We start from the raw sequence: 458,699 nt of genomic DNA, 5'->3' as shown, positions 1-458,699 counted from the left end.
TGCGCGTGTTTGGCGCATTCGCCCTCGCGTGCGCAACGGCCATTCCGATTGGTGTTCTGATGGGCGTGTCGCGCATCATGCGGGGCATTTTCGATCCGCCGATCGAGTTCTATCGGCCGCTGCCGCCGCTTGCGTATCTGCCGCTCGTCATTATCTGGTTCGGTATCGGCGAGTTTTCGAAGGTGTTTCTGATTTATCTCGCGATTTTTGCGCCGCTCGCAATTGCAGCGCGCGCAGGGGTGCGATCGGTTTCGATCGAGCAGATTCACGCGGCGTATTCGATGGGTGCAACGCGCACGCAGGTGATTCTGCACGTGATCCTGAAGTCGGCACTGCCGGAGATATTTACCGGGATGCGCATCGGCATTGGCGTTGGCTGGACGACGCTCGTGGCTGCCGAGATGGTTGCATCGACAAGCGGCCTCGGTTTTATGGTGTTGAACGCGGCGGAATTTCTTGCGAGCGATGTCGTCATCATGGGCATCATCGTGATCGGCTTCTTCGCGCTCTGCTTTGACATGCTCATGCGCTACGCAGAGAAGGTGCTCGTCCCTTGGAAAGGGAAAGTCTGAGCGGAGACTGACCCGGTGTATCGGCGGGTTCGCGACGACGCCTCCCGTGGTGTGGTTGCGAACCTTGATGGGCGCTCTGGCGTCGCTCTTGGCGACGGGTTCAAAGGGCAGTTGGATTGATCTTTCGCCAACGCTGTCAACGTGCCGGCAGGCGGATGACAGAGTAGCCGGCGTGTTGCCATCAAGACCGGCAGACCGCGGTATCGATGCCCCTCTGCTCGGAGCTCCGTCGCGGGTCAAAGGGGGCATCCGATGTTCTCAATACGCGGCACCAGCGTGCGATCAATGTCGGAGACATCCACGCCGGCCGGCTCACGGTCGTCGTGCTTGGTCGCGCCAGGCCAGGAGTCAAGCGCGCTGCATCGCTTCGATGGGCCCTCGCTTGAGACGGGCTGTCACGTCGATGGCGAAAGATTTTCCAGCGCGCCTTCATTGCCCGCTGACACACCTTCCACCGCAATGTCCGTGCATACCGAATATCGACGCGCCGATTTTATCGGCCAGCGTAAAAGGCCAGAAGGCGCGGATCGATGTCGCCGACAACTGGCTATCCAAGGCTGAGCGCGGGGCTGCAATTGCGCATGAGTCGTTGTTGTCTATCGCGGGAAAGTCGCGTGGGCTGGCACTATCGAACGTATTGGGCTGGTACTAAGCATCCTTCGATATTCGGAGCAGTATTTGAGCATCTATCAAGGAGATATCGTGGCTACAACTGATTTGATTGCTCCGGTTTGCAGGGCCGCGTTCGACCCTTACGATGCGTCTTATGATCCGATGGTCTCGCGTGCCTTTAATTATGGGATGGAGTACGCGCCTACGTATTGGGTGGCCTCCGCGGGCGATCCTCCTGAAGATGATGGCCCGCTCGAGGGGGATGCCGATGTCGATGTGCTAATCGTTGGCTCGGGTTTCACGGGGCTTTCGACGGCGCTTTTTCTGGCGCGCGAGCACGGCATTCGTGCGACGGTTGTCGACGCAAACCGCGCCGTCTGGGGCTGCACCAGCCGCAATGGTGGCCAGGGGCAGAACGCAAGCGGTCGACTGTATCGTTCACAGTGGATTGAGCGCTGGGGCAAAGCGACCGCCCTCAAACTCGACGCGGAGATCCGGGAGGGCTTCAATACCTTCAAGCAACTTGTTAGTGAGGTGCCTTGCGATCCCCAACCGGGCGGCCATCTGTATATCGCGCATCGCGAGCGCAAAATGGCTTTCCTCCGTAATGAATGCAAAGTCATGCGGGATGTGTTCGGCTATGACACGCGCATGCTGAGCGCCGCGGAAGTTGCTCAGACGTATGTCGATGACAAGGAAAGTTGCGGTGCGTTGCTGGAGCCGGATGGCATTGGCGTGCACCCACTCAAGCTTGCGTTCGGTTATCTGCGCATGGCGCGCGCGCTGGGCGTGAAGGTCCATCCTGGTACGGCCGTGCTGGGCGTCGAGACAGTGCGAGGGGTGCATCACGTGCGCACGCAGCGGGGTGTCATTCGCGCGAAAGCGGTGGCGTTTGCGACCGGCGGCTATACACGCAACGATGTGCATGACGCGTTGTCCGCGAAGATCATGCCCATCCTCTCGAACTCTCTCGTGACGCGCCCACTGACGCCGGAAGAGATTGCCTCCACCAATTTCCGTACCCACCTGGTGATCACGGACACGCGCACATTGCGCTACTACTATCGGCTGCTGCCCGACAACCGCGTGCAGATCGGCAGCCGTAGCGCGATTACCGGCGCGGATGCTTCCAACCCTCGGCACATGGCTGTGCTCGTAGAAGGCCTGCAGCGCAAGTTTCCCTCGCTCGCCGGCATTCGCGTCGATTTCTCGTGGTGGGGGTGGGTCGACGTCAGCCACGACATGATGCCCCGTGTCATGCAGCCTGACCCGCACCAGAGTGTCTTCTACGCTGTCGGCTACGGAGGCAACGGCGTGTCATTTTCCGCCCACGCCGGGCGGCGCATGGCTCAGCGCATCGCAGGCAAGTGGGCGGGCTATGACGACCTGCCGATCTATAACTCCGAGCTCGAATATCCGAATGTCATGGGCATGGTGAAGTGGAAGGGGTTCGCACCGTTCCGTCGCATCGGCCAGCGTTTTCTTTATCAAAAATATCAGGCCCAGGACGAGAAGCGATAGCGGCATCGCATCATCGTTTCTCTCTGAACAGTGAATTTTGAAAGCCTACCTTTAAAACGAATTGGTCAATCAAGAACATGACGACTCAATCTAACCAAGACTACGTCCGCCTTCTCGTCAATTTCAACGATGCGTGGAATCGCCATGACATCGAAGCCCTGATGAACTGCATGGCGGATGAGTGCGTGTTCCACGGCGTGGCCGGTCCTGATCTAATGGGCCGGACTTTTAAAGGACGCGACGAGGTACGCAAAGGTTTCGCCCTTGCCTGGGAAACCTTTCCCGATGCCTCGTGGAAGGAGGGCGAGCACTTCGTGAGCGGTGATCGCGGTGTCTCGGAGTCCACGTTTCGCGGTACCAGCTCCGACGGAACGCGTATCGAGGCGCGCATGGTGGACGTATTCACCTTCAAAGACGGCAAGATCGCGGTGAAGAACGCTTACCGCAAGGATCGCAAACCGCTTTGAGGGGCGTGCCGGTGGGGCCCGTTTAGACGGCCCATGAGTCCCGCAACTTGCGTGGCTGCACAGGCAGAGAGCAGAGGTCAATGCGCTGGCGGTTCGCGTCAAGTGGGGTCCGTTGGCTCTTCAGCGCATCGGACTATGCCTGCATTTTCATCAGGCTGGGCCCCCAACGGAAAATGGCCTCAAGGAGAACGCTGTGACGACGAACTTCATGAAGGAGACCCCTGACCGTTTGGTGTCGGTGCGGGAGCACTTCGGTATCGACTCAGACCTGAGGGTGCCTGCGTTCAGCGAACCCGAGGACCACGTGCCGGAAGTCGATCCAGCCTACCGCTTTAACCCCGAGGTGACGCTCGCGATTTTGTCCGGCTTCACGCGCAACCGGCGCGTGATGGTTCAGGGGCTTCACGGCACCGGCAAGTCGACCCACATTGAACAGGTGGCGGCACGGCTGAACTGGCCCTGCGTGCGCGTGAACCTTGATGGCCATATCACCAGGCTCGATCTGGTGGGGAAGGACGCCATCGTCGTACGGGACGATGTGCAAGTCACGGAGTTCCAGGAAGGTATCGTGCCGTGGTCGCTCCAGCGCCCGGTCGCATTGATCTTCGACGAATACGATGCGGGCCGCCCTGACGTGATGTTTGTCATCCAGCGCATTCTGGAGCGTGACGGTAGTTTTACGCTGCTCGATCAGAACCGCGTGATCCGCCCGCATCCGTGCTTCAGGCTGTTCGCGACGACCAATACGATTGGCCTCGGCAATCTCAGTGGTCTCTATCACGGCACGCAAATGCTCAACCACGCCCAGATGGACCGCTGGAACGTCGTGGCGACGCTCAGCTACTTGCCACGTGATGAGGAAGTTGAAATCGTGGTGGCCCGCGTTCCGGAGATGGGCGACGAAGCGGGCCGAGAGCTCGTCGAGTCGATGGTCAGCATGGCTGCGCTCACGCGCAAAGGCTTTGCGGCGGGCGATTTGTCTACCCTGATGTCACCGCGCACATTGATCAACTGGGCGGAGAACTGCCAGATATTTCGTGATCCGGGCCTTGCGTTCCGGTTGACTTTCCTGAACAAGTGCGACGAGGCTGAATGGCCGATCGTCGCCGAGTATTACCAGCGCTGCTTCGGTGTCGAGCTTGTCGGATCGACGCCTGGCGTCGACGCGGGTACTGGCAGTTCGGGGCCGAGCCGATGATTCCATCGCGTGAGGCTCAGCGCATGGGTGCCCGCCGAGAGGCGCTGTGCGCGGCAGCCGTGCGCGCTCTAACCGGCGACGCAGCGTTGCACTATCGCGGCGGCCGCCTGTGTCGGAAGTTGCGACCGCTGCCGCTGCACGCGCCGCATCTGCGTTGCAACCCTTACGAGGATGATTTTGAATCGTTGCGCGGTGCGGCCGACGGCGCGGCGGTGCGTCTGATGTATTCGGACGCAGTGCTCCATCGGCAGATGTGTCCCGACGCGCCCATCGAACGTTTGCTGTTTGAGCTGTTCGAACAGGTCCGCTGTGAGGCGCATGTTCTGCCCGCGATGCGTGGCCTCGCGCACAACCTGCGGCATCGGTTCGAAGCATGGTCGCGGGCGTACTGCAGCGCCGGACTTGCCGACGACCATCTTGGCATTCTCATCTATACCGTTGCGCAAGTCGTGTGGTCACGTGTGACTGGCTGGCCAGTACTGGAGGAAACTCAGGATCTGATCGAGGCCACGCGTGCCGGCATCGTGCCGACGATCGGCGTGCAGCTCGCAGGGTTGCGCAAGCACCGGCTGGATCAGCGCGCCTACGCGCACGATGCGCGAGCGTTGGCGCGGCGTGTGGCGGCAATGCTCAACGACGCCCGCGCTGCGACTTCAATGACCAACGACGACCCGCGCAACCCCGACGACGCACTGACGTCTTTCTCGCTGTGGGTCGACTTCGACGAGCCTGACGAAGATCTGCCAGCGCTCGCACTGAGCGGCGAGAGTCGCTTGTTGGGTGAGGCCGAGGACGGATACCGTATTTACACTACGCAATTCGATAGCGAGATTCGACCGGCCACGCGCGTGCGTGAGGCGCTGTTGCGCGAATACCGTGAGCGGCTCGATGAGCGAATCGCTGCACTCGGCATCAACGTCCCGAGGCTTGCACGCGTGTTCCAGGCGGCGCTCGCGGTCCCGCAGTCTGACGGCTGGTCGTTTGGTGAAGAGGACGGGCGAATCGATGGGCGGCGCCTCGCCCAGGTTGTCAGCTCGCCCGCCGAGCGGCGCGTTTTTACGCGCGAGCGGCTGCGGCCTCGTGGTGATTGCGTCGTCAGTTTCCTGATCGACTGTTCGGGCTCGATGAAGGCGCACATCGAGCCCGTCGCGATGCTTGTCGACATCCTGGCACGTGCAGGGGAGTTGGCCGGCATCGCGACCGAAGTGCTCGGCTTCACGACCAGCGCGTGGAATGGCGGGCGCGCCCGGCAGGATTGGCTCGCGCATGGCCGACCGCGCCATCCTGGGCGCCTGAACGAGACGTGCCACATGGTGTTCAAGGGTGCCGACGATCGGTGGCGGCGTAAGCGTGAGGATATTGCCGCGCTCCTGAAGGCGGATCTGTTTCGTGAGGGGGTGGACGGCGAGGCCGTTGAGTGGGCGTGCAGACGCCTTACCGCAAGGCCCGAAGCGCGACGGATTCTCGTCGTGATCTCGGATGGCAGTCCGATGGACACGTCGACTGCGCAGGCCAACGACGCGTTCTATCTCGACAACCATCTGAAAGATGTGGTGGCGCGGCACGATACGCTACGAGACGTTGCCGTGATGGGGCTTGGCGTTGGCCTTGACCTGAGCCCGTATTACCGGCACTGCAAAGCGCTCGATCTTTCCGAGCCGCTAGACATGCCGCAGCTCGTGGGCCTGGCGCAGTGGATAGGGGGTCGCAGGTCGTCGTGAACACACGAATTACAGAAAGAGCTCCTTGATCGCGTACAGAATCAAATATCCGCCAATGACCACAAGCACACCAAAGGCGAGGCGGCGCGTCGCGATTGCAGACAGCGGTGGCGGATAACGGCGCGCGGCAAATGTCGTCATCATGACGACGGGCGCTGCGATGGCGGAGAGCACCCAAATCTCGCGGCCGAGTTGGCCTTCGTAAGCACTGAACAGGACGCGCGTTGCGGCTGTCACCGTGAAGATCAGGATCAGCGCACAGCGGATTTCGATCAGCGTGAGTGGTTGCCGATAGAACTGGAAGATCAGTGGCGGCCCCGATACGCCGAACAGGCCACTCAGGAGCCCGCCAAGCACGCCGCTTACGAAGAAGCTGCGATTGTCGGAGCGCGTTTGGAGGGGCGCGGGGCGCAGTGCGGTGCTCAGGCCGCCGTACAGGATGACCGCGCCGAGTAATAGCTGCAGCATGCCGGTGGCGGAGGTGCTCAAGTAGTCAAGGATCAGCACACCCAAGATGACCGAAGGCAGTATGCCGAGCGTTGCTGCGCCGACTGCGCGCCAGTCGATGTGATGCAGCTTGCCGGGCAGCGCTCCCGCGCTGTTGACGAGCGAAACAATGCTCATCAATGATGCCGCCGTCGCTACTGGCGCAAGTCCGAGCCCGCTGGTCGCGCCCATGACGATCATGCCCAGGCCGAAGCCCGTAATGGTCTGGAAGTAGCTGCCTGCACCAATGACTGCGATCAGGAGCACAAGTTTGTCGGACGTCATGCGCGTGTGATCTCAGCCGTGGCGGTGCGCTGTGCGGCCGCTTGTGCCTGGACTGTCGTTACGGCGATCACGTGGTAGATGTCGTCGGCGCTGCAGCCGCGAGACAGGTCATTTGCAGGTTTGAGCAGTCCCTGCAGCAGCGGCCCAATCGCCTTTGCCTGGCCGATGCGCTCCGCCAACTTGTAGCCGATATTGCCGGCTTCGAGGCTCGGGAACACCAGGACATTTGCGTGTCCACCAACCTGCGAGTGCTCGATCTTGCGCTGTGCGATCTCTGCGACGATCGCTGCATCGAACTGCACGTCGCCGTCAATCGCTAGCGCCGGCCGCAGCGAGCGTACGCGCCGCGTGGCTTCGGTGACCTTGTCGACCGCCGCATGGTGGGCACTACCGCTCGTCGAGAACGACAACATCGCGACACGCGGTTCTTCCCCGAGCAGAGCGAGCGCACTGTCAGCGGCCGCCATTGCGATCTCAGAGAGCTGTTCTGCGTTCGGATCAATGACCAGCGCGCAATCGGAGAAAATCAATCCGCCTTTGACTGTGTGGAATGGCTGACAAAGCATCATCAGGAAGAAACTCGACACGAGTCGGAACGCCGGGTCGATGCCGATCAACTGGATCGCGGTTCGCACGACGTCCGCTGTCGCATGGACTGCACCCGCGACCGAGCCATCCGCATCACCGAGCCTGACCATCAGGTTCGCGTAACTAAGTGGGTCGCGCACGGCTTCGCGAGCCGCGTCGGCCGTCATACCCTTGTTCGCCCGCAGGGCATGCAGTGTGTCAGCGTACGCTGCGCTCGCTGGCGACGTGGCGGGATCGACGAGTTCGATGCCAGTGAGATCGACGCCCTCGCGGGCAGCCGCCAATTCAATGGATTTCTGATCGCCGACGAGGATGATTTTCGCGATGCCGTCGCGTGTCGCACGCGCAGCCGCGAGCAACACGCGTGGGTCATCGCCTTCGCACAGCACAACGCGCATCGGCTGATGGCGTGCGCGTTCGAGAATGCGGTCGAGTGCTTTCATGGGAAGCTCGAAGGTGAACCGGCCGGATGCGATGGCCTGCGTAGGGCGTCGCATCCGGCCGGCGGCTGAAGAGGCAGCAACGCTGGCGTTACACGTAGTCCTTGTACTTATCCAGCAAGCGGACCGGCTTGGACAGCGCATCGCGGCGGAATGGATCGCCAAGCTCGCGCGTACACATGATCTCGATGATCGTTGTCTTGCCGTGATTCATCTGCAGATCGATCGCTTTCTTCAGCGCGGGGCCCACATCCTCCAGGCGGTCAACCACGATGCCTTCCGCGCCCATCGCCCGGGCGATCTCCGCGAAGCTCTGGTTGTCGAGTTCGCCAGCGACGAAGCGGCGGTTGTAGAAGTCGACCTGGTTCTTCTTCTCTGCACCCCACTGACGGTTGTGGAACACGACGGCGGTGACCGGAATGTTGTGGCGCACGCAGGTCATGGTCTCCATCAGGCTCATGCCCCAAGCGCCATCGCCGGCGTACGAGATTGCCGGGCGATGTGGCGCAGCGACTTTCGCACCGATAATCGTGGGGAACGCGTAGCCGCAGTTGCCCCAGCTCATTGCGGCGAAGAAGCTGCGCGGCTTGTTGAAGCGCAGGTAGCTATTCGCGACGGAGTTGATGTTGCCGATGTCGGTCGACACCATCACGTCCTCGGGCATGGCTTTCTCGAGTTCACGCAGAACCTGGCGCGGGTGCAGATAGCTGCCACCGTTGAAGGTGCGCTCGTGCGACTGCTCTTCAATCATGTCGAGGCTGTACGGGTCACGCTCATGCGTCCACTCGTCCAACTCCTTCTCCCATGCGGCTTTCTCCGTCGCGATCTGGTCGGCGCGCTCGGCGAGCGTCGCGTCGCATGCGAGCTTGCGGTCGGCCAGGCGCTGCGTGAGCGCGACCGCAGCAGCTTTCGCATCGCCGCAGATCCCCACCGAGATCTTCTTCACCAGGCCGAGCATCTTGTGATCAGCGTCGATCTGGATGATCTTTGCGTCTTTCGGCCAGTAGTCCATTCCGTGCTGCGGCAGCGTGCCGAACGGCCCAAGGCGTGAGCCAAGCGCGATCACGACGTCCGCGCGCGACAGCAGTTTCATCGCGGCCTTCGAACCCTGGTAACCGAGCGGGCCGCACCACAGTGGATGATTCGCCGGAAACGAGTCGTTATGCAGGTAACTGTTGACGACCGGTGCGCCGAGTCGTTCTGCGAGCGCTTTGCATTCCTCAATCGCGTCGGCCATCACAACGCCGCCGCCCGAGATGATCACCGGGAACTTCGCCTGTGCAATGAGCTCGGCCGCTTCATTGAGGCTCTGGTCGCCGCCGGGGCCGCGATCGAGTTTGCGCGGTTGCGGAATCTCGGCCTTGATCTTGCCGTAGAAATAGTCTCGCGGAATATTGAGTTGAGTCGGCCCCATCTCGGCCTGCGCACGATCGAAGCAGCGTGCGGTGAACTCGGCCATGCGCGCCGGGTGGGTAACATGACCTTGATACTTCGTGAACTCCTGGAACATCGGCAACTGCTTGGCTTCCTGGAAACCCCCGAGACCAATGCCCATCGTCCCGGCTTCCGGGGTCACGATCACCACGGGGCTGTGTGCCCAGTACGCGGCCGCGATCGCTGTCACACAATTGCTGATGCCGGGGCCGTTCTGGCCGATCACGACGCCATGTCGGCCGGATACGCGTGCATAGCCGTCCGCCATGTGGCCTGCGCCTTGTTCGTGCACAACGGGAATCAGGCGAATGCCGGCGGGCGCAAAGATGTCCATCGCGTCCATGAAGGCGGAACCCATGATGCCGAACATCTCGGTCACGCCGTTGGCTGCAAGGGTCTCAACGAAGGCTTCGGACGGCGTCATGTCCTGGGGGCCGCTTGTCGCGCTGGTCGTTTTGGTGGTGGATTGGTCGCTCATCGGGTGTCTCCTGTTTCATTTAACGGAACTGTTCGCTCCAAGATTGAATTCACTGGTAGTCGTGGTCTATCTATTCCATTGGTCTGCGGTCCATATGAAATGAAGCAGGCTGTTTCAAAAGCAGTGAGCCGGCGAGGACGATGCGGGTGAATTTGCGGATGAAGCTGCATCGCACAATCGTGTGATGCCGCAGCGCGTATCGACACGTTAGTGGATGCGCGTCTTGGCGAGTAGCGCCAGTTCCGACGTTTTGCTAGGGCCAGTCGGGGCGCGTGCGGCTTGGACTTGCCAAATGGGGCGGGGTGGCTTCTGCCACGGCAATCGGCTTGGGGTTGGACCCCGCCGTCTCGGCAATCGAGCAGGTCACGGCAATGGCTTTCCGGGTATTGTTCGGAGCACATTTTCGCGGCATTGCGCCTGTATGACGCTGTCGCTCTGAGGGCAGCCAGCAAGGCGGCCGCGAGTCCCTGGATCAGCTCTTTTTCGAAGCGACCCAGTGCGGCGCGCCTGTCAGGCAATGTCGCCAGCAACTGAGGAATCCAGCGAGCCACACTGGTTCCAACGAATATGGACCTGTGGTTCTACCTGCGTGAAACACGCCTTCCTACACTTTCCCGCGACTGATCATCGCGTCGATGCGAGCATGAGGACATGGCATATCCACCGCGTCGAACTATTGGGCCGGCTGATAGTTTTCGTCATAGGAAGCGATTTTTTATCGGCGCCGGTCTCTCTTAGCATAGAGGCACCGATGACTGACGCCTTCCTCGCTGAGGTTGTGGCGCCGGCATTAGCCAACGAGGAAGGACGATGGACCACCAAGCGCGCACGCAGAACGAGAAGCTCGAGGTCAAGACGACGACATGCTATATGTGCGCCTGCCGTTGTGGGATTCGGGTACACCTGCGCGATGGCGAAGTGCGCTACATCGACGGCAACCCCGAGCATCCGCTGAACCAGGGCGTGATCTGCGCGAAGGGTTCCTCTGGAATCATGAAGCAGTATTCGCCCGCACGGCTCACGCAGCCGTTGCTGCGCAAGCAAGGCGCCGAGCGTGGCGAAGGGCAGTTCGAACCGGTGTCGTGGGATGTCGCTTTCACGATGCTGGAACAACGTCTTGCGCATCTGCGCGCAACCGATCCGAAGAAGTTCGCGCTGTTTACTGGCCGAGACCAGATGCAGGCATTGACCGGCCTGTTCGCGAAGCAATTCGGTACGCCAAACTACGCAGCGCACGGCGGCTTCTGCTCGTCCAACATGGCGGCCGGGATGATCTACACGATCGGTGGATCGTTCTGGGAGTTTGGCGGCCCGGATCTCGACAACGCGAAGTTGTTCTTCATGATCGGTACAGCGGAAGACCATCATTCGAATCCGCTGAAGATCGCCTTGTCGAAGTTCAAGCGGGCAGGCGGGCGCTTTATTGCGATCAATCCGGTCCGCACTGGCTACGCGGCGATCGCCGATGAGTGGATTCCGATTCGCCCCGGAACGGATGGCGCGCTGTTCATGGCGCTGATGCGCGAGTTGATTGAGCAGAATGCATACGATCATGCGTTCGTCGAGCGTTTTACGAACGCCGGAGAACTCATCGACCTCCGCGAGGCGCGCGATACGTTCGGCCTGTTCGTGCGCGATCCCGATGCTCCCGAAGTCAATGCGTTGTACCCACAGAATCATCTGTGGTGGGACAAGCGCACGAATCGGGCGGTGCTCCATCATACGGAGGGTGCAGAGCCTGCGCTTGAGGGCCGTTATACGCTCGACGACGGCACGCCCGTCGCGCCGTCGTTCACGCTACTGCGCGAGCAGGTGGCAGATTGCACACCGGAATGGGCCGCGGGGATCACCGGCATTGCAGCCGACACGATCCGGCGCATCGCGCGCGAGATGGCGACCGTGGCGCGGGAGCAGCGGATTGTGTTGCCGGTTCAATGGACCGACTCTTGGGGCAAAACGCACGAGTCGGTCGAAGGTGCACCGATCGCTTTCCATGCCATGCGTGGCCTTGCTGCGCATTCGAACGGTTTTCAAACGATACGTGCGCTGGCAGTGTTGATGTCGCTGCTCGGCACCATCGATCGGCCGGGGGGCTTCCGCCATAAGGCGCCATACCCCCGTGCGGTGCCACCGTCGGCAAAACCGCCCAACGACCCAGCGATGATCCAGCCGAACACACCGCTGTCCACCGGTCCGCTGGGCTGGCCTGCCGGGCCCGGCGACCTGTTCGTACACGAAGATGGAACGCCCGCGCGTATCGACAAGGCGTTTTCCTGGGAATATCCGCTTGCAGTGCACGGGCTGATGCATTCCGTCATCACGAACGCATGGCGCGGCGATCCCTATCCGATCGACACGCTCCTCATCTTCATGGCCAACATGGCGTGGAACTCGTCGATGAACACGACGGAGGTTCGCAGGATGCTGGCCGACAAGCGCGATGATGGCGAGTACAAGATCCCGTTTCTTGTCGTTTGCGATGCATTTGAATCGGAGATGACGGCGTTCGCCGATTTGATCCTGCCCGACACGACCTATCTTGAGCGCCATGACGTGATGTCGGTGCTCGATCGTCCCATTTCCGAGTTTGACGGTCCGGTTGATTCGGTGCGCGTACCGGTCGTGCCACCGACGGGGCAGTGCAAGCCTTTCCAGGAAGTGCTGATTGAACTCGCTAGCCGCCTGAAATTTCCCGCCTTTACGACGCCGGAAGGTCATCGCAAATATCGCGACTATCCCGACTTCGTCGTCAACTTCCAGACCGCCCCCGATTCGGGTACGGGTTTTCTGATTGGCTGGCGGGGCAAAGATGGCACGAAGGCCGTGATCGGTGAGCCGAATCCAGATCAGTGGAAGCAGTACGCGGCGAATAACTGCGTGTATCACTACCGGTTGCCGGAGTCGCTGCAATACATGCGCAATTGCAATGGTCCGTACATGGAGTGGGCGGTCGAGAACGGCATGCGCAAGTTTGGTGTGCCGATCGTGATCCAGCTCTATTCCGAGGTGATGCAAACATTCCGCCTCGCCGCGCAGGGAAAGACGACAGGGCGGCAGCCGCCCGACCATTTGCGTGCACGCGTCGCGCGCCACTTCGATCCGCTGCCCTTCTGGTATCCGCCACTCGAGCACGACGTGACCGACCTCGATCACTATCCGTTGGCGGCGATCACGCAGCGTCCGATGGCCATGTATCACTCCTGGGATTCGCAGAACGCGTGGCTGCGGCAGATCCACGGGGAGAACCATTTGTTCGTGAATCCGGCGACCGCGTCCGCCCAGGGAATCGAGGACGGCGGTTGGATTTACGTTGAATCACCGTGGGGCAAGGTGCGTTGTCGCGCCCGCTACAGCGAGGCCGTCGAGCCCGGTACCGTCTGGACCTGGAACGCGATCGGCAAGGCGGCCGGCGCGTGGAATCTCGGGCCGAACGCCGGAGAGTCGCAGCGGGGCTTTCTGCTGAACCACGTGATCACCGACGAGCTTCCCAGCGATGCGCGCGAAGGCGAACGACTGTCCAACTCCGACCCGATTACAGGGCAGGCGGGCTGGTACGACGTGCGCGTGCGGATCTATCCGGCTGAGGCGGAAGCAACGACAACGCTCCCGCAATTCGCCCCGATGCATCCGCTGCCCGGGTCGACGAGTGTCGTGCAGCGCGTGCAGGCGTACTTCGCCGGCAAGGGTGATTTCAAGGCACGGCTGCGTCGCGCAGGCCGACAAGATTCGTAAGCAAGGAGACTTCCCATGACCCAGATGGCCCTCGTCATCGATCTGAACGTGTGTGTCGGCTGCCACGCATGCGTGACGAGTTGCAAGGAGTGGAACACGTCTGGTGAGGCGGGCAGCCTTGCGGATATCCGCCCGTATGACGACGATCCGTCCGGCACGTTCTTTAACCGCGTGCAGACGTATGAAGCGGGCGTATTTCCGCTAACCGATACGATCCATTTCCCGAAGTCCTGCCTGCATTGCGAGGATCCGCCGTGCGTGCCGGTATGTCCGACCGGCGCGAGCTACAAGCGCGAATCAGACGGGATCGTGCTTGTCGACTACGACAAATGCATCGGCTGCAAGTACTGCTCCTGGGCGTGCCCGTATGGCGCGCGTGAGCTTGATGAAGAGCGGAAGGAGATGACCAAATGCACGTTGTGCTCGGATCGGATCAACAACGAATCGCTGCCGGAGCGAGACCGAAAACCAGCTTGCGTGCTTGCGTGCCCGACGTCCGCGCGGATTTTTGGCGATATTCATGATCCGGAGTCCGAGGTGTCGCGAGCCATCCGCGAGCGTGGAGGGTACCAGTTGATGCCGGAGTGGGATACGAAACCCTCGAATCACTATCTGCCGCGCGTAAAAACCGAGTCGGCCTGCGGTTGTGGGAAGGCTGGCGGATGCGGTAGCGAGTCGGCCGATGTCTCCCTCGAAGCACAGTTCGAACGCGGTGCGGTCGGACTGGCCGCGTTCGCAACGAAACGCTGATTCTTTCCTGCAGGAATACATGGAGTTCACATGCGGCCCGCTTTCTCGGTTGTTTTTCTCACCACGCTATGCGGCGTAGCGCAGGGGCAGTTGCTGACGCTCGTTCTGATTGAAGCGCTTGCGCGTGCGACTGGCACGCAGGTACCGTCAACGTTCTACGTTGTCGGCGCGGCAATCGCAGTTCTGCTTGGCGTGCTTGGCCTGTTCGCGTCGTTCTTTCACCTCGGGCATCCGGAGCGTGCTTGGCGGGCGATTGCGATGTGGCGCACATCGTGGCTTTCCCGCGAATGCATTGTGCTGCCAGTGTTTCTTGCGCTCACATTCGCGTACGGAATCGCGCACTGGTTCGGATTCGGTGGCACGCTCGCGATCGGTATTCTTGGTGCGTTCGTGAGCGTTGCGCTGTTTGTGTGCACCGCGATGATCTACGCGTGCCTGCGCTTCCTGCAGGAGTGGGCGAGCCCGCTCACGATTGCCAACTTCATCTTGCTCGGTTGGGCATCTGGCTGCACGCTGGCGACCGCATGCGCGGCGTGGCTCGCTCCAGAATTGGTCGCATGGCTCGCACCAAGTGCCTGTGCGCTGACGATTGCCGGTGGTGCCACGCGGATAGCGTCGCTCATGCGAAATGCGCGGCTCAAACCGAAGTCAACGGTGCAGAGTGCGACAGGAATCCGTAACGCGAAAGTCGAACAAAAATCCCGAGGTTTTACCGCGAGTGCGTTCAACACGCGGGAGTTCTTCCACGGCCAGAGTCAGCGCACGCTGCAGACGGTCAAATTCGGCTTTCTGATTACGGCGTTTGCGGTGCCGTTCGTGTTAACGGGCGCGGGCGCAATTGCGCAGACGTCGACAGCGGCCGTTGCAATCGCTGCGGCGTTCGTCATTCAGTATGCAGGGCTTGTCGCGGAGCGCTGGTTCTTTTTCGCCGATGCGCGGCATCCGCAAAACATCTACTACCAGCGGGCCTCTTGATGCGGTGTTGAACTGCGCAGTGGGCAGCGCGTTTTTGCGAGTGTGGATGACGCGTCTTGGCGCCGCACGGCGCTGTCGATCGGATGTGACGGCGGAGCGTACAGCGCGGCGTTACCAATGCTGACAAGATGCTCGATCGGCGTGAGCGTCTTGTCAGCTGGTCGGTTGTTGCGCACGCACGCATTGCGCGAGCGCGCGTACGCCAGGTTCGATTTTGTCGAGTGGAATTGCGGAGAAGCCCATTCGGAAATAGCGCCGCCCCTCATCGTCGTTCATGAAGAACACATTGCCTGGTTCGATGAGGACGCTGGCTGCCTGGGCGTCGGCTGCGAGGCGTGCGGCGTCGAGCCACGGAGGCCCTTCAACCCAGCACGACGCGCCACCCGTCACTTGCACGTAGCGTACCTCCGGCAGATGGTTGGCGAGTGCGGCCATCAGTGCCTGCGACCGTTCACTGTATGCATGCGCCAACCGCCGTAGCAGTGCGTCGTGGTGGCCGAGGGCGAGAAAGGTTGCGAACGCGCGCTGAATGTAGGCAACAGGATGCCTGACCATCAGTCGCCTGAGCGCACGCAGTTCGCGAATCAACTCGCGTGGGCCGACCACGTAGCCGAGCCGCAGGCCGGGGGCGAAGGTTTTTGACAGGCTGCCAACATAAATGACGCGGTCGGCCTTATCGAGGCTTTTCAGTGCCGGGTGAGGCGTTCCAGAGAACGTGTTTTCGCTCTCGTAGTCGTCCTCGATGATCACGAAATCATGCTGTGTTGCTCGATCGAGCAGTGCGCGGCGGCGTTCGATGGGCATCGTCGCGGTCGTGGGGCACTGATGGCTTGGCGTGACGTACACATAATTGCATCGCGCAAACGAATCGCCTTGCGCGTCTGGCGAGATACCGTTGCTGTCGACCGCCAGCGGCAATAGCCGCGCCTTGCGGTTCTCGAAGATGTTGCGCGCGTCGGGGTAGCCCGGATTTTCGAAACCGACTGTCGTGTCCGCATCGCACAACAAGTCGGCGATGAGATACAAAGCCTGTTGACAGCCGTTCGTGATGACAATTTCGTCGGGCATTGCGAACACGCCGCGTCGCGGCAGCACCCGCGTGCGGATTTGCTGGATCAGCGACTCGTCATCACGCTCGATCAAGTCGGGCGCCCAGTTACGGATTTCCATGACGGACAGCGCTTTCATGCAGCACTCTCGCCAGTCGTTGGCCGGAAACAGGGATTGGTCAAACTGGCCGTAGATGAATGGGAACGCGTAGTTTTGCCAATTTGCAGGCTTGACGATATTGCGTTGCTCAGATGGCGGATGCGCGATCCGATCTCGCCAAACGGGTCGGGTGGCGGGACCTGCGTCATTCGTGGCTACCACGGGCGACTCGGGTGCGAAGTCGCGCAGTCCTTCGAGCATCTTGGGATTCACGAAATGGCCACTGCGCTCGCGCGAGATGAGGTAGCCCTCCTCGACGAGTAACTGATACGCAAGCACGACGGTGTTGCGGGCGACGCCGAGCTGGTCGGCGAGTTCACGGCTGGACGGTAACGCTGCATCGGACGGGAGCTGCCCGTCAAGAATCGCGGCGACAAGCATTTGCCTGATTTGATCCTGCAAGCTCGTTTTGCATGCCGACGGACGCTGAAATTGCTGGGCCCACAAAGCTGTTGGGACACGGCTCGGCATGCTTGCTCCTGTAGTGGATGCTAGATCGCAGTACTGATTTGGGTAGGCAGATAGACCCGGGACGGCCTTGCCAAGGATGCGCGTTGACGAGGGGCCAGGACCTCAAGAAAGGTTGCGCCTGGAAGGCGTGTGCGCAGCATCATACTCAGATGATACTCAAGTATGCCGTGCATCGAAGCTATCAAGAAGAGCGATGTATAGCGTTGACCCAGCGAGGAAGGTCATGCACATGTTCGTGTTTAAAGACCGGTGCGGCCGCGTGATCCGGATTCTCTCCGATGACCGTTGGATGTGTTCGGTCGCCCACCATGGCGACGAAGTGGTGGGTCAGTTGCGCATCGACTCGGATGACTCGGTGAATTGTCATACCGCCGTCAAGCTGACCCATCTGTACGTGGATCCCGCCTATCGTTGCGCCGGCATTGCCCACACGTTGCTTTCCTCAGCGCGCCGCGAACTCGGTCAGCCTATTCTCATCGCCTCGAAAACGTTGTCGGATTCACCGGCGTGGGCGACGCTGTGCCGGTGCCTCGTATTAGAGGGCGTTCTCGCCGCCGGATGAGGAAGGTCGTTGGCTTGCGACTTGGCTTGCGATACGGGATGCGTCGCGTTACGGCACCGTTTTCGCAAAACTGATCTGTAGGAACCGCGCCGCGGCGCGCGATAGGGCGTTGCTGTGCGGCACGAGGATCGAGAAATTGCGGGTCAACGGCAGAGGAGCGAAGGTTTGCATAACGAGCGCAGCATCGTCATGGCGCAGTGACATCGCAGACACGAAACCAACGCCCATCCCGGCGCGCACGGCTTCCTTGACGGCTTCAACGCCCGCCACCTCTAGTGCGACCTGCATCGATAGGCCCGCCTGCGCGAACGCCAGCTCGATGAGCTGGCGCACGCCGGAGCCAGCTTCACGTAGGACGAGGGGATACGCCGCAAGCGCAGGCAGCGTCACACCTTCGCGTGCGCTGGCATCACCGGTACGCGCACTCAGAGGGTGTCCGGCTGGCACGATGGCGACAATCTGGTCTTCGAGCCATGTGTGTACAGCGGTATCGGGGGGCAGCGTGTTGCCCGGAGGGCCCTCGATCATGGCGATGTCCAGCGAGGGCAGCGCTGCAACCACTTCGGCTGTATTGCCACTGATCGTCTGGATCGTGACGCGCGGAGCCTCTTGCTGGAACGCCGCGATCAGGTATGGCAGTAAATAGCTGGCAGGTGTGGTGCTCGCCCCGATCCGCAGCTTGCCGGCATTGACGCTACGCAGGGCGTCGCGATAGTCCCGCGCACGCATGAATGTCTCACGCAGCCCTTGCGCGTACTGGGCGAGCTGCTCGCCGGCGGGAGTTAGGCGAATGCCTCGCCCTTCGCGCTGGTACAGCGGCTCGCCGAACTCTTCCTGTAACTGGCGTAATTGGCCCGACACCGCCGGCTGCGACAAATGCATCGCAAGGGCAGCATGGCTGATGTTGCGATGTTCGGCAATCGCGGCGAACGTGATGAGTTGGTCGGGCGTCATGACAGGGAGATATCGGATTTTCTGATAATTTACTGTAGAAATAACAATTTCTCATGTCGATATATCGAAACTACGATGGCAGCATCTGACTGATCACCTCGTTCGACGGCCGCGCCCCCGGGGCGTCTGCTTAGATGGACTGAACCGGGCAAGCGCTCTTTGTCAGCGCCGTCGCGCCGATCGTCATCGTCAACCTCCAACGGACCCGTGCTCTCGTTCCTACTGAAGCTGCGTGCGCGTGCCGCCACGCTGTTCCGACTGTCCGAGATCCATACGATATTCGTGTGGGCGGCCATCGTTGGCATTGGCGGTGCATTTGCGACGATCGCGTTTCGCGAGGGCATCGAACTGATTCAACGCGCATTGACCGGCACAAGCGGCAGCTTCGTCGCGATGGCAAAAAGCCTGCCGTGGTACGTACGGTTCTGGCTTCCCGCGGCGGGTGGCCTGCTTGCCGGCTTTGCGTTGCTGCTGGCTGCGCGCGGTGCCTCGAAGGGCAGCAAGGGCGATTACATGGAGGCGATCGCGTTCGGAGGCGGCGACGTGCCGGTGCGACAGAGCCTATGGCGCAGCGTGTCATCCCTGCTCACGATCGGAACAGGCGGCTCAATAGGCCGCGAAGGGCCCATGGTTCAGCTTGCCGCGCTAGCCGCGTCGCAAGTTGGCCGATTCGCGAACTTCGATCCGCCGCGCATGCGTTTGCTCGTGGCGTGTGGCGCCGCAGCCGGGATTACATCCGCATACAACGCACCAATCGCAGGGGCGTTTTTTGTGTCCGAAATCGTGCTCGGCGCGATCGCGATGGAGACCTTCGGGCCGATGGTTGTCGCGTCGGTGGTCGCCAACATCACGATGCGCGAGTTCGCCGGGTACAAGCCGCCTTACGAGATGCCGGTGTTTCCTGCGGTGACTGGGCTCGAGGTGCTTTTGTTCGTCGTGCTCGGTCTGCTGTGTGGGGCGGCCGCACCGCAGTTTCTGCGCCTCGTCGACGCGACTAAGCGATATTTCGGCCGGTTGCCGTTGCCGCTGCCTATGCGACTCGCGGTGGGCGGGCTTATCGTTGGCGTGATCTCGGTTTGGGTGCCAGATGTTTGGGGCAACGGCTACAGCGTGGTCAACCAGATACTGCATGCGCCGTGGACTTGGCAGGCGCTCGCGGTGCTGCTGGTGTTCAAGGTGCTCGCGACAGCAGGGACCGCCGGCTCCGGCGCAGTCGGCGGGATCTTCACCCCAACGCTGTTCGTCGGCGCGGCATTTGGCGCGCTGTTTGGGCTGGGGATGGATGCGCTGTGGCCGGGTCAGACGTCCGCGTCGTACGCGTACGCAATCGTCGGCATGGGCGCGTTTCTCGCCGGCGCTACCCAGGCGCCGCTCATGGCGGTCCTGATGATCTTCGAGATGACGCTGTCCTACCAGGTCGTGCTGCCTCTGCTCGCGTCGTGTGTGGTCGCCTATTTTGTTGCACGTGCGACCGGCCGGATGTCGATGTACGAGATCACGCAGCGGCACTATCAGGACGCGCAGACGCGCGTGCGGCTCAAGGCGACGCAGATGCGGGAGTTGATTCAGCCGGCCGCCACTGTCGTGCCACTGACGGCGAGCGTCGCTGACATGGCCCGCGTGTTTCTCGAATACCCGGTGAAGTATCTGTATGTGACTGACGACGTCGGGCACTTTCGCGGTGCTGTCGCGCTGAAGGACATCACCTCGGATTTGCTGGAGAAAAACAATACAGCGCACAAGACCGCCGCAGACTATGCGCATACGCCGTTTCCACTCCTGACGCCCGACATGCCGATTGGCACGGCGCTCGAGCTGTTCATGCGTTTTCAGGGCGAACGGCTGCCAGTGATTTCGAGCGAGACGGAGCCAATGCTCGCCGGCGTTGTCTACAAATCATCGCTGCTTGATGCGTACCGGCGGATGAGTGGAGAGGGGTGACAGGGCGGTCGTCGCTAACGAGGTCCGTGCCGTGACCGGGTCATCCCGGTGGGGTTTATCTGCAAGCTTGGGAAAGCATCCCTCTGCAGGGGCCGTCTTGGCATCGTGATATTCAAGGCCGGCACCGCGGTCGGCACCGGCCTTATTGCCATGACATGGGCGTCGCGCCTAATTACGCCAGTCCCGCCTCACTGCGCAAGCGCAGGGCAGATCGCGTGGCATCGCGGATGACCTGCTCCATATCCAGGGCCATGAATTTGCCGCCGCGGCGCAGTATGCGGCCGTCGACCATGACCGTATCTACGTTACTCGGTTGCGCTGAGTAGACGAGCGAATTGAATGGGTCGATCACCGGCGCAATGTTGATGTCGTCGGTACGGATCAGCACGATATCGGCGCGCTTACCAGGGGTCAGCGATCCGACTCGGTCGGCCAGGCCGAGTGTCTTTGCGCCGTCGATTGTGGCCAGTTCAACGAGCCGACGCGGCGTGAGTTTCACCGTGGTGTCGCTACGAGTGCGGTGCGCCCAAAGGAGCGCGCGCATTTCGTTGAAGAAGTTGGCATTTGCCGATGCTGCGGCGGAATCTACGGACAGCCCCATCTGGGCGCCCAGTGCTTCCATTTCGGCGAATTGCGTGTACCCGCTGCGTACCGTCGAGTATTGGATTTCGATCGAGGGCGCGATGCTGATCCCGACCTGATTCGCAACGAGCAACTGACGCTCTGGCGCGGTGAAGCCTTGGGGATGCACCAGCAAAAGCTCGCGCGTGAGCCAGTTGTTCTTGGCCATGATGTCGATGATGCCGTGCGTGAGGTTGCCGTAGTGCAGGGTGTATGGCAAATCGAGCGCGCGCGCATTCGCTATCGATGTGCGTAGATCCTCGAGCACGCTGGCGCGCATCGAGCCGTCTTTTTCCATGGTTGGCGCTACGATGACACCTAACGAGAGAAGCGGACTCTTGGGCAACACCTCATTCTTTACTCGCGCGACGTCTTGCCAGTCCATGGGGACCGGCGATGGCTCACCGAACCTTCCATAAGAGAGCCGGGCTCGAACTCCAAGGTCGTTAAGCGCTTTCAGATCAGCGGCGGCGTGGGCCGGGGAGGGTACGTTGTGGCAGAAGTCGTGAACAGTCGTGATGCCAGAACTCAGGCCTTCCACGACACCCAGGCAGACGGAGTTGTAGATGTCCTCGGGTGTCATCCGGGCACCCGCGCGAGCCTTACTTGGGAAATAGCCGAATTTGGGATCGTCTCCACGGATGGAGCCGCGCAGCACGCTTGTCCAGAGGTGCTGATGGGTGTCAACGAAACCCGGCATGACGATCGTTCCACTGGCATCGATGACAGTTGCGCCGGGCACGGTGATCGACGTGCCGACGGCAACGATCTCACCCTTTTTCACGTGAACATCGCCACGGGGGTATTCGCCGAGTGACGGGTCCATGGTCAGGATGTAGCCGCCGCGCAAGATGTATTCCCCCTGTTCCGGAAGACGGCGCGCGCCAGTCGCGGCCGTGAGCGCGCCCGCGGTGGTACTGAACAAGGCTGGTACTGCGGCGCCACCGGTTATCGCTCCGCATGTTTTCAGAAAGGTACGGCGTGAGTAAGGGGGTACGTGCTGCATCGGTAGTCCGTTTTTCAAAGTAGATGCGCGCCAAAGCGCGATTGGGTCTGTGTTCGCGTTTGTCCGTCCCGCGCCTTTTCCGGGGCGGCGCGTTCAGACGGCGCCGGTCATCGCCGGCGCGCGCTGGAGTTAGAACGTGTGTTGCATGCTGAAGGTGCTGATGAACTGCCGGGCATTGTTCGAGGCGCCAGGCGAGGCGTTAACCTGAGCGTAAGCGGCGCGACCCGACGCCAATTGCCACGCTGCGTCCACATACACCATGGTCCGCTTGGAGAAGCGGTAGCTGAGCATCGACGTCAGCTGATTGGCGTGAACGCTGTTCAGCCGCTCGTTACCACGCATGTACGTATAGATCGTCGACAGCGTCCAGGCCGGGGTAAAGCTGTATCCCACGCTGATATCGTTGGCATTGATAAGGGCGCCCGTCGCTGTATTGCGCGTGAACGTCGTTAAAGCCGAAATCAAGAACTTGCCTGTCTCGTAACGGGCGCCGATCCCGACGTTTCGGATGCCGTCGTTGCCGTTGTTAATGGATGGCGCCTTTGACATCGTATAGGCGGCCCCAATACCGACTGGGCCGGCATCGTAGTTGACACCGAAGCTGGTCGAACTCGATTTGCCAACGCTACCGGCCGTCTCGCCAAACCCGTACATCGCACCGAACGTCAGACCATTGAAGTCGACACTCTTGAATTTGACGGTATTGGCGATGGCCTCGCCATTCACGCGGTCGAAGTCAAACGCTGCCTGTGGGGAATAGGGGACGGTAAAGCTGGGGAATGGCCCCTGATGCGCCGCATAGGAGCCGGCAGCAAAACTGGCCGGGTACTTGTTCAGCGTCAGGGTGTCGAACATGAAGTCACGCTGGTTCCCGAAGGTCAGCTTGCCATACTGGTTAGATAGGCCGACATAGGACTCGCGCGAGAAAAGACTGCCGGGTCCGCCAAAGACTGTGCCGCTTTGGATGCTGAAAAGCGAGCCAAGATAAAACAGTGCCTTGTTGCCACCACCGAGATCTTCTTCTCCACGGAAAATCAATGCGTTGGGTCTGAAGATTCCCGGATTGGCGCGATAACTGTTGTTGCCACCGACATTGCTGACGTAGCCGACTCCGGCATCAAGAAGTCCGGTAATTTCGACCTTGCTCTGTGCATGCGCCGAAGATGACGCAGCTCCGACGATCGTTCCAATCAATGCGGTAGCGCAAATGAAATGTTGGTGATTTTTCACCCTGATTCCCCAATAAAAGTCTTGTTGTTTGCGATGAGTTGTGACGACGACGCTGTGCCAGTGATGTGGCCTCTGACGTCGTGAATGACTCGCCGAAAACCAGGATCGTGTTCTGGTTTTCCGAGCGCGCAGCTTGTATGCTTTATTTATAAATAGTTGACACTTAAACTAAATGAGCAAATTTTCTGCGGCGATGAAGTATTTGCTGATGAGTCGCCAAGCGACCGATTCACCCTCTCGGGCGATGCGAAGGCAGCTGGAGCTGCGTCAAGAAGGAATCAGCGCAACCCGCAAACGGCCGCGGCTCTTCTAGTCCCGGCGCCTCTGGGTGTCGCTCGGCAGTTCGTTGAAGCGCGCCGCGTAATAGGCTGCGAAGCGGCCAAGATGCCCGAACCCATATGCCAACGCGGTCTCGGTAATGCTCGCGCTGGGGTCGAGCAATAGGCGTGAGCGGACAGCGTCGAGCCGTGCGTTACGCAACAGTTCCATCGGAGCGATTCCGGCGTAGCGGCGGCATAGCGTATTCAGCGTGCGGGAGCTCACACAGGCGACCCTGGCGAGATCCTCCAGCGAGACAGGTGCGCAAAGGTGAGACTCGATATAGGCGATGACTGCATCCATCTGCCGCGCGCCGCGATTGGAATGCGTGTTGTCTGACTCGCTTGGCAAAGCAGCGTGCACGAGAGACATGGCGGTTTGCACAGCGTCTTCGGGCTGGTGCAATAGTAAGAACGACGCCAGATGCCGTTCGAATTGATCCACCCATTTGGAATGTGCCTCCGGCGTTCCAGCAGGGGAGAGCAGGTTGAGCAGCGAATGGGCGAGCAACTCCCACTGCATTTCCAACGCGCGCGGCATGAGGAAGCCTGGTACCAGCTTCATGGGCGTTTCTTCGCGTGCGATCGCCTCGTGCAGCAGGCTGTGGGGAACCTTGACGATCATTTGCTGGTTCCCCGGGCTCCAGCGCAGGCGGATGCGTTCTTTCGGCGCGAGTACAGCCGTGCGCCCTTCCGCGACCCAAAGCCGATGGCCGTCGCATTCAATCTCGGCGCCACCGCCCAGCGAGGTATGTACCAGCGCAAAATTATCGAAGGGGCGCGCAGAGACTTCCACCTCTGCGCCATAGCGCAGGGCGTAGATTCTCAGGCGGTTCAGCTGGCCTTTGAACATCGCGGCGTCGGGCACGCCAGCTTTCCAGCGGAGCACATGGTCGGCAAGTTCGAGTGCGACTTGTTCATGCGCTTCGACGCGGACATCGGAGCGGAAAAGCGGATTCCTATATAGGGCTGTCAGGACGGGGGCCCGCGGCGAGAGCGGCATGGTTTGTCTCCATTCTGGCCTGCGGCAGTGTGAATGTGGTGCTTGCGTCTCTGCGCAGTCGTGTCCCGTTCGCTGCATCGCACGGTGCGTGCACGATGGCGGGAACGCCCTCCATTCCAGGCTGCTGTATAGATCCAGTTCGTTGGCGAGGGATCGCCGCCCCTCTTATGCGATTGATCTTGCCACAGCGCTCCCTGGTAGAGGTAAGGCTCGGTGGTGATGCAACGCAGATTTGCCAGAACCGGATAGGCGCCGGGGGAACCGTTGCCACTTTAGGATAGTCCCGCTACGCATCGCAAGAAACGGATTTTCCGTCAGCGCAAGCTCACGGTTTCCGGATAGAGGCCGGCCCGGTGACGCTGAGCGATTTCCCGGACTGCACTGCCCCATGCCAGCTCTTCGCGATCGCGGCTGCACTGTGAGCCGGCTCGCACTTCTACCCGTTCCGGTGTTGCCGCCGCACCGACTCCGCTACAAGACCCGCCGTATTTCCGGAACCGGATTGCCCGGATCCGCTCCCTTTCCAATTCCGGATGGCCGGCACGGTATTCGCCAAAACCGGATCACTGCTCCGCGCGAATCCACCATTTCCGGATAGTCCCATGGAGCAATGGATTCCTACACTCGGTCCATTCCCAATACCCATAAATTCTGCGGAGACAGCCATGTCAAGCTCCTCAACGGTGGCCACCGGCACCAGCGATCGGCTGGTTTCATTTCCACAGCCCGACGGCTCGTGCGTTCCCTACAGTGTCTTCAGTTCGCAAGAGGTGTACGAGCGCGAACAAGAACGCATCTATCGCGGGCCACACTGGAGCTTTGTGGCGCTGGCTTGTGAGATCCCGAATCTCCACGATTTCAAAAGCACGTTTGTCGGTGACACGCCGGTGGTGGTTACCCGCACCGCCAGCGGGTTTGCTTGCTGGGTCAATCGCTGTGCACATCGCGGCGCGATGGTTTGCCGCGAAAAGCATGGCAACGCTGCCTCGCATACCTGCGTCTATCACCAGTGGAACTACTCGTGCGAAGGCGACTTGCAAGGCGTGCCGTTCCGGCGAGGGCAAAAGCAGGGAACGATCATGCTGTCCGGCATGGCCAAGGCATTCGACCCATCGCAGCACGGCCTGCAGAAACTTCGGGTCGAAGAGTACCGGGGCCTTTTGTTCGCCACGTTCAGCGATGAGGCGCCCGCACTGGCTGACTACATTGGCCCTGAGATGCGCCCATGGGTGGACCGCGTCTTCCACAAGCCCATCGTCTACCTCGGATGTACGCGCCAGTACTCGAAGTCGAACTGGAAGCTTTACTTCGAGAACGTCAAAGACCCGTATCACGCGAGCCTGCTTCACCTGTTCCACACGACGTTCAACATCTTCCGCGTCGGCATGAGCGCTCGGTCCATCCCGGATGCGACGCACGGTTTGCACAGCCTCATCACCGTGACCAAGCCCAAGGTGGAGGCAAATACGGCCGCGGCATACACGGACCAAAAGATCCGATCGATGCAGGATGGCTTCGAGCTGCAGGATCCGTATGTGCTGGGTCAAGTCTCCGAATTCGAAGAAGACTGCACCAACCACATTCAGCCGATATTCCCGCAGCTGGTTATCCAGCAGATCCACAACACGTTGGTCGCGCGTCAACTCTTACCCAAGGGGCCAAACAATTTCGAGTTGGTGTTCCATTTCTTTGGCTACGAGGATGACACGCCCGAACTGCGGGAGCTACGTCTTTTGCAAGCCAACTTGGTGGGGCCAGCGGGCTACATCTCGATGGAAGACACCGAGGCGACCGAGTTGGTGCAGCGAGGCACTGTCCGCGACGGTGATAAGACTTCTTACATGGGCATGGGCCTGGATTCGCCTGAACAGACCAACAGCAATATCACCGAAAACCTGATTCGCCGCTTCTGGGCGGGTTATCAGCGCGCGATGGGGTACTGAGATGAACAATAACCTGCAGCTCTGGATGGAAATGAGCGCGCTGCAAAACCGCTACGTGCACGCCATCGACAACAATCTGCTTGAGACGTGGCCAGAGTTTTTCACCGAGGACGGCACCTACACAATCATCTCGCGTGAGAACGCGGACCGCGGCCTGCCTGCGCCGATCATCCACTGCCGTAACCAGAAGATGATGCGCGATCGCATCGTTGCACTGCGCCACGCCAACATTTATGAAGCCCACGGCTATCGGCACGCCCTCGGGGGGCTCGTGATCGAATCCGAGAGCGCTGCAGAGGTACGAACGGTGTCGAGCTACATCGTTGTCAACACCGGTGCGGCAGGGGATTCGGTCGTGTACCAGGCAGGCGTTTACCGCGACACGGTCGTCAAGTGTGGTGGGGGGTGGTACTTCAAGGAAAAGCGGGTCATCTACGACACCTCCAGGGTCCAAACGCTTCTCGCAACGCCGATCTAGGAGTCACTCAGATGAGCTATTGGCATGATGTCGGCAGCACCGACGATTTTATTGAAGACGAACCGCGTGCCGTTGAGGTGGCCGGCGTCGCGATTGCGGTTTTCCGCGTTGGCGAAGAGCTATTCGCGCTGCATGACCTGTGTACACACGAGCGCGTTCCGCTGTCCGAAGGGTTTGTCGAAGACGGCTGCGTTGAGTGCCCGCTGCACCAGGGGCTGTTTGACCTGCGCACCGGCGAGCCACGCAAGGCTCCCTGCGTGACGCCTGTCCAGACTTATCCGGTGCAGGTGAAGGACGGACGGGTTCAGATCCTCATGTTGCCCGCCGTGGTGGCTTCGTCCTGAAGGCTCGCAGCACCATGGACACCAACGTAAGCACCATTGTCGTACTCGGAGCGGGACAGGCTGGCGCTTGGGCGGCGCGCACCCTGCGACAGGAAGGCTTCAAAGGCCGTCTGGTTTTGATCGGCGATGAAGCTCACCCTCCGTACGAGCGCCCACCGCTTTCCAAGGGGATCTTGGCAGGGGAGGCGCAAGCCGAGAGCCTGCACATTCTTGACTCCGCAGCACTCGCCGAGCTTTCAGTGGAATGGCTGGGAAACACCCGCGCAGTGGAGATTGACCGACGCGGCAGCCGGGTGGTGCTAGCCGATGGTCGGGTGATTCCCTATGAAAAATTGATCATTTGCACCGGCGGACGCGCTCGCGCGCTGATGGTTCCGGGGAGCGATCTGCCGGGAGTCCATCTGCTGCGCACCATTGATGACACGGTACGGCTTGCTCCTGTTTTACGGCCAGGCGCGCGCGTCGCAGTGATTGGTGGCGGCTGGATCGGGCTTGAGGTTGCTGCGACCGCGCGCAAGCTTGGTGCTGCAGTCACGGTGCTCGAGACGGCGCAGAGATTGTGCGAACGAAGCGTACCTGAAGCGTTGTCAGCGTACTTGCTGGAGCTTCATGCCGCGCATGGTGTCGAGGTGCGTCTGGGTGCGGCGGTGACGAGCTTCTCATCGGATGACGCAGGCGGGCTCGACGTCGTGTTGTCAGATGGGCAAGCAATCCGCAGCGATGTTGCAGTGGTTGGCATTGGTCTGATTCCCAACGATGAACTGGCGCGCACCGCAGGGCTCGAGTGCGACGGTGGTGTGCTAGTCGACGCCCAATGCCGGACATCGGACCCACACATCTTCGCTGCAGGTGATGTTGCCGTTGCGCGTAATAGCTGGGCTGGTCGGAGATTGCGGCTGGAGTCATGGCAGAACGCTCAAGAGCAAGGGATTGCCGCGGCCAAGTCTGCACTGGGGCAGCACCTGGAGTATGACCCGCTGCCGTGGTTCTGGTCGGATCAATACGGTACGAACCTGCAAATCTATGGCATCCCAATGCCTGCGCATCAGATGGTGATGCGCGGTAATCCTGCCGCGGGCAGCTTCGTCTGCTTTTACCTGGAAGGCGACCGCTTGATCGCCGCTTTGGGTAGCAACGCCGCGCGCGATTTGCGTTTTGCCAAGCGGTTGATTGAGCGGCGAACGCAAGTCAGGGGAGAGGATCTCGCCAATCCGGAAGTGGCGCTGGCGAAGCTATGAGCGTGGCTACCGCGGCTGGGGATTCACTCCAGTAAGCCGCAAAAACTATAAACAGGAGGAGACATGCGGGAAATCGACATTCAAAAGATGGCCAGCGAGGCAAGGCTGCGAGCCTTTCACTACGGTGTTTTGATCTGGTGCGCCGTCATCATTATTTTCGACGGCTATGACCTCGCGGTGGCAGGCATTGCATTGCCGTCCATCATGAAAGAGCTTCAGGTGGACCCAAGGCAGGCAGGCGTTCTCGTCAGTACGGCGCTTGTCGGGATGATGGTCGGCAATATCCTGATGGGCACGCTTGCTGAAACGATCGGTAGGCGCTGGACCATCGCCATCTGCATTGCGCTGTTCAGTGTATTTACCGCTGTCGCTGGCCTGTGCAGCAGTCCGATGCAGTTCGGAGCAGCACGCTTCCTGGCTGGCATCGGCATTGGCGGCGTCATGCCGAATGTGATCGCGCAGATGACCGAATACGCGCCAGGGCGCGTACGCAGCACGATGGTGACGTTCATGTTCAGCGGCTACTCCATTGGAGGCATGCTGGCCGCGGTGCTGGGCAAAGGCCTGATTGAAAGCTATGGCTGGCAGTCCGTCTTCCTTGCTGCAGGCCTGCCGGTTCTGCTGATTCCATTCATCCTGAAGTCGATGCCGGAATCGATGCCGTATCTGATCCGCCGTGGGAAGACTGACGAGCTGAAGCGGCTTATGGGCCGTATCGACGCAAGCTACCGGGCCAGCACTGACGATAAATTCGTCCTGAGTGATACCGGCATTGCAACGCCGAGTGCGCCCGTGAACCAGCTTTTCCAGCAGGGCCGAACTCGTAGCACGTTGATGTTCTGGCTGTCCTGCTTCATGTGCTTGTTCATGGTGTACGCCCTCAGTTCCTGGCTCACCAAGCTGATGGCTAACGCTGGCTATAGCCTCGGATCTGCACTGGCTTTCGTACTGGTGCTGAACTTTGGCGGCATGGTTGGTGCGATCGGCGGCGGATGGCTTGCCGACAGGTTCCATATCAAGCACGTCCTGATTTGCATGTACGTACTCGCGGCGGTTTCTATCACGCTGCTTGGGCATCCCATGCCAACGGGCTGGTTGTATCTGCTGGTGGGCTTGGCAGGCGCGACCACGATTGGCACACAAATCGTCGGGTGTGCCTATGTGGGGCAGTTCTATCCGGTGGGTTGTCGTGCCACCGGGATTGGCTGGGCTCTTGGCGTGGGCAGAGGTGGTGCAATTCTCGCACCCATCGTGATTGGGGTCCTGGTCGCCATGGGTTTGCCTCTGGAGCAGAACTTCATTGCCATCGCAGTACCGGGCCTGGTGGCTGCAGTGGCAGTACTGCTGATCAATCACGCTCGATCAGCCATGCCAACAGGCGTCAGTGTGAGCCTTGCCGATGTAGGCCAACCGGCCAAAGCCAACACGTAAGTAAAAGATGCAACGCGACAGGGTACGCCGTCTTGCGGACTTCTCGCGGCGGTCTATTCCTGACGCGTTGAAGCATGCGGCCATCTAGGGATGCCACAAATAGATAAATGAGCCAACCCAATCTGATTAAGCAGTAGGCGAAATGAACCACGCGACGATTGAACGTATCGAAACCAGCCTAGTGGATTTGCCGACCATTCGGCCCCACAAGCTTTCGGTGGCCACGATGCATGGTCAAACGCTGATGCTGGTGAAGGTGTACTGCAGCGATGGCGTTGTCGGCATCGGGGAAGGCACCACGATTGCCGGCATGGCCTACGGCCCGGAAAGCCCCGAAGCGATGAAAATCGCGATCGACAGCTACTTCGCGCCCGCCATGATCGGCCGGGATGCCACACGCATTCGGGCGCTGATGGCGCATCTGGACAAGCTGGTGAAAGTCAATCACTTTGCAAAGAGCGCATTGGAAACGGCGCTGCTCGATGCGCACGGCAAGCGCCTCGGTGTGACGGTGAGCGAGTTGCTTGGCGGCCGCCGCCGTGATCGCCTGCAGGTGGCGTGGACGCTTGCGTCTGGCGACACTGCGAAGGACATCGACGAAGCGCAACACATGCTCGATGTGCGCCGTCACAACATCTTCAAGCTGAAGATTGGTGCCAAAGCCCCCAAGGTCGACATCCAGCACGTGGCCAATATCAAGAAAGCGCTGGGGGACAACGCGGTTGTACGCGTAGATGTGAACATGGCATGGAGCGAAACACAGGCTGCATGGGCGATTCCCGCGCTGGCCGACGCGGGCTGCGAGTTGGTCGAGCAGCCGGTGGCATCGGTGGCGGCGCTGGCGCGCCTCATGCGCCGCTTCCCCATCGCGCTGATGGCCGATGAAGTTCTGCAGGGCCCGCAAAGTGCATTCGAGATTGCGAAGCAGGGCGGCGCCGATGTCTTTGCGATCAAGATCGAGCAGAGCGGCGGCCTGTTCGCCGCGCAGCGTGTCGCGGCGATTGCGGACGCGGCCGGCATCGAGCTGTACGGCGGCACGATGCTTGAAGGCGCGTTCAGCACGGTGGCTTCGGCGCATCTGTTCGCGACCTTCGCGAATCTGCAATGGGGTACCGAGCTGTTCGGACCGCTACTCATCACCGAAGAGATTCTGACCGAGCCACTCGACTACAGCGATTTCCAGCTCACCGTGCCGAATGGTCCGGGTCTTGGTATCACGCTTGACGAAGAGAAGGTCAAACGCTTCACCCGCGACGGACTGATGAAGACCACGCGGTAACTCCCCACGTTTAGAAGGACGCAGACGATGCTTTTCCACGTACGCATGGACGTGAATATTCCTGCCGATATGCCCGCGGAGGTGGCCGACGAGATCAAGGTGCGCGAGAAGGCGTATTCGCAGGACCTGCAACGCAGCGGGAAGTGGCGCCATATCTGGCGACTCGCCGGCGAATATGCCAACTACAGCATCTTCGATGTGGAGAGTAACGCCGAGCTGCACGACGTGCTTACCGCACTGCCGCTGTTCCCGTACATGAAGATTTCCGTGACACCGTTGTGCCGCCACCCGTCGTCCATCCGGGACAGCGATGCCTGATTTCCGGCGTGCGCCAAGTCAATGCCAATTCCCCGCCCAAGACAAAAGGAGACCGAGATCATGAGCGTTCAAGTTTTTCAAACCAAAGAAGTCCAGGATTTGCTGAAGGCTGCCGCCAACCTGGATGGCAGCAGCGGCAACGCGCGCTTCCAGCGCATCGTCCACCGTTTGCTTGGGGACCTGTTCAAGGCCATCGACGACCTCGACATTTCTCCCGACGAAGTCTGGGCAGGTATCAACTACCTGAACAAGTTGGGCCAGGACGGCGAAGCAGCACTGCTCGCGGCGGGCCTCGGCCTCGAAAAATATCTGGACGTGCGGATGGACGCTGCGGACAGGGCAGCCGGCATTGATGGCGGTACGCCCCGCACCATCGAAGGCCCGCTGTACGTTGCAGGGGCGACCGTGCGGGATGGCGTAAACAAGATCGATATCAACGCAGATCCGGAAGCCGGTCCGCTGGTCATTCACGGCACGGTTACCGGGTCGGACGGCAAGCCGGTTGCGGGTGCAGTTGTGGAATGCTGGCATGCCAATTCGAAGGGCTTCTATTCTCACTTCGACCCGACCGGCGCACAGACGCAATTCAATCTGCGAGGCGCGGTGCGCACCGGTGTGGATGGCAAGTACGAATTCCGCACCCTGATGCCCGTGGGGTACGGCTGCCCGCCGCAAGGCGCGACCCAGCAACTGCTGAATGGGCTTGGTCGGCACGGCAACCGCCCGGCGCACGTGCATTTCTTCGTCACGAGTGATGGTCATCGCAAGCTCACGACGCAGTTCAACGTCGAAGGCGATCCGCTGATCTGGGACGATTTCGCCTATGCCACCCGCGAAGAGCTCATCCCGCACGTCATCGAGAAGAGCGGCGGTGCGGAACTCGGCCTCAAGGACGACGCGTACAAGTCGATCGAGTTCAACATCGCGCTCACTTCGCTCGTCAATGGCAAGGACAACCAGATCGTGAATCGCCTGCGCACAGAAGCGACGGCGTAAATGCAGGCAGGACGGCGGCGGATGTAGAGCGCGCCGCCGTCGCTCGTGTGGCTGACATAGTGCGCAGATCCGAACGGAAAATCGCGGTCTGGTTTAGAACGCGCAGCCGGTGCAAGTCAGGTACCGACTCATCGCCGACTTACAACCCTTGCAAAGAAGGGGAGGGACGTGGGCAATCCCACCTTTACACTCAGGTTAAAGCTCATCCTGACTTTCGGCACATCGATGGTTTTGATGGTTGCCGTCGGTTGTCTGGGCGCCTTCACTTTCCGGTATCTCGAACTGAACGCGCTGCCAAGATTTCAGCTTGCGTTGCAACTGCTGATCGGCGCTGCGGCACTGGCTTGCGGCGTGATGGGATATGGCGGTTACCACCTGCACCAGGTCATCTGTGGCGGACTGGAGCGGCAGCGCAGGAAATTCGCAGAGATTGCCAACACGCTGGATCTCACCAAGCGATCGTCGAGTCCGCGCATGGACGAGTTTGGACGTAGTGCGCGAGCGTTCGACACGCTGATGCGTCGCGTAGAAGATACCGTTTCTGTGGTTCAAGGTTCCTTGCTGGCAGTCAATACGGCGACGCGCGAAATTGCGATGGGTAATCACGACCTTTCCGCGCGCACGGAAGCGCAGGCCGCATCGTTGGAGAGAACCGCCTCCAGCATGGCCCAGCTCACCGAGACCGTAAAGTTGAACGCCGACAGTACGCGGCACGCGAGTGCGTTGGCGATGACTGCGATGCAAGCTGCCGAGGCTGGTAGTGCGGTGGTTGCTGAGATGGTTCGTACCATTGACAGCGTCAGCGGCAGTTCGGCCCGGATCTCTGACATTACGAGTGCCATCGAGGGGATCGCGTTTCAGACGAACATTCTGGCGCTCAATGCCTCAGTGGAGGCGGCGCGCGCCGGCGACTTGGGAAAGGGATTCTCCGTTGTCGCAGGAGAAGTCCGTGCTCTTGCGCAGCGCGCCGCCTCCGCGGCGAGGGAAATCAAAGACCTCATTTCTTCCTCTGTCGCGCTGATTCAGGCAAGCGCCCGGCAGGTCAATGAGGTGAGCGCATCGATGCGCGAGATCAAGGGTGTGGCCACGCAAGTCTCCGATACGGTAAGGAACGTCGCTGGAGCAACCGATGAACAGAGCCGCAATATCGAGCAGATCAATCAGGTCGTCGCACACATGGATCAGGTCACGCAGCAGAACGCAGCATTGGTCGAACAGACGGCGGCGGCGGCCGAGTCACTTGCAGAGCAGGCTGTTGCGCTGGGCGTAGCCGTCTCTCTGTTCAAGATCCACACTGGCGCTGCGCCTGCCGTCGAAATCCCAGTGGCCGAAGTGACGAAGCTCCGGTAGTGACCGCGATAGGCGCTTGCTCCAAGTTCGAGGTCAACTGATATCGGGGGCGATCCTCGCGAGCACCGGATCATCTTGTCCGGACGCTCGGGGTTTGTCGATTACGCCAGGAAGGTCCCGGTTGCACAGCCAGTCGGCTTGATGCGGCCGGCATGAGTGGGATCGCTGAAGCCGGGGAAAGCGTGCCGACATCATTCCCGTGCGGACCACCGACATCAATATCGCACCGGTCTTCGAGCCATACACTTCTCTGGTCTACTCGAGACAGTCCGTTAACGTGGAGACCGTCATCGTGGATGGACGTGTGCTTCGTCAGGGAGGGGCATTCACCGCGCTCGACGTCGACCAGTTCATCCGCGACGCAACGTCCACGGTATCGCGTGTGGGTAAGCATGCAGGTCTGGCCAGAGATGCCTCGCACAGCCCCGAAGTTTCCGCATCTGCGCCCGGTCAGTTCGAATGCGGGGCGGTGATGCGAGCACCGCCCCGCCTGCAGGTCAGGTGCGGTCGTACGAGAACTGGATGCCTGCGGTCCCGCCGGTCTGGATGAAGAGGTCAATGAAAGCTGGGACGGTTTCGCTGCGCGACCAGTCACGCTGCAATTCGCAGAACAGCTGTGCCACGCTGATCATCTTGCCGCCAGCCTGCTCGATGCGGCGCAGCGCAGCTTCGTGCGCTGCCACGGATGTGCCGCCTACAGCATCGACCACGACGTAGACCTCATAACCTTCCTTGAGGGCGTCTAGGGCGGGGAAGGTCAAGCACGCTTCCGTCCACAGGGCGGTCATGACCAGCTTCTTGCGCCCAGTAGCCTTCACTGCCGCGCGAAACTCCACGTCTTCCCAAGAGTTGATCGAAGTGCGGTCATATGTGGGGAAGTCGCCCAACACATTCCGTAGCTGGGGGATTGGCGGCTTGTTTAGGCCGGTCTTCACATTGACAGTGGAGTGCACGATCGGAAGCTTGTATGCAACCGCGGCACGCGACGTCCCCACAATGTTGTTGATGAGCAATTGGCGGTCCATCGAGGCGATGGAGTTCACCTGGACCGGTTGGTAGTCGATGATTACGAAGGCCGCATTTTGCGGCGTCAGCAGGTGGTCGTTTGCGGGATCGCGAATGGGTTCACTGGCCATGGTTATCTCCAGAGCAAGAGGTGGATTTCTGCTACACAGCGCTTCAGGACCGGCGCTACATGAACCGTGCGCGACATAGACCTGATTGATCGTCGACGATGCTTGACCCAGCAAATTGCAAGTCGGGGTTTCCGTCCTGCAAGTCTTGCTACCGCGCTTCGTGTCGAACGTCTAAAGGATAAGTGATACATCGGAACACGCGTGATAGTCATCCAGAAAACACGCTGTTCTCTATAAAAGAACGAGGCGCGTGGCTCGCGATTCGGGCTTGCTTGCACCGTGGCATTTGCTAGTCTTTGCTCAAACCATACGTGCGGAGGGCAGGAATGACGGACGACTTTTATGTGCTGGCGATCCTGTATGCCAAGACGGGGCGCGAGGCGGAACTGCGGGAAAAACTGCGCGCCGTGGTGGCGCCATCCCGCCGCGATGCGGGCAATCTGCGCTACGAGTTGTTCGAGCAACAGGATGACCCTCGGCGATTTGTTTTCGTCGAGCACTGGGGTAGCCCTGCTGCGCAGGAAGCCCACCACACGCAGTCCGATCACATCCGCCACTTTCAGGAGGAAGGCAGCGACGCGGTGGAGCGTATGGAAGTCTTCTACCGGATGAAACTTGTTGCCTGAGCCAAGGTCGTTGGGATAGGCGGCCGATGATGACCGAGCGCGTCGTGTTGCGGCGCCGGCGCGAAGTGGTTGGATGTCAAAACGGTGGGAGCCCTCCCTGCGGCGTTACAGCAGCCCACCGGACTCCTTCTGAATGTGGGTGGCGAGATAGTCAATCAACAGGCGCACCTTCGGTAGCAAGCCTCTGCGGGACGGGAAAACCGCATGAATGACCCCCCCTTTGGGAACCCAGCCGGGCAGGATGTCGATGAGGGTCCCATTGCGCAGATCCTCTTCGGCAACCATGCAAGGCAATTGAACGATACCCACGCCATGGAGCGCTGCGCGCCTCAGCGCGGTCATGTCGTCGGTGATGTACCGAGGTTGATGCCGCACCTGCGCTTGCATTCCCTCAGGGCCGACGAGGTTCCATATGTGATCGCGAGGCGGTCCCCAATCAAGGCTTGGCATGCCAGCCAGATCCGCAGGATGCGTAGGCAACTCACGGCCATCGAGCAGCGCAGGACAGGCGACAAGCCGCTGACGACTTTCGGAAAAAACCCGCATCACCAGATCACTGTCCTCCAACGGGGGGAAGCGCACGCGTAATGCGAAATCCAGACGTTCTCCGACGACGTCGACACGACGATTGGTTGCTTCTAGCTGCACCTGAATCTTCGGGTACTCGACCATGAACAGCGCCACCAATTCGGCGATGCGGTAGTCCAGCAATGCCGTCGGACAACTCATGCGCACGATGCCCTGTGGCTCGGAGCGCTCGCGTTCCATGACCTCGCGCGCCGCTTCTGCTTCTATCAAAACTCCGACACAGCGTTCATAGAATTCACGCCCGGTTTCCGTGACGGAAAAGTGCCGCGTGGTGCGCTGCAGAAGACGCACACCATACTGTTCCTCCAGCGCCGCAATGCGACGGCTCAGCTTGGATTTCGGTATGCCGAGCGCGAGACCCGCCTGCGTAAACCCGCCGTGCTCCACCACCTTGACGAAGTAATAGAGGTCGTTCAGGTCGTCCACGATTGTTCCTTCTATAGAACACAGACGGCATGTTACGGCACTACTAGGGCGGCTTTGGCGAATCTATGATGGCTTTCAAGCTTCGAATACCACTAAGAAATGCCATTCTTGCTAGCTATCGTCTGCTCCCGTCGAACCGTGTCTGCCAAGACTCGCCGTGGCGAAGGCTTAATTGGACACCACACGTCGGGTGCGAATTGATTGCTATGGAAAAAGCAGGCTGTGTTCTGATCTATTTTTTGCACCGGGGTATCGCGATAGCGAGCGTATGCCAGGCTGGGTACGCCGCGCCCGGCAGTGAACCACCGGCGCATCAAGCGCCCGAAGTCCTGCCCCGTAGCCTACTTCTTGCGCCTCGATTCGGCCGAAGGTTTTGATGCGGCAGCCGCCGTGCGTTCGTTGTGCAGCAACTGTGTCGTGGCAGCGAAATGCGCACTCAGCAATTCGCAGGCGCGGTCTGCGTCGTGAGCCAATATCGCCTTGACGATGCTCTGATGCTCGTCGGCGACATCCCGCAGCGGACTTCGTTCGCTGCGAAGCGATTGATGGCGGTACCGTGCAGATTGCGCACGCAAGACAGAAGCAAACTGCTTGAGCCACTTGGAGCGGCTACCGGACAGCAGCGTCGCATGAAAACAATCGTGTGCTCGCTCCCACGCTGGGTTCAAGCACTGGGGATGCCCTGGCAACGTCATCGGCAGACAGCTCATTTGATGAAACGCTGCGAGCACCGATCCTTCCCATTCAGCGCCACCTCGTTCGATGGCATCACGGAGCGCATCCGTTTCGATGCGTTGTCGGACCGCGGTGATGTCCTCCAGGTCTTCCTGGGAGATCGGCGTGACCCGAAAGCCTTTCTGATCTTTTGCTTCGACGAATCCGCTCATCGCAAGGCGCGACACGGCTTCGCGTAGCGGGATTGTGCCCGCCTGATAGCGCTCGGCCAGTTCGCGAATCTTCAACTTCGAGCCGGGTGGCAGCACGCCGGTCACGATGTCCTGCAGGATCACCTCGGTCAATGCCGAGGCCATTGTCCTAGAGCCATTGCTGTCGGCGGTTTCGTAACGGTCATCGTCCATAGGAGCTCCTCAGCACAAATTATATACATTCCTAGGGTTAACGATGCGAACAAAAAAATAGCTACGTTTGTGAGTTTTGTATATATTTTCGACAGGGCCGCCACACGTAGATAGGCCGGCGGCGTAGATGCCAACGCTTCTGACCAGCCCGCGTATGGGCTTCACGCTTCTGGCGTGACATCCAGCGCCGGGTACGGTTCACGCAAGACATTAGTCGGAGATGCTATGCAATATGTTCATTTTTCGCCGGACGGTCGGCGCAGGTTGCTCGGGGTGCTCGATGGCGAGACGATCCGAGAGATTGGTGAGATGACGCTTGAAGAGCTGCTTGCTGGCGGCGTTGATCTGAGGACATTCGGACGGACGCGCAGCGCCGGCGGTGCTGAATACGCCAGCGACTCGGTTTCGTTTTTGCCGCCGCTTACGCGCCCGGGCAAGGTCATTTGTGTCGGTTTGAACTACGCCGACCACACCAAGGAAAGTCCGTACGAGCAGCCGTCCTACCCGACCATTTTTCCCCGCTTCAATACGAGTCTGATCGGACATCAGGCGCCGATGATTCGGCCCCTCGTTTCCGATTCGCTTGATTTCGAGGGGGAGTTGGCCGTTGTCCTGGGCAATGGTGGCCGCCACATTCCGAAAAAGCACGCGCTCGCCTGTGTTGCGGGCTACTCCATCTTCAACGATGGCTCAGTGCGTGAGTACCAGTTCAAGTCGCCGCAATGGACCGTTGGCAAGAACTTCGATGGCACAGGGGCATTCGGCCCAGCTCTTGTGACCACCGACGAATTGCCGGAAGGAGGCGCCGGCCTGAAGCTGCAAACGCGCTTGAACGGCAAGGTGGTGCAGTCCGCGAATACGAAGGACATGTTGTTCGACGTGGCTTCACTCATTGCCATTCTTAGCGAGGCCATCACGCTGGAAGCAGGCGATGTGATCGTGAGCGGCACGCCGGCCGGTATCGGCTGGGCGCGCGAACCCAAGCTTCTCATGCGCCATGGGGACGTTTGCGAGGTGGAGATCGAGGGCCTCGGCGTCTTGAAGAACACGGTGCAGGACGAAGCCATTCGTGGTTGACGCAGGCACAGATTGAAAAAGATAGTTGGAGGAGACATGCGACAGATTCGAGTGCCTGTGTTTATTGTCGGTGCGGGCCCGACCGGGCTGGCGGCCACCTGCCTGCTGGCCACTCAAGGCATTGAGACCTTGACGATCACCCGTTATCCCGGAACAGCAAATTCCCCGCGCGCCCACATTACGAACCAGCGCACCATGGAGGTGTTCCGCGATCTCGGTATTGAGGACCGCGTGCTGCAGGCCGCCACACCGTCCCAATTCATGAGCAACAATGTCTGGGCCACCAGCTTTGCCGGGACCGAGATTGCTCGCCTGCAGACGTGGGGGACCGGGCCCGAACGGAAGGTCGACTACGACCTGGCCAGCCCTTGCGGCATGTGCAATATTCCGCAGCACTTGATGGAGCCCATCTTGCTCGACGTCGCACGTGAGCGCGGCGGCAAGTTCCTCTTCAACACCGAGCTGATCTCGATGCGGCAGGACGCCGATGCCGTGTACTCAGTTTGCCGGGACCGTATCACCGGAGAGGAACTCGAGGTTGTATCGGACTATGCAATCGGTGGGGACGGCGACAACAGTGTGGTCGTCAAGGAGATCGGCTTCCCGACCGAAGGCCAAATGGGTCTCGGCGCGGCCGTCAATGTCTGGCTGGAAGCGGACCTGAGCAAGTACACAGCACATCGTCCTGGCGTGCTGTATTGGATGACGCAACCTGGCAACAACTATTGGGTTGGCAGTGGCACGTGGATCAGCGTGCGTCCGTGGAATGAATGGGTGCTGCTGTTCATGTACGACCCATCCCAAGGGGAGCCTGACCTGAGCGAAGCGGCTGTCGCCGAACGCGCGCGCGCCACCATTGGCGACCCTGACATACCGGTCAAGATCAAGGCCGTATCGAAATGGACCATCAATCAGGTGGTGGCCAAGAACATGAACAAGGGGCGCGTGCTCATCGCTGGCAACGCTGCTCATCGCCATCCACCGGCGAACGGTCTGGGAACAAACACCTGCGTTCAAGATGCCTTCAACCTGGCGTGGAAGCTTGCGCTGGTCGTCAAGGGGAAGGCGGGTGTAGCGCTACTCGATACCTATACGCAGGAGCGGCAGCCTGTCGGTGAGCAAGTGGTGGCCCGGGCGATGAAGTCTGTGCGCGACATGCTGCCGATTTCCGATGCGTTGGGTTTTGCGCCTGGGCAGGACGAGGCCGCAGGCTGGGCTAACGTCGACGATTTGTTCAGCGACAGCGCACATGGGCGCGAGCGCCGCAAAGTGTTGAGCGAGGCGGTGGACCTGCAGAACTACCAGTTCAACTGCCATGGCGTGGAGTTGGGGCAAGTCTACAGATCGAATGCGATCGTGCGTGACGAGATGCCGCGTCCGGCGCCCGAGCGCGACCCGGAACTGTACTACCAAGCAACGACCTATCCTGGCGCGAGCTTGCCTCATGCGTGGTTGCAACGCGGCCAGCAAAAGCTCTCGACGCTCGACCTGGTTGGCCGCGGGCGGTTCACATTGCTCACAGGCGTGGGCGGTTCCGCCTGGCGTGACGCGGCAAGCCGGGTTGCCGAGAAGGTTGGAGTGGATATCGACGTCGTGTCGATTGGTGGTCCGAAGTGCGACGCCCAGGATGTCTATGGCCGCTGGCACAAGCTGTCCGGTATCAGCGACAGCGGATGCCTGCTGGTTCGCCCCGATCGTCATGTCGCATGGCGCGAGAACGAGCTCGGCACCCACGGAGAGCCGGTCGATTGCCTTGAGCAAGTCATGCGGCAGGTGCTTGCGCTGCCGGCGTGAGTCGCGACGAAGGAGAACCCTATGTCCTGGAATCAACCTGGTGAATCGCGCTATGGCGTTCATTCGATCGACCATTTCGCACTCGAAGTGCCGTCCCTTGGACAAGCGAGCAATTTCTTCACGAGCTTCGGTCTCAATGTGGAGCATCGAGGCGGGCAACTCGAGCTGCGGACTTTCGGTAATCCCCATATCTGGGCGCGCATCTACGAGGGGCCGCGGAAGCGGCTGGCCTATCTGAGCCTGAACTGCTACGCAGATGAGTTCGACACGCTGGTGGCGCAGGTTCGGGCCAACGACGCACGGCCGGCGCCGGCAGAGGCCTACGTTAGCGGGGAGGGGCACTGGTTTGTCGACCCCGATGGCAACCTGATCCAGATAAGGATCGGCCCAAAGACCACGCTAAGCGCTCTTGCACCTCGCGTGGATTCGCCCCCCCGGGCGGGCCAGCGCAGCGTGCACGGACATCGTGACGCAAAAACCGTGACCCCGCGCAGACTGTCCCACGTGTTGATGTTCAGCTCGGACATCAACCGTTCCATCGTCTTTTATTGCGATGTGCTCGGTCTGCGTTTGTCGGACCGCTCACGCGACTTGGTGGCCTTCATGCACGCGCGCCACGGCAGCGACCACCATCTCATCGCCTTTGCTGCCAGCGATGCCAAGGGTTGGCATCACAGTGCTTGGGACGTGGCTGGGGTCGACGAGGTCGGGCTTGGTGCTGCCCAGATGTGCAAGGCCGGCTATACGGAAGGGTGGGGTACCGGGCGCCATGTGCTTGGCTCCAACTACTTCTACTATGTGCGCGACCCTTGGGGCTCTTTCGCCGAATACTCGGCTGATATCGACTTCGTGCCGCCAGGCGCGAACTGGCCGGCGGGGGACCACCCCCCGGAGGACTCGCTCTACCTCTGGGGGCCGGATGTGCCTCCCTATTTCATCCTGAATACCGAGGCGGACGCGGCCTAGTCACCGCCCCTCTTTTCCTGCGACGCAACCGTGTGGAGGAAGCCGGATAGCTCCGGCCTCCCCGGCTTTCGTGCGCGCTGAAGGATTACGCATGAAGCGAATTTTCAACATCTTCATTTCCGGATTGCCGCTCATTGTCATTTCCGGATTGCTCTACGCCGGCCTGTTCATCAAGCCCAAACCATTTGGGGGGCATTTGCCGCCACCGTTGTTCGAGCGCGATGACAGGTTCTACGGTATCACCACGGCGCCCGAGCACACCGTGTGGCTCGTTGGTGCTCACGGCAGGGTGATGCGCAGTGACGATGCTGCGCACACTTGGCGTAGTCAGGCCTCGCACGTATTGGAAAACCTCCAAGACGTTGCTGCGTGGGATGCCCAGCGCGCCGTTGCCGTGGGCGATCAAGGGGTCGTCGTCGCAACGCAGGATGGCGGTGCCACTTGGCGAGAAATCAACGTGCCGCACTCGGGCATTGCCAACAAGCTTGTACGCGTCAAGACAGTGTCGGGCGGAGCGGCGTGGGCAGTCGGGGAGGGGGGACTCGCGTTGCGCTCGTCCGACTATGGGGCGACTTGGGTGCGGGTTGGCACCGATGAAGACGTCTCCTGGAACGACATTGCTGTCCTCGACCAGCAAGGGTGGCGCGTCGGGGAATTCGGACGGATCGAGAAGTCGGTTGATGGTGGTGCGAGCTGGGTTGCACAGACCAGCCCGATCAAGGTGAGCCTGATGGCCGTTGCTTTTCGCGATGAGCGCAACGGCGTGGCGGTTGGCCTCGGAGGCACGGTGCTGACGACGAACGATGGCGGACAGCGCTGGCATTTGGAGACGCAGGTCACCCCCGAGCACTTGTTCGACGTGATCTGGGACGGCCAACGCTGGCTCACGGTCGGCGACAAAGGCGTGGTGCTGGTCGGTGACATCGACGGGCATCTGTGGCGTCAGACACGCGGTGCTACCGCGGACCGCGACTGGCATACCAAGGTCGCTGCGGGCGCCGAGCACTACTACTTCAGTGGCACACAGCCGCTGGTGACAGAAAAGCATGCGCTGTAGGGCGCGTCATTCGTCCAATCAGCAGGAGACGATGGTGGAGAACATGATTTCGAATCAGCTCGAGCGTTTTGTCGAGCTGTGCATACGCCGCCGCAAGTATGTGGTGGCTGCGTTCAGCGTGCTCACGCTGGTGATGGCTGCCTTTGCGGCGCGTGTGAATATCAAGACGGTATTTGAAGACTTGTTGCCGCAAGGACACGCGTACATCAAGGTTCATAACGAATTCCGACAGGCGTTCGGCAGCTCCAACATGGTGAGCATCATGCTCGAAGCCGAGCATGGCGATGTCTTCAACCCCGTGCTGCTTGGCAAGGTGAAGGCGATCACCACGGCGCTGCAGCAGGTGGATGGTGTCAATCAGTTTCAGATTGTTTCGCTGGCCTCGAAGAAGCTCAAGGAGATCCGAGGATCCACCGATGCCATCGACATGCGCCCGATCATGTGGCCGGACGTGCCTGAAACACCGGCAGGCCTCACTCAGTTGCGAGAGGCGGTGCTCAATAATCCGCTGGTCTACGGCGCCTATGTTTCGCATGATCTGAAAGCGACGCTCATCACAGTCGATTTCTACGAAGGGGCAGCGGACTATCGCAAGATATTCCCGCAGATCATGAAGATCGCTGACGCGAATCGCGGTGACGGCGTCGTGGTGCGTGTGGCGGGCGAGCCGATTCTCTACGGCTGGGTCAATCACTATCTGCCGGAGACGCTTCATATCTTTCTGGTGACGGTCGCGTGTCTGGTGGCGCTGCTCTTCATCGCGGCGCGGACCTGGCGCGGCACGGTGCTCCCGCTACTGGCCGGTTTGACAAGCGCCATCTGGGCACTGGGCACAGCCAGCCTGATCGGCTTCAATCTCGACCCGTTGGTCATCGTGATCGCATTCCTGATCACGGCACGTGCGATCTCGCATTCGGTGCAGTTGGTATCGCGCTTCGATGACGAATTGGAAAGCGGTGCACCGACCACCGCGGCAGCGGCCCGGGCCGCCATGCTGCAGCTATTCAAGCCAGGCATGCTCGGTGTCGTGGCTGATGCAGGTTGCATGATCGTGGTGGTGCTCACGCCGATTCCGCTGATGCACAAGGTGTCAATCATCGGGTCGGTTTGGGTCATGACCATCGCGTTGAGCGCCTGCGTGATGACGCCGGTTTTGCTCTCGTGGATTCGCCGTCCGCAAGGTCACGCCCATCGATTCGACGTATCGCCTGTTCTACGCCGCATCCTGGCGTTTGCCGTGCGCATCGTCACGTCTCGCGCACGCTACGCGGTGTTGAGCTGCGCGGCGCTCATGTTTGTCGTCTCAGGCATTTACGCATTCAAGTTGAATGTCGGCGATGCGGAGCCGGGTTCGCCGATCCTCTGGCAGAACTCCACGTACAACCGCGATTCAGCTGCCATCAATCACCAGTTTCAAGGCGCCGACCGCATGTACGCCGTGGTGTCCGGCGAAACGCCCGGTGCCATCAAGGACCCCGCGGTGCTGCGCACGATGAGCGCGATGCAGCGCTATATGGCGGCACAACCGGAAATTGGCGGCAGCCTGTCGTTGGCCGACGTGATACCCGCGGTCAAGCGTGTGCTGCGCGAAGGTAATCCGCGTTATCAAGATATTGGCCGCACCGCGCAGGAAAACGGCGAATTGATGTACATGCTGGCTTCGGGATCCGACCCGGGCGACATGACGAGATTCCTCGACGCCCAGGCTCGCAATGCCTCCGTGACGTTCTTCTTTCGCGACCACCGCGGTGAGAGCATCCGTACCGCGATTGAGCGCCTGAAAACCTTCATTGCCGACCATCCTCTTGCGAACGCGCATTACGAACTGGCCGGTGGTCTGATCGGCGTGCTGGCCGCTGTCAACGAGGTCATTCTCTCGGGCCAGATCGAAAGTATTGCGCTGGCGTTGCTGGTGCTGATCGTCTGCTGCGCAGTGGCGTATCGCTCTGCCATGGCAGGACTGTTCTTCATGGTGCCGGTCGCGCTGTCCAACACCGTGACGTTCAGCTACATGGCTTGGAAAGGCATCGGCATGAATCTGAGCACGCTTCCCGTGGCGGCACTCGGTATCGGGCTCGGGGTGGACTACGCCTTCTACATCGTCGACGGGATTCGAGAAGAACTTGAACACCACGACGATCTGGTTCAAGCCATCGTGACCTCGCTCGGGACTGCCGGCAAGGGCGTTCTGATCACGGCTTCCACCCTGACCGTCAGCGTTGTGCTCTGGTGTACCTCGTCGCTTCGATTCCAGGCCGATATGGGCATTCTCATGGCCATATGGCTCTGCATTTCCGCCCTCAGCGCGCTCTTTCTCATGCCCGCGATGGTGTACGTGTTCCGGCCCCGCTTCATCGTGGGAGATGCGTTCTCGGCGGCACAGCGAGCCCCTACCGCCGAAGTGCCCGCAGAAAACCCGGCGTGAATTTGCTCGGGAATTCGCCGGCGTGAACCACTCGGCCTGATGGATACAAAGAAAAAATCAATTAACGGAGGAGACCTTATGAAACATGGCGTTTATGCGAGCCGCAAGCGGTTGACGCGGCCGGTTCTGAAGCAGATTCCCGCAATCCTGGTCGGTCTGGGGATCGGTTGCGGGCAGATTTATGCAGCCGAAGCGGAGGTGGGCAAACTCGCGCCCGCGTCGGCTGAGGCTTCGGCGAGCCAAACGTCGTCAGGTGATGCTGGAGGGGGGCTGACCCCGGGTAGCGAGAACAGCTTCCATCTGGGGGGGTATGTGCGTACCTGGGCATCATGGAACCTGCAGAACCATCCCGAGATTCCTCAAAGCAGTGCAGGTTCGCTTCAGATGCTGCGTGGTTCGCTATCGCTCAACGCAGATGCGACGACAGGCCCCTTGAAGTGGAAGGCCATCGGGCGTGCTGACCAGGAAGTCAACACCTCATACCAACGCAATCTCGAAGAGGCCAACCGTAGCAACTCACCGGGGGGACCCGGCAGCAATTTACTGGGCCAGTACAAGCAAGCCGAGCTTCGCGAATTCTATGTGGACGCAGACCCGACCGATCGGTTGCACGTTCGCCTCGGCAAGCAGCAGATCGTCTGGGGCGAGACGGACTTCTTCCACCCGACGGATCTGATTCAAGGGTTCGATTACCGTTGGCGCTCGTTCCTTGAGAGCGACAACGATGAACTGCGCAAGCCGCTGTGGTTGATCAATACCAAATTGGACGTGCCTGAAGCCAATGGCGCGCTGCAGTTGGTGCTCCGACCAGGCATCGACCGGGAGCGAGATATTGGCAACAGCTATGACCTGTATGGTGGCCGCTGGGCTGCTCAACCATTCAAGGGCGTGGATTTCCTTGCGCCTGGCTTCCTCACCTACGACTATCGGCACCCCGCCGGCGACACCCATACGCCCACGGGCGGTGTGCGATGGACGGGCATTGCCGGGCCCGTCAACTATGCGATCTCGTACCTGAAGACGTACAAACCAGATCCTGTCGTCAACTCCGCCTTTGCGCCATATCAGAAACGGCCGACCGGAGCGCTGGGTGATTTCTTCTTTCCCAAGATGGATGTGTACGACGTCAGCGTGAGCGGACAGATTCCTCAACTGGATGCAGTGGTGACGGGCGAGATCGCCTATCAGCGTAACGTTGCCTACAACGTCGGTACCAACTTCCTGAATGGCGCGCTCCCTGGCTTTGGTGGCCTCATTCGCAAGGATGCAGTGCTGACCACCTTGCGCTTCGACAAGCAGCTCCGCCTCATGGAGCTGCTTGGCACCAATCAAGCCTCGTTCTTCTCGTTGCAGGTGTTCGACACGTGGCTGCCAGGCTTCAAGCGATCCGACGACATCGTCGAACAAGCGGGCTTTGGGGCACCGCTGCGCGAGCACACCACGCTGGTCACCGCATTCATCCAGCTCAACTACATGAACAGCCGGCTCAACCCCGGGTTGGCCGTCGGTATGGATGCCAGCAATGGCGATGCTTTCGTCATTCCAAGTATTTCGTATCAGTTCGGTAACCACTGGCGTTTGCTCGCAGAAGCCGACGTCTTCTTCCCGAAACACAGCAAGAAACCTGGCCAGGTGGAGATGGCGGCCCACGGCCTGGCTGACTTCACCCACAACAGCCAGTTCATGGTGCGCGCCACCTATCAGTTTTAAACCAGAACGGAATTAGGAGACCTCTGATGAAGATTCGTTTGAAAACCATGCCCACCGCCATGCTCGCGCTTGCCTGCGTGTTGGGAGCCTCTGCCACGTTCGCTGCCGAATTGCCGGAAGGCACCGTGGTCGAAAAAGCCAACCTCGACAAGATCAAGAACGACACGTTCGAGGGGCATACGATCGCCAGCCTGTTGACCGAAAAACTGGAGTGGCAGATTCGCAATTGGAATCTCAAGCTGCCGCTCAGTCACGCGAAGCCGGTTCCGCTTGATTCGCGATACATCGAGTCGACCAAGAAATATGCGAGCCAGGTGAAGTACGACGCCAAGACGCGCGAGGTGACGGGCTGGGTTGCCGGCGTGCCGTTTCCTAACGTAGCAGCGAGCGACCCCGACGCCGGCGAGAAGTTGATCTGGAACTTCTACTACGCCTCGCCCGAGGGTGATGTGGCCAATAACAAGGCGACCTATCTTCTGATCAGCGGCGAGAAGGGGCTGGAGCAAACGCAAGACTGGCTCTTCATGCGCTACTACCTAAAGGGGCGCCTGGGTGGGGATGCGCCGGTAGTGGGCGATGGCACCACCCTGACCAAGACGTTGTTCGTTGCCACTGCGCCGGAGGACATTCGGGGCTTGGGAACCTTCACGGTTCGCTATGACAACGGCAAGCTGGAAGATAGTTGGGCGTATATCCGATCGGCCCGCCGGACCCGACGCCTCTCGGGGGGCGCCTGGATGGACCCCATTGGCGGCCTCGATCAACTCAATGACGATATCTACATCTGGAACGCACGCCCGTCGTGGTATCGCCAGATCAAACTCATCGGACGCCGGTGGATTTTGGCCAGCAGCGACGCCAAGCTTGGGTACAACCCGTCGAAGAAGGGCACGCCGGAAGAGTGGCCGACGGTCGATCTGAAGGAAGCGCCGTATTGGAATCCGGTCCAGAAATGGCAGCCGCGTGAAGTCTGGGTAATCGAGGCGACACCGCCGGCAGAGCATCCTTACAGCAAGAAGATCGTCTACATGGACGTCAATTACCCGCGCCTGTACATGGGCGAGGCGTATGACAAGAAGGGCGAGTTCTGGAAGTTCTTCAACTTCCACATGCGCCCGACGGCGGCGCAAGACGGCATTCGCTACGTCTCTTCTGTTCAGGGCGAAACCATCGACTTCAAGGCCAAGCACGCATCCATCTTTCTCTTCCGCGACTACAAGCTGAACGAGAAATCGGTCAAGGAAGGCGATGTCTCGCTGAGTGCGCTTGAGACGATCGCCCGATAGTTGTTCGCCCGCCGCACTGCCGTCCATGGTGTGACGCAAAAGAACGGATGGCGGTAGTGCGCTGATTCCCTGAAACGGAATGAGTAAGAGAGCAGAAATGAGTCTTCTGGAAGACCCAAAATCGCGCATTTCGCGTCGTGATTTTCTGCGCGCGGGCGGCGCAGGTGCCACGGCGACAACGCTTGGCATGCTGTCGCTCGGCGCGAGCGGCGCACCGGCCAAGATGCATTGGCATCAGCAGGCCGATGTCATCGTCGTTGGTGGAGGAGCTTCGGCTGCAGTGGCAGCGCTGACGGCAAGTAAGCAGGGCGCGCAGGTTGTGATGCTGGAGAAGTCGCCCGTGTTTGGTGGTACGTCGGCGAAGTCGGCAGGCATGTTCTGGATCCCTGACAACTTCCATATGCGGGAGAAAGGGTTGCCGGATCCGAAGCCGGACTTCATCGCGTATTGCGTCAAATATTCGTACCCGCACCTGTACAACCCCAAGTCGCCGACGTTGGGCGTGTCAAAGGACATCTACGACCTGATTGCTGCCTACTACGACCATGGCTCTCCGATGGTCGACATGCTGAGGTCCACGGGTGCGTTGCGCGTCGGCCGATTCCATATCCTGCCGGAGGGCGAGGCACAGGATTTGCCCGATTACTTCGAACACGGCGCCGAAAACAAGGCACCACGCGGCCGCGGTCTTGGCGCCAGAAAGGCTGACGGCACGCTCGGTTTTGGTAGCGAGCTGATGGGGCAACTCAAGGCAAAGATCGATCAACTTGGCATTCCCGTGTTGACCAGCCATCGTGTCACGCAGTTGGTGACGAACGCGAAAGGCGAAGTGGTCGGGGTGCTGGCCGACACCGATGACGGCCAAGTGGCCGTACGCGCTCAGCGAGGCGTGATCTTTGCGACAGGCGGCTACTCCTATAACCGAGAGCTGCTGAATCTGTATCAGAGCGGCCCGGTCTATGGCGGCTGCGGTGTGCCGACCTGTACGGGCGACTTCATTGCGATCGCGAGCGCCGTTGGCGCGAAGCTCGGCAACATGGGTGGAGCCTGGCGTGCAGAGATCGTGCTGGAAGAGGCGATCCAGTACATCAGCGTGCCCAACGATGTGTGGCAGCCCCAAGGCGACAGCATGGTTGTCGTCAACAAATACGGCCGGCGCATTTTCAACGAGAAACGCAATTACCACGACCGTGCGCGCGCGCATCATGATTACGATCCGAACAACGCTGAGTATCCAAACCAGCTCACGTTCATGATCTACGATCAGCGCACCGCGGAGCTTTACGGCGGCAATCATCCGCTGCCGGAGAAGCCGAACGGCGCACCGTACGTCATCTCGGGCAATACCCTCGCGGAACTCGCCGCTGCCATCGACGCGCGCCTGGTCGCACTGGCTGCCCATACCGGGAACATCCGCTTGGCGCCGATATTTGCGCAGCAACTGGACCAAACCGTTGCGCGCTTCAATGCGTTTGCACAGGCAGGCCGCGATGAAGATTTCCAGCGCGGAGAATTCGCCTACGACATCGACTACCAGCCGATCTTTGGCTTGCCGCGCAAAGGCACGCGCTGGGGAGATGAAGCGGGCAAGAATCCGCTTCTATACCCGCTCCAGGCGCAGGGCCCGTACTACTGCATCATCCTTGCGCCCGGTACGCTCGATACGAATGGCGGCCCGGTGATCAATGCTCATGCGCAGGTGATGCGTGCTGATGGCTCGCCCATTCCGGGGCTGTATGGGGCCGGTAACTGTATCGCCAGTCCCGCGCACAACACGTACTGGGCGGGTGGTTGCACATTGGGCAGCGGTATGACGTTTGGTTATCTCGCCGGCCTTCGTGCTAGCCAGGAAGCGGTCAAGCTCGCTTGAAGCGCAGTTCGGGAGGGAATCGGAATGCGTCAGAACACGCTCGAGTATCACCATAGGGCAGGCGATGATGCCGCTCAACCGCTCATTCTGGCTTTGCATGGCGAAGCGGCGGATCATCGGCAACTCTTGCCGCTCCTCGCGCAAGCAAGCCCTCGGAGAGGCGTGATGGCTCCAAAGTCGGGGCGATGGTCATCCTGGACTGCGGATCGGCAGCGCTACAGCTGGTTTCAGGCACTGTCGTTGCCCGCTGTCGAGCCGATCGGCTTTGGCGACTCGCTATGGCAACTGGAGGGTTTCATCCTTGATGTCGTCCAAGGCCACCTTTGCAGCGCCGCCTCTACCGAAAAGACCGTCGACATTGTCGGCTTTGGCCAAGGGGCCGTGCTCGGGCTTGCGCTGGCCGCCGTGTGGCCAGAACTGTTTGGCCGCGTGATCGCCATTGAAGGTTACTGGCCGCAAGTGAAGGACTGGCGTCCGCCGTTGCGCGCGATGCAGGACGTGGCGGTGACGCTGATCCTGGACCCGGCCGGCGACGTGGACCACGTGCTGGCCGATGCGACGACAAGGGAGATGACCGTGCGCGGCGCCTCGGTTGAAACATGCTGGCTGGACGGTGCCGCTGACCTAGCGCTGGCGAGCCTCTGCGCACCGCTCGCCGCACAACTGGCTCACGCAGCCCGAGATGGTCGCTGGGCAATTCTTGAGGAGGAAATGGAATGAAGTGCACTGGACGGGCATTTCGTGCCGCATGTGCGGGGGTGCTATTGGCAGGCTTGAGCAATCTGGCTTGGAGTCATGACATTAGCTTTGCCAAGGACATCCGGCCCTTGCTGGTGCAGCACTGCGTCTCTTGTCATCAGGGAGAGGCGGCGCCAGCCGGACTCAACCTGCTGCCTAAGGTGAGTTACGCCCACCTCGTCAACGCCCAATCGGCTGAGGCGTCAATGCCGCGCGTGACACCTTCGTCGCCCGATGCAAGTTATCTACTGCACAAACTGGACGGCACCCATGTCGCGGCCGGTGGACAGGGTGCGGTCATGCCGCTTGGCGCCCCACCGCTGGATCCGGCGCAGATTGCTGCAATCCGCGAGTGGATTGCAGCGGGCGCTCGCAACAATTGAAGTATCCCTGCCGTGGAAGGGGGGGCTACCCCAAACACGGTCCACTCATTTCCGTTGATGTGGCGATCGTCAGCGGACAAGCGTTTCATTCAGGAGACACCATGGAAATCCGCACAATGACTGACGAACAACGCAAGACCATCGCGTTGGAATATCTGAAACGGCTCGATCGCGGCGGCGATGTGTTCGATCTGTTCGACGAACACGCTGAAGTCTATTTTCCGAAATGGGGTGTGGCGGTGGGTAAGGAGCGAATCCGCGCGCTCTTTACCGACCTGATCGGCTTGTTTGATTACATCAGCCACGACTACACCTATGCCAACGTGATCCAGCAGGGCGACAAAGTCGTTGTGGAGTCGACTACGCATGGTCGGACACGTGCGGGGGTCGAATGGCGTGCGGGCATGACACATGCGGGACGCTGGTGCGATGTGTTCGAGATTCGCGATTTTCGGATTCAGCGTTTGTATATTTACCTCGACCCCGATTACGAAGGCGCGGATACGCAACGCTATCCATGGCTTGCGGGCCGCTTGGAGAGTGTGCAGGGCGCGCCAGCTTAAGCAGTCGGTAAAGCCTTAGCGACGAATACGTGCGGGCGATGGCGGTAGGGTCCCAGCCGCGCAGCGGCGGGCTGGCGGAACGCCGCTCAGGTGAGGCACCCGCGCCCTCGCATCTTCGCTAGGGCGCGGGCGCGTACGTAGTGGCGCTCGGAAATCTCTTGCGTCCAGGCCGAAACGCGGTTCAACCGTGCCGCAGCATGAGTGCTGGCTGCGGCACGGAGGTCTTGACGGCTGCATTGGAGACATCCCACGGAGGCGGCGACATGGCTGCTTGCAAAAACGCCACCAGCGTGCGGATTTTTTGCAGGGTGAAGGCGGACCGTGGATAGACGGCAAAGACGCCGTCCTCAATCGGTTCCTCTTCAGGAAGTGCCTGAATTAGGCGGCCCGCCGCAAGATCGGCTGCGACGATAAACAAAGGCAGTACAGCAATGCCGTGACCCGCCACCGCCGCGTCGCGCAGCACTTCACCATTATTGGCAGTGAAAACGCCGCGCGGGCTCACGACTCTGGGTGCTATCTGGTGCGGCTTGCCGTGGAACGCCCAAATCTGAGTAGGAAGAGCGTTGGAATAGGACAGGCAGGCGTGGTGATGAAGTTCGTCGAGGTCAGCAGGCAATCCGGCACGTTCCGCGTAGGCGGGGCTGCAGCAAACGATGCGTCGGCTCACCGCGAGCCGACGCGCGATTAATGCGCTGTCGCCCAGCCTCGCGACTCGGATGGCAACATCGTAGCGCTCATGGCGAGTGTCGGCCTGTCGGTCCTCCAGTTCCATCGCTACGTGGAGTCGAGGGTGTGCCTTGGCGAAATCGGCGATCAATGGCGACAACCAGAGGGTGCCGAAGCTCATGGGTGCCAAGATTCGCAGCTCGCCGCACAGTTGCCGTGATGTTTCGGAGAGGCTCTCTGCTGCTCGAATCAACTGGGCCATTGCGGCGCGGGCCTGTTCGTAGAAATGGCGGCCCGCTTCGGTGGGTTGCACACTACGCGTGGAGCGCTGCAGCAAAGATGCGCCAAGGCTGTGTTCCAGATCGCTGATGCGCTTGCTGACAACCGACTTTGAGAGAGCCATGCCGCGTGCGGCACCGCTGACGCTGCCGAATTCCACCACCCGTAGATACGCTTCGATCTCCTCAGTCCTGAGCCGCATGCCGGTATTCCATATTTCGTTGCTTCCGCCGGGCGGATGCGAGGCGGCAGTGTATGAGGACAATGGCCGAGTCGGCATTGTCGTTTTCCTAAATGCGAAAAAAAGTGGCAATCCCCGCGGGAGCGCGTGGAGGACATGGAGGCGTCCTCGTAAGCGTTATGACGTTGGCTGGATTCGCCCGAAAAAACCATGCCGCAAGTCATTGAGTGCTTGCCGGATCTCCTCGTCGGTATTCATGACAAAGGGGCCATGGCCGACGATGGGCTCGTTGATCGGTTCTCCGCTCAGGACCAGCACAATGCTGTCGACACTGGCCTCGAGCGAGAGGTCGTCTCCATGTGCACCAGCCAGTGCCCACTGGCCAGAGCGCACGACGTCCAAGTTGCCAACGAGAACGGTGCCGTGCAGGACGACGACAGCCGCGGTATGGCTGCTCTTCAGCGGCAACAGCGCACGGTTGCCGGCGGTCAGGCGCAAGTCCCAGACATCGATATCGGTGAACGTGTTGGCCGGCCCCTTGTGTTCACCGTATTGGCCAGCGATCAAGCGCATGACACCGGCATCACCCGGCAGCTGCACTGCGGGTATGTCCGCGTTCCGGAGGGTCTGGTAGCGCGGAGCAGTCATCTTGTGGCGAGCAGGTAGGTTTACCCAAAGCTGCACCATTTCAAGTGTGCCACCGTGATGGGTGAACGTATCCGAGTGGAACTCTTCGTGCAGAATGCCGGCCCCTGCTGTCATCCATTGCACGTCGCCAGGCCCGATGCTGCCGCCCGCACCAGTGGAGTCACGATGCTTGAGCTCACCCTGGTACACGATCGTGACGGTCTCGAAGCCACGGTGCGGATGCTGCCCGACACCACGCGGCTGTTGCGATGGCGTGAAGTTTGCCGGGCCGGCGTAGTCGAGCAGCAGGAAGGGGCTCAGTTGCCGCCCCAGTGTCTGATAAGAAAACAGCGTGCGGACAGGGAAACCGTTACCCACCCAATGCGGCTGCGGCGGACTGTAGGTGCAAAGGACGGATTTCATGATTGCCTCCGAAGCTTGAAGGCATCATAAGTCTGCGAAAACCATCTCAGTAGTGCTAGGGCGTGCCGTCTGTGTTCTATGAGGGGAACAATCATGGATGAGCTGGCGCGCCTCCCGCGACTTCGCCAGGGTGGCGCGGTGTGCTCGCCCGGCGCCGTGTCGTCTTCACCAACGCCGAAGATTTACGCGATCCGCATGAAGGCCGGTGAGCGGGTCGACATGGTCGCGCTGCCCCAAGACGGCGCCATACGCCGCGCCGATGGCTTCCGTCTGGTGGCGCGTATGACATTCCGCGTGGGTGCCTCGCAGCGTATTAGCAGGGGGGGCAATCCGCTGGTACGGGTCTCTTCCGTGGTCATCAGGCGCGCAGCCGATGTCGAAGTCGATGCATTGAGAGAGCAGCACATCTTCATGCCCGTGCGGTTTGGCTCTGTAACTTGACGGGCGACCGCCATCGGGTCGCATTTGAAAAGCAGCGCAAGAGATTGGCACCACTCGGCGTGGAACGCAAACAACGTCAACCTAGCGGGCCAGGGCCCGTCGCAGATGGCAGCCGCGGCTTACATGAAAAAGCTGGGAGCAGAGGTCGGCATGCCCGGGCGGCCAAGCAAGCTGCCCGAGCCGTCTCAGGTGACTAGACGTCGAACCGCACGCCCTGCGCCAGCGGCAGCGCCCCGCTGTAGTTGATGGTGTTGGTGGCGCGGCGCATGTAGCCCTTCCACGCATCCGAGCCGGACTCGCGCCCGCCGCCGGTTTCCTTCTCGCCGCCGAATGCGCCGCCGATCTCCGCGCCCGAGGTGCCGATGTTGACGTTGGCGATGCCGCAGTCGCTGCCGGCCGATGACATGAAACGTTCCGCATCACTCAGGTTGGCCGTGAAGATGGCCGACGACAGGCCTTGCGGCACACCGTTCTGGATGGCGATGGCCTCGTCCGTGTCGCCGTCGTACGTCACGACATAGAGGATGGGCGCGAAGGTCTCGCTTTCCATCACCTTCGTCGGCTTCGGCATCTTGACCAGCGCGGGGCGTACGTACCAGGCATCCGCCCCCAGGTTTTCGTGCACGCGCTCACCGCCCAGCACCTCGCCGCCTTCGGCTCGTGCCTGCGTCAGCGCCTGCTGCATGCCGTCGAAGGCGGCTTGGTCGATCAGCGGGCCGACCAGCGTGCCGTCGGCCAGCGGGTCGCCAATCGCAATGCTCTGGTAGATGGTTTGCAGGCGGGCCAGGAGCGTGTCGGCCACCGCGCGATGCACGATCAGGCGGCGCAGTGACGTGCAGCGCTGGCCCGCCGTACCGACGGCGGCAAACGTGATGGCTCGGGCGGCCAGTTCAAGATCCGCCGACGGCGTGACGATCATCGCGTTGTTGCCGCCCAGCTCCAGGATCGAGCGGCCAAAGCGTTCCGCTACCTTCACGCCGACCTGGCGCCCCATGCGCGTGGAGCCCGTGGCGCTGACCACCGGCACCAGGTGGCTGGCCACCAGTGCCTCGCCCACGTCGCGTCCGCCGATCAACAGTTGGCTCAGGCCCGCAGGGATGGCTCCCGGCTTCTCTGCATTGAATGCCTCGACAACCTGTTGCAGCAGATGCTGGCAGGCAATGGCGGTGAGCGGCGTTTTCTCCGACGGTTTCCAGACGATGGCATTGCCGCACACCAGAGCCAGCGCGGCGTTCCACGACCACACCGCCACCGGAAAGTTGAACGCCGAGATGATGCCCACGACGCCCATGGGGTGCCAGGTTTCCATCATGCGGTGCCCAGGCCGTTCGCTGGCGATGGTCAGGCCATGCAGTTGGCGCGACAGCCCTACGGCGAAGTCGCAGATGTCGATCATCTCCTGCACTTCGCCCAGGCCTTCGGAGGTGATCTTGCCCGCCTCCAGCGACACCAGTTCGCCCAGGGCAGCCTTATGCGTGCGCAGCACCTCGCCCAGGCGGCGCACCAGCTCGCCACGCACGGGCGCCGGCACGGTGCGCCATGCCAGATACGCCTGATGTGCGCTCCGGATGGCAGCTTCGGCTTCGCCGGCGGTGTGCGATTTCACGCTCGCCAATACCGCTCCATCGCGCGGTGCGCGGCTCGTCCAGTCCGTGCCTTCGTAGGCCTTCAGGTCCAGGCCGAGGGCCTTCAGTACGGTCTGCAATCGTGTTCGGGAATCTGACATGGTGCGAATCCTGTTCTCTCTGTTCTCTCGTATTCAATCAAAAAACGGTTGCGTTGCGGCTGCGCTCAACGCTCGACGGTGCGGTTCCAGCGCTTGCTCCACTCGGGGCGCTCGGCGTTGATGACGTCCCAGTCCAACGCAACGGCCGTCTTGAGGATGCCGTTCATCTTGTTCTGCTCGTCTGCCGCCTTGCCCTTGAGCGGGGCCTTCGGGTTGACTGGATTGTAGGAGCCATTTTCCATGGCGAGCGCCTGTGCCTCGGGGCTGATCAGGTAGTCCGCCAGCTTCTGCGCCAGATCGGCATCCGGGTTGTTGGCCAGCACGCACTGTGCCGTGAGCAGAACGACAGCGCCTTCCTTGGGCGCGACGAATTCCATGGGAATGCCCTTGGATTTCATCAACTCCACCTGCGTGAGCGTGTAGGGGAACAGCGCCGCATCGCCCGCCTGCATCATCTCCACCACCTTCGACGAGTTGGGGATGTACTCGACCACGTTCGGGCCGATGGTGGTGGGCCATGCCTTGAACGCCGGGTCGACGTTCTTTTCCGTGCCACCCTTCAGTCGGTTGAACATCAGGAAGGCGTCCAGGCCGAACGACGAGGCCGGCATGGATTGCACGACCACCTTGCCCTTGTACTTCGGGTCGGCCAGGTCACCCCACGAGGTGGGCGGCGTCCAGCCCTTGTCGGCAAAGATCTTGGTGCTGTAGGCCAGCCCAGTCAGCCCCATCGACAGGCCCACCGCGTAGTCCCCCTTGAGGTGGGCAATGGCCGGCACGGATGACAGGTTGGCCGAGGGCTTGAGCTTGTCGCACAGCCCCATGCCGATGGCGCGGAACATGACGCCGTCGTCCAGCGTCATCACGTGCATCTGCGCTTTGCCTTTGGTTGCCTGGGCCTTGGCGAGGATGTCGGTCGAGGTGCCGGGCACCACGACCACCTTGACGTTGTTGGCCTTCTCGAACGGCGGGAACACGAACTGCGTGTAGGTGCGCTCCATGTTGCCGCCGTTCATGCCGATGTAGAGCGTCTTGGTTTCGGCGTGGGTGGTGCCTGCGGCAAGCAACGCAGCACCGGCAGCGGCTGCAATGAACGAGGTTTTTGCGTGTTTCACAAGCATGGTGGTCTCCTGGGGCATCAAGTGCATCAAGCTGCGGGTGGCAGAAAGCGTTGGATGGAAAAAGACTCGATCGGCGTGGTGGTGCGGCCTTCGGCGATCAGCTCGGCCATGACGTCGCCCACGCCGGGCCCCAGCTGAAATCCGGCGCCGGCAAAGCCGAAGGCATGGAACAGGCCGGGGCGTCGGGCACTGGGGCCGATCACGGGTTGGTCGTCGGGCAGATTGCCCTCCGTACCGCTCCACGTACGGATGATGTGGGCTGACTTGAGTTGCGGCAGCAGGGCGGCCAGTTGCGGCAACTGGCGCAGGATGGCCACGTGCGACGAGCGCGCGCGCTGGTCGTCGAGCACGTAGCCGCGCCCGCCGCCGAACACCACATTGCCGCGCCGCACTTGGCGGCAGTAAATGCCGCCGCCTTCCACGCCCAGGCTCCAGGGCAGGAAGAACGGCAGCGGCTCGGTCACGCCCATGGTGGGCGGGATGGTGAACATGGGTACAGGCTCGCCCCATTGCGCGGCAAACTGCGCAGCCCAAGCGCCGGCGCAGTTGACCAGCGTGGGGGCTTTGACCTCCAGATCCCGGTCATGTTGACGTGCATGGATGATGAAGCGCGCGCCATCGTGCTCGACCGATTGCACCGGCGCATGTTCGCGCACATCGGCGCCGGCAGCCTGCGCGGCGCGGGCAAAGGCAGGGGACAGCAGGCGCGGATTGGCCTGCCCGTCTTCCGGGCACAGCGAGCCGCCGACGACCTGGTCGCCGCCCATCGGAAAATACTTCTGCAGTGCAGCTCGGCCCTCGATGAGTTGCAACCCCAGTCCAAAGCTCTGGCTGCGCTCCGCATAGCTGGCCAGGGATTCCATGTCCGCCACGCTCCGGGCGATCTTGAAGTGCCCGCTGCGCTCGTATTCCGCCTCGGTGCCGATCAACTCGGTCAGTCGCGCCCAAAGCTCGTGCGAACGCTGCGCCAGTGGCAACTGTTCGACGGCGCGCCCTTGGCGCCGTACGCCGCCAAAATTGACGCCGCTGGAGCGCGAGCCGCACAGGTCGCGTTCGAGCAAGGTGACGGTCAACCCGCGCCGCCGCAGGAACAGGGCCGTGGCGCTGCCCATGATGCCGCCCCCGATGATGGCCACATCGCACGCGAGTTGCTCACGCATGATGGTCCTCCGGTTCGACCGCCTCGGTGACATCCAGCGGCAGCGGCTTGATCGGCGCCTGCGCGCGCAGGCAGCCCACCTGCGCCAGCGGAACGGCGTGCACGTGCGCAAGGAGCTCTGCCGCCGCCGCGCCGCACATCCGACCCTGGCAACGGCCCATGCCGACCCGGCACAGCGCCTTGAGACGGTTCAGTTCGTGTGCATCGCACTCGATGGCCGTCTGGCGCAGCGTGCCCACGGTGACGTTTTCGCAACGGCATACCACCAGATCGTCGCTCGCGTGCGCGGCCCAGTCGTCGGGGAAGGGGAACGCGGTTTCCAGCGCATGGCGGAATCGCTCGATTTTCTGCAGGCGCTGATGCAACCGCGGCAGGCGATTGGCATCGATGGGGATTTGACGATCCTGCAGCAGCGCCAGCGCTGCCAGTTCCCCCGAGCACTCGGCCGCATCGGCGCCCATGATGCCCGCGCCATCCCCCGCCAGGTACACGCCCGTAACGGAGCTGCGCCGCATGGCATCGATGCGTGGCACATGGCAGCGGTGCAGCGCGGAGAACTCGAACGCGCAACCCAGCAGATCGGCGAGTTGCGTCTCGGGCCGCAACGCGTAACCCATGCCGACGGCGGAGCAGGCGGTGCGCTGTTCGCGCCCCGCGCTGTCCTGCCATACGAGGTGCTCCACCGCTGTATCGCCTTCAGCACGCAATAGTCGCACGCCGTGGTGCACGGGCACGCCGTGCAGCTTGAGCCAGGCGACCAGCGCCATGCCTTTGGCCATGACGGTAGGCTGGCCCAGCATGGCCGGTGCGGCCTTGTAGCGTGCGCTGGCCGGAGCCGTGTCGAGTACCGCCACCACCTTCGCTCCCGCCTTGGCGTACTGGCAGGCCACGAGATAGAGCAGGGGGCCGGTGCCGGCAAACACCACGGCATCGCCAATCGCACAGCCCTGATATTTGAGCGCAACCTGCGCGCCGCCCAGCGTGTAGACCCCGGGCAGCGTCCAACCCGGAATGGGCAGCACGCGGTCGGTCGCGCCGGTGGCGACGATCACGTCGCGCCAGGGCAGGCTGCTGATCGCGCGCGTGGGCGCATGCAGCAAGTCGAGCAGATCGGGCTGCGCGTTCCACACCAGGGTCTGCGGGCGGTAATCGATTTGCGGCCGGATTCGGTCGAAGGTGTCATGTACGGCTTGTGCACGCTCGGCTTCGGTGCCGTACAGCTCCGTGGCGTTGCGTTCAAAGCCGTCGGGTTGGCGACGGTAGATCTGGCCGCCGGCGCGCGGGGCTTCGTCCAGCACGATGGGCGTCAGGCCATGTGCCAGCAAGGTCTCGGCGGCGCGCACGCCTGCGGGCCCCGCGCCGATGACGACAGGCGGCAGGTCCTGCTGCGCCTGTCGCTGCAATGTGGGAGCCGCTTGCACCATCACGCGGCTCCCTCGGTGCCGGCTGGCTGCGTGCAAATATGCATGCCGGGCTCGATCATGGTCTGGCAGGCGCGTAGCGATTGGCCATCCGCCAGGCGCACCCAGCAGTCCTGGCAGGCGCCCATCAGGCAGAAGCCGGCGCGCGGCTGCTGGCTGAATTCGTTGATGCGCAGTTGGCGCATTTGCGTGAGCACCGCCGTCAGCACGGTGTCGCCGGCAAAGGCCTGGGCGGGCCGGCCATCGAGGACAAAGGTCACCGCGGGGCGATTGCACTCTTTGAGGCGCTGGAGCTGCGCGTGTGCAGCAGGATTTGCAGGAGCAATCATCGTGGTCTCTGTTTCAATGCTTGCCGATCAGAATGCGGTCCAGGCCGTAGACCTTGTCCAGCAGCAGCATCAGCGCGAGCGTGAGGAAGACGATCAGCGCCGAGACGGCGGCCATCATCGGGTCGAGCGATTCCGTGGCATACATGTACATGCGCACCGGCAGCGTGACGGTGGCGGGCGACACCACGAAGATGGACATGGTCAGTTCATCAAAGCTGTTGATGAAGGCCAGCAGCCAACCTCCCGTGATGCCCGGCAGGATCATCGGCAGCGTCATGCGGCGGAACACCGTGAAGCTGCTCGCGCCCAACGAATAAGCAGCATGCTCGACGGTGTGGTCGAACCCCACGAGCGCAGCCATCACCAGCCGCATGGTGTACGGCGTGACGATGAGCGCGTGCGCGAAGATGAGCCAGCCGAAGCTGCCTTGCCCGCCCACCAGCGAGAACAAGCGCAGCAGCGCCACGCCCAGCACAAGGTGGGGAATGATCAGCGGCGACAGAAACACGCCCTGCAGATACTGCAACCCCGGCGCACGGTAACGCACGATGGCCATGGCCGCCGGCACCGCCAGTGCCGTCGACAGCGTGGCGGCCGCCAAACCGAGCCACAGGCTGTTCCAGAACGACTGCACAAAATCCGGGTGATGCAGCACCTGATCGAACCAGCGCAGCGAGAAGTGACTGGTCGGCAGCGTGAGCGTTTCTTCTGGCGTGAAGGCGACGATGCACACGATCACCAGCGGCGCCAGCATGAAGGTGATGACGAGCCCGTTGAAGATGAGCGCGAGCGGTCCGTTCTTTTGCATGTGCGCTCCTTTAGCCCAACGTCTTTTTGTAGCGGCCTTCGATCATGCGGTTCCAGCCCAGCATGATGACCAGGTTGGCCGCCAGCAGAATCAGCGCAATGGCTGCACCGAGCGGCCAGTTGAGTTCGTTCAGGTATTCGTCGTAGATGAGCGTGGCGACCATCTTCACGCGGCGCCCGCCCAGCAGGCCCGGAATGGCGAACGAGCTGGCCGACAGACCGAACACGATCAGGCTGCCAGAGAGAATGCCGGGCATGACCTGCGGCAGCACCACGCGGCGCAGGGTCGTGAAGTGCGATGCGGACAGCGAGAGCGCGGCGTTTTCCACCCACGGGTCGAGTTTCTGCAGCGAGGTCCACACCGGGATCACCATGAAGGGCAGCATCACGTGCACCAGCGCAATCACCACGGCCGTCTCGTTGTACAGCAGCTTGACCGGGCCGATGCCGATGGCCTTGAACAGGGCGTTGATCAAGCCTTCGGGCCCCAGCAGCATGCTCCAGCCGAACGCGCGCACCACCACCGAGATCAACAGCGGCGCCAGAATGACGAGCAGAAAAATCGAGCGCCAGGGTTTGCGCATCCGGCTCAGGATGTAGGCCTCGGGCGCGCCGATCAGGATGCACACCAAGGTCACCAGCGCCGAAACGCGTAGCGTGCGCCAGAAGATTTCGTAGTAATACGGGTCTTGCACCACGTGCAGGTAGTGCGCGACCGTGAAGCTGCCTGCGATCGTCCCCTTGTCGGCATCGAACACGTTGAAGGACAGCACCACGCTCAATGCCAGCGGCACGAGCAGCATCACGGAAAACAGCGTCAGCGCGGGGCCGGCCATGCTCCATGGCACCCAAGTGGATCGCGAGCTCATACCGCCGCCCCCTCGGCACCAATCACGCGCACATAGCGGTCCTGCCAATCCACGCCCACGGTCTGGCCGACCTCGCACGGCGCGTCGCCATCGTTGACGGCGGACACCAGCATCGCGCCCAGCGGCGTGTCGACTGTGTACATCCACTGATTGCCGAGGAAGAAGCGCTCGGTCACGCGGCCCTCGCATCGGCCGGTGCCGTCGGATGTGCATGTCATCTTCTCGGGGCGCAGCGCGAGTACGACGCTGCTGCCGACCCGCATGCCCGATGGCAGCGCCACCTGGACGGACCCCACCGATGCGCGAACCTCACCATCGCTGCCGGGCACCACCGAGGCCTGCAACAGATTGGCCTTGCCGACAAAGGTGGAGATGAACGCGTTGCGCGGGTGTTCGTACACCGCCAGCGGCGTATCCACCTGCGTGATGCGCCCGGCTTCCATGACCACCACGCGATCGCTGATCGACATGGCCTCGGCCTGATCGTGCGTGACCATGATGGTGGTGGTGCCCACCTTGCGCTGGATTTCGCGCAGCTCGAACTGCATCTCTTCGCGCAGCTTGGCGTCGAGGTTGGAGAGTGGCTCGTCCAGCAACAGCACCGGGGGCCTGATGACGAGCGCGCGCGCCAGGGCGACGCGCTGGCGCTGTCCGCCCGACAGTTCACGCGGGTAGCGGTCAACGTGCTTGTCCAAGTGCACGAGTGCCAACGCTTGCATGGCGCGCTCGCGGCGTTCGGTTGGCGGGCACTTGCGCATCTCCAGGCCGAATTCCACGTTTTCGCGCACCGTCATGTGCGGGAACAGTGCATAGGTCTGGAACACGATCCCCAGCCCGCGCGCGTTGGCTTTGGCACGGGTGATGTCCTTGCCGTCCAGTTCGATTGTGCCTTCGGACACTTCCGCGAAGCCCGCAATCATCTGCAACGTCGTGGTCTTGCCGCAGCCGGACGGGCCCAGCAGCGAAACGAATTCGCCCTTGTGCACCTCCAGGTTGAAGTCGTGAACTACCCGGAGGTCGCCGTACTGCTTGGAAACATGGTTCAGGCGCAGAAAACTCATCGATCATCCTTTGCGGCTTGGGGTGTCGCCAGACGGCTCAATCTGAAGAATATGGATATCCTATTGCAATACACATGCCAAAACATCGGTTAAACCTAGGTGTATACGCTGTAGCTGGAATATTTCTCGTATTTATTCCGTTTATCGGAATACAATCGATCAACCGAATTCCCTCCATTCCGCTTCATGTCCCTTGATTCCGACGACGACGCGCATCAGCGCAGCGCCATGCACCGCACCTTCCAGATCCTGCGCACCATGGCGGAGCAGCAGCACCAAGGTGTGCGCGTCACCTACCTGGCCAAGACGCTGGGGATGACCCCCGCCACGACGCACCGTCTGCTGCAGGGCCTGACGCAGGAGGGCATGGTGGAACAGGACCAGCAGAACAAGCTCTACCGGCTGAGCCTGGATCTGTTCTGCCTGGCAGCCCAGGCGGGCGCGGTGAACGATCTGCGTTCTGTGGCCAGGCCGGCCTTGCTGCGCCTGAATGCCAGCCTGGGCGACACGGTGCTGCTGCTGGTCCGATCGGGCTTCGATGCCGTGTGCCTTGACCGCGTGGAAGGCCAGTACCCGATTCGCACCTTCACGGGCGATGTGGGCGGCCGGATCGAACTGGGCGTCGGGCAGGGCGCGTTGGTCATCCTGGCGCACCTGCCGGAAGCTGAGCAGGAAGAGGTGCTGCGCTACAACCTGCCACGCATCCGGCACTACAGCGTGTATGACGAGGTCTACCTGCGTTCCGAAGTCAGGAAGGCCCGCGAATGCGGCTACAGCGCCAAGACCGACGGGCTGCTGGAAGGCATGGCCGGCATTGCGGTGCCCGTGTTCGATCGCAATGGCAACGTCGTCGCGGCGCTGTCGGTGGGCACGCTCGCCAACCGCCTGAGCGCGGACCGTCTGCCCATCGTGTACGACATGCTGCTGCGCGAAGCCAACCGGCTGACCACGCAGATCAACCCGTTTGATCCGACGCTGCGCCGCCCGATGCAATCCATGGCAGTGAGCGATACATATCGCGCCATCTGACTTGGCTAGCGTTCGAGCACGCGCCCGGGGTTCAGGAGGCATTGCGGATCCAGCGCCTGCTTGATCGTGTGCATCAGTTGCAGGGCAACGGGCGGTTTGTACAGCGGAAGCTGGTCGCGCTTGAGCGTGCCGATGCCGTGTTCGGCAGAGATCGAACCCCCAAACCGATGGACGGACCGGTAGACCACATCACCAATGGCCGCCTCATGCGCGGCGATGAACGCCGCCGCATCCGCGCCCGCCGGGGGCTGAACGTTGTAATGCAGATTCCCATCGCCAAGGTGCCCGAAATTGATCAGGCGCAGCCCCGGCGCAAGCGCTTGCAGCTGCGCGTCGGTCTGCGTCACAAACTCGGGGATGCGCGAGATCGGCACCGACACATCGTGCTTGATGTTGGGCCCTTCCGCTGCCTGTGCCAGGGTGATGCTCTCGCGGATGTGCCACAGGTCATGCGCCTGGCGGATGTTCTCAGCAATGATCGCGTCGGTGACGATGCCATCTTCCATCGCCGTTTCCAGCAGGTGTTCAAACTGCGCTCTGGCGTGTGCCTCGGATTCGCTATCGGACGCTTCCAGCAGGACACACCATGGCGTTTCGCGCCACATCGGCACGCGAAGATGGGCGTAGTGCTGATCGACCAGCCGTAGCCCCTCTTGGCTCATGACCTCGAAGCCCGTGAGCGCGGCAGACAGATGCCGGTGCGACAACGCCAGCAGCGCCGTGGCGGCTTGCAGCGACGGCACAGCGGCCCATGCCGTCAATTGCGCGGCCGGTTGCGGATAGAGCCGGAGCGTGGCCGCCGTGATGATGCCCAGCGTGCCTTCGCTGCCGATGAAGAGATTGCGCAGGTCATAGCCGGTGTTATCTTTGCGCAGGCCTTGCAGACCCTCCCAGATTTGCCCGTCGGCCAGCACGACTTCGAGCCCCAGGCACAACTCTCGCGCATTGCCGTAGCGCACCACCTGCGTGCCGCCCGCATTGGTCGCCAGGTTGCCGCCGATGGTGCAACTGCCTTCCGCACCCAGGCTCAGTGGAAATAGCAACCCTGCCTCGTGCGCCACCTCCTGAAGTGTTTGAAGGACGCAGCCTGCCTCCACCGTGATCGTCATGTTGGCCGGGTCGATGGTGCGCACGGCCTGCATACGGCGCAGGCTCAGGATGATCTGCTCGCCGCTGGTATCGGGCACCGAGCCTTCCACCAAGCCCGTATTGCCACCCTGCGGCACGATGGGCACACCGGCCTGCGCGCATGCGCGCACCACCTCAGCCACTTCTGCCGTACAGCCGGGCCGCACTGCGCACCGTGCCTTGCCATGCGCGCGCCGGCGCCAATCGGATTCGTATTCGGCGCATGCATCGCCGGTCAGCACGTTGGCGGCGCCCACGATGCTGTGCAAGGTGGAAAGCAGGTGGTCGGGTGTCATGGCAAATGGCAACGCAGAAACGTGAGCGATAACGATGAAGTGATCTGCACGCGGGGGCCGTCAACGCATGGCCAGCGCCACGGCAGTTGCCAGCCGCTGCACGGCTTGCTCGATCTGTGGCACGTCGGGCGCGGCGAACGACAGGCGCATGGTGTTGAGTTGGGCGCGATCCGGGTAGAACGCCTTGCCAGGCACATAGAGCACCTGCTGCGACACCGCAGCATCAAAGAGCGCTTGCGGGTCGATGGACTGCGCGAACGTCGCCCAGACGAACATGCCGCCTGCAGGCGCCGCGCACTGCACGAGGCCATCCAACCGCGCGGTAATGCCTTGCACCAAGGCCTGCATGCGCTGCTGATATTCGATGCGGGCGCGCTGCACCGTGGCCGGATAGCGGCCGCTTTCCAGATAGCGGGCCGCCACCATTTGCGCCAGCGGGGACGTGCACAAGTCCACCGTTTGCTTGGCGATGGTGCAGCGGCGCAACAGGCTGCTGTCGGCCAGCATCCAACCCACGCGCAGCGCAGGGGCGACGGTTTTGGACAAGCTGGAGAGATACACCACGGGGTTCACGCCACCGGCAGCCAGTCGGTCGCCCACTGTGCGTAGCGCTGACGGCATGGGTGGCGTGTTGCCGTCATCGGCATCGAAGCGCAGTTCGCCGTAGGGGTCGTCTTCCACCACCCAGAATCCGTAGGCGCAGGCCAGTTGCACCAGGGCTTCGCGTCGTTCCGAGGCGAGCAGCGTGCCTCGCGGGTTGGAGAAATTCGGCACGGTGTACAGCAGCTTGGGCCGCTGCGCCGCAGGCAACTGGCGCAGAAGTTCCGCCAGCGCATCGGTTTGCAGGCCGTGCTCGTCCATCGGTACGGGCACGATGCTGGCCTGCGCCAAGCGCAAGGCTTGTAGCGTGGCGGGGTAGGCGGGCACTTCCACAAGTACCGTGTCCCCTGGTTCGATCAGCACCCGCACCAGCAGGTCGAACGCTTGCTGCGATCCCGTGGTGACCATCAACTGCTCGGCGCTGGCCTGGATGCCGCGCTCGCTCATCAGCGCCGCCAAGGCGTTGCGCAGCGTCGGAAGCCCTTCGGTCGCGCCGTATTGCAGTGTCTGCGCTTCGCCGGTCATCGCTTGAGCGGCGGCCTGTGCGAGCCCTTCGGCATCGAACAGGCTGGGCGACGGGTAGCCGCCGGCCAGAGAGATCATCCCCGGCTGGCTGAGGTAAGGAAACAGCTCGCGGATGGGGGAGCCGGCAGGCTGTGCAAACACAGCGGTAAAAGCCGGCATGCCGGCTTGTGGGCGCGTGTCCGTCATGCAGCGTCCACAGCGGGCGTGCCGTGCAACACGGCATGCAGTGCGTCAATGGACCGCTGCTGCGCTGCTTCGTACAGCGCGATTTCGTCGTGCACGCGCGCACCCAGTGCGGTCTCGAAAGCGTTCTGCGCCGCATGGGCCTGATACTGCTTCTGCTCTTCGCCGCCCAGATTGGACTGGAAGATGCCCGCAGCGCTCACTGGCAGGAAATCTTCATACGTGATGGGATCGGCCCGCACCCAGCCTTTGGCCAGTAGTGCATTCAACGAGGTGTCGGCATCAGCCGCCGTAGCCATGTCGGCCTGCGCCTGGCCCAATGCCGTCAGGGTGTAGCGATAGAACGCCAGGCCCTGCGCACGCAACGCGTCATGGGCGTCCGGGAAGGCGCGGAACGCTTGCGCCAGCCGCGCTTCGTAATCCGGCGCGGCGCTGCCGGCGTGGCCCATGTCGCGTACCTCGGCCAACAGTTGGTCGTACAGTGCACGGCCCTTGCGCGTCAGGGCAACGCCACGTTGCTCGATTTCGCCGAAGCGCGCCGTATGCGCGCCCGCATCATCGGTAAAGCGCACCGCTTCCTGCAGCGCCTTGAAGCTGGTCTGGCGCAGGAGGATCGGGCAGTCGCGGCGCGGCGGGCCTTCCACCACATCCTTGGCGTCCATGCCGCGCGTGGGCATGGCGGCCTGCGCTGCATCGATGTCGAGCGTGCGCGGCGTCAGGTGGTTGATGTGGGGACCGCGGAAACACACCACGTCGGCGACCAGTCGGTGGGCGGCTTGCAAGGCGCGGTACGTTTCGGCGTCGACCGTGGCGGTACTGTGCCAGCGGAACGTCTCCAGCGCCTCGCGCACGAAGGCGTCGGCATCCGCATCGTTCAGGCCGCCGTCAGCCTCGCATTGAGCCATCAATTCCAGCGCGCGCGGCGTAAAGATCTGGCGGCGCGCCAGGATGGCGGCGGCCTTCTCGCGCAGGGCGGCATCCGCGATCAGCTCAAGCCGCAGCAGCGAAGTGAACACGCGGAACGGATTGGCCTGCAATGCCGCGTCGCTGACCGGCCGAAACGCGGTGGAGTGCACGGGCACGCCGGCCACGGACAGGTCGTAGTAACCCACAGGCTCCATGCCCATGACGGCAAACAGCCGGCGCAGCGTTGCGAGTTCGGTTGCCGTGCCAACGCGGATGGCGCCGTGGCGCTCCACATCCAGCCGCTCTAGTTCACCCGATTGGGCCATCTGAGCGCGCAGCGCGGGCTGGGCGCCCAATGTCTGCGCGTTGATGTCGGACACCAGTTCGACCAGGGTGCCGTATTGCGGCACCTCCGCGCGGTACATGGCGGACATGGCGCGAGAAAAGCGCGATCGGATGTCGTCTGCTCGAACGAAGTTTGAGGCCGAAGGTTGATGCATTCCGCTCATGACTGGATTGGGTTGAGCAATGATTGGGGCAATGCTAGGTTGGAAAAAGGAGGGTGGTCAAACGATAATCCTGGTGAAGATCATTCCAAAATGGAATGAGTTATCCGATTTTTTTTGCTAACCCAGTGAGTCACCATGTTCCCGTCACGCCGCTTTTTGCCGCCCATGTCGCTGCTCTGCGCGTTCGAGGCCGCTGCGCGCCACCAGAGCTTCACGGGCGCCGCCGTTGAGCTGCACCTGACGCAAAGTGCCGTCAGTCGCCAGATTCGCGCGCTGGAAGATCGTTTGGGGGCAGAGCTTTTCGTGCGGGAGCGCCAGACGGTGCGCCTGAGCCCTGCAGGCCAGGCTTACGCGGAGGAAGTCCGCGCCGCCTTGATGCGCATCTCCAGCGCCACGCTCGGTTTCCGAGCCAATCCGCAGGGCGGAAGCCTGAATCTGGCCATCCTGCCGACCTTCGGTACACGTTGGCTTGCACCGCGCCTGCCGCAGTTTTTCGATCAGCACCCTGGCATCACGCTCAACCTGACAACGCGGCTGGCGCAGTTTGACTTTCAACTGGAGGCGGTGGATGCCGCCATTCATTTCGGCCCACCACACTGGCCCGGGGGCGAGCTCGCACTCCTGATGAGCGAGACCGTCGTTCCCGCTTGCAGCCCTGCGCTGCTGGCCCGGTACGGCTTTGAGCAGCCGCAAGATCTGCTGCGCGCACCGCTGCTGCACCTCGCCTCACGCCCGGACGCCTGGTCGCGCTGGCTGGCCAGCTACCAGGTGGATGCGGTCGATACGCAAGGCATGCTCTTCGACCAGTTCGCCACCGTGGCCCAGGCTGCCGTGGCGGGTCTCGGCGTGGCGCTGTTGCCGCGCTTTCTGATCCTTCATGAACTGCAGCAAGGCGACCTGGTGCGGGTCTTGCCCCACATGCCGGAGCGGGAAAGCGCCGAGCACTATTACCTCGCCTGGCCTACCGGTCGGAGTGAATATCCACCCCTGCAGGCCTTGCGAAGATGGCTGGTGCAGGCCGCGCAGGAGTTCATGCAGGCGCGGGCGACTTAGTCGCGTTTGGACAATTGGTTTTGTCCGTAGCTCGGCCCCATGCCGTTGCCATGGCGGTTCCATGGGGGTCCCATGGGGGCAACAGGGTAGCAAGGACAAGAGCGTAAAGAGGGGCAGCTTCCTGGGGTTCATGCCGAGCTTGGGGTCGGCACCACGTGTATCGCATCGCCCAGGGCTCTCTTGAGCCGATCCCGGTCGGGTTTTCCGTCAGCTTTCCTAGGCTCGGTGGGCGGTCAATAGCGCTACGCTGTCGGAAGATCCGTGCGCAGGCCGCGTGTGATGCCAGCCGACAGGGCAGGGTGACAGATCCCCACTCCCGACCCACTTGGCATACGAAGCGGGCTGCGCACTTCGGCTTTACGCGCTCCGCATCAATCGCCCGCTGTTCCCGCGGGCAACCATTGCGGGGCGCTTATCTTTCATGCGCGGCCCGGCAACACCTTCGCAATCGCCTCGGCAACCGCTCCGACGTTCCGCTGGTTCAAGCCGGCAACACACATGCGACCGGAGCGGAGGATGTACACGCCATGCTGCTCGCGCAGCTGGTCGACCTGATCAGCGCTCAGCCCGGTGTACGTGAACATGCCGCGCTGCTTGATATAGCGTGACAGGGCCTCGCCGCTCAGGTGCTGGCTCAGGCGCTCATGAATGGCCGTGCGCATGCCGGCAATGCGCTGGCACATGGCCGACAGTTCGTCGCGCCATGCCTGATCCAGCTCGGGCGTGGTCAGGATCTTCGTGACGATCTTGGCGCCGTGGGTGGGCGGGTTGCTGTAGTTCGAACGCACGGCGCTGGTCAACTGGCCCAGCACGCGGTCGGCCTCGGCCGCGCTGTCGCAGATCAGGCTGAGCCCGCCGCAGCGCTCACCGTAGAGCGAGAAGTTCTTCGAGAACGAGTTCGCCACCAGCGCCGGTACGCCGCGGCGCGCGATTTCACGCACGGCAAATGCATCGGCGTCGAGGCCTGCGCCAAAGCCCTGGTAGGCCATGTCGACAAACGGCAGCAGCTCGCGTTTTTGCAGCACGTCGATCAGCTGTTCCCACTGGGCGTTGTCGAGGTCCACACCGGTCGGGTTGTGGCAGCACGCATGCAGCACGACGATGCTGTGCTTTTCCAGCGCATCGATCGCGGCCAGCATGGCGTCGAACTTCAGGCCGCCAGTCGCCTCGTCGTAATACGGGTACGTGTTCACCGTGAACCCGGCGCGCTCGAAGATGAAACGGTGGTTTTCCCACGTCGGGTCGCTCACCCAGACCTGGGCCTGCGGGAAATAGCGCTTGAGGAAATCAGCGCCGATCTTCAGCGCACCTGAGCCGCCGAGCGTCTGCACGGTGGCGATGCGGCCGTCGGCGCGGGCGGGGTTGTCCTGCCCAAACACCAGGGCCTGCACGGCGTCGCGGTACTGCGCGAAGCCGGCCATCGGCAGGTAAGGCTTCGGGCCCGGATCGGCCATGATCGCGGCTTCGGCTTCGCGCACGGCCTTCATGACGGGCAGGCGGCCGTCGTCGTCGAAATAGATGCCGATGCTGAGGTTGACCTTGTCCTGGCGCGGGTCCTTCTGGAAGTTCTCGTTCAGGGTCAGGATGGGGTCGCCGGGGTAGGCGTCAACGTGTTCGAACATGGTGTGTGATTGCCAGAAGGTGGAAGGGGGCCCAGGGAGCGCCGGGCGCACGCAACCCTGCATTGTGCGGCATTGACGTGCGCCCGTTGACCAAACTTAGAGCATCTCGGCGCTGGTGCGTGCAGCCAGGTTGGCGGCGTTCTTCTGCCGGAAGAGGTAGCTGATGCCGAGCACCGCCATCCACACCGGAATCAGGTAGACCGAGAGCCGCAGATCGGGCGTCAGGTACATGATCACCAGCACGCCGGCCAGGAAGGCAAGGCACAGGTAATTGGTGAGCGGGTACCCGAGGCTGCGGAACGTGGTGGATCGCCCGGCCTTGCGCTTGTCGTGGCGGAACTTCAGGTGGATCACGCTGATCATCGCCCAGTTGATGATCAGTGCCGAGACAACCAGGCCCATCAGCAGCTCGAACGCCTTGCCGGGCATGAAGTAGTTGAGCACCACGCATGCCAGCGTGGCGATGGCCGACACGCCCAGGGCCATCAGCGGAATGCCGCGCTTGTTGACGTTGAGCAGCGCCTTCGGGGCGTTGCCTTGCTTGGCGAGGCCGTACAGCATGCGGCTGTTGCAGTACACGCCGCTGTTGTAGACCGACAGCGCGGCCGTCAGCACGACGACGTTGAGCACGTTGGCGACCAGGTTGCTGTTCATTGCGTGGAAGATCAGCACGAAGGGGCTGCCGCCCGTCACGACCTTTTCCCACGGATACAGCGACAGCAGCACGCCCAGTGCGCCCACGTAGAAAATCAGGATCCGGTAGATCACCTGGTTGGTCGCGCGCGGGATGCTGACCGACGGGTTGTCGGCTTCTGCCGCGGTGATGCCGACCAGCTCCAGCCCGCCGAACGAGAACATGATCACGGCCATGGCCATCACCAGGCCGCTGATGCCGTTCGGGAAGAACCCGCCGTGCGCCCAGAGGTTGCTCACGCTGGCATCCGGGCCGGCCGCGCCGGTGATCAGCAGATAGCCGCCGAACCCGATCATGCCGACGATGGCGAGCACCTTGACGATGGCAAACCAGAACTCCATCTCGCCATACGACTTGACGCTCGTCAGGTTGATGCCGTTGATGATCAGGAAGAACGCCAGCGCCGCCACCCACGTGGGCACGCTCGGCCACCAGTACTGGACGTAGATGCCCACGGCCGACAGCTCGGCCATGCCGACGAGGATGTACAACACCCAGTAGTTCCAGCCCGACATGAAGCCGGCAAAATGCCCGCAATACTTGTCGGCAAAGTAGCTGAACGAGCCGGCCACGGGCTCATCGACCACCATCTCGCCGAGCTGCCGCATGATGAAGAAAGCGACCATGCCGGCCAGCGCGTAACCCAGCAGCACCGAAGGGCCGGCCAGCTTGATGGTCTGCGCGATACCCAGGAACAGCCCGGTACCGATGGCGCCGCCGAGGGCGATCAGCTGGATGTGGCGGTTCTTCAGACCGCGCTTGAGTCCAGCGTCCTTATCGTTGGAAATCATGTCTTCCTGTCTCCTGCCTTGGATGAAAGCGGCATGCGCCTTGGGTATCGGCGCGCCGTGTCAACGCTGCCCGGCGCTTATGGCGTCGGGCAACGGTTTCTTCTGATTGGGTGTGAGGGAGAGGTCTTAGACCTTGAGCGTGCCGCGCTCGATCTGGTCGCGCTCCAGCGATTCGAAGAGCGCCTTGAAGTTGCCCTCGCCGAAACCTTCGTCGCCCTTGCGCTGGATGAACTCGAAGAACACGGGCCCAAGCGACGGTTGGGAGAAGATCTGCAGCAGCAGGCGCGGCGAGCCGTCTTCCGTGGTGCCGTCGAGCAGGATGCCGCGCTTCTGCAGCTCCGCCACCGGTTGGCCATGGCCGGGCAGGCGCGTGGCGAGGTTCTCGTAGTAGCGGTCGTTCGGCGCGGTCATCAGCGGCACGCCGGCGGCCTTGAGCTTGTCGATGACTTCGATCAGGTTGTCAGTCAGGAAAGCGATGTGCTGGATGCCTTCGCCATTGAATGCCAGCAGGAATTCTTCGATCTGACCGCCACCTTGCTTGGCCTCTTCATTGAGCGGAATGCGGATTTTGCCGTCCGGCGCGGTCATCGCCTTGGAGGTCAGCCCGGTGTATTCGCCCTTGATGTCGAAGTAGCGGATCTCACGGAAGTTGAACAGCTTCTCGTAGAAGTTCGCCCAGTACGCCATGCGGCCGCGGTAGACGTTGTGCGTCAGGTGATCGACCAGGCGCAGGCCGTGGCCTTCGGGGCGGCGATCCACGCCTTCGATGAATTCGAAGTCGATGTCGTAGATCGATTTGCCGTCTTCAAAGCGGTCGATCAGGTACAGCGGTGCACCGCCGATGCCCTTGATGGCCGGCAGGCGCAGCTCCATCGGGCCGGTGGCAATCTCAACCGGTTGTGCGCCGAGCTCCAGGGCGCGCGCGTAGGCCTGGTGCGAATCCTTCACGCGGAATGCCATGCCGCACGCGCTCGGGCCGTGCTCGGCTGCAAAGTACGCCGCCGGGCTATTCGGCTCGCGGTTGACGATGAAGTTGATGTCGCCCTGGCGATACAGCAGCACGTCTTTCGAACGGTGGCGCGCCACCAGCGAGAAGCCCATCTGTTCGAACAGCGGTTCCAGCACGTTGGGCGTGGGCGAGGCGAATTCAACGAACTCGAAGCCCATCAGCTTCATCGGGTTTTCAAAGAGGTCAGTCATGGGGGCGGTGCGGCCAATGTTGGGGGAGGGCAATGACGGACGTCGCACTGCAGCGCTACGCGCCTTCTTCGAGGTTCCTGCGACCGTCCGATTGAGGAAAGTGTAGGGTTCGGGCGCCGAAATAGAATTTCGTACGGGACACAGGAAAACCCTAGTCTGCGCAATTAAATTGCTGATGACTGGGTGTGTAAGGTGAAATTGTGCGCGATGCCCCGTATGGCGTCGGATCGGGGCCGGGGAGTTACTGGGCCTCGACGTGACCGTTCATCGCGTGGCTCGGCTCCCCGTCCATGGGCAACGCACCGAACTGCAGCGCCGCAAGCCGGGCATAGAGTGGGGAACTCTGCAGCAACTCGGCGTGGCGGCCTTGCGCGACGATGCGGCCGTGTTCAAGAACGACGATCCGGTCGGCTTGCTGCACGGTGGCGAGGCGATGCGCGATGACAAGCGTGGTGCGATTGCGCGCGGCGTTGTTCAGGGCCGTCTGCACCAATCGTTCGCTCGCGGCATCGAGTGCGCTCGTGGCTTCATCCAGCAGCAGGATCGGCGGGTCCTTGAGAATGGCGCGCGCAATGGCGATCCGCTGGCGTTGTCCGCCTGACAGCCTCACACCGCGCTCGCCCAGCAGCGTGTCGTAGCCTTGCGGCAGCGCGTTGATGAAGTCGGCGGCCGCGGCCATCTCGGCGGCGCGTTGTACCTGGGCAAGCGTCGCGTCGGGCGTGCCGTAGCGGATGTTGTCGAGCACGCTTCCGGAGAAGATCACCGATTCCTGCAGCACCACGCCAATGGCCTGCCGCAGCGTGGCAAGCGACACCTGCCGCGTCGGGACGCCGCTGATCAGGATGCTTCCGGACTGCGGTTCATAAAAGCGCAGCAGAAGCTGAAACAGCGTGGTCTTGCCCGCCCCGGACGGCCCCACCAGCGCAACGTGCTCCCCCGGCGCGACATCGAGCGTGAAGTCGGAGAGTGCGGCGGTACCCGGGCGCGATGGGTACGAAAAGCCGATGTTCTCGAAGCGGATGCCCTCGGCATGCGCCGGCAGCGCTGTCGGCGTGTCCGGCTCTGCGATGGGCGAGCGTGTTGCCAGCAGTTGCAGCAGGCGTTCCGCGGCGCCGGCGGCCCTTTGCAAGTCGCCCCACACCTCAGCGATCGCGCCCACGGCGCCCGCCGTGAACACCGCATAGAGGATGAACTGGGACAGTTGTCCCGCCGTCATCTGCCCGGCCAGCACGGCCTTCGCGCCGAGCCAGAGCACAAACACGATCGCGGCGAACACGAAGATGATGACCACGGCGGTCAATTGCGCGCGCGCCCGAATACGCACGAGCGCCGTATCGAACGCTGTTTCCACCGCGTTGCCGAAACGCTTGGACTCGTAAGCCTCCTGCGTGTACGACTGCACGGTCGGCATGGCATTGAGCACTTCGCCTGCAAGTGCACTCGCGCTTGCCACCTTGTCCTGGCTGTCACGCGAGAGCCGCCGCACGCGACGCCCGAAAATGACGATCGGCGCGACCACCACAATCAGCGTGGCGATGATGTAGCCCGATAGCACCGGACTCGTCACCACCAGCATCACCACCCCGCCGACGGTCAGCAGCGTGTTGCGCAATCCGAGTGACAGGCTGGTCCCGACAACGGTCTGGATCAGCGTCGTGTCCGTCGTGAGCCGCGACAGCACCTCGCCAGTTTGTGTGGTCTCGAAAAACTCGGGGCTCAATCCGACGATATGCCGGTAGACGGCGCGCCGCAGGTCAGCCGTGACCCGTTCCCCCAGCCACGACACGCAATAGAAGCGCAGCGCCGTGGCGCCGGCCAGCACCAGTGAGAGGAGAAACAGGGCGATGAAGTAGCGGTCGATGTGCGCCCGCTCGCCGCTGGCGAATCCCCGGTCGATCAGGAATTTGAAGGCCACCGGCAGCGCCAGGGTTGCCCCGGCCGACGTGACCAGCGCCAGGAACGCCACGACCCAGCGTCCTGCGTAAGGACGCAAGAACGGCATGAGCGCGAAGAGGGGGCTGACACGCGATGAAATGGGCGCAGCGGACGGCATGGGGACTCGGCGGCAAAGGAGAGGCCGCCATTATCTCAACCCGATTGTCGTTTTGCCGCGCCATGTGCAATCCGGACCGCGGCTTCTGCAACGGTCGGCTGCTATACGTCGGCGACCACGGTCCCCTGGTGGTACACGACCTTCCAGCCATCGTCCGTGCGCCGCCACAACGTTGCCCGCCGCGTGGTGCGATTGGACTGCACCAGCGTGTAGGTGAGCAGATAGTTGTCCGGCGCGATCTCTTGGCAGCGGAAATCGCGCGTTTGCCAGAATTCCTCACCGATATGGCCGTGCCGGGCATCGAGCACGCCGAGCACGTAGCTGCGGCTGTAGCGCTGGCCCGAGGCGCCGACCTCCCAGAAATCCTCCGTGGTCATTCGCTCGAAGTCTTCGCGGCGCGTGCCGAATTCGGGCCGGTGGAAGATGGGCTCGCGCCGGCGCAATTCTTCGAGCACGTCGAGCAGACCGGGGGCGGTGTCCAGACACGGTTCCATGCGGCAAGCCTCCTGGGAAAGCTCCAAGCATACCGCGCTCGGTCCGATCCCTGGCTGGCTAACGTTTTCGCGCTGCACAATGCGCGGCGCGTACTTCGCCCCTATGATGGCGCCTTCGTCCTTTTCGGAAACCGTTTCGATGCAACGTCCCGCCCGTATTGGCTTGTCCGCCCTGACTGTCGCGCTGTCCCTGGCGCTGGGAAGTAGCGCTTTTGCCGCCACACTCCAGAAGCCTCAGCTCGATGCGCTGCTTGCCGCCGAGCAACCCAAGGCATCGGCTAGTCTGAACAGCTTCCTTGCTGCGGCCGCCAAGGCTGACCCGCAGGTCGCAGGCAGTGTGGCTGCGTACCAGAAGAAGGCGCCGCTCACCGGCGATGACCTCATCAACATCGGCCGGCTGCTCGGCCTGTACAACCGCCTGCACAACCAGCAGGCCGTGATCGGTTCGATCGAGAAGATGGTCGCGCTGCCCACCGTGCGCGACGACAAGATCCCGCAGCACGAGAACCCCGCGATCGTGGCCTTCGGCAAGCTCGTCGAAGGCATGGCGCACGACTTCGGCCTGAAATACCGCAACGTCGACAACCGCGTGTTCGAAGTCACGTTGCCCGGCACCGGTTCGGACGAATTCGGCATCCTGACCCATGCGGACGTCGTACCTGCCAAGGCCGAAGAGTGGGTGCTCGGCGACGGCGCCAAGCTCGATCCGTTCAAAGTGACGCGTGTGGGCAACCTGCTGTACGGCCGCGGCACGATCGACGACAAGGGCTCGATTGCCGCTGCGCTGTACGCCATGAAAACCGTCAAGGACAGCGGCGTGCCGCTCGCGCGCACGATCCGCCTGATGATCGAGACCACCGAGGAAACCGGCGGCGACGGCATGAAGTACTACCGCGAGCACACGCAACTGCCCGCGTACAACATCGTGCTCGACAGCAAGTACCCGGCCGTGGTCGCCGAGAAGGGCTCCGGTGCGCTGAAGGTGTTCTTCCCCGCGCAAGCCGGGGATGCTTCACACACGGCCATCGTTTCGATGGCGGGTGCGGCCTCCGCCAACTCCGTCCCGCAGACGGCCACGGCCACGCTCCAGGGCGGTGACTTGGGCGTGGCCGCCGCCGCGCTCGAAGCCAAGCGCGATGCGTTCGTCAGCAGCCTCGCCGCACAGGGCAAGTTCTCGATCGACATCACACGCAATGCCGACAGCATCGTCGTCAAGGTCACCGGCACGTCGGCCCATGGCTCGCGTCCGGAAGAGGGTGTCAACCCGCTGCCTCGCCTGGCGCTGTTCCTGCGCGCAGCCGATCTTGGCTTGGCCGACAACGCCTACGCCCATGCCGTGCGCTACATCATCGACCTGTATGGCACCGACTATCTTGGCAACACCATGGGCCTTGCCTACAAGGACGACTTCATGGGGCCGCTTACCATGTCGCCCAACGTGATCGGCGACAAGAACGGCCGCGTTGAAGTCACGGCCAACGTGCGCATGCCGCGCGGCAAGACGCCCGACGCACTGCGCGGGGAGGTCGCCGGCAAGATCAATGCGTGGGCCAACGCCAATCACATCGCTCTGGAAATCAACCACGACCAGGGCAACTGGATGGCACGCGATCCGAAGGGCGCCTGGCTGTCGACACTGCTCAACATCTATGGCGACACCACCGGCCTAGATGCCAAGCCCGTGCCGACCGCCGGCAGTACCACCGCCAAGCTGATGCCGAATGCGATCAACTTCGGCCCGGCCATGCCCGGCAAGAAGTACACCGCGCACAACGCCAACGAGTACAAGGAAGTGCCGGACCTCGATCTGGACATGCAGATGTTCACCGAAATGCTTGTGCGTATCGGCAATCTGCAATCGATGCAGTAACCGCCGCACGATCGCCATGAAGGTCATCCGAGCTAAATCGTTTACCGCAGAGCGTGCCTGGGGCGCACTTGATATCGCCAACATGGGCGGCATCACCACGCGCCTGCATTGGACGGACCAGCCTTACCGCTGGCATGTGAACGACGGCGAGGAGGTCTTCGTGGTGCTAGACGGCACGGTCGATATGCACTATCGCGAAGCCGGGGTGGAGCGTGTGGCAGCGCTGGAGCCCGGCGACGTCTTCTTTGCCGGCATCGGTTGCGAGCATGTGGCACATCCGCGTGGGGAGGCTCGTATTCTTGTCGTCGAGAAGGCGGGCAGCGTCTAGCGGCGCGGTTCCAGCCCTCAAAAAAAAAGCCCGCAGTGCGCGGGCTTCGAATTCAGCGATCTCAATTGCCCCTGAGGGCACTGGCAATACTACTGTCACCTGCGCCAAACAAAATCCGGGTAAACGTCCGTTTTGCCTGCGAAACGTCTTTTAGTGTGCCGTTTGAGCAACATGCGGCCAAAAAAAACAGCCCGCTCAAACGGCGGGCCGAAAATCAGTTGAAGAAAGCCCTGTCCTCAGGGCATGGCAAGTGTATGAAATCAGTTGCGGTGGCAGCATTGGGGTATGCCCTGACCGGCTGCGGCAACACAATTGAAGGTGTTGCATCGCGCTCAGCAGCCTTCGGCGCCCGCCGTGCGCGAGGCTGCTGGAATCGCATCCAGCATGCGGCAGATGGCGGCCATGCTGCCGACCATCGTACGGCGCTGCTCCCCTTGATAGATGCGCACGCCCTGGGTTTGGCGGAAAGGCACCGGATGTACCGGGCGGCGGCGGGAGGACATCGATCCGAGTCGCATGGCAGACCTCGTGAGTTCGGGTGGAAAAGCGGGCGGCAAGACTCCGCCCTGGCGAGCCGATGGCCCACCTCCGGGTTGAATCAAACAGCGAAGGATTCGGCGCTGAGATGCGCCAGAGACTTACGGAGCAGCTGGCCGGATCAGACCGACGGCCAAGCCCTCCAGGTGAAACTCATCACGATCCAAATCAACGTGGATCGGCTCGAAATCGGGGTTCTCGGCGATCAGTTCGACGTGGCGGCCTTTGCGCTGGAAACGCTTGACCGTGACGTCGTCGCCAAGCCGCGCAACGACGATCTTCCCATTGGCGGCCTCTGCCGCGCGCTGCACGGCCAGGAGGTCGCCATCCAAAATGCCGGCGTCGCGCATGCTCATGCCGCGCACCTTCAGCAGGAAATCGGGCTGCGCGGAGAAGAGCGACGGATCGACCTGGTACTGGCGGTCGATATGCTCGGCGGCGAGGATTGGGCTACCGGCGGCCACACGGCCCACGAGCGGCAACGTCAATTGCATCAGCCCCATCGACGGCAGTGAAAACTGGTGCTGGGCCGTGTCGCCCGTAGTGCGCAGCCGGATGCCGCGCGAAGCGCCCGGCGTCAGTTCGATCACCCCCTTGCGCGCCAGCGCCCGCAGGTGTTCCTCGGCCGCGTTGGCCGACGAGAAACCAAACTCCGCGGCAATCTCGGCGCGGGTGGGCGGAAAGCCGGTGCGCTGAATCGTCTGGCGGATCAGGTCGAAAATCTGCTGTTGGCGGGGGGTCAGGGTGGCCATCGACGTACTGTATATTTGAACAGGTGCTGTGATTTTATACAGTGACACGGGAAGCGCAAGTGATTTTGTTGTGACATGTTGCGCCAGAGGTTCGGCCGACCCATGACCGGCGTCAAAACCTATGCACTGGTTAGAAGCTTATGCGCAATCCATGCAGGCGAAGCTGCGGGGAATCGCATAAAATCAAGGCCTTGACCGCATTTTGCACTGCCGCAAGGCCGGCCCGAACGTCACCATGTCCGCTTTCAATCAAGAGACCGTTCTGAGCGTCCACCACTGGAACGACTCGCTGTTCAGCTTCAAGACCACGCGCGACCAAGCGCTGCGCTTCCATAACGGTCACTTTGTGATGATCGGCCTGGAAGTCGAAGGCAAGCCGTTGATGCGCGCGTACAGCATCGCCAGTCCCAACTATGAAGAACATCTGGAGTTCTTCAGCATCAAGGTCCAGAACGGCCCGCTGACGTCGCGCCTGCAGCACCTGAAGGTGGGCGACAAGCTGCTCGTGAGCAAGAAGCCGGTCGGCACGCTCGTGCTGGATGACCTGTTGCCCGGCAAGAATCTCTACCTGTTCGGCACCGGCACCGGCCTGGCGCCGTTCATGAGCATCATCCAGGACCCGGATACCTACGAGCGCTTCGAGAAGGTCGTGCTGCTGCATGGCGTGCGTCAGGTGAGCGAGCTGGCCTATGCCGACTTCATCACCAGCGAGCTGCCGAACAACGAGTTCTTCGGCGACCAGGTGCGTGAGAAGCTGATCTACTACCCGACCGTCACGCGGGAGCCCTTCCGCAACATGGGCCGCCTGACCGACCTCGTGGATAGCGGCAAGCTGTCGGCCGATATTGGCCTGCCGCCGATGGACCCGGCTGTCGATCGCGCCATGATCTGCGGTAGCCCGGCCATGCTGGAAGACACCTGCAAGCTGCTCGATGCACGCGGCTTCAAGATCTCGCCGCGCATGGGCGAAGCCGGTGACTACGTGATCGAGCGCGCTTTCGTCGAGAAATAATCGACGCTGCTTTTGCTGCAAACGCCGGCCTGTGTGCCGGCGTTTTGTTTTGGCGCTTTCCCGAGGGCAATCCCCCGTCGGCAAGGGCGGGGCGGGCGGATACAATGCGCGCCTTGCTCACCACGCATGCTCCGAACGATGTCCTTGCCTACCATTGCCATCCTCGCCACCGGCGGCACGATCGCCGGTTCTGCCGACGATGCTGGCTCGGCCGCCCGCTACCGCGCTGGCGCCGTGCCCATCGACCAACTGCTCGCTGCCAGCAAGCTTGGCTTGGAGCGCATCGCCAACGTGCGCGCCGAACAGGTCGCGCAGATCGACAGCAAGGATCTGACGTTCGACGTGTGGGAAAAGCTGGTCGCGCGCGTTCGCCACTGGATCGACGTGGAGCGCGTGGATGGCGTGGTCATCACGCATGGCACCGACACGCTCGAAGAAACCGCGATGCTGCTGCACCTGACGCAGCAGACGGATACGCCCATCGTCATGACGGCAGCCATGCGGCCGTCGACGTCGTTGTCGGCAGATGGCCCGCTGAATTTGCTGAACGCGGTGCGGCTGGCCGCGAGTCCAGCAGCGCGTGGGCGAGGTGTGCTGGTCGCGCTTAATCAGCGTATTCATGCCGCGCGCGACGTGCAGAAAGCGCACACCTATGCGGTCGAGGCGTTTGTTTCCCCGGACGTGGGGCCGCTGGGTTTTGTGCTCGACACGCAAGTGCAGTTTCAGCGCGTGGCGCGCCTCGTCGCTGCGTCTGACGCGTTGCCGATGCCATCGGCAGGACAATGGCCTTGGGTCGAAGTGGTCGCGAGCTATGCGCAGCCCGACGCGCGCATGGTCGATGCGCTGGTCGACGCCGGTGTGAGGGGGCTTGTGATCGCGGCGACCGGCGCGGGTTCCATTCACGCCAATCTCGAGGCGGCGCTCAATCGGGCGAGCCAGCAGGGCGTTTTGGTGCTCCGCTCAACCCGTACGGGTGCCGGGGTGGTACCTGCGCAGCCTGATGCGCAGGGTTGGGCGTCGAGCGGCTCGCTCAATCCGTACAAGGCTCGTGTGCTGCTGACATTACTTCTGGCTTCCAGGCGTGGTGAGGCAGAGGTGGGCTCCCTGCAGCAAGTCATTGATCGGTATTGAAAATATTATCTAGGTCTGCGTATAATGGCAGGCTAACCAACCTTGCTGCACCGGAGTGTGACGCCCGGGCGGCTTAATCCACAAGGAGCGTCAATGCGTCATTACGAAATCGTCTTCATCGTCCATCCGGACCAGAGCGAGCAAGTGCCCGCGATGATCGAGCGCTACAAGAGCACGGTCACCACGCAGGGCGGTCAAGTGCACCGCGTCGAGGACTGGGGCCGTCGTCAACTGGCCTACATGATCCAGAAGCTGGCCAAGGCTCACTACGTGTGCATGAACATCGAGTGCGGCAAGGAAACCCTGGCTGAGCTCGAGCACGCGTTCAAGTTCAACGACGCCGTGCTGCGTCACCTCATCGTTCAGACCAAGAAGGCTGAAACGGCTCCGTCGCCGATGATGAAGGAAGTGGCGCGCGAAGAGGCCAAGAAGGCCGCCGCTCAAACCGAACAGGCCGCCTGATGTCGCGCGGTGCGGCGCGAAGCTAAACACCGCGCGCCGCGAGCATGAACGGAACCCTCGGGGGCAACGCCATCAACCGCCTGCAGCTCGTCGCCACACTGGTCGAGCGCGAGGTGATGAGATACACCCCAGCCGGCGTGCCCATCGTGAATTGCCTGCTGAGCTACAGCGGGCAAGCGATGGAGGCGCAGACAGTGCGACTGGTCGAGTTTTCGATCGAGGCACTGGCGGCAGGCAAGATGGCCTCCGTTCTGGACCGCATCGCTCCGGGCACTGCCCTTGATTGCGTCGGATTCCTGGCTCGCAAGCACCGCAGCAGCAAGGCACTGGTCTTTCACATCTCCGGATGTAACGTATTCGTAAAGGATTGAATCATGGCATTCATGAACAAGAAGCAGCGCGACGCGAAGAACAAGAAGCGCTTCCAGCAGCAAAACCCGCTGTTCAAACGCAAGAAGTTCTGCCGCTTCACCGTGGCAGGCGTTGAGCAAATCGATTACAAGGACATCGATACGCTCAAGGACTTCATCGGCGAGAACGGTAAGATCACCCCCGCCCGCCTGACCGGCACGCGCGCAATCTATCAGCGCCAACTCGATACGGCCATCAAGCGCGCGCGTTTCCTCGCGCTGATGCCGTACACCGACCAGCACAAGCACTAATCAGCGGGATAAGGAGAACTCACCATGCAAATTATTCTGCTCGAGAAGGTCGTCAACCTGGGTAACCTGGGCGACGTGGTGCGCGTGAAGGACGGTTACGCTCGTAACTTCCTGATCCCGAAGAAGCAAGCCCGCCGCGCAACCGAATCCGCCATCAAGGAATTCGAAGCCCGCCGTGCTGAGCTGGAAAAGCTGGCCGCTGAAAAGCTGGCTGCTGCGCAAGCCGAAGGCGAGAAGCTGAACGGCCTGACGCTGCAACTGTCGCAAAAGGCTGGTGTGGATGGCCGTCTGTTCGGTTCCGTCACCAACCACGACATCGCCGACGCGCTGGCTGCACAAGGCTTCAAGGTCGAGAAGGCGCAAGTGCGTCTGCCTAATGGCCCGCTGAAGACCGTGGGTGACCACCCGGTCGTCGTGTCGCTGCACACCGATGTGGCAGTCGACGTGACGGTGTCGGTGCTGGGCGAGGCTGTCTAAGCACGCACGCTGCACCTCGCGACGCCCGGTCAGCTGGCCGTCGCGAGTCAAGAAGGCAGGGACGAAAGTCTCTGCCTTTTTTGTTGTCCTTTGTGTCAGGGGTTCAGATTGAAGACCGAGCAGCGCCGTTATAATCCCGCCATGAACGCGCCCTCCGATCCCCAGCTCGATTCCCTCAAGGTGCCCCCGCATTCCATCGAGGCCGAACAGTCGGTGCTCGGCGGGTTGCTGCTGGATAACGCCGCCTGGGATCGCATTGCCGATTTCATCAACGAGCACGATTTCTACCGCTACGATCACCGGCTGATCTTTCACAACATCGGCAAGCTGATCTCGCAGGCCAAGCCGGCAGACGTGATCACGGTGTATGAGCAGCTGCAGGCGGCCGGCAAGGCGGAAGAGGTGGGCGGCCTGGCGTACCTGAACGCGTTGGCGCAAAACACGCCGAGCGCCGCCAACATCCGCCGCTATGCGGAAATCGTCCGCGACCGCGGCGTGCTGCGCCAACTGGTGACGATTGCCGACGAGATCTCAGCCGGTGCCTTCAACCCGCAAGGCCGCGACGTTCGCCAGCTACTGGATGAGGCTGAATCCAAGGTGTTCGCGATTGCCGAAGAAGGCTCGCGCGGGCAGAAGGGCTTCCTGGAGATCCAACCGCTGCTGACGCAGGTGGTCGAGCGTATCGACGAGCTGTACCACCGTGACAACCAGAGCGACATCACCGGTGTGCCGACGGGTTTTGTCGACTTGGATCGCATGACCAGTGGTATGCAGGGCGGCGACCTGATCATCGTCGCAGGCCGTCCGTCGATGGGTAAGACCGCGTTCTCGCTGAACATCGGCGAGCACGTGGCGGTGGAGCAGGGCCTGCCGGTGGCGGTGTTCTCGATGGAAATGGCGGGCACGCAGCTCGCCATGCGTATGCTGGGTTCGGTTGGTCGGCTGGATCAGCACCGCCTGCGGACCGGTCGCCTGCTCGACGAGGATTGGCCGCGCTTGACGCACGCCATTCAGAAGATGAATGACGCGCAGCTCTTCATCGACGAAACGCCGGCACTGAACCCGATGGAACTCCGCGCGCGGTCACGTCGCTTGGCGCGTCAGTGTGGGCAGCTTGGCCTGATCGTCATCGACTACCTGCAGCTGATGTCGGGCTCGGGCGGCGGAGAAAACCGCGCGACCGAAATCTCGGAAATCTCACGGTCGCTCAAGGGGTTGGCCAAGGAGCTCAACTGCCCGGTGATCGCGCTGTCACAGCTGAACCGAAGCCTGGAGCAGCGCCCGAACAAGCGCCCCGTGATGTCGGACTTGCGCGAATCCGGCGCTATTGAACAGGATGCCGACGTGATCCTGTTCATCTACCGCGATCAGGTCTACAACCCGGACTCTCCGGACAAGGGTACGGCCGAAATCATCATCGGTAAGCAGCGTAACGGTCCGATCGGCACCGTTCGTCTCACATTCCTGGGTGAATACACGAAGTTTGATAACTTCACCGGGGGCAATGCCTTCTTTGACAACGACACGTAACCTGCAATACGTGTCGGCCAGCCACAACGTGCGACGTCTGGCGCGCTGCGGGTTCCGGTAAAATATTGCGCTTTGATGACAGCGCCGGCGGTGATCCCGACCGGCGCTGTTTTTACGACGTCAGCACTCCTCGTTTCCAAGGATCATCATGTTCGGTCGCTTCATGCCCACCGAAGGCAAGTTTTTCGAATACTTCAATCAGCACGCCGAGTGCGCCGTCAAGGCCGCACATGCGCTCAAGGAGCTGGTCAACGACTTGCCCAATGCCGAAATGCATGCGCGCAACGTGCAGAATTTTGAAAAGAAGGCCGATCGCATTACGCATGACACGGTCGAGCTGCTGCACAAGACGTTCATTACGCCGCTCGATCGCGACGAGATCCACAAGCTGATCACGACGATGGACGACATCCTCGACCTGATGGAAGACGTGTCGCTCACGATCTCGCTGTACGACGTCACCAACGTGACGGACGAAGCGCGCCAACTCGCAACCATCTGCGTGGCCTGCTGCGAGGAGGTCCGCAAGGCCGTGGCGCTGCTCAGCGACATGAACAATGGCCGCCAGATCCTCACCATTGCGCAGGAAATCGACCGCCTCGAGTCGGAAGCCGACCGCGTGATGCGCGCCGCCATGGCCAAGCTGTTCCGCACCGAGAACGACATCAAGCTGCTGATCAAGCTCAAGGCGATCTACGAGCAACTGGAGAGCGTCACCGACTGTTGCGAGGATGTCGCCAACATCATCGAAGGCATCGTGCTCGAAAACGCCTGACGAGACGACGCCTCATGCATACGCTTCAGATCAGTCTTTGGGTGGTCGTCCTGCTGGTGGCGCTGGCCATCGTGTTCGACTTCATGAACGGCTTCCACGATGCGGCCAACTCCATCGCAACGGTGGTGTCGACCGGCGTGCTCAAGCCGCAGCAGGCGGTGGCGATGGCCGCGGCCTGCAACGTGATCGCCATTTTCATCTTCCACCTCAAGGTGGCCACCACGGTGGGGCGCGACACCATCGACCCATCGATCGTGGACCACTACGTCATCTTCGGGGCGCTGGTGGGGGCGATCGCGTGGAACATCATCACGTGGTACTACGGCATTCCGTCGAGCTCGTCGCACGCGTTGATCGGCGGCCTGGTGGGCGCGGCGGTGGCCAAGTCGGGCACGGGCTCGCTGGTGGCGAGCGGCCTGCTCAAGACCGTGGCGTTCATCCTGATTTCGCCGCTGCTGGGCTTCATCCTGGGCTCGCTGCTGATGGTGGCGGTGTCGTGGCTGTTCTTCCGAACGCCGCCATCCAAGGTGGACCGGTGGTTCCGGCGCTTGCAGTTGCTGTCGGCCTCGCTGTATAGCCTGGGCCATGGCGGCAACGATGCGCAGAAAACCATCGGTATCATCTGGATGCTGCTGATCGCAGGTGGCTACGCATCGGCCACGGCGACGGAGCCGCCGATCTGGGTCATCGTCTGCTGCTATGTGGCGATCGGTCTGGGCACGCTGCTGGGCGGCTGGCGCATCGTGCGCACCATGGGGCAGAAGATCACCAAGCTCAAGCCGGTCGGCGGTTTCTGCGCTGAAACCGGTGGCGCAATGACGCTGTTCTTCGCTTCGGCACTGGGCGTGCCGGTGTCGACCACGCACACCATTACCGGCGCCATCGTCGGTGTGGGCGCGGCGCAGAAGGCTTCGGCCGTGCGCTGGGGCGTGGCGGGCAACATCGTCTGGGCATGGGTACTGACCATTCCCGCGTCGGCCTTCATGGCGGCGATTGCCTGGTGGATTGGCCGGCACGTGCTGTAAGCCGGTCACAGATCGGACCGTCATAGCGAAACGCCCACCAAATCGGTGGGCGTTTTGCATTGAGGTGCGCGACGTGTTATTGCGTGGCGAAGCGGGCGATGGGGTCGTCGTCCGCAGGCTGCGCGATAGCCGCCGGTGTGCGCGTCGACATCAGATTGTCTGCCTCGGCGCCGCGTGCGCGGGCGAGGGCGCCGAGCGGGTCGTCATCGATAGGACGCGCCGGGCTGGCAGGGGCTGGCGCGATGGGCATGATGGTTGGCGCATCCGGCAGGTTGCTCGCAGCCACTACGCGCCGCGCGCCCATGTAGCGGCTCGCCCAGTATGACTTGGTCATGTCTTCCAGCCGCACGGTGCCGCCCGTGGCCGGCGCATGCACGAAGCGGTTCTGGCCCACATAGATGCCGACGTGCGAGTTCGGCTGGCCCGTCGTGTTGAAGAAGACGAGGTCGCCAGATGCCACGTCGCGGCGCTCGAGGGAGGTGCCGCGGCGACCCATTTCGGCAGCGGTACGCGGCAGATTCACGGAGGCGGCGCGCTGCACAACATAGCGCACGAGCCCGCTGCAATCGAAGCCGCTGTCAGGCGTATTGCCGCCATAGCGGTACGGCGTACCGACCAGCGCCATCGCTTCGATCGAGATTTCTTCCAAGCCGGCGCTTGGATCCTGAATGGGTACGCCTCGGGTGCGCAGCCCATTATCGCGAGAGGCAGTGGAACGCGTGGGTGTCGACGAGCACGCAGACAGGAGGCACGCCAGCGCCAACAGGGCAGCGCCTGCCAGTCTGGTATTGCCTTGAGGAAAACTATGCCGCGTCAGCATGCGCATCAGGAGGGCCTAGATGCGTGCATGCTATGCGCGTGGCGTCAGAAAGCCAAACCGCCTGTTGGCGGGGCGCAACGCCAAGCGGGACGCGGGTCTGCGAGCGTGGCCCCGATGGCGTCGCCTTTTGCGGGCAGTTTTACCAGCGCAGTTGAACGCTGCGGGTACTGCCGGTCTGCACCGTCGCGCGTTTGGTGGCGCCCTGGTACGTGGCGATGACGTTATAGCTCGCCGGCGGAGCCTTGATCAGGCAGCGCGGGCCGTCTGCACGGAAGCTCGCGACTTCCTTGCCGTGCCGCGTGAGTTGCACATCCACGTCGGCGAGATATTCGCCGCGCGGCCCCTGCGTGAATAGCAGCGACAGGTTGTAGTTGCGCGCTTCGCTGTTCAACGCTTCCTGTTCATCCTGTGCAACGCCGCCGCAGACGTAGCTGATCTGTCCGGCGGTCTGCGGCGTAAGGTTGTCGGCGAGCGCAATGGACGCGCCGGCGGACAGCATCATCGCCAACGCGGCCGACGTCAGGGTCAAGCGCGATCGGTTCTGCAGGTTTCGCTGCATGGGCATCATTGCCTCCATCAAAAAAGGGAGAGGTGCCTGATATGCAGCAAAAAAAAGGCCACGCAATTGCGTAGCCTTGTGACACAACGGTTTGCGGCAGATGCACTTGCCGCAGAACCGTGGTTGAGAGGTGGTTACAGCACGTCCGATGCGTGATCTGCAAGTCGCGAGCGCTCGCCACGCGCCAGCGTGATGTGACCGCTGTGGCTCCATCCCTTGAAGCGATCCACCACATAGGTCAGGCCCGACGAGCCTTCCGTCAGATACGGCGTGTCGATCTGCGCGATGTTCCCCAGGCAGACGATCTTGGTGCCCGGGCCCGCACGCGTGACCAGCGTCTTCATCTGCTTGGGCGTCAGGTTTTGCGCCTCGTCGATGATCAGAAACTTGTTGACGAAGGTTCGGCCGCGCATGAAGTTCATGCTCTTGACCTTGATGCGCGAACGGATCAGCTCCTGCGTCGCCGCGCGGCCCCATTCGCCGGCGGTATCGTCGGATTTCTGCAGCACCTCGAGGTTGTCGTCGAAGGCGCCCATCCAGGGCTGCATCTTTTCTTCTTCCGTGCCGGGCAGGAAGCCGATGTCTTCACCGACGGGGACCGTGGCGCGCGTGATGATGATCTCGTTGTAGAGCTTCTGGTCGAGCACTTGCTCAAGGCCTGCGGCCAGCGCCAGCAGCGTCTTGCCCGTACCGGCCTGGCCGAGCAGCGAGACAAAGTCCACCTCCGGGTGCATCAGCAGGTTCAGCGCGAAGTTCTGCTCGCGGTTGCGCGCCGTTACGCCCCAGACGTTGTTTTTCTGGTGCGTGTAGTCCTTGAGCGTCTGCAGCACGGCTGTCTTGCCGTTCAGTTCCTTGACCTGGGCATACAGCGGCAGGCTGCCGTCATTCGGTTCCAGGAAGACGAACTGGTTGACCAGGAACGACGGCACCAGGGGGCCCGACAGGCGGTAGAACGTGGTGCCCGTTTTCGGATCCTGCCAGCTCTCGATGTTCTTGCCGTGCTTCTGCCAGAAATCCGCCGGCAGGGCCATGATGCCGCTGTACAGCAGATCGGTATCTTCCAGCACGCGGTCGTTGAAGTAGTCCTCCGCCGGCAGGCCGAGGGCGCGCGCCTTAATCCGCATGTTGATGTCTTTGGACACCAGCACGACATCGCGGTCCGGACGTTGCTGCTGCAGCGCGGCCACCACGCCCAGGATCTGGTTGTCAGCCTTGCCCTGCGGTAAGCCGTCGGGCAGCTTGATGTCGTTCAGGCGCGTCTGGAAGAACAGGCGGCCTTGCGCATCGCGGTTCCCCAGCTTCGAAAGCGGCAGGCCGTCGTCCATCACCCCGTCGGTCCCCGCCACAAGCTGGTCGAGCGTGCGGCTGACCGTGCGGGCATTGCGTGCGACTTCGCTCATGCCCTTCTTGTGGTTGTCCAGCTCCTCCAACGTCATCATGGGCAGATAGACGTCGTGTTCTTCAAAGCGGAACAGCGAGGTCGGATCGTGCATCAGCACGTTGGTATCAAGCACGAACAGCTTGGTCGGGCCTTCATCGCGGCGCGCACGGCGACGTGCTGCGGTTTCGGTCGATTTGCCGCTGGCGGGCACTTTGTCGACGGCTTTCAGGACGCTGGGCGGACGCTGGCGCGTCTCTTCCTTGGCCACCGGCGAGGATTCGCCTGCGCGTGCCTGGGCCGCGCCGCGTTTGGGTTGCGCTCGGCCGGTCTCGGACAGCGCCTCGCGTTCAAGTGCGGGCACCGGTTTTCGAGGTTCCTGACCCGCCTTGGGCTTTCCGGCTTTGCCGAAAGGCTTGAATTCAGCCGGGTCGAGCAATTGGGCTGGCTGGGTGGGCATGGTCGGCAGCGGCATGCTTCGATTACCTCTCTGGAGGAAACAACGACGAAACACCGCGCCCGCGCATGGCGAGGCGGTGCTGATGGAAAACGCTGAGGGAAGGGCCGGCGCGCCGCGCGAACGGGCGCACGAACGAGGGCCACAAAAAAGCCGCCATGACCTGCGAGAGGTGGGGCGGCCTGGATGAACGCCATAACAAGCTGCACGACTCGGACGTTCTGCCCAGCCGGCTCGCCGGGGAAAACGCCCAAATCAGCGACGACAGGGCATCAGGCCAACTTGGCCGCCGGTACCGTCGTGGGCTATCGGAATGGCATCCGGATTTCGTACTCATCGGTTCCGACTGTATCGGAACCTTTTGTGATTTGCAATCGGTCACATGTGACGTCTAGTGGCGCGTTGCTGCCGCGCGAGACCGATGGAAAAGCAAGCGCCGGCGTGCCCTGCACGGCGCTTTCGTGCGCAGTCGCTTACAGCGCGCGCACCGCCGTCAGAACGTCGTCCACGTGGTTGGGCACCTTCACACCACGCCATTCCTTGCGTAGCACGCCCTTGCTGTCGATGAGGAAAGTGCTGCGTTCGATGCCGCGCACGTCCTTGCCATACATCTTCTTCATCTTGATGGTGTCGAAGAGGTTGCAGACGGCTTCGTCGGCGTCGGAGATCAGCTCGAACGGCATCTCCAGCTTGGCCTTGAAGTTTTCGTGCGATTTCAGGCTGTCGCGCGAAATGCCGAACACCACGGCGCCGGCGGCTTCAAAGGCGTCGTACTGGTCGCGGAAGTTCATCGCCTCGGTGGTGCAGCCGGGCGTGTTGTCCTTCGGGTAGAAATACAGCACGACGATCTTGCCGCGCTGCGAAGCCGGCGAGAACGTGATGCCGCTGGTGGCCGGTGCGGAGAAGTCGGGAAGAGGCTGGTCGAGAGTGACGGGCATGGTGTGTTCCGAAAAACCGCGGAGAGAGACAAGAAGCGCGTGCGCCGGCAAAGCTTGAGCACGGCGCCCGCCGCCGAACCGGAGATCCGCAGGATCAGGCCGGCTGAACGATCAGGCTGCCACTGCGGCCGGCAACTTCGCCCCACGTGACGGGCTGCACGGGCAGGGTGTTGCGATCCAGCATTGCGTAGTAGTCGCCCATCGACCCCAGTCGATGGCCTTGCGCGCGCCAGCCTCGCAGCAACTCGCGGAAGATCGGGGCGAGTTTCTGCCCTTCAAGTTCCGCGTGCAACGTAAACACCTGGTCGCGGTCCGACTCGGTCATCTTGAGGATGTGCCGGGCGACGTTGTCGAGGGTGATGCCATCCACACCGATCAGCTCATCCAGCGTGGGCAGCGTGGTCGGCAGCTGCACGTGGTTCAGCGCTTTGCCGTCCACGCTGGGGATGTATGGATGCGTGCCGCGGCCATCGGAGGCGTAGGCCATGCCCCAAGCGTCGATCTGGCGGAAGGCGTGGTCGTTCATTTGCCAGCCGGCGGCGCCGTGCGTCACGGGCGGTTTGCCGAAGACCTGCACAAAGCGGGCGTGCGCTGCGGTCATCTGGCGGGCGGTCCAGCCCGCATCGCGCAGGCGGACGTTGTCTTGCCAGAGGACGTGGTCCCACGTGTGGATGCCGGTCTCGAAACCTGCCTCGGCAATCGCACGCATTTCGGCGGCAGCCTTGCGGCCGATGTCGGGCCCGGGCAGCAGCACGCCGTACATCAGCGTGCGCAAGCCGTAGTGCTCGACCACGGACGTGCGGGAAACCTTTTTCAGGAAGCCGGGGCGGAACGCCCGGCGCAGCGCCCAGCCGGTGTGATCGGGGCCGAGGCTGAAGAGGAAGGTCGCGCCTGCCTCGTGCTCACGCAGCATGCGCGCGAGATTGGGCACGCCTTCGCGGGTGCCGCGCAGGGTGTCGACGTCGATCTTGAGAACGATGAGAGCCATTGAGCCTGCGCGGGTGCTGCCTTACTTGTTGCCGTTGCCTTCTTCGACCAGGCTGCGGGCTTCGGCCACGTGCGTGCGATACGCTTCGAAGATGTTCGCCAGCGCGTCCTTCATCACGGTGGTCGGCTTCCAGCCGAGCTCTTCCATGGTGTTGGCGATCTTGGGCACGCGGTTCTGCACGTCCTGGTAGCCGTTGCCGTAGTAGGCGCCGGAGGTTGTTTCCACCAGTTGGACCTGCTTGGCGGTGTCCTTGTACTCGTCGATGTTGGCGGCCAGCTCCAGCATCATGTTGGCCAGCTCGCGCACCGAGTAGTTGTTCGACGGGTTGCCGATGTTGTAGATCTTGCCCGAGGCCACGCCGTCCTTGTTGGCGATGATGCGCACCAGCGCGTCGATACCGTCATCGATATACGTGAAGGCGCGCTTCTGGCTGCCGCCGTCGACGAGCTTGATGTTCTCGCCGCGCACGATGTGGCCGAGGAACTGCGTCACGACGCGCGACGAACCTTCCTTCGGGGTGTAGATCGAGTCCAGGCCCGGGCCGATCCAGTTGAACGGGCGGAACAGCGTGAAGTTCAGGCCTTCCATGCCGTAGCCCCAGATCACGCGGTCCATCAGCTGCTTCGAGCAGGCGTAGATCCAGCGCGGCTTGTTGATCGGGCCGTAGACGAGCGACGAGGCTTCCGGGTCGAATTCCGAATCGGTGCACATGCCGTAGACCTCGGAGGTCGACGGGAAGACCAGGTGCTTGCCGTACTTGGCAGCCGAGCGGACGATCGGCAGGTTGGCTTCGAAGTCCAGCTCGAACACGCGCAGCGGGTCCTTGACGTAGGTCGACGGCGTGGCGATGGCCACCAGCGGCAGGATCACGTCGCACTTCTTCACGTGATACTCGACCCACTCCTTGTTGATGGTGATGTCACCTTCAAAGAAGTGCATGCGCGGGTGGTTGACCAGGTCGCCCAGACGCTCGGTCTGCATGTCCATGCCGTAGACCTCCCAGTCGGTGGTCTCCAGGATGCGCTTGGACAGGTGGTGGCCGATGAAGCCGTTGACGCCGAGGATCAGTACTTTTTTCATGAAGGCAAACTCAAGATCAGGAGGTGGCAAGCTGGCTGGCGAGCTGCTCTGCGGTCACGACAGACGTCCCGCCGGCAGCCTGGGTATCGACGCGCCAGAGCTCGTGGATGGCGATGGCTCCCCCATCGCCGCACACGCCGAACATCGCATTATCCACGACGTGCAAGCCCGGCGGCAAATTCGTGAAGGTTTGGTGCGCCAGACGCGCGCGCGCGACGATGTAGCGCTCGCTGCCCGCGTCCGTAAATGCACCAGGGTAGGGCGGCGCCACAGCTCGGATCAGGTTGTAGACCGGCTGGGCCGGTTTGGACCAGTCGATGCGGCCGTCTTCGGGTTTGCGGCCGCCGAAATAGCTGCCGTTGGCCAGCACGTTCGGGTGCTGCGGGATCTGTCCGGCAATCATCGCGGGCAGGGCTCGCCACAGGGTTTGCTCGGCGGCGACGGTGGCTTTTTCAAACACCTCGTGCGACGTGTCGTCCGGCAGGATCGGCACGACGGTCTGGTCGACGATGTAGCCAGCATCGGGCTTTTCGACCATCTCGTGCAGGGTGGCGCCGGTTTCGGTTTCACCATGCAGAACGGCCCAGTTGATCGGTACGCGGCCGCGGTATTTGGGCAGCAGCGAGCCGTGCATGTTGAACGCGCCGAATTTGGCGAGGCTCAACAGGCGCATCGGGATCATGTGCCGGTAGTAGAACGAAAAAATGAAATCCGGCGCGATGGCCGCGATGCGGGCATGCAGGTCTTCACCGTTGGCGTTGTCCGGCGTGATGAAGGGGATGCCCAGTTCCTGTGCCGTAGCGCGCACGCTGCCAAACCAGATGTTCTCGGCGGCGTTGTCTTCGTGCGTGACGACGAGTTCGACCTGGATACCGCGCGCTGCCAGTACGCGCAGGCAGCGCACGCCAACGTTGTGATACGCAAAGACGACGGCGCGGCGTTTGATGGCACCCGTCATGCGACACCCCGCTGCGAGCCGTTCTTCAGGTCGGCCGGGCCGGCTTCGTGCAGATGGGGCGTGTCTTCCAGCACGCCCTGCACTAGATAGCGCGGACGCTCGCGCACCTGCTGATAGATGCGGCCGATGTATTCACCAAGCAGGCCGATGCCGAACAGCAGCACGCCCATGAGGAAGAACGTGATGGCGAACAGGGTGAACACGCCCTGGACTTCCGCGCCCAGCACGAAGCGGCGAATCACCAGCAGGATGAACAGGATGGCCGAAGCCAGCGACAGCAGCATCCCGATCGCCGAGAACCACTGCAGTGGCACTACCGAGAAGCCCGTCACGAGGTCGAAATTCAGGCGCACCAGCTTGTACAGCGAGTACTTTGATTCGCCTGCGAAGCGTTCTTCGTGGTCGACTTCGATTTCGGTGGGGTTCTTGCTGAAGGTGTAGGCCAGTGCCGGGATGAAGGTGTTGACTTCACGGCAGCGGTTGATCGTATCGACGATGGTGCGGCTGTAGGCGCGCAGCATGCAGCCCTGGTCGGTCATCTTGATGTGCGTGATGCGCTCGCGCAGCGAGTTCATGGCGCGCGATGCCGTGCGGCGGAACCAGCTGTCCTGACGCACGCGCCGGATGGTGCCGACGTAGTCGTAGCCCTCGTCGAGCTTTTCGACCAGGCGGCCGATTTCTTCCGGCGGGTTCTGCAGGTCGGCATCGAGCGTGATGACGCGCTCGCCGCGCGAGTGCTCGAAGCCGGCCAGGATGGCCATGTGCTGGCCGTAGTTGCCGTTGAATAGCACGACGCGCGTGGTATCAGGGCGCACGCGGAACTGCTCGGCCAGCATGGCGGCAGAGCGGTCGCGGCTGCCGTCGTTGACGAACACGACTTCGTACGAAATGCCGAGCGCATCGAGCGCGGGATACAGACGCGCAAACAGCGCGGCGAGCCCATCTTCTTCGTTGTAGACAGGAATGACGACCGAGAGAGCGGGTGTCTTCATTATTGGCTTATTGGTACTGGGCGCAAAGTTGGCGGACCGCATCGACCACGCGGTCCACATCGGAATCTTCCATGCCGGCAAACATCGGCAGCGTGACGATCGCGCGGCCGATGCGTTCGGCCACCGGGAACATACCCGGCTTCCAGCCGAGTTCGCGATACAGCTTGAACAGGTGGATCGGCGGATAGTGCACGCCCGCGCCGATGCCCAGCGCCTTCAGCCCGGCCATGAAGCCGGCGCGATCGACCTTCAGGCGATCCAGCGGCAGCACGATCTGGAACATGTGCCAGTTGGTGTGCGTGAAGTTTTCCACCGGCAGCTCGACACCGAACGATTCGATGTCGGCCGCGCGCATGGCAGCAAAGTAGCGGCGGGCGAGCGCAGCGCGGCGGGCCGTGACGGCTTCAAGCTGCGCGAACTGGCCCAGCCCGATGGCGGCATTCACGTCCGTCAGGTTGAACTTGCCGCCCACCAGGTCAACTTCCATGCCGTCGAAGCCGGTGCGCGCGACGCCCTGCAGGCGGTACTTTTCGGCCAGCACGGCTTCTTCGGGCGTGTTCAGCACCAGCGCGCCGCCCTCGATGGTGGTGATGTTCTTGTTGGCCTGGAAGCTGAAGCTGACCAGGTCACCAATCTCGCCGATGCGCTTGTCGCCCCAGCGTGAGCCGATGGCCTGCGCGGCGTCTTCCACCACGCGCAGCTTGTGGCGGCGGGCGATGTCGTACAGGCGGTCCATGTCGACCGGCAAGCCAGACAGGTAGACGGGGATGATGGCCTTGGTGCGCGGTGTGATGGCGGCTTCGACCTTGTCCAGATCGATGTTGCGCGTGACCGGGTCGATGTCGGCGAAGACCGGCTTGGCGCCGACCGTCAGGATCACGTTGGATGTGGCCACCCACGAGATCGGCGTGGTGATGACCTCATCGCCCGGCCCAACGCCTGCGATGCGCAGCGCGACTTCCATCGTGGCCGTGCCGTTGGCGAAGGTGCGCACGATGCGGCCGCCGAAGTATTCCGACAGCGCCGCTTCGAAGGCGGCAACCTTCGGGCCCGAGGTGATCCAGCCCGAGCGCAGCACATCGGCCACGGCGGCGATGGTCGCTTCGTCAATGGTCGGGCGCACGAACGGCAGGAACGGTTGTGAGGAGGAGGTGTTGGGTTGCGTCATGGCTGCGGATTGGGTTGGGGCCGAGGCTGGCACATCGGCTTACGAGCGGGCCAGCACAAGCACGCCGACGAGGATGATGGCGATGCCGATCAGGCGCTGAACCGACAGGATTTCTCCAAACAGATACCACGCCAGGAAGGCATTGACCACGTAGCCCAGCGAGAGCATCGGGTACGCAATGGTCACATCCACGCGTGAGAGCCCGAGAATCCACACCACCACTGAGATGACATAGCACGACAGGCCGCCAATGATGGGCCACTGCGTTGCAAGCTTGATGCCGATCGGCAGGATGTTGTCGGCCGAAAACGCAAAGCGGCCGATGTTGTTGACGCCTGCCTTGAGCAGCAGCTGTGCGCAGGCATTGAGCATGACGCCCGTCAGGATCAACCCGAAAGTGACCAGATTCATGTGTTCTTTTGATGTTTTGCAGACTGCGGCGATTTCCCCGTGCGGATGTCTTCCATCCCGCCGCCGGGGCGCATGTTACGACAAATCGGCCTACGCGCCCCTTTCAACCGTTCATCGCGGTAAAACCTAGTTGCGCCGGACGATGACGCGACGGGCATCGCGGGCAATCACGATCATCGGTACACCCTGGGCGGCAAGCCTGTCGTAGGTACCGGGGCCCATCATCGCCACCGCCTGACCGGCGTTGCCGATTTCCCTCCAGCGCGCAATGAAGGCCTCGGTGCTCGGGACCCACTTGGAGGGCTCCTGCTGAACGCCGAAGGCCAACTCGTCCGGCTCCTGAACCATGATGGTGGCCCTGCCGAGGTAAAACGGCATTGTATGGTCCAGACGCTCCACCGCATAGAACGGCACATCCGGCTTGAGCCAGGGCTTGACGGCCGGCACGAGATCGATGCCCGACATAGAGCGCCCGAAGGCCTCGTGGCCAAGCATTGCCGCCGTAAACGTCAGGAACCACGCGCACGCGAAGACGGCGATGCTCTCAAAACGCCTGCCCGCCAAGCGGAGCGCCCACCACGTGAACACCGCTCCGGCGGCGAAAGCCACTGCCAGGAACACCGCGAAGCGCGAGAACACCGCGTTCGGGTACATGTCCGACGACATCGTCGCCACATAGCCGCTGGCCGCCAGGCCGACCAGCGCCAGCGCAAGGAAGGCCCGCAGTTGCCAGCGCCATGCGCGCTCGCTGGTGTGCTCGAGCACCAGCGCGGCCAAGATCGCCAGCGCGGGGATGATCGGGAAGATATAGCCCGGCAGCTTCGAATCGGAGATGCTGAAGAACGCGAAGATCAGGATGGCCCACAACCCGAGTACCAGCGTGGGCCGGAAACCATTGCGGGCGGTTTCGGTGCCGGAAAAGGTAAGCCGTGCCGCACCGGGCAATTGCGCGAGCCAAGGCAGGAAGCCCGCCAGCAGGAGCGGCACGAAGTACCAGAGCGGCGCGTTGCGATTGTGCACGGTCGACGTGAAGCGCTGGAAATGCTCATGCACGAAGAAGAACCAGGCGAATTCCGGGTTGCGCGCGGAAATCAGCACAAACCACGGTGCCGCGACAGCGAAGAACACGATCAGTCCGGTCAGCAGATGCAATCGTTTCCACAATGCCCAGTCGCGTGCGGCCAGCGTGTAGACCACCAGCACGAAGCCCGGCAGCACCACGCCGATCAGGCCCTTGCTCAGCACCGCCAGGGCCATCGACGCCCAGCAGACCCACATCCAGTTGCGCTGCTGGCTGCGCGTGGCGTCCGGGTGCTGTGCCAGCAGCAGCGCCGCCAATGCCATCGTCATGCAGCCGGCTACGCCCATGTCGAGCGAGTTGAAGTGCGAACCGACGTTCCACATCGGCGCACTCACCAGTACCAGCCCGGTGATCACCGCCGTCCGTTTGCCCCACCAGCGCGCCGCCGCCAGCATGGTGAAGACGATGCCCACGATGCCCGAGAGCGCAGTGAAGAGCCGCGCCTGCCAGTCGCCGATGCCGAACAGCGTGTAGGCGAGCGCCGTGCCCCACATCTGCAGGGGCGGTTTCTCGAAGTATTTGAGGGCGTTGTAGCGGATGGTCACCCAGTCGCCGGAGGTGAACATCTCGCGGGCGATTTCGGCGTAGCGGCCTTCGTCGGTGGGGATCAGGTGGCGGTAGTCCAGCGTGCCGAGCCAGATGGCCAGAAACGCGGCGGCCAGCAGCCACAGGGAAGCATTGCGCCAGGGCAGGGCAGGCGCGTGGATGGTGCGGTCGGTCGGCATGCGCTCAGGCGGGCTCGACCAGCAGCGCTGCGGCCACCTTGCGGCCTTCCAGCATCAGGATGTTGTACGTGCGGCAAGCGGCCTGGAGGTCCATGGCGTCCACGCCGATGCGCTTTTCGGTAAGCGGCACGGTCAGGCGCGGATGCGGGAAGCGCAGCTTGTTGCCGGTGCCGAAGATCACCACCTCGGCGCCCATGGCGAGCAGGCGGGCGAAGTGCTCCGGCGCCAGGTCTTCAAAGCGCGCGACGTCCCACGGCACGACGGGCCCTTCCGGCATGACCAGCACGGAGTGCTCGTAACGCACCTTGTTGATTTCGATATAGCCGTCGCCATAGGCAGTGACGGTATTGAGAATGGTGGACGAATCGGACGAGTGGAGCTTCAAGGCGGAATCCCATCAGGCGCAATGGCTGCGGCGCACACGCCGGCAGGAGCGCTAGGTTTCAGACTTGCGGGGGATCTCGCTGCGTTGCAAAAATGCCCGCCGAAGTCTGTCATAATGGGCTAAATTATATCTTTTTCCCGCCTTTGCCCGCCGCGCCACAAGCGATGTCCGGCAAGGGCGCGTGCAAAGCGCCTCGCCGTGTTTGCTTGCGCCAAGTGGTGTCACCGTCGCCGCTTTGCAGCATGACAGAGTTCTTCGCTATCCAAGCCCGCTTAACGTCGCCAGCCGCCCGTGAAAACGATCCAGAAATCCGCCAAGCTCAATAACGTCTGCTATGACATTCGCGGCCCCGTGCTCGAGAAGGCCAAGCAGATGGAGGAAGACGGCCACAAGATCATCAAACTGAACATCGGGAACCTGGCCCCGTTCGGTTTCGATGCCCCGGAAGAAATCCAGCAGGACATGATCCGCAACCTGCCGAATTCGGCGGGTTATTCGGATTCCAAGGGCATCTTCGCGGCGCGCAAGGCGGTGATGCACTACACGCAGGAACAGGGCATCAAGAACGTTACGCTGGATGACATCTACCTGGGCAACGGTGCGTCCGAGCTGATTTCGCTGGCGACCAATGCGCTGCTCGACGAGGGCGATGAACTGCTGCTGCCGGCGCCCGACTATCCGCTGTGGACGGCGGTGACCAGCCTCTCGGGCGGCACGCCGGTGCACTACACCTGCGACGAATCGAATGGCTGGATGCCCGACCTGGACGACATCCGCGCCAAGATCACGCCCAACACCAAGGGCATTGTTGTCATTAACCCGAACAATCCGACCGGCGCGTTGTACTCGGACGACCTGCTGCGCGGCATCATCGCCATTGCGCGCGAGCATGGCCTGGTGATCTTCGCCGATGAGGTGTACGACAAGGTCCTGTTCGACGACAACAAGCACACCGCGCTCGGTTCTCTGTCGGAAGATGTGCTGACCATCACGTTCAACAGCCTGTCGAAGAGCTATCGCTCGTGCGGTTACCGCGCCGGCTGGATGGTCGTGTCCGGTGACAAGCGCCCGGCCAAGGATTACATCGAAGGCCTGAACATGCTGTCGTCGATGCGCCTGTGCGCCAACGTGCCGGGCCAGTGGGCGATCCAGACCGCGCTGGGCGGTTATCAGAGCATCAAGGATCTGGTGGCGCCGGGCGGCCGCATGCGCCGTCAGCGTGACCTTGCACATGAGCTGATCACCGCCATTCCGGGCGTGACCTGCGTGAAGCCCAAGGCTGCGCTGTACATGTTCCCGCGCCTCGATCCGGCCGTGTACCCGATCGAGGATGACCAGACCTTCATCCGCCAACTGCTGGAAGAGGAACGCGTGCTGCTGGTCCAGGGCACCGGCTTCAACTGGCACTCGCCGGACCACTTCCGCATCGTCTTCCTGCCGCACGAAGACGATCTGCGCGAAGCGATTGGCCGAATTTCGCGCTTCCTGGAGCGGTACCGTCAGCGTCACGGTACTGGCATCCGGGCCGCATAACTTCGGTCATCCGCCAGATCAGTCATTGCGGGGCAGACCGAGGTGTCTGCCCTGTCTGTTTTTTGCCCTTCCGTTTCAACGATACGTCTCATGAATCCCATCAAGATCGGCCTGCTCGGGCTCGGTACCGTCGGTGGCGGTACGCTCAAGGTTCTGCAACGGAACCAGGAAGAAATCCGTCGTCGCGCGGGTCGCGGCATTGAAGTCGCCATGATTGCGGTGCGCAATCTCGACAAGGCGCGCGCCATCGTGCAGGAAGCCGGCGCGACCGTGCCGGTGGTAAGCGACCCGTTTGCGGTGGTGGATTCGCCGGAGATCGACATCGTCGTGGAGCTGATCGGCGGCTATGACCTGACACGCGAATTGGTGCTGCGCGCCATCGCCAACGGCAAGCACGTCGTGACTGCCAACAAGGCGCTGCTGGCCATGCATGGCAACGAGATCTTCAAGGCTGCCCAGGACAAGGGCGTGATGGTGGCGTTCGAGGCTGCGGTGGCCGGTGGCATCCCCATCATCAAGGCGCTGCGCGAGGGTCTGACGGCCAACCGCATCGAGTGGATCGCCGGCATCATCAACGGCACCACCAACTTCATCCTGTCGGAGATGCGCGACAAGGGCCTGGACTTCGACACGGTGTTGAAGGAAGCCCAGCGCCTGGGGTATGCCGAAGCCGATCCGACCTTCGATATCGAGGGCTTCGACGCCGCGCACAAGCTCACGCTCATGAGCGCCATCGCGTTTGGCGTGCCTGTGCAGTTCGAGCGCGCCTATGTAGAAGGCATCACCAAGCTGGAAGCCGTCGACATCCGCTACGCAGAGGAACTCGGCTACCGCATCAAGCTGCTGGGCATCACGCGCCGTACCGATGCGGGTATTGAACTGCGCGTGCACCCGACGCTGGTGCCGGCCAAACGCCTGATCGCCAACGTGGAGGGCGCGATGAACGCCGTGGTCGTCAACGGCGACGCCGTGGGCCCGACGCTGTACTACGGCAAGGGCGCCGGCGCCGAGCCGACCGCCTCGGCCGTCGTGGCCGATCTGGTGGACGTGACGCGCCTGCACACGGCGGACCCGGAACACCGCGTGCCGCATCTGGCGTTCCAGCCGGACGCGCTGTCCGACACGCCGGTGCTGCCGATCGACGAAGTGCGTTCGAGCTACTACCTGCGCATGCGCGTGGCCGACGAGACCGGCGTGCTGGCCGACATCACCCGCATCCTGGCCGAGGGCGGCATCTCGATCGACGCGATGCTGCAAAAGGAATCGCGCGAAGGCGAGCCGCAGACCGACATCATCATGCTGTCGCACGTGACGGTGGAAAAGCGCGTGAACGCTGCCATCGCCGCCATCGAAGCGCTGCCGACCGTGCTGTCGAAGGTCACGCGTATCCGCATGGAAGAACTGAACTAAGCGCAGGACACGAGCATGCAATACAGATCGACCCGCGGCCACAGCGAGCCGCAGAGTTTCTCCCGCATTCTGCTGGGCGGCCTGGCGCCGGACGGCGGCCTGTACCTGCCGGAGCAGTATCCGCAAGTCAGCGTTGAAGAACTGACCCGCTGGCGCGACCTGCCGTACGCTGATCTGGCGTTCGAGATCCTGCGCAAGTTCGCCACCGATATCCCCGAGGATGACCTGCGCGCGCTGACCCGCCGCACCTACACGCCCGAGGTCTACTGCAACGCCCGCGCCGGCGACAACACCGCCGACATCACACCGCTGCACAAACTGGGCGAGGAGGGCGGCACGTCGCTGTCGCTGCTGTGCCTGTCCAACGGCCCGACGCTGGCCTTCAAGGACATGGCGATGCAGTTGCTGGGCAACCTGTTCGAATACGCGCTCGACCGCGAGCACGCCGAGTTGAACATCCTGGGTGCCACCTCGGGCGACACCGGCAGCGCGGCCGAATACGCCATGCGAGGCAAGCGCGGCGTGCGCGTGTTCATGCTGAGCCCGCACCGCAAGATGAGTGCGTTTCAGACCGCGCAGATGTTCAGCCTGCAAGACGCGAACATCTTCAACATCGCCATCGAAGGCGTGTTCGACGACGCGCAGGACATCGTCAAGGCGGTGTCGAACGATCTGGAATACAAGGCCCGCCAGAAGATCGGCACGGTCAACTCAATCAACTGGGCACGTGTCGTCGCGCAGGTCGTGTACTACTTCAAGGGCTACCTGCTGGCGGCCCCGAAGATTGGCGACAAGGTGTCGTTCTGCGTGCCGTCGGGCAACTTCGGCAATGTCTGTGCTGGCCACATCGCGCGAATGATGGGTTTGCCGATCGACAAGCTGGTGGTTGCAACCAACGAGAACGACGTGCTCGACGAGTTCTTCCGCACCGGCACGTACCGCGTGCGTAGCGCCGCGCAGACGTACCACACGTCGAGCCCGAGCATGGACATCAGCAAGGCGTCCAACTTCGAACGCTTTGTGTTCGACCTGTTGGATCGTGACCCAGCGCGCCTCGCGCAACTCTTCCGCGACGTGGACGAAAAGGGCGGCTTCTCGATGACGGGCAAGCCGGAGTTCGACCGCATCGCCGCGTTCGGCTTCCTCTCCGGCCGCAGCACGCACGAAGATCGCGTGGGCACCATCCGCGACGTGTTTGCCACTTACGGCACGATGATCGACACCCACACCGCCGACGGCGTGAAGGTGGCGCGCGAGAACCTGACGCCAGGTGTGCCGATGGTGGTGCTGGAAACGGCGCTGCCGGCCAAGTTTGGCGACACCATCCGCGAGGCGCTGGACCGCGAGCCCGAGCGTCCCGCTGGCTACGCCGACATTGAATCGCTGCCGCAGCGCTTCGAGGTCATGCCGGCCAGTGTCGACCGTGTGAAGGCGTACATCGCTGAACACACCGGTCTGTAAGACGATGGAAGCCGTGCCGGATGACGTGGCCGGAGCCGCCTTCGAGCGCTGCCTGCACGACATCCGCGCCTGCTGCGAGTGCAAGGGCGCGCTGGCGCACGAGCCTCGCCCCGTCGTCTTGGCGGATCGCCGGGCTCGCCTGCTGATCATCGGGCAGGCGCCCGGGCGCATCGTCCACGAAACCGGCATCCCCTGGAACGACCGCTCGGGGGACCGCCTGCGTCACTGGGTGCAAATCCCGTACGACGATTTCTACGCCGACAAGCGCATCGCCGTGGTGCCGATGGGGTTCTGCTTTCCCGGCACCGGCCCGAACGGCGATTTGCCGCCGCGGCCCGAATGCGCCCCGAAATGGCATCGGCCCTTGCTGACGGCCATGCCCCAAGTGAAGCTCACGCTACTGGTCGGCACCTATGCGCAGCGTCATTACCTTGACGTGCCGCGCGACTGGTCACTCACCGACGTGGTCCGCCATGGGCCTGTTCAGGACGGGGAAGGCCGTGTGCTGTTTCCGCTGCCGCACCCGAGCCCGCGCAACCTCGCCTGGTTCAAGCACAACCCTTGGTTTGACGCGGACATCGTGCCGTCGCTGCGTACGGCACTGGCCAACGCATTCGCGTGATATGCCGGCGCTGATGCATGGCGCTGTCATAGAACCGATACAATCAAAATCTGTCCCCTGATACCGCTTTCCGCATGTCTGCCAACGATGCTGCTGCCGTCAAACCGTCTTTGCTGACGCTCGATGCGGCGCTGTCGCAACTGCTCGCCGCCGCGCGTGTTCTGCATGACACCGAAACCGTGCCGACGCTGCACGCCAATGGCCGCATCCTCGCGCAGGCCGTGCACAGCGGCCTGAACGTGCCGCCGGCCGACAACACGTCGATGGACGGCTACGCCGTGCGCGCAGCTGACATCACCGCGCCGGGCACGCGCCTGAAGGTTGCGCAGCGCATTCCCGCCGGCCACGTCGGCCAGCCGCTCAACGCAGGCGAAGCGGCGCGCATCTTCACCGGCGCGATGATCCCGCCGGGCGCCGATGCGGTGGTCATGCAGGAGCAATGCAAGGCTGACCCGGACACCAGTACCGTCACCATCGACCACGTCCCGCAATCCGGCGAGTGGATTCGCCGCGCCGGCGAGGACATCGCCACAGGCGCCGAAATCTTGCCGCGTGGCACGCGCCTGGGCGCGCAGCAATTGGGGCTGGCCGCCTCCGTCGGCTGCGCCAGTCTGCAAGTGGTGCGCCGCCCGCGCGTGGCCGTGTTCTTTACCGGCGACGAACTCGCCATGCCCGGCGAGCCACTCAAGCCTGGCGCCATCTACAACTCCAACCGCTTCACGCTGCGGGCGCTGCTGGAGAACCTCGGCTGCGACATCACCGATTTCGGCATCGTGCCCGATACGCTGCAAGCCACGCGCGAGACGCTGCGCGAGGCCGCCGAAGAGCACGACCTGATCATCACGTCCGGCGGTGTGTCGGTGGGCGAGGAAGACCATATCAAGCCCGCTGTGGAAGCCGAAGGGCGCCTGAGCCTGTGGCAGATCGCCATCAAGCCGGGCAAGCCGCTGGCCTTTGGCGAGGTGCGCCGCCCCGAAGGCATGGTGGGCGGCCCGACCGCATTCTTCATCGGCTTGCCGGGCAACCCGGTGTCGAGCTTCGTCACGTTCCTGCTGTTCGTCCGCCCGTTCATCCTGCGTCTGCAGGGCGTGGCCGACGTAGCCCCGAAGCGCATCCCGATGCGCGCCGACTTTGCGCTGCCCAAGGGCGATCGCCGCAACGAATTCCTGCGCGCGCGCATCAATGCCAACGGCGGGCTGGATCTGTTCCCGAATCAAAGCTCCGGCGTGCTGACCTCCACCGTGTGGGGCGATGGCCTGATCGACAACCCGCCCAACCAGCCGATCGTGCAGGGCGACGTCGTCAGCTTCCTGCCGTTCGCGGGCCTGGTGTAAGGAGCGATGACCATGCAGATCGAGTTGCGATTCTTTGCCAGCGTGCGCGAGCAACTGGGGACCTCACAAGAACAGGTGATCGTGCCGGACACCGTCCGCACCTTGGGCGACGTGCGCCAGTGGCTGGCCCAGCGCGGCCCCGTGTGGAGTGAAACGCTGGCCCAAGGCCGTGCGTTGCGCATGGCGCTGGACCACCAGATACTCCCTGCCGACACTGCCCTGCACGAGGGCTGCGAAGTCGCGTTCTTCCCACCCGTGACCGGCGGCTGAACCAAGGAGAACGACCATGCCCGTCCGCGTGCAGGAAGCCGACTTCGACCTTGGCGCAGAAATCGCCGCGCTGCGTGCCGGCCGCCCGAACATCGGCGCGGTGGCCAGCTTCATCGGCACCGTGCGCGACATCAACGACGGCTCCGGTGTGTCGGAGATGGAGCTGGAGCACTATCCCGGCATGACCGAAAAGGCGCTCGCCGACATCGTGAGCGCCGCCATGCAGCGTTGGGCGCTGATCGACGCGCTGGTCATCCACCGTGTCGGCAAGCTCAAGCCCGAAGACCAGATCGTGCTGGTGGCGGTGGCTTCGAAGCACCGCGGCGAATCCTTTGCCGCGTGCGAATTCATCATGGATTACCTCAAGAGCGAGGCGCCGTTCTGGAAGAAGGAGCAGACGCCCGAAGGCGCGCGCTGGGTCGACGCCCGCGTGACCGACGACAAGGCGCTCGCCCGCTGGGGGATCACCACCAGCAACGCCGCGGGTGCAACGGCAGCCCCCAACGACTACGAATAACAAGGACGCAGCCGCATGAGCGGAATGGGCTTTCTGGCGGTGGGTGTCGGGGCTGCGCTGGGAGCCTGGTTGCGGTGGGCGTTTGCGGCTCTGTGGAATGCGGTCAATCCGGCCTTGCCGTACGGCACCCTGGCAGCCAATCTGATTGGGGGCTATCTGGTCGGCGTGGCGGTGGGTTTTTTCGACACACATACGACGTTGCCGCCGGAATGGCGCTTGCTAGTCATCACTGGGTTTCTGGGCGGGTTGACGACGTTCTCGACATTTTCCAGCGAGGTCGTCGCCAACATCCTGGCCGGCGACTACGGCATTGGCGTGCTGCATGTCGTGGCGCATCTGGGCGGTTCGCTGTTCCTCACGATGCTTGGCCTCTGGACGGTGCGCACGTTCAGTTGATCGCGCGGCGGGTTTCGCGATCTCCTTGCGAATGAGAAGTTCGGTTCACATACTGGTAGTGCCTGCGGCGGCGTAGGGACGGGCAGTATCGGCGGCTGCCGCGGGTTGTCTTGTGTTGTTCCATCGTTGTTCCATCCATAACGAGAAGGAGACGCAATGAAACCCACCCGAACGGCGCGCCTGCGACGGCATGTGTCGGCTCGCAATCTCATGGCAGCGGGTGCTGTACTGCTGGCCGGCTGCGGCGTATTGAGCGCCTGCGGCGGCGGCAACGACGGCAACAACGTGCCGGGCAATATCAAGCCCGCCTTTGCCGGCAAGGTCACCATCAACCACTACGACGGCGTATCTGACGACCTGCTGACCGCCGGCCTGGGCGCCAGCGGCCTGGCCTCCGCTACCGCGCCCACTGTGGCGAATGCGACAGCGCCCACGGCAGCCGAGCTGCGCCGCCTGGCGATCTATGCCAACTACCGCGCGCTGGTCGACACGGCGGCCAAGGGCGGCTACGGGGCGCTCTACGGCCCGAACGTCGACGCCAGCGGCAACGTTACGCAGGGCAATGGCATGATCGCCGGCAGCGAGTACATCGCCTATTCCGATGACGGCACGGGCCAGCAGAACGTCGTGCTGCTCGTGCAGATTCCGGACGCCTTCGACGTCAGCAACCCCTGCATCATCACCGCCACCTCATCGGGCTCGCGCGGCATCTATGGGGCGATTTCCACCGGCGAATGGGGCCTCAAGCGCAAGTGCGCCGTCGCCTATACCGACAAGGGCACCGGCGCCGGCCCGCACGACTTGGCGACCGACACCGTTGCGCTGCAGGATGGCACGCGCACCACACGCAGCGCGGCGGGTTCCAACGCGCACTTTGCCGCGCCGCTCACCAGCAGCCAGCTCGCCGCCTTCAACGCGGCCACGCCGAATCGGCTGGCGTTCAAGCATGCGCACTCGCAGCGCAATCCCGAGAAGGACTGGGGCCTGTTCACGCTGCAGGCCGTGCAGTTCGCGTTCTGGGCCATCAACGACAAGATCGCGCCCACCAACGGTCCGATCAGCGGCAGCGCGTTGCCGGTGCGCCCGAACAACACCATCGTCATCGCCTCGAGCATCTCCAACGGCGGCGGTGCGGCCATCGCGGCGGCGGAGCAGGACACCGGCGGCTGGATCGACGGTGTGGCCGTGGGCGAGCCCGGGCTGAACCTGCCGGCCAATACCGGTGTGCAGGTGGTGCGCGGTGGCACGACCCTGCCGACGACCGGCAAACCGCTCTTCGATTACGTCAGCTACGCCAACCTCTTCCGGCTGTGCGCGGCATCGTCGGTCAGTGTGTCGACGGCACCCGCGCAGGCGTTTTTCGCCAGCCTGCCGACGTTCCCAGCCGGCGTGCAGGCCAATCGCTGTGCTGCGCTCAAAAACGCCGGGCTGCTGTCGTCGACGACGGCGGCTGCCCAGGCTGACGAAGCCCTGCAGAAGATGCGCGCCTATGGCTGGGAGCCCGAGTCGGACCTGGTGCACGCGTCGATGTCGTTCTACGAGATCGACCCCTCGGTGGCGACCACCTTCGGCAATGCGCTGTCACGCGCGAGCGTGACGGACAACCTGTGCGGCCTGAGTTTTGCCGCCACCGATGCGGCGTTCCACCCGACGGCCGTGAACGCTACGTCGCTCGCGCAGATGGCGGCGCTGGGCAACGGCATTCCGCCCACCTCCGGCGTGCAGCTGGTCAACAACAGCGCGCAGGGCGGGCCGACGCGCAGCAACCAGTCGGTGGATTCCACCGGCATGCAGGCCGCCAACCTGGATGGCGCGCTGTGTCTGCGCAACCTGCTTACGGGCGCGGATGCTGCCTCGCAATCGCTGCAGACCGGCATCAGCCAGACGCTGCGCACCGGCAACCTGCAGGGCAAGCCCGCGCTGATCGTGCAGGGGCGCAACGACGCGCTGCTGCCGGTCAACCACGGCGCCCGGCCGTACTTGGGGCTCAACGCGAAGGTGGAGGGCGGATCGAGCAGGCTCTCGTATATCGAAGTGATGAATGCGCAGCATTTCGACGGCTTCATCGACCTGGTACCGGGCTATGACACGCTGTTCGTGCCGCTGGTGCTGTACGAGCAACGCGCGCTCGACGCGATGTATGCGTTCCTGAAGAACGGCACGCCGTTGCCGCCCTCGCAAGTGGTGCGCACGACGCCGCGCGGTGGCACGCCCGGAGCTGCTCCGGCCATCAGCGCGATCAATGTGCCGAACTTCACCAGCACGCCCACGGCGGGCGACCGCATCTCGGTCAGCGTGTCGGGTGGCGTAGCAACCGTATCCGTACCGAATTGATGCGATAGCCCAAGACGGTTCAGAAGCACTTCGGGCGGCGGCGCGTCGGCAGGCGCGCCGCCGTTTGATTTGGCACAAATCTGCGTAAAAACCGCCGTTTCGGTGCTTGAAATGCCACCGATGCTCCCTATCTTTCGGATCAGTGAAACATTTTCCGCAAGGGGTTTTTAATGCGTTTGGACAAATTGACCACCCGCTTCCAGGAAGCGCTGGCCGACGCGCAGAGCCTGGCGTTGGGCAACGACAATCCGTACATCGAACCGATCCACCTGCTGCTGGCGATGCTCCGTCAGCCGGACGGAGCGACCAAGAACCTGCTGGCCCGCGCTGGCGTGAATACGGGCGCGCTGGACACGGCGCTCGACCGCGCCATCAAGAACTTGCCGCAGGTGCAGGGTGGCGAACAGGTGCAGGTCGGCCGTGACCTGGGCAGCCTGCTGCAGCAGACCGAGAAGGAAGGCATCAAACGCGGTGACCAGTTCATCGCCAGCGAGCTGTTCCTGCTGGCTGTGGCCGACGACAAGGGCGAGGCTGGCCGCATTGCGCGCGAGCACGGCCTGGCGCGCAAGCCGCTCGAAGCTGCCATTGATGCCGTGCGCGGCGGCCAGACCGTCGGCAGCGCCGAGGCTGAAAGCCAGCGCGAGGCGCTCAAGAAGTACACCATCGACCTCACCGAGATGGCCCGGATCGGCAAGCTCGACCCGGTGATCGGCCGCGACGACGAAATCCGCCGCGCCATCCAGATCCTGCAGCGCCGCACCAAGAACAACCCGGTGCTGATCGGCGAGCCGGGCGTGGGCAAGACGGCCATCGTCGAGGGCCTGGCGCAGCGCATCGTCAACGGCGAGGTGCCCGAGAGCCTGAAGAACAAGCGCGTGCTGGTGCTCGACATGGCAGGCCTCTTGGCCGGTGCCAAGTACCGGGGCGAGTTCGAAGAACGCCTGAAGGCCGTGCTGAACGACATCGCCAAGGAAGAGGGCCAGACCATCCTCTTCATCGACGAGATCCACACCATGGTGGGCGCGGGCAAGGCCGAAGGCGCGATGGATGCCGGCAACATGCTCAAGCCCGCGTTGGCACGCGGCGAGCTGCATTGCATCGGCGCGACCACGCTGGATGAATACCGCAAGTACATCGAGAAGGATGCCGCGCTGGAGCGCCGCTTCCAGAAGGTGCTTGTGGGCGAGCCCAGCGTGGAGGCGACCATCGCCATCCTGCGTGGCCTGCAAGAGAAGTACGAACTGCACCACGGCGTGGAGATTACCGACCCGGCGATCGTGGCGGCGGCTGAACTCAGCCACCGCTACATCACCGACCGCTTCCTGCCGGACAAGGCCATCGATTTGATCGACGAGGCGGCTGCGCGCATCAAGATGGAAATCGACTCGAAGCCCGAGGCGATGGACAAGCTCGACCGCCGCCTGATCCAGCTCAAGATCGAGCGCGAAGCGGTGAAGAAGGAAACCGACGAAGCCTCGCAGAAGCGCCTCGAGCTGATCGAGCAGGAGATCGAGCGCCTGCAGAAGGAATACGCCGACCTGGACGAGATCTGGAAAGCCGAGAAGGGCGCCGCGCAAGGTGCGGCTGCGCTCAAGGAAGAGATCGAGAAGATCAAGCTCGAGATCGCCAAGCTGCAGCGCGAAGGCAAGCTCGACAAGGTGGCCGAACTGCAATACGGCAAGCTGCCCGAGCTGGAAGGCAAGCTGAAGGCCGCGACCGTCGCTGAAGCCAGCGAGCAGAAGCAGCCGAACAAGCTGCTGCGCACGCAGGTGGGCGCCGAAGAGATTGCCGAGGTTGTCAGCCGCGCCACGGGCATCCCCGTGTCGAAGATGATGACCGGCGAGCGCGAGAAGCTGCTCAAGATGGAAGACCGCCTGCACGAGCGCGTGGTCGGCCAGGACGAGGCCGTGCGCCTGGTGTCGGATGCCATCCGCCGTTCGCGTGCCGGGATTGCGGACGAGAACAAGCCGTACGGCTCGTTCCTGTTCCTCGGCCCGACCGGTGTCGGCAAGACCGAGCTGTGCAAGGCGCTGGCCGGCTTCCTGTTCGATTCGGAAGAGCACCTCATCCGCATCGACATGAGCGAGTTCATGGAGAAGCATTCCGTGAGCCGCCTGATCGGCGCGCCTCCGGGCTATGTCGGCTATGAGGAAGGCGGTTACCTGACCGAAGCCGTGCGTCGCAAGCCGTACAGCGTGGTGCTGCTCGATGAAGTCGAGAAGGCCCACCCGGACGTCTTCAACGTGCTGCTGCAGGTGCTGGACGATGGCCGCCTGACCGACGGCCAGGGCCGCACGGTGGACTTCAAGAACACGGTGATCGTGATGACGTCCAACCTCGGCTCGCAGCTGATCCAGCAGATGGCGACCGAGCCGGCGGATGTGATCAAGGGCGCGGTGTGGCAGGAAGTGAAGACGCATTTCCGCCCCGAGTTCCTGAACCGGATCGACGAGGTGGTGGTGTTCCACGCGCTGGACCAACGCAACATCGAATCGATCGCGCGCATCCAGCTCAAGCGCCTGGCGGCACGCCTGGCGCAGATGGATCTGACGCTGGAGATCAGCGACGAGGCGGTGGCCAAGCTGGCTTCGGCGGGCTACGACCCGGTGTTTGGTGCGCGGCCGTTGAAGCGGGCGATCCAGCAGCAGCTGGAGAATCCGGTGGCGCGGATGATCCTGGAGGGCAAGTACGCGCCCAAGGATGTCGTGCCGGTGGATTACCGCGATGGGCACTTCACGTTTGATCGCGTTGTGCACTAAGCCCGGCGCACTCACCTGAGTGGTATGCCGTTCAGCTTCGGCTGAGCGGCATTTTTTTTGTCTTACGCAAACACACCGGTCATGGCGCGGCGCTCGCCGGGGCCGCCTTGGCTTCGCGCCGGAATTGGCTGGGCGCGTGTCCGGTCCAGCGCAGGAACGCCCGCCGGAAGGCCTCATCGCTGGCAAAGCCGAGCCGCTCCGCGATCCTTCCGACCGACCAGTTGGTTGTGCTCAGGCAGCGTTCGGCAGCTTCGCGCAGACAGTGCTCGCGCAGGATCGAGTAGCTGCAGTTGTCCGCAGCCAGGCGGCGGCGCAGCGTGGGTTCGCTCACGTCAAATCGAACGGCCAGTTCCGCTAGCGTCGGCAGCCGTGCGCCGTGTGCCAGCGCGGCATCGAGCACGGCGCGCACCTGCTGCGTGAGTGAGACCACCTCGGCCGGTGCTCCAATCAGCCGGTACGGGAAATCCTCCAGAAACGCACCCAGCTCCCCGGGCTGGCGCACGACACGCCGATCCAGCAACGCCGCATCGAATTCAAAGCCATAGGTCGGGGCGCCGGTCGTCACGGGCGCATTGAACAGGCCCAGGAACGGCATCGCGTCTTCACGCCGGGGGTGCGCGAGAAACACGTGCGTCGGGCGCAGCGGCTGGCCGATGAGCCAGCCGAAGAGCTGCATGTAGTAGAAGAGCCCCGTCAGGTCGACCATGCAGGCGGCCGAGGTCTTCGCGCGGCGCAGCGAATCCATGCGGAAGACGGCCTGCTTTCCGTTCTGTCCGAGCGACAGCGTGCCGGCGCGCGGATACAGCATCGCGCAGAAATCGGCTGCGCAGCCGATCGCCTGCCTGAGCGATTCGGTACTCAACACGCACCGGCACAGCAAGTCCACCTCCTGCTTGCGCATGGGCGGGTGGCCATTGCCCTTGGCCACCAGTGCTTCCAGCTGCTCGATGCAGGCGCGATAGAGCGCGATGAACTGCGCCGGCTGCGGGAGACCCGGCGTGCCTTGCCGTTTCAGCTCATCCAGCAGGCGCTGCTCCATACCGGGTGGGACGGCGCGTCCCGACAACTCAGCGTTCATGGATGTTCGTTCTGATTGCTTCGGTAGCGATTGTTGATCGGCCGGGTAGGGATCGGTCAGGGCCGGGCTTCCCATAATCATTCCAGCACTTCAGTCCATGCCGGCGCCGGGTTCAGGGCACGGCAGGTACCTAAAAGAGTGCCAACGAATGCAGCCACTGCCTATCCGGAGTACCCATGACGGGAGTACCCATGACAGCCTTACCAAGCGAGAGCGAGGCCCGCCGATGATTCACGTGCTGGACGAAATCGTGCTCGCACCCACGCACCTGAACGCCGTGCTGGACCTGCTGGAAAACACGTACCTGCCCAACAGCGCCGCCAGGGGCCTGACATTGCTGCAGCGCTGGGTTTCACCGCCGGTGGCGCTGGACGATGTGCCCAATACGCTCTGGCTGCTGTGGCAGGTGCCCGACGCGCCTGCCTACTACGCGATGCGCGCCAGCATCGACGCCTCGGCGTTCGCCTTCTGGGCGCAGGTGGATGCGCTGTGCGAAGCGCGCCGCCGTCACGTCATGACGGATGCATCACAGCCGCTGCCGCAACGTGAGGAGCCGCGCCATGCCGCTTGAAACCGCACAGCTCCGACTCGCTACCGATGCAGCTGCGCAGGCCGATACTGCCGCGCTCGAACAGGCGATCCTGTCCCGCGTGCGTGCGTTGCCCGGGGTTTGCCACGCCGCACTCGGGCGCAACCTGCAAGGGTGCTGGGGCGCGGGCGATTACACGCTCGACGTGCAATACACCGAAGCGGTACCCGGTGCGTCTGGTTTGGCCGCGGCACTGACTGGCCTGGCCGACGTGGATGGCGCTACCTACACCCCCATCGGCGGCGGCCAGCGCGCCCCCCAACTGCGTGACGGCATCTGGCGCACGCTGATGTTCCGCGTCCGGCCCGAGGCGCATGAGCAGCACGTCCTTGCCCTGGAGCAGGACACCCTGCGGATGCCCCAGTACATGCCCGGCATCCGCAATTGGCGGCTTGCCCGCGTCAACCACGTCAACCACAGGGATGCATCCGGCGCGTGGACCCACGTCTGGCAGCAGGAATTCGCCACCATCGACGACCTGCTGGACGAGTACCTGATGCACCCGTTCCACTGGGGCCGCGTCGATCGCTGGTTCGACCCGGAGTTTCCGGAGTGGACGGTCGACGCCATCTCTCACGCCTTCTGCCCGCTGCACGTCAGCCTGATTTCAAGCCAACCCGGTACCGAGGAGTAGCCCCATGTCCACACACGGAACACTGACAGGAAAGATCGCGCTCGTCACAGGCGCCAGCCGCGGCATCGGCCGCGCCATTGCCCTGCGTTTTGCGGCGGAAGGCGCGCTGGTGGTCGCCACGGGGCGGCGCATGGGCCAGTCGGGCGACGAGCCCAACACGCTCGCTGAAACGGTCGCGCAGATCAAACGCCAGGGCGGACAGGCGATCGCCCTCGCCGCCGATCTTGACGACCCTGCGCAGCGCGACAACCTCATCTCCCGCGCGGCCAGCGCAGCCGGGGGGCTCGACATCCTCGTCAACAACGCCGGCATTGCGGAGTACAGCCCCATTGAATCGATGCCACTCGACATGTTCGACCGCACGATCGAGCACTACCTGCGCGTGCCCTTCGTACTGAGCCGCGCGGCCATCCCGTTGATGCGGGCACGCGGCGGCGGGGCGATCCTCAATCTCGGCTCGGTGACGGCACTGTCGCCCACGCGTCCGTACAACGCATTCGACATCGCGGGGGGCGTCACGGTGTATGCGGCCGTCAAGGCGGCCGTCAACCGCTTCACCGAAGGGCTGGCCGCAGAGCTGCTCGCCGACAACATCGCCGTGAATTCCGTGGGGCCGAGCACCGCCATCCTCACGCCCGGCAGCGAGCGCTACATCCCCGAGGGCTATCCGACCGAGCCCGTGGAGTACCTGGTGGAAACGGCGCTCGCACTGTGCCGCGTTCCGGCGAGCGAGCGCACCGGCGCGGTGGCGCACAGCCTGCACTTTCCGCTGGAGCAGGGCCTGCAGGTCCGTACGCTCGATGCGCAGGGCACGCTGCCGGCCCCGGTGATCCCGCCGTATGCGCATCCGGCCCTGGGGCGCCCCGGCGCAGCACAGCAATGACCGGCCTGGAGACCAGCATGCGTGCCATGGTGATCGACCAGGTGGGCGGGCCAGACGTGCTCAGGATGGCCGAGGTTGACGTGCCCGAACCCGCCGCCGGAGAGGTGCTGATCCGCGTGATCTGCGCGGGCGTCAACCCCGCCGACTGGAAATGCCGCGAAGGCAGCCTGAGCTATTTCATGGAGTACCGCTTTCCCTTCGTGATCGGCTTTGATGCCGCCGGCGTTGTGGCGGCGGTGGGGGCAGGGGTCACGGGCTTCGTGCCGGGCGATCGCGTCTTTACGCAGACGGATGTCGGCGCCGGCAAGTGGGGCGCCTTCGCGGAATACGTCGCCGTCAACCAGCATTCCGTGGTGCGCCTGCCCGACAACATCGCGTTTGCAGACGCTGCGGCATCGCCGACACCGGCATTGGCGGCATGGACCGGGCTCTTCGATGAGGGCGGCCTCAAGCCCGGCCAGACGGTGCTGGTGCACGGGGGCGGAGGCGCCGTCGGCACGTTCGCCATCCAGCTGGCCAAGGCGGCCGGCGCGCGCGTGGCTGCCACCTGTAGCGCCGCGCGCCGCGAAGCGCTGATGCAGCTAGGCTGCGACCTCGCCATCGACTACCGCGGCAGCGACATCGCCGATGCGCTCAAGGCCTGGGCCCCCGAAGGCGCAGACCTCGTGCTGGACGCGGTCGGTTGCGGCACCTTGCCCAATGGCCTGGACCTGCTCAAGCCCGGCGGCATCCTCGTCGCCATCCTGACATTGGTCCCGGGCGACTCCGGCCCCGACACCGCCGAAGCCGCCCGCCGTGGCCTGCGCACCGCGCTCGCGTTCAGCAAGATGCCCAGCGGCGCGCGCTTGCAGGAGATTGCCGAGCGGCTTGGCACCGGCCGGCTGCAACCGCCCCGCAACGAATGCCTGCCGCTGGCCGACGCAACACGCGCGCTCGAACAGGTCCGGCTGGGCACGGCCACGGCCAAGCTGGTGCTGCAAGTCGCACAAGCCTAGGCCGCCACGCACGGACCAGGATCACCCAACAAGACTGGAGGAGAGACGATGAAGAACAGGACATTCCTGCTGTGCGCCATCGCCGGCGTGATGGCCAGCGTCCAACTGGGCGCGCCATCCTTTGCCGCGATGACGCCGGACGAAGTCAAACGCCTGGACGGGCCGCTCACGCCCATGGGCGCTGAGCGCGCCGCCAGCGGTGACGGCGCCATCCCCGCCTGGAGCGGCAAATGGCAGGGCCCGCCACCGGGCGTGGCATTCCGGCCGGGCGAGGCGTATCCCGACCCCTATGCGGCCGACAAGCCGCTGGCCACCATCACCGCCCAGAACGTGGCGCAGTACCGTGCGCACCTGAGCGATGGCCAGCTCGCGATGTTCAAGCTGTACCCCGCGACGTTCAAGATGGTGATCTACCCCAGCCATCGCGACTTCCGCTACGACGGCGCCGTCTACAAGGCCATCCGCGAGCACGCGCAGAAGACGCAGCTCACGCCCGACGCCAACGGCCTCAAGGACTATCCGCCCACCGCGCCGTTCCCCGTGCCCAAGAGCGGCCTGGAGTTGATGTGGAACTTGCGGTTCTCCTCGGCCATTGCCGAAGAAGCGGCCGTGTATGACCAGGCGGTCGTGTACCCCGATGGCAAGATCGCCTGGGGCAAGTGGAAGTACGAGATCTGGTCGCCCATGAATGGCGCTGCCTTCGACAGCGCGCCGTCGCTCATCAACCGGACCTTCGCCCGCGTCGAGACCGAACTGCCGCTGCGCGACCGCGGCAACATCATCGTCTCCCAGACGTACTGGGACCGCGAAGGCTCCGACACCGCCAAGACCTGGGCCTATAACCCCGGCACGCGCCGGGTGCGTCAGGCCCCGGAGTTCGGGTTTGACCAGCCTCAGGGCCCAGGCGGCTTCCGCACCGTGGATGACGACCGCCTGTTCAACGGCTCGGGCGAGCGCTATGAGTGGAAGGTCGTCGGCAAGAAGGAAATCTATGTCCCGTACCACGACTACAAGCTGGCCGACCCGAGCGTCAAATATGCGGATCTGCTGCAGCCCAACCATCCCAATCCGGACGTCATCCGCTATGAGCTGCACCGCGTGTGGGTGCTGGAAGCCAAGTTGAAGCCGGGCTTCCGCCACCAGTACGCCAAGCGCGTGCTGTACCTGGACGAAGACACCTGGATGGCGGCATTGGCCGACAACTACGACGCGCGCGGGCAGTTGTGGCGGACGAACCTGCAATCTTCGTTCTATGCGTATGACGCGCATCGGTATTACCCGGCGGTCACGTTCTATCACGACCTGATTGCGGGGTCGTATCTGGCGGATCGATTGACCAATGCGGGCAAGCCGGCGCGGTTGAACAGCAGTGGTGGGTTCAATGAAGCGTACTTCTCGCCGGATTCGATTCGCGGGGCGGGGAGGTGATGGGTTGAGTGGTTGAGGGGTTTTCCTTGGGAGTCGCTCTGGAGGGGGCTGGGGCGGCTTTTTTTTTTTTTGGTTTGGGTGTTTGGGGTCCATCCCTCGTATCGTCCCCTGCCGGGGCCGACTCACTTTTCTTTGTCTTGCCAAAGAAAAGTAAGCAAAAGAAAGGCGCGCCCGAGATGGCGACCCCCTCCTTGGATTTTTGTCGCGGGGAGGGAAGGGAGGCAAACTCGCTGCGCTCAGACAAGCCTCCCTTCTTTATCCTCCCCGCAACAAAAATCCAAGGCGCCATCAAGGGCAGGAACGTCAACGGCCAAACCAACTAAACACCACCGCGCGCGCCAAGGACAGCCCGGTGCAGATGCAAGGGCCAAGGAACGTTGGGAGCAAGAGCAAGAGCAAGAGCAAGAGCAAGAGCAAGAGCAAGAGCAAGAGCAAGAGCAAGAGCAAGAGCAAGAGCAAGAGCAAGAGCAAGAGCAAGAGCAAGAGCAAGAGCAAGAGCAAGAGCAAGAGCAGGGGGAGGGGGGAGGAGCAGGGGGAGGACAGACGCAGGCGTCATACGACACCACCAACTGACGCCATGGCATACAGGACGAAGTAGTGCCGTCGCACTAGATGGTGTGTTTTTCCCCTGCCCTAGATGGCGCCTTGAATTTGTGTAAGCGGGCGGAAAAAAGACGGGGAACTGTTTGAGCGCAGCGAGTTTTCCCCGTCTCCGCCCGGTTACACAAATTCAAGGAGGGGGTCGCCATCTCGGGCGCGCCTTTCTTTGCTTACTTTCTTTGGCAAGACAAAGAAAGTGAGTCGGCCCCGGCAGGGGACGAAACCGTGATGCACCACCGCCATTGAATCTCGGAGAGCCAGCTCCGACTCCCTGAGAGCCAGCTCCGATTCCCCGAGAGCCAGCTCCGACTCCCCGAGAGCCAGCTCCGATTCCCCGAGAGCCAGCTCTGACTCTCAGAGAACCACCTCCGACTCCCAAAGCCCCAAAACCCACTCCCAAAGTCCCACCCCCTCGACTCTCCGAGCACCACCCTCAGCTCCAAGCGCCCCAGCACTGGCTCAAAAAGCCCCACCCCCGACTCTCAAAGCCCCGGCGGCGCCTCTCAAAGCCCCGCCCCTGGCTCTAAACACCCCCCGCATCACTCTTATGCAAAAACCGATGAACATTCCCTGAAACCATTCGTTCCCCGTACAAGGCCCGCTCGGTAGTCTTGCTCCTATTCCAAATCCATCAAAGATAAGAACCGGAGCCAGCAAGATGATTCGCAAGTTTGTGTTCAACACCATCGCGGCTGCCATCGTGGCGGGGGGAACCGTCGGTGCGCACGCGGCAACGACGCTGCTGAACGTGTCGTATGACCCGACGCGCGAGCTGTACAAAGAGATCAACACCGAATTCGCCAAGCAGTGGAAGGCGCAGACGGGCGAAGACATCACCCTGCGCGCCTCGCATGGCGGTTCGGGCAAGCAGGCCCGCTCCGTCATCGACGGGCTGGACGCCGATGTGGTGACGCTGGCCCTCGGCTACGACATCGACGCCATTGCCGACAAGGGCCTCACGGGCAAGGACTGGCAGAAGCGCCTGCCGCACAACGCCTCGCCGTACACGTCCACCATCGTGTTCCTGGTGCGCAAGGGCAACCCGAAGGGCATCAAGGACTGGAACGACCTCGTCAAGCCGGGCATTGCCGTGATCACTCCCAACCCGAAGACGTCGGGCGGCGCGCGCTGGAACTACCTGGCCGCGTGGGCGTATGCGCTCAAGCAGCCGGGCGGCTCGGAGGCGACGGCCAAGGATTTTGTGCAGAAGCTCTACAAGAACGTGCCGGTGCTTGATTCGGGCGCGCGCGGTGCAACGACCACCTTCACCGAGCGCGGCATCGGCGACGTGCTGATCGCATGGGAAGACGAGGCGCTGCTGGCTGCGCGCGTGGAGGGCAAGGACAAGTTTGACGTGGTGGTGCCGTCGATCTCCATCCTCGCCGAGCCGCCGGTGGCGGTGGTGGACAAGGTGGCCGACAAGAAGGGCACGCGCAAGGCGGCCGAGGCGTACCTCAAGTTCCTGTACACGCCGCAAGGCCAGGAGATTGGCGCGAAGAACTTCTATCGCCCGACCGACCCGGCGGTGGCCAAGAAGCACGAGAGCGAATTCCCGAAAGTGAAGCTGGTGACCATCGACGACACGTTCGGCGGCTGGCAGAAGGCGCAGAAGACGCACTTTGCCGATGGCGGCCAGTTTGATCAGCTCTATCAACCGGGCAAGTAAGCCCACGCAACCGACAGGTGTGTCCGCATCATGAGCATCCTCACCATCTCCGGCAGTCCTTCGGCGCAATCGCGGTCTGCGCGCTTGCTGGGCCACGTGCGTGCACAGCTCCAGCGTGCCGGTGAGACTGCGGACCACCTGGACCTGCGCAGCCTGCCGGCTGATGCGCTGCTGGGCGCGCAGGTGTCCGACCCGGCCATCGCCGATGCGGTGGCGCGGGTGGAAGCGGCGGGTGTGGTGATCCTGGCCACGCCGGTCTACAAGGCGGCCTATAGCGGCCTGCTCAAAACGTTTCTCGATCTGCTGCCGCAGAGCGGGCTGCGCGACAAGGTCGTGCTGCCGATCGCCACCGGCGGCAGCCTCGCCCATACGCTGGCGATCGATTACGCGCTGCGCCCGGTGCTGACGGCACTGGCTGCGCGCTCGATCCTGCCGGGCATCTTTGCGGTCGACTCGCAGATTGTTGTGGCCGACGACGGCGTGGTGGTCGATCCAGCGCTGCAGCAGCGCCTCGACGATGGCGTGGAGCGCGTGCACCAGGCCCTGGCGCTGGCACGGCACCCGACCGTCGCGCAGGTGATCGTCTCCAGCCGCAGCGCCGTGCGCGCCACGTTCCAGGCGGCCGACGCCCAGCGAATGCGATGTCTGGCGTGATGCGCTGAACGCACCGCCTTACACCCGCAGCCCAACGCTTTTCCGTTGTTGTCATGCCGCGCAGCGCCTGCGCGCGGATCGTGCCGCCCTTACATACCGCATTGACTGAACTTGCCATGAAAAACCATTCGCCCCTGCGCAGGACTTTGACCCGCGTTTCCGTGACCCTCGCCGCGTTGCTCGCCACGCTTGGCACATCCGCCGCGTTTGCCAACAGCGATGCACCGCCGCCCACTGCCGCCAAGCAGCTCCGCATCGGCTACCAGAAGTACGGCACGCTGACGGTGCTCAAGGCACGCGGCACGCTGGAAAAGCGCCTCGCTGCGCAAGGTATCGAGGTGAAGTGGACGGAGTTCCCCGCCGGCCCGCAGTTGCTGGAGGGCCTGAACGTGGGCGCCATCGATTTCGGCACCACGGGTGAAGCCCCGCCGATCTTCGCGCTGGCTGCCGGTGCAAATCTCGTCTACGTTGGCAACCAGCCACCCGCGCCGGCGGGCGAGGCGATCATCGTGCCGAAGGGCTCGCCGCTCAAGAGCGTGGCCGACCTGAAGGGCAAGCGCGTTGCCTTCAACAAGGGCTCGAACGTGCATTACCTGCTGGTCAAGCTGCTGGAAAAGGCCAACGTGCCCTACAGCGACATCCAGCCCGTCTACCTGACGCCTGCCGATGCGCGTGCCGCCTTCGAGCGCGGCGCCATCGATGCGTGGGCCATCTGGGACCCGTTCTTTGCCGCGGCAGAGCATCAACTCGGGGCGCGCGTGCTGGCCGACGGCACGGGCGTGGTCAACAACTCGCAGTACTTCCTGGCCTCGAAGGGCTATGCGGGTGCGCGGCCCGATGTGCTGAACATCGTGCTGGATGAGCTGAAGAAGACCGACACGTGGGCCGCTGCCAACCCGAAGGACGTGACCACCATCCTCGGCCCGCAGCTCGGCCTGGAGCCGGCCGTGGTGGCGCGCTCGGTGTCGCGCATCGCTTACGGCATCCAGCCGGTGGGGCCTGAGGCATTGGCCGATCAGCAGCGCATTGCCGACACGTTCCATACGCTCAAGCTGATCCCGCGGCCGGTGAAGGTGGCGGATTCCGCCTGGCAACCCGGCGCGCAATCCGCCACGCAACAAGCGGCTCGCTGATCGTCATGGCCATTGATATCCAACGTCGGCGCCTGTTGAGCGCATCGGTGGCCGGTGCGTCGCTGGCAACGCTTGGGACCATGGCGCACGCTGCCAATGCCACCGGCGCGCCGGCCAACCTGCCGAAGATCACGCCGCCCCCGCAACTGCGCATCGGTTTTCAGAAGAGCGCGGTGAACCTCGTCATCGTCAAGGAAAACCGCGCGCTGGAACAGCGCTTTCCGGGCACGAAGATCAGCTGGCTGGAGTTTCCGGCTGGGCCACAGCAGCTGGAAGCGCTGTCTGCCGGCAGCCTGGACCTGGCGTTGACCGGCGACACGCCCCCCGTGTTCGCACAGGCCGCCGGCAAGGACTTGCGCTATGTGGGCGTGGAGCCGCCCAAGCCGGACAGCTCGGCGATCCTCGTGCAGCAGGATTCGTCGCTGCGGACGTTGGCGGACCTGAAGGGCAAGCGCGTCGCGCTGCAGAAGGGATCGAGCGCGCATTTCCTGATCGTGCGTGGCCTGCAGAAGGGCGGCCTCACCTTTGCCGACATCCAGCCCGTGTACCTCACGCCCGCCGATGCACGTGCGGCCTTCGAGCGCGGCGCCGTTGACGCGTGGGGCATCTGGGACCCTTACTACGCCGCCACGGAACTGGCCATCAAGCCGCGCGTGCTGGCGACAGGCCGCACGCTGTCGTCCAACAACTCGTTCTACTTTGCGCCGACTGCTTTCGTAGAGAAGCACGGCGACACCATCGCCGCGATCTTTGCCGAGCTCTCGCGCGCAGACCGGCTCGTGCAGGAGAACCGCAAGGAAGCCGCGCAACGCATTGCCGATTTCTCTGGCCTGTCGCTGGCGACGGTGCATCTGTTTCTGTCGCGGCGGCCGCAGTCTCCGGTGCGGCCGGTCACGCCCGAAGCGATTGCCGAGCAGCAGCGCGTGGCCGATGCGTTCCACGGGCTGGGGCTGATTCCGCGCGCGGTCAAGCCGATCGAACTGGTCTGGCATCCGACCCCGGCGCAGCTGGCGATTGCCCGCGTGAGTTGACCTGAGAAAAACACAATCCAAGGAGCTGTCATGCAAGTCTTCTGGTTCATCCCGACCCACGGCGACAGTCGCTACCTCGGCACCGCCGAGGGCGCACGCCAGGTCGATCACACCTATCTGCAGCAGGTGGCCGTGGCCGCCGATACGCTCGGCTACGAGGGTGTGCTGATCCCCACCGGCCGCTCGTGCGAAGACCCATGGATCGTGGCGGCGAGCCTGATTCCCGCGACGAAGCGCCTGCGCTTTCTGGTGGCGGTGCGCCCGGGCCTGATGGCGCCGACGCTGGCCGCGCGCATGGCTGCCACGTACGACCGCCTCTCCAACGGGCGCTTGCTGGTGAACCTCGTCACGGGCGGCGATCCGGGCGAGCTGGCAGGCGATGGCCTGTTCCTCGACCATGCGCAGCGCTATGAGGCATCGGAAGAATTCATCCGCATCTGGCGCGAAACGCTGGCCGCCAGCCACGAAGGTGCCGCGCTCGATTACACCGGCAAGCACCTCAGCGTGAAGGGTGCGAAGGTGCTGTACCCGCCGGTGCAGAAGCCGTATCCGCCGGTGTATTTCGGCGGGTCGTCCGAAGCGGCGCATGAACTCGCTGCCGAGCAGGTCGATACGTACCTCACGTGGGGCGAGCCGCCTGCAGCCGTGGCCGAGAAGGTTGCCGACGTGCGCAAGCGTGCTGCCAAGCACGGGCGCACGGTCAAGTTCGGTATCCGCCTGCACGTGATCGTGCGCGAGACGGAAGACGAAGCGTGGGCCGCCGCGGACAAGCTCATCAGCAAGCTCGACGACGACACCGTTGCCCGCGCGCAAGAGGCGTTCCGCAAGATGGATTCGGCCGGCCAGCAGCGCATGGCGGCGCTGCACGCCAACGGCGTCAAACGCACCCGCGCCGATCTGGAAATCAGCCCGAACCTGTGGGCCGGCGTGGGCCTGGTGCGCGGCGGTGCCGGCACGGCGCTGGTGGGTGACCCGCAAACCGTGGCTGCACGCATGAAGGAATACGCCGATCTGGGCATTGATACGTTCGTGCTTTCCGGCTATCCGCACCTGGAAGAGGCGTACCGCTTTGCCGAGCTGGTGTTCCCGCTGCTGCCGCGCTCGGTGCGGGACAAGTTGCCCGGCAACGTGCTCAACGGGCCGTTTGGTGAAGTGATCGCCACCGGCATCGTGCCGCGTGTGGCGGCAAGCTGATATCGAAGGAGCAGGGCAATGGCATCCGCATCGAAACCGAAAGCGAACGCGAACGCGAACGCGAACGCGTTCCTGCGCACCGCCCGGCAACGGCTGGTGCCGTGGATCGTGCCGCTCGTGCTGCTGGTGCTGTGGCAGGCATCGGCGCAATGGGGCTGGCTGTCGAACCGCATCCTGCCGGCACCGCTGGACGTGGCGAAATCCGCCATCGCCCTGGCGCGTTCAGGCGAGCTGTGGACGCACGTGGCCGTGAGCACGTGGCGCGCGTTGCTGGGCTTTGCGATCGGCGGCTCGCTGGGGCTGGCGCTGGGGCTGCTGACCGGCACCTTCCGCACGGCCGAGACGCTGCTCGACACTACCTTGCAGATGGTGCGCAACATCCCCGTGCTGGCGCTGATTCCGCTCGTGATCCTGTGGTTTGGCATTGATGAATCGGCCAAGCTGTTTCTGGTGTCGCTGGGCGTGTTCTTCCCGATCTACCTGAACACGTATCACGGCATCCGCTCGGTGGACCCGGCGCTGGTGGAGATGGCGCGCAGCTACGGCCTGTCGCGTGCGCAGCTGTATCGCGAGGTGATCCTGCCCGGCGCGCTGCCGCAGATCCTGGTGGGCGTGCGGTTCTCGCTCGGGCTGATGTGGGTGACGCTGATCGTGGCGGAGACGGTCTCCGCGCAAGCCGGCATTGGCTACATGACGATGAACGCACGCGAGTTCCTGCAGACCGATGTGGTGCTGCTGGGCATCCTGCTGTACGCGCTGCTGGGCAAGCTGGCAGATCTGCTCTCACGTGCCTTGGAGCGCTTCTGGCTGCGCTGGCACCCCGGTTACCAAGCGGCCGCCTGAGGAGGAATCATGCAGAGCAACGCTACCGAACACGCCGCGCTGGCCGGCACCGCCTTGCACATCGAACACGTCATCAAACGCTATGGCGATCGTGAGGTGCTGCATGGCATCGACCTGGATATCACGCCGGGCGAGTTTGTCGTCATCGTGGGGCGCAGCGGCTGCGGCAAGAGCACGCTGCTGAGGTTGATTGCCGGGCTGGAAGGCGTCGACGAGGGTCACTTGCGCCGCGACGGCGAAACCGAAGGCGGCCTGCACGACGATGCCCGCGTGATGTTCCAGGACGCCCGCCTGCTGCCGTGGAAGAAGGTGCTCGACAACGTCGCGCTCGGGCTGCCGAAGACGCAGCGCGCACAGGCGGCCGAAGTGCTTGCGCAAGTGGGCCTGGCCGAACGCGCGGGCGAATGGCCGGCACGCTTGTCGGGCGGGCAGCGCCAGCGTGTTGCATTGGCGCGTGCGCTGGTGCATCAACCGCGCCTGCTGCTGCTCGACGAGCCGCTGGGCGCACTCGATGCGCTCACCCGCATCGACATGCAGAACCTGATCGAAGGCCTGTGGCAGCGCCTGGGCTTTACCGCCGTGCTGGTGACGCACGACGTGGCCGAGGCGGTGGCGCTGGCCGACCGCGTGGTGCTGATCGAAGACGGCCGTATCGCGCTGGATGAACGCATCGACCTGCCGCGCCCGCGCCACCGGGGTTCGCCAGCGTTTGCGCGGTTGGAAGAAGCAATTCTCAACCGCGTGATGCAGCGCAAGGTCGATCCGAACGAAGTGACCGATGTGCGCTCGCACACGGCGTGGACGTCACCCTTTGAGGTAGCGGCCACGGCGGTGCGCTGGGCCGTGTAAGGCGCGGCAAACCTGTCTCCCGAAAACATTCACCGGCCGCGGATTGAACATCAGACCGTTGTCATCTACTACGAAGGAACATCATGAGCATTCAAGCGATTAACGTACGCAACCAGTTTCGCGGGCAGATCAAGGAAATCATCCGGGGCGATGTGCTCTCGGAGATCGACGTGGAGACCCCGGCCGGCATCGTTACCTCGGTCATCACCACGCGCTCGGTGGATAGCCTGGGCCTGAAGATCGGCAGTGAAGTGGTGGCGCTGGTGAAGGCGACGGAAGTGTCGATCGCCAAGCTATGACGGGGGAGACGGAGGCGACTTTCTTTAGGAGCCCATCCCGATGAGTCTCATGCACACCACCGCACTCGCACAATTTCTCGGCACCCTGCCGAGCGCGCCCACGCCGGATCGCCAGTTGTGGCGTGATGCTGCCGGCCGCGTGCAGGGCCAGTTCTTCCACTGTGCGCTCACGAGCCTGTTTGAGCCGGTCTGGCAGCTTGGCGCCGATGGCTCGCTTGCCGCCGCCGGCCACGAAGCGCTGATGCGCACCTGGACGCGCGACGGCGATCTGGGCTTGAACCCGTGGAAGGTGTTCTCGCTGGCGTCGGACGACAGCACGCTCGTGGAACTCGATCGCCTGTGCCGGCTGGTGCATACGCTCAACTACTTTGTTCGCACGGATGCGCGGCGGCTGGTGCTCAATGTGCACGGCCGCCTGCTGGCAGCGGTGGCGGCGGACCACGGCAAGGCGTTCCACCGTGCGGTGACGGCGCTGGGGCTCTCGCCCGAGCAGTTCGTCATCCAGGTACCGTCCACCGCCAATGACGACCTGGGGCTGCTTTTGTTCGTGGTGGACAACTACCGGCGCAACGGTTTTGCGGTGGCCGTACAGGCCTCGGACCCGGCCGAAGCAGGCGCGCTGCTCGTGCATGCCAGGCCGGCGTATCTGAAGCTCGACGCGCGGCGCGACTGGCATGCGCGACAACTGGTGTCGCTGGCCGAATCGGCACGCGAACTGGGCGTGACGCTGGCGCTGCGCCGCTGCGAACGTCCAGCCGACCTCGAACTGGCCCGCGCTGCCGGCATCACGTACGTGCAGGGCAGCATCCTGCCGGGCGCGGAACCGGAGCCTGAGACGGAGGCGCCGCTCGTGGTGCCGATGGCCCAGGCGCCGCTGGTGCAGCAGCAGTGCGCCGGTTTTTCTCTTACGGAATGAGCACAACCTCATGGCACGCAGCGCAGTCGCAACCGCATCGGACGTCCACGACTGGCATTGGCCTGCGGACACCGTCTTCCTGACCGTTCCCGGCTTGCACGGCAGCGGCCCGGGCCACTGGCAGACACGGTGGGAGCATCGGTTCCCGGCGTGGCGCCGCGTGGAGCAGGTGGACTGGTCGACGCCCGATCTGCCGCGCTGGTCCGCCCGCGTGGGCGACACGGTGCGCGCTGCGCTCGCGGAGCATGCGCCGTCTCGCAACAAACGCCGTGTGATTCTGGTGGCGCACAGCTTCGGCTGCCTGGCGTCGCTGCACTGGGCCGCCCAGGCCAAGGAAGCGAAGGACGCCGTGGCGGCGGTGTTGCTCGTCGCGCCGGCCGATCCAGACAAGTTCGGCGTGCGTGATCTGCTGCCCCAGCGCGCGTTGCCGTTCCCGGCCGTGCTTGTCGCCAGCCGCAATGACCCGTGGATGCCCCAGGCCAACGCCATCGACTGGGGCGCGCGCTGGGGTGTCGAATTCGTCGATGCAGGGCAGGCTGGCCACATCAACGCCGATTCCAACCTCGGTGAGTGGGACGGTGGCCTGGCGCTGCTCGACCGCCTTGTCGGACGGGCAAGTGCACAAGACACCACCCGTGACGGCGCAGACTGGCAGGCCCAGTGGGATGTCTTACCCAGCACTCCTTATATCTAAAACGATGATGCACATGCGCAAATATTCGTTTTCGTCATAAGAACAGTTGGCCACAATCGGTTCATCTGCATATGGGTCGCAGTGTTGCGGCCCTTTTTATTGGTTGCGCAAATGAGCCTGTCTTCTGCGTTGTCGCTTTCCAAGCGGCGCAAGCCGGCCAACGTGCTCCCCGGTTTCGGGCTGGCGTTGGGCTTTTCGCTGTTGTACCTCGCGCTGATCGTGCTGATCCCGCTGTCGGCGACCGTCCTCAAGACGTTCACGATGACGTGGGATGCGTTCTGGGCCACTGTTACGGCGCCGCGCGTGGTGGCGTCGTACAAGCTGACGTTCGGTGCGTCGCTGATTGCGGCAGTGATCAATCTGGTGTTCGGGCTGATCGTGGCGTGGGTGCTGGTGCGCTATCGCTTTCCGGGCAAGCGGCTGATCGACGCGCTGGTCGACCTGCCGTTTGCGCTGCCGACCGCCGTGGCGGGCATCGCGCTCACGGCGCTGTATGCGCCGAATGGCTGGATCGGCTCGCGCCTGGAGCCGCTGGGGCTGAAGGTGGCATTCACCCCGCTGGGCATCGTAGTGGCGCTCACGTTCATCGGCCTGCCGTTTGTGGTGCGCACCGTGCAGCCGGTGCTCGAAGACCTGGAGAGCGAATTGGAAGAAGCCGCCGCCAGCCTGGGCGCCACGCGTTGGCAGACCTTTACTCGCGTGATCCTGCCGACGTTGCTGCCGGCGCTGCTGACAGGCTTTGCGCTGGCCTTTGCACGCGCCACGGGCGAGTACGGCTCTGTCATCTTCATCGCCGGCAACATGCCGATGGTGTCCGAGATCACGCCGTTGATGATCTATTCCAAGCTCGAACAGTTCGATTACGCAGGTGCCACCGCCATCGCCGTTGTCATGCTGGCGATCTCGTTCACGCTGCTGCTGGTGATCAACCTGCTGCAGGCCTGGACGCGCCGACGCGGCAATCGTAATGACGCCATCGAGCGCCCCCCTGAAACCTTGGCCGCCAATGCGGCTGGAGCCTGACATGGCTGGTACCGTTTCCCGACAACTTGGCCAGGCGCCCGCTGCGGGCCGCCGTGGTGCGACTGCCGAATCCGCGTGGGTGCGCGCAACGCTGATCCTCGTGTCGTTCGTCTTTCTCGCGCTGTTCCTGTTTGTGCCGCTGGCGAGCGTGTTTGTCGAGGCGCTCAAGAAGGGCGTGAATGTCTACCTTGAAGCGCTGATCGAGCCCGATGCGCTGTCGGCGATTTACCTGACGCTGACCGTCGCCGTGATTGCCGTGCCGCTGAACGTGGTGTTTGGCGTAGCGGCGGCGTGGGCGATTGCCAAGTTCGAGTTTCGCGGCAAGAACCTGCTGCTCACGCTGATCGACCTGCCGTTCTCGGTATCGCCGGTTATCGCAGGGCTGATCTACGTGCTGCTGTTCGGCGCGCAGGGGTGGTTTGGCCCCTACCTGTCGGACCACGATTTCAAGGTCATCTTTGCCGTGCCGGGGATTGTGCTGGCCACGGTGTTCGTCACCTTTCCGTTCGTGGCGCGCGAGCTGATTCCGCTCATGCAGGCACAAGGCAGCGAAGAGGAAGAGGCCGCCATCGTGCTGGGTGCGTCGGGCTGGCAGACGTTCTTCCGCGTGACGCTGCCCAACATCAAGTGGGGTCTGCTGTACGGCGTGATCCTCTGCAATGCGCGGGCAATGGGCGAGTTCGGCGCGGTGTCGGTGGTGTCGGGCCACATTCGCGGGCTGACCAACACGATGCCGCTGCACGTCGAGATTCTCTACAACGAATACAACTTCGCGGCCGCGTTTGCCGTGGCCTCGCTGCTGACGCTGCTGGCGCTCGTGACGCTCGCGCTCAAGACACTGGTCGAATGGCGCAGCCGCCGTGAGCTGGCTGATGCAGATGCCGGCGTGGGCGAAGGCCCCGGCGCACGCGTTGCACAGCAAACATCGATTTCGCATCCGCACGTCTCCGTGCAATCTCCGCTCGAAGGGAGCGCAGCATGAGCATCCAGGTTCAACACATCACCAAGCGCTTTGGCAATTTCATCGCCCTCAACGATGTCTCGCTTGATTTCAAGCAAGGCGAACTGACTGCGCTGCTCGGGCCCTCGGGCTGCGGCAAGACCACGCTGCTGCGGATCATCGCGGGGTTGGAGCATGCGGATTCGGGCGGCATCCACCTGAATGGCGAGGATGCTTCGGACCAGCACGTGCGCGAGCGCCAGGTCGGATTCGTATTCCAGCACTACGCGCTGTTCAAGCACATGACGGTGTTCGAGAACGTCGCCTTCGGCCTGCGTGTGAAACCGCGTGCCCAGCGCCCGAGCGAAGCGCAGATCCGCGCGAAGGTGAAGGAGCTGCTGGAACTCGTGCAGCTCGACTGGCTGGCCGATCGCTACCCGCCGCAACTGTCGGGTGGACAGCGCCAGCGCATCGCCCTGGCGCGCGCGCTGGCGGTGGAGCCGCGCGTGTTGCTGCTCGACGAGCCGTTTGGCGCGCTCGATGCCAAGGTCCGCAAGGAGCTGCGCCGCTGGCTGCGCCGCCTGCACGACGATCTGCACGTCACCAGCCTGTTCGTTACACACGACCAGGAAGAGGCGCTGGAAGTGGCCGACAACGTGGTGCTGATGAACCGCGGCCAGGTGGAGCAGGTGGGCAGCCCGGATGCGGTCTACAACACGCCGGCCACGCCGTTCGTCTATGGCTTCCTGGGCAATGTGAACCTGTTCCACGGCCGCCTGGAAGAGGGCGAGGGCGGCAGCGTGCTGCATGTGGGTGACTCGGCCATCACCGTGCCGTCGGGTGTCGTGGACTCTTCGCGTGCTGATCAGGCGGTGGCGTTTGTGCGCCCGCATGAGATCGACCTGGAGCGCTATGCGCCCGGTGCCGAGGGCATTCCCGTGACGCTGCGCCGCGCGCTCACGCTGGGTGGCATCGCGCAGTTGGAGCTGGAGCGCGAAGACACCGACGACATCATCGAAGTCTCCCTGCCCATCGAGCGCTTCCGCGCCGAGGGCTTCCGCGAAGGCGAAACGCTGGTGGTACGCCCGCGCGCGATTCGCGTGTTTGCCCAGAATGCACGGCCTGCCGCTGGGCAGGCCACCGCTTAATTCCGCCGCTCCGACGACAACCAATACGAGAGGACACGAGCCATGAACTTCCAACAACTGCGTTCCATCCGCGAGGCGGTGCGCCGCCAGTTCAACCTGACCGAAGTGGCCAACGCGCTGTATACGTCGCAGCCGGGCGTGTCGCGGCAGATCCGCGAACTGGAGGACGAGCTGGGCGTGGAGATTTTCGAGCGCTACGGCAAGCGCCTGACCGGGCTGACCGAACCGGGCCGCGAGATCGTCCGCATTGTCGAGCGCCTGCTGCTCGAAGCCGAGAATCTGCGCCAGGCTGGGGAGGAATTCTCTGGCCGCCAGTCCGGCCGGCTGACCGTGGCGACCACGCACACGCAAGCGCGCTATGCGCTGCCGAAGGTCGTGCAGTCATTCCGCAAGGAATATCCGCACGTTACGCTCGCGCTGCAGGAGGCATCGCCTTCGCACATCGTCGAGCTGCTGCTGACGGGGCAGGCCGATATCGGCATCGCCACGGAAGCGGTGGCCAACGAGCCTGGCCTGACCTCGTTCGAGGCCTACCGCTGGCGCCACGTGCTGGTGGTCAGCCCGGATCATCCGCTGACCAAGAACCCGCTGCCCACGCTTGAAGATGTGGCGCAGTATCCGCTCATCACCTACGACGCCGGCTTCACGGGCCGCCGCAACATCGATGCCGCGTTTGCCGGTGCCGGCCTGCATCCCGAGATCGTGCTGACGGCCATGGACGCGGACGTGATTAAGACATATGTGGCGCTGGATGTGGGCGTGGGCATCATCGCCTCGATGGCGTATGACGGACGCAAGGACGACAACCTCGTCTGCATCGGGGCCGATCACCTGTTCGAGCCGAACACCACCCGTGTGGCGGTGCGCCGTGGCGCCTATCTGCGTGGCTATGCGCACGACTTCATCGGCATGTTTGCGCCGCATCTGTCGCGCGAGGCGGTGGCGGAAGCGGTGGCTTCCACGGTGGTAACGCAATCCGTGCGGGAGGCGCTGGCAGCGTAAGGCGGCGCAAGCCACCACGCCAGTCGGGCGGGATGGCGACCGTTCATCCTCCCGATTTCGCCGTTCGTCGCACCCCTGTGGTGCCTGCCTGGGCGCCATTCCTATACTGCGGACATCCTCGGTTTCACCTGAGCCCACCATGTCCGCCATCCCCTATCTCCAATCTGCCGAATCCGACGACGCGCTGCTGCGCCGTGCCCGTCATCGCGCCGGGGCGCGCATGGGGTTCCGCATCCACTTGATTTCGTTCCTGGCCGTGAACGCGGTGCTGGCAGCGATCGCGCTGTCGCGCGGGCAGTTCTGGTTTGTCTGGCCGCTGCTGGGCTGGGGGATGGGGCTGGCCGCGCACGGCCTGAGCCTGGCGTGGACCATGGGTGGCGGCTACCAGCGCATGGTCGACCAGGAACTCGCCCGTCTGCGCGAGCCAGCAGGCCGCCGCTGATGCGGGAAACCCCAAGCTTCAATGCCGGAGAACCCTCCGGTAAGATCGCCCGCATGTTCGCCAATGTGTCGTTTCCTTCGCTTGCAGGCTGCCTGCGCTTTGTACGGCGCTGGCTGATCCGCTACGCCGCCATCATCGCCATCAATACGTTGATTGCGGCGGTGCTGGCGTTCGGCATCCGCCCGGAGGAGACATTCTGGAAAGACTTCGTCTTCAGCCAATCCATCGGCTTGCTGATGTTCTCGTTGATCGCGATTCCGCGCCACGCGCTCTGGGGCGATGGGCCGCCCAGCAAGCGGCTCTTTCCGTGGGTCGTGGTGGCGGCGGTGCTGATCGGCGTGCCGTTGGGGCAATGGGTTGCCCGCACGATCCTGTGTCTGAATAGTACTGACACCGAGCCCTGGCGTGCGGATAGCCTGCGCATGAGCTTCATCATCGCCATGCTGGCGGCACTGGGTGCCACGTATTACTACTGGTCGCGCGGCAAGCTTGCGGCGCTGCAGCGTCAGGCCGCGCTCGATGCGCTGGACCGTGAAGAGGCCGAGAAGCAGGTCGTGCGTGCGCAGCTGATGGCGCTGCAGGCGCAGATCGAGCCGCACTTTCTGTTCAACGTGCTGGCCCATGTGGATGTGCTCATTGCAAAGGACCCGAACGGCGCGCGGCGTTTGCTGCAGCACCTGATCGGCTTTCTGCGCACGTCGCTCTCGCATGCGCGGGCTGAGCAATGCACGCTGGCGCAGGAGTTTGCGCTGCTGCGCGCGTATCTCGACATCCAGGCGCTGCGCTTCGGTAGCCGGCTGCGTTTCTCGCTGGCGCTGGACGACGCCATTGCCAACATCGTGATTCCGCCCATGCTGATCCAGCCGCTGGTGGAGAACGCTGTGGTGCATGGCATCGAGCCCGCGCGCGAGGGCGGGGAGATCGCGCTGTCAGCTCGCCTGGTCGCCCAGGATGGCGGTGAGCGCCTCATCTTGGAAGTGCGCGATACCGGTGTCGGCTTCGGCAATGACAGAGGCAAGGGATCGGGCCTTGGGCTCACGCATGTACGCGAACGGCTGTCGCGCCTGTTCGATGGCGATGCCCGCCTGACGATTGCCGAAACCGTGCCGCACGGCGTGACGATCGTCGTCGAGCTGCCGCTCGCGCGCGAGACCGCCGATGTGCCAGCCCGGGCCGATGCGCCGGAGTGGCGCTGCCGTTTCTCCCGAGCCTCGCGTTCCACCGTCAACCCCGCGCTATCTTCGCGCCCGTCCGCCGGAAGCTGATCGATGCCTGCTTGCCCACGCCTGCTCATTGCCGACGATGAACCCGCTTTGGCCGACAACCTGGCCACCGAGTTGACGGCGCTGTGGCCGGACGCCACGCTGCTGCCGGTCGTGCACGATGGGCAATCTGTGCTCGACGTGATTGACGATGCCCAGTCTGGGCAGGGGCCCGATGTGGTTTTTCTCGATATCCGCATGCCGGGCCTGTCGGGCATCGATGTGGCGCGCGAGCTGTCGGATCGGGATGACCGCCCGCTTGTGGTGTTCGTGACCGCGTATGACCAGTTCGCGCTCGATGCCTTCGAGCAGGCCGCGGTGGACTACGTGCTCAAGCCCGTGCAGACCGAGCGGCTGGGCGAAACGGTCAAGCGCCTGAAGGCGCGCCTCGCGGCAAGTCTCAATGCCCAGCCGAATGGCGCCGCTGCTGCCGACCCGGCGCAAACGCTGGCGGACCTCGTGGAGCGTCTCGCCGGTCTGCAGGGCGCCGCGCAGACGCGTGCGACCCCGCAGGGCGGCTATCTGCGCTTCATCAAGGCGCTGGTCGGGCAGGAGGTTCGCTTCATTCCCGTGGACGACGTGGTGTATCTGGAAGCGACCGACAAGTACGTCAACGTGGTGGCCAGCAGCGGCGAATCGCTCATCCGCATGAGCCTGCGCGAGTTGCTCCTGCAGCTGGACCCCGAGCATTTCTGGCAAGTGCATCGCGGTACGGTGGTCAACGTGGCGCATGTGGCGAGCGCCGTGCACCTGTCGCTGGGCCGCGTCGGCCTGAAAATGCGCGGGCGCACGGAGACCCTGCCGGTCGCGCGGCAATACGCACACCTGTTTCGGCAGATGTAGTTCCAGCAGACACACAAGGGGCGTGTGAGGCGGCCATGAGCATTGCGCCTTCCGCTATGATCCGTTGTGTCGTCAACGGATCAAGCGCGAGATCAACCGCCATGGAGACTGCAGTCGCACACCCCGCCAGCACTGTTCCTGAACCGCGCCATGGCGGGCAGATTCTGGTCGATGCATTGGTCGCGCACGGCGTTGACATTGCCTTTGGGGTGCCTGGCGAGAGCTACCTGTCGGTGCTCGAAGGCTTCTACCAGCGCCGCGACCGCGCGCGCTTCATCGTCTGCCGGCAAGAGGGCGGCGCCGCCAACATGGCCGATGCCTACGGCAAGCTCACGGGCCGCCCGGGCATCGTCTTCTGCACGCGGGGCCCCGGTGCCACCAACGCCAGCATCGGCGTGCACACCGCGTTCCAGGATTCCACGCCGATGATCCTGTTCATCGGGCAGGTCGGCCGCGACTTTGTTGACCGCGAAGCGTTCCAGGAAATCGACTACCGCCGCATGTTCGGCCAGATGGCCAAGTGGGTCGCGCAGATCGACAGCGTTGAGCGCATTCCGGAATACATCGCACGCGCGTTCCAGACCGCCACCGCCGGCCGTCCCGGCCCGGTCGTGCTGGCGCTGCCGGAAGACATGCTGACCGAAGTGGCCACCGTGGCCGACGTGCTCCCGATGCCCCGTGCGATGGCATGGCCCGGTCCGCGCGATCTCGTGCAGTTGAAGACGCTGCTGCAGGGCGCCGAGCGTCCGCTGTTGTTGCTCGGCGGCTCCGGCTGGACGCCGCAGGCCGCCGCCCGCATGCAGGCGTTTGCCGAGCGCTGGAACTTGCCTGCCGGCTGTGTGTTCCGCCGGCAAGATCTGTTCGATAACCGCCACCCGAACTATGCGGGCGATGTCGGCATTGCCATCAACCCGAAGCTGGCCGCGCGCGTGAAAGACGCCGACGTGGTGCTCGCCATCGGCCCGCGCCTGGGCGAGATGACGACCTCTGGCTACACGCTGTTCAACGTACCGAGACCGAAGCAGACGCTCATCCACGTGCATGCCGGCGCAGAGGAGCTGGGCCGCGTCTACCAGGCGGATCTGATGATCCACGCGTCGATGCCCGCCATTGCCGAAGCGCTGGAGGGCGTTGTGCCGGACGCGCCGCCGCGCTGGTTCGCGTGGACCGAAGCCGCCCACGCCGACTACCTCGCCAACATCGCGCCGCCGCCGTTCAACGGCAAGGGCATCGACATGGCCCGCGCCATGCAATGGCTGCGCGAGCGCCTGCCGCACAACAGCATCCTGACCAATGGCGCGGGCAACTACGCCACGTGGCTGCATCGGTTCTATCAATACGGCGCGCTGGCTGCCGGCTCACGCACGCAGTTGGCGCCGACCAGCGGGGCGATGGGCTATGGTGCGCCCGCTGCCGTGGCCGCCAAGATCGTCTGCCCCGACACGCCCGTCATCTGCATGGCCGGCGACGGCTGCTTCCTGATGAACGGCCAGGAACTGGCGACCGCCATGCAGTACAACGCGCCCGTCATCTTCATCGTGGTCAACAACGGCATGTACGGCACCATCCGCATGCACCAGGAGCGTGAATACCCCGAGCACGTGAGCGGCACCGAGCTGCGCAACCCCGACTTTGCTGCGCTGGCGCGCGCTTACGGCGCCCAGGGGCATACGGTGCGATCGCTCGAGGGCTTTCAGTCAGCCGTGGAGACCGCGCTGGCCGCGCCGGTTGCGTCCATTATCGAAGTACAGACCGATCCGAATATCATCAGCCCACGCGCGACCATCGATTCGTTGCGAGCCCAGTCGCGCAGCTGATCGCTTTCTACCCACGCCAATACCTTCGACACCGCCATGACGATGACCCCAGTGACCGACCTGTGCGATCTGCACGAAGACAAGCTCGTCTACGGGAGCCTGCGCGTGCTGGCGCCCGTGTTCCGCAGCTTCGGCAAGCGCGCCGCCTTTGCAGGCCCGGCCTCCACGCTCAAAGTGTTTGAAGACAACGGCCTGGTACGGGCCGCGCTGGAAGAGCAGGGCGCGGGGCGTGTGCTGGTGATCGATGGCGGCGGCTCGCTGCGCTGCGCGTTAGTGGGCGGCAATCTCGGCAAGCTTGCCGAAGAAAACGGCTGGGAAGGCATCCTGGTCAACGGCTGCGTGCGCGACACGCGCGAGCTGGCCGAATGCAACGTGGGCATCCACGCGTTGGCTGTGCACCCGCGCAAGAGCATCAAAAAGAACGCCGGCCAGCGCGAGGTGGGCGTGCAGATGCCGGGCGCATACATCCAGTCCGGCGAATGGATTTATGCCGATGAAGACGGCGTGCTGGTCTCGCAGGACAAACTCGTATGAGCCACCCAGACCATCAGCCTGGCGCCATCCACGTGTTTGTCTACGGCACCTTGCGCGCCGGTGAGGCCAACGATCTGCGCGTTGCTGCGGCCAAGCGCGGCATTCCCGCGCCGGAACTGCTCGGCGCCGCAACACTGCACGGCTGCCTGTACGACTTCGGCGCCTACCCTGGCCTCGTGCTCGACCCGACCGGCACGGCGGTACGTGGGGACGTCTACCGCATCGATGCGGCGCTCGTCCCGGTGCTGGATGAGATCGAAGAGGTCTACCCCGGGGGCGATGCGTTGTTCCTGCGCGAGAACCACGCCGTCATGTTGGGCAGCGAATTTGTCGACTGCATCGTCTATCCGGTCAGCGCGCAACACATCGCCGGCCGGCCTGTGATTGCGGGTGGAGATTGGGTAGCGCACCGCCTGGCGCGCGTCTGATCCGCTGTTCCTGTTCATGAGAGCGCCGCGACTGCGGCGTTTTTTTATGGGCGATCGGATGTGACGGTCGGATTTCGTTGATTTTTCATAATGCGGAAAGTTGTTTTGGCCCGCAAAACTTGCGCTTTGCATGGCACCATCACGCGCTTTCATGATGAAAAAGATATTTCCACATTGCGGAATATTGATCGTAAGCGTTTGAAATATAAGAAATAAAAACTTCCGGTGCAGTTGGGGTTCTTCTTGTTGCGTTGCACTCGGCTTCCCTAAACTCTTATATAAGACACATGACTTGAGCTGCCCAGCAGTACAGAAAAGGCGCTGGTGGAAGGTCGGCGGCTCAAGGCAAGACGTGAGGGATGCGGTTTTTATTTGAGTGATGCGATCAAGCAGGAGATTGAGATGACACGCGAACAGCAAGTGGCGGCACTGCAAAAGGAATGGGATACCAACCCGCGTTGGAAGGGCATCAAGCGTGGCTACACCGCCGAAGACGTGGTGCGCCTGCGCGGCTCGCTGCAGATCGAGCACACGCTGGCCAAACGCGGCGCCGAAAAGCTGTGGGATCTCATCAACAACGAGCCCTTCGTCAACGCGCTGGGCGCCCTGACGGGCAACCAGGCCATGCAGCAGGTCAAGGCGGGGCTGAAGGCGATCTACCTGTCGGGCTGGCAGGTGGCCGGCGACGCCAACAGCAACGGCGAAATGTATCCGGACCAATCGCTGTACTCGGTGGATTCCGTGCCCAAGGTCGTCAAGAAGATCAACAACACGTTCGCTCGCGCTGACCAGATCCAGTGGTCCGAAGGCAAGGACGACATCGACTTCTTCGCCCCGATCGTGGCGGATGCGGAAGCCGGTTTCGGCGGCGTGCTGAACGCGTTTGAGCTGATGAAGGCCATGATCGAAGCGGGCGCCGCTGGCGTGCACTTTGAAGATCAGCTGGCTGCCGTGAAGAAGTGCGGCCACATGGGCGGCAAGGTGCTGGTGCCGACGCGCGAAGCAGTGAGCAAGCTGGTGGCGGCTCGTCTGGCTGCCGACGTGATGGGCGTGCCGACCGTGCTGATCGCCCGTACCGACGCGGAAGCCGCTGACCTGCTGACCACTGACGTGGATGAGAACGATCAACCGTTCTGCACCGGCGAGCGCACTGTGGAAGGTTTCTATCGCACCAAGCCGGGTCTGCAGCAAGCCATCTCGCGCGGCCTGGCCTACGCCGAGTACGCTGACCTTGTGTGGTGCGAAACCGGCAAGCCGGATCTGGAATACGCCAAGAAGTTTGCGCAAGCCATCCACGCCAAGTTTCCGGGCAAGATGCTGGCCTACAATTGCTCGCCGTCGTTCAACTGGAAGAAGAACCTGGACGACGCCACGATTGCCAAGTTCCAGAAGGAGCTGGGCGCAATGGGCTACAAGTTCCAGTTCATCACGCTGGCCGGTTTCCACGCGCTGAACTACTCGATGTTCAACCTGGCCTATGGTTATGCGCGCAACCAGATGAGCGCTTTCGTGGAGTTGCAGGAGGCCGAGTTCAAGGCTGCCGAAAAGGGCTTCACTGCCGTGAAGCACCAGCGCGAAGTCGGCACAGGCTACTTCGACGCCGTGACGCAGACCATCGAGCGTGAGGCATCGACCACCGCGCTCAAGGGCTCGACGGAAGACGAACAGTTCTTCGAAGAAAAGGCACTGGCCAAAAAGGTTGCCTGAGGCTGCCGACGCATCCGGCACCGAAGTCACCTGGGCTGCCGCGCTGACCACGCGCGGCCCACTCGAACCGCGTCCCGTGAGTGGCGCGGTTTTTTTATGCGCGCTTGAAAATCGATTCGAGGTCCAGCGCCGACGTGGGCGTGGCATGCAGTTCGAGTGAGTGCTCGATGTGCTCCAAGTGCTCGCGCATCAGGTCGTGCGCACGCGAGGCGTCGCCGCTGGCGATCGCTTCGGTGAGTGCATCGTGCTCGTGCTCGGGGCAGGCGGGCAGGCCGGGGCGGTCGTATAGGGTGATGATCAGGCAGGTGCGCGAGACCGCTTCACGCGTGAGCCGTTCGAGCACGTGGTTGCCGACCATCTCTGCAATGAGGACGTGGTATTCGCCCGAGAGGCGGATGGTGGCGGCGCGGTCGCCGCGCTCGCGTGCCGCCTGCTCGGCCGCAATGTGCTTGTGCAGCCGGTTGCCCTGAGCCGGGGTGCAGCCGCGCGCCAGCATGGCGGCCAGTTCGGGCTCGATGATGCGGCGAGTCTGGAAGACATCGCGCGCCTCCTTCACGGAGGGCTGCGCGACGAAGGCGCCCTTGTTGGGCACCAGGGTCACTAGATGCTCATGCGCCAGCCGCGCCAGCACCTGGCGGATGCGCGGCCGGCCGGCGCCGGTGGCTTCACACAGGCGCTCTTCGACCAGCTTCGTGCCTGCTGGCAGGCGGTGTTCCATGATGGCCGTCAGCAGGCCTTGGTAGATCGGTTCGGCAGCAGACGGGTTGTCGGCCGGTTCCCGTGCGGATGCGGGCATGGCAGGTGACGGTGCAGAAGAAAAAGCGGGAGGGTGCATGGTAGCAAATGCGCCATCCCGCGCTGCACTAGGGCAGTGCAAACGGTGCAAGCATGCCTGTGTAGGCCTTAGGCAGCGGGCGGGCCCAGTCGCCGCGCTTGCTGGTGGAAAGCCGCATGCCGACCAGTGCCTCGACCAGCTTCACCGCGGCCACCACGCCGTCGATGACGGGTACCCCCAGATCGGCAGTCAGGTCTTCGCACAAGTCGGCCATGCCGGCGCAGCCCAGCACGATGCAGTCGCTGCGGTCTTGCTCCAGCGCGTTGCGGCAGGCGTCCAGGACGATGCGGCGTGCGTTGGATCCGGGCTTTTCCAGATCGAGGACCGGCAGGTCGCTCGCGTGGACGTTGCGGCACGCATGCCGCATGCCGTAGCGCTCGGCCAGGTGCCAGGCCATGCCGACGGTACGTTCCAGGGTCGTCACCACGCTGAAGCTGTTGCCGATCAGGCTCGCCATGTGCATGGCCGCTTCGGCGATGCCGATCACGGGGCCGTGTGCGAGTTCGCGGGCGGCATAGAGGCCTGGGTCGCCAAAGCAGGCGATGACGTAAGCGTCGGCGCCATCGCGCTCGCCGTGGCGTATCTCTTCAAGGATGCCCGGTACGGAGAGCGCTTCGTCGTAGTGACTCTCGATGGAAGCCGGCCCCATCTGCGGGCTGACCGCGGTGATGCGTGTGCCTGCTGCGGCCGCCGCCTGCGCGCAACGGCCGATCAGCGCCGTCATGCTGGCGGTCGTGTTGGGATTGATGATGCGGATGTCCATGTCGATGGGTGTGAGTGTCAATGGGTGGAAGCGCCTTGCTTGCGGCTCAGCACGGTGTAGAGCGCCAGCGCAATGCCGACGCCGATGAACCAGCTGTAGTTGGCCAGCCATTGCAGGCGCTCGAACACCACGCACGCCATCGGGATCAGCGCGGAAGGGACCATCGTCCAGACGGCAGCCGGGTTGTAGCCGTTGCGGAACCAGTAGCGGCCCGTGGGGCGCATCGAGTAGAGGTCATCCACGTGAACCTGTTGGCGGCGCACGAGGTAGTAGTCAGCGATCAGGATGCCGAACAGTGGGCCGATGAAGGCACCCAGCACGTCGATCGTGTAATGGATCACCTCGGGGTTGTTGTAGAGGTTCCAGGGCGTGATGAAGATCGACGCCACCGCCGCGATCATGCCGCCAGTGCGCCAGGTGATGTGCTGCGGTGCCACGTTGGAGAAGTCGAACGCCGGCGACACAAAGTTGGCGACGATGTTGATGCCGATGGTGGCGATCATGAACGTCAGCGCGCCAATCACCACTGCTGTCGTGTTGTCGATGCGGGCAATGACTTCCACCGGGTCGGAAATCAACTGGCCAAACACCGGCAGCGTGGCGGACGTGGTGACCACCACCAGCAGCGCAAAGCCGAGGAAGTTGACCGGCAGACCCCAGAAGTTGCCGCGCTTGACCGAGCCGAAGTCCTTGCCATAGCGCGAGAAGTCGCCAAAGTTGAGCATCGGCCCCGAGAAGTACGACACCACCAGCGCAATCCCGCCCAACACCACCGGTACCGCATCCCAGCCTTCGTACTTGAGGAAGGAAAGCGTGAAGTTGATGTTCTCCCAGCCCGCCTTGTGTACCAGCCACACCGCCAGCGCGATCATCACGGCATACACGGCGGGGCCAGCCCAGTCGATGAACTTGCGAATCGATTCCATGCCGTGCCAGAACACGCAGGCTTGCAGGACCCACAGCACCATGAAGGCCGCCCAGCCCAATGTGGACAGCCCGGCAAAGCCATGCTGTTTCACATCTGCATACGGCGCGAGTTCCGGCATGAATTTCAGTGCCAGTACCAGGAACGCGTGCGAGGCCAGGTAGGTCTGGATGCCATACCACGCCACCGCGATCAGCCCGCGGATGATGGCCGGGATGTTGGCGCCCAGCACCCCGAACGACGCGCGGCAGATCACCGGATACGGCGTGCCGGTCGCCTGGCTGGGCTTGGCGACGAGGTTGCAGAACACCTGCACGATCAGGATGCCTACCACCAGCGCAAACAGCACCTGCAGGCTCGACAGGCCCAGCGAGAACAGGCTCGCCGCCGTCAGATAACCGCCCACGCTATGCACGTCCGACATCCAGAACGCGAAGATGTTGTAGGTGCCCCAGGTCTGCTTGCGCAGCGGAGCGAGGTCTTCGTTGGTGAGCCGTGGATCGTAGTGCGGCTTCATGACGACGTTGGGATGCGCGTGCGGTGAATCACTCGCTTGTGCCGCTGCGCCGCTGGTCGTGACCATGCTGTCTCCTTTGGTGTGTTGCCGGTTTGAGGCTGTGCCGACATTGTGCGCAAATATGTAAACAAGATTATTTATTTTTGTGCACAAAGTCGCTTGCACCAACAAGCCCGGTGTCAAGGAGAAAAAAGCCGCCCAATAGAGCGGCCCGCATGCGGATGGTGTGGGCGCGTGTCAGCGATACACGATCACAGGAATCTCGGTATGCGTGAGCACCTTCTGCGTTTCACTGCCTAGTAGCAGCCCCGCCAGCCCGCGCCGGCCGTGCGAAGCCATGAAGATGACATCGCAGCCATGGCGCTCCGCCGCGTCGATGATGCCCATGTAGGGGACGGCAAAACAGCTCATATCGGTGTCGCACTGAATACCGGCGCTGACGGCCGCTTCTTCCACGTCCTTGAGCACCACGCGCGCCTGGGCTTCCACGCGCTCCTTGAAAGCCTGCGGGGTTTCCACGACGATCTCGGAGAAGGGCGTGTACGGGTATTCCTCAAGGCAGGTGTATGCCGTCAGGCGCGCCCCGAGCGTCTTGGCAAAGTCGAGCGCGCCCGCCACCGCCTTGCGCGACAGCTCGGAACCATCGGTGGGGATGAGGATGTGCTGGAACATGCGGCCTCCTAAGGTGGATACGGGAAGACGTCCTTGTCTGGATTGTAGGCCGCGGGGGGTGTTTCACCCACTCGGGGTGATTGCTAATCCATGCCGATGAAGGCATCGGCGCGGCGCCAGTAGGCCGGGTTGCCGTACGTGTTCTTGAGGAAATCAATGAACAGGCGCACGCGCAGCGGCAGGTGCTTGCGCTGCGGAAATACCGCGTGGATGCCGATCGGCGGCGCCTCGAACGCATCGAGCACCGTCACCAGCTTGCCCGTGGCGATGTCATGCCCGACCTCCCACCACGAGCGCCATGCCAGGCCGTAGCCCTGCAGGCACCACTCGCGCAGGACGGCGCCGTCGGTGCATTCCATCGTGCCCGACACCTTCACGGTGACTGTTTTGCCGGCTTGTTGGAACACCCAGCCGCGCTGCACGTTGGCGCTGGCGCCGAAGGCCAGGCAGTTGTGGGTGGACAATTGCTCCACCTGTGTCGGCACGCCACGGCGTTCCAGGTAGCTGGGTGCGGCCACCACCACACGGCGGTTCTCCCACAGACGAATCGACACCAGGCTCGAATCGGGCAGATCGCCCAGGCGGATAGCGCAATCGAAGCCTTCGTTGACGAGGTCGACCACGCGGTCGCCCAGGTCCAGTGTCATCGACACATCCGGATGCGTCTCGATGAAGTCCGGCACCATCGGCGCGACATGGCGGCGGCCGAAGCCGGCCGGGGCCGTCACGCGCAGGTGGCCGCTGGCCTTCACGCCGCCTGCGGATACGCTGGCTTCGGCGTTATGCAGGTCGTTGAGAATGCGCTGGCAATCTTCCAGGAACGCCGAACCCTCGAACGTGAGCGTGATGCGCCGCGTGGTGCGCACGAGGAGCTTCACGCCCAAGCGTTCTTCCAGGGCGTCAATGCGACGCCCGATGATGGCGGGCGCCACGCCTTCGGCGGCGGCGGCGGCGGAGAGGCTGCCGCGCGTGGCCACGGCGACAAAGGTTTCGAGCTGCTTGAAATGATCCATGCCTGATCTATACCGTGGCAATTGGGAGCTGCGGGATTGTGACGAATATAAAGGTTATCACTCGTCATTCCGAGGGTAAAAGTTAAAGATAAAGTGACCGTTGCCATCTTTGTGCAGCGCGTCACCTTTTCTAGAATGGCCATCGTTGCGAAGGTCGGAGAGGCGTTCTGTCTGATGGAACAGGGGCCGTGGCCTTCATCAGGTCCGTGGAGCTTGGAATGGGTTCGATTCGCGCGGTGGTCTTCGATGCCTATGGCACGTTATTCGACGTGTACTCCGTGGCTGCGCGCGCCGAACAACTGTTTGCCGGCAAGGGCGAGGCACTGTCCGTGCTTTGGCGTGACAAGCAGATCGACTACACACGCATCCGTTCGCTGGCAGGCCGTGCGGGCGAATACTACAAGCCGTTCTGGGATATCACCGTCGACGCATTGCGCTATGCGGCGGCGCGCCTGGGCGTAGCGCTTTCTCCCCAAGACGAGGCCACGCTGATGCGCGAATATGCGTGCCTGTCGGCGTTTCCTGAAAATGTGCCGGCGCTGCGTCGCCTGCGCGAGATGGGGCTCCCGCTGGGCATCCTCTCCAACGGCAACCCCCAGATGCTGGACATTGCGGTGAAGAGCGCGGGCATGTCGGGCCTGTTCGATCACGTACTGTCGGTCGATGCGGTGAAGGTGTACAAGACCGCGCCCGAAGCTTACTCACTGGCCCCACAAGCCTTTGGTGTGCCGGCTGAGCAGATTCTGTTCGTCTCGTCCAACGGCTGGGATGCCTGCGGCGCGACGTGGTACGGCTTCCAGACGTTCTGGATCAACCGCTTGGGGCATCCGCCCGAGGCACTCGACGTGGCCCCGACCGCAACCGGCCACGACATGCGCGATCTGCTGCAGTTCGTGCAGGCAACACAAGCAACGTAAGGCATGGCATTCAATCGGCCCAATCATAGGGCCAAAGTAAGACCAAAACGCGTTCAACCCTCACATCATCCTCTGGAGAAAACCATGGCGCTCACGCTGCCCCAAGGCATGGAAATCAAGGCAGAGATCCTGCCGGCCTACGAAGACATTCTGACCCCCGAGGCACTGGCGCTGGTCGCCAAGCTGCACCGTGCCTTCCAGCCGCGCCGCAAAGAGCTGCTGGCCGCCCGTGTCGAGCGCGCCAAGCGCCTTGACGCCGGCGAGCGCCCGGATTTCCTGGCCGAGACGAAGGCCATCCGTGAAGGTGACTGGAAGGTCGCGCCGATCCCGCCGGCACTGCACTGCCGCCGCGTGGAAATCACCGGCCCGGTCGATGCCAAGATGGTCATCAACGCGTTCAACTCGGGCGCGGACAGCTACATGACCGACTTCGAAGATTCGAATTCGCCGAGCTGGCACAACCAGATCCAGGGTCAGGTCAATCTGAAGGCTGCCGTGCGCCGCACGCTCACGCTGGAATCCAACGGCAAGAGCTACAAGCTGAATGACAAGATCGCCACGCTGCAAGTGCGTCCGCGCGGCTGGCACCTGGACGAGAAGCACGTGCTGATCGACGGTGAGCGCGTCTCCGGCGGCATTTTCGACTTCGCGCTGTTCCTGTTCCACAACGCCAAGGAGCAGATCGCTCGCGGCGCCGGCCCGTTCTTCTACCTGCCGAAGATGGAAAGCCATCTGGAAGCACGCCTGTGGAACGACATCTTCGTGATGGCGCAAAACGAGATCGGCCTGCCGCAGGGCACGATCAAGGCCACCGTGCTGATCGAGACCATCCTCGCTGCGTTCGAGATGGAAGAAATCCTGTACGAACTGCGTGAGCACAGCGCGGGCCTGAACGCCGGCCGCTGGGACTACATCTTCTCGTGCATCAAGAAGTTCAAGGTCGACAAGAACTTCTGCCTGGCCGACCGCGCCAAGGTGACGATGACCTCACCGTTCATGCGCGCCTACGCGCTGCTGCTGCTCAAGACCTGCCACAAGCGCGGCGCGCCCGCCATCGGCGGCATGAGCGCGCTGATCCCGATCAAGAACGATCCGGAGAAGAACGCCATCGCCATGGCCGGCATCATCGGCGACAAGAAGCGCGACGCGACCGACGGCTACGACGGTGGCTGGGTGGCTCACCCGGGCCTGGTCGAGCCGGCCATGAAGGAATTCGTGGCGGTGCTGGGCGACAAGCCGAACCAGTTCGAGAAGCAACGCCCGGACGTGGAAGTGACGGCCGCCCAGCTGCTGGACTTCCAGCCGGAAACGCCCATCACCGAAGCCGGCCTGCGCATGAACATCAACGTGGGTATCCACTACCTGGGCGCCTGGCTGGCTGGCAACGGTTGCGTGCCGATCCACAACCTGATGGAAGATGCCGCCACGGCCGAAATCTCGCGCTCGCAAGTGTGGCAGTGGATCCGCTCGCCCAAGGGCAAGCTGGAAGACGGCACGAAGGTCACGGCCGAACTCGTGCGCAAGCTGATCCCGGAAGAATTGGCCAAGGTGAAGGAGACGGGCGCGGTGGGCCACTTTGACCGCGCAGCAGTGATCTTCGAACAGATGTCGACGTCGGAAGACTTTGCGGAATTCCTCACGTTGCCGCTGTACGAAGAAATCTAAGCGACGCTTCGGCATCGCAGAGAGAACGCCGGCTGGGGCAACCCGCCGGCGTTTTTTCATTTGGCGCAAGGTTGCCCGTGCCGCGCGATAATGGCGGGAAATTTTTGGAGGCCGCTTTGCGCTTTGAACATCTGGTGGAAGTCAACGATCCACTGAACCCCCTCATCGACACGCTCACCCTGAACCAGATCTGGCAAGGCCTGGTGCTGCGCGTGCGCGCACAAACGGAATTTGTCGAAAGCCTGGACGCATGCATCATCACCGCCGAAGGTGACGGCTGGGTGGAACGCGAACTGGTCTTCGGCAAGGCGCGCATTCAAGACCGCGTGACGCTGGAGCCGCACAAGCGCGTCACCTACACCACCGCTGCGACGGGCGAACATGCCGGCGGCTCGCTCACCATGACGATCGAGAGCAACGAGGCCAACGCCGCGTTCATCCGCTTCGTCTACGACACCACGCTGCCCAATGCGGATGAAACCGGCGACACCCGCTACGCCGAGATCGTCAAATCCGCCTACCGCGAATCCGACATCGACACCGTGCGCCGCATCCGCGAGATTGCCGCTACCGGCCGCCTCGGCTGACGCATCCCGCCCGGCCAGCGCTGGAGGAGGTGCTGGCCGGGTCTAGTCCCCTTTGCCCCTTTGGTCGTCTCATACATCACAACAACGAGACCATGACGACATTCACGCCCACCCTGGAGGCGCTGCGCGCGCGTTACGGCGAGCGCTTCAAGTGGCTCGTGTTGTTCACGCTGATGGTGGGCGCCGTGTCGTCCGTCATCTCGGCCACTATCGTCAACGTGGCGATTCCTGATCTGAGCCGGCATTTCGTGCTGGGGCAGGAGCGGGCGCAATGGGTGTCAGCCAGCTTCATGGTGGCGATGACGCTGTCGATGCTGCTCACGCCCTGGCTGCTGCTGCGCTTCGGCTTGCGGCGCACGTTCATCGGCGCGCTGCTGTTGCTGGGCGTGGGCGGGCTGGCCGGCGGCCTGTCGCCCAACTACGAGGTGATGATCGCCATGCGGGTTGTGGAGGGCATTGCCGCCGGCATCATGCAGCCGCTGCCGAATATTCTGATCCTGCGCGTGTTCCCCGAAAAAGAGCAGGGCAAGGCGTTCGGCCTGTTCGGGTTTGGCGTCGTGCTGGCGCCGGCTGTCGGCCCGAGTGTGGGCGGCTTTCTGGTGGAGTTGTTCGGCTGGCGCTCCATCTTTTTCGTGGTGACGCCCTTCACCCTGATCGGCTGGGCGATGGCGCGGCGCTTCATGGCTCTCAATTCGTCGATGGCCGGCGAGCCCAAACTGCTGGACTGGCGCGGCCTGCTTCTGATCGGGGCGGCAACGGTCACGCTGCTCAACGGCCTGGTGGCGCTGCATGGCGATGTTTCGCACGGCGTGGTGCTGATGCTGGTATCGGCGGTGTGCGTGGCGGGGTTTGTGTTCTGGCAACGGCGGGTGGAATCGCCCTTGCTCGACTTGCGGCTGTTCAGTTACCGGCAGTTTGCGATGGGGGCGGTGGTGGCCTTCATCTACGGGGCAGGGTTGTACGGCTCGACGTATCTGGTGCCGGTGTATATGCAGGTTGCGCTGGCGTATGCGCCGTCGCGCGCGGGGCTGGTGCTTCTGCCTGCTGGGCTGGTGCTGGCCATCACCATCATGATGGCCGGGCGACTGACCAACCGTATCGAGCCGTTCCGGCTGGTGTCGTTCGGGCTGGCAGCACTGGCGCTGTCGTTCTTCCTGATGGCGACCAATACACGCGAGACCAGCTATCTGCTGTTGATCATCATTGCCATCATCGGGCGCGTCGGGCTGGGTTTCGTGCTGCCATCGCTCAGCCTTGGCGCGATGCGCGGTGTGGACTTCACATTGATTCCGCAGGGCTCGAGCGCCGTCAATTTCCTGCGCCAGTTGGGCGGGGCGATCGGCGTGTCGGCCACGGGGATTTTCCTGCAATGGCGACTCGCCACACGGGGCATCGAAACCGTACATGGCGCGGCGGTTGACCCGCAGGCGCGCATCCTGGCGTTTGACGAGACCTTTATCTTCCTGGGCGCCCTCTGCGCGCTGGCGGTGGTGGCCGCGTGGCGGATGCGCCGGCGCGAGGCGCGGTCCGCCATTCCCGCCGCACAATAAAAAAACCGGGCGCATGGCCCGGTTTCTTGTGATGCGGTAACGATCAGGTCGTCGCGCCACTTTTCAGTTCTTCGACGAGGTCGATGTACTTCTGCTTGGCCTCGTCTTGCGAGGTGCCCTTCAGGCCTTCCCACGCTTCAAACTTGTAGCGGCCGACGATGTCGGTAAAGCCGGGCTTGTCGCCGTGGGCGTCGCCCTCCGCGCCTTGCTTGTACAGGGCGTACAGGCGCAGCAGCGTCATGTTGGCGGGGCGCTCGGAGAGGCCCTTGACGTCGATTTGGGCTTGGTCAAAACGGGCTTGGAGATCGCTCATGGTGGTTTCCGGCTCAAACAATGGTGCGCCGATGATAGCGCCGGGGTTGCCCGTCCGGGCCGTTTGAATTCGAGGGTGGTCTCGGTTTTTCACCTGGTTTTCCGCCCGGTTTTTCCGGATCGCCGCAGCGGGTTTGCGCATTCAGCCGTCGCACCAGCCGGTACAATGCCGCCATGCCCTGGATTCTTGCTTTCGACACCTCCACCGAGTTCTGTTCCGTCGCCCTTGGTGACGGCACGTGCACGCTATTTCGCCATGAACACACCGGCCCGCGCTCCAGTAGCCGCGTGTTGCCGGCCACCGCCGAATTGCTGGCCGAGGCCGGTATCGCCCTGGCCGATTGCGCAGCGATTGCCTTTGGTGCTGGCCCCGGTTCGTTCACCGGCTTGCGTACGGCATGCGGGGTGGCGCAGGGTTTGGCATTTGGTGCGGATTTGCCGGTGGTGCCGGTGAACTCGCTGGTGGCCTGTGCCGAGCAGACGCGTGCATCGCTGCCGGCCGGGACTGCTGTCACCGTCGCGCTCGATGCGCGCATGGACGAGTGCTATTGGGCCAGCTTCGCCCCAGTGGATTCGGCACAGGATGCCTCGGGCTGGCACGCGTTGTCCGCCATTCAGGTCAGTGCGCCGCAGAGCGTGGCCGCTCCGTCGCAGCCGTATTGGCTGGCCGGCAACGCCGCTGCGGTGTTCGGCGATCAGCTCAGCATTGCTGCGGGCGCCGCCGCCGTGCTGCCCGAGGTGGCCCCGGACGCTCGCGAGATCGCCGCCGTGGGTTTGCGCCTGCTGGCGGCAGGCCACACCGTGCGCCCGGAAGACGCCGCGCCGCTCTACGTGCGTGACAAGGTCGCGCTCACCATTGAAGAGCGGCAGGCCGTGCAGCAGGCCAAGGCCGCTGCGGCGGGTGGTCATCCATGAGCCTGATCGACAACGCGCTCGCCGGTGTCATCGCGCAGACACCATTGCCCGCCGGCTGGCGTGCTGAACGCATGACCGCACGCGATCTGGCCGGTGTTGCTGCGATTGAGCACGCCGCCTTTGCGTTTCCATGGTCGCGCGGCAACTTCGAAGATTCGCTCAAGTCGGGCCATCTGGGCATCGTGCTGCGCGACGGGGGCAATGAGGTTGCGGGGTACCTGATCCTCATGCCCGTGGTTGACGAGATGCATCTGCTAAACGTCACCGTTGCCCCCGTGTGGCAGCGCCAGGGGCTGGGCCGCTGGCTGCTGCGTCTGGCGGTGGCGCTCACGCTGGTGCACGGTTTCGGCAGCCTGTTGCTGGAAGTTCGCCCGTCCAATACCGGCGCGATTGCGCTGTATCGCCGCGTCGGGTTTGCCGAGATCGGCCGGCGCAAGCGCTACTATCCGGCCGAGAACAACACGCGCGAGGATGCGCTCGTCATGCGCATCGTTTGTGAGGCGAGCGGGGTGGAGGCAGCATGAATCGTCGATCGCGGATGCTGGAGGCGCTGGGCGTTTCCACCGAATGGACGCTGCGTGGGGCGGAATCCGCTGTGATTGAAACCGCCAATGTTGCGGTGGCCGAGCCGGTGCAAGCCATGGCCGAAACCGCCGCCGCAGTTGCCCCGGTTATCGTCGAGCCTGTGGTTGCGCAAGTCGAGGCACCTGCCGCCGATGCGCCATCGGAGTCGGCCGCACCGCGTGCGCAACGCATCGCGGCGTTCGACTGGGCGCAGCTCGAAGCCGCTGTTTCCGACTGCACGTCGTGCAAGCTGTGCGAGCGTCGCACGAACACCGTGTTCGGTGTGGGCGACCGTCAGGCCGAGTGGATGCTGATCGGCGAGGCCCCTGGCGAGCAGGAGGACAAGCAGGGCGAGCCGTTTGTCGGCCAAGCCGGCAAGCTGCTCGACAGCATGCTGCGCTCGATCGGCCTGTCGCGCGAGAAGGGGGTGTTCATCGCCAACGTGCTCAAGTGCCGCCCGCCCGGCAACCGTGACCCGGAGCCCGATGAAGTGGCGATGTGTGATCCGTATCTCAAGCGTCAGATTGCGCTGGTCAAGCCGCGCGTGATCGTGGTGCTCGGCCGCTTTGCCGCGCAGAGCCTGCTGCAGACGCAGACGCCCGTCGGCAAGCTGCGCGGCAAGGTGCATGAGGTGGAAGGCGTGCCGGTGGTGGTGACCTATCACCCGGCCTATCTGCTGCGCACGCTGACCGACAAGGCGCGCGCGTGGGACGATCTCTGCCTGGCGCGCAAGGTGTACGCGGAGCGCGGCGCCCAGTAAGTCGCCGTTTGCCCGACGGGGCAGTGGCTAGTGGTGCTTGTCTTCGCCGATGAGCGCGGCGGTGTGATACAGCTTCTCGTTGAGGCGATGCCGACGCATCACGAGTGCCATCGTCACGCAGACGAAGATGCCGAACGATACGATCACCACGCCAACCGACACGTTCAGCTTGATAAGCAGCGCATACAGGCACAGCATCAGCAGCACCGAGACGTTCTCATTGAAGTTCTGCACGGCAATCGAGTGACCGGCCGAGAGCAGCACGTGCCCGCGGTGCTGCAGCAGCGCGTTCATCGGCACCACAAAGAAGCCCGACATGGCGCCTACCAGCATCAGGAACAGGTAGGCGATCAGCATGTACAGCGGCAGCGTCATCGAGCCGATGTGGAAGGTGACTTCGGGGATCGTGTGCTTGGTGTAGAACGCCATCAGCATGACCACAGCGCCCATCGCCACGCCGACCGGCAGCACATCGAGCGAGCGGCGCAGCGGGATCTTCACCGCTGCACTCATGGCGCCAACGGCCACGCCTACAGCCACCACGGCCTGCAGGATGGCGCCTTGCGACAGGTTCAGCTCCAGCGATTGCTCCGCCCACTTCAGCACGATGAACTGCAGCGTGGCGCCAGCCCCCCAGAACAGCGTCGTCACCGCCAACGAAATCTGGCCCAGCTTGTCGCGCCACAGGGCGTTGAAGCAGTCGGCAAATTCCGAGATCAGGCGTACCGGGTTCTTTTCCTGCTGCGGGTAGCGTGCGCCGGTATCGGGAATGCGCATGTTGAACAGCGCCGCGATCAGGTAGATCGCCATGATCACCAGCATGGCTGCTTCGGCCGGAGTGTCGATGCGTTCCAGCCCCGGGATGTCGAACGACAGCAGCCATGTCGACACGTGTTTGGAGATCAGCGCGCCGCCCAGGACCGTGCCAAGGATGATCGAGCCCACGGTGAGCCCTTCGATCCATCCGTTGGCGGCAACGAGTTTTTCCGGCGGAAGCAGCTCGGTCAGGATGCCGTACTTGGCCGGCGAGTACGCCGCTGCACCAAAACCGACCACACCATAGGCCAGCAGCGGGTGCACGCCGGTGAGCATCACGCCACAGCCGAGCAGCTTGATGGCATTGGTGATGAGCATCACCTTGCCCTTGGGCCGGGAATCGGCAAACGCCCCCACGAATGCGGCAAGTAGAACGTAAGAGAGCACGAAGAACAGCTTGAGCAGCGGGGTCATCCACTGCGGGGCATGCATCTCCGTCAGAAGGGCGATCGCGGCGATGAGCAGCGCGTTATCGGCGAGCGACGAAAAAAACTGCGCCGCCATGATGGTGTAAAAGCCCTTCTTCATACCTTCGAATTCGTCCCCGTAGACCGCAGTGCCATATTCGCCTTCACGACGCGCCGGCAGTGCGCCGGTGCTCGGGAAGCGCTCCCCGGGTTGCCGGCGGGGCGGTGCATCAGCTGACCGGCCGAGCAGCGCACAAGCGCGGTCGCGGCATGAGCGCCTTCGTCCGCGCTGGCTCCCCTTCTTGTGGTTCCCGCGGACGGGGCCAGCTTGCTGCGCCGGGCAACCGCGGGAATCTTCACTGACAGGCGTTCGGGGCATGCGTTCCGCCCGATGCGTGTTTTGTTCTCGCCTGTTCGCATGGTCATACCCGATGTGCTTCCGTCACGCAAAAAGAAGTGGCCATTGCCGAACTTTCCTTATGCTGCCCGTGCATCACGTATGTTTTTCCATGCCGAAATTGAACGGCTTTATATCACGAAACTTGTGCGCTTCCAGTGACGGCTGCGTACTTTCTTTTCTCGCGAACCGCTTGCGGGCGCGAACCACTGGGCGTCCTGTGGTCAAATAGAACGTTGATCGCGTGCGGCCGGGCGCACCGGCCCCGCGCGGCCGTTCTTCGCAGTGCAGGCTTATTGCATTGCAGCACCGGCGCCGCGCCACGAGCGCGCTTGTCGCCCCCACGTTTTGCAGGTTTGTCGTCATGCCAAGACCCATCCAGGCCGTTATCCACGGCCCCGCACTTGCCAACAATCTTCAGGTTGCCCGCCGCCACGCGCCCAACTCGCGCGTGTGGGCTGTCGTCAAAGCCAACGCCTACGGCCACGGCATCGAACGCGTGTACGAAGGCCTGCGACAGACCGACGGCTTTGGTCTGCTCGACCTGGACGAGGCGGTCCGCCTGCGCCAGCTCGGCTGGCAGGGGCCGGTCCTGTTGCTCGAAGGCTTCTTCAAGCCCGAAGATCTGGCCATCGTCGAGCAGTACCGTCTTACCACCACAGTCCACAACGAAGAGCAGTTGCGCATGCTGGAACTGGCCCGCCTGAAGGGCCCCATCAGCGTGCAGCTCAAGATCAACACGGGCATGAGCCGCCTCGGTTTTGCGCCGGCCGCTTACCGCGCCGCGTGGGAACGCGCCCGCGCCATTTCGGGTATCGGCACCATCGTCCACATGACGCACTTTTCCGACGCCGACGGCCCGCGCGGCATCGATCACCAGCTCGCTGCCTTCGAGCAGGCCACGCAGGGGCTGCCGGGCGAAGCGTCGCTCTCCAACTCGGCGGCCACGCTGTGGCATCCGAAGGCGCATCGCGATTGGGTGCGCCCGGGCGTGATCATGTACGGTGCATCGCCGACGGGTGTGGCGGCCGACATCGACGGCACCGGCCTGATGCCCGCCATGTCGCTCAAGAGCGAGCTGATCGCCGTCCAGGACTTGCAGCCGGGCGCGACCATCGGGTACGGGTCACGCTTTGTCGTGGAGCGGCCGATGCGCATCGGTATCGTTGCGTGCGGTTATGCCGACGGCTACCCGCGTCACGCGCCGGGCTGGAATGGCGAACACACGCCGGTGCTGGTGGATGGCGTGCGCACGCATATCGTGGGTCGCGTGTCGATGGACATGATCACCGTGGACCTGACCAGCGTGCCTGAGGCGCGCGTCGGCACACCGGTCACGCTGTGGGGCGAGGGTTTGCCCATTGACGATGTGGCGCAGGCCTCTGGCACCGTCGGCTATGAGCTGATGTGCGCCTTGGCGCCGCGCGTGCCAGTGGTGGTCGAGCCCGTCAGCACGGCAGACACGAACGAGCTGGGCAAGGCCGCCTGAGCGCGGCACAGCAAAGACAAAGATCGAGCGGCCGCCGCCTCTCTCGCGGCGCCGTAAGCAGGGGGTTGTTTGGCCAAGAGCAAGACGGTCTACACGTGCACCGAGTGTGGTGGCACGGCGCCGAAATGGGCGGGGCAGTGCCCGAATTGCCAGCAATGGAACACGCTGGTGGAAACCGTCGCGCAACCGACCTCGGGTGCGGGTGCGCGTTTCCAATCGCTGGCGTCGAGCGCCACGGTCCGCAAGCTGTCGGACATCGACGCGGTGGATGTACCGCGTTTCTCCAGCGGCATCGACGAGTTTGACCGCGTGCTGGGCGGCGGCCTGGTGGGCGGTGGCGTGGTGCTGATCGGCGGCGATCCGGGCATCGGCAAATCGACGCTGCTGCTGCAGGCGTTGGCCAACCTGTCTGCCACGCGCCGCGTGCTGTACGTGAGCGGCGAAGAGTCTGGCGCACAGATCGCGTTGCGCGCGCATCGCCTGGGCATCGAAAGCGACAGCCTGGCACTCCTGGCCGAGATCCAGCTCGAGCGCATCCAGGCGACGATCGAGACGGAAAAACCCGAGGTCGTCGTCATCGATTCGATCCAGACGCTGTATTCGGAGGCGCTGACCTCGGCACCGGGCTCCGTGGCGCAGGTGCGCGAATGCGCGGCGCAGCTTACGCGCATCGCCAAGCGGCTGGACGTCACCACCATCCTCGTCGGCCACGTCACCAAGGAGGGCGCGCTGGCAGGGCCGCGCGTGCTCGAGCACATCGTCGATACGGTGCTGTATTTCGAGGGCGATACGCATTCAGCCTATCGGCTGGTGCGCGCGTTCAAGAACCGCTTTGGTGCGGTCAATGAACTGGGCGTGTTCGCGATGACGGAGCGGGGCTTGCGCGGCGTGGCGAATCCGTCGGCGCTGTTCCTCTCGCAGCATGAGCAGGTGGTGCCGGGCTCGTGTGTGCTCGTGACGCAGGAGGGCACGCGACCGCTGCTGGTGGAAATCCAGGCGCTGGTGGACACGGCTAATGTGCCGAACCCGCGTCGCTTAGCGGTGGGCCTGGAACAGAACCGCCTTGCGATGCTGCTGGCGGTGCTGCATCGTCATGCGGGCATCGCCTGCTTCGATCAGGACGTGTTCCTCAACGCGGTGGGCGGGGTGAAGATCACCGAGCCGGCGGCGGACCTGGCGGTGCTGCTGGCGATTCATTCGTCGATGCGCAACAAGCCGCTGCCGCGCGGGCTGGTGGTGTTTGGCGAGATCGGCTTGGCGGGGGAGATTCGCCCCACGCCGCGCGGACAGGAACGCCTGAAGGAAGCGGCCAAGCTCGGCTTTTCGATCGCCGTGATCCCCAAATCCAATGCGCCCAAACAGCCGATCGACGGGCTGGAGGTGATTGCCGTCGAGCGCATCGAGCAGGCGATCGATCGCGTGCGTGCGCTGGAAGTCTGATCCTTCAAAATTTCGCAACGGTATCGCTGATGTCATTTGAAAATGCGCGTGCCGTTGCGGTGCGATAATCCGCCAACTTTTCCCCAAGATTTCTTCCCTGAACTGACGCCGCCATGCAAGCCAACTCGCGCGCCTTTTTCCTGCTGATTGCCGTGATCGCCTTCGGGCTCGTCGGCTATGCGCTGTATCTGCAGCACGTGGAGGGGCTGCAGCCGTGCCCGCTGTGCATCCTGCAGCGGTTCGCCTTCCTTGGCATTGGTGTGTTCTCGCTGCTGGCTGCGCTGTCGTCGGCCACGCGGCTGCTGTGGCACGGGCTGGGGATGCTGTCCGGGCTGGCCGGCCTGTGCGTGGCGGGGTACCACGTGTCGCTGCTGCTGAACCCGAAGGCGAGCTGCGGGATCGATCCGATTGAGAATTGGGTCAATGCGCTGCCTACTGCCAAATGGCTGCCGCAGGTATTCGAGGCGGATGGCCTGTGCGTCGGGCCGATGCCGCCGGTGCTCGGTCTGGCGGTGCCGGTGTGGTCGCTGATCTGGTTGGTGATTCTGTCGCTGACGCTGGTGGTGGCGATGATTCGGCGCGAGCGCCGGTAAGAGGGGGTTGGGCTGCCGGTTTGTTGCTGGTGGTCCATCCCTTGTTTCATCCCCTGCCGGGGCTGACTTACTTTCTTTGTCTTGCCAAAGAAAGTAAGCAAAGAAAGGCGCGCCCGAGATGGCGACCCATTCCTTGAATTTATGTCGCAGAGAGGGAGTGCAGGCAACTCGCTTCGCTCAGACAGGCCTGCACTGCTTTTCCTCTCTGCAACAGAAATTCAAGGCGCCATCTAGGGCATCAACGGCCAAACCATCGTGGTGCTGGCGTATTCGCCCGCGCACGTGGTTTCGGTGACTGTCGCTAGTCCTTGAAGCGTAGCGGCAGGGCGAGCTGTACGGGCTCGCCGTTCTCCTTTACCACGCTGTTGCGCTCGGTGAAGAGCGGGTGCTGCATCGCTTCTTCCATGCGCAGCACGGGGGTGACGCAGCAATCGGCATTGGCGAAACGCGCGATCCATTCGGCCTGTGTGGCGGTGAGGAACAGCGCGGCGAGTTCGTTGCGCATCGACTGCGCGTCTTCCCCGCCGACGCGCTGGCCGAGCGCCCAGTGTTTGTCTTTCCATTCGGGCTTGCGGATGACATCGCACATCGCCTGCCAGAACTTCAATTCCAGCGCGCCGACGGCCATGAAGCGATCATCCGCCGTGCGATACACGCCGTAGCACGGTACGCCGCCGTTGAGCAGGTCGGTGCCGGCGGGGCTGGCTTTGCCGCGCGCGCCGACGGCAAAAAACGCCATCAGGTTGTGCGCGAACACGGAATCCGTCATCGACACGTCGATGTAGCGGCCACGTCCTGTGGCGCGGGCATCGACCAACGCTGCGAGGATGCCGACCACCGCCGTTAACGCGCCGCCCAACAGGTCGCCGATTTGCACATTCGGCACGATGGGCGTGCCGTCTGCGCTGGAGAGTTGATCCAGCATGCCCGCGTAGCCGACGTAGTTGATGTCGTGGCCGGCGGCTTGCGCGAGCGGGCCGTCCTGGCCGTAGCCGCTGATGGAACACATGACGAGTGCCGGATTGGCGGCGCGCAGGGTGTCCCAACCGACGCCGAGGCGCGCCATGACGCCGGGGCGAAAACTCTCGATTAGCACGTCGGCATGGCGCACGTGCTCGATGAGGGCTTCGCGGTCTTCTGCGAGCTTGAGGTCGAGCCGCAGTTCGGTCTTGCTGCGATTGAGTGAGCGGAAGAACAGGCTCGGGCGTTCGGCCGCGCGGTCGGCGGGCGAGCGCATCATGTCGCGGGCGTAGTCGCCGGGGCCGGGGTCTTCAATCTTGATGATCTCGGCGCCCAGATCAGCCAAATGGCGCGTGGCGGCAGGGCCGGGCAGCAGGCGCGTGAGATCGAGTACGCGCACGCCGGCCAGCGGTTGATGCGTGGCGGTGTCCGGCGAGGGGGATGTCATTCAAGCGTCTCCTGATTGGCCGGACACGCCAGCCTTAGCTGATCTGTTCGAGTTGTTCGTGCAGTTCGAGCCAGCGCTCTTCCAACTCGTCGAGTTCGTTGTTCACTTCGGCCTGGCGGCGCAGGCTTTCCATCATGCGCGTCTTGTTGGCTTCCTCGTACGCGGCGCCGTCGGCCAGGAACGCCTCGAGTTCGGCCTTCTCCTTCTGCAGCGGTGCCATGCGCTTTTCGATGGCGTCGACGTCCTTTTGCAGTGGTTTGCGCAGCGCATTCAGGCGCTGGCGCTCGGCGGCTTCTTCGCGTTTCTGGTCGCGGCGGTTGGCGGTGGGCGTGCCATCCGTGTCGGCGGAGGCCGTCGGCGCGCTGGCGGCGGCACGCTTGGCGGCGGCCTGCTTGAGCAGCCAGTCGCGGTAGTCGTCCAGGTCGCCGTCGAACGGGGCGACGGTGCCTTGACCGACGAGCAGGAACTGGTCGGTCGTGGCGCGCAGCAGGTGCCGGTCGTGCGAGACGAGGATCAGCGTGCCGTCGAACTGGGCGAGCGCCATCGTCAGCGCTTCACGCGTGTCGAGATCCAGATGGTTGGTCGGCTCGTCGAGCAGCAGCAGGTTGGGGCGTTGCCAGACGATGAGCGCGAGCGCGAGGCGCGCCTTTTCGCCGCCGGAGAACGGGGCGATGGGCGCAGTCGCCATGTCGCCGCGGAAGTTGAAGCTGCCGAGGAAATCGCGCAGTTCCTGTTCACGCACATCGGGCGCGAGGCGCGCCAGATGCAGCAGTGGGGATGCGTTGTCGTCCAGCGTTTCCAACTGGTGCTGGGCGAAGTAGCCGATCTGCAGGCCCTTGCCACGGCGGATCGTGCCTGAGAGCGGCGCCAGCGTGTCCGCCAGCGTTTTCACCAGCGTCGATTTACCTTGACCATTGGCGCCCAGCAGGCCGATGCGCTGACCGGTCTGGATCGAGAACGTCAGATGCTTGAGGATGGTGATGGGCTGGTCTTCGCTCGGGCCCGGATAGCCGCAATCGACGCCCTCGAACGTGAGCATCGGGTTGGGTGCCGCATCGGCCTCGCGGAATTCAAACGAGAAGCCCGCCGCCGCGTGCACGGGCGCGAGGCGTTCCATGCGCTCCAGCGCCTTGACGCGGCTCTGCGCCTGCTTGGCTTTGCTGGCCTTGGCCTTGAAACGCGTGATGAACGATTCGAGATGCGCGATCTGCTTCTGCTGGCGCGCGTAGGACGCTTCCTGCAACGCCATCTGCTGCAAGCGCTGCGTCTCAAATTGCGTGTAGTTGCCGCCGTAGCGCTTGAGCTTCTGGTGCTCGATATGCAGCGTGACGTTGCACACGCTGTCGAGGAATTCGCGGTCATGCGAAATCATCACCAGCGTGCCGGGGTAGCGGGAGAGCCAGTCTTCCAGCCAGACCACGGCGTCCAAATCCAGGTGGTTGGTGGGCTCATCGAGCAGCAGCAGGTCGGACGGGCACATCAGCGCCTGTGCCAGGTTCAGACGCATGCGCCAGCCGCCGGAGAAGCTCGCCACCGGCTGCGTGGTCTGCGCCATCGTGAAGCCGAGGCCGAGCAGCAGCGCCTGGGCACGCGCCGGGGCGGTGTAGCCATCGGCATCGGCAAAGGCGGTGTGGGCTTCGGCTTGCGCGTGGCCGTCGTGGGCGGCTTCGGCGGCGGCCAGGCGGCGTTCGATGTCGCGCAGACGAGTGTCGCCGTCGAGCGTGTAGTCCAGCGCGCTGCGATCGACTGCGGGCGTTTCCTGCGCCACGTGGGCGACCTGCCAGGTGGGTGGGATGGCGACTTCGCCGCCGTCGGCGTGCAGCTCGCCGCGCAGCATCGAAAACAGCGTGGATTTGCCGCTGCCGTTCACGCCGACAAGGCCGACCCGTTCACCGGGGTTGAGGGTGGCGGTGGCGTGGTCGAACAGCACCTTGGTGCCGCGCTGGAGGACGAGGTCGTCGAATCGGATCACGAAAACTGCGCTTAAGACAATCGAAGAAGGGTGCGATTGTAGCCTGCTGCGGCGCACGATCCTGGCGCCTCAGGGTCAATTCGGATCGTTTGGACTGGTGCATCGCACCGTGATGAGGCGGCGCTCGCCCGCAATCTGTGCACCCGCTTTTGACCTAGGGAAAACCATAGGTCTTCATGAAAGTTTTTTTCTTTACATGCACGATTCGTGAAAATACATTTACACAAAATTTTCACGGCCCCGACTCATGGCAAAACCCACCAGCAAGCGTACGGATGTGTCGAAAGGCGCATTTGCCGCTGATGCGACGGTCTCCGAGCGCATTGGGGCAGCGCTTGCCACGCTCACGCCGGCGCACCAACGCATGGCGGAATACGTGCTGGCGAACCCGTTTCGCGCCGCCACCATGCGCATCGACGAGTTTGCCGCTGCGGTGGAGATGTCGATTGCCACGGCCAACCGCTTTGCGCTGGCGCTGGGCTTCGACGGCTACCCGCAGTTTCGCTCGGAACTCCTGCGCGGCTTTGAGGCAACGCTCGCACCGGTCGAGAAACTGCGTCACGAGCTGGCCCGCCCGGCCACCAGCGCGGAAATCTTTGCTGCGTCGCTGAACGAAGACATCGCCAACCTCGACGCCACGCGCCGCATGCTCGACGCCGCTGCCTGCGAGCGTGCGGTGGATGCCATCCTGGGTGCACAGCGCATCTACGTAATGGGCTTTGGCGCCAGCGGCTACCTTGCGGGTCTGCTGCGCCATGGGCTGGATTTGTATTGCGACACGGTGATTTCCGTCTCGCAGCCGGGCGGGGCATCAGATGCTGCGCGCCAACTGCGCAAGATCGGGGCGAAGGATCTGCTGATCGCCATCGCGTTCCCGCGCTACGCCGCCGATACGATCACCCTGGCCAAGCAGGCCGTCGATCAGGGTTGCCAGGTGCTGGCATTGACCGACGGCCCGACCTCGCCGCTGGCACCGCTGGCCCACATTGCGCTGTATGCGCGTACGGAGCGGCAGTTCTCGGCGACGTCCGACACGGCTGCGGTGGCGCTGTTCGAGGCGCTGTGTGGTGCGGTGGCGCATCGTTCGGCGCATTCGCTCGAATCGGCTGAACGCCTGACCGCATTCGTGCTGCCGTGGCTGCATACCGGACAGACGTCGCGCGGCAATGCGTCCGCCGACGCCGCCATCACCACTCCCACGCCGGGGCGCCGCCGCAAGCGCACCCTTGAAAACTGATTTTCACCAAGCCAAGCATGATCACGCCCATTCTTGCCATCCACGGCGGCGCCGGCACCATCACCCGCTCGGACATGAGCGCCGATAAGGAAGTCGCTTACCAACAGGCGCTCAACGACATCCTGGCCGCTGGCCAGCGCATCCTTGTCGACGGCGGCAGTGCGCTGGACGCCGTGACCGAAGCCGTGCGCCTGCTGGAGGAATGCCCGCTGTTCAACGCCGGCAAGGGCGCAGTGCTGACCAGCGCCGGCACGTATGAACTCGACGCGTCGATCATGGACGGCGCCACGCTGGCCGCTGGTGCCGTGACGTGCGTCAAACGCCTGCGCAACCCGATCCTGGCTGCGCGTGCCGTGATGGAGCACAGCGAGCACGTGCTGTTCACCTCCGAAGGTGCCGAAGCCTTTGCCAAGGCGCAGGGGCTGGAATTCGTCGAGCCCGAGTACTACTACACGGAAGCGCGCACCGCCCAGTGGCAGCGCGCCCGCCAGAAAGACGGCATGGCGATGTTCCTCGACCACGACGCTGCATCGCTCATGGCTAAGGAAAGCGCGCCTATCGACCCAGACACCAAGTTCGGCACCGTCGGCGCCGTGGCATGCGATGCGCAGGGCCGCCTGGCCGCGGCAACGTCCACCGGCGGCGTCACTAACAAGAAGGTCGGACGCGTGGGCGATACGCCGATCGTCGGTGCGGGCTGCTTTGCGAACAACGTGGCGGCGGTGTCGTGCACGGGCACGGGCGAGATGTTCATCCGCGCTGTGGCCGCCTACGACGTGGCCGCGCAGATGGAATACGCCGGCAAGTCGCTGGCCGATGCGGGCGACGACGTGGTCATGCGCAAGCTCGTCGCCATCGAAGGGCGCGGCGGGATGATCGCCGTGGATGCGCAGGGCAATGTCGCCTTGCCGTTCAACACCGAAGGGATGTACCGCGGGTTCGTGCGTGGGGCGGAAGCGCCCGTTGTGTCGATCTACCGCTAAGCACGTAGGAAAGCAGGAGAGTTGCCGTGAGTGCCACCAAACAGCAAACCGCCAACACCACGATTGCGATGCCCGATCAACGCATCGTGCAGGTGCAGGACTTGAGCGTGCGCTTTGCCACGTCCGAGCGTGTGGTCGACGCGGTGCGCAACCTGTCGTTCCATGTGGACCGCGGCGAGACGCTCGCTGTGGTGGGGGAGTCGGGCTCGGGCAAGTCGGTCACATCGCTGGCGCTGATGCGGCTGGTGGAGCACGGCGGCGGCAAGATCGTCGGCGGGCAGATGCATCTGCGTCGTCGCAACGGCGAGGTGGTGGATCTGGTGAATGCCAGCCAGTCCGATATGCGCAACGTGCGCGGCGCCGACATCGCGATGATCTTCCAGGAGCCGATGACTTCGCTCAACCCGGTCTTTACCGTGGGCGAGCAGATTGCCGAGTCGATCCGTCTGCATCAGGGCAAGTCGTCCAGTGAGGCCAAGGCCGAAGCGCTGCGCATGCTTGAGCTGGTGCGCATTCCAGAAGCGCGCAATGTGCTGGGGCGCTATCCGCACCAACTGTCCGGCGGCATGCGCCAGCGCGTGATGATTGCGATGGCGCTGTCGTGCAAGCCGTCGCTGCTGATTGCGGACGAGCCGACCACCGCGCTGGACGTGACCATCCAGGCGGAAATCCTGCAACTGATCCGCGCGTTGCAGCAGGAACTGCACATGGCCGTGGTGTTCATTACGCACGACATGGGCGTGGTGGCCGAAGTGGCCGACCGCGTGCTCGTCATGTACAAGGGCGACCGCGTGGAGGAGGGCCCGTCGGCCACGGTGTTTGCGCAGCCGGCGCATCCGTACACGCGTGCGCTGCTGTCGGCCGTGCCGCGTCTGGGGGCGATGGAGGGCACCGATGGCCCCGCGCGCTTCCCGCTGTTGCGCGTGGACGGCACGGCGGCGGCAGTCGATACGACACCGCAACCGGCGGCCCCGCATGACGTACAACCCATTCTGCGCGTGCGTGATCTCGTCACGCGCTTTGACGTGCCCACGGGCATCTTCGGCCGCGTCACGCGCCGGGTGCATGCCGTGGAGCAGGTCAGTTTTGATCTCTACCCTGGTGAGACGCTGGCGCTGGTCGGCGAATCGGGCTGCGGCAAGTCGACGACGGGACGGTCGCTCTTGCGTCTGGTGGACAGCCAGAGCGGGAGCATTGAATTTGCCGGCCAGAACATCGGCGAGTTGAAGGGGCCTGCGCTCCAGACGCTTCGCCGAAACATCCAGTTCATCTTCCAGGACCCATTCGCCTCGCTGGACCCGCGCGTGCCAGTCGGCTACTCCATCATGGAGCCGCTGCTGGTGCATAAGGTGGCGTCCGGCAAAGAGGCGCAGCAACGTGTGGAATGGCTGCTCGACAAGGTGGGCCTGCAGGCCGCGCATGCGTCGCGCTATCCGCACGAGTTCTCGGGTGGACAGCGTCAGCGCATCTGTATCGCACGCGCGCTGGCGCTGAACCCGAAGGTCGTGATTGCCGACGAATCGGTGTCTGCGCTCGATGTGTCCATCCAGGCGCAGATCGTCAACCTGATGCTCGATCTGCAGAAGGAATTTGGCGTCGCGTTCCTGTTCATCTCGCACGACATGGCGGTGGTGGAGCGCATCAGCCATCGCGTGGCGGTGATGTACCTGGGCCAGATCGTCGAGATCGGCCCGCGCCGCGCGATCTTCGAGAACCCGCAGCACCCGTACACGAAGAAGCTGATGTCGGCCGTGCCGATTGCGGACCCGGCGCGCCGACACCTGAAGCGCGAGCTTTCCACACACGAAATTCCCAGCCCTATCCGCGCCGTTGGCGACCTGCCGGTGGTGCAGCCGTTGGTGCAAGTGGCGCCAGACCACTTTGTTGCCCGTCATTCCATTGGCGGTGCGTATTAATCGCAATACAGAACGCAGTAAGACGTCATCTTTGTTGAGGAGGTAGGAAATGTTCAATCGCTTTGCTTTCGGCCCGCGCGCAGCCATGGTTGCCAGCGGCCTGGCCCTGGCGGCATTCACCATGCCGGCCTTTGCCGCCAAGGACGCTGTGATGGCGGTCTACTCGACCTTCACCACGATGGACCCGTACGACGCGCAAGACACGCTGTCGTTCAGCGCTACCAAGTCGTTCTATCAAGGCCTGTTCGGCCTGGACAAGGACCTGAAGCTGGTCAACGTGCTGTGCGACAGCTATGACGTGAGCAAGGATGGCCTGGTCTACACGTTCAAGCTGAAGAAGGGCGTGAAATTCCACGACGGCACCACGTTCGATGCCAACGCCGTCAAGGCCAACCTGGACCGCGTGACCAATCCGGCCAACAAGCTCAAGCGCTACACGCTGTTCAACCGCGTGGCCAAGACTGAAGTGGTGGACGCCAACACGGCGCGCGTGACGCTCAAAGAGCCGTTCTCGCCGTTCATCAACGTGCTGGCGCACCCGTCGGCGGCCATGATCTCGCCGGCCGCGCTGCAGAAGTACGGCAAGGACATCGCCTTCCACCCGGTGGGTACCGGTCCGTTCGAGTTCGTCGAGTGGAAGCAGACCGACTACCTGAAGGGCAAGAAATTCGACGGCTACTGGAAGCGTGGCCTGCCCAAGATCGACACCATCACCTGGAAGCCGGTGGTGGACAACAACACGCGTGCCACGGTCATGCAGACGGGCGAAGCCGACTTCGCGTTCAGCATTCCGTTTGAGCAGGCTGCGGTGCTCAAGGGCAGCGCGAAGGTGGACCTGATTGCCTCGCCGTCGATCATCCAGCGCTACATCACGTTCAATACGCGTGTGAAGCCGTTCGACAACCCGAAGGTGCGCCAGGCCATCAACTACGCCATCAACAAGGATGCGCTGACCAAGGTGGCCTTCTCGGGCTACGCAGTGCCGGCCGAAGGCGTGGTGCCCCCGGGCGTGGACTACGCCGTCAAGCTGGGCCCGTGGCCGTATGACCCAGCCAAGGCGAAAGAGCTGCTGAAGGAAGCCGGTTACCCCAACGGTTTCGAGACGCAACTGTGGTCGGCCTACAACCACACGACGGCGCAGAAGATCATCCAGTTCGTGCAGCAGCAACTGGCGCAGGTTGGCATCAAGGCGCAGGTGCAGGCACTGGAAGCCGGCCAGCGCGTGGAGCGCGTCGAGAGCGTGCAGAAACCGGAAGATGCCGGCGTGCGCATGTACTACACGGGCTGGTCCTCGTCGACGGCGGAATCCGATTGGGCACTGCGTCCGCTGCTGGCGTCCGAGTCGTTCCCGCCGCGCTCGTTCAACACGGCGTACTACAAGAACGACCAGGTTGACGCCGACATCGCTGGCGCGCTGCATACGACCGATCGCGGCATCAAGACCAAGATGTACACCGACGCCCAGAAGCACATCTGGGAAGACGCGCCGTGGGCCTTCCTGGTGACGGAAAAGATCGTCTACGCACGCTCCAAGCGTCTGTCGGGTGCCTACGTGGCGCCGGACGGTTCGTTCAGCTTTGACGATATCGACATCAAGCAATAAGTCTCACGGTTGTACCGGCCCGCGCAGCCCTTGCGCGGGCCACCAGAATTTCCGCCTGCGGTGGATTTGCCATGCTGAACTACTTCATTAAACGTGTGCTGGGCGTGATCCCGACGCTGCTGATCGTGGCAGTGCTGGTGTTCCTGTTCGTGCACCTGTTGCCGGGCGACCCGGCGCGACTGGCCGCCGGCCCTGAAGCCGACCCGGCCACCGTCGAGCTGGTCCGCGCCGATCTGGGTCTGGACAAGCCGATGCACGAGCAGTTCGTGCGCTTCTTCGCGAATGCCGTGCGCGGCGAGTTTGGCAACTCCATCCGCACCAAACGCCCGGTGAGCGAGGAGATCGGCGAGCGCTTCTGGCCGACGCTCAACCTCACCATCGCCAGCATGGTGTGGGCAGTGATCTTCGGCATGGTGATCGGCATTACCTCCGCCGTGTGGCGCAACAAGTGGCCGGACCGGCTGGGCATGACGCTGGCCGTGTCCGGTATCTCGTTTCCCGCTTTCGCGCTGGGCATGCTGCTAATGGAAGTGTTCTCGGTGCAGCTCGGCTGGCTGCCGTCCATCGGCGCGGATACCTGGAAGCACTACGTCCTGCCGTCGCTCACGCTGGGCGCCGCGGTGGCCGCCGTGATGGCGCGCTTCACCCGCGCATCGTTCGTCGAGGTGTTGCAGGAAGATTTCGTGCGCACGGCCCGTGCCAAGGGCGTGCGCGAAACGGTGGTGGTCATCAAGCATTGCCTGCGCAACGCGATGATCCCGGTGGTGACCATGATGGGCCTGCAGTTCGGCTTCCTGCTGGGCGGCTCGATCGTGGTGGAGAAGGTGTTCAACTGGCCGGGCCTCGGGCGGCTGCTGGTGGATGCGGTGGAGATGCGCGACTACCCGGTCATCCAGGCCGAGGTGCTGCTGTTCTCGCTGGAATTCATCCTGATCAACCTGGTGGTGGACGTGCTGTACACGGTCATCAACCCGACCATCCGCTACAAGAAGTAAGGAGACCGCCATGACACAAGTCGCAAGCCAGGCCGTCGCCCCGCAAGCCGCCACCGAACCCGTCCGCACGCCGTGGAGCGAGTTCTGGCGCAAGTTCCGCAAGCAGCATCTGGCGATGGGCGCCGGTGTGTTCGTGATCGCACTGGTGGTGGTCGCCATCCTCGCGCCGCACATCGTGCCGTTCGACCCGGAAAATTATTTCGACTACGACGCGCTCAACGCAGGGCCGTCGGCGCAGCATTGGTTCGGCGTCGATTCGCTCGGCCGCGACATTTTCAGCCGCATCCTGATGGGCACGCGCATCTCGCTGGAAGCGGGCTTCGTGTCGGTCATCATCGGCGCCATCGTGGGCACCATGCTCGGCCTGCTCGCCGGTTACTACGAAGGCTGGTGGGATCGCATCGTCATGCGCATCTCCGACGTGCTGTTCGCCTTCCCGGGCATTCTGCTGGCCATCGGCATCGTGGCCATCCTGGGCAACGGCATGATCAACGTGATCTTTGCCGTGGCGGTGTTCAGCATCCCGGCGTTTGCGCGGCTGGTGCGCGGCAACACGCTCATGCTCAAGCATCTGACGTATGTGGAAGCCGCCCGCAGCATCGGCGCATCGGACTGGACGATCATCATGCGGCACATCCTGCCGGGCACGATCTCGTCCATCGTCGTGTATTTCTCGATGCGGATTGGCACCTCGATCATCACGGCCGCCAGCCTGTCGTTCCTGGGCCTTGGCGCACAGCCGCCGACGCCGGAGTGGGGCGCGATGCTCAACGAAGCCCGCGCTGACATGGTGACGGCACCGCACGTGGCGATCTTCCCGAGCCTGGCGATCTTCCTGACCGTGCTGGCGTTCAACCTGCTGGGCGACGGCCTGCGCGACGCGCTGGACCCGAAGATCGACCGCCGTTGAGATGTCCCTGATGTCCATCAGTCTTCCCACCATCGGGGCACTGCCGGCCGGGCCGCGCAACAGCATCACGGATGTGACCGGCGTGACCGTCGGCCACGCCACGCTTGCTTGCGGCGACATCCAGACCGGCGTGACCGTGGTGCGCCCGCACGCCGGTGACCCCTTCGTCGACAAGGTCCCCGCCGCCTGCGCCGTCATCAACGGCTTCGGCAAGAGTGTCGGCCTCGTGCAGGTGGAAGAGCTGGGCGTACTGGAAACGCCGATCGCGCTGACCAACACGTTTGCCGTGGGTGCCGTGGCACGGGCACAGATCCGCCAGGCCGTGGCCGCCAACCCGCAGATCGGGCGTGAATGGCCGACCGTCAATCCGCTCGTCTTCGAATGCAATGACGGCTACCTGAATGACCTGCAGGCGTTTGCCGTGCAGGATGTGCATTACGAGGCCGCGTATGCCGCTGCTGCCGAGACCTTCGAGCAGGGCGCGGTCGGTGCAGGGCGGGGGATGTCGTCGTTTGGCGTGAAGGGCGGCATCGGCTCCGCTTCGCGCGTGGCGTCGCTGGCCGACGGCACGCAACGCACCGTAGGCGCGCTCGTGCTCTCCAACTTTGGCGTGACGGAAAACCTGACGCTGGCCGGGCGCCACATCGGCGCAGAGCTAGCGAAGGCACTGGACGCCGCCAAGCCCGAGCCCGAGAAGGGCTCGATCATCATGCTGCTCGCCACCGATGCGCCGCTCGATGCGCGCCAGTTGCGCCGCCTCGCCTTGCGCGCGGGGGCGGGCCTGGCACGTACCGGCTCCGTCTACGGCCATGGCAGCGGTGATATTGCACTGGCGTTTTCCACGGCCTACACCGTGCCGCATCAAGGCACGCGTGCCATGCCGGCCATCGCCATGACGCACGAATCGCACCTCGACCCGCTGTTCCAGGCCGCCGCCGACAGCGTGGAGCAGGCCATCGTGCACGCGCTTTTCCACGCAACCGCCGTGACCGGCCGCGACGGCCACACGCGCCGCGCCCTGACCGAATTGATCTGATCTGACCTCATGCGCATCCTGATTTCCGCCGACATCGAAGGCGTGGCCAACGTCTTCCACCCCGAGCAGACGCGCGCCGGCAATGGCGAATACGAACGCGCCCGCCGCTGGATGACCGCCGAGGCCGATGCCGCCGTGCGCGGTGCCTTCGACGGCGGTGCCACGGAAGTGCTTGTCAACGATTCGCACGGCGGCTTCCGCAACCTCATCCCCGAGTCAATCGACCGCCGCGCACGCTTTGTCCTCGGCAAACCGCGCTACCTGAGCATGATGGCCGGGGTGGATGGCTGCGACGCTGTCTGCATGATCGGCTACCACGCTCGCGCCGGCAGCCGCGGTGTGCTCGCGCACACCATCAACAGCTTCGCCTTCACGCGCGTCTGGTTCAACGAGCAGGAACTGGGCGAGGCGGGCATCTACGGCGCACTCGCCGGCGAACGCGGTGTGCCCGTGGCCGTTGCCAGCGGCGACGATGTCTTCATCAAAGAGACCAAGCCGCTGCTGCCGCACACCACGTTTGTCGAGACCAAGCAGGCTGAAGGGCAAAACGCAGGGACATCACTCTCGCCCGAGGAATCGTGCGAAGCGATTTACGCGGCCGTCAAGGCGGCCGTGCAGCGTGGGCACTTCAGCATGCCGCTGCGCATCCCGGCGCCGATCGTGTGCCGCCTGCAGACGCAAACGCCCGCACTGGCTGACCTCTTTTGCCAGTGGCCAGCATTGGAACGCATGGATGGCACGATGCTGCGTTTCGCAGCGGATTCCGTCGAACATGCCGTACGCATGCTCAACAGCCTCTCCGCCATGTCCGCGATGCTCCGTTGAGAACACAAAGACGCTAACGCGCGCGCCCAGATGGTTTGGCCGTACCTGCCCTAGATGGCGCCTTGAATTTCTGTAAGCGGGCGGAAAAAAGACGGGAAACTGTCTGAGCGCAGCGAGTTTTTCCCGTCTCCGCCCGGTTACAGAAATTCAAGGGGAAGTCGCCATCTCGGGCGCGCCTTTCTTTGCCTAGCTTTCTTTGGCAAGACAAAGAAAGTAGGTCGGCCCCGGCAGGGGACGAAACAGGGGTGGACCCAAAACGCACACCCAAGCGTAAACTTCAGGCTATCCAACCCCGAAGGAGCCCCCCATGACCCGCGCACTCACACTCACCACGCTGCTGTGTGCGCTAGCAGTAACGGTAACGGCCTGCGACCGCCGCCCATCCCCGTCCAGTCCGCCCACGCCGCAAACCACCAAAGCCGAAAAGGCCGCAGCAGCGCTGGCCAAGGCCGCCGCCGAATTCAAGTGCCCCGCACCGTCCGCGCGCTTCATGATCGACGACGGCACCAACCGAGGCCCGAAGCAGCCCGTACGCACCAATTGCACCACGGCTTACGCCACGTGTGACGCCCAGTTGCAAGCCGTCTTCGACCACTGCCCGAGCGGCCAGGTGTTTGATAAGCGCTTTTCGATCTGCGTCGTGAAAGACGCGTGCGACGAAGTCCGGTCCTGACGCCATTGCAGCGGCAGCTGCGGTCGTCATCGAGCGTTGCACTCGACGCGCCGCGTTACGAACCTCAAACGCCGGGTTCCAAACTCGGAATGTGAGGTTCAGAACAGCAATCAAGACGCGCTGAACCCGGAATGCCAGGTCCGGAACCCGGCCCGTTGAGGTTCAGAACCCGACGCAACGAGTCCGGAACCTCAACCACGGCGTCCGAAACGCGAAACGCCGAGCTTTGAGCCCGGCGTCTGGTGTTGCTGAACCTCAAACCTCGCGTTCCGGACCTGAACTGTCGGGTTCGGAACGCCACACACTTATAGCGCCTCGCGCGTCACCAGGAAGACCTGGTCTTCACCCGCACTGGTCGGCAGCCAGATCAGGTCCAAATCCGGGAACGCGGCTTCAACGTTCTCGCGCTCGTTGCCGATCTCCACCACCAGCACGCCATGCGGCTTCAGGTGGCGCGGCGCATCGGCCAGGATGCGGCGCACGATGTCCATGCCGTCGGTGCCGCCGGCCAGGGCCATGTGCGGCTCGGCGCGGTACTCGGGCGGCAGCGCCTGCATCGAGGTTTCGTTCACGTACGGTGGATTGGTCAGGATCACGTCGTAGTGCACGCCCGGGGGCAGCGGCGCATATAGGTCGCCCTCGTGCAGGCGGATGCGGTCTTCCAGCTTGTAATCGTCGACATTGCGATTGGCTACCACCAGCGCATCCGGCGACAGGTCCACTGCGTCGATGGTCGCGTTTGGCCATTGCAGCGCAGCCAGGATCGACAGGCAACCCGAGCCGGTGCACAGCTCCAGCACATCGGTCGGGCCGTCTTCCTGGTCGATCCAAGGTTCCAGGCCTTCTTCGAGCAGTTCGCCGATGAAGCTGCGCGGGACGATCACGCGCTCGTCCACGTAGAAGCGCATGCCGTGCATGAACGCCTCGTGCGTGATGTACGCGGCGGGCACGCGGTCGACAGTGCGGCGCTCGATCACCTTGAGCACGGCGGCCACTTCCTCGGGCAGCAGGCGCGCGTCCATGAACGGCTCCAGCGTGTCGATCGGCAGGTGCAGCGTGTGCAGGATCAGGTAGGCGGCTTCGTCGTAGGCGTTCTCGCTGCCGTGGCCGAAGACGAGGCCGGCAGCAGTGAAACGCGACACGGCGTAGCGCAGCAGGTCGCGCACCGTGGTGAACGGATGGGAGGCGGGCAGGGTGGGCGTGGTCATGTTCGGCGGGTTGTGGTTCAACGCGGTTGTTGTTTGGCGGCCAGCAGGTCGACGTAGGCCACGTCGAGCAGATCGGCCTCGGCAATGCCGAGCGATTGCATCAGTTGGTGGGCGATCTCCACGCCGTCGTCTTCGGATTGCTCATCGTGCAGCACGACTTCGAGTTCGACGAAATCGCCGAGGTCTTTGACGGCATCGACATGAATGCGCGTCTGCCCGGCGAGATAGAGCTGACGCACCTTGATGACGCGGCCAGCAGTGCCGATGGCGGCGGCCAGCGTGTCGCGCAAGGCATCGGGCGCCGCAGTCGGCACGATGTGGTAATTCGAGACGCGCGGGCCGGTGCTGTCGGCGCGGAAGTAGTGGATCAACTCACCGCGCTCGGGTGAGAACTGCCGCAGCTTCAGGCGCCCGTTGGCGCAGGCGAAAAACGTGTCGTCCTGATCAATGCGCTCGGGGCCCGAATCGGCGATGGCGGCAGCGCGTTCGAGCAGCGCCGCCACATCGCGCACACGCGCCTTGATCTCGACGTTGCGTGCCATCAGGCAATCAATGTTTCCAAGACGCGGCGATACACGTTCTTCAGCGGCTCGATAAAGGCCACCTCGACGTGTTCGTCGATCTTGTGGATGCTCGCGTTCGGCGGGCCGAACTCGATCACCTGCGGGCAGATCTTTGCGATGAAGCGGCCGTCCGACGTGCCACCGGTGGTCGACAGTTCGGTGGTCACGCCGCACTCGGCCTGGATGGCGGCCGAGAGGGCTTCGGACAGATCGCCACGCTCGGTCAGGAAGGGCTCGCCGCCCAGCGTCCAGTCGAGCGTGTAGTCGAGGCCGTGGGCATCGAGGATGCCGTGCACGCGGGCCTTCAGGCCATCCGGCGTGCTGGCCGTCGAGAAGCGGAAGTTGAAGTCGATCGTGACGTGACCCGGGATGATGTTCGTCGCGCCTGTGCCGCCGTGGATGTTCGACATCTGCCAGGTGGTCGGCGGGAAGTATCCGTTGCCGTCGTCCCAGGTGGCGGCAGCGAGTTCAGCCAGCGCCGGCGCGGCTAGGTGGATCGGGTTCTTGGCCAGATGCGGATACGCGATGTGGCCCTGCACGCCATTCACCGTGAGCTTGCCCGACAACGAACCGCGTCGCCCGTTCTTGACCATGTCGCCGAGCGTCGACACCGAGGTCGGCTCGCCCACCACGCAGTAGTCGAGGCGCTCGCCCCGTGCGCGCAGCAGATCGCACACCTTGACGGTGCCGTCGTGCGCCGGGCCCTCTTCGTCGCTGGTGATCAGGAAGCCGATCGAGCCGGCGTGGTCCGGGTGCTTGGCGACGAATTCTTCCGAGGCCACCACGAAGCCGGCGATGGACGTTTTCATGTCTGCCGCGCCGCGGGCGTAGAGCTTGCCGTCGCGGTGCGTGGGTTCGAACGGGTCGGAGTGCCATTGCTCGACGGGGCCGGTCGGCACCACATCGGTGTGGCCTGCGAAGACGAGCAGCTTGCCTGCGGTGCCGGCCGTGCCGCGCTTGACGGCCCACAGGTTGGTCACGCGAAAGTGGTCCGGGCCGCTGACCACGGTTTCGCATGTGAAGCCGGCGGCGGTCAGGCGTTCGATCAGCACGTCCTGGCAGCCCTTGTCTTCGGGCGTGACGGAGCGGCGGCGGATCAGGTCTTCAGTGAGGGCAAGCGTGGGCTGCATGATGAGAGCAAAGAATCAGAACAGGTTGGCGTATTGGTCTGCCGAAAAACCGACGTTGACGGCGCCGCCATGCACCAGCACCGGCCGCTTGATCAGCGACGGGTTGGCCTGCATCAGCGCAATCGCGCCGGCTTCGTCTTCAGCGCGGGCCTTGTCGGCATCCGACAGTGCGCGCCACGTGGTGCCCTTGCGGTTGAGCAGCGTGGTGAGCGGCACATGCTTGAGCCAGCCGGCCAGCATATCGGCGCTCACGCCCTGTTTCTTGAAATCGTGGAAGGTGTACGCAACGCCGTTCGATTCGAGCCACGTGCGGGCCTTCTTCACGGTGTCGCAATTGGGGATGCCGTGCAGTGTCGTCATGGTGTCAATGTTGGGTGGCGACGATGAGCGCCGCGATGGCCAGCACAAAACCGATGGCGGCCAGCCATGTCATGCGCTTGAGACGGCGTTCGAGCCGCGCGGCTTCATCGCGCAGGGCGTCGATGGTGATGGCGTGCTGCTCGGCCAGGAGCTTGACGGATTCGGCCTGCTGGAGGATCGCCGCTTCCAGCTCGGCAATCCGTGCGCTTTGGGTATTCAGGTCAGGCGCGGCACCTTCTGCGCGCGCAGCGTCGGTACCGGCTTTCTTGCGGTTCTTGAACTTGTCGATGGTCTTGTTCGCCTGCTCCAGGATGGTGGGCAGCAAAGACAAGACAGTACCGATGGTGTTCGGATCAAGACCCATGATGCGTTGGCGCAGTTTGTCGAGTTTTCCAGACATGCTGCGTTCAGGTTGGTTGGCGTGCCGGTCAGACTACACGACACGCCTACCGTTCCTATTTAGTCGCCGCGGAGCAACTCGTTCAGGCCAACCTTGGCGCGCGTCTTGGCGTCGACCTTCTTGACGATCACGGCACAGTACAGGCTGTGCGTGCCGTCCTTGCTCGGCAGGTTGCCCGCCACCACCACCGAGCCCGCCGGGATGCGGCCGTAGCTGACTTCACCGGTTTCGCGGTCGTAGATCTTGGTCGACTGGCCCAGGTACACGCCCATCGAGATCACCGAGTTCTCTTCAACGATCACGCCTTCCACCACTTCCGAACGTGCGCCGATGAAGCAGTTGTCTTCAATGATGACCGGGTTGGCCTGCAGCGGCTCCAGCACGCCGCCGATGCCCACGCCACCCGACAGGTGAACGTTCTTGCCGATCTGAGCGCACGAGCCCACAGTGGCCCACGTGTCGACCATCGTGCCTTCATCCACATAGGCGCCGATGTTGACGTACGACGGCATCAGCACGGCGTTCTTGGCGATGAACGAGCCACGGCGCGCCACGGCCGGCGGCACCACGCGGAAGCCGCCTGCTGCGAAGTCTTCCGCCGTGTAGTTGGCGAACTTGCTCGGCACCTTGTCGTAGAACTGCGTGAAGCCGCCTGCGGCCATCGGCGCGTTGTCTTCCAGGCGGAACGACAGCAGCACGGCCTTCTTGATCCACTGGTTGACGACCCACTCGCCGTCCTTCTTCTCGGCCACGCGCAGTGCGCCCTTGTCGAGCTGGGCGATCACGTTGGCCACAGCTTCACGGACATCGGCCGGAGCGGCCTTGGGCGACAGGTTGGCGCGGTCTTCCCACGCTTGGTCGATCAGGGATTGCAGTTGTTGCGTCATGGTCTTGTTGGCTCTCGAAGAGGGAACAGAAAAGGGGTTAGCGTTGCTGGCAGAAATCAACGCAGAAGTCGACGATTCGGCGCGCGCCTTCCAGGCATTCGTCCACGCCAGCCACCAGGGCGATGCGCACGTAGTCCTGGCCGGGGTTCGTACCGTGCGCCTCGCGGGCGAGGTAGCTGCCCGGCAGCACGGCGACGTTCTTGGCGGCCAGCAACTGGCGTGCGAATTCGGTGTCCGACAGGCCCGTCCGTTTGACGTTGGCCCACAGGTAGAAGGCCGCATCGGGCAGGGCCACGTCCAGCACCTCGGCCAGCATCGGCGTGACTTGCTGGAACTTCTTGACGTACTGCGCGCGGTTGTCGCGCACATGGGCCTCGTCGTTCCACGCAGCGATGCTAGCGGATTGCACCGACGGGCTCATCGCGCTGCCGTGATACGTGCGATACAGCAGGTAGGCCTTGAGCAGCTTGGCGTCGCCCGCCACGAAGCCCGAGCGCATGCCTGGCACGTTGGAACGCTTGGACAGGCTCGAGAACATCACCAGCCGGTCAAAGCCGCGGCCGAGTTGATGCGCGGCTTGCAGCGCGCCCAGCGGCGGGTTGGCCTCGTCGAAATAGATTTCGGAATAGCACTCGTCCGACGCGATGATGAAGCCGTATTCGTCGGACAGCGCGAAAAGCTGCTTCCAGTCTTCCAGCGTGAGCACGGCGCCGGTGGGGTTGCCCGGGCTGCACACGAAGACGAGCTGCACGTTGCGCCATTCTTCCGGCGTGATCGAGTCAAAGTCGGGCGCGTAATTGCGTGCCGGATTGCTGTTGGCGAACAGCGGTGTCGCACCGGCCAGCAGGGCCGAGCCTTCGTAGATCTGATAGAACGGGTTCGGGCACAGCACGCGCGCGCCGGGCTTGCTGCCGTCGATCACGGTCTGCGCGAACGAGAACAGTGCCTCACGCGAGCCATTGACGGGGATGACCTCCGTGGCCGGATCGACCTTCGGCAGGCCATAGCGACGCTCCAGCCAACCGGCGATGCACTGTCGCAGTGCATCCGAGCCGATCGTCGTGGGATAATTCGCCAGCCCGCCGAGCGCGGCCACGAGGGCGTCCTTGATCAGCGCAGGCGTCGGGTGCTTGGGCTCGCCGATGCCGAAGCTGATCGGCGTATGGGCGGCGCTGGGCGTCACGTCCTTGACGAGCGCTTTCAGTTTCTCGAACGGATACGGCTGCAGGGCGGACAGGCGCGGATTCACGGTGCGGGCAGGGTTGGTGAGCCAGGCTCGGCGCTTGGCGGGAAGCCCGAAATTATACGGCCAACGTGTGTTGGCCACTCCAAGACATTGCAGAAGGCGGCGGTTTCCCGCCGTTTTTTATTGGCCACATGACAACGATTGCTTCACCGGCGGACACCGCCGCCCACCACGAGCCGCAATGGACGGCCGCGCTCTTCATCCTGCTGGGCGCCTCGGTCTGGGGCATTTCCTGGTATCCGTACCGCCTGCTGGCGGGGTGGGGCTTGGGCAGCATGTTGGCCTCGTCACTGACGGGGGCGGCGGCGGCCGTGCTGGCTGCCGTGGTGCTGCGCCGTCACTTTCCGACATTCCAGTGGTCGTGGTTGATTCCGGCGCTGGGGCTGGCGGCGGGTGTCACCAACGCCGGTTTCGTATGGGGCACGGTGCACGGCATGGTGATGCGTGTGCTGCTCCTGTTCTATCTCACCCCTGTATGGACGGCGCTGCTGGCGCGCCTGTGGCTGCATGAGCGGCTGGGCTGGCGCGGCGGTGCGCTGCTCGCACTGGCGCTGTCGGGGGCGATGATGATGCTGTGGTCGGGCGAGGCCGGCACGCCGTGGCCGGGTTCTGCGGCGGAATGGGCCGGGCTGGTCGCGGGGCTCGCGTTTGCGTGCAACAACGTGCTGTCTCGCCTGGCGGGGCAGCGTCATCCGACGATGCGGCCGGAGATGCGCACGGTGGTCGTCTTCACCGGCTGCGCGCTGGTGGGCTTTCCGGCAGCGTGGTTGCTCGATGGCGTGCAGGCGGTGCCGATGGCGTTTGCGCAAGGCAATACGTGGTTGCTGCTGGCCGGCATGGCGTGCGTGCTGGTGGGTGGCAACACGCTGGTGCAGCGCGGGCTGCAGCGCCTGCCGGCCAATCGTGCGGCGCTGCTGATGCTGTTCGAGATCGTGGTGGCGGCGGTGTCGTCGGCGCTGCTCACGTCGGAGCGGCTGTCTGCGCAGGAGATGGCGGGCGGCGCGTGCATCATCCTGGCGGGCGCGTTGTCGGGGCTGGTGCGGCGCAAGTAGGCGTCCGATGTTCCATAAACCAACCGAGGGATTGCCGATGTTGTTTCGTTCGATTTGCGTGGTGCTAACGGCGGCGCTGTCGATGGCGTCCGCAGTGGGCCAGGCGGCACCCGCAGAGGGCGGCCCCGCGTATGGGCCGAGGCTGGAAGGCTTCGATTACCCGGCCCCCGTCAAGCGCTTCCCGTTCGAGTCGCAGGGCAACGCGCTGGAAATGGCGTACCTGGACGTCGCGCCAAAGCAGCCCAACGGTCAGGTGGCGGTGCTGCTGCACGGCAAGAATTTCTGCGCGGCCACGTGGGAAGGCACGATTGCCGCGCTGACGGGCGCCGGCTACCGCGTGATCGCGCCAGACCAGATCGGCTTCTGCAAATCCAGCAAGCCGCAGGCGTATCAGTACTCGTTCCAGCAGTTGGCCTACAACACGCATGCGTTGCTGACCTCGCTAGGCATTGAGCAGGCCATCGTGATCGGCCATTCGACGGGCGGCATGCTGGCGACGCGCTATGCGCTGATGTATCCGAAGGCGGTATCGCGGCTGGTGATGATCAACCCGATCGGCCTGGAAGACTGGAAGGCCAAGGGGGTGCCGCCCATGACGGTCGACCAGTGGTTTGCGCGCGAGAAGCAAACCACCGCCGAGCGTATCCGCGCCTATGAACGGTCCACCTACTACGCGGGCCTTTGGCGCGCGGACTACGAACCGTGGGTTCAGATGCTGGCCGGCATGTACCGCGGCCCGGGGCGGGATCTGGTGGCGTGGAACTCGGCGCTGCTCTACGACATGATCTACACGCAGCCCGTGGTGTATGAGTTCGGCCAGTTGCGCCCGTGGACGCTGTTGTTGATCGGCCAGAAAGACACCACGGCCATCGCCAAGGACACCGCACCGCCGGAGGTGCGGGCCCGCCTGGGCAACTATCCTGAGTTGGGCCGTGTGACTGCCAAGGCCATCCCGCGCGCAACGCTGGTGGAATTTCCCGATGCGGGCCATGCGCCACAGATCCAGGATCCTGATGCGCTGCACAAAGCGCTACTCGATTGGCTGGCCAGCTCAGAACCTCCGCGCACACGCCGGCCGGACTGACAGAATTTGTCCGGAAGGCGAAACTGCTGACAAATCCGCAGCAATTCACTCGCCAACGCTGCAAATTTCGTCCATTTTTGTAGCGATTTGATTGGCGGAGCGCTGGGGTGCGAATGGTATGATGACGCCGTCCGCGCCCCTGGGGCGCGCCTTGCCATCCCGCGTCGTATGGCGCTGATGTGACGGTAACGGCGCGTTCCTCGGGCGCCCGCTTTATCACTTCTTCTGATCCCTTCGAGACGAACACAACGTGCGCCTCTCCTCGATCAAGCTCGCAGGCTTCAAGTCTTTCGTCGATCCGACCAATTTCCACGTTCCGGGCCAACTCGTCGGCATCGTCGGCCCGAACGGTTGCGGTAAATCCAACATCATCGACGCCGTGCGCTGGGTGCTCGGCGAATCACGCGCTGCGGAACTCCGCGGCGAATCGATGCAGGACGTCATCTTCAACGGCTCCACGCAGCGCAAGCCGGCTGGCCGGGCCAGCGTCGAACTCGTGTTCGACAACGCCGAAGGCCGCGCCGCCGGCCAGTGGAGCCAGTACGCCGAAGTGGCGGTCAAGCGCGTGCTGAGCCGCGATGGTACGTCGTCGTACTTCATCAACAACCAGGCGGTGCGCCGCCGCGACATCCAGGACATCTTCCTCGGCACGGGCCTCGGGCCGCGCGCCTACGCCATCATCGGGCAGGGGATGATCTCGCGCATCATCGAGGCCAAGCCCGATGACATGCGCATCTTCCTGGAAGAAGCCGCGGGTGTGTCCAAGTACAAGGAACGCCGCCGCGAAACTGAAAACCGCCTGTCCGACACGCGCGAAAACCTCACGCGCGTGGAAGACATCCTGCGCGAACTCGGCACCAATCTCGAAAAGCTCGAGGGCCAGGCGGAAGTTGCGCAGCGCTTCCAGGCCCTGCAGGCCGACGGCGAAGAGAAACAGCACCTGCTGTGGCTGCTGCGTAAGCGTGAAGCGCAAGGCGAGCAGGAACGCCATCAGCGCGCGATCTCGCAAGCGCAGATCGACCTCGAGGCGCAGACCGCGCAGCTTCGCCACATTGAGGCGGAGCTGGAAACGATGCGCGCGGCGCACTATGCATCCTCCGACGCGATGCATGCCGCGCAGGGCGCGCTTTATGAGGCGAACTCGGAGGTCAGCCGCCTCGAGGCCGAGATCCGCTACGTGGTGGAATCGCGCAACCGCATCCAGCAGCAAATCGCCACGCTGACTGCGCAGCAGGACCAATGGCACACGCAGGGCGAGCAGGCGCAGGAAGATCTCGCCGCGGCCGAGGAAGAACTCGCCATGGCAGAGGAGCGCGCCGCCCAGGCCGCCGAGGAAGTCGCCCGCAAGTCCGACGAGCTGCCCGCCCTGGAGGCGCAATGGCGCGATGCGCAGACCGCGCTGAACGACCAGCGCACCGCCATCCTGCAATCGGAGCAGGCGCTCAAGCTTGAAGCCGCCCATCAACGCAACGCCGATCAGGCGCTTCTGCAACTGGAGCAGCGGCGCGAGCGTCTGTCGCAGGAATCCAGCGGCCTCGACAGGCCGGATGATGTGCAGCTCGAAACGCTGCGCGCCGAACTGGCCGAGCAGGAAGAAGTCTTGGCCGAAGCCCAAGCCGCACTGGAAGATGCCGAGACGCAGCTTCCCCAGCTCGACGAAGCCCGCCGTGCCGCACAGGACCGCGTGCAATCCGAAGCTGCGGCCATCGCCAGCCTGGAAGCGCGTCTCGCTGCATTGAAGCAACTGCAGGAGAACGTGCAGACCGACGGCAAGGTCCAGCCCTGGCTCGCCAAGCACGAACTGAGCGAGCTGCCGCGCTTCTGGAAGAAGCTGCAGATCGAGCAGGGCTGGGAGCCCGCGCTGGAAGCCGTGCTGCGCGAAAAACTTGGCGCGCTGGAGGTTTCCAACCTCGACTGGATCAAGGCGTTTGCCGCCGATGCGCCGCCCGCCAAGCTGGCGTTCTATGCGCCGCCGCCGGCTGCGCGTCCGGTGGAGGCGCCGGCTGGGCTGCGTCCGCTGATGTCGCTGGTGCAAGTGACCGAGCCGGGCATCCGCGCCGTGCTGCAGGACTGGCTGGCTGACGTCTATATCGCCGACGACATGCAGGATGCGCTTGGCGGCCGCCAGACGCTGCCAGAAGGCGGCACGTTTGTCGTCAAGGCGGGCCACTTGATCGGCCGCTCATCGGTGCAGTTGTATGCGCCCGATTCCGAGCAGGCCGGCATGCTGGCCCGCGCGCAGGAAATCGAAAATCTGCACAAGCAGGTACGCGCGCAGATGCTGCTGTCGGACGAAGCCAAGAGTGCCGCCGTGCGTGCAGATGCGGCCTACGCACAGGCCAGCCAGGCGCTGCTGCATGTGCGTGCCCGCGCCGATCAGGCCACGCGCCGCGTGCACGTGCTGCAGATGGACGTGCTCAAGCTCTCGCAGGCCATGGAGCGCTACAACGCTCGCAGCGGCCAGATCGACAGCGAGCTGGAAGAGATCCGCGCGCAGATCGAAGAGCAACGTGCCATCCGCGCAGAATCGGAGGCGACCTTCGAGCAGCACGATGCGGCACTCGCCGACATGCAGGCGCGCTTTGAAGACAGCCAACAGGCATTCGAAGCACTGGAAGCCCGCCTGGGCGATGCGCGCAATGCGCTGCGTGACCTGGAGCGTGGCGCGCAGGAGGCGCACTTTGCCGAGCGCAACCTGGGCAACCGCATCGCCGAGCTCAAGCGCAACATCCAGGTGGCAAGCGATCAGGCACAGCAGATCGTGCTGACGCTGGAAAACGCGCGCGCCGAGCTGGAAACCATCAACGAGCAGACCGCCCACACCGGCCTGCAAGAAGCGCTTGAACGCCGCGCCGAGAAGGAAGAAAAGCTCACGATTGCGCGCACGGAACTGGACGCGCTGTCCGCTCAGCTGCGCACGTTCGACGAACAGCGCCTGACCGCCGAGCGTGCACAGCAGCCGCTGCGCGATCGCATCACTGAACTGCAGTTGAAGGAACAGGCCGCGCGCCTGAACCAGGAACAGTTCACGGAGCAGCTCACGGCTGCCAACGTGGACGAAGCCGCGCTGGCCGAACGTCTGACGGGCGATCTGAAGCCCGCGTACCTGCAAGGCGAAGTCACGCGCATCAACAACGCTATCAACGCGCTGGGCCCGGTCAACATGGCGGCGCTCGATGAGCTGGCCGCGGCGCGCGAGCGCAAGGGCTTCCTCGACGCGCAGTCGGCCGACTTGACCGATGCCATCAACACGCTGGAAGACGCCATCCGCAAGATCGACCAGGAAACGCGCGCGTTGCTGCAGGGCACGTTCGACCAGGTCAACCATCACTTTGGCGAGCTGTTCCCGACGCTGTTCGGCGGGGGCCAGGCCAAGCTGATGATGACCGGCGAAGAGATTCTCGACGCGGGTGTGCAGGTGATGGCGCAGCCGCCGGGCAAGAAGAACTCGACGATTCACTTGCTGTCGGGCGGCGAGAAAGCGCTGACCGCGATTGCGCTGGTGTTCGCGATGTTCCAGCTGAACCCGGCTCCGTTCTGCTTGCTCGACGAGGTGGACGCGCCGCTGGACGACGCCAACACCGAGCGCTACGCCAACATGGTCAAGCGCATGTCCGACAAGACCCAATTCGTTTTTATTTCTCACAACAAGATTGCGATGGAAATGGCGCAACAGCTCATCGGTGTGACCATGCAGGAACAGGGCGTGTCCCGGATCGTGGCGGTGGATATGGATGCCGCGCTGACCATGGCGGAGGCCGCCTAAATGTCTCAACTCGTGCAAGACAACAATCTGGTGATGGCGCTGCTGGGCGCCGGCGTGGTGTTTGTGCTGGTGATCGTGGTGTACAACCAGTGGCAGATCCGCAAGGCGCGCCGCCCCGAGGCGTACAACCCGCCCGCCGACGAACCCCCGCGCCGGGATCATCCTGAAGGCGGCTGGACCGAACGTGCCGAGCCCGCGCTGGGCGGCGAGCGTGAGGAGGCCGGCCGTGTCGAGCCGCGTCTTGAGCCTGGCTTTTCGGCCAAGCCGCACGCGGCAGCTGCCACGGGTAGCGCCGAAACTGAAGCCGGCGTAATCGGCGCAGAACTCGCACCTTCCGGCGACGAGGCCGCACTGGAAACGGTCGAGGCGTCTGACACGGAAGAGGCGACCGAGCCCGCACCCGGTTCGCTGGAACCGGCCAACGGTGTGATCGACCCGCTGATCGACTGCATCGTGCCGCTGCACCCTGAGCGCGAAGTCTCCGGCGACCGGCTGCTGCCTGCGCTGGCCAAGCTGCGCCGTGCGGGCACCAAGCAGATCCACGTGGAAGGCCTGAACCCCGCCGCCAACGCGTGGGAAGCCATCCGCGCCGGTCAGCGCTATCTCGATGTGCAGGTGGCCGTGCAGCTGGCCAACCGCACCGGCCCGCTGAATGCGCTGGAGTTCTCGGAATTCATCAACGCGATCGATCCGCTGTCGGAAGCTGCCGATGCCGTGCCCGAGCTGCCGGACATGAACGAGACGATTTCCAATGCGCGCGAGCTCGACGCGTTTGCCGCCGAGTGCGACGTGCAGTTGGGCGTGAGCGTGATCTCCGATGGTGCGCCGTGGTCGGCCGCCTATGTGCAGACGGTGGCCACGCAGGACGGCCTCGTGCTCTCGCGCGACGGCACGCGCTTCACGCGCTTCCATGCCGGCGCAGACGGCGTGCAGCGCGCGCTGTTTACGCTGCAGTTTGGCGATACCAATTTCCTGCGCGATGACCTGACCGTGAAGGCGGGCCGTCAGATCACGCTGTTGCTCGACGTGCCGGTAGCCGAGGAATCGGCCAAGCCCTTCAAGTTGGTGTGCGAATACGCCTATACGCTGTCGCAGCGCATGGGCGCGCAGGTGGTGGATGACAACCTGCGTCCGCTGACGGAACAGTCGTTCGTCGCCATCCAGAAGCAACTGCGGGTGCTGTACGACAAGCTCGAATCGCGCGGTATTCCGGCCGGTTCCAGCACCGCGGTGCGGCTGTTCAGCCACTGACGGATCCACGATGAGCAAGACTGCAGAACCCGCGTCCGGTACCGCGCCCGCGACGCGGGCAGCTTGGCTGCGCGCCGAGCTGAACCGCTACGCCCACGAGTACTACGTGCTCGACCAGCCCAGCGTGCCCGACGTTGAATACGACCGGCTCTACCGCGAGCTGGAAGCGCTGGAAGCCGAACACCCCGAATTGAAGACGCCCGACTCGCCCACGCTGCGGGTGGGCGGTGCGGTGCTGCCTGAGTTCTCGCCGGTCAAGCATGTCATCCCCATGCTGTCGATCCGCACCGAGACCGACACCACCGAAAACGGTGCCCGCGCATTCGACGCCAGCGTGCGCCGTGAACTGGGTCTCGATGACACCGATCCGCCTGTCGAATACGCGGCCGAATTGAAGTTCGACGGCCTCGCGATCAGCCTGCGCTACGAGCGCGGCTATCTCGTGCAGGCCGCCACGCGTGGCGATGGCACCACGGGTGAAGACGTCACGCAGAACATCCGCACGATCCGGCAGATTCCGCTGGGGCTGTCTTCGGTCGACGGTGAGATGCCCGACGTGCTGGAAGTGCGCGGCGAGGTCTACATGCGTCGCGACGATTTCGAAAAGCTCAACGCCCGTCAGCGCGAGCGCGGTGACAAGACCTTCGTCAACCCGCGCAACACGGCTGCCGGCGCCGTGCGCCAACTCGACCCGAAGATGGCCGCGGAGCGCCCGCTGTCGTTCTTCGCGTATGGCCTGGGCGAGGTGGTCGGCTGGAAGGGCATGCCCGAGACGCACTCCGGCATGCTCGATGCGTTGGAGGCGTTCGGCTTTCCGGTCAGCAAGGAGCGCGCGGAGGTAAAGGGCGGCGATGGCCTGGTCGAATTCCACGACGCCATCGGCGCCAAGCGCGACAGCCTGCCGTTCGACATCGACGGTGTGGTCTACAAGGTCAACTCGCTGGCGTTGCAGCGCGAACTGGGCTTCCGTACGCGCGAGCCACGCTGGGCGGTGGCGCACAAGTATCCGGCGCAGGAGGCACTCACCACGGTGGAGTCGATCGGCGTGCAGGTCGGGCGCACGGGCGCCATCACGCCGGTGGCGCGGTTGGTGCCAGTGTTTGTCGGTGGCGTGACGGTCACCAACGCGACGCTGCACAACGAAGACGAAGTCCGCCGCAAGGACGTGCGCGTGGGCGATACCGTGATCGTGCGGCGCGCCGGCGACGTGATCCCCGAAGTGGTCAGCGTGGTGCTTGATCGCCGCCCGATGGATGACGTGCCGGGCAGCGACTTGTTCAACCCACAGCAACAGCCGAAGTACCCGCCGTTCGAATTGCCGAAACACTGCCCGGTGTGCGGCTCGCATGTCGTGCGCGAAGAGGGCGAGGCAGTGGCGCGCTGCTCGGGCGGCCTGTTCTGCTCGGCGCAGCGCAAGGAGGCGATTCGCCACTTCGCCGGCCGCCGCATGATGGACATCGAAGGCTTGGGCGAGCGCTACATCGACAATCTGGTCGAGCTCGACTATGTGCACGGCATTGCCGACCTGTACAAGCTCAAACTCGAAGACTTCCTGGAGATGAAACGCCGCGCCGATGAGCGCGACGGCGTGACTCCGGAGACGGTGGCCGCCGGCAAGATCGCCACCAAGTGGGCAGAAAACCTGCTGGAGGGCGTCCAGGCCAGCAAGACGCCGCCGCTGGCGCGCTTCCTGTTTGCGCTTGGCATTCGCCACGTGGGTGAATCGACCGCCAAGACACTCGCTGACTGGCTGGGCAGCCTGGCCGTGATCCGGCGTGCACCGGCGCCGTTGCTCTTGGCGTTGCCGGACGTAGGCGCCACGGTGGCCGAGGCCATCGCCGATTTCTTTGCCGAGCCGAAGAACCAGCAGGCATTGGATGCGTTGCTCGAAGCCGGTGTTGTGCCGCAGGGCGAGCATGCACCCAGTGTGAAGCTGCGCGAAAAGCTGGAGCCCGTTGAGCTGTACGCCACGCTCGGCGTGCCGAAGCTGACGGCCACGCGCGCCAAACAGCTGGCGGCGGTTGCGCCCACGCTTGCGCAGCTGGCTGACGTGGAAGCCGGGCAACTGGCCGGCTTGCCGGCAGATGTCTCTGCCTCGCTGCTCGAGTGGCTCGGTGCGCATGATCATCGCGCGCAGTTGGCGAAGCTCGATGCCCTGCGCGGCGAGTTGCTTGCTGCCATGCCCGCCGAGGCCGCCGAGGAGGGCGTGCTGACCGGCAAGACCGTCGTCCTGACCGGCACGCTGCCCAACCTCACGCGTGACGAGGCCAAGGCCATGCTGGAAGCCGCGGGCGCCAAGGTGTCTGGCTCGGTGTCGAAGAAGACCGATTACGTTGTCGCCGGTGAAGAAGCCGGCAGCAAGCTGGCCAAGGCGGAAGAGCTGGGCGTGAAGGTTCTGGACGAAGCGGGTATGCTCGCGCTGTTACAAAAATAGCCAGGAGACGAGGCGTGATCCGAAACATCCTGAAGATGGGCGACAGCCGTCTGCTCCGCGTGGCCAAACCGGTCGAGCGGTTTCACACGCCCGAGCTGACTGCGCTGATTGAAGACATGTTCGACACCATGGATGCGGCGCGCGGTGCTGGCCTGGCAGCTCCGCAGATCGGCGTGGACTTGCAGGTCGTCATCTTCGGGTTCGATCGCAACGATCGGTATCCGGATGCGCCGGCCGTACCCAAGACGGTGCTCATCAACCCCGTCATCGAGCCGCTGACCGATGAGATGGAAGACGGCTGGGAGGGCTGCCTCTCCGTGCCCGGCCTGCGTGGCGTGGTGCCGCGCCACACGCGCCTGCGCTATACCGGCTTCGACCAGCACGGCCACGCCATCGACCGCATTGCCGAGGGCTTCCACGCCCGCGTCGTGCAGCACGAATGCGATCACCTGCAGGGCGTGCTGTATCCCATGCGTGTGAAAGACTTCACCCGCTTCGGCTTTACCGAAATCCTCTTTCCTGAGTTGCCTGCCAATCACGACGATTGATCGTGACAGGGGGGGCCGGGAGGGCGCTCTGCCCGTGGAGCGGGTGGGCGCAGTCCATCCACCACGGAGACGATATGGAGCGTGATCTACGGAAAGGATGGCGCCGATGGGCGCTTGGGTTGGCGGTAACAGCCGTGCTGGGCTTGGCGGCCTGCGCGGGCCCGCAAGCCCCTGCGGCTGATACCGCAACGCCCGCCGCCGCCACTGCTGCGAAGCCCCAGGGCCCAGCCAGGCAACGCGTGCATCTGGGCAGCGGAGCAACGGCCTACGATTTCCCGGTCTATGCCAACCATCCCCTGGACGGCGACCTGCGCGGCATCCAGGAGGTTGTTTTCGTGCAGCATGGCCTGCAGCGCAACGGCAACGACTACTACGCCGCCGGCGCCGAGTTGCTGAAAAACAGCGGCCGCAATCCCGACGAGATCCTGCTGATTGCTCCGAACTTTCCTGGCACGCCGGATACCGGCAAGGGCTTCGACGGCATGCCAGTGTGGTCGGTCGATGGCTGGATCGGCGGCTTCAATGCGACCAATGCACCGTACACCGGCTTGAGCTCGCTGCGGGTGCTCGATGACCTGATCGCCTACGTCACCGACCCAGCGCGTGCGCCCAACGTGAAACGCGTCACGGTGGCAGGCCACTCCGGCGGTGGCCAGATCGTGCAGCGCTACGCCGTGCTCAACAACGTGGACGAAGGCATTCGCAAGCGCCGCATCGACCTGCGCTACGTGATTGCCAATCCATCGTCGTACCTGTATTTCACGCCGGACCGCCCGCGCGGTCATGGCTTTGCGCCGTACGACACCAGCGTCTGCCCCGACTACGACCACTACAAGTACGGCATGGTCGATATCGTTCCGTATGCGGCAGGCAAGGATGGCAAGACACTGTTCAAGCGCTATGCGCAGCGCCAGGTGACCTATCTGGTGGGCACGCACGACAACGACCCTAACCACCGCGTGCTCGACAAGCTCTGCGGTGCCGAGGCCGAAGGCCCGACGCGCCTCGATCGCGCACGCAATTACTGGCGCTACGAGCGTCACCTGGCGGGCCGCAAGCGCATCAACCACCAGGCTCACGAAGTCGTTGGCGTGGGGCACGATCAGTCGAAGATGTTCGCTTCGCGCTGCGGCGCGCAGGCCGTGTTCGGCATGCCGGCATCGGCCAATACCACAGGGGCAGCCTGCCAGGCACCGCACCTTTGATGCTGGCAAGAAAAAAAGCCGGTCAACGCATGGCGCGCTGACCGGCTTTTTCGTTGGGGCGGGGCTGGCTTCAGAACTTCTCGAACGGCCCCAGGAAGCGCCACTGGCCGACCGGCAGGTCACCCAGCACGATGCGGCCCATGCGGATGCGCTTGAGGCCCACCACCTCCAGGCCCACCTGCTCGCACATGCGGCGGATCTGGCGTTTCTTGCCTTCGCGCAGCACGAAGCGCAACTGCTCTTCGTTTTGCCAGCTCACCTTCGCGGGTTTGAGTTCCTCGCCATCGAGCGACAGGCCAAAGCGCAGCTTCTCCATCAGCTCTTCCGGGAAGACCTTGGAGATGTCGTGTTCGATCCGGCCTTCCGGCGAATCCCACACCACGCGCACCAGGTATTCCTTCTCGACGGTCGAATCCTCGCCGATCAGGTGGCGCGCCACGCGGCCGTCCTGCGTCAGCACCAGCAAGCCGGTGGAGTCAATGTCCAGCCGCCCGGCCGGCGCCAGCGCCTTGCGCTGCCACGGCGCGAAGCGCTTGCGCGTGGGGTCGCCTTCCCACTGGTTTTCCGGCACGAACAGCGCGGCGGCCGGCTGATAGCCGTCTTCCGCCTGCCCCGACACATAGCCGACCGGCTTATGCAGCAGCACGGTCACGCGTTCGCCCTGTTCGGAGCGTGCCGACTGATGGATCTCGATGATCGCATCCGGCTTCACGCGGGAGCCCAGCTCAGTCACCGGCTCGCCATCCACCAGCACCCAGCCGCGCGGGATCCACTCGTCAGCCTCGCGGCGCGAGCACAGACCCAGTTCCGACATACGCTTGGACAGCCGCACCAGCCCGCTCGTCTCGGCGTGCGCGGCTTGGCGCGGCGCCTGCGCTTCAACCTCGCGCGGTGCGCGCCCCTCACGCTCGGGGCGCTGTGGGCGAGCCGGGCGGTCTTCGAAGCGGCGCGGCGGACGGTCGTTGTCGAAACGGCGCGGGGCGCGGTCATCGCCATAGCGTCGCGGCGGCCGTTGTTCGTCGTCAAACCGTCGCGGAGGACGTTGGTCGTCGCTATACCGGCGGGGCGGGCGCTCCTCATCGAAACGGCGAGGCGGGCGCTGGTCGCCATCACGACGCTGGGCGCGCTGGTCATCGCCGTACCGGCGCGGACGCTCGTCATCGGACCGGCGTGGCGGGCGATCCTCGAAGCGGCGCGGCGGGCGCTCGTCATCGAAACGACGCGGCGGCCGTTGGTCGTCACCGAACTTGCGCGGCGGACGCTCATCGTCAAAACGTCGAGGCGGGCGATCCTCGAAACGACGCGGCGGCCGTTGATCGTCGCTGAACTTGCGCGGCGGACGCTCATCGTCAAAACGTCGAGGCGGGCGATCCTCGAAACGACGCGGCGGCCGTTGATCGTCGCCGAACTTGCGCGGCGGACGCTCATCGTCAAAGCGTCGAGGCGGACGATCCTCGAAGCGGCGCGGCGGCCGTTGGTCGTCGCCGAACTTGCGCGGCGGACGCTCATCGTCAAAGCGTCGAGGCGGGCGATCCTCGAAACGACGCGGCGGCCGTTGATCGTCGCCGAACTTGCGCGGCGGACGCTCATCGTCAAAGCGTCGAGGCGGGCGATCCTCGAAGCGGCGCGGCGGCCGTTGGTCGTCGCCGAACTTGCGCGGTGGGCGTTCGTCGTCAAAACGGCGCGGCGGACGGTCACCTTGCATGCGTCGCGGTTTGGCGTCGCGGGTCTGGCCATCGTCATCGCGGCGCGGCGGCTTGCCGGCGCCTTCTTCCGGCTTCGAGCGACGTTGCGACGGGCGTAGCGGCAGTCGGTCGCGGTTCAGGTCGGAAGCGCGCAGGGGCTTGCCGGTCGAGCGCACGGCATTGCCCTCGTCGTCGCGGCGCACGCCGAGGGTGGTGCGCTTGCCCGGGCGCGTGGCGCGCTGGGTCGGGTCGGAGCGGCGCCGCTCGTTGTCTTGTGCGTCGTCGCTCGGGAAATCGTCAGAATCGGTCGTCATGAAAAAACCTTGGCGCTCAGATGGCGAGCGCATCGAGCAGCTCGCTTTCAAGCTCGAGCTGCAGTTTGTTGTCCTGGGTCAGGCGTGTGCCGTCGACCAGGAAAATGTCTTCCACGCGCTCGCCGAGCGTGTTGATGCGCGCGGTGTGCACCGACACGCGGTGGTGGGCAAGCACGCGGGCAATGGCATACAAGAGGCCCGTGCGGTCGGTGGCGGAGATGGACAGGAGGTAGTACTGGCCGCGCTCGTCGGGGCGCAGGTCCACGCGCGGCTTGATCGGGAAGCTGCGCGACTGGCGCGAGATGCGTCCGCGCGGCGGTTCGGGCAGGGCGGTTTCGCGCGAGATCTGCTCCGCCAGTTCATGCTCGACCAGCGTGATGATGTCGCGGTAGTGGCCGGGTTCCACCAGGCTGCTGCTCGGGTCGGCCACCTGGAAGGTGTCGAGCGCGTAGCCGTGCTTGGTGGTGTGGATCTTGGCGTCCAGAATCGACAGGCTCTTTCGCTCGAAATAACCGCAGATGCGCGCGAACAGGTCGGGCCGATCCGGCGAGTACACCGCCACTTGCAGCCCGACGCCCGCCGGTGAAATGCGGGCGCGCACGATCGGGACCGTGGTGTCGACGCGGTTGTAGAAATGCCGTGTGAACCAGGCGATGTCGCGCGCGTCATGGCGCAGGAACACGCCCACGTCGAGCTGCTTCCACAGCGCCTCGTGCGCGGTGTCGTCCATCGCGGCCAGACGCAGCAGGGCGCGTGCTTCTTCCTTGCGGCTTTCGAGCACGGCGTGCTGGTCGGTGGTGGCGCCGCCCAGCACGCGCAGCGTCATGCGGTACAGGTCTTCCAGCAGCTTGCCCTTCCAGGCGTTCCATACCTTCGGGCTGGTGCCGCGAATGTCGGCCACCGTCAGCAGATACAGCGCGGTCAGGCGCCGCTCGGTGCCGACCAGGTCGGCAAACTGGCGGATGACTTCCGGGTCGCCCAGATCCTGCTTCTGTGCGACCTGGCTCATGGTCAGGTGGTGCTGCACCAGCCAGACGATCAGGCTGGTGTCTTCCTTTGCGATGCCGTGTTCCTTGCAGAAGCGCTGCGCGTCGGCCATGCCGAGCACGGAGTGGTCCCCGCCGCGCCCCTTGGCAATGTCATGGAACAGCGCCGCGATGGTCAGCACCCACGGCTTGTCGAAGTTCGCCATCAGCTGGCTGCAGAACGGGAACTCGTGCGTGTGCTCGACGATGGCAAAGCGCCGAATGTTGCGCACCACCATCAGGATGTGCTGATCCACCGTGTAGACGTGGAACAGGTCATGCTGCATCTGCCCGACGATGCGGCGGAAGTTGATCAGGTAGCGGCCCAGCACGCTGGTCTGGTTCATCAGCCGCAACGCGTGCGTGATGCCCTGCGGCTGCTGCAGGATCGACAGGAACAGCGCGCGATTGGCTGGGTCCTTGCGCCACTTCGCATCCATCAACGTGCGGGCGTTATAGAGCGCGCGCAGCGTACTGGCTGCCAGCCCCTTGATGCCGCGCGTCTGCTCGTACAGCAGGAAGGTTTCGAGAATGGCCGTCGGTTCGCGCTGGTAGAGGTCTGGGTCGGCGATCTCCAGCATGCCTTGCCGCTCGACAAAGCGTTCGTTGATCTTGCGCGTGATTTCCAGCTCGCTCGGGAACAGCCTCGCCTCGATGTTCTGCAGCACCACCGTGTTGAGCTGCGTGACTGCCTTGGCGACCCAGTAATAGCGACGCATGAGCTGTTCGCTGGCGCGCTTGGCGGTGGTCGGACGGTAGCCGAACGACTCGGCCAGTTGCGTTTGCAGGTCGAAGACCAGCACGTCCTGGCGGCGACCGGCCAGCAGATGCAGGCGTGCGCGCACGGTTTTGAGCAAGCGCTCGTTGCTCGTCAGTTCCTGCGCTTCACGCCGTGTAAGCAGCCCATTGGCAAGCAGCTCGTTCCAGCTTGAACCGAAGCCCGCCGCCCGCGTCATCCACAAAATCACCTGCAGGTCGCGCAGCCCGCCGGGGCTTTCCTTGCAGTTGGGCTCGAGCGAGTAGGGCGTGTCCTGGTACTTGGCATGCCGCTGGCGCATTTCCAGTAGCTTGGACTGGAAGAAATCCGCCGCATCGAGATGGCCTTGGTAGTGCGTCTCGAACGTGCGATACAGGCCCTCATCGCCGGTCAGCAGGCGGGCTTCGAGCAGCGAGGTGCGCACTGTTACGTCCTGCTCGGCTTCCCGGATGCATTCGTCGACCGTGCGCACCGAAGAGCCGATATCCAGCCCCATGTCCCAGCAGCGGCCGATGAAGGCTTCCAGGCGCGTCTCCAGCGCCTTGTCGGCGGAGTGCGGCAACAGCAGCAGAATGTCGACGTCGGAATGCGGGAACAGCTCGCCGCGGCCATAACCGCCCACCGCGATCAGCGCACAGTCGGCCGGCATCTGCGCTTCCTGCCAGAGCTGCACCAGCGCGTGATCCACCGCGCGGGCCAGTTTGGTGACAAGTTGCTGCACGTTCGCGTGCTGGTCGAACTGCGCGAACAGGCGCGTGCGCTCGAGCTTCAGAGTGTCGCGCGGAGAGGCTTCGGCAGGGGCGGCGGCAGCGGTGTGCATGAATGGAGCGTGAATGAAACAGCGACCGGAACGAGCCGGTCGCTGCAAGAGTTAGGCCGATGCCGAAGCGAGATCGTGAGCGACGTCGCCGCTGCTGATCGCGCGGCCCGCCCGTTGGGATCAGGCCGTGGCCGGCGCACCTTCGCGCACGAATTCCGGTGCCGGCGGGGTCAGCGCCGAAACGGTCAGCACTTCGTAGCCGGTTTCCGTGACCACCAGCGTGTGTTCCCACTGTGCCGACAGGCTGCGGTCGCGCGTCTTGACGGTCCACTGGTCGGGCATCGTGCGGATGTCGCGCTTGCCTGCGTTGATCATCGGTTCAATCGTGAAGATCATGCCCGCCTTCAGCTCCATGCCCGTGCCCGGACGGCCGTAGTGCAGGATTTGCGGGTCTTCGTGGAACACCTTGCCGATGCCGTGGCCGCAGTATTCGCGCACCACGCTGTAGCCGGCGGCTTCTGCGTGCTGCTGGATCACGTGGCCGATGTCGCCCAGGCGTGCGCCGGGGCGTACCGCGGCGATGCCCTTCCACATGCACTCGAAGGTCACTTGCGTCAGGCGCTTGGCCAGGATCGAGCCTTCACCGACGATGAAGGTGCGGCTGGTGTCGCCGTAATAGCCTTCCTTGGTGATGACGGTGATGTCCAGGTTGACGATGTCACCGTTCTTGAGTGTCTTATCGCCCGGAATGCCGTGGCAGATGACATCGTTGACCGACGTGCAGATCGATCCGGGGAAAGGCGGATAGCCGGGCGGCGCATAGTTGAGCGGTGCCGGCACAGTGCCTTGCACGTCACGCATGTAGGCGTGGCAGAGCTCGTTCAGCTTGCCCGTCGTCACGCCGGGCGTCACGAACGGGGTGATGTAATCGAGGACTTCGGACGCAAGCCGGCAGGCCACGCGCATTTGCGCAATGTCTTCGGCGGTGTGGATGGTAACGGCCATGCTGTGACTCTTTCTACACGCGAGCGGGTTGGGCGCCGCGTGGGGGCTAAAGGGTGAATTATCGCACCAAAGCGGCCCGGACGGGGTTTTCGGGCGCCGGGCATCGGTCTTCGCCCGACTGCTGTGGATGTTCGGAAGGTCTTGAGTGGATTGGGTTTTTGCCGCTATAATCGCTGGCTAAGCAGTTGCCGGCCGTGTGGCTGGTGGCGCTTGAAATCGCGAGCCGCTTCACCGCGGGTGCTTCTCGTATCGCATGCGAGGGGTGTCTGAGGCGGCTTCAGACCTAACCCGACTGGAGAATTTCATGTCCGTGACCATGCGCGAAATGCTGGAAGCCGGTGTCCACTTTGGCCACCAGACCCGCTTCTGGAACCCCAAGATGGCCCCCTTCATCTTCGGCCATCGCAACAAGATTCACATCATCAACCTGGAAAAGACGCTGCCGATGTACCAGGACGCACTGAAGTACGTGCGCCAACTGGCAGCCAACCGGGGCACCATCCTGTTCGTCGGCACGAAGCGCCAATCGCGTGAGATCCTGGCTGAAGAAGCCTCCCGCGCTGGCATGCCGTTCGTCGACAGCCGCTGGCTCGGCGGCATGCTGACCAACTTCAAGACGGTCAAGACCTCGATCAAGCGCCTCAAGGACATGGAAGCTGCCAAGGAAGCTGGCGCTACCGAGACCATGAGCAAGAAGGAAGCGCTGATGTTCGAGCGCGAAATGGACAAGCTGGTGAAGTCAATCGGCGGCATCAAGGACATGGGCGGCATTCCGGACGCCATCTTCGTGGTGGACGTTGGCTACCACAAGATTGCCGTGACCGAGGCTGCCAAGCTGGGTATTCCGGTGATCGGCGTGGTTGACACGAACCACTCGCCGGAAGGCATCGACTACGTCATCCCGGGCAACGACGACTCGAGCAAGGCTGTTGCACTGTACGTGCGCGGCGTGGCCGACGCGATCCTGGAAGGCCGTGCAAACGCGGTCCAGGAAGTGGTGGAAGCCGCTCGCGGCGGTGACGACTTCGTCGAAGTCCAAGAAGGCTAATACACAAGAAGGCGCGCGCCCGTGGCTTGATTGCGCGGGACGCGTGCCAGGCCGTACCCGGTGTGATCACCGGGACGAAAGGCCAGACAGGGGCGCGTAACAAACGCCCCTTTTTTTTAATTTGTCATGCGGATGTCCCACGCGCGTCGTATCTCGTGGGGCGGCCGGATGGAAACCGGACGACAGGCCGGCGCGAAGCGAAGACGCAAAGACCGTTGTAGCGCGCGACCGGACGACGATCTGAAACAAGGAGCATGAAATGGCGGCAATTACCGCAAGCATGGTGGCAGAACTGCGCGCGAAGACCGACGCGCCGATGATGGAATGCAAGAAGGCCCTGACGGAAGCCGAAGGCAACCTGGAAAAGGCCGAAGAAATCCTGCGCGTGAAGCTGGGCAACAAGGCTGGCAAGGCGGCCTCGCGCATCACCGCTGAAGGCGTGGTGGCGGCTGCCGTGGACGGCACCACCGGCGCGCTGGTCGAGATCAACTGCGAAACCGACTTCGTTTCGAAGAACGACTCGTTCCTGGCCTTTGCCAACTCGGTGGCTGCGCTGATCGCCAAGAGCAATCCGGCTGACGTTGCCGCCATCGGCGCGCTGCCGCTGTCGCAAGACGGCTTTGGCCCCACGGTTGAAGACGTGCGCGTGGGCCTGATCGGCAAGATCGGCGAGAACATGACGATCCGCCGCTTCCAGCGTTTCGACGGCAGCAAGCTGACCTCGTACCTGCACGGCACCCGTATCGGCGTGATGGTGGCGTACGAAGGCGACGAAGTGGCTGCCAAGGACGCTGCAATGCAGGCTGCAGCCATGAAGCCGGTGTCGCTGTCGGCAGATGACGTGCCGGCCGAGCTGGTCGCCAAGGAGCGCAGCGTTGCCGAGCAGAAGGCTGCCGAATCGGGCAAGCCGGCTGACATCGTTGCCAAGATGGTGGAAGGCAGCGTGCAGAAGTACCTGAAGGAAGTCTCGCTGCTGAACCAGCCGTTCGTGAAGAACGATAAGCAGACCGTCGAGCAGATGCTCAAGGCCGCCAACACGACCGTGAAGGCGTTCACGCTGTACGTGGTGGGTGAGGGCATCGAGAAGAAGCAAGACGACTTTGCTGCTGAAGTGGCTGCCCAGGTGGCTGCTGCCAAGCAACAGGCGTAATGCTGCATCGATTGCTTCCGATGTTGAGTCGATCTGCCCGCCAGGGCTGGCCAACGAGGCCGGCAGGGCAACTTTTCTCCATCGGCGCGATCGTATAATGCCGAACAGACAGGGCACCGCAAGGTGCCCTGTTTGCAGGTGCAGCCTGCTTGCGCGGGCGCCGGTCGGTGATTGTGACCGGACGGCTTCCGCGCAAGAAGGTTGCGGGATGGGCGAATTCCGTGTCGCCTGCCGCGGCTGTCATTCCCCCTTCCTGTTTCCCATACAGGAATCGTCACGAGGATCTCCATGCCTGCCTATAAGCGCGTTCTACTCAAACTTTCCGGCGAAGCCCTAATGGGCGACGATGCCTTCGGCATCAACCGCAGCACCATCGAAGGGATGGTCAACGACATCGCCGAAATCGTGAAGCTGGGCGTGCAAGTGGCAGTGGTGATCGGCGGTGGCAATATCTTCCGCGGTGTCGCGGGCGGTGCTGCCGGCATGGATCGCGCCACGGCCGACTACATGGGCATGCTCGCCACGATGATGAACGCGCTGGCCCTGCAGGATGCCATGCGTCATGCCAACCTCGAAGGTCGTGTGCAATCGGCGCTGCGCCTGGATCAGGTGGTTGAGCCGTACATCCGCCCCCGCGCGATTCGCCAGCTGGAAGAGGGCAAGATCGTGATTTTCGCGGCCGGCACGGGCAACCCGTTCTTCACCACCGACACGGCCGCTGCGCTGCGCGGCTCGGAAATCGGTGCCGAGATCGTCCTCAAGGCCACCAAGGTGGATGGCGTCTACACCGCCGACCCGAAGAAAGACCCGAGTGCCACCCGTTACACCACCATCACGTTCGATGAGGCCATCTCGCGCAACCTGCAAGTGATGGATGCGACCGCTTTTGCGCTGTGTCGCGATCAGAAGCTGCCGATCAAGGTGTTCTCGATCCAGAAGCCGGGTGCACTTAAGCGCGTGATCCTGGGCGAAGACGAGGGCACGCTGGTGCACGTCTGAGGCGGTCCGAGCGCTTGTTCCACCCGAGGTCGCTAAGTCAACGCAAATGGCGTTGGTGTGCGGCTTCCATGTAAAATTGCCTATTGTCTTTTTGGTCTTGCCAGTGCCCTGTGTCCAATTCCGGGGCGCGTGTCTGGCAAGCCGCCGTTATCGTTCGGAGGAAGTATGAGCGTCGCCGATGTCAAGAAGAATGCCGAGCAGAAGATGCAGAAGTCGATCGAGGCTCTCAAGACGGATCTGGCCAAGATTCGCACTGGGCGTGCCCACACCGGTCTGCTCGATCACGTGCAGGTCGACTACTACGGCTCGATGGTGCCGATCAGCCAAGTCGCCAACGTGACCCTGGTGGACGCGCGCACGATTGGCGTGCAACCGTGGGAAAAGAAGATGGTGCAAGTTGTGGAGAAGGCCATCCGTGAAGCGGATCTGGGCCTGAACCCCGCGACCATGGGCGACATCATCCGCGTGCCGACGCCCGCGCTGACCGAAGAGCGTCGCAAGGAGCTGACCAAGGTCGTGAAGGGCGAAGGCGAAGACGCCAAGGTTGCCGTGCGCAACCTGCGCCGCGATGCCAACGAGCAGCTCAAGAAGCTGGTCAAGGACAAGGCCATCTCGGAAGACGACGAGCGCCGTGGCGGTGACGACGTCCAGAAGCTGACCGACAAGTTTGTCGCCGAAATCGACAAACTGGTCGCCGAGAAAGACAAGGAAATCATGACGGTGTAAGGCCGTCTCCCGCCGCCCGCGCGTTTTGGGCGAGGTGGCGGGGAGCCCGATTCATGCATATCAGTTCCACACTGGCGGTGCCAGACACCGCCGATACGCCGCGCCACGTTGCCGTCATCATGGATGGCAACGGTCGCTGGGCCACCGAACGCCATCTGCCGCGCGTGGCCGGGCACAGCCGTGGGCTCGAGGCCGTACGTGCGACGGTTGAAGCGGCGGCGCGCCGTGGCGTTGGGTACCTCACGCTGTTCGCATTCAGTTCCGAAAACTGGCGCCGCCCGGCCGAGGAAGTCACCTTCCTGATGAAGCTGTTCATGACGGCACTGCGCCGTGAAGTGAAGAAGCTGCACGACAACGGCATCCGCCTGCGCGTGGTGGGCGATCTGTCGGCGTTCAGCCCCCGCATTCAGCTGCTGATTCACGAGGCCGAGGCCAAGACGGCCGCGAACCCCGGCCTGACGGTCACCATCCTCGCCAACTACGGCGGGCGGTGGGACATCCTCCAGGCCATGCGTGCCTTGTTGGCGGCGCAGCCGGGCATCGCGCCCGAGGCCATCACCGAAGAGATGCTTGCGCCGTACATGGCGCTGTCCTACGCGCCGGAGCCTGATCTATTCATCCGCACCGGCGGCGAGCAGCGCATCAGCAATTTCCTGTTATGGCAGCTCGCGTATTCCGAGCTGTACTTTACTGATCGCTACTGGCCCGATTTCGATGCGACCGAGCTTGATCGCGCCTTTGCGTGGTATCGCAACCGCGAGCGCCGCTTTGGCCGCACCAGTGCGCAACTCGATGTTCCCCCTGCGCTGTCCGCCGGAGCCTGACACATGCTGCTGACTCGCGTGGTTACCGCTGTCTGCCTGCTGATTGTCATCCTGCCCATTCTGTTCTTCGCGCCGCCATCCGGCCTTGCCGGGTTGGTGACGGTATTCGCGGCGCTGGCCGCGTGGGAGTGGGGGCGCCTCGTGCGCTTGCCGGGCTGGTGGGGCCCGATCCTGTACGCAGCCGTCGTGGTCATGCTGACGATTGCTTGGCACGACGTTCCTGTCCGTGGTGATGTGCGGCCGCTGTTCTATGGCGCGGTGATCGCGTGGGTTGTTGCCTGGGGCCTGCTGGCCGGCGGCGTGCGCGCGTTGCACGGCTTGCGCAAGGTGGTGTTCACGCTGTTGGGCTGGGTGATTCTGCCGGCGTTTGTGCATGCCGCCATCGAATTGCGGGCGCAGGGTATCGCCTTCCTGCTCTCGGTGGCAGTGCTTGTATGGGCGGCGGACGTGGGCGCGTATTTTGTCGGCAAGGCCATTGGCCACCGCAAGCTCGCCCCTACCATCAGCCCCGGAAAGTCGTGGGAAGGCGCGATCGGCGGTGCGGTGCTGGTTGCGGTGATCGCCACTGTGGCTGGCGTTACGCACTGGTTTGCGCCGACGTGGTTTTCGCATGAGTTCGACCAGCGCGGTACGCTCGTCGCTCTGGCGCTCACCATCCTGCTGGTGGCGGCAAGCATCGGCGGTGACTTGTTTGAATCCCTGCTCAAGCGTCAGGTCGGCATGAAAGACAGCAGCCGCCTGTTGCCTGGTCACGGCGGCGTGCTTGATCGCATCGATGCGCTTTTGCCGGTGTTTCCACTGGCTGCGCTGCTGATTTCCTGAGGCGTCTGAACATGATCCGCTTGACCGTTCTTGGCGCCACCGGCTCCATTGGCGACAGCACGCTCGACGTGGTGCGCCGTCACCCCGACAAGTACCGCGTGTTCGCGCTGACTGCCAACGCGCAGGCTGACAAGCTGACCGCGCTGTGCCGCGAGTTCCGCCCGCACATGGCGGTGCTCGGTTCGGTGGCCGCAGCTGAGGCCTTGCGCGCGCAGCTCGGTGCCGATGCTGCCGGCATTGAGATCCGTGCTGGTGCGCAAGCGCTGGAAGAGGCGGCTGCCCACCCCGACTGTGATGCGGTGATGGCCGCCATCGTCGGTGCGGCGGGTCTGCGCCCGACGCTGGCCGCCGTGCGTGCCGGCAAGCGCGTGCTGCTCGCCAACAAAGAGGCGCTGGTGATGTCCGGCGCGCTCTTCATGGACGCCGTGCGCGAGCACGGCGCCACCGTGCTCCCGATCGACAGCGAGCACAACGCCGTTTTTCAATGTCTGCCGCAGCAGACCCCGCAGTTCGGCCGTGGGGTGTCGCGCATCGTGCTGACGGCGTCAGGCGGCCCATTCCGCACGCGCGCCGTCGAGACGCTCGCCGACGTCACGCCCGATCAAGCCTGTGCTCACCCCAACTGGGTCATGGGGCGCAAGATTTCGGTCGACTCCGCCACGATGATGAACAAGGGGCTGGAGGTGATCGAGGCGTACTGGCTGTTCGGTGTGCCGGTCGAGCGTCTCGAAGTGCTGATCCATCCGCAGAGCGTGATCCATTCGATGGTCGGCTACGACGACGGCTCCGTACTGGCCCAGCTCGGCAACCCCGACATGCGCACGCCGATTGCCTACGGGTTAGCCTACCCTGAGCGCATCGAGGCTGGCGTCCCGCTGCTGGATCTGGCGGCCACGGGAACGCTCACCTTCGAAGCGCCGGACTTGCGCCGCTTCCCTTGCCTGGCGCTCGCTTTTGATGCGCTGCGCGCCGGTGGCACAGCGCCTGCTGTGCTCAATGCGGCCAATGAAGTGGCCGTCGAGGCATTTTTGCAGCGCCGCATCCGGTTTACCGAGATTGCCGCGGTGGTGGACGACACCCTCGGCCGCGCCTCGATCGTGCCGGCCGACTCGCTCGACACCGTCTTTGCCGCCGACACAGAGGCTCGCCAACACGCCGAGCGCTACATTGCGACGGCGTGCGTGCCGTTGCCGGCTGCGTGAAAGCGGCCGCTCAGAGCGAGCGAGTAACATAGCGGGTTCGCGCAGGGTACATACCCGCGCGTGCCCTTCAGTGCATCCGGAGAAGGTTCTTGCAGACTGTTTTAGCCTTTGTCTTTGCGATCGCGGTACTGATCGTCATTCATGAACTGGGCCACTACAGCGTCGCGCGCCTGTGCGGTGTGAAGGTGCTTCGGTTCTCCGTCGGCTTCGGCAAGGTGCTGTTCCGCCGTGTGGGCCGCGGTCCCGATCACACCGAATGGACGATCTGCGCCATTCCGCTCGGCGGCTACGTCAAGATGCTGGGTGAGGGGTCGCGCGATCCCGAGAAGGATCCGCCGATTCTCCCCGAAGACCTGCCGCGCACGTTCGACCACCAGCCCGTCTATAAACGATTTGCCATCGTGGCGGCCGGCCCGATCGCTAACTTCCTGCTGGCGATCGTCCTTTATGCGGCGCTGGCATGGGTAGGGGCCGTCGAGCCGCTGCCCATTCTCGGGGCACCTCCGCCGGGCAGCATCGCCGCGCAAGCCGATCTGCGCGCCAGGGATCGCGTGATTGCGGTCGGCACGGAGGGCGATGCCCCCACACCGGTACGCAGCTGGAGCGATGTCCGCATGCGGCTGTATTCGGCCGGTATCGGCGGGCATGATGCGCTGGTGCAGGTGCGCGGCACCGACGGCACAGAACGCACCGTGCGCCTTCAGGGCTTGCCCAGCGCCGCCCGCACGCCGCAAGCCGACGTGATCGACCAGATCGGGCTGCGCCTGCTGGGCGGTCCCGTGACCATTGTCGATGTGCTGCCCTCCAGCGCCGCGGCCCGCGCCGGCTTGCAGGCCGGTGACCAGATCGTCCGCTTCGCCGGCCAGCCGGCCGATCAGGCGATGGACCTCATTCGCCAGATCCGCGCCATGCCCGAGCAGAACGCGTCGATCGATATCCTGCGCAATGGCCAGCCGATGACCCTGCCGGTCCGCCCCGATGGTGAAGCCGACCCCAAGAGTCCAAACGGGCCCAAGATCGGCAAGCTGGGCGCGCAGCTCAACCAGAAGGTAGAAACGGCCATGATCCGTGACGAGCCGCTGGCCGCCTTAGGTCATGCAGCGGGCGAAGTCTGGCGGACTTCGGTGCTGTCGCTGCAGGTGCTGGGGAAGATGATCGTGGGGCAGGCATCGCTGCAGAACTTGAGCGGGCCGATCACGGTGGCGGATTTTGCGGGCAAGGCGGCAAGCCTTGGCTGGCAGACGTTTGTGAGCTTTCTTGCGTTGATCAGCGTCAGCCTCGGTGTCCTGAACTTATTGCCCGTTCCGGTATTGGATGGGGGGCATTTGCTGTATTATTGCGTGGAATTTTTGACAGGCCGACCCGTGCCGGAATCCTGGCAAGCAGTCCTTCAAAAGATCGGCGTCGCCTGCATCCTGCTTCTCACTTCGCTCGCCTTGTACAACGATTTGAGTCGGTTGTTTCTGACTCGGGGCTAGACCGTATTTCACGCTTTATCGGTAAGCCACATCGTTAGCCCAAGCGTGAGCGGGCAACTCAGGGTTTTGAAAACACTCAGAACTGGATTCCAATTGGATCCAATTAGGGGATTAGATTGATCAGACAACATCGCTTCCCGCTCAGCGTGCTGGCGGCTTCCGTCCTGACCATTACTGCCGGTCAGGCTCATGCAGTGGAGCCGTTTGTCGTCAAGGACATTCGCGTGGAGGGGGTGCAGCGCGTCGAGCCGGGCACCGTGTTCGGCTATCTGCCCGTGAAGGTGGGTGAGACCTTCACCGACGAGAAGGGCGCCGAATCGATCCGCGCGCTCTACAACACCGGCTTCTTCAAAGACGTGCAGATCCGCTCCGAAGGCAACGTGCTCGTCGTGCGCGTGGAAGAGCGTCCGGCCATCTCGCAGCTTGAGTTCATCGGTTTCAAGGAGTTCGACAAGGAAGCACTGCGTCGCACGCTGCGAGGTGTGGGCGTGGCTGAAGCCCGCTACTACGACAAGTCGCTGATCGACCGCGCCGAGCAGGAAATTAAGCGCCAGTACGTTTCGCGCGGCTACTATGCCGCCGAAGTATCGACCACCGTCACGCCGGTCGATGCCAACCGTGTGTCGATCACCTTCACAGTGGACGAAGGCCCGACCGCCAAGATTCGCCAGATCAACATCGTCGGCAACAAAGCCTTCAAGGAAGGCGATCTGCGCGACGAGATGCAGCTGTCCACCCCCAACTGGCTGTCGTGGTACACGAAGAACGATCTGTACTCCAAGCAGAAGCTGACGGCCGACCTGGAGGCGTTGCGCTCGTTCTACCTCGATCGCGGCTACCTGGAGTTCGCCATCGAGTCGACGCAGGTTTCCATTACGCCGGACAAGAAGGACATCTACCTGACGCTGAACATCCACGAGGGTGAGCAGTACAAGGTGTCGGACATCAAACTGACTGGCGAACTGCTCGGCAAGCAGGCCGAGATGGAGAAGCTCATCAAGCTCAAGCAGGGCGATGTGTTCTCGTCGGCCAAGCTGTCGTCGACCACCAAGTCGATCACCGACTTGCTCGGCACGTATGGCTATGCCTTTGCCACGATCAACCCGCAGCCGCAGATCAACCAGTCGGACCGCACGGTTGCACTCACGCTGGTGGTCGATCCGGGCCGTCGCGTATATGTGCGTCGCGTGAACGTGGTCGGCAACAGCAAGACCCGCGACGAAGTGGTGCGCCGCGAAATGCGTCAGATGGAAGCGTCGTGGTTCGACGGCGAAAAGCTGCAGCTCTCGCAGAACCGCATCAACCGCACGGGCTACTTCACCGACGCGAACATCACCACCGAAGACGTGCCGGGCACGTCCGATCAGGTGGATGTGAACGTCAACGTGACTGAAAAGCCGACGGGTCAGATCAACCTGGGTGTGGGGTTCTCGTCCACCGACAAGCTGGTGCTGTCGGCCGGTATTCGTCAGGACAACGTGTTCGGTTCGGGTACCAGCCTGGGGCTGGACGTGAACACCTCCAAGGCGAACCGCACGATCGCGGTCACGCAATTCGACCCGTACTTCACGGTGGATGGCATCAGCCGCTCGACCGAGCTGTACTACCGCACGTATCGCCCGCTGTACTACACGGGTGACCAGGACTACCGCGTCGTGCAACAGGGCGGCAACGTCAAGTTCGGCGTGCCGTTCTCGGAAACCGATACCGTGTTCTTCGGCATTGGTTACGAGCGTACGACCATCGACGTGACGGCCAACACGCCGCTGGCCTACCAGAATTTCGTCGCCAAGAACGGCCGTATCACCAACAACTTCCCGATCACCATCGGCTGGTCGAAGGATCAGCGTGACAGCGCCCTGGTGCCGACGCGCGGCCGTTACCAACAGGCCAACCTGGAGTTCGGTATTCCGGGCGGCGATCTGCAGTACTACCGTGCGTACTACCAGCACCAGTACTTCTACCCGCTGTCGAAGTCGTTCACGATGGCGTTCAACAACGAAATCGGCTACGGCCACGGCTACGGCAAGAGCGACTTCCCGGTCTTCAAGAACTACTATGCCGGCGGTATCGGCTCGGTGCGCGGTTACGAAACCAGCACGTTGGGCCCGCGCGACGCCAACGGCGTAGCCATCGGCGGCGCCAGCAAGTTCGTCGGTAACGTGGAATTCATCTTCCCGCTGCCGGGTTCGGGCGTGGACCGCACCGTCCGCCTGTTCACGTTCTTCGATTACGGTAACGTGTTTGCCGAAGGCCAGCCGTACAAGCTTGGCGACATGCGTTACTCCACCGGTTTCGGTCTGTCCTGGCTGTCGCCGATCGGCCCCCTGAAGATCAGCATGGGCTTCCCGATCAAGCGCAAGGCCGAAGATCAAACGCAACGCTTCCAGTTCCAGATCGGGACTGCATTCTAATGACTGCATTCACCATGAAATCCACGCGCACCACGTTGTCCCGCATGGGCGTGTCCGTAGCCCTCGCCGCACTTGCCGCCGCCAGCTTTGCGCTGCCGGCCACCGCGCAGGAAGCTCGCATCGCTGCGGTCAATTCCGAGCGCATTCTGCGCGATTCGCAACCGGCCAAGGCCGCCCAGGCCAAGCTCGAAACTGAGTTCGCCAAGCGCGATCGGGAGCTGCAGGACATGGCGGCCAAGCTTAAGGCCATGTCGGACAAGCTCGACAAGGATTCGGCCGTGTTGGCTGACTCCGACCGCACCCGCCGTCAACGCGAGCTGTCGGATCTGGATCGCGACTTCCAGCGCAAGCAACGCGAATTCCGCGAAGACCTGAACCAGCGCCGTAACGAAGAACTGGCCCAGGTGCTCGAGCGCGCCAACCGCGTGATCCGCTCGATCGCTGAACAGCGCAAGTACGATCTGATCGTGCAGGAAGCCGTGTACGTGAATCCGCGCATCGACATTACCGACGAAGTGCTCAAGGCGCTGAACAATTCGCAATCGTCGAAATGAGGTTGTTCCCATGTCGTTTTCGCTTGGTGAACTCGCCGCGTCGCTCGGCGCGACCGTCCAGGGTGACGCAGGCCTGATCGTCAAGTCGATCGCGCCGCTGGATCAGGCTGGCGCGGATCAACTCGCTTTCCTCTCCAATCCGCTGTACCTCAATCAGGCTGTGAGCTCCGGCGCGGGCGCGATCATCGTGTCGCCCCGTGATCTGGAAACGCTCGAAAGCCAGGGCCACGCTGCCGGCCGCAACTGGCTGGTGGCGCCTAACCCGTATGCTGCGTTTGCCCGCGTCGCTCAGCGCTTTGTTGCACTGGCCGCGCGTCCGGTTGTGCCCGGCATTCACCCGAGTGCCAGCGTGGGCGAGGGCGCTGTGGTGCCGGCGTCGTGCTCGATTGGTCCGAACGTGACGATCGAAGCCGGTGTGGTGCTCGGCGAGCGCGTGCGCATTGCCGGCAACAGCTTTGTTGGCGCGGGTGCCCGCGTTGGCGACGATACGCTCCTGTACGCGAACGTCTCGATCTATCACGGTTGCGTGGTCGGTGCCCGCTGCATCTTGCATAGCGGCGTGGTGATCGGCGCAGATGGCTTTGGCTTTGCGCCGGACTTCGGCCCGCAAGGCGGCGAATGGGTGAAGATTCCGCAGACCGGCCGGGCAGTCATCGGCGACGACGTGGAGATTGGCGCAAACACCGCCATCGACCGCGGCGCCATGGCCGACACGGTGGTCGAGCAGGGCTGCAAGATCGATAACCAGGTCCAGATCGCGCACAACGTCCACGTGGGCGCCTATACCGTCATCGCAGGGTGCGCTGCCATTTCGGGCAGCACGAAGATCGGGCGCTACTGCATTATCGGAGGGGCCGCCAATTTTGCCGGCCACCTGACGATTGCCGATCGTGTGACGGTGTCCGGCGGTACCTCCATCACAAAATCCATCACTAAGCCCGGTGGCCACTTCACCAGCGTTTTCCCGTTCATGCCGCACGGCGATTGGGAACGTAACGCGGCCATCGTCCGAGGCCTGACGCGCATGCGCGAACGGTTGCAACAACTGGAACAGCAGGTCAAAGACCTGCGCAAAGCATCATGACCGAAGCATCTACTGCGACGACGAGCCTCGTCAGCGATTTCAACATCAAGAAGATTCTCGACCTGCTGCCGCATCGCTACCCGATGCTGCTGGTCGATCGTGTGGTCGAGTTTGAGGCGGGCAAGCGCATCAAGGCCATCAAGAACGTGACGTTCAACGAGCCGTTCTTCAATGGTCACTTCCCGGGGCATCCGGTCATGCCGGGCGTGCTGATTCTGGAAGCACTGGCACAGACCGCCGCGCTGCTGACGTTCGGCGAACCGGACCATCAGCGCAACGAGAACGATCTGTACCTGTTTACCGCAATCGATGCCGCACGCTTCAAGCAGCAGGTTGTGCCGGGAGATCAGCTCTGCCTGCACGCGGAAGTGCTGCGTGGCAAGCGTGGTTTCTGGAAGTTCAAGGTGTATGCCATGGTGGAGGACAAGCTTGCCGCCGAGGCTGAGATCATGTGTGCGATTGTCAAGGACGAGCCCAAGGGTGCCGCATGAGCACGAGCAAGATTCACCCGACCGCGCAGATCGACCCAAAAGCTGAGCTGGATTCCAGTGTCGAGATCGGCGCCTTCACGGTGGTGGGGCCGAACGTGCGCATGGGCGCGGGTACCCGCGTCGGACACCACTCGGTGGTCGAGGGCTACACTACGCTAGGCCGCGACAACAGCATCGGCCACTTCGCGTCGGTGGGCGGCCGCCCGCAGGACATGAAGTACCACGATGAGCCGACGCAGCTCATCGTCGGCGATCGCAATACCATCCGCGAATTCACCACGATCCATACCGGCACCGCGCAGGATGCCGGCATCACGTCCATCGGCGACGACAACTGGATCATGGCCTACGTGCACATCGCGCACGATTGCCGGGTGGGCAACCACACGGTGTTCTCGAGCAACGCGCAGATTGCCGGCCACGTGGAAGTGGGCGACTGGGCCATCCTGGGCGGTATGTCGGGCGTGCACCAGTTTGTGCGTATCGGCGCGCATGCCATGCTGGGTGGTGCTTCGGCGCTGGTGCAGGACGTGCCGCCTTTCGTGATTGCCGCCAGCGACAAGGGCGGCAACAAGGCTGCGCCGCACGGGATCAACGTAGAAGGCCTGCGCCGCCGCGGCTTCACGGCCGAGCAGATCACGGCTCTGCGCCAGGCGTACAAGCTGCTCTACAAGAGCGACCTCAGCTTCGATCAGGCCAAGTTGGAAATCGCCGCGCAGATCGCCCAGGCCGATGATGCCCCGACCCGCGAGGTGCTCACCGCGTTTGCCGATTTCATCGCCGCCACCAAGCGCGGCATCGTGCGTTGACCGAGGTGCGAGCTGAGGTCACCCCGCCGGTGCGCCGCATCGGCATGGTGGCCGGCGAGGCTTCCGGCGATCTGCTGGCCTCGCTACTGCTCAAAGGGTTGCGTGCACAGTTGCCCGCCGACATCGCCTACAACGGCATCGGTGGCGCACGCATGGCCGAGCAAGGCTTCCAGTCGAACTGGCCGATGCACAAGCTGTCGGTCAACGGTTATGTGGAAGTGCTTGGCCAGTTGCGCGAGATCCTCGCCATCCGCAAGGAACTCAAACACGATCTGCTGGCCAAGCCGCCGCTGGCCTTTATTGGCGTCGATGCGCCGGACTTCAATTTCAACGTCGAGATCGCCATGCGGCAGGCGGGTGTGCCGGTGGTGCACTTTGTGAGCCCGTCGATCTGGGCTTGGCGCGCCGGGCGCATCAAGACGATCGCCAAAGCCGTTGACCACATCCTCTGCCTGTTCCCGTTCGAGCCGGAGATCTACGCCAAGGCGGGGATTCCGGCCACCTATGTCGGGCATCCGCTCGCGGACGAGATTCCGCTGGTGCCGGACGTGGAAGGCGCGCGCACGCGCCTCGGGCTGCCGCTGGGCCGCAAGGTCGTGGCGGTGCTGCCGGGCAGCCGTAATTCCGAGGTAAAGCACCTCGGTCCGACGCTGTTTGCGGCAATGTCACGCATGCAGGCGGTCGAGCCGGATCTTGCCTTTGTGCTGCCGGCGGCCAATGCCACGTTGCGTGAGCGTATCGATGCAATGCGCGCCGAGCATCCTGGCCTGCACTTGTGGGTGGTCGACGGCCAGTCGCACGCGGCCATGGAGGCGGCCGACGTGATCCTGTTGGCCAGCGGCACGGCCACGCTCGAGGCTGCGCTGTACAAGAAGCCCATGGTGATCACCTACAAGGTGCCCTGGCTCACTGCGCAGATCATGAAGCGCAAGGGCTATCTGCCGTATGTCGGCCTGCCGAACATCCTCTCGGGTCGCTTTGTCGTGCCGGAACTACTGCAGGACGACGCGACGCCCGAGGCGCTCGCGCGCGAGACGCTGCTGCAACTGAGCGACCAGGGCAATGCCACGTTCCTGCGCGAGCACTTCACGAAGATGCACCTGACGCTCAAGCAGAACATGGCCGAGATCGGTGCGAAAGTCGTGGTCGACCTGCTGCGCAGCCGCGGCAAGCTCTAAGCTGGTACTGACGCCATGGCTTCCCGCAAACCCGATCCCGATCAGCTTGGTCTGCTGCTGTCGCAAGAGCCTGCGACCAAGCGTGCACGCCGTATCCTCTGCGGCGTGGACGAGGCTGGGCGCGGGCCGCTGGCCGGGCCGGTGACGGCTGCGGCGGTGGTCCTCAATCCGCGCAAGCCGATCAAGGGGCTGGCGGATTCCAAGATCCTCACCGCCAAGAAGCGCGAGGCGCTGTACGACGAGATCGTCGAAAAGGCGCTCGCCTGGCACGTGGCTGAAGCCACTGTCGAGGAAATCGATCGCATCAACATCCTGCACGCGACCATGTTGGCCATGCAGCGGGCGGTGCAGGGCGTAGCCGCCAAGGGCACGCTGCCCGATCTCGTGCAGGTGGACGGCAACCGCTGTCCGCAGGTGGCGTTTGCCGTGGAAGCCATCGTCAAGGGCGATGCGCTGGTGCCGGCCATTTCGGCGGCGTCCATCCTGGCCAAGGTCACGCGTGACCGGCAGCTGGCTGCGCTGCATGTCGAGTTTCCACTGTATGGCTTTGACGTCCACGCGGGTTATGGCACGCCGCAGCATCTGGCAGCAATCGACCTGCATGGCGTGACGCCGCATCATCGCCGCTCGTTCGCACCCGTGCGCCGCGCGCTGGAAGGTTTGACCGCCATCAGCGCTGAAGCCGAAGCCGTCGGCAGCGCCTGGGACGACTGACTTTTCGCCGGACCACTCCGTGAAGCACATTACTTCCCGCGACAACGCGGTGTTCAAGCATCTCAAGGCGCTGTCGGGTTCCACGCAGCACCGCCGGCGCGCAGGGCAATCCGTGCTGGACGGCGTGCATCTGGTCGCGGCTTACCTGGATGCCGGCCATACGCCCACTCAGATGCTGGTTTCCGAGCGCCATGTCGCGCATCCGGAGGTGGCGCCGCTGCTGGATCGCGTCGATCCGCAAACCGTTATCCTGCTGGCCGATAACCTGTTTGTGCAGCTCACGACGGTCGTCAACGGCATCGATCTGATGGCGCTGGTCGACACGCCGGAAGGGCATCTTCCGCAGGTCATCGATACGGACTGCGTGATCCTCGATGGCATCCAGGACGCCGGCAACGTCGGCTCGATCCTGCGTTGCGCGGCCGCCGCCGGTGTGCGCGATGTGTTCATGACTGCAGGTTGCGCGTTCGCGTGGTCGGCCAAGACGCTGCGCGCCGCAATGGGGGCGCATTTCCACCTGAACATTGTTGAGCATTGCACGTTCGAGAGCGTGCAGTCGCGCCTGCAGGTGCCACTGCTGGCGACCTCTTCGCACGCGAAGCAGGCGGTGTTCGATGTGCCACTCAACACACCGGTCGGCTGGGTGTTCGGCAACGAGGGTGCGGGTGTGTCGGAAGCATGGCTTTCCGCCGTGACAACGCCTGTGACGATTCCGCAGCCCGGCGGCATGGAGTCGCTCAATGTCGCTGCTGCAGCAGCGATCTGCCTGTTCGAGGCCGTGCGCCAACGTCGCGCCCCCTAATCCTCCTTTTTTCCTGTCGACCACCGGTCACCCGGCGTTTTCAAACGCCAGAAAAGTCCCGCATTGACTTTGCCATTGAGTAATGGAACATTGTGCGCGGTGCCATTGAGCACCCCCGATACCCAGACTCAAGGAGACCGGCATGCCGAACCCCACCCTGGCGCGCGTCCATGTCGACGAGCTCGCCCAGTTTCGCGAAATCCAGCAACTCGCCTACGCGTGCGTTGAGGCCGTCGGCGCCATGCTGCGCCCCGGCATGACCGAGAAGGACGCAGCCAAGCTGCTTACCGAATGGCTGGGCGATCGCGGCGTCCATGACTGGCTGCACAAGCCGTTCGCCTGGTTTGGCGACCGCACGGCGTTCCAGGGCTTTTCGGGCCTGACGCACATGGCGGGCTTCAACCTGGCGTTCTTCCCGTCGTCGCGGCGACTGGAAGAGAACATGCCGGTCATCCTCGATGTGGCGCCCGTGCGCAATGGTGTGATCGCCGATGTGGGCTACGCCATGTGCCTGGGCGAAAACGCCATCATCGAGCAGCTGCAGGACGACCTGATGGCGCACCGTGAACTGATCGTGCGCCTGATCCGCGAGCGCCGGTCGATGGCCGATGTGGCACGCGCGGTGGACCAGCTTTGCATGAAGCAGGGCGTGGAGCCGCGCCACAAGGCGTATCCGTTCAAGGTGCTGGCGCATCGCGTGGCCAAGCTGGAGAGCCCGTCCAAGCCGCGCTTCGTGGCGCGCTTCGGGCTCAACGCCACGCGCAATCTGATCCTCGACCAGGTGCGCAGCGGCAAGCAGGAAGGGTGGTCGCCGCTGTGGTCGATCGACCGTCGCTCCGAGCACCCACCCGTGCCCGGCCTGTGGGCCGTCGAGCCGCATCTGGGCTTCCGCGGCGTGGGGGCCAAGTTCGAAGAGCTGCTCGTCATCACCGAAGACGACGCCTACTGGCTCGACGACGACCTTCCGCACGTGCGCCGCTGGAAGCAACGCCAGCTCACGCAGCAGCGTGCCGCCTGATGCTTGCGGAGGTCCACATGAAAACGCTTCTTGAAGAGGCCCCGCTGGCACTGTTCGAGCCGGCCGCTGCCTTTCCGCGCGCCGAGCGCACGGTGCAATCCGGCACCGTTACGCTCGCCGTGAAAACCTGGGGTGACCCGGCGCACCCAACCGTCGTGCTCGTCCACGGCTATCCGGACAACAGCGAGGTCTGGCACGAGATGGCGCAGTTGCTTGCCCGCGACTACTACGTCATCGCCTATGACGTGCGCGGTGCCGGTCAGTCCAGCGCCCCGAAGGGGTTTCGCCATTACACCTTCGCGCGGCTGACGGACGACTTTGCCGCCGTCATCGACGCGTTGAGCCCGAGCAAGCCTGTCCACCTGATCGCGCATGACTGGGGTTCGATTCAGTCGTGGGAATTCGTGACGGAGGAGCGCCTGCGCGGGCGCATTGCCTCGTACACGTCGTGCTCGGGGCCGTGCCTGGACCACGTCGGTTATTGGATGCGCCAGCGCCTGCTGCGGCCGACGCCGTCGTCGCTGGGCAAGATGCTGGGGCAGCTCGTGCGGTCGTGGTACGTGCTGCTGTTCCACCTGCCGATCGTGCCGGAACTGAGCTGGCGCCTGTGGCTGGGGCGTGCGTGGCCGCGCGTGCTGCGTCGCGTGGAGAAGACCACCATCGTGCCGCGCGCTACACAGACGGCTGATGGCGCGCGCGGTGTCTCGCTGTATCGCGCCAACTTCATCCGCAGCCTGTTTGCCCCGCGCAAGCGTGTCGCACACGCACCGGTGCAGGTGATCGTGCCGACGCTGGACAAGTACGTCAGCCCCGCACTGTCGGAAGACCTGTCGCGCTGGGTGCCGCAGTATTGGCGCCGCGAAGTGGTGGCGCGGCACTGGCTGCCCGTCACGCATGCCGAACGCATGGCCGAGATGGCGCGCGAGCTGATCGAGCACGCAGAGGGCAAGCCGGAATCGGAAGGGCTGCAACGCGCCCGCCAACATGGCGATCACAAACCGCTCACGGGCAAGCTGGCCGTCATCACCGGCGCGGGCAGTGGCATCGGCCGATGCGCGGCGCAGGAGTTCGCGGAGCAAGGCGCCGACATCGTCGCCGTCGATATCCGCGCCGAAGATGCCGAGCGCACCGCCACGCTCATCCGCCTGACGGGCGGTAAGGCGTGGGCACGTACCGTCGACGTGGGCAACGCGGAGCAGATGGAGGCGCTGGTCGACTGGGTCGGCAAGGATCTTGGCGGCGCCGACATCGTCGTCAACAACGCGGGCATCGGCATGGCAGGCGGCATTGTCGATACGTCTGAGCGCGATTGGCAGCGCATCTTGCACGTGAACGTGTGGGGCGTGATTCATGGCGCCCGGCTGTTTGCCAAGCAGATGGTCGAGCGTGGGCAGGGCGGGCACATCCTGAATACCGCATCGGCGGCGGCGTTTGCGCCGTCGCGCGATCTTGCCGCGTATGCAACGACCAAGGCCGCTGTGCTGATGCTCTCGGAATGCATGCGCGGCGAACTGGCCGGGCAGGGCATTGGCGTGTCGGCCATCTGCCCGGGTTTTGCCGAGACCGGGATCATGACTTCCACCGTTTACGCCGGCACGACCGAGGCCCAACAAGCCCAATTGCGCGCCCGCGCGACCAAGCTCTACCAATTGCGTGGCCTCAAGCCGGAGACCGTTGCGAAAGCCATGCTGCGTGCGGTGCTGCACAACAAGCCCGTCGTCACGATCGGTATCGAGGCGCACTCATCGCGCTTCATCTCGCGTTATGCGCAATGGCTCAGCCGCCTGATCGCGCGCGTGAGCATGGCCGGGCATTGACCTGCGCTGACAAGAACAAGAGGAGACCACCATGACCGCGCCCGACTACTTCATCAAGGCCCGCCACGTCCGCTTCGACTGGAAGGACACGCCTATCCAATGGATCCCCGGTGACCCGTCCAGCACGCACATCATCAACATTCTGAACCTGCTGTTTCCCGCGGGCGAGCTGTGGTTCTGCCGCGTCTACAACAAGGCGCTGCCGCTGATTGCCGACACCAAGCTGCGCGCCGATGCCGAGGGCTTCCTGCGCCAGGAGGCGGTGCATTCGCGCTCGCACGGCGGCGTGCTTACGCATTACTACAAGGATCACGGTATTGACACCCAGCCCTTCACCAAGCGGCTGGACTGGCTGTTCTCCAAAGTGCTCGGCGAACAGCCGCTCGGCCTGAAGATCGGGCATACACGCTTCTGGCTGCGTCAGCAGCTGGGCATCATCGCGGCGCTTGAGCACTTCTTCGGCTATCTCGGCAACTGGGTGCTGAATGCCAAGGGGCTGGACGCCGCCAACGCCGACCCCGTCATGCTCGACCTGCTGCGCTGGCATGGTGCAGAGGAAGTCGAGCACCGCACCGTGGCGTTCGACATCTTCCGGCACATGGGAGGCACCTATCTCGAACGCTGCTTCCACATGCTGACGACGATCCTGCTGTTGCTGTATTTCCTCATGACGGGCTTCCGCTTCATGTACAAGCGCGATCCGGATGCTGGCCGGTTCCCAGGTTTCATCCGGGGCTGGTGGCATGGCTCGCGGCGCAATTGTCTGCCATCGTTCTGGAAGATGCTGGGAGCGGCGCTGCGCTACTTCCGACCGAGCTACACGCCGCATCATGAAGGGTCCACTGAGCAGGCGCTGGCCTATCTGGAGACCTCCCCAGCGGCCCAGGCTGCGGCACACGGCGGCAACTGGGTACGCGACCGCGCGTGATCGATACGCCGGAAAAGCAAAACGGCCGGTGCAATGCCGGCCGTTTCGTTTGGAGAGCGTGGCGCTCAGTAGTTGTTGTGCTCCATCTTGACGTCCTGCAGGATCGTCGTCGCAATTTCCTCGATCGACTTGTGCGTCGACGACAGCCACTTGATCCCCTCGCGCCGCATCAGCGATTCGGCCTCGTTGACTTCGTAGCGGCAGTTTTCCAGCGCCGCATACTTGCTGCCCGGGCGACGCTCATTCCGGATTTCAGACAGGCGCTGCGGGTCGATCGACAGGCCGAAAATCTTGCTCTTGTAGTCGTACAGCACCGTGGGCAGCTTGCCGCGCTCGAAATCGTCGGGAATGAGCGGGTAGTTGGCCGATTTCACGCCATATTGCATTGCCAGGTAGAGGCTGGTCGGCGTCTTGCCGCTGCGTGACACCCCCACCAGGATCACATCCGCCTCGGCCAGGTTCTTATGTGACTGGCCGTCATCATGCGCAAGTGAAAAGTTGATCGCTTCGATGCGGTTTTTGTAGGCCTCGGTATCCGCGTTCTGATGAAAGCGGCCGATGGCGTGGGTGGACTTGAGGTTCAGTTCCTTCTCGAGCGGCTCGATGAAGGTCTGGAACATGTCGAGGATTGTGGCGCGGGCTCGATGGACGATTTCGCTTGCCTGGGCATCCACCAAGGTGGTGAAGACGATCGGCTTCACCCCTTCGGCGTGGAACGCCTCGTTGATCTTGGCCACCGCCACATGCGCCTTGTCGATCGTGTCGACAAAGGGGATCCGCACTTGGCGGAACTTCATCTCGAATTGGGCGAGGATGGAGTGGCTAAACGTTTCTGCGGTGATCCCGGTGCCATCCGACACGATGAAAACGGTGCGGACGGGCGTGCGGTTGGTGGATGCGGCGGCGAGGTCAGTCATTGAAAACGAGGGGTTTTTCCAGCACGCCGGCAGGAAATCGTGCTGCGGCACGGTAGAATAGCGGCGATCGTTTAGCTAAGCAATTCGGAGCCGCCGCCCGCTAGGCATTGTCGCATCGACAGTCCTGGCCCTCCCGGATGATTTAGCCAAGCGATTCGTGCGGCCAGACGAAAAGAACAATGCCCCGCGCGCATCCGACCGGTTTTTTTACTTAGTTCAGAGGCTTGTATGACCAACCTGTCGCAAGACGGCGCCTATGTGCTGCCGTTCGAGCAATTGCGGATGACCGATGTTGAGGTCGTTGGCGGTAAAAACGCTTCGCTGGGCGAGATGATCTCCCAGTTGGATAGCGCCGGCGTGCGCGTTCCGGGCGGTTTTGCCACCACGGCACTGGCGTTCCGCGATTTCCTTGCCCACAACAACCTGACCGAGCGCATCTCGCAGCGCCTGGCTGCGCTGGACGTCGACGACGTCAAGGCGCTGGCCGCCGCCGGCAAGGAGATCCGCGAGTGGGTCGCCACCGCACCGTTCCAGCCGCGTCTTGAGCAGGAAATCCGCGAGTCGTACGCCCGCGTGGCCGCCCGCGAAGGCGCCGAGGCGTCGTTCGCAGTGCGCTCGTCGGCGACGGCCGAAGATCTGCCGGACGCCTCGTTCGCTGGCCAGCAAGAGAGTTATCTCAACGTGCTGGGCATCGACGACGTGCTCGACAAGATCAAGCACGTGTTCGCCTCGCTGTACAACGACCGTGCGATTTCGTACCGCGTCCACAAGGGCTTCGCCCACGACGTGGTGGCCCTGTCGGCCGGTATCCAGCGCATGGTGCGTTCGGACTGCGGCGCCTCGGGCGTGATGTTCACGATCGATACCGAATCGGGCTTCCAGGAAGTCGTCTTCATCACCTCCAGCTACGGTCTGGGTGAAACGGTGGTGCAGGGCGCCGTGAACCCGGACGAGTTCTACGTCTTCAAGCCGACGCTGGCTGCCGGCAAGTACCCGATCATCCGCCGCTCGATCGGCTCCAAGCTGATCAAGATGGAGTTCACCGCGCCGGGCGAAGAAGGCCGCGTGAAGACCGTCGACGTGCCGGGTGAGCTGCGCAACCGCTACTCGATCACTGACGCCGACGTGGCCGAACTGGCCAAGTACGCCGTCATCATCGAGAAGCACTACGGCCGCCCGATGGACATCGAGTGGGGCCGCGACGGCAAGGACGGCAAGATCTACATCCTGCAGGCCCGCCCGGAAACGGTGAAGAGCCAGGCACATGGCAAGGTTGAGCAGCGCTTCCGCCTGAAGGGCTCGGCGCCGGTGCTGACCACCGGCCGCGCCATTGGCCAGAAGATCGGTACGGGCCCGGTGCGCGTGATCAACGATCCGGCCGAAATGGAACGCGTGCAGCCCGGCGACGTGCTGGTCGCCGACATGACCGACCCGAACTGGGAGCCGGTGATGAAGCGTGCTTCGGCCATCGTCACCAACCGTGGCGGCCGGACCTGCCACGCGGCCATCATCGCGCGTGAACTGGGTGTGCCGGCCGTGGTCGGCTGCGGCGACGCCACCGACATCCTCAAGGACGGCACGCTGGTGACGGTCTCGTGCGCCGAAGGCGACGAAGGCAAGATCTACGACGGCCTGCTGGAAACCGAAGTGACGGAAATCCAGCGTGGCGAAATGCCGACGATCAGCACCAAGATCATGATGAACGTGGGCAACCCGCAACTGGCGTTCGACTTCTGCCAGATCCCGAACGGCGGTGTGGGCCTGGCGCGTCTGGAATTCATCATCAACAACAACATCGGCGTTCATCCGAAGGCGATCCTCGACTACCCGCAAGTCGACAGCGACCTGAAGAAGGCCGTGGAAAGCGTGGCCCGCGGCCATGCCAGCCCGCGCGCGTTCTACGTCGACAAGCTGGCCGAAGGTGTGGCGACGATTGCTGCCGCGTTCTATCCGAAGCCCGTGATTGTGCGCCTGTCGGACTTCAAGTCGAACGAGTACAAGAAGCTGATCGGCGGTTCGCGCTACGAGCCGGACGAAGAAAACCCGATGCTGGGCTTCCGTGGTGCCTCGCGCTACATCGCTGAAGACTTTGCTGAAGCCTTCGAGATGGAATGCCGCGCCATGAAGCGCGTGCGCGACGAAATGGGCCTGACCAACGTTGAGGTCATGGTGCCGTTCGTGCGTACGCTTGGTCAGGCGGAGAAGGTGGTCGAGCTGCTGGCCAAGTACGGCCTGAAGCGCGGCGAGAACGGCCTGCGCCTCATCATGATGTGTGAAGTGCCGTCCAACGCGATCCTGGCCGAGCAGTTCCTGCAGTACTTCGACGGTTTCTCGATTGGCTCGAACGACCTGACGCAGCTCACGCTGGGTCTGGACCGCGACTCCGGCATGGAACTGCTGGCCCGCGACTTCGACGAACGCGATCCGGCGGTCAAGTTCATGCTGCAGCGTGCCATCTCCACGGCGCTGTCGATGGACAAGTACGTCGGTATCTGCGGTCAGGGCCCGTCCGACCACCCGGATTTTGCCGAGTGGCTGGCCAAGGAAGGTATCTCGTCGATCTCGCTGAACCCGGATTCGGTCATCGAAACCTGGCAGAAGCTGGGCTCGGCCTGAGCTAGCGTGCTTTAAGACAAGGCGCGTATCCTCACCGATACGCGCCCACAAGAAATAACGCGAAGTGCCCGGCAGCGTGAAGCTGGCGGGGGCGGAGCGACATGCCCCCGCAGACGTACAGCGTCGCGGGGGTTTTTTTCTGGGATTCAGGGAGAGGGAGTATGTCGGCTCAGACCGTCTGGTTCTCGCTGGCTGTGCTGCTCGTCATCGGCGAGTTGATGACAGGGACGTTCTACCTGCTGATGGTGGCAATGGGGCTGCTGGCGGGCGGCCTCGCTGCGTTGATCGGCCTTGCGTTTCCAGCACAGGCTGCGGTGGCGGCCATTGTCGCGGTGTTCGGCATTGTCGCGCTGCGGCGTTCGCGATACGGGCGTGTCACGCGTGAAGATGCCGCCCGCAATCGCAACGTCAATCTGGATATCGGTGAGGTGCTGCGCGTTGATGCGTGGTCACCCGAGCGCCGTGCGCGCGTGCAATATCGTGGCGCCGCGTGGGATGTCGAGCTCGCACCCAAAGCGCCGGCTGCCGGCGGTGAATTCCGCATTGTCGAAGTGCGCGGCAATGTGCTCGTCGTCACGCCCAAATAACCACCAACAACAACCAACACGCCCAACCACGGAGGTTCTATGTTCGAGCTGGGGACTCTCGCGCTCATCGTCCTGTTTGCCGCCATTGTGCTGATCGCGCAAGGCATCAAGATCGTGCCGCAGCAGCACGCCTGGATTCTGGAGCGGCTGGGCAAGTACCACGCGACGCTGTCGCCGGGTCTCAATATCGTGCTGCCCTTTGTCGATCGGGTGGCCTACAAGCATGTGCTCAAGGAAATTCCGCTCGACGTGCCGAGCCAGATCTGTATCACCAAGGACAACACGCAGCTGCAGGTGGACGGCATCCTGTACTTCCAGGTGACCGACCCGATGCGGGCATCGTACGGTTCGAGCAATTTCGTCATCGCCATCACGCAACTGGCGCAGACCACGCTGCGCTCGGTGGTCGGCAAGCTGGAGCTGGACAAGACGTTTGAAGAGCGCGACTTCATCAATCACAGCGTGGTCAATGCGCTGGATGAGGCGGCATCGAACTGGGGCGTGAAGGTGCTGCGCTACGAGATCAAGGACCTGACGCCGCCGAAGGAAATCCTGCACGCCATGCAGGCGCAGATCACGGCCGAGCGCGAAAAGCGTGCGCTGATCGCCGCATCCGAGGGCAAGCGCCAGGAGCAGATCAACCTGGCGTCAGGCGCGCGTGAGGCGGCGATCCAGAAATCCGAAGGCGAGAAGCAGGCCGCGATTAACAAGGCGCAGGGCGAAGCGGCAGCCATTCTTGCAGTGGCTGAAGCCAACGCGCAGGCGATCCAAAAGATCGGTCAGGCCATTCGCACCGAAGGCGGCGTCGATGCCGTCAACCTGAAGGTGGCAGAGGAATATGTGAGCGCGTTCGGCAACCTGGCCAAGCAGGGCAACACGCTCATCGTGCCGGGCAACATGGGTGACCTGAGCACGATGATTGCGTCTGCGTTGACGATCGTGAAGCAGCAGCGGCCGAACGCGTAATGGTAGCGAGCGAGAGGGCTTACGCCTTCTCGCGCATGAGGCGTGCTTTTTCGCGCTGCCAGTCGCGGTTCTTTTCGGTCTCGCGCTTGTCGAAGAGCTTCTTGCCCTTGGCGAGGCCGATTTCGCATTTCACGCGGCCACGCGTGTAGTGCAGGTTGAGCGGGACGAGCGTGTAGCCGCGCTGCTCCACCTTGCCGATGAGCTTCTTGATCTCTTCGGCGTGCAGCAGCAGCTTGCGGGTGCGCACGGGGTCGGGGTGGACGTGCGTGGAGGCCGATTGCAGCGGGCTGATGTGGGCCCCGATCAGGAACAGCTCGGCGTTGCGGATGACCACATAGCCTTCCTTGATCTGCGCACGGTTGGCACGGATGGCCTTCACCTCCCAGCCCTCGAGTACGATGCCCGCCTCGTAGCGCTCTTCGATGAAGTAATCGAAAAAGGCTTTCTTGTTGTCGGCGATGGTCATACGTGGAATGTGCGGTGAGCGCCCAGAGGTCAACAAGGTGATGATCCCTGCATGCGCTGCGATAAAATGGCGAGTTTAACAAATCCGCCGCCAGCCCAACCGGGGAGCGGCATGCATAGTTTTCGGATGGCGCATGGCAGACGTTGAAAAAACCGTGTTGATTGGCTACTCGGCCGAACAGATGTTCGACCTGGTCACCGACGTCAAGGACTATCCGAACTTCCTGCCGTGGTGCGGCGGCGTGGAAATCTACGAACAGACCGAAACCACGCTCGACGCGCGCGTGGACATTGCTTTCAAGGGCATCCACCAGTTTTTCCGTACGCGCAACGTGCAGGTACGGCCGACCCGTATCGATATGACGTTCGCGGACGGGCCTTTCAAGTCGTTCACCGGCTTCTGGATCTTCACGCCGCTGCGCGCGGATGCCTGCAAGATCAACTTCCACCTGCATTACGAGTTTTCCAGCGTGATCCTGGAAAAATTGATCGGCCCCGTGTTCAGCATGATCGCCAACACCTTCGTCGATTCCTTCGTCAAGCGCGCCGAGACGGTCTATGGCGAATCCTGAGTCGAGCCCGTTGATTGACGTGATGGTCTGCCTGGCGACGGTCACACCGCCCCAGCTGGTGAGCGTACAGGTGTCGGCTCAAGCGACGGTGGCCGACGCGGTGCGTGCGTCGGGCGTTCTTGATGGCGCGGATCTGACCGTTGACAACTGCCGACTTGGGGTCTACGGCAAACGCAAGACGCCCGATGCGCCGCTGCACGCGCGCGACCGGGTGGAAATCCTCGGCCCGTTGATCGCCGATCCGAAAACGGCGCGTCGCCGCCGTGTGCAGAAGGTGCGCGCCACCGGTACGCGCGAAGGGCTGAAGTGGCTGCGCAATGGGGCGCCACCGGAGGCGCCGCCCGCAGACGACGTCCTCGAATAAGGATCAATCAGCCGCAGTTGGCGCTGAGCGCTGCCTGGTTACGCTGAATGGCCGCGGCGCGCTGGTTGTCATCCAGGTAGGCAATCGACCCATCGGCCTGGGCGGTGCCGACGCGGCGGCCTTCCTGCATATAGGCGGTATCGTTGCGCAGGCGTTCGCATTCCGCCTGTTTGCGCTGGGCCTGTTCGGCTTGCTTGGCGTCGTCCTGTTCCTTCTTGGCGCGATCGGCCAGGCGCTTGCGCAGTTCTTCATCGGGGCTGGGCGCGGCGACAGCGGAGGCGGGCTGATTAGGTTTGGTCGCTGCCGGCGCGCTTGCCTTGACGCCCGAAGCCGGCGCGGGAAGCGCTTCATAAGCCGTCGCCGTGCGGCTGTTCGGGTTACGGATGATGCGGCTGGCTGGTACGGACGGTGGCGGTGCGGCGTCGCTGTAGACCATCTGGCCTTTGTCATCACGCCATTGCCAGGCCCATTGTGCGTGGACCGCCGGGCAGGCGAAGGTGATCAGGGCGGCCGTGGCGGGCAGCAGGACGTGCAGTCGTTTCATGGCGTTCTCGTGCGATGGGCTGCCGATGGCGCGCTGGCCGACCCGACGACGACCCCTCGACGCGCACGAGAGCCCGGTGACGTGATCGCCACTCGATGATTCGGTCAACGGCCTGGCTTGGCCCGCCGACTCGCCCCCCCGGCAAGGGGCCCAGTTTATGCAGACTTGTCTTCAGCGTGCAAGCGCACCGGTCAGCCAATATCCGCCATCAGCAAGGCAATCGCGGCGTTTTCAAGCAGCCGTCACACAAAACCGTATGTCAGCGCGAACAGAGCGGGAGGGGTGGAAAGGGCGGGGCGCACAATACGCCAATACCCATTCAAACATCGCGAGGCGGATTCTGCGCGGCCGCTGGCGGCGCAGGGCGCATTGGATGCGCGCGCGAAGAAAAATTTATCGAGCATAGCACGGGTCTCTACAACCGTGGGGCGAATTCCCGTATAATCCGATTTTGCGCCTAGAGGAAATTGCTATGCGTCTTGTCCAGAAAGCACTCACATTCGATGACGTGCTGCTTGTCCCGGCTTATTCGGCCGTCCTGCCCCGCGATACGTCCCTTCGCACCAAGCTCACCCGTTCGATCGAACTCGCCATTCCGCTCGTGTCCGCCGCCATGGATACGGTCACGGAAGCGCGGCTCGCCATCGCCATGGCGCAGCAAGGTGGCATCGGTATCGTCCACAAGAACCTGAAGCCCGAAGAACAGGCGCGTGAAGTCGCGAAGGTCAAGCGCTTCGAATCGGGCGTGCTGCGCGATCCGATCACCATCGGCCCGGACATGAAGATCCGTGACGTGATGGCGTTGTCGGCCCAGCACGGCATCTCGGGTTTCCCGGTGCTGGAAGGCAAGAAGGTGGTGGGCATCATCACCAACCGTGACCTGCGTTTCGAAGAAGAGCTGGACGCCCCGGTGCGCGCCAAGATGACGCCGGGCGAAAAGCTCGTCACCGTCAAGGAAGGCGCCTCGCTGGAAGAGGCCAAGCGCCTGATGAACAAGCACCGCCTGGAGCGCGTGCTGGTGGTGGGCGAGGCTTTCGAGCTGCGCGGCCTGATCACCGTCAAGGATATCCAGAAGGCGACCGAATACCCGCTGGCGTCAAAGGACGAGCGCGGCTCGCTGCGCGTCGGCGCTGCGGTGGGTGTGGGCCCGGACAACGACCTGCGCATCGACCTGCTCGTCAAGGCCGGTGTGGATGTGATCGTGGTCGATACGGCGCATGGCCACAGCCAGGGCGTGTTGAGCCGCGTGCGCTGGATCAAGGACAACTACCCGCAGGTGCAGGTGATTGGCGGCAACATTGCCACGGGCGACGCGGCCAGGGCGCTGGTCGACCATGGCGCGGATGGCGTCAAGGTCGGGATCGGCCCGGGCTCGATCTGCACGACGCGGATCGTCGCTGGCGTGGGCGTGCCGCAGATCACCGCGGTGTCCAATGTGGCCGAGGCGCTCCAGGGCACGGGCGTGCCGCTGATCGCCGATGGCGGTATCCGCTACTCGGGCGACATTGCCAAGGCGCTGGCCGCTGGCGCACATACCGCGATGATGGGCGGTATGTTCTCCGGCACGGATGAATCGCCGGGCGAGGTATTCCTGTTCCAGGGCCGCTCGTACAAGAGCTATCGTGGCATGGGCTCGGTGGGCGCCATGAAGGATGGCGCGGCCGACCGCTACTTCCAGGAAGACAACACCGCCAACGTCGACAAGCTCGTGCCGGAAGGCATCGAAGGCCGCGTGCCCTACAAGGGCTCGGTGCTGCCGATCGTGCACCAGCTCACGGGCGGCATCCGCTCGTCGATGGGCTACTGCGGTTGCGCGTCGATTGCCGAATGGCACGAGAAGAGCCAGTTCGTCGAGATCACCGCCGCCGGCATGAACGAATCGCACGTGCACGACGTGCAGATCACGAAGGAAGCGCCGAACTATCACCGCGACTGATCGGTTGTCGATCACCGCACATAAGATAGAAGGCAAGCAGTACTGCCGCCGGGGCGCGCGGGCGCTCCGGCCGATTCAATTCGGTGGCCGGCGCACGGGCGGCCACCCGCAACTGGAGACACTGATGAAAGCGCTTTTGCGACTCGTTCTGTTTCTGGATGCGGCTGTCGCACTGTGCGTCGGCCTCGTCCTGTTGGCCTCGCCGTTGACGTCGATTTTCGGTGCGCTGCAACTGCCGCAGCCGGATCCGGCGTTGTACGGCCAACTGCTCGGCGTGACGCTGATCGGCCTGGCGTGGTTGCTGTGGTATGCCACCGTCAATGGGCAACTGACATCGGCTGTGGCGCAAGTGGTTGGCCATGTGAACCTGGCGGTGGCCGTGCTGGTGATTGCATGGCTGCTGTTCTTCCACCTGCCGGTGGACGGTGCCGGCCGCATCTGGCTGCCGACGTTTGCGGCGGTGCTGGCGGCGTTTGCCGCTGTGCAGATTCCCGCCTCGCGCCGCGTGCGCACCAATGAGCGCGAGCGCGCCCAGAAGGCCAAGGAAGAGGCCGTCGCCGCTCGCGAGCGCCAGCGCGCGGAAGCCGCCGTGCGCCACGAACCCGCTTACATGCCGCCTCCGGGCTACGGCCCCGGCACTGAAGTCGACACGATTGCCGATTCCATTCCTCCTCAACATGCACGACAAAGTCCTCATTCTTGATTTCGGCTCGCAGGTCACGCAACTGATTGCGCGGCGCGTGCGTGAAGCCCACGTCTACTGCGAAATCCACCCGAACGACGTGACCGATGCCTTCGTGCGCGAGTTCGCGCCCAAGGCCATCATCCTGTCCGGTAGCCACGCCAGCACGTACGAAGACCACCAGCTGCGCGCGCCGCAGGCCGTGTGGGACCTTGGCGTGCCGGTACTCGGCATCTGCTACGGCATGCAAACCATGGCCGTGCAGCTGGGCGGCAAGGTGGAGTGGAGCGACCACCGCGAATTCGGCTACGCCGAGGTGCGCGCCCATGGCCACACCCGTCTGCTCAACGGCATCGAGGACTTTTCCACGCCGGAAGGCCACGGCATGCTCAAGGTGTGGATGAGCCACGGTGACAAGGTCACCGAACTGCCGCCGGGCTTCAAGCTGCTGGCATCCACGCCGAGCTGCCCCGTGGCCGGCATGGCCGACGAGGCGCGCGGCTACTACGCCGTGCAGTTCCACCCCGAAGTCACGCACACCGTGCAGGGCCGCGCGATGCTCGAGCGCTTCGTGCTGGAGATCGCCGGTGCCAAGCCGGACTGGATCATGCGCGACCACATCGAGGAAGCCGTTCAGCGCATCCGCGAACAGGTGGGCGATGAAGAGGTCATTCTGGGCCTGTCGGGCGGCGTCGATTCGTCGGTGGCGGCAGCGCTGATCCACCGCGCCATCGGTGACCAGCTGACCTGCGTGTTTGTCGACCACGGCCTGCTGCGCCTGGACGAAGGCAAGATGGTGATGGACATGTTCGCGGGCCGCCTGCACGCCAAGGTCGTGCACGTGGATGCGTCCGAGCAGTTCCTCGGCCACCTGGCGGGCGTGACCGACCCGGAAGCCAAGCGCAAGATCATCGGCCGCGAGTTCGTCGAGGTGTTCCAGGCGGAAGCCAAGAAGCTCTCCAACGCCAAGTGGCTGGCACAGGGCACGATCTACCCGGACGTGGTCGAGTCGGGCGGCACCAAGACCAAGAAGGCCACGACCATCAAGAGCCACCACAACGTGGGCGGCCTGCCGGAAACGCTGGGCCTGAAGCTGCTTGAGCCGTTGCGCGACCTGTTCAAGGACGAAGTGCGCGAGCTGGGCGTGGCGCTTGGTTTGCCCCACGAGATGGTGTATCGCCATCCGTTCCCGGGCCCGGGCCTGGGCGTGCGCATTCTGGGCGAGGTCAAGCGCGAATACGCTGACCTGCTGCGCCGCGCGGATGCCATCTTCATCGAAGAACTGCGCGGCACCAAGGCGACGGCGCAGGATGCCGCTGCCGGCCTGTGTGCTGAAGCTGACGTTGGCAAGAGCTGGTACGACCTGACCAGCCAGGCGTTTGCGGTGTTCCTGCCGGTCAAGTCCGTGGGTGTGATGGGCGATGGCCGCACGTACGACTACGTGACGGCACTGCGCGCCGTGCAAACCACCGACTTCATGACCGCACACTGGGCGCATCTGCCGTATGCGCTGCTGGGCCGCGCGTCGAACCGCATCATCAACGAGGTGCGTGGCCTGAACCGCGTGGTGTACGACGTGTCGGGCAAGCCGCCCGCGACGATCGAGTGGGAATAACCTCGCTTAACTGACAACGTCACGCAAAAAACAGGGCGAAGTGGGGAAACTCACTTCGCCCTGATGCATAGCGGGCCCCGTTTTGTGCCCGGCGCCTTCACTCCTCCACTTCGCTACGGACCATCAGCACGGGTTTGTTGGTCTTGCGGACCACGCCTTCGGCCACGCTGCCCAACACGAAGTGTTTCAGGCCATGCCGGCCGTGCGTGCCGAGCACAATCAGGTCCGTTCCCGTTTCGTTGGCTTCCGAGACGATCGTCGAGGAGATCTGCCCCGGCGCGATGGATTTTTCCAGCAGCTTGGTCGAATACTTGACGCCCGCGGCGTCCAGCTTCTTGGCGACCTCGGCCAGCGTGTCGCGGCCGAATTCGACCACCTGGTTGGCGTAGGCAATCGAGTCCGTCCCGACCATGTCGAAGGTTACGTCGCTGCTATCGGCGACGAATAGGGCTTCGACTTCGGCTCCCGTTGCCTGGCTGACCACAATGGCTTGGTGCATCGCGAGGTAGGACGCGTGGCTGCCGTCGATGGCAAGCAGGATGCGCTGATACATGGTGGTCTCCAGGGCGTTGCGCGGCAGGGCACCGCATGCAACCAGCGTAGACAGCGTGGCGCGTCAGCGGTTGATACGCATCAAATGTCTTCCGATGACACCTGCAGAACCGCCGCGCCAGCCACGCGTCCGGCGCGCAGGTCGTCCAGGGCCGTGTTGGCGTCTTGCAGTCGATAGGACGTGACGTGAACCTGCAATGGGACTTCCGCCGCAATGCGCATGAGCGCTAGCCCATCCGCCCGGGTGAGGTTGGCGACAGAGACGAGCTTGCGTTCTTCCCACAGCAGCCGGTACGGAAACGCCGGGATGTCGCTCATGTGAATGCCGCCGCAGACCACTGTGCCGCCTTTGACCACGGCCCGTAGCGCTTGCGGTACGAGCGCCCCGACCGGCGCGAAGATCAATGCGGCGTCGAGTGGCTCCGGTGCGGGTTCATCGCTCACGCCAGCCCACTTGGCGCCGGTATCCAGGGCAAGCTGTTGGGCCGCCGTGTCGCCAGCACGGGTGAAGGCGAACACTTCGCGCTGCTCCGCCACGGCAATCTGCGTGACGAGGTGGGCCGCGGCGCCGAAGCCGTAGATACCGATCCGGCGGGCATCGCCTGCCATGCGCAGTGTGCGGTAGCCGATGAGGCCGGCGCAGAGCAACGGTGCGGCGTGCGCATCGTCGTACCGCGCGGGAATTGGCAAGCAGTACCGCGCATCGCAGACCACGTACTGTGCGTAACCGCCATCGCGCGTGTATCCGGTGAAAGCAGGGTGGTCACACAGGTTTTCGTGTCCGCGCAGGCAGTAGGGGCAGACTCCGCAGGTCCATCCAAGCCATGGCACGCCCACGCGCGTTCCCACGGTTGGGGAAGTCACGCCTTCGCCACATGATTCGACGGTGCCGACGATCTCATGGCCAGGGATGAGGGCAGGCTTCGGGGCAGTGAGTTCGCCGTCCACGATATGGAGATCGGTGCGGCAGACGCCACACGCGGACACGGCGATCCGGACCTCGCCCGGCCCAGGCGTGGGCATGGGCACGCGCCGCCAGAGCAAGGGTTTCCCGGCGCCTTCCATCACCATGGCCTGCATCGATTTCGATTCAGACATCGGTACCTCCGCACGCAGCGTGTCTGTTGAGTATGGATGACCCAGGCGAACCCGTTCGCCCCGCAGCGGCCCATCCACTGCGCCAGATCAATCGAGGCGCGCCGCCGCACGCAATACTGGATGCGTGCAATACAGCCGCCATCCGTATCTGCCGAATGTCTTCACTGCTGTCCTTCTCTGTTGCCTTGGGCCTGGGGCTGGCGATCGGCCTTGAGCGCGAGCGTAGCCATGCCGACAGCGCGGAGTTGCCCGCAGGCATACGGACCTTTGCCATCGGGGCGCTGGCCGGTGCCATTGCGGCGAGCCTGCCGATACCGTTTGCTGTGCCGGCTGTGTTGCTGGCCGTCACGGTGCTGGCGGCGCTGGGGTATCACCATTCGGCGAATGTGGATCCTGGTGTGACGACGGAACTCGCGCTTGTCGCCACCACCCTGCTGGGCGCTTATGCCGTGAGTGCGCCTGACATGGCGGCCGGGCTCGGGACGGTGCTCCTCGTCTTGCTCTATGCCAAGGCGGGTTTGCATCGGTTCGCCCGCACGGTCATCACCCAGCGTGAACTTGCCGATCTGCTGATTCTCGCCGTGGCGGCGTTGCTGATCTGGCCGGCCGTCCCGGACCGGGCGATGGGACCATGGAACGCATGGAACCCGCATACGCTGTGGTTGGTTGTGCTGCTGGTCATGCTGACGGGCAACACGGGCCACTTTGCAGCGCGATGGTTCGGCGAGCGCATCGGGCTGCCGCTGGCGGGGCTGTTCAGCGGTTTTGCATCGAGTGTCGCAACGATCACGACCATGGCCGCGCGCGTTCGGAAAGGCCATCGTTGCATTGACGGCGCGGTTGCCGCGGCGCTGCTGTCCAATGTCGCGACGCTGGTGCAGATGGGGGTGCTGATTGCCGCCATCAACCTCGACTTGCTGCGCATGCTGGCGGCCCCGCTGGTGATCGGTGTTGTGACAACCGTGGCGTGGTCCGCGCTATGGATATGGCGTGATGCCGGGGCACCTCAGGAAGCGTTGGAGAGTACGGCGTCGTCGATCAACTGGCGAGTCGCGATCGGCTTCGCCTTGTGGACGGCGACCTTGCTGCTCGCTGCCGCCGCCGCACACGCCTGGTTCGGGGCGGCGGCGGTGGCCGCTGTCACGGTGGTTGGCGCATTCGCCGATGTGCATGCGGCGACAGCGTCCATTGCCACACAAGTTGCCAGCCAGAGAGTGCCGCTTGCGGCGGCAGGAATGCTCATCATGCTTGCATTGACAGCCAATACCGTTGCGAAGGTTGCCGTGGCCATCAGCGGAGGCCGGGCGTTTGCCAGCAAGGTTGCCGCCGGTCTACTGACGATGCTTCTGTGCAGCTGGGTACTGTTCTGGTTCGCGGTCTAGTCAATCCCGGCCAATGCCCAGCGCCCAATAGAGCGGGCACATGCGGATGAGCCCCGTCACCAAAGGCACCAGGCCCAGCCAGCCAACCCATGCGGGCACTTTGCCAAAGAACGCCAGCAGGATCATGGCGATACCGATCAAGATGCGGACGGCGCGGTCCGCGGTGCCGACATTGGGAAACATGGCAATGCTCCTGAAGAATGCTTGGTTGAAGGATTAGAGAATCAGATCGGACGGCGCATGCTGGCGGGAGTCGGTCACGTTGTCGCGGCCGAGAATGCCGGCCAGCAAGGTCCATTCGCCGCCCATTGCACGGATGGCATCGTCCAGGCTCAGCATGCCCACCAGCCGTTGCTGACGATCGACCACCGCCAGACGGTGCAGACCGTGGCTGAGCATCGAGCGCAACGCTTCGCTGATGACGGCGTCGTCGTGGATGGTCAGCAGGCCACGGGTCATGACCTGGGACACCGCGGTCTGCGTGCAATCGCCGCGGCTGGCGATGCCGTGCACCACCATGTCGCGGTCGGTCACGATGCCCACCACCCGCGAGCCTCCAGCGGTCCGTTCCGTGACCAGCAATGCGCGAACGTTTTCATCCCGCATCAATCGGGCAGCGTCTTGCAGCTTCGCCGTTGTCTGAACGTGGACGATGCGGTGGGAGCAAATTTCATTAACCCTCATGCTGGACTCCGGTGCGCGTACGCTTTTCACTATAAGAACGGGCCGGTGTCAGAAGTTGATCCCGCACAAGGTGCCGTGAGCTTGTCGTCGCTGCACGAGATCGGGCAGCGCAGAGCGGACCAGTCTATCGAGCAGTGGCTTTTGGCCATTGAGGCAGATCAATGGCATTGCGATGGCGTCTGGCGCGTCAAACGCTGATGTAAATCAATGGGCGATCTGCCCGGTGGTCCAACATGGAATCCAGCGAGCCCGCTTGTGGGCAGACGACGGATTCGATGGAGGCACATCATGTACGACAGGATTCTGGTCGCGGTGGACGGCAGTCCCACGGCGGATCGCGCGCTGGATGAGGCCATCCAGCTTGCAAAGAAGCTCGGCTCCGAACTGGTCATCGCCCACGTGATCGACAACGCCTACCTGAAGTACGACGTTGGCTATATCGATATCCGTGGTTTTACAGAAGCGTTGATGGCGCAGGGCAAGCAGATCATTGCCGATGCACGCGCCAAGGCCGAGAAGGCGGGCGTGCAGGCCCGCGGGGTGGTGGTGGACGACCCGATCGGAACCTTCGACATTGGCTTTGCCATCGAGCACACGGCAAAAGACGTTGGCGCGCAGGCGCTGGTGCTGGGCACGCACGGCCGGCGCGGCTTCCAGCGCCTGTTCCTTGGCAGCGTGGCAGAGAGCGTCCTGCGCCAGAGCACGCTGCCTGTCTTGCTGATTCGCGCTGTGCCGACCGAGACACCGGACGTCGCCACGGAACCGCTAAGCAATGTCGTCATTGCCTAGCCGCCAGCCTGCCTTCTGACTCGACACCGGGATCCGACCATGAGCTACGCCAGCGTAATGGTGCATCTGGACCGCAGTGAGCGCGCCATGCACCGCCTCAAACTTGCCGCGCTGTACGCGCAGGCGCACCACGCCAAGCTTGTCGGCATCTATGCGAGTTTTGCGCCGAGCCCCAACTGGTTCTACATGATGGAAGGCGCCGCGCGCTATCTGGAGGAAGACCGTGGCCGGCGCGACACGGTTCGGGATCTCGTGCACGCGCGCTTTCGCGACGCGATGGAGGGGCTGTCGGTGGATGCGGAGTGGCGCGCCGTGGAAGGTGACCCGCTGGCCCTCGTGCTGCGTGAGGCGCGGGAGGCCGACCTGCTCGTCGTGGGGCAGCGGGATCCGGATGATGCCGATGGCTTTGTCGCCGGCGACTTTGTGGAAACGCTGGTCCTGGAGTCGGGCCGCCCCGTGCTGGTTGTGCCTTACGCGGGTAACTTCACCGCCTTGCCGCGGCGTGTGCTGGTGGCCTGGAGCGGCGGCCGCGAGTCCGCCCGCGCGCTGCACGATGCCATGCCCATGATGGCGGGTGCGACGGTGCATGTGCTGCAGATCAACAGTACGCAGCCAAGGCACTGGGCCGAGGAAACGACAGTCGGTCAGGTTGCACGGGCACTGAACGCGCGCGGCGTACATACGACGGTGGAAGAAGCCGACTGTGCAGATTCCGACGCCGCCGTGGGTGAGGTGCTGCTCTCCCGCGCGGCCGATTTCAATGCCGACTTGATCGTGATGGGAGCCTACGGACACAGCCGCCTGCGAGAAATCGTGCTGGGCGGGGTGACGCGCACCCTGCTGAAGACGATGACCGTGCCGGTGCTGATGTCTCACTGAGCTCACTGAGTTCACCGAGACTCGGCCCCGACGGAGCTCCAGGAGACCACCATGAAGAACGATATCCAGCTCAAGCGCGATGTCGAAGACGAGCTGCAATGGGATCCGGCGGTCGATGCCAGCCGCTTTGCCGTGCAGGCCAAGGACGGTGTGGTGACACTCTCCGGCAGCGCCGATACGTTTGCCGACAAGCACGCTGCGGAAGAGGCGATCCGGCGGGTGGCCGGCGTGACCGCGCTGGTGCTGCATGTAGACGTGCATCTGCCCCCGGACATGCGCCGCCCTGATGACGAGATTGCACAGGCTATCAGCAGCGCGCTGCACTGGAACCCATCGGTGCCGCTGGATGCTATCCGGATCATTGTCGAAGACGGCGCCGTGACGTTGCGCGGCGAAGTCGATCAGGACTTTCAACGCCGCGCGGCGCTGGACACCGTGCGCAGGGTGCGTGGCGTCAAGTCGGTTGCGAATGCGCTGACATTGCGCGACGCTGCCGGGCCGGCCGACTTGAGCGTGCGCATCATCAAGGCACTGCAGCGCCTGGCCGCGATCGATGCTTCGCGCATCAATGTGTCCGTCTCGGATGGAACGGTCACCCTGCATGGGCCGCTGCGCAACCTCAATGAGTGCCGCGCCGCGCGCGAGGCCGCATGGGATGCGCCGGGCGTGCGCGCCGTTGTCGATCAGATGTGGGTGGGCCCGTAGGGGCGGCAGGCACATCTCACAAGGTCCAACGCACAGGAGTTCAATATGGAAAAGAAACTGATCGTGTACTACTCGCGCACCGGTACGGCACGTCAAGTCGCCGAGCAGATGGCGGCACAAAGCGGATGGCAGCTCGCCGAGGTGTCGGATGAGCACCCGCGCGCCGGTTTCTGGGGCGACGCGCGCTGTGTGATCGAAACCGTGTTCCATCTGCGCGCCAAGTATCACTATGAAGGTCCGCCGCTGGATGAAGTCGAGCACGTGATCGTGATTGCGCCGATCTGGATGGGGCATCTGGCCTCACCCATGCGAGACTTCCTGGCCGACCAACTGCCGCTGGTGGGGCACCTGTCAGTGATCTGTGTCATGGCCGCGCGCGGGGCATTCAATGCGGTCGAAGAGATCATGCGCATCACGTCCAGCATTCCGGCGCCGGTGCTGGCGCTGTTCCAGCGCGATGTGCTCAGTGGCCTGTCGCAAGACGAGATGGCGGGCTTCATCGACCAGGTGAAGACTGCTGGCCGGTGGGAACAATCGAGACACAGGCCGGCGTGGCTGTCGCCCACCGAAGCCTGAGCCAGGGCACGTAGTTGTCCGCAGAACCGATCGAAGGAGACGGCATATGAGCCGCTTTACCGAGGCGCAATGGAACCGGCTGAGGAGCTTGCTCGACGAGCAGGAGGCGCGCGTGCAGCGCCAGCTGTCTGCGCTGGGTGCGTCTATTGCCCCGGTGCCGAGAGAAGCACCGTTCGAAGACGCCGATCGTGCTGACGAGGAAGCGGGCGAGAGAACCAACGACGTCATGCTCGCGCGCTACCGCAGCGAGCTTGAGCAGCTGCACGCTGCGCGCGAGCGCATGCAGCAGCACCACTACGGTATCTGTGTCGATTGCGGCGAGGCGATTCCGTTCTTGCGCCTGCAAGCCCAACCGACCGCCATGTGCTGTCTGCCCTGTCAAACAGCGCGTGAGCGCCGCTGGGCATAGCCGGGCGATGACATCCAGCAGGAGTGAGACATGAAAAGCGATCTGGGCATCAAGCAGGACGTCAGCGACGAACTGCTCTGGGAACCTGCGGTGGATGCCGCAGCGATTGGCGTGGAGGTGGACCGCGGCGTGGTGACGCTCACCGGCCACGTGCACAGCTATATGGAGAAGGTAGCCGCCGAGCATGCGGCCGAACGCGTGGCTGGCGTGCGCGGTGTCGTCCAGAAAATCGAAGTCATCTTGCCGGGCACGCACACGGACGCAGACGTTGCCCAGGCAGCCCGTGCCGCGCTGGAATGGCATGCCAATGTGCCCTCCAACCGCATCGAGGTGCTGGTCGAGAACGGCTGGGTGACGCTGTCAGGTGAGGTGGATTGGCCGTACCAAAGCGAACTGGCGGCCCACGCCGTGGGGTCGTTGCGCGGTGTCGCAGGGCTGATCAACCGGCTGCGGATCAAAACCCGTGTGGCACCGGCCAACATCGCTGAGCAAATCGGCGCGGCGCTCAAGCGGCATGCCGCGCGCGAGGCCGACCACATTCAGGTCTCCGTGCAGGGCGGGACGGTCACGCTCAGCGGTCGTATCGATTCCGCGTCGGAGCGGCGTGCGGCCAAAGGCGCGGCATGGTCAGCTCCCGGCGTGACGGAAGTCATCGATCATCTCCAGATCGCGCCGTAAGGCCGGAAAGCCAATTCCGATTCACCAGTACGCCGCCCTCGCCAGGAGCGGGGCGGCGTCCACTTTGTTTGCTGCAAGCGGGGCGATCAAAGCTCCATCAGCGCGGCCTTGTCTGTCAACTCGATGTTCTTGCCGCTCACGACGATCCAGCCTTCGCGCTGGAACCTCGACAGCGCACGGCTGACGGTCTCCAGTTGCATGCCAAGGTAACTGCCGATCTCTTCGCGGGTCATGCGCAACGTGAAGCTGGAAGGGGAGTACCCGCGATCCTGCATGCGTGTGGAAAGATTCAGCAGGAAGGTCGCGACACGCGCTTCCGCGGTCAGCCCGGCGAGCAGGAGCATGAGCCCCGACTCGCGCACGATCTCTTCGGCCATCAACTGATGCAGCCGGTGCTGCAGCGGCCGGATGTCCTGGCACAGGTCTTCAATGCAATGAAATGGCATGGAGCAGACCGTGCTGTCTTCCAGGGCGATCGCATCGCAGGTGTGCTGGTCGGCGGCAATGCCGTCAAGCCCCAGCGTTTCACCGGCCAGTTGGAAGCCGGTGACGTGGCTTGCCCCATTGGGATGCGACACCACAGTCTTGAACGAGCCCGAGCGGATGGCATACAGCGCATGAAAGCTGTCGCCCGCGCGGAAGAGGGCTTCGCCCTTGGCGATCTTGCGCCAGGTGTGAACCATCTGGTCCAGCTGAACGCGTTGTGCGGAAGGCACGGCGCCGGCGATACAGGCCCAATGCATCATGCAGTTGCCGCATTGGCTGTTCGGCATCAACGGCGTTGCCGGGCGGGCCTGTGTTGCGTCGCGGACGAGCCTGAGCTGGGGCAGCGCTGCAGGGCGGGGTGTGTCGACGGGGGCGGGGGACTCTAGCGTGCGCGGAATCATGGGGCGGCTCCGGAAGGCGTCTGTGGTTTCTGATCCACACCCTCGTTGGGGTGGTGTGTATCCGGTCACTGCGCTCCATCAAGCCCGGTGTCCGTAAGGTCAGTATCGGAGGCCCGGCGTTTGCGCGAAATCAGGCGCCGCTGAGATGCACGTCGGGATGTGCCGTGCCGTTGTCAGGGTTTCCTGACAGCGGTGGCAGGGTTTTCCGGGGGGCGTCTAAATCACCCGGCTAGTATCTCCCGCCCCAGGAATGGGCTATGTTGGTTGCATCCCGACCTTTTGGCGGTGTTCGTGGCGGAGCAAGACACCCAATCCTCGAAGGCAACGCACAGGCGCCTGTTGCAGCTGCAGTCCACCTCAGCCGAACTGGTGGTTGGGGGGCTGGCCATCTTGCTGCTGGTCGCGTCGGTCACGCGGTTAGCTCTGGCACTACAGGCCAGGGATGCCCCGTTTATTTTGCTGGCCTCGGCAAGCATCGTCGCGATCGTGGCGCTGGTGTTCTATTGGCTACGACTTCGGAAGCTGCGCGCCGCAGTGGCGCGCGATCTGACTTATCTTGAGAAGAGCGAAGCCCGGCTGGCCGGCATCATCCGGTCATCCATGGAGGCCATCATTTCCGTCGACGATGCGCAGCGCATCGTGCTCTTCAATCCCATGGCGGAAACGCTGTTCGGGTGTCCGGCACGGCATGCCATCGGTCGGCCGCTGTCAGACTTCATACCCGAGCGGTTTCGCGGTGCGCACGAAGCGCACGTGCGGCGCTTTGGGGTGACGGGCGTATCGGAGCGCCAGATGGGCAAGCAGCGGCCGCTGTTTGCGTTGCATACGGACGGGCGGGAGTTTCCGATCGAGGCGTCGATCTCGCAGATCGAAGTGAACGGCGGCAAGCTCTTCACGGTGATGCTGCGCGATACCACGGAGCGTGTCCGCGCGGAAGCGGCGCTGCGGCGATCGCAGGAGGAGCTGCAGCATCTGTCGGACAGCATTCTGGCCACGCGGGAAGAAGAGCGGCACCGCATCGCCCGCGAACTGCACGACGATCTGGGCCAGCGTCTGAGCGCGCTGAAGATGGATATTTCGCTGCTGGCGGCGGATCTGCGTGCCGGGAGCGGCGACAAGGCGTTGATCGACCAGACTCAGGCGATGCAACATGTGATCGACGAAACGATTGCAGCGGTGCGGCAGATCTCGGCCGATCTTCGGCCGCCGTTGCTCGACGAGCTGGGCCTGGTGCCGTCCATCGATTGGATGGCCAAGAATTTCCGCCAGCGCTTCGGCCTGGTCGTCAACGTGCATGCGCAGGAAATGGCGATGCCGGAGCGCGCCGCCATCTCGGTCTTCCGGATCGTGCAGGAGGCGCTCAACAACGTCGTGCGCCATGCGGATGCCACCAGGGTGGAAATCGCGTTTTCACAACAGGACGACATGCTGGAGTTGTCCATTCAAGACAACGGGCGCGGCTGGAGCGGGGCGCCTCCGGCGGCGGGCGAACGCAAACCGCTGGGGTTGCTCGGCATCCGGGAGCGGGCCCGGTTGCTGGGCGGTCAGGCCACGATTACGCACGCGCCAGCCGGCGGCTTCCGCCTGAGCGTACGCTTTCCTGCCGTTCACCAAGCCGCCGAGGAGGCCCGGACATGATTCGCGTGATGATCGCCGACGATCACGCTGTGATGCGCGATGGCGTGCGTCATATTCTGGAGCGCGCCGGGGATTTCGAAGTCGCGTGCGAAGCCTCGGACGGTACGCAGGTCCTGCAACTGGTGCGCGACCATCAACCGCAGGTGATCGTGCTCGATCTGTCGATGCCGGGGCGCAGTGGGCTGGAGTTGCTGCGTCAGTTGCATGACGATCACCCCAGGGTGCGTGTGCTGGTACTGACCATGCATGCCGAAGAGCAGTACGTGGCGCGCGCCTTTCGCGCAGGCGCGGCGGGTTACCTGACCAAGGAGAGCGCCGCCACCGAACTCGTCACCGCGCTACAGAAGGTGGCGCTCGGCGGCACCTATGTCAGCCCGCCCATGGCGGAGAAACTCGCGCACAGCCTGGGCGAACCGAGCGAAGAGGCGGCGCACACACGGTTGTCCGATCGCGAGATGGAGGTCTACCGCCGGCTGGTGCGGGGCGAGCCGCTGACCGAAATCGCCACCAGCCTGTGCGTGAGCGCCAAGACCATCAGCACCTACAAGATGCGCCTGATGGACAAGCTGCAGCTCTCCAGCGAAGCCGCCCTTGTGCGCTACGCGATACGGCATCGTTTGTTTTCCGACGACGATACGCTGTAACCCCCTCGCCGCAAGACTCGGCCTGGCCTTGCGGCACATCAAAGGCCTGCACCCTTGAATCGCTATCGTTGATGCACATGCATCGGCGGGCCGATATCGCCGGGGGGACTCGCTCGGTCTGCCGTGCATGACCTTGGGGGTCATGTGCAAGCCATTCTCAAACTCGCCTACAAGCTGTTGGTCAACGACAGGGCCAAGTTGAGCGGCTTGCTGGTCGGTATTACGTTCGCAGTGTTTCTGATGATCGAGATGACGTCGCTGTTTGCTGGCGTGCTCAATCGGTCTTCGTCTGCCGTGTACAACATCGGCGCACGCATGTGGGTCATGGACCCGGCAGTCAACACCGTGGCCAATACGATCGGCATGCCGGACTACGTGCTCGATGCGGTACGCAGCATTGACGGCGTGAAGTTTGCCGTACCGCTGTATTCGGGCGGTGCGCTTGTGCGCCTGAACAGCGGTACTTATCAGCCCGTCACCGTCGTCGGTATTGATGACACCAGCCTGTTCGGCCGCCCCCACATGCTCAACGGCCGTATTCAGGACCTGTACGGTGAGAACGCCTTCATCGTCATTCAGGATGCCGAGTTCGGAAAACTGGAACATCCACACATCGGCACAGAGTTCGAAGTCAACGACCATCGCGGGGTGATCGTCGGCATTGGGGAGGTCACCACCAGCGGGCTGTTTGGCATTCCCACCCTCTACACCACGTACCGTCGGGCCGTGCAGTACCTGCCCAGCACGCGCTACACCATGTCGTACATCCTGATCGAACCCAAGGGTGATGCCGACATTGCTGCGATCGAACGTGCGGTAGACAAGCTCGGCTATCGCGCCCTGACAAAAGAGGAGTTCATCGCACGCATCTCGCACTTCTATACGTACCAGACGGGGCTTGGCACCAACATCCTGCTGATGACCGTGATCAGTTTCGTAGTGGGGCTGTCGATATCGGGGCAGACCTTCTACACGTTCATCCTGGAAAACCTGGAGCGCTTTGGCGCGCTCAAGGCCATTGGGGCCAAGGGGCGCGAGCTGGTGACGATGATCGTCTTCCAGGCCACGTTCGTCGCATTGGTGGGCTACGGGCTGGGGATCGGACTATGCGCGCTGTCCATTGCAGTGGTGCGGCTGCGCATTCCGGACTACGCGGCCATGATCACGTTCGCCAATCTGACGCTGGCGCTGGCCATGGTGATCGTGATTGCCGGCATCTCGGGCTATATCGGCGTGCGCAAGGTGCTGCGCATTGAGCCCTTCGACATCTTCCGGGGCTGATCGTGGCCAACGTCGCCATCGCCGCACAGGCACTCGACAAATGGTTCGGCGAGGGCGAGGCACGCACCCGTGCGCTCATGCAGGTCAGTTTCGAGGCCTATTTCAACGAGATGCTCTTCGTCGTCGGCCCCTCGGGCAGCGGCAAGACCACGCTGCTGAGCGTGATCTCCGGCATCCTGCGCCCCGACGGCGGCCGAGCTGTGGTGGACGGGGTCGATATCTGGAGCCTGGATGCCGACGCGCTGGCCGATTTCCGCCTCGGCAAGATCGGCTTCGTGTTTCAGGACTACCACCTGTTCCCGCGTCTCACCACGCTCGAGAACGTCGCCATCCCGCTGATCCTGAGGCATGTCGCCTGGGACGCCGCACTCGACCAGGCCATGCATTACCTCGATGTGGTCGGCCTGAAGAACCGTGCACAGTTACCGCCGGTCAAGCTCAGCGGTGGTGAACAGCAGCGCGTAGCCATTGCGCGCGCCATTGTCACGCAGCCGGACATCCTGATCCTGGATGAACCCACGGCATCGCTGGATGGCGATACCGGTCGTTCCATCATGCAGTTCGTGAAGACCGAGATCCTGAACGCGCACCGCTGCATCGTGATCGTGACGCACGACGCGCGCATCCTCGACATGGCCAGCCGCATCCTCGACATGGAAGACGGCAAGCTGAGCCGTATTGAACACGGAGAGATGCGGTGAAGATCCGATGGTTGTTTGTGCTCTCGGTGATCGGCGCGTTGGCAGGGATCGGGGCGGCCATCTACTACGCGCGGCAGAGGCCACCGCTGCCGCCAGTCTTCCAACCTGCGGCCAACCCCTACGCAACAGGCATCTACGCCAATGGGATTGTCGAAAGCGACCAGCCCAGCGGCGCCAACCTGAACCTGTATTCCGAGGTGTCGGGCACCGTGGCGCGTATTGCCGTGCAAGAGGGACAGGCGGTCAAGCGCGGTGATGTGTTGATCCAGATTGAAGATTCCGTGCAACGCGCGCTGACTGCGCAGCAGCAGTCACAAGCAGATGCCGTGGATGCCCAGTTGAATGCGCTGCTCGCCCAGCCACGCAAGGAAACGCTGGATGTCACCCGTGCCCAGGTGAGCGCTGCAGATGCCGGCCTGCGCACCGTGCGGGACCAGTTGGACAAGCTTGAAGCAGCCACCCGGCTGAATCCCAAGGCAGTCAGCCGCGATGCCATGGACAACGCCGCCAATGCGGTGCGCGTGGCTCAGGGCAATCTTGCGGTTGTCCAGCGTCAATACGATCTGACGCGTGCCGGGGCGTGGAGCTATGACATCCGTACGCTGCAGAAGCAGCGCGATGCCTTGCAGAAGGGCGCAGCAGCGGCTGCGGCGCTGCTTGAAAAGTATGTGGTGCGCGCGCCTGTGGATGGCACGGTCATGTCCGTCAATACGGCAGCGGGCGCCTATGTGTCACCGCAGGGCACCTATGACGCCTACACGCGGGCCAATGTGCCACTGGTCATCATGGGCTCCGGTCAAAGCCGACTGGCGGTGCGCGTGTACGTGGACGAGATTCTGGTGCACCGACTGCCGCCGGGCGCGGTACAGGCACGCATGTTCCTGCGCGGTACCGATGTCAGCGTGCCGCTGGAATTCGTGCGCGTACAGCCGTATGTGTCGCCCAAGGTGCAGTTGTCCGATCAGCGCTCGGAGCGCGTGGATGTGCGCGTGCTGCCGCTGCTCTTTCGGTTCAAACAGCCGGACAAACTTGCAATCTACCCGGGGCAACTGGTCGATGTGTATCTGCAGGGGGCATCGTGAAAGCCGCTGTGTGGGCGACAGCCGCGGCGCTGACGGCTGCAGGCTGTGCGGTCGGGCCGGATTTCCACGCGCCGCCTGCGCCAGGCGTCGATCGTTACCTGCGTGATGGCAATCCCGAGCAAACCACCTCCGCCGACGGCGTTGCGCAGCGTTTTATTGCTGCAACGGTGCCGGCAGACTGGTGGCGCGCCTTCGGCAGTCCGGCGCTGGACAAGGCCATGGAAACGGCCGTCGCGTCCAACCCGACCCTGGAGCAGGCCCACGCCAATCTGCGCGCCGCGCAAGACTTGTTGCGCGCCGGCGCAGGTGTGTTCTATCCGCAGGTGGCCGGGTCGGCCGATGTGTCACGCCAGGCGGCGGTGCCGGCCAAGCTTGGGCAGACTGGCGCGTCGAGCCTCTTTACGCTGTGGACATTGGGGGCATCCGTCAGCTACGCCGTCGATGTTTTCGGTGGCAATCGGCGGGCCGTGGAAGCACTGGCGGCTCAAACCGAAGGACAGCGATACGCGGTCGCCGCTGCTTATCTCTCACTCACCGGCAATCTGGTGAACGCCGTGATCGCCCGCGCGGCCTATGGGGCGCAGATCGACACCACGCGTAGTCTGATTACCGTGGTGCGAGAACAGGTTGAGATCGCACACGCGCAGGTCGAAGCGGGCGTCATGGCACACGCCAGCGAGTTGAGTCTCGCGGCGCAGTTGGCGTCGTTGGAAGCGTCTTTGCCGCCGCTTGAGCAAAAGCGAGACCAAGCGGCGCATCTGGAAGCCGTATTGACCGGCCGATTCCCTTCTGAGGCCGATGCCGCAGACGTCGCGCTCAGCGGGTTGCAACTGCCGGTGGACCTGCCCACGCTGGTGCCCTCTGAACTGGTGCGTCAGCGCCCGGACGTTCTTGCCGCGCAAGCGCGCCTGCATCAGGCCAGCGCCGAGGTGGGGGTTGCGACGGCGGCGATGCTGCCAGCTCTGACCCTCAGCGCAGACTATGCCCGCATGAGTGCCCGCAGCGCCGACCTGTTCGGTGCGCAGGCTGGTGCCTGGAGCCTGGGCGCGAACCTTGTCGCGCCGCTGTTTGAGGGCGGTACGCTGTATTTCCGCCGTGCGGCATCCAAGCAGGCGCTGCAGGCGGCAGATGCCAACTATCGGCAAGTGGTGCTCGCGTCGTTTGAGCAGGTGGCGGATGTGTTGCGCGCGCTGGCACACGATGCAGCCCAGCTCGATGCGCAGCTGCGCGCACAGTCAGCGGCAAGCGCCGCAGTGGAGGAAATCAACGCCGACTATCGTGCGGGGGTCGCCAGCTATCTTCAGGTGTTGAGTGCCGATCTCCAGTACCAACAAGCCGTGCTTGGCACGCTGCAGGTGCGTGCACAGCGGCTGCAGGACACGGTTGCGCTGTTTCTCGCTCTGGGCGGCGGCTGGCGTGGCGCCAGTCTTGAAGCGCCCGTAGCAGCGCACGCGCCGTGATTGCGGCTGTCTGGCGACACGTCGTCCGCCTCCCTCCGCGCAAGGACAGACCATGAGCATCGAGAATATGCCGCTACCGGCGGCTGATGAACTCAGCGTTATCGGGAATCGCGTCTTCAAGGACATTGCCGTCGGTGACACGGCCAGCATGGAGCGCACGCTCACGGCGGAAGACGTTCAGCTGTTCGCCATGCTGACCGGGCAGACGGAAGGCCCGCCACTGGCGGCCTCAGGGCACGGCATTGCCGAGGCGCACGCCGCTGTGCCGGGCATGCTGGGCGGCGCGCTGATTGGGGCGTTGCTCGGCCAGCGGCTGCCGGGGCCTGGCGTCACGCATGTTAGCCAGACCCTGCAGTTTCTGGCGCCTGTGCGTGTGGGCGACACGTTGACAGTGTCCGTGACCGTGGTGAATCGGAATGTGGCTCAACATCGGCTCACGCTGGCGTGCCGTTGCGTCAATGCGGACGGCGCCATCGCCATCAGCGGTGAGGCAGATGTGATCGCGCCCACCGGGCACGTCGAAGTGCCACGCAATGCGCTACCGGATCTGCGCGACAGCGATGCGGGTCTTCAGCGCTTGCTTGCGCATGCGCGCAGCTTGGGTGCCGTCCGCACGGCAGTCGTGCATCCGTGTGACGCGCTGAGCCTGTCGGCGGCGCTGGATGCGCGTGCTGATGGCCTGATCGTGCCGCGTCTGGTCGCCCCGCGCGCGCGGCTGGAAGCCGTTGCGGCAGAGGCCGGGCTGACGCTGGCAGGCGTGGAGATCGACGACGTTCCGCACAGCCACGCCGCAGCGGCGCGTGCCGCAGAGCTTGCCGCGCAAGGCGAAGTCGAAGCGTTGATGAAGGGCAGCCTGCATACGGATGAGTTGATGTCGGCTGTGGTGCGCGCTGAGGCAGGGCTGCGTACCAAGCGCCGGGTCAGCCATTGCTTCCTCATGCAGACGCCGGCGTATCCGCGCCCGTTCATCCTGACCGACGCCGCTGTCAACATCGCCCCGACGTTGGATGACAAGGCCGATATCGTGCGCAATGCGATCGATCTGGCGCACACCATCGGCGTGGCGCGCCCGCATGTTGCGATCCTGGCGGCGGTGGAGACCATCAACCCGCGCATGGTCGCCACGCTGGATGCCGCGGCACTGTGCAAGATGGCGGATCGCGGCCAGATCACGGGGGCGGTGCTGGATGGGCCATTGGCATTTGACAACGCAGTGTCGGCCGCGGCTGCGCGTATCAAGGGCATCGTCTCGCCAGTGGCCGGGCAGGCCGATATCCTCGTGGTGCCGGACCTTGAGAGCGGCAACATGCTGGCCAAGCAGCTCGAATACCTGGGCGGCGCCATCAGTGCCGGGATTGTGCTGGGTGCGCGCGTGCCCATCGTGCTCACGAGCCGTGCCGACCTGCGCGCCTCGCGACTCGCATCGTGTGCAGTGGCTGTCCTGCTGGCGCATCGCTATCGGATGGTGCCGCCATGAGCGCATGCATTCTGGTACTCAACTGCGGTTCGTCGAGCATCAAGTTCGCCCTGTTTGATGTGGACTTGCTTACCGCACGCCATGACGCCCTCTGGCGAGGCGAGATTCAGGCGATCGGCAGTGGCCGCGCCACCGTCAGGGAAGGGGACGCCACGCCGTCCACCGTAGCGTTGGACGTAGCACAGCCGTATCACGCGGCGCTGCTTGAGATTCGCACACGCGCCAGGGAGCAGCTTGACGGGCGGCACCTGATGGCCGTCGCGCATCGCGTGGTTCATGGCGGCAGCAAATACGTGATGCCCGTGCGGGTGACGCTGGCGGTGCTGGCCGAGTTGCAAAGCTACATACCGCTTGCACCGTTGCATCAGCCATTCGCGCTGGAGGCGATCGGCACCTTTCTGGAAGAGCACCCCGACGTGCCGCAGGTGGCGTGCTTTGATACGTCATTCCATCACACGGTCCCGACGGTAGAGCAGGTGCTTCCGCTGCCCTACGCACTGTTCGAGCGCGGCATGCGGCGCTATGGCTTTCACGGCCTGTCGTACGAGTACATGACGTATGCGCTGCCGATCCGGCATGGCGATCGGGCCAAGGGCCGCACGATCGTTGCCCATCTGGGGAGCGGCGCGAGCCTCTGTGCCATGCAAGACCTGGCCAGTGTGGCCACCACGATGGGCTTCTCCGCGCTCGATGGGTTGATGATGGGCACGCGCTGCGGCGCCATCGACCCTGGCGTTGTGCTACATCTGATGGAGGTCGAGGCGCTCTCGCTCGAACAGGTCGGCCATCTGCTGTATCACGCGTCGGGCTTGCTTGGGGTGTCCGGCGTATCAGCGGACCCGCGTGTGCTGCTGCCGCGGGAACCGAACGATGCGCGGTGCGCGTTGGCGCTGGCGCTTTATGTGCGGCGCATCGTGCGCGAGATCGGCGCACTCGTTGCCGTGCTGGGCGGGTTGGACATGCTGGTCTTCACCGCGGGCATCGGGGAGCACAACGCGGTCATCCGCGAACGCGTGATGGCCGCCCTGGCGTATCTGGGTGTGATTGCGGACCCTGTAGCCAACGCCGGAAACGCGGCCGTGGTATCGGCGCCGCAGAGCCACGTGCGGGTCGTGGTCGAGCCCACCAATGAAGAATGGGTGGCGGCCCGCCACGCATTCGCCTGCACACGAGGAGCCTAACGATGCGCGGCAAGCCACGCTGGGAAACACTGCCCACTGTGTTGCCCTCCCGTACGTCCGCCGATGACGTCTCGATGTGGGCGAGCCTGCCGGCGCATGAGGTGCTGGCGCGGCTGCAGACCCAGCCACATGGGCTGACGCAGGAAGCCGCGTCACAGCGCCTGCGCGAATGCGGGCTCAACCGCGTGGCCAATGGTCATCATGAAGGCGTACTGCTTGAGCTGGTGCGCCGTTCGGCCAATCCGCTGAATCTGCTGCTCATCTCGCTGGCGGGTGTCTCAGCGGCGTTGGGCGATGTGCGGGCGGCCGTGCTGATCGCCGTCATGGTGGTGTTGAGCGTGGTGCTGGGTTTCCTGCAGGAGCACCGCTCGAACCGGGCGGCGGAGGCGCTGCGTCGCATGGTCCATACGACTGCCACCGTGCGGCGCCTGGGCGCGGATAGCGGCGAGGGCATCCGTGAAATCCCCATCGAGCAACTGGTGCCGGGCGATATCGTGCAGCTCAGCGCAGGCGACATGGTGCCCGCAGACGTGCGGCTGCTCGACGCCAAGGACGTCTTCGTCAATCAGTCGGCGCTGACCGGCGAGGCGATGCCGCAGGAAAGACATGCGCAACCGAGCAACCAGCACACCAGCGCGGATTTCGACCTGCCCAACCTGTGCTTCATGGGCAGCGCCGTGGTGAGCGGCTACGCCACGGGCGTGGTACTGACCACCGGCCAGCGGACCGCCTTCGGCCACGTGGCCAACCTGATTGCAGCGCAACGCGTGCAGACCAGCTTCGATCGGGGCATTACCCGGTTCACCTGGCTGATGCTGACGTTGATCCTGGTGATGGCGCCCACCGTCTTCCTCATCAATGGCCTGACCAAGGGCAACTGGTTCGAGGCGCTGCTGTTTGCGGTGGCGGTGGCCGTTGGCCTCACGCCCGAGATGTTGCCGATGATCGTCACGGTCAACCTGGCCAAGGGCGCTATCGCGATGTCGCGCAAGAAGGTCATCGTGAAGCGGCTCAATGCCATCCAGAACTTCGGCGCGATGGACGTGCTGTGTACGGACAAGACCGGCACACTCACGCAAGACCGCATCATCCTCAAGCATCACCTGGATTTGCGCGGCGAAGAATCCGACCAGGTGCTGGAGTACGCGTTTCTGAACAGTTTCTATCAGTCTGGCCTGAAGAACCTGCTGGACGTGGCTGTGCTCAAGCATGTGGAGCTGGAGCAACGCCTGGATGTGCACGCGCGCTTCCGAAAGGTGGACGAGCTGCCGTTCGATTTCGAACGCCGGCGCATGTCGGTGGTACTGGCGCGGGACGACGGCACACACGTGCTGATCTGCAAGGGCGCGGTGGAGGAGGTGCTGGCCGTCAGTACGCGCTACGTCAGCGGTGACGAGGCTGGCCCGCTTGAAACCAGTCACCTCGAACAAACGCGGCAACTCGCCGAGAACCTGAACGCCGATGGCTTTCGTGCCGTGGCAGTCGCATACAAGGAGCTACCGCCCCAGCAGAACGAGTACGCAGTGGCAGACGAGTCCGGGCTGACATTGCTGGGTTACATCGCTTTTCTCGACCCGCCGCGTGAGACAGCAGCAGCGGCCCTTGCCGCGTTGAAGGAAGCCGGTGTGGCGGTCAAGATCCTCACGGGTGACAACGCCATTGTTGCGCGCAAGATCTGCCGCGAGGTCGGGCTGGCCGTCGAGCCGGTGGTGCTCGGCACTGAGCTGGCCGCCATGTCGCCCGAGCAAGTGGCCGACATTGCCGAACGTGCATCGGTCTTCGCCAAGGTGTCACCCGCGCAGAAGGCGGCCATTGTCGAGGCGCTGCATCGCAGAGGCCATGTCGTCGGCTTCATGGGTGACGGTATCAATGACGGGCCTGCGCTCAAGGCCGCGGATGTCGGCATCTCCGTGGATAGCGCGGTCGATATTGCCAAGGAGTCCGCTGACATCATCCTGCTGGAAAAAAGCCTGGCGGTGCTGGGCGAGGGCGTCACGGAAGGGCGCAAGGTGTTCGGCAATATCGTCAAGTACATCAAGATGGGCGCCAGTTCAAACTTCGGAAATATGTTCAGCGTGCTGGGCGCCAGCCTGTTCCTGCCGTTCCTGCCGATGGCACCGGTTCAGGTGCTGCTCAACAACCTGCTGTACGACTTCTCGCAGACCGCCATCCCAACCGACAACGTGGATGAGGACTACCTCGTCAAGCCGCGCCGATGGGAGATCGGCAACATCCTGAAGTTCATGCTGTACATGGGGCCCGTCAGTTCGGTATTTGACTTTGCGACCTACGCGCTGCTGCTTGGCGTCTTCCATGCGTGGAGCAGTCCGCCGCTCTTTCAGTCGGGATGGTTTGTTGAATCTCTGCTCACGCAAACGCTCATCATCCACATCATCCGTACGGGCAAGGTGCCGTTTGTGCAAAGCCGCGCAAGTACGCCACTGGTGCTGACCAGCGTTGCCATTGCCTGTGTGGGTGTGGCAATGCCGCTGACGCCCGTCGGAGCCCTGTTCGGCTTTGTGCCGCTGCCGGTCTCGTACTGGCCCTGCCTGGCGGCAATCGTGTTGGCCTATGGCTTGGCTGCCTATGCGATGAAGGCCTGGTACGTGCGCAGGTATGGCCTGGACTGAGCCCGGGTGCGGCTCGCTAGCGAAGTGCAGCGATCATCCAGCCTGGCGTTCGTCGTACGGTGCTGTGCCGAGCGCGCCCCGGACCTCGGCATCCTCCACCTGAGGAAAGTCGGCGTAGTACATGCCGACCGCGCGGAAACCTGGCGGTGCGTAGAGGCAGACGATCTCGTCGGCCAGCGGTCGAATGTCGTCCAGGCTGTCTGGCGATGCCACAGGAACCGCGCAGATGAGCCGTTGCGGATGGCGCTGACGTACAGCGTGGAGTGCCGCCTTCATGGTGGCGCCGGTCGCCAGTCCATCGTCGACGACGATCACGATGCGTCCCTGCACATCATAGGGGCCCCGGTTGGGGGTATAGAGCGCCCGGCGACGGCGGATGACGTCCATCTGCTCGGCCGTTTCCTGCTCGAGGTATGTCGTATCCGCGCCAACGCGGCCGGCATACGGCGCGATGTAGCTCCAGCCGCTCTCGTCCACGGAGCCGACTGCCAACTCGCGGTTGAATGGCGCACCGAGCTTGCGGACCAGCGTCACATCAAGCTGGCCGTCGAGTGCGGTGGCGATGAGTGCGCCCATGGGAACCGCACCGCGTGGAATGGCCAGCACCAGCGGGTGCGTGCCCCTGTATTTGTCCAGCGCGAGCGCCAGCTGGCGCGCTGCATCCAATCGATCTTTGAATCGCACGGCGCTACCTCGTGTGTTGATGGGGTTGGGCGGTTGCCCTCAGATGGCGGACAAACCATGCGCGCGCCAGCTCAGCTACCTGTTCGAGCGCACCGGCTTCTTCGAAAAGGTGGGTTGCGTGTGGCACTGTCTCCAGGGCCTTTTCACATTGCATCTGGGTCAGGGCTTGGCGGTTGAGCCCCAGCACGTCCAGGTCGACCGCGCCGACGATCAGCAGGGTCGGGCAGGCAAGCTTGCTCAGTGCATGTTGCCCGGCAAGATCCGGCCGGCCGCCGCGGCTGACCACCGCTTCGATCGGGCAGGCGTCATCGGAGTCGGCCGCCGCCAGGATCGCGGCCGCAGCCCCCGTGCTGGCGCCGAAATATCCGAGCCGCAGCTTGCGTTCGCGCGCAATGTTGCCCACCGCGCGGGTTGCCGTGCGCAGGCGTTGCGCCAGTAGCTCGATATCGAAGCGGCATGAGGCGTGCGCGGCTTCATCGTCACTCAATAGATCGAACAGCAGCGTGCCCAGTCCGGCAGCGTTGAGTTGATCGGCAACATACCGGTTGCGTGGGCTGAGCCGCGAGCTGCCGCTGCCGTGCGCAAAGATCACGAGGCCGAATGCGTTGGCGGGGCAGTTCAGGTTGCCTTCCAGCACGGCGTCGTCCGCCACGATGTCCATGCTCAGAGAGAGCGGCTCGGCATGCATGACGAAGATCTCCTGAAAGAGGGCGACCGCCGGTTCAGACGCTCAGCGGCGGTTGGACGCTGCCGGTCGTTTCGCGCTCGCGTTCGTTGTGCACCAGGCGGGCGATCAGGCTCCATTCGGTGGCCATGGCGCTGAGCACGTCGTCCAGAGACAGGACACCCACCAGCGCACCGTCGGACGTCACCCCCACGCGCCGGACGCCGCCCGAGAGCATTTCCTGCAACGCATCGCTCAGGCTCGCCTCGATCGGTACATTCAGGATGCCCCGGCTCATCACATCGGCCACGCAGGTCTGGGATGGGTCAATGCCAACGGCAACCGCGTCGAGCACCATGTCGCGGTCTGTCACCACACCGATCGCATGAGGGCCAGAAGGGGTGTTTTCTGTGACCACCAGCGCGCCGACATGCTTCTGGCGCATCTGCTGTGCCGCCTCTTGCAGCGTGCAGGAGAGCGGAATGTGGACCGCATTGTGTGAATAGACGTCCTGAACTCGCATGATGGGCTCCTGGGGTGCGCTGGTCAGGCGGCGTGCGCAACATTGGATGCGGCCGGGCGTGAGGGTGTCGTACGCTTGGCTTCGGAATTCGGCAGCCCCATGACGTTGAAACTGTCGAAGAAGGCGCGCAGTGAATCGGCGGAAGCGGCAAACAGTTGCGAGGACGAGGTTTGCCCCTGCGGCCGCTGCATCTGTTCGCTCCATTCCGTGAGTTGACGCAAATAGGCTGCCTGTAGATTGTTGATGAAATCGGCCCATGTCTTCACCGCTGCGGCGCTGTGGGTCGATTGCATTTTCATGAACAGGCTTTGGGCCGTGGCCAGCGACGACCAGTCATGCGTGCCGCTGAGTTCGTGTTCCATCTCGCGCACATCTTCGAGCGCGGCCTCGGCCAGCTTGAGGCGAAAACGGGACAGTTCAATCTGCGCGTCGAGCATGAAACTGGCGGTACGGCTCATATCGCGCAGGGCAGCGCATGCCAGGTTGCAGGCCATGTCTGAAGGTTGTTGCATTGCGGTCTCCGGTAGGGGCTTGGCAGGCAGGGGAGTGGGCCCGCCACAAAGGGGCATCCGTATGCAGCGTAGGCATTCTGTGCTGGCGTGCGTTGATATGGCGCAAGTTGGCGGGCGCGCGCGAAACGCCGTCACGCCCGTGCATGGCTTCAGGGTGCTTGATTGCCTACGCCAACATGTTGGGCATCGGGGCTTTGCATGCTTCTGACATCAGGCAACACCCGATGCGCTCCGGCAGGGATGACATGCGCCCGCTCCTCCACGCCGAGCGGTTGTTGTGTGGCGATCTGCGCATCCAGCACGCGCAAATCCGCTTCCGAGGCATCGAGCCCGGTGCGCATGCGAGCGCGGATGCGCGTGCGCAGCGTGTCGACATCGGCCACGCAGTCGGCAATGCCGACCGTTACGCCCCACCGCCGCGCGAGCACGAAAAACCGCCTGCGCTGGTGCTCGGCCAGAAAGGTGGCATCCGCAATCATCGGAAAACCAGCCTCCACACCCACCCTGCAGATGGCCGCAAGGCGCCGGTAGGTTCGCTCCACCGCGCTCGGCGTGTAGCGGTCGGCAGCATTGGCATACCGGTTGCGCTGACGTTCGACGTCGGAGCGCACGCGGATCATGCCTTCCGCCTCCGCAAGCTGCGCGGCACGGGTGGATTTTCCGCTGCCGGAAAGACCGTGCATGAGGAGAATGCACGCGTCGTTTCTGCAGAGCAGCTCGCGCGACAGATCGAGCATCTGGCGAGCCTCGTCCCGAGGCGCTGCAGCCCGCTCAGGTGCGCCTTCCAGCTGATGTGCACGCTCCAGCAGCACACGGGCGCGCACCAATGCGCGCATCGCTGCGTAAAAGGGCAGGACCGCCAACCCACCGTAGTCGCCGCTTCGTTCCAGATACCGGTTGATCAGGCGATACGCCAGTCCATGCAGACCCGAGGCGAGAAGGTCCATGAACAGGAAGGCGGTGTCGTACATGGTGTCGATCCACCGCAGCCGCAGTGAAAACTCCAGGCAATCGAACGGCGTGGGCTGTTCGCCGATCAAGACGATGTTGCCGAGGTGGAGGTCGCCGTGGCATTCGCGGATGTGACGGGTGCGCCGACGAGAGGTGAAGGCGCTTTCGAGGCGGTCTGCATGCTGACGAAGCAACGACACCGCGCTCGCCGCAGCGGGTTCCCGGCTCAACGCAATGACCCCCGCGGCGCAGTCCTCAAGCGTGCGCCGGATGCTTGCCGGCATTCCATCGTCCGCGCACGGCGTGGCAACCGGCGCGGTTGCGTGGAAGTCGGCGATCAGGTCGGCCAGGGCATCCATGTCTTGGGGACCAAGGCGCCCATCGTCCGCTCTTGCTTTCAAAACGTCATGCTGGGCGAAGCGGCGCATGCGGACCGCATAGTCGATTGGGCGGCCTTGCCCGTTAACGTGGATGGCGCCCGTGGCAGCGTCCTGCGTAATGGGCACCACGCCGAGGTACAGCGCAGGGGCAAGGCGGCGGTTGAGGCGGCATTCCTCCTCGCAATCGATTTGCCGCGCAGCGAGGGACGAAAAATCCACGAAGTCGAGCTTGACTGGTTTGCGCACCTTGTACGCAAAGTCGCCGGCCAGGAATACCCACGACAGATGGGTTTCGATCATCTGCAGATCGGCGGCTGGGTGTGAATACGCAGCCGCCTCAAGCATGCCGGCGAGCAGGGCTTGAGCCGGCCGTGCGGATGGGGTGGGGAGGGCTTGCTCGGCCATGCGCGGGTTTCTCCTCCTGACACGAATGCTCAATATCGCTCGGCCGGTACCGGGTGCCCTGACGCAGATCAACGTCCGCGCAGGGCGCTTGCCTAGCATGGAGTCATCATTCTCTTGGGTGACTTCCATGAAAGCGCTCGTCTACGAAGGCCCCGGCAAGATTACGCTGGCCGACAAGCCGAAACCGGAACTGCAGGCGCCCGGCGACGCGGTGGTACGCGTCAGCTTGACGACCATCTGCGGCACTGACTTGCACATCATCAAAGGCGACGTCCCGACCTGCGAGCCGGGGCGCACGCTCGGGCACGAAGGCGTAGGCGTGGTGGAATCGGTCGGTGCGGCCGTGACATCGCTCAAGCCGGGTGACCACGTGCTGATCTCCTGCATTTCATCGTGCGGCAAGTGCGCGAACTGCAGGCGCGGCATGTATTCGCACTGCGAGACGGGCGGCTGGATCCTGGGCCATCGCATCGATGGCGTGCAGGCCGAGTACGTCCGGATTCCGCACGCGGAGACCAGCCTCTACAAGCTGCCGCCGGGTGTCGATGAGGAGGCACTGGTCATGCTCTCGGACATCTTCCCGACCGGATTCGAGTGCGGCGTGCTCAATGGCCGCGTGCAGCCGGGCAATTCCGTGGCGATTGTCGGAGCGGGGCCCATCGGGCTGGCCTCATTGTTGACGGCCCAGTTCTACTCCCCGGCGCAAATCATCATGATCGATACGAACGCTGCTCGGCTGGAAGTCGCCAGTCGGCTGGGTGCGACGGCTTGCATCGACGTCTCCAGCCAGGACGCGGTGGCTGCCGTGAAGGGGCTGACGGATGGCGTGGGTGTCGATTGTGCGATCGAGGCGGTGGGCGTGCCTGCGACCTTCGAGTTGTGCCAGGAACTGGTGGCGGCCGGCGGCGTGATCGCGAACATTGGTGTGCACGGCGTCAAGGCCGACCTGCACCTGGAAACGCTGTGGAGCCAGAACATCGCCATCACCACGCGGCTGGTGGATACGGTCAGCACGCCGATGCTCTTGAAAACGGTACGTGCGGGGAAGCTGCTGCCGGGCCAACTCATCACACACCGGTTCAAACTCGACGACATCCTCACCGCCTACGACACCTTCCGCAATGCCGCGAAGACGCAGGCACTCAAGGTGATCATCTCCGCATAGGCGGTCGCGCATATCGAATGGATCTTCAGTCTTGTGAGGTGGACACCATGAGCGAGGCAATGCTCCTGTCTTATGACCCTGTGCAACACGTGTTGCCGAAGCCGACGTCACATGCCGCGCCGGCAACCATAGCGCTGGCGCCACCGCTGCTGGATGGCGACACCACGCTGATTGGTGCGCTGACCAAGCGGCAGAGCGTGCGGGAGTTTGCACCCACGCCGCTGTCACTCCAGCAACTGAGCGAGTTGCTGTGGGCCGCAGATGGCATCAACCGGCCGGAAACAGGCGGGCGCACTGCACCTTCAGCGCATGGCTTGAACGAGATCGATATCTACGTTGCATTGCCTGAAGGCGTGTACCAATACGAGCCTGGGGCGCACCGGCTGCGGCTCAAGCACGCCGTGGACGCGCGCAATCTGACCGGGTATCAGGATTTTGTCGGCAAGGCGCCGCTGGATCTGGTGTACGTGGTGAACCACGCGCGTGCCGACCAGATGCCCGAAGCCTTGCGCGAAACCTTTGCCGGCGTTGCGGCGGGGTCCATCTCGCAGAACGTTTCGTTGTACTGCGCCTCGGTGGGGCTGGGCTGCGTTGTGCGCGGCTGGCTCAACCAGCGTCTTCTGGCAGAAGCCCTGTCGCTCAATGAAGACGAGGTGCCGGTGCTGGCGCAAACGGTGGGGCGGCCGGTCCCCACGCGGTGAGGTGTGCGATGAAGCAGACGAAACTCCCGTTGCTGTGCGGCGTGCTTGCCGCGTTGGCTTTGACCGCTGGCACGCAAGCCACGGCAGCCGGGCCGGACATCGCGGCGGCACCGGAGGTCCGCTTCCAGAACGACATCGCCTATGTTTCGGGCGGCATTGGGCGTGACGAGCGCGACGCCATGCATGCAATGGCCGGTCGATTCAATGTGCGGCTGAACGTGGTCGATGCAAAAACCGGCGAGGCGCTATCGGATGTGGATGTTTCGGTTGCGGATGACCGTGGGATGCTACGTCTGCGCGTGCGCACGGAAGGTCCACTGTTGTATATGAGGCTGCCGCACGGGCGTTACCAGATCACCGCGGCGTATCGGGGCGTGATGCAGTCCTTCGCGCTTCGGGCAACCACGCAGCCGGTTGATGCCGTCGTACGGTTGCGTGTCGTGCCCGGTGCTGAAGAATGGCTGCTGTGCAAGCGCGGCTGTTCTCGCACCGGTGCGAACCCGACGACAGCGCAATGACATCAGGCCGTATCGACTGGCCCCCGCCGCGTCAAGATTTGGCGCGGCGTTTGCCGTTGCTTTCCACAAGCATCCGCTCCACGTGCGTGAAGGCCTCGTGAACCGCGGTATACGGGTCCTCATGAGAGGTGTTGCTCGAAACATGGGTCTGGCGCGGCGTGAACACATGGACGTGGACATCGAACGGTTTGCCTTGGTGTTGATGCTTCCCCCCGAGTGCCACGCTGACGCGGCAGCGCATGATGTCGTCGCGAATATGCGTCAGGCGACTCGCGCGGCTGACCACCGCTTCTTCAACGGCTTTGGAATGCGGAACACCTTGGAACGAGATGTCGACGGGCAGGCTCATGGTCGGGCTCCGGTTGTCTGGTTGTGGTGTGCAGGTCGATGCGTTCATTCTTGTGTCGGCTGTTCTTGGGCCTGTTGACCTGGATCAACTCCTCGGACAGGGTCGGCATGCTGCTGGGTTGACACGGACTGGAGCGAGGTTGCGCTCAGTCGAGATCCAGCTGCGGGCAACCGGCCAGAACGCCCGCTCGGGAGCGGCACTTGCGCAGTGGGTCGCCCGGTCCTATCCAAGGAGCACGCACAGTCGCGCAGGCCTCACGGAATCTGGCCGTGCTGATGCCAATTCGGTTGGCCGCCGTGGCCCAGTGTGCAAAGACCTTCGATTGGACTTGCAGATACGTTCGGCGAACATCCGGCTGCAGCGGAAACATGCCGTCAGTGATTGGAAAATCCGGGCATCTGAGATAGAAGTTGAACCAGAACAGCACCGCGTACGCGCGCAGGATGTCTTCCATCGACCCGGGGCACGCCGGATCGAACGCTGCACGCGGGCATGGGCAAGGCGCTTTGCAGAAGCGTGCCGTTTGCATGGTAGTTCCTCCGGCTATCCGGGCAGGAAACGGCGTGAACGCACGGGGGCGACGTGCGCGGCGGGCGAGCGCCGCGCATCGACGGTGATGATCTGGTCCAGCCCGGCGACACCCGGGAGCCGTAGCAGTGCGGTCTTCAGGCCGGCCATGGGGCGGGCGTCGTCGATGTGCCCGGCCAGGTGAACACGCCCATGCGCAACGCTGACGCAAAGACGCTGCGCCAGAGACGGCGCAAACCAGCCCGTAGCCGTTCTTGCCAAGACGGCGAGCGCGCAATCGGTAAGGATGGGAATACCGGATCGCGACAGAAGCGTACGCGCGACAGGGTCGCCGTTGGCATTGTGGCTCGGCGCACCGTGCCTGGATTGATGACTGGCATGTTGGGTGGCCATCATGATGCGCTCCGTGCAGATGCTGTCCTAGCCTCAATCTACGAGATCGCGCGCAAGTGCATTTGATCGAGAGCAAACCTTGACCCCGCCTGCGAATGCCTTGAACAAGACCACGCGCTACATGGTGTGCTTCAACAGCGTAAGCAGCGCGTCGAGCGGGCGGGTATTGAGTACGTCAGTCTGTCCAAACCACGCGCGGCGAGCCTGCGTTACCCCAAGGGACATGTTCGCGAGGTCGGCGGGACTGTGCGCGTCGGAAGCAATGCTCACCAGCACGCCTTCCATCTTTGCCAGGCGGCAGCCATAGTCGGACAGATCCAGCCGCGTGGGCTGGGCGTTGGCCTCGACGTAGCAACCGCGCTGCGCAATCGCTGTCAGGACCCGCTTCAGGTCCACGTTGCAGGCGTTGCGCTCGCCGATCAACCGGCCCAAAGGGTGGGCGAGGATGCTGAAGTGCGGATGGTCGATCGCACGAAGAATGCGGGCCGTTTGCTGCGCGACCGGCAGGTTGAAGTGGCTATGAATGGCCCCGACAACAAGATCCAGACGGCCCAGCACCGCGTCGGGCAGATCCAGTGAGCCGTCCTCCAGGATGTCGACCTCGACGCCTTTGAGCAGTACGGGCCAACCTTCGTGTTCGGCGTTGAAACGGTCGATGGCATCGGCTTGCGCGGCCAGGCGCTCGGCCGTCAGCCCGTGTGCGACAGCAATCCGGGGCGAATGGTCTGTCACCGCCACGTACTGATAACCGCGCAAGCGCGCCTGCGCCGCCATGACTTCAAGGCTGGCCGTTCCATCGCTGGCGGATGTGTGGACATGAAGATCCCCTTTGATGTCGCGCTCTTCAATCAGGAGCGGCAGCGTGCCTGAGCGTGCGGCGTCGATCTCTCCGTGGTCTTCGCGCAACTCCGGGGCGATCCACGGTAATCCGACTGCCTGGTAGACCGAGGCCTCGGTCTGGCCGGCGATGCGCTCCTTGCCCCGGAAAACGCCGTACTCGCTGATCTTCAACCCTTGCGCCTGTGCCAGCTTGCGCAGGGCAATGTTGTGGGGTTTCGAGCCGGTGAAATACACCAGCGCTGCGCCGAAAGCGTCGGCACGCACCACCCGCAGGTCCACCTGCATGCCGTTCTTCAGGACGACGCTGGCGCGAGTGGGCCCGGCCGAGATGCGATTGGCGACCTCCTTGTAGTGCACGAAATGATCGACGATCTGTGCGCGGTTCTTGCCTGTGATGAGCAGGTCCAGGTCACCGACGGTGTCTCGCCCCCTTCGGTAGCTGCCTGCGACCACGAGCCGGTCGATCAACCCGCTGGCCATCAGATAACGCGTCAAGGCGTCGGCACACGGCTTGGCGATCGCCAGGCCATAACGGCGATCGCGGGCCAGGTGCGCATTGAGGGCCTCAAGCAAACGCGATTCGCTTCGTGCGCCAAAGCCATGCAGCTCGCGGATGCGGTGCGCCGCTGCGGCCCGGGCCAGTTCGTCCAATGAGGTGATTCCCAGTTCGTGCTGGAGAATACGCGCACGCTTTGACCCCAGCCCGGGCAACTGAAGAAGCTGAACGACATACGGCGGCACCTCGGTGCGCACGCGTGCGAGCATGGCGCAGGTGCCCGTTTCGACAATCTCGCGCATCTTTGCCGCAAGGTCGGTTCCGATACCCGGCAACGCGGTCAAATCGGCACCGCGTGCCAGCATGGCGTCAACGCCTTCGGTCATGCCTTCGACTAGACGTGCGGCATTGCGGTAGGCCCGCACCCGGAACGGGTTGGCCTGCTCAACCTCGAGCAGGTCGGCAATCTCGTTGAAGATCGCGGCGATGGCCTGGTTCGCCGGGTTTTGATAGGAAGCAGCCAGGGGCATGGGGCATCCTCCTGCGTGCGCGTTGCTCCATGGTTTCACCTGGCTGCGCGCGCGTCTTGCGGCACATCAAACGAACGCGTGGCTTTGCAGGATCGGGACACACCGTTGACCCTGGTTGCGCGAGATCAACCCGGCAAACGCATGCAGCCGTATCGTGAGCACAGAACCGAGGTGCTTTCATGGTCCGGCTGCTCATCCTTATCAACGTGGCGGTGTTCGTTGCGGAGATCTTCGCCGGCGACGCACTGCTGCGTAGCTTCGCCCTGTGGCCGCCCGCTGCCTCCGCAGATGGCATGGGCGGCGCGTTCATGCCGTGGCAACCGCTGACATACGCCTTTCTGCACGCAAATGGCGCGCATCTGGCGCTCAACATGTTGGGGCTTTACATGTTCGGACGCGACGTGGAGCGCACCGTGGGTGCCCGGCGCACGTGGCTGCTCTATCTGTCCAGCATCTTGAGCGCTGCGCTCGCGCAGGTCATCTGCACGGGCCTGGGTGTCCTGCCGTCGGGCCCGGTCATTGGCGCTTCCGGAGGGGTGTTTGGGTTGCTGCTCGCTTATGCCGTTCTGTTTCCGAATCGCACGATCGTTCCACTGATCCCGCCCATCCCGATGCCAGCCTGGGTATTTGCAACGCTCTATGCGGTCATCGAGCTGACGCTCGGCGTAAGCGGTACCGAAAGCGATGTGGCGCACTTTGCGCATCTGGGCGGCATGGCGGGCAGTGGGCTGTTGCTTTGGCATTGGTTGCGTGGCACCGCGCGCGAGTCATAGGGCTGCGAGGAATGCGCGTCTTTCCTTGGGAGCTTCGGTTGATGAGCACGGTGGTCTTCTTGTTGTGCTGGGCGTTGCTGATGGTTGGGTGCCCCAGTGCCAACGCTGAGCTGCCCACCATGGAGCGCCGTGTGGTGGTGCTCGTGTACCACCGGTTTGCCTCCACGGTGGACAGCACCATGACGGTCCGCATGCAGACATTCGAAGCGCATTTGCATGCGATCGAGGCAGCCGGCTATCGCGTCGTGCCGCTGGCGGACATCCTCAGCTGGCATGAGGGCAAGCAGGATGCGTTGCCTGCGAGGGCGGTCGCCATCACCGTGGATGACGGCCATCGGTCGGTGTATGCCACGTTGTGGCCAGCGCTGCGTGGCCGCGCGATTCACGTGACGTTGTTTGTGTACCCGTCTGCGATCTCGAATGCCTCGTATGCAATGACCTGGGCGCAATTGCGTGAGCTCGCCGGCACCGGCCAGTTTGATGTGCAGTCTCACACCTACTGGCATCCGAACTTCCGGGTGGAGCAGGCGCATCGAAGCACGGAGGACTTTTCCAAGTTCGCCCGCGATCAATTGCGGCGCGCGAAGGTGCGTATCGAGGCGGAGGTCGGCGCTCCGGTGCATGTGTTGGCGTGGCCGTTCGGGATCCACGATCCGGAGCTTGAGCGCATGGCGCGCGAGGAAGGCTATACCGCGGGATTTACGCTGGACGCGCAACCGCTGCAAAAGAGTCTGCCTGCGATGGCACTGCCGCGATACCTGATTACCGACGGTTGTGGAGCACGATGCATGACGAATCTTCTCAAGGCTGCCGAGGGCGATCATGAGTAGCCGCCTGTGCCTTTGGTTTGCGGCAGTGTGGCTCGGTTGCGCGGGACTTGCCGGTGCGACAGAGTTGAGGGTGGTGGACGCCCACAGCCACACCCCCATAGAAGGTGCGATCACCCTGGTCGAGGGCCAGAGCCGGACGACCGACGCCGCCGGCCGGGTGGCCATTCCCGAATCGGCTTTGGGTGCACACGCAACGGTCAGCGTTCGTGCTCCTGGCTATGCACGCGCGGAACTGCCGCTGGAGAGCGGGAAGGCTGCCTTCGAGATTCTGCTCAAGCCGATCAAGCCCCGCGCGGTCTATCTGTCCGTGCAGGGCGTATCGAGCCAGGTCTTGCGTGACGCGGCCGTTGCGCTTCAAGGTGCGACGGCCATCAACGCGCTCGTGATCGACATGAAAGGCGATCGAGGGGACACGCCTTATCCGAGTGCCGCCCGCGTGGCGGTGGGCGCGGCCCGCGAACCGGAAAACCGTGCGGCCCGCACTGCCAGGTTTGCCGCCCTGGTCCGGCAACTCCGTTCACGGGGTCTGTATCTGATCGCCCGCATCGTTGTTTTCAAGGACGACCGCCTGGCCGAGGCGCATCCCGAATGGACGGTTCGCGATCGCGCTGGAGACGTCTGGCGTGATGGCGAAGGCCAACGCTGGATCGACCCCAGTGTCGAAGCGGCGTGGGGCAGCGCACTCGATGTGGCGGAAGAAGCTGCCAGGCTCGGGTTCGATGAAATCCAGTTCGACTATCTGCGCTTTCCAGACGCCAATGGCCTGCAGTTTCATCAAGCCAACACGCAGGCGCACCGGGTGGCGGCCATCACCGGTTTTCTTGCACAGGCACGAGAGCGACTGCGCGCGTACAACATCTATCTGGCGGCTGATATTTTCGGCTACGTCTGCTGGAACACCGACGACACGGCAATCGGGCAGCAGATCGAAACGCTGGGCGCGGTGGTCGACTACATCTCGCCGATGCTCTATCCCTCCGGGTTCACGTGGGGATTGCCCGGCTGCAGAAAGCCTACTGAGCGGCCGGGCGAGATCGTTGCGCGTTCCTTGGCCGAAGCGAAGCGGCGCACTGGCTTGCCGGGGGTGCGGTTCCGGCCTTGGCTACAGGCGTTTCGCGACTATGCCTTCGATCATCGCGAGTTCAACGCCGAGATGATCCGCGCCCAGGTCGAGGCCGCCGATGCTGAGGGCACCAACGGGTGGATGTTATGGAACGCACGCAACCGCTACGCCCCGGCCAATTTGCCGCGATAGTCGTGGTGCTGGCTGTGGCCCTGCTGATCTGGGTGCCCACCGCGCACGCCGAGCATGCCGCCAGCGATGCACCGCTGGGTACGCCGGTGCCGATGCGTGAACTCGAAGCCGTGGTGTCCGCGCAGATTGCCGATGCCAACGTTGCCGGAGCGGTCGTCGTCATCGGTGATGCCGATGGGGTGCGCGAGCGTATCGCGCTGGGCCGGCGAGCTATCGGACCCACCACCGAGCCGATGACCGAGGACACGATCTTCGATCTGGCCTCGCTGACCAAAGCGGTTGCCACGGCCACGGCGGTATTGCAACTGGCGGAGCGCGGGCGCCTGGAGCTGGATGCCCCGGCTGGTCGATACTGGCCGGCCTTCGCGGACGGAGGCAAAGCGCGCATCACGGTGAGGCAGTTGCTCAACCACACCTCCGGCCTGCCGCCTGGCTTGGCGGCGCAATCGGAATTCCGCAACCGCGCGACGGTGCTTCACGTGATTGAGGTCATGCCGCCGATTGACGAACCGGGGCACCGTGTCATTTACAGCGATCTCAACTACGTTGCCTTGGGCGAGATCGTCCGGCATGTCAGTGGGCTTGGGCTGGACGCATGGTGCGCGCAGTCCATCTTTCGCCCGCTCGGCATGCGCGACACCGCATTTCGGCCCGGCCGCATGTCGGCCGCTCGCATTGCCCCAACCATCATCCGCAATGGGCGATGGCTTCGCGGCAACGTACATGACCCGACGGCCGCGGCGCTGGGTGGCGTATCCGGCAATGCAGGGCTGTTCTCCACCGCCGATGATCTTGCGCTGTTTGCCAGGATGCTTCTCAATGGTGGCCGCATCGGGAGTCGCCGCATCTTGCAGCCGGACAGCGTGGCCGAACTGTTGACGCCAGACAGCTCGACTGCAGTGGAGGGCACGCGCACGCTGGGATGGGAAGTCCAGGCGCCGCTGGTTCCCAACCGCTATCGCACTCCGCGCGCCGGGCTCCTGCAGCACCTGGGTTACACCGGTACGGGGTTGTGGATCGACCTGGTCACGCGCCGATTCGTCATCGTGCTCACGAGCCGGCTGTATCCGGAGGAGCGGGGTGACGCCATGCCGCTGCGAGAGGCCGTGCTGAATCTGGTATCGAGCACGGCGCCGCTGCTCTCAGCCGAGCAGATTGCCGTACGCGCGCCAACCATGGCGGAGGCCGTCATCCGTGCCGGCGGCCGCTTACCCGCAGCGATTGGCCCAGTACGCTCCGGCATCGACGTATTGGAAGCCGGCGGATTCGCACCGCTTGTCGGCAAGCGTGTCGGCTTGGTCACAAACCGCAGCGGTTTCGACGCCCAGGGCCGGCGCACCATCGACGTGCTTGCCCAGGCGCCGGGTGTGCGGTTGCGTGCCATCTTTGCGCCGGAGCACGGTATCGGCACCGATCTCGATGCGCCTTTCGGAAACACCGTCGACAGACGTTCCAAGGTGGTCGTCCACAGCATGTACGGCACCAGCAAGGGCATACCGCGCAGCGCGCTGGCCGATGTTGACGTGCTGGTGTTTGACCTCCAGGACGCGGGCGTACGTTTCTTTACCTATCTCGCAGCGCTTGGGGCAACGCTGGAAGCCGCTGCTCAAGCCCGTATCCCGGTGCTGGTGCTGGACCGGCCCGATCCGTTGGGTGGGGATCTGGTGGGCGGCCCGGTGTCGGATACGGCGGACCGCTCGTTGACGAACTACGTGCCGTTGCCGCTCGTGCACGGCATGACGATCGGAGAACTCGCCGGGTTCCTGAACGGCCAGTTGCACATCGGCGCAACGTTGCACGTCGTGGCCATGAAGCAGTACAACCGCGCAATGCGCTTTGCCAACACCGGGCTCGGCTGGGTTCCGCCGTCACCCAACCTGCACGATTTCGCCGCCTTGGAGCGCTACCCCGATGTGGGATTGATCGAAGGCGCCAGCATCAGCGTGGGCAGGGGAACGTCGGCACCGTTTGGCATGGTCGGCGCGCCGTGGATCGATGGCGTCGCGTTAGCGCGAGATCTCAATGCGCTGGACACTGGCGCCACCTATGCGCCCATCCATTTCGTTCCTGCAGAAGGGCCGTACAAAGGGCGCTCCTGCTCGGGTGTGGCAATCCACCGGACGTCAACGCTGACGCACCCCGGCCGCATTGGTCTGGCGTTGGCCCGCGTGCTGTCGCAGCGCTATCCGGAGCATTTCAAGCTCGAGGCCATTCGCACGTCCGTCGGGTCGGAGACTGTCTGGGCCATGCTGCGTGATGGCGTGTCGCTGGACGCAATCGAGCGTGTCTACATGGCCCAGGTTGACGCCTTTCTTTCGCAGCGGGCGGCATATCTGTTGTACTGACGGGGATCGGAAGCCGTGTCTTTTCTCGCAGCTTTACGGCCTCCGACAAGTCGTCTCAGATGGTGCTACTTCGACTGATCGTCGGCTGTCCGGGCCTTGCCCTTGTCTTGGCTGCCACCGTCTGTATAGGCGTCGCGTTTGCCCTTTGCGCCCTCTGTGTACGGATCAAACTTGCCGCGTCTCGCACCCTCTGTGTACGGATCGCGTTTGGCCTGCGCGGCACCGTCCGTGTAGGGATCAATCTTGTCGGCCCTTTCCGCGACACTGTTCTGTGCTGCCCCCGGCTGACTTTCTGCGTACGCCGAAGCGGCTGCCGTGACGGCGGCAAAAAGCAGTGTCATTACCAGTGTTCTACGCATGTTGTGCTCCTGAAGGCAATCTGAAAGACATCGTTGAGTCGAAGCCCGTCGTACCCAACGCGCTGTTGGCAGACGGCCATCTTCAGAATAGAAAGTCGTCAGAAATCGTCATTGACAGCGGTCAAGCGCATCTTGATGACGGCGTTCTAGCTTCAGTAGCCGACGCTGCGATCACGTTGAACGTGCCGAGCAACGTCTGCCAGGCACTGAGCGATCCGGTCAACAGTGGCGCGGGCGAAGCAGCCGTCCCGGGCGAATGTTTGAACTGATCGTTCCACGCCGTCACCTGGCTCAGATAAGACCGTTGTGCGCCATTGACGAAGTCAGTCCACTGGCGAAGTGCGTTTGCGCTTTGATTGGATTGCAGCTTCATATAGGCGCTCTGCGCAGAGGCCAGCGTGCTCCAGTCTTTGGCGGCATCGAGTTGGCTCTCCAGCTGGCGCAGATTCTCCAGCGCGGCTTCCGCCATCTTGACGCGAAGGCGTGCGGCCTGAAGCTGGGTATCGACGAAGAACTGGGCCGCGCGGCTGGCATCGCGCATGGTGGCGCAGGCGAGGTGGCAGGCTGCATCAGTAGGCTGGGGCATCACGGGCTCCGGTTGGACAATGGGCGGGAGGAAGAACAAATCGCAGCGGATATCTCCGCAGGGTAGGCATTTCGCTATAGGCCGAATTGACCTGAGGCAAGCTTCTGGATTGGCGTAGGGCGCTCTCCTGATGGGGCGGCTGTCCTGCGGCGGTTAGCTGCCTATGCTGGGAGATCGCGTCTGCGCGCCTGTAGCGTGATGCCGATCAACGCCCGCAGAACGATGGCGACTAGCATGGATGCATCCGCACGGAGGCCACGGAGTGGTGCAGATGGCCGCATCGCTTGCCGGTGCTGCGAGCGGGTGTGCCGGCAGTTTTCGTGCGGTCCATCGTGATCCCTGGAGGTGTGCAATGCCGGAAATCGTCACGCTCACGGTCAATCCCGCAATCGATATCGCCACGTCGGTGGAGCGGATAACCGATACGCACAAGATGCGCTGCGCGCCGGCTCGCATCGACCCTGGAGGCGGCGGCATCAACGTCGCCCGCGTGGTTCAACGCCTCGGCGGCGATTGCCTGGCCCTCTACCTTGCCGGTGGACCTGTAGCGCAACGACTGGCGCGTCTGCTGGCGGCAGAGGGCTTGCCGTTCACCGCCCTGCAAATCGAAGGCGAGACGCGGGAGAATTTTTCCGTCACGGAAAGTTCGACCCACCGCGAATTCCGGTTCGTGATGCCCGGGCCGTCCGTCTCGAAGTCGGAATGGCAGCGTTGCCTGGATTGCCTTGATGCGCTACAACCCGCGCCGCGCTATCTCGTGCTGAGCGGGAGCCTGCCGCCCGGGGTTCCGGAGGATTTCTATGCGCGCATTATCGATATGGCCAAGGCGCGCGGTACCCGCGTCGTATTGGATACCTCGGGTCCGCCGTTGCGGGCTGCGCTGCCGCACGGGCCCTACCTGATCAAGCCAAGCTTCAACGAGCTTCGGCAACTGACTGGGCAGGCACTGGAGTTGGACGCCCATTGCATAGAGGCTGCACTGGAGATCGTCCGCAGGGGACACGCGCAGGTGGTTGCGCTCACCCTCGGTGCAGGCGGAGCCCTGCTTGTCACGCAGGAGGAGGTTGTTCGCTCGGGTGCTGTTGCGACGTCAATCCTCAGCACCATCGGGGCGGGCGACAGCTTCGTGGGCGCAATGGTATGGGCGCTTAACCGGAATGCCGGCATGCTGGAGGCGTTCCGATACGGCATGGCTGCCGCTGCCGCAGCGTTGAGCCATGCCGGTACCGAACTCGGCAGCGCCGCCGAGATCGCGCAGTGCTACCGAGAGGTTTCGTTGTCGCAAGCCGTGGTTGCACACGGTTGAGCATTCATCCTGTGGGCCAGGCAATCGGCCGGGGCCCTAGCGACTCCAATTCACGTGCAGTTCGGTTTCAGCATTGCCGTAGTCGAATGTCAGCCGGCCGTGGAATGCGTGGTGGATCGCGTGGCCGATGTCGCGCGCAAGGTGGAACCCTGTCGTCAGGATGTCGGTGCCGTCGGCGGTGCTTTCGACAGTCATGATGCGTTCCATCGGATGATCGGCACGCAGATCCGCCTCGCGGTGGCGCGCGAGCGTAAGAATGTCTTCACGGTGGGCGGCTTCGAATTCGCCCGAAAGATGGATGCGCGCTGCTGGCATCTGGTCGGCGGCGCGCTGGCATGCCGAGCAGACCAGCGTGGCCGCACCGGGAGGAGGATTGCGCCAAAGCCAGCGGCCCTTGAGGTAGACGGCCCCGCACACCGGGCAGCGGCTTGCTGCCGGCGCCTTGTCGGGCTCCCGATACCGGTTGTGGATTGGCTCAACGGCAAATGGGCTCCAGCGTGCGGGCCGTACTCGTTCGGATTGAGAACGTTGTTTCATGTTGACTCCTTGGTAGGGACGTTCGTCCGGCCCGCTCCATAGCGCAGTCGGCGCGGCAGGCGGTGGGTCGTTTTCAGAATATCCGCCGTAGCGTGCCGCGGTTTGGGCTGCATCAAGTCTTGGCGCTGTATGTATCCCGCCGGGTGGCCCGTCGCTTGCGATAGCGCAATCAACGCGCGGTGGTGCTGCATAGACTGCAGATACCGCCGTTGCGCCCGTTGGAGTCCACCGACCATGTCTGCGCCTCTCACCCCGTTTCTTGGTGTACGCGAAGCGGCCAGCCGCCTCACGGGCGGCGCTGCCGACTATGAACGCCTGCTGGAGATGGCGCGCGACAAGCGCTACGCCCTCTTGGGCGAGGCGACGCACGGAACACGCGAGTTCTACCAGACACGCGCCGACATCACCCGGCAACTGATTGTGCAAGGCGGCTTTGACGCCATCGCCATCGAGGGTGACTGGCCCGACGTGTGGCGCATCAACCGCTACGTCCAGGGTGAGGGCGCGGACACGTCTGCCGAGGCACTGGGCGATTTCCACCGGTTTCCCGAGTGGATGTGGCGCAATCAGGAAGTGCTCGACTTCATCACCTGGCTTCGTGATCACAACTCGGCGCTCGCCGCTTCGGAACGCGTGGGCGTTTATGGGCTGGATCTGTATAGCCTGTACCGCTCGGCTGAGGCGGTCATCGAATACCTGCAGAAGGCCGATCCGGATCAGGCCGCAGTGGCGCGCATGCACTATGCGGCGCTCGATCATGTGCGGGAGCCGATGACGTACGGCTACGAAGCGGCCGCAGGTCTGAGGTTGCCGGCGCAACGCGAAGTCATCGAGCAACTTCAGCAGCTTCGGGCAAGCGAGGCGAGGCTCATTGAGCAGGATGGCATTGCAGCTATCGACTCGCATTTCTTCGCCGAGCAAAACGCCATCGTCGTCGTCAATGCCGAGGCCTACTACCGGGAATCGTTCGGGCATCGCGTCAATACGTGGAACCTGCGCGATGCGCACATGGCGCAAACGCTGTTGAGCGTAGCTGCGTATCGGCAGCGCCGTGGAGGTCATGGGCGCGTCGTCGTGTGGGCACACAACTCGCACGTGGGCGACGCACGGGCCACGGAATCCGTCCGCCGGCGCGAGTGGAACCTTGGGCAGCTCGTGCGGGAGAAGGTGGGTGCGGCCGCATTGCTGGTCGGCTTCACCACCTACACGGGCTACGTGTGCGCGGCATCGGAGTGGGGCGGCGAGCCCGAACGGAAATGGGTGCGGCCTGCGCGCCCCGACAGCTGGGAACATCTGTTCCATAGCACCGGGCTGGATCGCTTCTTCCTGCCACTCGGCGATACGGCTTCGGACGCGTTTCATGAGCCGCTTCTGGAACGGGCAATCGGTGTGCTCTACCTACCGAAGACCGAGTTTGCCTCGCACTACTTTGACGCAGCCATCGGCGCCCAGTTTGATGCGCTTATCCATCTGAACGAAACCTCCGCCATCGAACCTATGAGCACGGCGCTGTTAGCGTGAGCCCACGTGCCTCATCCGCACGCATTGCCATGGGCCATCGATCAGTGCGGCTGGTGCGCGGGCAACTGCGCCATGTCGGCCGCGGCGCCCGGTTCTGATCTGGGAGGCAGCATGGGCGTCACGTTGCCAGCGAGGATCATGTCCAGGTCGCGGCGGTCGACAGCCTCTTTCTCCAGCAATAGGCGCGACAGCGCTTCGAGCTTGGCCCGCTGGCTCTCCAGGGTGGCGGTCACGCGTGCGCTGGCGTCAGACAGCACCTTGCGGACTTCCGTATCGATCTGCCGAGCCGTGTCTTCGCTGTATTCCTTGCGCTCGTGCTGCGCCCAGCCCGCACCGGAGAGCAGTGGATTGGGCATCTGCTCATAGGTGGCCAGACCAAGCTGTTTGCTCATGCCGAACTGGGTCACCATCTGGCGGGCCATGTCGGTTGCGCGTTGCAGATCATTCTGTGCGCCGGTGGATACGTCGTGGTACACGATCTGCTCCGCCACATAACCGCCCAGCAGCACGTCCAGCCGGTCCAGCAATTCGCTGTGCTTGAGCAGGTAACGGTCTTCCGTCGGCGTCTGCTGCGTATAGCCGAGGGCCGCGATCCCTCTTGGGATGATGGAGACCTTGGACACGCGGTCCGCCAGGGGCCGGTACTCGGCCACGATGGCATGCCCGGCTTCGTGGTAGGCGATCGTCTCCTTCTCCTTGGCATTCATCACGCGGTTCTTCTTCTCCAGGCCGCCCACGATGCGATCCAATGCCTCGTCAAAGTCGACGGTCTCGACGGCGGATTTGCCCTCGCGCGCGGCCAGGAGCGCCGCTTCGTTGACAAGGTTGGCCAGGTCGGCACCGGCGAAGCCAGGTGTGCGCGCGGCGATCTTGCTGAGGTCGACATCCGAGCGGAGCGTGACGTTCTTGGCGTGTACCTTGAGAATCTGCTCGCGCCCCTTGAGGTCCGGACGGTCCAGTGCGATATGGCGATCAAACCGCCCCGGCCGCAACAGGGCAGGGTCGAGTATCTCGGGGCGGTTCGTCGCTGCCATGATGATCACGCCCTTGTTGCTGTCAAAGCCGTCCATCTCGACCAGAAGCTGATTCAGCGTCTGCTCGCGCTCTTCGTTGCCACCCACCAGATTGAGCGCTCGGGTTTTGCCCAGCGCGTCCAGTTCGTCGATGAAGATGATGCAGGGCGCCATGGTTTCGGCCTGGCTGAACAGATCCCGCACGCGTGCCGCACCCACCCCCACGAACATCTCGACAAAGTCCGACCCGCTCATGCTGAAGAACGGGACCGCGGCTTCGCCCGCTACCGCTTTGGCAAGCAAGGTCTTGCCCGTACCGGGCGCACCGACCAGCAACACGCCCTTGGGAATCCTGCCGCCCAGGAGCTGATACCGCAGCGGCTCTTTCAGAAAGCTCACGATTTCCGAAAGCTCTTCCTTGGCTTCATCGATGCCGGCAACGTCGGCAAAAGTCACGCCGGTTTCCTTTTGCATGTAGACCTTGGCCTTGCTCTTTCCGATTTCCATCAGCCCCCCGGCGGCCGCGCCACCCATGCGCCTGATCAGGAAGTTCCACACCGCAAAGAACAGGAGCGCGGGCACGACCCACGACAGGAGCGTGGCCAACCATTTGTTGTCCGGGCGACCGACGAAGCGCACTTTGGCGGTCTCCAGTTCCTGCACAAGCGCTGGGTCATTTACGCGCAGCGTCTGGAAAGGATGGTCGGTTTTTCCTGCGCGGCGGAGGTCATCAACCTGCTGCTTCGTCAGCAGCGCATCGATCCCTTCCGTGGAGAAGGTGCCCGTGATGTCCTGCTCGCCAATGGCGACGTCCTTGACCTTGCCCGCGTGCAGCAGGAGCTTGAAGTCGCTGTAGGGCAGCGTATCGACCTGCTCGGTCATGAACAGCGCCTGGAACGCAAGCATGCTCAACGCGGCGATGACTGCGTACCAGAGCGAGAACCTTTGCTGCCGAGGCTGGATGCTCTCTTTCACTTGTTCACCTTCGCAGGGTCGCGATCCTGAACCAACGTCCCGATCGACAATGGATGTTCGCGCTTGCACCGGCCCGGAGTTTGATGCGGATCAACAAGCCTGAAAGTCGCGTGAGCCATCAGAGAATGTGCCGCGTGTCATGGTTATCGCGGCCGTACGTGCGAAGGCGGAAACAACCTCCAGCATCCCGGCTGGTGACGGAAGAACACGATGACAAGCGGGCGGGTCGACGTTGTGAGTTCCACCCGCACGCAGCCGCAATCCACACCGGGACAATGCAGGCGGGTGAAGCGCAGGTGCGGCGTGTCGCTCAAGTCAAACCATTTGTTGACCAGCTCGCGCAGTGAAGTGTGGTGCGGGGCCATGGTGTGTCCTCCGGCGCTATCGAGGTTATCGGCGCTATTGGCGTTATGCGGTTTGCGCCCGTGGTTGCGCGGCCGGCCATTCGATGGAAAGCGCTACCCACATCAACCTGAAGAGCGTGCGGGCGGCCCGCATGGGGCTTTTCAGGCATGCCTCGACCTGCGCGCTGCGGCACTCTCCAAACAGGCACCACGAGCAGAAGTGCTCGCAGTTGTTGGTCAGCAGCCTGTAGTTGCGCTCCCCCAGGCGGGAACTGGCGCGGCGGGCCACTTCTTCGCCGTCATAGCAGGGGCTGGTGTCGCGCTGAATGGCTACCGCAAAACCGCATGCAAAGCAGTGGATTGAGATGCGCTCCACCGGCCCCCGCCGTTGACGACGGGAGAATCCGGCGTAATGAATCACCTGCCCATTGCCGACATAGATGCCGTGGTGTTCGTAGCCATTGCGTTCTGCGACAAGGTGCGCGCCGAGAGGAAGCTCAGTGCCGAATGCGGTGACGTCGTATGGCTCGTTCCACGCGGGGAAAGCTTCAATGTTCCGGGTCATGGCGCGCTCCTTTTGTACTGGCTGGCGTTGTCGTGTTCTGGGGCGGTTCGACAGGGCGCCTGCGTTGCGTGTCTGCGTGTCACCAGTATTGGCAGCGGGCGCGCTGGCGTCATGCAGGCTGCGCTGAGAATGCTGTCGGAGCGGCGGGTTCCCATGTCAGGAAAGCCTGACACGGCGGCGGGCGGCTCGGAAGCCATGTGCGCAATACGAACCCTGCAGGGCCACGGATGACGTGACTGTGCGCCGCCGTTGATCTGCCGCAAGACGCTCCCGGCCGGCCGTGCCACGATGAGTTTGCCGGCCCCAAGATTCCCGGGGGCCACTCACTAGGAGGCAGTCATGAGTCAGCTCAAGCGTTATGACCCGTTCGCCATTGAGCCGGTCGGCGACATCTTTCAAGGGCTTCTGCGCTCGTTTCGCGGCAACATGGACGGCGTGCTGCCGTTCAAGGTCGACGTGACGGAGTCCGACAAGGCCTACAGCGTCGTTGCGGAAATCCCGGGCGCGAAGAAGGAAGACATCGACGTGACGGTCGATCGCGGTACGGTCATGATCTCGGCCAAGGTGGAGCGCCAGTCCGAGGAGAAGGAAGGCGAACGTATCATCCGCAGCGAACGCTATAGCGGCGCAATGCAGCGCATGTTCACGCTGGATGCGGCCGTCGACGAGAACAAGGTCGACGCCACGTATGAGAACGGACTGCTGCGCGTGACGCTGCCCAAGAAGGAAGCTTCGCCGCAGCAACGCGTTACGATCCGCTGAGCATCGGGGCACGGCATGCGGCTGCAATTTCTCGGCGCTACCGATACGGTGACCGGCTCCAAGTATGTGCTTGAGACCGGCGCGCGCCGTGTCATGGTCGACTGCGGGCTGTTCCAGGGCTACAAGTCATTGCGCCTGCGCAACTGGGACAAGCTCGCCGTCAACCCGCACCATATCGACGCTGTCGTGCTCACGCACGCCCACATCGACCACAGCGGCTACCTTCCGCTGCTGGTCCGCAATGGGTTTCACGGCCCGGTCTATTGCACGAAAGGCACGGCGGAACTGTGCAACATCCTCTTGCCTGACAGCGCACGGCTTGCCGAGGAAGACGCGCACTACGCCAACGCAGAGGGATTCTCGCGCCATCATCCTGCCTTGCCGCTTTACGACGAGAAGGATGCCGCCAGGGCGCTGCGCAGGCTGCATCCGGTGGGCTATGGTGAGCGCTTTGCTGTAGCCGATGGTGTGGAAGCCGAGTTCCACCGTGCAGGACACATCATCGGTGCCGCCACGGCGACCTTGTTTGCCGAGGGCCGGCGCATTGTTTTTTCCGGCGACCTCGGGCGGCAGATCGATCCCGTCATGCGCCCGCCCGAGCCGATTACCGAGGCCGATACCCTGCTGGTCGAATCGACATACGGAGATCGCCTGCATCCAGAGGGCGACCCGCTCGACGCGCTTGAGCAGGTGGTGCAGCGGACGATCGGGCAGGGCGGCACGTTGCTGATTCCCGCCTTCGCGGTGGGCCGTACCCAAGCGCTGCTGTATTGCCTCTACATGTTGATCCGCCAGCATCGGATCCCGCATGTGCCGATCTACCTCGACAGCCCGATGGCCGAACTCGCCACCGAGGTATTCGCGCGCCATGTCGATGATCTGCATATCGAGGCAGCGGACTGTCAGGCCGCTTGCGCGTTGGCGATCCCGGTGCAAAGCCCCGAGCAGTCGATGCACCTTGGCAACGATCGCGCACCCAAGATCATCCTTGCGGCCAGCGGCATGGCAACGGGCGGCCGCGTCTTGCATCACCTCAAGAGCTTTGGCGGCGGCAGACGCAACGCCATCCTGATGTCGGGCTTCCAGGCTGCGGGTACACGAGGCGCAGCGCTGCTGGCGGGGCAACGGGCGTTGCGCGTGCATGGCCGCGAGGTTGCCATTCGCGCCTCGGTCGAGCAGATCCAGAATCTTTCCGCCCATGCGGATGCCAACGAGTTGATGACCTGGCTGCGCGGCTTTGCGCGTGCACCCCATCAAACGTTCATCGTGCATGGGGAGCCGGCCGCGAGCGATGCCTTGCGCCAGCGCATCGAGCACGAACTGCAGTGGCCGGTCCGCATGCCCGAGTATCGCCAGGCCTACTATCTGGAGGACGTATGAACGCCCCGGCCGTTGGTCTTGCTCCGCAGCGCGTGCTGATCGCCATGCCGGGCTGCGAGGCCGCCGCCATGCGACTTGCCATCCCGCTGAGCGCCGAGCTTGGACACGCCGCCGTAACGCACTTTCCGGATGGCGAATCGTACGTGCGGCTGTACACGCCGGTGCACGGCGCAGAGGTTGCCATCGTCTGCACGCTTGATCACCCCGACCAGAAATGCCTGCCACTGCTATGGCTGGCGATTGCCGCGCGTGAGGGCGGGGCGCGCCGTGTCGGGTTGATCGCGCCGTACCTCGCCTATATGCGGCAGGACGCTGTCTTTCATCCTGGCGAGGTTCGCGCGGCCGAGCACTTTGCCGCACTGTTGAACGGCGCATTCGACTGGCTCGTGACGGTCGACCCGCACCTGCACCGCATTGCGCATTTGTCGGATGTCTATCGCATGCCGACGGCGGCGGTGGAGGCTGCGCCCGCCATCGCCGCATGGATTCAGGCGCACGTGCGCGCACCGTTCCTGATAGGGCCTGACGAAGAAAGCCGGCAATGGGTCGCGCAGGTGGCCGATATCTGCGAGGCGCCTTGGGCTGCGCTGGCCAAGACGCGGCACAGCGCCTGGCACGTGGAGGTGGCAGATGCGCCGGCGATCCCGCCGCGCTGTATTCCCGTGCTGGTTGATGACATCGTCTCGACTGGGCGCACGATGCTCGCCGCGGCGGAGTCGCTGCGCCGGGCGGGCCATCCTCAGCCCGTGTGCATCGGAGTCCACGCCCTGTTTGCCGCAGACGCTTACAGCCAGTTGTGCGCGGCCAGCGCAGACGTCGTCACCTGCGACACCATCCCTCACCCGTCGAACCGGATAGCGCTGACTAAACCGCTGGTCGACGCCATCACTCGCATGTTCGATCTGCCACTGCGCGCGAGCCAGCAGTTGCTTGCTGGATGAGCCGACCTTCGTATCTGGAGACCATCATGAAACAGATCCTGTTCCCGCCGGACGAGCCGACCTACTGCGCGGCCGGGCCGCTGCTGCAGTGCGGCGCGTCGATCGACGGCAGCTGCGCGAGCTACGCCATCACGGCGGAGGCGCTCGAAGATCATTTTGGCGCGCGCTCATGCCGGTCGGACGATCTGCTCAGTGCGTTCCACGTGCACCGCGGAGACATCGAAAAGGTGGCGCGCTCCCTGTTCGAGCAGACCGGCGCCAAGGACATCACGCTGCACAGCGGGCACTTCCGCTTTGCCAACTGACGCGCCGCCATGACCACTGTCTTGATGCCCCTGGCCGATGCCCCGAGCACGCCCTGTGAGCAACTGACGTTCAAGGCGCTGGGCATCGATACGTGGCAAGAGCACGTCATCTACATGCACCCCGACAGCGCCGTCTGCCGGTCGGAAGGCTTTGCCGCGCAGGCCCGGGTGGAAGTCCGCATCGGGCAGCGATCGCTGATCGCCACGCTCAACCTGGTGGGCTCGGGGCTGCTGGAGAAGCATGAGGTCGGCCTGTCGTCCAGCGCGGTGGAACCGTTGATGGCCCGCCCCGGTGACCAGGTGTGCGTGACGCATGCGCCATCGCTGGAGTCGTTGCGCGCCTTGCGCGCCAAGCTCTATGGAGCGCACCTGGATGCGCGCCAGTTGCAGGAGATCATCAACGACATCTCGCAAGAACGCTATGCCGACGTCCATATCGCCGCGTTCCTCAGCGCGTGCGCGGCGGGGCGGATGACCATCAGGGAGACCATCGACCTGACGCAGGCCATGGTCGATTCGGGCGAGCGTCTGCACTGGGATCGCGCCGTCGTTGCAGACAAGCACTGCGTGGGCGGGCTGCCCGGCAATCGCACCAGCCCCATCGTCGTTGCCATCGGGGCAGCGGCAGGGTTGTTGCTGCCCAAGACTTCGTCACGTGCCATCACTTCGCCGGCCGGGACTGCCGACATGATGGAAACGCTCACGCGCGTCGACCTGAGTGCGGCGGAGCTGCGAAGGGTTGTGGATCAGGTAGGCGCATCGCTGGCCTGGGGCGGTGCATTGAGCCTGAGTCCGGCAGACGATGTGCTGATCCGCGTGGAAAGGGCGCTGGATGTCGACAGCGATGCGCAGCTGGTCGCATCCATTCTTTCGAAGAAGATTGCGGCCGGGTCGACGCATGTGCTGATCGATGTGCCGGTAGGGCCGACGGCCAAGGTGCGTAGTGTCGAAGACTTGGATCGCCTCGACATGCTGCTCCAGCGTGTGGCACAGGCATTCGGGGTCCGGGTTTTGATGGTGCGCACGGACGGCACGCAGCCGATTGGCCGCGGCATCGGCCCTGCGCTGGAAGCGAGAGACGTTCTGGCGGTGCTGCAGCGTTCGCCAACCGCACCGTTCGACTTGCGGGACCGTTCGCTATTGCTCGCCGGCGCCTTGCTGGAGTTTTGCGGTGCTGCCGTTGCCGGAACCGGGCTCGACATGGCAACCGGGTTGCTGGACAGCGGCGCGGCCTGGCGAAAGTTCGAAGCCATCTGCGAAGCGCAGGGCGGCTTGCGCACGCCAGGCGAGGCCGTCTTCCGTCGCGACGTCGTGGCGGAGAAAAATGGCGTGGTCACCAATATCGACAACCGGCACCTGGCGCGCATCGCGAAGCTCGCAGGCGCACCCATGCGGCAGGTCGCTGGCGTGCAGATGCACGTGCGATTGCGCGACCAGGTCGCCGTGGGCCAGCCGCTGTTCACGATTCACGCCCAAGCCTCCGGCGAGCTGGAGTACTCCTCGACATACGCGCTGACGCATGCCGTAGTCAGCCTGTCTGCGATGCAAATGGGCTGACCCAGATCGGTGAGCGGGCCAAGGCGTCCGAAAAAGCAGAAAAGCCCGCAGTGCCGCGGGCTTTCATGGGCAGGCGAACCGGGTCTACGCGCTCAGACGTGCATTCAACCGGCCACGCGTGATCGCCGCGATCTGCGCCAGCGCTTCGTCCTGCTCCTGCTCGGTGCTGCGATGCAGGCGGCGCTCCAACGAGGCAAAGATGCCCTCTCGCGTGTAGTGCCGCACACAGATGATGAAGGGAAAGCCGTGTCGCTCCAGGTAAGCAGCGTTCAACCGGTCGAGAGTGCTTTCCTGCTGATCCGACATGGCATCGAGCCCGGCGCTCTTCTGCTCGGCGTTGGAATCCGCCGTCATCGTGCCCGCCCGGATGTTGGCGCCCGACAGCAGCGGGTGCAGGTTCAGGAAGTCGCGCTGGCCGCGCGCGTCAAGCGTGCGTACCACGTTCATCATCGCGTTATGCAGCGCATCCACCGACGCAAACGGGCGCTGTGCCCAGGCGCCTTCGGCGGCCTGCGGAAAATGCTCGAATACGCTGCCGAAGGCATGCGCAAAGCCCGCGTGGTCCAGCGCATTGACCTGCGCCAGATCGATTGACTGTGACATGGACTGCTCTCCCGTAAAACCCCGCCGTTCCAGCCGGGCATGGACGATGAATACGGGCGCAGTATAGAAAGCGCCCGCGGCCCCGACGAGAGCAATGCCCCAATAAGGCGCATAACAGAACGCGATACCGCTGCCGGGGTGCCTATTCCCGGTGCATGTCGCGCAGGTCGCGCAATGCCTGCGAGGCGGCCGTCAGCATGCCGCGCAGCCAGATGTGCGCAGCCGAGCGATGGCGTGACGGGTGCCACAACTGGTAGAAGCGCATGAACGGAAAATCAATCGGCGGATTGAGCACCGCCACCGGCACATGCTGCGCATGGTAGTTGGCGAAATGACGGCCGGTGGTCAGGATCAAATCGGTGCCTGGGATCAGGCTGGGGGCGAGGTTGAAGTACGGACAGCTCACGCGGTTGTCGCGGTGCACGCGCATGGTGCTCAGGCCGGAATCCACCAGGCCGCGCTGGTCCCGCGAATAGGGCGTCGGCACGATATGCGAGGCGCTCAGATACGCCTGCGGCGTGAATTTTCCCGGCTGAGCGTGAATGCTGTCCTGCGCCACCACGCAGACCACATCGTCTTCCAGCAGTACCGACAGGTGCAGGTGTTCCGGCGGGTTGGGCCAGTTGCCGATGACGATGTCGGCCGAGCCGTCGGACAGCGCCTGCTCATAGTTGAACGTGGCGGCGAGCGGCACCGCCACCAGGCGCGCATGGGGCGCCGCCTGACGGAACTCGCGCACCACGTGGGCGAAGAAGGGCGGCGCCAGGTAGTCGGGCATGGCCACCGTGAAGGTCTGCTCGGTGGTGGCGGGGTCGAAGCGGTCATCCGACACCAGCAGGTTGTCCAGCGCGCTCAATGCCGCCTGCGCGTTGCGTGCCAGTTGCAGCGCGCGCTCGGTGGGCACCATGACGTTCTTCTCGCGCGTGAGCAGCGGATCGTTGAAGATGGTGCGCAGCCGCTTGAGCGCCGAGCTGATGGCGGGTTGCGACTGGTTCATGCGAATGGCGGTGCGAGACACGCTTTGCTCGGCGATCAGCGTGCACAGGACGCGGAGCAGGTAGGTATCGAACGGGTCGTCGGCGCGGATCATAAGGCGTGGGGCCGGGCGGGCAAGGGCAGCGAACGTTGTGTTGGCAATGTTTTAGCGTGTTGTTCCGGGCAGGGCAACGCGGTGCAACCCGAACACCAGCGCCCCGATTCGGTTCGGCTTGTCGTGCGCGTCGTGCGCGGCAAGCACTGGCGAGATGCCGCCTAGGGTAATCCATAGGTCAGCCGATCTCTCTGGTGACGGCCCACAATCCCTTTCCACACAAGGCTTCGCGGCCCATATCGATGCTGCTATAGGGCCTATACCAGCGTCCCCCCGTTTCCCGTTGCGGGGCGCTTCATATACTGCCTGCAACAAAAACAGACGGCCGTCGGCTTGGTGCAATTCTTGCCTCCGGACGAATGGCCTGCTGTCGTGATGCCCCACGGGTTGGATGGCGGAACGACGTCAACCGAAACAGGAGGGACTCTCATGTCCATCACCAAACAGGACATTCCCGTGTTCGCGGGAGCGACCGATGACGCGGAATCCAGCACTTACCGCAAGATCTCATGGCGCTTGCTGCCGTTCCTGGGCGTGCTGTGGGTGCTGGCGTGGCTGGACCGCGTCAACATCGGTTTTGCCAAGCTGCAGATGCTGGATTCGCTGCACTTCAGCGAGGCGGTGTACGGCCTGGGCGCTGGCATCTTCTTCCTGGGGTATTTCCTCTTCGAGGTGCCCTCGAACGCGTTGCTGCAGAAGATCGGCGCCAAGAAGACCATCATGCGCATCACCATCTGCTGGGGCGTGATCTGCATGTTGCAGACCTATGTGACCACGCCCACGCAGTTCTACATCCTGCGTTTTCTGCTGGGCGCGTTCGAGGCGGGCTTCTATCCGGGCGTGATCCTGTACCTGACCTACTGGTACCCCTCGCAGCGGCGCGCACGGGCGTTTGGCACGTTCATGTCGGCGTCGGCCATTGCGGGCGTGCTGGGCGGTCCGCTGGCGGGCTGGATCATGACCACGATGGGCGGTGTGCAAGGCATGCACGGCTGGCAGTGGCTGTTCATCCTGGAGGGCATCCCCTCGGTGGTGGCGGGCGTGGTGACGTGGTTCTACATGACCGACAAGCCTGAGGATGCCCACTGGCTGACCGAGGGCGAGAAGCGCGTCGTACTCGACGCACTGCGCCGCGACAGCGCCGCCATGGGTGAGCGCGGCCATAGCTGGCGTGAGCCGTTCACCAACCCGAAGGTATGGCTGCTGATCGCCATCTTCTTCTGCCTGCTGTGCGCCAATTCGACGCTCACGTTCTGGATCCCGACCATCATCAAGGATGTGGGCTTCGGCAACCCGATGGTCGTCGGCTGGATTGCGGCTGTGGCCTACCTCTGCGGCGCCATCGGCATGATCGCCAACGGCGCGCATTCCGATCGCCGCAACGAGGTCCGCTGGCACTTCAGCGGTGCAGCGATCGTCGGTGGTGTTGCCATGGCGGCGCTGGCCGTGCTGATGGGCGTGCCGGCGATGTCCCCCGTCATCATCATGCTGGCCATGACGGCCTCGCTGGTGGGCACCATGAGCGCCATCCCCGTGTTCTGGCAGCTTCCCAATCGCTATCTGGCGGGCAGCGCCGCGGCGGTGGGCGTGGCGTTGATCAACTCCGTCTCGAACCTGGCCGGCTTCGGCGCGCCTTATGTGATGGGGCTGATCAAGAATGCGACCGGCAAGGTCACCAGCGGCTTGTATCTGGTGGCGGTCATCGAGGTCCTGGCGGCGGTGCTGGTGCTCATCGGCATCCGCAATCTGCGCAACACCAAAGAGGCATGACATGCGTGACAACGACAACACCATCTTCGATGCAGGGCGCCGTCGCTTTGCCTTGCAATCCGTAGCACTGGGCGGCAGTGCGCTGCTGGCCGGTGCGGCTCAAGCGGCCGGCGCCGATGCCGCGGCTGCGGTACCCAACCAGACCACCGGCCCGGTACAGCAGGCTGGCCTGAGCCCGCGCCTGACGATGCACGCGCTGGACACCTGGCACGGCACGCCGGCCGCCGGCATGCGCGTGGACATGTTCCGCGTCGAGAATGGCCAGTCGCAGCACATCCAGACGATCACGCTGGCCCCCAACGGTCGCAGCGACCCGCCGCTGCTGATTGGCGACGCCTATCGCAACGGCACTTACGAGCTGCTGCTGCACGCCGATGAATACTTCGCTGCCCGCAAGGCCAACCTGCCGAAACCGCTGTTTCTGTCGAAGATTCCCCTGCGCTTTCGCGTGATGGATGCCAGCCGCCGCATCCACCTGCCCGTGCTGTTCGGGCCGTGGAGCTACAACTACTACCTCGGCAGCTAAGCATCAGGAGACCCACCATGGCAGGCATCAGCACGCACGTACTCGACGTATCCGTTGGCAAGCCCGTGGCCGGCATGCGGATCGAACTGTTCGACATGAGCACGCAGCCCCCCAAGCTCATCAACCGCACGCAGACCAACGGCGACGGCCGCACCGACGCCCCCATGCTTCCCGCCGCTCAGGCGCGCACGGGCGAGTTCGAGTTGCGCTTCTGGGTCGCAGACCATTTTCAGGACGCATTCTCCGACATGGTGCCCGTGCGCTTTACGGTGGCCGACGCAGCGCAGCACTATCACGTGCCGTTGTTGTGTTCGCCCTGGAGCTTTGGCACCTATCGCGGCAGCTGAGGCGCCGCGCTCCCCGATGTTCCAATGAACAAAGCCCGCGTTGCAGCGGGCTTTGTTCCTTTTAGGGCGGCGCGATCAAGCCTAGGCTGCCTGCTTGCGGGGGCGCCGTACCGCGCGGATCTTGCCGGTGGGCCCGCCGCCGCAGAAGAATTGATCTGCGCCATCCGATTCCAGCCCCGATACGGTCACGCCGGGCGGCATGTCGAGCTGCTCCAGCACCTCGCCGGTATGCGGATCGATGTGCCGCAAGTCGCTCGTATCGCCTTCCCACGTGGCGTGCCAGAGTTCACCGTCGACCCACGTGACGCCGGTGACGAACCGGTTCGATTCGATCGTGCGCAACACCTTGCCGGTGTCCGGGTCGATCTGGCGGATCTTGCGCTCACGGTAGTGGCCGACCCACAGCGTGCCTTCGGCCCACGCGAGGCCGGAATCGCCGCCGGCGCCCGGTGCGGGAATCGTCGCAAGCACGTTGCCCGTTTGCGGGTCAATTTTCTGGATGCGGTCTTCGGCGATCTGGAACAGGTGCCTCCCGTCAAACGCCGTGCCGGCATGGGCGGGTACGTCGATGGAGCGCTCCGTCTTGCCGCTGTCGGGATCGAGCTCCTTCAACTGGCCGCCCGCGGCAAACCAAATGCGCTCGCCGTTGTAGGTGACGCCGCCCACGTTTTCGACACCGGGGAAGGGGCCATATTCGCGGACGACTTCGGCGGTGGATCGTTTCATGTCGGGCTCGCTGGATTCGGTTGAGGAGTCTTCATCCTACTCACTCGGCAGCGGTGCCGGGAGTAACAAGGTGGTCGCGAATCCGGGTACCGGCGGGGTCACCCAGCGGCGCGCCCGTCCGTGCCCGAAGGACTGCACCTTGTCGGCTGCCGCCAATGCATCGAGCGCACGCTGCACCGTACGCTGGCTGGCCCCAAGCGCCAATGCCAGCGCCGAGCTCGACCACGACTCCCCATCGGCCAGGCAGGCAAGCACGGCGGCATGAGGCTCTTCAACCGGCTGCGCAAGCACGACGACGTCTTCGGCCCGGGTCGGCTGCAGGGCGAATCCGTGCCGGGTCGCCTTGACCGTGCCTAACGCGCCGAGGGCCGTGCGCAGACGCCCGATTTCAACACGCAGGCGCACGCGGTGCGACTCATCAGGGTGCCGTGTGCGGAATGCGCGGGCGATGAGGGTGTCTCTTGGCGCGTCTTCCGGCCACGCTTCAGCCAGTGCGCGCGCAAGCGTGAACAGCACCGGACGCGTGGCAAGCGAGACAACCGTGTCGGCCCGCCGTATGGCGAGCCGGCAAGCATCGACGACAAGCGCGTCGGATGCGAAGAGCGCTTCCACCTCGTCAAGCCGGAGAACACATTCGTTGCCGCGTGAGATCAGCCGGGCGGCAGGCGCGCTCAGTGCCTGCGCGGCGCGTTCGACCTCTGCCGTCAACGTCGGGATGCCGGCCTGCCGCGCAGCGAGATCGGCGTTGGCCAGGGCGGCGCACGCTGCAGCAGTCTGCAGCCGGCGCAACGCAATGCCGGCGACTACCAGGGCGTGGGCAGCCCGCAATACCGGCGGCAGCCGCACCGGGTTCAGTGCCGCAAGCGCGCGCTCGGCATCGTCCAGGCGGCCGATCAGCAGCAGGCGGCGGATGTCGAGATACCGCGCATGGGCAGCGTTGACGTGATCGCCGTGCGCCTCCAGCGTGGCGCGGGCACTGTCGAGGGTCTTGGCGGGCCAGCCGAGATCGCGCGAGGCGAGGGCGACTTCCGCTTCCGCCACGATGCAGCGAGCCCGCGCCAGGGCTTCTCTTGCGCCGAATGCGCGGGCGGCGCGACGCAGCAGCAACCTGGCGCGGGACAGGTCACCGAGCTGTGCCATGGCGATGCCGCGCAGCGCGAGCGCGGCCGCGTCGTCGCGCAGGGCAACGCGGTTCAGCGCTCCGAATGGGTCACCGGCAGCGAGGGCGCGCGCTGCGGCCGTGATCAAAGAATCCATTCGAATCCCGCCACACTTGTCACTCCCGCCGGTTGAGGTCGGCGCCTAATCTAGCACGACCAATCACCTGATTTTTGACCGACATGGAGGCAGGCATGAGTGCAGTACATCCCATCGGAACCCGTGAAGCGTGGCTCGCGGAGCGCATCGAACTCCTCAAGGCGGAGAAGGAACTCACCCGCCGCAGCGACGAGCTGGCACGCCGCCGACAAGCGCTGCCGTGGGTCCGCGTCGACAAGACCTATCGCTTTGAAACCGAGAACGGCGCTGCCGCGCTCGCTGATCTGTTCGGGGGGCGCTCGCAGTTGCTGGTCTATCACTTCATGTTCGGCCCCGACTACAAGGCGGGCTGCCCGTCGTGCTCGATGATTGCCGATGGTTTTGACGGCTTCGTCACGCATCTGGCAAACCACGACGTCACGCTGATGGCGGTGTCGCGCGGGCCGCTGGCCAAGCTGCTCGAATACCGCGGGCGGATGGGCTGGAGTTTTCCGTGGGTGTCGTCGGTGGGCAGCGATTTCAACTACGACTTCAACGTGTCGATCACGGAAGACCAGCAGCGCGCGGGCAGCGCCGACTACAACTACGTGCGCGGCAGCCACGTGATGGACGCATCCGACTTGCCCGAGCCCGTGCAGCAGTTCGCGAGCATGTGCGGCACCGACGCGCCCACCTACGTGCGCGACCGGCCCGGCATGAGCGCGTTCGTGCTCAAGGATGGCGTCGTGTACCACACGTACTCCACCTACGCACGTGGGCTCGATGGCTTGTGGGGTGCCTACCAATGGCTTGATCGCGCGCCACTGGGCCGGAATGAGACCGGTGTCTGGTGGCGTCGCCATGATGAGTACGGCCAACCGCGTTGAACTGCCGCGCGCGCATGCGGCGTCCGAGCGCGGTTTCCTGGCTGCCTCGGCGCTGCTGTTCGTGGCCAGCACGGCGGCGACGATAGCGTGGTGCCACGCCATGCCCAGCATGAGCGCGATGCCGATGGCCTGGATGCCGATGTGCGGGCAGACGTGGCCAACCTTCGCGGTAACGTTCATCGGCATGTGGACGCTGATGATGGTGCAGATGATGCTGCCATCCTTGCTGCCCGTGCTGTGGCGCTACCGTGTGGCGCTTCGCGCGGCCGGCGCGCCGAACATCGATGTGCCGACGGCGTTGGCGGGAGCGGCGTATTTCGCGGTGTGGGCGGCGGTCGGCGTGGTGGTCTTTGCGCTCGGGGCGGTGCTGGCGGCGTTGGAGATGACATGGCCGGTGCTGGCGCGGGGCGTTACCGCTGCAGGCGGGCTCATCGTTGTTGCGGCGGGGGCGCTCCAATTCAGCGCGTGGAAGGCGCGGCAGCTGGCGCGCTGCCACATGGCTCCTACGCCCAACGGGGCGGCATGGCGACACGGGGCGCGCCTTGGCGTCCGGTGCGTGGGTTCTTGCGCCGGTCTGACGGCGATCCTCCTGGTGGCCGGCGTCATGGACCTGCGGGTCATGGCGGCAGTGTCGGCCTGCATCACGCTGGAGCGGCTTGCGCCCGCCGGAGATCACATCGCCCGCCTCGTCGGCACGGTTGCCATGGGCGCGGGCTTGTACTGGATTGCTGAGCCGCTTCTCGGTGTCTGACGTGGCCTTGAAGGCATGTCCACGGGCGTTCACGCGGCGTTTCTTGCTTCGGCACCCTTTGTACATCTGGCGTAAGATGCCGGCTCGATTTTTGATCGCCGCTTGCAACACAAAGGGAAAATGAACGTTCCGCTCTTACTGAATATCGCGACTTTCGTCGTCATCCTGGGGGCTCTGGGCCGCGTGAACGCGAGCTGGAGCCTCGCCAAACGCGTGCTGTTGGGCATGGTGCTGGGCATCGTGTTCGGGCTGGTGCTGCACCTGATCTACGGCGACGACAGCGCGACGCTCAAGCAGTCGATCTCCTGGTTCAGCATCGTCGGCGGCGGTTATATCCAACTGCTGCAGATGATCGTCATGCCGCTGGTGCTGGTCTCGGTGCTGAACTCGGTGGCCAAGCTGAACAGCACGGCATCGCTGGGGAAGATCAGCGTGCTGACGATCGGCACGCTGCTGCTCACGACGCTGATTTCCGCGCTGGTCGGGGTGTTCGTCACCAACCTGTTCGGCCTGACAGCCCAGGGTCTCGTGCAAGGCGCCCAGGAAACCGCTCGGCTGACCGCCATCCAGGACAACTACGTGGGCAAAGTGGCAGACCTGACGGTTCCGCAGCTGCTGCAGTCCTTCCTGCCGAAGAATCCGTTTGCAGAGCTGACCGGCGCCAAGCCGACGTCCATCATCGGCGTGGTGATCTTCGCCGCTTTCCTGGGGGTGGCCGCGCTGCATCTGCTCAAGGATGACGCAGTGAAGGGCGAGCGCGTATTGACCGCCATTGACACCGCGCAGGCCTGGGTGATGAAGCTCGTGCGACTCGTCATCCGCCTGACCCCATACGGCGTGCTGGCGCTCATGACGAACGTGGTGGCCGTGTCCAACGTGCAGGACATCATCAAGCTCGGCGGCTTTGTCGTGGCCTCTTATCTGGGGCTGGCGATCATGTTCGGCGTGCATGCCGTGCTGCTGGCTCTGACCGGCATCAACCCGCTGCGCTTCTTCCGCAAGGTATGGCCGGCGCTGTCCTTCGCGTTCACGAGCCGGTCGAGCGCGGCCACCATTCCGCTGAGCATCGAGGCGCAGACACGGCGCCTGGGGGTGCCGGAATCCATCGCCAGCTTTGCGGCTTCGTTTGGTACCACGATCGGCCAGAACGGCTGCGCGGGGTTATATCCCGCCATGCTGGCGGTGATGGTGGCGCCCACTGTCGGCATCAACCCGCTCGATCCCGCCTGGATTGCGACGCTGGTTGCGGTCGTCACCCTCAGCTCGGCCGGCGTGGCGGGCGTTGGCGGCGGCGCCACCTTCGCAGCGCTGATCGTGCTGCCGGCCATGGGCTTGCCGGTGACGCTCGTGGCGCTGCTGATCTCCATCGAACCGCTGATCGACATGGGCCGTACCGCGCTCAACGTCAACGGATCGATGACCGCCGGGACCATCACCAGCCAGTTGCTGGGACAAACCGATCGCAGTGTCATCGACACCGATGATGCGCCCGAATTGAGCCATCGCTGAGCGCTGTGTCGCAAAGAAAAAATGCCGGCCCTGGGGTCGGCATTTTTCTTGGCGGCTTACTAGGACGCTTGCGCCAGCTCGGTCAGCAGGTCCATGAACGCGCCGGCCAGTTCGCTTGGCGTGGCCGCGCTTCTGCGCAACAGGCCGACGGGCTCTTTCGTGCCGGAGGTGGCAATGTCCAGTCGGAGCAACCCGCCATGTTCCAGATCGTCGAGTGCGGCGCGCTCGGGCGTAATCCACACGGCGTCGGACCGACAAGCCAGCAGGCGCGCGACCGACACCGACAGTGTTTCTGTGACGCCCGCCGGCAGGCGCAGCCCATGCGTCTGGAACAGCGCCTCGGTGTGATGGCGCGGCACCGTGCCGGGCGTGGCGATCACCAACGGGTAGTCCAACACCGCCTGCAATGAGGCCGATGCCCCCGGCTGCGCCAGCAGTGGATGTCCGGGCCGCACCACCAGTGCGAGCGGTTCGGCATACAGCAACTCGAACGACAGCCCCTGCATGGCGTCCGGCTCGGCCATGCGGCCGATGATGAAATCGAGCTCGCCGGCTTTCAGCGCGCTCAACAGTTCGATATTGGTGCCGGTGCGCAGCCGCACGCCGGCGTGCGGGCGCAGCGCATGCAGGCGGGCGATGGCCTGAGGCAGCAGGCTGCTCGCCACGGTGGGCAGGGCGCCGACGTGCACGACCGGCGCGGACGCATCGCCAGACCCCATCAGCGCGGCGGTGGCCGATTCCAACGCCTGTGTGACCCCCACCGCATGCCGCAGGAACTGCTCGCCAGCAGCGGTGAGCCGTGCGCCCTGGCGGCCGCGCTCCACGAGTTGCACACCGGCCAGCGCTTCCAGCTCGCCGAGTGTTTTCGATACCGCCGGCTGGCTTAGGTGCAGCCGCTCCGCCGCACGCCGCAGGTTGCGCTCCTGCGCGATGGCGACAAAGCAGCTCAGGTGCCGGAACCGGATGCGGGAGGGCAGATCGCCGGACAGCAGATTTTCCATAACCTCTGGTTATTGATTTTTCGATCAGAAGTCAATTTACTTCACTTTTTGGCAGATATACAGTGCTTTCCAAGCATTCACAAGGAGACACCCATGACCCTGCCGCTTTCCGGCACCGGCGAGTTTGCACAGCGCGACACCACGCAGCATCCGCCCGCACTGACCCCCGGCTACAAGACCAGCGTGCTGCGTTCGCCGCGCAAGGCGCTCATCTCCACGCTCAACACGCTGTCGGAAACCACCGCGCCGGTGTTCCATGCCGACGATCTCGGCCCGCTCGACAACGACCTCATCCTCAACTACGCCAAGGACGGCCTGCCGATCGGCGAGCGCATCATCGTCCATGGCTATGTGCGCGACGAGTTCGGCCGTCCGGTGCCGAACGCGCTGGTCGAGGTATGGCAGGCCAACGCCGGCGGCCGCTACCGCCACAAGAACGACCGTTACCTCGCGCCGATCGATCCGAACTTCGGCGGTTGCGGCCGCATGCTGACGGACGCCAATGGCTACTACGTCTATCGCACCGTCAGGCCGGGCGCGTACCCCTGGCGCAATAGCATCAACGACTGGCGCCCCGCGCATATCCATTACTCGCTGTCGGGCGACGGCTGGGCGCAGCGTCTGATCACGCAGATGTACTTTGAAGGCGACCCGATGATCGCGCAGTGCCCGATCATCAAGACCATCCCCAGCGAAGAGCAGGTGCGCGGCCTGATTGCGCTGCTCGACACGGCCAACCACGTGCCGCTCGATTCGCGCTGCTACCGCTTTGACATCACGCTGCGCGGCCGTCGCGCCACGCATTTCGAGAACGCCCTGCAAGGAGCCAAATAATGACGACGACCACGCTCCGTGAATCGCTCGAACGTGCCCAGGCAACGGCCATGACGACCACACCGCCGTTTGCGCACTTCAACGAGACGGCCTCGCAGACGGGCGGCCCGTATGTGCATATCGGCCTTGCGCCGCGCCAGGCCGGCTTCGATATCTACGACAAGGAATTCGGCAGCGTGCTGACCACGCCTGCCACGCGCGGCGAACGCATCGCCCTGGAAGGCCGCGTCTACGACGGCTCCGGCTCGCTCGTGCGCGATGTGCTGATCGAGATCTGGCAGGCCAACGCCGATGGCAAATACGCCCACCCGGGAGATCGCCAAGACAAGCCTGTCGACGCCGCCTTCCGCGGCTGGGGGCGTGGCGGCGCCGATTTCGACACGGGGGTCTACCGCTTCGACACCATCAAGCCGGGTGCGGTGGCTGGCCGCGCGGGCGCGGTGCAGGCGCCGCACATCTGCATGGTGCTGTTTGCGCGTGGCATCAACCTGGGCCTGCATACGCGGGTGTATTTCAGCGACGAGGCTGCCGCCAACAGCGCTGACCCGGTGCTGAACGGTATCGAGTGGGAAGTGCGCCGCCAGACACTGGTCGCCCAGCGCAGCGAGCGCAACGGCGAGGTGGTCTACACCTTTGACGTGCGCCTGCAGGACACGCCCGACGGCGGGCCGGAGACGGTGTTCTTCGATATCTGATCGACGCATCACAGCAGCAGGCACAACGCCCGGCAGGTTTGCACCGCCGGGCGTTGTTTTTTGTGCGGCAGGCAGGCGTTTCAACCGGACTTTCAGCGACACGTCACGCGTGCGCCGATAATGAGCGGATCGCCAACCGGCGTCTTGCGACCGTCCCGTGACCCAACTGACCCTTCCCGGATTCGAAGCCACCCCGCAGTTGCCTGCGCATCGCGTGTTTCTGGCCATCAAGCCCGACGCCGATACCGCAGCGCGCATTGCACAGCGGGTCGAGCAGTTGCGGCCTGTGGTCGGATTCAAGGGGAAAGCGCTGCGCCCCGAGCGTCTGCACGTCACGCTGCACCACCTGGGCGACTTCGTTCAACCGCCGCCAGAAGACCTGATTGCGAGAACGCGGCAGGCCGCAGCCGGGCTTGCGCTGCCGCCATTTGATGTTGCCTTTGACCAAGTGGTGAGCTTTCACGGCCGCCGCGACCATCGCCCCTTCGTGCTGCTGGGCGGCGAGGGGGTTGCCGAGTTGATGACGTTTCAGGCAGTGCTGGGCGAGGCCTTGCAGCACGCCGGGGTGCCCGTGCCGCGCGGGCATTTCAAGCCACACGTCACGCTGCTGTATGACCGCGGCGGCTTCGCGCCGAAAGCGGTCGAGCCCATCAGCTGGACCGTACGCGAGTTCGTGCTGATCCATAGCTGGCTGGGCAAGACCCGGTATGACGAACTCGGACGCTGGCCGCTCAACGGTTGAGAAGATCGCGCATCAGGCACAGCCCTCAGGCCCGCAGACCGGGCCGTCGGCTCCGCCCACCGGTGCCGGTGCACCGATGTGCTGTGCCAGCGCCTGTGCCCATTGTTCGGGGCGGCCAAGCCACGGGCCGATGTCGATACTGCCCACGCGGCCATCAGCGTCTTCCAATGCAAACGTCGGATAACCCTGGCCGCCCACACGATCGAGCCACTGCCGAGCGGCCGCCATGTGCTGCTGCGCGAGCGCCCCGGCTTGCCGCGCGTATTCCGCATCGAAGGCTTCAGGCGACAAGCCGATCTCTGCCGCCAGTTCACGCAGCACGGGCACATCGGCAACTCGCCGGCCTTCTTCGTAATGTGCGCGCTGAATACGGTGGATCATGTCCAGCCCGCGCCCGCCCAGCGCCTCTGCCGCCAGCACTGTGGTGATGGGCGGTTCGGAATCCATCACCGCAGTGGGGTCGCGCAGCAGGCCCTCGAAATACGGTTCGCCGAAGGGCTGGCCGGTCATCTCGGCGATGCGGTGATCGTGCGGCATGACGTAGTTGCGCCATTGCGGCGTAACTGCGCGGCGGTTCGGGCCCGCCAGCATGCCGCCGCCGTGGAAGGCGACCTGCAGGCCCGGCACCGTGCGTGCAGCATCCACCAGCGGCGCGGCGCCGTAGCACCAGCCGCACAGCGGGTCGTAGATGTAATGCAATGTCGTCATGGCTGTTTCCATGTTATTGAGGTCACTTCATTTCGCCCTGGGCGCAGATCAACACCAATACGGAGGCGCATGCGTTGCGAGCGCTGGCAGGCGAGTAGGCCGCTGTCATGCGGTACGTCCGCCATCGGGGCGCCGTACGGCCAGCAGACCCAGCGCCAGCACGCAGAACACCGCGCCCGCGTGGAAGGTGGCAGCCGCCCCCAGCTTGTCCCATAGCGCGCCCGCCAGGACGCTGGCGGCCAGCATGGCCACACCGCTTACCAGGTTGAACATGCCGTACGCAGTGCCGCGCAGGTCCGGTGGTGCCGTATCGGCCACCATGGTTGCCAGCAGGCCCTGTGTGATGCCCATATGCACGCCCCACAGCGCCACGCCCGCGATGACCACACTCCAGTGGCTGGACAGGCCGAGCACCACATCGGCGGCAATCAGCACGATCAGCCCAAGCACCAGCAGCCGCGTATGCCGCATGCGGTCGGAGAGCTTGCCGAACGGATACGCCGTCAGCGCATAGACCACGTTCATCGCCACCATCACCAGCGGTACCAGCGCTGCGGGAATACCGCCTTGCTGCGCGCGCAGCACCAGAAACGCCTCGGAAAAGCGCGCGAGCGTGAAGACCGCGCCGATCATCACCACCCACCAATACGCGCCGCTCAGCCGCTTCAGGTTGTCTCGGCGGATGGGGTTGGTGCGCTGGGTGCCGTTGCCGGCCTCCGGCTCACGCAGGCCGAATGCGAGCAGCGCGACCGACAGCAGCCCCGGCATCACGGCTACCCAGAACACGGCGCGGAAATCGTTGGCCCACAGCAGCATCAGCCCGACTGCCAGGAGCGGCCCCAGAAACGCCCCCACGGTGTCGAGCGATTGCCGCAACCCGAAGGCCGCGCCGCGCAGTTCGGAAGGCGCAATGTCGGCGACCAGCGCATCGCGGGGCGCCCCGCGTACGCCCTTGCCGACGCGGTCCAGCAAACGTGCCGTCAGCACGATGCCGGTGGTGGGCGCGATGGCAAACAGCGGCTTGGAGAGCGCCCCCAGCGCATAGCCGAACACGGCCAGGCCCTTGCGCTTGCCTAGGTAGTCGCTCAGCGTGCCGGAGAAGATCTTGACCACCAGCGCGGTCGATTCGCCCAGCCCCTCGATCAGCCCGACCGTCAAGGCGCTGGCCCCGAGTGTCGACACCATGAACAGCGGCAGCAGGCTGTGGATCATCTCGGAGGCGACGTCCATCAGCAGGCTGACGCCGCCGAGGATCCAGATGCCCGCAGGAATCTGTCGCAGGACGCTGCGGCGCGAGGTAAGGGTCATGGTGTGGCAGCCAGTTCGGTATGAAAGCGTTCGACTTGCGACAGGACGCCGGCGCGCACGGTATCCCACACGCGCGTGGAGAAATCGTTCGGCAGCATGGACTGAACCTGATCCAACCCGGCGGGTACGCGCTCCATCAGCGCCTGCATCTGCGCAAACGCATGCGGCACGCCTGATTGTGCGGCCAGCGCCTGCCAGTGCCGCACGTGGATGTCGGCCAGCCGCGCATGTGCGTTCTTGCCGCGCAGCGCCATCGCCAGCCGCGCGCGATACGGCGAGAGCTGATTTGGCCCGTCGCCCATGATCGGCCAGACGGAGAGCACGTCATACAGCGGCGTCATACGGAAACGCCCGCCGCGCTCGATGGCCAGCGAGAAGTTCTTCGCATGCCCGTCCGTGGCGGCCAGCAGCCAGAAAGCGAGCTGCGCCAGCACGAAGCGGCGCTTGTCGTCGATGGCCTGTTCGGAGGCCGACAGCAGGCCGAGGCACGTACGCATGCCCGGGCCGCCGTCGTTCTCGTACTTGCGATGCGCGGGCGTGCCGGTGGCCTGGCAGAAATCTTCTTGCGGCAGGCGCGCAATCCAGGTGTTGCCGGGCATCCAGCGCCGATCGAAGCGCTCGACGGCCAGCACCTTGCGACCGCCGAAACGGGCGATTTCCGTGCGGGCCACGTCCAGGCCCCATGCCGAGAGCAACTGCGCGCACAGCCACTCGTTGTCCACGGAGTCCTGCATGTCGGCGCGGATGTTGCCGATCAGGCCCAGCGGCAGCTTGAGGATGTGCGTGGTGGGCGTGGCGCCCAGCGGCCGGTGCCAGGCATCGCCCGATTTGCCGCTGATCCGCAGGAGAGCGGTTTTCTCCTGGGCGCCGGCAATCGAGATGCGGAAGGCGTCGGGGTCGTCGGCGTCTTCACCGAGCGCGGGGTTGGCGGTCAGGTTGCGCAGCAGCGTATCGACCTGGGTGTCGGAAAGCGGTTCGCTGTCGATGCGGTTGAAGCCGGTGGGCTCCATGCCGGGCGGCAGCAGCTGCACGGCGCCCACGCAGTCGCGACCGATGGCAGCCAGCAGCTCGGCCGCATCGGTGGAGGCAAGGCCGAAACGTCGCCGCACGCGCTCGCGGATGGGCTGGGCGTCGGGCAGCAGGTTGTCGAAATAGTCGTCGACGACCTGGCCACGCAGCTCAGGCACACCGGCGGGGATCGGCAGGGACAGCGACAGCGGCCGGGCATTCGGCGAGCGCAGCCACGCATCGTCATAGCGCAGGATCGGCACACCCGCGCGACTGGCGGTCCAGACGCCGACGTGCTCGCCGTTCATCCACAGATGGAGTTCGGGATGCGCCATCGCTTACCAGTCGGCCGGTGTGTCGGTGGCGGGCGCGGCGGTGCGCACGGCCAACTGTGCGCCGAGTGCATGCAGGATGCGTAGCAGTTGCTCGAAGCCGACCGCGCCAGGGTCTTTTTCGATGTCGGCGATGCGGTTCTGGCTCACGCCCAGCAGCGCGCCGAGTTGGGCCTGCGTGAGCCCGCGCGCCTTGCGCAACGATTTCAGATGCGCCGACAACTGCGGCGCTGAGGAAAGCAGTGTATCCATCAGATATCACCCAAAGACGATATCTGCACTCTATCGCTCAAAAGCGATAAATGCAAGATATCGCAAATCAGCGATATTTGTAGCTTATCGTTTTTTGGCGATATTTGTGGCAGCCCGAATGACGTCTCTGGGGTGTGCGTTCAAACGCGCTCAGGTGTGGGAGCGGCCTGGGCTTCAGCCTCCGCACGGATCCATGCCGCCACATCGCGCACATCGCGACGCGGATTGGGCTCCGCCTGGATCAGCCAGTACGCATGCGTGTTATGCAGGCCAGGGGCCGTGGTCGGCACTGTCACCAGACGGCCATCGGCCAGTAGCGGCGCGATCAGCTCAAGGCGCCCAAGCGCGATGCCCTGGCCCGCCACCGCTGCGTGGATGATCTGGTCGTGCTGGTTGAAGCGCAGCACGGTGCGGGGTTTGGCGTGGCTCCAGCCGGCGGCGGCCAGCCAATCGGTCCACTGGAGCCAGGGGCGGCGCAGGTCACGGTCGTCAAAATCGAGCAGGGTCAGGCCGGCCAGCGCTTCGGCGGAGTCGAGCGCGCGCACGCCGAGCGACGGATGTGCGACGGGGGCCACGGTTTCCCCAAACAGGCGGATCGCGCCCGGTGGTGCATCCGCCGGTGGGCAGTAGCGAATGGCCAGTTCAATGCCCTCATTTTTCAGGTCGACGAGGCGGTTATTGGTGGCCACGCGCACGTCGATGTCGGGATACTGCTGCTGAAAGCGCGCCAGGCGGGGCAGCAGCCACAAGCCTGTTACGCCGATGCTGGCGGTAATCGTGACCGGTCGTCGCTCGGCGGCCACGCGGATGGCGCCAATGGCGTCCTGCAACTGCTGCACGGCGCTGTCGGCGCTGCGGAACAGGCGTTCACCCTCGGGCGTGAATGCAATTGAGCGATGGCCGCGCACCAGCAGCTTCACGCCCAGCGTTTCCTCAAGCGCAGACACCTGCCGGCTGACCGCTGATTGGGTCAGGCATAGGTCATCAGCGGCAAGCGTGATGCTCATGCGCCGGCCCACCGCCACGAAACCGCGCAGCAAGTCCAGGGATGCCAATCGAACCAGGGGTGCAGACATGCGCTTTCCTCATGCAAAGCGTTCTCAAAGATCAATTGAGAACCCGAATATGGCGAAGTTTAATAGGCCATCGGGCGACATTCCACCCAAACGCACATCCGGTACGGTTGCGGGATGGGAATGTCAGCTGCAACGGAGACATCGCGCATGACATCGAAATCGCTAACACAATCCTCCTGGCTGCTGATCCTGGCGGGCGGGGCGGTGATCGGGCTGGCGCTGGGCATTCGCCACGTACAGGGCCTGTTTCTGGTGCCGATCACCATGGACCGCGGCTGGACGCGCGAAGCCTTCGGCCTGGCCATCGCGCTGCAGAACCTGATCTGGGGTGCGATGCAGCCGTTTGCCGGCATGCTGGCAGATCGGTTTGGAGCGGCGAAGGTGATGGTCGCCGGCATCGCCGTCTATGCGTTGGGTTTGCTGCTGATGGCGCATGCCGGCACGCCGCTGGGCTTTACGTTATCGGCGGGATTGCTGGTTGGCATGGGGTTGTCGGGCACGTCATTCGGCGTGGTGTATGGCGCCATCAGCCGGCTCACAACGCCTGACCGCCGCAGTTGGGCGCTGGGCGTGGCGGGTGCGGTGGGTGGCGTCGGCCAATTCATCATGGTGCCGACGGCGCAGGGCCTACTGAGCTCTGTCGGCTGGGTGTCGGCACTGGTGGTCATGGCGCTGGTGATGGCGGTGTTTTTGCCGCTGGCGGTGCCGCTGCGAGAGCGCACGTCGGCAGCCGTGGCTCAGGAGGCGCATCAGAGCATGGGAGCGGCTATCCGCGAAGCCTTTGCGCACCGGGGTTTCTGGCTGCTGAACCTCGGTTTTCTGACCTGCGGGTTCCAGCTCGCCTTCATCGGCGCGCATATGCCGGCCTACCTGCTCGACAAGGGGCTCACGGGCCGCCACGGCATGGTCGCGCTGGCGCTGATTGCCGCCGCCAATATCGTCGGCACGTATTACTGCGGCGCGCTGGGCGGGCTGTTCCGGCGCAAGACTCTGCTGTCGTTGCTGTACCTGATCCGCACGGCGGCGATTGCGCTGTTCATCCTGCTGCCGCTGTCGGCGGTCACGCTGTATGGATTTGCCATCGTGATGGGGCTGCTGTGGCTGGGCACGGTGCCGCTTACCAACGGGCTGCTGTCGCAGGTGTTTGGGGTGCGCTATATCGGCACGCTGTTCGGGTTTGTGTTCCTCGGCCACCAGATCGGCGCGTTCCTGGGTGTGTGGCTTGGCGGCGTGGTGTACGACCACCTGCATTCGTACGACCCGATCTGGTTTGGGGCGATGGCGCTCGGTGTGGTGGCCGCGCTGCTGCACTGGCCGATTGATGACCGCCAACTGGCGCGCACGCCAGTGGCAGGAATGGCGTAAATGCGCAGCATGAGCGTGCGACTTGGCCGCTGGACGGCATGGGCCCTGGCGATAGCCGGTGCTGCATGGGTCTTCACAGCATGGCTGACTCCGGAAGGTGCGTTTTCGTTTGTGACGCTGGCGTCCTTCTGCGGGTAGGGCGGCGCGAAAGCCCGATCTGTGAAACAATACCGGGTTATTCACTAGTGGGTACTGGTACGGTTTGCGCGGGAATGACGTCGCTTTTGCGCCGTTCTCCTGTGAATGCCACCGTTCAGACATGACTTACGCCGTCAAGGAAATCTTCTACACGCTGCAAGGCGAGGGTGCCAACACTGGCCGCGCAGCCGTCTTCTGCCGCTTTGCCGGCTGCAACCTCTGGAGCGGGCGCGAAGCCGATCGCGCCACCGCCGTCTGCCAGTTCTGTGACACCGACTTCGTCGGCACGGACGGCACGCAAGGCGGCAAATACACCACCGCAGATGCCCTGGCCGACACCGTCGCTGCCGAATGGCCGGCCAGCGCCACGGGCGGCAAACCGCTCGTCATCTGCACCGGCGGCGAGCCGCTGCTGCAACTCGACAAGCCCCTGATCGACGCGCTGCATGCACGCGGCTTCGAGATCGCCATCGAGACCAACGGCACCATCGCCGTGCCCGACGGCATCGACTGGGTGTGCGTGAGCCCGAAGATGGGCTCGGAACTGGTCGTCACGCGTGGCGACGAGCTGAAGGTCGTGATCCCGCAAGACGGGCAGGACCTCGACGCATACGAACGGCTGGATTTTCAGCATTTCTTCCTGCAGGCCATGGATGGCCCGCTCGCGCGGCAGAATACTGCGGCAGCCGTCGAGCTATGCCAACGTCGGCCGCGCTGGCGCCTGTCGCTGCAAACCCATAAGATGCTGGGCATCCGCTGAGGCGGGCTGCTGCATCTTGTCCAGTCGTTCCAGCCGTTTTTGCAGCCCCGCTGCCGCAGCTTAGTCCTTAGCGCTCCATGACCAAGACCGTTTCCATCACGCGCCGGCTCGAATTCGACGCCGGCCACCGCATCCCGGGCCACGCTGGCCAGTGCCGCAACCTGCACGGCCACCGCTACCAGCTCGAACTCACGCTGACCGGCGAAGTCCTGCACAACGACAAGGCTGCCGACGACGGCATGATCCTCGACTTCGGCGACGTCAAGCAGCTCGCCAACAAGCACCTTGTCGACCTGTGGGACCACGCGTTCCTGGTCTATCGCGGCGACACGAAGCTGGTCGAGTTTCTGAACGACATGGAAGGCGGCCACAAGACCGTCGTGCTGAACGACGTGCCCACGGTCGAGAACCTCGCGCAGGTCGCGTTCGACATTCTGGAGCCGGTGTTCCGCAATACGTTCGGGCACCATCTGCGCCTGTCCAAGCTGGTGCTGTACGAAACCCCCAACTGCTGGGCCGACGTGAAGCTCGCGCGCCCGCACGAGCAGGATTGAGCGAATCGTTTCAATACGCATGACTACGCCCCACGTCCTCACGCCGCCTGCGGGCATGTCCGCCCACGAGCGCGACGGCTACTGGATGCAACAGGCGCTGGTGCAGGCAAAGTTTGCGTGGGGGCAGGGCGAGGTACCGGTGGGCGCCGTGGTGGTGCGCGGCAACGAAATCGTCGGCGTCGGCTACAACGCACCGATCGGCACGCACGACCCCTCCGCCCACGCGGAGATGCGCGCGCTGCGCCAGGCAGCTGAAAAGCTCGGCAACTACCGCCTGCCCGACTGCGAAGTCTTCGTGACGCTGGAGCCGTGCGTGATGTGCGCCGGTGCCATGCTGCATGCGCGGGTGGCACGCGTCATCTACGGCGCGCCGGACCCGAAGACGGGCGCCGCCGGCAGCATCCTCGACCTGTTTGCCGAGACGCGCCTGAACCACCAGACCGCCATCACCGGCAGCGTGCTCGCGCAGGAATGCGGCGACATGTTGCGTGCCTTCTTCGCCGAGCGCCGCGCCAGCCAGAAGGCCGCGCGGCTTGCAACGACCGAAACCGACAAGCCTACCGCATGACTACCGTCCGCCTGATTGCGCCTTCTGGTTATCCGAATGACCCAGCCATCGCCGAGCGCGGCGTGGCGTTCTTGGAAGCGCAGGGCTGCACGATCGTCAACCGGGAATGCCTGAGCCGCCAGCACCAGCGCTTTGCCGGCGGAGAGCTCGCGCGGCTGGCCGACCTGCACCAGATCGGTACCGGCAGCGGCCAGGAGATTGCGATGGCGATCCGTGGCGGCTACGGCCTCACGCGCCTGCTGGACCATCTCGATTTCATCGGGATCGGCCGCCGCGCGCAGGCTACCGACGCGATCATCGTCGGGCATAGCGATTTCACGGCGTTCTCGCTGGCGTATCTGGCGGCCACGGGCGGCGTGACGTTTGCCGGCCCGCACGTCTGTTCGGATTTCGGGCTGGAGATGGTCGACCCGTTCATGGTCGAACACTTCTGGGGCATCCTGCGCAGCCCAACGTATTCGCTGCGTGTCGACGCGCCGCAGCCACAGGAGTGCGCGCACCCTGGTCGCTATGCGGGCACGCTGTGGGGCGGCAACCTGGCCATGCTGTGCAGCCTGCTCGGCACGCCGTACCTGCCGGAAATCCGCGACGGCATTCTGTTTGTTGAGGACATCAACGAGCACCCGTATCGCGTTGAACGCATGCTTCTGCAGTTGCAGCAGGCCGGTGTGCTCGATGCTCAGCAGGCGCTGGTCCTGGGCGATTTTTCGGGCTATCGCACCACGCCGTATGACGCGGGTTACGACTTCGACACCATGCGCGCCTATCTGGCCGAGCGATTGTCGATCCCGGTCGTGACCGGCCTGCCGTTCGGCCATTGCCCGACCAAGGCGACGTTGCCGATCGGCGCACAAGCCGAGCTGGACGTCGATGCCACGGGCTTTACGCTGCACTTGTCGGGGTATCCGACGCTCAAGACGTAGTCGCGAACGTCGCCACCGGCCCATCCAGGTCACGCCCGGGTGGTAAAATCCCAGGTTCCCCAAATGGCGAACGGCCAAGTGCTTGCCGCGCCAGATCACCGCTTTTCAAATCAAGGTTTCCACGTGCTTTCCACCGCCAACATCACCATGCAGTTCGGGCCCAAGCCCTTGTTCGAGAACATCTCGGTCAAGTTTGGCGAGGGCAATCGCTATGGCCTGATCGGCGCCAATGGCTGCGGCAAGTCGACCTTCATGAAGATCCTGGGCGGCGATCTGGAGCCGAGCTCGGGCAATGTGATGCTGGAACCAGGCGTGCGCCTGGGCAAGCTGCGCCAGGACCAGTTCGCCTACGAAGACATGCGCGTGCTGGACGTGGTGATGATGGGCCACACCGAAATGTGGGCCGCCGCGCAAGAGCGCGACGCCATCTACGCCAACCCGGAAGCCACCGACGACGACTACATGAAGGCCGCCGACCTGGAGGCCAAGTACGCCGAATACGACGGCTACACGGCGGAAGCCCGCGCGGGTGAACTGCTGCTGGGCGTCGGCATCCCGACCGACCAGCACAACGGCACGATGAGCAACGTCGCCCCCGGCTGGAAGCTGCGCGTGCTGCTGGCACAGGCGCTGTTCTCCAACCCCGACGTGCTGTTGCTGGACGAACCGACCAACAACCTCGACATCAACACGATCCGCTGGCTGGAATCGGTGCTCAACGAGCGCAATTCCACCATGGTCATCATCTCCCACGATCGCCACTTCCTGAACCAGGTCTGCACGCACATGGCGGACATGGACTACGGCACGCTCAAGGTCTACCCGGGCAACTACGACGACTACATGGAAGCCTCCATGCAGGCCCGCGAACGCCTGCAGGCTGCCAATGCGCGCGCGAAGGAACGTATCTCCGACCTGCAGGACTTCGTGCGCCGCTTCTCGGCCAACAAGTCCAAGGCACGTCAGGCCACGTCGCGCCTGAAGATGATCGACAAGATCAAGGTGGAAGACATCAAGCCGTCGTCGCGCCAGAACCCGTTCATCCGCTTCGAGTTCGAGAAGAAGCTGCACAACCTGGCCGTCGAAACTGAGAACGCGCGCAAGACCTACGACCGCAAGATTTTCGACAACCTGACCATGGCCGTGCGCGCGGGTGAGCGCATCGCCATCATTGGTGAGAACGGCGCGGGCAAGACCACGCTGCTGCGCTGCCTGCTCAATGGTGCTGTCAAGACCGGCGTGCAGCGCGGCATCGAGATCGACGGTGGCACCGTCAAGTGGGCCGAGCACGCCAACGTCGGCTACATGCCGCAGGACACCTACGAAGAATTCCCCGAAGACCGCGACCTGATGGACTGGATGAGCCAGTGGACGCAGGCCGGTGATGACGACCAATCGCTGCGCGGCACGATGGGCCGCCTGCTGTTCTCGGCGGACGACATCAAGAAGAACGTCAAGGTGCTCTCCGGTGGCGAGAAGGGCCGCATGATCTGGGGCAAGCTGATGCTGGGCCGCCACAACGTGCTGGCGCTGGACGAACCGACCAACCACATGGACATGGAGTCGATCGAGTCGCTGCAGATCGCGCTCGACAAGTTCGAGGGCACGCTGATCTTCGTGTCGCATGACCGTGAGTTCGTCAGCGGCCTGGCCACGCGCATCATCGAAGTGCGCCCGAACGGCACGCTCACCGACTACCTCGGCACATACGACGAGTACCTGCAGAGCCAGGGCGTGGAAGTCTGAGCGCCACGCCTACGCAGCGCGGACTCAACAAAAAGGCGGCCTGATCAGCCGCCTTTTTTGTTGCCCGCGCGTTCGGGCTTAGCTGGTGGCTTCGTCGATGAGCAGATCGAGCTGGGCGATCACGTTGCTGGTATCGGGCTCGCCGCGTATCTTGGCGAGCGCGGTCTTGAGCGCCTCGCGCAGGGCGACGAGCTCCTGCACGTTGCCGGCTTTCTCCACCTTCATCTCGAGCAGGTAGCCGCGCAGGCCCAGATAGCGGCTGATGGTTTCGGTATAGAAGCGGTAGAGGCGCTGATAGCCTTCGGCCCTGTGTTCGTTGGAGCCCGTTGTGGTTACTGCCGTTGCCGCCGGTGGCGGTGCTGACGCGCTGGCCGGAACGCTCTTCACAGCGGCTGCGCCGGGCTCGTGCGCCCGGATGTAGCCTCCGTCTTCGAGCTCGTTGAAGACCGCCAGCGTCATGCCCAGCGGGTTGAGCTGAAGCAGGATGTCGCCGCAGGTCTTCTCGCCGTTGATCATCAGAAGCACCGCGCGGTGCCGCTGGTCGAGGTGGTTCGCGCGCGTGCGGATTTCGTCGTGTCCCTTTTCGGTCTTCTGATAGATGGTGCTGGTCATGCTCTCTCCCTCTGCCGGCGCGTCTGCAGTGCGCGCTCTCCTGCCTCTACAATAGGATGATCATAACCGCCCGGGTAGCGACGGCAATCCTAGTCACAACCCGGATAGCACAACGCGCAAATCGCGCATCCACCAGAGCGAGACGAGCAACGATGCAGCAACGCGACAAGCTTTTCATCAACGGCAAGTGGGTCACGCCGCAGGGCAAGGGCGTGATTGAAGTGATTCATTCGGCCACCGAAGCGGTGATGGGCACCATCCCGGAAGGCAGCGCCGCCGACGCGGAAGCCGCTGTGGCAGCGGCTCGCGCGGCGTTTGACGGTTGGGCAGCCACACCCGTGGCCAAGCGCGCCGAATACATTCAGAAGATCGCCGATGGCCTCAAGGCCCGCAGCGAAGAACTGGCCCAGTTGATTGCCGGTGAAGTCGGCATGCCGATCAAGCTGGCGCGCGCCATCCAGGTGGGTGGTCCGGTGTTCAACTGGGGCAACTTCGCCAAGCTGACGGCCAAGTTCGAGTTTGAAGAGCAGGTCGCCAACTCGCTGGTGGTGCGCGAGCCGGTGGGCGTGGTGGGCGCCATCACGCCGTGGAACTACCCGCTCAACCAGATCACGCTGAAGGTTGCGCCCGCGTTGGCTGCCGGTTGCACGGTGGTGCTCAAGCCGTCGGAAGTGGCGCCGCTCAACGCTTTCGTGCTGGCGGAAGTCATTGAAGAAGCCGGCCTGCCGCCGGGCGTGTTCAACCTCGTCACCGGCTACGGCCCGGTGGTGGGCGAGGTGCTGGCGAGCCATCCCGAGGTCGATATGGTGTCGTTCACGGGCTCGACGCGCGCGGGCAAGCGCGTGGCCGAACTGGCTTCGCAGACCGTCAAACGCGTGGCGCTGGAGCTGGGCGGCAAGTCGGCATCGGTAATCCTGGATGACGCCGATCTGTCGGCGGCGGTCAAGGGCACGCTGTCGGCGTGTTTCCTCAACTCGGGGCAGACCTGCTCGGCGCACACCCGCATGCTGGTGCCGCGCGCCAAGTACGAAGAGGTGAAGGCACTCGCCGCGCAATTCGCAGCAGCCTACGTGCCGGGCGATCCTGCACAGGAAACCACACGCCTCGGTCCGCTGATCTCTGCCGTGCAGCGTGACCGCGTGCTCGGCTATATCCGCCGTGGCCTGGAAGAGGGCGCGGAGCTCATCACCGGTGGTGCTGACACGCCGGAAGGCCTGTCCACCGGCTTCTTCGTCAAGCCGACGGTGCTTGGCAACGTCAAGACCTCCGACACGGTGGCGCGCGAAGAAATCTTCGGCCCCGTGCTCACCGTCATCTGCTACGACGACGAGGACGAAGCCGTGCGCATCGCCAACGACAGCATCTACGGCCTGGGCGGCGGCGTGTGGTCAGGCGACGAGGCGCGGGCGATCCGCGTGGCGCGGCGCATCCGCACCGGGCAGGTCGACATCAACGGCGGGCCGTTCAACATGCAGGCGCCGTTCGGCGGCTACAAGCAGTCGGGCAACGGCCGCGAGAACGGCAAGTACGGGCTGGAGGAGTTCCTGGAGTACAAGGCGCTGCAGCTCAAACCGGCGCAGACGGCCTGATCGATCGGTCGCCCAAACAAAAACCCGGCTTCGGCCGGGTTTTTTTTCTTACTTGCGACTGCCGTCGGGATTGTAGCCCTGTGCGGTGCCCTCGGCCAGGATGCGCGTCCAGACCGCGTTGCGTTCTTCGTCGGACATGAAGACCCAATTGCTGACTTCGAGCTGCGTGCGCCCGCAGCCCTGGCAGACCTCGTCGAACAGGGTCGAGCAGATGCCGATGCACGGGCTGTCGGGGCGGCCAAGCAAGGTGCTGCCGGAAGCACTGGCGTCGTCGGGCTGAGGGCGGAAAGCGGTCGATTCGGTCATGGCCGCTATTTTACCGGTATCGGCATGGTGCCCACCCGAGGCTCAGGTGCCGGTGCGCTGGCTGACATGATCGGCCGATGCGGACAACGCCAGCGCCGAATTCACCAGGGCGATATGCGAAAACGCCTGCGGGAAGTTGCCGACCAGCCGGTGCACGCGCGGGTCGTATTCTTCGGCCAGCAGTCCCACGTCGTTGCGCAGCGCCAGCAGCTTGGTGAAGAGCGCGCGCGCCTCGTCATGTCGGCCCTGCATGACGAGGTTGTCGACATACCAGAAGCTGCAGGCCAGGAACACGCCTTCGCCTTCGGGCAGACCATCGGTCACGGCCTCGGTGCGGTAGCGGCGCACGAGCCCATCGACGAGCAGGTCTTCCTCGATGGCCTTGACGGTGCCTTGGATGCGCGAGTCGGAGGCAGGTAGAAAGCCGACCAGCGGCAGCATGAGCAGCGCGGCGTCCAATTCCGTGCTGCCGTAGCTTTGCACGAAGCAGCCGCGCTTTGCATTGACACCGTGGGCGCAGACCTCGGCATGGATGCGGTCGCGCACGGCACGCCAGCGCTCGGCCGGGCCGTCTACGTTGAACTGTTCGATGGTCTTGACGGCGCGATCGAAAGCGACCCACGCCATGACCTTGGAGTGCGTGAAATGCCGAGACGGGCCGCGTACCTCCCAGATGCCTTCGTCGGGCGTCTGCCAGATGCTCTCCAGATGCGTCATCAGCGCGACCTGCAGGCGCCACGAGGCCTCGTCACCATCGAGACCGCCCTTGCGAGCGATGTAGAGGGCGTCCATCAATTCGCCGTACACGTCGAGCTGGAGCTGCAATGCCGCCGCGTTGCCCACGCGTACGGGTTGCGCGCCTTCATAGCCGGGCAGCCAGGGGACGGTCCACTCGCCCAGGCGGCGCTCGCCGGCAATGCCGTACATGATCTGCACCTGCGCCGGGCTGCCGGCGATGGCGCGCTCCAGCCATTCGCGCCAGGTGCGGGCCTCGTTGTAGTAGCCCGCATTCATGAGCGCGAGCAGCGTGAGGGTGGCATCGCGCAGCCAGCAGTAGCGGTAGTCCCAGTTGCGCACGCCGCCGAGCTGTTCGGGCAGCGATGTCGTGGGCGCGGCCACCACGCCGCCGGTGCGGTGGTATGTCAGCGCCTTGAGCGTGATGAGCGAGCGATCGACGGCTTCCGTCCATTCACCCGCGCCCTTGCAGCGGTCAGACCATGCCCGCCAGCGTGTTTCCACGTCGACCTGTGCCTCCAACGCATCGAGCGAATCCGGCAATGGCAGGTGCGACGGCGAATGCGTCAGCACAAAGGGCATCGCTTCGCCTTCTCCGATGGTGAAGTCCGCCACGGTGGAGAGATTCTCGCCGCGGATCGGTGCCGGCGTGCGCAGCGTCACCATGTCGGGCCCGGCGATGGCGCGCAGCACGCACTCGGGCATGTCGCAGGGGCCCTCGGCAGCCGCCCCCGTGGCCTCCGATACGCGACTCACCCACGGCACGGAGGCGCCATAGTCAAAGCGCAGTGTCAGGTCCATCCTCACCGGTACCGTGCCGGAGACCCCGCGCACAATGCGGATGAGGTGGGAGGTGTCGTCGCGTTCCACGGCTGAGCCGGCCGTGCGCACGGCCATCAGGTCGGTCACGCTGATACTGCCGGCGTCGGTCTCGAACACGGTTTCGAGCACGAGCGTGCCGGGCAGGTAGCGGCGATGCACGGCACGCACGTCGCCTTGCGCAGCGATGCGCCACCGGCCGTGGTCGGGTGTGCCGAGCAGGGCGGCAAAGCATGCGCCCGAATCGAACCGGGGCCAGCAGAGCCAGTCGATCGATCCATCGCGCGAGACCAGCGCCGCGGTTTCGCAATCGCCAATCAGCGCGTAATCTTCGATTTTTGAGGGCATTGCGCTCCACTCCGCTCCAAAGCAAGCCAATCGACGAGGCCGTGACCCATGCACGACAGCACCCGCATCCTGCTTGAATACAACGCCGGGCGTGATCCGGAAAGACTCACCCGAAAGCTGGATGCCATCGCCGCCGACCCGTTTTCATTCTTTCGCGGCACCAACAACCTGTATGCAGCGTCGCTGGCCGATGCGCCGCTGCTGCACGAAGCACCGCGCACGCTGGTCTGTGGCGATCTGCACCTCGAGAACTTCGGCAGCTTCAAGGGCGACAACGGCCTCGTCTACTTCGACATGAACGACTTTGACGAGGCCCTGGCTGCGCCGTTTACTGTCGACCTCGTGCGCGTGCTGTCGAGCCTCCAGGTGGCCGCCCACAGTTGGAAGCTGGCCGACGAGGACGCCCACAACCTGTGTCGCCGCTTTCTCGACACCTACGCTGCCGCACTGGTCGACGGCAAGGCGCGCTGGGTCGAGCGCGCCACCGCCACGGGTATCGTGCGCGACCTGCTGCGCGCGCTGCGCAAACGCAACCGCGCCGCCTACCTGGCCCAGCGCACCGAGCGCGATGGCAACCGGATCACCCTGCGCATCGATGGCCGCCGCACCTTGCGTGCCAGCAAGGATGAGGCCCGCCGCGCACGGCGCATCCTGCAAGCGTATGGCGAGCAAGGCGGTGGCCGTGGCCAGCGCTTCATCGCCATCGATGTGGCGCGGCGCATTGCCGGCACCGGCAGCTTGGGCCTGGAACGCTATACCGTGCTGGCACGCCCCGAAAACGACCCGACGACATTGCGCCTGATCGACATCAAGCTTGCCGTTCCGACTGTCTGGGCCGGTGTGCTGGGCAGCGCGTGCAGCGTGGCGCCCTGGCATAGCGAGGCTGGGCGCGTGGTCGACATCCAGCGCCTTTCGCAGGCCATCTCGCCGGCGCTGCTGCGGGGTGTGGTGTACGGGGCCAAGGGTGAAAAGCCCAAGTCGTACGTCGTCAAAAGCCTGCAGCCGACGGCCGACCGCGTCTCCCTCGGCTCGGGCAAGAACGTGGTGGCCGACCTGGACGATGCTCTGCAGACCATGGCGCGCGTGGCCGCCTGGTGCCACCTGCGCGGCTGCGGCCGGCATGGCACCGACCTGGTCGAGGCGGTGCAGGACTACGCCGCCGGCACGGCATGGCGCAAGTCGGCGCTGAAGCTGGCAACGCACGGGCGCAACGTCTCGCTCCAGCAATGGGCCGAATTTGGCGAGGATTACCGCCAGGCGCGGGGGACGAAGGCGCGCTGATCGTCGAGCGGTGGGCCGGTAAGTGGCACCGCAAGCACGCGCCCCTTAAGTTCTCCCCAGGAGGGGCCGTTACTCACGGAGTAGCCGGCCGCCCGGCGCGATGGTCGCGCCTGCGTGAAGAGCCGTGCACGACACTCTCGCTGCGCCCATGTCCGCTCGCCTGACCATCCGCACCCGCCTGGTGCTCTCGGTTTCCATCCTGTTCCTGCTGGCCCTGCTGATTGGCGTGGCCGGCCTACTTGGCCTGCGTGGCGCCAACCGCGCGCACGAAGAAACCTTCACCAACCAGTTCCCGTCAGCGCTGGCGCTGGGCGAATCCGACCTGAGCCTCACGCGTGCCCGCACTGCGCTCGACAAGGCGATGCTCTATCCGGAAGACAAGGGCGCGATGCAGTTGCTCGACCGCACGGAAGAGCTGATCGCCCGTTCCGACGAGGCCTGGAAAAAATACCTGTCGCTGCCGCGCACCGAGGAGGAAGAGCGCCTCTCCAAGGAGGTGGCCGCCAAGCGCGAAGCCGCCACCGGCAGCCTGCGCGACATCATCAAGGCGCTGCGCGCGGGGGATCGCGCCGCCGCCGACCGCATCATGGAAAAGACGGTCTCCAAGGCGTTCCGCGATTCGAACGACACGAGCCTAGCATTGAGCAAGAAGCAACTTAGTTTCTCCAAGGCCAACTACGACGATTCGCAAGAAGCCTATGCGCGCTTTCGCGTGATCGTGACGGCCGCCATCCTCGTGGCGCTGGTGGTGGCGCTGTGGTGCGCGTGGTCGCTGCTGCGGTCGATTGTCGGGCCGCTGAACGCCGCGCTGGCCCAGTTCGACCGCATCGCCGCTGGTGATCTGACCAAGCCCGTGCGTGTGGACCGCCAGGACGAAATGGGCCGTCTGCTCGAAGGTCTTGCCCGCATGCAGACTGCGCTGACCGATACCGTGCGCCGCGTGCGCACCGGCTCCGAATCCATCGGTGCCGCCACCAAGCAGATCGCGGCGGGCAATGCCGACCTTTCGCAACGCACGGAAGAACAGGCCAGCTCGCTGGAAGAAACGGCGTCGAGCATGGAAGAGATGACCTCCATCGTGCGCCAGAATGCCGACAACGCCCGCCAGGCCAGCCAACTGGCCGACAGCGCATCCGACGTCGCAGCCCAGGGCGGCGCCGTGGTGACCGACGTAGTGGCGACCATGCGCGAGATCAGCGCGTCCTCGCGCACGGTGTCGGAAATCATCGGCGTGATCGACGGCATTGCGTTCCAGACCAACATCCTCGCCCTCAATGCGGCCGTGGAAGCGGCGCGTGCCGGCGAGCAGGGCCGTGGCTTTGCCGTCGTTGCCGGCGAGGTGCGCAACCTCGCGCAGCGCAGCGCGGCCGCCGCCAAGGAAATCAAGGAGATGATCGAGGCGTCGCTCTCCAAGGTCGAGGCCGGCAGCGCGCTGGCCGAGCGCGCAGGCAGCACGATGGAAGACATCGTGTCGTCCATTCGCCGTGTAACCGACATCATGGGCGAGATTGCCGCCGCATCGAACGAACAAAGCTCGGGCATCGAGCAGGTCAACAAGGCCGTCACCCTGATGGACGAAGCCACGCAGCAGAACGCCGCCCTGGTGGAGCAGGCCGCGGCGGCCGCCGAATCGCTGGAAGAGCAGGCACAGGCGCTCAACGCGGCGATTGCGGCCTTCCGCCTCACCTGATACCGCGCCACCATCGATACGATGTGTCGCGTTGATGGGCAGGTGTGGCAATGACTTGCCTTGAACGCCGTTTCGGTTGATATAACCGGCTGGCTTATTCAAGGATCAAGGAATCACACCATGCCGTTCATCATTGCCGCGTTTGCGCTGGTTGGCCTGCTCGTCTATGGCGCAGTCCGGTTGTATGCGATGGTCGCGTCGGCTTACGGCGCCGTGGCGGGCAGTGCTGCCGTGCTGGTGGCTGCGGCGCTGCTAACGGCAATTGTCGTCACCCTGGTTCAGCGTTACCGCGCCGTTCATGGCGTCAACGTGAAGGGGCAGCGGATCGTGTCGGTCAGCGGGGCGTGGGGCCGGGTTGCCGTCGATGCCGAGCAAAAGCGTGGGACGCTGCAGCTGCATGGCCAAGATATCCGCTTTCTCTTTGCCGACATTGCCGGCGCCGAAGCCGCGGAACGTGATGGCACCTGGACGCTGGTGCTGCGCCTGAAGCATCAGGCGCAGGCAGAGTGGCCGATCCCGATGCGCAATCGCCAGGAGGCGAAGCGCTGGGCGAAGATCTTCGCCCTGGCGGCCACGCAGGAGCTTTGATCCTAAGCGCCGCTAACAAAACTGTCCTGGCTAGGCGTGCCGACGCAGACAGTACTGAAGTACGGCAAGGAGGCGCAACGACGCCAGGCCGGTATTGTTGGCGGCTCCTATTCCGTTGTGCTCGGGTTCCAGAACGCCTGAGCAATATGCGGCTGCGCCTGCAACGAGGCGACGATCCGGTCCAGCTCGGCCGCGTTCACCGCAGTCGACATCAGCATGGCCTCGATTTCCACGTGGTCTTCGCCAAACGGCTCGACCGACAGATCGCTGATCGGGTAGCTGGCCTCTTCCAGCATGCGTTCCAGATCAGCCAAGGCTTCTTTCTGGCGCGTGCTCGTGGAGATCACGCACATCGTGTAGGTGACTTCGCTGGCCTGGTTGTCCAGCGGCGTGCGGTTGATGCGGTCCACCACGGGTCGCAGGAGGATGTTCGAGGCCAGTACGAACAGCGTGATCAGGATGGCCTGCCCGACCAGGTCAGACCCCGCCGCTGCCCCCACGGCCGCCGAACCCCACAGCGTGGCGGCGGTGTTCAGCCCGCGCACGTTCAGCCCTTCCTTCATGATCGTGCCGGCCCCGAGGAAGCCGACACCGGAGACCACGTAGGCGATCACGCGAGTCGTGTCCGATGCGGTGCCGATCTGCGCGGCCATGTCGACGAAGGCGGAGGCGGCCACCGCCACCAGCGCGTTGGTGCGCAGGCCGGCGGTACGCTGCCTGATCTGCCGTTCAAAACCGATCAACGACCCGAGCGCAAAGGCCGAGGCAAGGCTGATGAACGAATCCACCAGCGTGGCGACATTGAGGTGGACGAGGGCTTGCAGCGTCATCGGCGGCTCCTTGTTGTGACCGGAGTCTTGCTCAGGTGCGAAATGAGGCGCCGACGGTTATAGCACGGCGCCATGACACGCCGTGCTGGCCGGAGAGGGCAGACGGCTACTTATAGTCCCACTGCATCTGCTCGGGAATCGGCACGGCGTCCGACGTCTCGAGGCAGCGGTCGAGGTAGGCGAGAAGCGAGCGCGGCTGGAAGCCGGTTTCCTGCACCAGCCGCGTGTTGTCGAACACGTAGCTCATGCTCGCGAACTTGGCGTACAGGTGGATGCAGCGCGCGACCAGTCGCACGTTACCGTCGCCCGTCATGCTCAGGAATTTGCGGGCCAGGGCTTTCTCGGCGATTTTTTCCTGGTACACGTAGCCGGCCAGCGCCTGGGCGTCTTCTTCGGGCGTCTGGCAGCGCTTGAAGCGGGGGTACAGCGTTTCGATGCGCTCGGAGTTCGCGTCCCCTGCGCTGACGTGATACAGGTCGTACGCCAGCGTGGGCTTGGTCGACAGCTGCACGATGGCCTCGGCGCAGTCGTCCACCGGCAGGATGTCGACCCGGTCGGACAAGCGGCAGCTGAAGGTTTCCAGCATTGCCACCATGCGCAGCATCCAGAAGATGCTGCCCGAGGGCTCGCAGCCGAGCGTGCTGTGGCCAACGACGATAGAGGGCCGCACCACCACCAGCGGCAGCTCGGGCACAGCCTCGCGCAGCTTCCGCTCGGCCATCCCCTTGGAATACGTGTACGGCACCGCGTGCTGCCCGATGGGCGGCACATCCCAGCTTTCGCTGACGTGGCGGTCCGCCAGCTGGCCGCACGACATGGCCGTGCCGATCTGCACGAAGCGCTTGAGCCGCTGGCCCTGCGCCGCGAGCTCGCCCAGCGCCAGCACGCCATCCACGTTGGTTTCCCACAGCGACGGATGGTTCGAGAACGTTGCCAGGGCCGCGCAGTTGATGATGAGTTCCGGATCGCCCAGTTTGGCGGCACCACCCTCGCGCAGGTCGAACGGCACGATCTGCGATTCCGTGATGCCATCCAGCGTGGCTTGTGCAAACTTGAAGCGGCGCAGATTGCTGCGCAGCCGCGCCAGCCCTTCAGCAGGCGTGCTGCCGCGCACGGCAAAGCGCGTGTCGGCCAGCAAACCCTTGGTTGCCAGATTGGCGGCAATGGCGCCGCCCACGAAGCCGGTGGCGCCGGTCAACAAAATACTCATGCGAAAAAACTCGAATTCCTTGGATGGCAACGCGGGCGACCGACCCGCTTGCAAACAACACTACCGCTGCCGCACCGGCTAGGCACGCGCGGGCCGCCCTCGCGGGCGAGGGCAGGCGGTGGCATCTGATGATGCGCGCACGCGAGGCAAGCTCGCAAAACGCATAGTTCGCGTGATACCCGCGGCCGAAAACCCGCGCAGAATCAGCGATTTATAAGAATGTAACCTTTCGGCCGCCTTTCATCATCCCATTCGACCAGAGGGTTGACTCAAGCCTGAGGAACTGCGCAGCTCGACGTGGCATTCGCGGCAATTTCACGGGCGGCCTTGGCGCCTTCCACCTGCAGGATCGTCGGCAGGGAGACGCCGTTCTTGGCGGCCGTCACTTCGGCCAGGATCGAGATGGCGATTTCGGGCGGAGTGCGGCTGCCAATATAGATGCCCACCGGCCCGTGCAGGCGCGCCAGTTCGGCATCGCTCAGGTCGAATTCCTTCAGGCGTTCGCGGCGGTTGGCGTTGTTGCGGCGGCTGCCGAGCGCACCCACGTAAAAGGCGCGCGTCTTGAGCGCCTCCATCAGCGCGAGGTCATCGAGCTTCGGGTCGTGCGTGAGGGCAATCACGGCACAGCGCTCGTCCAGCTTCATGGCCGTGACCGTATCGTCGGGCATGGTGCGGACCATGGTGACGCCGGCGATATCCCACTCTTCGCTGTACTCTTCGCGCGGGTCGCAGACGGTGACGTGGTAATCCAGGCCGACGGCGATCTGGCACAGGTAGCGCGAGAGCTGTCCCGCGCCGATCACGAGCATCCGATAGCGCGGCCCGTGGATGGTTACCAGGCGCGCCTCGTCAAACTGCAGCCCATCGGTGGCGGTGGCGTGCTGCAACGTGGTCGCTCCGGTTGCCATGTCGAGCGTGCGGGCGACAAGCTGCCCCGCCTCCACGGCGTGCAGCAGGGCATCGATGCCGCTGGCGGCGCTCAGCGGTTCCAGCACCAGTTGCAGGGTACCGCCACAGGGCAGGCCGAAGCGGTGGGCCTCTTCGGCGCTGATGCCGTATTTGACGGCCTCTGGCTTGGTGTGGTGCAGGCCCTCGCGGCGCACGCGGTCGATGAGGTCGTCTTCAATGCAGCCGCCCGAGACCGAACCGATGACGACGCCATCGTCACGCAGCGCGAGCATCGCGCCTTCGGGCCGAGGGGACGAGCCCCACGTCTTGACCACCGTGACGAGCAGCACACGCCGCCCCTGTTCGAGCCAGCGCGCGCTGGTTTTCAAGACTTCAAGATCGACGCTGTCCATGATGCGTTTGCTGCGCTTTCGCGCGCTGTAGGTGTCTGTTGCGGGGGATGTTCAATTATGCCCCGTGGTGCAAAAAGAGGTAGGCGGCTACCACCGCCACCAGCGCCACGATGATCCACGGCCAGGGATTGCGCGGCTGCAGGACCGGACTGATGTTGGGTGGGCGCCCCTGTTGTGCGCCATGGGCCTGCCCATCGCCGGCGGCCAGGTCTGGGATCGCCTGTTCTGCGCGCATGCCGTCGACGGGCGATGCGGCATCTGCGGCTGCCTCTGCGGAGCCAAATTCTGCCGCAAAACGCTGGAAAAACTCGTCCGCCAGTTTGCGCGCCGCACCATCGATCAGCCGTGAACCGATCTGCGCAAGCTTGCCACCCACTTGTGCCGTGGCGGTGTAGGACAGCCGCGTGACGGTCGGTCCCTCGGGTGCAAGCTCGACTTGCGCGCTGCCCTTGCCGAAGCCCGCGGCACCGCCCTGGCCGTCGAAATGCAGCGTGTAGCTGCGTGGTGGCATCACATCGACCACCTCCATGCGCCCCTTGAACCGTGCCTTGACGGGGCCGACGGCGGCCAGCATGGCGATGTCGTAGACCGGTGGGTTGCCATCGCCCGTGGCGGTCAGGCTTTCGCAACCGGGAATGCAGCGCTGCAGCACAGCAGGGTCGTTCAGTGCATCCCAGGCGGTCTGGAGGGGCACAGGCAGGAGATGGGTCTGGGTCAGTTCCATGGTGCGGTTGGGCGTGCAGGGGTGGGGGTACGTGTGCGGCGAGCATGCGCCAATTCCTGCTCCAGCGCAGCCAGGCTGTCAAAGTGGTGAGCAGGCACCATCGCATCGACGTGCGGCAGGATGGCTCGCACGCCACGTGCCCGAGGTTCAAAGCCAGCAAAGCGAAGCAGTGGGTTGAGCCAGACGATGCGATGCGCGAACCGCGCCAGCCGGGCCATTTCTGCGTCGAGCATGTCGATGTGTTCGTGATCGAGCCCGTCGGTCACGAGCAGCACGGTGGCGCGGCCGGAGAGCGTACGACGCGCCCAGCGGCGGTTGAATTCCGCCAGCGCCGCGCCGATGCGGGTACCGCCCGACCAGTCGGGCACAAGCTGCGCGATGGCTTGCACGGCGATGTCCGGATCGCGCTCCCGCAGTTGCCGCGAGACGTTCGTCAGCCGCGTGCCGAACAGGAAGGCCTGGATGCGCTCGCGCGATTGCACCAGCGCGTGGCAGTAATAGAGCACCGCGCGCGAGTAGCGGCTCATCGATCCGGAGATGTCGAGCAGCAGCACAAGCGGCGGCGTGCGGTCGACGGGTTGGCGGTATTTCCAGCCGGTCCACTCGCCGCCGGCGCGCACGGCTTGGGCGGCGGTGGCGCGCAGGTCCGGATGCCGCCCGCGCGAGGCCGCTTTCAACCGGCGCGTGCGCTCCTGCGCCAGATGCACGCGCCGCCGGCGGATCATGTGTTGCAGCGTGCGCCATTCCTCCGCGTTGAGCGTGTCGAAATCGCGCGTGCGCAGGGCCTCGTTGGCCGAGAACGCCAACGGCGCAACGATGTCATGGCGCTCGCCATCGGGCTTGGGGCCCGGCGGCAGGTTGGCAGGCGGCTGCGCACGCAGCGCATCGGCCAGGCGGTTGCTGCCAGGGCGACGATCAGGCGGAATGCCACCACGCACCTTGGGCAGCAGCAGGGCGCGCAGCTTGCCGTCCCAGTCCGGATCGCGCCAGAACACGTTGAATGCGGCATCGAACAGCGTGCGCTCATCCGGGTGGGAGACGAGCAGGGCGGCCAGCGCGGCCTTCACGTCGTCGCGGCGGCTGATGTCGACATAGGCCATGGCCTCGATGGCATCCACCGCGCGCGAGGGCGCCAGCGGCATCCCGGCGTTGCGTAGCAGGCGCACGAAGTGCGTCACGTTGCGGGCGAGGGTTGGTAACTGCGTCGGCAGGGTCGCTTCCACGCCTTACTCCGGCAGCGCGGGCGCGGCAAGTAATTGCTCGATGGTCGGCGCATCCACGCGGGCCAGGTCGTCCTGGTATTTGAGCAGCACGCCCAGCGTGTCTTGCACGGATTGCGGGTCGAGCTCTGTCACGTTCAGCGCGGCCAGTGCGCGGCACCAGTCGATGGCCTCGGCAATGCCGGGTGCCTTGAACAGGTCGATGCCGCGCAGCCGATGTACGAAATCGACCGCGCGCTGTTGCAGGCGGGCGGCAGTCTCGGGCGCGCGCTGCGCCACGATCTGCAGTTCGCGGGCCTTGTCGGGGTAGCCGATCCACTGATACAGGCAGCGCCGCTTGAGCGCGTCATGCACCTCGCGCGTGCGATTGGAGGTCATGATGACCAGGGGAATCACCTGCGCGCGCACCGTACCAAACTCAGGAATCGACACCTGAAAATCCGACAGCAGCTCCAGCAGAAACGCCTCGAACGGCTCGTCCGCTCGATCGATTTCGTCGATCAGCAAGACGCGGGGTGTGTCGGGGTGGTTGGGGTCTGGCAGCAGCGCCTGCAACAACGGGCGCTTGAGCAGGAATTCATCACGGTAGAGCGTATCGGCGCTAGGTTTGTTGCCCGCCGCCTCCGCCAGGCGCAGGGCCATGATCTGGCGCGGGTAATCCCACTCGTACAGCGCGCTGGCGGTGTCGAGCCCTTCGTAGCATTGCAGCCGCAGCAGCGATGTGCCGAGCAGCCCCGCCGCCGCCTTCGCCAGCTCGGTCTTGCCGACACCGGGTTCACCCTCCAGAAACAGCGGCCGCTGCATGCGCAGTGCGAGGAACAGGGCCGTGGCCAACTCGCGGCTGGCGAAATAGCCCTGGCCCTGCAGTTGCGCGATGCAGTCGTCGATGGAGTCGACCGGCATGCCGTTCCTTGGCCGATACGCTTAATGGTGCTTCGCCAGGGCGTGCTCCACGGCGCGTGCCGCGAGCACCGGAATCAGGTGCGCCCGATATTCCGGCGAGGCATGCAGATCGCCCACCAGATCATCGGGCGAGACCACCACCTTGCGTGCAGCTTCCGACGTGAAATTGGCGGCCAGCGCCTGCTCCAGCGGCGTACACCGGAACACGCACGGCGCCGCGCCCGTCACCGCCACGCGCACGTTGTTGCCCTTGCGGCTGACGAACACACCCACCAGCGCAAAGCGCGATGCCGGGTTGCGGAACTTCACGTAGGCCGCCTGATCCGGCACGGGGAACTGCACCTCGGTGATGAGCTCGTCTGCAGCCAACGCCGTCTCGTACATGCCGAGGAAGAAGTCGTCCGCCGCGATGTTGCGCCGCTCGGTGACGACGGTGGCGTTCAGGCCCAGCACAGCGGCCGGATAGCACGCGGCCGGGTCGTTGTTGGCCAGCGACCCGCCGAGCGTGCCCATGGCCCGCACCTGTCGGTCGCCGATACCGCCGGCCAGTTCTGCCAGGGCGGGCAGCATACGGACAATGTCCGCGTTTTCGGCCACATCCGCATGGCGTGTGGCGGCCCCTACGGTGATGACGCCCGGCTGCGAGCGGATACCCGACATGCCGGGAATGCGCGTGACATCGACCAGCGTGGACGGTTGCGCCAGCCGCAGCTTCATCGCCGCCAGCAGGCTCTGGCCGCCGCCGAGGTACTTGGCGTCGGCATGCGTCTTCATCGCGGTGACGGCGGTCTGGGCGTCGGTGGCTTTCTGGTACTCGAAGTCGTACATGGTGGGCTCCTCTGCCTAGGCCTTGGCCGCTTGGATGGTCTGCCAGACACGATGCGGCGTGGCGGGCATCTGGATGTCCTTCACGCCCAGCGGCGTCAGCGCATCGACGATGGCGTTGATGAGCGCTGGCGGCGAGCCGATGGCACCTGCCTCACCGCACCCCTTCACGCCCAGCGGGTTGTGCGTGCACGGTGTGCCCTTGGCGGTTTCGACGGTAAAGCTCGGCAGGTTGTCGGCGCGCGGCATGGCGTAGTCCATGTACGAGCCGGTCAGCAGCTGGCCGTTTTCGTCGTACACGCAGGCCTCCATCAGCGCCTGACCGATACCCTGGCCGAGGCCTCCATGCACCTGCCCCTCGACGATCATCGGGTTGATGATGTTGCCGAAATCGTCCACCGCAACGAAGCGGTCGATGTGGACCTCGCCGGTATCGGGGTCCACTTCCACCTCGCAGATGTACGCGCCTGCGGGATAGGTGAAGTTGGTCGGGTCGTAGAAGGCGTTTTCGTCCAGGCCCGGTTCGAGCTTGTCGAGCGGGTAGTTGTGCGGCACATAGGCCGTGAGCGCGACTTCGCCGAAGGTCTTGGTGCGATCGGTGCCGGCCACGCGGAAGACGCCGTCCTTGAACTCGATGTCTTCGGCGGATGCTTCCAGCAGATGCGCGGCGATCTTCTTGGCCTTGGCTTCGATCTTGTCGAGCGCTTTCATGATGGCCGAGCCGCCCACGGCAATCGAACGCGAGCCGTACGTACCCATGCCGAAGGGGATGCGTCCCGTATCGCCATGCACGACTTCGATGTTCTCGATGGGCACACCCAGGCGATCGGCCACCACCTGCGCAAACGTCGTCTCATGGCCTTGACCGTGGCTGTGTGAACCGGTGAACACGGTGACGGAGCCCGTGGGGTGCACGCGGATCTCGCCCGCTTCGAACAACCCCGCACGCGCGCCGAGCGCTCCGGCGATGTTCGACGGCGCCAGCCCGCACGCCTCGATATAGCAGGAGTAGCCCATGCCGCGCAGTCGGCCCTTTGCGCGCGAGGCATCGCGGCGGGCGGCGAAGCCTTTCACGTCAGCCAGTTCGATGGCGCGGTCGAGGCAGGGCTCGTAGTCGCCCGTGTCGTAGGTCAGACCGACCGGCGTGGCGTAGGGGAACGTGCGGATGAAGTTGCGGCGGCGCAGTTCGGCGGGGTCGATCTGCAACTCGCGCGCGGCGGTTTCAACCAGGCGCTCGACCACGTACGTTGCCTCGGGCCGCCCGGCGCCGCGGTATGCATCGACCGGCGCAGTGTTCGTGAACACGGCCTTCACCTCAGCGTAAATGGCCGGCGTCTTGTACTGGCCCGCAAGCAGCGTCGCGTAGAGGATGGTCGGCACGCTGCTGGCAAACGTCGACAGATACGCACCCATGTTGGCCGTCGTATGCACGCGCATGGCGAGGAAGTTGCCCTGCGCATCGAGGGCCAGTTCGGCATGCGTAACGTGGTCACGCCCATGCGCGTCGGTCAGGAAGGATTCGGACCGCTCGGCCGTCCACTTGATCGGCCGGCCCACCTTCTTCGATGCCCACGTGAGCGCCACATCTTCCGGGTACAGGAAGATCTTCGAGCCGAAACCGCCGCCCACATCGGGCGCAATCACACGCACCTTCGCTTCGGTCAGGCCCAGCACGAAGGCCGACATCAGCAGGCGCTCCACATGCGGGTTCTGGTTGGCGACGTAGAGCGTGTAGCTGTCGTCCTGGCGTGAATAGCTGGCGTTGACGGCGCGCGGCTCGATGGCGTTCGGGATCAGCCGGTTGTTGACGATATGCAGTTGCGTGACATGCGCAGCCTTGGCAAAGGCGGCATCGGTAGCGGCCTTATCGCCGTGGCCCCAGGTGTAGCAGATGTTGTCGGGCACCTCGTCGTGGACAGCGGAGCGGGCGGTGTCCGCCGTAGCGGTGTCGACCACCGCAGGCAGTTCTTCGTACTCCACGTCGATCATCTCGACGGCGTCCTTGGCGATCTTCACCGATTCCGCCACCACCAGCGCCACCTGGTCGCCCACGTGGCGCACCTTGCCTTGCGCGAGCACGGGGTGGGGCGGCTCCTTCATCGGCGTGCCGTCAATGCTGTGGATCAGCCAGCCGCACGGCAAGCCGCCCACCTTGTCGGCGGCCAGGTCGTCGCCTGTGAGCACGGCCAGCACACCCGGATGCTTGCGTGCAGCATCCGCATTGATGTGCTTGATGCGCGCATGCGCATACGGCGAACGCAGGAACACCGCATACGACTGGTGCGCCTGGATGACGTCGTCGGTGTACTGTCCGGCGCCGGTGAGGAAGCGGTAGTCTTCCTTGCGCTTGACGGCTGCGCCGATCAGGTGGTTGTTGGGTTCTGCGGGAGCGTTCATGGTGGTCTCCTCGCTCGGATCAGGCAGCGTGGGCGCGGGCGGCGGCCAGGCTTTGCAGGGAGGCATCGTTGCCTTCAGCCTCCGCCATGGCTTCGGCGCCCTTCATCACGGCGCGCACGATGTTGTGATACCCCGTGCAGCGGCACAGGTTGCCGTCGAGCTGCTCGCGCACCCTATGTTCGTCCGGATGTGGGCGCTGTGCGACCAGCGCCGTGGCGGCCATCACCATGCCCGGTGTGCAGAAGCCGCATTGCAGACCATGGCATTCACGAAACGCCTCCTGCATCGGGTGCAGTGCACCATCCTTGGACAACCCTTCGATGGTGGTCACCTCGGCGCCATCGGCCTGCACCGCCAGAATGTTGCACGACTTCACCGCGCGCCCGTTCATATGCACCGTGCAGGCGCCGCATTGCGCCGTATCGCACCCGATGTGGGTGCCGGTGAGCCGCAGTTGCTCGCGCAGCATTTGGACCAGCAGGGTATGGGGTTCGACACTGACGGTGACAGGTGCACCGTTGACCGACAGCTTGAGGCTGATCGCCATGGGAGTCTCCTTGGGGATGGTCGCCGGGGCTCCGTTGTGCGCCTTCCTTGCAACGAAGAGGCGCGCGGAATCTGGGTATCGGTGGTGGCGACTCTACTCAGTAAAGCACAGGCCAAGGAGAAGACAACCGCAGCGCGGTAGGGGCAGGCGGCAGGGAAGGGACGATGCTGCGGCACGCAATGCAGGTGCCGCAGACATGACAAAGGGCCGGAATCCGGCCCTCGATTTGGCACCAGGCGGTCATGACCTGGCGGGTGTGGCGGCTTGCGTGGTCGCCCACGGCCGGCGCACGGTACTGCTGGTATTGCGATGACTACGCTACAGCTAGCTCGGGCACACGCCCATCAACAACAATGGCGGCTGACAACAGGTCAGGCCTTGGCGGTGCGTTGCGTGCTGAACAGGTTCGCGATTGCCGAGAAGAACTGGGCGAACGAGAACGAGGTGCCGTTCGGGCGGCGATAGTAGTAGATACCTTCGGACATCTCGCGCTCGATCAGTTCGCGCTCGAGTTGGTCGGTCAGCTTCAGGTCGTTCGTGTTTTGCATGATTGGCCTCTTAGGGATTTCCCGGTTAGGGAATACCCCTATGATAGACCAAATATTGCAATGCACCATACGTAAGCTTACGTATGCACCACTTCGCGTTGCTTGGCCGCCACGCTTTCTTTGCGCGGCACCAATGCGGTGCAATCGCCGCTTCTGACGCTATTTGACGGGGATCGGCTGGCTGGCCGGCACCGGCACCGCCGTCACGCTGTTCTTCGGGCTGCCCGAGATGACCTTGTCGGAATACACCAGATAGACCAGCACGTTGCGCTTTCGGTCTACCACGCGCACCACGTGCAGTGTCTTGAAGACGAGCGACAGGCGCTGCGTGAACATGTCGTCCTGCTGCGGCAGCGGCTTGGTGAACGCGATGTCGTCCACCTGGCGGCAGGCCACCGCCGCCTCGCTCACGTCTTCGGCCACGCCCAGCGTGCCCTTGATGCCGCCGGTGCGGGCGCGCGATACATAACAGGTCACGCCCTGCACGAGCGGGTCGTCAAACGCCTCGACAACGATCTTGTCAGAGCCGGTAATGCGGAAATTGGTGCTGACGCTGCCGATGTCTTCGGCGCGCGAGCACGCGGTGGCGCACAGCCCCAGCGCGGCAACGAGGATGGGAAGGCGGGTCAGGGAGCGGATAAACGAGCGCATGGTCTTGCCTACGTATAGAAGAAGAGAGGCCTTGGGATCAGAGCAGCGATTCGGGCGGCCACGACGTCGCCGCTTCGTCCACGAAGGTGGGACGCACGTCGGCGTGCTGCTCGCGGGATTGCTCGATGCGGCGGTGCAGGGCGTCCATAAAGACTTTTACCTTGGCCGGCATCAGGCGCCGGCCCGGAAAGACGGCATAGACGCGCATCGGCGGGGACTGGAACGCCGTCAGCACCTCTTGCAGCGCGCCGGACGCGATCAGGTCGGTGGCAAAAACGGAAGTGATTCGGGCGACGCCCAGGCCAGCAATGGCCGCTTGCATCCGCAATTCGCTGTTGGACGTGCGCATGCGGAAATCGAGGGGGAGATTGATGGTCTCGCCGCCGGGTGTGCGGACCTGCCATTCGGTTTCGTTGGAGGTACCGAGGCAAGGCCAGTCGACGAGCTGGTCGGGGTGGGTGAGCGGCCCAAGGCGTTTCAGCAGTTGCGGCGCGACCACCATGGCGCGCCGCAGGTCGAACACGCGCTGGGCAACCAGCCCCGAATCGGGTAAGGGCCCGCGCGGCACGGTCAGCATGATGTCGTAGCCCTGGGCCAGGGGATCGATCTGGCGCGGGGCCACGTCCACCTCGATGCGCAGGGCGGTGTGCTCGCGCATGACTTCCAATACCACCTCGGCGAGCTGCCTGGCGGCAAACTCGTACGGCATGGCAATGCGCAGCGTGCCTGCGGGTGACTGAAACGTCGCAGCCGCGTCTTCCGAGACTTCGCGCAGCCGCTGGAACAAGGGTCCGGCATCGCGCAGCAGGGCTTCGCCGGCATCGGTCAGGCGCAAACGCCGCGTGCTACGTTCGAACAGGCGCACGCCCATCTTGCCTTCCAGCCGCGACACCGCTGTACTGACCGACGACTTGGGCAACCCCAGGCGATCGGCCGCGCGTGTGAAGCTGCCGAGTGTGGCCACGGTGCAGAAGGTGTCCCAGTCGTTCCAGTCCGTCGTTCGCATAATTGAACAATGAATTTGTTGGAGGGCGGTTTCCGCCGGTTTCAAGGCAAATTACCATCCCCGCATGAACACGCCAAGCACAGACCACATGGCTTCACCGCCCCCCGCGCTCCGCAAACCTGCTGCCGAATCGACTGTGGGCAGCCGGATGGAACTGCGCATGGTGGGCATGGTGATCGGCCTGGCAACAGGCGTGGACTACATGTCCAACCTGATGTTCTCGATTGCGGGGCCGCATATCGAGGGCGGGGTACTGGCGTCACAAGACATTTATCTCTGGGCCGTGACGGCCTATGCGGCGGCGGCCAGCTTGGCGATCCTGGTGATGGGCCGGCTGGCCGACCACATGACGTATCGCAAGCACACGCTGCTGTCGCTACTCGTCTTCATTATCGGCACGCTGATGTGCGCGGCGGCCGAGGGCGGCACGATGCTGGTGCTGGGCCGGGCGGTGCAGGGTTTTGGCGGCGGGCCGATGCTGTCCACTTCGCGCATCTTCGTGCAGCACAGCCCCGCGCAGGAACGCCGCACGCTGATGAAGGGGATGATCTACGGCATCTTCGGACTGAGCTGCGTGTCTCCGATGCTGTCGGCCGCGCTCACGGAGCAGTTTGGCTGGCGCGCCATCTTCGTCGCCCAGCTGCTGGTGGCGGTGGTGGTGTGCGGGCTGGTAGCCGCGTTCTATCCGCACCCGAAGATGCATGAGCGCAAGGGCGATTTCGCCTCGCTCGACTGGCCTTCGGCCGTTGCGTTCGGGGTGGCGGCACTGATTGCGCTGCACGGGTTCCAGCAGGCACGCTTCATTCACCCGGATGGGTCACCCGCGCAGGTGGTGCCGATCATTGCCGTGGTGGCGCTCATCGCCTGGATCGGCATTCGCCAGACCGCCCACCCGCTGCCGTGGGTGGACCTGCGCGCCACGCTGCAGCGCCGCTTCCTGATGGGCATGGTGTTCTATGCCATCTACTACGTGTTTGCCAGCGCGTGGGGCTTTCTGTCGTCGAGCCTGCTGCAGAACGGCCTGGGCTTCCGTTACGAGACCACCGCGCAATTGATGAGCCTGGGCGGGCTGGTGACCATCGTGCTGGGCGTGCTGAACTTCCAGTTGACGAATGTGCTGCCGACCAAGCGCGTGCTGATCTCCATCGGCTTCGTGCTGATGGCAACGGCGCTGTTGTGGATGTCGCGCGCGGCCATGCCAGGGGCTTCCGTGGCGGCGGTGGCGCCGGGCTTCATGATCGAAGGCATGGTGGGGATGTTCGTGGTGATCCAGGTGGCGGGGCTCACGTTCGTGGACATGCCCGCCAAGGATTTCGGCCACGCCTATCAGTTCAAGGGGATCATGCGGGCCTGGGCGCAGGCCTTCGGCACGATGGCGGCCACGTTGCTGCTGCAGCGTGGGCAGGCGCAGCACCGGACGGATCTGGTGGGGCATGTGAGTGCGCTCACGCCTGCCTGGCAGTGGCCGCATCCGCTGCAAGGTGTGGAGCTGATTCGGATTTCTGCTGAGATTGATCGGCAGGCGACGTTGCTGGCGGTGAGTGATTTGTTTGCCTGGGGGGCGGTGATTGCGGTGGTGTGTGCTGGTGCTATCTGGTTGCAGAGGTCTTTGCGCTAGTGGTGCTGCTTGCCGTGGGTTTCGTCCCCCGACGGGGCCGACTTACTTTCTTTGTCTTGCCAAAGAAAGGTAAGCAAAGAAAGGCGCGCCCGAGATGGCGACTTCCCCTTGAATTTCTGTAACCGGGCGGGGAAGGAGGCAAACTCGCTGCGCTCAGACAAGCCTCCTTCCTTTTTCCGCCCGCTTACAGAAATTCAAGGCGCCATCTAGGGCAGGGTACGGCCACACCGTCGCGGGGCGTGTGTTGTCGCCGCATTTTTTTCGGTGGTCAATCCAGTTTTTGTTCGGGAGCAGTTGCCTGCGGCAGCTTGCAGTTGAAGGCGGGGGCTTCGTCTTTCAGGTCCAGGTGGTTCATCAGGGTGGGGGCCAGCACCTTGAGCACCTGCACCGTCAGTGCGCTGGTGAACTTGTACTTGGCCGCGTCCGCGCCGGCTACGTAGGCGACGACGGTGCCGAAGTAGCGGTCTCCAAGGTAGAAGACGAAGGCGCCGGAGCGGCTGACCACGCGTTCGGAGATGAGCCCGCCGCCGCGGCTGAAGGTTTTGAAGCGGTTGTCGCCGGTGCCGGTCTTGCCGCCGACGGCGATGGGCTGGCCGTCTTTCTGCACGAACGTGCCGGATATCCGCTTGGCGGTGCCGCCTTCCACCACGCCCGCCAGTGCGGATTTGACCAGCGACGGGATCTCGGGCGGCAGCACGCGTTCGCCCGCGTCAGGGTCGCGGCAGAGCATGACTTCGTACGGCGTGTTGGCGGCAAAGCGCAGGCGGTCGATACGCACGGTGGGCAGGCGGATGCCATCGTTCTCGATGATGCCCATCAGCTCCGCCAGCGATGCCGGCCGGTCTGCCGATGCGCCAATCGCCGTGCCGTACGACGGCACCAGCGATTCAAACGGATAGCCGAGCCGCTTCCACATGGCATGAATCTGCTGGAACGCTTCGATTTCCAGCATCTGCTTGATGCGCTTGTCCTGCGCGCCCTTGCGGTGCGATTGCAGCAGCCATTTGTAGACGGCCAGCCGTTCATCGGCGCTGGCCTCGTTCACCTGCGCGAGCGTCGCCTGCGGGTGGCTGCGCAGATACGCCACCAGCCACAGCTCCAGCGGGTGCAGCCGGGCGATGTAGCCGCGGTCAGCCAGGTCAAAGCGCTGGACGGAATACTTCTCGTACAGGCTGGTGAGTTCAGACTCATCCAGCTTTGTGCCGGGCAGGTAGGCACGAATGAACGCCGCGAGCTTGCCCGGGCCGGCTTCCGGGTCGATGCTGCGGAAGATGGTCGCCAGCCGCACCGGGGTGGCATGCGTGCTTTGCACCAGGATGGCTTCGCGCTCCTGGTCGGTCTTGCCCTTGTATTTGGCGTAGAAGCGGCCCATGAAGAGCTTGCCTTCGCGATCGGCAAAGCGGCGCAGGTAGATTTGCCGCTGCGGGGAATCGGGATTCGTCAGCGCCTCGGCGCCGGCGCTGGGCAATTGATGCTGAAAGTAGCGCGAGATATCGCGCATGATCCGCACGAAAACCAGGTTGACCGAGTGCTTGAGCCCCTCGCGCACGGTGAACTGCTGGTAGCTTTCCCATTTCTCGAAATTCTCGAAACTCTGCATGCCGCCGCCGGTGGCGAACCATTCGCCGGCGTTGCCGGAGTACTTGCGCTCCATCGATGCATCGAGCATGGCCGCCAGCGAGCGGTCTTGCGTGTGGGCCAGATAGTCGACGGCCCAGCGCTCGATCGGGTTCTGCACGGGGATGTTGAGCTTGCGCAGGGCGGCGGCGGGCTGGTCGACATAGCGCTTGTGCAGCGCGGCCACGATTTGCAGATACGTCACCAGCGTGCGCAGCTTGGCGGTGGAGCCCAGGTCCAGCTTCACGCCTTCATTGATGTCGAACGGCTTGTCGAACGTGTCGGCCTGCACCAGTACGCGGTTCCCGCCGGGCGCGCGCTCGTACAGCGTGAAGCTGTAGGTCACGCCGCGCGGATCACCGTGCTGCAACATCATGTCGCCGACGAGGCCGGCTGCCTTGGCGCGTTCGGGGTCGCGCAGCTTGCGCAGCTCGGTGGTGATATCACGCTGCAAGGGCGCATCGAGCGTGCTGCTGGCCGTCAGGTCCAGCCGGTCGAGAGCGTACATGCGCGAAATGCCCAGCATGCCCGCCAGGTTCACGCGCACGGCATTGGTGCCCTTGTGCTCGATCGGTGGAGGCGGCACGTGGGTGTTCAGCGCCTGCTGTTTGAGCGATTGCGCGATGGCTGCGTCACGCAGGGCGGGCGGAATGACGCCCGTCGCGGCCAGCACGCGCAGATAGGCGTTCGTCAGCGCTTCAAGTTCGTCGAGGTTGTCGAGGTAGTACGACGGCCGCCGCTGCGACACCAACAGGCTCAGTGCCTCTTTGTACGCTAGCGCACGGTCTTCCAGCAGCGCGGTCGACTTGGCCGACAACAACGCATTGACCTGCCCAAAATCGCGCCCGTACCAGACCCACAGCGCATCGCCGATGCCCTGGATCTCGCCAAACCCGGCGCGCGCACCCAGCGGTACGGTGTTCAGATAATCGACCGCGAGCTGGCGTCGCGTCGCGGTCGTGTCTTCGCCGTTGAGGTAAGCGCGTGCGGATGCCGAGGCCATCTGGCGCAGCTTTTCACTGGGCGAATCGGTGCGGCCTTCGGGCGAATGCCGGTACTTCTCGATTTGCGTGGCGAGCGTGCTGCCGCCGGGCGATTCGTGCGCGGTGTTGACGGTATGGAGGGCGCGGTCCCACATGGCGCGCGCAAGGCGTGACCATTCCACGGCCGGGTTGCGCTTGGGGTATTCGGTTTGCAGCAGCGTGCGGTTCTCGATGGCGAGCAGCGAGTCCACCAGCAGCGGCGGCACCGACGCAAAACTGTCATACACGCGCTCCGGGTGGCGCACACGGTAGATCGGGCGGCCGTCGTCGTCGAGCAGTTCCAGGCCCGCCTGGTCTTTCTCGTGATAGGGCGCGTTCATGCCGCGGTCCATCCACGCGACCATGTCTTTCGATGGCACGGCCTGCTGCGCGACGATGTAGCCGCGCGCACGCAGGCGGTCGAGAAAATTCGGGAGGTCGTGATACCCGAGACGCGCGTCGTAAGGGCCGGAGTTGGGAAAACGGGCCGAGGCATTGGGCCCCGGCTTGACGGGAAAGGTTTGCGACTGCGCGAGTTGTGCGAAGTGGTGTGCCTGCCAGGAAGACGTGCGGAATTCGCGAGCGACAAGCCATGCGGCCACTGCAAGCACCAGCGCCGCAAACACGGCCCACTTGATGATGCGGCGGCGTTTTCTTGTCACTCGCTACGCTCCAGTCGCAGGCGGATGCGCGCCTCACTTCAATCTAGCCGATGCGGCTGTCGTGTCCAGCGGCTTGTAATTTTGGGGCCGCGATTGCAAGCCTTACGACGGCGTGTAGTACGGAATGTTCTGCTCGTCGTACAACCGGTACGTCAGGGCCAGGATGGCCTGGATGTCTTCAGACTCATCCAGCAGCCGCGTGCTGAAGATAATGGGCGAGACCAGCTGCGGATCGTCGAGTTCCATGTAGCAGACATCTTCGCGCTTCAAACCCGCCACGCTGCGCGGCACCACCGACACCCCTTCGCCTGCCGCGACCAATCCCAGGGCGATTTGCAATTCCCGTGCCTCGTAAATCTTGCTTGGTTCCAAGGCGCGGTCGTGGAACAGGGCAAGCACCTGGTCGGCATAGCTTGGACGCGGCGCGCGCGGGTAGATGATCAGCGTATCGCCCACCAGGTCGCGCAGCGATGCCGCCGGCTTGGCCCCCAGCAACGGATGCCCCGAGGGCAGGGCAACCATCAGCCGCTCATCGCGCAGCAGAATGCGCCGCACGTTGGGGTCTTCATAGCGGATGCGGCCGAAGCCGACGTCGATGCGGCCATCCTTGAGCGCCTGGATCTGGTCCATGGTGGTCATCTCGTGCATGGTGAGATCGACCATCGGGTACTCCGCGCGAAAGCGGCGGATGACCTTCGGGAGCATCCCGTACAGCGTTGAGGCCACGAAGCCGATCGACAGGCGCCGCTCAATCTGGCCGACACGCTGCGTCATCGAGGCCAGTTCGGCCGTCTGCGCCAGCAACTGGCGCGCATGCGCGTGGAAGAAGCGGCCGGCCTCCGTGAGCCTGAGCGGGCGGCTGCCACGCTCGAACAGCAGCACGCCGATTTCGTCTTCGAGTTGCTGAATCTGCCGCGAGAGCGGCGGCTGGGCGATGTGCAGGCGCTCGGCCGCGCGCGTGAAGTTCAGCTCTTCAGCAACGGCTACGAAGTAGCGCAGGTGGCGCAGTTCCATATCCAACCTTATAGGTATGAACCTGATACTAAATCGGTGTTGGACGCAATAAATTGCGCTGCGTAATCTGGTTTCCACGTTGAACGCAGTTCTTCTGATACCTGGAAAACATGATTCGCTCGATCGAGGCCATTCTAGTGGATGTGCCCACCATCCGTCCGCACAAGCTCTCCGTCGCCACCATGCACACCCAGACGCTTGTCCTCGTGCATGTGTGCTGCGAAGACGGCATCGAAGGCTGGGGCGAGGCCACCACCATCGGCGGCCTCAACTACGGCGAAGAGAGCCCCGAGAGCATCAAGGTCAACATCGACACGCACATCGCGCCGCTGCTGATCGGCATGGATGCACGCAACGTGGCGGCTGCCATGGCACGCGTGCGCAAGACCATCCAGGGCAACCGCTTTGCCAAGTGCGCGCTGGAAACGGCGCTGCTCGATGCCCAGGCGCGCCGGTTGAACGTGCCGCTGTCGGAGCTGCTTGGCGGCCGCCTGCGTGAAGCGCTGCCGGTGGCCTGGACGCTCGCCAGCGGCGACACGGCGAAGGACATTGCCGAGGCAGAAACGATGCTGGCCGAGCGCCGCCACCGCATCTTCAAGCTGAAGATCGGCCTGCGCCCGGTGGCAGACGACGTGGCCCACGTGCTGGCCATCAAGCGCGCACTGGGCGACGCCGTGAGCGTGCGCGTAGACGTCAACCAGGCCTGGAGCGAACTCGATGCCGCCAACGGTATCGCCGCACTGCAGGCCGGTGGCATCGACCTGATCGAACAACCGGTGCGCGCCGAAAACCGCGCCGCCCTCGAACGCCTGGCCCGCCAGTTCGCCGTGCCGATGATGGCCGACGAAGCACTGCACGGTCCGCTCGATGCCTTCGAGCTGGCCTGCAGTGCGAGCGCCGATGTGTTCGCCGTGAAGATCGCACAGTCCGGCGGGTTGATCCCGGCCATGCAGGTGGCGGCCATCGCGCAGCTCGCAGGCATCAGCCTGTACGGCGGAACGATGCTCGAAGGCGCGGTGGGCACGGCGGCGTCGGCCCACGTGTTTTCCACCTTCGGCGATCTGCAGTTCGGCACCGAGCTGTTCGGCCCGTTGTTGCTCACGCAAGAACTGCTGACCGAGCCGCTGCAGTACCGCGATTTCATGCTGCAGGTGCCCACCGGCCCCGGCCTCGGCATCCAGATCGACCGCAACAAGCTCGCGCGCTTGCGCCGGCAATAAATCCAGAACGAACGACACCACCAAGGAGACCACGATGCTGTTCCACGTCCGCATGGATGTCTACCTGCCGGCCGACATGCCCGCCGATGTCGCCAACGAGATCAAGGCGCGCGAGAAGGCCTACTCGCAAGACCTGCAGCGCAGCGGCAAGTGGCGCCACATTTGGCGCCTGGTCGGCGAGTACGCGAACGTCAGCGTGTTCGACGTGCAGAGCAACGCCGAACTGCACGACATCCTGACGGCGTTGCCGTTGTTTCCGTACATGCAGATCGCCGTGACGCCGCTGTGCCGTCATCCGTCGTCCGTTCACGGCGACGACGCCTGAGTACCGTAGACATTGCCCCAGAAAACCAAATGGAGACACCCATCATGAGCGTGACCGTATTCCAAACGAAAGAAGTGCAGGACCTGCTGAAGGCCGCCACCAACCTGGATGGCAAGGACGGGAACGCCCGCCTGAAGCAGATCACCCACCGTCTGCTGGCTGACTTGTTCAAGGCCATCGACGATCTCGACATCACGCCGGATGAAGTCTGGGCAGGCATCAACTACCTGAACAAGCTCGGCCAGGACGGCGAGGCGGCACTGCTTGCCGCTGGCGTGGGCCTGGAGAAGTATCTCGACATCCGCATGGACGCCGCCGACGAGGCGCTTGGCCTCAATGGCGGCACGCCACGCACGATCGAAGGCCCGCTGTATGTGGCAGGCGCGACAGTGCGCGATGGCGTGTCCCGCATCGACGTTGATCCGGACCCAGCCGCGGGCCCGCTGATCATTCACGGCACGGTGACTGGCCCCGACGGCAAGCCGGTGGCCGGCGCCCTGGTCGAATGCTGGCATGCGAACTCGAACGGCTTCTACTCGCACTTCGACCCGACCGGCGAGCAGAGCCCGTTCAACCTGCGCGGTGCTGTCCGGACGGGTGCCGACGGCAAGTACGAATTCCGCACGCTCATGCCGGTGGGCTACGGCTGCCCGCCGCAGGGCGCAACCCAGCAACTGCTGAACGGGCTGGCCCGCCACGGCAACCGGCCAGCGCACGTGCACTTCTTCGTGTCGAGCGACGGGCACCGCAAGCTGACGACGCAATTCAACATCGAAGGCGATCCGCTGATCTGGGACGACTTCGCCTATGCCACCCGCGAAGAACTGATTCCGCACGTGGTTGAGAAAACCGGCGGCGCCGCGTTCGACCTGAAGACCGATGCGTACAAGGACATCGAATTCAACGTCGTGCTGACGCCGCTGGTGCAGGGCAAGGACAACCAGCGCGTGAACCGCCTGCGCGCCTCGGCCGAGGTCTGAGACCTTAGAACGCTAAGTGGAGACGACCATGTCCGCCTTGATCGACAAAGCCAACGAACTGGATCACCTGCTCTCAACCGCGGTGGTGGATGACGAAGAGGCGGGCGTTTTCCGCTGCCGCCGAGACATCTTCACCAACCCGGACCTGTTCGAACTGGAGATGAAGCACATCTTCGAGAGCAACTGGGTGTATCTGGCGCACGAAAGCCAGATTCCGAACAACAACGATTACTACACCACGTGGATCGGCCGGCAGCCGATCGTCATCACCCGTGACAAGACCGGGGAGCTGAATGCGGTCATCAACGCCTGCGCACACAAGGGCGCGATGCTGTGCCGTCGCAAGCATGGCAACAAGGGCAGCTTCACGTGTCCGTTCCACGGCTGGACGTTTTCCAACACCGGCAAGCTGCTCAAGGTGAAGGACGAAAAGACCACCGAGTATCCGGTGCAGTTCAACACGCATGGTTCGCATGACTTGAAGAAGGTCGCGCGGTTCGAAAACTACCGTGGCTTTCTGTTCGGCAGCCTCAATGCCGATGTGCAGCCGCTCGAAACGTACCTGGGCGAAGCGCGCGTGATCATCGACCAGATCGTCGACCAGGCGCCCGAAGGCCTGGAAGTACTGCGCGGCAATTCCTCGTACGTCTATGACGGCAACTGGAAGATGCAGATGGAGAACGGCTGCGACGGCTACCACGTGAGCACCGTGCACTGGAACTACGCCGCCACGATGGGCCGGCGCAAGGAAGGCGGCACGCAGGCGGTGGATGCGAACAGCTGGAGCAAGTCGGTGGCGGGCGTGTACGGCTTCGAGCACGGCCATATCCTGCTGTGGACCCAGACGATGAACCCGGAAGTGCGGCCCGTCTATGCCCACCGTGAGGAGATCAAGGCACGCGTGGGCGAGACGCAGACCGACTTCATCGTCAACCAGACCCGCAACCTGTGCGTGTATCCGAACGTGTTCCTGATGGATCAGTTCAGCACGCAGATTCGTGTGGTGCGGCCGATCAGCGTCGACAAGACCGAGGTTTCGATCTTCTGTTTTGCGCCGAAGGGCGAAAGCGCAACCGATCGTGCAACGCGCATCCGCCAGTACGAGGATTTCTTCAATGTCACCGGCATGGGCACCGCCGACGACCTGGAGGAGTTCCGCGCCTGCCAGAACGGCTATGCCGGTACCACGGCCTTGTGGAACGACCTCTCGCGCGGCGCGCCGCTGTGGGTGCACGGCCCCGATGAAAACGCCACCAAGATGGGCTTGAAGCCGCTCATCTCGGGCGAGCGCAGTGAAGACGAAGGCCTGTTCGTCTGCCAGCACGAATATTGGGTGCATGTCATGCGCAACGCTCTGAAGACGGAACGCGAAGGGGTGCCAGCATGAGCGCCGATTACCAGACCATCTGCGCGGCCCTGTACCGCGAAGCGCGGCTGCTCGACGACCGCCAGTGGGATGCCTGGCTCGAGTGCTACGCGGAAGACGTCGCGTACTGGATGCCGGCATGGGATGACGACGACCAGCTGACCGAAGACCCGCAGAGCGAAATTTCGTTGATGTACTACCCCGATCGCTGCGGGCTGGAGGATCGCGTCTTCCGCATCAAGACCGAGCGCAGCGGCGCATCGACGCCGGAGCCGAGAACCAACCACAGCATCACCAACGTGGAAGTCCTGGCCGAGCGCGAGGCTGAAGTCGACGTGCGCTACAACTTCCACACGCTCAGCCACCGGTACAAGACCACCGATCAGTTCTTCGGCACGATGTTCGTCACCCTGCGCCGCACCGGTGACGGCTTCTTGATTTCGTCCAAGAAGATCGTCCTGAAAAACGACTACATCCGGCAGGTGCTCGACGTCTATCACGTCTGAGGTCGCACCCAGGTATAGGACACGCAAAAGAGGCAGCGGAGGTATCCCATGTCCAGTTTCACAGTTGCACTGAATTTCGAGGACGGTGTCACCCGTTTCATCGAATGCAAAGCGGGCGAGAAGGTGCTCGACGCCGCCTTCCGCGCCAAGATCAACCTGCCCATGGATTGCTCCGACGGCGTCTGTGGGACGTGCAAGTGCCGTGCCGAAAGCGGCAGCTACGACCTCGGTGACGACTACATCGAAGACGCCCTGACCGAAGACGAGAAGAACACCGGCCTCGTGCTGACGTGCCAGATGGTGCCGCAGAGCGATTGCGTGATCGCGGTGCCGACCACGTCGACCACCTGCAAGACCGGGCAGAGCAGCTTCGGGGCCACGCTGTCCAAAGTCGAGCAGCACAACGATGCCGCCGTGGTGCTCGAGCTGGACGTGGATGCCACGGCGCCGGTGTTCCTGCCGGGCCAGTACGTCAACATCGGCGTGCCGGGGAGCGGCCAGCATCGTTCGTATTCATTCTCCTCAGCGCCCGGCGAAACGAAGATCAGCTTCCTGATCAAGAAGATTCCCGGCGGCGTGATGAGCACCTGGCTCGAAGCCGCAAAACCGGGCGACAAGCTTGATCTGCAGGGCCCGCTGGGCAGCTTCTATCTGCGTAATGTGCAGCGGCCGCTGCTGTTCCTGGCTGGCGGCACGGGTCTCGCGCCGTTCCTGTCGATGCTCGAAGTGCTGGCACGCGCCAATTCTCAGCAGCAGGTCCACCTGATCTACGGCGTGACGCGTGACCTTGACCTCGTGCAGGTCGAGGCCATCGATGCCTACGTGGCACGGCTGCCGAATTTCAGCTACGCCACCGTCGTCGCCGACGCCGCATCGAGCCATCCACGCAAGGGTTGGGTGACGCAGCACATCCCGGCCGGTGCGCTGAACGATGGCGATGTGGATGTCTACCTGTGCGGGCCGCCGCCGATGGTCGATGCCGTGCGCAAGTACTTTGACGACAAAGGCGTGAAGCCCAACAGCTTCCACTACGAGAAGTTCACGCCCAACGCAACACCCAGCGCGAAGGCAGCATGACCATGCAACGATTCTCAGGCAAAGCCGTCGTCGTGACGGGCGCAGCGCAGGGCATCGGCCGTGGCGTGGCCATGGCTGCGGCAGAAGAGGGGGCGCAGGTGCTGCTGGTGGACCGCGCCGAACTCGTCCACGAAGTGCAGGCCGAGATTGCGGCAGCGGGTGGCCATGCCCACGCCACCACGGCTGATCTGGAAACCTATGCCGGTGCGCAGCACGCCGTGGAGGCTGCGCTTGGCGCGTTCGGCCGCATCGACGTGCTCATCAACAACGTCGGCGGCACGATCTGGGCCAAGCCGTATCAGCACTATGAAGCGGCGCAGATCGAGGCGGAGATCCGCCGATCACTGTTTCCGACGCTGTGGTGCTGCCGCGCCGTGCTGCCGCACATGGTGGAGCGCCAACAGGGCGTGATCGTGAACGTGTCGTCGATTGCCACGCGCGGCATCTACCGGATTCCGTATTCGGCGGCCAAGGGCGGTGTCAATGCGCTCACCGCGAGCCTGGCGTTGGAACATGCGGACGACAACATCCGCGTCAACGCCGTCGCCACAGGTGGTACGGAGGCGCCGCCGCGCAAGATCCCGCGCAACGCGGCGCCCATGTCGGAGCAGGAAACCGTCTGGTACCAGGGCATCGTCGACCAGACCCTCGCCAGCAGCCTGATGCACCGCTACGGCACGATCGACGAGCAGGTGAGGGCGATCCTGTTCCTCGCATCGGACGAGGCTTCGTACATCACCGGGACGGTGCTGCCCGTCGGCGGCGGAGACCTGGGTTGAAGGTTTGAAGCGCGCCCCGCAGAGCGCGCCATCAGTCGAAGACACCACACCCAGCACAAGAAAGGCGACCACGCCTTCAACACCACACCAAAGGAGACCACCCATGCGTCAGATCGACCTGCACGCAGTGGCTGACCACGCCCGGTTCGGCCGCTTCCACGCCATCACGCTGTTCTGGTGCGCGCTCATCATCATCTTTGACGGCTACGACCTGGCCATCGCGGGCATTGCGCTGCCGTCCATCATGAAAGACATGGGCGTCACGCCCACCAGTGCCGGCTTCATGGTCAGCGCGGCGCTGTTCGGCATGATGTTCGGGGCGATCTTTCTCGGCACGATTGCCGATCGCATCGGCCGCCGCTGGGCGATTGCCGTGTGCATCGTGCTGTTCAGCGTGTTTACGACGGCCGCCGGTTTTTCCACGGACCCGGTCACCTTCAGCGTGACGCGCTTCCTGGCGGGCCTCGGTATCGGCGGCGTGATGCCGAACGTGGTGGCGCAGATGACGGAGTACTCACCGCGCCGGGCGCGCAGCACGCTCGTCACGCTGATGTTCAGCGGCTATTCGGTGGGCGGCATGCTGGCCGCGCTGCTCGGCAAGGGGCTGCTGGAACACTACGGGTGGCAATCGGTGTTCATTGCGGCTGGGCTGCCCGTGCTGCTGGTACCGGCGATCCTGCGGTGGCTGCCGGAATCGATGCCGTTCCTGCTGCGTGCCGGCAAGCTCGATGCGGTGGGCGACATCGTGCGCCGGCTCAACCCGAACGATGCGCCTCAGCCCGGCGACACCTTCGTCCTGCCCGAAGCCGATCGCGGCAACGAAGCCCCGCTGGGCAAGCTATTCCAGGATGGGCGCGGTTTCAGCACGGCCATGTTCTGGGTTGCCTTCTTCATGTGCCTGTTCATGGTCTACGCGCTCAGCTCGTGGCTGACCAAGCTGATGGCGTCGGCGGGCTACAGCCTGGGCTCGGCGCTCACCTTTGTGCTGGTGCTGAACTTCGGGGCCATGCTCGGCGCCATCGGCGGCGGCTGGCTGGCAGATCGCTTCAACATCAAGTACGTGCTGATGGCCATGTATGCGCTGGCGGCGGTGTCGATCGCGTTGCTCGGCATCAAGACGTCGACCGAGGCGCTGTACCTGCTGGTGGCCGTGGCCGGCGGCTGCACCATCGGCACGCAGATCGTGACGTATGCCTATGCCGGGCAGTTCTACCCGATGAGCATCCGCTCCACGGGCATCGGCTGGGCTTCGGGCGTCGGGCGCAGCGGCGCGATTCTTGCGCCCATCGTCATCGGCATGCTGGTGGGGATGGCGCTGCCACTGCATCACAACTTCTTCGCCATGGCCGTGCCGGCGGTGATTGCGACGATTGCAGTTGCGCTCATCAACCATAAGCGGTCGGCCTCGGTCATCGCACGCTGATCGGCCACGCGCGATGCATCCATCGAGCACGCAAACGGCCTCGCGCGGGGCGCTTTCCGATGGGTCCCTCTCCGCCGTCGCGGCCGGGTTCCTGGCCGTACTGATTTCGTATGCGGGGCCGCTGGTCATCTTCTTCCAGGCGGCACAGGCCGCGCATGTGCCGGACGCGATGGTGGCGTCGTGGGTCTGGGCGATCTCCATCGGCGCGGGGGTGTCCGGCATTTACGCGAGTTGGCGGTGGAAGGCCCCGGTGGTGACGGCATGGTCGGCGCCGGGAACGGCGTTGCTGGTCTCGCTGTTCCCGGGGCTGTCGCTCAACGAGGCGGTGGGGGCGTACATCACGGCGGCCGTGATCCTCCTGCTGATCGGCGTGTCGGGCGCATTCGACCGGCTCATGCGGCTGATTCCCAAGGGCATTGCCGCGGGCATGATGGCGGGCATCCTGTTCCAGTTCGGTACCCACGCGTTTGCTGCGGCTTCTGCCATGCCGGTGCTGGCGTTTTCCATGATCGCCATCTACGTGGTGGGCCGGCGCTGGTGGCCGCGCTACTGCATCGTCGTGGTGTTGCTGGCCGGGATGGCGCTGGCAATGGCCATGGGCGTGACGCATTTCAACGGTGTCACGCTGGAATTCGCCCATCCAGTCTTCATCGCCCCACACTGGACCTTGAGTTCGACGCTGAGCCTGGCCATCCCGCTCGTCATCGTCAGCCTCACGGGGCAGTTTCTGCCCGGCATGGCGGTGCTGCGCGGCTCCGGGTACGACACCCCGGCCAAGCCGATCATGACGGCCACCAGCGTGGCGTCGATCGGCGTGGCGTTTTTCGGCGGCATCACCATCGTGATTGCCGCGATTACCGCCGCGTTGTGCACCGGCAAGGACGCACATGACGACCCAGCCAGGCGCTACGTGGCCGGCATCGCCAACGGCGTGTTCTACCTGGTCGGCGGGACGTTTGCGGGTGCCATCGTGATGCTATTTGCGGCGCTGCCCAAACCGTTCGTGGCCATCCTGGCCGGGCTGGCGCTGATTGGCGCCATCGCATCGAACGTGATGGGGGCGATCGAAGATGGTGAGCACCGGGAGGCGTCGATCATCACCTTCCTGGCGACGGCGTCGGGGTTGACGCTGTTCGGGTTGGGCTCGGCGTTCTGGGGGATTGTGATCGGCTCGGCGGCGGCGCTTGTCTTGAGGCCGGCGCAGCGATAGCACGCTGCAAAACAAAAACGGCGCCAATGCGCCGTTTTGTCATGTGTGCCGTAATGGCGTGGCTGTCTTAGCCCAAGTACGAACCCGACTTGCCAACCACTTCTGCGTACACCAGGTTGTTATCCCAACCCTTGCGGAAATAGTTGAACACTGCGCGCAGCAGCGACGGGCGACGGGCGGCTTGGACTTGGGCTTGGCCGGCGAACTTCGGGGTGAAATAGGCTTGCTGGATCATGGTGTTTTCTCTCAGTGCGTTATCTAGGGTTTTCCCGAGTATAGGGTTATCCCTAGGGCAGAGCAATGACGCAAGCCTTACTTTCAGTACATTCTGAATATCACAGGCGATTGATATGGCGCCGGCTCGGGGGGCGGGCGAGAAAAGGCGCCTCATGAGCCACAAAAATCGCACCTCGCAAAATTTTTTTCGCCGCGAGATCGAAGCAGGACACGGCATATCTCCGGATAAAGCGCCCATCATCGCGCTTCAACGGTGATCACGCCGACAAAAATCGGTGATCTGTTTGCTTGTCGTTTGATCGGCAAGCCACCTACCATACGCCGCCATGTGCCGGCTCCGCTTTGCAGCATGCTGCGGGCCGGCGGTGTTGACTGGAGGTTCGTATGGCGTATCCCCCCATTCCTGTGCCGGCTGCCGGCGCGCAAGGTGCCCGCTCGGCCAACACGGCCTGGCAGGCGCGCAGCCGCGCGGCCGTCTGGCATCCGTGCACGCAAAACGCACGGCTCGATGCCATGCCGCCGCTGCCGATCGCACGCGGCCAAGGCCCGTGGCTGATCGACTTTGATGGCAAGCGCTACCTGGACGGCACCAGTTCGTGGTGGGTGAACCTGTTCGGCCACGCCAATCCGCATATCAACGCCGCGCTCAAGACGCAGCTCGATTCGCTCGAACATGTGATGCTGGCTGGTGCTACGCATCGCCCGGCGGTGGAGCTGGCCGAACGCTTGATCGACCTGACGGGTGGCGTGCTCGGCCACAGCTTCTTCGGCTCGGATGGCGCCTCGGCCGTGGAAATCGCGCTCAAGATGAGCTTTCACGCGCATCGCAATGCAGGGCAGGGCACACGCAGCCGCTTCGTCTGCCTGGAACACGGCTACCACGGTGAAACGCTCGGTGCGCTGGGCGTGACCGACGTGGCGATCTTCCGCGATGCGTATGACCCGCTGATCCTGCAGTCGCACCGCGTGCCGTCGCCCGATGCGCGCCTGGCCAACCCGGGCGAAACCGCCGCCGATGTGGCCGAACGCGCGTTGGCCGCGCTGCGCGATTGCCTCGCTGCCAACGCGGGCGCCGTCGCCGCGGTCATCATCGAACCGCTGGTGCAATGCGCAGCCGGCATGGCCATGCACGACGTGAGCTACCTGCGCGGCGTACGTGCACTGTGCGATGAATTTGGCGTGCATTGGATTGCGGACGAGATTGCCGTCGGCTGCGGGCGCACGGGCACCTTCTTCGCATGCGAGCAGGCTGGCGTGTGGCCGGATCTGCTGTGCCTGTCCAAGGGCATCAGCGGGGGGTATCTGCCGCTGTCGATCGTGCTGTCGCGCGATGCCATCTACAACGCGTTCAACGACGATGCGCCGGTACGCAGCTTCCTGCATTCGCATTCGTATACCGGCAACCCGCTGGCGTGCCGCGCAGCACTGGCGACGCTGGATCTGTTTGCCGAGGAAGACGTGTTCGCTCGCAACCGCGTGACCGCCGCGCGCATCGCGCAGGGGCTGGCGCTGCTGTCGCACGATGCACGCTTCGCTCACGTCCGGCAGACCGGGATGATCACCGCCTTCGACGTGCACCCCGAAGTGGCCGGCGCACGCTTTGCCGAACGATTTGCGTTGACGGCGCGCACGCACGGGCTGCTGCTGCGCCCGATCGGCAACACCGTCTATCTGCTGCCGCCCTATGTGCTGAGCGATGAGGAGACCGACACCCTGGTCGAACGCACGCTGCAGACGCTGGAAGACACTCTCGCCCAAGCCACTGGCGACACCGAAGGACACACCTATGCAATTGCTTGACGACCTCCAGGCGGGCCTGGACGCCATTGATGCCGCACACCTGCGCCGCGTGCGCCGTACCGCCTACAGCCCCACCGACCGCAGCCAGCGCATCAGCATACAAGGTGGCGAGCCACGCGACATTCTCGGCTTCTGCGGCAACGACTACCTTGGCCTTGCGGCGCATCCCGCGCTGGCCGAAGCCGCAGTGGAGGGCGTACGTCAATACGGTTTCGGCAGCGGCGGTTCGCACTTGGTGAGCGGCCATTCGATTGCGCATGCGCACTTGGAAGCCCGTATGGCGGCCATGCAGGCGGCGCACATTCCCGATGCGGATGCGCTGTTCTTCTGCACCGGCTACATGGCCAACCTGGCCGTGGTGAGCGCCATGGCGCAGGCGGGCGGCATTCGCCCGACGGAGGAATGCACGATCTTTTCGGACGCGCTGAACCACGCCTCGCTCATCGATGGCGCGCGGTTGTCGCGGGCGCCGGTGAAGGTCTATCCGCATGTCGACATGGCTGCGCTGGAGGCGCTCTTGGCCGCCAGCACGAGCCGCAACAAGCTGATCGTCACCGATGGCGTGTTCAGCATGGACGGCGACATTGCACCGCTGCCCAAGCTGCTCGCGCTGGCCGAGCGCTACGACGCCTGGCTGATCGTGGATGACGCGCATGGGCTGGGCGTGCTCGGCGAGAAGGGCGCCGGCGTGCTGTCGCACTTCGGCCTGCAATCGGAACGCATCGTTTACGTCGGCACGTTCGGCAAAGCGGCCGGCGGGTCTGGGGCGGCCATCGTGGCGCATCGCCTGGTGATCGACTGGCTGGTCCAGCGAGCCCGCACGTACATCTTCACGACCGCCACGCCGCCGGGTATCGCCTGCGCGGTGCTGGCCGCCCTGGACCTGATTGCGAGCGAGGAGGGCGCCGAGCGCCGTGCGCGCCTCGACCGCCATATCGCTGTGTGGAGTGCGCACGCGCAGCGCCTGTCGGCGCGCTTTGGCTGGCAGTGGATGCCGTCGCCCACAGCCATCCAGCCGATCGTGATCGGCGAGAACGCACCCGCATTGGCCCTGGCCGCCGCGCTGGAGCGCGAAGGCATCCGCATCGCGGCCATCCGCCCGCCGACGGTACCCGTGGGCACGGCGCGCCTACGCATCACGCTGTCGGCAGCCCATACCGACGACGACATCGAACGCCTGGCCCAGGCGCTGGAAGCGGCCGGACAATCGCTCCAGCCCGCCAAGGCAGCCTGACATGCCGGCGCGTTTCGATTGCTTCGTCACCGGCACCGACACGGAGATCGGCAAGACGCTGGTCAGCGCCACGCTGCTGACCAAGCTCGCGGATGCCGGCTACCGTGCTGCCGGCCTCAAACCGATCGCGGCCGGCACGCTGCCCGGCGCGCCCGAACGTACCAACGAAGACATCGAACAGCTGCGCGCTGCATCCTCGGTCGACCTGCCGCTCGAAACCGTTTGCCCGTGGCTGCTGGATGCACCGATGTCTCCCCATCTCGCCGCCGCAGGCGAGGGCGTGACGATTACGCTGCCGCCCATTCTCGACGCGTTCGCACAAGCGAGATCGTTGGCTGATGCCGTAGTGGTGGAGGGCGTGGGCGGCTTCCGCGTGCCGTTGTCGGACGACTTTGATACGGCGGAGATGACCGTAGCCCTGGGCCTGCCGGTGGTGCTCGTGGTGGGCCTGCGCCTGGGCTGTCTGAACCACGCGGCGCTGACCGCCGAGGCCATCGCCACGCGTGGGCTGCACCTTGCCGGCTGGGTCGGCAATGTGGTCGATGCATCGATGGCCGGGCTGGACGACAACGTTGCCACCCTGCGCCGCTGGATCAATGCGCCGCACTTGGGCACCATCCCGCGATTGCCGCGCGCGGACGCACGCGTTGCCGCAGCACACCTCGACATCGCCCCATTGCTTGCGCGTTGAGCCGCAGCGCAGCGGTAAACTGTCTGTCCTGAATTGGATTGGATGGAGCGGGCTGTCATGCGCATGATGCGTTGGCTGGCAATCGCGGCGGTGGTCGCGGCAATGGCCGGATGTGCGGCGTTGGAATCTCCGGTCACGCGGGGACAGCGGCTGGTGGGCGCAGACGAGCCCGCCGTGCAGGCGCAGTTCGGCCCGCCGCGCGAGTCCTATCCGCTCGACGGTGGCACACGCTGGCTGTATCCGACCAAGCCGTATGGCCAGTTCACCTACGCGGCCGACTTTGATGCCAGCGGCAAGCTCATCGCCTTCAAGCAGGTCTTGAGCAGCCTCGAATTTGCGCAGGCCAAGGTCGGCGTGTGGACCAAGGATGACGTGCTGCGGCATTTCGGCCAACCGGTCGAGACGGCGTATTTCCCACGCATGGACCGGCTGGTGTGGTCTTACCGCTTCAAGGCGGACGATGTCTGGCCGTCGCTGATGCATTTCTACTTCGACCCCGCCGGCGTGCTGCAACTCACGCAGATCACGCCCGACCCGCTCTACGATCCGGACCGCCCGCGACTCTTCCGGCGGTAGTGGATACGGCGCAATTCGCTTGTGCGTTCAGGGTTCCTCCGACATTGCAGGCCTTGCCCCGCGACCTAAGCTAGAGAGCAGGGGAGACAGGCGCCGTGGGTGCCTGCCGGGGCAATCCGTCATCAGAACGGGCGCATTGTTGGGGGTGCATCATGCTGACGCATCACTGGGTCGAGCTCGACCCAACCGCAGCGGAACATCATCCGTTGTACGGCATTGCCGGATGGCTGCCGTGGGTGCTGGCGATGGTCATTGCCGGGCCAACGTGGGTGTTCTGGCAGGGCCTGTCCGTTGATGCGCTGCAGATGGCCGGCGCCGATCTCTTCAACGCCAACACGCCGGGCAGCGGGGCCGTCAACCTGACAACGATGCTGTATCTGATCTCAAGCGTGACGGTGCTGGTGCTGGCCACCACGCACGACAGCGCCTTCCGGCTTGCCACGCTCGCCCACATGACGCTGCTGCCGCCGCTGATCGGGCTCATGCTGATGGCGGGCGGCATGCCCGACGCGCGCGCAACCTTAATCGATGGGGCGGCCGTGGCTGTCTCGCTGTTGCTGACCTGCGGCGTCTATCTGCAGGTCTCACGCCGGGTGCACATCACCTTCGAGCGGCGCGACTGGGCGCCGGGCGAGCATGCCTGGTTCAAGCGCAACCGGTCCGGCCACGCAAGTACGTAAAAACGGGCCCGCAGGCCCGCTTGTACCGAGAGCGCCGTGACCGGCATTCAGTCGATGCGCGCGAAGCGCGGCACCTGCCGGCCGTCGACCTCGACCATCTCATGGAACATGGTCGACGGACGCGTCCAGATCGTGCCGTTGGCTGCGCGGTAGACCGTCATCTTGATGGTGGGATCGGGCTCGTACGTGGCTTCGCACAGCCATTCGTATTCGCCGCCCTTGTAGTGGCGATAGCGGCGCGCCGGGGTGCTCTGCATGGCGGCCTCAGTGTTGCGTGGGCTTGTCTTCTTCGTCGACGTAGGGCACGTGCTTGCCTTCCTGCGTCTGCGCACCGAGCTTGGCGTTTTCCATGGCGTCCTGATAGGCCAGCATGGCAGCGGCCACGGCTTCCGGCTCGCCGTTGAACGAGATCACGCTCTCGCCGCAGTTCGGGCATTCTCCGCCAAAGATGGCGTGGATGCCGGGCATGTCGCGCGGCTCCATCCCTTCAAACTCGGTAAAGGCGGTCTGGCAGGCGCCGCAGACCAGCTTTTCGGGCCGCAGCGCGTCCAGCCGGGCGTGCGCCTGAGAAATGCGGTCGGCCTGTGAGCCGCGTCGTTTGGCTTCGCCCATGGTGCTTCTCCTGTTCATCAACAATGGTCATCGAAGTCTCGATCATACCGAACGGCGGTGAATCCCTTTTCGGCCCCTGTGCGAGACAGCGTATGGGTCTGGTTCCTATCTTTTTGCCTGATGGATTGATTTTGCTCAATCCTTGGACGGTCGTGCGCGGAATTGTTAAACATGGAATGAATGCCAGATTTGAATAATAGGCAGTTTCTGCTGCAGCAAGATATACCACCTGCTATTAAAAATTGCGATGGATCATGGAATTTTGAATATCAAAGATTGACCAGTTTCACTTCGCGTAATCTGATACCTGGGGTTAATTATTTTTACCCGCGTTGGACAAAGAATAAGGAGCGCGCTGTGAAGACACTGCTACAAACAACTCTGGTAGCGGCGATGGCCGCCGTATTGGCGGCTTGCGGTGGTGGCGATGACGGAGGCCCCGCCACGATGCCAGCACCGCTGCAACCTTCTTCCATCAAACTATCGGACCCAGCCAATGGTTACTTGAATGCGCGAACCGCCGCTGCCTATACATACTTCGGCTCACGCGACACCTACAGCTTTTACGCGATTACCTTGTTCTCGGTCATCACTGCCGCCAGTCAAAGCGGCCCCGGAACGGTTGGCGGCGCTTGCACGGGCGGCGGAACAGCATCGATCACGTTCAACGATAACGATCACTCCAACAGCATCACAGCGGGTGACACGGCGAGCATAGCGTTCTCGAATTGTCAGGAGAGCATGACCTTGGCGGGCACAACGGTGGCGACAACACTCAATGGTGGAATGACGTTTTCAATCAAGGCCGCCTCGCAACCTACAGCCAATCTGCAGAATTTCTCATTTGTTGCCGACGCGACCGCAAATAACCTGTACGCCCAAGCTGGCACCACTTCAATGACGTTCAATGGAACCATGACGATTTCGAAATCGGTTCCACAACCCGACAACACGCTGAAATACGTCGCGACATCCAACAATGCAACGGTGAACCGCAATGTCAACGGTGTCCAAGACTCTATTGCATTGGCTGGCTGGCGGCTGGATGACAGTCTTTCGCTACTCACATTCACAGACGAGGTCAGTCTTTCCGGAAACCTCGGTTTCATGACGCCCTCGGGCAGCGCCAACCTCCTATTGAGTACAAGTTCGCCATTGGCCGTGGGCGCCACAGGTGTACCAAGCGCAGGCTCCATCGCACTTGCCACGACAGAAGATCAGGTGAAGGCATCTTTTGCCGCCACGGGTGATGTCGTACTTGCCATCGACGCAGGAAAGACGGGCACCGTCACAGCGACTGTACCGACAACAACCAGCGCACTGGAGAGTCTGTTCGCGAACTAGGCCTGTTCTTTTCGTTTGCTCACCGCATTCCGCGGTTGAAGACCGGGAGCTCAATCCGAGGAAGGGGGCTGGCTGGTATAGTGCGGCCCCTTCGAACACTTTCGCCATCTGCCATGTCCACGATTCCCGCCTGCCCGCACTGCGCCTCCGAGAACACTTACCAGGACGGCGATCTCTACATCTGCCCGGACTGCGCGCACGAATGGAATCCGTCGGCGCCAATGGACGAGGAGGAGGCCGCGCCAGTCATCAAGGACGCCAACGGCAATCCGCTGAACGCCGGCGATTCTGCAACCCTAGTCAAAGACCTGAAGCTCAAAGGCGGGTCGGGCACGCTCAAAGCTGGCACGAAGGTGAAAAACATCCGGCTGGTGTCGGGCGACCATCCGATTGATTGCAAGATCGACGGGGTGAGCTATCTGCTCAAGCCGGAGTTCTTGAAGAAGGCGTAGAGCGGTATTGGCTCGAGACCGGGATGCCGGTCGATCCAATATTTAACATAATGCAAATTATGCGTCATTCATGTGTCACAGCCAATTAGTAATGTCGCATTTGAGCCAAATAGAAATGTCGTACCCCTAGGCCAACGCAGGCATGCTGGCGGCTTCCCGTCTGTCCGAGACCGGAGGCTGCCATGCCGAAGCCCGAGACCATCACCATGACGATGCGTGAACTGAACCGGTTCAAGGTGATTCAAGCGATTGCTGACCAAGGCTTGGCGATTTGGCGCGCGGCTGAGCGGCTGGGCTTGTCACGACGGCAAGTGGAACGTCTGGTGCTGCGCTATCGAGCTGAACATCGATAGCTTGTGTGCCAACACGAGCCAGGCCAAGGGCCGCGTGGAGCGCATGAACGGGGTGTTGCAGGACCGCCTGGTCAAGGAGTTGCGCCTGCGCGGCATCAGCAGCATGGCGGCGGCCAACGCGTTTGTGCCGGCGTTCATGGCGGACTTCAATGCGCGCTTTGCCAAGGAACCGAGGAGCGACTTCGATGCGCACCGGCCGCTGCGTGGCGATGAGGACCTGGAACGGGTCTTCTGCTGGCGCGAGTGGCGCAAGGTATCGGCCAGCCTGACCGTGCAGTACGCCAAGGTGATGTACTTGCTGGAGGACCGGCCGGAGCACCGCGGCTTGATTCACCGCTACATCGAGGTGGCGGAGTCTCCCGATGGGCGGATCGAGTTGTGGGCCGAGGGTGCCTCCCTGCCCTACACCACCTATGACCGGCTGGCGCAGATCGACCAGGGCGCGATCGTGGAGCACAAACGGTTGGGGCACGTGCTGGCGGTGGCGGCCGAACTGCAGGCGCAGCGCGACGATCGTCGGCAGGTCGGGCCCTCGCGCACCTTGGCGGGCGAGCCACCGCGGCCGCACCGACCGGCGCCGGCCACCAAGCGGCAGCGCTTGATCAACCGGCTGGACCTGGAGCGGGCCCTCCAACAAGTCGCTCCATGCCAGCCCAGCAACATGCCGGTCACCCGGACCACTGCCCTGCCGATCACTGCAAAGAAGAATCGAACTGGCCACAAAACGCACGCCCGTGCCGACATTTGAATTTGGCTGGCCCTATGTCAACTAAAAGTGGGCTGGACAATAGGCGCCCACCAGTCGTTCAAAAGCACGATGCTCAGCGAAGCCGATACCGCTGCGCCAAATGCCGAACCTCCTTGCTGAATTCCGTGCAGGCGTGCGTCATCAGATCGGCTGACCGGTAGACCATGTAGACGCTGAATGCGGGCAGCTCGTCTTCCATCGGCAACACTTCCAGCGCGCCCGGGATCGTGCGCAGCGGCCCCAGGTTATCGGCAAAGACGAACCCCGACCACATGCTGACCAGGTCTGTCTTGGTCGCCAGCTGCAGCCCGAGCAGATTGGACCCGCTCTGCACGATGCGGCGCGGCATCTCCAGCCGGTGCAGCCGCATCAGGCTCGCAAGCGGGCTGCCGGGGTCGTCCAGCGGGTCCAGCACCAGCCAGTCGGCATCCACCAGCGAACGCAGCCGGCGCGTGCGTCGCAGCGGATGGCCGGGCCGCACAGCCAGGCGCATCGGCACGGAGAACAACGGCTCCCACTGGAAGCTGCCCGTGCCGGGCCCGCTGTTGGTGGAGATCAGTCCAAGATCGAGCCGGCCTTCGCGCAGCCCTTCCAGAATCTGCTGCGATCGCTGCTCGAAACCGCGCAGCGCCACACTGGGAAAACGCGTGCGGAATGCCGCCATGGCGTCCGGCAACGGCCCGCTGGAGGCCACGGCGGTAAACCCGATATTGAGTTCCGCGTCGGCGTGTCCGCGAATGGATTCGATGTCTTCCAGGGCGTGACGCAGCTCCTGCTCGACCACGCTGGCCCGTTTGACGAGCGCCACCCCATACGCTGTGAGGCTCACGCCGCGCACCGAACGGGACAGCAGCGTGACGCCCAACTCCCGCTCCAGCTCGGCAATCGCCTTGGATAACGCCGGCTGCGAGATATGCAACCCGCGCGAAGCCTCGTGGATGCTGCCGTGCTGTGCCACCGCCAGCAGGATGCGCAACTGGTGCAGTTTCACAGGCTTCTCCTTCCTGTTTGCGCACGATCGTGCATGTGGTTGCCGGGTCACCCGCAGCGGCAAAGCCTCGCGGGCTTTCCCTGATAGCGGATACACGCCGGTTATGACGGTGATTCTATTTGGTTATCGGGATGAAAATTTGCGATTTTTTCCGCGCGGCCATTCCCGGAATACTTCATCGCCAAGGACTCGCAGAAGCCCTTCCCCAACATCTTGGACGGAGCCCCCCCCCATGAACGACGCCACCCTGCAGCCGGCCCTGCCCGCCGCGGCCGTAGCCGCGCCCAAGCCCACCAGCCAGGCACGGTTGATTGCCGCGTGCTCGATCGGCAATGCGCTGGAGATGTACGACTTCACGGTCTACAGCTTCTTTGCGCTGATGATCGGCAAGCTGTTCTTCCCGTCCGACAGCGCGTACGGCTCGCTGCTGCTGGCGGTGGCCACGTTCGGCATCGGCTTTGTGATGCGGCCGCTGGGCGGCTTCGTCATCGGCAACTACGCGGATCGCCACGGCCGTAAGGCGGCCATGACGCTGACGATCGGCCTGATGGTGGTCGGCACGCTCTGCCTGGCGGTTGCGCCCACGTACGCGACGGCCGGCCTGTTCGGCCCGCTGGTGATTCTGGCGGGACGCTTGTTGCAGGGCTTTTCGCTGGGCGGCGAGATCGGTGCGTCCACCGCCATGCTGATGGAGTCGGGCGGCATCAAGGGCCGCGGTTTTCGCGTGAGCTGGCAGCTAGGCAGCCAGGGCATTGCCGCCCTGTGCGGCGCGCTGACAGCCGCGGTGCTGTACGGCAACCTGTCGCCGGAAGCGCTGCAGAGCTGGGGCTGGCGCGTGCCGTTCTTCCTGGGCCTGCTGATCGCACCCGTGGGCTTCTACATCCGTGCGCACCTGGATGAAACGCACACTGCGGAGGCCCACGAATCGAGCCCGCTGGGCTTGCTGTTCCGCGAGCACGGTGGCCTGGTGGTCAAGGGCGTTCTCACCATCATCGGCGGTACGGTGGGCACGTATCTGGTGATCTATTTCATGCCGACCTACATGATCCGCGAGTTGCATCTGCCGGCGTCGTTGTCGCTGCTGGCGGGCTGCGTGACGGGCCTGACCAGCTTTGCCGCATCGCTGCTCTCGGGTTGGCTGGCCGATCGCCTACCGCGCCGCAAGCCGCTGGTGGTCGGGGCAACGCTGGTGACGGTGGTGCTGCTCTATCCGGCTTTCTGGCTGATGACGCACTACCCGAGCGTACCGCTGGTGCTGGCGCTGTCGGCGCTGCTGACCGGCACGCTGTACCTGGGCACTACACCCATGCTGCTCATGATGATGGAGTTGCTGCCCATCAAGGTGCGCGCCAGCGGCCTGTCAGTGATCTACGCGATCGGCGTGACGGTGTTTGGCGGCTCGTGCCAGTTTGTCGTGACGTGGCTGCTGGCCCGCACCGGCAATCCGCTCTCCCCGGCCTTCTACATGATGGCGTGCGCCGCCGTCACCCTGCTGACGGTGATGACCCTGCGCGAAGTGCCCGAGTCCCGTTAATCCCCCCAATTCCAGCCAGGAGCCCCTCGACATGACCAAAGCCCCGACGCTCACGCCCTTCCAGCTGTTGCCGCACCTGCTTCCGCCGGTGCACATCGATGCAGAAACGTTCGTCAACATCCGCCGCCAGATCCACGCGCAGCCCGAGCTGGGGTTCGAGGTGGGTGCCACCAGCACGCTGGTCGCCGATCTGCTCAAGAGCTGGGGCTACGAAGTGCACACCGGCATTGGCAAGAGCGGTGTGGTGGGCCAGTTGAAGCTGGGCAACGGCACACGGCGCCTCGGCATCCGTGCCGACATGGATGCCCTGCCCGTGGTTGAAGCCACCGGGCTGCCGTATGCGAGCCGCGTCCACGGCAAGATGCACGCCTGCGGCCACGACGGGCACACCGCCATCCTGCTGGCTGCGGCCAAGGCGCTGGCCGATAGCCGCGACTTTGACGGCACCCTCAACCTCATCTTCCAGCCCGACGAAGAAAACCTCTGCGGCGCGCGCGCGATGATCGAAGACGGGCTCTTCGAGCGCTTCCCATGCGATGCCGTCTTTGCCCTGCACAACATGCCGGGTGTGCCGGCCGGCAGCTTCCGCGTACTGCCGGGGCCGGTCAGCCTGTCTTCGGACGTGGCCGACGTCACCATCAAGGGCATGGGCGGGCACGGCGCGATGCCGCACCGCGCGCGCGATCCGATTGCTGCGTCTGCCGCCATCATCACGGCGCTACAGACCGTGGTGGCACGCAATGTCGCGCCTGACGATACGGCCGTGGTGTCGGTCGGCTTCATTCGCGGCGGTGCCACGCACAACGTGATTCCCGAGTCGGTGACGATCGGCCTGAATGTGCGCGCAGCCCGGCCGGAAACGCGTGCGCTGGTGGAGCAGCGCATCCGCGAGATCGTCAGCCTCACCGCGCAGGCCCATGGCGTTGAAGCAGAGATCGACTATCGTCAACTGACGCCGCCCATGGTCAATACCGAGGCCGAGACCCAGTTGGCCCAGCGGGTCTGCACCGAGTTGGTGGGTGCGGACAACGTCGTCACGCAGGCGCCCAAGGGGCTCAACGGCAGCGAAGACTTCGCCTGGATGCTCAACGAAGTACCGGGCTGCTACCTGATTCTCGGCAACGGCGAAGGCGAGTTCGGCGGCTGCATGGTGCACAACCCAGGCTACGACTTCAACGACCAGGTGTTGCCGCTGGGTGCGGCTGCCTGGGTGCGCCTCGCACAGACCTACCTGCGCGCGTAAAGAAAACGTCGAGTCAAGCCATGCAAGCGAACCTCAGCCAGGCAGCCACCGCTGCGGCCGCCAACGAAGAGATCGTGCAATGGAGTGCGATCGAGCTGTCCAGGCACATCCACGCGCGCGATGTGTCGTGCGTGGAGGTCATGGAAGCGTTTCTCGCGCAGATCGATCGTCACAATCCGTCGGTGAATGCCATTGTGGCGCGCATCGATGCAGAGTCCGCCATCGATCAGGCGCGCCAGCGCGACGTGCTGCTCTCGCAAGGCCTGTCGGGCGGCTGGATGCACGGCTTTCCGCAAGCGCCCAAGGACTTGGCGGCCACCGCCGGCATTGCAACGACGATGGGCAGTCTGGCCATGGCGCGCAACGTGCCGACGCACGACAGCATCGTCGTCGAGCGCATCCGCCGCCAGGGTACGGTGCTGATCGGCAAGACCAACACGCCGGAGTTCGGTCTGGGTTCGCACACCTATAACGGCGTGTACGGCATCACGCGCAACGCGTGGAACCCCGAGCGTTCCGCTGGCGGCAGCAGCGGTGGAACGGCAACGGCGCTGGCCATGCAGATGCTGCCCGTAGCCGACGGCAGCGACATGATGGGTTCGCTGCGCAATCCGGCCGCCTGGAACAACATCTACGGCCTTCGCCCCAGCCTCGGGCGTGTGCCCTATGGCCCGGCCATCGACGGCTTCTTTCAGCAACTGGGCACCGAAGGCCCGATGGCCCGCAACCCGGAAGACCTCGCCTGGTTGCTCGCCACGCAGGCCGGCTACGACCCACGTGCGCCGCTGTCGTTGAGCGACGATCCGTCGTGTTTCACGAAACCGCTTTACCGCGATTTCCGGCATGCCCGCATCGGGTGGCTGGGCAACTTTGGGGGCTACCTTGCCGTCGACCCCGAAGTCCTGGCCGTCAACGAGCAGGCGCTGGACATGTTCGAAACGCTGGGCTGCCACGTCGAGACCGTACAGCCCTTCTTCGCGATGGATGCGCTGTGGGAATGCTGGTGCACGCTGCGTTCACTGATCGTGTCGGGCAACCTGGGGCCGCTGTATGCCAACGCTGCTACGCGCGACCTCCTCAAGCCCGAGGCCATCTGGGAAATCGAACACGGCCGCAGCCGGACGTCGATCGATATCAACCGCGCCGCAACGACGCGCGGCAACTGGTACCAGGCGCTGCTGAACCAGTTTGGGCAATACGACTTCCTCGTTCTGCCCTGTACGCAAATCGCGCCGTTCCCGGCAGAAGAACATTGGCCGCGCACGGTGGCCGGTCGCAGCATGGACACGTATCACCGCTGGATGGAGGTCGTGATCGGGGCAACGCTGGCAGGTGTGCCGGCAGCGAGCCTGCCGTCGGGTTTCACAGCCGATGGCCTGCCACTGGGCCTGCAGGTGCTGGCCCCGCCCCGCTCCGACTTCGCCCTGCTGCAACTGGCCTCGGCATGGCACGAGGCCTGTGCGCCAGCACGCAGGGTATCGCCGCTGCTGGGCTGATTTCCCCCGGCTATTCGGCCGCCTGCAGATCAGCGATCACCGCCGCCAGGAACCGTGCCGCTTCGCCCCCAGTGGCGACACGATGGTCGAACGTCAGGCTCAGCGGCAGGACGCGATGGATTGCCGGCACCCCGTTGGCCGCCACCACCTGCTCGTGGATGCGACCGGCGCCGAGGATGGCCACCGTGGGCGGCACGACAATCGGCGCCGCGTACTTGCCCGCGATCATGCCGAAGTTCGATAGCGTGATCGTGTTGCCGCGCAGCTCTTCCGGCGGGATCTTGCGGGCCTTGATGTCGGCGCGCATGCGTTCCAGACCCGCGCGCAAGTCGGCGGCATCCCGATGCGCCACGTCGCGCAGCACGGGCACGAACAGCCCGTCGGGCAAATCCACGGCGATCCCCAGGTCGATCTTTTCCACCACGTGACGGCGCCCCGCGTTGCCATCAAACCAGGCATTGAGTCCGGGCTCGGCGCGGCAGCCAGCAACCAGCGCACGGATCAGGCGGATGGTCACGTCCGTGCCGGGTACCCAGGCGTGGATGTCGGCGTCGTCGATGACGGTGGCGGCGGCCACTTCGTTCTGCGCGCGTGCCATGTTCTGCGCCATGGCGCGGCGCACACCGCGCAACACCTCGGGCGGGCCGAGTTCGGCAAAGGTCTTGGCGGCGCGCTCGACGTCGGCGGCAGTGACCACGCCGTCGGGCCCCGATGGCGTGACCATCGACAGATCGACATCGAGCTTGCGTGCCAGCGCGCGAACCGCCGGCATTGCCTTCACCCCGCCGCCAGAGGCGCCACCACCGCCCCCTACTGCGGCCGGCGCCTCGCGCACGACATGCTGGCCAGCTGGCATCTGGCCGACCACCGTGCCTGCATCGGCATCTTCCGCGCCAGCACCTTCGAACGCCACCAGCGGCGCGCCAATGTGCACGATGTCGCCCGGCTGGCCGAACAGCTTGGCAATCCGCCCCGATTGCGGCGATGGAATCTCGACAATCGCCTTGGCCGTCTCGACCGACACCAGCGGCTGGTCAGCCTGGATATCGTCGCCCGCCTTGACGTGCCATTGCACGATCTCCGCTTCCTGCAACCCTTCGCCGAGGTCCGGCAGTTTGAAGACGATCATCGCTTAGCTGCCCTCCATTGTTTTCCTGACCGCCGCGATGATGCGCGCGACGCTCGGCAGGGTGTGATGCTCGAGCCGGGGCAGCGGCATAACCACGTCGTAGCCGGTCACGCGTTGCACCGGTGCCAGCAGCGAGTACAGACCGTGCTCTGCAATGTTGGCAGCGATCTCTGCGCCGAAGCCCGACGTGCGCGCCGCCTCATGCACGATCACGCATCGGCCCGTTTTGGCCACCGATGTCAGGATCGAGTCCATATCCAGCGGCTTGAGCGTGGCCACGTCGATTACCTCTGCGGCGATGCCGTCTTCGGCAAGACGATCCGCGGCGGCCAGGGTTTCCTGCAGCGCCCCGCCCCAGCTCACCAGTGTCACGTCGGTGCCGTCGCGCAGCAGGAAGCAGGTGTCCAGCGGCAGTGCTTGGCCGTCGTCCTCCACCGGCTGGCGGAACACGCGGTAGAGCTTGGTCGGCTCGAAGAACATCACCGGATCGGGGTCGCGGATGGCGGCCAGCAGCAGTCCATACGCCCGCGCCGGCGAGGACGGCACCACCACGCGCAGCCCCGGAATGTGTGTGAACAGCGCTTCCGGGTTTTCCGAGTGGTGCTCCGGAGCGTGAATGCCGCCGCCGCTTGGGGAGCGGATCACCATCGGGCACGACAGCCGCCCGCGTGTGCGGTTGCGCAGCCGCGCCGCGTGGTTTAGCACGTGGTCCAGCGCCGGATAGATGAAGCCGCTGAACTGGATTTCGACCACGGGCCGCAGCCCCATCGCTGCCATGCCGATGGCGGTGCCGGCCAATGCCGTTTCCGCCAATGGGCTGTCAATCACGCGCTGCGGACCGAAACGCGCCTGCAGGCCCACCGTGGCGCGAAACACGCCACCATTCACGCCGATGTCTTCGCCCATCAGCACAACGGATGGGTCGTGCTCCAGCGCATGCGCCAGCGCCATGTTCACCGCTTCTACCAGGTTGACGTCAGCCATGGTCAGCCCCGTTGGAAGCAAACGCCAGCGCCATGGCGCGCTGCCATTCGAGCGCGGCGGGCAACGTCGCATACAGGTGATCGAACATCGCGGAGGGGGCCGGGTATTCAACCGCCTGGTACGCGGCCACGGCTTCCTCCACCTGGGCATAGCACGCGCGCCCGAGCTGCTCTTCCTGAGCCTTGTCCCAAGCGTTGATGCTTGTCAGGTAGTTGCGCAGCCGCAGGATGGGTTCGGTCTGCCACGCCTGTTTGACGATGTCGGAGTCGCGGTAGCGTGTGGCGTCATCCGCCGTGGTGTGGTCGCCCAGGCGGTACGTCACGGCTTCGATGAGTGCGGGGCCGCCCCCTGCTCTTGCGCGATTGATCGCGTCTTGCGCGGCTTGCCGCACGGCAATCACGTCGTTGCCGTCGACCTGCAGGCCGGGGATACCTGCGGCGATGGCCTTCTGCGCCAGCGTCTGCGCAGCGGTCTGGCGGCTGCGCGGCACCGAGATCGCCCACTGGTTGTTGTTGATGACGATCACCAGTGGCGCGTTCCACACGCCCGCGAAGTTCATGCCTTCATAGAAATCGCCGCGCGACGTGCCGCCGTCGCCCAGGATGGCGACCGCCACCCGCGCCTCGCCGCGCAACTGGAATGCATAGGCTGCGCCCGCCGCGTGGCAGACCTGGGTGCCGATCGGCACGCAATTGGGAAAATCCTCTGGGACGGCGCTGAACTGGCTGCCGCGCTCATCGCCGCCCCAGTACAGCAGGCTCTCCGCCATGGTGACGCCGCGCAGCAATTGCGCAGCGTGGTCGCGGTAGGACGGAAACAGCACGTCTTCTGGGCGCATGGCGCTCGCCAGCCCCACGCCAATCGCCTCTTGCCCGACAGACGACGCGAAGGTGCCGAGCTTGCCCGTGCGCTGCAGCGCAACCGCCTTGGCGTCAAACGCGCGTGTGAGCACCATGGCGCGATACAGCGCGATCAGCGCCTGCGCGTCCTGTGCAAATGCCGGCAATGGCTGAACCGGCTTGCCCTCACGATCGAGGTATTGCAGGAAATCGATCTGAAAGCTGCCGACTGTGGTCATGGCTGCAGCCCCCTCGTCTTCTTGTGGAAGTGGGACGTCTGCCGCGGAGTTGCCCGCGTGCGTTCTCTTTCCACACTAGACGCTGCCCGCCCGAAAACAAGCCCAGCCTTTCGGCTGAGTCGAGTGCTCCGCTTGCGTTTTTGCGATGCAGCGAAGCGAGTTCCAAGCCTGGGAAACACCCGCCCCCAGCGGCCACGTCACAGTTTTCAACGAGCTAGGTAACACAACTCAAGACCATCGAAAAAGCGTGACACGACAATGGCTTTCCACTTTTTCAAGGAGCCAGGATGTTCTCCGATTGCCACGAACGCATCGCGCAGCTCAAGGCGCAAGACGCCCAATTTTCCAGGCTGGTCCGGCGCTACGACGCGCTGAATCAACATGTCCGCAACATGGAATCCGCCAAGGCCAGACCGGCCCTGCCCGTGCTGACCAGGCTCAAGCGCGAGAAGCAAGCGCTGGAGGGCGAACTGCGCGCCATCCTGCAAACGGCCGTCTAGGCTGAACTAATCGATCAGCCGCCCATCGGGTTCGAAGAACGGGTGCGGGCCATCGAAGTTGCCCACATACGCCAGATGGCTCACCAGCCCCTGACCCGGCACCCAGGCATGCACCTTGTAGGCGGGCGGTTCCATCACAAAGCCGGGTTCCCCCTTCGGATCAAGATCGAGCGCCACCTGATGCGCCGGTGACGGACACGTCGACGCCACCGTGCCGGCAAAGCGCACGTCGATGGCGCGGTGCAGATGGCCGCAGAGGATCCGTTCGACATTGCCGGCGGCACGCACGATCTGCGCGAGCGGTGCGATGTCGTCTTCAGCCAGCGATTGCACGTCCATGTGCCGGATGCCCGTGGCAAACGGCGGGTGGTGCATGGCGATGACGGTGGGGCGCTGCGTTTCCTGCGCCAGCGTATCGGCCAGCCAGTCAAGCCGCCGCACGCCCAGGCGGCCGCCGGGGTGGCCGGTGTCCAGCGTGTCGAGCGCGATCAGGCGCACGTCGCCGATGTCGGTCCAGTACTGGAAGGCGTTGGGGTCCTGCGCCTCAGCCGGAATGGGCGCGAGCCAATCGGCAAACGCTTCGCGCGCGGCCTCACGGCCATCGTGATTGCCGAGTACCGGCAGCATGCGAATGCCGGCGGCATCCAGCGGTGCAAGCACGGCGCGCAGGTGCGCATATTCCTCGGGCGCACCGGCATCGACCAGGTCGCCCGTCAGCACAATCACCGCTGGCCGCTCAGCCTGGGCGAGGATATGCGCGACGCAGCGCGCCAGATAGTCGGCGGAATCCACGCGCCGGTAGGCCAGTCGCCCGGGCCGCTTGATATGAAGATCGGTCAGTTGCAGGAAATGCATCAGGCTTGCAAAGTCAGAAGGCGGTCAGCGGGCACGTCGAAGCCGACCGCGTGGCCCGGCGCAAAGTGCTGGCGCCCGGGCACATCGATGAACAATGGCGTGGCCGACACGCCCGCCACACGCACGCGGGTGCGGAAGCCGAGAAACACAGCTGATTCCACCGTGCCCCTGAGCGCTGCGTGCGCCGGATCGGCCAGCACCGCATCTTCCGGGCGGAAGAACACCACATCGTTTCCATCCTTGCCCTCACCTCCCAACACGGGCACGCGACCGCCGGTACAGACGAACACGCCATCCCGTCGTAGGCCATCGAGCCGGTTCATGATGCCGATGAAATCCGCCACATGCCGGTTGGCCGGCTGGAAGTAGATCTCACGCGGCGTGCCGATCTGCGCGATGCGTCCGGCGTCCATGACGACAATGCGATCGGCCAGCGCCATCGCCTCTTCCTGATCGTGCGTGACATAGATGGTGGTGATGCCGAGGCTGCGCAGCAGGCGGTCCATCTCGGCGCGCACGGATTCGCGCAGCTTGGCGTCAAGTGCCGTGAGCGGTTCATCGAGCAGGAGCACGCGCGGCTCAGGTGCCAGGGCGCGAGCCAATGCAACGCGTTGACGCTGGCCGCCGGAGAGCTGATTCACACCACGATCCGCATACGGCGTGAGATGCATCATTTCCAGCAGCGTGTCGGCACGGGCGCTGATCTGCGTGTCAGACAAGCCGTTCTGCCGGCGCTGGATGCGCAGGCCGTATTCCACGTTGCCGCGCACGCTCAGGTTCGGGAACAGCGCGTAGTTCTGGAACACCATGCCGACGCGGCGGCGCTCGATCGGGCGCGCGGTGACGTCCTCGTCGCCAAAATGCACGGTGCCACCGGCATCCGGCGCTTCCAGCCCGGCGACGATGCGCAGCGTGGTGGTTTTGCCGCAGCCCGAGGGGCCGAGCAGTACGACGGTCTCGCCGGCTGCGATGTCGAGGTCCATCGACTCCAGCACGCGTTGGCCGCCAAAGTGTTTGCCGCAGCCGCGCAGGCGGATCGGCACGGGTGCCAAATGAAGGGGTTCGTTGTTCATCAGGAAGCCTTTCCGTTGTTCACGCGCAGACCGCCAAAGCGCTGCATCAGCACCAGCAGCGGCACGATCATGACGAAGAAGATCAGCGTGTAGGCGCTGGCAATCTCCAGCCGCATCGACGCATAGGTGTCAGCCAGGCCGACCGGCAGGGTTTTGGTTTCGGGCGTGTGCAGCATCCACGTGAGGTTGAACTCGCCCACCGAGAGCGTCACCACCGTCAGCGCACCGGCCAGGATGCCGGGCTGCACATTCGGCAGCACGATGGTGCGAAAGCGCTGAGCGAACGTTGCACCCAGACTGGCGGCGCCCTCCTCCAGCGTCTTCAGGTTCTGCCCCGACGCCACGGCCGCCACCGAGCGCACCATGAACGGCAGCGTGAACACCACGTGCCCCACCACGATGAACCACAGGCTCTCGCGAAAGCTACCAAAGCCGCCGTACGCCACGATCAGCCCCAGCGCCGTCGCCAAGCCAGGCAACGCCACGGGCAGCGTCAGGAATTCTTCGATCAGGCGGCTCGTGCGGCTCTGGCGGCGGGCCAGCACATAGCCGGCCGGCACGCCTGCCGCGAGCACGATCACCAGCGTACACAGCGCCACCAGCAGCGACATCCAGATCGACGCGTGATACATGTCCCACACCTGCGCGACCCAATCCAGCGTCCAGCCGCTCTTGAAGCCGCGGATGTAGTTGCGCGTCAGGCCCACGGCCATCGACAGGACGACCGGCACGATCAGGAAGAGGCACAGCAGGACAGTGATGAGCCACTGAGCAAGGGATAGCGCGCGCTTCATGCTGCCGCTCCAGTAGGGCTGCCGCTCGCTGTGCGCGCAATCGCCAGCACCAGCCACGTCACGACACCCAGCACGACCGACAGCGCCGCCGCCATCGCAATGCCTGCGTTGAGGGTGAACTCGGTATAGATCGTCATCGGCAGCACGTCGATATCGGTGGCAAGCGTGAAGGCCGTGCCGAACGCGCCCATCGACGTGGCAAAGCAGATGGCCCCCGAGGCGATGAGCGCGGGCGCCAGCCCCGGCACCAACACGTCGCGCGTCACCTGCCAAGACGATGCGCCCAGCGAGCGCGCCGCCTCTTCCAGCGAGCGGTCGAGCTTTTCCGCCGCCGCCATCACCGTCAGCACCACACGCGGAATCGAGAAATACAGATAGCCGAGAAACAGGCCGCCGATGGAATAGGCGAAGACCCATTTCTCGCCGATGAGCTTGTGCGTGACATCGCCCAGCAGGCCCTGGCGGCCGGCCAGCAGGATCACCATGAAGCCGACCACCACGCCCGGAAACGCCAGCGGAAACGTCAGCATGGCGGTAATCATCCGCTTGCCCGGCACGTCGTGGCGTACAAGAAACAGCCCCGCAATGGTCGAAAGTACAAGCGTGGCTAGCGTGACCGCCGCCGACAGCACCACCGTCGAAAACAGGCTGCCGAGGTAGCGCGACGTGGTGAGTGCCGCCGTGTACGTGGCAATCACGCCCTCGCTGCCGCTCACGCGCAGCAGCGCGGCCATCGGCAGCAGCCAGAACGCGCAGAACAGCGCGACGGCCGGTGCCAGCAGCGCCACCCGCCACCGTGCGGGCAGTACCGCATCGTCGGGCAAGGTGGTTCGGGTGACGGTGCTCATGCTCAGCGCACCTCGTTCAGATAGCGCGTGCCGAATGCCTGCTGGCCGGCTGCCATCTTGTTGAAGTCGACCGTCTTGGCGCGGGCATATTCGCTGGCGGGCAGGAAGCGCGACGCGGCTTCCTTGCTCATGGCATTGGCGCGCACCGGGCGCAGGTAGGCGTTGGCCCACAGCGTCTGGCCCTCGTCGGACAGCACGAAGTCGAGCACCTTCTTGGCGTTGTCCGCATGCGGCGCGCCGGCGGTCAGGCTCATCACGTAGGGCACGGCAATCGTGCCTTCCTGCGGGATCACGAACTCCACGTTGGCGTGATCCTTGTACTTGGCGCGGTAGGCGTTGAAGTCGTAGTCGAGCAGGATGGGGATTTCACCCGCCACAACGCGGGCGTAGGCCGTCTGCTTCGGCACGATCGGCGCGTTCTTCTTCAGTTGCTTGAACCACTCGATGGCCGGGCTGAAGTTGTCCAGCGTGCCGCCCAGCGCCTGGTTGACCGCCACGGCGCCTACGTAGCCGACGAAGGCGCTGCTCGGGTCCAGGTAGCCGACCATGCCCTTGTATTCGGGCTTGAGCAGGTCTTTCCACGAACGCGGCACGGGCTTGCCTTCCAGCGCATCCTTGTTGACGAAGAAGCCCAGCGTGCCGGAGTGGATCGAGAAGAACGCGCCGTCCGGGTCTTTCATGCCGGCGGGAATGTCGTCCCAGTGCTTGGGCTTGTAGTTGGCGACCAGGCCCTTCTCCTTGGCCTGATACGCGGACGTGATGCCCAGGTAGGCCACATCGGCCACGGGGTGCGATTTTTCGGCCAGCATCTGCGCGATGGCCTGGCCGGAGTTCTTGTTGTCGAACGGCACGGTGATGCCGGTCTTTTCCTTGATGGCCTTGATCTGGCTGGCCCAGTCGGCCCATTCCGGCGGGCAGTTGTAGCAGATGGCGATCTGCTGGCCGGCCGGCTGAGCCTGCACCGGTGCGGCGGCAGCCAATGCGCCAGCAGCCACGAGGCCGCATGCACGCAGCCATTGAACGAGACGTTTCATCGAGACGCTCCTTGCGTATCAGACGTGAGGGAAGAAACAACGGAGAGAGGGGCTTCGGCCGGCGCCTTGGCCAGCGTGCCGCCCGCGAGCAGCCGGTGCGGCAACGTGATCGACGGCACCACCTCGCCGGCGATGCGGCGGGCCAGCGCCTGGGCGGCATCCGCCCCGATGCGCCGATGCGGCTGCGCGACCGTCGCCAGCGTGGGCGAGAGCCACTGCCCCATCGCCAAGCCGTCGAAACCGACCACACTGACGTCTTCAGGCACGCGCAGGCCCATTTCGCGCAGCGAACGGATCGTGAGCAGCGCCAGGCGGTCATTGCTGCAGAAGATGGCGGTCGGACGCGGCGGCGCTAGCAAGCGGGCCAGTTCGGCCGGCAGCATGGCGTCGGCGTTGAAGTCGATTTCGATGGGCGGTTGCGGGGCGATGCCGGCAGCTTCCAGCGCCTCCCGATAGCCGTCGTGGCGCAGCGCCGCGCGGTCAGACGCCGCCAGCGTGCCAGTCAGCATGCGGACCTGCCGATGCCCCTGTTCCAGCAACGCGCGGATGGCGTCGCGGGCGGCGGCGCGGTTGTCGACCGTCACGCTGCATCGCCCGGGAATGCGTGCCTGGCCGGCGGTTTCGTTGTAGGCCAGCACATAGGGCACGTGCTCGGCGTCCAGCCGATCGAGGTGCGGGTTGGCGGCCGCATCGGCCACCGTCAGGATCAGGCCGTCGACGCGTTGCTCAAGCATGGTTTCGATGGCGCGGGCTTCGCGCTCGCGGTCATAGGCGGTGGTCATGAGCATCACGCGCTGGCCGGTGACGGACGCGGCTTCCTCGATGCCCTGCATGCATTCGGCAAACACCGGGTTGGACAGCGACGGCAGCACCACACCCAGCAAGCCGGTGCGTACGGCGCGCAGTTGGCGGCCCAGCGCATTCGGACGGTATTGCAGCGCGTCCATGGCGGCCTGCACGCGGGCGAGCGTCGACGCACTCACCCGTTCCGGCGTATTGACCGCACGCGACACCGTCGCGATCGAGATGCCGGCATGCGAGGCCACATCCTTGATGCTGCTTCCCACAGCGCCTCCGCAGAATTTGTAAACGTTTACATCCTAGGCACCCGGAGTGACCGTTTCATGACAGTCGATGCTGCGCTGCAGCAGCTCCCGCAATGCAGCATCACGAGATTCGTATACCGGCCTGGCATGGCAAAGTTACAAAGCTCGCATATGCTTCTTACGAAAAACGGGCAAGCGGAGTGCGCCAATGCGCGCGCGGCGGCATGGCCCACTTGCTGCTGTGCTGTTCCCGCTGCCCGTCCTGGAGATGCCATGCGCGTATTGCCTGTATTCGATGTGCCCGCCACCGCCTTGCCTGCGTTGATGCAGCAATACGGCGTGGTGCGAGCGCAATCCCTGGCCCTGGCCGCGCCGCTGTCCGACGCCGACGCCACAGTCCAGTCGATGGACGACGCCAGTCCCGCCAAATGGCACCTCGCCCATACGACGTGGTTTTTCGAAGAGTTCATCCTCGGCCCGAATGTTGGCCAAAGCGTGCCGGGCTATCGCTCGCCCAATCCGCGCTACCGCTACCTGTTCAATTCGTATTACGAGACGGTGGGTGCCCGGCACCCGCGCCCGCAGCGCGGCATGCTCACGCGCCCGACGCTCGATGAAGTGCGCGCCTATCGCGCCCATGTCGACGCGGCCATGCACCAACTGCTGGCCGACGGCGTGACGGATGACCTCGCCCGCCTGATCACGCTGGGCTTGCACCACGAGCAGCAGCACCAGGAGCTGCTCCTGACGGACCTGCTCCACCTGTTTGCGCAGAATCCGCTGTGTCCCGCCTATGCCGAGACGCCTCCGCTGCGCGTGCACGCGACATCAGTGCAGCCGGAGTGGGTCAACTTCCTGGGCGGCGCCGTGCAGATCGGCCAGACAGCTTCCGGCAGCGATTTCATGTTCGATTGCGAAGGCCCGCGCCACACCGTCTGGCTGGAGCCTTACGCGCTCGCCACGCACCCCGTCACCAACAGGGAGTGGCTTGCCTTCATGCACGACGGCGGCTATCGGCAGCCCATGCTATGGCTATCCGACGGCTGGGCCTGGGTGCAGCGCGAAGGCATCGACGCCCCACTCTACTGGCGCGCTGGCATGGACGAGGCGGAAGGCTGGCAGCAGATGTCGCTGCATGGCCTGCAGCCGGTGGATCTGGATGCGCCCGTCACGCACGTCAGCTTTTACGAAGCTGACGCCTATGCCCGCTGGGCCGGCGCGCGCCTGCCTACTGAGGCCGAATGGGAGCACGCCGCGGAAGGCCTGCCCGTGCTGGGCAACTTCGCCGGCCGGGGCGCCTTGCGCCCGCTGCCGGACCACGGCATCACCGAGACCGGCAGCCTGCGTCAGATGTTCGGGGATGTGTGGGAGTGGACCGCCAGCCCCTATGGCCCGTACCCGGGGTTCGAGCCCGCCGAAGGCGCCGTGGGCGAATACAACGGCAAGTTCATGTGCAGCCAGATGGTGCTGCGCGGCGGGTCGTGTGTATCGCCCGAAGGGCATCTGCGAGCGACGTATCGCAACTTCCTCTATCCGCACCAGCGATGGCAGTTCACCGGGGTGCGGTTGGCTCGGCGGGCGTGATACGCATCACGCCCGGCTGCCATTGGGCGAGCGCCTAGCGATTGCTGTCGAACAGCATGTTGGTGGGGGTGCCGACCGTGTCCGGGCTACGGGGTGCGGCAGCGGCCGGCTTGGCTGGCGGCATTGGCGTTGGCACATCGGGCGCGGCGGATTTGCCTGCCTGAGCGGCTGGAACCGCGGCGGTCGGCGCTGCTGGCGTCTGGGCGGGCGCCGGCTTGGCGCCCTGCTCGGCCAGCTTGCGGCGGCGCGATTCCAGCCCAGCGGCAATCTCATCCTGGTGATACCGCTTGGCAAAGTCGATCACATCCATCTTCTGCTGGTTGCGCAGGTTCATGTCTGCGCCTTCGTCCAGCAGCAGCTTGACGGTGGTGATGTGGCCGCCCATGGCCGCCATCATCAGCGGCGTGGTGGCGTTGGGGCTTTCCGCATCGATGTAGGCGGCGTGGTCGATCAGGTATTTGACGATGTCGTCATACCCGTTGGTGGCGGCGTAGTGCAGCGCGGTCCAGCCCGTCTTGTTGACCTCCACGTCGTACGTTTCCACCATCAGCTTCACGATGGGCAGCAGGCCCTGGTAGGCGGCCATCATCAGCGCGTTCTCGCCGGCGGCATTGGTGCGCTCGAAATCGATGCCCTTGGCGCGCATCAGCGCCTCGGCCACTTCGACGTTCTTGTCCTTGAGTGCATCCACCAGCAGCGGTGTGCCGTCACGCGTGTTCAGGTTCGGGTCGACACCCTGCGCGACGTACTTCTGCACCAGCACCGGCCGGTTGTACTCGACGGCCGCGCGCAGATCATCCTGCGGCGAGGCGAATGCGGCGCCCGACAGCACCATCGCCAACGCGCCGGCGAGCGCGATATTTCTCATTTTTTGCTTCAAGTTATCGCGGTATTGCATTGAATAGATTGAAGAAATTCTCAGTCGTTGTGCCGGCGATGCGGTCCAGCGGTTCGCCGCGCAGCGTGGCCAGGAATTCACCCACGTGCCGCACGTAGGCCGGCTCGTTCGTCTTGCCGCGGAACGGCACCGGCGCCAAGTATGGCGAATCGGTTTCGATCAGCATGCGATCCAGCGGCACTTTCTTCGCGGTTTCCTGCAGGTCGACGGCGTTCTTGAACGTGACGATGCCCGAGAACGAGATATAGAAACCCAGGTCCAGTGCGGCCTTGGCCACGTCCCAGCTTTCAGTAAAACAATGCATGACGCCACGTGCCGCCTCGGCGCCCTCCTCGCGCATGATGGCCAGCGTATCGTCCGCTGCGGATCGCGTGTGGATCACCAGCGGCTTGCCGGTCTGCTTCGACGCGCGGATATGCGTGCGGAAGCGATCGCGCTGCCATTCCATGTCGGCCACGGTGCGATCACCCAGGCGGTAGTAGTCGAGGCCCGTCTCGCCGATGCCGACCACGCGCGGGTGATCGGCCAGCGACAGCAGACGCTCCAGCGTGGGCTCTTCAATGCGGGTGCCTTCTTCAATATCGGCTTCGGCATCGGGGTGCACGCCCACCGTGGCGTACACGTTCGGCTCCTGCTCGGCGATTTCCAGCACGCTCGGAAAGTCTTCCAGCGTGACGGAGATGCACAGCGCGTGGGTGACGCGGTTCTCGCGCATGCGTGTCAGCAACTCAGGCAGACGCGCTCGCAAGTCGGGGAAATTGATATGGCAGTGGGAATCGACAAACATCGAATAATCAGGAGGTTACGGCGCAAACCTGATGCGCCGTATCAAAAAATATCAAAGGGTTTGGGTCGGCCGCTGAGAGTTGATCTGCTTGCCGAGCAGCTCTTCGATCACACGGCGCAGCACGCGGCAGGGCTCGTCTTCACCGAAATGCACGCCGATGCCTGGCGTCTTGGCAGGCGTACCCACCGGCGTGATCCAGGCCACCTTGCCAGCCACCTGGTACTTCTGCGGGCGATCCAGCAGCGACAGCACGAGGAAGACCTCCTCGCCAATCCGGTACGGGCGCTGTGTCGGCACGAAAATGCCGCCGTTCTTCAGGAACGGCATATACGCGGCGTGCAGGCCAGCCTCGTCCTTGATGGCCAGCGAGACGATGCCTGGACGGGTCGGCGTACCGGTGGGCGTACCCAGCGCGGGCGTACCAGGTGTGACGGGGGTGCCGGGCGTACGAAGAGGTGCAGTGCTCACAGGGTTTCCACGGAGTGCAGACGTTCAGGTGCAGGTTCGGATTCAGGCAGCCGGAAAGAGCTGCCGGTAATCCAGCAAAAGGCTTTCGATGACGAGCCGCGCGGCCAGCGGATGCTGTTCGGTACGGCGCCGCTCCGGCAAGGCACGCGCGAAACGTTCCAGGCGGTCCAGCGGGATGGCGCTCGCGCAGCGCTGCAACGCATCGCGCTGCGCCGGAAAGTAGCGCGGACGCCCAGCCAACCGTGCCGCCATCAGGTCAAAGACCCATCGGTGCATGGTACTGAGAACGGCAGGCACCGACAATTTCTGTACGTGCTCGGCGGCGGCCAGCGCGTCCAGCTTTGCACCTTGGCCAAGCTGTTCGAGCAGGAATTGCAGCAGCGGGCGGTCTTCGGACTCGGCGGCTGCCAGCGCGGCCAGCGGTGCGTTGCCAAACTCGGCCAGCAGACTCTGGGCGTGCGGCACGCCTTGCTGCTCCAGCCATTGGCGTGCGGCCTCGGGCTGCGGTGGCTGCAGCGGAAACTGCCGGCAGCGCGACAGGATGGTCGGCAGAATGCGGTCGATACGGTCCGTCACCAGCAGGAAGACGGTGTTCTGCGGCGGCTCTTCCAACGTCTTGAGCAGCGCGTTGGCGCCTTCAGTCTGCAGCGCGTCGAGCGGATACAGCACCACCACGCGCAGCCCGGCCCGGTGCGTGCCCACCCCCACTGCCTCGATCAGGTTGCGCACCTGTTCCATGCGGATGATCTTGCTGGGCGCCTTTTTCTTGCCTTCGGCATCCTTCTCCGTCTCGGGCGCGTCTTCCATGGCTTCGGGGCGCACGAGATGGAAATCCGGATGGTTGCCCTGGGCGAACCAGTTGCAGGCTGCGCACGTGCCGCACGGCTGACCGTCAGCGGCCGGTGTGTCGCACAGCAGGCCCTGCGCGAAATGCATGGCGAAATCGCGCTTGCCGGTGCCGGCCTGACCGCCCAGCAGGATCGCGTGCGGCAGCTTGGCCCGCATCGCTTGCAGGCGGGACCAATCAGCGGATTGCCAGGGATAAAGCATCATGAATCAATGGGTTGCGTCAGATTGTTGATGCGAATTCGCGTCGTGAAACCATTATTTCCGTATCAGAAATTGCCTGCAAAATCAGAGCGTTGCAAGCAGATTCTCCAAGTCTTTCTGAATATCGGCGCGATCCCGATTGGCGTTGAGCACGACAAACCGACCCGGCTCGGCCGCGGCGCGGCGCAGGTATTCGGCGCGCGTGCGCAGGAAGAATTGGGCGGACTCGGCTTCAAATTTGTCGGGCGTGCGGGCATCGGCCAGGCGTGCAGCCGCAATTTCCGGAGCCAGATCGAAGAGGATGGTCTTGGTCGGCTGCAGCCCTTGCTGCACCCAGCGCTCCAACGCTTCGAGCCGGTCCAGGCCTAAGCCCCTGCCCCCGCCCTGATAGGCGAAGGTTGCGTCGGTGAAGCGGTCGGAGATGACCCAGTCGCCGGCATCGAGCGCGGGCTGAATCACCTCGGCGATGTGCTCGCGGCGGCTGGCGAACATCAGCAGCGCTTCGGTTTCCAGGTGCATGCGTTCGTGCAGCAGCACCTCGCGCAGGCGCTCGCCCAGGGGGGTGCCGCCCGGCTCGCGGGTGACGACCACCTTTTTGCCCTGGGGCGCCAGCCTGGCTTGCAACTGCTGCGCAAACCACGCGATGTGCGTGCTCTTGCCCGCGCCGTCGATGCCTTCGAATGTGATGAATTTGCCGGTCATGGTTGGCCGCGCTGGTATTTGTTGACAGCCCGGTTGTGGTCCGTCAGGTTGGAGGAAAACTGGCTGCTGCCGTCACCGCGCGCCACAAAGTACAGCGCGTCGGACGGCGCCGGGTTCAGCGCCGCCTGCAGCGACGCCATGCCCGGCAGCGCGATTGGCGTGGGCGGCAGACCGATGCGCATGTAGGTGTTGTACGGCGTGTCGGTCTGCAGATCGCGCTTGCGCAAGTTGCCATCAAAACCCGCCCCGATGCCGTAGATGACCGTCGGGTCCGTCTGCAGCAACATGTTTTTGCGCAAACGGTTGACGAACACGGCGGCAATCATCGGACGCTCCAGCTTCTGGCCGGTCTCCTTCTCGATGATGGAGGCCATGGTCAGCGCCTCATACGGCGTCTTGTATGGCAAATCGAGCGCACGCTTGGCCCAGGCGTCGTTCAGGCGCTTCTGCATGGCTTGGTAGGCGTGGCGGTACAGCTCCACGTCGCTGCTGCCGCGGGCGAAGAGGTAGGTATCGGGGAAGAACAAGCCTTCCGGGTTGGCCTCGGGCGCGCCGATCTTGCGCATCAGGTCGGCGTCGGACATGCCGGCCGTGTCGTGCTTGAGCGCGGGCTCGGCGTCGACCACGGCGCGCATCTGCCGCATGTTCCAGCCTTCAATGACGGTGACGACGTAGTGCGTGACTTCGCCGCGTGCCATCTTGTCGAGAATGGACAACGGCGTCGCGCCGATTTCAAGCGAATAACCGCCAGCCTTCAGGCTCTTGGCATTGCCCGTGACGCGCGCCACCAGCGAAAACAGCTGCGGTTGCACGCCCACACCGCCATTGGCGAGTTGCTTACTGACCGAGATCACGCTCGAGTTGGGCTTGATCACCACCTCCAGCGGCGAGGCCGCGAGGCTCACCGGTTGCTGGGCCCACCACACCACACCGCCTGCTGCTACCAGCGCAATCAGGATCGCCAGCAGGAACAAGCGTTTGAGAAAAGAGAGCATTGTGTTGCGAATCCGCGTGTGGAATCGGCCGGCACCGGCGATTTCCGCACTCTTGAAATGGATAGACAGGGCACAAACGGCCCTTCAGACAGCCCAATATAATACCGGGTCAAACCTAGGCCGCCCGCACACCATGAATGATGTCTTTCACGATTTCGTCGATACGCTGAGCTTCCCGCCGCTCGACGTACAGTTTGACGCCGCCACGCGCGGTAGCGTGCTGTCCGCACCGACCGATCTTGCCCGCATCGCCGTCGAAGGCGCCGATGCCGCCGAATTCCTCCATAACCAGCTCACCAACGCCGTCACGTCCCTGGGGCTGGATCAAGCGCGCCTGGCAGGCTACTGCTCACCCAAGGGCCGCCTGCTTGCCACGCTGCTGATGTGGCGCCAGGCCGATACGATCGTCCTGCAGACCGACAAGCTGATCGCGCCCACGCTCACCAAACGCCTGTCCATGTTCGTGCTGCGCGCCAAGGCCAAGCTGCGCCCGATGGACGAGTTCATCGCCATCGGCGTCGCCGGGCCGGATGCGGCGGAAGCGCTGCGCGAAGCCGGTGCCGTGCTGCCTGAGCCCGATGCCGCGAGCGCCATTTACGCGGTGGCGCAGCAGCCTGCCACGGTCGGCCAGCAGGTCGGCGCGGTCATCCGCCTGCCCGACGCCGACGGCCGCCCGCGCTACCAATGGATGGTGCACGCCGAGCACTTCCAGCACGCCTGGAAGACGCTGTCGTCGCGCCTGTCGCTGGTCGGCACCGAGGTGTGGGACTGGATGGGCTTGCAGGCGGGTGTACCGCACATCACCCTGCCGACGCAGGAGCAATTCGTCCCGCAGATGGTGAACCTGGAGCTGCTGGGCGGCGTCGATTTCAAAAAGGGCTGCTACCCCGGCCAGGAGATCGTCGCGCGCAGCCAGTATCGCGGCACGCTCAAGCGGCGCATGCAGCGTGCGCACGTGAACGCACCCACCTCTGCCGGCGCCGAAGTCTTTAGCGCGGCCGATCCGAGCCAGCCGTGCGGCATGGTGGTCAACGCAGCCATGGCGCCGGATGGCGGCACCGATCTGCTGGTCGAACTGAAGCTGGACGCGCTGGACACCGTCATCCACCTGGCCACAGCGGACGGCCCGGTGCTGACGTTGGAGAGCCTGCCGTACGTCATCCCCGTCGCAGAAAACGCCTGACACCGGACACCCATCATGGCCGATCACCTGTTCGTCTACTTCCGCATCGCCGAGCGCGACGCTGCGTCCGCCCTGCCGCGCTGGCAACGCTGGCTCGATACCGTGGAAGAGGCGACCGGCGTGGCGGGCGCGCTGATGCGCCGCCCGGAAGTGCGCGATGGCCAGGCTACGTGGATGGAGTCCTACAACGACGTCCCGCCCGCTTTTGCCGCCACGCTGGCTGGCCTGTGGGAAACCGGCGGCCCGCGTGAATTCGTGGCGGGCGAACGCCATGCGGAGTTGTTTGTCGATCTGGAAAACGGCTGACTGCGCACTGCCGCAATCGGCATCGCAAAAATCCGGCAGGCTGCTATGCTTGGCCGAAGCCCGCGCAACACAGGTCGTCACATTGACCATTGGCCGTTCGTTGCGCGGCATGTTCAAAGGAAGTGCTCATGTGTTTGATTCTCACGGCCTGGCACGCCCACCCCGCCTACGCGCTGGTGGTGGCCGCCAACCGGGACGAATTCTATGACCGCCCTGCCGCGCCGCTGGCGTGGTGGAGCGACGCGCCCAACGTGCTGGCCGGACGCGACCTGGCCCAGGTGGTCGGCCACGCAGGTACGTGGATGGGCATGACGCGCGATGGCCGCTTTGCCGCGCTCACCAACTACCGCGCACCGTCCGAGCGCCGCCCCGATGCGCGCTCGCGTGGGGAACTGGTCTCCAATTTCCTCGCGGCAGACGACGTCTCGATCCCGGCCTATCTCGATGGCCTCGCGGCGCGCGACCGCGCCTACAACGGCTACAACCTGCTGACCGCCACGCGTGACGAACTCTGGTGGACGAGCAACCGCGCCGAAGCGCCGCGCAAGCTCGCGCCCGGCCTGTATGGGCTGTCCAACGCACTGCTCGATACGCCGTGGTTCAAGGTGCGGCACCGCATGGCCGCCTTTGCCGAAGCGCTGGCCGCCGACACGGGCCGGCATGGCAACGCGCTCGATGTGGCCCGCTATCTCGATCTGCTGTCCGAAACGCGGGAAGCCCCGACCGGTGCCCTGCCCGCCACGGGCGTGGCGCCGGAGTGGGAAAAGCTGCTCTCTGCCGCGTTCATCCGCTCACCACGCTACGGCACGCGTGCGAGCACCGTGGTGCGCATCCGCCACGACGGCTGCTTCGATGTGACCGAGCGCCGCTTCGACGCCCGGGGCCAGATTGGTGAGACGCGCTACCTCGGCGTGCTCAATACCGTCACGCACGCCAATACCTAAGTCCTACGACAAGCGGCGTACAACTCAGGCCGCTTCCTGCTTGGTAGCGGCGAGCTGTTCCTCTTCCATTTCGGTGATGGCCGCGCCGCCCGGGCGCAGCGCCGAGTGCTCGCGCTTGGAGTGCACCAGCGGATAGAACATCTGCGCCGTCCACGGTTCGGCGCCAAACAGCGCGTCGTCCTGCAGACCGATCTGCGCAGGGTACTTGCGCGTGATGTGGGCCGTGCCGAACAGCACATCCCAGAAGAACAGCAGGTTGCCGAAATTGCCCTTGTAGTGGCCGATGCCATCGGCATTGGTGAGCGCATGGTGCGCCCAGTGCGTGGCCGGCGTGGAAATCGTGCGTTCGATCACCCACATCAGCGGACGCAGCGCACGGATGCGATACAGCGGCGCGTCCCACGGCCACGCGCAGTGCGCACCGATGATGACGGCCAGCTTGACCACCAGATACGCCGCATACACGGGCCCAAAGCCCAGGTACACCGCCACGCCGCCGATCCACAGGCCCGGCATCATCAGGTAGTAGAAGAAGTTGTTGCGGTACGTGATGCGCACGCTCATGTACGAAGCGCTGTGATGCGCGCGGTGCAGCGGCCACAGCAGCGGCGTGTGCGAGGCGCGGTGCCACAGGTATTGCGTCAGATCGTCGCCGATCAGCAGCAGCCCGGCCATGGCCCACCACGGGAGCTCTGCCCAAACATTGTGCTGCGCCGGGATGAGCCAGTTGCACAGCGCGTTGCTGCCCAGCAGCGCAATCGGCTGCGTCACGGCGAGCAGGCTGATGAACATGAGCGCCTCAAGCCAGGCGTCGTTGGCCGTTGCGCGGCCGCGCACGTTGGCCTGATAGCGCCGGCTGATGAATTCCATGGCCGTAAAGCCAAGAAGGCAGGCGACGATCAGGGCGTGCTCCATGTGCGAACTCACGGGGTGTCTCCTCGCATTGGATGTGTTGTGCAGATGATGCTAGGAGTGGCAACTCAATGCGTCCAATGCATAATGGACATCCATTCAATGCACGGGACGCAACGCCATGGATCTGCGCCGCCTGAATCACGTCGTCGCGCTGGCTGACACGCTGCACTTTGCTCGCGCCGCAGAGCAGGTCTACCTGAGCCAGCCCGCCTTCAGCCGCAGCATCCAGGCCATCGAGGAGGATCTCGGTATCCGCCTGTTCGATCGGGAAACAGGAGATGTGCGCCCCACCCCTGCCGGTGAATTCGTCATCGAGCGCGCCCGGCGGCTGCTGTTCGAGGCACGTTGCCTGCAGCGCGATGTCGATCTCTATCGCGACAGCCAACTGGGCGACACGGCCTTCGGCGTGGGGCCGCTGCTTACAGCCACACTCATGCCGCAGGCGCTGCGCGAGTTGCGGCAGCAGCATCCGCAAGTGGCGCTGCGCATGGAAGTGGGCAACTGGATGCAATTGCTGGAAAGCCTGCGCAGCGAGAGCATCGAATTTTTCGCCGCCGACGTGCGCGACATGCCCAAAGACGCGGCGCTCGACATCCAGCCCATCGGAGGCCAGCCGCCGCATCTGTACGCACGGGCGGGACATCCGCTGACCGCGCGTAAGCATACGCTGCAGGAGGTATGGGAATACGGCATTGCCGTGCCGAAGCTGCTGAGCCCGTCCAAGCTGGATCTCGCGATGTTGCTGGGCCTGCCCGCCGGCCAGGAGGCCAGCATTGCGCTGGAGTGCGACAACTACGGCGTGCTCAAGACGGTGGCCCTCACCACGGATACCGTGCTGGGCGCAACAGACGCTGCAGTGCAGGAAGAGTTGGAGTCCGGCACGCTGGTCCGACTGGCGGTGAAGGGCTGGTTGTCGCCGCCTTCCACCACGGGCATTGTGCGGTTGCGCGGCAGGACCGCATCGCCGGCAGCGCAGGCGGCCATTGCAGCGATTATGCGGGCCGCCCAGGCGATCAACGTATAACCGGCCTACAGGACGCGGCGCATGGTCCGGTGCGGAATGCCGGCCTCTTCAAACTCCGCGCCCTCAGCCGTAAAGCCGGCGCGCACATAGAACGGCATCGCGTGGGTTTGCGCGTTCAGGATCAGCTCGGGGTAACCGAGCGAGCGGGCTTTGTCGATCAGCGCTTCCAGCACGCGCGCGCCAACGCCGGTGCCGCGCGCCTCCTTGCGCACCGCCATGCGTCCGATATGGCCATCGGGCAACAGACGGCCGGTGGCCACTGCGCGACCGGCCGTATCACGCGCCAGCGCATGCCAGCACTGGTCGTCCCATTCGTCCCATTCCAGTTCGACGGGCACGCCCTGCTCGATGACAAACACGTCGTAGCGGATGGCGCGGGCGTCTTCACGCACGGCGTCCCAGCGGTCGACTTGAACGCCGGCAAGGGGATGGACAGATTCGGGAGCAGTCATATTTCGGGGTTCAGTGCTTCGAAAATCGGGATGGGATCAACTCACTCGGCCTCGGTGCCGAATGCGCGGCGCAGCGCGTCGGCGGCATCGCGGTGTGCGTCTTCTACTGCCGGCACAAAGCGGCCGATCTTGAAGAAGTCGTGGATCATGCCTTCGTACAGCTTCAGTTCGACGGGCACCTCTGCCGCGCGCAGTTTGTTCGCGTAGCCGATGCCGGCATCGCGGATCGGGTCGAAGCCCGCAACCGCGATCCATGCGGGGCACACGCCGGTGACATCGGCGCCGTGACCGCCGGCATCCAGTGGAGCGAAGCGCCAGTCGTCACGGTCGGCATCGGTGCGCAGGTACTGCGAGAAGAACCAGTGGATCATCTCCTGCGTGAGCAGATAGCCCTCGGCAAATTCACGATGCGATGCAGTGCTCTCGCGCGCAGTGGTGCCAGGGTAGATCAGCAGTTGCAGGACCGGTGCAAGGCCGCGGTTGCGTGCCTCGATCGCCGTGACAGCGGCCAGCGTACCGCCCGCGCTGTCGCCACCGAATGCGATGCGCGCGGGGTCGGCGCCGATGATGGCCGCTTCATCGAACACCCACTGCAGTACGTCGAAGGCGTCGTTCGCTGCGGTGGGGAATTTCCAGTCGGGCCCCAGCCGATAATCGACCGACAACACCATCGCCCCGGACTTGGCTGCAAGTGAGCGGCAAAGCTGATCGTGCGTCTTGATGCTGCCCACGGTGAAACCACCGCCGTGGAAATACACCAGCAGCGGCAGCGGATCGGCCCAGCTTGCCTCGCGCGCGGCATACGTGCGGATGGGAATGACATAGCCATCGCGCGCCGTGATTGTCAGGTCATGCACCGATTCCAGCGGAATGGCCGGGATGTCGACAATGGGACTGCTCTTTTCGTAGGCGATCTTGGCGTCGGCTGGGTCCAGCGCATTCAGTGGCGGCCGCTTGGCACGCGCCACCAGATCGAGCAACTGGGCGACGTGCGGGTCGAGAGACAGGGACTGCATGAGGGCGTTAACTGAACGATCGTTCTAATTTGGCTATTATCAGGGACTCCATTGAACCACGCCCGCAGAACAAGACGGGCGACGTGGACGAACAACACCATCCGGAGACAACGCATGGCCCTCATCTTCTACCTTACCCACGTTCACCTTGGCTTCGGCACCATCAACGAACTGAAAAGCGAATGCGCACGTGTGGGCATCCGCCGGCCGATGATCGTGACCGACAAAGGTGTGGCCGCTGCCGGGCTGGCGCAGCGGGCCATCGATGCCACGGGCGGCTTGCCCGTCACCGTGTTCGACGAGACGCCCTCCAACCCGACAGAGGCGATGGTGTTGAAGGCCACCGCGCAGTACAAGGACACCGGCTGCGACGGGCTGATCGCCATCGGCGGCGGCTCATCGATCGACCTGGCCAAGGGCATTGCCATTGCGGCGACCCACCCCGAGCCGCTCACCACCTACGCCACCATCGAGGGCGGCAGCACAAAGATCACGGAAGCCGCGGCGCCGCTGATCGCCATTCCCACGACAGCCGGCACCGGCAGCGAAGTGGCGCGCGGCGCCATCATCATCCTGGAAGACGGCCGCAAGCTCGGTTTCCACTCGTGGCATTTGTTGCCCAAATCAGCCATCTGCGATGCGGAACTGACGCTCGGCCTGCCGCCCGCGTTGACGGCTGCCACCGGCATGGATGCCATCGCGCATTGCATTGAGACGTTCCTGGCGCCGGCCTTCAACCCGCCCGCCGACGGCATCGCACTGGACGGCCTGGAGCGTGCCTGGGCCAACATCGAACGTGCCACGCGGGACGGTTCAGACCGCGATGCCCGGCTGAACATGATGAGCGCATCGATGCAAGGCGCGATGGCGTTCCAGAAGGGGCTAGGGTGCGTGCATTCGCTGTCGCACCCGCTGGGCGGCGTGAAGGTGAACGGCAAGACGGGGCTGCACCATGGCACGCTCAACGCGGTCGTGCTGCCGGCGGTGCTGCGCTTTAACGAGACGGCGGAAACCGTGGTGCGGGACAACCGCTACGCGCGCATGCGCCGCGTGATGAACCTGCCGGCCGGCGCCGATCTCGCCCAGGCCGTGCACGACCTGACCGCGCGCCTGGGCCTGCCGACCGGTTTGCGCCAGATGGGCGTACCGGAGGATGCGCTGGAGCACGTGGTGGAAGGCGCCCTGCTCGACCACTGCCACAAAACCAACCCGCGCATCGCCACGGCGGACGACTACCGCCGCATGCTGGCGGAGTCGATGTAACGCCGAGCGCGCTACGAAACAAACGGCCGGATCAGCGCAGTGATGCGCTCCGGCTGCTCATGGACCACCCAGTGCGTGCCGTTGGGAATGCGTTCGAGCTGCATATCCGGAATGAAGCGCTCTAGCCCATTGAGCAGGCTCTTGGGCAGTGCCATGTCCATTTCACCCCAGATCACCAGCGTGGGCACCTTCACGACAAACGCTTCCGGCGGCATCTGGTCGATGCGCAGCGGTGCCGTGCCTTCGGTGGGCGGATGCAATGGCGAGGCGCGGTAGTAGTTCACGCCGCCTGTCAGACCATGCGAGCCGCCCTCGCCCGGCCGGCTCCAGGCAGCGTGATAGCGCGCCCGCACCTCCGGCGTGAACCACTCGGCCACCGGCTGGCCCATGCCGTGGAAGAAGCCTTCGAGCTTCTCGAACTCGTTGGCGGCAAGAGCCTCTTCCGAACCCGGCTTGCGCAGCCAGTTCATGTACGCCGACGACGCCTGCTGCGCCGGATCGCTCAGCAGCGCATTGGCAAACACCCAAGGGTGCGGCGAATTGATGATCACCAGCCGTTCGACCAGCTCCGGATGCTGGATGGCGAGGTTCCAGCAGATCGCCCCGCCCCAGTCGTGCGCGACCACGATGGCGCGCTCATAGCCGAGCGCCGTGATGAACTGCACAAGATCCTGCACCAGGAATTTCGGGCGATACGCATCCACCGCGGCCGGCTTGCTCGACAGGTTGAACCCGCGCATGTCCGGCGCCACGGCAAAGTGCGTGTCGCCAAACGCAGCAAGCTGCGCTTCCCACTCGTACCAGAACTCCGGAAAGCCATGCACGAACAGCATCAGCGGCGCACCGCGCTTGCCCGCGCTGGCGTAATGCAGCCGCGTGCCGTTGGGCAGATCGGCGAATTGCGATTCAGTGATGGCGGCGGCAGTGTCCATGGCGATTCCGGAGGGTTGGTGAGAGAGTTACCCGCGCAGCGCATCCACCAGGCGCGCACGCACGTCCGGCTTGCTCTCGAACGGGTCGGACGGATTGCGCTGCGAGATGATGTCTTCAAAGCGGTGCTGCACCGGCGCCAGCGCATGCGGGTGCGAGTAGATGTAGAAGCCCGCGTTGCGGATCGCATCGAAGGTCATCTGGCCGACTTGCTCGGCCGTCACCTTGCCGGAGCTGACGGCCTTGTCCGTCATGGCTTGCGCCACGAGTTGTGACTTGGTGGGCGGCGCGTTATTCGCGAGATCCTGCGGACGATTGCGATGCGACTGCGTGATGCCCGTCGGCACAAAGTACGGGCACAGCACGGAGCAATGAATCTGCTCCGTCACCAAGCTCAAATCCTGGTACAGCGATTCGGACAGCGCCACCACCGCATGCTTGGATACGTTGTAGATGCCCATGGCCGGCGCATTCAGCAGCCCCGCCATCGACGCCGTGTTAACGATATGGCCCTCGTACGACGGGTCCTTCTTCGCAGCTTCCAACATCAGTGGCGTGAAGATGCGCACGCCGTGGATCACACCGTGCAGGTTCACGCCCAGCACCCAATCCCAGTCGCGCTCGGTGTTCTCCCAGATCAGCCCGCCGGCGCCCACCCCCGCGTTGTTGAACAACAGGTTGACCTTGCCGAACGCCTTCATGGCGGCATCGGCCAGCGCCTGTACGTCTTCCACCTTCGACACGTCGACACGCAGGCCAATCACTTCCACGCCCTGCGCTGCGAACTCGGCGACGGTTGCGTCCAATACATCCTGCTGGATATCGGCTAGTACCAGCTTCATGCCCAACCCGGCCGCGTTCTTGGCGAACTCCTTGCCGAAACCCGACGCACCGCCCGTGATGACGGCCACACCGCCTGCGAATTGCTTCATATGTGTCTCACTGATGTCGTTGTAGTAGAGAAAAGGCAATCGAGATGGCAAAGGCGTGTCAGCCCGCCGCCTCGACCTTGCGCACGGCGTAACCCACGCGCGGAAAATGCACCACCACCTGGCCGACGCGCGGGTCTTCGCGCAGCACGCCTACCGTGTCGCGCGTGGAGACCACCAGTTCCCCCTCGACGGGATCCACACCGTAGTCGACCGCGGCCACCGTCACGCGCGTGCCCTTGGGCAGGCCGTAGCTGCCGTCGAAGGCGGCGTTGGTGTCGGTCAGCGCACGCGGTGTGGCGGCCTTGGCGATGTCGAGGGCTTCTGCCGACGTCATCGGCTGCGCCTGCGAATGACCGAGGGCCGCGACGCGATGCATCCAAGCCATCACCTCCGGATGTGCGTCGAGGATGCCTGCCACCGCCGTCGCGCGACGGATGAACCACAGGCAGTGGTAGACGGAGAAATCCGCCACCGTCGGCTGTTCACCAAACAGGAAGATGTGCTCGCCGGTGGCGAACTGGCGCTCCAGCTGCGCCAGGAAAACGTGCAACGTGGATGTAGCCTCCGGAAGCGGTGTGCGCAGGCCGGTTCCGCCCGCGCGCATCGCCTTGCGGTCTTCCACGAACGCTTTGACGAATTCTTCCGGGGCGCCGCCAAACAGGCTCTGGAAGCCGGCCGGCTGCGTCACGAACGTGGCCGTCGCCCAGAACAGCGTCGTATCGGCCCATTGCGCCATCGCAAACACGGCCGCCGCATGCTCGGACGGCACGAGCTTGGGCAGCGGATGGATCGATTCGAGCACCTGCGCTATCAGCGCGGTATCGCAGTAGATATCCGCGCCGATCTGCAGGAACGGAGTACGCCGGTAGCCGCCGGTGAGCGGCATCACATCCGGCTTGGGCAGGATCGGGGGCACCGTAACGGACTTCCACGGCTGGTCCTTGTAGCCGAGGATCAGGCGCACCTTTTCCGAAAACGGCGAGGTGGCGTAGTGATGCAGGATCAGGTCCGTCATGGATGCTCCGGGGTATGAGAACCGATCAGTCGAGCAGATCGGGTTGTTCGCGGACGATGCGGGCGTACAGCGGCTGGAACTGGAACCACCCAGCCTGCGCCGAGCCGACGATGGAATACGCCTGCCGCGCAGCCGCATCGGAAATCGTGCGCGGGGCCTCGCCCGTGCGGGCGGCGGCCGCTTCGGCCAGCAACTGCACCTGGCAGGAACGCTCCATGGTGATGAACCACCAGGCGGCTTCGTCGACCGTCTTGCCAACAGTCAGCAGGCCGTGGTTCTGCAGGATGGCGGCTTTGTTGTCGCCGAGCGCTTCGGCAATGCGCTGGCCTTCGTCCAGCTCGACCACCACGCCGCCGAAATCGTCATACACGGCGTGGTCGCCATAGAAAGCGCACACGTCTTGCGTGAGCGGATCGAGCTTGCGGCCGAGCGTCGACCACGCGCGACCATACGTGCTGTGCGAATGCGCCGCTGCCACCGCATCGGGCCGCGCGCCATGCACGCGCGAGTGGATGGCAAACGCCGCTGCGTTGACGGGGTAATCGCCCTCGACCACGTTGCCGTGGTGGTCGCAGCGGATCAGGTTCGACACCGTCACTTGGCTGAAATGCACGCCAAACGGGTTGACCCAGAAGCTATCGGTATGCTCCGGATCACGCGCGGTGATGTGCCCCGCCACGCCCTCGTCGAAGCCGAATTTGGAGAACAGCCGGAACGCTGCGGCCAGGCGCTGCTTGCGGTGCAGGCGCTCTTCCTCAACGGTGGCGAACTGCGGCGGGCGCGGCAGGTTCCGGTAGCGGGCGGCGGCCTCGGGGCTGAGGTTGCTGGCCATGTCTTCGGGCCGCTTGGCGTGCACGGTGTCAGGTGCGTTCATGGTGTCTCCTTCACGCATTGGTTGTGGGTGGGACCATTCTGTTGCGGCCCTCATCCCGCGGACTGTCAAGCGATTGACAGTCCGCACATTGACGTCAAGAACGTCAGACCAGCTTCACCAGCTGCTTGCCGAAGTTCTTGCCCTTGAGCAGCCCCATGAAGGCTTCCGGCGCACTTGCCAGACCTTGCGACACGCTCTCACGGAACTTCAGCTTGCCCTGCGCCACGAAACCGCCCAGCTCGCGCAGCGCTTCCGGCCACACGTCCATGTGCTCGGAGACGATAAAACCCTCGATGGTCAGGCGCGACACCAGGATCAGTTGCGGGTTCTGCAGCGGCAGCGGCTGGCCGTCGTAGCCGGCGATCATGCCGCACATGGCGATGCGGCCGAACGCGTTCATGCGCGAGAGCACGGCGTCCAGGATGGGGCCACCGACGTTCTCGAAATACGAGTCGATGCCATCCGGCGTGGCCGCCTTGAGCATCTGGTACAGCTCCTTCGAATCCTTCGCGGCCTTGTAGTCGATGCAGGCATCGAAGCCCAGCTCGCCCACCACGTAATCGCACTTGTCCTTGCCGCCGGCAAAGCCCACGGCGCGGCAGCCTTTGAGCTTGGCGAGCTGGCCGACCACGCTGCCCACCGCGCCCGAAGCGGCGCTCACCACCACGGTCTGGCCGGGCTTCGGATGCATGATCTTGTTCAGGCCGTACCACGCCGTCACGCCAGGCATGCCGACCGAACCCAGATACGCCGACAGCGGAATGTGGCGCGTGTCCACCTTCTGGATCCCGCGGCCGTCGGACACCCCCACTTCCTGCCAGCCGAACATGCCGACCACGTTGTCGCCCACGGCAAACGACGGGTTCTTCGAGGCCTCAACCACGCCCACCGTACCGCCAATCATCACTTCATCCAGCGGCTGCGGCTGCGCATACGACTTGCTGTCGTTCATGCGGCCACGCATGTACGGATCGAGCGACAGGAAATGGTTGCGCACCAGCACCTGGCCGTCCTGCAGTTCGGGAATCTCGGCCGTTTCCAGGCGGAAGTTGTCCTGCGTGACGGCGCCCTGCGGACGGGATGCCAGAACAATGCGTTGATACGTCTTCGACATGAATGCGCTCCTAGGTATTCGAATGGGTCACTTCTGATGCATGAAGAAATCGGCCAGCGCGCCGAACGCCGGCAGCGTGACCGGGTCATTGGCGGCATTGGCGGCAATCGGGTGCGAGGCATAGCGCACGATGGTCATCTGGGCCACCGGATCAATATAGATGGCCTGGCCATGGATGCCGCGCGCCTCGATAGCGTGGTGGCTGTTGTTCGAGACCCACCACATGTCGCGGTACGACCAGCCCGGCAGCGTGGCATAACCTGCCTTGGCAAACTTGGCTTGGTCTCCGCCACGGTGAATGCCATCGATCACGCTCTTGGGCAGGATCTGCTTGCCGTTGAAGCGGCCGTTGTTGCGGATCATCTCGCCAAAGCGAGCCAGGTCAGGAAGCGTTGTACTCAAGCCCCCGCCCCCGAACTCCGTACCGATGCTGTCCAGCGAGAAATAGGCATCGCTCTGCGCGCCCATCGGCTGCCAGATGCGTTCGGACAGTAGCGCTGCGGTCGACTTGCCCGAGGCGCGGCGCACGATCCACGCCAGCACCTCGGCGTTGACGGTCTTGTAGGCGAAAGCGTCGTCGTGCTGACCTTCCTTCTTCGTGGTGACCAGATAGTCGTAGAAGCTGGCCGGGCCTTTGTAATCAGCCGGGCGCGGCAGCACGCCGCCGGCGCGGGCATAGGTCCAGATATCGGCGTTCGGGTCGGCGTAGTTTTCGGAGAAGCGCACGCCCACCGTCATGTCCATCACTTGGCGCACGGTCGCGTCGCCATAGGCGCTGTCCTTCAACTCGGGCACGTATTGCGTGACGGGTGCAGCCGGATCCAGTTTGCCGTCAGCCACAAGCGCGGCCGCCAGCGTGCCGACAAACGATTTCGTGACCGACATGGCGATGTGCTGCGTGTGTGCATCGAGCGCACCGGAATAACGCTCGTACACCACCTTGCCCTTGTGCAAGACGAGGATGCCGTCGGTGTACGTCAGCTTCAGCATCTCTGCAAAGGTGCGGCGCGTGCCGCCAGCGTCGGTGAAGGCCACGCCGCCGATGTCCTGCTCGGCACGGGGCAGCTTGCTCACCGGGCCATCGCCGCGCCAAATTACGCGCGTGGGCAGAAACTCGCGCACATGGCTGAAGCCGTAGCGCGTGCGCGGGAACATATTGCCCGCCATATCAAAGCGAATGATGCGATCAGGCGGCGGCGGGAAGCCCTGCATCCAGCCCATCTTGTTCGGGTCGGACTCGTCAGCGGTGAGCGGCTTTTGGACGGGCGACTTAGGCGCTGGCGGCGCCTGCACGGGGGCGGGAGCGCTGGCAGCAGGTGCAGCCGCCGGTGTGGAATTGGAGGCGCACCCTTCCAGGGTCATGGTCAGTCCAGTGCAGCAAAGCAGCGTGATAGCGAGGGCAGACACCGTCTGCCGCGCAGGTTGTTGCATGGTGGTCTCCTAGATTGCTTTTTCTTATGGGCAGCGCTTTGCCATCTGCCCGGTGTGCAACTCAAAAAACGCCGTACTGCAACTGCCGTGAATGGCAGGTCAGCCGTCTGCGCCCGCTGATGTGTCCAATTCGGGACTGCGCGGAGGCGGCATGCGCTTGACGAACTTGAAGGTGCCAGAGCCACGTGCGACGAGCTTGCCGTCGTCGTCGGTCACCTCGCCTTCGCAAAAGGCCATGGTGGTGGACTGGTGCACGCAGCGCGCGCTGGCCTTGAGCGTGCCACGCCCGGGCTGCATGAACGCCGTCTTCATCTCGATCGTCACCACGCCGCGGCCATGCACGTCAGCCGAGCGGCCGGCCATCGCCATGGCCACGTCGAGCATCGTCATGGTCACGCCGCCGTGGGCCATTTCCCAGCTGTTCATGTGCTTGGCCTCGAGGGCCAATTCCACGATGCCCTCGCCGCCTTCCGCCTTCAGGCAACGCATGCCCAAAAGCTTCAGGAAAGGGATGTCGATCGGAAAACCGTTGTTGTCTGCGCTCATGTTCGTTCGGAAGGCTGCGTTCAATGGAGTGAAAGCCAGCCGAAATTAGACCACGCTCACGCCACCGTCGACGGCCAGGATCTGCCCAGTGATGTGCTTGGAGGCATCCGACGCGAACAGCGCGGCCACGCCCTTGAGGTCTTCCTCGTCGCCGATGCGGTGCAGCGGGGTCTTCTCCGACAGCTTGTCCACGCCCAGCTTTTCCAGCGAGCCGCGCGTCATTTTCGAGGGGAAGAAGCCCGGCGCAATCGCGTTGACGGTGATGTTGTACTCGCCCCATTCGCCAGCCAGCGCACGCGTGAAGTTGACCACCGCACCCTTGCTGGTGTTGTACGAGATGGTGTCGAGCGTGCCCGGCGCGTTGCCCTTCAGGCCGGCAATCGATGCCACGTTGATGATCTTGCCGTACTTGCGCGGGATCATCGAGCGCTTGCCGATCTGCTGCGAGAGCAGGAACAGCCCGCGGATGTTCAGGTTCATCACCTTGTCCCACGCTTCGATCGGATGATCTTCGGCCGGGGCACCCCACGTGGCCCCTGCGTTGTTCACAAGGATGTCGATGTGGCCTAGCTTGGCGAGCGCCTCGTCGGCCAGGCGCCGGATGTCCGCTTCGATCGCGCCGTCGGCGGCAATCCAGTCGGCCTCGATGCCGAGCGATTTCAGGTGCGCCTGCGCTTCCTTCAACTCATCGGCTTTGCGAGCCGACAGCACGATGCGTGCGCCCTGCTCGCCCAGTGCCTCGGCAATCTGCAGGCCGAGCCCGCGCGAGCCGCCGGTGATGAGCGCCGTCTTGCCGGAAAGATCGAACAGATGCTTGAGCGTACCCATGGTATCTCCTAAATATCGTTGTCGTCGTTAGAACCAAGCGTCTTGCATGTCCAGCGTGGTGGTGTCGAGCGAGCCCAGCAGCGCGATCTGCGGGTCGATCTTCGGCAACTCCCACTGGAAGAAGTAGCGCGCGGCCTGCAACTTGCCGCGGTAGAAATCGGCATCCTCGCCGTGTGCGTTGGGCAGTGCCTTGGCGGCGGCCAGGGCCTGCTCCAGCCAGATCCAGGCAATGACGACGTGGCCGAAGGCTTCCAGATAGACCGACGCGTTGGCCAGCGTCACACGCGGGTCGCCCGCGGCCCACAGCGTCTGCGTGACCTTGGCCAGCTTTTGCGTGGCCATACCCAGGGCGCGGCCGTAGCCCGCCAGTGTTTCATCGCCGGTTTCAAGCGCCCGGCCCACCGTTGCCTGCACGCGTTCGCCCAGTGCCGTGAAAGCGGCACCGTCCTGCATCACGACCTTGCGGCCGAGCAGGTCCAGGCCCTGAATGCCGTGCGTGCCTTCGTGAATCGGGTTCAGCCGGTTATCGCGATAGAACTGCTCGACGTTGTATTCACGCGTGTAGCCGTAGCCGCCATGCACCTGAATCGCAAGACTGTTGGCTTCCAGGCACCACTGCGACGGCCAGCTCTTGGCAATCGGGGTGAGGATGTCGAGCAGCAGGCCGAGCTTGGCCCGCTTGGCGGCATCCGTCTCGCCACGTTCCTCGTCGACGAGCTTGGCGCAATACAGGTTCAGGCCGAGCGCACCTTCCACGTAGGCCTTCTGCGCCAGCAGCATACGGCGCACGTCGGCGTGGTCGACGATGCGGATTTGCGGAGCCGCCGCGTCCTTGCCCGATGGACCGACCGGGCGGCCTTGCGGGCGGTTACGGGCGTAATCCACTGCGTGCAGATAGCCGGTGTAGCCGAGCATCGTCGCGCCCATGCCGACGCCGATGCGTGCCTCGTTCATCATGTGGAACATGCACGCGAGACCCTTGTGCGGCTCGCCTACCAAGTAGCCGATGGCACCTGCGCGCGGCTGGCCATCCGCCCCCTTCGGGCGGAACTGCGTGCCTTCACCAAAGTTGAGCAGGCAGTTGGTCGTGCCGCGATAGCCCATCTTGTGGTTCAGGCCCGCGAGCACCACGTCATTGCGCTCGCCCAGCGAGCCATCTTCGTTGACGAGGAACTTGGGCACGATAAACAGCGAAATGCCCTTCACGCCCGGAATCAGCTTGCCGTCCGGCCCAGGAATCTTCGCCAGCACGAGGTGGACGATGTTGTCCGACAGTTCATGCTCGCCGGCGGAGATCCACATCTTGTTGCCGGTCAGGCGGTACTGGGCGCCGAGTGGCGATTCGCCTTCGTACTCGGCGCGCGTGACGATGTCCGACAGCGACGACCCGGCCTGCGGCTCCGACAGGCACATCGTGCCGTAGAAGCGGCCTTCCATCTCGGGCTGCACGAACGTCTCGATCTGTGCGGGCGTGCCGTGCGCGAGCAGCAGGTTCGCGTTGCCGATGGTGAGGAACGGGTACGAGCTGGTACCGACGTTGGCGGCCTTGAAGAAGCCAAAGCCGGCCTTCTCAACCACGGTCGGCAACTGCATGCCGCCGCGCTCAAAGTCTTGTCCGGCGGCCATCAGGCCCGCCTTGTTGAAGGCGTCCAGCGCCACCTTCACTTCGGGAATGATGTGGACCGTGGTGCCGTCGAAATGCGGCTCTTCCTGGTCGTTCTTCTTGTTATGCGGAGCGAAGAGGTCCGTGGCGATGCGCTCGCACGTGTCGAGCGCGGCATCGAAGGTTTCGCGGGAGTGGTCGGCATAACGCGGAATGCGGGTGAGCGATTCCACGTTGAGCCATTCGTAGAGCAAAAAGCTCAGGTCGCGGCGCGACAGCAGCAGAGAAGACATGATGTTAGTGGTCCATCCCTTGTTTCATCCCCTGCCGGGGCTGACTCACTTTCTTTGTCTTGCCAAAGAAAGTAAGCAAAGAAAGGCGCGCCCGAGATGGCGAAAGATTCCTTGAATTTCCGTAACCGGGCGGAGAAGGACCGAAACTCGCTGCGCTCAAACAGCGGTCCTTCTTTTTTCCGCCCGCTTACAGAAATTCAAGGCGCCATCAAGGGCAAGAACGGCCAAACCGTCTGGGTGCATGCGCTGGCGATCAAGCCAGCTTTGGCAGAAACAAATCAGGCTCCCGTTTTGATGCGGGAGCCTGTCTGTTTAGAGCACCTCGAACAGGCCTGCTGCGCCTTGGCCGCCGCCGATGCACATGGTCACGACCACGTACTTGACGCCGCGGCGCTTACCTTCGATCAGCGCATGGCCGACGAGGCGCGCGCCCGATACGCCGTACGGGTGGCCCACGGCGATGGCGCCGCCGTTGACGTTCAGGCGATCCATCGGGATACCCAGCTTGTCAGCGCAGTACAGCACCTGCACGGCAAACGCTTCGTTCAGTTCCCACAGACCGATGTCTTCGACCTTCAGGCCGGCCTTCTTGAGCAGCTTGGGCACGGCAAACACCGGGCCGATGCCCATTTCGTCCGGCTCGCAACCGGCCACGGCAAAACCACGGAACACGCCCAGGGGCTGCAGGCCCTTGGCTGCGGCCACCTTGCCGTTCATCACCACGGCCGCCGATGCACCGTCGGAGAACTGGCTGGCATTGCCAGCGGTGATCACGCCGCCCGGCATGGCGGTGCGGATCTTCGACACGCCTTCGAGCGTCGTATCGGCGCGGATGCCTTCGTCTGCCGAGATCGTGACTTCGCGCGTCATGAGCTGGCCGGTCTTGGCATCGGCCACGCCCATCACCGTCGTCATCGGCACGATTTCGTCGTTGAACTTGCCGGCGGCTGCCGCAGCGGCGGCGCGCTGCTGGCTCTGCACACCGTACTCGTCCATGCGCTCCTTGGGGATGTTGTAGCGCTTGGCGACGTTCTCGGCGGTCTGGAGCATGCTCCAGTAGATTTCCGGCTTGTGCTTGTTGAGCCAGCCTTCGGTCATCATGTGGCGGTTCATCTCCTGCTGCACGCACGAGATGGATTCCACGCCGCCAGCCACGAAGATGTCGCCTTCATCGGCAATCACGCGCTGCGCAGCCATGGCGATGGTCTGCAGGCCCGACGAGCAGAAGCGGTTGACGGTCGCGCCCGGCACGGTCACGGGGCAGCCGGCGCGCAGAGCGATCTGGCGGGCGATGTTGGCACCGGTGGCGCCCTCCGGGTTCGCGCAGCCCATCAGGATGTCTTCCACTTCGCCCGGCTCGATCTTGGCGCGCGCAATGGCGTGCTCAACGGCGTGGCCGCCCAGCGTGGCGCCGTGCGTCATGTTGAAGGCGCCCTTCCAGCTTTTGGCCAGGCCGGTACGTGCGGTGGAAACGATGACTGCTTCGGTCATGGTGTTGCTCCTCGTATCTGGTGGCGGGCGCGCTGCATTGGCACGCGCCCGGTATCTCTGTTATCCGTTCAGAACTTCTTGCGACTGCAACCGCGCGATGCCCGCATCCGTCATCCGCTGCCACGCCTGCACGAGCGACCCATTCAGGTCGATCCCACGGCAGGCATCCTCGATGACGGCAACCTCCAGCCCCGCAGCACGCGCATCCAGCGCCGACCACGCCACGCAAAAGTCCGTAGCCAGGCCGACGCAGAACACTCGCTTGATCCCAAGTTCGCGCAGATAGCCGAGCAGGCCAGTCGGCGTCTTGCGGTCCGCTTCAAAGAATGCGGAGTAGCTGTCGATGTGCGGGTGATAGCCCTTGCGGACGATCAACTGCGCATGCGGCACGTCCAGCCCATCGGCCAGCGCGGCGCCGGAGCTGTGCTGTACACAGTGCACCGGCCACAGCACCTGCTGCCCATACGGCAGTTCGATCGTGCCGAACGGCTGCGTGCCGGGGTGATTGGCCGCGAACGACACGTGTTCGCTCGCGTGCCAATCCTGCGTCAGCACCACGCGCCCGAATGCCTTGGCAAGCCGGTTGACGACCGGGATGACCTGGTCACCATCCGGCACCGCCAGCGCACCGCCGGGCAGAAAGTCGTTCTGCACGTCGATGATCAGCAGGCAATCGGTGGGCGTGAGCTGCATGACGGTTGCTTAGTCGCTTGGTCGATCAGCCGCGCATTAGCCGTTGAAGCCCTTGCCTTCGTCGGCCAGCTTCTGCAGCAGCGGCGCGACCTTCCACGCTTCACCGTGGTAGCCCTTGCTGTAGCGGTGCATGGCTTGCGCGACGTTGTACAGGCCGACGGTGTCTGCGTAGAGCATCGGGCCGCCGCGGAACAGCGGGAAGCCGTAGCCGGTCAGGTACACCATGTCGATGTCCGACGCCTTGGAGGCGATGCCCTCTTCCAGGATCTTCGCGCCTTCGTTCACCAGCGCGAACACCAGGCGCTCGACGATCTCCTCATCCGAGATCTTGCGGCGCGTGATGCCCAGATCCTTCGAGTGCTGCACGATCATGTCGTTGACCTGCTGGTTCGGATACGGCTTGCGGTCGCCCGCCTTGTAGTCGTACCAGCCACCGCCGGTCTTCTGGCCGAAGCGGCCCATTTCGCACAGCAGATCGGCCGTCTTGGAGTAGACGATGTCCGGCTTGTCCACGGCGCGGCGCTTGCGGATGGCCCAGCCGATATCGTTGCCGGCCAGATCGCCCATGCGGAACGGGCCCATCGCAAAGCCGAACTTTTCGATGGCCTTGTCGACCTGCTCCGGCAGCGCGCCTTCGTCCAGCAGGTAGCCGGCCTGGCGGCTGTATTGCTCGATCATGCGGTTGCCGATAAAGCCGTCGCACACGCCGGAAACAACGGCCGTCTTCTTGATGGCCTTGGCCAGCTTCATGACGGTCGCCAGCACGTCCTTGGCGGTCTCTTTGCCGCGCACGACTTCCAGCAGCTTCATCACGTTGGCCGGGCTGAAGAAGTGCATGCCGACCACGTCTTGCGGGCGCTTGGTGAAGCTGGCGATCTTGTCCACGTCCAGCGTGGAAGTGTTCGACGCCAGGATCGCGCCCTGCTTGACGACCTCGTCCAGCTTCTTGAACACGACTTCCTTGACGCCCATTTCTTCAAACACGGCCTCGATGACGAGGTCAGCGTCCTTGATGTCGTCGTAGGACAGCGTCGGGGTCAGGAGCGCCATGCGCTGCTCGACCTTCTCTTGCGTGAGCTTGCCCTTCTTGGCGCTGTTCTCGTAGTTCTTGCGGATGGTGGCGACGCCGCGGTCCAGCGCTTCCTGCTTGGTTTCCAGCATCGTGACCGGAATGCCCGCATTCAGGAAGTTCATCGAGATGCCGCCGCCCATGGTGCCTGCGCCGATCACGGCAACCTTCTCCACCTTGCGCACCGGCGTGTCTTCCGGCACGTCGGGGATCTTGCTGGCAGCACGCTCGCCGAAGAAGGCGTGGCGCAGCGCGCGCGATTCGGGCGTGTTCACCAACTCGATGAACAGCTCGCGCTCGAACTTGATGCCGTCGTCAAAGCGCTTTTCAACGGCGGCTTGCACGGCGTCGACGCACTTGCCCGGTGCCGGGAAGTTCTTGGCGACAGCCGCCACGGTATTGCGGGCGAACTGCAGGAAACCTTGCGGGTTGTCGTGCTGGACCTTGCGATCGCGCAGCTTGGGCAGCTTGCCTTCGGCAGCGGCCTTGAGCGCGAAGTCGATGGCGCCGGCCATCAGGTCGCCTTCGATGACCTGGTCGAACAGGCCGCTCTTGGCCAGCTTTTCCGACAGGATGGGCGTGCCCGAGACAATCATGTTCAGCGCGGGCTCCAGGCCAATCGCGCGCGGCAGGCGTTGCGTGCCGCCGGCGCCCGGCAGGATGCCCAGCTTGACTTCCGGCAGCGCAATCTGCGCACCCGGCGCGACCACGCGGTAGTTACAACCCATCGCCAGTTCCAGCCCACCGCCCATCGCCACGGAATGGATGGCCGCGACGACCGGCTTGGTGCTCGACTCGACGGCCTTGATGACGGAGTGCAGCGACGGCTCTTGCGTCGCCTTGGGCGTGTTGAACTCGCGGATGTCGGCGCCGCCCGAGAAGGCCTTACCGGCACCGGTGATCACGATCGCCTTGACGTTCGGATCATCGCCCGCCTTGACCATGCCCTCGACGATGCCCAGCCGCGTGGAATGGCCAAGGCCGTTGACGGGCGGGTTGCTGAGCGTGATGACGGCAACGCCGTCCTGGACCTTGTACTCCGCAGTCATGCTGGTTCCTTTGGTGATGCGAGGGCCGGCAGATCAGGCGCACCGTGCCCCGCGGTTGAACTGTCTCTCGAATGTTTTTTTAACGCGCGGTAAGGCCGCGACTTCGACAAAGAATACACAAAATAGCACGGTCGTTCAATTTTTATTTTTGCGGTGCACGGCGCCACTTTTTGCCGGCCCGAAGCGCGTTACGGCAAGTCCGATCGCGTGCGCCATAGCCTGGATTTTTTGCCTCCTGCGTGACGGTTTTGATAGAGTCGCGCATTTCGTCGCTGGGGACGATCCGGGGCGCCCATCAGGCGTGGGGACGTCTCTTCACATTTCGTCGAATCCGTTCGCGATCCGAGCCGAATCGACCACTCTGCATCCATGTCAGAACATGCTTCCCCGTCTGTAGAGACGCCGGGCTTGCGCCGCACTTTGCGCGCGCGCCATCTCACCATGATCGCCATTGGCGGATCGATCGGTACCGGGCTCTTTGTCGCCTCGGGCGCATCGGTCTCGCAGGCAGGCCCAGGTGGCGCACTCGCCGCTTACATCCTGATCGGGGCGATGGTCTATTTCCTGATGACCAGCCTGGGCGAACTGGCCGCCTACATGCCCGTTTCCGGCTCGTTCGCCACGTATGGCGCGCTGTATGTGGACGAAGGCTTCGGCTTCGCGCTGGGCTGGAACTACTGGTACAACTGGGCGGTGACGATTGCCGTTGAACTGGCGGCTGCGCAGCTCGTCATGCATTACTGGTTTCCTGACGTGCCGGGCGTGCTGTGGAGCGCGGTGTTCCTCCTCATCATGTTCCTGCTCAATGCCATCTCGGTACGTGGCTTTGGCGAGGCCGAATACTGGTTCGCGCTCATCAAGGTCGTCACCGTCATCCTGTTCATCGGCATCGGCCTTGCGATGATCTTCGGGATCATGAAGGGCGGCCCGCAGTCGGGCCTGCAGAACCTGACGCTGGGTGATGCGCCGTTCGTGGGCGGCCTGCCCGCGATGATCGGGGTGGCGATGATCGCGGGGTTCTCGTTCCAGGGGACGGAGCTGATTGGCGTGGCGGCAGGTGAATCGGCGGACCCGGCGCGCACCATTCCGCGCGCAGTCAAGCAGGTGTTCTGGCGCATCCTGCTGTTCTATGTGCTGGCGATCTTCATCATCGGTGTGCTGGTGCCGTACACCGATCCGAATCTGCTCTCGACGGAAGTCACCAACATTGGCGTGAGCCCGTTCACGCTGGTGTTCAAGCATGCCGGCCTGGCGTTTGCGGCCGGGCTGATGAATGCGGTGATCCTGACCGCCGTGCTCTCCGCCGGCAACTCGGGCATGTATGCGTCCACGCGCATGCTTTACAACCTGGCCACCGAAGGCCGCGCGCCGCGCATCTTCGCGCAACTCAGCAAGAACGGCGTGCCGCGCAATGCGCTGCTGGCCACGACTGCCGTTGGTGCGCTGTGTTTCCTCAGCTCGCTGTATGGCGACAAGACGGTCTATCTGTGGCTGCTCAACACGTCGGGCATGACGGGTTTCGTGGCGTGGCTCGGCATTGCCATCAGCCACTACCGCTTCCGCAAGGGGCTGGTCGCGCAGGGGCATGATCCGTCGCAGTTGCCGTATCGCTCGAAGTTCTTCCCGTACGGGCCGCTGTTTGCGTTCGGGCTTTGCCTGGTCATCACGCTCGGCCAGAACTATCAGGCGTTCACCAGCGGTACGATCGACTGGCCTGCGGTGATTGCCACCTATATCGGCATCCCGGTCTTCATTCTGATCTGGATCGGCTACCGGCTGGTGCGGGGCGGCGGCATCGTCCGTTACCACGACATGCACTTCCCGCGCCCGCCCGTGGTACGCGATCCGCTGGCCGGCCAGGACCCCGGCCCCGAACTGCCCACCGTCGCTCAGCCCACACAGCAATAACACCGCCTCGCCTGCCGTTTGCCTTGCATTCGGCGGGCGTTTTCATTTGGGCGCCCACCAGCGGCGTCACCTGCTATGCATACACCCATCACCCCGACCGGGCTTGAAGCCCAATCCCAACTGCGCCGGCGCCTGCGCTCGCGACACATCATGATGATCGCCCTGAGCGGCGCCATCGGCACGGGCCTGTTCGTGGCATCCGGCGCGTCGATCGCAACGGCCGGCCCCGGTGGCGCCCTGCTGACCTACACACTGATCGGCGTGATGGTGTATTGCCTCATGACGAGCCTGGGCGAACTGGCGGTGCATCTGCCGGTGTCGGGCTCGTTTGTGACGTATAGCCGCTTGTATGTGGAAGAAGGTTTCGGCTTTGCGCTGGGCTGGAACTACTGGTTTTCATTGGCGGTGACGGTTGCCGTTGAACTGGCGGCCGCGCAACTGGTGATGAAGTACTGGTTCCCGGGGGTATCGGGCATGGTGTGGAGCGCGGCATTCCTGCTGCTGATGTTCGGTCTGAATGCCGTGTCCGTGCGCGGCTTTGGCGAGGCGGAATACTGGTTCTCGATGATCAAGATCGTGACCATCGTCGTGTTCCTGTTGATCGGCCTGGCGATGATCTTCGGCATCATGCACGGCGGTCCGCAGTCGGGCTGGCAGAACTTCCAGGTGGGCGAAGCGCCGTTCGTGGGCGGGCTGCCTGCTATGGTTGGTGTAGCGATGATTGCGGGGTTTTCATTCCAGGGCGTCGAGACCATCGGCGTGGCCGCTGGCGAGGCAGAGAACCCCTCGCGCACCATCCCGCGTGCCATTCGGCAGACGTTCTGGCGCATCCTGCTGTTCTACGTGCTGGCGATCCTGATCATTGGCGTGCTGCTGCCGTACACCGATCCGAACCTGCTGCGCAATGAAGCAACCGACGTTGGCGTGAGCCCGTTCACGTTGGTGTTCCAGCACGCCGGCCTGGCGTTTGCGGCCGGCATGATGAATGCCGTGGTGTTGACCGCCCTGCTCTCGTCCGGCACGTCGAGCCTGTATGTGTCGACGCGGATCCTGTATGACCTCTCGCTCGAAGGCCAGGCACCGCGCTGGTTTGCCAAGGTATCGGCCAATGGCGTGCCGCACCGGGCGCTGGTGGCCACTTCCGCTGTCGGTGCGCTGTGCTTCTTCAGCTCGTTGTTTGGCGATCAGGTGGTCTACCTGTGGCTGCTGAACACGTCGGCCGTGACGTGCTTCATCGCGTGGTTCGGCATTGCTGTGGCGCACTATCGATTCCGCAAGGGCTTTGTGAGCCAGGGGCATTCGGTGCAGCAACTGGCGTATCGGTCGCCGTTCTTCCCGTTCGGGCCGATCATGGTGGCGGTCCTGTGCGTGGGGATCATCCTGGGACAGAACACCAAGGCGCTGCTTGCCCCGCTCGACAATATCGGCCCGTTCCTCGCAACGTATTGCGGGGTGTTTGTGTTTGTTGCGGTCTGGCTGGGATACCGGTGGAAGTTCAAGACGCGCTTTGTGCCGTACGCGCAGATGCAGTTCAGTGTCGAGCATCTCAAGCACGAGGCGGTCATGCCAACGGCAGCCGCCTCCGGCGAGGGTGTCGTTGCAAATTCCACGACGCCCGCCGCGCACTAAGGCTGCATTAAGGCCACATGAAGGCCGCCGCCGCTTACGGGCCAACGGCGCGAAGGACCGGCAAGCTGATCGCATTGGCCATGGCCGCATAGCCGGCATCATTGGGGTGGAGGTGGTCTCCGCTGTCAAACGCCGGCAGCAGGCTTTGCGGGTTGGCGGGATCGCGCAGCGCGGCATCAAAGTCGACCACCGCATCAAAGGCACCGCTGGTGCGGATCCAATTGTTCACGGCCTGGCGGGTGGTCTCTTTCTGGCTGGACCAATAGGCCGGGTACGGCACCTCCGAGCCCTTGAACGGTGTCAGCGTGCCGCCCATCACCTTGATGCCGTGCTCGCGGCTGCGCGCGATGAGCTGCTTGTAGCCGCGGATGATCTCGTCCGCAGACACGGAGTTGGCATTGGGCGCTAGCGAGCCGCCTGGGAAGCCGATATCGTTGATCCCCTCCAGCAACACCACCCATTGCACGCCGGGCAGGCTCAGCACATCGCGGTCATAGCGTGCCAGTGCGCTCACACCCGCCAGGTCCGCCAGCACCCGGTTGCCGGCAATCCCCTGGTTGAGCACGGCAAACGCGCCCCACGGGCCGTTGCCGTTCAGGCGCCGCGACAGCACATCGGGCCAGCGCTTGTTGGCATCGGTGGTTGAGTTCTGCCCGTCTGTAATGGAGTCGCCAAACGCCACGACGGTGCGCGGCTGATTCTGCGCCTTGACCAACAGGCCCGATACGAAGAACCGGCTGGTGTAAGGCGTGGGAGACGGCTGATCCGGCGCAGCGGTGTTGTCTCCGCTGGAGACATACGCGGTTTGCGCCGCATAGTTGTGAATCGTTCCCAAGAGCGTGGCGTTGGGCAGAAAGAGGCTGATGGCAACGTCCGACAACGGCGCAATGGGAAGATCGATCGGGTCGCTGATCAGCGGTGCGCCCGCATAGAGCGTCGCGATGGTTTTTCCGCCGAACGTGACGGTGCGGTCGGAGTTTGGGAGGGTTTTCGCACCACCCGCAGACAGTGCAACATGCACCGGGCCGACCGTCACAGGGGCCGTGCCGAATTCATTGCTCAGCCGCAGGCGGAGCTGATTGCCGCCCACGCTGGCATGGACGATCTGGCGAACCGTCGTTGCCGCAGGAAAACTCTTGGGCGCAGTCGGATAGATATTGCGATCCGCACTGGCCGTCCAGGTAGCGACCCATCGGCCATTGAAGGCGTTGGCCTGAGCGTCCTCATCGGCGTGCAACATCGGAGAGGCCAATGAGACAAGGGCAATCGCTGCTGCACGGCAAAGCATCTGCCGGAAGACGTTTCTGTGCATGGTTTCTCCATCGGGTATGGGTGGGCGACAAGGCCATTTCAATCGCATGGCCCACCCGATGTCGTAATGAGCCGCGGCCCGAACTTCAAGGAGAAATTTGTCAACTGGTTGCCGCCGCACGAAAAAAAGCCCGCACGGTCATTCGTGCGGGCTTTTCCGAGCATCAAGCAACGTGCGGCGTTAAACCTCCAGCCACTCCTGCCGAACCTTGGCGTCGGCCTTCAGCGCTTGAGGCGTACCCTCAAACACAATCTGGCCATGCCCCATCACGTACACACGCTGTGAAATATCCAGCGCAATGGCGAGCTTCTGCTCGACCAGCAACACCGAAATCCCCCGCTCCTTGAGCGTCTTCAGGTATTCCCCCACCAGCGTGACGATCAGCGGCGCGAGGCCTTCGGTCGGCTCATCGATGATGATGAAATCCGGGTCGCCCATCAGCGTGCGGCACAGCGTCAGCATCTGCTGCTCGCCGCCAGAAAGCACGCCGGCGGCCGTGTTCTCGCGCTCCTTCAAGCGCGGGAACATCTGGTACATGTCCTCAAGCTGCCAGCGCGGTTTGGGCTGACTGGGGTTGCGCTTCTCACCCAGCAACAGGTTTTGGCGCACCGTCAGCGTGGGGAAGATGTCGCGGTTCTCGGGCACGTAGCCGATGCCCTTGTGCGCCACCTCGAAGGTGCGAAGGCCGCTCACGTTCTTGCCGCGCAGCAGGATCTCGCCTTCGTGCTTGACCATGCCCATGATGGACTTGGCCAGCGTCGAGCGCCCCACCCCGTTGCGCCCAAGCAGGGCGACGATCTCGCCTTCGCCCACGTGCATGTCGACGCCGTGCAGGATGTGGCTCTTGCCGTAGTACGCGTGCAGGTCGCGCACCTCGAGCATGGGAGTGTTGGTTGCCATCAATGCGCTCCTGCAGGTTCGTCCAGCGTGGTGCCGAGGTAGGCCTCCTTCACGCGGCGGTTGTTGCGAATGGCCTCGGGCGTATCGGTGGCGATCACCTCGCCGTAGACGAGCACCGAGATGCGATCGGCCAGGCCGAACACCACGCTCATGTCGTGCTCCACCATCACCAGCGTCTTGCCGACCGTCACCTTGCGGATCAGCTCCACTGCGTGGTCCGATTCTGAGCGGCTCATGCCGGCGGTCGGCTCGTCGAGCAGGATCACGTCAGCGCCACCCGCGATCGTGATGCCGATTTCCAGCGCGCGCTGCTCTGCATACGTCAGCAGGCCCGCAGCCGCATCGCGCCGGTGCGTCATGCCGATCTGCTCGAGCACCTCCTCGGCGCGCTCGCGTGCATCGCGCAGCTCGGCCAGCTTGTGCCAGAACGAGTACTTGTAGCCCAGCGACCAAAGCACCGCGCAGCGCAGGTTCTCGAACACCGACAGCCGATGGAAGATGTTGGTGATCTGGAAGCTGCGCGACAGGCCCTTGCGATTGATTTCGAACGGCGCCAGGCCGCTGATCTCTTCACCATTCAGCTTCACGCTGCCCGACGTGGCCGGAAAGCGTCCCGAGATCAGGTTGAACGTGGTCGACTTGCCGGCGCCGTTCGGCCCGATGAGCGCGTGGCGCTCACCCTTGCCAATGGTGAGGTTGACCCCTCGAATGATTTCAGTGGCGCCAAAGCGCTTGCGTACGTCGCGCAACTCGAGCGCGGCGACGGGTCCGGTGGGTTGGCTCATGGTTGCGGCTCCTGCAATGCGTTGTCCCAGGCGGTGCGCAGCTTGCCCGCTGCGGCGCGCAGTCCGAAGGCACCCACCAGCCACAGCACGGCGGCGACGGCCCACGGCTTCCAGGTATTCGGTTCGACTGCCAGGCCGAACAGCGTGGCCACACCGCCCGAGCTGTCGTCCTGCACGGCGTAGATCATTTCCACGGTGGAAATCAGCGCCACCAGCAGAATGACGGCCGGCACAATCGCCACGCCGTAGGCCGGCAGCAGCGTCTTCAGCTTGCCGCGCCGCAGGATCGGCAGATGCATGACGAGCAGGCTGGCGATGCCGCCCGGCGCATACATGACCATCAGCACGAAGAACAGGCCCAGATACAGCAGCCACGCCTTGGTGATGCCCGACAGCGCCACGGTAAAGAACACCGTGAGCACCGCGCCGATGATCGGCCCAAAGAAGCTGCCCATGCCGCCGATGAAGGCCGCCAGCAGCACCGAGCCCGAACGCACGGCCGACACGTTCTCGGCCGTCACGATCTCGAAGTTGATGCACGACAGCGCCCCGGCAATGCCTGCAAAGAACGCCGACAGGATCACGACCAGGAAACGCACACGCTGCGTGTTGTAGCCGATGAATTCCACGCGCTCGGGGTTGTCGCGCACGGCGTTGGCGATGCGACCCAGCGGCGTCTGCGTCCAGGCATACATCATTGCCATCGAGATCAGACACCACGCAGCGATCAGGTAGTACACCTGGCGCGCCGGCCCGAAGGAGACGCCAATCAGCGCATCCCCGATGCTGCGGTTGGTGGAAACGCCACCCTCACCGCCGAAGAAGTCAGGGAACATCAGCGCGCTGGCGAAGACCATCTCGCCGATACCCAGCGTGATCATGGCGAACGTCGTGCCCGATTTCTTGGTGGTGACGTAGCCGAAGATCACGCCGAACAACGCACCACCCAGGCCGCCGGCAATGGGCAGCAGCGCAACGGCCAGCGGGCCTGCAATGCCCAGCGTTTGCACCGCGCCGATCTTGTTGAGCAGATGCACGGCCATGAAGGCGCCCAGGCCGGCATACACCGCGTGCCCGAACGACAGCATGCCGGACTGGCCCAGCAGCATGTTGTACGACAGCGCGAAGATGATCATGATGCCCATCTGCGAGAGCAGCGTGATGGCAAAACCCTGCGGCCAGATGAGCGGCAGCACGATCATCACCAGCGCGGTGACACCCCAGATGAACCAGCGGGCGAGGTTGACCGGCTGGAACTTCATCGTTCGCGCACGATCGTTGGCCGGCAGCGTGCTTTGTTGTTGCTGTTGCATAGCGCGTTCCATTTAGCTCTCCCGCGTACCCATCAGCCCGCGCGGGCGGAAGATCAGCATCAGCACCAGCAGCAGATACGGCAGCACCGGTGCGACTTGCGCAATCGTGAGGTTCCAGACCGAGATGAGCGGCACGTCCGGATTGAGCGTGACGCCGATCTTCTCCAGCACGCTCGTCACCGAAATATCGAGCGTGACGGCAAAGGTCTGGATGCAGCCGATCAGCAGCGACGCGATGAATGCGCCCACCAGCGAACCCATACCGCCCACCACGGCCACCACGAAGACGATGGAACCCACCGCCGCCGCCATTGACGGCTCCGTCACAAAGGCATTGCCGCCGATCACGCCCGCCAGCCCCGCCAGCGCACAGCCGCCGCCGAACACCAGCATGAACACGCGCGGCACGTTGTGGCCCAACGCTTCCACCATGTCCGGGTGCGTGAGCGCGGCCTGAATGACGAGGCCGATGCGTGTGCGCGTGAGCAGCAGGAAGATGCCCACCAGCATCAGCAGCGACACCAGCATCATGAACGCGCGGTACTTGGGGAACGACGAGGTGAACAGCGTGAACAATGGGCCGTCCAGTACCTCCGGCACGCGGTACGGCACGGCCGGCAGGCCCCATACCAGCTTCACGCCTTCTTCAATGAGATAGGCCAGGCCGAAGGTGAACAGCAGTTCGGCCACGTGGCCATAGCGGTGCACCGTGCGCAGGCCGAAGCGCTCGACCACCGCGCCCAGCGCGCCCACCAGCAGCGGCGCCACGATCAACGCTGCCCAGAAACCCAGATGGCCGCTGACCACGTAGGCGAAATACGCACCCAGCATGTAGAAGCTGGCATGCGCGAAGTTGAGAACGCCCATCATGCTGAAGATCAGCGTCAGGCCCGAAGACAACATGAACAGCAACAGCCCGTAGCTGATGCCATTCAAGAGATTGATGACTAGGAATTCCACGCTACAACCCTTTGGGCGGAGTGTGGGCCGGGCACCTCAGCGTGCTGGCCCACGGGCTCCGTTTAAAACATCGCCGCACGATAGCATCGGGCGGCCCTTCGGCACACCACTCGCCGCGTTCAGCGAGGACGCTTCATCTGGCAGGAGGTCGGCTGCGACGCAACGTACTGATCGAGTACCGCGTCGGTCTTCCAGCCGTAGCCCGTGTTTTCCTGGTCGAACTTGACCGTCTTGCCGTTGGTCTTTTCCCAGGTGGCGATGTAGAGCGGCTGCTGGCCCTGGTGGTCAGAGGCGCGCATCTCGAATGTGCCGTTCAAGCTGTCGACCTTCATGCCTTCAAACGCCTTGGCAACCTTGGCCGGCTCGGCCGACTTGGTCTCCTTGATGGCCTTGGCCAGCATGGCAATGCCGGTGTACGAGGCCATCAGGTAGAAGTCGTCGTTGTACTTCTTCTTGAAGCCCTCGACGATGTCGGCGCCCTTGTAGCCGTCGTTGTTGACGTTCCAGTAAGCGACGAACTTCACGTGGTCGGCGCCGGCTGCGCCCATGGCCGTCGGCACGCCCGTCGTGGCGGCGTAATACGTGTAGAAATTGGCGTTCAGGCCCGCGTCCTTGCCGGCCTTGATAAGCAACGCGAGGTCACTGCCCCAGTTGCCGGTAATGACGGTATCGGCACCCGACGACTTGATCTTCGACACGTACGGCGAGAAATCCTTCACCTGGGCCAGCGGGTGCAGGTCTTCGCCCACGATCTCGATGTCCGGGCGTTTGCGCTTCAGGTATTCCTTGGCGGCGCGCGCGACCTGATGGCCGAACGAGTAGTTCTGGTTGATCAGGTAGACCTTCTTGACCTTCGGATCCTTGGCCAGGAAGCTGGTCAGGGCCTCCATCTTCATGTCGGAATTGGCGTCCAGGCGGAAGTGCCAGTAGTTGCACTTGCTGTTGGTCATGTCCGGATCGACCGCCGCGTAGTTCAGGTAGACGATTTCCTTGCCCGGGTTGCGCTCGTTGTACTTGGCCACGGCGTCTTCCAGCGCCATGCCGACGCTCGATCCGTTGCCCTGCACGATGTAGTGGATGCCCTGGTCAGCCACCTGCTTGAGTGCGGTCAGGCTTTCCTGTGGCGAGAGCTTGTTATCGAAACCCACCACCTCGAACTTGGTGCCGTCGCCGGCCCAGTTCTTCTGCGTGGCGAGATCGGCGATGTACTGCCAGCTGCGCAACTGGTTCTGGCCCAGTGCGCCCATCAGGCCCGACAGCGGGTCGATCCAGGCGATCTTGACGGTTTCGGCGGCGGACGCTGCGGCGGGCACAGCAGCCCCGCCGATTGCCGCAACACATGCAACAGCCACAACCAACGGACGGAACTTCGTCATGCGTGTCTCCTTCATGTGGTGGAGCCGCCGGCGAGTCACTCTCCGCGTGTCATCCATGGATGGCCATGCGGCTGCTTGCGTCTCCAGGTTGCAACGCGCCCGGGCTTCATCCCGCTGCATCGTCCTGATTGGCGTGCGGCGGCCGGCCCTGATCCGGTTGTCTTCTGTCCGCCGTCCTCGCGCCCGGTTGAGTCCGATGCACGGGCGGCGGCTTCTGATCTGCTTGTTCTATTTCGCTGCCTGCGCGGCGGGGAACTGGTAGTCCTTGAATTGCTCGCGCAGCTTGAGCTTCTGCATTTTGCCGGTGGCCGTGAGCGGAATCTCGGTGACGAACACCACGTCATCCGGAATCCACCACTTGGCGATCTTGCCCTCGAAGAACTTGAGCATCTCTTCGCGCGTCAGTTCTGCGCCTGCCTTCTTCATCACCACCAGCAGCGGGCGTTCGTCCCACTTGGGATGGTGGATGGCGATGCAGGCAGCCATGTGTACGGCGGGGTGCGCAGCGGCCACGTTCTCCACATCGATGGACGAGATCCACTCGCCGCCGGACTTGATCACATCCTTGCTGCGGTCGGTGATCTGCATGTAGCCGTCGGCGTCGATGTTGGCGACGTCACCGGTCGGGAACCAGCCGTCCACCAGCGGCGAGATGTCGTTGCGGTAGTAGCTCTGGATCGTCCACGGGCCGCGTACGTACAGGTCGCCGAACGCCTTGCCGTCCCACGGCAGCTCGTGACCCTCGGCATCGACGATCTTCATCTCGACACCGTAGATGGCGCGGCCCTGGCGCTCCAGCACGTGCTGCTTGGCTTCGTCCGGCAAGTCGGCATGCTTGCCCATCAGCTTGCAGGTCGTGCCCAGCGGAGACATCTCCGTCATGCCCCACGCGTGGATGGTCTCCACGTCGAGTTCCTTGAGCGTGCGGATCATGGCCGGCGGCGCAGCCGAACCACCAATCACCGTCTTGCGGAACGTCGAGAACTTCAGGTTGTTCGCCTGCACGTACTGCAGCAAGCCAAGCCACACCGTCGGCACACCGGCGGAGAAGCTCACCTTCTCCTGCTCGAACAGCTCGTAGAGCGAGGCACCATCCAGCTTTGGCCCCGGAAAGACCAGCTTGGCGCCCACCAGCGGCACGGAATACGGCAGGCCCCACGCATTGACGTGGAACATCGGCACCACCGGCAGGATCACGTCCTGCGCCGAGCAGCCCAGCGCATCCGGCAGCGCCGACGCGTACGAATGCAGCACCGTGGAGCGATGTGAATACAGCGCCCCCTTCGGGTTGCCCGTCGTGCCCGACGTGTAGCACAGGCCGGCGGCGGTGTTCTCGTCGAACTGCGGCCAGGTGTAATCAGCGCTCTGCGCGTCCAGCAGCTCTTCGTAGCAGAGCATCGGCACGCTGGAGGCGGGCATGTGTGCGCGATCGGTCATCGCCACCCAGCCCTTCACGTTCGGGCAGTGCGGCGCAATGCCTTCAATGAGCGGCACGAACGTCAGGTCAAAAAAGACGTATTGATCGTCTGCGTGGTTGACGATGTAGGCGATCTGGTCCGGAAACAGCCGCGGGTTGATGGTGTGGCACACCGAACCCGAGCCGGACACACCGTAATAGATTTCAAGGTGGCGATAGCCGTTCCAGGCCAGCGTACCGACACGCTCGCCGGGCTGCACGCCCAGTGCGGCCAGCGCATTTGCCAGTTGCTTGGAACGGTCTCGCACTTGCCGGTACGTGGTGCGATGGATATCGCCCTCGACACGGCGCGACACGACTTCAGTCGAACCGGAATTGCGCGCTGCATGTTCGATGATGGTCGAGATGAGCAGCGGTGCGCTCATCATTTGTCCCATCAGGGCCATGGTGTCTCCTAGAAAAACTGAACAACCGTTCTATTTTTTGGCCGATTGTTCCCGTGATCGACAAGCACGTCAACGGGATGTTGTTGTGCGCTGCGGCATCCCACACAATCGCGCCCCCCACGTTTACCCGGCCCTCTGAAAACCCCCGCGAATCGTTGTGGTGCAAGGGTTCGCGGGCTGCAGCTTTTTTTACTCGCAAGTACAATACGCGATAGCGTTGCTGCGTCTCAACATGGCGTTTTCCCCTACGCAGGGCGCAATTTGCTGCGCCGCAAAGCGCACAATGTTTGCCGCTTCGGCACTGTTTTTGCGCTGTTTCCTGTGCTGGCAGCCATCCAGCGCTGCCGCCTATCCAATGACGAACTCCCTCGCCGCCTTGCCTGACGATTCCCTTACCCACCCTTTCGACTGGCCCGGCCGCCCCACCGCCGCCCCGGGTTTCTCAGCCCTGGGCGAGCGTTTTCTGACACGCCTGCCCCCCATGCCCATGCCGGCGACATGGGCGCCATATCTGGTTGGATTCTCTCCCGACGCCGCGGCACCGCTTGGTATCACGCGGGCCGAACTCGACACCCCGTCCGGGCTGGCCGTATTCAGCGGCAACGCCGTTGCCGCATGGAGCGACCCGCTCGCCACCGTCTATTCGGGCCATCAGTTTGGCGTGTGGGCCGGCCAATTGGGTGATGGCCGCGCGCTGCTGCTGGCAGAGTTGCAGACTGCCGAGGGCCCCTGCGAAGTCCAGTTGAAGGGTGCCGGCCGCACGCCGTACTCGCGCATGGCGGACGGCCGGGCCGTGCTGCGGTCGTCCATCCGCGAGTTCCTGTGTTCGGAAGCCATGGCCGGGCTGGGCATCCCGACCACCCGTGCGCTGTGCGTGACTGGCGCCGACGCCCCCGTGCGCCGCGAGGAGATCGAAACCGCCGCCGTCGTCACGCGCCTGGCGCCGTCGTTCGTGCGCTTCGGCCACTTCGAGCACTTTGCCGCCAGCGAGCAACTGCCCCAACTGCGCGCACTCGCCGATTACGCCATCGACCGCTTCTACCCCGCCTGCCGTAAAGAACCGCAGCCCTACTTGGCCCTGCTGCGTGAAATCGCCCGCCGTACCGCCGAGTTGATGGCCGACTGGCAGGCCGTCGGCTTCTGCCATGGCGTGATGAACACCGACAACATGTCGATCCTCGGCCTCACGCTGGACTACGGCCCGTTCGGCTTCCTGGACGGCTTCAACGCCAACCACATCTGCAACCACTCCGACACCAGCGGCCGCTACGCGTACGCGCAGCAGCCGCAGATCGGTTACTGGAACCTGTTCTGTCTCGCACAGGCGCTACTGCCACTGTTTGGCGAAGATGCAGGAAGTTTCGTCAACTTGACCGACGAAGCGCAGGCCCAACCTGCCATCGACGCGGCACAGAACACACTGGTCACCTACCGCGACGTCTACGGCGCCGCGTTCCATGCGCGCTATCGCGCCAAACTCGGCCTATCGACCGCGCAGGACGCAGACGAAACGCTCCTGGGCGACCTGTTCAAGCTATTGCACGACCAGCGCGCCGATTACACCCTCTTCTTCCGCCACCTCGCCGACGTGCGCCGCGACGACACGCCCGCCGCGGCAGAAGCGCGCGCCGTACGCGACTTCTTCTTCGATCGCGCCGCAGCGGATGTGTGGCTCGCCGGCTATCGCCAACGCCTGCAGGCCGAACCGCAGTCCGACGACGAACGCGCCGCCGCCATGCACCGGGTCAATCCGAAATACGTGCTACGCAATCACCTGGCCGAAATCGCCATTCGCCGCGCCAAGGAAAAGGATTTCTCCGAAGTCGAAAACCTGCGCGCCGTGCTGGCCCGGCCGTTCGAGGATCACCCTGGCTTCGAGCGCTACGCGCAACCCGCGCCGGAGTGGGCCTCGTCACTGGAAGTGAGCTGCTCGTCATGACCATCGACTGAAGCCACGCTCTAGTCTGCGGCTGTCAGGATCGCTGCCGCAGCGCGACAAAACAACGTCAGCCGCCCATGACGCGACTGCCGAATCCAACAAGGAGTCTCATCACCATGACCGCCCCGAAAACCAACGCCGAATGGCGCGACCAACTCTCCGACATCGAATATCGCGTCACCCGCGAAGCCGCCACCGAGCGCCCGTTCACCGGCAAGTACTGGGACCACTGGGACCGCGGCGTCTACAACTGCGTCTGCTGCGGCACGCCGCTGTTTGAATCGTCGACCAAATTTGACGCCGGTTGCGGCTGGCCGAGCTACTTCCAGCCCATCAACGGCGAGGTGATCGCCGAGAAGACCGACCGCTCGCACGGCATGCTGCGCATTGAAGTGCAGTGCAAGAACTGCGGCGCGCACCTCGGCCACGTGTTCGAAGACGGCCCCGCGCCAACCGGCCTGCGGTATTGCATCAACTCGGCTGCGCTAAACTTCAAGGCTTGATCTTTCGACGCAAACGCGCCCCGCATGAAATTCCTGTTCGATCTGTTCCCGGTCATCCTGTTCTTTGCTGCCTTCAAGGTGGCCGGCATTTATGTGGCGACCACCGTCGCGATGGTCGCCACCGTGCTGCAGATCGCCTGGGTTTGGTTCAAGCACCGCAAGGTCGACGCCATGCAATGGCTGTCGCTGCTCATCATCGGCGTGTTTGGCGGCGCGACGCTCATCTTCCATAACGAGACCTTCATCAAGTGGAAGCCGACGGTGCTGTACTGGCTGTTCGGCGTCGTGTTGCTGGGCAGCGTGGTGATCGTTCGCAAGAACCTTATCCGCGCCATGATGGAGCAGCAGGTCTCGCTGCCCGAGCCGATGTGGGGGCGCCTGAACCTGGTGTGGGCAATCTTCTTCCTGGCAATGGGTTGCCTGAACCTGTACGTGGCCTACAACTACGACACCGACGTGTGGGTCAATTTCAAGCTGTTCGGCTCGATGGGCCTGATGGTGGTGTTCATCATCGTGCAGAGCATCTGGCTGGCGCGCCACATGCAGGAGCGCCCGACCAACGCTGCCAATGACGCCCACATCGGAGACGACCGCTGATGGCCGCAGATCCAAAAGAAATCGAACGCCTGCTGCGCGAGGCCTTCCAGCCCATCCACCTCGTTGTTGAAGACGACAGTGCCAAGCACGCCGGACACGCCGGCGCAGCCTCCGGCGGAGGGCATTACAACGTCGAAATCGTCAGCCCCGCCTTTGCTGGCAAGAACCGCGTGGCGCGCCATCGCATGGTGTATGATGCGCTGCGCACGCTGTGGCCCGCTGCCATTCATGCCCTGGCGATCCGCGCGGTCACTCCCGAAGAAAACACGTAAGCGCCTTCCACGCTCACTCGTCCTTCCCTCGAACGCAATCCCATGAAAGTTTCCAGCCTCACCGCCAGCCTGCTGGCTGTTGCCCTTGCTGCGACCGTTGCCCCCGCCATGGCGCAAAACGCCGCCGTCGTCAACGGCAAAGCCATCCCGAGCGCCAAGGTGGACGCGCTGATCAAGAAGTCGGGACAGCCCGAATCGCCGGAACTGCGCACCCGCGCCCGCGAGATGCTGATCGACCGCGAGCTGATCGAGCAGGACGCCGCCAAGCGCGGTCTGCTGGAGCGCGATGACATTCAGGAACAACTGGCCGCTGCCCGCCTGAACGTGCTCGTGGCCGCGGAGTTCGAGGACTACGTCAAGAACAGCCCCGCCACCGAAGACGAACTGCACAAGCAATACGACAAGATCAAGGCGCAGTTCGGCAACGGCAAGGAATACCACGCCCACCACATTCTGGTGGACAAGGAAGCCGATGCGAAGGCGATCATCGCCAAGCTCAAGGGTGGCGCAAAGTTTGAAGACATCGCCCGCGCCCAATCGAAGGACAAGGGATCGGGCGCCAACGGCGGCGATCTGGACTGGGCGAACCCGGGCACCTACGTGCCGGAATTCTCGGCTGCCCTGACCGGCCTGAAGAAGGGTGAGATCACCCAGACGCCGGTCAAGACGCAATTCGGCTGGCACGTGATCCGCCTGGACGACACGCGCGACGCCAAGATCCCGTCGTTCGACGAGGTCAAGCCGCAGTTGCTCGAAATGATGATGGGCGACCAGAACTGGCAGCGTGCCAAGTTCCAGGCGATGCTGAAGGACCTGCGCGAAAAGGCGAAGGTTCAGTAAGCAAGCAGCCCGTTGGGGCAGTCAAAAAAGGGGCCGTGTGCCCCTTTTTGATTTGCTGGGCGCGTTGCATTGCACGCAACCCGAATCCCCTTCGACACCCCCCAAGTTCTTTTGAAGTGTTTGCTGAAAAGCATTGCGATTTGCCCGATAATGTGCGCCCACGCGCGCCGGCTTCGCACTGCTTCGGTGCACTCGAGCGCCAAGAAAATCTGAAAAACCAACCACGCCAGCACGGGCATATCCCGCCCGCCGCCAGAGCGAAACCACCCAAAAGGAAACAGGAGATCGTTATGTCCACTTTCAAGCGTGCCTTCCGCATTGCCGCCCTCGCTGCCATCCCGATGGCGCTTCTGCAAGCCGCGCCGGCACTGGCCCAGGCCACCAAGTCGGTGGAAGTGCTGGCCATCGTCGAACATCCAGCGCTTGACGCCATCCGCGACGGCGCCAAGGAGCAACTCAAGGCCGAAGGCTTCGACGCAGGCAAGAACCTGAAGTGGGAATACCAGAGCGCGCAAGGCAGCACCGCCACTGCCGCGCAGATCGCCCGCAAGTTCATCGGCGACAAGCCGGACGCCATCATCGCCATCGCCACGCCGTCGGCCCAGGCTGTCGTGGCGGCCACCAAGACGATCCCGGTGGTCTATTCCGGCGTGACCGACCCGGTTGCCGCGCAACTGGTCAAGAGCTGGGAGCCGACCGGCACCAACGTGACCGGCGTGTCCGACAAGCTGCCGCTGGACAAGCAGATCGCTCTGATCAAGCGCGTGGTGCCGCATGCGAAGCGCGTGGGCATGGTCTACAACCCGGGTGAAGCCAACTCGGTCGTGGTCGTCAACGAGTTGAAGAAGCTGCTGCCCTCCGCCGGTCTGACGCTGGTGGAATCGGCCGCGCCGCGCACCGTCGACATCGCCCCGGCGGCCAAGAACCTGATCGGCAAGGTCGACGTGATCTACACGAACACCGACAACAACGTGGTGTCTGCGTACGAGTCGCTGGTGAAGGTGGCCAACGAAGCGAAGATCCCGCTGGTGGCCGGCGATACGGACAGCGTCAAGCGTGGCGCCATCGCCGCGCTGGGCATCAACTACTACAAGCTCGGCCAGCAGACCGGCAAGGTCGTCGCGCGCATCCTGAAGGGCGAGAAGCCGGGCGCGATCGCCTCGGCCGGCAGCTCCGATCTGGAACTGTTCGTGAACGAGAAGGCCGCCAAGCAGCAAGGCGTAACCCTCTCGGCCGACCTGCTGAAGGACGCCAAGGAAGTCATCAAGTAAGTCGCAAGGCGCCGGGCCGGCTTCCGCACAACGGAGCCGCCCTGGCGCGGGTCTGGCCGCCCGAGCCCCAACGTGGCTATCCGCCGCATCATGGCCGGGCGCTCGCGCTTCACCCACAAGCGTCCCCGTTCATTGCATACAGGCCGGTGCCCAACCACCGCGCCCCACTCTGTCATGTCACTGTTTTCATTGCTCGGCGCCCTGGAGATCGGTCTGATCTTCAGCCTCGTGGCGCTCGGGGTGCTGATTTCCTTCCGCATCCTCAACTTCCCTGACCTCACTGTCGACGGCAGCTTCCCCATGGGCGGCGCGGTGGCGGCCACGCTGATCGCCGGCGGACACGATCCGTTCGTGTCGACCCTATGCGGCACGCTGGCCGGTGCCTTTGCGGGCTTCATCACGGGCTGGCTGAACGTACGCCTGAAGATCATGGACCTGCTCGCCAGCATCCTGATGATGATCGCGCTGTACTCGGTCAACCTGCGCATCATGGGCAAGCCGAACGTGCCGCTCATCTCCGAGCCGACCGTGTTCTCGCTGCTGCAGCCCGAGTGGATGCCCGACTATGTGTTCCGCCCGGTGCTGCTGGCCGTGGTGGTGGTGGTGGTCAAGCTGCTGGTGGACTGGTTCTTCTCCACGCAGATCGGGCTGTCGCTGCGTGCGACCGGTGCCAACCCCCGCATGGCACGTGCGCAAGGCGTTGCCACCGGCCGTGCCACGCTGGCCGGCATGGCGTTGTCTAACGCACTGGTGGCCCTTGCCGGTGCGCTCTACGCGCAAACGCAAGGTGGCGCAGATGTGTCCATGGGTATCGGCACCATCGTGATCGGCCTGGCTGCCGTCATCATCGGCGAGACCGTGCTGCCGGCACGCCGCCTGGTGCTGACCACACTGGCCGTGGTGGTGGGCGCGATCCTGTATCGCTTCTTCATCGCCCTGGCGCTCAACAGCGATTTCATCGGCCTGCAGGCGCAGGACCTGAACATGGTGACCGCCGCGCTGGTGGTGATCGCTCTCGTGCTGCCGGGTGTGCGCCGCAAGGTGTTCGGCAAGTTCGCCCGCAGTGGTAACAACGCGGCGACCAAGGGGAACTGACATGCTGAGCGCACAAAACCTCACCCTCACCTTCAACCCAGGTACGCCCATTGAAACGCGCGCGCTGCGCGGCCTGTCGCTGGAGATCCCCACAGGCCAGTTCGTGGCTGTGATCGGCTCGAACGGCGCCGGCAAGTCGACGTTCCTGAACTCCATCAGCGGCGACCAACTGGTCGACTCGGGCCGCATCACCATCAACGGTGAAGACGTGACCCGCAAGACTGCCTGGCAACGCGCCGACAAGGTCGCCCGCGTGTTCCAGGACCCGATGGCCGGCACCTGCGAGAACCTGACGATCGAAGAGAACATGTCGCTGGCCATGTGCCGCGGGCAGCGTCGCGGCTTCAAGTTCGCGACCAACCGCAAGTGGCGTGAGATCTTCCGCGAGCAACTGCGTCGGCTGGACCTCGGCCTGGAGAATCGCCTGACCGATCGCATCGGCTTGCTCTCGGGCGGGCAACGCCAGGCCGTGAGCCTGCTGATGGCCTCGCTGCAGCCATCGCGCATTCTGCTGCTGGATGAGCACACCGCCGCGCTGGACCCCAAGACGGCGGCCTTCGTGCTGGAGCTGACGGCCAAGATCGTCTCGGAAAGCAAGCTGACGACGATGATGGTCACGCACTCCATGCGCCAGGCACTCGACTACGGCGACCGCACGGTAATGCTGCACCAGGGCAACGTGATCCTCGACGTGCAAGGCGAGGAGCGCAAAGGCCTGGACGTGCCGCACCTGCTGCAGAAGTTCGAGGAAACGCGCGGCGCCAAAGTGGACGACGACGCGCTGCTGCTCGGCTGATCCATCGCAGAGCATCCCCATCACGCACAGGCGGGCTCCCTTAGCGGAGCCCGCAACATTTCCAGCCCATGAGCAAGGTACGTCGTCCGCCCATCAGCATCGCGCCCGACCAAAACGAGCAAGACGCGCCCACGCTATCGAAAGGACAGCGGTCATTCAACGCGCTGATCAAGCAGATCGACAATCGGCGCAAGCGGCTGGCTGACTGGGAAGCCACTACGACGCAGTTTCAGGCGCGCTATGCCGGCGAGCTTTTGCCGCTGAAGCGGACCCATACCGAATTGCAAATTCGGATGATCCACAGCCTGGATCACGCCTACGAGTTCGACGGGCTCACCAAGCCCGAGCGCCGGAAAATCTCCGCCCTCATCGTCGACCTGGCTGGTGACCTGATCCACGAAGATGCCAGCCTCAAGCCCATCTACAACAAGTACAGCGGATCGGATTTCGACCGCGAAGCCGCAGCGCAGGCCGCGGAGATGAAATCGCGGCTGGAGGCCGCGCTCGGTGTCGACCTGGGGGATGACGACGACCTGCATTCGCAGGATGACCTGCTGCAACGCGCCCGAGCCCACCTCCAACAACAAGCCGCCAAGAAAGCCGCCGCCGCAAGCAAGCGCGAAGCGCGCCGGGCTGCCCGGCAAAAATCGCCCAAGCAGCTTGCAGCCGAAGCCCGCGAAGAAGAGGAGCAGGCGCAGATCAGCCTGTCCATCCGCGAGGTCTATCGCAAGCTCGCCAGCGCCCTGCACCCTGACCGGGAAACCGATCCGCAGGAACGGGAGCGCAAGACCCGGCTCATGCAGCGGGTCAACGAGGCTTATGACAAGAGCAACCTGCTGCAACTGCTGGAGTTGCAGCTTGAGTTGGAGCACATCGACCAGCGCGCGATCAACCACCTCAGCGAAGCGCGGCTGACGCACTACAACGAGATGCTGAAAGACCAGGTGCGCGAGTTGGACCGGCAGATCCATCGTGCCGAGATGGGGTTTCGGCACACTTATGGGGTCCACCCGCCGGGCGCGCTGTCTCCGGACTCGGTCTTGCCGCACCTTGCCGCCAACATCGAGGCCCTCCGCCACAGCATTCGCAATACCGAGCAGGATCTGGCCGCGTTTGACGACCTCAAGCAGTTGCGGCGCATGCTGAAAGCCCGCACGACGTTTGGCTGATGCCTTGTTGAGCGCGGCCCAAACCAACAGAACGGGCACCCGAAGGTGCCCGTGTTCGTGACAGCGATCGACGTGTCGACCGGCCGATCAGAAGCGGTGCTGCAGACCCGCCGTCACGCCGACCTGGTTGTTGCCGTAACCGACCACATCACGCGAGAGGCTCACGTTCTGGCCGTTCTGCGCCTTTGCGTAAGCCGCCGACAGATACGCCGTGGTGCGCTTGGACAACGCGTACTGGCCGCGCAGCGAGAACAGGATCGGGTCGGCCGAATTGTTCACACCCTTGATGTTCTGCTTGTACACCGCGCCATACAGCGTGAAGGCCGGCGTGAAGTCGTAGCTCGCACCCGCCCAGTACATATCGCTGCGCTGCGTGGCGGCCGTCGTGGTGAAGGCGCGCTTGTAGTTGCGGTAGCCCGCGAACAGCTTCAACGCGCCAAAGTCGTAGCTGGCACCGGCGTGGACGCCTTGGATGTAGTCCGTTGTATCTGCCGGCGTGGTGCTCGTGCCTGCGCCGTTCTGGCGATCCCAGGTTGCCGCGGCCGAGAAGCCCCCCACGCTGTAGCCGACACCCAGGTCGTACTTGGATGAGCTCTTGAAGTTGCCTGCCACCTCGCCAAAGCCGACGGTCGCGCCCAGCTTCAGGCCGCCAAACGTGCCGTCATAGCGCACGGCGTTCGAAGAGCGCGAGAACAGGCCATCCTTGCGGCCGCCCGTTGCCGTGGACGACGTGGCCCACGAGTAGTTCGGCGCATAGCCCATCGGGTCGTACGGCAGCATGAAGTCGTACGTGGTGGTGAAGGTGCGACCGGCGACCACTTGGCCGAAACCGCCTGCCAGGCCGACCACCGCGCGGCGGTCAAACAGCGTGTCGTCCGTATCGAGCTTGCCGGTGTCGATGGCGATGCCGCTTTCTAGGTTGAAGACGGCCTTCATGCCGCCGCCCAGGTCTTCGGTGCCGCGCAGGCCCCAGCGCGAAGTGTTCTTGCCGCCCGACACCAGGCGCGTGGCGCTGCCGCCATTCGGGCCGGCGTGGTTCACGTACTCGATGCCCGAGTCGACGATCCCGTACAGCGTCACGTTGGAGGATTGCGCGGCTGCCGTGCCGGCTGCGGTGGTGGCGGCGAGCGCGACCACCGCCAGCGCCATCGAAGTCTTGTTCATCAGATCTCCCTTATTCGTTGTCTTTCCGCAAAGGCCGCTGTGGCGGGCTCTGGGCGGGACGGATCGTATGGGCGGCGCACTTTCAGTTCACTTTCGATCGGCGAGAAATTGCCGGAGTGTGGCCACGTGTTCTTGGGGGTTTCCCTAGCTTCAAAACGCTTGGGGATGGCGGTATTTCTCAGCGCCTTGTTGAGAAAAGTCCGATATGCGCATCCTGTTGGTGGAAGACAACCTGAAGCTGGCCAGCACGCTGGAAGAAGCCCTGGGCCAGGCCGGCTTCACGGTCGACTGCGTGCACGACGGCCACGCGGCCGATCTGCTGCTCACCACGCAGGACTACGCCCTGGCCATTCTGGACATCGGCTTGCCGCGCCTGGATGGGCTGGAAGTGCTGCGCCGCCTGCGCGCCCGCAAAAACCCGCTGCCGGTGATGATCCTGACCGCACACGGTGCCGTGGAAGAACGCGTGCGTGGCCTAAACCTCGGGGCTGACGATTACCTTGCGAAACCGTTTGACCTGACCGAAGTGGAAGCCCGCGCCCGCGCCCTCATCCGCCGCAGCCACGGGCACGAGAGCACGCAGCTGCAATGCGGCCCGCTGCACTACGACGGCATCAGCGGCGCCTTCACACTCAACGGCGAGTTGCTCGCCCTTACCGGCCGCGAGCGCGCCGTGCTGGAGGTGCTGATGCTGCGCGACGGCCGCGCTGTCAACAAGGCGGCCATCTCGGAAAAGATCTTCAGCATCAACGAATCCGTCAACGCGGATGCGATTGAGATCTACGTGCACCGCCTGCGCAAGAAGCTCGACGGCAGCGGCGTGTCCATCGTCATGCTGCGCGGGCTCGGATATCTGCTGGAAGCGACCGAAGGCGCTGCCCAATGAACCCATCGAGCCTGCGCCGGCAGCTCTCGCTCTGGCTGCTGCTGCCGCTGCTGGCGCTGCTCGCGCTCGACGCATGGCTGACTTACTCGCGCGCCATGACGGCCGCGCATTCTGCGTTCGATCGCACGCTGGAAGCATCGCTCAAAGCCATGCGCGATGGTGTGCGCCTGCGCGATGGGCACTTCGCCGTCGACCTGCCCTACCTCGCGCTGGAAATTCTCGAATCGGAGACGGGCAGCAGCATCTTCTACCGTCTGGCCGATGCCAACGGTGCCACGCTCACCGGCTACGATGGCCTGCCGATGCCGGGCGGCCGCCAGCCTCCGCCGTATCGCACCGTCTTCTATGACACGGCATTCCGTGGCATGCAGGTACGCATGGCCGCCCAGCCCGTCCCGGTGCGCGACACACAGTCCGCGCAGATTCAGGTTGTATGGCTGCTGGTGGGGGAAACGCTGGAGCCGCGCCAGGCGCTGGCCAACGAGATCCTGGCCGGCTCGCTGCAGCAGGAGGTGTTGCTGGTGGTGCTGGCCGTGGGCATTGTCTGGCTGGGTATCAGGCGCGGGTTGCGGCCGCTGCGGCAGTTGAGCGAAACAGTGGCCAGTCGCGGCACCGATGAACTGGCCCCGCTGCCGCAACATGGCCTGCCTGCAGAGGTGGCCCCGCTCGTCGAAGCCATCAACCAATACGTCGCGCGGCTGCTGCGGCTGCTACAGGCCCGCAAGCGCTTCTTTGCCGATGCCGCCCACCAACTGAAGACGCCGCTGGCCGTGATCCAGGCGCAATCCGAGCTGGCCCTGCGCGAGCCCGACGGTGAACGCATCCGCCGCCATCTGCAGCCGCTGCACGGCACCGTGCGGCAGGCTGCGCGCGGTGTGCAGCAATTGCTGTCGCTGTCCCGCCTGGAGACCGACAGCGGCTATGCGCCGCAACTGCAGCCGCTGCGTCTCGATACGCTTGCTGGCGATGTCGCGCTGGAATTGGCCCCCGTCGCACGCAAATCCGGCGTCGACCTCGGCTTTGAGGGTGAACCCGTGAGCGTGGCAGGCGAGCCTCAGTGGCTGCAGGAGCTGGTCGGCAACCTCCTCGACAACGCCATCCGCTACGCCGGCAACGGCGCGCGCGTCACGCTTCGGGTGAAACGGCAGGCGATGGCCATGCTCGGCGAGCAGGCCGTGCTGCAGGTGGAAGACGACGGCCCCGGCATTGCCGCCCCCGAACGCGACGCGGTGTTCAGCCGCTTCTATCGGGGCGCCGCATCGGAAGGCCACGATGGCAGCGGCTTGGGTCTGTCCATCGTGCGCGAGATCGCGCGCATGCACGGCGGCACAGTCACCTTGTCGGAAACGCCCGGCGGCGGGTTGACTGTGAGCGTCTACCTGGCCCTTGCATCGGCGGACGAACCACGGACTTGATCCGGGTTGCTGCGCGACAACATCACCTTTCCCGTAGCCTCGCGGTGGGCCGTACACCGTGCACCGTTTGCGTGACGACGCGGCGCACCAATTCCGGGCGCCTTCACGCCGCCCGCTGGTCGAGCGAAATTGGTTCCATCCCGGCCCTGTTTTGGCCACCGCACGCGCACCTGCAGCGACCTACACTCACAGCACACCCATACGGGCGCGGCATCCGCCGTCGAGCTTGCCGGGGCAAGGCATCCGGGGTTTTCCCTATTGTGGTGCCACGGGCCCGCGCGCCCATTAGCAAGGCCGGCGGCAGCGTGGAAATTGGCTCCATCAAATAACCAGGATTGGGTCCACTTGATAAAACCATGAGCCGCTATAGTCCTTCCACAAATTGTCACAACACGACATGTTGACCAGCCCGGCATCAGCGTCGACTTGGCAGGAGGCAGTAATGAAGACCGACGACGTGATCGTCAGCTTTCGCGGTGTACGCAAGACGTATGACGGCGAGACCCTCGTAGTCAAACACCTGGATCTCGACATCTACCAGGGCGAGTTCCTCACGCTGCTGGGCCCCTCCGGTTCGGGCAAGACCACGTGCCTGATGATGCTGGCCGGGTTCGAATTCCCGACCGGCGGCGAGATCCGCCTGGAAGGCGCGCTCCTCAACAACGTGCCGCCGCACAAGCGCAACATCGGCATGGTGTTCCAGAACTACGCGCTGTTCCCGCACCTGACCGTGGCGCAGAACGTGGAATACCCGCTGACCGTGCGCAAGATTCCCGCCAGCGAGCGCGCCGACCGCGTGCACAAGGCGCTGCAGATGGTGCGCATGGAAGGCTTTGCCAAGCGCTATCCTGCGCAACTCTCGGGCGGCCAGCAGCAGCGCATTGCCCTGGCCCGCGCGCTAGTGTTCGAGCCCAAGCTGGTGCTGATGGATGAGCCGCTCGGCGCGCTCGACAAGCAACTGCGCGAACACATGCAGTACGAGCTGAAGTCTCTGCACGAAAAGCTCGGCGTGACCTTCGTCTACGTGACGCACGACCAGGGCGAGGCGCTCACCATGTCCGACCGCGTGGCCGTGTTCGACAAGGGCATCGTGCAGCAGCTCGACACCGTCGATAGCCTGTACGAACGCCCCTGCAACGAGTTCGTCGCCAACTTCATCGGCGACAGCAACACGCTGCGCGGCACCGTCACCCGCATCGACGGCGACTACTGCGAGCTTCAGCTGGTCGACGGCGCGCGCGTGGTCGGCCGCAACATCGCCGGTGCCAACGTGGGCGCTACCGCCACCGGTTGCATCCGCCCTGAGCGCATGCGTTTGGCAGAAGGCGCCTCCGTAGCCGGCAACGCGATCACCGGCCAGACACGCGGCCTCGTCTACTTTGGCGACCACGTGCGCATGCGCTGCGCCCTGCCCGATCAACCCGAATGTTTCGTCAAGGTGCCGCTGGGCACGCGCGCGCTCGAAGGCTTTGCGCCGGGCGCGCCGATCCAGCTGGAGTTCGCACCCGAACACCTGCGCGTTTTTGCCTGACCACGTGGGCGCATCACCCGACGCGCCCGCGTACCACGACCACGAGCCGTAACCACAAGCCAAAGCCAAAAGAGGAGCCAGGAATGAAACACATCACCCAACTGCGTACATGGGCGCGTTTGAGCGTACTTGCCGGCGCGTTCGCCATTGCATTTGGCGCGCATGCGGCGGAGATCACCGTCGTCAACTTCGGCGGCGCCAATGGCGATGCACAGAAGGCCGCCTTCAACAAGCCGTTCGAAGCGCAGACCGGCAACAAGGTCACCGTGGTCGAGTACAACGGCGAGCAGGCCAAGATCAAGGCCATGGTGGAAGCCAAGCACGTCAACTGGGACGTGGTGGAAGTCGAATCCGGTGACATCGGCCGCGGCTGCGATGAAGGCCTGTTCGAGAAGCTCGACTGGAGCAAGATCGCCAAGAAGAGCGACTTGATCCCCGAGTCGCCGAGCACCTGCGGCGTGGGCTTCTTTGTGTGGTCGACGGCCATGGCGTATAACGCCGACAAGCTCAAGACCGCTCCCACCGGCTGGGCCGATTTCTGGGACGTGAAGAAATTCCCGGGCAAGCGCGGCATGCGCAAGGGTGCGCGCGGCAACCTGGAATTCGCGCTGATGGCCGACGGCGTGCCGCCCAAGGACGTCTACAAGGTGCTTGCCACCAAGGACGGTCAGAACCGCGCGTTCAAGAAGCTCGATCAACTGAAAGCCAACATCCAGTGGTGGGAAGCCGGTGCGCAGCCGCCGCAGTTCCTGGTGGCGGGTGATGTGGTGATGTCCACCGCGTTCAACGGCCGCATCGACGCCGCGCAGCGCGAAGGCAAGAACCTGAAGGTGGTCTGGAACGGCAGCATCTACGACCTGGACTACTGGGCCATCCCCAAAGGCGCACCGAACAAGGCGCTGTCTGAGCAGTACATCGCCTACACGCTGTCGCAGAAGCCGCAGCAGGAATACGCCAAGCACATCGCGTACGGCCCGGCCAACGTGGCGGCCATCAAGGCGCTCGATGCCAAGACGCAGGCCAACATGCCGAACTCGCCCGAGAACGCCAAGAACGCCGTGCTGCAGAACCTGCAGTTCTGGACCGACCATGGTGATGAGCTGGAGCAGCGCTTCGCCTCGTGGGCATCGAAGTAACACCTTAGTGCAGTGACCGCGCGGATGCCCTGTCGACTCGGCATGGCATCCGTCGGATGAATCTCCGCAGCATCTGGCGAGGGCAGCTTGAATACCATGACCATCGCGGCTGAATCGGTTCCGGAATCGACGGCCAAACTCAAACGCGAACTGAAGAGCGCTGAGGCGCGCAGGCGTGCCATGGCGCTGGCGCTGGTGGCGCCGCTCGCCATCTTCCTGCTGCTCATCTTCGTGGTGCCGATCGGCGCCCTGCTTACGCGCGCCGTGCAGAACCCCGAGGTGGCCGACGCGCTACCCAAGACGGTGATCGCACTCAAGAACTGGGACCGCAAATCGCCACCTGCCGATGCCGCCTACGCAGCACTGGCCGCCGACCTCACCACCGTGAGCGAAGGCGAAGCGATGGGCGCCCTGGCCCGCCGCCTGAACACCGAAATCCCCGGCTTCCGCTCGTTGGTGGCCAAGACCGCGCGTGCCATGCCGTTGGCCGACGACAACGGCAAGCCGCTGGCGCTCACGCCCGCACAAACGCGCACCAAGCTCATCGAAGTCGACGAGCGCTGGAGCGACACCGCCTACTGGCAGGCCATCGCGAAGAACGGCAGCCGCACGTCGCCGTTCTACCTGCTGGCGGCGCTGGACCACAAGCAAGACGCCTTCGGCCACATCCAGCCAACCGACCCCGACGAGCAGATCTACGTGACGGTGTTCATCCGCACCTTCGTCATCAGCGCGATGGTGACGCTGTTTGCGCTGCTGCTGGGCTACCCGCTCTCGTACTGGATCGCCTCGCTGCCGGAGCGCCGCGCCAACCTTGTCATGGTGCTGGTGCTGATCCCGTTCTGGACGTCCATCCTCGTGCGCGTGGCCGCGTGGATCGTGCTGCTGCAGACCGAGGGCCTCATCAACCACGGCCTGATGGACCTGGGGATCATCAAGGAGCCGCTGGCGCTGCTGTTCAACCGCGTGGGCGTCTATATCTCGATGACGCACATCCTGCTGCCGTTCATGATCCTGCCGCTGTACAGCGTGATGAAGTCGATTCCGACCACGTACCAGCGTGCGGCGGTGTCGCTGGGCAGTCATCCGTTTGCGGCGTTCTGGCGTGTGTACGTGCCGCAGACGTATCCGGGCATCGGCGCCGGTGCGCTGCTGGTGTTCATCCTCGCACTGGGCTACTACATCACCCCTGCGCTGCTGGGCGGCCCGAACGACCAGATGGTCAGCTACTACGTGGCCTACTTCACCAACGTCACCATCAACTGGGGCATGGCCTGCGCGCTCGGCGCCCTGCTGTTGCTCGCCACGCTGGTGCTGTATGCGGTGTACGGGCGCTTCACGCGGCCCAAGGTTCGCGTTGGTTAAACAAGAGACATCGATCATGACATTCACCAAACCGATGTTCGCCCCGCATACCTCGCTCATTGAGCGCATCTGGTACTTCGCGCTGCGCGGCCTGGCCGTACTGACGCTGCTCTACCTCGTGCTGCCGGTGCTGGTGATCGTGCCGCTGTCGTTCTCGTCGAGCACGTTCCTGTCGTACCCGATTCCGAGCTATTCGCTGCGCTGGTATCAGAACCTCGTCACATCGGACGAATGGCGCATGGCGGCCAAGAATAGCTTCATCGTCGCGCCGGCTGCCACGATTGTGGCAACGGTGCTGGGCACGCTGGCCGCCATCGGTCTGAACAAGGCGGACTTCCGCGGCAAGGGGCTCCTGATGGCGGTGCTGGTGTCGCCGATGATCGTGCCGGTGGTCGTCGTCGGTGTCGGCATGTATCTGTTCTTCGCGCCGCTGGGGCTGGCGAACACGTATATCGGCCTGATCCTCGCGCATGCGGCGCTGGGCGTGCCGTTTGTGGTGACGACGGTGTTGGCGACGCTGCAAGGGTTCAACCACAACCTTGTGCGGGCGAGCCTGTCGCTGGGCGCGAATCCTGTGATGACGTTCTTCCGCATCACCCTGCCCGTGATTGCGCCGGGCGTCATCTCGGGCGCGTTGTTCGCGTTTGCCACCTCGTTTGATGAAGTGGTGGTGACACTCTTCCTCGCCGGCGCTGATCAGGTGACGCTGCCGCGCCAGATGTTTACCGGGATTCGCGAGAACATCTCGCCGACGATTGCTGCGCTGGCGACGATTTTGATTGTGTTTTCGACTTGTCTGCTGCTGACGTTTGAGTGGCTGCGCGGGCGGGCCGCCGCCAAGGCCGTGGCCTGACAGCGCCCGCACAGCTGCGCCGGTTACGGAGAGACGAACACGTCTGTCCGGTTGGCGGTGTTGCCCGAGTTGGTCTGGATGAAAAACGGCACGAACTTCGTGCCAGCCGCCGCCAGCCCTGCGTAGTCGCCAATGAAGAACCCGCGTGCCACCGGCGCGGTCCTCATGTCGAACGAGCCGGCAAGGTGCGTTTCGCTACCGAAGGACTGCCCACCGTTGGCGGAGGTGATCTGCCAGTAGTCCGTCGGCAGCGTGGTCGTGTTGCCCGCCGCGAGGTTGCGTATGTCGTAGTACGTCACGGCCACAGTGCCGGCGGAGTTCACCTGCACCATCGCGTTGAAGGCCGCCTTGCCCGTCGGCGTGTTGACCTGCTTGGGCGTGCTCCAGGTCTGGCCGCCGTCGGTTGAGGTCGACAGTGCGATGTCGGCATGCGTGCCACCGCTGAAACGCCCATCCTGCCAAACCACATAGAGCTGCCCTGTGGCCGGGTCAATCGCGGGCTCGGGAATGATGTCGCCAGTGCGCAGCGCCTCACCGGTGTTCGGATCGGTCACGGGCACGAACTGCAGGCTCGCGATGATCTGCGGCTTGCTCCAGGTCGCGCCGCCATCGGTGGATTTGACGAACGCCACGCTGTTGGTGCTCGCTGCCGCTGATCTACCAGGTGCGTGGATGTAGTTGAAAAAGTCGTACAGCGCGCCCGTCTGCGAATTGACGACGATCTGGTTGCCGATGGTCTGGTGCTCCGACGGGGTGTTCACCATCACGCTGGGCGCACTCCAGGTCTGGCCGCCGTCAACGGTCTTGGAAAGGTAGGCCGGCCCTCGGAACGCCAAGGCATGCTGGTTCGCATAGGGATTGTCGTTAGGCAGTTCCAACCGATCCCACACCGCATAGGCAACACCGCGCTTGACCGGGTCTGCCGTCACGGATTCCTTGTCGTTGAAGAACTGCACGCTCGGCTCGTTATCGGCAATCAGCGTGGTCAGGTTGGTCCAGCTCTTACCGCCGTCCCGAGAGACCGCCGCACCAACTGCGTTGTTGTTGCGGGAGTGGTCGAATGAGATGGACACCGAATACGCCGTGCCATCCGGCCCGAAGGACACCCAGGGATCGGACGCCCGTTCATAACCAAGCGCATTCGCGCCCGCACATGTGCTGAACGGCTGGGGTACCGGTGCCCAGGTCGCGCCACCATCAAAGGACGCCGCGGACATCAACCCATGCGCACCACCATCGGACCACCGGTCTTGCTGCCACACGCCAATGTAGTTGGTCGGGTTGGCCGGGTTGACGGCCACGTAGGGCTCCACCTCGGCATTCACGTAATTCGTGCTGCCTGCGCCCCCACCCACGGTGCACCCGGCAAACGGGCTGGGGCCTGACACCAGCGTGGCCGCCCACGCGACGGGGCTGACGATCAGGGCTGCCGTCAGCGTGCTTCTGCGCAGCAGCGCAGTCGCTCTGTGATGAGACATGAGAACCTCCCTTGCGGAGACTGTCTTGTGGTGGAGGCCCCCCCTTGTTGTTCTCCCTTCCTGCAAAGCACAGCCAAGCTTAGGAAATGCTGTCGATTGCCATGTAAAGTAATTTTTATTGCTGTGTAAATCGCAGCTTACGGTGCGGTGCACGCAATCGGGCGGATCAACGGGTATCAGCCAATGTGGAGAGCAATGGCTTGCCCGGGCCTGCGATTCGCTGCCCTGCACAAACGCAATCAAGCGAGGCGGCCACTCCCCCAACTGGCGGGCGCCCGATCAGCCAAGGCGGTTCTGTCACCCGTTTGGTGGAAGCGGACCGTCAACACACGCCCAGGCGCATCCCCCATGGCATACGGAGTCAGCACACACGCGGTGCGGTCAAGCAGTGGCGTGGACGCCTTAAAACCGATTGATCATCCCGATCTGCACGCCACGCACGGGCGCGCCGGGGTAGGCAGTCGGCAAGCCCGTCACGTTGACGCCGCGCAGCGTGAAGGTGGCATTGCCGTGATTGCGCAGCGCACCGGCACTTGCATACAGCATGAGCCTGCGCGAAACGTCGTACTCGGTCGCGGCGCTGAACTGGTCCGCATTCGCGTTGCCGCCCGAACGATCACGCACGAGGGCATAGCCCACCGAGGCACGCCAGCGCGCATTGAATGCATAGCGCGCCGAGACCGACATCCCATCGTTGTGTGCGCGCGGCGTGCCACCATCGTTGTTGAAGAACGCCAGGTACGCGGTGGTCTTGCCGATGCGGTACGACACGCCGCCAAGGTTGGCCCGCAGTGCGCCGCTACCGTTGGTCTGCTGGTGCGCATATGACGCGTGGAAGGGCCCGTTGCTGTATGCAATGGTCTCGTAACTACCGGCCAGGCCTGTGCCGCTGCCACCGTTGCTGCTGTCGCGCGCGGCCATCATCAGCGTCGCCGTCCAACCACCGAGGTTGGGCGACAAGTACGTGATGCCGTTGTTGGTATACGGCGTGATCCTGGAGAAATTGTTCAGGCCCGAGGCAATCGTGCCCGCGCCAAAGGCGTCCAACGCGCCCTTGAAAGGAATGTAGATGGGCGAATACTGGCGCCCCACCCGCACCTCGCCCCACGGCGCGCCAACCCCGACCCACGCCTGGCGGTTGAACAGCGTGCCTGCCGCAGCAAAGGAACCGTCATCCGAGCCGAAACCGTTTTCCAGCGTAAATAGAATGCGTGTGTCTGCGCCGATCGGCTCGGCGCCGCGCAAGCCGAAGCGTGAGCCGCGATAGGCGCCCGAATCCATCCGTGGCGTCCACGTACTCCCTGCATTGGTCACTTCGATGCTCGTATCGAGCGAGCCGTACAGCGTGACCGTGCCCTGTGTGCCCTGAGTGCCTTCCGCGCAGGCAGCCTGAGCGCCGAACCCTGCCGCGAACGCGACGCACACCAGCCCATACGGCCGCACGCGCCCGCGTGAAGAAAAAATCGACATGCGTTGTGTTCCCTCTTTGCCCAAGTTGGGCTCCCCAATAAAAATCGGCCGCATGCGCAAAAATTTGGCGCATGCGGCCGTGTCCAGCCCAGCTTGATTTACTTCAGCGCGTAGGCGATGACGTAATCCCCGCGATCGGGCGACTGACGCGCCCCGCCCGCCGAGATCAGGATGTACTGCTTGCCCGTTTTGGGCGACACGTAGCTCATCGGACCGCCTTGGCTACCCACGGGCAGACGGGCCTTCCAGACCTCCTTGCCCGTGCTGCTGTCGAATGCGCGCAGGTAGTAATCCTGCGTGCCCGCGATGAAGACCAGGCCGCCCTGCGTGGCCAGCGTGCCACCTAGCGTCGGCATGCCCACCGGCATCTTCATGCCCATCTTGACCCCCATCGGGCCTGTGTCCTGCACCGTACCGACCGGCACCTGCCACAGGATCTTGCGCGTCGTCAGATCGACCGCCGACAGCGTGCCGAACGGCGGCTTCTGACACGGCACACCCAGCGGCGACATGAAGCGATCCTTATTGACCGCGTAAGGCGTGCCCTTGAGCGGCACCGCCCCCATGCCTGCGTTGACGGCTTCCCCGCCGTTGCTGGCAGGCGTGTTGGCATCGGCCTTTTGCGGAATCATCTGCACCCACAACCCCAGGCGCATGTCGTTGACGAAGATGACCTTGTGGTTCGGGTCGGTAGACACGCCGCCCCAGTTCATGCCACCCAGAGACCCCGGAAAGCTCAGCGACACATCGGTATCCGGCGCCGTAAACAGCCCGTCGTAGCGCATCGACTTGAATTTGATGCGGCACATCAGCTGGTCAAACGGCGTGGCGCCCCACATGTCCGATTCCTTGAGCGGCCCGGCGCCAATGGTCGGCATGCCGACCGAGAACGGCTGCGTCTTGCTGTACTGCTCGCCCGGAATGTTGGCCAGCTTGACGGGGCGCTCTTCCACTTGGGTGAGCGGCTGGCCGGTCTGGCGATCCAGCACGAAGAGCTGGCCCGACTTGGTGCCGAACACGACTGCCGGCTTGGTGGTGCCGTCTGCCTGCGGAAAATCGATCAGCGTCGGCTGCATCGGGATATCGAAATCCCACAAGTCGTTATGCACGGTCTGGTAGACCCACTTCTCCTTGCCCGTGGTGGCATCCAGCGCCAGGATCGACGTGGCGTACTTGTGGTCCAGCGGCGTGCGGTTCGCGCCCCACAGGTCCACCGACGAGCTCCCCATCGGGATGAACACCGTGTTCATGGCCGCGTCGTACGACATCGGCGCCCAGGAGTTCGGCGTGCTGCGTTTCCAGGTTTCGCCTGGCTTGAGCGCGGCATTGGGTTCGTCATGGCCGGGGTCGAACGCCCAGCGCATCTGCCCGGTGATGACATCGAAACCGCGCAGAACGCCGCCCGGCATGTCAGTCTGCACGTTGTCAGCCACGCGTCCGCCCAGGACGACGGTGGTGCCGGCCATGGTCGGCGCAGAGGTGAGCTGGTATTTCGGATCACTCGCGTCACCCATGCCGGCTTTCAGGTCCACGGTGCCGTGGTTGCCGAAGCGTTCGCACAGGGCGCCGTCGTCCGCGTTGATGGCGATGAGACGCGCGTCGATCGTGTTCATCAGAATACGGCGCTGGCACGGATCATCGGCGGCGATGGCCGGCGCCGGTACCGGTGTGGCACCCGCAGCGGTGGGCTGCGCAACCGGCTGCGTGGCGTCGAAATAAGCCAGACCGCGGCAGCGGTTCCAGACCTGCGCCTTCGCATTGATCTCGCGCTTCCAGAGTTGCGTGCCGGTATCGGCATCGAGCGCGATGACGTTGTTGTGCGGCGTGCAAAGGAAAACGCGGTTGCCGATCTGCAGCGGCGTTTCCTGGTCTTCCGCACCGCTGCCCGTGGGGCTCATCGGCACATCGCCGGTGTGGGCCGTCCAGGCCACCTGCAACTGGCTGATGTTGTCGCGTGTGATCTGGTCCAGCGCCACGAAACGGCTGCCGCCGGGCGTGTTGCCGTAGTGGCTCCAGTCCTTCTGAATCATGTTCTTGTCCAGCGGCACCAGCGGCTGCGGCGAGCCGTTGAACGCGACGGTGGGATGCGGCACGAACATCTGCGCAAACGTTATCCCCATCGCCACCGCAATCGCGGCGGCCAGTGCGTAAGACACACCCGCAGCCGGCGCCTTGGACTCGCGCTTGCGCAACGCCGGCCACGTGGCCAGCAGCAGCGCCGTCAAACCAGCCGGCAGCATCAGGCGTGACACCAGCGGCCAGAAATCGAAGCCTGCATCTACCCATGCCCAGACCAGCGTGCCGATCAGCACCAGCCCGAACAGCGGCACCGCTGCGGCGCGGCGACGGAACAACTGGATCGCCGCCAGCACCGTCACGATGCCCGCCACCAGAAAATACGCACTCCCGCCCAACGAAACCAGCTTGGCCCCGCCGATTGCAAAAAACAGCCCCGTCAGGAGCAGCACGAGCCCCAGCAGCCAGCACCACACATCCAATGCGCCCGGCGAGCGCCCGTTACCCTTCGACATAAACGCCTCAACAATCCTCAAATCCAGTGTACGGATGCAGTTTTGCTGCACCCGCACATATTTTAGCTTTGATTTTGCTGAGGCAAGGGTCAGGCTGCGGATTCTTGCATTTGGGCGCGCCCGGCACCGAAGTGCGCCATGCTACCGCCCAGGCTCAGAGGAACATCCCGCCCGACGCCTCGATGCGCTGCGCGTTGATCCAGCGGTTGTCCGTCGATAGGAGCGACGCCACCACCCCACCGATATCGTCCGGCACGCCGGCGCGGCCCAGGGCCGTATTGGCGGCCACCATGGCGTTGAGATCAGCATTGTCTCGCACGGCGCCGCCGCCGAAGTCGGTCTCGATGGCGCCCGGTGCAACCACGTTCACGGCAATGCCGCGGGGGCCAAGTTCCTTCGCCAGGTACTTGGTCAGCACCTCGATCGCGCCCTTCATCGCCGCATACGCGCCATAGCCCGGCAGCGCAAAGCGCGCCAGCCCCGATGAGATGTTCACGATGCGGCCGCCATCGGCCATGAGCGGCAGCAGGATCTGCGTGAGGAAGAACACGCCCTTGAAGTGCACGTTCATCAGCTCGTCGAACTGGGCTTCGGTCGTCTCGGCCACGGCGGCGTGCACGCCCACACCGGCGTTGTTGACGAGGAAGTCGAAGCGTTCGGCTTTCCACTGCACCAGCACGCCGCGCACGGCATCTGCAAAGGCTGGGAAGGTGGCGATCTTGCCGGCGTCGAGTTGCAATGCGGCGGCGCGGCGGCCTTGGGCCGTCAGTTCAGCCACCAGGGCGTCGGCTTCAGCGCGGTTGCTGCGGTATGTGAAGATCACGTCGGTGCCGCGCTGGGCTAGCTTCTGCACCATGTTCCGGCCGAGCCCGCGGCTGCCGCCGGTCACGATGGCGATGGGGGTGTGGGTCTGCGTCATGTTGCTCTCCGTTGGGTTGAAGGTGCGGGATGGTCTGCCGCACACCGTGAGAGCATGGTATTGGGCGAAAAACTCAGAATAAATCTCGCATATCCTATTGCTGCGTTCGCTCACAGATAACAATCTGACCGCCCCCATGTCCAATAACCGACTCGAAGCCATGCAGATCTTTGTGCGCGTGGCCGAACTCGCCAGCTTCACGCGCGCGGCAGAGAGCCTGAGCATCCCCAAGCCGGCCGCCTCGGTGGCGGTGCAGCAGCTTGAGACGATGCTCGGCACGCGCCTGCTGCACCGGACCACGCGCAAGGTGCAACTCACGCAAGATGGCCAAGCCTTCTACGAGCGCTGCCAGGACCTGCTGGCCGACATGGAAGAACTGCAGACGATGTTCCGCCAGAACCCGCAGGCACTGCGCGGCCGGCTGCGCGTGGATATGCCGGTGGGCGTGGCGCGCCGCATCGTCATCCCAGCCCTGCCCGGCTTTCTGGAAGCCCATCCTGATCTGGAAATCGAACTCTCCAGCACCGACCGCCGCGTTGACCCCGTGCGCGAAGGCTTCGACTGCGTGCTGCGCATCGGCACGCTCACTGACAGCAGCCTGATCGCCCGCCCGCTCGGTCAACTGCATCAGGTCAACTGCGCCAGCGCAGGCTACATCGCGCGCTATGGCATGCCGAAAACGCTTGACGACCTGGAACACCATCGCATCGTGCACTACGTGCAGACGCTGGGGACGAAGTCGCCCGGGTGGGAATACACGGTGGATGGGCGCCCTGCATTTCGGCCGATGAAGGGTGCGGTGACGGTCAGTTCTGCGGAGAGCTATGACGCAGCATGCCGCGCGGGGCTGGGGATGATCCAAGCGCCGGTGTATGCAGGGCTGTCGTCGGCCATTGCGGATGGCACGCTGGTGGAGGTGTTGCCCGATTTCCGGCCGCCGCCGATACCGGTGTCATTTGTGTACCCGAACCGGAGGCATTTGCCGGTGCGGGTGCAGGTGTTCATGAATTGGATGGGAGAGCTGCTGGGGCCGTATCTGGAATCCGCTCCCCCAACGCCATAGCGCGCCTTGTTATGCAGCCCTCCGTCCAACACGAGCCCCCCTGTTACCGAATTGCGGGTAACGGCACTACTGCGCCGGCTTGTCGCTGCGCGCCTTCAGATTCGCGCGCAGCGCGTCACTCATCGGCATGGCGAGGTTCGCCCCAGCCGGCGGAATGGGTGATTCAAACCACGTCTTGTAGAGCCGCGCGAACTCTCCGCTCTTCATGAGGCGCGTGATGGTTCCATCCACCAGCTTCTTGAAGGCGGCGTCGCCCTTGCGGACCATGCAGGCGTACGGCTCCACCTGCAAGGTCTCTCCAACGACTTCAAGCGCGGCCGGGTTGCCTGAGTTGGCGCGCAGCCCGTACAGCAGCACGTCGTCCAGGGCCAAGGCCGATGCCCGCCCGGTTTCCACAAGCTGCAGCGCATCCGCATAGTCTTTGCCGAAGACAATCTGCATATCGATGTTGTGGTCAACGGCAAACTTCTTCAGCACCTTTTCGTTTGTGCTGCCCGCTGTGCTGGCGACGGTCTTGTTCGCCAGGTCCGGGTAGTCCTTGATGCCCGAGTCTCGTTTAGTAAGAAGGCGCGTGCCGGCATAGAAGAAGTTGATCGAGAACGCCACTTCCTTGCCGCGTGCGCTGGTATTGGTGGTGGATCCGCACTCCAGGTCGTAAGTGCCGTTCACCAGGAGCGGAATCCGGTTTTGCCCCGTAACGGGGAGGTAGTCGACGTTGAGAAATGGCTTTTTCAATTGACTGCGCACGTCGTCGACAATGGCTTGCGTCAGATCGACGGAGAAGCCAACGGCTTTATGCGGCCCCAGCAGATAGCTGAACGGCACCGCCGCTTCGCGGTACCCGACCGTGATCTTGTCTGCCGCCGCGATCTTTTCCAGCGTCTGCGCGTGGGTGCCTGCCGCGGCAATCGGTAGACTGGCCACGAGAAGCGCAGAGGCAAGTGTGCGAATCGTCTTCATTTTCTTGGTCTCCATGGAGGTATCCCGCTGGCTCTGTCGGTCTTGCGACGACGACAAGCCCCTGAGCCGAATCTAGGCGTTCGGCCAATCACGCGATTGAGCCAAGTCAACGAGGCATGAAGCGAAGCACCATCGGCCAGAAAAAAACGCGCCGAGTTGCCTCGGCGCGCTTCATATTCTTTCTGGCACCAACTTTCCCACAGGGTCCGGAACACACGCTCCAGGCGTGCGCGGCATCGGCACCGCCAACCGCCGCCGCGCGGTGTCAACGAAGCGACGCCTCCGAATCATGCTGCTGCATTGGCTTCACAGCTGGCTCACGCCAACGGCGCATCGACAGCAATGGCGCTGGCAACCAGCGGTCCAACGCCCTGAGCACCAAAACAAAGACACCGGCCCCAGCGAGAACGACTGCGGTATTCCGCAGTGCAGCGGAATACCCGATCGCGGCGGCATTCAGAAACGGATACGGATACCACCCAGTCAATGCACCGTGGATGAAGGTGTACGCGAGCCACGTCGCCGGCCATAAGAGCGACAGTGCCACCGTTTGCCACCCGATGCGAGGCCTGGGGCCAAACAGCAACCAGCCAAGCAGCGCCATGCACGGCGAGGCCACGTGGAAAGCATCCGACACCACCGCGGCCAGCCCCTGCAAGTGCAGGATCGGCGCGAGCACGATTGCGAACACCAGTCCCGTCGTCGCAATGCCGAGCAAGGCATCGAGCCTGAGCACGCGCCACCAGGTACCGTCGCGCGCCGGGTCAATCGCAAAGGTGGCAGCGGCTGCCGCAACGAGAAGATTGCTTTGAATGGTGAAGTAGCTGAACAGCCGGACGAGCCGGGCGGCCAGCGAGACATGACCATCGACGTGGCCCGAATTCGCGTCGGTGCCGCCAGCCACGATCAAGGCGATCTGCGCGACGAGCGCCGCGCAAATGACTGCGGCCAGCAGGGCATGCCATGCCCGTACCAGCCGCATTGAGGAGGCGCCGACCGGCTCAGCGACGGCGCTCATGGGGTGTGGAGATCAAGCCATCCACTTGCGTGCGTTGCGGAACATGCGCATCCACGGGCTGCTGCCGTCGCCGGCAGCTTCCCAGTCCTTCGGATGCCAGCTCATCTGCACGGCCCGGAACACACGTTCCGGGTGCGGCATCAGCACGGTGAAGCGACCATCGTGCGTCGTCACCGAGGCAATGCCTTGCGGCGAGCCGTTCGGGTTCAGCGGATACGCCTGGGTGACTTCGCCGCGGTTGTCGACGTAGCGCAGGCCAACGGCCACCTTGTCGATGTCGCCCTGCTGCGAGAAGTCGGCATAGCCCTCGCCGTGCGCAACGACGATGGGGATGCGGCTGCCTTCCATGCCCGCGTAGAAGATCGACGGGGACGCTTCCACCTGCACGGTCACCAGACGGCCCTCGTACTGCTCCGACTGGTTGCGCGTGAACTTCGGCCATGCGCCGGCGCCCGGGATGATCGGGGCGAGGTTCGCCATCATCTGGCAGCCGTTGCACACGCCCAGCGCGATCGAGTCGCTACGGTTGAAGAACGCGGCGAACTGCTCGGCCAGCATGCTGTTGAAGAGGATCGTCTTCGCCCAGCCCTCACCTGCGCCCAGCACGTCACCATAGCTGAAGCCGCCGCAGGCGACGAAGCCCTTGAAGCCGGCCAGGTTCGTACGGCCGGCCAGCAGGTCGCTCATGTGGACGTCGTAGGTGTCGAAGCCGGCCTTATCCATCGCATAGGCCATTTCGATCTGCGAGTTCACACCCTGCTCGCGCAGGATCGCCATGCGCGGGCGGGCGCCCGTGGCGATGAACGGCGCAGCCACGTCTTCCGCAATGTCGAACGTGAGCTTGGGCGAGATACCCGGGTCTTCGGCGTCAAGCAGGAGGTCGTATTCGCTCTGCGTGCACGCGGGGTTGTCGCGCAGGCTGGCGATGCGCCACGAGACGTCCGTCCAGGTGCGCTGCAGTTCAACGCGCGCGGCGCTGAAGACCTTCTTGGCGTCGCGCCAGATTTCGATGTGGTCGTTGGCGTTCGGCGCGCCGATCACGTGGCTGCAACCGGCCAGGCCGTGCTCGCGCAGTACCGCGAAGACGGCATCGCGCTGGGCCAGCGGCACTTGAATGACGGCACCGAGTTCTTCGGCAAACAGTGCGCGCAGCGTCAGATCTGCACGGCGGCCGGAGACTTGCTGCGCCCAGTTCTTGGCGTCGCCATGATCGGCTGCATCGTCCAGCGTGAGCATGTCGACGTTGATCGACACGCCGCAGTGGCCGGCAAACGCCATTTCGCAGACGGTCGCCCACAGGCCGCCGTCGGAGCGGTCGTGGTAGGCCAACAGCGAACCGCTGGCGTTCAGTTGCTGGATGGCGGCGAAGAAGCGCTTGAGGTCTTCCGCATCGTCCACGTCCGGCACGCTGTTGCCGATCTGCTGCGTAACCTGCGCCAGGATGCTGCCGCCCATGCGGTTCTTGCCGCGGCCCAGGTCGATGAGAATCAGCGTGGTATCGGCCGGTGCGTTGGCCGATTCGACTTGCTTGAGTTGCGGCGTGAGCGTCTTGCGCACGTCCGTCACCGGCGCGAAGGCCGAAACGATGAGCGACACCGGCGCCACGACTTCCTTCGCGGCGCCCTCGTCCTCCCACTTGGTGCGCATCGACAGCGAATCTTTGCCCACCGGAATGCTGATGCCCAGCGCCGGGCACAGCTCCATGCCGACGGCCTTGACGGTGTCGTACAGGCGGGCATCTTCGCCGTTCACGCCGCAGGCGGCCATCCAGTTGGCCGACAGCTTGAGTTGCGTGAGCGAGTCGATCGGCGCGGCAGCGATGTTGGTGATGGACTCGCCAATCGCCATGCGGCCCGATGCAGGCGCGTTGATGACGGCCAGCGGCGTGCGCTCGCCCATCGTCATCGCTTCACCGGTGTAGCCCCTGTAGTCGAGCGTGGTGACAGCCACGTCAGCCACCGGCACTTGCCACGGACCGACCATCTGGTCGCGCGTGTTCAGGCCGCCGACGGTGCGGTCGCCGATGGTGATGAGGAACGACTTGCTGGCGACGGTCGGGTGACGCAGCACGTCGCGCGCGACGACTTCCAGGTCCAGGCCGGTGACGTCGATTTCCGGCAGTTCTTGCGACACGCGGCGCACGTCACGGTGCATGCGCGGCGGCTTGCCGAGCAGCACGTCCATCGGCATGTTGACCGGGAAGTGCTCAGGCGCATCCGCTGCGGCGTCGCTATCCACCACCTGCAATTGCTGTTCATCCGTGGCGAAACCGACCACCGAGAACGGCGCGCGCTCGCGCTCGCACATGGCTTGGAAGCGCGGGAAATCGCCCGGGGCGATGGCCAGCGTGTAGCGCTCTTGCGATTCGTTGCACCAAATTTCTGCGGGGCTCAGGCCCGACTCTTCCAGGTGCACCTGGCGCAGGTCGAAGCGTGCGCCCTTCTCCGCGCCGTCCACGATTTCCGGGAAGGCGTTGGAGATGCCGCCTGCGCCCACGTCGTGGATCGACAGGATCGGGTTGTCCGCGCCCAGCGCCCAGCACGCGTTGATGACTTCCTGCGCGCGGCGCTGCATTTCGGGGTTGCCGCGCTGGACCGAGTCGAAGTCCAGATCAGCGGTGTTGGTGCCGGTGGCCATCGAGCTGGCAGCGCCGCCACCCATGCCGATGCGCATGCCGGGGCCGCCCAGTTGAATCAGCAGCGTGCCGGCCGGCAGGCCGTGCTTGTGCGTGTGGCCGGCGTCGATGTTGCCGATGCCGCCGGCAATCATGATCGGCTTGTGATAGCCGCGCACGGTGCCGCCCACGTTCTGCTCGTAGACGCGGAAGTAGCCGCCCAGGTTGGGCCGGCCGAATTCGTTGTTGAACGCGGCGCCGCCGATCGGGCCTTCGATCATGATCTGCAGCGGCGAGGCGATGCGCTCGGGCTTACCGATCGAACCAGCCGCAGCTTCGTCGGGATTGCGATGCGCCACGGGCTGGGCCGTATCGCGGGCGTTTTCCCACGATTGTTCAGCGTCCGGCAGCAGCAGGTTCGACACGGTAAAGCCGGTCAGGCCCGCCTTGGGCTTGGCGCCACGGCCGGTTGCGCCTTCATCGCGGATCTCACCGCCTGCGCCAGTCGACGCGCCCGGGAACGGCGAGATGGCCGTCGGGTGGTTGTGCGTTTCCACCTTCATCAGCGTGTGCGTGAGCGCCTCGCGGCGGCCGTATTGCGGCACGCCCGTTGCGCCTTCGGTGCCCGCATGCGGGAACCAGCGTTCGGCCATGCCGCCTTCCATCACGGCGGCGTTGTCCGAGTACGCGACGATCGTGCCCTGCGGCGCGAGTTGGTGCGTGTTGCGGATCATCGCGAAGAGCGACTTGTCCTGCGTCTCGCCGTCGATCGTCCAGTCGGCGTTGAAGATCTTGTGGCGGCAGTGCTCACTGTTGGCCTGCGCGAACATCATCAGTTCGACGTCGGTCGGGTTGCGTTCGAGCTTGCGGTAGGCATCGACCAGGTAGTCGATTTCGTCGTCGGACAGGGCCAAGCCCATTTCGACGTTGGCGGCTTCCAGGGCCTGGCGACCACCGGCGATATCGACAAAGCGCAGCGCCTTGGCGGGCAGCACGTCGAACAGGCCGTAGCCGGCTTCGCGCGAATCGATCACGACTTCGGTCATGCGATCGTGCAGATGCTCGGCCACGGCGGCGCGGGTGGCGTCGTCCAGGTGCTTGGCAGCGCCGGTGAGCGCCCCCAGGAGGCCCTTCTTGCGGGTGACGGTGAACTCCACGCCGCGCTCGATGCGGTGGATTTGCGGCAGCGCGCAGTGGCGGGCGATTTCCGTCGCCTTGCTGGCCCACGGCGAGATCGTGCCGAAGCGCGGGATGACCACAAAGCGATCGCCGTCGACCTCAGCCGGTGCGGGCGAGCCGTAGGTCAGCAGGGCCTGCACACGGGCAGACTCATCGGCCGACAGGGGCGTGTCGGCTGCAACAAAGTGCAGGTATTGCGCGCTGACGGCGTCGATGTCCGGATCGATGCACTTGAGGGTGGAAAGCAGGCGTTGCTGGCGGAAGGCGGACAGCGCGAGAGCGCCGGGAAAGCACGAGAAATGCGCCATGGTGGGCAAGGCAGGCAGTAGCTGAAAGGAGGGTTTCCCGGCGTGCGCGGGAAAACCGCTATTGTACCTTGCCCTGCCCCTGTTACCGAGGGTCAAATCGGCCGGAAAAGCGCTTGCCGAGGCTGAAACAGGCGTTTTACAGCGAGGTTGCCGAGCGCGCGGCCTGTTCGTACAGCCCTGTCAGCACACGCAGCAGGCGCGCCAGCTCGCCGATCTCGGCATTTTCCTCGCCGCCGGGCGAGATGTTGCTGGTCAGGCACTGCTCGCGGATCTCGCGGTAGCGCGCGCAGGCCTTCTCGCCGGTCGGCGTGGTGGTGTAGGTGACTTCCTTGCCGTTGCGCGTGCCTTCCACCAGTTCCATCCCCTGCAGCTTCTTGAGGGAATACGTCACGAGGTGGGTGTCCTCCACATTCAGCACGAAGCAGATATCGGCCAGCCGCTTGGCACGGCCGCGGTGGTTGACGTGATGCACCACCAGCACATCGAGGAAGGTCAGGTCACGCACGCCGGCGGCGGCCATGCAGCGCACGCACCAGCGGTTGTAGGCGTTGTACGCCGTGTTGAGCGCGAATTCGAACTCCGACAGCTCCGGGCTGCGCGCCGACACCAGATGCGACGAAGACACGATCGGCTCGCCCTTTCCGGCGTCCTCATTGGCTGCGGGTTGCGGCAGATCAGCTTTCGGAGTGTTCGGCGACTTGGACATTGCAACGGGGCTGGGAAAGGACCAGAAACGCGGGCTATTGTAAGAGAATAGATCGTCATGTCCGCACAGATGCAAGCGTAGTTGCCATGTCCTCACACCCCACCTGGCGCGAAATCCTCATCGACGGCGCCCTCGCCGCACACCATGGCGCCGACCTGCTCTTCGGCACGGCGGGCATTCGCGCGCTGGAAACAGCGGCCTACCGTTCTCTCGAACCTTTTACGTTGATGGCTCGCGCCGGTGAGGCTGCCGCGGACTGGCTGCAGACGCGTGCACCGCACGGCCATGTGCTGCTGGTTGCCGGCCCCGGTAACAACGGCGGCGATGCCCTCGTCGCCGCGACGGTGCTGCATCTGGCCGGTCGCGCGGTCACCGTATGGCTGGCAGCGGATCCGGCCAAATTGCCCGACGATGCACGCCGCGCCTGGACCGAGGCCAGTGCCGCGAATGTCCCGATCGAGCGCTTGCACACGACGGCCTCCGTGCCGTCTGCCACCACGGCCATCGTCGATGGACTGTTTGGCATCGGGCTGGCGCGGCCGCTGGCGGGCCTGCATGCGGCACTTGTCGAAACCATCAACGCCAGTGGGCTGCCGGTGTACGCACTCGACATTCCTTCGGGGATGAACGGTGATACGGGCCAGCCGCCCGCACCGGAGTCGCCCGTCATCCAGGCCCGCGCGACGATCACCTTTCTTGCCGTCAAACCGGGGCTGCTGACGGGCGATGGCCGCGATGCCACCGGCGATATCGCCCTGGCCGACCTGCAAGCCGCGCAGCCCGCATATGACGGCGTGATTGAGGCGGATGCACTCGTCAACACGCCCGCTCGCTGGCTCGCGCACGTGCCGCGCCGGCGGCATCACGGCCATAAGGGCACGTATGGCAGCGTGGCGATCGTTGGCGGAGCGGCGGGCATGGTGGGCGCGCCGCTGCTGTCGGCGCGTGGGGCGCTCTACCTCGGAGCGGGAAAGGTGCATGCGGTATCGCTGGCGCCGGATGCCCCGCGCGTCGATCCGGCGCAACCGGAGTTGATGCTGCACACCTGGGGCGCGCTCGATCTGGGTGACATGCAGGCGCTGGCCGTGGGGCCAGGCATGGGCATTGGGAAGGACTCGGAAGCCGCGCTCGCGCATCTGCTGGATCGCATGCTGTCGGCGCACACGCCTGCCGTGTTCGATGCTGACGCGCTTAATCTCTTTGCCCGAACGCCCGCGCTGCTCGCACGCCTCACGCAATTGGCGGGAAGCGGTGTGCCGCTGGTGCTGACGCCGCATCCGCTGGAAGCCGCACGCCTGCTGCACACCGATGCGCGAAGCGTGCAACAAGACCGGCTGGCGGCGGCAAAGGCGCTCGTCAACCGGACCGGCGCCGTCGTAGTGCTCAAAGGCTCGGGCACCATCATCGGGGGCCCCGGCATGGCCCCGGCCGTCAACCCGACCGGCAATGGTGGGCTTGCGACCGGCGGCACGGGTGATGTGCTGACTGGCATGATCGGGGCCCTGCTTGCGCAAGGCATGGGTGCGCGCGAGGCCGCACTCGCAGCCGTGTGGCTGCATGGTCGTGCGGCAGATGATCTCGTCCACGCAGGCGTCGGCCCCATCGGCCTGCACGCGGGTGAACTGTGCGCGCCGGCACGACGTGCGCTCAACGCTTTGCTGGCGTCGGACGTTCGCCGATAGAAACGCGTCATGTTGCGCCGTTATACTGCGCATTCGTTTTCGTAAGCCGTCTTCACGCCACATCACGCCGTATGCCCACAGCCCTTCCCGCCTGGCAGTCCCTGACGCAACACGCTCAAACGATTCGCGCCGCCCACATGCGCGACTGGTTTGCCGCGCCGGACGCCGAGGAACGGGTGCACGCCTTCACGCTGGAAGCCGCGGGCCTGACGGTCGACTACTCGAAAAACCGCATCACCCCGGACACGCTCGCCTTGTTGCTGCAACTGGCGGACGAGGCTGGCGTGCTCGCGCTGCGTGACGCCATGCTGCGCGGCGATCGCATCAACAACACCGAACACCGCTCCGTCCTTCACGTGGCCCTGCGCGGCCGCGCCGAAGACGATTACCGCGCCGACGGCGAACCCGTCATGCCCGAAGTGCTGCGCGTGCGCGCCCAGATGCGCGACTTCGCCGACCGTGTGCACAGCGGCGCGTGGACGGGCCACTCCGGCCAGCGCATCACCGACATCGTCAACATCGGCATCGGCGGTTCGGACCTCGGGCCGCGCATGGTGTGCCGCGCTCTGGACCACCTGGCAGTGCCGCAGGTGCGTGTGCATTTCGTCTCCAACGTCGACGGCACGGACCTGGCCGAGACGCTCGACCATCTGAACCCCGACACCACGCTCGCCATCGTCTGCTCCAAGACGTTCACCACGCTGGAAACGATGGCCAACGCGCACAGCATGCGCCGCTGGTTTGTCGAGCACGGCGTGGCGGAAGATCAGCTCAAGCACCACTTCGTCGCGGTCTCCACCAACCGTGAAGCCGTCGTCCAGTTCGGCATCGATCCGGACAACATGTTCACGTTCTGGGATTGGGTCGGTGGGCGCTTTTCGCTGTGGTCGGCGGTGGGCCTGTCGATCGTGCTAGCGATTGGGCCGCAGCAGTTCGACGCGATGCTTGATGGTGCGCGCGCAATGGACCGCCACTTCGCGACCGCCGCGCCGCGCGAGAACCTGCCGCTCATTCTCGGGATGCTGTCGGTGTGGTATCGCGGCTTCTTCGATGTGGCGAGCGCCTGCACCGTGCCCTACTGCGCACCGCTGGAGCTGCTGACCGACTTCATGCAGCAACTGGAGATGGAGAGCAACGGCAAGTCCGTCCAGCGCAACGGCGCCGCCATCGATACCGACACCGGCCCCATCGTCTGGGGCACGGCCGGCACCAACGGCCAGCACGCGTATTTCCAGCTGATCCACCAGGGCTCGCAAATAGTGCCGGTGGACTTCATCACCACGCTCGAACCGGTGCGCAGCCTGCCCGGCCATCACGCCAAACTGCTCGCCAACTGTTTCGCCCAGGGCGAAGCGCTGCTGCGCGGCCGCACTGCTGACGAGGTACGCGCCGGCGGCGTGACGGACGAAGCGCTGGTGCCGCACATGGTGTTCGAGGGCAACCGCCCAAGCACCACGATCCTGATGGAGCGGCTCGATGCCGCGTCATTCGGCGCGCTCATCGCCTGTGCCGAACATCGCACCTTCGTGCAAGGCGCGGTGTGGAACATCAACTCGTTCGATCAGTGGGGCGTGGAACTTGGCAAGAAGCTCGCCAAGCCAATTCAGGCGGAGCTTGAAGGCGCACCCGCCTCTGTGGCGCATGATGCATCGACGGCGGCGCTGATCCGCCGCGCGAAGGCTGCGCTCTGACGGATCACCCTGGCAATCACGCTCAGAGCTCGCTGACGATCTCGTCACCGACCAGGTGACCTGCCTCAATGGTGAGAATGCGGTTGCAGCGCGCCGCGACCGAGCGGTCGTGCGTCACCAGCACCAGCGTGGAACCGGCACTGCGGTTGAGTTCGAACATCAATGCGATGACGGCTTCGCCCGTGGCGGTATCGAGACTGCCGGTCGGCTCGTCGGCGAAGAGGATGTCGGGCTCGGTCACGAACGCGCGCGCAAGAGCAACGCGCTGCTGCTCTCCGCCTGAAAGCGTCTTCGGATAGTGCGACAACCGGGCTCCAAGGCCGACGCGCTCAAGCAACGCCGAGGCACGGCGGCGCATCTCCGCGGCATTGACATCGCCCTGCAGCTCCAGCGGAAGCATCACGTTCTCGAGCGCCGTCAGGTGGGGCAACAACTGAAACGATTGGAAAACAAAGCCCACGTGGCTACCGCGCACCGCCGCGCGGCCATCCTCGTCCAGCTTGAACAGATCGTTGCCCAGCAGCTTGACCGAGCCGGATGTCGGTAAGTCGAGGCCGGCCAGCAAACCGAGCAGCGTCGATTTACCTGACCCCGACGCGCCGACGATGGCCAGCGTCTCGCCCGCTTCCACCCGGAAGGCAACATCGCTGAGAATAGGCAATTCACCGGTGGCATCGCGCACGGTCTTGTGCAGCGAATCGACTTCAATCACCCAAGTAGCGGAAGACGACATGATTGGACAGGTAGGTGGTAAGGGGCGCGGCGTGGTGGTTCTCCGGCGCACGCTGGTGGCAGCAATCGGCTGCGTGGTGCTCGGCATGGCGCCGATCGCACAGACGTCTGCAGCACAGGACGCACCGGCATCGCGCCGCGTGGTGGTACTGGGCGACAGCCTTTCGGCGGGATACGGCCTTGCCCAGGGCACCGGCTGGGTCGCACTGCTCGACAAGCGCCTCAAGGAGCGGAAGGTCGATTATAGCGTTGCCAATGCAAGCATCAGCGGCGACACGACGGCAGGCGGCCGCTCCCGCCTGCCCGCGGTGCTGACGCGCGAGAAGCCGGCGATCGTCGTCCTGGAACTGGGCGCCAACGATGCGTTGCGCGGCCTGTCTCTCGCTTCCAGCGAGGCCAATCTCAAAGCGATGATCGAAGCTTCGCAGGCTACGGGCGCCAAGGTGCTGCTGGTCGGCATGCGCATCCCCCCCAACTATGGGCCCGATTACGGCGAGCGCTTCTTCGCCATGTTCGGCAAGCTAGCGCAGCAATACAAGTTGCCTCTGGTGCCGTTCCTGCTCGACGGCGTGGTGCAGCATCCGGACTGGTTCCAGGAAGACCGCATCCACCCGATTGCGCAAGCCCAGCCGACGATCCTCGACAACGTCTGGCCCAAGTTGGAGCCCCTGCTCAAGCGCTGATGCCGACATAAAAAAAGCCCCCTTCCAAAGGGGGCTTTTTCATCGGCTTGCGATCTATCAGGACGCGTCGTCTGCCGTGTTTGCGGGCTTGCCGGTGTCGACCGCACTGCTGTTGATCTTCACCTTCGAGCGCGCCTTCAGCGCTTCGTAATAAGCGTTGAACTCGGCCTGGCCAGCGGCTTGCGACAGTTGCTGGGCATCGGCGGCACGGCGCGCTTGGTCCGTGTTGGCCGGTGGCAGCACCTTGTTGATGCGATACAGCGCATAGCCCTGGGCACCCAGATCGACACCGATGGTGGCCGGCAACTTGGACGCATCTGCACGCAGGATGGCCGTCAGCGCGGCCGGCGATGTGCCTTGCGCCTGCTGGCGCGAGACCGTCTGCGCAGCGCTGAAGCCGTCGGCGCTGTTGCTCTGCTTCACAGCGGCCAGCTTTTCTTCACCCGCCTTCTTGGCCAGCGCAGCCGACTGTTCGGCGATCACTTTGGCCTTCACCTGTTCACGCACATCCGCCAGCTTCTTGACCGTTGCCGGACGGTACTCCGCCGCACGCGCCGCCACCAGCGTGGTCGGGCCGACTTGGATCGCTGCCGTGTTGCGGTGATTCTTGATCACGTCATCGGCAAACAGCGCCTTGAGCACCTTGTCGTTGCCGATCGGGCTGCCGGACTGTGCCGGGCTCGGCGTGCGAGTCACGCTGTCGGCGGTCTGGATCTGCAACTTGAGCTTGTCTGCCACCGGCTTCAGGCTGTCGGACTGATCCTCCACGGTGTTGGAAAACGCATCCGCCAGTTCGGAATACTTCTTGTTGGCAAGCTGCGTGCGCACTTCGCGCTCGAGTTCCGGCTTGACGGCCTCCAGGGGCTGCACGCCGCCGCCCTTCACTTCTTCCAGCTTGATGATGTGGAAACCGAAATCACTTTCGACCACGTCGCTGATGTCGCCCGGCTGCTTGAGGGCGAACAGCGCGTTCTCGAACGGCGGCACGGTCGCGCCCTTGCCCAGGAAGCCCAGTTCACCGCCTTGCGCAGCCGAGCCTGGGTCGCCCGAGTACTTCTTGGCCAGCTCCGCAAAGCTCGCGGGATTCTTGCGCACTTCGGCCAGCACCTCCTCGGCCTTCTTCTTGGCGGCTTCCTTGTCGGCCGGCTTTGCGTTGTCCGGCAGCTTGATCAGGATGTGCGCGGCGCGGCGTTCTTCCTGTGTCTTGAAGCGCGCGGCGTTCTGGTCGTAGTACTCCTTGATCTGCTCAGGCGTGACCGGTGGAATCTGCTTCATCATGTCTTCGCCCGAGAACACGACGTATTCAGCCTTGACCTGCTCCGGCACCGAGAACTCCTGCTGGTGCGCGTCGTAGTAGGCCTGGATCGCCTTGTCATCAACGGTGACCTTGGCTGCGTAGTCGGTCGGCTTGAACAGCAGCGCCTGCACCTCACGTTGCTGGTCGCGCACCTGGATCAAATGGTCCACCAGCGACTTCGGCACGAACGCTGACGACACGATCGATTGCGGAATCTGCTGTTGCGCGAGTTCATAACGCAGATTGCCCTCCAACTGCTCGGGCGTCATGTTCTGGGCGGCCAGCAGGCGCACGTACGCCTCCTGATCGAACGAGCCATCGGGCTTGCGCAGCGCGGCCACTGCGGGGATCTGCAGAATGGTGTCGCGAATCTTGTCGTTCGAGACATTCAGGTTCGCGCGCGTAACCTCGTTGGCCAGCACGCGCTGCTGGATGATGCCGTCCAGCACATCGCGGCGCATCTGCGGGCCTTCGAACTGGCGCGGATCATATTGGGCGCCGAGCATCTGGCGCAGACGCTCGGTCTGCTCACGCACGCGATTGTCGACTTCGGTGGTAGTGATGACCTTGCCGTCGACCTTGGCGGCATCGTGCGAGCTGTCCATGAAGCTCGAATAGCTTTGCACGCCAAAAAACACGAACGACGGGAACACCAGAATCAGCAGCACCAGAAACATCAAGCGCCGATGCGTACGTACGAAATCAAGCATGCTGGACCGGAGGTGAATGGAAGATGGAAAATCCGGCGATTCTAGCAGGTGCCGCCGACATTCCGGACAATCGCGGTGCGGCGTTCAGGCACAACCTGCAACGCATCTGCCGTAGAAAAGACAAAGGCCCGAACGAATCGGGCCTTTATGCAAAAACTGGCGGAGCGGACGGGACTCGAACCCGCGACCCCCGGCGTGACAGGCCGGTATTCTAACCGACTGAACTACCGCTCCAGATTGGGTCGGACCACCCGACGCATGAGCGGCAATACGAACGATGGTGGGTGCTGAGAGGCTCGAACTCCCGACCCGCGCCTTGTAAGGGCGCTGCTCTACCAACTGAGCTAAGCACCCGTTCGTACTGCCGGCGTGAGCCGGACTGTCCGGCGCCTACGGTTCGTTGTCACCCGAATCGTGAGCACCAAAGCCCGCTAGTTTAGCGCATCTTTCAGCGCTTTGCCAGGTTTGAATTTCGCGACCTTTCCACCTTCGATCGTGATGGCTGCACCCGTGCGCGGATTACGCCCGTTGCGCGAAGAACGCTTGCCGACCAGAAACGTGCCGAAACCAACCAGCGTGACCGACCCGCCGTCGCACAACGCATCTTTGATGCCGCCGATCAGCGCGTCGATGGCGCGCCCGGCCGCGGCTTTAGACATGTCAGTCTCTGCCGCCACATGGTCGATGAGATCTGTCTTGTTCATCGTGCCACCTCCCCGAACACCCGCTTGAGCGTGGATTCATTAAAGTGGTCGCCTATCGACGTGTCAAGGCGAAGAACCGTCTACATCTCGTGGTCTAAGCGCCAAAGAAAAAGGGCCCGAACGAATCGGGCCCTTCTTCAACCTTAGCAGGTCATGGCATCAGTGATGGACCATCTCCTGCGACTTGCCATCGTCACTCTTCGAAGGTGCCGGCTTGGCTTCTTCTTCCGGCAGCGGCTCGGGCTTGCGCACCAACGCGAGCTCCAGCACCTTGTCGATCCAGCGTACCGGCTGGATCTCGATGCTGTTCTTCACGTTGTCCGGAATGTCCGCCAAGTCCTTGACGTTCTCTTCCGGAATCAGCGCCAGCTTGATGCCACCACGGTGCGCGGCCAGCAGCTTTTCCTTCAGGCCGCCAATCGGCAGCACTTCGCCGCGCAGCGTGATTTCGCCGGTCATCGCCACATCGGCGCGCACCGGAATACCGGTCAGTACCGACACCAGCGCCGTCGTCATCGCAATACCTGCCGACGGGCCGTCCTTGGGCGTCGCGCCTTCGGGCACGTGGATGTGGATGTCGCGCTTCTCGAACATCTCATCCTTGATACCGAGGCGAGCGGAACGCGAGCGCACCACCGAACGCGCGGCCTCGACCGATTCCTTCATCACGTCACCCAGCGAACCGGTGCGGGTAATGTTGCCCTTGCCGGGCATCAGCGCAGCTTCGATGGTCAGCAGATCGCCGCCCACTTCCGTCCACGCCAGCCCCGTCACCTGACCCACCTGGTCTTCCTTGCCGGCCAGACCAAAGTCGAAGCGACGCACGCCGAGGAATTTGTCGAGGTTGTCCGAATCGACCTTCACGGACGTACCGGCTTCCTTCTTCAGCAGCAGTTGCTTGACGACCTTGCGGCAGATCTTCGAGACCTCGCGCTCCAGCGAACGCACACCTGCTTCACGCGTGTAGTAGCGGATGATGTCGCGCAGCGCGGCTTCGGTCACCTCGATCTCGCCTTCCTTCAGACCATTGTTCTTGATCTGCTTGGGCAGCAAATAGCGGCGGGCAATGTTGACCTTTTCGTCTTCCGTATAGCCCGACAGGCGAATCACTTCCATCCGATCGAGCAGCGGCGCCGGAATGTTCAGCGAGTTCGACGTCGCCACGAACATCACGTCCGACAGGTCGAAGTCCACTTCGATGTAGTGGTCCTGGAACGTGTGGTTCTGTTCCGGGTCCAGCACTTCGAGCAGCGCCGACGACGGGTCGCCGCGGAAATCCGCGCCCATCTTGTCGATTTCGTCGAGCAGGAACAGCGGGTTGCGCACGCCAACCTTCGTCAGGCTCTGCAGGATCTTGCCCGGCATCGACCCGATGTAGGTACGACGGTGACCGCGAATCTCGGCCTCGTCACGCACGCCGCCCAGCGCCATGCGCACGAACTTGCGGTTCGTTGCACGCGCCACCGACTGCCCGAGCGAAGTCTTACCCACACCCGGCGGCCCCACAAGGCACAGGATCGGCGCCTTCAGCTTGTCGACACGCTGTTGCACGGCAAGGTACTCAAGGATGCGTTCCTTGACCTTCTCCAGGCCGTAGTGGTCGGTGTCCAGCACCTGCTCGGCGTTGGACAGGTCGTTGTTGACCTTGCTCTTCTTGCGCCACGGCAGCCCGACCAACGTGTCGATGTAATTGCGCACGACCGTTGCCTCGGCCGACATCGGCGACATCAGCTTGAGCTTCTTGAACTCGGAGTCGGCCTTCTTCTTGGCCTCCTTCGGCATGCGGGCGGCCTTGATCTTCTTGTCCAGCTCTTCAAGATCAGCGCCCTCTTCGCCTTCGCCCAGTTCCTTCTGGATAGCCTTGACCTGCTCGTTCAGGTAGTACTCGCGCTGCGACTTCTCCATCTGGCGCTTGACGCGGCCACGGATGCGCTTTTCCACCTGCAAGATGTCGATCTCGCCTTCCAGCTGCGACAGCAGGCTCTCCAGACGTTCGGTCACATTGAACATCTCGAGAATCTTCTGCTTCTGCTCGAGCTTGATCGGCAGATGCGCCGCGATGGTGTCAGCCAAGCGACCCGGCTCGTCGATGCCCGACAGCGAAGTCAGGATCTCCGGCGGAATCTTCTTGTTCAGCTTCACATACTGGTCGAACTGCGAAACGATGGCGCGGCGCAGCGCCTCGGTCTCGGCCGATTCAGTCGGTTCCGGACCAACAGGCACTGCTTCGCAGAAGAAGTGCGACTCGTCGTCGGTCACGGACAGGATGTTGGCGCGTTGCGTGCCCTCGACCAGCACCTTTACGGTGCCGTCCGGCAGCTTCAGCATCTGCAGGATGTTGGCGATACAACCGACCTCGTAGAGGTCCTTGTCGGTCGGCTCATCCTTGGCGGCGGTCTTCTGCGCCACGAGCATGATGCTCTTGCCCGCCTCCATCGCGGCTTCCAGCGCCTTGATGGATTTGGGGCGCCCCACGAACAGCGGAATCACCATGTGCGGAAACACCACCACGTCACGCAGCGGCAACAGCGGCAGGCGAATCTGCTCAGCGGGTAAAAGTTGGGTTCCGGACATTATTTTCCCCAGAAAGTCATGTAAGGGCTAAATTGGGCGCAGCGGCGGTTTTACAAGACCGCTGCTGCAAGTCGCATGCCGGCCCGGTTTCCCGAAGCAAAAAAAGCCGCTCGCGAGCGAACGGCTTCCTGCATGGGACGCATACGGCGCATCCCGGCCGGGCATTCGCGTCAGTTGGAACCTGCAACCTTGGGTTGCTCTTCGTAAATCAGCAAGGGCTTGCCGTCGCCAGCGATCGTGCTTTCATCGATCACCACCTTCTGCACACCCTTGTGGTTGGGAAGGTCGTACATCACATCCATCAAAGCGTGCTCAACGATGGAACGCAGGCCGCGCGCCCCCGTCTTGCGCTTGATCGCCTTGCGGGCGATTGCCGTCAGCGCGCTCGGACGGATTTCCAGCTCCACCCCTTCCATTGCCAGCAGTTTTTGATACTGCTTGACGATCGCGTTCTTGGGCTCGACCAGAATCTCCATCAGCGCAGCCTCGTCGAGCTTGGCCAGCGTCGCCACCACGGGCAGACGGCCGATCAGCTCGGGAATCAGACCGAACTTGATGAGGTCTTCCGGCTCCACCTGCGGCAGCACTTCGCTGACGTCGCGCTCTTCCTTGCTCTGCACCTCTGCGCCGAAGCCGATGCCGGTCTTGTCCGAGCGCTGCATGATGATCTTTTCGAGACCGTCGAACGCGCCGCCGCAGATGAACAGGATGTTGGTGGTATCGACCTGAAGGAAGTCCTGGTTCGGATGCTTGCGGCCGCCCTGCGGAGGCACCGATGCCATCGTGCCTTCGATCAGCTTGAGCAGCGCCTGCTGCACACCTTCGCCCGAAACGTCCCGGGTGATGGAAGGGTTATCAGACTTGCGCGAAATCTTGTCGATTTCATCGATGTAGACGATGCCGCGCTGGGCCTTGTCCACTTCGTAATTGCAGTTCTGCAGCAGCTTCTGGATGATGTTTTCGACATCCTCGCCGACGTAGCCTGCTTCGGTCAGCGTGGTGGCATCAGCGATGACGAACGGCACATTCAGCAGACGTGCGAGCGTTTGGGCAAGCAGCGTCTTGCCCGAGCCGGTCGGCCCAATGAGCAGGATGTTGCTCTTGGACAGCTCGACATCATCCTTCTTGCCGAGGTGCTTCAAGCGCTTGTAATGGTTGTAGACCGCGACCGCCAGAATCTTCTTGGCCTGCTCCTGACCAATGACATATTGGTCGAGGCTTTGGCGAATCTCATGCGGGGTGGGAAGGTCGGACTTGACGGCCAGACCACCCTCCTTTTCGGAGATGGCGGCTTCGTCCCGGATGATCTCGTTGCACAGGTCGATGCATTCATCGCAGATGAAGACCGAGGGGCCGGCAATCAGTTTCTTGACCTCATGCTGGCTCTTGCCGCAGAACGAGCAGTACAGCAGCTTTTCGCCAGTCGAGCCTTTCTTGTCCGCCATAACGATTACCAGTAGTTCTTGGCAGCATCATACGCCAAATTATCTGGCGACGATCCGCTGGTGTTGTACAAAGCAAAAACGAGGCGCGAAGCCTCGTTTTTGACACCGCTTGACATGCTTTGCGCGCCCCACCAGTGTGCCGCAGGGCGCACCGGCTATCGCGCACATCCGCGTTTTACCGCTTGCTGATGACCTGATCGATCAGACCGTATTCCTTGGCCTGTTCGCTGCTCATGAAGTTGTCGCGGTCCGTGTCGCGGGCGATCTTGTCGACCGGCTGGCCGGTTGCCTCCGAGAGCACCGTATTCAGGCGCTCGCGCAGGTACAGGATTTCGCGCGCCTGGATCTCGATGTCAGAGGCTTGGCCACGCGCGCCGCCCAACGGTTGGTGGATCATGATCCGCGAGTTCGGCAGCGCCAGACGCTTGCCTTTCGCACCGGCGGCCAGCAGGAACGCGCCCATGCTGGCTGCCATGCCCATGCACAGCGTCGACACATCCGGCTTGATGAACTGCATCGTGTCGTACATCGCCAGACCGGACGAGACCGAGCCGCCCGGCGAGTTGATGTACAGCGAGATGTCCTTGTCGGGGTTCTCGCTTTCCAGGAACAGCAGCTGTGCCACCACGAGGTTGGCAGTCTGGTCGTTGACCTCGCCCACCATGAAGATCACGCGCTCCTTGAGCAGGCGCGAGTAGATGTCGTAGGCGCGTTCGCCGCGGCCCGACTGCTCGACCACCATCGGCACCAGTCCAAGCCCTTGCGTTTCGAGCGCAGAAGCCTGGGTGCGAGCGAGTTGGTCGATCAGTTCATTGCGGATCATGCGGTTCTCCGGTGCGTGGATCGATCGAATCAGCCTTGCGCCGGGGTGGCGGTCAACTCTTCGAACGACACAGCCTTGTCAGTGACCTTGGCCTTGTCGCACACAAAATTTACCACGTTGTTTTCGAGCACGTAGGCTTCCATTTCAGCCAGGCGCTGTTGGTCGCCGTAGTACCAGCGGATGACTTCCTTCGGATCTTCGTAGCTCTTGGCGAACTCTTCGATCTCGGCCTTGATCTGTTCCGGCTTGGCTTCCAGGTTGTTGGCCTTCACGACTTCAGCCAGCACCAGACCCAGCTTCACGCGGCGCTCAGCTTGTTGCGTGAACATCTCGGCCGGGATCGGCATGTTCTTGGCGTTCGGCATGCCGCGCGCCTCGAGGTCACGACGGGCCATTTCCACCAGGCGCTCTTGGTCTTGTTCGACCAGCGACTTCGGCACGTCCAGCTCTGCCACCTTCAGCAGCGCTTCCATGACTTGGTCCTTGAGCAGCGCGTGCGTACGACGCTTGACTTCACGCTCGAGGTTTTCGCGGATGTCGGCGCGCATCTTGTCGAGGTTGCCGTCGGCGATGCCCAGCGACTGTGCGAAGGCTTCGTTGACTTCCGGCAGGTGCGCCCACTCAACTTGCTTGAGCGTGACGGTGAACTCAGCCGTCTTACCGGCCACGTCCTTGCCGTGATAGTCCTCGGGGAACGCCAGCGGGAATTTCTTCGATTCACCCTGCTTCAGGCCGAGCGTGGCTTGCTCGAACTCGGGCAGCATGCGGCCTTCGCCCAGCACGAACGTGAAGCCCTCGGCCTTCCCACCAGCGAATTCGACGCCGTCGATCGTGCCGACGAAGTCAACAGTCACGCGGTCGCCGTTTTGCGCGACAGCCGCGCCGCCATCACCGTGCTCGCCGGCTTCGCCACGCGTGTGATAGTGCACACGTTGCTTGCGCAGGATGTCGAGGGTCTTGTCGATTTCAGCGTCGGTGATCTCGGTCTTGGTGCGCGTCAGTTCCGCGCCGGCCAGATCGCCCAGCTTGACTTCCGGATACACCTCGAAGGTGGCGTCGAATGCGACTTGGTCGTCCGCCACGCCTTCGGTCTTCAGCTCGAAGCGCGGTTGGCCGGCAACCTTCACACCTTGCTCATTCGTGATGTCGAAGAACTGGCGGGCTGCCTTGTCGTAGCGCACTTCGAATTCGACTTGTTGGCCGTATTGCTTCTCGACCATCTTCATCGGGACCTTGCCCGGACGGAAGCCCGACATCTTGACGGTCTTGGACAGACGGGCCAGACGGCTTTGCTTCTCTTGCTCCACTTCGGCCTTCGGGACAGCCAGGGTCACTTTGCGATCAAGCTTGCCGAGGTTTTCGATAGTCGACATGGTCGTAATTCCAGAATCAGATGAAAGTTGCGTCGAACGGCGCAGCGCCAGCAGCAGCCGTGGTTCAAAGTTCTTGGTCTTGCCGGGCTTGCGCGGATGCGACGCGTGGGCCGCTCAGGGGACACTTCAGCGGCGCAACGGACGCGTTCGGGCTGGCAAACGCAAAACGCATATTATGGCATGGAACGCTTCCCGGCCCTGAATTTTTGGGCCAGAACGCTTGGAAAACCCTTCAAACGGCGCGTTAATCCGGCGTATCCGCAGTCTCGCTGTGCGCGAGTGCGGCGCTCGCCCCCTGTCCGCGTCCATGCTGCAACGCGCGCAGAACGAAGCGCCCAGGGTCCAGGGCCGCCGCCAAGTCCGCCTCCAGTGGCAGCGGGCCACCGTCAATCTGCGCAGCCAGCAGTTCCGCGCCCAGGACCGACCATGTGAGGCCACGCGAACCATATGCAAGTGCGGCATACAGCCCGGCCATGCGCGGCAGTTGCGCATGCGGCCCGCGCAGCCGAAAACCGGGGGCCGTGGCCGCCGCCTCATCCACTAGCGGGCCAATCAGGGGCAGGCGGTTGGCGGACACACAGCGCACGCCGACATACCCACGCAACTGCGCGGGATCAAGACGCGCCAGCGCACCCAATTGCTGGGGCTGCAACCCGGCCAGCCGCCGAAGATTGGCCGCGTGATCAGCGGCGCGCTCGGCCAGGTCGCACTCGCCCGGTTGGAAGGAGGACCCCGTACGCACGGTTTGTGCGCCCGGCTCGGCGGGAAGCAGATAGCCATCACCGCAGACTACGGCCCTGGGCCACGCCACCCCAGGCTCAAGACAGGCGATCGGAACATCCGTCAGTTGACCTCGCACCGGCTTGAGCAACGCCATGGTCAACGGCGCCAGACGTGCCGCTTCCAGGCTGTTGGCGAGGACGACGACGGGCGCACTCGCAATCACCTCCCCCTGGGCATCCAGCGCCTGCCAGTGATCGGCCTCGTGCCGCAGCAATGCCACGTGCGTGTTCCAGCGCGCGTCAATTGCGGCATCTGCTGCAGCGAGATTGGCGCGGCAAATATCGGGCGGAGCCACCCACCCGGCCTGTGCAAACCACCAGCCGCCCTGCGGCACGCTTGCACCGACGCGCGCGGCAGCCTGATCGGCAGTGAGCCAATCGATATAGCTGGCGGGATAACCGAGCGCCTCGACGATGCGCTGCTGCAACGTGGCATCGTCGGCATGTTCGGCGAGCTGCAGAACGCCAGTGCGCTGGAAGCCCGTCGCAAAGCCCGCACGGTCGAGCGCATCCCAATGCCGGCGTGCGAGCAGGTTGCCGGCGCGCGAAAGACGCGAGAGCACGCTGTCGTCGATGGAGACATGCGGATGCATGGCCGCTGCCCGGTGGGCAGACGTACCTCGGGCCGGGCCATCGTTTGCATCGATGAGCGTGATGCGCCAGCCGCGCGACGCGAGTCGTTCCGCAAGGGAACACCCGGCCAGCCCAGCGCCTAGCACGATGGCATGGCGCTCGCTCCAGACCGGCGCTTGAACCGGGCCGCGCCGCGTGCGCCAGTGCGTCGGGAACTGCGCGACGGTCATGTCGCGCTTGGCACCGAACCCCGGCGCCTTGCGCGTCTCGAAGCCCACCTCCTGCAAGCCGCGTCGCACAAAACCTGCCGCGGTATAGGTCGCCAGCGTGCTCCCGGCACGGGCAACGCGCGCGAGTTGCTTGAAAACGCGGGGCTGCCAGAGATCCGGATTCTTGGAGGGCGAAAAGCCGTCCAGATAAAACGCGTCTGCCGCACAGGACAACTGCGGCAGCACCTCCATCGCATCGCCGAAGAGCAATGTGAGCGTGACGCTGCCGCCGTCGAAAACGAGACGATGCACCCCTGGCACGGGCACCGGCCACGCCTGCCGCAGCAGTTCAGCCAGCGGCGCAAGGGCCCCGTCTTTCGGATGCACGACGGCCAGGCCTTCGCAATCGAACGGATGCTTCTCGATGGAGACGAAGTCGAGTCGTGCGCAACGTTGCGGATCATCGCGCCATGCGGCCCACGTCGCCAGGAAGTTCAGCCCCTGGCCGAAGCCGGTCTCGACGATCGTGAAGGCGCCCTTGCCTTGCCATGCGCTGGGCAGCCCGTTGCCGCCCAGGAAGACGTGCTGCGCCTGCGCAAGGCCGCCTTCGGTGCTGTGATAGACGTCGTCGTATTGGGCGGAAAACGGCGTGCCGTCCGACGTGAGCTGAGGCGTGGCGAGAACGAGGCCGCGTGGCATGAAACACCTGAGAAAGAAGCGGCGAATTGTACCGCCGCCCTCCTCGCACATCGCGATCCGATACAGATGTTCGGCTTCACAAGACGAGCCTACGCGACATCGTCGGCAGACCGGTGCCGCCATGCCATGAGCGCGACAGCCAACGCTGCCACCGACAGGCCAATGACCAGCCCAGTCAACTGGCCGGCACGACGCGCTTCATCCACGCGTTCACGCGCCTCGATCGCCTGGCGAACCGTTTCCCAGAAAGCCTCGCGGTGCTCGTTCTCGTCAAAGATGGACATGGCAGGCTTCCCCGTTTGTCTGCGGACGGTTTCGTATCGCTTGCCCTGTCATCGTAGGGAACGTGCGGCAACTGTGCCACCGCACGTTTCGTGTAGGACGTGGTCGCTCAGGCAGCGGCGACAGGTTTGCCAACAGGCGCGGCGTTCGGGCGAGTGGCATCGGCATCACCCTGACCGAGGTCCATTGCATCGGCGCGTTCTGCGGAGGACAGCTCGTCTGCGCGATAGCCCGTGCGGTTGAGCAGCACCAGCGTGCATGCCAGCGACACCAGCGCATACAGCGCCGACGACACTGCCACGCCAACGATGTTGCCCGTGCTGTTCAGCATCCACTGAGCAAACACGGGCGTGCCCCCGCCTACCACCAGCGAACACAGCTGATATGCCAGCGACAGCCCTGTATAGCGGATGCGCGTCGGGAACACCCGCGCCAAGATGCCGCCGATGGCGCCGTAGAACATCGAGTGCGGAATCGTCGCCAGGCACATGCCGAGCAACGCAATCCAGACCACCTTGGTCTCGATGGCATAGAACATCACCGGCATCAGCAGGAACTCCGGTAGCACCATCAGGCAGATGGCGCGGCGCATGTCCATGCGCGAGACCAGCCACGCGCCCAGCGGCTGCGTGATGAACTGCACCACCAGCGCAATCGCGATGATGCCGAGGAAGGTGTCCTGCGCGTAGCCGAGCTCCTTCGTGGCCCACGCCAGCGCGAAGTTGCTCTTCAGGTACGTCACGTGGATGAGCGGCAGCGTGCCCGCGCCCAGCAGCACCAGGCCCCAGTGGTCACGCACCACGTCCTTGAGCGGCAGCTTGACGGTCTTCTTCTGCGCCAGCACGCGCTTCATGTCGTCAGATTCTTCCAGCTTCAGGCGGATGACCATGCCCACGATCACCAGCAACGCCGACAGCAGGAAGGGCACGCGCCAGCCCCACAGCATGAACTGCGGCGTCGGCAACACGCTCAGCGCGAAGAACACCAGCGTCGCCAGCAGGTTGCCCGTGGGCGACCCCTGCTGCGCAAACGCGGAGTACAGGATGCTCTTGCGCTTAGGCGCGCTCTCGCTGGCAATCAGCACCGCGCCGCCCCACTCGCCGCCCACGGCCACGCCCTGGATCACGCGCAGCACCACCAATCCCACCGGTGCCCACATACCGATCTGCGCATAGCTCGGCAGCAGGCCAATGCCCATCGTCGCCAGGCCCATCAGGATCAGCGTGATGATGAGCGTGGTCTTGCGGCCGATCTTGTCGCCCAGATGCCCGAAGATGATCCCGCCGATGGGCCGCGCGGCAAAGCCTGCCCACAGCGTGACGAACGACAGCAGCGTGGCGATGCCCGGGTCCAGCGTCTTGGAGAAGAACACCTTGCCGAAGACCAGCGCGGCGGCAAGGCCGTAGATGTAGAAGTCGTACCACTCGATGGTGGTGCCGATGAACGCGGCAACGGCGGCTCGGCGCGGCTGCAGGTTCGCGGCGTGGGGCGCAGGCTGATGAGGCATGTCGGTCTCCTTGGTGGTACTGCCGGTTTGGCGCGGTCTCTGTCGGGCCGTCTGCCTTGTTGTGGTGATGCCGCTTCAGTTCATTTCAGAACACCCGCCTCGAACAGGCGCTGCCGGGTTTCCGCATCAATGCCCAGCGACGTGAGCACGGCATCGGTATCGGCACCGAGCGCAGGCGGCGCATTGCGATACGTAGCCGGGGTGCGCGACAGCTTGATCGGCGAGCCGGTACCGCGGTACTCCCCCAGCTCGACTACCATCTGCCGATGCAGCGTATGTGGGTGGCGCGCCACCACGTCGACGCTCTGCACCGGCCCGCACGGCACGCCGCCACGGATCAGGTCTTGCGCGAGCGTTTCGCAATCAAAGCGCGCCAGTTGCGCCTCCAGCGCCTGCTTGAGTTCCGGGCGATGCGCGCAGCGGCTGCGGTTGTCGGCAAAGCGCGCTTCTTCCACCAGTTCGGGCACGCCGATGTGCGCGCACAGCTTGGCGAACTGGCGGTCGTTGCCCACGGCCAGGAAGATCGGCGCGGTGCCGGTCTGGTAGCTGTCATACGGCGTGATGTTTGGATGCGCATTACCGCTGCGCTGCGGCACCTTGCCGGAACCAAAGTAGTTCGGCAGATGCGGATGCAGCAACGACACCCCGCAGTCGTACAGCGCAATGTCGATCGATTGTCCGTGCCCGCTCTTTTCGCGCTCCGCCAGCGCCAGCAGGATGCCGGCCAGCGCGTTGAGCCCCGTCACCAAGTCGACGATCGGCAGGCCTACACGCATGGGGCCGCCGTCACGCTCGCCATTGACGCTCATCAGACCGGCCATGGCCTGGATGGCGGCGTCGTAGCCGGGCAACCCGCCCAACGGCCCATCGGGGCCAAAGCCGGACACAGCACAGTGGATGAGGCGTGGAAAGCGCGGTAGCAGATCGCGCTCGAAATCCATGCCCCAACGGGCGAGCGTACCGGGCTTGAAGTTCTCAACCAGCACATCGGCGTCTTCCAGCAATTGCCAGAGCACCGCGCGGCCCTCGTCACAAGACAGATCGACCGAGATGCCGAGCTTGTTGCGATTGACGCCGTTGAAGTACCACGCCGTATCGCTCTCATCGAACGGTGGGCCCCAGGTGCGGGTCTCGTCGCCAACGGGTGGTTCGAGCTTGATGACCTGTGCGCCGTGATCGGCCAGTGCCTGCGTGCAGTACGGGCCGCCGAGCACGCGGCTCAGGTCGATGACCTTCAGGCCATGCAGCGCGCCGTTGACGGTACTCATTGCGCATCCCCAGCCGGCAACGCCTGCATGGCCAGCGCGAACGGCACCTCACGCTGCTTGACGAGCGCATCGAACAGCAACGCATCGTCGGCCTCGGGCAAGGCCAGCGGATCGACCGGCAGCAGCTTGTGACGCAGCACCAGATGCGCGAGCGCCAGGCGGCGATGATCCGGCGCTAGGCGCACGCCCTCCACCGCCATGAAGATCGCCGTGGTGATGTGGTACAGCGCGGAACCGGCCTGACGCACCAGCTGGTCGTTACCGCCTTCGGCAACCTTGGCGATCGTGCGGCAGACGCGATCAAGCGTGGCGCGCAGCAGCGCATCGCTCTGCGCCGGCAGGGTGACGCCATCGAGCAGGCCGACGAGATGCGCGCGCAGCGGCTGCAGTGCGCCTTCGCGCTTCACCGCGCGGGCGATGTCGAGCGCAACGATGTTGCTCGTGCCTTCCCAGATCGAGCCGAGATGTGCGTCACGCACGAGTCGCGCGTCGCTCCACTCCTCGATGTAGCCGGTGCCGCCGCGCACTTCCATCGCATCGCCGGTCACGCGGCGCGCATCGCGGCAGGCGCGGAACTTGATGAGCGGCGTCAGGATGCGCACGCACTTGGCTGCCTGCTCGTTGCCGGCATCGGCCAGCGGCAGCAGTTGCGCAATCTGCATGAACATCGAGCGCGCCTGCTCGGTCGGCAGCAGCATCTTCAGAAGCTGACGCTGCATCAGCGGCATGTCGATCAGCTTGCGGCCGAAGGCTTCGCGGTTGCGCGCGATGTGCAGTGCCTCGGTGGTGGCGCGGCGCATCAAGCCAGCCGCACGCACGCCGTTCGACAGGCGCGACATGTTGATCATGTCGGCCATCTGGTGAAAGCCCCGGCCGATCTCACCAATCAGGTAGGCGGTGGCACCTTCGAGCGTGATCTCGCCGCTGGCCATGGAGCGGGTGCCGAGCTTGTCCTTCAGGCGGATGATGCGGTAGTGGTTGCGCGAGCCGTCCTGCAGCGTCTTGGGCAGCAGGAACAGCGCCAGGCCGTTGATGCCCGAGGGCGCACCGTCCGGGCGCGCGAGCACCATGGCGAGGTCGGCGTCGGCGTTGGAGCAGAACCATTTGTCGCCGTACAGTCGCCACGCTTGCGTGCCATCGGGCGCGGTCTCCAGCGCGGCGCGCGTGGCGATGCGTGCAACGTCCGAACCGGCGGCCTGCTCGGTCATGAACATCGCGCCCTGGTACAGCTCATCAAAGTCGCGCGAGGCCAGCTTCGGCAGATAGCGCGCCACCAGTGCCGGATCGCCGAACTTGCGCAGCGTGCGCGTGAGCGAATCCGTCATGCTGACCGGGCAGCACAGGCCGAACTCGGCTTGCACGAACAGATACGTGAGCGCGTATTTGACCAGCGGCGGCGGCGCGTTGCCCACGTGGCTCATCGATGCAAGCCCCAGATCGGTATAGGCCACGCGTTCGAGTGCGACGTAGTCGGGGTGCTTATCGATGCTCTGCAGAGCCTCGCCGCGGCGGGTGCGGTGGCGCAGTTGCGGTGGGTTGTGGTCGGCACTGATGGCCCAGGCGTCGAGTTCGTCTGAAGCGCGCAGACCAAGCGACTTGAGCTGTGGTTCCACCTCGCGGTATTGCGCGTCGCCCAGGTACAGCCACAGCAGGCGCCCGAGATCCGGATCGACATGGAAGAAGTTGATGCCCCGGCTGTCGGGGATGTTCTCGTGGCCGATCAATGGCTCGCGGGCGATGTCGTTCATGCGGGTGGCCTCGCTGTCTCCTGTTTTGTCCGGCCAGCATAGGAACGTCATCGATAATCGTCCAATACAGGTTTTGTCCTGTACGATAAACAATTCTTATCGTTGAGCTCGACGGCCATGGACCTCAAGCAGTTGCGCTATTTCGTTGCCGTGGCGGAAGAGCTGCATTTCGGGCGCGCGGCGCAGCGGCTGTTCATCTCGCAGCCGGCGCTGAGCTTCGATATCCGCAAATTCGAGGAGCAACTGGGCGTGCAACTGCTGGCGCGCACCAACAAGAGCGTGGCGCTCACCAACGCTGGCCAGGTGCTGTTGGACGAGGCCCGCAAGCTGCTGCAGCAAGCCGCCGAGGTCGAACGCGTCACGCAGCGCTCTGCGCACGGGCTGGCCGGCCGGCTGCGGGTGGGCTTCATCAATTCGATGCTGTATCGCGGCCTGCCGCGCGCGGTGGAGCGCTTCGAGGCCGATCACCCCTCGGTGGAAATCATCCTGCGCGAGATGAATACCGGCGAGCAGGTCCAGGCCCTCCAGCGCCAGCAGATCGACCTGGGCTGCGCGTACTGGGGCACCTTCCCGGCAGAAGTCGTTTCCACGCCGATCTTCACCGAGCCCTTCGTCGCCTGCCTGCCCGCCAGCCACGCGCTGGCCCGCCGCAAGCGCCTCGAACTCGGAGCGCTCGCACAGGAGCCGTTCATCCTCTTTCCGCGCACTGTATCGCCGCACTATCACGACCTGATCATCGCGCTGTGCGTGGATGCCGGTTTCAGCCCGGTGATCCGCCACGAGGCGCGGCTGTGGCAGACCGTGGTCACGATGGTGGGGTTCGGCATGGGCGTGGCGCTGGTGCCCAAGACGCTGCAGCACGCCGGGGACGCACGCGTCAGTTTTGTGCTGCTGGCCGGAGGCAAAAAAGAATCGCCCGTGCTGTCATTGCGACGCACGGGCGATGCGGAGCCGGTGGCGAGCCGCTTTCTGGAATACCTTGAAGCGGCGGCACAAGAGAACATGAAGCCCTGACCGGTTCAGCCTCCCAGCGCTTCACGCTGGCAAATCACGCACATCACGCATTCCTACTGCGTTCGGGCCGGCAAGACAACGGGGGCCGGCTGCGCCGGCGGCCGCATGTGCGGCATCATGTTGGCGTTCAGGTGGTACATCACCCAGAGCGACCCGCTGAGCGTGATGACCACCAGCACCAGCGTGAACATCAGCGACAGCATGTTCCAGCCGCCCTCCGATTTGGCGTTCATGTGCAGGAAGTAGATCATGTGCACCACGATCTGCACCGCGCCGATCAGCAGGATCGCCACCGCCGTCGTCGACGATTTTTCGAACACGTTGCCCATCACCAGCCAGAACGGAACGGCCGTCAGGAACACCGACAGCACGAAACCCGTGAGGTAGCCACCCAGCGTGGCGTGCGGGACGTCTTCCTCATGATGATGGTCGTGGCCGTGACCATCGCCGTGGCCGCTCATCGTTTGGTTATGCACGCTCATGGCAGCGTTCCCATCAGGTAGACGAAGGTGAAGACGCCGATCCAGACGACGTCAAGAAAGTGCCAGAACATCGACAGGCACATCAGCCGGCGCTTGTTGGCGGTGATCAGCCCGTGCTGCGACACCTGCAGCATCAGCACGATCAGCCAGATCAGGCCGAACGTCACGTGCAGCCCGTGTGTGCCGACCAGCGAGAAGAACGATGTCAGGAATGCACTGCGCTGCGGCCCCGCCCCCTCGTGTATCAGGTGCGCGAACTCGTAGAGCTCCACCGTCAGAAACGCTGCGCCGAACAGCCACGTGATCGCCAGCCAGATCTGCATGGCAGCGACCTTGTTCTGCTGCATCTGCAGCATTGCAAAGCCGTACGTAATGGAGGACAGCAGCAGGAACGAGGTGTTCAGCGCCACCAGCGGCAGTTCGAACAGCTCCGCCCCGGTGGGTCCGCCCGCGTACTCGCGGCCCAGCACTCCGTAGGCCGCAAACAGACAAGCGAATATCAAACAATCGCTCATCAGATAGACCCAGAACCCGAGCAGCGTGCCGTTGGGCACGTGATGCTCTCCCGTGACGTGGAACTGGTAGCCACCCGGCGGCACACCGTCTGCCGCGGTGGTGCCGTTCGTATGCAGGGGTACGGTCGTATCAGCCATGGCCCGCCATCAGTTGGGTGCGCGATGCTTCGGTCCGGACCACATCTTCTGCCGGGATGTAGTAATCGCGCTGGTAGTTGAAGGTGTGGATGATTGCCGAGAGGATCGTGGCCACGAACGATGCGATGGCCAGCCACCAGATGTGCCAGATCAACGCAAAGCCGCACAGCGTGGACAAGCCTGCCAGCACGATGCCCGCAGCGGTGCCTTTCGGCATGTGGATCGGAACGAAGCCCTCCTGCGGCCGCTTGTAGCCGTATTGCTTCATCTGCCACCAGGCATCGGAGTCGTGCACAAGCGGCGTGAGGGCAAAGTTGTACTGCGGCGGGGGCGATGAGGTCGACCACTCCAGCGTGCGGCCGTTCCAGGGGTCGCCAGTTGTGTCGCGTAATTCCTCGCGGCGCAGGAAGCTCACCACCAGTTGAACCAGGAAGCAGCCGATGCCGATGGCGATCAGGAGCGCGCCAAACGCCGCGAGCTGAAACCAGATCTGCAACGATGGATCGTCGAAATGGCTCATCCGGCGGGTCACGCCAAGCATGCCCAACCAGTACAGCGGCATGAACGCAAAGTAAAAGCCGATGAACCAGAACCAGAACGATGCCTTCCCCCACGACGACACCAGCCGATAGCCGAACGCCTTCGGGAACCAGTACGTGATGCCCGCCATGAGGCCGAACAGCACCCCACCGATGATCACGTTATGGAAGTGGGCAATCAGGAACAGGCTGTTGTGCAACGAGAAGTCCGCGGGGGGCACCGCCAGCAGCACCCCCGTCATCCCGCCGATGACGAACGTGACCATGAATCCGATGGTCCACAGCATGGGCGGTTCGAAGCGGATCTTGCCGTGGTACATCGTGAACAGCCAGTTGAATATCTTCGCGCCGGTCGGGATCGAAATGATCATCGTTGTGATCCCGAAGAACGAGTTGACGCTGGCGCCCGACCCCATCGTGAAGAAGTGATGCAGCCAGACCAGGTACGACAGCACCGTGATCACGACCGTCGCATACACCATCGACGCGTAGCCGAACAGACGCTTGCGCGAGTACGTTGCCACCACTTCCGAGAAGACACCGAACACCGGCAGCACCAGGATGTAGACCTCGGGATGACCCCAGATCCAGATCAGATTCACATACATCATTGCGCTGCCGCCCTGCTCGACCGTAAAGAAATGAGTGCCGGCATAGCGGTCCAGGGCCAGCAGCGTCACGGCGGCCGTCAGCACCGGAAAGGCGGCAACGATCAGCGCGTTGGTGCACAGCGCAGTCCAGGTGAAGATCGGCATGCGCATCAGCGTCATGCCCGGCGCGCGCATCTTGACAATGGTCACCAGCAAGTTGATGCCGGATAGAACGGTGCCGACCCCCGCGATCTGCAATGCCCAGATGTAGTAATCGACCCCCACGTCGGGGCTGGAAAGGATGCCCGACAATGGCGGATAGGCCAGCCAGCCGGTACGCGCGAATTCGCCCACGAACAGCGACATCATCACCAGGATGGCACCACCGGTCGTCATCCAGAAGCTGAAGTTGTTGAGGAACGGGAATGCCACGTCGCGCGCCCCAATCTGCAGTGGCATGACAAAGTTCATCAGGCCGGTCACCAGCGGCATGGCCACGAAGAAGATCATGATCACACCGTGCGCGGTGAAGATCTGGTCGTAGTGATGCGGCGGCAGATACCCGAGGTTGTCGCCGAACGCCACCGCCTGCTGCAGCCGCATCATGACCGCATCGGCAAAGCCGCGCAGCAGCATCACGATACCCAGCACGACGTACATGATGCCGATCTTCTTGTGATCGATGCTGGTAAACCACTCACGCCAGAGATAGCCCCAGAGGCGGTAGTACGTCAGCGCTCCCACCACCGCAAGGCCGCCGATGGCGACGACCGCGAAGGTGGCGAGCAGGATCGGCTCGTGATATGGAATGGCCTCCCACGACAGACGGCCAAAGATCATGTTGGCGAGTTCGGAGCGCTCGGGCATAGTTGTCACCTGGGCCTGCATCGACCAATTGTGGCCGGTCTGAGTTGACGAGAAAACGAAAACGGGGCGCGCAGCCGTGCGCTACTGCAACAGCCTTCGACCGTCGCCGACAGGAGCATCCGGCGCAAACATCGGCATGGACTCGGCCGTGTTGCTCGCGGTACAGATTTCCGCCGACGGATCGAACTTGCCTCGATTGCGGTTGCTCGCCATGGTGTCCGCCAGACAGGCCTGGCCGTCCACGCAGCGGTTCAGGATGCGGTCGTAGAGGCCAGGCGCGACGCTGGCATAGCGCTGGACCGGCTCGCTTTCGCTGGGCTTGGCCAGCTTCAGGTAGGTGTCTTTCGACAGCGGCGAGCCCGACGACTTGACCTGCTGGACCCAGCGGTCGAAATCTTCGTTTGACAGGCCGTGGAACTTGAACCGCATGTGCGAGAAGCCCGCGCCGCTGTAGTTGGACGAGAGGCCGTCATACACACCGGCGCGGTTGATGACGGCATGCAGCTTGGTTTCCATGGCGGGCATCGCATACACCATGCCCGCCAGCGACGGCACGAAGAACGCGTTCATGACCGTGGTGGCCGTGATCCGGAATTCGATCGGGCGATCCACCGGCGCAGCCAGTTCGTTGACGGTGGCAATGCCTTGCTCGGGATAGAGAAACAGCCACTTCCAGTCCATTGCCACCACTTCCACGGTCAACGGCTTGACCTCTGCGGTGACCGGCCGGCTTTCATCAAGCCGAGTGAGCGGCCGATACGGATCGAGCTGATGGGTGCTGACCCATGTCACGGCGCCCAGCGTGATGATGATCAGCAGCGGCGCGGCCCAGATCGCCAGTTCCAGCACCGTGGAATGGTCCCAGTCCGGGTTGTAATGGGCATTGTTGGCGCTTTCTCGGTATCGCCATGCAAACAGCAGCGTGAGAATGATCACCGGAACGATGATCAACAGCATCAGGCACGTGGCGATGATGATCAGGTTCCGCTGTCGCAATGCCATGTCGCCCGCCGGCGATAGAAGCACCGCGTTGCTACATCCCGCAAGCGTCACCAGGACGGCGATTGCGGCACTTCTCAAAAGCGTCCTTCCTGTTGTCCGGAAGCGTTTCACCGCTGCATCGAAGCGTGGCATGGTCTCGGAAGTGGCGTTTAATTAACGTCGCGCTGGGAGACGCCCAGCGATCTTTCGATTTGCTGTTGCAGTTTAGGCGCTATTCTTGGTCTTGTGCTTGCCGAGTTTGCGTTCAGTACGACACCCACCCTTCGATGGAGCCTCCACGATGGCCAGTCTGACCCACCAGCATCGCGCCTCTCCCTCTGCTCCCCCTGCCCCAGGACACCATGAAGTCGCGCCAGCCGAGATCGCCACAGGTGTGGTGATTGGACGAGCGTCGGAGTATTTCGACTTCTTCGTCTATGGCATCGCCTCGGTGCTGGTTTTCCCGACCGTCTACTTTCCCTTCGCCAGCGAGCTGGCCGGGCTGCTGTTCAGCTTTGCAATCTTCTCGTTCGCCTTTATCGGGCGCCCGTTCGGCACGGCGCTGTTCATGCGCATCCAGCGCCGATGGGGCCGCGGCACCAAGCTGACCGCATCGCTGTTCCTGCTCGGTACGGCCACCGTTGGCATTGCGTTCCTGCCGTCGTACGCGTCGATCGGCCATGCGGCCATCTATCTCCTGGCGCTGTTCCGCTTCATGCAGGGCATCGCGTTCGGGGGTTCGTGGGATGGTCTGCCCTCCTTGCTGGCACTGAACGCACCCGAGAACAAGCGCGGCTGGTACGCCATGGTCGGACAACTCGGCGCGCCCACGGGCTTCATCATCGCGGGGTCGTTGTTCCTGTTCCTCTATTCGAGCCTGACATTCCAGGAGTTCATCGAATGGGGCTGGCGCTATCCGTTCTACGTCGCCTTTGCCATCAACGTGGTGGCCCTGTTTGCGCGGCTGCGTCTGGTCGTGACGCACGAATACACGCAACTGCTGGAAGAAGGCGAGCTCGAGCCGATCAATACCCTGCAGATGGTGAATGCCCAGGGGTTCAACATCTTCCTGGGGGCCTTTGCAGCGCTGGCCAGCTATGCGCTGTTCCATCTGGTGACGGTGTTTCCGCTGTCGTGGGTGGCCCTGCGCAAGACGCAAAGCGTGTCGGACGTATTGGCGGTCGAGATCGTCGGTGCGGTCATCGCGTTCATCGGCACGCTGCTCTCCGGCTGGATTGCAGACCGTATCGGCAGGCGCACGACGTTGGCTGCCATGGCAGTGCTGATCGGCATCTTCAGCCTGGCGGCGCCGTGGCTGCTCGATGGCGGTGTCGCCGGACAGGACATCTTCATCCTGGTGGGTTTCGGGCTGCTGGGGCTGTCCTACGGCCAGGCTGCCGGCGTGGTGACATCGAACTTCGAGAGCCGTTTCCGCTATACCGGTGCCGCGCTGACGACCGACTTCGGCTGGCTGTTTGGCGCCGCGTTTGCACCGCTGGTGGCGCTGGGCCTCTCGTCGCTGTTCGGGTTGGGCGCTGTCAGCCTGTACCTGCTCTCAGGCGTGGTGGGTACGCTGGTGGCGCTGCGGATCAACAAAGCGCTGGGCACGCCGGACGCGTGAGTGCGTCTGCCGGAGGAAACCTCGGAACGAGGTAAGTGGTGCGAGGGAGGGGACTCGAACCCCTACACCATTGCTGGCGTCAGGACCTAAACCTGGTGCGTCTACCAATTTCGCCACCCTCGCCGGATGGATCGCGGCGCCCCCGAGAAAGGGGCGCCGGAAAGGAAGCCCGCGATTATATCGCAGTCGCTCGGGGGTTTCCATCCCCCGCTCTGCTTGAGGTGGCGTTGGGGCTTGAGTCCCCAGCCTCGCCCCGTCAGTCCATCGGTACAGCCGCTTGCGCCTCCGGCCGCTTGACGCGGAACCACGCTGCATACAACGCCGGCAGGAAGAGCAACGTGAGGACCGTTGCCACGATCAGCCCACCCATGATGGCGGCAGCCATCGGCCCCCAGAACACGCTGCGCGACAGCGGAATCATGGCCAGCACAGCCGCGGCGGCCGTCAGGATGATGGGACGGAAGCGCCGCACGGCTGCCTCGACAATGGCCGTCCAGGTGGGCACGCCTGCGGCCACGTCCTGCTCGATCTGATCCACCAGAATGACCGAGTTGCGGATGATCATGCCGATCAGCGCGGTAATGCCGAGCTGCGCCACGAAGCCCATCGGCGCGCGCAGCAGTAACAACGTTGTCGCCGCGCCAATCAACCCCAGCGGCCCCGTGAGGAACACCATCACCGAGCGCGAGAAGCTGTGCAACTGGAGCATCAGCAGCAAGAAGATGATGAAGATGCAGAGCGGCATCTGCGCGGCAATCGAAGCCCCCGCGTTGGCGCTCTCTTCTTCTGCGCCGGCAATCTTGATCTGGTAGTCCGGCGGCAGATCGGCGCGGATCTTGTCGAGCAGCGGGTTGATCTGCGCCGTTACCGTCGGGCCTTGCACACCGTCGACCACGTCGGATTGCACGGTGATGCCGTAGTCGCGGTTCTCGCGCCAGATCACGCCGGGCTCCCATGCAAAGCCCACACGCGCCACTTGCGTAAGCGGGACCGTTCGACCGCTGCTGGTCGGCACCTGCACGCGCTGCAACGCGTCGAGCGTGTTGCGTTCGTCCGCCTGCGGGCGCATGACGATGTCGAGCAGCTTGTCGCCGTCGCGGTACTGGGCGATGGGCGCCCCAGTGAGCACCGTCTGCGTGACCTGCGAGATCGACCCCGTCGACACGCCCAGCGCGCGCGCCTTGTCTTGGTCGATGTCCAGGCGCAGCACTTTGACGTTCTCGTTCCAGTTGTCGTTCACGCCCACCGTGTTCGGGTTGGCGACCATGATGGCCTTGACCTGATCGGCAATCTTGCGCACACCGCCCATGTCCGGGCCCATCACGCGGAACTGCACCGGATACTGCACCGGCGGGCCATTGGGCAGCAGCTTCACACGGCCGCGCAGGTGCGGGAACTGCGATTTGAGCAGGCCGAGAATGTGTTGCCGCACGCCCGCACGCGCCTCCAGCGAGGTGGGCATGACGATGGCCTGCGCCACATTGGTCTGCGGCAGGATCTGATCCAGCGGCAGGTAGAAACGCGGTGCGCCGGAGCCAATGAACATCGTCACGCTTTCGACGTTCTGCTCCTTGCGCATCAGCGCTTCAAAGCGCTTGGCCTCGGTCTCGGTCTGATTGAAGCTCGAGCCTTCCGGCAGCCACAGTTCCACGAGCAGCTCGGGGCGGCTGGAATCGGGGAAGAACTGCTTCTCCACGTACTTGAAGCCGAACACGCCCAGCCCGAACGCCACCAGCGTCACGACGATCACTGTCTTGCGGTATTCCACGCACCAGTTCACCCAGCCGCGGAAGCGGTTGTAGAACGGTGTATCGAACAGCTCGTGATGCCCGCCGTTACCCGCGTGCGACTTCGTGCGCAGCAACAGAAAGCCCAGGTACGGCACAAACACCACCGCGGCAAACCACGACAGCACCAGCGCCAATGCCGTCACCGCAAAGATGCCGAAGGTGTATTCCCCCACCGTCGAGCGCGCCAGCCCCACCGGCAGGAACCCCGTGGCGGTGATGAGCGTACCGGTCAGCATCGGCATGGCGGTCGAGCTGTAGGCAAAGGTGGCGGCTTCCATCTTGGAGAAGCCCTCTTCCAGCTTGCGCACCATCATTTCGACCGCGATGATCGCGTCGTCCACCAGCAGGCCGAGCGCAATGATCAGCGCGCCAAGCGAGATCTTGTGCAGGCCGATGTCGAAGATGTTCATGAACAGGAACGTCACCGCCAGCACCAGCGGAATCGTCAGGCCCACCACCAGACCCGGCCACACGTCGATGCGCAACTTGGGCTTGGTGTGCAGACCGAGGGAGAGAAAGCTCACCGCCAGCACGATCACCACCGCCTCGATCAGCACGTGCACGAACTCCCCCACCGAGTTCTGCACCGACTTCGGCTGGTTCTGCACCTGCTCCATCTCAACACCCACGGGCAGCTTCGCGCGGATCTTGTCGACCGTGGCGCGCAGGTCCTTGCCCAGCTGGATGATGTCGCCGCCCTTCGTCATCGAAATGGCCACGCCGATGACTTCCTTACCGTTGAAGCGCATCTTGGCGTGCGGCGGGTCGACGTAGCCGTGCTTGACGGTGGCGATGTCGCCCAGGCGGATGTTGGTCGTGCCGCCGGGGCCGCGCAGCGTGAGGTTTTCGAGATCGCGGATGTCGGAGAACTGACCCGACAGGCGGATCTGCACGTTGTCCGTCGGCGTGATCAGCACCCCGCTGGGGCCGATGTTGTTCTGCTGGCCGATCTGCGTGGCGATGCTGTTGATGTCCAGCCCCATCTGCGAGAGCTTCGCCTGCTGGAACTCGATGTAGATCTTCTCGTCCTGATCGCCTAGCAGCTCGACCTTGGCGACGTTGGGCACGCGCAGCAATTGCTGGCGGATCGCGTCGGCGTAATCGTTCAGTTGGCGGTACGTAAAGCCATCGGCCGACAGCGCGTAAATGGAGCCGTACACATCGCCGAAGTCGTCATTGAAGTACGGGCCGCGCACGCCCTGCGGCAACGTCGGTGCGATGTCGCCCACCTTCTTGCGCACGGTGTACCAGAGTTGCTGGGTGTCCTTGGAGGGCGACGTGTCGGCGAGTTGGAAGGTGACGAGTGTTTCGCCGGGCTTGGAATAGCTGCGGATCTTCCACGCGTACGGCACCTCCTGCAGCGCCTTCTCGATCTTGTCGGTCACCTGGCGCGACATCTGCTCGGCCGTGGCACCGGGCCAGAAGGCCTGCACCACCATCGCGCGGAAGGTGAAAGGCGGGTCTTCGTCCTGACCCAGCTTGGCGTACGCAAAGATGCCGCCGAGCAGCAGCGCCACCAGCAGGAAGCGCGTGAGCGGTTGGTGTTCAAGCGCCCAGCGTGACAGGTTGAAACGAGAGTGTTCCATGCGCGCGAAGGTTTGCGTGTTGGGGCTGAGGCCGGAAGTTATCGAGGGAGCCTAGCGGCGCGGCGTGATGGCAGACTGGGCCGACGGTTGATCGGCCGGGGCCATCGGCATCACCTTCTGGCCGGCCTTGAGCAGGTGCACGCCGGCGGTCACGATGGTCTGGCCGGGCTGGAGCCCGCTGGTGATCAGCAGCACGTTGTCGCGCGGCGCACCCACCGTCACCGGCACGGGCTTGACCGTCTGCGATGCGGCGTCGTACAGCCACACCACGGTCTTGCCTTGCTCCTGCAGCAGCGCGCTGATCGGCACGCGTACACCCATACCCCCGCTATCTGCGCCACCGCCGGGGCGCACGAATGTGGCCACGGCCGTCATGCCCAGCTTCAGTTCGGGCGGCGGGTTCGGCACCGAAATCTTCACCGTGTACGTGCGCGTGAGCGGATCAGCTGCCGGCGCAATCTCGCGCACCTTGGCCGGAATGCTGCGCGATTGGTCGGCCCACAGCTTGACCTTCACCTCGGGCGATTTGCGCAGCGTATCCACTTGGTCTTCGGGAATGCCGACCACGACTTCCTTCTCGGCCGTCTGCGCCACGCGCACGACCGGTTGGCCGGCGGACACCACCTGCCCGACTTCGGCATCGACGCCCGTCACCACGCCATCGGCGTCGGCTTCGAGCGTGGCATATCCCGCCTGGTTGGATTGATTGCGATAGCCGGCCGCGGCCTGCTCGTAACGAGCCTGTGCGGCGTCGTAGTTGGCTTGATGGCGCTGCTGTTCCGCTGCGCTGATGAAGCCCTTGGCAAACAGCTCGGAAAAACGTTTGAGGTCGGCGGCAGCGAGGTCGCGGTCGGTCTTTGCGGCCGATAACTGGGCCTGGGCCGATTGCTGCGCGAGGGCCAGATCGGTCGGATCCAAGCGCGCGAGCATCTGGCCTTTCTTGACCGTCGCGCCGACGTCCACCAGGCGGGCAACGATCTTGCCCGGCACGCGAAAGCCCAGGCGCGACTCGATGCGCGGCCGGACGTCGCCGGAAAACTCGGCCGTGCCGGCACCCTGCTCGCTGGTGACCGTCATGGTGCGCACGGGCCGCACGTCGGGCGCCTTGGGCTGCTCCTTGCTGCAGCCGGCCAGCAAGGCGGCACCGGTCAGCAAGGCAGCCGATGCGGCTACGGACAACGAGCGCCTGCGCGACAGAGACTGCGTGTCGGAGGAACCGGTGGAGTCGGAATGCGGGTACGGCAATCTCATCGCTGGCACGGCAGGCATGACACGCTCTCAGTAAATAACTGACCGGTCAGTAATATACCCATGCCGATGCGCAGGGTCAACGACGCGGCCGCGTCTGATTGACTTTTCTTGATCGGGTTTCCCATAAGGGCTGCCGGCATGCTGCACCGCAACGCGCTGTAGAATGGCCGCCCTGCACCAAACCTCACCACGACGGCCCCTTCCGTGACCCCCGACGACTACTGCGCCGACAAGGCTGCCCCGCCCGGCAGCGACGTGTACTACAGCGTATTGTTTCTGGCGCCCGAACGCCGCCGCGCGACCATCGCCCTGGAAGCCGTGCGCCGCGAACTGGAAGACGCCGTACGCGATGCGAGCGACCCGTCAGTCGTGCAAACGAAGCTGCACTGGTGGCGGCAGGAACTGGCGCGCCTGTTCGAAGGCCGCCCCGAGCACCCCGCCACCAAGGCATTGCAACCGCACCTGGCCGCCTATGACATCGGCGCCGTGCATCTGGGCGAACTCCTGGCTGGCGTCGAGGCCGATGCCATGCAAAACCGCTATCTGGATTGGCCGAACCTGCGCCGCCATGGCGATCAGGTGGCAGGCGTGGCTGGCCGGCTGGCCGCCCGCATTGCCGGGCATACGCACGCACGCACATTGGAATTTGCACGGCTGCTGTCGCTGGCCGAGCAGTTGGTCCACTTCATCCGCAACCTGGGCGAAGACGTGCGCCACAACCGCGTCTACATTCCCGTGGACGAACTGCAGCGCTTCAATGTACCGGCGGCCGATCTATTCAACCGCCGGTATGCAGAGGGGTTCAAGCCGCTGATGGCGCACCAGGCGGAACGCGCCCGCGCCACTTACAAGGAAGCACTGGCCGCGCTGCCGGCCGAAGACCGCCGCGCGCAGCGCTCGGCGCTGATCCGCGGCGTGCTGGCCATGCGCCTGCTCGACGAGGTGGAAACCGACGGCTTTCAGGTGCTCACGCAGCGCACAGACCTGACGCCGCTGCGCAAGTTATGGCTCGCGTGGCGAACCCAAATCACGCAGATCCGCGGCTGATCAGGCTTTGATGAGGTCGAGCGGCGCGAACCGCCCGGCCAGTACCGACTGGGAATCCATCCCCCACCAGCGCTCCAGCACCGTGGCGTAGAGCGAGCGGAAATCCACCGAGGGGTCGAGATTGCCGCCGCCGTCCAGCCGCTCCAGCACCGGTCCCTGTCCGGCCAGGCCGCCCTTTACGCGGCCGCCAGCCACGAAATGCGCGGCGGCGGTACCGTGGTCCGTACCGTTGTTCAGGTTTTCGCGCGGGCGGCGGCCGAATTCGGAGTACGTGACGATCAGTGTGTCGTTCCAGCGGCCCAGTTCCGTCAGCGCGCTCTTGAGCGAGGCAATGCCCTCGCCCAACTGGCGCAACAGGTTCGCCTGCGTACCCTGCTGGTTGGTGTGTGTATCGAAGCTGCCCAGCGACAGGCACACCACGGCGACATCCGCCCCGCCATGCCCGGGCGCCGCCACCACCTGCATCGCCGCCTTGATCGAATTGCCGAAGCCACCATCGGGAAAGCGCGTCTGGAATGCAAACTTGCCTGCCTTCGGTCGCAGCCCGTCGGCCGCCTTGACGATATCGGCCTCCACCTTCAACACATGCGCGAGCGTGGCATTGCCCATCGCGTGAGACGGCATCGCCAGCTTGGCTTCGTTGAGAAAGGCATCCGGATTGGCCAGCGCCACCGCGCGTGCGCCGCCATCGAGTGGGCCCAGGTCCGCCGTGCCGATAATCACGCCATCGGCCCCGAATGACGCCGGCACCGGCCGCGCGGCAAACGCACGCGTCAGCCAGCCCTCGCGCAGGTATTGGTCGGAGCGCGACGCCGTATCCCAGATCTCGATCGAGCGGAAATGCGAAAGATTCGGCTGCGGATACGACAAGCCCTGCACCACCGACAACTCGCCTGCCTGCCACAGCGGCATCATCGCCTGCAGCGACGGATGCAGGCCATACCGGTCATCCAGTTGCAGCACCTGCTCGCGCTTGATGGCAATGCGGGGGCGCAGCGCGTAGTACTGCGCGCTGGTGTACGGCACGACGGTATTCAGCCCGTCGTTACCGCCTTTCAGTTCGATGAGAATGAGCAGGTTGCCGTAGCCGTTGCGCGCGCCCTGATCGCGCTGCGCTTGCGCAAAGACGATCCCGGGCACCGCACCACCCATGCCGAGCACGGCGCCTGCCTTCAGAAAATCACGACGTTCCATGATGTGTGCTCCTGCAAAGCGGGCGTTATTTCAACTGGTAAGCCGGGTCCATCATCAGCGTGCGCAGGTACGCGGTACCGGCCAGCTTGACGGGGATCGGCGCGGTCGGCTCGATCGGCAGCACCGCACGCTGGATCGAAATGCGCGACGCGAGCTGCGGCGGGTCATCCCCATCCGCACCAAACTGCGCGAGCCACTTGGCCGAGTTGAACGACACCATCGTCTGCGACTGCGCCAGCTTGAAGCGCCCTTCCTGCCCCATGCCCTTGAGTGCCTGGCCCAGGCCCTGCACCGTGCCGCCCTGCTTCAGGTCTTCGCGCATGGCGGCCATCATCATGCCGGGCTTCTGTTGTTGCGCCATGGCGGCGGGCGCCCTCATCTCGGTCGAGCGGAACAACTGATCAAGAAACTGCTTGCGCCCCAGCAGCGTGTTCGAGTTGATCCACGCATCGCCGCCGGGCCAGCCCTTCACGTTGGGCGGCGCCAGCAGGTTCTGCCCGAGCTGCGCAGACTTGATCGCAAACGGCGTCGGGTCGGAGTACTGCACATTGAACTGCTTGAGCGTGCCGACAATCATCTCCACAGGCGATTTCACCAGCGTCGCGTGCGACTGCGGCGCCCAGAAAGCCGGCGTCAGGAACAGCCCACGCAGCGCGACCTTGATGTCGTAGCCGCTCGAGCGAAACGCATCGGCCACGCGCTGCACCTGCGCCGCATCCGGGTCGGGCGAAACAAACTCGCGCCACAGCTTGGTGACGATAAAGGTGGCCGTCTGCGGACGAGACAGCAGGATGTCGAGCATCTGGTCGCCGTCGTAGTCGCCGCTCTGGCCGAACACCGTCTTCGAGCCGGTGTCGTGAATCTGCGGGCGCCAGATATAGGCGAAGTCGTGCTCGCGGTCGACGCTCCAGCCGGTGTACGTTCGGGCAGCTTCCTTGATGTCCTGCTCGGTGTAATGGCCCTCGCCCAGCGTGAAGAGCTCCATGACCTCACGCGCGAAGTTCTCGTTCGGCTTACCCTTGCGGCTCTGCGCGCCGTCCAGGTAGATCAGCATCGCCGGGTCTTTGCCGATGGCGTGCAGCATGGTGCCGAAATTGCCCACCGCGTTCTGGCGCAGCAGCACGTTCTGCCGATACATCAACTGAGCAAACGGCACCTTCTGCGAGCTGGAGACGAAGTGGTTGTGCCAGAACAGCGTCATGCGCTCGGTCAGCGGTGACGGCGTCCTGATCATCTCGCCCATCCACCACGCGCGCAGCTCCAGTTCGTGCGCGGCGTTCTTCTGGCGCGCGGCCTTGCGGGCGTCTTCGTCGGGCAGCTTGTTGTAGGGGATGATCGGATCGTTGACCCACGCCGGGGGCGGCTGCGTGGCAACGGTGCCCGTCTGGGCCAGCACGCGATCGACCGCCTCGCGCTGCGTGAGCCCGGCATACGCGTCGAGCTCGCTCTCGGCAGGCGCAAAGCCGATGCGGGTGAGGAAATAGCGCGCATCGTCGCGGTCCAGGCGCTGCTCGTCGGCGGCGGGTGCCTTGGTTTGCGCGGTGTGGCGATGCGGTTTGTCCTGCGTTGCCGCGTGCGCTGGCTGCAGAGAAAGCGCACTGGCGGCTGCCAGGGCCAGGAAGATTGTGGTGCTACGGATTCGCATGTCGGCCCCCGAATCGACCCTACTGCCCCTTGTTGCCATTGGCGGGGCAGCGACTGACGCACCGTTCCCCGGGCCTTATCTAGCCGCCGCCACGGTGGTAGATGTCCCGCGTGACGTCGTAGATGTTCTGACGCAACTGCTTGCGTTCCTCGGGAGACAGCTTGCGCTGCGGGGATGGCCGGTCAGCGTTCTCGCCACGGCGGTTTTCCATCGCGGCGGCGCGGCGGCTACGTTCTTCGCCGCCATGGCCCCGCGACTGACCCTGCCGGCCCTTTTTCTC

At 64.0% G+C, this 458,699-nt stretch carries 421 protein-coding genes, 3 tRNA genes and 1 pseudogene (2 of these 425 cut by a window edge); 237 read left to right on the top strand and 188 right to left on the bottom strand.

Annotation, left to right across the window (positions count from 1 at the left end; genetic code table 11):
* The 5 genes from NG900_RS12915 to NG900_RS12895 form a co-directional block, all read left to right on the top strand.
* Positions 1–572, top strand: the 3' portion of a protein-coding gene (locus tag NG900_RS12915; protein WP_252680778.1) for an ABC transporter permease subunit. The gene continues 367 nt to the left of window position 1, outside the view; the window shows 572 of its 939 coding nt (coding positions 368–939); its start codon lies off the left edge, out of view; the stop codon is at positions 570–572.
* Between the two features lie 774 nt (positions 573–1,346).
* Positions 1,347–2,705 (top strand): NAD(P)/FAD-dependent oxidoreductase, encoded by a 1,359-nt coding sequence (locus NG900_RS12910; RefSeq protein ID WP_252680940.1) that lies wholly within the window; start codon positions 1,347–1,349, stop codon positions 2,703–2,705.
* Between the two features lie 77 nt (positions 2,706–2,782).
* The gene (locus NG900_RS12905; RefSeq protein ID WP_252680776.1) at positions 2,783–3,172 is read left to right on the top strand and encodes a nuclear transport factor 2 family protein; all 390 of its coding nucleotides are present in this window, start codon (positions 2,783–2,785) and stop codon (positions 3,170–3,172) included.
* 208 nt (positions 3,173–3,380) lie between these two features.
* Complete coding sequence (locus NG900_RS12900; RefSeq protein WP_252680938.1) at positions 3,381–4,370, top strand: AAA family ATPase; 990 nt, start codon at positions 3,381–3,383, stop codon at positions 4,368–4,370.
* Positions 4,367–6,091, top strand: a complete 1,725-nt coding sequence (locus tag NG900_RS12895; protein ID WP_252680774.1) for a cobaltochelatase CobT-related protein — start codon at positions 4,367–4,369, stop codon at positions 6,089–6,091. Before NG900_RS12900 ends, NG900_RS12895 begins: the two co-directional genes overlap by 4 nt.
* Positions 6,092–6,100: 9 nt before the next feature.
* Here the strand turns inward: NG900_RS12895 and NG900_RS12890 are convergent, their stop codons facing one another.
* The 3 genes from NG900_RS12890 to xsc all read right to left on the bottom strand — a co-directional run bounded on the left by NG900_RS12890 (position 6,101) and on the right by xsc (position 9,802).
* Complete coding sequence (locus NG900_RS12890; RefSeq protein WP_252680772.1) at positions 6,101–6,862, bottom strand: sulfite exporter TauE/SafE family protein; 762 nt, start codon at positions 6,860–6,862, stop codon at positions 6,101–6,103.
* On the bottom strand, positions 6,859–7,893 hold the full coding sequence (gene pta / locus NG900_RS12885) for a phosphate acetyltransferase (protein WP_252680935.1): 1,035 nt from the start codon (positions 7,891–7,893) through the stop codon (positions 6,859–6,861). The genes NG900_RS12890 and pta overlap by 4 nt, the downstream gene beginning before the upstream one ends.
* An 88-nt stretch (positions 7,894–7,981) precedes the next feature.
* Positions 7,982–9,802, bottom strand: coding sequence for a sulfoacetaldehyde acetyltransferase (gene xsc, locus NG900_RS12880; RefSeq protein ID WP_252680770.1), 1,821 nt, complete (start codon positions 9,800–9,802; stop codon positions 7,982–7,984).
* An 810-nt stretch (positions 9,803–10,612) separates the two neighbouring features.
* Between xsc and NG900_RS12875 the strand changes: the two genes are divergently transcribed.
* Genes NG900_RS12875 through NG900_RS12865 form a run of 3 tightly spaced genes read left to right on the top strand, consistent with a single transcriptional unit; the run spans position 10,613 to position 15,259 of the window.
* Entirely contained in the window at positions 10,613–13,534 is a 2,922-nt protein-coding gene (locus NG900_RS12875) for a molybdopterin oxidoreductase family protein (protein ID WP_252680768.1), read from the top strand.
* Positions 13,535–13,549: 15 nt separating this feature from the next.
* On the top strand, positions 13,550–14,284 hold the full coding sequence (locus NG900_RS12870) for a 4Fe-4S dicluster domain-containing protein (protein ID WP_252680766.1): 735 nt from the start codon (positions 13,550–13,552) through the stop codon (positions 14,282–14,284).
* A 30-nt stretch (positions 14,285–14,314) separates the two neighbouring features.
* Positions 14,315–15,259 (top strand): dimethyl sulfoxide reductase anchor subunit family protein, encoded by a 945-nt coding sequence (locus NG900_RS12865; protein ID WP_252680764.1) that lies wholly within the window; start codon positions 14,315–14,317, stop codon positions 15,257–15,259.
* A 153-nt stretch (positions 15,260–15,412) separates the two neighbouring features.
* Here the strand turns inward: NG900_RS12865 and pdxR are convergent, their stop codons facing one another.
* Complete coding sequence (gene pdxR, locus NG900_RS12860) at positions 15,413–16,939, bottom strand: MocR-like pyridoxine biosynthesis transcription factor PdxR (protein WP_252680762.1); 1,527 nt, start codon at positions 16,937–16,939, stop codon at positions 15,413–15,415.
* 223 nt (positions 16,940–17,162) lie between these two features.
* On the opposite strand from pdxR, the gene NG900_RS12855 reads away from it, so the two are divergent.
* A complete protein-coding gene (locus tag NG900_RS12855) occupies positions 17,163–17,501 on the top strand; it encodes a GNAT family N-acetyltransferase (protein WP_252680760.1) in 339 nt (112 codons plus the stop codon).
* A 48-nt stretch (positions 17,502–17,549) separates the two neighbouring features.
* On the opposite strand, the gene NG900_RS12850 is transcribed toward NG900_RS12855, so the two are convergent.
* The gene (locus tag NG900_RS12850) at positions 17,550–18,455 is read right to left on the bottom strand and encodes a LysR family transcriptional regulator (RefSeq protein WP_252680758.1); all 906 of its coding nucleotides are present in this window, start codon (positions 18,453–18,455) and stop codon (positions 17,550–17,552) included.
* A gap of 207 nt (positions 18,456–18,662) precedes the next feature.
* Here NG900_RS12850 and NG900_RS12845 point away from each other — a divergent pair, with 207 nt between their 5' ends.
* On the top strand, positions 18,663–20,396 hold the full coding sequence (locus NG900_RS12845) for a ClcB-like voltage-gated chloride channel protein (protein WP_252680756.1): 1,734 nt from the start codon (positions 18,663–18,665) through the stop codon (positions 20,394–20,396).
* A gap of 172 nt (positions 20,397–20,568) precedes the next feature.
* Here NG900_RS12845 and NG900_RS12840 read toward each other — a convergent pair whose 3' ends face one another.
* From NG900_RS12840 to NG900_RS12830, 3 genes are all read right to left on the bottom strand, one after another.
* Entirely contained in the window at positions 20,569–21,942 is a 1,374-nt protein-coding gene (locus tag NG900_RS12840; RefSeq protein WP_252680754.1) for an amidohydrolase family protein, read from the bottom strand.
* A gap of 210 nt (positions 21,943–22,152) precedes the next feature.
* Positions 22,153–23,253, bottom strand: coding sequence for a porin (locus NG900_RS12835; RefSeq protein WP_252680752.1), 1,101 nt, complete (start codon positions 23,251–23,253; stop codon positions 22,153–22,155).
* 309 nt (positions 23,254–23,562) lie between these two features.
* Entirely contained in the window at positions 23,563–24,573 is a 1,011-nt protein-coding gene (locus NG900_RS12830) for an AraC family transcriptional regulator (RefSeq protein WP_252680750.1), read from the bottom strand.
* 665 nt (positions 24,574–25,238) lie between these two features.
* Here NG900_RS12830 and andAc point away from each other — a divergent pair.
* From andAc to NG900_RS12785, 9 genes are all read left to right on the top strand, one after another.
* Positions 25,239–26,516 carry an anthranilate 1,2-dioxygenase large subunit AndAc gene (gene andAc, locus NG900_RS12825; protein ID WP_252680748.1) on the top strand — a complete coding sequence of 426 codons (1,278 nt, stop codon included), beginning with the start codon at positions 25,239–25,241 and terminating at the stop codon, positions 26,514–26,516.
* A gap of 1 nt (position 26,517) precedes the next feature.
* Positions 26,518–26,994: an anthranilate 1,2-dioxygenase small subunit AndAd gene (gene andAd, locus NG900_RS12820; protein ID WP_252680746.1), complete on the top strand. Its 477-nt coding sequence runs from the start codon at positions 26,518–26,520 to the stop codon at positions 26,992–26,994.
* Positions 26,995–27,005: 11 nt separating this feature from the next.
* A complete protein-coding gene (andAb, locus tag NG900_RS12815) occupies positions 27,006–27,338 on the top strand; it encodes an anthranilate 1,2-dioxygenase ferredoxin subunit AndAb (protein ID WP_252680744.1) in 333 nt (110 codons plus the stop codon).
* A gap of 14 nt (positions 27,339–27,352) precedes the next feature.
* Entirely contained in the window at positions 27,353–28,576 is a 1,224-nt protein-coding gene (locus NG900_RS12810; protein WP_252680742.1) for an NAD(P)/FAD-dependent oxidoreductase, read from the top strand.
* Between the two features lie 63 nt (positions 28,577–28,639).
* Positions 28,640–30,007 (top strand): MFS transporter, encoded by a 1,368-nt coding sequence (locus tag NG900_RS12805; protein WP_252680740.1) that lies wholly within the window; start codon positions 28,640–28,642, stop codon positions 30,005–30,007.
* Positions 30,008–30,149: 142 nt separating this feature from the next.
* Positions 30,150–31,286 (top strand): muconate/chloromuconate family cycloisomerase, encoded by a 1,137-nt coding sequence (locus tag NG900_RS12800; RefSeq protein ID WP_252680738.1) that lies wholly within the window; start codon positions 30,150–30,152, stop codon positions 31,284–31,286.
* A gap of 27 nt (positions 31,287–31,313) precedes the next feature.
* Entirely contained in the window at positions 31,314–31,604 is a 291-nt protein-coding gene (gene catC, locus NG900_RS12795; protein ID WP_252680736.1) for a muconolactone Delta-isomerase, read from the top strand.
* Between the two features lie 60 nt (positions 31,605–31,664).
* Positions 31,665–32,600, top strand: coding sequence for a catechol 1,2-dioxygenase (catA, locus tag NG900_RS12790; protein WP_252680931.1), 936 nt, complete (start codon positions 31,665–31,667; stop codon positions 32,598–32,600).
* A 168-nt stretch (positions 32,601–32,768) separates the two neighbouring features.
* On the top strand, positions 32,769–33,950 hold the full coding sequence (locus NG900_RS12785; RefSeq protein ID WP_252680734.1) for a methyl-accepting chemotaxis protein: 1,182 nt from the start codon (positions 32,769–32,771) through the stop codon (positions 33,948–33,950).
* Positions 33,951–34,447: 497 nt separating this feature from the next.
* Here the strand turns inward: NG900_RS12785 and NG900_RS12780 are convergent, their stop codons facing one another.
* Complete coding sequence (locus NG900_RS12780) at positions 34,448–35,086, bottom strand: hydrolase (RefSeq protein ID WP_252680732.1); 639 nt, start codon at positions 35,084–35,086, stop codon at positions 34,448–34,450.
* A 326-nt stretch (positions 35,087–35,412) separates the two neighbouring features.
* On the opposite strand from NG900_RS12780, the gene NG900_RS12775 reads away from it, so the two are divergent.
* Complete coding sequence (locus NG900_RS12775; protein WP_252680730.1) at positions 35,413–35,712, top strand: putative quinol monooxygenase; 300 nt, start codon at positions 35,413–35,415, stop codon at positions 35,710–35,712.
* Between the two features lie 105 nt (positions 35,713–35,817).
* On the opposite strand, the gene NG900_RS12770 is transcribed toward NG900_RS12775, so the two are convergent.
* Both NG900_RS12770 and NG900_RS12765 read right to left on the bottom strand, forming a co-directional pair.
* A complete protein-coding gene (locus NG900_RS12770; protein ID WP_252680728.1) occupies positions 35,818–36,726 on the bottom strand; it encodes a LysR substrate-binding domain-containing protein in 909 nt (302 codons plus the stop codon).
* 341 nt (positions 36,727–37,067) lie between these two features.
* A complete protein-coding gene (locus tag NG900_RS12765) occupies positions 37,068–37,805 on the bottom strand; it encodes a GntR family transcriptional regulator (RefSeq protein ID WP_252680726.1) in 738 nt (245 codons plus the stop codon).
* A gap of 225 nt (positions 37,806–38,030) precedes the next feature.
* On the opposite strand from NG900_RS12765, the gene NG900_RS12760 reads away from it, so the two are divergent.
* From NG900_RS12760 to NG900_RS12710, 11 genes are all read left to right on the top strand, one after another.
* A complete protein-coding gene (locus NG900_RS12760; RefSeq protein ID WP_252680724.1) occupies positions 38,031–38,882 on the top strand; it encodes a fumarylacetoacetate hydrolase family protein in 852 nt (283 codons plus the stop codon).
* 36 nt (positions 38,883–38,918) lie between these two features.
* Complete coding sequence (locus tag NG900_RS12755) at positions 38,919–40,676, top strand: FAD-dependent monooxygenase (protein ID WP_252680722.1); 1,758 nt, start codon at positions 38,919–38,921, stop codon at positions 40,674–40,676.
* A 21-nt stretch (positions 40,677–40,697) separates the two neighbouring features.
* The gene (locus NG900_RS12750; protein ID WP_252680720.1) at positions 40,698–41,642 is read left to right on the top strand and encodes a VOC family protein; all 945 of its coding nucleotides are present in this window, start codon (positions 40,698–40,700) and stop codon (positions 41,640–41,642) included.
* A gap of 91 nt (positions 41,643–41,733) precedes the next feature.
* A complete protein-coding gene (locus tag NG900_RS12745; protein ID WP_252680718.1) occupies positions 41,734–42,699 on the top strand; it encodes a sialidase family protein in 966 nt (321 codons plus the stop codon).
* Positions 42,700–42,730: 31 nt separating this feature from the next.
* On the top strand, positions 42,731–45,124 hold the full coding sequence (locus NG900_RS12740; RefSeq protein ID WP_252680716.1) for an efflux RND transporter permease subunit: 2,394 nt from the start codon (positions 42,731–42,733) through the stop codon (positions 45,122–45,124).
* 78 nt (positions 45,125–45,202) lie between these two features.
* A complete protein-coding gene (locus NG900_RS12735) occupies positions 45,203–46,834 on the top strand; it encodes a DUF1302 family protein (protein ID WP_252680714.1) in 1,632 nt (543 codons plus the stop codon).
* 26 nt (positions 46,835–46,860) lie between these two features.
* Complete coding sequence (locus NG900_RS12730) at positions 46,861–48,120, top strand: DUF1329 domain-containing protein (RefSeq protein ID WP_252680712.1); 1,260 nt, start codon at positions 46,861–46,863, stop codon at positions 48,118–48,120.
* 97 nt (positions 48,121–48,217) lie between these two features.
* Positions 48,218–49,990, top strand: coding sequence for an FAD-dependent oxidoreductase (locus tag NG900_RS12725; RefSeq protein ID WP_252680710.1), 1,773 nt, complete (start codon positions 48,218–48,220; stop codon positions 49,988–49,990).
* Between the two features lie 24 nt (positions 49,991–50,014).
* A complete protein-coding gene (locus tag NG900_RS12720; protein ID WP_252680708.1) occupies positions 50,015–50,710 on the top strand; it encodes an alpha/beta hydrolase in 696 nt (231 codons plus the stop codon).
* Positions 50,707–51,111 (top strand): hypothetical protein, encoded by a 405-nt coding sequence (locus NG900_RS12715; protein ID WP_252680706.1) that lies wholly within the window; start codon positions 50,707–50,709, stop codon positions 51,109–51,111. The genes NG900_RS12720 and NG900_RS12715 overlap by 4 nt, the downstream gene beginning before the upstream one ends.
* Positions 51,112–51,212: 101 nt before the next feature.
* Complete coding sequence (locus NG900_RS12710; RefSeq protein ID WP_252680704.1) at positions 51,213–51,674, top strand: nuclear transport factor 2 family protein; 462 nt, start codon at positions 51,213–51,215, stop codon at positions 51,672–51,674.
* 181 nt (positions 51,675–51,855) lie between these two features.
* Here the strand turns inward: NG900_RS12710 and NG900_RS12705 are convergent, their stop codons facing one another.
* Both NG900_RS12705 and NG900_RS12700 read right to left on the bottom strand, forming a co-directional pair.
* On the bottom strand, positions 51,856–52,824 hold the full coding sequence (locus NG900_RS12705; protein ID WP_252680702.1) for a LysR family transcriptional regulator: 969 nt from the start codon (positions 52,822–52,824) through the stop codon (positions 51,856–51,858).
* Between the two features lie 156 nt (positions 52,825–52,980).
* Positions 52,981–53,853 (bottom strand): pirin family protein, encoded by an 873-nt coding sequence (locus NG900_RS12700; protein WP_252680700.1) that lies wholly within the window; start codon positions 53,851–53,853, stop codon positions 52,981–52,983.
* A 93-nt stretch (positions 53,854–53,946) separates the two neighbouring features.
* Between NG900_RS12700 and NG900_RS12695 the strand changes: the two genes are divergently transcribed.
* Positions 53,947–54,294 (top strand): hypothetical protein, encoded by a 348-nt coding sequence (locus NG900_RS12695; protein ID WP_252680698.1) that lies wholly within the window; start codon positions 53,947–53,949, stop codon positions 54,292–54,294.
* 193 nt (positions 54,295–54,487) lie between these two features.
* Here the strand turns inward: NG900_RS12695 and amaB are convergent, their stop codons facing one another.
* The 8 genes from amaB to NG900_RS12655 form a co-directional block, all read right to left on the bottom strand.
* A complete protein-coding gene (gene amaB, locus NG900_RS12690; protein WP_252680696.1) occupies positions 54,488–56,020 on the bottom strand; it encodes an L-piperidine-6-carboxylate dehydrogenase in 1,533 nt (510 codons plus the stop codon).
* Between the two features lie 65 nt (positions 56,021–56,085).
* A complete protein-coding gene (locus NG900_RS12685; protein WP_252680695.1) occupies positions 56,086–57,141 on the bottom strand; it encodes an ABC transporter substrate-binding protein in 1,056 nt (351 codons plus the stop codon).
* Between the two features lie 26 nt (positions 57,142–57,167).
* Positions 57,168–58,301 (bottom strand): NAD(P)/FAD-dependent oxidoreductase, encoded by a 1,134-nt coding sequence (locus tag NG900_RS12680; RefSeq protein WP_252680693.1) that lies wholly within the window; start codon positions 58,299–58,301, stop codon positions 57,168–57,170.
* Positions 58,294–59,724 (bottom strand): FAD/NAD(P)-dependent oxidoreductase, encoded by a 1,431-nt coding sequence (locus NG900_RS12675; protein WP_252680691.1) that lies wholly within the window; start codon positions 59,722–59,724, stop codon positions 58,294–58,296. The genes NG900_RS12680 and NG900_RS12675 overlap by 8 nt, the downstream gene beginning before the upstream one ends.
* The gene (locus tag NG900_RS12670; protein WP_252680689.1) at positions 59,724–60,050 is read right to left on the bottom strand and encodes a (2Fe-2S)-binding protein; all 327 of its coding nucleotides are present in this window, start codon (positions 60,048–60,050) and stop codon (positions 59,724–59,726) included. Before NG900_RS12670 ends, NG900_RS12675 begins: the two co-directional genes overlap by 1 nt.
* A gap of 13 nt (positions 60,051–60,063) precedes the next feature.
* Positions 60,064–60,858 carry an ABC transporter permease gene (locus tag NG900_RS12665; RefSeq protein ID WP_252680687.1) on the bottom strand — a complete coding sequence of 265 codons (795 nt, stop codon included), beginning with the start codon at positions 60,856–60,858 and terminating at the stop codon, positions 60,064–60,066.
* A gap of 10 nt (positions 60,859–60,868) precedes the next feature.
* Positions 60,869–61,726, bottom strand: a complete 858-nt coding sequence (locus NG900_RS12660; protein WP_252680685.1) for an ABC transporter permease — start codon at positions 61,724–61,726, stop codon at positions 60,869–60,871.
* Complete coding sequence (locus NG900_RS12655; protein ID WP_252680683.1) at positions 61,723–62,787, bottom strand: ABC transporter ATP-binding protein; 1,065 nt, start codon at positions 62,785–62,787, stop codon at positions 61,723–61,725. Before NG900_RS12655 ends, NG900_RS12660 begins: the two co-directional genes overlap by 4 nt.
* A gap of 186 nt (positions 62,788–62,973) precedes the next feature.
* Between NG900_RS12655 and NG900_RS12650 the strand changes: the two genes are divergently transcribed.
* Entirely contained in the window at positions 62,974–63,816 is an 843-nt protein-coding gene (locus NG900_RS12650) for an IclR family transcriptional regulator (protein ID WP_252680681.1), read from the top strand.
* A gap of 5 nt (positions 63,817–63,821) precedes the next feature.
* On the opposite strand, the gene NG900_RS12645 is transcribed toward NG900_RS12650, so the two are convergent.
* Genes NG900_RS12645 through hglS form a run of 3 tightly spaced genes read right to left on the bottom strand, consistent with a single transcriptional unit; the run spans position 63,822 to position 67,954 of the window.
* Positions 63,822–65,240: an FAD-binding oxidoreductase gene (locus NG900_RS12645; RefSeq protein ID WP_252680679.1), complete on the bottom strand. Its 1,419-nt coding sequence runs from the start codon at positions 65,238–65,240 to the stop codon at positions 63,822–63,824.
* Positions 65,241–65,300: 60 nt separating this feature from the next.
* Entirely contained in the window at positions 65,301–66,551 is a 1,251-nt protein-coding gene (locus tag NG900_RS12640) for an aminotransferase-like domain-containing protein (protein WP_252680677.1), read from the bottom strand.
* The gene (gene hglS, locus NG900_RS12635) at positions 66,548–67,954 is read right to left on the bottom strand and encodes a 2-oxoadipate dioxygenase/decarboxylase HglS (protein WP_252680675.1); all 1,407 of its coding nucleotides are present in this window, start codon (positions 67,952–67,954) and stop codon (positions 66,548–66,550) included. The genes NG900_RS12640 and hglS overlap by 4 nt, the downstream gene beginning before the upstream one ends.
* 144 nt (positions 67,955–68,098) lie before the next feature.
* On the opposite strand from hglS, the gene gcvA reads away from it, so the two are divergent.
* The gene (gene gcvA / locus NG900_RS12630) at positions 68,099–69,016 is read left to right on the top strand and encodes a transcriptional regulator GcvA (protein ID WP_252680673.1); all 918 of its coding nucleotides are present in this window, start codon (positions 68,099–68,101) and stop codon (positions 69,014–69,016) included.
* A gap of 419 nt (positions 69,017–69,435) precedes the next feature.
* Here the strand turns inward: gcvA and NG900_RS12625 are convergent, their stop codons facing one another.
* The 5 genes from NG900_RS12625 to NG900_RS12605 form a co-directional block, all read right to left on the bottom strand.
* Positions 69,436–70,638: an amino acid aminotransferase gene (locus NG900_RS12625; RefSeq protein WP_252680671.1), complete on the bottom strand. Its 1,203-nt coding sequence runs from the start codon at positions 70,636–70,638 to the stop codon at positions 69,436–69,438.
* Positions 70,639–70,734: 96 nt separating this feature from the next.
* Positions 70,735–72,123, bottom strand: a complete 1,389-nt coding sequence (locus tag NG900_RS12620) for an amino acid permease (protein ID WP_252680669.1) — start codon at positions 72,121–72,123, stop codon at positions 70,735–70,737.
* 126 nt (positions 72,124–72,249) lie between these two features.
* Positions 72,250–73,323 carry a 4-hydroxyphenylpyruvate dioxygenase gene (hppD, locus tag NG900_RS12615; protein ID WP_252680667.1) on the bottom strand — a complete coding sequence of 358 codons (1,074 nt, stop codon included), beginning with the start codon at positions 73,321–73,323 and terminating at the stop codon, positions 72,250–72,252.
* Positions 73,324–73,564: 241 nt separating this feature from the next.
* The gene (locus NG900_RS12610) at positions 73,565–75,376 is read right to left on the bottom strand and encodes an ABC transporter transmembrane domain-containing protein (RefSeq protein WP_252680665.1); all 1,812 of its coding nucleotides are present in this window, start codon (positions 75,374–75,376) and stop codon (positions 73,565–73,567) included.
* 101 nt (positions 75,377–75,477) lie between these two features.
* Positions 75,478–75,870, bottom strand: a complete 393-nt coding sequence (locus tag NG900_RS12605) for a nuclear transport factor 2 family protein (RefSeq protein WP_252680663.1) — start codon at positions 75,868–75,870, stop codon at positions 75,478–75,480.
* 139 nt (positions 75,871–76,009) lie between these two features.
* Here NG900_RS12605 and NG900_RS12600 point away from each other — a divergent pair, with 139 nt between their 5' ends.
* Together NG900_RS12600 and NG900_RS12595 are read left to right on the top strand one after the other, a co-directional pair.
* Entirely contained in the window at positions 76,010–77,740 is a 1,731-nt protein-coding gene (locus NG900_RS12600; protein ID WP_252680661.1) for a dipeptidase, read from the top strand.
* Between the two features lie 16 nt (positions 77,741–77,756).
* Entirely contained in the window at positions 77,757–78,068 is a 312-nt protein-coding gene (locus tag NG900_RS12595; protein WP_252680659.1) for a cupin domain-containing protein, read from the top strand.
* A gap of 332 nt (positions 78,069–78,400) precedes the next feature.
* Here NG900_RS12595 and NG900_RS12590 read toward each other — a convergent pair whose 3' ends face one another.
* Together NG900_RS12590 and lexA are read right to left on the bottom strand one after the other, a co-directional pair.
* Positions 78,401–78,586 carry a hypothetical protein gene (locus tag NG900_RS12590; RefSeq protein ID WP_252680657.1) on the bottom strand — a complete coding sequence of 62 codons (186 nt, stop codon included), beginning with the start codon at positions 78,584–78,586 and terminating at the stop codon, positions 78,401–78,403.
* Between the two features lie 120 nt (positions 78,587–78,706).
* Entirely contained in the window at positions 78,707–79,357 is a 651-nt protein-coding gene (lexA, locus tag NG900_RS12585; RefSeq protein WP_252680655.1) for a transcriptional repressor LexA, read from the bottom strand.
* Between the two features lie 235 nt (positions 79,358–79,592).
* Between lexA and NG900_RS12580 the strand changes: the two genes are divergently transcribed.
* The 9 genes from NG900_RS12580 (at position 79,593) to NG900_RS12540 (ending at position 86,431) form a co-directional block, all read left to right on the top strand.
* Positions 79,593–80,369, top strand: coding sequence for a ferredoxin--NADP reductase (locus NG900_RS12580; protein ID WP_027677555.1), 777 nt, complete (start codon positions 79,593–79,595; stop codon positions 80,367–80,369).
* A 138-nt stretch (positions 80,370–80,507) separates the two neighbouring features.
* Positions 80,508–81,500 carry an asparaginase gene (locus tag NG900_RS12575; RefSeq protein WP_252680653.1) on the top strand — a complete coding sequence of 331 codons (993 nt, stop codon included), beginning with the start codon at positions 80,508–80,510 and terminating at the stop codon, positions 81,498–81,500.
* 93 nt (positions 81,501–81,593) lie between these two features.
* Positions 81,594–81,962 carry a 30S ribosomal protein S6 gene (gene rpsF, locus NG900_RS12570; protein WP_039595966.1) on the top strand — a complete coding sequence of 123 codons (369 nt, stop codon included), beginning with the start codon at positions 81,594–81,596 and terminating at the stop codon, positions 81,960–81,962.
* A gap of 44 nt (positions 81,963–82,006) precedes the next feature.
* Positions 82,007–82,333 (top strand): primosomal replication protein N, encoded by a 327-nt coding sequence (priB, locus tag NG900_RS12565; RefSeq protein ID WP_252680651.1) that lies wholly within the window; start codon positions 82,007–82,009, stop codon positions 82,331–82,333.
* 12 nt (positions 82,334–82,345) lie between these two features.
* On the top strand, positions 82,346–82,624 hold the full coding sequence (gene rpsR, locus NG900_RS12560) for a 30S ribosomal protein S18 (protein ID WP_420804148.1): 279 nt from the start codon (positions 82,346–82,348) through the stop codon (positions 82,622–82,624).
* Positions 82,625–82,648: 24 nt separating this feature from the next.
* Positions 82,649–83,101, top strand: coding sequence for a 50S ribosomal protein L9 (rplI, locus tag NG900_RS12555; RefSeq protein WP_252680648.1), 453 nt, complete (start codon positions 82,649–82,651; stop codon positions 83,099–83,101).
* A 141-nt stretch (positions 83,102–83,242) separates the two neighbouring features.
* The gene (locus NG900_RS12550; protein ID WP_027677550.1) at positions 83,243–84,631 is read left to right on the top strand and encodes a replicative DNA helicase; all 1,389 of its coding nucleotides are present in this window, start codon (positions 83,243–83,245) and stop codon (positions 84,629–84,631) included.
* A gap of 148 nt (positions 84,632–84,779) precedes the next feature.
* Positions 84,780–85,406: a DUF47 domain-containing protein gene (locus NG900_RS12545; protein ID WP_252680646.1), complete on the top strand. Its 627-nt coding sequence runs from the start codon at positions 84,780–84,782 to the stop codon at positions 85,404–85,406.
* Positions 85,407–85,420: 14 nt separating this feature from the next.
* Positions 85,421–86,431, top strand: coding sequence for an inorganic phosphate transporter (locus tag NG900_RS12540; protein ID WP_004626498.1), 1,011 nt, complete (start codon positions 85,421–85,423; stop codon positions 86,429–86,431).
* 76 nt (positions 86,432–86,507) lie between these two features.
* Here the strand turns inward: NG900_RS12540 and NG900_RS12535 are convergent, their stop codons facing one another.
* From NG900_RS12535 to NG900_RS12480, 12 genes are all read right to left on the bottom strand, one after another.
* The gene (locus NG900_RS12535) at positions 86,508–87,251 is read right to left on the bottom strand and encodes a C40 family peptidase (RefSeq protein ID WP_252680928.1); all 744 of its coding nucleotides are present in this window, start codon (positions 87,249–87,251) and stop codon (positions 86,508–86,510) included.
* 139 nt (positions 87,252–87,390) lie between these two features.
* Positions 87,391–87,816, bottom strand: a complete 426-nt coding sequence (locus tag NG900_RS12530; protein WP_252680644.1) for a hypothetical protein — start codon at positions 87,814–87,816, stop codon at positions 87,391–87,393.
* A 128-nt stretch (positions 87,817–87,944) separates the two neighbouring features.
* The gene (locus tag NG900_RS12525) at positions 87,945–89,663 is read right to left on the bottom strand and encodes a PhoH family protein (RefSeq protein ID WP_252680642.1); all 1,719 of its coding nucleotides are present in this window, start codon (positions 89,661–89,663) and stop codon (positions 87,945–87,947) included.
* Positions 89,664–90,118: 455 nt separating this feature from the next.
* Positions 90,119–90,583 (bottom strand): peroxiredoxin, encoded by a 465-nt coding sequence (locus NG900_RS12520; RefSeq protein ID WP_252680640.1) that lies wholly within the window; start codon positions 90,581–90,583, stop codon positions 90,119–90,121.
* A gap of 94 nt (positions 90,584–90,677) precedes the next feature.
* Positions 90,678–91,571, bottom strand: a complete 894-nt coding sequence (locus tag NG900_RS12515) for a 4-deoxy-4-formamido-L-arabinose-phosphoundecaprenol deformylase (protein WP_252680638.1) — start codon at positions 91,569–91,571, stop codon at positions 90,678–90,680.
* A 21-nt stretch (positions 91,572–91,592) separates the two neighbouring features.
* Complete coding sequence (locus NG900_RS12510; protein WP_252680636.1) at positions 91,593–92,651, bottom strand: bifunctional UDP-4-keto-pentose/UDP-xylose synthase; 1,059 nt, start codon at positions 92,649–92,651, stop codon at positions 91,593–91,595.
* 16 nt (positions 92,652–92,667) lie between these two features.
* Positions 92,668–93,597: a formyltransferase gene (locus NG900_RS12505; protein ID WP_252680925.1), complete on the bottom strand. Its 930-nt coding sequence runs from the start codon at positions 93,595–93,597 to the stop codon at positions 92,668–92,670.
* 8 nt (positions 93,598–93,605) lie between these two features.
* Positions 93,606–94,601: a glycosyltransferase gene (locus tag NG900_RS12500; protein WP_252680634.1), complete on the bottom strand. Its 996-nt coding sequence runs from the start codon at positions 94,599–94,601 to the stop codon at positions 93,606–93,608.
* A gap of 7 nt (positions 94,602–94,608) precedes the next feature.
* The gene (locus NG900_RS12495) at positions 94,609–95,769 is read right to left on the bottom strand and encodes a DegT/DnrJ/EryC1/StrS family aminotransferase (RefSeq protein ID WP_252680632.1); all 1,161 of its coding nucleotides are present in this window, start codon (positions 95,767–95,769) and stop codon (positions 94,609–94,611) included.
* A 39-nt stretch (positions 95,770–95,808) separates the two neighbouring features.
* The gene (locus tag NG900_RS12490) at positions 95,809–96,180 is read right to left on the bottom strand and encodes an SMR family transporter (protein ID WP_252680630.1); all 372 of its coding nucleotides are present in this window, start codon (positions 96,178–96,180) and stop codon (positions 95,809–95,811) included.
* 126 nt (positions 96,181–96,306) lie between these two features.
* A complete protein-coding gene (locus tag NG900_RS12485) occupies positions 96,307–97,986 on the bottom strand; it encodes a glycosyltransferase family 39 protein (protein ID WP_252680628.1) in 1,680 nt (559 codons plus the stop codon).
* Positions 97,987–97,990: 4 nt separating this feature from the next.
* A complete protein-coding gene (locus NG900_RS12480) occupies positions 97,991–98,371 on the bottom strand; it encodes an Mth938-like domain-containing protein (protein WP_252680626.1) in 381 nt (126 codons plus the stop codon).
* A gap of 291 nt (positions 98,372–98,662) precedes the next feature.
* Between NG900_RS12480 and NG900_RS12475 the strand changes: the two genes are divergently transcribed.
* From NG900_RS12475 to clpB, 10 genes are all read left to right on the top strand, one after another.
* Positions 98,663–99,904, top strand: coding sequence for a pyridoxal phosphate-dependent aminotransferase (locus tag NG900_RS12475; RefSeq protein WP_252680624.1), 1,242 nt, complete (start codon positions 98,663–98,665; stop codon positions 99,902–99,904).
* Positions 99,905–99,994: 90 nt separating this feature from the next.
* Positions 99,995–101,314 carry a homoserine dehydrogenase gene (locus NG900_RS12470; RefSeq protein WP_252680622.1) on the top strand — a complete coding sequence of 440 codons (1,320 nt, stop codon included), beginning with the start codon at positions 99,995–99,997 and terminating at the stop codon, positions 101,312–101,314.
* Between the two features lie 15 nt (positions 101,315–101,329).
* Positions 101,330–102,775 carry a threonine synthase gene (thrC, locus tag NG900_RS12465; RefSeq protein ID WP_252680620.1) on the top strand — a complete coding sequence of 482 codons (1,446 nt, stop codon included), beginning with the start codon at positions 101,330–101,332 and terminating at the stop codon, positions 102,773–102,775.
* 4 nt (positions 102,776–102,779) lie between these two features.
* On the top strand, positions 102,780–103,397 hold the full coding sequence (locus tag NG900_RS12460; RefSeq protein ID WP_252680618.1) for a uracil-DNA glycosylase family protein: 618 nt from the start codon (positions 102,780–102,782) through the stop codon (positions 103,395–103,397).
* 74 nt (positions 103,398–103,471) lie between these two features.
* Positions 103,472–104,731 (top strand): molybdopterin molybdotransferase MoeA, encoded by a 1,260-nt coding sequence (locus tag NG900_RS12455; protein WP_252680616.1) that lies wholly within the window; start codon positions 103,472–103,474, stop codon positions 104,729–104,731.
* Between the two features lie 12 nt (positions 104,732–104,743).
* Positions 104,744–105,001 (top strand): molybdopterin converting factor subunit 1, encoded by a 258-nt coding sequence (gene moaD, locus NG900_RS12450; protein ID WP_252680614.1) that lies wholly within the window; start codon positions 104,744–104,746, stop codon positions 104,999–105,001.
* Between the two features lie 16 nt (positions 105,002–105,017).
* A complete protein-coding gene (locus NG900_RS12445; protein ID WP_252680612.1) occupies positions 105,018–105,518 on the top strand; it encodes a molybdenum cofactor biosynthesis protein MoaE in 501 nt (166 codons plus the stop codon).
* A gap of 15 nt (positions 105,519–105,533) precedes the next feature.
* Complete coding sequence (gene crcB, locus NG900_RS12440; protein ID WP_252680611.1) at positions 105,534–105,914, top strand: fluoride efflux transporter CrcB; 381 nt, start codon at positions 105,534–105,536, stop codon at positions 105,912–105,914.
* A gap of 156 nt (positions 105,915–106,070) precedes the next feature.
* Positions 106,071–108,248 (top strand): D-(-)-3-hydroxybutyrate oligomer hydrolase, encoded by a 2,178-nt coding sequence (locus NG900_RS12435; protein WP_252680609.1) that lies wholly within the window; start codon positions 106,071–106,073, stop codon positions 108,246–108,248.
* Positions 108,249–108,418: 170 nt separating this feature from the next.
* Positions 108,419–111,007, top strand: a complete 2,589-nt coding sequence (gene clpB / locus NG900_RS12430) for an ATP-dependent chaperone ClpB (protein ID WP_252680607.1) — start codon at positions 108,419–108,421, stop codon at positions 111,005–111,007.
* A 79-nt stretch (positions 111,008–111,086) separates the two neighbouring features.
* Here clpB and NG900_RS12425 read toward each other — a convergent pair whose 3' ends face one another.
* On the bottom strand, positions 111,087–112,085 hold the full coding sequence (locus tag NG900_RS12425; protein WP_252680605.1) for an AraC family transcriptional regulator: 999 nt from the start codon (positions 112,083–112,085) through the stop codon (positions 111,087–111,089).
* Positions 112,086–112,311: 226 nt separating this feature from the next.
* Between NG900_RS12425 and NG900_RS12420 the strand changes: the two genes are divergently transcribed.
* The 27 genes from NG900_RS12420 to aceA all read left to right on the top strand — a co-directional run bounded on the left by NG900_RS12420 (position 112,312) and on the right by aceA (position 137,639).
* Positions 112,312–112,656 (top strand): hypothetical protein, encoded by a 345-nt coding sequence (locus NG900_RS12420; protein ID WP_252680603.1) that lies wholly within the window; start codon positions 112,312–112,314, stop codon positions 112,654–112,656.
* On the top strand, positions 112,646–113,308 hold the full coding sequence (locus NG900_RS12415) for a Dabb family protein (protein ID WP_252680601.1): 663 nt from the start codon (positions 112,646–112,648) through the stop codon (positions 113,306–113,308). The genes NG900_RS12420 and NG900_RS12415 overlap by 11 nt, the downstream gene beginning before the upstream one ends.
* A 4-nt stretch (positions 113,309–113,312) precedes the next feature.
* A complete protein-coding gene (locus tag NG900_RS12410) occupies positions 113,313–114,191 on the top strand; it encodes an SDR family NAD(P)-dependent oxidoreductase (protein WP_252680599.1) in 879 nt (292 codons plus the stop codon).
* Between the two features lie 17 nt (positions 114,192–114,208).
* On the top strand, positions 114,209–115,186 hold the full coding sequence (locus NG900_RS12405) for a quinone oxidoreductase family protein (RefSeq protein ID WP_252680598.1): 978 nt from the start codon (positions 114,209–114,211) through the stop codon (positions 115,184–115,186).
* 48 nt (positions 115,187–115,234) lie between these two features.
* Positions 115,235–116,614 (top strand): DUF1329 domain-containing protein, encoded by a 1,380-nt coding sequence (locus tag NG900_RS12400; RefSeq protein WP_252680596.1) that lies wholly within the window; start codon positions 115,235–115,237, stop codon positions 116,612–116,614.
* A gap of 352 nt (positions 116,615–116,966) precedes the next feature.
* Complete coding sequence (locus tag NG900_RS12395; RefSeq protein WP_252680594.1) at positions 116,967–117,212, top strand: hypothetical protein; 246 nt, start codon at positions 116,967–116,969, stop codon at positions 117,210–117,212.
* Between the two features lie 660 nt (positions 117,213–117,872).
* A complete protein-coding gene (locus tag NG900_RS12390; protein ID WP_252680592.1) occupies positions 117,873–118,880 on the top strand; it encodes a sulfate ABC transporter substrate-binding protein in 1,008 nt (335 codons plus the stop codon).
* A 30-nt stretch (positions 118,881–118,910) separates the two neighbouring features.
* Positions 118,911–119,534, top strand: a complete 624-nt coding sequence (gene ssuE, locus NG900_RS12385) for an NADPH-dependent FMN reductase (RefSeq protein ID WP_252680590.1) — start codon at positions 118,911–118,913, stop codon at positions 119,532–119,534.
* A gap of 116 nt (positions 119,535–119,650) precedes the next feature.
* Positions 119,651–120,667 (top strand): sulfonate ABC transporter substrate-binding protein, encoded by a 1,017-nt coding sequence (locus NG900_RS12380; protein WP_252680588.1) that lies wholly within the window; start codon positions 119,651–119,653, stop codon positions 120,665–120,667.
* Between the two features lie 5 nt (positions 120,668–120,672).
* The gene (locus NG900_RS12375; protein WP_252680586.1) at positions 120,673–121,698 is read left to right on the top strand and encodes a sulfonate ABC transporter substrate-binding protein; all 1,026 of its coding nucleotides are present in this window, start codon (positions 120,673–120,675) and stop codon (positions 121,696–121,698) included.
* A 30-nt stretch (positions 121,699–121,728) separates the two neighbouring features.
* Positions 121,729–122,892: an FMNH2-dependent alkanesulfonate monooxygenase gene (gene ssuD, locus NG900_RS12370; RefSeq protein WP_252680584.1), complete on the top strand. Its 1,164-nt coding sequence runs from the start codon at positions 121,729–121,731 to the stop codon at positions 122,890–122,892.
* An 18-nt stretch (positions 122,893–122,910) separates the two neighbouring features.
* Positions 122,911–123,735 (top strand): aliphatic sulfonate ABC transporter permease SsuC, encoded by an 825-nt coding sequence (gene ssuC, locus NG900_RS12365; RefSeq protein ID WP_252680582.1) that lies wholly within the window; start codon positions 122,911–122,913, stop codon positions 123,733–123,735.
* Between the two features lie 9 nt (positions 123,736–123,744).
* Positions 123,745–124,584, top strand: coding sequence for an ATP-binding cassette domain-containing protein (locus tag NG900_RS12360; protein ID WP_252680580.1), 840 nt, complete (start codon positions 123,745–123,747; stop codon positions 124,582–124,584).
* 83 nt (positions 124,585–124,667) lie between these two features.
* A complete protein-coding gene (locus tag NG900_RS12355) occupies positions 124,668–124,883 on the top strand; it encodes a TOBE domain-containing protein (RefSeq protein ID WP_004626558.1) in 216 nt (71 codons plus the stop codon).
* Positions 124,884–124,923: 40 nt separating this feature from the next.
* Positions 124,924–125,799: an EAL domain-containing protein gene (locus NG900_RS12350; protein ID WP_252680578.1), complete on the top strand. Its 876-nt coding sequence runs from the start codon at positions 124,924–124,926 to the stop codon at positions 125,797–125,799.
* 10 nt (positions 125,800–125,809) lie between these two features.
* Entirely contained in the window at positions 125,810–126,493 is a 684-nt protein-coding gene (locus tag NG900_RS12345) for an RBBP9/YdeN family alpha/beta hydrolase (RefSeq protein ID WP_252680576.1), read from the top strand.
* 111 nt (positions 126,494–126,604) lie between these two features.
* Positions 126,605–127,516, top strand: coding sequence for a sulfate ABC transporter permease subunit CysT (gene cysT, locus NG900_RS12340; protein WP_252680574.1), 912 nt, complete (start codon positions 126,605–126,607; stop codon positions 127,514–127,516).
* Between the two features lies 1 nt (position 127,517).
* Positions 127,518–128,498: a sulfate ABC transporter permease subunit CysW gene (cysW, locus tag NG900_RS12335; RefSeq protein ID WP_252680572.1), complete on the top strand. Its 981-nt coding sequence runs from the start codon at positions 127,518–127,520 to the stop codon at positions 128,496–128,498.
* Positions 128,495–129,604: a sulfate/molybdate ABC transporter ATP-binding protein gene (locus tag NG900_RS12330; protein WP_252680570.1), complete on the top strand. Its 1,110-nt coding sequence runs from the start codon at positions 128,495–128,497 to the stop codon at positions 129,602–129,604. The genes cysW and NG900_RS12330 overlap by 4 nt, the downstream gene beginning before the upstream one ends.
* Positions 129,605–129,646: 42 nt before the next feature.
* Positions 129,647–130,606: a CysB family HTH-type transcriptional regulator gene (locus NG900_RS12325; protein ID WP_252680568.1), complete on the top strand. Its 960-nt coding sequence runs from the start codon at positions 129,647–129,649 to the stop codon at positions 130,604–130,606.
* Between the two features lie 139 nt (positions 130,607–130,745).
* Positions 130,746–131,048 carry a 2TM domain-containing protein gene (locus tag NG900_RS12320; protein ID WP_252680566.1) on the top strand — a complete coding sequence of 101 codons (303 nt, stop codon included), beginning with the start codon at positions 130,746–130,748 and terminating at the stop codon, positions 131,046–131,048.
* A complete protein-coding gene (locus NG900_RS12315) occupies positions 131,048–132,313 on the top strand; it encodes a sensor histidine kinase (RefSeq protein WP_252680564.1) in 1,266 nt (421 codons plus the stop codon). The genes NG900_RS12320 and NG900_RS12315 overlap by 1 nt, the downstream gene beginning before the upstream one ends.
* A 3-nt stretch (positions 132,314–132,316) precedes the next feature.
* Positions 132,317–133,153, top strand: coding sequence for a LytR/AlgR family response regulator transcription factor (locus NG900_RS12310; protein ID WP_252680562.1), 837 nt, complete (start codon positions 132,317–132,319; stop codon positions 133,151–133,153).
* Positions 133,154–133,254: 101 nt separating this feature from the next.
* On the top strand, positions 133,255–134,970 hold the full coding sequence (locus NG900_RS12305) for a thiamine pyrophosphate-binding protein (protein WP_252680560.1): 1,716 nt from the start codon (positions 133,255–133,257) through the stop codon (positions 134,968–134,970).
* A gap of 36 nt (positions 134,971–135,006) precedes the next feature.
* Positions 135,007–135,504 carry a ribonuclease E activity regulator RraA gene (gene rraA, locus NG900_RS12300; RefSeq protein WP_252680558.1) on the top strand — a complete coding sequence of 166 codons (498 nt, stop codon included), beginning with the start codon at positions 135,007–135,009 and terminating at the stop codon, positions 135,502–135,504.
* Complete coding sequence (locus NG900_RS12295) at positions 135,501–135,932, top strand: gamma-glutamylcyclotransferase family protein (protein ID WP_252680556.1); 432 nt, start codon at positions 135,501–135,503, stop codon at positions 135,930–135,932. Before rraA ends, NG900_RS12295 begins: the two co-directional genes overlap by 4 nt.
* 402 nt (positions 135,933–136,334) lie before the next feature.
* Positions 136,335–137,639 carry an isocitrate lyase gene (gene aceA / locus NG900_RS12290; protein WP_252680554.1) on the top strand — a complete coding sequence of 435 codons (1,305 nt, stop codon included), beginning with the start codon at positions 136,335–136,337 and terminating at the stop codon, positions 137,637–137,639.
* 94 nt (positions 137,640–137,733) lie between these two features.
* On the opposite strand, the gene NG900_RS12285 is transcribed toward aceA, so the two are convergent.
* The 5 genes from NG900_RS12285 to NG900_RS12265 all read right to left on the bottom strand — a co-directional run bounded on the left by NG900_RS12285 (position 137,734) and on the right by NG900_RS12265 (position 142,364).
* Complete coding sequence (locus tag NG900_RS12285; RefSeq protein WP_252680552.1) at positions 137,734–138,435, bottom strand: GntR family transcriptional regulator; 702 nt, start codon at positions 138,433–138,435, stop codon at positions 137,734–137,736.
* A gap of 67 nt (positions 138,436–138,502) precedes the next feature.
* Positions 138,503–139,237, bottom strand: coding sequence for an aspartate/glutamate racemase family protein (locus NG900_RS12280; protein ID WP_252680922.1), 735 nt, complete (start codon positions 139,235–139,237; stop codon positions 138,503–138,505).
* A 17-nt stretch (positions 139,238–139,254) separates the two neighbouring features.
* The gene (locus tag NG900_RS12275; protein WP_252680550.1) at positions 139,255–140,745 is read right to left on the bottom strand and encodes an NCS1 family nucleobase:cation symporter-1; all 1,491 of its coding nucleotides are present in this window, start codon (positions 140,743–140,745) and stop codon (positions 139,255–139,257) included.
* Positions 140,746–140,916: 171 nt separating this feature from the next.
* Positions 140,917–141,351 carry a universal stress protein gene (locus tag NG900_RS12270; RefSeq protein WP_252680548.1) on the bottom strand — a complete coding sequence of 145 codons (435 nt, stop codon included), beginning with the start codon at positions 141,349–141,351 and terminating at the stop codon, positions 140,917–140,919.
* An 83-nt stretch (positions 141,352–141,434) separates the two neighbouring features.
* Entirely contained in the window at positions 141,435–142,364 is a 930-nt protein-coding gene (locus NG900_RS12265) for a LysR family transcriptional regulator (RefSeq protein WP_252680546.1), read from the bottom strand.
* Between the two features lie 218 nt (positions 142,365–142,582).
* Between NG900_RS12265 and NG900_RS12260 the strand changes: the two genes are divergently transcribed.
* The 4 genes from NG900_RS12260 to NG900_RS12245 all read left to right on the top strand — a co-directional run bounded on the left by NG900_RS12260 (position 142,583) and on the right by NG900_RS12245 (position 147,083).
* On the top strand, positions 142,583–143,281 hold the full coding sequence (locus NG900_RS12260) for a haloacid dehalogenase type II (RefSeq protein ID WP_252680543.1): 699 nt from the start codon (positions 142,583–142,585) through the stop codon (positions 143,279–143,281).
* A gap of 84 nt (positions 143,282–143,365) precedes the next feature.
* On the top strand, positions 143,366–144,946 hold the full coding sequence (gene aceB / locus NG900_RS12255; protein ID WP_252680541.1) for a malate synthase A: 1,581 nt from the start codon (positions 143,366–143,368) through the stop codon (positions 144,944–144,946).
* Positions 144,947–145,062: 116 nt separating this feature from the next.
* Complete coding sequence (locus tag NG900_RS12250) at positions 145,063–145,533, top strand: SRPBCC family protein (RefSeq protein WP_252680539.1); 471 nt, start codon at positions 145,063–145,065, stop codon at positions 145,531–145,533.
* Positions 145,534–145,625: 92 nt separating this feature from the next.
* Entirely contained in the window at positions 145,626–147,083 is a 1,458-nt protein-coding gene (locus tag NG900_RS12245; RefSeq protein ID WP_252680537.1) for a DHA2 family efflux MFS transporter permease subunit, read from the top strand.
* A gap of 43 nt (positions 147,084–147,126) precedes the next feature.
* Here NG900_RS12245 and NG900_RS12240 read toward each other — a convergent pair whose 3' ends face one another.
* Complete coding sequence (locus tag NG900_RS12240; protein ID WP_004626591.1) at positions 147,127–147,396, bottom strand: acyl-CoA-binding protein; 270 nt, start codon at positions 147,394–147,396, stop codon at positions 147,127–147,129.
* Positions 147,397–147,569: 173 nt separating this feature from the next.
* On the opposite strand from NG900_RS12240, the gene tsaB reads away from it, so the two are divergent.
* The 3 genes from tsaB to NG900_RS12225 are packed head-to-tail and all read left to right on the top strand — an operon-like array spanning position 147,570 to position 149,634.
* Complete coding sequence (gene tsaB, locus NG900_RS12235; protein WP_252680534.1) at positions 147,570–148,310, top strand: tRNA (adenosine(37)-N6)-threonylcarbamoyltransferase complex dimerization subunit type 1 TsaB; 741 nt, start codon at positions 147,570–147,572, stop codon at positions 148,308–148,310.
* Positions 148,307–148,834, top strand: a complete 528-nt coding sequence (gene rimI / locus NG900_RS12230) for a ribosomal protein S18-alanine N-acetyltransferase (RefSeq protein WP_252680532.1) — start codon at positions 148,307–148,309, stop codon at positions 148,832–148,834. Before tsaB ends, rimI begins: the two co-directional genes overlap by 4 nt.
* The gene (locus tag NG900_RS12225; RefSeq protein ID WP_252680530.1) at positions 148,831–149,634 is read left to right on the top strand and encodes a uracil-DNA glycosylase; all 804 of its coding nucleotides are present in this window, start codon (positions 148,831–148,833) and stop codon (positions 149,632–149,634) included. The genes rimI and NG900_RS12225 overlap by 4 nt, the downstream gene beginning before the upstream one ends.
* Before the next feature lie 27 nt (positions 149,635–149,661).
* Here the strand turns inward: NG900_RS12225 and lplT are convergent, their stop codons facing one another.
* Both lplT and NG900_RS12215 read right to left on the bottom strand, forming a co-directional pair.
* Entirely contained in the window at positions 149,662–150,978 is a 1,317-nt protein-coding gene (lplT, locus tag NG900_RS12220; protein ID WP_252680528.1) for a lysophospholipid transporter LplT, read from the bottom strand.
* Between the two features lie 372 nt (positions 150,979–151,350).
* Positions 151,351–151,620, bottom strand: a complete 270-nt coding sequence (locus NG900_RS12215; protein WP_252680526.1) for a hypothetical protein — start codon at positions 151,618–151,620, stop codon at positions 151,351–151,353.
* Here NG900_RS12215 and alr point away from each other — a divergent pair.
* The 3 genes from alr (at position 151,619) to NG900_RS12200 (ending at position 154,776) form a co-directional block, all read left to right on the top strand.
* Positions 151,619–152,743, top strand: coding sequence for an alanine racemase (gene alr / locus NG900_RS12210; RefSeq protein WP_252680524.1), 1,125 nt, complete (start codon positions 151,619–151,621; stop codon positions 152,741–152,743). The two genes, NG900_RS12215 and alr, sit on opposite strands and share 2 nt — an antisense overlap.
* Positions 152,744–152,812: 69 nt before the next feature.
* Complete coding sequence (radA, locus tag NG900_RS12205) at positions 152,813–154,183, top strand: DNA repair protein RadA (RefSeq protein WP_252680522.1); 1,371 nt, start codon at positions 152,813–152,815, stop codon at positions 154,181–154,183.
* Positions 154,184–154,296: 113 nt separating this feature from the next.
* Positions 154,297–154,776: a disulfide bond formation protein B gene (locus NG900_RS12200; RefSeq protein ID WP_252680520.1), complete on the top strand. Its 480-nt coding sequence runs from the start codon at positions 154,297–154,299 to the stop codon at positions 154,774–154,776.
* Positions 154,777–155,077: 301 nt separating this feature from the next.
* On the opposite strand, the gene NG900_RS12195 is transcribed toward NG900_RS12200, so the two are convergent.
* Both NG900_RS12195 and NG900_RS12190 read right to left on the bottom strand, forming a co-directional pair.
* The gene (locus NG900_RS12195) at positions 155,078–156,184 is read right to left on the bottom strand and encodes a CaiB/BaiF CoA transferase family protein (protein ID WP_252680518.1); all 1,107 of its coding nucleotides are present in this window, start codon (positions 156,182–156,184) and stop codon (positions 155,078–155,080) included.
* Positions 156,185–156,218: 34 nt separating this feature from the next.
* Complete coding sequence (locus tag NG900_RS12190) at positions 156,219–158,156, bottom strand: ATP-binding cassette domain-containing protein (RefSeq protein WP_252680516.1); 1,938 nt, start codon at positions 158,154–158,156, stop codon at positions 156,219–156,221.
* A gap of 247 nt (positions 158,157–158,403) precedes the next feature.
* On the opposite strand from NG900_RS12190, the gene NG900_RS12185 reads away from it, so the two are divergent.
* From NG900_RS12185 to NG900_RS12145, 9 genes are all read left to right on the top strand, one after another.
* Positions 158,404–159,393 (top strand): MurR/RpiR family transcriptional regulator, encoded by a 990-nt coding sequence (locus tag NG900_RS12185; protein ID WP_252680514.1) that lies wholly within the window; start codon positions 158,404–158,406, stop codon positions 159,391–159,393.
* A gap of 17 nt (positions 159,394–159,410) precedes the next feature.
* Complete coding sequence (locus tag NG900_RS12180) at positions 159,411–160,376, top strand: isoaspartyl peptidase/L-asparaginase family protein (RefSeq protein WP_252680512.1); 966 nt, start codon at positions 159,411–159,413, stop codon at positions 160,374–160,376.
* 68 nt (positions 160,377–160,444) lie between these two features.
* Positions 160,445–162,292, top strand: coding sequence for a dipeptide ABC transporter ATP-binding protein (locus tag NG900_RS12175; protein WP_252680919.1), 1,848 nt, complete (start codon positions 160,445–160,447; stop codon positions 162,290–162,292).
* 49 nt (positions 162,293–162,341) lie between these two features.
* Entirely contained in the window at positions 162,342–163,895 is a 1,554-nt protein-coding gene (gene gsiB, locus NG900_RS12170; RefSeq protein ID WP_252680510.1) for a glutathione ABC transporter substrate-binding protein GsiB, read from the top strand.
* A 71-nt stretch (positions 163,896–163,966) separates the two neighbouring features.
* Entirely contained in the window at positions 163,967–164,890 is a 924-nt protein-coding gene (gene gsiC / locus NG900_RS12165) for a glutathione ABC transporter permease GsiC (protein ID WP_252680508.1), read from the top strand.
* 10 nt (positions 164,891–164,900) lie between these two features.
* The gene (gsiD, locus tag NG900_RS12160; protein WP_252680506.1) at positions 164,901–165,800 is read left to right on the top strand and encodes a glutathione ABC transporter permease GsiD; all 900 of its coding nucleotides are present in this window, start codon (positions 164,901–164,903) and stop codon (positions 165,798–165,800) included.
* Positions 165,801–165,810: 10 nt separating this feature from the next.
* Positions 165,811–166,836, top strand: coding sequence for a DmpA family aminopeptidase (locus NG900_RS12155; RefSeq protein ID WP_252680504.1), 1,026 nt, complete (start codon positions 165,811–165,813; stop codon positions 166,834–166,836).
* A 9-nt stretch (positions 166,837–166,845) separates the two neighbouring features.
* Positions 166,846–167,661, top strand: a complete 816-nt coding sequence (locus tag NG900_RS12150) for a M55 family metallopeptidase (RefSeq protein WP_252680503.1) — start codon at positions 166,846–166,848, stop codon at positions 167,659–167,661.
* A 307-nt stretch (positions 167,662–167,968) separates the two neighbouring features.
* Positions 167,969–168,334 (top strand): chitin-binding domain-containing protein, encoded by a 366-nt coding sequence (locus NG900_RS12145; RefSeq protein WP_252680502.1) that lies wholly within the window; start codon positions 167,969–167,971, stop codon positions 168,332–168,334.
* Positions 168,335–168,639: 305 nt separating this feature from the next.
* Here the strand turns inward: NG900_RS12145 and prmB are convergent, their stop codons facing one another.
* The 7 genes from prmB to dapC are packed head-to-tail and all read right to left on the bottom strand — an operon-like array spanning position 168,640 to position 174,131.
* Entirely contained in the window at positions 168,640–169,542 is a 903-nt protein-coding gene (prmB, locus tag NG900_RS12140; RefSeq protein WP_252680500.1) for a 50S ribosomal protein L3 N(5)-glutamine methyltransferase, read from the bottom strand.
* A 17-nt stretch (positions 169,543–169,559) separates the two neighbouring features.
* On the bottom strand, positions 169,560–170,084 hold the full coding sequence (locus NG900_RS12135; protein ID WP_252680498.1) for a class IV adenylate cyclase: 525 nt from the start codon (positions 170,082–170,084) through the stop codon (positions 169,560–169,562).
* Complete coding sequence (gene dapE, locus NG900_RS12130) at positions 170,084–171,235, bottom strand: succinyl-diaminopimelate desuccinylase (RefSeq protein ID WP_252680496.1); 1,152 nt, start codon at positions 171,233–171,235, stop codon at positions 170,084–170,086. Before dapE ends, NG900_RS12135 begins: the two co-directional genes overlap by 1 nt.
* Positions 171,236–171,250: 15 nt before the next feature.
* On the bottom strand, positions 171,251–171,595 hold the full coding sequence (locus tag NG900_RS12125) for an arsenate reductase (protein WP_252680494.1): 345 nt from the start codon (positions 171,593–171,595) through the stop codon (positions 171,251–171,253).
* 4 nt (positions 171,596–171,599) lie between these two features.
* Positions 171,600–171,995, bottom strand: coding sequence for a hypothetical protein (locus NG900_RS12120; protein ID WP_252680491.1), 396 nt, complete (start codon positions 171,993–171,995; stop codon positions 171,600–171,602).
* A 59-nt stretch (positions 171,996–172,054) separates the two neighbouring features.
* Positions 172,055–172,882 carry a 2,3,4,5-tetrahydropyridine-2,6-dicarboxylate N-succinyltransferase gene (gene dapD, locus NG900_RS12115; RefSeq protein WP_252680489.1) on the bottom strand — a complete coding sequence of 276 codons (828 nt, stop codon included), beginning with the start codon at positions 172,880–172,882 and terminating at the stop codon, positions 172,055–172,057.
* Between the two features lie 37 nt (positions 172,883–172,919).
* Complete coding sequence (gene dapC / locus NG900_RS12110) at positions 172,920–174,131, bottom strand: succinyldiaminopimelate transaminase (protein WP_252680917.1); 1,212 nt, start codon at positions 174,129–174,131, stop codon at positions 172,920–172,922.
* A 128-nt stretch (positions 174,132–174,259) separates the two neighbouring features.
* Between dapC and NG900_RS12105 the strand changes: the two genes are divergently transcribed.
* From NG900_RS12105 to NG900_RS12075, 7 genes are all read left to right on the top strand, one after another.
* Positions 174,260–175,180 (top strand): DMT family transporter, encoded by a 921-nt coding sequence (locus NG900_RS12105; protein WP_252680487.1) that lies wholly within the window; start codon positions 174,260–174,262, stop codon positions 175,178–175,180.
* Between the two features lie 37 nt (positions 175,181–175,217).
* A complete protein-coding gene (locus NG900_RS12100; RefSeq protein WP_252680485.1) occupies positions 175,218–176,264 on the top strand; it encodes an alpha/beta fold hydrolase in 1,047 nt (348 codons plus the stop codon).
* Positions 176,265–176,514: 250 nt separating this feature from the next.
* Positions 176,515–180,030 carry a chromosome segregation protein SMC gene (gene smc / locus NG900_RS12095; protein WP_252680483.1) on the top strand — a complete coding sequence of 1,172 codons (3,516 nt, stop codon included), beginning with the start codon at positions 176,515–176,517 and terminating at the stop codon, positions 180,028–180,030.
* A 12-nt stretch (positions 180,031–180,042) separates the two neighbouring features.
* Entirely contained in the window at positions 180,043–181,281 is a 1,239-nt protein-coding gene (locus tag NG900_RS12090; protein WP_252680915.1) for a cell division protein ZipA C-terminal FtsZ-binding domain-containing protein, read from the top strand.
* Between the two features lie 10 nt (positions 181,282–181,291).
* Positions 181,292–183,715, top strand: coding sequence for an NAD-dependent DNA ligase LigA (gene ligA / locus NG900_RS12085; RefSeq protein WP_252680481.1), 2,424 nt, complete (start codon positions 181,292–181,294; stop codon positions 183,713–183,715).
* Between the two features lie 14 nt (positions 183,716–183,729).
* The gene (def, locus tag NG900_RS12080; RefSeq protein ID WP_252680479.1) at positions 183,730–184,263 is read left to right on the top strand and encodes a peptide deformylase; all 534 of its coding nucleotides are present in this window, start codon (positions 183,730–183,732) and stop codon (positions 184,261–184,263) included.
* 74 nt (positions 184,264–184,337) lie between these two features.
* The gene (locus NG900_RS12075) at positions 184,338–185,468 is read left to right on the top strand and encodes an alpha/beta fold hydrolase (RefSeq protein WP_252680477.1); all 1,131 of its coding nucleotides are present in this window, start codon (positions 184,338–184,340) and stop codon (positions 185,466–185,468) included.
* Between the two features lie 70 nt (positions 185,469–185,538).
* Here the strand turns inward: NG900_RS12075 and NG900_RS12070 are convergent, their stop codons facing one another.
* The 3 genes from NG900_RS12070 to map form a co-directional block, all read right to left on the bottom strand.
* Complete coding sequence (locus NG900_RS12070; protein ID WP_252680475.1) at positions 185,539–187,500, bottom strand: pseudouridine synthase; 1,962 nt, start codon at positions 187,498–187,500, stop codon at positions 185,539–185,541.
* A complete protein-coding gene (locus NG900_RS12065) occupies positions 187,484–190,069 on the bottom strand; it encodes a [protein-PII] uridylyltransferase (RefSeq protein WP_252680473.1) in 2,586 nt (861 codons plus the stop codon). Before NG900_RS12065 ends, NG900_RS12070 begins: the two co-directional genes overlap by 17 nt.
* A gap of 120 nt (positions 190,070–190,189) precedes the next feature.
* Positions 190,190–191,014, bottom strand: coding sequence for a type I methionyl aminopeptidase (gene map / locus NG900_RS12060; RefSeq protein WP_252680471.1), 825 nt, complete (start codon positions 191,012–191,014; stop codon positions 190,190–190,192).
* Positions 191,015–191,318: 304 nt separating this feature from the next.
* On the opposite strand from map, the gene rpsB reads away from it, so the two are divergent.
* The 19 genes from rpsB to NG900_RS11965 all read left to right on the top strand — a co-directional run bounded on the left by rpsB (position 191,319) and on the right by NG900_RS11965 (position 211,072).
* A complete protein-coding gene (gene rpsB, locus NG900_RS12055) occupies positions 191,319–192,062 on the top strand; it encodes a 30S ribosomal protein S2 (protein WP_252680469.1) in 744 nt (247 codons plus the stop codon).
* 259 nt (positions 192,063–192,321) lie between these two features.
* A complete protein-coding gene (gene tsf, locus NG900_RS12050; protein ID WP_252680466.1) occupies positions 192,322–193,212 on the top strand; it encodes a translation elongation factor Ts in 891 nt (296 codons plus the stop codon).
* 288 nt (positions 193,213–193,500) lie between these two features.
* Positions 193,501–194,211 (top strand): UMP kinase, encoded by a 711-nt coding sequence (gene pyrH / locus NG900_RS12045; protein WP_009238238.1) that lies wholly within the window; start codon positions 193,501–193,503, stop codon positions 194,209–194,211.
* A 165-nt stretch (positions 194,212–194,376) separates the two neighbouring features.
* Entirely contained in the window at positions 194,377–194,937 is a 561-nt protein-coding gene (gene frr / locus NG900_RS12040; RefSeq protein WP_039595867.1) for a ribosome recycling factor, read from the top strand.
* Positions 194,938–194,990: 53 nt separating this feature from the next.
* Positions 194,991–195,761: a polyprenyl diphosphate synthase gene (uppS, locus tag NG900_RS12035; RefSeq protein WP_252680465.1), complete on the top strand. Its 771-nt coding sequence runs from the start codon at positions 194,991–194,993 to the stop codon at positions 195,759–195,761.
* A 3-nt stretch (positions 195,762–195,764) separates the two neighbouring features.
* Positions 195,765–196,583, top strand: a complete 819-nt coding sequence (locus NG900_RS12030) for a phosphatidate cytidylyltransferase (RefSeq protein WP_252680463.1) — start codon at positions 195,765–195,767, stop codon at positions 196,581–196,583.
* An 11-nt stretch (positions 196,584–196,594) separates the two neighbouring features.
* Positions 196,595–197,785 carry a 1-deoxy-D-xylulose-5-phosphate reductoisomerase gene (gene ispC, locus NG900_RS12025; protein WP_252680461.1) on the top strand — a complete coding sequence of 397 codons (1,191 nt, stop codon included), beginning with the start codon at positions 196,595–196,597 and terminating at the stop codon, positions 197,783–197,785.
* An 89-nt stretch (positions 197,786–197,874) separates the two neighbouring features.
* Positions 197,875–199,263: an RIP metalloprotease RseP gene (rseP, locus tag NG900_RS12020; protein WP_252680459.1), complete on the top strand. Its 1,389-nt coding sequence runs from the start codon at positions 197,875–197,877 to the stop codon at positions 199,261–199,263.
* A gap of 116 nt (positions 199,264–199,379) precedes the next feature.
* Entirely contained in the window at positions 199,380–201,677 is a 2,298-nt protein-coding gene (gene bamA / locus NG900_RS12015; RefSeq protein ID WP_252680457.1) for an outer membrane protein assembly factor BamA, read from the top strand.
* Entirely contained in the window at positions 201,677–202,231 is a 555-nt protein-coding gene (locus tag NG900_RS12010) for an OmpH/Skp family outer membrane protein (protein ID WP_252680454.1), read from the top strand. Before bamA ends, NG900_RS12010 begins: the two co-directional genes overlap by 1 nt.
* Before the next feature lie 10 nt (positions 202,232–202,241).
* On the top strand, positions 202,242–203,315 hold the full coding sequence (gene lpxD, locus NG900_RS12005) for a UDP-3-O-(3-hydroxymyristoyl)glucosamine N-acyltransferase (RefSeq protein ID WP_252680452.1): 1,074 nt from the start codon (positions 202,242–202,244) through the stop codon (positions 203,313–203,315).
* The gene (fabZ, locus tag NG900_RS12000) at positions 203,312–203,806 is read left to right on the top strand and encodes a 3-hydroxyacyl-ACP dehydratase FabZ (protein WP_252680450.1); all 495 of its coding nucleotides are present in this window, start codon (positions 203,312–203,314) and stop codon (positions 203,804–203,806) included. The genes lpxD and fabZ overlap by 4 nt, the downstream gene beginning before the upstream one ends.
* Positions 203,803–204,615 (top strand): acyl-ACP--UDP-N-acetylglucosamine O-acyltransferase, encoded by an 813-nt coding sequence (lpxA, locus tag NG900_RS11995; RefSeq protein ID WP_252680448.1) that lies wholly within the window; start codon positions 203,803–203,805, stop codon positions 204,613–204,615. Before fabZ ends, lpxA begins: the two co-directional genes overlap by 4 nt.
* 44 nt (positions 204,616–204,659) lie before the next feature.
* Positions 204,660–205,793, top strand: a complete 1,134-nt coding sequence (gene lpxB, locus NG900_RS11990; protein WP_252680912.1) for a lipid-A-disaccharide synthase — start codon at positions 204,660–204,662, stop codon at positions 205,791–205,793.
* A gap of 15 nt (positions 205,794–205,808) precedes the next feature.
* Complete coding sequence (gene rnhB, locus NG900_RS11985) at positions 205,809–206,507, top strand: ribonuclease HII (protein WP_252680446.1); 699 nt, start codon at positions 205,809–205,811, stop codon at positions 206,505–206,507.
* Positions 206,508–206,526: 19 nt separating this feature from the next.
* Complete coding sequence (locus NG900_RS11980) at positions 206,527–207,309, top strand: TrmH family RNA methyltransferase (protein WP_252680444.1); 783 nt, start codon at positions 206,527–206,529, stop codon at positions 207,307–207,309.
* 142 nt (positions 207,310–207,451) lie between these two features.
* Complete coding sequence (locus tag NG900_RS11975; protein WP_252680442.1) at positions 207,452–208,327, top strand: M24 family metallopeptidase; 876 nt, start codon at positions 207,452–207,454, stop codon at positions 208,325–208,327.
* Between the two features lie 17 nt (positions 208,328–208,344).
* A complete protein-coding gene (locus tag NG900_RS11970; protein ID WP_252680440.1) occupies positions 208,345–210,144 on the top strand; it encodes an SDR family oxidoreductase in 1,800 nt (599 codons plus the stop codon).
* Between the two features lie 31 nt (positions 210,145–210,175).
* Positions 210,176–211,072: a metal-dependent hydrolase gene (locus NG900_RS11965; RefSeq protein WP_252680438.1), complete on the top strand. Its 897-nt coding sequence runs from the start codon at positions 210,176–210,178 to the stop codon at positions 211,070–211,072.
* Positions 211,073–211,137: 65 nt separating this feature from the next.
* On the opposite strand, the gene ppsR is transcribed toward NG900_RS11965, so the two are convergent.
* Positions 211,138–211,989: a posphoenolpyruvate synthetase regulatory kinase/phosphorylase PpsR gene (gene ppsR / locus NG900_RS11960; protein WP_252680435.1), complete on the bottom strand. Its 852-nt coding sequence runs from the start codon at positions 211,987–211,989 to the stop codon at positions 211,138–211,140.
* Positions 211,990–212,217: 228 nt separating this feature from the next.
* On the opposite strand from ppsR, the gene ppsA reads away from it, so the two are divergent.
* From ppsA to NG900_RS11945, 3 genes are all read left to right on the top strand, one after another.
* The gene (ppsA, locus tag NG900_RS11955) at positions 212,218–214,605 is read left to right on the top strand and encodes a phosphoenolpyruvate synthase (RefSeq protein WP_252680433.1); all 2,388 of its coding nucleotides are present in this window, start codon (positions 212,218–212,220) and stop codon (positions 214,603–214,605) included.
* Between the two features lie 161 nt (positions 214,606–214,766).
* A complete protein-coding gene (locus tag NG900_RS11950; RefSeq protein ID WP_252680431.1) occupies positions 214,767–215,192 on the top strand; it encodes an NfeD family protein in 426 nt (141 codons plus the stop codon).
* A gap of 39 nt (positions 215,193–215,231) precedes the next feature.
* A complete protein-coding gene (locus NG900_RS11945) occupies positions 215,232–216,158 on the top strand; it encodes an SPFH domain-containing protein (protein ID WP_252680429.1) in 927 nt (308 codons plus the stop codon).
* Positions 216,159–216,177: 19 nt separating this feature from the next.
* Here the strand turns inward: NG900_RS11945 and smpB are convergent, their stop codons facing one another.
* The gene (gene smpB, locus NG900_RS11940) at positions 216,178–216,624 is read right to left on the bottom strand and encodes an SsrA-binding protein SmpB (protein ID WP_252680427.1); all 447 of its coding nucleotides are present in this window, start codon (positions 216,622–216,624) and stop codon (positions 216,178–216,180) included.
* Positions 216,625–216,757: 133 nt separating this feature from the next.
* On the opposite strand from smpB, the gene NG900_RS11935 reads away from it, so the two are divergent.
* Positions 216,758–217,195, top strand: coding sequence for a type II toxin-antitoxin system RatA family toxin (locus NG900_RS11935; RefSeq protein ID WP_252680425.1), 438 nt, complete (start codon positions 216,758–216,760; stop codon positions 217,193–217,195).
* The gene (locus NG900_RS11930; RefSeq protein WP_252680423.1) at positions 217,182–217,559 is read left to right on the top strand and encodes an RnfH family protein; all 378 of its coding nucleotides are present in this window, start codon (positions 217,182–217,184) and stop codon (positions 217,557–217,559) included. Before NG900_RS11935 ends, NG900_RS11930 begins: the two co-directional genes overlap by 14 nt.
* A 7-nt stretch (positions 217,560–217,566) precedes the next feature.
* Here NG900_RS11930 and NG900_RS11925 read toward each other — a convergent pair whose 3' ends face one another.
* A complete protein-coding gene (locus NG900_RS11925) occupies positions 217,567–218,103 on the bottom strand; it encodes a DUF4124 domain-containing protein (RefSeq protein WP_252680421.1) in 537 nt (178 codons plus the stop codon).
* 472 nt (positions 218,104–218,575) lie between these two features.
* Between NG900_RS11925 and guaB the strand changes: the two genes are divergently transcribed.
* The 3 genes from guaB (at position 218,576) to guaA (ending at position 222,336) form a co-directional block, all read left to right on the top strand.
* Entirely contained in the window at positions 218,576–220,039 is a 1,464-nt protein-coding gene (gene guaB, locus NG900_RS11920; protein WP_252680419.1) for an IMP dehydrogenase, read from the top strand.
* Positions 220,040–220,163: 124 nt separating this feature from the next.
* Complete coding sequence (locus NG900_RS11915; protein ID WP_252680417.1) at positions 220,164–220,742, top strand: hypothetical protein; 579 nt, start codon at positions 220,164–220,166, stop codon at positions 220,740–220,742.
* Positions 220,717–222,336 (top strand): glutamine-hydrolyzing GMP synthase, encoded by a 1,620-nt coding sequence (gene guaA / locus NG900_RS11910; protein WP_252680415.1) that lies wholly within the window; start codon positions 220,717–220,719, stop codon positions 222,334–222,336. Before NG900_RS11915 ends, guaA begins: the two co-directional genes overlap by 26 nt.
* 97 nt (positions 222,337–222,433) lie before the next feature.
* Here the strand turns inward: guaA and NG900_RS11905 are convergent, their stop codons facing one another.
* On the bottom strand, positions 222,434–222,889 hold the full coding sequence (locus tag NG900_RS11905) for a universal stress protein (protein WP_252680413.1): 456 nt from the start codon (positions 222,887–222,889) through the stop codon (positions 222,434–222,436).
* An 80-nt stretch (positions 222,890–222,969) separates the two neighbouring features.
* Positions 222,970–223,968 carry a zinc-dependent alcohol dehydrogenase family protein gene (locus NG900_RS11900; protein ID WP_252680909.1) on the bottom strand — a complete coding sequence of 333 codons (999 nt, stop codon included), beginning with the start codon at positions 223,966–223,968 and terminating at the stop codon, positions 222,970–222,972.
* 173 nt (positions 223,969–224,141) lie between these two features.
* Between NG900_RS11900 and NG900_RS11895 the strand changes: the two genes are divergently transcribed.
* Entirely contained in the window at positions 224,142–225,368 is a 1,227-nt protein-coding gene (locus tag NG900_RS11895) for an MgtC/SapB family protein (protein WP_252680411.1), read from the top strand.
* Here the strand turns inward: NG900_RS11895 and NG900_RS11890 are convergent, their stop codons facing one another.
* On the bottom strand, positions 225,369–225,551 hold the full coding sequence (locus NG900_RS11890) for a YgaP family membrane protein (RefSeq protein WP_252680409.1): 183 nt from the start codon (positions 225,549–225,551) through the stop codon (positions 225,369–225,371).
* Positions 225,552–225,584: 33 nt separating this feature from the next.
* Positions 225,585–226,052 (bottom strand): CBS domain-containing protein, encoded by a 468-nt coding sequence (locus NG900_RS11885; protein ID WP_289813764.1) that lies wholly within the window; start codon positions 226,050–226,052, stop codon positions 225,585–225,587.
* A 288-nt stretch (positions 226,053–226,340) separates the two neighbouring features.
* On the opposite strand from NG900_RS11885, the gene NG900_RS11875 reads away from it, so the two are divergent.
* From NG900_RS11875 to NG900_RS11850, 6 genes are read left to right on the top strand one after another with little or no spacing between them, the layout of a single operon-like run.
* On the top strand, positions 226,341–226,841 hold the full coding sequence (locus NG900_RS11875; RefSeq protein ID WP_252680408.1) for a universal stress protein: 501 nt from the start codon (positions 226,341–226,343) through the stop codon (positions 226,839–226,841).
* Between the two features lie 39 nt (positions 226,842–226,880).
* On the top strand, positions 226,881–227,720 hold the full coding sequence (locus NG900_RS11870) for a universal stress protein (protein WP_252680406.1): 840 nt from the start codon (positions 226,881–226,883) through the stop codon (positions 227,718–227,720).
* A 51-nt stretch (positions 227,721–227,771) separates the two neighbouring features.
* Positions 227,772–228,425, top strand: a complete 654-nt coding sequence (locus NG900_RS11865; RefSeq protein ID WP_252680404.1) for a BON domain-containing protein — start codon at positions 227,772–227,774, stop codon at positions 228,423–228,425.
* A 45-nt stretch (positions 228,426–228,470) separates the two neighbouring features.
* Positions 228,471–229,001, top strand: coding sequence for a flavodoxin family protein (locus tag NG900_RS11860; RefSeq protein ID WP_252680402.1), 531 nt, complete (start codon positions 228,471–228,473; stop codon positions 228,999–229,001).
* 46 nt (positions 229,002–229,047) lie between these two features.
* On the top strand, positions 229,048–229,410 hold the full coding sequence (locus NG900_RS11855; RefSeq protein WP_252680400.1) for a TraR/DksA family transcriptional regulator: 363 nt from the start codon (positions 229,048–229,050) through the stop codon (positions 229,408–229,410).
* Between the two features lie 30 nt (positions 229,411–229,440).
* Positions 229,441–230,088: a BON domain-containing protein gene (locus tag NG900_RS11850; RefSeq protein ID WP_252680398.1), complete on the top strand. Its 648-nt coding sequence runs from the start codon at positions 229,441–229,443 to the stop codon at positions 230,086–230,088.
* A gap of 86 nt (positions 230,089–230,174) precedes the next feature.
* Here the strand turns inward: NG900_RS11850 and NG900_RS11845 are convergent, their stop codons facing one another.
* Positions 230,175–230,975 (bottom strand): helix-turn-helix domain-containing protein, encoded by an 801-nt coding sequence (locus tag NG900_RS11845; RefSeq protein ID WP_252680396.1) that lies wholly within the window; start codon positions 230,973–230,975, stop codon positions 230,175–230,177.
* Between the two features lie 264 nt (positions 230,976–231,239).
* On the opposite strand from NG900_RS11845, the gene NG900_RS11840 reads away from it, so the two are divergent.
* The 9 genes from NG900_RS11840 to mgtA all read left to right on the top strand — a co-directional run bounded on the left by NG900_RS11840 (position 231,240) and on the right by mgtA (position 243,069).
* A complete protein-coding gene (locus tag NG900_RS11840) occupies positions 231,240–232,613 on the top strand; it encodes a PAS domain-containing sensor histidine kinase (protein WP_252680394.1) in 1,374 nt (457 codons plus the stop codon).
* Entirely contained in the window at positions 232,610–233,257 is a 648-nt protein-coding gene (locus NG900_RS11835) for a response regulator (protein WP_252680392.1), read from the top strand. Before NG900_RS11840 ends, NG900_RS11835 begins: the two co-directional genes overlap by 4 nt.
* Before the next feature lie 144 nt (positions 233,258–233,401).
* A complete protein-coding gene (locus NG900_RS11830; protein WP_252680390.1) occupies positions 233,402–234,538 on the top strand; it encodes an ABC transporter permease in 1,137 nt (378 codons plus the stop codon).
* A gap of 2 nt (positions 234,539–234,540) precedes the next feature.
* Positions 234,541–235,239 (top strand): ABC transporter ATP-binding protein, encoded by a 699-nt coding sequence (locus tag NG900_RS11825; RefSeq protein WP_420804145.1) that lies wholly within the window; start codon positions 234,541–234,543, stop codon positions 235,237–235,239.
* Positions 235,236–236,321, top strand: coding sequence for an HlyD family secretion protein (locus NG900_RS11820; protein WP_252680388.1), 1,086 nt, complete (start codon positions 235,236–235,238; stop codon positions 236,319–236,321). Before NG900_RS11825 ends, NG900_RS11820 begins: the two co-directional genes overlap by 4 nt.
* Positions 236,318–237,781, top strand: coding sequence for an efflux transporter outer membrane subunit (locus NG900_RS11815; protein WP_252680386.1), 1,464 nt, complete (start codon positions 236,318–236,320; stop codon positions 237,779–237,781). Before NG900_RS11820 ends, NG900_RS11815 begins: the two co-directional genes overlap by 4 nt.
* 52 nt (positions 237,782–237,833) lie before the next feature.
* Positions 237,834–239,258 carry a bifunctional enoyl-CoA hydratase/phosphate acetyltransferase gene (locus tag NG900_RS11810; RefSeq protein ID WP_252680384.1) on the top strand — a complete coding sequence of 475 codons (1,425 nt, stop codon included), beginning with the start codon at positions 237,834–237,836 and terminating at the stop codon, positions 239,256–239,258.
* Complete coding sequence (locus NG900_RS11805; RefSeq protein ID WP_252680382.1) at positions 239,255–240,439, top strand: acetate/propionate family kinase; 1,185 nt, start codon at positions 239,255–239,257, stop codon at positions 240,437–240,439. The genes NG900_RS11810 and NG900_RS11805 overlap by 4 nt, the downstream gene beginning before the upstream one ends.
* Positions 240,440–240,441: 2 nt before the next feature.
* Entirely contained in the window at positions 240,442–243,069 is a 2,628-nt protein-coding gene (gene mgtA, locus NG900_RS11800) for a magnesium-translocating P-type ATPase (protein ID WP_252680380.1), read from the top strand.
* Between the two features lie 33 nt (positions 243,070–243,102).
* Here mgtA and NG900_RS11795 read toward each other — a convergent pair whose 3' ends face one another.
* From NG900_RS11795 to NG900_RS11775, 5 genes are all read right to left on the bottom strand, one after another.
* The gene (locus tag NG900_RS11795) at positions 243,103–243,753 is read right to left on the bottom strand and encodes a phosphoribosyltransferase (RefSeq protein ID WP_252680378.1); all 651 of its coding nucleotides are present in this window, start codon (positions 243,751–243,753) and stop codon (positions 243,103–243,105) included.
* Between the two features lie 4 nt (positions 243,754–243,757).
* Positions 243,758–244,441, bottom strand: a complete 684-nt coding sequence (locus tag NG900_RS11790; protein ID WP_252680375.1) for a dienelactone hydrolase family protein — start codon at positions 244,439–244,441, stop codon at positions 243,758–243,760.
* Positions 244,442–244,475: 34 nt separating this feature from the next.
* A complete protein-coding gene (locus NG900_RS11785; protein WP_252680373.1) occupies positions 244,476–244,940 on the bottom strand; it encodes a CBS domain-containing protein in 465 nt (154 codons plus the stop codon).
* Positions 244,941–244,963: 23 nt separating this feature from the next.
* Positions 244,964–245,434, bottom strand: coding sequence for a hypothetical protein (locus tag NG900_RS11780; protein ID WP_252680371.1), 471 nt, complete (start codon positions 245,432–245,434; stop codon positions 244,964–244,966).
* A gap of 167 nt (positions 245,435–245,601) precedes the next feature.
* A complete protein-coding gene (locus NG900_RS11775; protein WP_252680369.1) occupies positions 245,602–247,188 on the bottom strand; it encodes a bifunctional aminoglycoside phosphotransferase/ATP-binding protein in 1,587 nt (528 codons plus the stop codon).
* A 127-nt stretch (positions 247,189–247,315) separates the two neighbouring features.
* Here NG900_RS11775 and NG900_RS11770 point away from each other — a divergent pair, with 127 nt between their 5' ends.
* The 3 genes from NG900_RS11770 to NG900_RS11760 are packed head-to-tail and all read left to right on the top strand — an operon-like array spanning position 247,316 to position 249,572.
* Positions 247,316–248,353, top strand: coding sequence for a zinc-dependent alcohol dehydrogenase family protein (locus tag NG900_RS11770; RefSeq protein ID WP_252680367.1), 1,038 nt, complete (start codon positions 247,316–247,318; stop codon positions 248,351–248,353).
* A gap of 47 nt (positions 248,354–248,400) precedes the next feature.
* A complete protein-coding gene (locus tag NG900_RS11765; protein ID WP_252680365.1) occupies positions 248,401–249,054 on the top strand; it encodes a SagB/ThcOx family dehydrogenase in 654 nt (217 codons plus the stop codon).
* A 29-nt stretch (positions 249,055–249,083) separates the two neighbouring features.
* Positions 249,084–249,572, top strand: a complete 489-nt coding sequence (locus NG900_RS11760; protein WP_252680363.1) for a hypothetical protein — start codon at positions 249,084–249,086, stop codon at positions 249,570–249,572.
* Between the two features lie 31 nt (positions 249,573–249,603).
* Here NG900_RS11760 and NG900_RS11755 read toward each other — a convergent pair whose 3' ends face one another.
* From NG900_RS11755 to polX, 4 genes are all read right to left on the bottom strand, one after another.
* Positions 249,604–249,921: an HPF/RaiA family ribosome-associated protein gene (locus NG900_RS11755; RefSeq protein ID WP_252680361.1), complete on the bottom strand. Its 318-nt coding sequence runs from the start codon at positions 249,919–249,921 to the stop codon at positions 249,604–249,606.
* Between the two features lie 145 nt (positions 249,922–250,066).
* Positions 250,067–250,375, bottom strand: a complete 309-nt coding sequence (locus tag NG900_RS11750) for a hypothetical protein (protein WP_252680359.1) — start codon at positions 250,373–250,375, stop codon at positions 250,067–250,069.
* An 89-nt stretch (positions 250,376–250,464) separates the two neighbouring features.
* Positions 250,465–250,845 (bottom strand): hypothetical protein, encoded by a 381-nt coding sequence (locus NG900_RS11745; RefSeq protein WP_252680357.1) that lies wholly within the window; start codon positions 250,843–250,845, stop codon positions 250,465–250,467.
* Positions 250,846–250,959: 114 nt separating this feature from the next.
* Positions 250,960–252,708, bottom strand: a complete 1,749-nt coding sequence (gene polX / locus NG900_RS11740) for a DNA polymerase/3'-5' exonuclease PolX (RefSeq protein ID WP_252680355.1) — start codon at positions 252,706–252,708, stop codon at positions 250,960–250,962.
* 179 nt (positions 252,709–252,887) lie between these two features.
* On the opposite strand from polX, the gene NG900_RS11735 reads away from it, so the two are divergent.
* The 4 genes from NG900_RS11735 to NG900_RS11720 are packed head-to-tail and all read left to right on the top strand — an operon-like array spanning position 252,888 to position 257,911.
* A complete protein-coding gene (locus NG900_RS11735) occupies positions 252,888–253,481 on the top strand; it encodes a rhomboid family intramembrane serine protease (RefSeq protein WP_252680353.1) in 594 nt (197 codons plus the stop codon).
* A gap of 41 nt (positions 253,482–253,522) precedes the next feature.
* Complete coding sequence (locus NG900_RS11730; protein ID WP_252680350.1) at positions 253,523–254,311, top strand: polysaccharide deacetylase family protein; 789 nt, start codon at positions 253,523–253,525, stop codon at positions 254,309–254,311.
* Positions 254,304–255,566 carry a putative glycoside hydrolase gene (locus tag NG900_RS11725; protein WP_252680348.1) on the top strand — a complete coding sequence of 421 codons (1,263 nt, stop codon included), beginning with the start codon at positions 254,304–254,306 and terminating at the stop codon, positions 255,564–255,566. The genes NG900_RS11730 and NG900_RS11725 overlap by 8 nt, the downstream gene beginning before the upstream one ends.
* Positions 255,521–257,911, top strand: a complete 2,391-nt coding sequence (locus NG900_RS11720; protein WP_252680346.1) for a serine hydrolase — start codon at positions 255,521–255,523, stop codon at positions 257,909–257,911. Before NG900_RS11725 ends, NG900_RS11720 begins: the two co-directional genes overlap by 46 nt.
* A 65-nt stretch (positions 257,912–257,976) precedes the next feature.
* Here the strand turns inward: NG900_RS11720 and NG900_RS11715 are convergent, their stop codons facing one another.
* Entirely contained in the window at positions 257,977–258,270 is a 294-nt protein-coding gene (locus tag NG900_RS11715) for a hypothetical protein (protein WP_252680344.1), read from the bottom strand.
* A 121-nt stretch (positions 258,271–258,391) separates the two neighbouring features.
* A complete protein-coding gene (locus NG900_RS11710) occupies positions 258,392–258,811 on the bottom strand; it encodes a hypothetical protein (protein ID WP_252680342.1) in 420 nt (139 codons plus the stop codon).
* Between the two features lie 397 nt (positions 258,812–259,208).
* Here NG900_RS11710 and NG900_RS11705 point away from each other — a divergent pair, with 397 nt between their 5' ends.
* Positions 259,209–260,162, top strand: coding sequence for a 1-phosphofructokinase family hexose kinase (locus NG900_RS11705; RefSeq protein WP_252680340.1), 954 nt, complete (start codon positions 259,209–259,211; stop codon positions 260,160–260,162).
* Positions 260,163–260,198: 36 nt separating this feature from the next.
* On the opposite strand, the gene NG900_RS11700 is transcribed toward NG900_RS11705, so the two are convergent.
* A complete protein-coding gene (locus NG900_RS11700; RefSeq protein WP_252680338.1) occupies positions 260,199–260,699 on the bottom strand; it encodes a BCAM0308 family protein in 501 nt (166 codons plus the stop codon).
* A 234-nt stretch (positions 260,700–260,933) separates the two neighbouring features.
* On the opposite strand from NG900_RS11700, the gene NG900_RS11695 reads away from it, so the two are divergent.
* A complete protein-coding gene (locus NG900_RS11695) occupies positions 260,934–262,220 on the top strand; it encodes an erythromycin esterase family protein (RefSeq protein ID WP_252680336.1) in 1,287 nt (428 codons plus the stop codon).
* A 41-nt stretch (positions 262,221–262,261) separates the two neighbouring features.
* Here the strand turns inward: NG900_RS11695 and ftsH are convergent, their stop codons facing one another.
* From ftsH to NG900_RS11680, 3 genes are all read right to left on the bottom strand, one after another.
* The gene (ftsH, locus tag NG900_RS11690; protein WP_252680901.1) at positions 262,262–264,196 is read right to left on the bottom strand and encodes an ATP-dependent zinc metalloprotease FtsH; all 1,935 of its coding nucleotides are present in this window, start codon (positions 264,194–264,196) and stop codon (positions 262,262–262,264) included.
* A gap of 155 nt (positions 264,197–264,351) precedes the next feature.
* On the bottom strand, positions 264,352–264,573 hold the full coding sequence (locus tag NG900_RS11685; RefSeq protein ID WP_252680334.1) for a hypothetical protein: 222 nt from the start codon (positions 264,571–264,573) through the stop codon (positions 264,352–264,354).
* A 43-nt stretch (positions 264,574–264,616) separates the two neighbouring features.
* Positions 264,617–265,117 carry a lecithin retinol acyltransferase family protein gene (locus tag NG900_RS11680; protein ID WP_252680332.1) on the bottom strand — a complete coding sequence of 167 codons (501 nt, stop codon included), beginning with the start codon at positions 265,115–265,117 and terminating at the stop codon, positions 264,617–264,619.
* A gap of 339 nt (positions 265,118–265,456) precedes the next feature.
* Between NG900_RS11680 and NG900_RS11675 the strand changes: the two genes are divergently transcribed.
* Genes NG900_RS11675 through NG900_RS11655 form a run of 5 tightly spaced genes read left to right on the top strand, consistent with a single transcriptional unit; the run spans position 265,457 to position 270,062 of the window.
* The gene (locus NG900_RS11675; protein WP_252680330.1) at positions 265,457–265,879 is read left to right on the top strand and encodes an Hsp20/alpha crystallin family protein; all 423 of its coding nucleotides are present in this window, start codon (positions 265,457–265,459) and stop codon (positions 265,877–265,879) included.
* A gap of 15 nt (positions 265,880–265,894) precedes the next feature.
* Positions 265,895–267,259 carry an MBL fold metallo-hydrolase RNA specificity domain-containing protein gene (locus NG900_RS11670; protein WP_252680328.1) on the top strand — a complete coding sequence of 455 codons (1,365 nt, stop codon included), beginning with the start codon at positions 265,895–265,897 and terminating at the stop codon, positions 267,257–267,259.
* Entirely contained in the window at positions 267,256–268,200 is a 945-nt protein-coding gene (locus tag NG900_RS11665) for a ribose-phosphate pyrophosphokinase (protein ID WP_252680326.1), read from the top strand. The genes NG900_RS11670 and NG900_RS11665 overlap by 4 nt, the downstream gene beginning before the upstream one ends.
* A 26-nt stretch (positions 268,201–268,226) precedes the next feature.
* On the top strand, positions 268,227–268,505 hold the full coding sequence (locus NG900_RS11660) for a DUF1488 family protein (RefSeq protein WP_252680324.1): 279 nt from the start codon (positions 268,227–268,229) through the stop codon (positions 268,503–268,505).
* Positions 268,506–268,514: 9 nt separating this feature from the next.
* Positions 268,515–270,062: a thymidine phosphorylase family protein gene (locus NG900_RS11655; RefSeq protein WP_252680322.1), complete on the top strand. Its 1,548-nt coding sequence runs from the start codon at positions 268,515–268,517 to the stop codon at positions 270,060–270,062.
* Positions 270,063–270,146: 84 nt separating this feature from the next.
* Here NG900_RS11655 and uraD read toward each other — a convergent pair whose 3' ends face one another.
* Positions 270,147–270,665, bottom strand: coding sequence for a 2-oxo-4-hydroxy-4-carboxy-5-ureidoimidazoline decarboxylase (gene uraD / locus NG900_RS11650; protein ID WP_252680320.1), 519 nt, complete (start codon positions 270,663–270,665; stop codon positions 270,147–270,149).
* Between the two features lie 142 nt (positions 270,666–270,807).
* Positions 270,808–271,755, bottom strand: coding sequence for a LysR family transcriptional regulator (locus NG900_RS11645; RefSeq protein ID WP_252680318.1), 948 nt, complete (start codon positions 271,753–271,755; stop codon positions 270,808–270,810).
* Between the two features lie 429 nt (positions 271,756–272,184).
* Between NG900_RS11645 and NG900_RS11640 the strand changes: the two genes are divergently transcribed.
* From NG900_RS11640 to uraH, 3 genes are read left to right on the top strand one after another with little or no spacing between them, the layout of a single operon-like run.
* A complete protein-coding gene (locus NG900_RS11640) occupies positions 272,185–273,525 on the top strand; it encodes an MFS transporter (protein ID WP_252680316.1) in 1,341 nt (446 codons plus the stop codon).
* A 1-nt stretch (position 273,526) separates the two neighbouring features.
* On the top strand, positions 273,527–274,051 hold the full coding sequence (locus NG900_RS11635) for a hydroxyisourate hydrolase (protein WP_252680314.1): 525 nt from the start codon (positions 273,527–273,529) through the stop codon (positions 274,049–274,051).
* 17 nt (positions 274,052–274,068) lie between these two features.
* A complete protein-coding gene (gene uraH, locus NG900_RS11630) occupies positions 274,069–274,398 on the top strand; it encodes a hydroxyisourate hydrolase (RefSeq protein WP_252680312.1) in 330 nt (109 codons plus the stop codon).
* Positions 274,399–274,479: 81 nt separating this feature from the next.
* Here uraH and NG900_RS11625 read toward each other — a convergent pair whose 3' ends face one another.
* Together NG900_RS11625 and NG900_RS11620 are read right to left on the bottom strand one after the other, a co-directional pair.
* The gene (locus tag NG900_RS11625; protein ID WP_252680310.1) at positions 274,480–275,124 is read right to left on the bottom strand and encodes a Vgb family protein; all 645 of its coding nucleotides are present in this window, start codon (positions 275,122–275,124) and stop codon (positions 274,480–274,482) included.
* 36 nt (positions 275,125–275,160) lie between these two features.
* Entirely contained in the window at positions 275,161–276,381 is a 1,221-nt protein-coding gene (locus tag NG900_RS11620) for a helix-turn-helix domain-containing protein (protein WP_252680308.1), read from the bottom strand.
* 95 nt (positions 276,382–276,476) lie between these two features.
* Between NG900_RS11620 and NG900_RS11615 the strand changes: the two genes are divergently transcribed.
* From NG900_RS11615 to NG900_RS11605, 3 genes are all read left to right on the top strand, one after another.
* Positions 276,477–277,247: a DUF899 domain-containing protein gene (locus tag NG900_RS11615; RefSeq protein WP_252680306.1), complete on the top strand. Its 771-nt coding sequence runs from the start codon at positions 276,477–276,479 to the stop codon at positions 277,245–277,247.
* The gene (locus NG900_RS11610) at positions 277,222–277,998 is read left to right on the top strand and encodes a DUF2182 domain-containing protein (RefSeq protein ID WP_252680304.1); all 777 of its coding nucleotides are present in this window, start codon (positions 277,222–277,224) and stop codon (positions 277,996–277,998) included. The genes NG900_RS11615 and NG900_RS11610 overlap by 26 nt, the downstream gene beginning before the upstream one ends.
* Positions 277,999–278,118: 120 nt before the next feature.
* Positions 278,119–279,507: an L-cystine transporter gene (locus NG900_RS11605; protein WP_252680302.1), complete on the top strand. Its 1,389-nt coding sequence runs from the start codon at positions 278,119–278,121 to the stop codon at positions 279,505–279,507.
* Positions 279,508–279,566: 59 nt separating this feature from the next.
* Here NG900_RS11605 and pcaQ read toward each other — a convergent pair whose 3' ends face one another.
* A complete protein-coding gene (gene pcaQ, locus NG900_RS11600) occupies positions 279,567–280,508 on the bottom strand; it encodes a pca operon transcription factor PcaQ (RefSeq protein WP_252680300.1) in 942 nt (313 codons plus the stop codon).
* A 93-nt stretch (positions 280,509–280,601) separates the two neighbouring features.
* On the opposite strand from pcaQ, the gene pcaH reads away from it, so the two are divergent.
* The 3 genes from pcaH to thpR all read left to right on the top strand — a co-directional run bounded on the left by pcaH (position 280,602) and on the right by thpR (position 282,779).
* Entirely contained in the window at positions 280,602–281,342 is a 741-nt protein-coding gene (gene pcaH, locus NG900_RS11595; protein ID WP_252680298.1) for a protocatechuate 3,4-dioxygenase subunit beta, read from the top strand.
* A complete protein-coding gene (pcaG, locus tag NG900_RS11590) occupies positions 281,342–282,037 on the top strand; it encodes a protocatechuate 3,4-dioxygenase subunit alpha (RefSeq protein ID WP_252680296.1) in 696 nt (231 codons plus the stop codon). Before pcaH ends, pcaG begins: the two co-directional genes overlap by 1 nt.
* 157 nt (positions 282,038–282,194) lie before the next feature.
* Entirely contained in the window at positions 282,195–282,779 is a 585-nt protein-coding gene (thpR, locus tag NG900_RS11585) for an RNA 2',3'-cyclic phosphodiesterase (protein ID WP_252680294.1), read from the top strand.
* Positions 282,780–282,791: 12 nt separating this feature from the next.
* On the opposite strand, the gene NG900_RS11580 is transcribed toward thpR, so the two are convergent.
* The 5 genes from NG900_RS11580 to NG900_RS11560 form a co-directional block, all read right to left on the bottom strand.
* Positions 282,792–283,487 carry a DsbA family protein gene (locus tag NG900_RS11580; protein ID WP_252680292.1) on the bottom strand — a complete coding sequence of 232 codons (696 nt, stop codon included), beginning with the start codon at positions 283,485–283,487 and terminating at the stop codon, positions 282,792–282,794.
* A gap of 105 nt (positions 283,488–283,592) precedes the next feature.
* The gene (locus NG900_RS11575) at positions 283,593–284,795 is read right to left on the bottom strand and encodes an MFS transporter (protein ID WP_252680290.1); all 1,203 of its coding nucleotides are present in this window, start codon (positions 284,793–284,795) and stop codon (positions 283,593–283,595) included.
* Positions 284,792–286,138 carry a type II toxin-antitoxin system HipA family toxin gene (locus NG900_RS11570; protein WP_252680288.1) on the bottom strand — a complete coding sequence of 449 codons (1,347 nt, stop codon included), beginning with the start codon at positions 286,136–286,138 and terminating at the stop codon, positions 284,792–284,794. The genes NG900_RS11575 and NG900_RS11570 overlap by 4 nt, the downstream gene beginning before the upstream one ends.
* Before the next feature lie 3 nt (positions 286,139–286,141).
* Positions 286,142–286,387, bottom strand: a complete 246-nt coding sequence (locus NG900_RS11565) for a helix-turn-helix transcriptional regulator (RefSeq protein WP_252680286.1) — start codon at positions 286,385–286,387, stop codon at positions 286,142–286,144.
* A gap of 140 nt (positions 286,388–286,527) precedes the next feature.
* Positions 286,528–287,463: a LysR substrate-binding domain-containing protein gene (locus tag NG900_RS11560; protein WP_252680284.1), complete on the bottom strand. Its 936-nt coding sequence runs from the start codon at positions 287,461–287,463 to the stop codon at positions 286,528–286,530.
* Positions 287,464–287,610: 147 nt separating this feature from the next.
* Between NG900_RS11560 and NG900_RS11555 the strand changes: the two genes are divergently transcribed.
* The 6 genes from NG900_RS11555 (at position 287,611) to NG900_RS11530 (ending at position 293,517) form a co-directional block, all read left to right on the top strand.
* Positions 287,611–288,828 carry an MFS transporter gene (locus tag NG900_RS11555; RefSeq protein ID WP_252680282.1) on the top strand — a complete coding sequence of 406 codons (1,218 nt, stop codon included), beginning with the start codon at positions 287,611–287,613 and terminating at the stop codon, positions 288,826–288,828.
* Positions 288,829–289,087: 259 nt separating this feature from the next.
* Entirely contained in the window at positions 289,088–289,726 is a 639-nt protein-coding gene (gene queE, locus NG900_RS11550; RefSeq protein ID WP_063391056.1) for a 7-carboxy-7-deazaguanine synthase, read from the top strand.
* A 77-nt stretch (positions 289,727–289,803) separates the two neighbouring features.
* On the top strand, positions 289,804–290,280 hold the full coding sequence (gene queD / locus NG900_RS11545) for a 6-carboxytetrahydropterin synthase QueD (RefSeq protein WP_009238193.1): 477 nt from the start codon (positions 289,804–289,806) through the stop codon (positions 290,278–290,280).
* A 19-nt stretch (positions 290,281–290,299) separates the two neighbouring features.
* Positions 290,300–290,848: a tRNA adenosine(34) deaminase TadA gene (tadA, locus tag NG900_RS11540; RefSeq protein WP_252680280.1), complete on the top strand. Its 549-nt coding sequence runs from the start codon at positions 290,300–290,302 to the stop codon at positions 290,846–290,848.
* Positions 290,845–291,771: a muramoyltetrapeptide carboxypeptidase gene (gene ldcA / locus NG900_RS11535; RefSeq protein ID WP_252680278.1), complete on the top strand. Its 927-nt coding sequence runs from the start codon at positions 290,845–290,847 to the stop codon at positions 291,769–291,771. The genes tadA and ldcA overlap by 4 nt, the downstream gene beginning before the upstream one ends.
* Positions 291,772–291,894: 123 nt before the next feature.
* Positions 291,895–293,517 carry an ABC-F family ATPase gene (locus NG900_RS11530; protein ID WP_252680277.1) on the top strand — a complete coding sequence of 541 codons (1,623 nt, stop codon included), beginning with the start codon at positions 291,895–291,897 and terminating at the stop codon, positions 293,515–293,517.
* A 78-nt stretch (positions 293,518–293,595) separates the two neighbouring features.
* Here NG900_RS11530 and NG900_RS11525 read toward each other — a convergent pair whose 3' ends face one another.
* A complete protein-coding gene (locus tag NG900_RS11525; protein ID WP_252680276.1) occupies positions 293,596–294,129 on the bottom strand; it encodes a hypothetical protein in 534 nt (177 codons plus the stop codon).
* Between the two features lie 152 nt (positions 294,130–294,281).
* Between NG900_RS11525 and NG900_RS11520 the strand changes: the two genes are divergently transcribed.
* Complete coding sequence (locus NG900_RS11520; RefSeq protein ID WP_252680274.1) at positions 294,282–295,718, top strand: aldehyde dehydrogenase family protein; 1,437 nt, start codon at positions 294,282–294,284, stop codon at positions 295,716–295,718.
* 48 nt (positions 295,719–295,766) lie between these two features.
* On the opposite strand, the gene NG900_RS11515 is transcribed toward NG900_RS11520, so the two are convergent.
* Positions 295,767–296,024, bottom strand: a complete 258-nt coding sequence (locus NG900_RS11515) for a DUF1289 domain-containing protein (RefSeq protein ID WP_252680271.1) — start codon at positions 296,022–296,024, stop codon at positions 295,767–295,769.
* Between the two features lie 42 nt (positions 296,025–296,066).
* The gene (locus NG900_RS11510) at positions 296,067–297,926 is read right to left on the bottom strand and encodes a glycoside hydrolase family 15 protein (RefSeq protein ID WP_252680269.1); all 1,860 of its coding nucleotides are present in this window, start codon (positions 297,924–297,926) and stop codon (positions 296,067–296,069) included.
* A 48-nt stretch (positions 297,927–297,974) separates the two neighbouring features.
* Between NG900_RS11510 and NG900_RS11505 the strand changes: the two genes are divergently transcribed.
* From NG900_RS11505 to NG900_RS11495, 3 genes are all read left to right on the top strand, one after another.
* A complete protein-coding gene (locus tag NG900_RS11505) occupies positions 297,975–299,207 on the top strand; it encodes a DUF2252 domain-containing protein (RefSeq protein WP_252680267.1) in 1,233 nt (410 codons plus the stop codon).
* Between the two features lie 148 nt (positions 299,208–299,355).
* On the top strand, positions 299,356–300,897 hold the full coding sequence (locus NG900_RS11500; RefSeq protein ID WP_252680265.1) for a methyl-accepting chemotaxis protein: 1,542 nt from the start codon (positions 299,356–299,358) through the stop codon (positions 300,895–300,897).
* A 60-nt stretch (positions 300,898–300,957) separates the two neighbouring features.
* Positions 300,958–301,485, top strand: a complete 528-nt coding sequence (locus NG900_RS11495; protein ID WP_252680263.1) for a hypothetical protein — start codon at positions 300,958–300,960, stop codon at positions 301,483–301,485.
* 107 nt (positions 301,486–301,592) lie between these two features.
* Here the strand turns inward: NG900_RS11495 and NG900_RS11490 are convergent, their stop codons facing one another.
* From NG900_RS11490 to NG900_RS11435, 12 genes are all read right to left on the bottom strand, one after another.
* Complete coding sequence (locus tag NG900_RS11490) at positions 301,593–302,315, bottom strand: MgtC/SapB family protein (protein ID WP_252680261.1); 723 nt, start codon at positions 302,313–302,315, stop codon at positions 301,593–301,595.
* A gap of 106 nt (positions 302,316–302,421) precedes the next feature.
* A complete protein-coding gene (locus NG900_RS11485; RefSeq protein WP_252680259.1) occupies positions 302,422–303,525 on the bottom strand; it encodes an SDR family oxidoreductase in 1,104 nt (367 codons plus the stop codon).
* A 269-nt stretch (positions 303,526–303,794) separates the two neighbouring features.
* Positions 303,795–304,826, bottom strand: coding sequence for an XdhC family protein (locus NG900_RS11480; RefSeq protein ID WP_252680257.1), 1,032 nt, complete (start codon positions 304,824–304,826; stop codon positions 303,795–303,797).
* Positions 304,827–304,881: 55 nt separating this feature from the next.
* Complete coding sequence (locus tag NG900_RS11475) at positions 304,882–305,550, bottom strand: SRPBCC family protein (RefSeq protein WP_252680255.1); 669 nt, start codon at positions 305,548–305,550, stop codon at positions 304,882–304,884.
* Positions 305,541–306,773, bottom strand: coding sequence for a vWA domain-containing protein (locus NG900_RS11470; RefSeq protein ID WP_252680253.1), 1,233 nt, complete (start codon positions 306,771–306,773; stop codon positions 305,541–305,543). The genes NG900_RS11475 and NG900_RS11470 overlap by 10 nt, the downstream gene beginning before the upstream one ends.
* A gap of 3 nt (positions 306,774–306,776) precedes the next feature.
* Positions 306,777–307,673 (bottom strand): AAA family ATPase, encoded by an 897-nt coding sequence (locus NG900_RS11465; RefSeq protein ID WP_252680251.1) that lies wholly within the window; start codon positions 307,671–307,673, stop codon positions 306,777–306,779.
* Between the two features lie 21 nt (positions 307,674–307,694).
* Entirely contained in the window at positions 307,695–308,501 is an 807-nt protein-coding gene (locus NG900_RS11460; RefSeq protein WP_252680249.1) for an FAD binding domain-containing protein, read from the bottom strand.
* A gap of 15 nt (positions 308,502–308,516) precedes the next feature.
* Positions 308,517–310,895, bottom strand: a complete 2,379-nt coding sequence (locus NG900_RS11455; RefSeq protein WP_252680247.1) for a xanthine dehydrogenase family protein molybdopterin-binding subunit — start codon at positions 310,893–310,895, stop codon at positions 308,517–308,519.
* Positions 310,896–310,914: 19 nt separating this feature from the next.
* Complete coding sequence (locus NG900_RS11450; protein ID WP_252680245.1) at positions 310,915–311,442, bottom strand: (2Fe-2S)-binding protein; 528 nt, start codon at positions 311,440–311,442, stop codon at positions 310,915–310,917.
* 371 nt (positions 311,443–311,813) lie between these two features.
* Positions 311,814–311,990, bottom strand: a complete 177-nt coding sequence (locus NG900_RS11445; protein ID WP_252680243.1) for a hypothetical protein — start codon at positions 311,988–311,990, stop codon at positions 311,814–311,816.
* 159 nt (positions 311,991–312,149) lie between these two features.
* A complete protein-coding gene (locus NG900_RS11440; protein ID WP_252680241.1) occupies positions 312,150–312,641 on the bottom strand; it encodes a CreA family protein in 492 nt (163 codons plus the stop codon).
* A 37-nt stretch (positions 312,642–312,678) separates the two neighbouring features.
* Positions 312,679–313,647, bottom strand: a complete 969-nt coding sequence (locus NG900_RS11435) for a LysR family transcriptional regulator (protein ID WP_252680898.1) — start codon at positions 313,645–313,647, stop codon at positions 312,679–312,681.
* Between the two features lie 64 nt (positions 313,648–313,711).
* On the opposite strand from NG900_RS11435, the gene NG900_RS11430 reads away from it, so the two are divergent.
* A complete protein-coding gene (locus NG900_RS11430) occupies positions 313,712–315,265 on the top strand; it encodes an MFS transporter (protein WP_252680239.1) in 1,554 nt (517 codons plus the stop codon).
* 268 nt (positions 315,266–315,533) lie between these two features.
* Here NG900_RS11430 and NG900_RS11425 read toward each other — a convergent pair whose 3' ends face one another.
* Positions 315,534–318,566, bottom strand: coding sequence for a transglycosylase domain-containing protein (locus NG900_RS11425; RefSeq protein WP_252680237.1), 3,033 nt, complete (start codon positions 318,564–318,566; stop codon positions 315,534–315,536).
* Positions 318,567–318,668: 102 nt separating this feature from the next.
* Positions 318,669–319,580 carry a LysR family transcriptional regulator gene (locus tag NG900_RS11420; RefSeq protein ID WP_252680235.1) on the bottom strand — a complete coding sequence of 304 codons (912 nt, stop codon included), beginning with the start codon at positions 319,578–319,580 and terminating at the stop codon, positions 318,669–318,671.
* 110 nt (positions 319,581–319,690) lie between these two features.
* Between NG900_RS11420 and NG900_RS11415 the strand changes: the two genes are divergently transcribed.
* The 9 genes from NG900_RS11415 to NG900_RS11375 all read left to right on the top strand — a co-directional run bounded on the left by NG900_RS11415 (position 319,691) and on the right by NG900_RS11375 (position 328,466).
* On the top strand, positions 319,691–320,800 hold the full coding sequence (locus NG900_RS11415; RefSeq protein ID WP_252680233.1) for a muconate/chloromuconate family cycloisomerase: 1,110 nt from the start codon (positions 319,691–319,693) through the stop codon (positions 320,798–320,800).
* A 34-nt stretch (positions 320,801–320,834) separates the two neighbouring features.
* Positions 320,835–321,125, top strand: coding sequence for a muconolactone Delta-isomerase (catC, locus tag NG900_RS11410; RefSeq protein WP_252680231.1), 291 nt, complete (start codon positions 320,835–320,837; stop codon positions 321,123–321,125).
* 44 nt (positions 321,126–321,169) lie between these two features.
* On the top strand, positions 321,170–322,105 hold the full coding sequence (gene catA / locus NG900_RS11405) for a catechol 1,2-dioxygenase (RefSeq protein ID WP_252680229.1): 936 nt from the start codon (positions 321,170–321,172) through the stop codon (positions 322,103–322,105).
* Between the two features lie 28 nt (positions 322,106–322,133).
* Positions 322,134–323,492, top strand: a complete 1,359-nt coding sequence (locus tag NG900_RS11400) for an SRPBCC family protein (protein ID WP_252680227.1) — start codon at positions 322,134–322,136, stop codon at positions 323,490–323,492.
* Positions 323,489–323,977, top strand: a complete 489-nt coding sequence (gene benB / locus NG900_RS11395; RefSeq protein WP_252680225.1) for a benzoate 1,2-dioxygenase small subunit — start codon at positions 323,489–323,491, stop codon at positions 323,975–323,977. Before NG900_RS11400 ends, benB begins: the two co-directional genes overlap by 4 nt.
* Positions 323,978–324,025: 48 nt before the next feature.
* Positions 324,026–325,054, top strand: coding sequence for a benzoate 1,2-dioxygenase electron transfer component BenC (gene benC / locus NG900_RS11390; RefSeq protein ID WP_252680223.1), 1,029 nt, complete (start codon positions 324,026–324,028; stop codon positions 325,052–325,054).
* A complete protein-coding gene (locus tag NG900_RS11385) occupies positions 325,051–325,833 on the top strand; it encodes a 1,6-dihydroxycyclohexa-2,4-diene-1-carboxylate dehydrogenase (protein WP_252680221.1) in 783 nt (260 codons plus the stop codon). Before benC ends, NG900_RS11385 begins: the two co-directional genes overlap by 4 nt.
* Positions 325,834–325,936: 103 nt before the next feature.
* Positions 325,937–327,256 carry an MFS transporter gene (locus tag NG900_RS11380; protein WP_252680218.1) on the top strand — a complete coding sequence of 440 codons (1,320 nt, stop codon included), beginning with the start codon at positions 325,937–325,939 and terminating at the stop codon, positions 327,254–327,256.
* A 13-nt stretch (positions 327,257–327,269) separates the two neighbouring features.
* Positions 327,270–328,466: a benzoate/H(+) symporter BenE family transporter gene (locus NG900_RS11375; protein ID WP_252680216.1), complete on the top strand. Its 1,197-nt coding sequence runs from the start codon at positions 327,270–327,272 to the stop codon at positions 328,464–328,466.
* A 67-nt stretch (positions 328,467–328,533) separates the two neighbouring features.
* Here the strand turns inward: NG900_RS11375 and NG900_RS11370 are convergent, their stop codons facing one another.
* A complete protein-coding gene (locus NG900_RS11370) occupies positions 328,534–328,701 on the bottom strand; it encodes a hypothetical protein (RefSeq protein WP_252680214.1) in 168 nt (55 codons plus the stop codon).
* A 386-nt stretch (positions 328,702–329,087) separates the two neighbouring features.
* Between NG900_RS11370 and bioA the strand changes: the two genes are divergently transcribed.
* The 5 genes from bioA (at position 329,088) to NG900_RS11345 (ending at position 333,684) form a co-directional block, all read left to right on the top strand.
* The gene (gene bioA, locus NG900_RS11365; RefSeq protein WP_252680212.1) at positions 329,088–330,503 is read left to right on the top strand and encodes an adenosylmethionine--8-amino-7-oxononanoate transaminase; all 1,416 of its coding nucleotides are present in this window, start codon (positions 329,088–329,090) and stop codon (positions 330,501–330,503) included.
* Positions 330,490–331,737: an 8-amino-7-oxononanoate synthase gene (bioF, locus tag NG900_RS11360; protein ID WP_252680210.1), complete on the top strand. Its 1,248-nt coding sequence runs from the start codon at positions 330,490–330,492 to the stop codon at positions 331,735–331,737. Before bioA ends, bioF begins: the two co-directional genes overlap by 14 nt.
* Position 331,738: 1 nt before the next feature.
* Positions 331,739–332,428 carry a dethiobiotin synthase gene (bioD, locus tag NG900_RS11355; RefSeq protein ID WP_252680208.1) on the top strand — a complete coding sequence of 230 codons (690 nt, stop codon included), beginning with the start codon at positions 331,739–331,741 and terminating at the stop codon, positions 332,426–332,428.
* A 57-nt stretch (positions 332,429–332,485) separates the two neighbouring features.
* Positions 332,486–333,004 (top strand): hypothetical protein, encoded by a 519-nt coding sequence (locus NG900_RS11350; protein ID WP_252680206.1) that lies wholly within the window; start codon positions 332,486–332,488, stop codon positions 333,002–333,004.
* A 152-nt stretch (positions 333,005–333,156) separates the two neighbouring features.
* A complete protein-coding gene (locus tag NG900_RS11345; RefSeq protein WP_252680204.1) occupies positions 333,157–333,684 on the top strand; it encodes a hypothetical protein in 528 nt (175 codons plus the stop codon).
* Between the two features lie 47 nt (positions 333,685–333,731).
* On the opposite strand, the gene NG900_RS11340 is transcribed toward NG900_RS11345, so the two are convergent.
* Entirely contained in the window at positions 333,732–333,941 is a 210-nt protein-coding gene (locus NG900_RS11340) for a DUF1653 domain-containing protein (protein WP_252680202.1), read from the bottom strand.
* Positions 333,942–333,948: 7 nt separating this feature from the next.
* Positions 333,949–334,296 carry a hypothetical protein gene (locus NG900_RS11335; RefSeq protein WP_252680200.1) on the bottom strand — a complete coding sequence of 116 codons (348 nt, stop codon included), beginning with the start codon at positions 334,294–334,296 and terminating at the stop codon, positions 333,949–333,951.
* A 357-nt stretch (positions 334,297–334,653) separates the two neighbouring features.
* Here NG900_RS11335 and NG900_RS11330 point away from each other — a divergent pair, with 357 nt between their 5' ends.
* The 4 genes and pseudogenes from NG900_RS11330 to NG900_RS11315 all read left to right on the top strand — a co-directional run.
* Positions 334,654–335,640, top strand: coding sequence for a hypothetical protein (locus NG900_RS11330; protein ID WP_252680198.1), 987 nt, complete (start codon positions 334,654–334,656; stop codon positions 335,638–335,640).
* Positions 335,641–335,753: 113 nt separating this feature from the next.
* Positions 335,754–336,092, top strand: coding sequence for a zinc ribbon domain-containing protein YjdM (locus NG900_RS11325; protein WP_252680196.1), 339 nt, complete (start codon positions 335,754–335,756; stop codon positions 336,090–336,092).
* A gap of 182 nt (positions 336,093–336,274) precedes the next feature.
* The gene (locus tag NG900_RS11320) at positions 336,275–336,445 is read left to right on the top strand and encodes a helix-turn-helix domain-containing protein (protein WP_315862369.1); all 171 of its coding nucleotides are present in this window, start codon (positions 336,275–336,277) and stop codon (positions 336,443–336,445) included.
* Positions 336,429–337,193, top strand: a pseudogene (locus NG900_RS11315) (transposase family protein); the annotation flags it as partial. The gene NG900_RS11320 and the pseudogene NG900_RS11315, both read left to right, overlap by 17 nt.
* Positions 337,194–337,266: 73 nt before the next feature.
* On the opposite strand, the gene NG900_RS11310 reads toward NG900_RS11315, so the two are convergent.
* A complete protein-coding gene (locus NG900_RS11310; protein ID WP_252680194.1) occupies positions 337,267–338,184 on the bottom strand; it encodes a LysR family transcriptional regulator in 918 nt (305 codons plus the stop codon).
* Between the two features lie 232 nt (positions 338,185–338,416).
* On the opposite strand from NG900_RS11310, the gene NG900_RS11305 reads away from it, so the two are divergent.
* Genes NG900_RS11305 through NG900_RS11295 form a run of 3 tightly spaced genes read left to right on the top strand, consistent with a single transcriptional unit; the run spans position 338,417 to position 342,457 of the window.
* Positions 338,417–339,718, top strand: a complete 1,302-nt coding sequence (locus tag NG900_RS11305) for an MFS transporter (protein ID WP_252680192.1) — start codon at positions 338,417–338,419, stop codon at positions 339,716–339,718.
* Positions 339,719–339,749: 31 nt separating this feature from the next.
* Positions 339,750–340,961 (top strand): M20 aminoacylase family protein, encoded by a 1,212-nt coding sequence (locus tag NG900_RS11300; RefSeq protein WP_252680190.1) that lies wholly within the window; start codon positions 339,750–339,752, stop codon positions 340,959–340,961.
* A 20-nt stretch (positions 340,962–340,981) separates the two neighbouring features.
* Positions 340,982–342,457: an amidase gene (locus NG900_RS11295; RefSeq protein ID WP_252680188.1), complete on the top strand. Its 1,476-nt coding sequence runs from the start codon at positions 340,982–340,984 to the stop codon at positions 342,455–342,457.
* A 10-nt stretch (positions 342,458–342,467) separates the two neighbouring features.
* Here NG900_RS11295 and NG900_RS11290 read toward each other — a convergent pair whose 3' ends face one another.
* Genes NG900_RS11290 through pdhA form a run of 3 tightly spaced genes read right to left on the bottom strand, consistent with a single transcriptional unit; the run spans position 342,468 to position 345,648 of the window.
* Positions 342,468–343,586 (bottom strand): dihydrolipoamide acetyltransferase family protein, encoded by a 1,119-nt coding sequence (locus tag NG900_RS11290; RefSeq protein WP_252680186.1) that lies wholly within the window; start codon positions 343,584–343,586, stop codon positions 342,468–342,470.
* 3 nt (positions 343,587–343,589) lie between these two features.
* Positions 343,590–344,570, bottom strand: a complete 981-nt coding sequence (locus NG900_RS11285; RefSeq protein WP_252680184.1) for an alpha-ketoacid dehydrogenase subunit beta — start codon at positions 344,568–344,570, stop codon at positions 343,590–343,592.
* Positions 344,563–345,648 carry a pyruvate dehydrogenase (acetyl-transferring) E1 component subunit alpha gene (gene pdhA / locus NG900_RS11280; protein WP_252680182.1) on the bottom strand — a complete coding sequence of 362 codons (1,086 nt, stop codon included), beginning with the start codon at positions 345,646–345,648 and terminating at the stop codon, positions 344,563–344,565. Before pdhA ends, NG900_RS11285 begins: the two co-directional genes overlap by 8 nt.
* A 287-nt stretch (positions 345,649–345,935) precedes the next feature.
* Between pdhA and NG900_RS11275 the strand changes: the two genes are divergently transcribed.
* Positions 345,936–346,148 carry an HP1242/YdcH family protein gene (locus NG900_RS11275; RefSeq protein WP_252680180.1) on the top strand — a complete coding sequence of 71 codons (213 nt, stop codon included), beginning with the start codon at positions 345,936–345,938 and terminating at the stop codon, positions 346,146–346,148.
* 6 nt (positions 346,149–346,154) lie between these two features.
* Here the strand turns inward: NG900_RS11275 and NG900_RS11270 are convergent, their stop codons facing one another.
* Genes NG900_RS11270 through NG900_RS11245 form a run of 6 tightly spaced genes read right to left on the bottom strand, consistent with a single transcriptional unit; the run spans position 346,155 to position 351,819 of the window.
* Positions 346,155–347,003, bottom strand: a complete 849-nt coding sequence (locus NG900_RS11270) for a phosphodiesterase (protein WP_252680178.1) — start codon at positions 347,001–347,003, stop codon at positions 346,155–346,157.
* Positions 347,003–348,076 carry an ABC transporter ATP-binding protein gene (locus NG900_RS11265; protein ID WP_252680176.1) on the bottom strand — a complete coding sequence of 358 codons (1,074 nt, stop codon included), beginning with the start codon at positions 348,074–348,076 and terminating at the stop codon, positions 347,003–347,005. Before NG900_RS11265 ends, NG900_RS11270 begins: the two co-directional genes overlap by 1 nt.
* Positions 348,076–348,870 (bottom strand): ABC transporter permease, encoded by a 795-nt coding sequence (locus tag NG900_RS11260; protein ID WP_252680174.1) that lies wholly within the window; start codon positions 348,868–348,870, stop codon positions 348,076–348,078. Before NG900_RS11260 ends, NG900_RS11265 begins: the two co-directional genes overlap by 1 nt.
* Positions 348,867–349,718, bottom strand: a complete 852-nt coding sequence (locus NG900_RS11255) for an ABC transporter permease (protein ID WP_252680172.1) — start codon at positions 349,716–349,718, stop codon at positions 348,867–348,869. The genes NG900_RS11260 and NG900_RS11255 overlap by 4 nt, the downstream gene beginning before the upstream one ends.
* A gap of 2 nt (positions 349,719–349,720) precedes the next feature.
* Positions 349,721–350,752, bottom strand: coding sequence for an ABC transporter substrate-binding protein (locus NG900_RS11250; RefSeq protein ID WP_252680170.1), 1,032 nt, complete (start codon positions 350,750–350,752; stop codon positions 349,721–349,723).
* A complete protein-coding gene (locus NG900_RS11245; RefSeq protein ID WP_252680168.1) occupies positions 350,749–351,819 on the bottom strand; it encodes a LacI family DNA-binding transcriptional regulator in 1,071 nt (356 codons plus the stop codon). Before NG900_RS11245 ends, NG900_RS11250 begins: the two co-directional genes overlap by 4 nt.
* A gap of 252 nt (positions 351,820–352,071) precedes the next feature.
* Here NG900_RS11245 and egtB point away from each other — a divergent pair, with 252 nt between their 5' ends.
* Positions 352,072–353,382: an ergothioneine biosynthesis protein EgtB gene (egtB, locus tag NG900_RS11240; RefSeq protein ID WP_252680166.1), complete on the top strand. Its 1,311-nt coding sequence runs from the start codon at positions 352,072–352,074 to the stop codon at positions 353,380–353,382.
* Between the two features lie 34 nt (positions 353,383–353,416).
* On the opposite strand, the gene NG900_RS11235 is transcribed toward egtB, so the two are convergent.
* From NG900_RS11235 to mltG, 6 genes are all read right to left on the bottom strand, one after another.
* Positions 353,417–354,280, bottom strand: a complete 864-nt coding sequence (locus NG900_RS11235; protein ID WP_252680164.1) for an ankyrin repeat domain-containing protein — start codon at positions 354,278–354,280, stop codon at positions 353,417–353,419.
* Positions 354,264–355,067: a TatD family hydrolase gene (locus NG900_RS11230; RefSeq protein ID WP_252680162.1), complete on the bottom strand. Its 804-nt coding sequence runs from the start codon at positions 355,065–355,067 to the stop codon at positions 354,264–354,266. The genes NG900_RS11235 and NG900_RS11230 overlap by 17 nt, the downstream gene beginning before the upstream one ends.
* 51 nt (positions 355,068–355,118) lie before the next feature.
* Positions 355,119–355,535: a PilZ domain-containing protein gene (locus tag NG900_RS11225; RefSeq protein WP_420804144.1), complete on the bottom strand. Its 417-nt coding sequence runs from the start codon at positions 355,533–355,535 to the stop codon at positions 355,119–355,121.
* 42 nt (positions 355,536–355,577) lie between these two features.
* Positions 355,578–356,588, bottom strand: a complete 1,011-nt coding sequence (locus NG900_RS11220) for a DNA polymerase III subunit delta' (RefSeq protein ID WP_252680160.1) — start codon at positions 356,586–356,588, stop codon at positions 355,578–355,580.
* A gap of 81 nt (positions 356,589–356,669) precedes the next feature.
* Positions 356,670–357,287 (bottom strand): dTMP kinase, encoded by a 618-nt coding sequence (gene tmk / locus NG900_RS11215; protein ID WP_252680158.1) that lies wholly within the window; start codon positions 357,285–357,287, stop codon positions 356,670–356,672.
* Positions 357,284–358,282 (bottom strand): endolytic transglycosylase MltG, encoded by a 999-nt coding sequence (mltG, locus tag NG900_RS11210; protein ID WP_252680156.1) that lies wholly within the window; start codon positions 358,280–358,282, stop codon positions 357,284–357,286. Before mltG ends, tmk begins: the two co-directional genes overlap by 4 nt.
* 133 nt (positions 358,283–358,415) lie before the next feature.
* On the opposite strand from mltG, the gene ygfZ reads away from it, so the two are divergent.
* The 3 genes from ygfZ to NG900_RS11195 all read left to right on the top strand — a co-directional run bounded on the left by ygfZ (position 358,416) and on the right by NG900_RS11195 (position 360,715).
* Entirely contained in the window at positions 358,416–359,465 is a 1,050-nt protein-coding gene (ygfZ, locus tag NG900_RS11205; protein WP_252680154.1) for a CAF17-like 4Fe-4S cluster assembly/insertion protein YgfZ, read from the top strand.
* 15 nt (positions 359,466–359,480) lie between these two features.
* On the top strand, positions 359,481–359,771 hold the full coding sequence (locus NG900_RS11200; RefSeq protein ID WP_252680152.1) for a DUF4936 family protein: 291 nt from the start codon (positions 359,481–359,483) through the stop codon (positions 359,769–359,771).
* Positions 359,772–359,899: 128 nt separating this feature from the next.
* On the top strand, positions 359,900–360,715 hold the full coding sequence (locus NG900_RS11195; protein WP_252680150.1) for an NRDE family protein: 816 nt from the start codon (positions 359,900–359,902) through the stop codon (positions 360,713–360,715).
* Between the two features lie 24 nt (positions 360,716–360,739).
* Here NG900_RS11195 and NG900_RS11190 read toward each other — a convergent pair whose 3' ends face one another.
* Positions 360,740–361,642 carry a sterol desaturase family protein gene (locus NG900_RS11190; RefSeq protein WP_252680148.1) on the bottom strand — a complete coding sequence of 301 codons (903 nt, stop codon included), beginning with the start codon at positions 361,640–361,642 and terminating at the stop codon, positions 360,740–360,742.
* A 106-nt stretch (positions 361,643–361,748) separates the two neighbouring features.
* Here NG900_RS11190 and NG900_RS11185 point away from each other — a divergent pair, with 106 nt between their 5' ends.
* Positions 361,749–362,654, top strand: a complete 906-nt coding sequence (locus NG900_RS11185; protein WP_252680145.1) for a LysR family transcriptional regulator — start codon at positions 361,749–361,751, stop codon at positions 362,652–362,654.
* Between the two features lie 5 nt (positions 362,655–362,659).
* Here NG900_RS11185 and NG900_RS11180 read toward each other — a convergent pair whose 3' ends face one another.
* Both NG900_RS11180 and NG900_RS11175 read right to left on the bottom strand, forming a co-directional pair.
* The gene (locus NG900_RS11180) at positions 362,660–363,106 is read right to left on the bottom strand and encodes a GNAT family N-acetyltransferase (RefSeq protein WP_252680143.1); all 447 of its coding nucleotides are present in this window, start codon (positions 363,104–363,106) and stop codon (positions 362,660–362,662) included.
* Between the two features lie 41 nt (positions 363,107–363,147).
* Positions 363,148–364,122, bottom strand: a complete 975-nt coding sequence (locus tag NG900_RS11175) for an alpha/beta hydrolase (RefSeq protein WP_252680141.1) — start codon at positions 364,120–364,122, stop codon at positions 363,148–363,150.
* Positions 364,123–364,236: 114 nt separating this feature from the next.
* Here NG900_RS11175 and NG900_RS11170 point away from each other — a divergent pair, with 114 nt between their 5' ends.
* Entirely contained in the window at positions 364,237–365,385 is a 1,149-nt protein-coding gene (locus NG900_RS11170) for an iron-containing alcohol dehydrogenase (RefSeq protein ID WP_252680139.1), read from the top strand.
* A gap of 11 nt (positions 365,386–365,396) precedes the next feature.
* On the opposite strand, the gene NG900_RS11165 is transcribed toward NG900_RS11170, so the two are convergent.
* The 12 genes from NG900_RS11165 to NG900_RS11110 all read right to left on the bottom strand — a co-directional run bounded on the left by NG900_RS11165 (position 365,397) and on the right by NG900_RS11110 (position 379,253).
* Entirely contained in the window at positions 365,397–366,317 is a 921-nt protein-coding gene (locus NG900_RS11165) for an alpha/beta fold hydrolase (protein WP_252680137.1), read from the bottom strand.
* 27 nt (positions 366,318–366,344) lie between these two features.
* Positions 366,345–367,247, bottom strand: coding sequence for an SDR family oxidoreductase (locus NG900_RS11160; protein WP_252680136.1), 903 nt, complete (start codon positions 367,245–367,247; stop codon positions 366,345–366,347).
* A gap of 58 nt (positions 367,248–367,305) precedes the next feature.
* Positions 367,306–368,262: a glutathione S-transferase family protein gene (locus tag NG900_RS11155; RefSeq protein WP_252680134.1), complete on the bottom strand. Its 957-nt coding sequence runs from the start codon at positions 368,260–368,262 to the stop codon at positions 367,306–367,308.
* Positions 368,263–368,287: 25 nt separating this feature from the next.
* A complete protein-coding gene (locus NG900_RS11150) occupies positions 368,288–369,136 on the bottom strand; it encodes a class II aldolase/adducin family protein (RefSeq protein WP_252680132.1) in 849 nt (282 codons plus the stop codon).
* 103 nt (positions 369,137–369,239) lie between these two features.
* Positions 369,240–370,250, bottom strand: a complete 1,011-nt coding sequence (locus NG900_RS11145; RefSeq protein WP_252680130.1) for an NADP-dependent oxidoreductase — start codon at positions 370,248–370,250, stop codon at positions 369,240–369,242.
* Positions 370,251–370,277: 27 nt separating this feature from the next.
* Positions 370,278–371,681, bottom strand: coding sequence for a serine hydrolase domain-containing protein (locus NG900_RS11140; protein ID WP_252680128.1), 1,404 nt, complete (start codon positions 371,679–371,681; stop codon positions 370,278–370,280).
* A 99-nt stretch (positions 371,682–371,780) separates the two neighbouring features.
* The gene (locus NG900_RS11135; protein WP_252680126.1) at positions 371,781–372,227 is read right to left on the bottom strand and encodes a PaaI family thioesterase; all 447 of its coding nucleotides are present in this window, start codon (positions 372,225–372,227) and stop codon (positions 371,781–371,783) included.
* 45 nt (positions 372,228–372,272) lie between these two features.
* Positions 372,273–373,055: an SDR family oxidoreductase gene (locus NG900_RS11130; protein WP_252680124.1), complete on the bottom strand. Its 783-nt coding sequence runs from the start codon at positions 373,053–373,055 to the stop codon at positions 372,273–372,275.
* A gap of 27 nt (positions 373,056–373,082) precedes the next feature.
* A complete protein-coding gene (locus tag NG900_RS11125; RefSeq protein WP_252680122.1) occupies positions 373,083–374,951 on the bottom strand; it encodes an acyl-CoA dehydrogenase in 1,869 nt (622 codons plus the stop codon).
* A gap of 312 nt (positions 374,952–375,263) precedes the next feature.
* Positions 375,264–376,442 (bottom strand): acetyl-CoA C-acyltransferase, encoded by a 1,179-nt coding sequence (locus tag NG900_RS11120; protein ID WP_252680120.1) that lies wholly within the window; start codon positions 376,440–376,442, stop codon positions 375,264–375,266.
* A 60-nt stretch (positions 376,443–376,502) separates the two neighbouring features.
* Positions 376,503–377,135 (bottom strand): bifunctional nicotinamidase/pyrazinamidase, encoded by a 633-nt coding sequence (gene pncA / locus NG900_RS11115; protein WP_252680118.1) that lies wholly within the window; start codon positions 377,133–377,135, stop codon positions 376,503–376,505.
* A gap of 36 nt (positions 377,136–377,171) precedes the next feature.
* Complete coding sequence (locus NG900_RS11110) at positions 377,172–379,253, bottom strand: 3-hydroxyacyl-CoA dehydrogenase NAD-binding domain-containing protein (protein ID WP_252680115.1); 2,082 nt, start codon at positions 379,251–379,253, stop codon at positions 377,172–377,174.
* A gap of 369 nt (positions 379,254–379,622) precedes the next feature.
* Between NG900_RS11110 and NG900_RS11105 the strand changes: the two genes are divergently transcribed.
* Both NG900_RS11105 and NG900_RS11100 read left to right on the top strand, forming a co-directional pair.
* Positions 379,623–381,161 carry an amino acid permease gene (locus NG900_RS11105; RefSeq protein ID WP_252680113.1) on the top strand — a complete coding sequence of 513 codons (1,539 nt, stop codon included), beginning with the start codon at positions 379,623–379,625 and terminating at the stop codon, positions 381,159–381,161.
* 75 nt (positions 381,162–381,236) lie between these two features.
* Entirely contained in the window at positions 381,237–382,790 is a 1,554-nt protein-coding gene (locus NG900_RS11100; protein ID WP_252680111.1) for an amino acid permease, read from the top strand.
* A 34-nt stretch (positions 382,791–382,824) separates the two neighbouring features.
* On the opposite strand, the gene NG900_RS11095 is transcribed toward NG900_RS11100, so the two are convergent.
* The 7 genes from NG900_RS11095 to NG900_RS11065 form a co-directional block, all read right to left on the bottom strand.
* Positions 382,825–384,030: an SGNH/GDSL hydrolase family protein gene (locus NG900_RS11095; protein ID WP_252680109.1), complete on the bottom strand. Its 1,206-nt coding sequence runs from the start codon at positions 384,028–384,030 to the stop codon at positions 382,825–382,827.
* A gap of 252 nt (positions 384,031–384,282) precedes the next feature.
* Positions 384,283–385,002 (bottom strand): ABC transporter ATP-binding protein, encoded by a 720-nt coding sequence (locus NG900_RS11090; RefSeq protein WP_252680107.1) that lies wholly within the window; start codon positions 385,000–385,002, stop codon positions 384,283–384,285.
* Positions 385,002–385,787: an ABC transporter ATP-binding protein gene (locus tag NG900_RS11085; RefSeq protein WP_252680105.1), complete on the bottom strand. Its 786-nt coding sequence runs from the start codon at positions 385,785–385,787 to the stop codon at positions 385,002–385,004. Before NG900_RS11085 ends, NG900_RS11090 begins: the two co-directional genes overlap by 1 nt.
* Positions 385,784–387,112 (bottom strand): branched-chain amino acid ABC transporter permease, encoded by a 1,329-nt coding sequence (locus NG900_RS11080; RefSeq protein ID WP_252680103.1) that lies wholly within the window; start codon positions 387,110–387,112, stop codon positions 385,784–385,786. The genes NG900_RS11085 and NG900_RS11080 overlap by 4 nt, the downstream gene beginning before the upstream one ends.
* Complete coding sequence (locus tag NG900_RS11075) at positions 387,113–388,060, bottom strand: branched-chain amino acid ABC transporter permease (RefSeq protein ID WP_252680101.1); 948 nt, start codon at positions 388,058–388,060, stop codon at positions 387,113–387,115.
* A 119-nt stretch (positions 388,061–388,179) separates the two neighbouring features.
* Positions 388,180–389,436 carry a branched-chain amino acid ABC transporter substrate-binding protein gene (locus NG900_RS11070; protein ID WP_252680099.1) on the bottom strand — a complete coding sequence of 419 codons (1,257 nt, stop codon included), beginning with the start codon at positions 389,434–389,436 and terminating at the stop codon, positions 388,180–388,182.
* Between the two features lie 228 nt (positions 389,437–389,664).
* A complete protein-coding gene (locus NG900_RS11065; protein ID WP_252680097.1) occupies positions 389,665–391,299 on the bottom strand; it encodes a 3-(methylthio)propionyl-CoA ligase in 1,635 nt (544 codons plus the stop codon).
* 355 nt (positions 391,300–391,654) lie between these two features.
* Here NG900_RS11065 and NG900_RS11060 point away from each other — a divergent pair, with 355 nt between their 5' ends.
* From NG900_RS11060 to NG900_RS11020, 9 genes are all read left to right on the top strand, one after another.
* Entirely contained in the window at positions 391,655–393,238 is a 1,584-nt protein-coding gene (locus NG900_RS11060; protein WP_252680095.1) for a protein adenylyltransferase SelO, read from the top strand.
* A 116-nt stretch (positions 393,239–393,354) separates the two neighbouring features.
* Complete coding sequence (gene msrB, locus NG900_RS11055; RefSeq protein ID WP_252680093.1) at positions 393,355–393,741, top strand: peptide-methionine (R)-S-oxide reductase MsrB; 387 nt, start codon at positions 393,355–393,357, stop codon at positions 393,739–393,741.
* Positions 393,742–393,765: 24 nt separating this feature from the next.
* Positions 393,766–394,338, top strand: a complete 573-nt coding sequence (locus NG900_RS11050; RefSeq protein ID WP_252680091.1) for a septation protein A — start codon at positions 393,766–393,768, stop codon at positions 394,336–394,338.
* On the top strand, positions 394,338–394,610 hold the full coding sequence (locus NG900_RS11045) for a BolA family protein (RefSeq protein ID WP_252680089.1): 273 nt from the start codon (positions 394,338–394,340) through the stop codon (positions 394,608–394,610). Before NG900_RS11050 ends, NG900_RS11045 begins: the two co-directional genes overlap by 1 nt.
* A 42-nt stretch (positions 394,611–394,652) precedes the next feature.
* A complete protein-coding gene (locus NG900_RS11040) occupies positions 394,653–395,450 on the top strand; it encodes a peptidylprolyl isomerase (RefSeq protein WP_252680087.1) in 798 nt (265 codons plus the stop codon).
* Between the two features lie 290 nt (positions 395,451–395,740).
* Positions 395,741–396,721, top strand: coding sequence for an ABC transporter substrate-binding protein (locus NG900_RS11035; protein ID WP_252680085.1), 981 nt, complete (start codon positions 395,741–395,743; stop codon positions 396,719–396,721).
* Positions 396,722–396,895: 174 nt separating this feature from the next.
* A complete protein-coding gene (locus NG900_RS11030; RefSeq protein WP_252680083.1) occupies positions 396,896–397,816 on the top strand; it encodes an ABC transporter permease in 921 nt (306 codons plus the stop codon).
* A 1-nt stretch (position 397,817) separates the two neighbouring features.
* Positions 397,818–398,612 carry an ABC transporter ATP-binding protein gene (locus NG900_RS11025; protein WP_252680080.1) on the top strand — a complete coding sequence of 265 codons (795 nt, stop codon included), beginning with the start codon at positions 397,818–397,820 and terminating at the stop codon, positions 398,610–398,612.
* A gap of 68 nt (positions 398,613–398,680) precedes the next feature.
* On the top strand, positions 398,681–399,781 hold the full coding sequence (locus NG900_RS11020; RefSeq protein WP_420804143.1) for a J domain-containing protein: 1,101 nt from the start codon (positions 398,681–398,683) through the stop codon (positions 399,779–399,781).
* Between the two features lie 87 nt (positions 399,782–399,868).
* Here NG900_RS11020 and NG900_RS11015 read toward each other — a convergent pair whose 3' ends face one another.
* Positions 399,869–400,945, bottom strand: a complete 1,077-nt coding sequence (locus NG900_RS11015) for a porin (protein ID WP_252680076.1) — start codon at positions 400,943–400,945, stop codon at positions 399,869–399,871.
* A 205-nt stretch (positions 400,946–401,150) separates the two neighbouring features.
* Between NG900_RS11015 and NG900_RS11010 the strand changes: the two genes are divergently transcribed.
* The 6 genes from NG900_RS11010 to NG900_RS10985 all read left to right on the top strand — a co-directional run bounded on the left by NG900_RS11010 (position 401,151) and on the right by NG900_RS10985 (position 408,131).
* On the top strand, positions 401,151–401,831 hold the full coding sequence (locus NG900_RS11010) for a response regulator (RefSeq protein ID WP_252680074.1): 681 nt from the start codon (positions 401,151–401,153) through the stop codon (positions 401,829–401,831).
* The gene (locus tag NG900_RS11005; protein WP_252680073.1) at positions 401,828–403,246 is read left to right on the top strand and encodes a sensor histidine kinase; all 1,419 of its coding nucleotides are present in this window, start codon (positions 401,828–401,830) and stop codon (positions 403,244–403,246) included. The genes NG900_RS11010 and NG900_RS11005 overlap by 4 nt, the downstream gene beginning before the upstream one ends.
* Before the next feature lie 442 nt (positions 403,247–403,688).
* The gene (locus tag NG900_RS11000; RefSeq protein WP_252680071.1) at positions 403,689–404,777 is read left to right on the top strand and encodes an ABC transporter ATP-binding protein; all 1,089 of its coding nucleotides are present in this window, start codon (positions 403,689–403,691) and stop codon (positions 404,775–404,777) included.
* An 83-nt stretch (positions 404,778–404,860) separates the two neighbouring features.
* The gene (locus tag NG900_RS10995; protein WP_252680069.1) at positions 404,861–405,913 is read left to right on the top strand and encodes an ABC transporter substrate-binding protein; all 1,053 of its coding nucleotides are present in this window, start codon (positions 404,861–404,863) and stop codon (positions 405,911–405,913) included.
* A gap of 96 nt (positions 405,914–406,009) precedes the next feature.
* A complete protein-coding gene (locus NG900_RS10990) occupies positions 406,010–407,278 on the top strand; it encodes an ABC transporter permease (protein ID WP_252680893.1) in 1,269 nt (422 codons plus the stop codon).
* A gap of 16 nt (positions 407,279–407,294) precedes the next feature.
* Positions 407,295–408,131, top strand: coding sequence for an ABC transporter permease (locus NG900_RS10985; RefSeq protein ID WP_252680067.1), 837 nt, complete (start codon positions 407,295–407,297; stop codon positions 408,129–408,131).
* A gap of 23 nt (positions 408,132–408,154) precedes the next feature.
* Here the strand turns inward: NG900_RS10985 and NG900_RS10980 are convergent, their stop codons facing one another.
* The 4 genes from NG900_RS10980 to NG900_RS10965 all read right to left on the bottom strand — a co-directional run bounded on the left by NG900_RS10980 (position 408,155) and on the right by NG900_RS10965 (position 414,529).
* A complete protein-coding gene (locus tag NG900_RS10980; protein ID WP_252680065.1) occupies positions 408,155–409,609 on the bottom strand; it encodes a sialidase family protein in 1,455 nt (484 codons plus the stop codon).
* 402 nt (positions 409,610–410,011) lie between these two features.
* Positions 410,012–411,079 (bottom strand): porin, encoded by a 1,068-nt coding sequence (locus NG900_RS10975; protein WP_252680063.1) that lies wholly within the window; start codon positions 411,077–411,079, stop codon positions 410,012–410,014.
* A 98-nt stretch (positions 411,080–411,177) separates the two neighbouring features.
* Positions 411,178–413,610 carry a glucose/quinate/shikimate family membrane-bound PQQ-dependent dehydrogenase gene (locus NG900_RS10970; RefSeq protein ID WP_252680061.1) on the bottom strand — a complete coding sequence of 811 codons (2,433 nt, stop codon included), beginning with the start codon at positions 413,608–413,610 and terminating at the stop codon, positions 411,178–411,180.
* A 154-nt stretch (positions 413,611–413,764) separates the two neighbouring features.
* Positions 413,765–414,529 (bottom strand): SDR family NAD(P)-dependent oxidoreductase, encoded by a 765-nt coding sequence (locus NG900_RS10965; protein WP_252680059.1) that lies wholly within the window; start codon positions 414,527–414,529, stop codon positions 413,765–413,767.
* Between the two features lie 136 nt (positions 414,530–414,665).
* Between NG900_RS10965 and NG900_RS10960 the strand changes: the two genes are divergently transcribed.
* The gene (locus tag NG900_RS10960) at positions 414,666–415,592 is read left to right on the top strand and encodes a LysR family transcriptional regulator (protein ID WP_252680057.1); all 927 of its coding nucleotides are present in this window, start codon (positions 414,666–414,668) and stop codon (positions 415,590–415,592) included.
* A 66-nt stretch (positions 415,593–415,658) separates the two neighbouring features.
* Here NG900_RS10960 and NG900_RS10955 read toward each other — a convergent pair whose 3' ends face one another.
* From NG900_RS10955 to NG900_RS10940, 4 genes are all read right to left on the bottom strand, one after another.
* On the bottom strand, positions 415,659–416,552 hold the full coding sequence (locus tag NG900_RS10955; protein ID WP_252680891.1) for a transporter substrate-binding domain-containing protein: 894 nt from the start codon (positions 416,550–416,552) through the stop codon (positions 415,659–415,661).
* A gap of 265 nt (positions 416,553–416,817) precedes the next feature.
* Positions 416,818–417,570: a Pr6Pr family membrane protein gene (locus tag NG900_RS10950; protein ID WP_252680055.1), complete on the bottom strand. Its 753-nt coding sequence runs from the start codon at positions 417,568–417,570 to the stop codon at positions 416,818–416,820.
* Between the two features lie 12 nt (positions 417,571–417,582).
* On the bottom strand, positions 417,583–421,671 hold the full coding sequence (gene purL, locus NG900_RS10945) for a phosphoribosylformylglycinamidine synthase (protein WP_252680053.1): 4,089 nt from the start codon (positions 421,669–421,671) through the stop codon (positions 417,583–417,585).
* Between the two features lie 136 nt (positions 421,672–421,807).
* Positions 421,808–422,377 (bottom strand): winged helix DNA-binding protein, encoded by a 570-nt coding sequence (locus NG900_RS10940; protein WP_252680051.1) that lies wholly within the window; start codon positions 422,375–422,377, stop codon positions 421,808–421,810.
* Between the two features lie 86 nt (positions 422,378–422,463).
* Between NG900_RS10940 and NG900_RS10935 the strand changes: the two genes are divergently transcribed.
* Both NG900_RS10935 and pgi read left to right on the top strand, forming a co-directional pair.
* Entirely contained in the window at positions 422,464–424,059 is a 1,596-nt protein-coding gene (locus NG900_RS10935) for an NAD(P)H-hydrate dehydratase (RefSeq protein ID WP_252680048.1), read from the top strand.
* 71 nt (positions 424,060–424,130) lie between these two features.
* Complete coding sequence (gene pgi / locus NG900_RS10930; RefSeq protein WP_252680046.1) at positions 424,131–425,750, top strand: glucose-6-phosphate isomerase; 1,620 nt, start codon at positions 424,131–424,133, stop codon at positions 425,748–425,750.
* Between the two features lie 22 nt (positions 425,751–425,772).
* On the opposite strand, the gene NG900_RS10925 is transcribed toward pgi, so the two are convergent.
* Positions 425,773–426,483, bottom strand: a complete 711-nt coding sequence (locus NG900_RS10925; RefSeq protein ID WP_252680044.1) for an ABC transporter ATP-binding protein — start codon at positions 426,481–426,483, stop codon at positions 425,773–425,775.
* Between the two features lie 85 nt (positions 426,484–426,568).
* On the opposite strand from NG900_RS10925, the gene NG900_RS10920 reads away from it, so the two are divergent.
* Complete coding sequence (locus NG900_RS10920) at positions 426,569–427,165, top strand: arylesterase (RefSeq protein ID WP_252680889.1); 597 nt, start codon at positions 426,569–426,571, stop codon at positions 427,163–427,165.
* Positions 427,166–427,222: 57 nt separating this feature from the next.
* Here NG900_RS10920 and NG900_RS10915 read toward each other — a convergent pair whose 3' ends face one another.
* The 13 genes from NG900_RS10915 to NG900_RS10855 form a co-directional block, all read right to left on the bottom strand.
* Entirely contained in the window at positions 427,223–429,172 is a 1,950-nt protein-coding gene (locus NG900_RS10915) for a SurA N-terminal domain-containing protein (protein WP_252680042.1), read from the bottom strand.
* 157 nt (positions 429,173–429,329) lie between these two features.
* Positions 429,330–429,406 (bottom strand) — tRNA-Asp (locus NG900_RS10910).
* 44 nt (positions 429,407–429,450) lie between these two features.
* Positions 429,451–429,526, bottom strand: a tRNA-Val gene (locus tag NG900_RS10905).
* A gap of 77 nt (positions 429,527–429,603) precedes the next feature.
* Positions 429,604–429,912 (bottom strand): HU family DNA-binding protein, encoded by a 309-nt coding sequence (locus tag NG900_RS10900; RefSeq protein WP_476655366.1) that lies wholly within the window; start codon positions 429,910–429,912, stop codon positions 429,604–429,606.
* 123 nt (positions 429,913–430,035) lie between these two features.
* Positions 430,036–432,450, bottom strand: a complete 2,415-nt coding sequence (lon, locus tag NG900_RS10895) for an endopeptidase La (protein ID WP_252680038.1) — start codon at positions 432,448–432,450, stop codon at positions 430,036–430,038.
* 170 nt (positions 432,451–432,620) lie between these two features.
* Complete coding sequence (clpX, locus tag NG900_RS10890) at positions 432,621–433,895, bottom strand: ATP-dependent Clp protease ATP-binding subunit ClpX (RefSeq protein ID WP_252680036.1); 1,275 nt, start codon at positions 433,893–433,895, stop codon at positions 432,621–432,623.
* 175 nt (positions 433,896–434,070) lie between these two features.
* Complete coding sequence (gene clpP / locus NG900_RS10885; RefSeq protein WP_021194574.1) at positions 434,071–434,718, bottom strand: ATP-dependent Clp endopeptidase proteolytic subunit ClpP; 648 nt, start codon at positions 434,716–434,718, stop codon at positions 434,071–434,073.
* Positions 434,719–434,747: 29 nt separating this feature from the next.
* Positions 434,748–436,091: a trigger factor gene (tig, locus tag NG900_RS10880; RefSeq protein ID WP_252680034.1), complete on the bottom strand. Its 1,344-nt coding sequence runs from the start codon at positions 436,089–436,091 to the stop codon at positions 434,748–434,750.
* A gap of 244 nt (positions 436,092–436,335) precedes the next feature.
* The gene (mnmC, locus tag NG900_RS10875; protein ID WP_252680032.1) at positions 436,336–438,354 is read right to left on the bottom strand and encodes a bifunctional tRNA (5-methylaminomethyl-2-thiouridine)(34)-methyltransferase MnmC2/FAD-dependent 5-carboxymethylaminomethyl-2-thiouridine(34) oxidoreductase MnmC1; all 2,019 of its coding nucleotides are present in this window, start codon (positions 438,352–438,354) and stop codon (positions 436,336–436,338) included.
* An 89-nt stretch (positions 438,355–438,443) separates the two neighbouring features.
* A complete protein-coding gene (locus tag NG900_RS10870; protein WP_252680030.1) occupies positions 438,444–438,638 on the bottom strand; it encodes a hypothetical protein in 195 nt (64 codons plus the stop codon).
* 107 nt (positions 438,639–438,745) lie between these two features.
* The gene (locus NG900_RS10865) at positions 438,746–440,143 is read right to left on the bottom strand and encodes an MFS transporter (protein ID WP_252680029.1); all 1,398 of its coding nucleotides are present in this window, start codon (positions 440,141–440,143) and stop codon (positions 438,746–438,748) included.
* 80 nt (positions 440,144–440,223) lie between these two features.
* Complete coding sequence (locus tag NG900_RS10860; RefSeq protein ID WP_252680028.1) at positions 440,224–441,411, bottom strand: CaiB/BaiF CoA transferase family protein; 1,188 nt, start codon at positions 441,409–441,411, stop codon at positions 440,224–440,226.
* Positions 441,408–443,159, bottom strand: coding sequence for an acyl-CoA dehydrogenase family protein (locus NG900_RS10855; RefSeq protein WP_252680026.1), 1,752 nt, complete (start codon positions 443,157–443,159; stop codon positions 441,408–441,410). The genes NG900_RS10860 and NG900_RS10855 overlap by 4 nt, the downstream gene beginning before the upstream one ends.
* Before the next feature lie 117 nt (positions 443,160–443,276).
* Between NG900_RS10855 and NG900_RS10850 the strand changes: the two genes are divergently transcribed.
* Positions 443,277–444,173, top strand: coding sequence for a LysR family transcriptional regulator (locus tag NG900_RS10850; RefSeq protein WP_252680024.1), 897 nt, complete (start codon positions 443,277–443,279; stop codon positions 444,171–444,173).
* A gap of 53 nt (positions 444,174–444,226) precedes the next feature.
* Here NG900_RS10850 and cyoD read toward each other — a convergent pair whose 3' ends face one another.
* The 4 genes from cyoD to cyoA all read right to left on the bottom strand — a co-directional run bounded on the left by cyoD (position 444,227) and on the right by cyoA (position 448,438).
* Positions 444,227–444,655: a cytochrome o ubiquinol oxidase subunit IV gene (cyoD, locus tag NG900_RS10845; protein ID WP_252680022.1), complete on the bottom strand. Its 429-nt coding sequence runs from the start codon at positions 444,653–444,655 to the stop codon at positions 444,227–444,229.
* Positions 444,652–445,308, bottom strand: a complete 657-nt coding sequence (gene cyoC / locus NG900_RS10840; RefSeq protein WP_252680020.1) for a cytochrome o ubiquinol oxidase subunit III — start codon at positions 445,306–445,308, stop codon at positions 444,652–444,654. The genes cyoD and cyoC overlap by 4 nt, the downstream gene beginning before the upstream one ends.
* Entirely contained in the window at positions 445,301–447,304 is a 2,004-nt protein-coding gene (cyoB, locus tag NG900_RS10835; protein ID WP_252680018.1) for a cytochrome o ubiquinol oxidase subunit I, read from the bottom strand. The genes cyoC and cyoB overlap by 8 nt, the downstream gene beginning before the upstream one ends.
* Before the next feature lie 81 nt (positions 447,305–447,385).
* Positions 447,386–448,438 carry a ubiquinol oxidase subunit II gene (gene cyoA, locus NG900_RS10830; RefSeq protein WP_252680016.1) on the bottom strand — a complete coding sequence of 351 codons (1,053 nt, stop codon included), beginning with the start codon at positions 448,436–448,438 and terminating at the stop codon, positions 447,386–447,388.
* A gap of 148 nt (positions 448,439–448,586) precedes the next feature.
* On the opposite strand from cyoA, the gene NG900_RS10825 reads away from it, so the two are divergent.
* Positions 448,587–449,906, top strand: a complete 1,320-nt coding sequence (locus tag NG900_RS10825; RefSeq protein ID WP_252680014.1) for an MFS transporter — start codon at positions 448,587–448,589, stop codon at positions 449,904–449,906.
* Positions 449,907–449,942: 36 nt separating this feature from the next.
* Here the strand turns inward: NG900_RS10825 and NG900_RS10820 are convergent.
* The 3 genes from NG900_RS10820 to NG900_RS10810 form a co-directional block, all read right to left on the bottom strand.
* Positions 449,943–450,029 (bottom strand) — tRNA-Leu (locus tag NG900_RS10820).
* 133 nt (positions 450,030–450,162) lie between these two features.
* Positions 450,163–453,282 carry an efflux RND transporter permease subunit gene (locus tag NG900_RS10815; RefSeq protein ID WP_252680012.1) on the bottom strand — a complete coding sequence of 1,040 codons (3,120 nt, stop codon included), beginning with the start codon at positions 453,280–453,282 and terminating at the stop codon, positions 450,163–450,165.
* A gap of 51 nt (positions 453,283–453,333) precedes the next feature.
* Positions 453,334–454,542, bottom strand: a complete 1,209-nt coding sequence (locus tag NG900_RS10810; RefSeq protein WP_252680886.1) for an efflux RND transporter periplasmic adaptor subunit — start codon at positions 454,540–454,542, stop codon at positions 453,334–453,336.
* Positions 454,543–454,737: 195 nt separating this feature from the next.
* Between NG900_RS10810 and hpnD the strand changes: the two genes are divergently transcribed.
* On the top strand, positions 454,738–455,580 hold the full coding sequence (gene hpnD, locus NG900_RS10805; protein ID WP_252680010.1) for a presqualene diphosphate synthase HpnD: 843 nt from the start codon (positions 454,738–454,740) through the stop codon (positions 455,578–455,580).
* Here the strand turns inward: hpnD and NG900_RS10800 are convergent, their stop codons facing one another.
* The 3 genes from NG900_RS10800 to NG900_RS10790 form a co-directional block, all read right to left on the bottom strand.
* Positions 455,581–456,774 carry a DUF1501 domain-containing protein gene (locus NG900_RS10800; protein WP_252680008.1) on the bottom strand — a complete coding sequence of 398 codons (1,194 nt, stop codon included), beginning with the start codon at positions 456,772–456,774 and terminating at the stop codon, positions 455,581–455,583.
* Positions 456,775–456,799: 25 nt separating this feature from the next.
* Positions 456,800–458,419, bottom strand: a complete 1,620-nt coding sequence (locus tag NG900_RS10795) for a DUF1800 domain-containing protein (protein ID WP_252680006.1) — start codon at positions 458,417–458,419, stop codon at positions 456,800–456,802.
* A 79-nt stretch (positions 458,420–458,498) separates the two neighbouring features.
* Positions 458,499–458,699, bottom strand: partial view of a hypothetical protein gene (locus tag NG900_RS10790; protein ID WP_252680004.1) — the 3' end only. 225 nt of this gene lie beyond the right edge of the window; only the last 201 of its 426 coding nucleotides appear in the window; the start codon falls outside the window, past its right edge; the stop codon is at positions 458,499–458,501.

Origin of the sequence: Ralstonia soli, from assembly GCF_023955655.1 — a bacterium.
Classification (GTDB): Bacteria; Pseudomonadota; Gammaproteobacteria; order Burkholderiales; family Burkholderiaceae; genus Ralstonia; species Ralstonia soli.
The sequence above is the reverse complement of the archived record's forward strand: the minus strand, read 5'-3'. Positions and strand labels throughout refer to the sequence as shown.

Excerpts from the sequence above, each read along its gene's own strand:
- NG900_RS12910 (WP_252680940.1), top strand. The coding sequence starts at position 1,347 with ATGGTCTCGCGTGCCTTTAATTATGGGATGGAGTACGCGCCTACGTAT.
- NG900_RS12905 (WP_252680776.1), top strand. The coding sequence starts at position 2,783 with ATGACGACTCAATCTAACCAAGACTACGTCCGCCTTCTCGTCAATTTC.
- NG900_RS12900 (WP_252680938.1), top strand. The coding sequence starts at position 3,381 with ATGAAGGAGACCCCTGACCGTTTGGTGTCGGTGCGGGAGCACTTCGGT.
- NG900_RS12895 (WP_252680774.1), top strand. The coding sequence starts at position 4,367 with ATGATTCCATCGCGTGAGGCTCAGCGCATGGGTGCCCGCCGAGAGGCG.
- NG900_RS12890 (WP_252680772.1), bottom strand. The coding sequence starts at position 6,862 with ATGACGTCCGACAAACTTGTGCTCCTGATCGCAGTCATTGGTGCAGGC.
- pta (WP_252680935.1), bottom strand. The coding sequence starts at position 7,893 with ATGAAAGCACTCGACCGCATTCTCGAACGCGCACGCCATCAGCCGATG.
- xsc (WP_252680770.1), bottom strand. The coding sequence starts at position 9,802 with ATGAGCGACCAATCCACCACCAAAACGACCAGCGCGACAAGCGGCCCC.
- NG900_RS12875 (WP_252680768.1), top strand. The coding sequence starts at position 10,613 with ATGGACCACCAAGCGCGCACGCAGAACGAGAAGCTCGAGGTCAAGACG.
- NG900_RS12870 (WP_252680766.1), top strand. The coding sequence starts at position 13,550 with ATGACCCAGATGGCCCTCGTCATCGATCTGAACGTGTGTGTCGGCTGC.
- NG900_RS12865 (WP_252680764.1), top strand. The coding sequence starts at position 14,315 with ATGCGGCCCGCTTTCTCGGTTGTTTTTCTCACCACGCTATGCGGCGTA.
- pdxR (WP_252680762.1), bottom strand. The coding sequence starts at position 16,939 with ATGCCGAGCCGTGTCCCAACAGCTTTGTGGGCCCAGCAATTTCAGCGT.
- NG900_RS12855 (WP_252680760.1), top strand. The coding sequence starts at position 17,163 with ATGCACATGTTCGTGTTTAAAGACCGGTGCGGCCGCGTGATCCGGATT.
- NG900_RS12850 (WP_252680758.1), bottom strand. The coding sequence starts at position 18,455 with ATGACGCCCGACCAACTCATCACGTTCGCCGCGATTGCCGAACATCGC.
- NG900_RS12830 (WP_252680750.1), bottom strand. The coding sequence starts at position 24,573 with ATGCCGCTCTCGCCGCGGGCCCCCGTCCTGACAGCCCTATATAGGAAT.
- andAc (WP_252680748.1), top strand. The coding sequence starts at position 25,239 with ATGTCAAGCTCCTCAACGGTGGCCACCGGCACCAGCGATCGGCTGGTT.
- andAd (WP_252680746.1), top strand. The coding sequence starts at position 26,518 with ATGAACAATAACCTGCAGCTCTGGATGGAAATGAGCGCGCTGCAAAAC.
- andAb (WP_252680744.1), top strand. The coding sequence starts at position 27,006 with ATGAGCTATTGGCATGATGTCGGCAGCACCGACGATTTTATTGAAGAC.
- NG900_RS12810 (WP_252680742.1), top strand. The coding sequence starts at position 27,353 with ATGGACACCAACGTAAGCACCATTGTCGTACTCGGAGCGGGACAGGCT.
- NG900_RS12805 (WP_252680740.1), top strand. The coding sequence starts at position 28,640 with ATGCGGGAAATCGACATTCAAAAGATGGCCAGCGAGGCAAGGCTGCGA.
- NG900_RS12800 (WP_252680738.1), top strand. The coding sequence starts at position 30,150 with ATGAACCACGCGACGATTGAACGTATCGAAACCAGCCTAGTGGATTTG.
- catC (WP_252680736.1), top strand. The coding sequence starts at position 31,314 with ATGCTTTTCCACGTACGCATGGACGTGAATATTCCTGCCGATATGCCC.
- catA (WP_252680931.1), top strand. The coding sequence starts at position 31,665 with ATGAGCGTTCAAGTTTTTCAAACCAAAGAAGTCCAGGATTTGCTGAAG.
- NG900_RS12780 (WP_252680732.1), bottom strand. The coding sequence starts at position 35,086 with ATGGCCAGTGAACCCATTCGCGATCCCGCAAACGACCACCTGCTGACG.
- NG900_RS12775 (WP_252680730.1), top strand. The coding sequence starts at position 35,413 with ATGACGGACGACTTTTATGTGCTGGCGATCCTGTATGCCAAGACGGGG.
- NG900_RS12765 (WP_252680726.1), bottom strand. The coding sequence starts at position 37,805 with ATGGACGATGACCGTTACGAAACCGCCGACAGCAATGGCTCTAGGACA.
- NG900_RS12760 (WP_252680724.1), top strand. The coding sequence starts at position 38,031 with ATGCAATATGTTCATTTTTCGCCGGACGGTCGGCGCAGGTTGCTCGGG.
- NG900_RS12755 (WP_252680722.1), top strand. The coding sequence starts at position 38,919 with ATGCGACAGATTCGAGTGCCTGTGTTTATTGTCGGTGCGGGCCCGACC.
- NG900_RS12750 (WP_252680720.1), top strand. The coding sequence starts at position 40,698 with ATGTCCTGGAATCAACCTGGTGAATCGCGCTATGGCGTTCATTCGATC.
- NG900_RS12745 (WP_252680718.1), top strand. The coding sequence starts at position 41,734 with ATGAAGCGAATTTTCAACATCTTCATTTCCGGATTGCCGCTCATTGTC.
- NG900_RS12740 (WP_252680716.1), top strand. The coding sequence starts at position 42,731 with ATGGTGGAGAACATGATTTCGAATCAGCTCGAGCGTTTTGTCGAGCTG.
- NG900_RS12735 (WP_252680714.1), top strand. The coding sequence starts at position 45,203 with ATGAAACATGGCGTTTATGCGAGCCGCAAGCGGTTGACGCGGCCGGTT.
- NG900_RS12730 (WP_252680712.1), top strand. The coding sequence starts at position 46,861 with ATGAAGATTCGTTTGAAAACCATGCCCACCGCCATGCTCGCGCTTGCC.
- NG900_RS12725 (WP_252680710.1), top strand. The coding sequence starts at position 48,218 with ATGAGTCTTCTGGAAGACCCAAAATCGCGCATTTCGCGTCGTGATTTT.
- NG900_RS12720 (WP_252680708.1), top strand. The coding sequence starts at position 50,015 with ATGCGTCAGAACACGCTCGAGTATCACCATAGGGCAGGCGATGATGCC.
- NG900_RS12715 (WP_252680706.1), top strand. The coding sequence starts at position 50,707 with ATGAAGTGCACTGGACGGGCATTTCGTGCCGCATGTGCGGGGGTGCTA.
- NG900_RS12710 (WP_252680704.1), top strand. The coding sequence starts at position 51,213 with ATGGAAATCCGCACAATGACTGACGAACAACGCAAGACCATCGCGTTG.
- NG900_RS12705 (WP_252680702.1), bottom strand. The coding sequence starts at position 52,824 with ATGCGGCTCAGGACTGAGGAGATCGAAGCGTATCTACGGGTGGTGGAA.
- NG900_RS12700 (WP_252680700.1), bottom strand. The coding sequence starts at position 53,853 with ATGAAATCCGTCCTTTGCACCTACAGTCCGCCGCAGCCGCATTGGGTG.
- NG900_RS12695 (WP_252680698.1), top strand. The coding sequence starts at position 53,947 with ATGGATGAGCTGGCGCGCCTCCCGCGACTTCGCCAGGGTGGCGCGGTG.
- amaB (WP_252680696.1), bottom strand. The coding sequence starts at position 56,020 with ATGTCAGATTCCCGAACACGATTGCAGACCGTACTGAAGGCCCTCGGC.
- NG900_RS12685 (WP_252680695.1), bottom strand. The coding sequence starts at position 57,141 with ATGCTTGTGAAACACGCAAAAACCTCGTTCATTGCAGCCGCTGCCGGT.
- NG900_RS12680 (WP_252680693.1), bottom strand. The coding sequence starts at position 58,301 with ATGCGTGAGCAACTCGCGTGCGATGTGGCCATCATCGGGGGCGGCATC.
- NG900_RS12675 (WP_252680691.1), bottom strand. The coding sequence starts at position 59,724 with ATGGTGCAAGCGGCTCCCACATTGCAGCGACAGGCGCAGCAGGACCTG.
- NG900_RS12670 (WP_252680689.1), bottom strand. The coding sequence starts at position 60,050 with ATGATTGCTCCTGCAAATCCTGCTGCACACGCGCAGCTCCAGCGCCTC.
- NG900_RS12665 (WP_252680687.1), bottom strand. The coding sequence starts at position 60,858 with ATGCAAAAGAACGGACCGCTCGCGCTCATCTTCAACGGGCTCGTCATC.
- NG900_RS12660 (WP_252680685.1), bottom strand. The coding sequence starts at position 61,726 with ATGAGCTCGCGATCCACTTGGGTGCCATGGAGCATGGCCGGCCCCGCG.
- NG900_RS12655 (WP_252680683.1), bottom strand. The coding sequence starts at position 62,787 with ATGAGTTTTCTGCGCCTGAACCATGTTTCCAAGCAGTACGGCGACCTC.
- NG900_RS12650 (WP_252680681.1), top strand. The coding sequence starts at position 62,974 with ATGTCCCTTGATTCCGACGACGACGCGCATCAGCGCAGCGCCATGCAC.
- NG900_RS12645 (WP_252680679.1), bottom strand. The coding sequence starts at position 65,240 with ATGACACCCGACCACCTGCTTTCCACCTTGCACAGCATCGTGGGCGCC.
- NG900_RS12640 (WP_252680677.1), bottom strand. The coding sequence starts at position 66,551 with ATGACGGACACGCGCCCACAAGCCGGCATGCCGGCTTTTACCGCTGTG.
- hglS (WP_252680675.1), bottom strand. The coding sequence starts at position 67,954 with ATGCATCAACCTTCGGCCTCAAACTTCGTTCGAGCAGACGACATCCGA.
- gcvA (WP_252680673.1), top strand. The coding sequence starts at position 68,099 with ATGTTCCCGTCACGCCGCTTTTTGCCGCCCATGTCGCTGCTCTGCGCG.
- NG900_RS12625 (WP_252680671.1), bottom strand. The coding sequence starts at position 70,638 with ATGTTCGAACACGTTGACGCCTACCCCGGCGACCCCATCCTGACCCTG.
- NG900_RS12620 (WP_252680669.1), bottom strand. The coding sequence starts at position 72,123 with ATGATTTCCAACGATAAGGACGCTGGACTCAAGCGCGGTCTGAAGAAC.
- hppD (WP_252680667.1), bottom strand. The coding sequence starts at position 73,323 with ATGACTGACCTCTTTGAAAACCCGATGAAGCTGATGGGCTTCGAGTTC.
- NG900_RS12610 (WP_252680665.1), bottom strand. The coding sequence starts at position 75,376 with ATGCCGTCCGCTGCGCCCATTTCATCGCGTGTCAGCCCCCTCTTCGCG.
- NG900_RS12605 (WP_252680663.1), bottom strand. The coding sequence starts at position 75,870 with ATGGAACCGTGTCTGGACACCGCCCCCGGTCTGCTCGACGTGCTCGAA.
- NG900_RS12600 (WP_252680661.1), top strand. The coding sequence starts at position 76,010 with ATGCAACGTCCCGCCCGTATTGGCTTGTCCGCCCTGACTGTCGCGCTG.
- NG900_RS12595 (WP_252680659.1), top strand. The coding sequence starts at position 77,757 with ATGAAGGTCATCCGAGCTAAATCGTTTACCGCAGAGCGTGCCTGGGGC.
- NG900_RS12590 (WP_252680657.1), bottom strand. The coding sequence starts at position 78,586 with ATGCGACTCGGATCGATGTCCTCCCGCCGCCGCCCGGTACATCCGGTG.
- lexA (WP_252680655.1), bottom strand. The coding sequence starts at position 79,357 with ATGGCCACCCTGACCCCCCGCCAACAGCAGATTTTCGACCTGATCCGC.
- NG900_RS12580 (WP_027677555.1), top strand. The coding sequence starts at position 79,593 with ATGTCCGCTTTCAATCAAGAGACCGTTCTGAGCGTCCACCACTGGAAC.
- NG900_RS12575 (WP_252680653.1), top strand. The coding sequence starts at position 80,508 with ATGTCCTTGCCTACCATTGCCATCCTCGCCACCGGCGGCACGATCGCC.
- rpsF (WP_039595966.1), top strand. The coding sequence starts at position 81,594 with ATGCGTCATTACGAAATCGTCTTCATCGTCCATCCGGACCAGAGCGAG.
- priB (WP_252680651.1), top strand. The coding sequence starts at position 82,007 with ATGAACGGAACCCTCGGGGGCAACGCCATCAACCGCCTGCAGCTCGTC.
- rpsR (WP_420804148.1), top strand. The coding sequence starts at position 82,346 with ATGAACAAGAAGCAGCGCGACGCGAAGAACAAGAAGCGCTTCCAGCAG.
- rplI (WP_252680648.1), top strand. The coding sequence starts at position 82,649 with ATGCAAATTATTCTGCTCGAGAAGGTCGTCAACCTGGGTAACCTGGGC.
- NG900_RS12550 (WP_027677550.1), top strand. The coding sequence starts at position 83,243 with ATGAACGCGCCCTCCGATCCCCAGCTCGATTCCCTCAAGGTGCCCCCG.
- NG900_RS12545 (WP_252680646.1), top strand. The coding sequence starts at position 84,780 with ATGTTCGGTCGCTTCATGCCCACCGAAGGCAAGTTTTTCGAATACTTC.
- NG900_RS12540 (WP_004626498.1), top strand. The coding sequence starts at position 85,421 with ATGCATACGCTTCAGATCAGTCTTTGGGTGGTCGTCCTGCTGGTGGCG.
- NG900_RS12535 (WP_252680928.1), bottom strand. The coding sequence starts at position 87,251 with ATGCTGACGCGGCATAGTTTTCCTCAAGGCAATACCAGACTGGCAGGC.
- NG900_RS12530 (WP_252680644.1), bottom strand. The coding sequence starts at position 87,816 with ATGCCCATGCAGCGAAACCTGCAGAACCGATCGCGCTTGACCCTGACG.
- NG900_RS12525 (WP_252680642.1), bottom strand. The coding sequence starts at position 89,663 with ATGCCGCTGCCGACCATGCCCACCCAGCCAGCCCAATTGCTCGACCCG.
- NG900_RS12520 (WP_252680640.1), bottom strand. The coding sequence starts at position 90,583 with ATGCCCGTCACTCTCGACCAGCCTCTTCCCGACTTCTCCGCACCGGCC.
- NG900_RS12515 (WP_252680638.1), bottom strand. The coding sequence starts at position 91,571 with ATGGCTCTCATCGTTCTCAAGATCGACGTCGACACCCTGCGCGGCACC.
- NG900_RS12510 (WP_252680636.1), bottom strand. The coding sequence starts at position 92,651 with ATGAAAAAAGTACTGATCCTCGGCGTCAACGGCTTCATCGGCCACCAC.
- NG900_RS12500 (WP_252680634.1), bottom strand. The coding sequence starts at position 94,601 with ATGAAGACACCCGCTCTCTCGGTCGTCATTCCTGTCTACAACGAAGAA.
- NG900_RS12495 (WP_252680632.1), bottom strand. The coding sequence starts at position 95,769 with ATGACGCAACCCAACACCTCCTCCTCACAACCGTTCCTGCCGTTCGTG.
- NG900_RS12490 (WP_252680630.1), bottom strand. The coding sequence starts at position 96,180 with ATGAATCTGGTCACTTTCGGGTTGATCCTGACGGGCGTCATGCTCAAT.
- NG900_RS12485 (WP_252680628.1), bottom strand. The coding sequence starts at position 97,986 with ATGCCGACCGACCGCACCATCCACGCGCCTGCCCTGCCCTGGCGCAAT.
- NG900_RS12470 (WP_252680622.1), top strand. The coding sequence starts at position 99,995 with ATGAATCCCATCAAGATCGGCCTGCTCGGGCTCGGTACCGTCGGTGGC.
- thrC (WP_252680620.1), top strand. The coding sequence starts at position 101,330 with ATGCAATACAGATCGACCCGCGGCCACAGCGAGCCGCAGAGTTTCTCC.
- NG900_RS12460 (WP_252680618.1), top strand. The coding sequence starts at position 102,780 with ATGGAAGCCGTGCCGGATGACGTGGCCGGAGCCGCCTTCGAGCGCTGC.
- NG900_RS12455 (WP_252680616.1), top strand. The coding sequence starts at position 103,472 with ATGTCTGCCAACGATGCTGCTGCCGTCAAACCGTCTTTGCTGACGCTC.
- moaD (WP_252680614.1), top strand. The coding sequence starts at position 104,744 with ATGCAGATCGAGTTGCGATTCTTTGCCAGCGTGCGCGAGCAACTGGGG.
- NG900_RS12445 (WP_252680612.1), top strand. The coding sequence starts at position 105,018 with ATGCCCGTCCGCGTGCAGGAAGCCGACTTCGACCTTGGCGCAGAAATC.
- crcB (WP_252680611.1), top strand. The coding sequence starts at position 105,534 with ATGAGCGGAATGGGCTTTCTGGCGGTGGGTGTCGGGGCTGCGCTGGGA.
- NG900_RS12435 (WP_252680609.1), top strand. The coding sequence starts at position 106,071 with ATGAAACCCACCCGAACGGCGCGCCTGCGACGGCATGTGTCGGCTCGC.
- clpB (WP_252680607.1), top strand. The coding sequence starts at position 108,419 with ATGCGTTTGGACAAATTGACCACCCGCTTCCAGGAAGCGCTGGCCGAC.
- NG900_RS12425 (WP_252680605.1), bottom strand. The coding sequence starts at position 112,085 with ATGAACGCTGAGTTGTCGGGACGCGCCGTCCCACCCGGTATGGAGCAG.
- NG900_RS12420 (WP_252680603.1), top strand. The coding sequence starts at position 112,312 with ATGATTCACGTGCTGGACGAAATCGTGCTCGCACCCACGCACCTGAAC.
- NG900_RS12415 (WP_252680601.1), top strand. The coding sequence starts at position 112,646 with ATGCCGCTTGAAACCGCACAGCTCCGACTCGCTACCGATGCAGCTGCG.
- NG900_RS12410 (WP_252680599.1), top strand. The coding sequence starts at position 113,313 with ATGTCCACACACGGAACACTGACAGGAAAGATCGCGCTCGTCACAGGC.
- NG900_RS12405 (WP_252680598.1), top strand. The coding sequence starts at position 114,209 with ATGCGTGCCATGGTGATCGACCAGGTGGGCGGGCCAGACGTGCTCAGG.
- NG900_RS12400 (WP_252680596.1), top strand. The coding sequence starts at position 115,235 with ATGAAGAACAGGACATTCCTGCTGTGCGCCATCGCCGGCGTGATGGCC.
- NG900_RS12390 (WP_252680592.1), top strand. The coding sequence starts at position 117,873 with ATGATTCGCAAGTTTGTGTTCAACACCATCGCGGCTGCCATCGTGGCG.
- ssuE (WP_252680590.1), top strand. The coding sequence starts at position 118,911 with ATGAGCATCCTCACCATCTCCGGCAGTCCTTCGGCGCAATCGCGGTCT.
- NG900_RS12380 (WP_252680588.1), top strand. The coding sequence starts at position 119,651 with ATGAAAAACCATTCGCCCCTGCGCAGGACTTTGACCCGCGTTTCCGTG.
- NG900_RS12375 (WP_252680586.1), top strand. The coding sequence starts at position 120,673 with ATGGCCATTGATATCCAACGTCGGCGCCTGTTGAGCGCATCGGTGGCC.
- ssuD (WP_252680584.1), top strand. The coding sequence starts at position 121,729 with ATGCAAGTCTTCTGGTTCATCCCGACCCACGGCGACAGTCGCTACCTC.
- ssuC (WP_252680582.1), top strand. The coding sequence starts at position 122,911 with ATGGCATCCGCATCGAAACCGAAAGCGAACGCGAACGCGAACGCGAAC.
- NG900_RS12360 (WP_252680580.1), top strand. The coding sequence starts at position 123,745 with ATGCAGAGCAACGCTACCGAACACGCCGCGCTGGCCGGCACCGCCTTG.
- NG900_RS12355 (WP_004626558.1), top strand. The coding sequence starts at position 124,668 with ATGAGCATTCAAGCGATTAACGTACGCAACCAGTTTCGCGGGCAGATC.
- NG900_RS12350 (WP_252680578.1), top strand. The coding sequence starts at position 124,924 with ATGAGTCTCATGCACACCACCGCACTCGCACAATTTCTCGGCACCCTG.
- NG900_RS12345 (WP_252680576.1), top strand. The coding sequence starts at position 125,810 with ATGGCACGCAGCGCAGTCGCAACCGCATCGGACGTCCACGACTGGCAT.
- cysT (WP_252680574.1), top strand. The coding sequence starts at position 126,605 with ATGAGCCTGTCTTCTGCGTTGTCGCTTTCCAAGCGGCGCAAGCCGGCC.
- cysW (WP_252680572.1), top strand. The coding sequence starts at position 127,518 with ATGGCTGGTACCGTTTCCCGACAACTTGGCCAGGCGCCCGCTGCGGGC.
- NG900_RS12330 (WP_252680570.1), top strand. The coding sequence starts at position 128,495 with ATGAGCATCCAGGTTCAACACATCACCAAGCGCTTTGGCAATTTCATC.
- NG900_RS12325 (WP_252680568.1), top strand. The coding sequence starts at position 129,647 with ATGAACTTCCAACAACTGCGTTCCATCCGCGAGGCGGTGCGCCGCCAG.
- NG900_RS12320 (WP_252680566.1), top strand. The coding sequence starts at position 130,746 with ATGTCCGCCATCCCCTATCTCCAATCTGCCGAATCCGACGACGCGCTG.
- NG900_RS12315 (WP_252680564.1), top strand. The coding sequence starts at position 131,048 with ATGCGGGAAACCCCAAGCTTCAATGCCGGAGAACCCTCCGGTAAGATC.
- NG900_RS12310 (WP_252680562.1), top strand. The coding sequence starts at position 132,317 with ATGCCTGCTTGCCCACGCCTGCTCATTGCCGACGATGAACCCGCTTTG.
- NG900_RS12305 (WP_252680560.1), top strand. The coding sequence starts at position 133,255 with ATGGAGACTGCAGTCGCACACCCCGCCAGCACTGTTCCTGAACCGCGC.
- rraA (WP_252680558.1), top strand. The coding sequence starts at position 135,007 with ATGACGATGACCCCAGTGACCGACCTGTGCGATCTGCACGAAGACAAG.
- NG900_RS12295 (WP_252680556.1), top strand. The coding sequence starts at position 135,501 with ATGAGCCACCCAGACCATCAGCCTGGCGCCATCCACGTGTTTGTCTAC.
- aceA (WP_252680554.1), top strand. The coding sequence starts at position 136,335 with ATGACACGCGAACAGCAAGTGGCGGCACTGCAAAAGGAATGGGATACC.
- NG900_RS12285 (WP_252680552.1), bottom strand. The coding sequence starts at position 138,435 with ATGCCCGCATCCGCACGGGAACCGGCCGACAACCCGTCTGCTGCCGAA.
- NG900_RS12280 (WP_252680922.1), bottom strand. The coding sequence starts at position 139,237 with ATGGACATCCGCATCATCAATCCCAACACGACCGCCAGCATGACGGCG.
- NG900_RS12275 (WP_252680550.1), bottom strand. The coding sequence starts at position 140,745 with ATGGTCACGACCAGCGGCGCAGCGGCACAAGCGAGTGATTCACCGCAC.
- NG900_RS12270 (WP_252680548.1), bottom strand. The coding sequence starts at position 141,351 with ATGTTCCAGCACATCCTCATCCCCACCGATGGTTCCGAGCTGTCGCGC.
- NG900_RS12265 (WP_252680546.1), bottom strand. The coding sequence starts at position 142,364 with ATGGATCATTTCAAGCAGCTCGAAACCTTTGTCGCCGTGGCCACGCGC.
- NG900_RS12260 (WP_252680543.1), top strand. The coding sequence starts at position 142,583 with ATGGGTTCGATTCGCGCGGTGGTCTTCGATGCCTATGGCACGTTATTC.
- aceB (WP_252680541.1), top strand. The coding sequence starts at position 143,366 with ATGGCGCTCACGCTGCCCCAAGGCATGGAAATCAAGGCAGAGATCCTG.
- NG900_RS12245 (WP_252680537.1), top strand. The coding sequence starts at position 145,626 with ATGACGACATTCACGCCCACCCTGGAGGCGCTGCGCGCGCGTTACGGC.
- NG900_RS12240 (WP_004626591.1), bottom strand. The coding sequence starts at position 147,396 with ATGAGCGATCTCCAAGCCCGTTTTGACCAAGCCCAAATCGACGTCAAG.
- tsaB (WP_252680534.1), top strand. The coding sequence starts at position 147,570 with ATGCCCTGGATTCTTGCTTTCGACACCTCCACCGAGTTCTGTTCCGTC.
- rimI (WP_252680532.1), top strand. The coding sequence starts at position 148,307 with ATGAGCCTGATCGACAACGCGCTCGCCGGTGTCATCGCGCAGACACCA.
- NG900_RS12225 (WP_252680530.1), top strand. The coding sequence starts at position 148,831 with ATGAATCGTCGATCGCGGATGCTGGAGGCGCTGGGCGTTTCCACCGAA.
- lplT (WP_252680528.1), bottom strand. The coding sequence starts at position 150,978 with ATGAAGAAGGGCTTTTACACCATCATGGCGGCGCAGTTTTTTTCGTCG.
- alr (WP_252680524.1), top strand. The coding sequence starts at position 151,619 with ATGCCAAGACCCATCCAGGCCGTTATCCACGGCCCCGCACTTGCCAAC.
- NG900_RS12215 (WP_252680526.1), bottom strand. The coding sequence starts at position 151,620 with ATGACGACAAACCTGCAAAACGTGGGGGCGACAAGCGCGCTCGTGGCG.
- NG900_RS12200 (WP_252680520.1), top strand. The coding sequence starts at position 154,297 with ATGCAAGCCAACTCGCGCGCCTTTTTCCTGCTGATTGCCGTGATCGCC.
- NG900_RS12195 (WP_252680518.1), bottom strand. The coding sequence starts at position 156,184 with ATGACATCCCCCTCGCCGGACACCGCCACGCATCAACCGCTGGCCGGC.
- NG900_RS12185 (WP_252680514.1), top strand. The coding sequence starts at position 158,404 with ATGGCAAAACCCACCAGCAAGCGTACGGATGTGTCGAAAGGCGCATTT.
- NG900_RS12180 (WP_252680512.1), top strand. The coding sequence starts at position 159,411 with ATGATCACGCCCATTCTTGCCATCCACGGCGGCGCCGGCACCATCACC.
- NG900_RS12175 (WP_252680919.1), top strand. The coding sequence starts at position 160,445 with ATGCCCGATCAACGCATCGTGCAGGTGCAGGACTTGAGCGTGCGCTTT.
- gsiB (WP_252680510.1), top strand. The coding sequence starts at position 162,342 with ATGTTCAATCGCTTTGCTTTCGGCCCGCGCGCAGCCATGGTTGCCAGC.
- gsiC (WP_252680508.1), top strand. The coding sequence starts at position 163,967 with ATGCTGAACTACTTCATTAAACGTGTGCTGGGCGTGATCCCGACGCTG.
- gsiD (WP_252680506.1), top strand. The coding sequence starts at position 164,901 with ATGACACAAGTCGCAAGCCAGGCCGTCGCCCCGCAAGCCGCCACCGAA.
- NG900_RS12155 (WP_252680504.1), top strand. The coding sequence starts at position 165,811 with ATGTCCATCAGTCTTCCCACCATCGGGGCACTGCCGGCCGGGCCGCGC.
- NG900_RS12150 (WP_252680503.1), top strand. The coding sequence starts at position 166,846 with ATGCGCATCCTGATTTCCGCCGACATCGAAGGCGTGGCCAACGTCTTC.
- NG900_RS12145 (WP_252680502.1), top strand. The coding sequence starts at position 167,969 with ATGACCCGCGCACTCACACTCACCACGCTGCTGTGTGCGCTAGCAGTA.
- prmB (WP_252680500.1), bottom strand. The coding sequence starts at position 169,542 with ATGACCACGCCCACCCTGCCCGCCTCCCATCCGTTCACCACGGTGCGC.
- NG900_RS12135 (WP_252680498.1), bottom strand. The coding sequence starts at position 170,084 with ATGGCACGCAACGTCGAGATCAAGGCGCGTGTGCGCGATGTGGCGGCG.
- dapE (WP_252680496.1), bottom strand. The coding sequence starts at position 171,235 with ATGCAGCCCACGCTTGCCCTCACTGAAGACCTGATCCGCCGCCGCTCC.
- NG900_RS12125 (WP_252680494.1), bottom strand. The coding sequence starts at position 171,595 with ATGACGACACTGCACGGCATCCCCAATTGCGACACCGTGAAGAAGGCC.
- NG900_RS12120 (WP_252680491.1), bottom strand. The coding sequence starts at position 171,995 with ATGTCTGGAAAACTCGACAAACTGCGCCAACGCATCATGGGTCTTGAT.
- dapD (WP_252680489.1), bottom strand. The coding sequence starts at position 172,882 with ATGACGCAACAACTGCAATCCCTGATCGACCAAGCGTGGGAAGACCGC.
- NG900_RS12105 (WP_252680487.1), top strand. The coding sequence starts at position 174,260 with ATGACAACGATTGCTTCACCGGCGGACACCGCCGCCCACCACGAGCCG.
- NG900_RS12100 (WP_252680485.1), top strand. The coding sequence starts at position 175,218 with ATGTTGTTTCGTTCGATTTGCGTGGTGCTAACGGCGGCGCTGTCGATG.
- ligA (WP_252680481.1), top strand. The coding sequence starts at position 181,292 with ATGAGCAAGACTGCAGAACCCGCGTCCGGTACCGCGCCCGCGACGCGG.
- NG900_RS12075 (WP_252680477.1), top strand. The coding sequence starts at position 184,338 with ATGGAGCGTGATCTACGGAAAGGATGGCGCCGATGGGCGCTTGGGTTG.
- NG900_RS12070 (WP_252680475.1), bottom strand. The coding sequence starts at position 187,500 with ATGCGCTCGCCATCTGAGCGCCAAGGTTTTTTCATGACGACCGATTCT.
- NG900_RS12065 (WP_252680473.1), bottom strand. The coding sequence starts at position 190,069 with ATGCACACCGCTGCCGCCGCCCCTGCCGAAGCCTCTCCGCGCGACACT.
- map (WP_252680471.1), bottom strand. The coding sequence starts at position 191,014 with ATGGCCGTTACCATCCACACCGCCGAAGACATTGCGCAAATGCGCGTG.
- rpsB (WP_252680469.1), top strand. The coding sequence starts at position 191,319 with ATGTCCGTGACCATGCGCGAAATGCTGGAAGCCGGTGTCCACTTTGGC.
- tsf (WP_252680466.1), top strand. The coding sequence starts at position 192,322 with ATGGCGGCAATTACCGCAAGCATGGTGGCAGAACTGCGCGCGAAGACC.
- pyrH (WP_009238238.1), top strand. The coding sequence starts at position 193,501 with ATGCCTGCCTATAAGCGCGTTCTACTCAAACTTTCCGGCGAAGCCCTA.
- frr (WP_039595867.1), top strand. The coding sequence starts at position 194,377 with ATGAGCGTCGCCGATGTCAAGAAGAATGCCGAGCAGAAGATGCAGAAG.
- uppS (WP_252680465.1), top strand. The coding sequence starts at position 194,991 with ATGCATATCAGTTCCACACTGGCGGTGCCAGACACCGCCGATACGCCG.
- NG900_RS12030 (WP_252680463.1), top strand. The coding sequence starts at position 195,765 with ATGCTGCTGACTCGCGTGGTTACCGCTGTCTGCCTGCTGATTGTCATC.
- ispC (WP_252680461.1), top strand. The coding sequence starts at position 196,595 with ATGATCCGCTTGACCGTTCTTGGCGCCACCGGCTCCATTGGCGACAGC.
- NG900_RS12010 (WP_252680454.1), top strand. The coding sequence starts at position 201,677 with ATGACTGCATTCACCATGAAATCCACGCGCACCACGTTGTCCCGCATG.
- lpxD (WP_252680452.1), top strand. The coding sequence starts at position 202,242 with ATGTCGTTTTCGCTTGGTGAACTCGCCGCGTCGCTCGGCGCGACCGTC.
- fabZ (WP_252680450.1), top strand. The coding sequence starts at position 203,312 with ATGACCGAAGCATCTACTGCGACGACGAGCCTCGTCAGCGATTTCAAC.
- lpxA (WP_252680448.1), top strand. The coding sequence starts at position 203,803 with ATGAGCACGAGCAAGATTCACCCGACCGCGCAGATCGACCCAAAAGCT.
- lpxB (WP_252680912.1), top strand. The coding sequence starts at position 204,660 with ATGGTGGCCGGCGAGGCTTCCGGCGATCTGCTGGCCTCGCTACTGCTC.
- rnhB (WP_252680446.1), top strand. The coding sequence starts at position 205,809 with ATGGCTTCCCGCAAACCCGATCCCGATCAGCTTGGTCTGCTGCTGTCG.
- NG900_RS11975 (WP_252680442.1), top strand. The coding sequence starts at position 207,452 with ATGCCGAACCCCACCCTGGCGCGCGTCCATGTCGACGAGCTCGCCCAG.
- NG900_RS11970 (WP_252680440.1), top strand. The coding sequence starts at position 208,345 with ATGAAAACGCTTCTTGAAGAGGCCCCGCTGGCACTGTTCGAGCCGGCC.
- NG900_RS11965 (WP_252680438.1), top strand. The coding sequence starts at position 210,176 with ATGACCGCGCCCGACTACTTCATCAAGGCCCGCCACGTCCGCTTCGAC.
- ppsR (WP_252680435.1), bottom strand. The coding sequence starts at position 211,989 with ATGACTGACCTCGCCGCCGCATCCACCAACCGCACGCCCGTCCGCACC.
- ppsA (WP_252680433.1), top strand. The coding sequence starts at position 212,218 with ATGACCAACCTGTCGCAAGACGGCGCCTATGTGCTGCCGTTCGAGCAA.
- NG900_RS11950 (WP_252680431.1), top strand. The coding sequence starts at position 214,767 with ATGTCGGCTCAGACCGTCTGGTTCTCGCTGGCTGTGCTGCTCGTCATC.
- NG900_RS11945 (WP_252680429.1), top strand. The coding sequence starts at position 215,232 with ATGTTCGAGCTGGGGACTCTCGCGCTCATCGTCCTGTTTGCCGCCATT.
- smpB (WP_252680427.1), bottom strand. The coding sequence starts at position 216,624 with ATGACCATCGCCGACAACAAGAAAGCCTTTTTCGATTACTTCATCGAA.
- NG900_RS11935 (WP_252680425.1), top strand. The coding sequence starts at position 216,758 with ATGGCAGACGTTGAAAAAACCGTGTTGATTGGCTACTCGGCCGAACAG.
- NG900_RS11930 (WP_252680423.1), top strand. The coding sequence starts at position 217,182 with ATGGCGAATCCTGAGTCGAGCCCGTTGATTGACGTGATGGTCTGCCTG.
- NG900_RS11925 (WP_252680421.1), bottom strand. The coding sequence starts at position 218,103 with ATGAAACGACTGCACGTCCTGCTGCCCGCCACGGCCGCCCTGATCACC.
- guaB (WP_252680419.1), top strand. The coding sequence starts at position 218,576 with ATGCGTCTTGTCCAGAAAGCACTCACATTCGATGACGTGCTGCTTGTC.
- NG900_RS11915 (WP_252680417.1), top strand. The coding sequence starts at position 220,164 with ATGAAAGCGCTTTTGCGACTCGTTCTGTTTCTGGATGCGGCTGTCGCA.
- guaA (WP_252680415.1), top strand. The coding sequence starts at position 220,717 with ATGCACGACAAAGTCCTCATTCTTGATTTCGGCTCGCAGGTCACGCAA.
- NG900_RS11905 (WP_252680413.1), bottom strand. The coding sequence starts at position 222,889 with ATGTATCAGCGCATCCTGCTTGCCATCGACGGCAGCCACGCGTCCTAC.
- NG900_RS11900 (WP_252680909.1), bottom strand. The coding sequence starts at position 223,968 with ATGCAGGCCATGGTGATGGAAGGCGCCGGGAAACCCTTGCTCTGGCGG.
- NG900_RS11895 (WP_252680411.1), top strand. The coding sequence starts at position 224,142 with ATGTCTTCACTGCTGTCCTTCTCTGTTGCCTTGGGCCTGGGGCTGGCG.
- NG900_RS11890 (WP_252680409.1), bottom strand. The coding sequence starts at position 225,551 with ATGTTTCCCAATGTCGGCACCGCGGACCGCGCCGTCCGCATCTTGATC.
- NG900_RS11885 (WP_289813764.1), bottom strand. The coding sequence starts at position 226,052 with ATGAGGGTTAATGAAATTTGCTCCCACCGCATCGTCCACGTTCAGACA.
- NG900_RS11875 (WP_252680408.1), top strand. The coding sequence starts at position 226,341 with ATGTACGACAGGATTCTGGTCGCGGTGGACGGCAGTCCCACGGCGGAT.
- NG900_RS11870 (WP_252680406.1), top strand. The coding sequence starts at position 226,881 with ATGAGCTACGCCAGCGTAATGGTGCATCTGGACCGCAGTGAGCGCGCC.
- NG900_RS11865 (WP_252680404.1), top strand. The coding sequence starts at position 227,772 with ATGAAGAACGATATCCAGCTCAAGCGCGATGTCGAAGACGAGCTGCAA.
- NG900_RS11860 (WP_252680402.1), top strand. The coding sequence starts at position 228,471 with ATGGAAAAGAAACTGATCGTGTACTACTCGCGCACCGGTACGGCACGT.
- NG900_RS11855 (WP_252680400.1), top strand. The coding sequence starts at position 229,048 with ATGAGCCGCTTTACCGAGGCGCAATGGAACCGGCTGAGGAGCTTGCTC.
- NG900_RS11850 (WP_252680398.1), top strand. The coding sequence starts at position 229,441 with ATGAAAAGCGATCTGGGCATCAAGCAGGACGTCAGCGACGAACTGCTC.
- NG900_RS11845 (WP_252680396.1), bottom strand. The coding sequence starts at position 230,975 with ATGATTCCGCGCACGCTAGAGTCCCCCGCCCCCGTCGACACACCCCGC.
- NG900_RS11835 (WP_252680392.1), top strand. The coding sequence starts at position 232,610 with ATGATTCGCGTGATGATCGCCGACGATCACGCTGTGATGCGCGATGGC.
- NG900_RS11810 (WP_252680384.1), top strand. The coding sequence starts at position 237,834 with ATGAGCATCGAGAATATGCCGCTACCGGCGGCTGATGAACTCAGCGTT.
- NG900_RS11805 (WP_252680382.1), top strand. The coding sequence starts at position 239,255 with ATGAGCGCATGCATTCTGGTACTCAACTGCGGTTCGTCGAGCATCAAG.
- mgtA (WP_252680380.1), top strand. The coding sequence starts at position 240,442 with ATGCGCGGCAAGCCACGCTGGGAAACACTGCCCACTGTGTTGCCCTCC.
- NG900_RS11790 (WP_252680375.1), bottom strand. The coding sequence starts at position 244,441 with ATGCATGCCGAGCCGCTCTCTCTGAGCATGGACATCGTGGCGGACGAC.
- NG900_RS11785 (WP_252680373.1), bottom strand. The coding sequence starts at position 244,940 with ATGCGAGTTCAGGACGTCTATTCACACAATGCGGTCCACATTCCGCTC.
- NG900_RS11780 (WP_252680371.1), bottom strand. The coding sequence starts at position 245,434 with ATGGCCTGCAACCTGGCATGCGCTGCCCTGCGCGATATGAGCCGTACC.
- NG900_RS11775 (WP_252680369.1), bottom strand. The coding sequence starts at position 247,188 with ATGGCCGAGCAAGCCCTCCCCACCCCATCCGCACGGCCGGCTCAAGCC.
- NG900_RS11770 (WP_252680367.1), top strand. The coding sequence starts at position 247,316 with ATGAAAGCGCTCGTCTACGAAGGCCCCGGCAAGATTACGCTGGCCGAC.
- NG900_RS11765 (WP_252680365.1), top strand. The coding sequence starts at position 248,401 with ATGAGCGAGGCAATGCTCCTGTCTTATGACCCTGTGCAACACGTGTTG.
- NG900_RS11755 (WP_252680361.1), bottom strand. The coding sequence starts at position 249,921 with ATGAGCCTGCCCGTCGACATCTCGTTCCAAGGTGTTCCGCATTCCAAA.
- NG900_RS11750 (WP_252680359.1), bottom strand. The coding sequence starts at position 250,375 with ATGGAAGACATCCTGCGCGCGTACGCGGTGCTGTTCTGGTTCAACTTC.
- NG900_RS11745 (WP_252680357.1), bottom strand. The coding sequence starts at position 250,845 with ATGATGGCCACCCAACATGCCAGTCATCAATCCAGGCACGGTGCGCCG.
- polX (WP_252680355.1), bottom strand. The coding sequence starts at position 252,708 with ATGCCCCTGGCTGCTTCCTATCAAAACCCGGCGAACCAGGCCATCGCC.
- NG900_RS11735 (WP_252680353.1), top strand. The coding sequence starts at position 252,888 with ATGGTCCGGCTGCTCATCCTTATCAACGTGGCGGTGTTCGTTGCGGAG.
- NG900_RS11730 (WP_252680350.1), top strand. The coding sequence starts at position 253,523 with ATGAGCACGGTGGTCTTCTTGTTGTGCTGGGCGTTGCTGATGGTTGGG.
- NG900_RS11725 (WP_252680348.1), top strand. The coding sequence starts at position 254,304 with ATGAGTAGCCGCCTGTGCCTTTGGTTTGCGGCAGTGTGGCTCGGTTGC.
- NG900_RS11720 (WP_252680346.1), top strand. The coding sequence starts at position 255,521 with ATGGAACGCACGCAACCGCTACGCCCCGGCCAATTTGCCGCGATAGTC.
- NG900_RS11715 (WP_252680344.1), bottom strand. The coding sequence starts at position 258,270 with ATGCGTAGAACACTGGTAATGACACTGCTTTTTGCCGCCGTCACGGCA.
- NG900_RS11710 (WP_252680342.1), bottom strand. The coding sequence starts at position 258,811 with ATGCGCGATGCCAGCCGCGCGGCCCAGTTCTTCGTCGATACCCAGCTT.
- NG900_RS11705 (WP_252680340.1), top strand. The coding sequence starts at position 259,209 with ATGCCGGAAATCGTCACGCTCACGGTCAATCCCGCAATCGATATCGCC.
- NG900_RS11700 (WP_252680338.1), bottom strand. The coding sequence starts at position 260,699 with ATGAAACAACGTTCTCAATCCGAACGAGTACGGCCCGCACGCTGGAGC.
- NG900_RS11695 (WP_252680336.1), top strand. The coding sequence starts at position 260,934 with ATGTCTGCGCCTCTCACCCCGTTTCTTGGTGTACGCGAAGCGGCCAGC.
- NG900_RS11685 (WP_252680334.1), bottom strand. The coding sequence starts at position 264,573 with ATGGCCCCGCACCACACTTCACTGCGCGAGCTGGTCAACAAATGGTTT.
- NG900_RS11680 (WP_252680332.1), bottom strand. The coding sequence starts at position 265,117 with ATGACCCGGAACATTGAAGCTTTCCCCGCGTGGAACGAGCCATACGAC.
- NG900_RS11675 (WP_252680330.1), top strand. The coding sequence starts at position 265,457 with ATGAGTCAGCTCAAGCGTTATGACCCGTTCGCCATTGAGCCGGTCGGC.
- NG900_RS11670 (WP_252680328.1), top strand. The coding sequence starts at position 265,895 with ATGCGGCTGCAATTTCTCGGCGCTACCGATACGGTGACCGGCTCCAAG.
- NG900_RS11665 (WP_252680326.1), top strand. The coding sequence starts at position 267,256 with ATGAACGCCCCGGCCGTTGGTCTTGCTCCGCAGCGCGTGCTGATCGCC.
- NG900_RS11660 (WP_252680324.1), top strand. The coding sequence starts at position 268,227 with ATGAAACAGATCCTGTTCCCGCCGGACGAGCCGACCTACTGCGCGGCC.
- NG900_RS11655 (WP_252680322.1), top strand. The coding sequence starts at position 268,515 with ATGACCACTGTCTTGATGCCCCTGGCCGATGCCCCGAGCACGCCCTGT.
- uraD (WP_252680320.1), bottom strand. The coding sequence starts at position 270,665 with ATGTCACAGTCAATCGATCTGGCGCAGGTCAATGCGCTGGACCACGCG.
- NG900_RS11645 (WP_252680318.1), bottom strand. The coding sequence starts at position 271,755 with ATGATCCGCGCCGACGACCCGTTCGATACCTACCTGCTCCGCGTCCTG.
- NG900_RS11640 (WP_252680316.1), top strand. The coding sequence starts at position 272,185 with ATGTCCATCACCAAACAGGACATTCCCGTGTTCGCGGGAGCGACCGAT.
- NG900_RS11635 (WP_252680314.1), top strand. The coding sequence starts at position 273,527 with ATGCGTGACAACGACAACACCATCTTCGATGCAGGGCGCCGTCGCTTT.
- uraH (WP_252680312.1), top strand. The coding sequence starts at position 274,069 with ATGGCAGGCATCAGCACGCACGTACTCGACGTATCCGTTGGCAAGCCC.
- NG900_RS11625 (WP_252680310.1), bottom strand. The coding sequence starts at position 275,124 with ATGAAACGATCCACCGCCGAAGTCGTCCGCGAATATGGCCCCTTCCCC.
- NG900_RS11620 (WP_252680308.1), bottom strand. The coding sequence starts at position 276,381 with ATGGATTCTTTGATCACGGCCGCAGCGCGCGCCCTCGCTGCCGGTGAC.
- NG900_RS11615 (WP_252680306.1), top strand. The coding sequence starts at position 276,477 with ATGAGTGCAGTACATCCCATCGGAACCCGTGAAGCGTGGCTCGCGGAG.
- NG900_RS11610 (WP_252680304.1), top strand. The coding sequence starts at position 277,222 with ATGATGAGTACGGCCAACCGCGTTGAACTGCCGCGCGCGCATGCGGCG.
- NG900_RS11605 (WP_252680302.1), top strand. The coding sequence starts at position 278,119 with ATGAACGTTCCGCTCTTACTGAATATCGCGACTTTCGTCGTCATCCTG.
- pcaQ (WP_252680300.1), bottom strand. The coding sequence starts at position 280,508 with ATGGAAAATCTGCTGTCCGGCGATCTGCCCTCCCGCATCCGGTTCCGG.
- pcaH (WP_252680298.1), top strand. The coding sequence starts at position 280,602 with ATGACCCTGCCGCTTTCCGGCACCGGCGAGTTTGCACAGCGCGACACC.
- pcaG (WP_252680296.1), top strand. The coding sequence starts at position 281,342 with ATGACGACGACCACGCTCCGTGAATCGCTCGAACGTGCCCAGGCAACG.
- NG900_RS11580 (WP_252680292.1), bottom strand. The coding sequence starts at position 283,487 with ATGACGACATTGCATTACATCTACGACCCGCTGTGCGGCTGGTGCTAC.
- NG900_RS11575 (WP_252680290.1), bottom strand. The coding sequence starts at position 284,795 with ATGACCCTTACCTCGCGCCGCAGCGTCCTGCGACAGATTCCTGCGGGC.
- NG900_RS11570 (WP_252680288.1), bottom strand. The coding sequence starts at position 286,138 with ATGGCGCATCCCGAACTCCATCTGTGGATGAACGGCGAGCACGTCGGC.
- NG900_RS11565 (WP_252680286.1), bottom strand. The coding sequence starts at position 286,387 with ATGGATACACTGCTTTCCTCAGCGCCGCAGTTGTCGGCGCATCTGAAA.
- NG900_RS11560 (WP_252680284.1), bottom strand. The coding sequence starts at position 287,463 with ATGTCTGCACCCCTGGTTCGATTGGCATCCCTGGACTTGCTGCGCGGT.
- NG900_RS11555 (WP_252680282.1), top strand. The coding sequence starts at position 287,611 with ATGACATCGAAATCGCTAACACAATCCTCCTGGCTGCTGATCCTGGCG.
- queE (WP_063391056.1), top strand. The coding sequence starts at position 289,088 with ATGACTTACGCCGTCAAGGAAATCTTCTACACGCTGCAAGGCGAGGGT.
- queD (WP_009238193.1), top strand. The coding sequence starts at position 289,804 with ATGACCAAGACCGTTTCCATCACGCGCCGGCTCGAATTCGACGCCGGC.
- tadA (WP_252680280.1), top strand. The coding sequence starts at position 290,300 with ATGACTACGCCCCACGTCCTCACGCCGCCTGCGGGCATGTCCGCCCAC.
- ldcA (WP_252680278.1), top strand. The coding sequence starts at position 290,845 with ATGACTACCGTCCGCCTGATTGCGCCTTCTGGTTATCCGAATGACCCA.
- NG900_RS11525 (WP_252680276.1), bottom strand. The coding sequence starts at position 294,129 with ATGACCAGCACCATCTATCAGAAGACCGAAAAGGGACACGACGAAATC.
- NG900_RS11520 (WP_252680274.1), top strand. The coding sequence starts at position 294,282 with ATGCAGCAACGCGACAAGCTTTTCATCAACGGCAAGTGGGTCACGCCG.
- NG900_RS11515 (WP_252680271.1), bottom strand. The coding sequence starts at position 296,024 with ATGACCGAATCGACCGCTTTCCGCCCTCAGCCCGACGACGCCAGTGCT.
- NG900_RS11510 (WP_252680269.1), bottom strand. The coding sequence starts at position 297,926 with ATGCCCTCAAAAATCGAAGATTACGCGCTGATTGGCGATTGCGAAACC.
- NG900_RS11505 (WP_252680267.1), top strand. The coding sequence starts at position 297,975 with ATGCACGACAGCACCCGCATCCTGCTTGAATACAACGCCGGGCGTGAT.
- NG900_RS11500 (WP_252680265.1), top strand. The coding sequence starts at position 299,356 with ATGTCCGCTCGCCTGACCATCCGCACCCGCCTGGTGCTCTCGGTTTCC.
- NG900_RS11490 (WP_252680261.1), bottom strand. The coding sequence starts at position 302,315 with ATGACGCTGCAAGCCCTCGTCCACCTCAATGTCGCCACGCTGGTGGAT.
- NG900_RS11485 (WP_252680259.1), bottom strand. The coding sequence starts at position 303,525 with ATGAGTATTTTGTTGACCGGCGCCACCGGCTTCGTGGGCGGCGCCATT.
- NG900_RS11480 (WP_252680257.1), bottom strand. The coding sequence starts at position 304,826 with ATGGACAGCGTCGATCTTGAAGTCTTGAAAACCAGCGCGCGCTGGCTC.
- NG900_RS11475 (WP_252680255.1), bottom strand. The coding sequence starts at position 305,550 with ATGGAACTGACCCAGACCCATCTCCTGCCTGTGCCCCTCCAGACCGCC.
- NG900_RS11465 (WP_252680251.1), bottom strand. The coding sequence starts at position 307,673 with ATGCCGGTCGACTCCATCGACGACTGCATCGCGCAACTGCAGGGCCAG.
- NG900_RS11460 (WP_252680249.1), bottom strand. The coding sequence starts at position 308,501 with ATGTACGACTTCGAGTACCAGAAAGCCACCGACGCCCAGACCGCCGTC.
- NG900_RS11455 (WP_252680247.1), bottom strand. The coding sequence starts at position 310,895 with ATGAACGCTCCCGCAGAACCCAACAACCACCTGATCGGCGCAGCCGTC.
- NG900_RS11450 (WP_252680245.1), bottom strand. The coding sequence starts at position 311,442 with ATGGCGATCAGCCTCAAGCTGTCGGTCAACGGTGCACCTGTCACCGTC.
- NG900_RS11445 (WP_252680243.1), bottom strand. The coding sequence starts at position 311,990 with ATGCAAAACACGAACGACCTGAAGCTGACCGACCAACTCGAGCGCGAA.
- NG900_RS11440 (WP_252680241.1), bottom strand. The coding sequence starts at position 312,641 with ATGCGCTCGTTTATCCGCTCCCTGACCCGCCTTCCCATCCTCGTTGCC.
- NG900_RS11435 (WP_252680898.1), bottom strand. The coding sequence starts at position 313,647 with ATGCGAACGACGGACTGGAACGACTGGGACACCTTCTGCACCGTGGCC.
- NG900_RS11430 (WP_252680239.1), top strand. The coding sequence starts at position 313,712 with ATGAACACGCCAAGCACAGACCACATGGCTTCACCGCCCCCCGCGCTC.
- NG900_RS11420 (WP_252680235.1), bottom strand. The coding sequence starts at position 319,580 with ATGGAACTGCGCCACCTGCGCTACTTCGTAGCCGTTGCTGAAGAGCTG.
- NG900_RS11415 (WP_252680233.1), top strand. The coding sequence starts at position 319,691 with ATGATTCGCTCGATCGAGGCCATTCTAGTGGATGTGCCCACCATCCGT.
- catC (WP_252680231.1), top strand. The coding sequence starts at position 320,835 with ATGCTGTTCCACGTCCGCATGGATGTCTACCTGCCGGCCGACATGCCC.
- catA (WP_252680229.1), top strand. The coding sequence starts at position 321,170 with ATGAGCGTGACCGTATTCCAAACGAAAGAAGTGCAGGACCTGCTGAAG.
- NG900_RS11400 (WP_252680227.1), top strand. The coding sequence starts at position 322,134 with ATGTCCGCCTTGATCGACAAAGCCAACGAACTGGATCACCTGCTCTCA.
- benB (WP_252680225.1), top strand. The coding sequence starts at position 323,489 with ATGAGCGCCGATTACCAGACCATCTGCGCGGCCCTGTACCGCGAAGCG.
- benC (WP_252680223.1), top strand. The coding sequence starts at position 324,026 with ATGTCCAGTTTCACAGTTGCACTGAATTTCGAGGACGGTGTCACCCGT.
- NG900_RS11385 (WP_252680221.1), top strand. The coding sequence starts at position 325,051 with ATGACCATGCAACGATTCTCAGGCAAAGCCGTCGTCGTGACGGGCGCA.
- NG900_RS11380 (WP_252680218.1), top strand. The coding sequence starts at position 325,937 with ATGCGTCAGATCGACCTGCACGCAGTGGCTGACCACGCCCGGTTCGGC.
- NG900_RS11375 (WP_252680216.1), top strand. The coding sequence starts at position 327,270 with ATGCATCCATCGAGCACGCAAACGGCCTCGCGCGGGGCGCTTTCCGAT.
- NG900_RS11370 (WP_252680214.1), bottom strand. The coding sequence starts at position 328,701 with ATGATCCAGCAAGCCTATTTCACCCCGAAGTTCGCCGGCCAAGCCCAA.
- bioA (WP_252680212.1), top strand. The coding sequence starts at position 329,088 with ATGGCGTATCCCCCCATTCCTGTGCCGGCTGCCGGCGCGCAAGGTGCC.
- bioF (WP_252680210.1), top strand. The coding sequence starts at position 330,490 with ATGCAATTGCTTGACGACCTCCAGGCGGGCCTGGACGCCATTGATGCC.
- bioD (WP_252680208.1), top strand. The coding sequence starts at position 331,739 with ATGCCGGCGCGTTTCGATTGCTTCGTCACCGGCACCGACACGGAGATC.
- NG900_RS11350 (WP_252680206.1), top strand. The coding sequence starts at position 332,486 with ATGCGCATGATGCGTTGGCTGGCAATCGCGGCGGTGGTCGCGGCAATG.
- NG900_RS11345 (WP_252680204.1), top strand. The coding sequence starts at position 333,157 with ATGCTGACGCATCACTGGGTCGAGCTCGACCCAACCGCAGCGGAACAT.
- NG900_RS11340 (WP_252680202.1), bottom strand. The coding sequence starts at position 333,941 with ATGCAGAGCACCCCGGCGCGCCGCTATCGCCACTACAAGGGCGGCGAA.
- NG900_RS11335 (WP_252680200.1), bottom strand. The coding sequence starts at position 334,296 with ATGGGCGAAGCCAAACGACGCGGCTCACAGGCCGACCGCATTTCTCAG.
- NG900_RS11325 (WP_252680196.1), top strand. The coding sequence starts at position 335,754 with ATGTCCACGATTCCCGCCTGCCCGCACTGCGCCTCCGAGAACACTTAC.
- NG900_RS11320 (WP_315862369.1), top strand. The coding sequence starts at position 336,275 with ATGCCGAAGCCCGAGACCATCACCATGACGATGCGTGAACTGAACCGG.
- NG900_RS11305 (WP_252680192.1), top strand. The coding sequence starts at position 338,417 with ATGAACGACGCCACCCTGCAGCCGGCCCTGCCCGCCGCGGCCGTAGCC.
- NG900_RS11300 (WP_252680190.1), top strand. The coding sequence starts at position 339,750 with ATGACCAAAGCCCCGACGCTCACGCCCTTCCAGCTGTTGCCGCACCTG.
- NG900_RS11295 (WP_252680188.1), top strand. The coding sequence starts at position 340,982 with ATGCAAGCGAACCTCAGCCAGGCAGCCACCGCTGCGGCCGCCAACGAA.
- NG900_RS11290 (WP_252680186.1), bottom strand. The coding sequence starts at position 343,586 with ATGATCGTCTTCAAACTGCCGGACCTCGGCGAAGGGTTGCAGGAAGCG.
- NG900_RS11285 (WP_252680184.1), bottom strand. The coding sequence starts at position 344,570 with ATGGCTGACGTCAACCTGGTAGAAGCGGTGAACATGGCGCTGGCGCAT.
- pdhA (WP_252680182.1), bottom strand. The coding sequence starts at position 345,648 with ATGACCACAGTCGGCAGCTTTCAGATCGATTTCCTGCAATACCTCGAT.
- NG900_RS11275 (WP_252680180.1), top strand. The coding sequence starts at position 345,936 with ATGTTCTCCGATTGCCACGAACGCATCGCGCAGCTCAAGGCGCAAGAC.
- NG900_RS11270 (WP_252680178.1), bottom strand. The coding sequence starts at position 347,003 with ATGCATTTCCTGCAACTGACCGATCTTCATATCAAGCGGCCCGGGCGA.
- NG900_RS11265 (WP_252680176.1), bottom strand. The coding sequence starts at position 348,076 with ATGAACAACGAACCCCTTCATTTGGCACCCGTGCCGATCCGCCTGCGC.
- NG900_RS11260 (WP_252680174.1), bottom strand. The coding sequence starts at position 348,870 with ATGAAGCGCGCGCTATCCCTTGCTCAGTGGCTCATCACTGTCCTGCTG.
- NG900_RS11255 (WP_252680172.1), bottom strand. The coding sequence starts at position 349,718 with ATGAGCACCGTCACCCGAACCACCTTGCCCGACGATGCGGTACTGCCC.
- NG900_RS11250 (WP_252680170.1), bottom strand. The coding sequence starts at position 350,752 with ATGAAACGTCTCGTTCAATGGCTGCGTGCATGCGGCCTCGTGGCTGCT.
- egtB (WP_252680166.1), top strand. The coding sequence starts at position 352,072 with ATGCGCGTATTGCCTGTATTCGATGTGCCCGCCACCGCCTTGCCTGCG.
- NG900_RS11235 (WP_252680164.1), bottom strand. The coding sequence starts at position 354,280 with ATGCAATACCGCGATAACTTGAAGCAAAAAATGAGAAATATCGCGCTC.
- NG900_RS11230 (WP_252680162.1), bottom strand. The coding sequence starts at position 355,067 with ATGTTTGTCGATTCCCACTGCCATATCAATTTCCCCGACTTGCGAGCG.
- NG900_RS11220 (WP_252680160.1), bottom strand. The coding sequence starts at position 356,588 with ATGATGCTTTATCCCTGGCAATCCGCTGATTGGTCCCGCCTGCAAGCG.
- tmk (WP_252680158.1), bottom strand. The coding sequence starts at position 357,287 with ATGACCGGCAAATTCATCACATTCGAAGGCATCGACGGCGCGGGCAAG.
- mltG (WP_252680156.1), bottom strand. The coding sequence starts at position 358,282 with ATGCTCTCTTTTCTCAAACGCTTGTTCCTGCTGGCGATCCTGATTGCG.
- ygfZ (WP_252680154.1), top strand. The coding sequence starts at position 358,416 with ATGAATGATGTCTTTCACGATTTCGTCGATACGCTGAGCTTCCCGCCG.
- NG900_RS11200 (WP_252680152.1), top strand. The coding sequence starts at position 359,481 with ATGGCCGATCACCTGTTCGTCTACTTCCGCATCGCCGAGCGCGACGCT.
- NG900_RS11195 (WP_252680150.1), top strand. The coding sequence starts at position 359,900 with ATGTGTTTGATTCTCACGGCCTGGCACGCCCACCCCGCCTACGCGCTG.
- NG900_RS11185 (WP_252680145.1), top strand. The coding sequence starts at position 361,749 with ATGGATCTGCGCCGCCTGAATCACGTCGTCGCGCTGGCTGACACGCTG.
- NG900_RS11180 (WP_252680143.1), bottom strand. The coding sequence starts at position 363,106 with ATGACTGCTCCCGAATCTGTCCATCCCCTTGCCGGCGTTCAAGTCGAC.
- NG900_RS11175 (WP_252680141.1), bottom strand. The coding sequence starts at position 364,122 with ATGCAGTCCCTGTCTCTCGACCCGCACGTCGCCCAGTTGCTCGATCTG.
- NG900_RS11170 (WP_252680139.1), top strand. The coding sequence starts at position 364,237 with ATGGCCCTCATCTTCTACCTTACCCACGTTCACCTTGGCTTCGGCACC.
- NG900_RS11165 (WP_252680137.1), bottom strand. The coding sequence starts at position 366,317 with ATGGACACTGCCGCCGCCATCACTGAATCGCAATTCGCCGATCTGCCC.
- NG900_RS11160 (WP_252680136.1), bottom strand. The coding sequence starts at position 367,247 with ATGAAGCAATTCGCAGGCGGTGTGGCCGTCATCACGGGCGGTGCGTCG.
- NG900_RS11155 (WP_252680134.1), bottom strand. The coding sequence starts at position 368,262 with ATGACGGACCTGATCCTGCATCACTACGCCACCTCGCCGTTTTCGGAA.
- NG900_RS11150 (WP_252680132.1), bottom strand. The coding sequence starts at position 369,136 with ATGAACGCACCTGACACCGTGCACGCCAAGCGGCCCGAAGACATGGCC.
- NG900_RS11145 (WP_252680130.1), bottom strand. The coding sequence starts at position 370,250 with ATGTCGAAGACGTATCAACGCATTGTTCTGGCATCCCGTCCGCAGGGC.
- NG900_RS11140 (WP_252680128.1), bottom strand. The coding sequence starts at position 371,681 with ATGCAACAACCTGCGCGGCAGACGGTGTCTGCCCTCGCTATCACGCTG.
- NG900_RS11135 (WP_252680126.1), bottom strand. The coding sequence starts at position 372,227 with ATGAGCGCAGACAACAACGGTTTTCCGATCGACATCCCTTTCCTGAAG.
- NG900_RS11130 (WP_252680124.1), bottom strand. The coding sequence starts at position 373,055 with ATGGGTACGCTCAAGCATCTGTTCGATCTTTCCGGCAAGACGGCGCTC.
- NG900_RS11125 (WP_252680122.1), bottom strand. The coding sequence starts at position 374,951 with ATGTCTTCTCTGCTGCTGTCGCGCCGCGACCTGAGCTTTTTGCTCTAC.
- NG900_RS11120 (WP_252680120.1), bottom strand. The coding sequence starts at position 376,442 with ATGACCGAAGCAGTCATCGTTTCCACCGCACGTACCGGCCTGGCCAAA.
- pncA (WP_252680118.1), bottom strand. The coding sequence starts at position 377,135 with ATGCAGCTCACGCCCACCGATTGCCTGCTGATCATCGACGTGCAGAAC.
- NG900_RS11110 (WP_252680115.1), bottom strand. The coding sequence starts at position 379,253 with ATGACTGCGGAGTACAAGGTCCAGGACGGCGTTGCCGTCATCACGCTC.
- NG900_RS11105 (WP_252680113.1), top strand. The coding sequence starts at position 379,623 with ATGTCAGAACATGCTTCCCCGTCTGTAGAGACGCCGGGCTTGCGCCGC.
- NG900_RS11100 (WP_252680111.1), top strand. The coding sequence starts at position 381,237 with ATGCATACACCCATCACCCCGACCGGGCTTGAAGCCCAATCCCAACTG.
- NG900_RS11095 (WP_252680109.1), bottom strand. The coding sequence starts at position 384,030 with ATGTTGCACGCCGATGAGGACGCTCAGGCCAACGCCTTCAATGGCCGA.
- NG900_RS11090 (WP_252680107.1), bottom strand. The coding sequence starts at position 385,002 with ATGGCAACCAACACTCCCATGCTCGAGGTGCGCGACCTGCACGCGTAC.
- NG900_RS11085 (WP_252680105.1), bottom strand. The coding sequence starts at position 385,787 with ATGAGCCAACCCACCGGACCCGTCGCCGCGCTCGAGTTGCGCGACGTA.
- NG900_RS11080 (WP_252680103.1), bottom strand. The coding sequence starts at position 387,112 with ATGGAACGCGCTATGCAACAGCAACAACAAAGCACGCTGCCGGCCAAC.
- NG900_RS11070 (WP_252680099.1), bottom strand. The coding sequence starts at position 389,436 with ATGACGAAGTTCCGTCCGTTGGTTGTGGCTGTTGCATGTGTTGCGGCA.
- NG900_RS11065 (WP_252680097.1), bottom strand. The coding sequence starts at position 391,299 with ATGGCCCTGATGGGACAAATGATGAGCGCACCGCTGCTCATCTCGACC.
- NG900_RS11060 (WP_252680095.1), top strand. The coding sequence starts at position 391,655 with ATGACGAACTCCCTCGCCGCCTTGCCTGACGATTCCCTTACCCACCCT.
- msrB (WP_252680093.1), top strand. The coding sequence starts at position 393,355 with ATGACCGCCCCGAAAACCAACGCCGAATGGCGCGACCAACTCTCCGAC.
- NG900_RS11050 (WP_252680091.1), top strand. The coding sequence starts at position 393,766 with ATGAAATTCCTGTTCGATCTGTTCCCGGTCATCCTGTTCTTTGCTGCC.
- NG900_RS11045 (WP_252680089.1), top strand. The coding sequence starts at position 394,338 with ATGGCCGCAGATCCAAAAGAAATCGAACGCCTGCTGCGCGAGGCCTTC.
- NG900_RS11040 (WP_252680087.1), top strand. The coding sequence starts at position 394,653 with ATGAAAGTTTCCAGCCTCACCGCCAGCCTGCTGGCTGTTGCCCTTGCT.
- NG900_RS11035 (WP_252680085.1), top strand. The coding sequence starts at position 395,741 with ATGTCCACTTTCAAGCGTGCCTTCCGCATTGCCGCCCTCGCTGCCATC.
- NG900_RS11030 (WP_252680083.1), top strand. The coding sequence starts at position 396,896 with ATGTCACTGTTTTCATTGCTCGGCGCCCTGGAGATCGGTCTGATCTTC.
- NG900_RS11025 (WP_252680080.1), top strand. The coding sequence starts at position 397,818 with ATGCTGAGCGCACAAAACCTCACCCTCACCTTCAACCCAGGTACGCCC.
- NG900_RS11020 (WP_420804143.1), top strand. The coding sequence starts at position 398,681 with ATGAGCAAGGTACGTCGTCCGCCCATCAGCATCGCGCCCGACCAAAAC.
- NG900_RS11015 (WP_252680076.1), bottom strand. The coding sequence starts at position 400,945 with ATGAACAAGACTTCGATGGCGCTGGCGGTGGTCGCGCTCGCCGCCACC.
- NG900_RS11010 (WP_252680074.1), top strand. The coding sequence starts at position 401,151 with ATGCGCATCCTGTTGGTGGAAGACAACCTGAAGCTGGCCAGCACGCTG.
- NG900_RS11005 (WP_252680073.1), top strand. The coding sequence starts at position 401,828 with ATGAACCCATCGAGCCTGCGCCGGCAGCTCTCGCTCTGGCTGCTGCTG.
- NG900_RS11000 (WP_252680071.1), top strand. The coding sequence starts at position 403,689 with ATGAAGACCGACGACGTGATCGTCAGCTTTCGCGGTGTACGCAAGACG.
- NG900_RS10995 (WP_252680069.1), top strand. The coding sequence starts at position 404,861 with ATGAAACACATCACCCAACTGCGTACATGGGCGCGTTTGAGCGTACTT.
- NG900_RS10990 (WP_252680893.1), top strand. The coding sequence starts at position 406,010 with ATGACCATCGCGGCTGAATCGGTTCCGGAATCGACGGCCAAACTCAAA.
- NG900_RS10985 (WP_252680067.1), top strand. The coding sequence starts at position 407,295 with ATGACATTCACCAAACCGATGTTCGCCCCGCATACCTCGCTCATTGAG.
- NG900_RS10980 (WP_252680065.1), bottom strand. The coding sequence starts at position 409,609 with ATGTCTCATCACAGAGCGACTGCGCTGCTGCGCAGAAGCACGCTGACG.
- NG900_RS10975 (WP_252680063.1), bottom strand. The coding sequence starts at position 411,079 with ATGTCGATTTTTTCTTCACGCGGGCGCGTGCGGCCGTATGGGCTGGTG.
- NG900_RS10970 (WP_252680061.1), bottom strand. The coding sequence starts at position 413,610 with ATGTCGAAGGGTAACGGGCGCTCGCCGGGCGCATTGGATGTGTGGTGC.
- NG900_RS10965 (WP_252680059.1), bottom strand. The coding sequence starts at position 414,529 with ATGACGCAGACCCACACCCCCATCGCCATCGTGACCGGCGGCAGCCGC.
- NG900_RS10960 (WP_252680057.1), top strand. The coding sequence starts at position 414,666 with ATGTCCAATAACCGACTCGAAGCCATGCAGATCTTTGTGCGCGTGGCC.
- NG900_RS10955 (WP_252680891.1), bottom strand. The coding sequence starts at position 416,552 with ATGAAGACGATTCGCACACTTGCCTCTGCGCTTCTCGTGGCCAGTCTA.
- NG900_RS10950 (WP_252680055.1), bottom strand. The coding sequence starts at position 417,570 with ATGAGCGCCGTCGCTGAGCCGGTCGGCGCCTCCTCAATGCGGCTGGTA.
- purL (WP_252680053.1), bottom strand. The coding sequence starts at position 421,671 with ATGGCGCATTTCTCGTGCTTTCCCGGCGCTCTCGCGCTGTCCGCCTTC.
- NG900_RS10940 (WP_252680051.1), bottom strand. The coding sequence starts at position 422,377 with ATGTCCAAGTCGCCGAACACTCCGAAAGCTGATCTGCCGCAACCCGCA.
- NG900_RS10935 (WP_252680048.1), top strand. The coding sequence starts at position 422,464 with ATGTCCTCACACCCCACCTGGCGCGAAATCCTCATCGACGGCGCCCTC.
- pgi (WP_252680046.1), top strand. The coding sequence starts at position 424,131 with ATGCCCACAGCCCTTCCCGCCTGGCAGTCCCTGACGCAACACGCTCAA.
- NG900_RS10925 (WP_252680044.1), bottom strand. The coding sequence starts at position 426,483 with ATGTCGTCTTCCGCTACTTGGGTGATTGAAGTCGATTCGCTGCACAAG.
- NG900_RS10920 (WP_252680889.1), top strand. The coding sequence starts at position 426,569 with ATGGCGCCGATCGCACAGACGTCTGCAGCACAGGACGCACCGGCATCG.
- NG900_RS10915 (WP_252680042.1), bottom strand. The coding sequence starts at position 429,172 with ATGCTTGATTTCGTACGTACGCATCGGCGCTTGATGTTTCTGGTGCTG.
- lon (WP_252680038.1), bottom strand. The coding sequence starts at position 432,450 with ATGTCCGGAACCCAACTTTTACCCGCTGAGCAGATTCGCCTGCCGCTG.
- clpX (WP_252680036.1), bottom strand. The coding sequence starts at position 433,895 with ATGGCGGACAAGAAAGGCTCGACTGGCGAAAAGCTGCTGTACTGCTCG.
- clpP (WP_021194574.1), bottom strand. The coding sequence starts at position 434,718 with ATGATCCGCAATGAACTGATCGACCAACTCGCTCGCACCCAGGCTTCT.
- tig (WP_252680034.1), bottom strand. The coding sequence starts at position 436,091 with ATGTCGACTATCGAAAACCTCGGCAAGCTTGATCGCAAAGTGACCCTG.
- mnmC (WP_252680032.1), bottom strand. The coding sequence starts at position 438,354 with ATGCCACGCGGCCTCGTTCTCGCCACGCCTCAGCTCACGTCGGACGGC.
- NG900_RS10870 (WP_252680030.1), bottom strand. The coding sequence starts at position 438,638 with ATGTCCATCTTTGACGAGAACGAGCACCGCGAGGCTTTCTGGGAAACG.
- NG900_RS10865 (WP_252680029.1), bottom strand. The coding sequence starts at position 440,143 with ATGCCTCATCAGCCTGCGCCCCACGCCGCGAACCTGCAGCCGCGCCGA.
- NG900_RS10860 (WP_252680028.1), bottom strand. The coding sequence starts at position 441,411 with ATGAGTACCGTCAACGGCGCGCTGCATGGCCTGAAGGTCATCGACCTG.
- NG900_RS10855 (WP_252680026.1), bottom strand. The coding sequence starts at position 443,159 with ATGAACGACATCGCCCGCGAGCCATTGATCGGCCACGAGAACATCCCC.
- NG900_RS10850 (WP_252680024.1), top strand. The coding sequence starts at position 443,277 with ATGGACCTCAAGCAGTTGCGCTATTTCGTTGCCGTGGCGGAAGAGCTG.
- cyoD (WP_252680022.1), bottom strand. The coding sequence starts at position 444,655 with ATGAGCGTGCATAACCAAACGATGAGCGGCCACGGCGATGGTCACGGC.
- cyoC (WP_252680020.1), bottom strand. The coding sequence starts at position 445,308 with ATGGCTGATACGACCGTACCCCTGCATACGAACGGCACCACCGCGGCA.
- cyoB (WP_252680018.1), bottom strand. The coding sequence starts at position 447,304 with ATGCCCGAGCGCTCCGAACTCGCCAACATGATCTTTGGCCGTCTGTCG.
- cyoA (WP_252680016.1), bottom strand. The coding sequence starts at position 448,438 with ATGCCACGCTTCGATGCAGCGGTGAAACGCTTCCGGACAACAGGAAGG.
- NG900_RS10825 (WP_252680014.1), top strand. The coding sequence starts at position 448,587 with ATGGCCAGTCTGACCCACCAGCATCGCGCCTCTCCCTCTGCTCCCCCT.
- NG900_RS10815 (WP_252680012.1), bottom strand. The coding sequence starts at position 453,282 with ATGGAACACTCTCGTTTCAACCTGTCACGCTGGGCGCTTGAACACCAA.
- NG900_RS10800 (WP_252680008.1), bottom strand. The coding sequence starts at position 456,774 with ATGGAACGTCGTGATTTTCTGAAGGCAGGCGCCGTGCTCGGCATGGGT.
- NG900_RS10795 (WP_252680006.1), bottom strand. The coding sequence starts at position 458,419 with ATGCGAATCCGTAGCACCACAATCTTCCTGGCCCTGGCAGCCGCCAGT.